General features: G+C 57.3%; 298 protein-coding genes and 3 pseudogenes (1 of these 301 only partly in view). 158 read left to right on the forward strand and 143 right to left on the reverse strand.

Annotated features, from left to right (window positions below):
- The 9 genes from ACR0B5_RS04940 to glnT all read left to right on the forward strand — a co-directional run.
- On the forward strand, positions 1 to 1,082 hold the 3' portion of the coding sequence (locus tag ACR0B5_RS04940) for a hydroxymethylglutaryl-CoA synthase (protein WP_480538837.1). Its footprint begins 85 nt before the window's first position; the window shows 1,082 of its 1,167 coding nt (coding positions 86-1,167); the start codon falls outside the window, past its left edge; its stop codon occupies positions 1,080 to 1,082.
- Entirely contained in the window at positions 1,066 to 2,196 is a 1,131-nt protein-coding gene (locus ACR0B5_RS04945) for a mevalonate kinase family protein (protein ID WP_480538838.1), read from the forward strand. Before ACR0B5_RS04940 ends, ACR0B5_RS04945 begins: the two co-directional genes overlap by 17 nt.
- Entirely contained in the window at positions 2,193 to 3,095 is a 903-nt protein-coding gene (locus ACR0B5_RS04950) for a mevalonate kinase family protein (RefSeq protein WP_480538840.1), read from the forward strand. The genes ACR0B5_RS04945 and ACR0B5_RS04950 overlap by 4 nt, the downstream gene beginning before the upstream one ends.
- On the forward strand, positions 3,088 to 4,092 hold the full coding sequence (gene mvaD, locus ACR0B5_RS04955; protein ID WP_480538842.1) for a diphosphomevalonate decarboxylase: 1,005 nt from the start codon (positions 3,088 to 3,090) through the stop codon (positions 4,090 to 4,092). Before ACR0B5_RS04950 ends, mvaD begins: the two co-directional genes overlap by 8 nt.
- Positions 4,093 to 4,349: 257 nt before the next feature.
- On the forward strand, positions 4,350 to 4,976 hold the full coding sequence (locus ACR0B5_RS04960; protein WP_480538844.1) for a helix-turn-helix domain-containing protein: 627 nt from the start codon (positions 4,350 to 4,352) through the stop codon (positions 4,974 to 4,976).
- 206 nt (positions 4,977 to 5,182) lie between these two features.
- Positions 5,183 to 6,106 (forward strand): class II glutamine amidotransferase, encoded by a 924-nt coding sequence (locus ACR0B5_RS04965; protein WP_480538846.1) that lies wholly within the window; start codon positions 5,183 to 5,185, stop codon positions 6,104 to 6,106.
- 1 nt (position 6,107) lies between these two features.
- Entirely contained in the window at positions 6,108 to 6,791 is a 684-nt protein-coding gene (locus tag ACR0B5_RS04970) for a protein GlxC (protein ID WP_480538848.1), read from the forward strand.
- A gap of 20 nt (positions 6,792 to 6,811) precedes the next feature.
- On the forward strand, positions 6,812 to 8,140 hold the full coding sequence (locus tag ACR0B5_RS04975; RefSeq protein WP_480539301.1) for an FMN-binding glutamate synthase family protein: 1,329 nt from the start codon (positions 6,812 to 6,814) through the stop codon (positions 8,138 to 8,140).
- Between the two features lie 81 nt (positions 8,141 to 8,221).
- Positions 8,222 to 9,550, forward strand: a complete 1,329-nt coding sequence (glnT, locus tag ACR0B5_RS04980) for a type III glutamate--ammonia ligase (protein WP_480538850.1) — start codon at positions 8,222 to 8,224, stop codon at positions 9,548 to 9,550.
- 138 nt (positions 9,551 to 9,688) lie between these two features.
- Here the strand turns inward: glnT and ACR0B5_RS04985 are convergent, their stop codons facing one another.
- The 14 genes from ACR0B5_RS04985 to ACR0B5_RS05050 all read right to left on the reverse strand — a co-directional run bounded on the left by ACR0B5_RS04985 (position 9,689) and on the right by ACR0B5_RS05050 (position 27,743).
- Positions 9,689 to 12,328: a molybdopterin-dependent oxidoreductase gene (locus ACR0B5_RS04985; protein ID WP_480538852.1), complete on the reverse strand. Its 2,640-nt coding sequence runs from the start codon at positions 12,326 to 12,328 to the stop codon at positions 9,689 to 9,691.
- Positions 12,328 to 12,660, reverse strand: coding sequence for a nitrite reductase small subunit NirD (gene nirD / locus ACR0B5_RS04990; RefSeq protein ID WP_480538854.1), 333 nt, complete (start codon positions 12,658 to 12,660; stop codon positions 12,328 to 12,330). Before nirD ends, ACR0B5_RS04985 begins: the two co-directional genes overlap by 1 nt.
- Positions 12,657 to 15,092, reverse strand: coding sequence for a nitrite reductase large subunit NirB (gene nirB, locus ACR0B5_RS04995; protein ID WP_480538856.1), 2,436 nt, complete (start codon positions 15,090 to 15,092; stop codon positions 12,657 to 12,659). Before nirB ends, nirD begins: the two co-directional genes overlap by 4 nt.
- Positions 15,093 to 15,096: 4 nt before the next feature.
- On the reverse strand, positions 15,097 to 16,776 hold the full coding sequence (locus tag ACR0B5_RS05000; protein WP_480538858.1) for an ABC transporter ATP-binding protein: 1,680 nt from the start codon (positions 16,774 to 16,776) through the stop codon (positions 15,097 to 15,099).
- Positions 16,777 to 16,781: 5 nt separating this feature from the next.
- Positions 16,782 to 17,864, reverse strand: a complete 1,083-nt coding sequence (locus ACR0B5_RS05005; protein WP_170378572.1) for an ABC transporter permease — start codon at positions 17,862 to 17,864, stop codon at positions 16,782 to 16,784.
- 72 nt (positions 17,865 to 17,936) lie between these two features.
- A complete protein-coding gene (locus ACR0B5_RS05010) occupies positions 17,937 to 19,301 on the reverse strand; it encodes a CmpA/NrtA family ABC transporter substrate-binding protein (RefSeq protein WP_170666695.1) in 1,365 nt (454 codons plus the stop codon).
- Between the two features lie 270 nt (positions 19,302 to 19,571).
- Positions 19,572 to 20,741, reverse strand: coding sequence for an ABC transporter substrate-binding protein (locus ACR0B5_RS05015; RefSeq protein ID WP_480538861.1), 1,170 nt, complete (start codon positions 20,739 to 20,741; stop codon positions 19,572 to 19,574).
- Positions 20,738 to 21,322, reverse strand: a complete 585-nt coding sequence (locus ACR0B5_RS05020; protein WP_170467312.1) for an ANTAR domain-containing response regulator — start codon at positions 21,320 to 21,322, stop codon at positions 20,738 to 20,740. Before ACR0B5_RS05020 ends, ACR0B5_RS05015 begins: the two co-directional genes overlap by 4 nt.
- A 148-nt stretch (positions 21,323 to 21,470) precedes the next feature.
- Entirely contained in the window at positions 21,471 to 22,403 is a 933-nt protein-coding gene (locus ACR0B5_RS05025) for a hypothetical protein (protein WP_480538863.1), read from the reverse strand.
- Positions 22,404 to 22,409: 6 nt separating this feature from the next.
- Positions 22,410 to 23,723: a TRAP transporter large permease gene (locus ACR0B5_RS05030; protein WP_170461618.1), complete on the reverse strand. Its 1,314-nt coding sequence runs from the start codon at positions 23,721 to 23,723 to the stop codon at positions 22,410 to 22,412.
- 4 nt (positions 23,724 to 23,727) lie between these two features.
- Positions 23,728 to 24,252: a TRAP transporter small permease gene (locus ACR0B5_RS05035; protein WP_419738744.1), complete on the reverse strand. Its 525-nt coding sequence runs from the start codon at positions 24,250 to 24,252 to the stop codon at positions 23,728 to 23,730.
- A 79-nt stretch (positions 24,253 to 24,331) separates the two neighbouring features.
- Positions 24,332 to 25,312, reverse strand: a complete 981-nt coding sequence (locus ACR0B5_RS05040) for a TRAP transporter substrate-binding protein (RefSeq protein ID WP_170378565.1) — start codon at positions 25,310 to 25,312, stop codon at positions 24,332 to 24,334.
- Positions 25,313 to 25,362: 50 nt separating this feature from the next.
- Positions 25,363 to 26,613, reverse strand: coding sequence for an NAD(P)/FAD-dependent oxidoreductase (locus ACR0B5_RS05045; RefSeq protein WP_480538866.1), 1,251 nt, complete (start codon positions 26,611 to 26,613; stop codon positions 25,363 to 25,365).
- On the reverse strand, positions 26,610 to 27,743 hold the full coding sequence (locus ACR0B5_RS05050) for an enolase C-terminal domain-like protein (RefSeq protein ID WP_480538868.1): 1,134 nt from the start codon (positions 27,741 to 27,743) through the stop codon (positions 26,610 to 26,612). Before ACR0B5_RS05050 ends, ACR0B5_RS05045 begins: the two co-directional genes overlap by 4 nt.
- A 91-nt stretch (positions 27,744 to 27,834) precedes the next feature.
- Here ACR0B5_RS05050 and ACR0B5_RS05055 point away from each other — a divergent pair, with 91 nt between their 5' ends.
- The 10 genes from ACR0B5_RS05055 to ACR0B5_RS05100 all read left to right on the forward strand — a co-directional run bounded on the left by ACR0B5_RS05055 (position 27,835) and on the right by ACR0B5_RS05100 (position 37,280).
- On the forward strand, positions 27,835 to 28,761 hold the full coding sequence (locus ACR0B5_RS05055; RefSeq protein ID WP_480538870.1) for a LysR family transcriptional regulator: 927 nt from the start codon (positions 27,835 to 27,837) through the stop codon (positions 28,759 to 28,761).
- Between the two features lie 73 nt (positions 28,762 to 28,834).
- Positions 28,835 to 29,545, forward strand: coding sequence for an aspartate/glutamate racemase family protein (locus ACR0B5_RS05060; RefSeq protein WP_480538872.1), 711 nt, complete (start codon positions 28,835 to 28,837; stop codon positions 29,543 to 29,545).
- A 172-nt stretch (positions 29,546 to 29,717) separates the two neighbouring features.
- Complete coding sequence (locus ACR0B5_RS05065) at positions 29,718 to 31,457, forward strand: ABC transporter substrate-binding protein (RefSeq protein ID WP_170378557.1); 1,740 nt, start codon at positions 29,718 to 29,720, stop codon at positions 31,455 to 31,457.
- An 86-nt stretch (positions 31,458 to 31,543) separates the two neighbouring features.
- Positions 31,544 to 32,593 (forward strand): ABC transporter ATP-binding protein, encoded by a 1,050-nt coding sequence (locus ACR0B5_RS05070; protein WP_480538874.1) that lies wholly within the window; start codon positions 31,544 to 31,546, stop codon positions 32,591 to 32,593.
- Between the two features lies 1 nt (position 32,594).
- The gene (locus ACR0B5_RS05075) at positions 32,595 to 33,668 is read left to right on the forward strand and encodes an ABC transporter ATP-binding protein (RefSeq protein WP_480538876.1); all 1,074 of its coding nucleotides are present in this window, start codon (positions 32,595 to 32,597) and stop codon (positions 33,666 to 33,668) included.
- Positions 33,668 to 34,531 (forward strand): carbohydrate ABC transporter permease, encoded by an 864-nt coding sequence (locus tag ACR0B5_RS05080; protein WP_085807799.1) that lies wholly within the window; start codon positions 33,668 to 33,670, stop codon positions 34,529 to 34,531. Before ACR0B5_RS05075 ends, ACR0B5_RS05080 begins: the two co-directional genes overlap by 1 nt.
- Positions 34,528 to 35,325 (forward strand): carbohydrate ABC transporter permease, encoded by a 798-nt coding sequence (locus ACR0B5_RS05085; RefSeq protein WP_170378551.1) that lies wholly within the window; start codon positions 34,528 to 34,530, stop codon positions 35,323 to 35,325. Before ACR0B5_RS05080 ends, ACR0B5_RS05085 begins: the two co-directional genes overlap by 4 nt.
- An 8-nt stretch (positions 35,326 to 35,333) precedes the next feature.
- Positions 35,334 to 35,735 carry a DUF2160 domain-containing protein gene (locus tag ACR0B5_RS05090; RefSeq protein WP_480538877.1) on the forward strand — a complete coding sequence of 134 codons (402 nt, stop codon included), beginning with the start codon at positions 35,334 to 35,336 and terminating at the stop codon, positions 35,733 to 35,735.
- Between the two features lie 65 nt (positions 35,736 to 35,800).
- The gene (locus ACR0B5_RS05095; RefSeq protein ID WP_170378547.1) at positions 35,801 to 36,196 is read left to right on the forward strand and encodes a BlaI/MecI/CopY family transcriptional regulator; all 396 of its coding nucleotides are present in this window, start codon (positions 35,801 to 35,803) and stop codon (positions 36,194 to 36,196) included.
- Entirely contained in the window at positions 36,183 to 37,280 is a 1,098-nt protein-coding gene (locus ACR0B5_RS05100; protein ID WP_480538878.1) for a M56 family metallopeptidase, read from the forward strand. The genes ACR0B5_RS05095 and ACR0B5_RS05100 overlap by 14 nt, the downstream gene beginning before the upstream one ends.
- A 15-nt stretch (positions 37,281 to 37,295) precedes the next feature.
- Here the strand turns inward: ACR0B5_RS05100 and urtE are convergent, their stop codons facing one another.
- The 5 genes from urtE to urtA all read right to left on the reverse strand — a co-directional run bounded on the left by urtE (position 37,296) and on the right by urtA (position 43,259).
- Positions 37,296 to 37,991: an urea ABC transporter ATP-binding subunit UrtE gene (gene urtE, locus ACR0B5_RS05105; protein WP_170467337.1), complete on the reverse strand. Its 696-nt coding sequence runs from the start codon at positions 37,989 to 37,991 to the stop codon at positions 37,296 to 37,298.
- A 3-nt stretch (positions 37,992 to 37,994) separates the two neighbouring features.
- On the reverse strand, positions 37,995 to 38,735 hold the full coding sequence (urtD, locus tag ACR0B5_RS05110) for an urea ABC transporter ATP-binding protein UrtD (RefSeq protein ID WP_170479001.1): 741 nt from the start codon (positions 38,733 to 38,735) through the stop codon (positions 37,995 to 37,997).
- Complete coding sequence (gene urtC, locus ACR0B5_RS05115) at positions 38,732 to 39,961, reverse strand: urea ABC transporter permease subunit UrtC (protein ID WP_480538881.1); 1,230 nt, start codon at positions 39,959 to 39,961, stop codon at positions 38,732 to 38,734. The genes urtD and urtC overlap by 4 nt, the downstream gene beginning before the upstream one ends.
- A gap of 3 nt (positions 39,962 to 39,964) precedes the next feature.
- On the reverse strand, positions 39,965 to 41,917 hold the full coding sequence (gene urtB, locus ACR0B5_RS05120; protein ID WP_480538883.1) for an urea ABC transporter permease subunit UrtB: 1,953 nt from the start codon (positions 41,915 to 41,917) through the stop codon (positions 39,965 to 39,967).
- Between the two features lie 61 nt (positions 41,918 to 41,978).
- The gene (urtA, locus tag ACR0B5_RS05125) at positions 41,979 to 43,259 is read right to left on the reverse strand and encodes an urea ABC transporter substrate-binding protein (protein WP_480538885.1); all 1,281 of its coding nucleotides are present in this window, start codon (positions 43,257 to 43,259) and stop codon (positions 41,979 to 41,981) included.
- A gap of 443 nt (positions 43,260 to 43,702) precedes the next feature.
- Between urtA and ACR0B5_RS05130 the strand changes: the two genes are divergently transcribed.
- The 8 genes from ACR0B5_RS05130 to ureG are packed head-to-tail and all read left to right on the forward strand — an operon-like array spanning position 43,703 to position 48,745.
- Entirely contained in the window at positions 43,703 to 44,476 is a 774-nt protein-coding gene (locus ACR0B5_RS05130) for an urease accessory protein UreD (protein WP_480538887.1), read from the forward strand.
- Between the two features lies 1 nt (position 44,477).
- Positions 44,478 to 44,780 (forward strand): urease subunit gamma, encoded by a 303-nt coding sequence (locus ACR0B5_RS05135; RefSeq protein WP_480538888.1) that lies wholly within the window; start codon positions 44,478 to 44,480, stop codon positions 44,778 to 44,780.
- 15 nt (positions 44,781 to 44,795) lie between these two features.
- Positions 44,796 to 44,957 (forward strand): hypothetical protein, encoded by a 162-nt coding sequence (locus ACR0B5_RS05140; protein WP_475219644.1) that lies wholly within the window; start codon positions 44,796 to 44,798, stop codon positions 44,955 to 44,957.
- The gene (locus ACR0B5_RS05145) at positions 44,954 to 45,259 is read left to right on the forward strand and encodes an urease subunit beta (RefSeq protein WP_170643278.1); all 306 of its coding nucleotides are present in this window, start codon (positions 44,954 to 44,956) and stop codon (positions 45,257 to 45,259) included. Before ACR0B5_RS05140 ends, ACR0B5_RS05145 begins: the two co-directional genes overlap by 4 nt.
- Positions 45,259 to 47,019: an urease subunit alpha gene (gene ureC, locus ACR0B5_RS05150; RefSeq protein WP_480538891.1), complete on the forward strand. Its 1,761-nt coding sequence runs from the start codon at positions 45,259 to 45,261 to the stop codon at positions 47,017 to 47,019. The genes ACR0B5_RS05145 and ureC overlap by 1 nt, the downstream gene beginning before the upstream one ends.
- Before the next feature lie 19 nt (positions 47,020 to 47,038).
- Positions 47,039 to 47,491, forward strand: coding sequence for an urease accessory protein UreE (gene ureE, locus ACR0B5_RS05155; protein ID WP_170549323.1), 453 nt, complete (start codon positions 47,039 to 47,041; stop codon positions 47,489 to 47,491).
- Entirely contained in the window at positions 47,463 to 48,128 is a 666-nt protein-coding gene (locus ACR0B5_RS05160; RefSeq protein ID WP_480538893.1) for an urease accessory protein UreF, read from the forward strand. Before ureE ends, ACR0B5_RS05160 begins: the two co-directional genes overlap by 29 nt.
- Positions 48,125 to 48,745: an urease accessory protein UreG gene (gene ureG / locus ACR0B5_RS05165; protein WP_480538895.1), complete on the forward strand. Its 621-nt coding sequence runs from the start codon at positions 48,125 to 48,127 to the stop codon at positions 48,743 to 48,745. The genes ACR0B5_RS05160 and ureG overlap by 4 nt, the downstream gene beginning before the upstream one ends.
- Positions 48,746 to 48,828: 83 nt before the next feature.
- Here the strand turns inward: ureG and ACR0B5_RS05170 are convergent, their stop codons facing one another.
- Positions 48,829 to 49,863 carry an NADP-dependent oxidoreductase gene (locus tag ACR0B5_RS05170; RefSeq protein WP_480538897.1) on the reverse strand — a complete coding sequence of 345 codons (1,035 nt, stop codon included), beginning with the start codon at positions 49,861 to 49,863 and terminating at the stop codon, positions 48,829 to 48,831.
- A gap of 473 nt (positions 49,864 to 50,336) precedes the next feature.
- Between ACR0B5_RS05170 and ACR0B5_RS05175 the strand changes: the two genes are divergently transcribed.
- Entirely contained in the window at positions 50,337 to 51,386 is a 1,050-nt protein-coding gene (locus ACR0B5_RS05175) for a TauD/TfdA family dioxygenase (protein WP_480539303.1), read from the forward strand.
- A gap of 45 nt (positions 51,387 to 51,431) precedes the next feature.
- Here ACR0B5_RS05175 and ACR0B5_RS05180 read toward each other — a convergent pair whose 3' ends face one another.
- Positions 51,432 to 52,349 (reverse strand): GlxA family transcriptional regulator, encoded by a 918-nt coding sequence (locus ACR0B5_RS05180; RefSeq protein ID WP_480538899.1) that lies wholly within the window; start codon positions 52,347 to 52,349, stop codon positions 51,432 to 51,434.
- Between the two features lie 99 nt (positions 52,350 to 52,448).
- Between ACR0B5_RS05180 and ACR0B5_RS05185 the strand changes: the two genes are divergently transcribed.
- The 7 genes from ACR0B5_RS05185 (at position 52,449) to ACR0B5_RS05215 (ending at position 61,106) form a co-directional block, all read left to right on the forward strand.
- Positions 52,449 to 53,609, forward strand: a complete 1,161-nt coding sequence (locus ACR0B5_RS05185; RefSeq protein ID WP_480538901.1) for an acyl-CoA dehydrogenase family protein — start codon at positions 52,449 to 52,451, stop codon at positions 53,607 to 53,609.
- A gap of 2 nt (positions 53,610 to 53,611) precedes the next feature.
- Complete coding sequence (locus ACR0B5_RS05190) at positions 53,612 to 55,627, forward strand: acetate--CoA ligase family protein (RefSeq protein ID WP_480538903.1); 2,016 nt, start codon at positions 53,612 to 53,614, stop codon at positions 55,625 to 55,627.
- A gap of 3 nt (positions 55,628 to 55,630) precedes the next feature.
- Complete coding sequence (locus tag ACR0B5_RS05195; protein ID WP_480538905.1) at positions 55,631 to 56,410, forward strand: carnitinyl-CoA dehydratase; 780 nt, start codon at positions 55,631 to 55,633, stop codon at positions 56,408 to 56,410.
- A gap of 340 nt (positions 56,411 to 56,750) precedes the next feature.
- On the forward strand, positions 56,751 to 57,677 hold the full coding sequence (choX, locus tag ACR0B5_RS05200) for a choline ABC transporter substrate-binding protein (RefSeq protein WP_170478964.1): 927 nt from the start codon (positions 56,751 to 56,753) through the stop codon (positions 57,675 to 57,677).
- A gap of 86 nt (positions 57,678 to 57,763) precedes the next feature.
- Complete coding sequence (choW, locus tag ACR0B5_RS05205) at positions 57,764 to 58,594, forward strand: choline ABC transporter permease subunit (RefSeq protein WP_170378502.1); 831 nt, start codon at positions 57,764 to 57,766, stop codon at positions 58,592 to 58,594.
- A 3-nt stretch (positions 58,595 to 58,597) separates the two neighbouring features.
- Positions 58,598 to 59,623, forward strand: a complete 1,026-nt coding sequence (gene choV / locus ACR0B5_RS05210; protein ID WP_480538908.1) for a choline ABC transporter ATP-binding protein — start codon at positions 58,598 to 58,600, stop codon at positions 59,621 to 59,623.
- 127 nt (positions 59,624 to 59,750) lie between these two features.
- Complete coding sequence (locus tag ACR0B5_RS05215) at positions 59,751 to 61,106, forward strand: MmgE/PrpD family protein (RefSeq protein WP_480538910.1); 1,356 nt, start codon at positions 59,751 to 59,753, stop codon at positions 61,104 to 61,106.
- A gap of 4 nt (positions 61,107 to 61,110) precedes the next feature.
- Here the strand turns inward: ACR0B5_RS05215 and ACR0B5_RS05220 are convergent, their stop codons facing one another.
- From ACR0B5_RS05220 to ACR0B5_RS05260, 9 genes are all read right to left on the reverse strand, one after another.
- On the reverse strand, positions 61,111 to 61,848 hold the full coding sequence (locus tag ACR0B5_RS05220; protein WP_480538912.1) for a maleate cis-trans isomerase family protein: 738 nt from the start codon (positions 61,846 to 61,848) through the stop codon (positions 61,111 to 61,113).
- Positions 61,845 to 62,912: a pyridoxal phosphate-dependent aminotransferase gene (locus ACR0B5_RS05225; protein WP_480538914.1), complete on the reverse strand. Its 1,068-nt coding sequence runs from the start codon at positions 62,910 to 62,912 to the stop codon at positions 61,845 to 61,847. The genes ACR0B5_RS05220 and ACR0B5_RS05225 overlap by 4 nt, the downstream gene beginning before the upstream one ends.
- Positions 62,909 to 64,549, reverse strand: a complete 1,641-nt coding sequence (locus ACR0B5_RS05230) for a hydantoinase B/oxoprolinase family protein (RefSeq protein WP_480538916.1) — start codon at positions 64,547 to 64,549, stop codon at positions 62,909 to 62,911. Before ACR0B5_RS05230 ends, ACR0B5_RS05225 begins: the two co-directional genes overlap by 4 nt.
- Entirely contained in the window at positions 64,546 to 66,642 is a 2,097-nt protein-coding gene (locus ACR0B5_RS05235; protein ID WP_480538918.1) for a hydantoinase/oxoprolinase family protein, read from the reverse strand. Before ACR0B5_RS05235 ends, ACR0B5_RS05230 begins: the two co-directional genes overlap by 4 nt.
- 221 nt (positions 66,643 to 66,863) lie before the next feature.
- The gene (locus ACR0B5_RS05240; RefSeq protein ID WP_170675865.1) at positions 66,864 to 67,268 is read right to left on the reverse strand and encodes a hypothetical protein; all 405 of its coding nucleotides are present in this window, start codon (positions 67,266 to 67,268) and stop codon (positions 66,864 to 66,866) included.
- Between the two features lie 11 nt (positions 67,269 to 67,279).
- Entirely contained in the window at positions 67,280 to 67,981 is a 702-nt protein-coding gene (locus ACR0B5_RS05245) for a hypothetical protein (protein WP_170639735.1), read from the reverse strand.
- A complete protein-coding gene (locus tag ACR0B5_RS05250; protein WP_480538920.1) occupies positions 67,951 to 69,504 on the reverse strand; it encodes a caspase family protein in 1,554 nt (517 codons plus the stop codon). Before ACR0B5_RS05250 ends, ACR0B5_RS05245 begins: the two co-directional genes overlap by 31 nt.
- A 49-nt stretch (positions 69,505 to 69,553) precedes the next feature.
- Entirely contained in the window at positions 69,554 to 70,066 is a 513-nt protein-coding gene (locus ACR0B5_RS05255) for an RES family NAD+ phosphorylase (protein WP_480538922.1), read from the reverse strand.
- The gene (locus ACR0B5_RS05260; protein ID WP_170378480.1) at positions 70,066 to 70,416 is read right to left on the reverse strand and encodes an MbcA/ParS/Xre antitoxin family protein; all 351 of its coding nucleotides are present in this window, start codon (positions 70,414 to 70,416) and stop codon (positions 70,066 to 70,068) included. The genes ACR0B5_RS05255 and ACR0B5_RS05260 overlap by 1 nt, the downstream gene beginning before the upstream one ends.
- Before the next feature lie 231 nt (positions 70,417 to 70,647).
- Here ACR0B5_RS05260 and ACR0B5_RS05265 point away from each other — a divergent pair, with 231 nt between their 5' ends.
- The 5 genes from ACR0B5_RS05265 to ACR0B5_RS05285 are packed head-to-tail and all read left to right on the forward strand — an operon-like array spanning position 70,648 to position 73,593.
- Positions 70,648 to 71,082 carry a hypothetical protein gene (locus ACR0B5_RS05265; protein ID WP_170467392.1) on the forward strand — a complete coding sequence of 145 codons (435 nt, stop codon included), beginning with the start codon at positions 70,648 to 70,650 and terminating at the stop codon, positions 71,080 to 71,082.
- A complete protein-coding gene (locus tag ACR0B5_RS05270; protein ID WP_480538924.1) occupies positions 71,079 to 71,744 on the forward strand; it encodes a MotA/TolQ/ExbB proton channel family protein in 666 nt (221 codons plus the stop codon). Before ACR0B5_RS05265 ends, ACR0B5_RS05270 begins: the two co-directional genes overlap by 4 nt.
- Before the next feature lie 31 nt (positions 71,745 to 71,775).
- A complete protein-coding gene (locus ACR0B5_RS05275) occupies positions 71,776 to 72,102 on the forward strand; it encodes an ExbD/TolR family protein (protein WP_425084492.1) in 327 nt (108 codons plus the stop codon).
- A 4-nt stretch (positions 72,103 to 72,106) separates the two neighbouring features.
- Positions 72,107 to 72,484 carry an ExbD/TolR family protein gene (locus ACR0B5_RS05280; RefSeq protein ID WP_480538926.1) on the forward strand — a complete coding sequence of 126 codons (378 nt, stop codon included), beginning with the start codon at positions 72,107 to 72,109 and terminating at the stop codon, positions 72,482 to 72,484.
- A complete protein-coding gene (locus tag ACR0B5_RS05285) occupies positions 72,481 to 73,593 on the forward strand; it encodes an energy transducer TonB (RefSeq protein WP_480538928.1) in 1,113 nt (370 codons plus the stop codon). Before ACR0B5_RS05280 ends, ACR0B5_RS05285 begins: the two co-directional genes overlap by 4 nt.
- 2 nt (positions 73,594 to 73,595) lie before the next feature.
- Here ACR0B5_RS05285 and ACR0B5_RS05290 read toward each other — a convergent pair whose 3' ends face one another.
- Positions 73,596 to 75,779 carry a Tex family protein gene (locus ACR0B5_RS05290; RefSeq protein WP_480538930.1) on the reverse strand — a complete coding sequence of 728 codons (2,184 nt, stop codon included), beginning with the start codon at positions 75,777 to 75,779 and terminating at the stop codon, positions 73,596 to 73,598.
- Positions 75,780 to 75,934: 155 nt separating this feature from the next.
- On the reverse strand, positions 75,935 to 77,107 hold the full coding sequence (locus ACR0B5_RS05295) for a zinc ABC transporter substrate-binding protein (RefSeq protein ID WP_480538932.1): 1,173 nt from the start codon (positions 77,105 to 77,107) through the stop codon (positions 75,935 to 75,937).
- A gap of 57 nt (positions 77,108 to 77,164) precedes the next feature.
- Between ACR0B5_RS05295 and ACR0B5_RS05300 the strand changes: the two genes are divergently transcribed.
- Genes ACR0B5_RS05300 through ACR0B5_RS05310 form a run of 3 tightly spaced genes read left to right on the forward strand, consistent with a single transcriptional unit; the run spans position 77,165 to position 79,214 of the window.
- Positions 77,165 to 77,677 carry a transcriptional repressor gene (locus ACR0B5_RS05300; protein WP_480538934.1) on the forward strand — a complete coding sequence of 171 codons (513 nt, stop codon included), beginning with the start codon at positions 77,165 to 77,167 and terminating at the stop codon, positions 77,675 to 77,677.
- Between the two features lie 2 nt (positions 77,678 to 77,679).
- Positions 77,680 to 78,420 carry a metal ABC transporter ATP-binding protein gene (locus tag ACR0B5_RS05305; protein ID WP_170526947.1) on the forward strand — a complete coding sequence of 247 codons (741 nt, stop codon included), beginning with the start codon at positions 77,680 to 77,682 and terminating at the stop codon, positions 78,418 to 78,420.
- Complete coding sequence (locus tag ACR0B5_RS05310; RefSeq protein ID WP_480538936.1) at positions 78,420 to 79,214, forward strand: iron chelate uptake ABC transporter family permease subunit; 795 nt, start codon at positions 78,420 to 78,422, stop codon at positions 79,212 to 79,214. Before ACR0B5_RS05305 ends, ACR0B5_RS05310 begins: the two co-directional genes overlap by 1 nt.
- 6 nt (positions 79,215 to 79,220) lie before the next feature.
- Here ACR0B5_RS05310 and ACR0B5_RS05315 read toward each other — a convergent pair whose 3' ends face one another.
- The 3 genes from ACR0B5_RS05315 to ACR0B5_RS05325 are packed head-to-tail and all read right to left on the reverse strand — an operon-like array spanning position 79,221 to position 84,345.
- Positions 79,221 to 80,549: an HlyD family type I secretion periplasmic adaptor subunit gene (locus tag ACR0B5_RS05315; protein WP_480538938.1), complete on the reverse strand. Its 1,329-nt coding sequence runs from the start codon at positions 80,547 to 80,549 to the stop codon at positions 79,221 to 79,223.
- Between the two features lie 2 nt (positions 80,550 to 80,551).
- Positions 80,552 to 82,633: an ABC transporter transmembrane domain-containing protein gene (locus ACR0B5_RS05320; protein WP_480538940.1), complete on the reverse strand. Its 2,082-nt coding sequence runs from the start codon at positions 82,631 to 82,633 to the stop codon at positions 80,552 to 80,554.
- A 5-nt stretch (positions 82,634 to 82,638) separates the two neighbouring features.
- Positions 82,639 to 84,345 (reverse strand): ABC transporter transmembrane domain-containing protein, encoded by a 1,707-nt coding sequence (locus ACR0B5_RS05325; RefSeq protein ID WP_480538942.1) that lies wholly within the window; start codon positions 84,343 to 84,345, stop codon positions 82,639 to 82,641.
- Between the two features lie 180 nt (positions 84,346 to 84,525).
- Here ACR0B5_RS05325 and ACR0B5_RS05330 point away from each other — a divergent pair, with 180 nt between their 5' ends.
- Entirely contained in the window at positions 84,526 to 88,077 is a 3,552-nt protein-coding gene (locus tag ACR0B5_RS05330) for a PA14 domain-containing protein (protein WP_480538944.1), read from the forward strand.
- A 12-nt stretch (positions 88,078 to 88,089) separates the two neighbouring features.
- Here the strand turns inward: ACR0B5_RS05330 and ACR0B5_RS05335 are convergent, their stop codons facing one another.
- Genes ACR0B5_RS05335 through ACR0B5_RS05355 form a run of 5 tightly spaced genes read right to left on the reverse strand, consistent with a single transcriptional unit; the run spans position 88,090 to position 91,325 of the window.
- Positions 88,090 to 89,442 carry a DUF4384 domain-containing protein gene (locus ACR0B5_RS05335; protein ID WP_480538946.1) on the reverse strand — a complete coding sequence of 451 codons (1,353 nt, stop codon included), beginning with the start codon at positions 89,440 to 89,442 and terminating at the stop codon, positions 88,090 to 88,092.
- The gene (locus tag ACR0B5_RS05340) at positions 89,439 to 89,849 is read right to left on the reverse strand and encodes an ExbD/TolR family protein (protein ID WP_480538948.1); all 411 of its coding nucleotides are present in this window, start codon (positions 89,847 to 89,849) and stop codon (positions 89,439 to 89,441) included. The genes ACR0B5_RS05335 and ACR0B5_RS05340 overlap by 4 nt, the downstream gene beginning before the upstream one ends.
- Positions 89,846 to 90,274: an ExbD/TolR family protein gene (locus ACR0B5_RS05345; RefSeq protein WP_480538950.1), complete on the reverse strand. Its 429-nt coding sequence runs from the start codon at positions 90,272 to 90,274 to the stop codon at positions 89,846 to 89,848. Before ACR0B5_RS05345 ends, ACR0B5_RS05340 begins: the two co-directional genes overlap by 4 nt.
- A gap of 10 nt (positions 90,275 to 90,284) precedes the next feature.
- Positions 90,285 to 90,905: a MotA/TolQ/ExbB proton channel family protein gene (locus tag ACR0B5_RS05350; RefSeq protein WP_480538952.1), complete on the reverse strand. Its 621-nt coding sequence runs from the start codon at positions 90,903 to 90,905 to the stop codon at positions 90,285 to 90,287.
- A gap of 3 nt (positions 90,906 to 90,908) precedes the next feature.
- Entirely contained in the window at positions 90,909 to 91,325 is a 417-nt protein-coding gene (locus ACR0B5_RS05355; protein WP_480538954.1) for a hypothetical protein, read from the reverse strand.
- Positions 91,326 to 91,692: 367 nt separating this feature from the next.
- Between ACR0B5_RS05355 and tssA the strand changes: the two genes are divergently transcribed.
- The 23 genes and pseudogenes from tssA to ACR0B5_RS05470 all read left to right on the forward strand — a co-directional run bounded on the left by tssA (position 91,693) and on the right by ACR0B5_RS05470 (position 122,954).
- A complete protein-coding gene (gene tssA, locus ACR0B5_RS05360; protein WP_480538956.1) occupies positions 91,693 to 92,739 on the forward strand; it encodes a type VI secretion system protein TssA in 1,047 nt (348 codons plus the stop codon).
- A gap of 67 nt (positions 92,740 to 92,806) precedes the next feature.
- A complete protein-coding gene (gene tssB, locus ACR0B5_RS05365) occupies positions 92,807 to 93,322 on the forward strand; it encodes a type VI secretion system contractile sheath small subunit (RefSeq protein ID WP_170378441.1) in 516 nt (171 codons plus the stop codon).
- Between the two features lie 3 nt (positions 93,323 to 93,325).
- Positions 93,326 to 94,822, forward strand: coding sequence for a type VI secretion system contractile sheath large subunit (tssC, locus tag ACR0B5_RS05370; RefSeq protein ID WP_480538958.1), 1,497 nt, complete (start codon positions 93,326 to 93,328; stop codon positions 94,820 to 94,822).
- A 96-nt stretch (positions 94,823 to 94,918) separates the two neighbouring features.
- Entirely contained in the window at positions 94,919 to 95,413 is a 495-nt protein-coding gene (locus ACR0B5_RS05375) for an Hcp family type VI secretion system effector (protein ID WP_170378430.1), read from the forward strand.
- An 81-nt stretch (positions 95,414 to 95,494) separates the two neighbouring features.
- Positions 95,495 to 96,316, forward strand: a complete 822-nt coding sequence (locus tag ACR0B5_RS05380) for a type VI secretion system accessory protein TagJ (RefSeq protein ID WP_480538960.1) — start codon at positions 95,495 to 95,497, stop codon at positions 96,314 to 96,316.
- On the forward strand, positions 96,309 to 96,803 hold the full coding sequence (gene tssE / locus ACR0B5_RS05385; RefSeq protein WP_480538962.1) for a type VI secretion system baseplate subunit TssE: 495 nt from the start codon (positions 96,309 to 96,311) through the stop codon (positions 96,801 to 96,803). Before ACR0B5_RS05380 ends, tssE begins: the two co-directional genes overlap by 8 nt.
- A 5-nt stretch (positions 96,804 to 96,808) precedes the next feature.
- On the forward strand, positions 96,809 to 98,686 hold the full coding sequence (gene tssF, locus ACR0B5_RS05390) for a type VI secretion system baseplate subunit TssF (RefSeq protein ID WP_480538964.1): 1,878 nt from the start codon (positions 96,809 to 96,811) through the stop codon (positions 98,684 to 98,686).
- A complete protein-coding gene (tssG, locus tag ACR0B5_RS05395; RefSeq protein WP_480538966.1) occupies positions 98,650 to 99,720 on the forward strand; it encodes a type VI secretion system baseplate subunit TssG in 1,071 nt (356 codons plus the stop codon). The genes tssF and tssG overlap by 37 nt, the downstream gene beginning before the upstream one ends.
- A 2-nt stretch (positions 99,721 to 99,722) precedes the next feature.
- Positions 99,723 to 102,440, forward strand: coding sequence for a type VI secretion system ATPase TssH (gene tssH / locus ACR0B5_RS05400; RefSeq protein WP_480538968.1), 2,718 nt, complete (start codon positions 99,723 to 99,725; stop codon positions 102,438 to 102,440).
- A 41-nt stretch (positions 102,441 to 102,481) separates the two neighbouring features.
- Positions 102,482 to 104,038 carry a hypothetical protein gene (locus ACR0B5_RS05405; RefSeq protein ID WP_170378418.1) on the forward strand — a complete coding sequence of 519 codons (1,557 nt, stop codon included), beginning with the start codon at positions 102,482 to 102,484 and terminating at the stop codon, positions 104,036 to 104,038.
- 84 nt (positions 104,039 to 104,122) lie between these two features.
- A complete protein-coding gene (locus tag ACR0B5_RS05410) occupies positions 104,123 to 105,340 on the forward strand; it encodes a hypothetical protein (protein ID WP_480538970.1) in 1,218 nt (405 codons plus the stop codon).
- A 57-nt stretch (positions 105,341 to 105,397) separates the two neighbouring features.
- Positions 105,398 to 106,255, forward strand: coding sequence for an ion transporter (locus ACR0B5_RS05415; RefSeq protein WP_480539305.1), 858 nt, complete (start codon positions 105,398 to 105,400; stop codon positions 106,253 to 106,255).
- Positions 106,248 to 106,748 (forward strand): annotated as a pseudogene (tssB, locus tag ACR0B5_RS05420) (type VI secretion system contractile sheath small subunit); the annotation flags it as partial. The gene ACR0B5_RS05415 and the pseudogene tssB (ACR0B5_RS05420), both read left to right, overlap by 8 nt.
- 30 nt (positions 106,749 to 106,778) lie before the next feature.
- On the forward strand, positions 106,779 to 110,558 hold the full coding sequence (locus tag ACR0B5_RS05425) for a type VI secretion system contractile sheath domain-containing protein (protein WP_480539307.1): 3,780 nt from the start codon (positions 106,779 to 106,781) through the stop codon (positions 110,556 to 110,558).
- Between the two features lie 34 nt (positions 110,559 to 110,592).
- Positions 110,593 to 112,695: a type VI secretion system Vgr family protein gene (locus tag ACR0B5_RS05430; protein WP_480538972.1), complete on the forward strand. Its 2,103-nt coding sequence runs from the start codon at positions 110,593 to 110,595 to the stop codon at positions 112,693 to 112,695.
- 12 nt (positions 112,696 to 112,707) lie between these two features.
- Positions 112,708 to 113,319, forward strand: coding sequence for a DUF6931 family protein (locus tag ACR0B5_RS05435; protein WP_480538974.1), 612 nt, complete (start codon positions 112,708 to 112,710; stop codon positions 113,317 to 113,319).
- A gap of 2 nt (positions 113,320 to 113,321) precedes the next feature.
- On the forward strand, positions 113,322 to 113,627 hold the full coding sequence (locus ACR0B5_RS05440; protein ID WP_170467447.1) for a PAAR domain-containing protein: 306 nt from the start codon (positions 113,322 to 113,324) through the stop codon (positions 113,625 to 113,627).
- Between the two features lie 10 nt (positions 113,628 to 113,637).
- Complete coding sequence (tagH, locus tag ACR0B5_RS05445) at positions 113,638 to 115,065, forward strand: type VI secretion system-associated FHA domain protein TagH (protein ID WP_480538976.1); 1,428 nt, start codon at positions 113,638 to 113,640, stop codon at positions 115,063 to 115,065.
- A gap of 39 nt (positions 115,066 to 115,104) precedes the next feature.
- Positions 115,105 to 116,445 (forward strand): type VI secretion system baseplate subunit TssK, encoded by a 1,341-nt coding sequence (gene tssK / locus ACR0B5_RS05450; RefSeq protein ID WP_170378397.1) that lies wholly within the window; start codon positions 115,105 to 115,107, stop codon positions 116,443 to 116,445.
- A gap of 98 nt (positions 116,446 to 116,543) precedes the next feature.
- Entirely contained in the window at positions 116,544 to 117,980 is a 1,437-nt protein-coding gene (gene icmH / locus ACR0B5_RS05455) for a type IVB secretion system protein IcmH/DotU (protein ID WP_480538978.1), read from the forward strand.
- Positions 117,980 to 121,549, forward strand: a complete 3,570-nt coding sequence (gene tssM / locus ACR0B5_RS05460; protein ID WP_480538980.1) for a type VI secretion system membrane subunit TssM — start codon at positions 117,980 to 117,982, stop codon at positions 121,547 to 121,549. The genes icmH and tssM overlap by 1 nt, the downstream gene beginning before the upstream one ends.
- On the forward strand, positions 121,549 to 122,235 hold the full coding sequence (gene tagF / locus ACR0B5_RS05465; RefSeq protein ID WP_170643327.1) for a type VI secretion system-associated protein TagF: 687 nt from the start codon (positions 121,549 to 121,551) through the stop codon (positions 122,233 to 122,235). Before tssM ends, tagF begins: the two co-directional genes overlap by 1 nt.
- Entirely contained in the window at positions 122,232 to 122,954 is a 723-nt protein-coding gene (locus ACR0B5_RS05470) for a protein phosphatase 2C domain-containing protein (RefSeq protein WP_170378381.1), read from the forward strand. Before tagF ends, ACR0B5_RS05470 begins: the two co-directional genes overlap by 4 nt.
- Positions 122,955 to 122,987: 33 nt before the next feature.
- Here ACR0B5_RS05470 and ACR0B5_RS05475 read toward each other — a convergent pair whose 3' ends face one another.
- On the reverse strand, positions 122,988 to 125,180 hold the full coding sequence (locus tag ACR0B5_RS05475; RefSeq protein ID WP_480538982.1) for a serine/threonine protein kinase: 2,193 nt from the start codon (positions 125,178 to 125,180) through the stop codon (positions 122,988 to 122,990).
- Positions 125,181 to 125,213: 33 nt separating this feature from the next.
- A complete protein-coding gene (locus ACR0B5_RS05480) occupies positions 125,214 to 125,786 on the reverse strand; it encodes an OmpA family protein (RefSeq protein WP_170549474.1) in 573 nt (190 codons plus the stop codon).
- Between the two features lie 168 nt (positions 125,787 to 125,954).
- Between ACR0B5_RS05480 and ACR0B5_RS05485 the strand changes: the two genes are divergently transcribed.
- The 4 genes from ACR0B5_RS05485 to ACR0B5_RS05500 all read left to right on the forward strand — a co-directional run bounded on the left by ACR0B5_RS05485 (position 125,955) and on the right by ACR0B5_RS05500 (position 134,242).
- Positions 125,955 to 126,794: a M15 family metallopeptidase gene (locus ACR0B5_RS05485; RefSeq protein WP_480538984.1), complete on the forward strand. Its 840-nt coding sequence runs from the start codon at positions 125,955 to 125,957 to the stop codon at positions 126,792 to 126,794.
- Between the two features lie 193 nt (positions 126,795 to 126,987).
- A complete protein-coding gene (locus ACR0B5_RS05490) occupies positions 126,988 to 128,703 on the forward strand; it encodes a ShlB/FhaC/HecB family hemolysin secretion/activation protein (RefSeq protein ID WP_480538986.1) in 1,716 nt (571 codons plus the stop codon).
- Positions 128,648 to 132,289 (forward strand): two-partner secretion domain-containing protein, encoded by a 3,642-nt coding sequence (locus ACR0B5_RS05495; RefSeq protein WP_480538988.1) that lies wholly within the window; start codon positions 128,648 to 128,650, stop codon positions 132,287 to 132,289. Before ACR0B5_RS05490 ends, ACR0B5_RS05495 begins: the two co-directional genes overlap by 56 nt.
- 21 nt (positions 132,290 to 132,310) lie before the next feature.
- Positions 132,311 to 134,242 carry a caspase family protein gene (locus ACR0B5_RS05500; protein WP_480538990.1) on the forward strand — a complete coding sequence of 644 codons (1,932 nt, stop codon included), beginning with the start codon at positions 132,311 to 132,313 and terminating at the stop codon, positions 134,240 to 134,242.
- A 2-nt stretch (positions 134,243 to 134,244) separates the two neighbouring features.
- Here ACR0B5_RS05500 and ACR0B5_RS05505 read toward each other — a convergent pair whose 3' ends face one another.
- On the reverse strand, positions 134,245 to 135,300 hold the full coding sequence (locus tag ACR0B5_RS05505) for an OmpA family protein (RefSeq protein WP_170666634.1): 1,056 nt from the start codon (positions 135,298 to 135,300) through the stop codon (positions 134,245 to 134,247).
- Between the two features lie 121 nt (positions 135,301 to 135,421).
- On the opposite strand from ACR0B5_RS05505, the gene ACR0B5_RS05510 reads away from it, so the two are divergent.
- Entirely contained in the window at positions 135,422 to 136,927 is a 1,506-nt protein-coding gene (locus ACR0B5_RS05510) for a caspase family protein (RefSeq protein WP_480538992.1), read from the forward strand.
- A gap of 139 nt (positions 136,928 to 137,066) precedes the next feature.
- On the forward strand, positions 137,067 to 138,146 hold the full coding sequence (locus ACR0B5_RS05515; protein ID WP_480538994.1) for a helix-turn-helix domain-containing protein: 1,080 nt from the start codon (positions 137,067 to 137,069) through the stop codon (positions 138,144 to 138,146).
- Here the strand turns inward: ACR0B5_RS05515 and ACR0B5_RS05520 are convergent.
- Positions 138,119 to 139,009 (reverse strand): LysR family transcriptional regulator, encoded by an 891-nt coding sequence (locus ACR0B5_RS05520; protein ID WP_480538996.1) that lies wholly within the window; start codon positions 139,007 to 139,009, stop codon positions 138,119 to 138,121. The two genes, ACR0B5_RS05515 and ACR0B5_RS05520, sit on opposite strands and share 28 nt — an antisense overlap.
- Before the next feature lie 103 nt (positions 139,010 to 139,112).
- On the opposite strand from ACR0B5_RS05520, the gene ACR0B5_RS05525 reads away from it, so the two are divergent.
- Positions 139,113 to 139,973, forward strand: a complete 861-nt coding sequence (locus tag ACR0B5_RS05525; protein ID WP_480538998.1) for a phytanoyl-CoA dioxygenase family protein — start codon at positions 139,113 to 139,115, stop codon at positions 139,971 to 139,973.
- A 9-nt stretch (positions 139,974 to 139,982) separates the two neighbouring features.
- On the opposite strand, the gene ACR0B5_RS05530 is transcribed toward ACR0B5_RS05525, so the two are convergent.
- A complete protein-coding gene (locus tag ACR0B5_RS05530) occupies positions 139,983 to 141,287 on the reverse strand; it encodes a UDP-glucose dehydrogenase family protein (RefSeq protein ID WP_480539000.1) in 1,305 nt (434 codons plus the stop codon).
- Positions 141,288 to 141,443: 156 nt separating this feature from the next.
- Between ACR0B5_RS05530 and gmd the strand changes: the two genes are divergently transcribed.
- A complete protein-coding gene (gene gmd / locus ACR0B5_RS05535) occupies positions 141,444 to 142,568 on the forward strand; it encodes a GDP-mannose 4,6-dehydratase (RefSeq protein ID WP_480539002.1) in 1,125 nt (374 codons plus the stop codon).
- 10 nt (positions 142,569 to 142,578) lie between these two features.
- Positions 142,579 to 143,556, forward strand: a complete 978-nt coding sequence (fcl, locus tag ACR0B5_RS05540) for a GDP-L-fucose synthase (protein WP_480539004.1) — start codon at positions 142,579 to 142,581, stop codon at positions 143,554 to 143,556.
- A gap of 32 nt (positions 143,557 to 143,588) precedes the next feature.
- Here fcl and ACR0B5_RS05545 read toward each other — a convergent pair whose 3' ends face one another.
- The 4 genes from ACR0B5_RS05545 to ACR0B5_RS05560 form a co-directional block, all read right to left on the reverse strand.
- Positions 143,589 to 144,659 carry a DUF2793 domain-containing protein gene (locus ACR0B5_RS05545; RefSeq protein ID WP_480539006.1) on the reverse strand — a complete coding sequence of 357 codons (1,071 nt, stop codon included), beginning with the start codon at positions 144,657 to 144,659 and terminating at the stop codon, positions 143,589 to 143,591.
- Between the two features lie 150 nt (positions 144,660 to 144,809).
- Complete coding sequence (locus ACR0B5_RS05550; RefSeq protein WP_480539008.1) at positions 144,810 to 146,240, reverse strand: mannose-1-phosphate guanylyltransferase/mannose-6-phosphate isomerase; 1,431 nt, start codon at positions 146,238 to 146,240, stop codon at positions 144,810 to 144,812.
- Between the two features lie 40 nt (positions 146,241 to 146,280).
- Positions 146,281 to 147,174 (reverse strand): UTP--glucose-1-phosphate uridylyltransferase GalU, encoded by an 894-nt coding sequence (gene galU, locus ACR0B5_RS05555; protein ID WP_170643338.1) that lies wholly within the window; start codon positions 147,172 to 147,174, stop codon positions 146,281 to 146,283.
- 404 nt (positions 147,175 to 147,578) lie between these two features.
- Positions 147,579 to 148,814: a lytic murein transglycosylase gene (locus tag ACR0B5_RS05560; protein WP_480539010.1), complete on the reverse strand. Its 1,236-nt coding sequence runs from the start codon at positions 148,812 to 148,814 to the stop codon at positions 147,579 to 147,581.
- A 152-nt stretch (positions 148,815 to 148,966) separates the two neighbouring features.
- Between ACR0B5_RS05560 and ACR0B5_RS05565 the strand changes: the two genes are divergently transcribed.
- Genes ACR0B5_RS05565 through ACR0B5_RS05580 form a run of 4 tightly spaced genes read left to right on the forward strand, consistent with a single transcriptional unit; the run spans position 148,967 to position 152,961 of the window.
- On the forward strand, positions 148,967 to 149,929 hold the full coding sequence (locus ACR0B5_RS05565) for a cytochrome ubiquinol oxidase subunit II family protein (RefSeq protein WP_480539012.1): 963 nt from the start codon (positions 148,967 to 148,969) through the stop codon (positions 149,927 to 149,929).
- A complete protein-coding gene (locus ACR0B5_RS05570) occupies positions 149,926 to 152,013 on the forward strand; it encodes a cbb3-type cytochrome c oxidase subunit I (RefSeq protein ID WP_480539014.1) in 2,088 nt (695 codons plus the stop codon). Before ACR0B5_RS05565 ends, ACR0B5_RS05570 begins: the two co-directional genes overlap by 4 nt.
- Entirely contained in the window at positions 152,010 to 152,642 is a 633-nt protein-coding gene (locus ACR0B5_RS05575) for a cytochrome c oxidase subunit 3 (protein WP_480539016.1), read from the forward strand. The genes ACR0B5_RS05570 and ACR0B5_RS05575 overlap by 4 nt, the downstream gene beginning before the upstream one ends.
- Positions 152,635 to 152,961 (forward strand): cytochrome o ubiquinol oxidase subunit IV, encoded by a 327-nt coding sequence (locus ACR0B5_RS05580; RefSeq protein ID WP_480539018.1) that lies wholly within the window; start codon positions 152,635 to 152,637, stop codon positions 152,959 to 152,961. Before ACR0B5_RS05575 ends, ACR0B5_RS05580 begins: the two co-directional genes overlap by 8 nt.
- Positions 152,962 to 152,969: 8 nt before the next feature.
- On the opposite strand, the gene ACR0B5_RS05585 is transcribed toward ACR0B5_RS05580, so the two are convergent.
- Positions 152,970 to 153,332 (reverse strand): fluoride efflux transporter FluC, encoded by a 363-nt coding sequence (locus ACR0B5_RS05585; RefSeq protein WP_480539020.1) that lies wholly within the window; start codon positions 153,330 to 153,332, stop codon positions 152,970 to 152,972.
- Complete coding sequence (locus ACR0B5_RS05590) at positions 153,329 to 153,697, reverse strand: fluoride efflux transporter FluC (RefSeq protein ID WP_480539022.1); 369 nt, start codon at positions 153,695 to 153,697, stop codon at positions 153,329 to 153,331. The genes ACR0B5_RS05585 and ACR0B5_RS05590 overlap by 4 nt, the downstream gene beginning before the upstream one ends.
- 265 nt (positions 153,698 to 153,962) lie before the next feature.
- On the opposite strand from ACR0B5_RS05590, the gene ACR0B5_RS05595 reads away from it, so the two are divergent.
- Positions 153,963 to 155,543, forward strand: a complete 1,581-nt coding sequence (locus ACR0B5_RS05595) for an FMN-binding glutamate synthase family protein (protein ID WP_480539024.1) — start codon at positions 153,963 to 153,965, stop codon at positions 155,541 to 155,543.
- A 3-nt stretch (positions 155,544 to 155,546) separates the two neighbouring features.
- On the opposite strand, the gene ACR0B5_RS05600 is transcribed toward ACR0B5_RS05595, so the two are convergent.
- From ACR0B5_RS05600 to ACR0B5_RS05615, 4 genes are read right to left on the reverse strand one after another with little or no spacing between them, the layout of a single operon-like run.
- Positions 155,547 to 156,203, reverse strand: a complete 657-nt coding sequence (locus ACR0B5_RS05600) for an ABC-type transport auxiliary lipoprotein family protein (RefSeq protein ID WP_170378328.1) — start codon at positions 156,201 to 156,203, stop codon at positions 155,547 to 155,549.
- Positions 156,200 to 157,516, reverse strand: a complete 1,317-nt coding sequence (locus tag ACR0B5_RS05605; protein ID WP_480539026.1) for an MlaD family protein — start codon at positions 157,514 to 157,516, stop codon at positions 156,200 to 156,202. The genes ACR0B5_RS05600 and ACR0B5_RS05605 overlap by 4 nt, the downstream gene beginning before the upstream one ends.
- Positions 157,517 to 157,529: 13 nt before the next feature.
- Positions 157,530 to 158,324, reverse strand: coding sequence for an ABC transporter ATP-binding protein (locus ACR0B5_RS05610; protein WP_480539028.1), 795 nt, complete (start codon positions 158,322 to 158,324; stop codon positions 157,530 to 157,532).
- Positions 158,325 to 158,337: 13 nt separating this feature from the next.
- Positions 158,338 to 159,462 (reverse strand): ABC transporter permease, encoded by a 1,125-nt coding sequence (locus ACR0B5_RS05615; protein WP_170666620.1) that lies wholly within the window; start codon positions 159,460 to 159,462, stop codon positions 158,338 to 158,340.
- 252 nt (positions 159,463 to 159,714) lie between these two features.
- Between ACR0B5_RS05615 and ACR0B5_RS05620 the strand changes: the two genes are divergently transcribed.
- The 3 genes from ACR0B5_RS05620 (at position 159,715) to ACR0B5_RS05630 (ending at position 164,229) form a co-directional block, all read left to right on the forward strand.
- A complete protein-coding gene (locus ACR0B5_RS05620; protein ID WP_480539309.1) occupies positions 159,715 to 161,580 on the forward strand; it encodes a PAS-domain containing protein in 1,866 nt (621 codons plus the stop codon).
- Positions 161,580 to 162,281, forward strand: coding sequence for a response regulator transcription factor (locus ACR0B5_RS05625; RefSeq protein ID WP_170659095.1), 702 nt, complete (start codon positions 161,580 to 161,582; stop codon positions 162,279 to 162,281). Before ACR0B5_RS05620 ends, ACR0B5_RS05625 begins: the two co-directional genes overlap by 1 nt.
- Positions 162,282 to 162,414: 133 nt before the next feature.
- Positions 162,415 to 164,229 carry an ABC transporter ATP-binding protein gene (locus tag ACR0B5_RS05630; protein WP_480539031.1) on the forward strand — a complete coding sequence of 605 codons (1,815 nt, stop codon included), beginning with the start codon at positions 162,415 to 162,417 and terminating at the stop codon, positions 164,227 to 164,229.
- A gap of 60 nt (positions 164,230 to 164,289) precedes the next feature.
- Here ACR0B5_RS05630 and ACR0B5_RS05635 read toward each other — a convergent pair whose 3' ends face one another.
- The 4 genes from ACR0B5_RS05635 to ACR0B5_RS05650 form a co-directional block, all read right to left on the reverse strand.
- Positions 164,290 to 165,600 carry an HlyD family type I secretion periplasmic adaptor subunit gene (locus ACR0B5_RS05635; RefSeq protein ID WP_480539033.1) on the reverse strand — a complete coding sequence of 437 codons (1,311 nt, stop codon included), beginning with the start codon at positions 165,598 to 165,600 and terminating at the stop codon, positions 164,290 to 164,292.
- Positions 165,584 to 167,731 (reverse strand): type I secretion system permease/ATPase, encoded by a 2,148-nt coding sequence (locus tag ACR0B5_RS05640; RefSeq protein ID WP_480539035.1) that lies wholly within the window; start codon positions 167,729 to 167,731, stop codon positions 165,584 to 165,586. The genes ACR0B5_RS05635 and ACR0B5_RS05640 overlap by 17 nt, the downstream gene beginning before the upstream one ends.
- Positions 167,732 to 167,832: 101 nt before the next feature.
- The gene (locus ACR0B5_RS05645) at positions 167,833 to 168,672 is read right to left on the reverse strand and encodes a SapC family protein (RefSeq protein WP_480539037.1); all 840 of its coding nucleotides are present in this window, start codon (positions 168,670 to 168,672) and stop codon (positions 167,833 to 167,835) included.
- A gap of 38 nt (positions 168,673 to 168,710) precedes the next feature.
- Positions 168,711 to 172,520: a beta strand repeat-containing protein gene (locus tag ACR0B5_RS05650; protein WP_480539039.1), complete on the reverse strand. Its 3,810-nt coding sequence runs from the start codon at positions 172,518 to 172,520 to the stop codon at positions 168,711 to 168,713.
- Positions 172,521 to 172,748: 228 nt separating this feature from the next.
- On the opposite strand from ACR0B5_RS05650, the gene ACR0B5_RS05655 reads away from it, so the two are divergent.
- The 6 genes from ACR0B5_RS05655 to ACR0B5_RS05680 all read left to right on the forward strand — a co-directional run bounded on the left by ACR0B5_RS05655 (position 172,749) and on the right by ACR0B5_RS05680 (position 178,612).
- On the forward strand, positions 172,749 to 174,797 hold the full coding sequence (locus ACR0B5_RS05655; RefSeq protein ID WP_480539041.1) for a dockerin type I domain-containing protein: 2,049 nt from the start codon (positions 172,749 to 172,751) through the stop codon (positions 174,795 to 174,797).
- A 240-nt stretch (positions 174,798 to 175,037) separates the two neighbouring features.
- On the forward strand, positions 175,038 to 175,628 hold the full coding sequence (locus tag ACR0B5_RS05660) for a TetR/AcrR family transcriptional regulator (RefSeq protein WP_480539043.1): 591 nt from the start codon (positions 175,038 to 175,040) through the stop codon (positions 175,626 to 175,628).
- Positions 175,625 to 175,888: a hypothetical protein gene (locus ACR0B5_RS05665; protein ID WP_170549563.1), complete on the forward strand. Its 264-nt coding sequence runs from the start codon at positions 175,625 to 175,627 to the stop codon at positions 175,886 to 175,888. The genes ACR0B5_RS05660 and ACR0B5_RS05665 overlap by 4 nt, the downstream gene beginning before the upstream one ends.
- Before the next feature lie 9 nt (positions 175,889 to 175,897).
- Positions 175,898 to 177,049: an aromatic ring-hydroxylating oxygenase subunit alpha gene (locus ACR0B5_RS05670; protein ID WP_480539045.1), complete on the forward strand. Its 1,152-nt coding sequence runs from the start codon at positions 175,898 to 175,900 to the stop codon at positions 177,047 to 177,049.
- A gap of 18 nt (positions 177,050 to 177,067) precedes the next feature.
- Positions 177,068 to 177,541 (forward strand): hypothetical protein, encoded by a 474-nt coding sequence (locus ACR0B5_RS05675; protein ID WP_480539047.1) that lies wholly within the window; start codon positions 177,068 to 177,070, stop codon positions 177,539 to 177,541.
- Between the two features lie 12 nt (positions 177,542 to 177,553).
- Positions 177,554 to 178,612: a 2Fe-2S iron-sulfur cluster-binding protein gene (locus tag ACR0B5_RS05680; RefSeq protein ID WP_480539049.1), complete on the forward strand. Its 1,059-nt coding sequence runs from the start codon at positions 177,554 to 177,556 to the stop codon at positions 178,610 to 178,612.
- Between the two features lie 398 nt (positions 178,613 to 179,010).
- Here the strand turns inward: ACR0B5_RS05680 and guaD are convergent, their stop codons facing one another.
- The 5 genes from guaD to xdhA form a co-directional block, all read right to left on the reverse strand.
- The gene (gene guaD / locus ACR0B5_RS05685) at positions 179,011 to 180,339 is read right to left on the reverse strand and encodes a guanine deaminase (protein WP_480539051.1); all 1,329 of its coding nucleotides are present in this window, start codon (positions 180,337 to 180,339) and stop codon (positions 179,011 to 179,013) included.
- A 63-nt stretch (positions 180,340 to 180,402) separates the two neighbouring features.
- Entirely contained in the window at positions 180,403 to 182,004 is a 1,602-nt protein-coding gene (locus tag ACR0B5_RS05690; RefSeq protein WP_480539053.1) for a xanthine/uracil/vitamin C permease, read from the reverse strand.
- A gap of 43 nt (positions 182,005 to 182,047) precedes the next feature.
- Positions 182,048 to 182,926, reverse strand: a complete 879-nt coding sequence (gene xdhC, locus ACR0B5_RS05695) for a xanthine dehydrogenase accessory protein XdhC (RefSeq protein ID WP_480539055.1) — start codon at positions 182,924 to 182,926, stop codon at positions 182,048 to 182,050.
- 3 nt (positions 182,927 to 182,929) lie between these two features.
- Positions 182,930 to 185,248 carry a xanthine dehydrogenase molybdopterin binding subunit gene (gene xdhB / locus ACR0B5_RS05700; RefSeq protein ID WP_480539057.1) on the reverse strand — a complete coding sequence of 773 codons (2,319 nt, stop codon included), beginning with the start codon at positions 185,246 to 185,248 and terminating at the stop codon, positions 182,930 to 182,932.
- 15 nt (positions 185,249 to 185,263) lie between these two features.
- Complete coding sequence (xdhA, locus tag ACR0B5_RS05705; RefSeq protein WP_480539059.1) at positions 185,264 to 186,727, reverse strand: xanthine dehydrogenase small subunit; 1,464 nt, start codon at positions 186,725 to 186,727, stop codon at positions 185,264 to 185,266.
- A 154-nt stretch (positions 186,728 to 186,881) separates the two neighbouring features.
- On the opposite strand from xdhA, the gene ACR0B5_RS05710 reads away from it, so the two are divergent.
- Positions 186,882 to 187,784 carry a LysR family transcriptional regulator gene (locus tag ACR0B5_RS05710; RefSeq protein WP_480539061.1) on the forward strand — a complete coding sequence of 301 codons (903 nt, stop codon included), beginning with the start codon at positions 186,882 to 186,884 and terminating at the stop codon, positions 187,782 to 187,784.
- Positions 187,785 to 187,825: 41 nt separating this feature from the next.
- On the opposite strand, the gene ACR0B5_RS05715 is transcribed toward ACR0B5_RS05710, so the two are convergent.
- Positions 187,826 to 189,058 carry a urate hydroxylase PuuD gene (locus ACR0B5_RS05715; RefSeq protein ID WP_480539063.1) on the reverse strand — a complete coding sequence of 411 codons (1,233 nt, stop codon included), beginning with the start codon at positions 189,056 to 189,058 and terminating at the stop codon, positions 187,826 to 187,828.
- A gap of 101 nt (positions 189,059 to 189,159) precedes the next feature.
- Here ACR0B5_RS05715 and ACR0B5_RS05720 point away from each other — a divergent pair, with 101 nt between their 5' ends.
- Positions 189,160 to 190,074 carry a LysR family transcriptional regulator gene (locus ACR0B5_RS05720; RefSeq protein ID WP_170767507.1) on the forward strand — a complete coding sequence of 305 codons (915 nt, stop codon included), beginning with the start codon at positions 189,160 to 189,162 and terminating at the stop codon, positions 190,072 to 190,074.
- Between the two features lie 12 nt (positions 190,075 to 190,086).
- Here ACR0B5_RS05720 and uraH read toward each other — a convergent pair whose 3' ends face one another.
- Positions 190,087 to 190,440, reverse strand: coding sequence for a hydroxyisourate hydrolase (uraH, locus tag ACR0B5_RS05725; RefSeq protein ID WP_480539065.1), 354 nt, complete (start codon positions 190,438 to 190,440; stop codon positions 190,087 to 190,089).
- A 146-nt stretch (positions 190,441 to 190,586) separates the two neighbouring features.
- Between uraH and puuE the strand changes: the two genes are divergently transcribed.
- Complete coding sequence (gene puuE, locus ACR0B5_RS05730; RefSeq protein ID WP_480539067.1) at positions 190,587 to 191,999, forward strand: allantoinase PuuE; 1,413 nt, start codon at positions 190,587 to 190,589, stop codon at positions 191,997 to 191,999.
- Positions 191,996 to 192,481, forward strand: coding sequence for an ureidoglycolate lyase (locus ACR0B5_RS05735; protein ID WP_480539069.1), 486 nt, complete (start codon positions 191,996 to 191,998; stop codon positions 192,479 to 192,481). Before puuE ends, ACR0B5_RS05735 begins: the two co-directional genes overlap by 4 nt.
- Positions 192,482 to 192,673: 192 nt before the next feature.
- Here the strand turns inward: ACR0B5_RS05735 and bhcD are convergent, their stop codons facing one another.
- The 4 genes from bhcD to bhcA form a co-directional block, all read right to left on the reverse strand.
- On the reverse strand, positions 192,674 to 193,639 hold the full coding sequence (gene bhcD, locus ACR0B5_RS05740) for an iminosuccinate reductase BhcD (RefSeq protein ID WP_480539071.1): 966 nt from the start codon (positions 193,637 to 193,639) through the stop codon (positions 192,674 to 192,676).
- A 109-nt stretch (positions 193,640 to 193,748) separates the two neighbouring features.
- Positions 193,749 to 194,912 carry a 3-hydroxy-D-aspartate aldolase BhcC gene (bhcC, locus tag ACR0B5_RS05745; protein ID WP_480539073.1) on the reverse strand — a complete coding sequence of 388 codons (1,164 nt, stop codon included), beginning with the start codon at positions 194,910 to 194,912 and terminating at the stop codon, positions 193,749 to 193,751.
- A gap of 42 nt (positions 194,913 to 194,954) precedes the next feature.
- Positions 194,955 to 195,923, reverse strand: a complete 969-nt coding sequence (gene bhcB, locus ACR0B5_RS05750) for a beta-hydroxyaspartate dehydratase BhcB (protein ID WP_170747388.1) — start codon at positions 195,921 to 195,923, stop codon at positions 194,955 to 194,957.
- A complete protein-coding gene (gene bhcA / locus ACR0B5_RS05755; protein WP_170549605.1) occupies positions 195,923 to 197,113 on the reverse strand; it encodes an L-aspartate--glyoxylate aminotransferase BhcA in 1,191 nt (396 codons plus the stop codon). Before bhcA ends, bhcB begins: the two co-directional genes overlap by 1 nt.
- Before the next feature lie 168 nt (positions 197,114 to 197,281).
- Between bhcA and bhcR the strand changes: the two genes are divergently transcribed.
- A complete protein-coding gene (gene bhcR, locus ACR0B5_RS05760) occupies positions 197,282 to 198,118 on the forward strand; it encodes an HTH-type transcriptional regulator BhcR (protein ID WP_480539075.1) in 837 nt (278 codons plus the stop codon).
- 7 nt (positions 198,119 to 198,125) lie between these two features.
- Here bhcR and ACR0B5_RS05765 read toward each other — a convergent pair whose 3' ends face one another.
- From ACR0B5_RS05765 to ACR0B5_RS05790, 6 genes are all read right to left on the reverse strand, one after another.
- The gene (locus ACR0B5_RS05765; RefSeq protein ID WP_480539077.1) at positions 198,126 to 198,968 is read right to left on the reverse strand and encodes a bifunctional allantoicase/(S)-ureidoglycine aminohydrolase; all 843 of its coding nucleotides are present in this window, start codon (positions 198,966 to 198,968) and stop codon (positions 198,126 to 198,128) included.
- A gap of 2,260 nt (positions 198,969 to 201,228) precedes the next feature.
- Positions 201,229 to 202,206 carry a zinc-dependent alcohol dehydrogenase family protein gene (locus ACR0B5_RS05770; protein WP_480539079.1) on the reverse strand — a complete coding sequence of 326 codons (978 nt, stop codon included), beginning with the start codon at positions 202,204 to 202,206 and terminating at the stop codon, positions 201,229 to 201,231.
- A gap of 89 nt (positions 202,207 to 202,295) precedes the next feature.
- A complete protein-coding gene (locus ACR0B5_RS05775; RefSeq protein ID WP_170667773.1) occupies positions 202,296 to 203,141 on the reverse strand; it encodes an enoyl-CoA hydratase/isomerase family protein in 846 nt (281 codons plus the stop codon).
- Positions 203,142 to 203,233: 92 nt separating this feature from the next.
- Entirely contained in the window at positions 203,234 to 204,022 is a 789-nt protein-coding gene (locus tag ACR0B5_RS05780; protein ID WP_480539081.1) for an SDR family NAD(P)-dependent oxidoreductase, read from the reverse strand.
- A 12-nt stretch (positions 204,023 to 204,034) separates the two neighbouring features.
- A complete protein-coding gene (locus ACR0B5_RS05785) occupies positions 204,035 to 205,000 on the reverse strand; it encodes a TIGR03571 family LLM class oxidoreductase (RefSeq protein WP_480539083.1) in 966 nt (321 codons plus the stop codon).
- A 13-nt stretch (positions 205,001 to 205,013) separates the two neighbouring features.
- Positions 205,014 to 205,790 (reverse strand): CmcJ/NvfI family oxidoreductase, encoded by a 777-nt coding sequence (locus tag ACR0B5_RS05790; RefSeq protein ID WP_480539085.1) that lies wholly within the window; start codon positions 205,788 to 205,790, stop codon positions 205,014 to 205,016.
- 107 nt (positions 205,791 to 205,897) lie between these two features.
- On the opposite strand from ACR0B5_RS05790, the gene ACR0B5_RS05795 reads away from it, so the two are divergent.
- The 6 genes from ACR0B5_RS05795 (at position 205,898) to ACR0B5_RS05820 (ending at position 209,078) form a co-directional block, all read left to right on the forward strand.
- Entirely contained in the window at positions 205,898 to 206,809 is a 912-nt protein-coding gene (locus ACR0B5_RS05795; RefSeq protein ID WP_480539087.1) for a LysR family transcriptional regulator, read from the forward strand.
- Between the two features lie 444 nt (positions 206,810 to 207,253).
- On the forward strand, positions 207,254 to 207,535 hold the full coding sequence (tnpB, locus tag ACR0B5_RS05800; protein WP_480539089.1) for an IS66 family insertion sequence element accessory protein TnpB: 282 nt from the start codon (positions 207,254 to 207,256) through the stop codon (positions 207,533 to 207,535).
- Between the two features lie 21 nt (positions 207,536 to 207,556).
- A complete protein-coding gene (locus tag ACR0B5_RS05805; RefSeq protein ID WP_480539091.1) occupies positions 207,557 to 207,940 on the forward strand; it encodes a hypothetical protein in 384 nt (127 codons plus the stop codon).
- Between the two features lie 12 nt (positions 207,941 to 207,952).
- Positions 207,953 to 208,234 (forward strand): transposase, encoded by a 282-nt coding sequence (locus tag ACR0B5_RS05810; protein WP_480539093.1) that lies wholly within the window; start codon positions 207,953 to 207,955, stop codon positions 208,232 to 208,234.
- 98 nt (positions 208,235 to 208,332) lie between these two features.
- Positions 208,333 to 208,998, forward strand: a complete 666-nt coding sequence (locus ACR0B5_RS05815) for an IS66 family transposase (RefSeq protein WP_480539095.1) — start codon at positions 208,333 to 208,335, stop codon at positions 208,996 to 208,998.
- A 14-nt stretch (positions 208,999 to 209,012) separates the two neighbouring features.
- A complete protein-coding gene (locus ACR0B5_RS05820) occupies positions 209,013 to 209,078 on the forward strand; it encodes a hypothetical protein (protein WP_480539311.1) in 66 nt (21 codons plus the stop codon).
- 109 nt (positions 209,079 to 209,187) lie between these two features.
- Here the strand turns inward: ACR0B5_RS05820 and ACR0B5_RS05825 are convergent, their stop codons facing one another.
- From ACR0B5_RS05825 to ACR0B5_RS05855, 7 genes are all read right to left on the reverse strand, one after another.
- Complete coding sequence (locus ACR0B5_RS05825) at positions 209,188 to 210,987, reverse strand: NAD(P)-binding domain-containing protein (RefSeq protein ID WP_480539097.1); 1,800 nt, start codon at positions 210,985 to 210,987, stop codon at positions 209,188 to 209,190.
- Between the two features lie 148 nt (positions 210,988 to 211,135).
- On the reverse strand, positions 211,136 to 212,875 hold the full coding sequence (locus tag ACR0B5_RS05830; RefSeq protein WP_480539099.1) for a sigma-54-dependent Fis family transcriptional regulator: 1,740 nt from the start codon (positions 212,873 to 212,875) through the stop codon (positions 211,136 to 211,138).
- Between the two features lie 1,895 nt (positions 212,876 to 214,770).
- Positions 214,771 to 216,276, reverse strand: a complete 1,506-nt coding sequence (locus ACR0B5_RS05835) for a S8 family serine peptidase (RefSeq protein ID WP_480539101.1) — start codon at positions 216,274 to 216,276, stop codon at positions 214,771 to 214,773.
- 74 nt (positions 216,277 to 216,350) lie between these two features.
- Complete coding sequence (locus ACR0B5_RS05840; RefSeq protein ID WP_480539103.1) at positions 216,351 to 216,674, reverse strand: hypothetical protein; 324 nt, start codon at positions 216,672 to 216,674, stop codon at positions 216,351 to 216,353.
- 16 nt (positions 216,675 to 216,690) lie between these two features.
- Positions 216,691 to 217,434 carry a copper chaperone gene (locus tag ACR0B5_RS05845; RefSeq protein ID WP_480539105.1) on the reverse strand — a complete coding sequence of 248 codons (744 nt, stop codon included), beginning with the start codon at positions 217,432 to 217,434 and terminating at the stop codon, positions 216,691 to 216,693.
- Positions 217,431 to 219,038 (reverse strand): tyrosinase family protein, encoded by a 1,608-nt coding sequence (locus ACR0B5_RS05850; protein WP_480539107.1) that lies wholly within the window; start codon positions 219,036 to 219,038, stop codon positions 217,431 to 217,433. The genes ACR0B5_RS05845 and ACR0B5_RS05850 overlap by 4 nt, the downstream gene beginning before the upstream one ends.
- A 3-nt stretch (positions 219,039 to 219,041) precedes the next feature.
- Entirely contained in the window at positions 219,042 to 219,473 is a 432-nt protein-coding gene (locus ACR0B5_RS05855; RefSeq protein ID WP_480539109.1) for a hypothetical protein, read from the reverse strand.
- 1,126 nt (positions 219,474 to 220,599) lie between these two features.
- On the opposite strand from ACR0B5_RS05855, the gene ACR0B5_RS05860 reads away from it, so the two are divergent.
- The 3 genes from ACR0B5_RS05860 to ACR0B5_RS05870 all read left to right on the forward strand — a co-directional run bounded on the left by ACR0B5_RS05860 (position 220,600) and on the right by ACR0B5_RS05870 (position 223,210).
- Complete coding sequence (locus ACR0B5_RS05860; RefSeq protein ID WP_480539111.1) at positions 220,600 to 220,893, forward strand: hypothetical protein; 294 nt, start codon at positions 220,600 to 220,602, stop codon at positions 220,891 to 220,893.
- 997 nt (positions 220,894 to 221,890) lie between these two features.
- The gene (locus tag ACR0B5_RS05865; RefSeq protein WP_480539113.1) at positions 221,891 to 222,175 is read left to right on the forward strand and encodes a hypothetical protein; all 285 of its coding nucleotides are present in this window, start codon (positions 221,891 to 221,893) and stop codon (positions 222,173 to 222,175) included.
- Positions 222,176 to 222,964: 789 nt separating this feature from the next.
- Positions 222,965 to 223,210: a glycine zipper 2TM domain-containing protein gene (locus ACR0B5_RS05870; protein WP_480539115.1), complete on the forward strand. Its 246-nt coding sequence runs from the start codon at positions 222,965 to 222,967 to the stop codon at positions 223,208 to 223,210.
- 162 nt (positions 223,211 to 223,372) lie between these two features.
- On the opposite strand, the gene ACR0B5_RS05875 is transcribed toward ACR0B5_RS05870, so the two are convergent.
- Entirely contained in the window at positions 223,373 to 224,440 is a 1,068-nt protein-coding gene (locus ACR0B5_RS05875; RefSeq protein WP_480539117.1) for a LacI family DNA-binding transcriptional regulator, read from the reverse strand.
- Between the two features lie 127 nt (positions 224,441 to 224,567).
- On the opposite strand from ACR0B5_RS05875, the gene ACR0B5_RS05880 reads away from it, so the two are divergent.
- The 12 genes from ACR0B5_RS05880 (at position 224,568) to ACR0B5_RS05935 (ending at position 238,089) form a co-directional block, all read left to right on the forward strand.
- Positions 224,568 to 226,073, forward strand: coding sequence for a sugar ABC transporter ATP-binding protein (locus ACR0B5_RS05880; protein ID WP_480539119.1), 1,506 nt, complete (start codon positions 224,568 to 224,570; stop codon positions 226,071 to 226,073).
- An 11-nt stretch (positions 226,074 to 226,084) separates the two neighbouring features.
- On the forward strand, positions 226,085 to 227,104 hold the full coding sequence (locus tag ACR0B5_RS05885) for an ABC transporter permease (protein WP_480539121.1): 1,020 nt from the start codon (positions 226,085 to 226,087) through the stop codon (positions 227,102 to 227,104).
- Between the two features lie 20 nt (positions 227,105 to 227,124).
- Positions 227,125 to 228,171: a substrate-binding domain-containing protein gene (locus tag ACR0B5_RS05890; RefSeq protein ID WP_480539123.1), complete on the forward strand. Its 1,047-nt coding sequence runs from the start codon at positions 227,125 to 227,127 to the stop codon at positions 228,169 to 228,171.
- 119 nt (positions 228,172 to 228,290) lie between these two features.
- Positions 228,291 to 229,052, forward strand: a complete 762-nt coding sequence (locus ACR0B5_RS05895) for an ATP-binding cassette domain-containing protein (protein WP_480539125.1) — start codon at positions 228,291 to 228,293, stop codon at positions 229,050 to 229,052.
- Positions 229,053 to 229,063: 11 nt separating this feature from the next.
- Entirely contained in the window at positions 229,064 to 230,191 is a 1,128-nt protein-coding gene (locus tag ACR0B5_RS05900) for an ABC transporter permease (RefSeq protein WP_170556670.1), read from the forward strand.
- 84 nt (positions 230,192 to 230,275) lie between these two features.
- Positions 230,276 to 231,427, forward strand: a complete 1,152-nt coding sequence (locus tag ACR0B5_RS05905) for a substrate-binding domain-containing protein (protein WP_170644353.1) — start codon at positions 230,276 to 230,278, stop codon at positions 231,425 to 231,427.
- Between the two features lie 74 nt (positions 231,428 to 231,501).
- The gene (locus ACR0B5_RS05910; RefSeq protein ID WP_480539127.1) at positions 231,502 to 232,464 is read left to right on the forward strand and encodes a YncE family protein; all 963 of its coding nucleotides are present in this window, start codon (positions 231,502 to 231,504) and stop codon (positions 232,462 to 232,464) included.
- Entirely contained in the window at positions 232,461 to 233,465 is a 1,005-nt protein-coding gene (locus tag ACR0B5_RS05915) for a 4-hydroxythreonine-4-phosphate dehydrogenase PdxA (RefSeq protein WP_480539129.1), read from the forward strand. Before ACR0B5_RS05910 ends, ACR0B5_RS05915 begins: the two co-directional genes overlap by 4 nt.
- A 10-nt stretch (positions 233,466 to 233,475) precedes the next feature.
- Positions 233,476 to 234,651, forward strand: coding sequence for an L-rhamnonate dehydratase (locus ACR0B5_RS05920; RefSeq protein WP_480539131.1), 1,176 nt, complete (start codon positions 233,476 to 233,478; stop codon positions 234,649 to 234,651).
- Positions 234,652 to 235,563, forward strand: coding sequence for a dihydrodipicolinate synthase family protein (locus ACR0B5_RS05925; RefSeq protein ID WP_480539313.1), 912 nt, complete (start codon positions 234,652 to 234,654; stop codon positions 235,561 to 235,563). It abuts the gene before it with no gap.
- A gap of 1 nt (position 235,564) precedes the next feature.
- Positions 235,565 to 237,067 (forward strand): aldehyde dehydrogenase (NADP(+)), encoded by a 1,503-nt coding sequence (locus ACR0B5_RS05930; protein ID WP_480539133.1) that lies wholly within the window; start codon positions 235,565 to 235,567, stop codon positions 237,065 to 237,067.
- Between the two features lie 92 nt (positions 237,068 to 237,159).
- Positions 237,160 to 238,089 (forward strand): SMP-30/gluconolactonase/LRE family protein, encoded by a 930-nt coding sequence (locus ACR0B5_RS05935; RefSeq protein ID WP_480539315.1) that lies wholly within the window; start codon positions 237,160 to 237,162, stop codon positions 238,087 to 238,089.
- Positions 238,090 to 239,898: 1,809 nt separating this feature from the next.
- On the opposite strand, the gene ACR0B5_RS05940 is transcribed toward ACR0B5_RS05935, so the two are convergent.
- Positions 239,899 to 240,234: a transposase domain-containing protein gene (locus tag ACR0B5_RS05940; RefSeq protein WP_480539135.1), complete on the reverse strand. Its 336-nt coding sequence runs from the start codon at positions 240,232 to 240,234 to the stop codon at positions 239,899 to 239,901.
- Positions 240,235 to 240,377: 143 nt separating this feature from the next.
- Entirely contained in the window at positions 240,378 to 240,944 is a 567-nt protein-coding gene (locus ACR0B5_RS05945; protein WP_480539137.1) for an IS66 family transposase, read from the reverse strand.
- Positions 240,945 to 241,829: 885 nt separating this feature from the next.
- Between ACR0B5_RS05945 and ACR0B5_RS05950 the strand changes: the two genes are divergently transcribed.
- Positions 241,830 to 242,330: a hypothetical protein gene (locus ACR0B5_RS05950; protein WP_170380096.1), complete on the forward strand. Its 501-nt coding sequence runs from the start codon at positions 241,830 to 241,832 to the stop codon at positions 242,328 to 242,330.
- A gap of 11 nt (positions 242,331 to 242,341) precedes the next feature.
- Here ACR0B5_RS05950 and ACR0B5_RS05955 read toward each other — a convergent pair whose 3' ends face one another.
- From ACR0B5_RS05955 to ACR0B5_RS05980, 6 genes are all read right to left on the reverse strand, one after another.
- Entirely contained in the window at positions 242,342 to 245,086 is a 2,745-nt protein-coding gene (locus ACR0B5_RS05955) for an AsmA family protein (RefSeq protein ID WP_480539139.1), read from the reverse strand.
- Between the two features lie 108 nt (positions 245,087 to 245,194).
- A complete protein-coding gene (locus ACR0B5_RS05960) occupies positions 245,195 to 245,773 on the reverse strand; it encodes a DUF3299 domain-containing protein (RefSeq protein WP_480539141.1) in 579 nt (192 codons plus the stop codon).
- A 433-nt stretch (positions 245,774 to 246,206) separates the two neighbouring features.
- Positions 246,207 to 246,587: a hypothetical protein gene (locus tag ACR0B5_RS05965; RefSeq protein ID WP_170463054.1), complete on the reverse strand. Its 381-nt coding sequence runs from the start codon at positions 246,585 to 246,587 to the stop codon at positions 246,207 to 246,209.
- A gap of 24 nt (positions 246,588 to 246,611) precedes the next feature.
- Positions 246,612 to 247,010 (reverse strand): hypothetical protein, encoded by a 399-nt coding sequence (locus ACR0B5_RS05970; protein WP_480539143.1) that lies wholly within the window; start codon positions 247,008 to 247,010, stop codon positions 246,612 to 246,614.
- A gap of 63 nt (positions 247,011 to 247,073) precedes the next feature.
- Positions 247,074 to 248,465 (reverse strand): metal-dependent hydrolase family protein, encoded by a 1,392-nt coding sequence (locus ACR0B5_RS05975; RefSeq protein ID WP_480539145.1) that lies wholly within the window; start codon positions 248,463 to 248,465, stop codon positions 247,074 to 247,076.
- 69 nt (positions 248,466 to 248,534) lie between these two features.
- The gene (locus ACR0B5_RS05980) at positions 248,535 to 249,896 is read right to left on the reverse strand and encodes a metal-dependent hydrolase family protein (protein ID WP_480539147.1); all 1,362 of its coding nucleotides are present in this window, start codon (positions 249,894 to 249,896) and stop codon (positions 248,535 to 248,537) included.
- 182 nt (positions 249,897 to 250,078) lie between these two features.
- Here ACR0B5_RS05980 and ACR0B5_RS05985 point away from each other — a divergent pair, with 182 nt between their 5' ends.
- The 4 genes from ACR0B5_RS05985 to ACR0B5_RS06000 all read left to right on the forward strand — a co-directional run bounded on the left by ACR0B5_RS05985 (position 250,079) and on the right by ACR0B5_RS06000 (position 253,533).
- Positions 250,079 to 251,104, forward strand: a complete 1,026-nt coding sequence (locus tag ACR0B5_RS05985) for a helix-turn-helix domain-containing protein (RefSeq protein ID WP_480539149.1) — start codon at positions 250,079 to 250,081, stop codon at positions 251,102 to 251,104.
- 211 nt (positions 251,105 to 251,315) lie between these two features.
- Positions 251,316 to 251,642 (forward strand): hypothetical protein, encoded by a 327-nt coding sequence (locus ACR0B5_RS05990; RefSeq protein ID WP_480539151.1) that lies wholly within the window; start codon positions 251,316 to 251,318, stop codon positions 251,640 to 251,642.
- Between the two features lie 82 nt (positions 251,643 to 251,724).
- Complete coding sequence (locus ACR0B5_RS05995) at positions 251,725 to 252,012, forward strand: hypothetical protein (protein WP_480539153.1); 288 nt, start codon at positions 251,725 to 251,727, stop codon at positions 252,010 to 252,012.
- Between the two features lie 75 nt (positions 252,013 to 252,087).
- Entirely contained in the window at positions 252,088 to 253,533 is a 1,446-nt protein-coding gene (locus ACR0B5_RS06000) for an amidohydrolase (protein WP_480539317.1), read from the forward strand.
- Positions 253,534 to 253,882: 349 nt separating this feature from the next.
- Here ACR0B5_RS06000 and ACR0B5_RS06005 read toward each other — a convergent pair whose 3' ends face one another.
- Both ACR0B5_RS06005 and ACR0B5_RS06010 read right to left on the reverse strand, forming a co-directional pair.
- Positions 253,883 to 254,134, reverse strand: coding sequence for a hypothetical protein (locus ACR0B5_RS06005; RefSeq protein ID WP_480539154.1), 252 nt, complete (start codon positions 254,132 to 254,134; stop codon positions 253,883 to 253,885).
- Positions 254,135 to 254,488: 354 nt separating this feature from the next.
- The gene (locus ACR0B5_RS06010) at positions 254,489 to 255,268 is read right to left on the reverse strand and encodes an AraC family transcriptional regulator (RefSeq protein WP_480539156.1); all 780 of its coding nucleotides are present in this window, start codon (positions 255,266 to 255,268) and stop codon (positions 254,489 to 254,491) included.
- 119 nt (positions 255,269 to 255,387) lie between these two features.
- On the opposite strand from ACR0B5_RS06010, the gene ACR0B5_RS06015 reads away from it, so the two are divergent.
- The 4 genes from ACR0B5_RS06015 (at position 255,388) to ACR0B5_RS06030 (ending at position 258,300) form a co-directional block, all read left to right on the forward strand.
- Positions 255,388 to 256,638 carry an MFS transporter gene (locus tag ACR0B5_RS06015; RefSeq protein WP_480539158.1) on the forward strand — a complete coding sequence of 417 codons (1,251 nt, stop codon included), beginning with the start codon at positions 255,388 to 255,390 and terminating at the stop codon, positions 256,636 to 256,638.
- Positions 256,639 to 256,713: 75 nt separating this feature from the next.
- A complete protein-coding gene (locus ACR0B5_RS06020; protein WP_480539160.1) occupies positions 256,714 to 257,130 on the forward strand; it encodes a VOC family protein in 417 nt (138 codons plus the stop codon).
- Between the two features lie 335 nt (positions 257,131 to 257,465).
- Entirely contained in the window at positions 257,466 to 257,927 is a 462-nt protein-coding gene (locus ACR0B5_RS06025; RefSeq protein WP_480539162.1) for a DUF2087 domain-containing protein, read from the forward strand.
- Positions 257,920 to 258,300, forward strand: coding sequence for a GFA family protein (locus tag ACR0B5_RS06030; protein ID WP_480539164.1), 381 nt, complete (start codon positions 257,920 to 257,922; stop codon positions 258,298 to 258,300). The genes ACR0B5_RS06025 and ACR0B5_RS06030 overlap by 8 nt, the downstream gene beginning before the upstream one ends.
- 80 nt (positions 258,301 to 258,380) lie before the next feature.
- Here ACR0B5_RS06030 and ACR0B5_RS06035 read toward each other — a convergent pair whose 3' ends face one another.
- Together ACR0B5_RS06035 and ACR0B5_RS06040 are read right to left on the reverse strand one after the other, a co-directional pair.
- Entirely contained in the window at positions 258,381 to 259,709 is a 1,329-nt protein-coding gene (locus ACR0B5_RS06035; protein WP_480539166.1) for an MATE family efflux transporter, read from the reverse strand.
- A gap of 256 nt (positions 259,710 to 259,965) precedes the next feature.
- Complete coding sequence (locus tag ACR0B5_RS06040) at positions 259,966 to 260,730, reverse strand: MmyB family transcriptional regulator (protein WP_480539168.1); 765 nt, start codon at positions 260,728 to 260,730, stop codon at positions 259,966 to 259,968.
- A gap of 105 nt (positions 260,731 to 260,835) precedes the next feature.
- Here ACR0B5_RS06040 and ACR0B5_RS06045 point away from each other — a divergent pair, with 105 nt between their 5' ends.
- Positions 260,836 to 261,264, forward strand: coding sequence for a hypothetical protein (locus ACR0B5_RS06045; protein WP_480539170.1), 429 nt, complete (start codon positions 260,836 to 260,838; stop codon positions 261,262 to 261,264).
- Positions 261,265 to 261,313: 49 nt separating this feature from the next.
- Here the strand turns inward: ACR0B5_RS06045 and ACR0B5_RS06050 are convergent, their stop codons facing one another.
- Genes ACR0B5_RS06050 through ACR0B5_RS06065 form a run of 4 tightly spaced genes read right to left on the reverse strand, consistent with a single transcriptional unit; the run spans position 261,314 to position 265,063 of the window.
- Positions 261,314 to 262,087, reverse strand: a complete 774-nt coding sequence (locus ACR0B5_RS06050) for a heme ABC transporter ATP-binding protein (protein ID WP_480539172.1) — start codon at positions 262,085 to 262,087, stop codon at positions 261,314 to 261,316.
- A gap of 2 nt (positions 262,088 to 262,089) precedes the next feature.
- On the reverse strand, positions 262,090 to 263,163 hold the full coding sequence (locus ACR0B5_RS06055; protein WP_480539174.1) for a FecCD family ABC transporter permease: 1,074 nt from the start codon (positions 263,161 to 263,163) through the stop codon (positions 262,090 to 262,092).
- A complete protein-coding gene (locus ACR0B5_RS06060) occupies positions 263,160 to 264,011 on the reverse strand; it encodes a heme/hemin ABC transporter substrate-binding protein (RefSeq protein WP_480539176.1) in 852 nt (283 codons plus the stop codon). Before ACR0B5_RS06060 ends, ACR0B5_RS06055 begins: the two co-directional genes overlap by 4 nt.
- A complete protein-coding gene (locus ACR0B5_RS06065) occupies positions 264,011 to 265,063 on the reverse strand; it encodes a hemin-degrading factor (RefSeq protein ID WP_480539178.1) in 1,053 nt (350 codons plus the stop codon). Before ACR0B5_RS06065 ends, ACR0B5_RS06060 begins: the two co-directional genes overlap by 1 nt.
- Positions 265,064 to 265,354: 291 nt before the next feature.
- Between ACR0B5_RS06065 and ACR0B5_RS06070 the strand changes: the two genes are divergently transcribed.
- The 6 genes from ACR0B5_RS06070 to ACR0B5_RS06095 are packed head-to-tail and all read left to right on the forward strand — an operon-like array spanning position 265,355 to position 270,044.
- Positions 265,355 to 267,340, forward strand: a complete 1,986-nt coding sequence (locus ACR0B5_RS06070) for a TonB-dependent receptor domain-containing protein (RefSeq protein WP_480539180.1) — start codon at positions 265,355 to 265,357, stop codon at positions 267,338 to 267,340.
- A gap of 22 nt (positions 267,341 to 267,362) precedes the next feature.
- Entirely contained in the window at positions 267,363 to 267,800 is a 438-nt protein-coding gene (locus ACR0B5_RS06075) for a hypothetical protein (RefSeq protein ID WP_480539182.1), read from the forward strand.
- Positions 267,801 to 267,804: 4 nt separating this feature from the next.
- A complete protein-coding gene (locus ACR0B5_RS06080) occupies positions 267,805 to 268,470 on the forward strand; it encodes a MotA/TolQ/ExbB proton channel family protein (RefSeq protein ID WP_480539184.1) in 666 nt (221 codons plus the stop codon).
- Complete coding sequence (locus tag ACR0B5_RS06085; protein ID WP_480539186.1) at positions 268,460 to 268,831, forward strand: biopolymer transporter ExbD; 372 nt, start codon at positions 268,460 to 268,462, stop codon at positions 268,829 to 268,831. The genes ACR0B5_RS06080 and ACR0B5_RS06085 overlap by 11 nt, the downstream gene beginning before the upstream one ends.
- On the forward strand, positions 268,828 to 269,223 hold the full coding sequence (locus tag ACR0B5_RS06090; protein ID WP_480539188.1) for an ExbD/TolR family protein: 396 nt from the start codon (positions 268,828 to 268,830) through the stop codon (positions 269,221 to 269,223). Before ACR0B5_RS06085 ends, ACR0B5_RS06090 begins: the two co-directional genes overlap by 4 nt.
- 38 nt (positions 269,224 to 269,261) lie before the next feature.
- A complete protein-coding gene (locus tag ACR0B5_RS06095) occupies positions 269,262 to 270,044 on the forward strand; it encodes an energy transducer TonB (protein WP_480539190.1) in 783 nt (260 codons plus the stop codon).
- 529 nt (positions 270,045 to 270,573) lie between these two features.
- On the opposite strand, the gene ACR0B5_RS06100 is transcribed toward ACR0B5_RS06095, so the two are convergent.
- From ACR0B5_RS06100 to ACR0B5_RS06110, 3 genes are all read right to left on the reverse strand, one after another.
- Entirely contained in the window at positions 270,574 to 272,058 is a 1,485-nt protein-coding gene (locus ACR0B5_RS06100; protein ID WP_480539192.1) for a BCCT family transporter, read from the reverse strand.
- A gap of 302 nt (positions 272,059 to 272,360) precedes the next feature.
- Positions 272,361 to 273,728, reverse strand: a complete 1,368-nt coding sequence (locus tag ACR0B5_RS06105) for a sensor histidine kinase (RefSeq protein WP_480539194.1) — start codon at positions 273,726 to 273,728, stop codon at positions 272,361 to 272,363.
- Positions 273,725 to 274,393, reverse strand: a complete 669-nt coding sequence (locus tag ACR0B5_RS06110) for a response regulator transcription factor (protein WP_480539196.1) — start codon at positions 274,391 to 274,393, stop codon at positions 273,725 to 273,727. The genes ACR0B5_RS06105 and ACR0B5_RS06110 overlap by 4 nt, the downstream gene beginning before the upstream one ends.
- 139 nt (positions 274,394 to 274,532) lie before the next feature.
- Here ACR0B5_RS06110 and ACR0B5_RS06115 point away from each other — a divergent pair, with 139 nt between their 5' ends.
- The 5 genes from ACR0B5_RS06115 to ACR0B5_RS06135 all read left to right on the forward strand — a co-directional run bounded on the left by ACR0B5_RS06115 (position 274,533) and on the right by ACR0B5_RS06135 (position 280,172).
- Positions 274,533 to 275,621 carry a tricarboxylate transporter gene (locus ACR0B5_RS06115; RefSeq protein WP_480539198.1) on the forward strand — a complete coding sequence of 363 codons (1,089 nt, stop codon included), beginning with the start codon at positions 274,533 to 274,535 and terminating at the stop codon, positions 275,619 to 275,621.
- 79 nt (positions 275,622 to 275,700) lie between these two features.
- Positions 275,701 to 277,731: a tripartite tricarboxylate transporter permease gene (locus ACR0B5_RS06120; protein ID WP_480539200.1), complete on the forward strand. Its 2,031-nt coding sequence runs from the start codon at positions 275,701 to 275,703 to the stop codon at positions 277,729 to 277,731.
- Positions 277,732 to 277,818: 87 nt separating this feature from the next.
- Positions 277,819 to 278,907, forward strand: coding sequence for a 4-oxalomesaconate tautomerase (locus ACR0B5_RS06125; protein ID WP_480539202.1), 1,089 nt, complete (start codon positions 277,819 to 277,821; stop codon positions 278,905 to 278,907).
- 51 nt (positions 278,908 to 278,958) lie between these two features.
- Positions 278,959 to 279,195 carry a hypothetical protein gene (locus ACR0B5_RS06130; RefSeq protein ID WP_480539204.1) on the forward strand — a complete coding sequence of 79 codons (237 nt, stop codon included), beginning with the start codon at positions 278,959 to 278,961 and terminating at the stop codon, positions 279,193 to 279,195.
- On the forward strand, positions 279,192 to 280,172 hold the full coding sequence (locus tag ACR0B5_RS06135; protein ID WP_480539206.1) for a D-2-hydroxyacid dehydrogenase family protein: 981 nt from the start codon (positions 279,192 to 279,194) through the stop codon (positions 280,170 to 280,172). Before ACR0B5_RS06130 ends, ACR0B5_RS06135 begins: the two co-directional genes overlap by 4 nt.
- Here the strand turns inward: ACR0B5_RS06135 and ACR0B5_RS06140 are convergent.
- Complete coding sequence (locus ACR0B5_RS06140) at positions 280,141 to 281,205, reverse strand: AbrB family transcriptional regulator (protein ID WP_480539208.1); 1,065 nt, start codon at positions 281,203 to 281,205, stop codon at positions 280,141 to 280,143. The two genes, ACR0B5_RS06135 and ACR0B5_RS06140, sit on opposite strands and share 32 nt — an antisense overlap.
- A 78-nt stretch (positions 281,206 to 281,283) precedes the next feature.
- Here ACR0B5_RS06140 and ACR0B5_RS06145 point away from each other — a divergent pair, with 78 nt between their 5' ends.
- The 5 genes and pseudogenes from ACR0B5_RS06145 to ACR0B5_RS06165 all read left to right on the forward strand — a co-directional run.
- Positions 281,284 to 281,964, forward strand: a complete 681-nt coding sequence (locus tag ACR0B5_RS06145) for a GntR family transcriptional regulator (protein WP_480525014.1) — start codon at positions 281,284 to 281,286, stop codon at positions 281,962 to 281,964.
- An 11-nt stretch (positions 281,965 to 281,975) separates the two neighbouring features.
- The gene (gene tcuA / locus ACR0B5_RS06150) at positions 281,976 to 283,370 is read left to right on the forward strand and encodes an FAD-dependent tricarballylate dehydrogenase TcuA (RefSeq protein ID WP_480539210.1); all 1,395 of its coding nucleotides are present in this window, start codon (positions 281,976 to 281,978) and stop codon (positions 283,368 to 283,370) included.
- On the forward strand, positions 283,360 to 284,439 hold the full coding sequence (gene tcuB / locus ACR0B5_RS06155) for a tricarballylate utilization 4Fe-4S protein TcuB (RefSeq protein WP_480539212.1): 1,080 nt from the start codon (positions 283,360 to 283,362) through the stop codon (positions 284,437 to 284,439). The genes tcuA and tcuB overlap by 11 nt, the downstream gene beginning before the upstream one ends.
- A 674-nt stretch (positions 284,440 to 285,113) precedes the next feature.
- Positions 285,114 to 285,611, forward strand: coding sequence for a hypothetical protein (locus ACR0B5_RS06160; RefSeq protein ID WP_480539214.1), 498 nt, complete (start codon positions 285,114 to 285,116; stop codon positions 285,609 to 285,611).
- Positions 285,612 to 287,031: 1,420 nt separating this feature from the next.
- A pseudogene (locus ACR0B5_RS06165) lies at positions 287,032 to 287,304 on the forward strand (IS6 family transposase); the annotation flags it as partial.
- 62 nt (positions 287,305 to 287,366) lie between these two features.
- Here the strand turns inward: ACR0B5_RS06165 and ACR0B5_RS06170 are convergent.
- From ACR0B5_RS06170 to ACR0B5_RS06185, 4 genes are read right to left on the reverse strand one after another with little or no spacing between them, the layout of a single operon-like run.
- Positions 287,367 to 288,137, reverse strand: a complete 771-nt coding sequence (locus tag ACR0B5_RS06170; protein WP_480539216.1) for an SDR family NAD(P)-dependent oxidoreductase — start codon at positions 288,135 to 288,137, stop codon at positions 287,367 to 287,369.
- Positions 288,134 to 289,072 (reverse strand): SDR family oxidoreductase, encoded by a 939-nt coding sequence (locus ACR0B5_RS06175; protein ID WP_480539218.1) that lies wholly within the window; start codon positions 289,070 to 289,072, stop codon positions 288,134 to 288,136. Before ACR0B5_RS06175 ends, ACR0B5_RS06170 begins: the two co-directional genes overlap by 4 nt.
- The gene (locus ACR0B5_RS06180) at positions 289,069 to 289,971 is read right to left on the reverse strand and encodes a bile acid:sodium symporter family protein (protein WP_480539220.1); all 903 of its coding nucleotides are present in this window, start codon (positions 289,969 to 289,971) and stop codon (positions 289,069 to 289,071) included. Before ACR0B5_RS06180 ends, ACR0B5_RS06175 begins: the two co-directional genes overlap by 4 nt.
- Positions 289,968 to 291,323 (reverse strand): flavin-containing monooxygenase, encoded by a 1,356-nt coding sequence (locus ACR0B5_RS06185; RefSeq protein ID WP_480539222.1) that lies wholly within the window; start codon positions 291,321 to 291,323, stop codon positions 289,968 to 289,970. Before ACR0B5_RS06185 ends, ACR0B5_RS06180 begins: the two co-directional genes overlap by 4 nt.
- 68 nt (positions 291,324 to 291,391) lie before the next feature.
- On the opposite strand from ACR0B5_RS06185, the gene ACR0B5_RS06190 reads away from it, so the two are divergent.
- The gene (locus tag ACR0B5_RS06190; RefSeq protein ID WP_480539224.1) at positions 291,392 to 292,060 is read left to right on the forward strand and encodes a TetR/AcrR family transcriptional regulator; all 669 of its coding nucleotides are present in this window, start codon (positions 291,392 to 291,394) and stop codon (positions 292,058 to 292,060) included.
- 314 nt (positions 292,061 to 292,374) lie between these two features.
- On the opposite strand, the gene ACR0B5_RS06195 is transcribed toward ACR0B5_RS06190, so the two are convergent.
- The 10 genes from ACR0B5_RS06195 to ACR0B5_RS06240 form a co-directional block, all read right to left on the reverse strand.
- Positions 292,375 to 293,334, reverse strand: a complete 960-nt coding sequence (locus ACR0B5_RS06195) for a glutaminase (protein ID WP_480539226.1) — start codon at positions 293,332 to 293,334, stop codon at positions 292,375 to 292,377.
- Complete coding sequence (locus tag ACR0B5_RS06200; protein ID WP_480539228.1) at positions 293,312 to 294,751, reverse strand: alanine/glycine:cation symporter family protein; 1,440 nt, start codon at positions 294,749 to 294,751, stop codon at positions 293,312 to 293,314. Before ACR0B5_RS06200 ends, ACR0B5_RS06195 begins: the two co-directional genes overlap by 23 nt.
- A gap of 971 nt (positions 294,752 to 295,722) precedes the next feature.
- Positions 295,723 to 297,477: a SulP family inorganic anion transporter gene (locus ACR0B5_RS06205; protein ID WP_480539230.1), complete on the reverse strand. Its 1,755-nt coding sequence runs from the start codon at positions 297,475 to 297,477 to the stop codon at positions 295,723 to 295,725.
- Between the two features lie 23 nt (positions 297,478 to 297,500).
- Positions 297,501 to 299,180, reverse strand: a complete 1,680-nt coding sequence (locus tag ACR0B5_RS06210; RefSeq protein ID WP_480539232.1) for a bifunctional protein tyrosine phosphatase family protein/NAD(P)/FAD-dependent oxidoreductase — start codon at positions 299,178 to 299,180, stop codon at positions 297,501 to 297,503.
- Positions 299,181 to 299,201: 21 nt separating this feature from the next.
- A complete protein-coding gene (locus tag ACR0B5_RS06215; RefSeq protein WP_480539234.1) occupies positions 299,202 to 300,086 on the reverse strand; it encodes an MBL fold metallo-hydrolase in 885 nt (294 codons plus the stop codon).
- Between the two features lie 24 nt (positions 300,087 to 300,110).
- Positions 300,111 to 300,548, reverse strand: coding sequence for a DUF6691 family protein (locus tag ACR0B5_RS06220; RefSeq protein ID WP_480539236.1), 438 nt, complete (start codon positions 300,546 to 300,548; stop codon positions 300,111 to 300,113).
- Positions 300,549 to 300,551: 3 nt separating this feature from the next.
- Positions 300,552 to 300,986 carry a YeeE/YedE family protein gene (locus ACR0B5_RS06225; protein ID WP_480539237.1) on the reverse strand — a complete coding sequence of 145 codons (435 nt, stop codon included), beginning with the start codon at positions 300,984 to 300,986 and terminating at the stop codon, positions 300,552 to 300,554.
- A complete protein-coding gene (locus ACR0B5_RS06230) occupies positions 300,986 to 301,195 on the reverse strand; it encodes a YgaP family membrane protein (protein WP_480539239.1) in 210 nt (69 codons plus the stop codon). The genes ACR0B5_RS06225 and ACR0B5_RS06230 overlap by 1 nt, the downstream gene beginning before the upstream one ends.
- A gap of 102 nt (positions 301,196 to 301,297) precedes the next feature.
- The gene (locus ACR0B5_RS06235; RefSeq protein ID WP_480539241.1) at positions 301,298 to 301,972 is read right to left on the reverse strand and encodes a Crp/Fnr family transcriptional regulator; all 675 of its coding nucleotides are present in this window, start codon (positions 301,970 to 301,972) and stop codon (positions 301,298 to 301,300) included.
- Between the two features lie 193 nt (positions 301,973 to 302,165).
- Positions 302,166 to 302,825: a GntR family transcriptional regulator gene (locus tag ACR0B5_RS06240; RefSeq protein ID WP_170378222.1), complete on the reverse strand. Its 660-nt coding sequence runs from the start codon at positions 302,823 to 302,825 to the stop codon at positions 302,166 to 302,168.
- Between the two features lie 134 nt (positions 302,826 to 302,959).
- On the opposite strand from ACR0B5_RS06240, the gene dctP reads away from it, so the two are divergent.
- The 5 genes from dctP (at position 302,960) to ACR0B5_RS06265 (ending at position 308,677) form a co-directional block, all read left to right on the forward strand.
- Positions 302,960 to 303,946, forward strand: a complete 987-nt coding sequence (gene dctP, locus ACR0B5_RS06245; RefSeq protein WP_480539243.1) for a TRAP transporter substrate-binding protein DctP — start codon at positions 302,960 to 302,962, stop codon at positions 303,944 to 303,946.
- Positions 303,947 to 304,039: 93 nt separating this feature from the next.
- Positions 304,040 to 304,582: a TRAP transporter small permease gene (locus tag ACR0B5_RS06250; protein WP_170378218.1), complete on the forward strand. Its 543-nt coding sequence runs from the start codon at positions 304,040 to 304,042 to the stop codon at positions 304,580 to 304,582.
- A gap of 5 nt (positions 304,583 to 304,587) precedes the next feature.
- Positions 304,588 to 305,904, forward strand: a complete 1,317-nt coding sequence (locus ACR0B5_RS06255) for a TRAP transporter large permease (RefSeq protein WP_170689158.1) — start codon at positions 304,588 to 304,590, stop codon at positions 305,902 to 305,904.
- The gene (locus ACR0B5_RS06260; protein ID WP_480539245.1) at positions 305,901 to 307,157 is read left to right on the forward strand and encodes a malonyl-CoA decarboxylase; all 1,257 of its coding nucleotides are present in this window, start codon (positions 305,901 to 305,903) and stop codon (positions 307,155 to 307,157) included. The genes ACR0B5_RS06255 and ACR0B5_RS06260 overlap by 4 nt, the downstream gene beginning before the upstream one ends.
- A 5-nt stretch (positions 307,158 to 307,162) precedes the next feature.
- Positions 307,163 to 308,677 (forward strand): malonate--CoA ligase, encoded by a 1,515-nt coding sequence (locus tag ACR0B5_RS06265; protein WP_480539247.1) that lies wholly within the window; start codon positions 307,163 to 307,165, stop codon positions 308,675 to 308,677.
- Positions 308,678 to 309,093: 416 nt separating this feature from the next.
- On the opposite strand, the gene ACR0B5_RS06270 is transcribed toward ACR0B5_RS06265, so the two are convergent.
- From ACR0B5_RS06270 to ACR0B5_RS06295, 6 genes are read right to left on the reverse strand one after another with little or no spacing between them, the layout of a single operon-like run.
- Positions 309,094 to 310,383 (reverse strand): L-fuconate dehydratase, encoded by a 1,290-nt coding sequence (locus tag ACR0B5_RS06270; protein ID WP_480539249.1) that lies wholly within the window; start codon positions 310,381 to 310,383, stop codon positions 309,094 to 309,096.
- Positions 310,380 to 311,225, reverse strand: coding sequence for a fumarylacetoacetate hydrolase family protein (locus ACR0B5_RS06275; RefSeq protein ID WP_480539251.1), 846 nt, complete (start codon positions 311,223 to 311,225; stop codon positions 310,380 to 310,382). The genes ACR0B5_RS06270 and ACR0B5_RS06275 overlap by 4 nt, the downstream gene beginning before the upstream one ends.
- 15 nt (positions 311,226 to 311,240) lie before the next feature.
- Positions 311,241 to 311,990 (reverse strand): SDR family oxidoreductase, encoded by a 750-nt coding sequence (locus ACR0B5_RS06280; protein WP_480539253.1) that lies wholly within the window; start codon positions 311,988 to 311,990, stop codon positions 311,241 to 311,243.
- Between the two features lie 7 nt (positions 311,991 to 311,997).
- Complete coding sequence (locus ACR0B5_RS06285; protein ID WP_480539255.1) at positions 311,998 to 312,330, reverse strand: L-rhamnose mutarotase; 333 nt, start codon at positions 312,328 to 312,330, stop codon at positions 311,998 to 312,000.
- Positions 312,327 to 313,436: a mandelate racemase/muconate lactonizing enzyme family protein gene (locus ACR0B5_RS06290; protein ID WP_480539257.1), complete on the reverse strand. Its 1,110-nt coding sequence runs from the start codon at positions 313,434 to 313,436 to the stop codon at positions 312,327 to 312,329. The genes ACR0B5_RS06285 and ACR0B5_RS06290 overlap by 4 nt, the downstream gene beginning before the upstream one ends.
- A gap of 6 nt (positions 313,437 to 313,442) precedes the next feature.
- Positions 313,443 to 314,129 (reverse strand): ATP-binding cassette domain-containing protein, encoded by a 687-nt coding sequence (locus tag ACR0B5_RS06295; RefSeq protein ID WP_480539259.1) that lies wholly within the window; start codon positions 314,127 to 314,129, stop codon positions 313,443 to 313,445.
- Between the two features lie 276 nt (positions 314,130 to 314,405).
- Here ACR0B5_RS06295 and ACR0B5_RS06300 point away from each other — a divergent pair, with 276 nt between their 5' ends.
- On the forward strand, positions 314,406 to 315,188 hold the full coding sequence (locus ACR0B5_RS06300; protein ID WP_480539261.1) for an IclR family transcriptional regulator: 783 nt from the start codon (positions 314,406 to 314,408) through the stop codon (positions 315,186 to 315,188).
- 109 nt (positions 315,189 to 315,297) lie between these two features.
- On the opposite strand, the gene ACR0B5_RS06305 is transcribed toward ACR0B5_RS06300, so the two are convergent.
- The 3 genes from ACR0B5_RS06305 to ACR0B5_RS06315 are packed head-to-tail and all read right to left on the reverse strand — an operon-like array spanning position 315,298 to position 318,082.
- Complete coding sequence (locus ACR0B5_RS06305; protein ID WP_480539263.1) at positions 315,298 to 316,176, reverse strand: DMT family transporter; 879 nt, start codon at positions 316,174 to 316,176, stop codon at positions 315,298 to 315,300.
- The gene (locus ACR0B5_RS06310; protein ID WP_480539265.1) at positions 316,173 to 316,892 is read right to left on the reverse strand and encodes a TfuA-like protein; all 720 of its coding nucleotides are present in this window, start codon (positions 316,890 to 316,892) and stop codon (positions 316,173 to 316,175) included. Before ACR0B5_RS06310 ends, ACR0B5_RS06305 begins: the two co-directional genes overlap by 4 nt.
- Complete coding sequence (locus ACR0B5_RS06315) at positions 316,889 to 318,082, reverse strand: YcaO-like family protein (RefSeq protein ID WP_170689168.1); 1,194 nt, start codon at positions 318,080 to 318,082, stop codon at positions 316,889 to 316,891. Before ACR0B5_RS06315 ends, ACR0B5_RS06310 begins: the two co-directional genes overlap by 4 nt.
- Positions 318,083 to 318,125: 43 nt before the next feature.
- Between ACR0B5_RS06315 and ACR0B5_RS06320 the strand changes: the two genes are divergently transcribed.
- Positions 318,126 to 318,647, forward strand: coding sequence for a hypothetical protein (locus tag ACR0B5_RS06320; protein WP_480539267.1), 522 nt, complete (start codon positions 318,126 to 318,128; stop codon positions 318,645 to 318,647).
- Between the two features lie 452 nt (positions 318,648 to 319,099).
- Here the strand turns inward: ACR0B5_RS06320 and ACR0B5_RS06325 are convergent, their stop codons facing one another.
- The 12 genes from ACR0B5_RS06325 to ACR0B5_RS06380 all read right to left on the reverse strand — a co-directional run bounded on the left by ACR0B5_RS06325 (position 319,100) and on the right by ACR0B5_RS06380 (position 329,444).
- On the reverse strand, positions 319,100 to 319,819 hold the full coding sequence (locus ACR0B5_RS06325) for a lysophospholipid acyltransferase family protein (protein ID WP_480539269.1): 720 nt from the start codon (positions 319,817 to 319,819) through the stop codon (positions 319,100 to 319,102).
- Between the two features lie 206 nt (positions 319,820 to 320,025).
- A complete protein-coding gene (locus ACR0B5_RS06330) occupies positions 320,026 to 320,433 on the reverse strand; it encodes a universal stress protein (RefSeq protein ID WP_480539271.1) in 408 nt (135 codons plus the stop codon).
- 71 nt (positions 320,434 to 320,504) lie between these two features.
- Positions 320,505 to 321,515: an Ldh family oxidoreductase gene (locus ACR0B5_RS06335; protein WP_480539273.1), complete on the reverse strand. Its 1,011-nt coding sequence runs from the start codon at positions 321,513 to 321,515 to the stop codon at positions 320,505 to 320,507.
- A 49-nt stretch (positions 321,516 to 321,564) separates the two neighbouring features.
- Positions 321,565 to 322,746 (reverse strand): UxaA family hydrolase, encoded by a 1,182-nt coding sequence (locus tag ACR0B5_RS06340; RefSeq protein ID WP_170467617.1) that lies wholly within the window; start codon positions 322,744 to 322,746, stop codon positions 321,565 to 321,567.
- Between the two features lie 12 nt (positions 322,747 to 322,758).
- Positions 322,759 to 323,049 (reverse strand): UxaA family hydrolase, encoded by a 291-nt coding sequence (locus tag ACR0B5_RS06345; RefSeq protein WP_170378184.1) that lies wholly within the window; start codon positions 323,047 to 323,049, stop codon positions 322,759 to 322,761.
- Positions 323,050 to 323,060: 11 nt separating this feature from the next.
- The gene (locus tag ACR0B5_RS06350) at positions 323,061 to 324,041 is read right to left on the reverse strand and encodes a zinc-dependent alcohol dehydrogenase (RefSeq protein ID WP_480539275.1); all 981 of its coding nucleotides are present in this window, start codon (positions 324,039 to 324,041) and stop codon (positions 323,061 to 323,063) included.
- Positions 324,038 to 324,760 carry an SDR family NAD(P)-dependent oxidoreductase gene (locus ACR0B5_RS06355; RefSeq protein WP_480539277.1) on the reverse strand — a complete coding sequence of 241 codons (723 nt, stop codon included), beginning with the start codon at positions 324,758 to 324,760 and terminating at the stop codon, positions 324,038 to 324,040. The genes ACR0B5_RS06350 and ACR0B5_RS06355 overlap by 4 nt, the downstream gene beginning before the upstream one ends.
- A gap of 41 nt (positions 324,761 to 324,801) precedes the next feature.
- The gene (hisD, locus tag ACR0B5_RS06360; protein ID WP_170549840.1) at positions 324,802 to 326,109 is read right to left on the reverse strand and encodes a histidinol dehydrogenase; all 1,308 of its coding nucleotides are present in this window, start codon (positions 326,107 to 326,109) and stop codon (positions 324,802 to 324,804) included.
- Between the two features lie 10 nt (positions 326,110 to 326,119).
- Positions 326,120 to 327,448 (reverse strand): TRAP transporter large permease, encoded by a 1,329-nt coding sequence (locus ACR0B5_RS06365; RefSeq protein ID WP_170378176.1) that lies wholly within the window; start codon positions 327,446 to 327,448, stop codon positions 326,120 to 326,122.
- Between the two features lie 11 nt (positions 327,449 to 327,459).
- On the reverse strand, positions 327,460 to 327,975 hold the full coding sequence (locus tag ACR0B5_RS06370; RefSeq protein ID WP_170378174.1) for a TRAP transporter small permease: 516 nt from the start codon (positions 327,973 to 327,975) through the stop codon (positions 327,460 to 327,462).
- Between the two features lie 114 nt (positions 327,976 to 328,089).
- Positions 328,090 to 329,235: a TRAP transporter substrate-binding protein gene (locus ACR0B5_RS06375; protein ID WP_480539279.1), complete on the reverse strand. Its 1,146-nt coding sequence runs from the start codon at positions 329,233 to 329,235 to the stop codon at positions 328,090 to 328,092.
- A 26-nt stretch (positions 329,236 to 329,261) separates the two neighbouring features.
- Positions 329,262 to 329,444, reverse strand: a complete 183-nt coding sequence (locus tag ACR0B5_RS06380; RefSeq protein WP_170467628.1) for a hypothetical protein — start codon at positions 329,442 to 329,444, stop codon at positions 329,262 to 329,264.
- Positions 329,445 to 329,596: 152 nt separating this feature from the next.
- Here ACR0B5_RS06380 and ACR0B5_RS06385 point away from each other — a divergent pair, with 152 nt between their 5' ends.
- Positions 329,597 to 330,643 (forward strand): LacI family DNA-binding transcriptional regulator, encoded by a 1,047-nt coding sequence (locus ACR0B5_RS06385; RefSeq protein WP_480539281.1) that lies wholly within the window; start codon positions 329,597 to 329,599, stop codon positions 330,641 to 330,643.
- A gap of 92 nt (positions 330,644 to 330,735) precedes the next feature.
- On the opposite strand, the gene ACR0B5_RS06390 is transcribed toward ACR0B5_RS06385, so the two are convergent.
- Genes ACR0B5_RS06390 through ACR0B5_RS06405 form a run of 4 tightly spaced genes read right to left on the reverse strand, consistent with a single transcriptional unit; the run spans position 330,736 to position 335,847 of the window.
- Positions 330,736 to 331,680 (reverse strand): substrate-binding domain-containing protein, encoded by a 945-nt coding sequence (locus ACR0B5_RS06390; protein ID WP_480539283.1) that lies wholly within the window; start codon positions 331,678 to 331,680, stop codon positions 330,736 to 330,738.
- Positions 331,681 to 331,721: 41 nt separating this feature from the next.
- Positions 331,722 to 332,729 carry an ABC transporter permease gene (locus ACR0B5_RS06395; protein WP_480539285.1) on the reverse strand — a complete coding sequence of 336 codons (1,008 nt, stop codon included), beginning with the start codon at positions 332,727 to 332,729 and terminating at the stop codon, positions 331,722 to 331,724.
- The gene (locus ACR0B5_RS06400) at positions 332,726 to 334,252 is read right to left on the reverse strand and encodes a sugar ABC transporter ATP-binding protein (RefSeq protein ID WP_480539287.1); all 1,527 of its coding nucleotides are present in this window, start codon (positions 334,250 to 334,252) and stop codon (positions 332,726 to 332,728) included. The genes ACR0B5_RS06395 and ACR0B5_RS06400 overlap by 4 nt, the downstream gene beginning before the upstream one ends.
- 41 nt (positions 334,253 to 334,293) lie before the next feature.
- Positions 334,294 to 335,847, reverse strand: a complete 1,554-nt coding sequence (locus tag ACR0B5_RS06405; RefSeq protein WP_480539289.1) for a UxaA family hydrolase — start codon at positions 335,845 to 335,847, stop codon at positions 334,294 to 334,296.
- Between the two features lie 83 nt (positions 335,848 to 335,930).
- On the opposite strand from ACR0B5_RS06405, the gene ACR0B5_RS06410 reads away from it, so the two are divergent.
- The 7 genes and pseudogenes from ACR0B5_RS06410 (at position 335,931) to ACR0B5_RS06440 (ending at position 342,537) form a co-directional block, all read left to right on the forward strand.
- Positions 335,931 to 336,668 (forward strand): GntR family transcriptional regulator, encoded by a 738-nt coding sequence (locus ACR0B5_RS06410; protein WP_480539291.1) that lies wholly within the window; start codon positions 335,931 to 335,933, stop codon positions 336,666 to 336,668.
- Positions 336,665 to 337,717, forward strand: coding sequence for an aldo/keto reductase (locus tag ACR0B5_RS06415; RefSeq protein WP_480539293.1), 1,053 nt, complete (start codon positions 336,665 to 336,667; stop codon positions 337,715 to 337,717). Before ACR0B5_RS06410 ends, ACR0B5_RS06415 begins: the two co-directional genes overlap by 4 nt.
- Positions 337,707 to 338,135 carry an RbsD/FucU domain-containing protein gene (locus ACR0B5_RS06420; RefSeq protein ID WP_170720341.1) on the forward strand — a complete coding sequence of 143 codons (429 nt, stop codon included), beginning with the start codon at positions 337,707 to 337,709 and terminating at the stop codon, positions 338,133 to 338,135. The genes ACR0B5_RS06415 and ACR0B5_RS06420 overlap by 11 nt, the downstream gene beginning before the upstream one ends.
- Entirely contained in the window at positions 338,132 to 338,962 is an 831-nt protein-coding gene (locus ACR0B5_RS06425; RefSeq protein ID WP_480539295.1) for an amidohydrolase family protein, read from the forward strand. The genes ACR0B5_RS06420 and ACR0B5_RS06425 overlap by 4 nt, the downstream gene beginning before the upstream one ends.
- Position 338,963: 1 nt before the next feature.
- Positions 338,964 to 340,076: a fumarylacetoacetate hydrolase family protein gene (locus ACR0B5_RS06430; protein WP_480539297.1), complete on the forward strand. Its 1,113-nt coding sequence runs from the start codon at positions 338,964 to 338,966 to the stop codon at positions 340,074 to 340,076.
- Between the two features lie 13 nt (positions 340,077 to 340,089).
- A complete protein-coding gene (locus tag ACR0B5_RS06435; RefSeq protein ID WP_480539299.1) occupies positions 340,090 to 341,592 on the forward strand; it encodes an aldehyde dehydrogenase (NADP(+)) in 1,503 nt (500 codons plus the stop codon).
- Between the two features lie 102 nt (positions 341,593 to 341,694).
- Positions 341,695 to 342,537, forward strand: a pseudogene (locus tag ACR0B5_RS06440) (fumarylacetoacetate hydrolase family protein).
- Positions 342,538 to 342,690: the final 153 nt, after the last annotated feature.

Genomic DNA, 342,690 nt, shown 5'->3' on the forward strand with positions numbered 1-342,690 from the left:
GCATCGACCCGGCCAAGTTCTCACGTGGGATCGGGCAGGAAAAGATTGCCATGCCCGGGCATGACGAAGACGTTGTGACCTTGGCCGCCGAAGCCGCGAAGCCGATCATTGATCAACACGGAGCAGACGGGATCGACACCATCTTGTTTGCAACGGAAACAGGGATCGACCAATCGAAATCGGCTGGTATCTATGTGCAGAGGCTTCTGGGGCTGCCTTCGAACCTGCGTAATGTGGAGCTGAAGCAGGCCTGTTATTCTGCCACCGCCGCCCTGCAAATGGCCTGCGCCCATGTGGCACGCAAACCGGATCGTAAAGCGCTTGTGATCGCCTCTGATATCGCGCGCTATGATCTGGACAGCTCGGGTGAGGCGACGCAGGGGGCCTCGGCCGTTGCGATGCTGGTCACGGCTGATCCGACACTGTTAGAGATCGGGACTGTCTCGGGCCTGTTTACCGAAGACATCATGGATTTCTGGCGCCCCAACCACCGGCGCACACCCTTGGTTGACGGTAAATACTCGGCGCTGCGCTATCTCGGGGCGCTGGTGGAGTCCTGGCGTGACTATCAGGCAAACGGCGGCTTGCCCTATGATGGGTTCGCGCAGTTCTGCTATCACCTGCCATTCTCGCGTATGGGCGAGAAGGCGCATCTGCGTCTGGCGAAAGAGGCAAAAGCCAAGGCCGATATGCAGGCCGCTCTGCCGGGGATGATCTACAATCGTCAGGTCGGGAACAGCTATACCGCATCGATGTACCTCGCGATCCTGTCAACGTTGGAGAACAGCGATAGCGATCTGGCGGGCAAGTCCTTGGGACTGTTTTCCTACGGGTCCGGCGCGACCGGTGAGTTCTTTGATGCCAAGGTGGTCGAAGGCTACCGCGATCATTTGTTTGCATCCCGCCACCGGGAAATCCTCGAGGACCGGACCGCCGTCTCGTATGATGAATATGTTGCCCTCTGGCACGCGAAGAATGGCGAGGACGGGACAGATACGCCCATGCCCGATGAGGCAAAAGGGCGCTACAGATTGGCAAGCATTGACGACAACAAGCGCATCTACGTTGACCGGACCGCATGATAAAGTCTGGGCCCACGCGCCCGGCAAGCTGATCCTGTCCGGAGAGCATTCGGTTCTGTATGGTATGCCTGCACTGGCAATGGCCGTGGCCCGCTATACCGAAGTGTCGTTTCAGCCTCTGGGTTTGGGTGAAGGCTTAAAGACCGCGTTCGAGAACCTGTCTTCGGGCGAATACTACCCTCTGAAATTGTTGTCTCAGTTCAAGTCGTCACTGGATCAGCGCTTTGATCAATTCACACGCGGCGAGTTGGATGTCCACAAGATTCTCACGCGTCCCGATGATCTGGCCGTCTATACGCTTGCCTCACTGTTGCATGACAGCCTCGCAACGCCCGGGTCAACGATTCCCGGCATTGGTGCGATGAACAGCAAACTGGCCCCCGGACAGCTGGCCAGTCGGTCAGAGCTGCCGATCGGCGCGGGAATGGGGTCGTCCGCGGCCATCGTCGCGGCCACAACGGTGTTGTTTGAAAACCTGTTGGAGCGGCCCAAAACGCTGGAAGAGAGGTATGAGCGGGTCCGGTTTTGCGAGCGTCTCAAGCATGGGAGTGCGGGGCCGATTGATGCCGCCGCAGTTGTCCGAGGCGGCCTTGTGCGTGCAGGCGAAACGGGTATCGCGGCACCGGAGTTACCGCCGGATCATGGTTTGCTGACGGGTAAGGGGTGGTATTGGGTCCTGCACGGCCGGCCCGAAAGCACCACAGGCGAATGCGTCAGTGCGGTCACGGCCGAACACGCGCAGAACGACGCCCTTTGGCAACGTTTCGGCGACTGTACGACCGCGTTTTTGACCGCGATCGCCTCGGGGCATGACCCGGACGATGCGATTTCCGAAAACCAGCGATTGCTGGAAATGATCGGTGTCGTGCCGGACCTGTGCCATAAGTTTATCAGAGAGATCGAAGGCATTGGCGGCGCGGCCAAAATCTGCGGTGCGGGGTCTGTACGCGGTGATTTTGGTGGGGTGGTTCTGGTACACATGGAGGACCACGACAAAATGGCCGATTTCATGTCGGGCTATCCTCAGATGCAATGGTCTGCGTTGCGTCTGGCCTCAACAGGTGCAGCGATGGGCAAGGCCCCTGAAAACAGCACAGACAGGGCCAATTCATGATACGGGCCAGTGCACCGGGATCGGTCATGATTACCGGAGAACATGCAGTCGTTTATGGCTCCAGAGCCATCGTGGCCGCGATTGAACAAAGACTAACGGTGACGCTGCGACCACGTACCGATCAACTGGTGCGTCTATCCTCCGAGATTGCCGAAACCCAAACGGTAGATTTGGATCAGGTGCAAGCAGTGGGGCCGTACAAGTTTGTCCTCGCCGCAATCGCCATGTACAGGGATGCGATTGACGTCGGGATGGATATCTCGATCTCGTCGGTGATTGACCCGACGCTTGGGCTTGGGTCATCTGCCGCCGTGACCATTGCAGCTCTGGGGGCCGTTCTGACCGTCACGGGTCAGCCGTTGAACGGTATTCACTCCAAGGCCTATCAGATCATTCAGGATATTCAGGGCCGCGGCAGTGGCGCCGATTTAGCAGCCAGCTTGCAGGGTGGTATGCTGGCTTACCGCGCTCCACCAAATCCAGAGATGGTGGCACTGCCTCACCCTCCTACGATCTGCCTGCGATACTGCGGCTACAAGACCCCCACTGCGGTTGTCTTGCAAAAGGTTTCGGAACGGATGATCGGAAGAGAAGTCGAGTTCAAATCACTTTATACGGATATGGGCGACTTGGCCGATCATGCCATCAGTGCCGCGAAGGACCGCGATTGGGTGGCCTTCGCGAACGCCCTGACAAGCTATCAGACCCGCATGGAGGATTTGGGCGTGAGCGACGAAACCTTGAACCGGATCATCACGTCGGCCCGACAGGCCGAAGGTGTCATGGCGGCCAAGATATCGGGCTCTGGCTTGGGCGATTGCGTTTTGGCCCTGGGAACGCCGCCAAATGGGTTCACTCCGGTGACACTGGCCAGCGAAGGACTGATCATACATGACTGACGCCGTTCAGACCCTCATTGAGCAAACCATGCGAGACGCGTGCGAGGTGCGAAGCTTCAGCGCCTATGCCCCAAGCAATATCGCGTTGTCGAAATACTGGGGCAAACGGGACAGAGCGCTGAATCTGCCGCTCAACAGTTCCTTGTCGATCTCTTTGGCGGAATGGGGGTCTCATACAATTGTCGAGCCCTCCCAGAGCGGGTCGGATCAGGTCTTGCTGGACGGTCAGCCTTTGCCGTCGACCTCGGGCTTTGCGCGCAAGGCGCTTGCGTTCGCGGATTTGTTTCGCGGCGGCCGAGAGCTGCCACTGATGATCTCGACCAGAAACACTATCTCGACGGCGGCCGGTTTGGCATCTTCCGCCTCGGGCTTTGCCGCGCTGACCCGCGCGCTATGCGGCAGTTTCGGGCTGGACCTGCAAGCACAGGATATGAGCCTGATCGCCCGATTGGGCAGCGGCAGCGCAGCACGCTCGCTCTGGCACGGCTTTGTACGCTGGGAAAAGGGCGTGCGCGATGACGGTGGAGACAGCCACGGCTTGCCGCTGGACCTTGTATGGTCGGAATTTCGCATCGCCATTGTCGAGGTGGACACAGGCCCGAAACTGCACTCTTCCCGCGATGGAATGAACCACACGGTTGATACCAGCCCTCTGTTTTCCAGCTGGCCCGAGATAGCTGAGCGGGACTGCAAGACCATCGAGCAAGCGATCAACGAGAGAGACTTTGAAACCCTAGGCCAAACGGCCGAAGCAAATGCGTTGGCCATGCACGCAACCATGCAAGCCGCGCGCCCGGCGCTGACCTACCTGACAGATCAAAGCTGGGTGATCCTGCATCGTTTGTGGCAGGCCCGTACAGATGGTCTTGCAGCCTATGCGACCATGGATGCGGGGGCGAATATCAAGCTGGTTTTCCTGAAAGAAGCCGAGGCAGATGTCTTGCAAGCGTTTCCTGGCGCCCGCGTGATATCTCCGTTCGAATGGTCAAACGCATAGAAGCCACGATACAAGATTGAGCGGTCGCCGCTGCCGAACGTGTCACGCTTTGGAAGGTGACCGCGCGCGATCCAATGCACGCTCACCAGGCGTTGGAGGTTGGCAATGCCCTCAAGTCTTCCTGCCCTTTGGCGGGCAATAGACTTTCGCCAAAGGCTTCGCTATCCAACTTGCAGGCTCAGCGCCTTGCCGAACAGGCTCAAACACTTGTAGCAAGGACAGTGGATATGACGGCCAACCCAAACGACAGAGCCTCTATGATGAAACTTACGCAGGATCCTCATTCGATCCGGTCCGGTGACCGGGAAAAGGTTCTGGAAGTGGCCATCGGTCGCGAGGTTCGGGCCTTTCGCAAGCAACAGAACACAACGGTCGCTGAGCTTGCGCAGGTGACCGGCCTGTCGATCGGGATGTTGTCCAAGATCGAAAACGGCAACACGTCGCCTTCGCTGACCACGCTGCAACTGCTGGCCGACGCGTTCTCGGTTCCGCTGACCAGCTTTTTTCGCCGTTTTGAAGAGCGTCGCGACGCTGTCCACACCAAGGCCGGTGAAGGCGTCGAGCTAGAGCGCGAAGGCACGCGGGCGCATCACCAATACAACCTTCTTGGCCATCTCGGCGCCAATGGCTCTGGCGTGATTGTTGAGCCTTATCTGATCACTCTGACCGCGGAATCGGATGTTTTCCCAACCTTCCAGCATGGCGGGATTGAAACGATCTATATGCTGGAAGGTGAGGTGGACTATCGCCATGGTGATCAGGTTTATCCGTTGAAACCCGGTGATACTCTGTTCTTCGACGCGGATGCGCCACATGGACCTGAAAGATTGGTCAGCCTGCCAGCGCGGTACCTGTCGGTGATCAGTTACCCTCAGACAAGCTGATCCGCCTTTTATCAGAGTGCTGATGATCAATCGGCTAGGCCTACAGCTTTATTGGCCGGGCTCTCTTGCCGTGGCTTGTAAGTGAGCGCTTAGAAATTGGGCAAAAATTGCCTGTTAGGAAAAAACATTTCCTCTAGTTATTGAGGGTCCGGAGTTTTGTTGCTAGCGTACACGCGTAACGAAACACGCAAGGAGAGCTGTCTGCCATGTGCGGAATTGTCGGACTATTCCTTAAGGATCAGTCACTGTCGCCCAAGCTGGGTGAGATGCTGACGGATATGCTGATCACCATGACCGATCGTGGCCCTGACAGCGCTGGTATCGCGATTTATGGCGATCCATCTCAGGGCACTACAAAAGTCACCGTTCAGTCTGCAAACCCCGAACAGGATTTTGCCAGTCTGGCGGATGAGCTGGGTCAACGGCTGAACACGTCCGTGACCCAGACGATCAACGACACCCATGCAGTGCTGGATATCCCGGGCGATCAGTTCGAGGCCGCGCGTGCTGCGCTGGCCGAAATCCGCCCCTCGGTCCGGATCATGAGCCGCGGAGAAAGCCTTGAGATCTACAAGGAGGTCGGTCTGCCCAAAGATGTTGCCGCTCGTTTTGAGTTGAGCGGCATGACCGGAACGCATGGGATCGGCCACACGCGAATGGCCACTGAATCAGCGGTGACCACGATGGGTGCGCACCCGTTCAACACCGGGGATGATCAGTGTCTGGTGCACAACGGATCGCTGTCCAATCATAACTCATTGCGGCGCAAGCTGCGCCGTGAGGGCGTGCATATCCAGACCGAGAACGACACCGAGGTGGGCGCCGCTTACCTAACGTGGAAAATGATGAATGGCGCGTCTCTGGGCGAGGCGCTGGAAAGCAGTCTTGAGGATCTGGATGGGTTCTTTACCTTTGTCGTTGGCACCAAGGACGGGTTCGGCGTGGTCCGCGACCCGATAGCCTGCAAACCGGCCGTCATGGCGGAAACCGATCAATATGTGGCTTTCGGCAGTGAATACCGCGCCCTGGTGAACCTGCCCGGCATCGAAGAAGCCCGCGTGTGGGAGCCGGAGCCGGCGACGGTCTACTTCTGGTCCCACACAAACACTCCTAACAAAAAGGCCGCCTGACATGCAGACCTACGATCTTGAGGCCGACGGCCTGCGCGGGCTGAACGCGTCCTTGCAGGAGCAAAGCAAAGAGACCAACCAGACCAGCTGGCAGGTGGTGAACCCCAAGGGTAGCCACGCCATCGCGGTCGGGCTGGATGCACCGATCGAGGTGACGGTGAAAGGCTCGACCGGCTATTACTGCGCGGGCATGAACCAGCAGGCGACCGTGCGGGTCGAGGGCTCGGTCGGGCCGGGCGTGGCCGAGAATATGATGTCGGGTCAGGTCATAGTCGATGGCGATGCCAGCCAGTACGCTGGGGCCACAGGCCATGGTGGATTGCTGGTGATCAAGGGTAATGCCAGCTCGCGCTGTGGGATTTCGATGAAGGGGATCGACATCGTGGTGCATGGCAATATTGGCCATATGTCGGCCTTCATGGCGCAGGCGGGCAATCTGGTGGTTTGCGGCGATGCGGGCGACGCGCTGGGGGATTCCCTCTACGAGGCGCGGCTGTTCGTGCGCGGCTCAGTCAAGAGCCTTGGCGCGGACTGTGTCGAGAAAGAGATGCGCCCCGAACATCTCGAGATCCTGAAGGATCTGCTGGACCGTGCAGGCAGCGACGCCAAACCGGAAGAGTTCAAACGCTATGGCTCGGCACGTCAGCTGTATAACTTCGACGTCGATAACTCGGCCGCTTACTAAGGATGAAGGGTATGAAAGATATGGACGATCAGACCCCGCGCACCGTTCCGATCCAGTCGGCGACCTTTTCCAACCCGATCAACGCCGAGATACGCCGCGCGGCGGCCACCGGCATCTATGACATCCGGGGGGGTGGGGCCAAACGCAAGGTACCGCATTTCGATGACCTGCTGTTTCTGGGGGCCTCCGTCTCACGCTATCCGCTGGAGGGCTACCGCGAACGCTGTGATACCTCGGTGACGCTGGGCACGCGTTTTGCCAAGAACCCTATCCAGCTGGATATCCCGATCACCATCGCAGGGATGAGCTTTGGTGCGCTCTCCGGCCCCGCGAAAGAGGCCTTGGGCCGCGGCGCATCAGCGGCGGGTACTTCGACCACGACTGGCGATGGCGGCATGACGCCTGAAGAACGCGGTCATTCCAGCAAACTGGTCTATCAGTATCTGCCCTCGCGCTATGGCATGAACCCCAACGACCTGCGCAAGGCTGACGCGATCGAGATCGTGGTGGGGCAGGGGGCCAAACCCGGCGGAGGCGGCATGCTTCTGGGTCAGAAGATCAGCGACCGCGTGGCCGATATGCGGACCTTGCCCAAAGGGATCGACCAGCGCTCGGCCTGTCGCCACCCGGATTGGACCGGGCCGGATGATCTTGAGATCAAAATCCTCGAACTGCGTGAGATCACCAACTGGCAGGTGCCGATCTATGTCAAGGTCGGCGCAACACGGCCCTATTATGACACCGCACTGGCGGTGAAAGCCGGGGCGGATGTTGTCGTCATGGACGGCATGCAGGGCGGTACGGCGGCCACGCAGGATGTGTTCATCGAACATGTGGGTATTCCAACGCTGGCCTGTATCCGACCCGCAGTGCAGGCGCTGCAGGATTTGGGGGTGCATCGCGAGGTGCAGCTTGTGATCTCGGGCGGTATCCGCACCGGGGCAGACGTGGCCAAGGCGATGGCGCTTGGCGCGGATGCGGTGGCGATAGGCACGGCGGCTCTAATTGCCCTTGGCGACAACGACCCGAAATGGGAAGCCGAGTATCAGAAGCTGGGCACCACAACCGGGGCCTATGACGACTGGCATGAAGGGAAGGACCCCGCGGGCATCACCACTCAGGACCCCGAGCTTGCCGCGCGTCTTGACCCGGTTGATGCCGGGCGACGGCTGCGCAACTACCTGAAGGTCATGACGCTTGAGGCGCAGACCATCGCGCGGGCCTGCGGTCACAATCACTTGCACAATCTGGAACCCGAGGACTTGTGTGCCCTGACTATGGAGGCGGCTGCGATGGCAAAAGTGCCCCTTGCAGGCACCGACTGGTATCCGGGCAAGGCCGGGTTCTGATCTGACATTCGAAAGGCGCGGTCCCACGGGGCTGCGTCTTTCTTCTATTGGGATTGATAAACAGGGAAAGGAAGGCCGACCATGACGACAGATCTGGCAGCTTTCGCCAAAGAAAAAGGCGTCAAATATTTCATGATTTCGTTCACCGACCTGTTCGGTGGACAGCGGGCCAAACTGGTTCCCGCACAAGCCATTGCCGACATGCAGAAAGAGGGCGCCGGTTTTGCCGGGTTCGCCACTTGGCTGGATATGACCCCCGCGCATCCCGACATGCTGGCGGTGCCGGACCCGTCCTCGGTGATTCAACTGCCATGGAAGCCCGAAGTCGCTTGGGTTGCCGGTAATTGCGTGATGGAGGGGCAGGATGTGGCCCAAGCCCCACGCAACGTGCTACGCCGTCTGATCGACGAGGCCGCCGAGATGGGCCTGAATGTAAAAACCGGCATCGAAGCCGAGTTCTTCCTGCTGACCCCCGATGGCGAACAGATCAGCGACCCGTTCGATACTGCCGAAAAGCCCTGTTATGATCAGCAGGCCGTGATGCGCCGCTATGACGTGGTGCGCGAGATCTGCGACTACATGTTGGACCTTGGCTGGGGCCCGTATCAGAACGACCACGAGGACGCCAATGGCCAGTTCGAGATGAATTGGGAATTCGATGATGTTCTGAGAACCGCCGACAAGCATTCCTTCTTCAAGTTCATGACCAAATCCGTGGCCGAGAAGCATGGGCTGCGCGCCACTTTTATGCCCAAGCCGGTCGAAGGGCTGACGGGCAATGGCTGCCACGCCCATATCTCGGTTTGGGACGCGCCGGGCGCGGATGCGAAGACCAACGTGTTTGCGGGCGACGGCGACGGCCCTACCGGAGAGGTTGGGCTAGGCGAGCAGGGCAAATACTTTCTCGGCGGCATCATGAAACACGCCAGCGCGTTGGCGGCGATCACCAACCCGACGGTGAACAGCTACAAGCGCATCAACGCCCCGCGCACCATGTCAGGCGCCACATGGGCGCCCAACACAGTGACATGGACCGGCAACAACCGCACTCATATGGTGCGCGTCCCCGGCCCGGGGCGGTTCGAACTGCGCCTGCCCGATGGGGCGGCGAATCCGTATCTGCTGCAGGCGGTGATCATCGCCGCCGGTCTGTCGGGCATCCGCAGCAAGGCTGATCCGGGACCGCGCTACGACATCGACATGTACGCCGAAGGCCACACTGTCACTGACGCGCCCAAACTGCCGCTGAACATGCTGGATGGGTTGCGCGAATACGACAAGGATGCCGAGTTGAAAGAGATGATGGGGCAGGAGTTCTCTGGCGCTTTCCTGAAGATGAAGCATCAGGAGTGGAACTCGTTCGTGTCCCACTTCTCGAACTGGGAAAAACAGCATACTCTTGATATCTGAGAGCAAAAAAGAGGCCGCAGCAAAAGCAGCGGCCTCGGTCTTTTTGGCCACGCCTTTAGCGCGCAGGACCACGCGCCAAAACTGCTTATTTGTGTGGAGAAATTGGCGACCTTGCAGGACCCAGAACAGGTCCTGCGCCTAGGGTTCAACGCCCTGCAAGATCGGGACCGAATGCTTTTCGAGCAATCCTGACAGTTCCGGGCGGCATGAGCCGCAGTTTGTACCCGCCTGCAAGAGCCTGCCGATTTCATCGACATCACGTATGTTCTGGGTGCCGATGGCCCGGATGATCGTATTGAGTCCGACCCCGAAACAGGAGCAGACGATCGGCCCGCCATCCTCGACACCATTTGCAGACCGCCCGGACAGGAGATGATGAGGCGCAGCATCGGGTAGGGTTGCAAGATATTCCCGCATCAGGGTCACAGGTTCCCGAGAGACATAGAGAACGGCAAGAACGCGCGGACCGTCTGACAGGGCGATCCTGAAAGACCCTCGCTTGGGGTCTTCGACAGATGTGGACAGGGCGTCAGGTAGTTGGAACCAGTCTCGGGCCGATTTCTCCCAGTCCGAGGGCATTTCATAGCCCGCCAGCTCTGTTCTGTAGCCGCTTTCGGTTTTCGCCGTTGCCCGATACTCTGCCGACGGTGACGGAGGTGTCGCGGAGACTGCAAAACCGTACCAACCCGCCTTCATGGGGTGCAGGGACACTGCGGCGGCTTTGCTTTCGGGTTGGCCTGATACCGGGTCAGTAACGCCGGGTATCAATGCATCGACACGGGCCGAGGGGGCTGTTTCACCCGTCCAATGGATCGGCGCGAACACCTGCCCGGGTGCGACGGTTTCGGTTGCCTTTAGCCGGAAGATACATGCGCCCACCGCGCTTTTGACTTCGACCAAGCTGTCGGGGTCTAGCCCGAGACGAGCCGCATCTTCGGGGTGAACCTCGATGAAAGGCTCAGACAGGTGCGACGACAGGCGCGGTGACAGGCCAGATCGGGTCATGGTGTGCCATTGGTCCCGTGTACGCCCGGTGTTCAGAAGGAACGGGTAGCGGTCCGAGGCCTTCGCCTCGGGCGGTCTGTGGCTGACCGGGATCAGGCGGGCTTTGCCGTCAGGGTGGAAGAACTGCCCGTCGCCAAAGAACCTCCCTCCGGTGCCGTCAGGCGTCACCGGCCAGCGGGTTGGCTGAAGTTCAGCATAGTCCTCGTCCGACAGGTCCGAATATCCGGAAATATCGAAATCGCGCCCAAAGGGTTTGGCAACGGATGACAGGGCAGCGTATTCGCGGAAAATCTGCGCAGGCGAGGTATAATCGAACGCCTCTTGCCATCCCATACGGCGGCCCACCTCGGCGAGGATATCCCAATCGGCCCGCGCATTGCCCGGAGGGGTCAGGACGGCGCGCTGACGGCTGATCGTGCGGTCCGAGTTGGTGACGGTGCCGCTTTTCTCGGCCCATCCAGCTGCGGGCAACACCACATCTGCGACGCGGGCTGTGTCTGTGTGTTCGGTCAGATCGCTGACAACCGTGAAGGAACAGGCTTTGATGGCAGCCTGCACCCGGTTGGCCTCGGGCATGGTGACGGCGGGGTTGGTATGGATCACCCAGAGGGCCTTGATCTGCCCCTTTTCGATCTCTCGAAACAGGTCGACGGCTTTCAGCCCCGGTTTCGTGGGCATGGTTGGGGCAGCCCAGAACTGCTGAGCGGCCGCGCGGTGGTTTTCGTTTTCAATATCCAGATGACAGGCGAGCATATTGGCGAGCCCACCGACCTCTCTCCCGCCCATGGCGTTCGGCTGCCCGGTGACGGAAAACGGCCCCATGCCGGGTCGACCGATCCGGCCCGCGGCCAGATGACAATTCAGGATCGCGTTGACCTTGTCCGTCCCTCTGGAGGACTGATTGACACCCTGGCTGAAGATAGTGACCACGCGCTCGGTTCCGATCCACATGTTACAGAAGGTGTCGAGGTCTTTCTTGTCCAGACCAGTCGCCGCCGGGTTGTCCTTTTGCGCGGCAGCCAATGCGTCGGTGAACCCTGTCGTATGGCTCAGAAAACCCGCGTCGACCTGTCCGGTTTCGTGAATGCGGCCAAGCAGATGGTTGAACACGGCCACGTCGCTGCCTGGTGCCAGAGGCAGGTGCAGGTCGGCCTGATCGCAACTTGCCGTTCTGCGCGGGTCGATCACTACGATCCGGGTCCCGCGTGCCTGACGTGCCGCCATGAGCCGTTGATAGAGAACCGGATGGCACCACGCGAGGTTTGAGCCGACCAAAACGACCAGATCGGCCTGATCCAGATCATCATAGGTTCCGGGCACGGTATCTGTTCCAAAAGCGCGTTTGTGCCCGGCCACGGTGGATGCCATGCAGAGCCGCGAATTGGTGTCGATATTCGCCGATCCGATGAACCCCTTCATCAGCTTGTTGGCGACATAGTAGTCCTCGGTCAGCAATTGCCCCGAGACGTAGAAGGCAACACTGTCCGGCCCGTGCGCCTTGATCGCAGCCGAGAACCGATCCGCGACGAGTTGAAGGGCGTCATCCCAGCCGACATCCTGACCAAACGCGCGCGGTTTTCGCAGCCGGTGGTCGAGGCCGACGGTCTCACCCAAAGCCAAGCCCTTGGAACAGAGCCGACCATAATTGGCCGGGTGGTCCGGGTCGCCGCGTACAGCCAGCCCTCCAGCCCCGTCGGGGCGCAGCAGGACGCCACAGCCGACCCCGCAATAAGCGCAGGTCGAGCGGACCTCGGGCAGGCCAGTGCCGTCCATCAGGCGGCGCTCCGGTGAGAGACTGTGCTGGCATCCAACAAGATACGCCCGCCTTCAAGACGCACCGGATAAGTATCGATCTGACCCTCGTCAGCGCCCTGCGCCTGACCCGTGTTCAGGTCGAAGACCCAGTTGTGCAGAGGGCAGGTGACCGATTGCCCATGCACGATGCCTTCGGACAGCGGCCCGCCTTTGTGGGGGCAGCTGTTGGTGGCGGCGAAGACCTCGGCTTCGGCGGTGCGGAAGACCGCGATACAGCCGATATGCGTTTTCACCAAACGCGCGCCACGCAGGGGGATGTCGTCGATATGTCCGATGTCGATCCAGCTCATTCAGCGGCCTCCAGTGTGAAATCTGCGATCGGCGCATAGGTCTGCGCCTTGTCCTTGACGTGTTCCGCCCACGGGTCTTTGCGGTAGATGCTTTGCGACAGTTCAAACCGGGCGACCAAAGCAACGCGGTTTTCAAGGTCCTCCACGACCTGAGCTTTGACCCAATCCATGCCCACTTTGCCCAGCCATTTATACAAACGGTCCAGATACTTGCCGCCTTCGCGATAGGCCTGAGTGACGGCCATCACGACCTCAATCGCCTCGTCTTCGGTGGGAACCTGACAGAGCAGTTCGGTCGCTTTGACGTCCATACCTGCGGCCCCGCCGATGCTGATCTGGTACCCTGAGTCCACGCAAACAACGCCGATATCCTTGCACGTCGCCTCGGCGCAGTTGCGCGGGCACCCCGACACCGCCAGTTTCAGCTTGTGCGGGGTCCACGACCCCCACAGGATTTTCTCAAGCTTGATGCCGAGACCCGTGCTGTCTTGTGTGCCGAACCGGCAATGGTCGGTGCCAACGCAGGTTTTGACCGTCCGCAACCCTTTGGAATAGGCATGCCCCGAGACCAGACCGGCCTTGTTCAGATCCGACCAGATGGCTGGTAGGTCCTCTCCTTTCACGCCGAGAAGGTCGATACGCTGACCGCCTGTAACCTTCACCGTCGGTACATCGTATTTGTCGGCTGCATCGGCGATGGCGCGCAATTCATCGGGGGTGGTGATGCCTCCCCACATACGCGGGACAACGCTGAAAGTGCCGTCTTTCTGGATGTTTGCGTGCTTGCGTTCGTTGACGAAGCGGCTTTGTGGGTCGTCTTGGTATTCCAGCGGCCAGTCGGCCAGCAGGTAATAATTGATGGCCGGACGGCAGACGTGGCAGCCATTGGGTGTTGTCCAGCCTAGCTCCTGCCAGACTGCGGCTTGGCTTTTCAACTCCTGCCCTTTGATCAGTCGGCGCACATCCTCGTGGGTCAGGTCGGTGCAGCCGCAGATCGCTTGCGCCGTTGGCATTTGGAACTCATCACCCAGAGTGACCTGCAAAACTTGCTCAACCAGCCCCGTGCATGTCCCGCACGAGGCGCTGGCCTTGGTGCTTGCACGCACGGCACCCAGATCGCTGGCGCCTGCGTTGATCGCCTCGACAATGTCACCTTTGCATACGCCGTTGCAGCCGCAAATCTCCGCCTCAGGCGGCAATGCTGCAACGGCTGAAAGAGGGTCCGCAGTGTCGCCCCCCTGATAGGCCGGGCCAAAAATCAGCGTCTCGCGCATGTCTTCGATGCTGGTGCCGTCCTTGATCAATCCGAAGAACCAGTTGCCATCGGCAGTGTCGCCATACATGACCGCGCCGACCAGGCGGTCCTCTTCGATGACCAGCCGCTTGTAGACCCCGCGCGAGGGGTCGCGGAACACGATATCCTCACGCCCTGAAGCGTCCGCGAAATCACCCGCGCTAAAAAGATCGCAACCGGTGACTTTCAACTTGGTCGAGAGGGTTTTCTGAACAAACTCAGCCTCTTCGCCCAACAGAGCCTGCGCGGCCACTTTCGCCTGATCGTAAAGCGGCGCGACAAGGCCAAAGACCGCCCCGTCATGTTCGACGCATTCGCCCACGGCGTAGACATCCGGGTCCGAGGTCAGCATCTGGTCGTCCACATGGATACCGCGCCCTGTGGCCAGACCAGCCTCTTGCGCCAGAGCCGTATTGGGGCGGATCCCCACGGCCATTACCAGCAGGTCACAAGGCAATTCGGTCCCGTCGTCCAGAAGCAGCGCGCGGACTTTGCCATCTTGCCCGAGGATTGCCTTGGAGTTCGCCTGCAGACAAATCTTGATGTCTTTGTCTTCCAGCGATTTCTTCAGCAGATAGCCTGCGGCTTCGTCCAGTTGCCGCTCCATCAGGTGGCCCATGATGTGCACGACGGTCACGTCGACCCCATGTGCGGCCATACCCGCAGCGGCTTCAAGCCCCAGCAGGCCGCCGCCGATGACGACAACCTTATTGCCCGAACCCATGCCCATCATCCGCTGGGTATCTTCCAGATCGCGATAGGCGATCACACCTTCCAGATCATGACCGGGCAGAGGGATGATGAATGGATTTGACCCCGTCGCAACAATCAGCTTGTCGTAGGGCACATGTCCGTTGACGCCCTCGACCACCTTTATCTCACGGTCGATCTTGGCAACCTGCTCGCCAAAGCGGCAGGAGATGCCGCGTTGGGCATACCAAGCGTCGTCATGGGTGACGATCTCTTCATAGGTTTTCTCGCCCGAAAGGACCGGGCTGAGCATGATGCGGTTGTAGTTCCCGCGCGGCTCGGCGTTGAACAGGGTGATGTCGAACGCATCCGGCGCGGCGTCGGTCAGGTGCTCCAGCACCCGGCCCGAGGCCATCCCTGCGCCAATGACAACAAGTCTTTGCTTCATAGTTTCACTCCGCTGCAATCGCCTTGGGGGCGGGTGTTTTAGGCTTGGCGCCGTGTTCGTATTCTTCGAGGAAATCGAGGACCTCCTGCCGGTAGACGTAGTAATCCGGGTGCTCGAGCAGCGCTTTGCGCGTTCGCGGACGCGGCAGGTCGACCTTGGTGATCTTGCCGATTGTGGCCTGCGGGCCGTTGGTCATCATCACGACACGGTCGGCCAACAGGATTGCCTCGTCCACGTCGTGGGTGACGCAGATCGCGGTCACTTTGGTGCGGGACCAGACCTCCATCAGGACCTCCTGCAATTCCCAGCGTGTGAGGCTGTCGAGCATCCCAAACGGTTCATCCAGCAACAGCAGCTTGGGAGACAGGGCAAAGGCGCGGGCGATGCCGACGCGTTGCTTCATACCGTTCGAGAGATCCGAGGCAGATTTGTCCATCGCGTCAGCCAGTCCGACGCGTTCCAGATAGTACTCTACCACGTCCTGCCGTTCGGCCATGCTGGCCTTGGGGTAGACCTTGTCGACGCCAATCGCGACATTCTCTTTGGCGCTGAGCCAGGGGAACAGGTTGGGCGATTGGAACACCACTGCGCGTTCTGGGTCAGCCCCTTCGACGTGACGGCCATCCAACTTGATCGCGCCTTTCGAGATGTCGTTCAGCCCCGCAGCCATAGTCAAAACCGTGGACTTGCCGCAGCCGGAATGGCCGATCAGAGAGATGAACTCACCCTTGTCGATCTTCAGGTCGAAATCCTCGACCACGGTCAGGGGGCCTTTTGGCGTCGGATATACTTTGTGCAGCTGCGAGAAGTCGAGGAAACGGTTCTCGATCATCCCCTTTTGCGCCTCGGCCACTGCTGTTGGAACGCCGTGGATTGGGGTGACATCCGGCAGGATACGAGAGCCTTCGACCTTGGCTTCGATCCCCACATCCATCAGGTACTTGGTGACGTCGGCGCGGAGGCGTTTGAAGGTCTCATCGTTGTTCATCGCACCCCGATCGCGTGGGCGGGGGATCGACACGCGGAATTCCTGCCCCAAAGTCCCATCAGGGTTCAGAGCAATGATCCGGTCGGCCAGAATGATAGCCTCATCCACATCATTGGTTATGAGGACACAGGTCTTTTTGTCGGCTTCCCAGATATGTTCGATCTCATCGGCCAGATTGGCGCGGGTGAGAGCGTCGAGCGCCGATAAAGGCTCATCCAGCAGCAGAACTTCGGGGTTCATCGACAAGGCACGCGCCACGTTGACCCGCTGGCGCATCCCGCCGGACAACTCAGCCGGGCGTCGCGATGCGGCGTGGCTGAGGCCTACCATCTTCACATAATGCGCGACCTTCTCGGCTTTCTCGGCCTTGCTGAGGCCGGGAAAGACCGTTTCCACCGCCAGCCCCACATTGCCGCTGACCGTCAGCCAGGGCATCAGAGAGTAGTTCTGGAAAATCACGCCACGCTCAGGACCCGGCCCCTTGATCGGGGTACCTTTGAACGTAACCTCACCCTTGGTTGGCGTATCCAGACCGGCCATCAGGTTGATCAGGGTCGTCTTGCCGGTGCCCGAGAAGCCGAGGATCACCAGAAACTCACCCTCTTGCACGTCCAGATCGATGCCTTTCAGCACATCGGTGCGTGCGGTGCCTTCACCGAAGGATTTCGAGGCGTTCTTGAAGCTCAGAATGCTCATCTCGATCACCGGTTATTTGTGAAAGTAAACAAGGATTGCAGCGCATACATCACCCGGTCCAGCAGGAAACCGATGATGCCGATGGTGAAGACCGCAACCATGATCTTGGCGAGCGAGCTGGACGAGCCGTTCTGGAACTCATCCCAGACGAACTTGCCCAAACCGGGGTTCTGCGCCAGCATCTCAGCCGCGATCAAGACCATCCAGCCAACACCAAGCGAGAGGCGCAGACCGGTGAAGATCAGAGGCAGGGCAGAGGGCAACACTAGTTTTGTGATCTTGGTATAAGTGTTCATTTTCAAGACTTTAGAGACGTTCACTAAGTCCTTGTCGATGGAGGCGACACCCAGCGATGTATTGATCAGCGTGGGCCACAGCGAACACAAGGTGACGGTGATGGCCGAGATCAGGAAGGATTTTGCGAACCAGCCGTCATTGGTGACATAAACGGCCGAGACGATCATGGTGACGATAGGCAGCCAAGCCAGCGGAGACACCGGTTTGAAGATCTGGATCAGCGGGTTCAGCGCGGCATTGGCTGTCGGGGACAGACCAGCGGCAATGCCAAGCGGCACGGCGACCACTGTGGCGATCAGAAAGCCGAAAAACACCGTTTTGATCGAGGTCCAGATTTGCTGGTAGTACGAAGGTGCCCCGGTAAAGGCGACTTCCTTCACCTTCTCGGGCTGACCGGCATCAATGAACTTCTGGTTGCGCTTTTCGACCATTGCTTCGAATTTGGCGCGCTTGGCGGCCTTGGCCTGTGCGTCTTCGTTCAGGCTGACCATCTCACTCCAGACCTGCGCAGGTCCGGGCACCGCACCAAGCGAGGTCTGCACCTTGGGGGCCAGCGTGGCCCAGAGCAGCAGAAAGGCACAGATCGACAAAAGAGGAACGATCAGCAACCGCCAAATCTCGGTCATCTGGGCGCGTGGGTTGTCTCCGGCGGCAGCCTTCAGGACGGGCGTGGCCCAACTGAGGCCCAACACTTGGAACCACTTGTCGGCTGCGTTGATGCGGGTGAAAAGGCGGGCGCGACGTTCCTCGCGGGCGGCGTCTGCGTTGAATTCGGGGTCGACCGTTGTCATCTGATGTGTCCTTGCAATGGCGGGGCACTTTGGGGCCGCGCCCGACGAGGGCCGGGCGCGGCGTTTGGGGTACTAGCCTTGTACGTCGGAGCCGACGATCTTCTGCTCGCCCTTCAGACCGATGGAGAGGCTTTCGAGATAGGCGTTGGGGGTGCGGCCGTCATAGGCGATACCGTCGATGATATCCTCGGCCGGAGTCGGTGCTTTGTAACCGTCGCTGTCCCACGGGAAATCAGCCTCGTTCGCCAGCCCTTCGTCAACCAGCAAGCGCGCGGCCTCAAGGTAGATCTCGGGCTTGTAGACCGACTTGGCGACTTCGTCATACCAGCTGTCGGGCTTGGCCTCGGCGATCTGACCCCAGCGGCGCATCTGCGTCAGGTACCAAACCGCGTCTGAGTAGAACGGGTAGGTCGCATTGTAGCGGAAGAACACGTTGAAATCGGGAACATCGCGCTTGTCGCCTTTTTCATATTCGAACGTGCCGGTCATCGAGTTGGCGATGACGTCATAGTCCGCGCCAACATATTCCGGACGGCTCAGGATCTCGACCGCCTCGGGGCGGTTGGCGTTGTCGTTCTCATCCAGCCACTGCGCCGCGCGGATCAGCGCTTTGGTCACCGCCAGAGTGGTGTTTGGATACTCTTCGGCAAATTCGGCTGTGATGCCGAAGACCTTTTCAGGGTTGTTCTTCCAAAGCTCATAGTCGGTGATGACCGGAACACCGATGCCCTTGAACACGGCCTGCTGGTTCCAAGGCTCGCCCACGCAATAGCCGTAGATCGTACCGGCCTCCAACGTGGCGGGCATTTGCGGCGGAGGGGTCACGGACAGGAAGACATCCGCACCGATTTGACCAGTCACGTTTTCGGGGCTGTAATACCCCGGATGCAGACCACCAGCGGCTAGCCAGTAGCGCAGCTCATAGTTGTGGGTCGAAACTGGGAAGACCATGCCCATGTTGAACGGCTTGCCTTCGGACTTGTATTTCTCAACGACCGGTGCCAAGGCCTCAGCACTGATCGGGTGCTGCGGGCGACCGTCATCCATCTTTGGGATATTGGGCTTCATTTCTTCCCAAATCTCGTTCGAGACGGTGATGCCATTGCCGTTCAGGTCCATCGAGAAAGGCGTGATGATATGGGCTTCGGTCCCGTATCCGATGGTCGCCGCCAAAGGCTGGCCTGCCAGCATATGCGCGCCGTCAAGTTGCCCGCCGATCACGCCGTCCAGCAGCACTTTCCAGTTGGCTTGCGCTTCCAGCGTCACGAACAGACCCTCTTCCAGGAAGTAGCCCTGTTCATAGGCGACGGCCAACGGGGCCATATCCGTCAGCTTGATAAAGCCAAAGGTTAGCTCGTCTTTTTCCAGTTCCAATTCTGCCAATGCCGGAGAGACAAGCGCGGTAGACGCAACAAGGCCCAGAAGTAGCTTTTTCATCTCGATCCCTTTCGGTTCAGCCCAATCGCTTTGGGCAAACAAAAAAGCCGCCGACACACACCGCCGGGAGGATTGGCGGGTGGTCGAGCGGCTCTGCTCTTAGTGGATGCCCATTTCGGCGGGCGAATTCTTACGGTGGGCGTCGTTGCCTGCCGTTGACCCGATTAAGCCTTGTCGGGTTTGGGTCGTCATCCTTTTTTGGCATTTCAGAGGTACTTTTTCTGCAATGCAGCACTGTCGAATGCTGCGCTGCAAAAAAATTAGGCAATCTTAACCGGTCGGCTCGAAAATGCGCCGGTCGAAAAAGACATTAGGGGGTAGAATCAGGCTGCCATGAGTTGAGGCCACAGCAGTCGAGGTAGGCAGCGCGCCCTCCAGCTTTTCCGAGGCGCCTGGTGATTCCACGCCCAGCCCTTGCAGTTCACGACGATAAAGATCGCTGCGAAAGACCTTGGCGGCCTGACGCTCAGCGGTTGTGACATCCAGCCCGTTTCGCAGAGCCAATTGATGCGCAATCCATTTCGCCTGGCTGCGCCATGGGAAGGTGGCGGCCCCATCAAAGAACTCGACGAACCCCTCAAGATGGCGCTGTTCGCCGCGGGCAGAGATCGTAAACTCTCCCATCAGGGCGCGGTCGATCAGTTCGGGCGAGACGTTGAGATAGGATTTGCGGGACAGCATCTCGGACGCGGTTGTGCGGCTGTCTTCACTTGATAGCCAACGCCCGGCGCGCCAGACGGCCCGCATCAGACTGCCGAGCAGATGCGGCTCGGTCTCGGCCCAGTCGTTGCGCACGGCCAGCACCTTTTCCGGCGCGCAGGTCCAGATCGCCTGGCCCGGTAGAAGTAGGGTACCGACATTGTCGTCGACCGCGAAGGATCCCCAGGGCTCACCCACGCAGAAGGCGTCGATTTCTCCTCCTGCGAGCGCCTGCGCCATCAATGGCGGTGGTACAGTGCGGATTTCCACCTTTTTCGAGGCCAGCGGTGTTCCCGCCACCCAGTAGCGAAGCAGTTCGACATGCATCGAGAAAGGGAATGGGACGCCAAAGACAAGAACGTCTCCGGCGGCTTTGGCCAATGCCGCGCCGGCTTTAGCGGCATCGGCAAAGTCAAAGCCATATCCCTGATGTGCCAACCGTCCGGCCAATTGCGTGCCAATTCCAATCACGGTGCCATTCATCGACAGCACCGACACGGCCGATAGCGGCGTTGCGATGCCGCCGAGTCCCAAGGCCATGGCAACCGGCACCGGAGACAGCAGGTGCGCCGCGTCCACATGCCCAAAGGCCAGCATGTCGCGCAGGGACGACCAGGATGGGGCAGGGCGCAGATCCAGCGAGATACCCTCGGCATGATCAAACCCCATCTCGCGCGCGACGATCAATGGGGCGGCATCGACCAGCGGCATGTAAGCCACGGGCAGCGTGACGGTTCTCATGACAGCAACCCCGAGGCCGTAACCAACGCTTCGGCGACCTCGGCCACCCTGCGGTTCTGGTTCATCGCGGTTTTGCGCAACAGGGCATAGGCCTCATCCTCGGGCACGCCTTTGGCCTTCATCAACAATCCTTTGGCGCGGTCGATCACCTTGCGTTCTTCCAGAGCGCGGCGGGTCTCGGCCAGTTCGGTCCGCATCTGGCGCAGCACCTGAAACCGGGCGATGGCCGTGTCGATCACCGGCTTGATCCGCTCGGCCTGCAGGCCGTCGACCACATAGGCTGAAACACCCGCTTCAACCGCAGCTTTTGCCAACCCACCGGCTGCTCCAGACACAAACATGGCGACGGGACGCTCCAGTGGGCCGGACGCGACCGTCAATTCCTCGAGCATGTCGCGCGACGGGTTGTCGATATCAATCAGGACGATATCGGGGCTGTGGGTGGCAATCTTGCGCGCCAATCCCGAGGCATTGCCGATCACGAACACATCGACATCGCCAGACTCCTTCAGCGCATCCACGATGGCAAAGGCCCGGTCTTGGTTCTGTTCTACGACAACAACTGTCAGGTTCTGGCTCATACGGAGTCAGTTGGGCGCGCCGTATGGGGTTGGCAACAGATCGATTGCTGCACTTGCGAAGGGACCACACGTGTAGATCAATTTTTGGGCGAACAACGTCTGAGTGCGTATTCTTCAGGCAATCACAGGGCGCAGCTATTGGGATTGCCTAGGGGTCAAACGCGTTCGTTCGATACAGTCGCCGCATCAGGGTCGGCGTCAGGTACATCGGAATCTGATAGGCCCCGATAAAGACCATGATTGGCGCGATGACCTCAGGCGGCAAAGCGACAAAGAACAGGGCAATATTGCGATTGCCTGCGATCAAAGAAATAGCCGTCGCTTGTGCTGCGACGCTTCGCCTGCGCAATAGACCGAAGATCACGACCTGAGCGCCGAAATTGATCACGCAGGCAAAAGCGACCCAAAACAGCGCGATGCCGGGGGCCTCTAAGGCAGTCGCGCTGAGTGATGGCATCAGGCCGATGACAAAGACCGCCAGGGTGATCGCGCCCAGCCCTTCTAGACTACTGAGCGTGGACGCAGATGGGTTTCTTAGGACAGTCATGCGCAGGACGATCGCTGCTGTCGCCGCAACGGCGATGGTCAGGAACAAGCGGGCCGAGGCACCGGTGACAGCGCGAATATCCTCTAGCTCAGGCATGAGCCAGAAGACGGGTAGTGCCGTCAGGGGCAAAAGCGCGGTTCCCACCACCACAAGGCGCACCGCGTGTTCTGCCGGGTGTCCCATCATCAGGCACATGTTCGGGCTGCCGGAAATCGAAGGCGCTGCGGCGACGATGAGCAGCGACAGGAAGATCGGCGAACTCATCCAGCCCGCAGTGTATCCGATGGCCAATAGGGTCAGCGGCACGGCAAGTTGCAGTGCCGCAATCGTGCGGATCACGCTACGCAGATCGGATAGCGAGCCAATGAGTGTTTTTGGCTCCATCCTCAGGACGGTCACGAACAGAAGCACCATGACGAGCGGCGGCAGCAGCGGGCGCATCGGCTCGGCGAGGCTAGGCAAGAGCAGACCGGCAACCAGCCCGGCGACCAGTACAATGGGGCCGTTGCGAGCCGCCAGATGTAGCGGGTTCAAGTGGCGCTACCCGCCGGGGCTCTGGCGCAGGTTCTCGGGCAGCCAAGTGGCCAGCTCAGGGAACCAGATCAGAACAAATACCATCAGCACCATGATCAGGAACATCGGAATGGCGGCGCGGGCGATATAGCTCATCTCGTGGTTGGTCATGCCCTGCATCACGAACAGGTTAAACCCGATGGGCGGCGTGATCTGCGCCATCTCGACCACGACGACGATGAAGATGCCGAACCAGATCAAGTCAATGCCCGCATCGCGGATCATCGGCTCGACCACGGCCATGGTCAGTACGACCGACGAGATGCCGTCCAGAAAACACCCCAGAATGATGTAGAAGACCAGCAGCACCATCAGCAGCTCGAACCGTGTTAGTTCCCACCCGGCGATCAGGTCGGCGAGGCCGCGGGGCAGGCCAGTGAAGCCCATCGACAGCGACAGGAAGGCCGCGCCTGCAAGGATCAGGGCAATCATCGCGCTGGTCCGCGTTGCGCCCATAAGACTTTCGGTGAAGGTCTTCCAGTTGAGCGAGCCTTGACCGGCGGCCAGCAACAGCCCTCCGATCACGCCAAAGGCGGCGGCCTCGGTCGCGGTGGCATAGCCCAGATACATTGAGCCGATCACCACCGTGATCAACAGGATCACCGGCAACAGGAAGCGAGAGTTGTGGATTTTCTCGCGGAAGCTCAGCTTGGCTTCGACGTTGGGCTGCCAGTCCTTGCCTAGTTTCGAATAGATCGCGACATAACCCATGAACATCGCGGCCAGAACGAGGCCGGGCAAGATGCCGGCAAAGAACAGTTTGGTGATGGATTCATTGATGGTAACGCCATAGACGATCAGCGTCAGCGAGGGCGGGATCATCAGGCCCAAGGTTGCCGCTCCGGTCAGGGTGCCGATGATCATACGTTCGGGGTAATTGCGCTTGCGCAGTTCCGGGATCGACATCTTGCCTACGGTGGTCAGTGTGGCAGCGGATGAGCCAGATACCGCAGCGAAGACCGTGCAGCCGACGATATTGGTATGCACTAACCCGCCGGGCAGAGGGGCCATCCATGGCGAAAGCCCTTTGAACATATCCTCGGATAATCGCGTTCGGTACAGGATTTCCCCCATCCAGATGAACATCGGCAGCGCGGTCAGGGTCCAGGACGAGGACGCGGACCAGATCGTGGTGATCATGACGTCGCCGACGGGGCGGGTTGTGAACAACTCCATCCCGACCCAGGCGACGCCCATCAGGGCAAGGCCGACCCAAACGCCAGTGCCCAGCAGGGTGAAGAGGACGAAGATGAAGAGGATGATGATCGAAAGGTTTTCCATACGCTCATTCCCCCTGACTTTGGTCGGCCAGATCGGGGGTGATGCGGTGATCCCCCTTAAACAGCACGTGGAGCAGATGGTCGGTTAGGGCGATGGCAAGGATCACGGCGCCAATCAACATGGCGGATTGAGGAATCCACAGGGCGGTTCTGTCCTGTCCCTGACTGACATCGTTGAACTTCCAACTCCAATAAACAAAGCGGTAGGCGTACCAGCAGAAATACCACATAACCGCTGTGCCGATGGCGAAACACCAGATTTCCAGAACACGCCTGAACCCGTCTGGAACAGCATTCAACAGAATGGACACACGGATATGACTGCCTCGGTTCAGCGCATTGGCAAAGGCCAGAAAGGACGCGGCGGCCATGGCGTAACCGGCATAGTCGGGCGCGCCGGGAAAGACCTCTCCGGTCCAGCGGGCCAGCATCTGCACCACGATCAGCAGCAAAATGGCGATCAGGCTCAGCGCGGCCAGAACGCCTGCGGCCTGATAAATGAAATCCAGAACGGACCGAAGCCCACGCATAACCGCCATACTGTCCCCGCTTGGTTTGTCTTTTTTGAGATGGTGCGGGCGGCAGAAGGACCTGCCGCCCGATTTGGCGTTATTGCTGCGCGGCGTTGAACGCATCGACGATGGCTTTGCCCTCGTCGCCTGCAGCCTCAAGCCATTCGTTGGTCATGGTGACGCCGATTTCTTTCAGCTCACCCACCATCTGGTCAGAGGCCGGGCCAACCGTCATGCCACCATCGCGCAGACCCTGCAGTGTGAAGCCGGTATATTCCTTGGCGCGCCAGTTGCCGGCATATTCGGCCAGTTCCGCACAGGCTTTGATGACGTTCTTGTTGGCGTCAGACACACCCGACCAGACGTCCGAGTTGACCATCACGTAGTTGCGCGGCAGCCAGGCGTCGACTTCGTAGAAGTAGTTCAGGCTTTCCCAGACCTTGCGGTCATAGCCAGTCGACCCGGAGGACACCATCGAGTCCGCCACGCCCGTTGCAAAGGCCTGGCTGATCTCTGCGGCTTCAATCGTCACCGGCAGCATGCCCGTCAGTTCAGCCAGACGTGAGGTGGCGTTGTTGTACGAGCGGAACTTGATGCCCTTCATATCGGCGACCGAGTTCACCTCATTCTTGAAGTACAGCCCCTGCGGCGGCCAAGGCACGGCGTAAAGCAGCGTCAGGTTTTGCTCGGCCAGCAGGCTCTCGATCGAAGGCTTGGCCGCTTCCCACAGCTTGGCGCTGTCATCGAAGGACGTGGCAAGGAAGGGGATCGAGTCGAAGCCGAACAGTGCGTTTTCGTTCTGGTGTCCGGACAACAGGCGCTCGCCAATCGGGGCCTGCCCGGTCTGGATCGCGCGTTTGATATCGGCGCCTTTGAACAGAGAGCCCGAGGGGTGGGTCACGATCTCGATCTCGCCGCCGGTTCCGGTTGTTACACATTTGGCGAATTCAGCACCCGTGGCCGAATGGAAATTCGAGGCCGAATAGGCCATCGGCATGTCCCATTTCTCGGCCATGGCGGGGGCGGCCGCGGCGGCGGTCAATGCGGTTGCCGCAAGAAGGCTGGTGAGTTTCTTCATGATAGTCTCCCTATTGTTATGCGTTGGACTGGCTTCTTGAGCCGAATTGTTCATGTTGCAAACCGTGCTGGCGCATAGACGCTGGTATCTGTGTTTGGCGTGCGCCCTGCGATCATTTGGGCCAGCAAACGGCCGGTTTTAGGGCCGCCGGTCAGGCCAATATGGTGGTGGCCGAAGCCCATATAGGCTCCGGAAATACCTGGAACCTCACCGATGATCGGGATCGAGTCCGCAGGGGCCGGTCGGTGCCCCATCCATTCAATTTCCTCCTTCCATGTCACGCCGGGCAAGGCTGCGCGGGCGTTCTTGCGCAGCAATTCAAAAGGCGCGCGTGAGGGCGGAGCGTCCAGCCCGCCAAATTCGACAATACCCGCCAACCGTATGCGCCCATCCATCGGTGTGGCAACAAATTTACCAGAGGCCACCATGACCGGACTGCGGGGCATGGCCGATGGTTCGACCAGTTCCAGATGGTAGCCGCGCTCGCTTTCGAGCGGGACCGAGATGCCCAGCCGTTTGGCCAGAGGCCCGGACCAGACGCCCGCGCTGATGATGGCCGTGTCGCAGGCGATGGTCTCGCCGCCCGCGCGCACGCCGGTGACTTTGCCCGCGTCTCGGGTGATATCCTCGACCTCGGCGCGCAGAATGCGCCCGCCATTGGCTTCGACATGGGCGGCAAGGTCTTTCACATAGCGGCCCGGATCGGTGATATGGCCGTGATCCGCCAACCGGGTCGCAAATGAGATGTCGCGACTGAAGACCGGGTCATAGTCCTGCAACGCCTGCCCTTCGAGCTCATCCCAATGAAAACCATGTTTGCGCCGGATGCCCCACCCAAAGGCGTCCCCCTCGAAATGAGCCCGGTCGCGGTAAAGGAAAAGATAGTCCGACGGGACCAGCCATTTCTCCGCCCCTGTCCCTTCGGCCAGGGCCTTGTGGTCGTTCAAACTGTCGCCAATGATCGGAGTCAGGGCGGCGGCGATCCGGTCTACCTCCTGGGCTTTTGCGTGGCTCAGGTAACGGGTCAGCCAAGGCACAAGCTTGGGGAGGTAACCCCATTTCATGAACAGCGGCTCGGATGGGCTGAACAGCATGCGGGGGGCTTTGCGCAGCAGGCCCGGCACTGTCACCGGAACGATCGAGCAGGAGGCAAGCACCCCGCCATTGCCATGAGACGTCCCCTCGGCAGGTCCTGCCTTGTCAATCAGGACTACATCATGTCCATCCCGCTGCAGCCAGACCGCGGCCGAAACGCCGACAATCCCAGCACCGATGATGGCAATGGTTTTCTTGTCGCTCATGCTGCCCCCGATTTCGCAATCGCATAGTGGTTGAGCTTGGTCACGTCCGGCCTTCCGCCCAGTCCGGGGGCGTCTGGTACGATGACTTGACCGTCCCGCACCTCGAAAGGGGTTTCGAGGATATCTTCGGTCAGGAAATAGCTGGCTTGATAGAACTCACAGCCCAAAGTGATCTCGGGCGTTGCGGCGATCATGTGGGTACCGGCCAGATGGGCCAAGCCTGCTTCGAACATGTCGCCGCCATAGGCGCTCAGCCCATGGGTGGCGGCGATGCGGGCGACCGTTTGACCCCGAGTCAGGCCGCCGGATTTCATGATTTTAACCGAAACGCCGTCGCAAATCCCCTCGCGCGCGGCGCGTTCCATATCCTTGGGGCCAAAGACGCTTTCATCGGCCAACAGAGGGACGTCGATCATCTGCTTCAACTGCGCCATCATGCCAAAGTGATGCGCCCGTACCGGTTGTTCGATGAAGTCGGGTTGAAACTGGGCCACGTCGCGCACCTGAGCCGGGGCGTCCTCGATGCTCAGCCCCTGATTATAGTCCACGCGGACGGCCATTTCGGGATGGTTCTGGGCCAGATATTCAAGTCGCATGATGTCGAACGCATGATCCTTGAACCCTGTCTTGAGTTTCACGATACGAACGCCGTCGTCGCGCAACCGCGCCAACAGGTCGATATCCTGCGCGAAGTCAGGATTGGCGATGGAGCAGCTCAGCGGGATCGCATCACGGCACTTGCCGCCCAGAAAGGCCCAAACCGGAAGTGAGGAGATGCGGCCAGTCAGGTCCAGCAGCGCGGCCTCCAACGCGGCTTTGGCTTCGGTACAATGGGCGACGGCATGGGCGGCCTGGGCCATGATCGCCGCCCGGTCGGACAGACGCGCGCCCAGAGCCAGTGGGCGCAGATAGCGGTCCAGCGCCGCAAACGTGGCCTCGGGCGTGCCGGTAAACACCGACCAGGGTGAGGCCTCACCAAACCCTTGCGTGCCGTCTTCGGAGGTCAGTCTGAGGATGACGACCTCGCACGCGCCCTCGACCGAGCCGATGCCGTGATCCCGACGCGATGTCACCGGCAGCGCAAGATGCCATAGATCATAGCCCGTAATTTTCTGTTGTAGATCAGACATCCCACCTCCGGTCAGGACGCAGCCTGCCTTGACCAGAATATCATTTCAAATACTATATCTTGGTTATGCTATCAGAAAAAATGATGATCTAATGTCCCTCAGATTTCGTCAGTTACAGGCTTTTCATGCGATCATGGAGACCGGGACAGTCACTGGCGCCGCGTCAGTGCTTGGCATTTCGCAGCCGGGCATCAGCAATCTTCTGTCTCAGCTAGAGCGCGAGGCGCGTTTGCCCTTGTTCGAACGCACCAAGGGACGCTTGCTGCCCACGCCCGAGGCGGAGCTTCTCTATCGTGAGGTCGATACCGTGGTGCGCGGGTTGGATCACGTGGCGCAGGCCGTAACGGATTTGCAGAACAAACACCCCGGTCAGTTGCAAGTCGCCGCCCCGCATATGCTGTCATTCGGCTTCATGCCCCGCGAGATTGCGCGATTCTCGCAATCCCGTCCCAATCTGTCGGTCAGCTTTCAATCGCAATATTCGTCGAAAATTCAGGAATGGGTGACGTCGGGCCTGTTCGAGATCGGCATCGTCGAGATGCCCATTCTGCACGACACCCTGAACGCCAAGGTTTTCCGGTTTGAGACACTGGCGACGTTTCCCGAAAACAGCCCTCTGGCCGCGCACGAGGTCCTGACGCCGGAACTGCTTGAAAAGGAGCCGTTCATCGTGATGGGGCCGGAGCATCAAACACACCGTCGGACCCGCGAGGTGTTCCAGACGGCCGGGTGCGATTGGCGGACCAAGATCCACACGCATTTGTCGGAAAACCTGCTCAGCTTCGTCAAGGAGGGCATGGGTGTAGCCCTAATCGACCCGTTTACCGTGTCGTTCGATGGCGAGGACGGCTATCAAACCCGGCCGTTTCAGCCGCCCGTGATGCTGGATCTTGCGGTCATCACCGCCAAAGGCCGCCCGCTCTCCGCCATCGGGCAGGCGTTTCTGGCGCAGTTGATGACCTCGATTGAGACCTTCGCCGAGGGCGCTGTACCAGACGAAAGGCAGGCGATCGGATAACGCTGTTGGCAAGTCGCATGAGGATGTGAAACTGTCGGGCGGAATCGACGCTCAGAACGCAGGAGGAGAGCAGATGATCGCACAGGGAGGGAAATCCATCTACGGGGCGTCGGTGGGTATCTTGATGCTTGACGCGCGGTTTCCGCGCATTCCGGGCGACATGGGCAACGCAACGACCTGGCCGTTTCCGGTGCTCTATCGGATCGTGCGCGATGCCTCGCCTGACCTTGTTGTGCGGCGCGGCGCCGAGGGCATGTTGAGCGCATTTGTCGATGCGGCCCGTGACCTTGTTCGCGATGGCGCGGACGGCATCACTACGAATTGTGGTTTTCTGTCCTTTTTCCAGCAAGAATTGTCCGAGGCCGTTCCGGTTCCGGTCGTAACCTCGTCGTTGATGCAGGTTGAGATGGTCAATCGCACCCTCCCAGCTGGAAAGCGTGCTGGGGTCCTGACCATCTCGGCATCGACCCTGACCGAGGACCATTTGCGGAAAGCGCAGGTGCCCGAAGGAACGCCGATCGGAACGACGGAAGGGGGGCAGGAATTCACGCGCGCGATTCTGGGGGATGAGGAGGCTCTGGATGTCGAAAAGGCGCGCGATGACAATGTCGAGGCAGCTCTACGGCTGCAAAAAAACCATCCTGAGCTGGGCGCGATTGTTCTGGAATGCACTAATATGTGCCCCTATGCAGCCGATATTCAAAGTGCGACGGGGTTGCCTGTTTTCTCGATTGTCAGCTTTGTGACGTGGTTCCAATCCGGTCTTTTGCCGCCAAGTTTCTGAAAACGCGTTGCGGTACTCAGTTGAGAAAATTAAATAATAACAAGGCATAAGGCAGAAATTTTCTGCCCTCGCGTCAATTACTAAAAATTTAGTTTGACAGATGCGCGGTAAATCGCTGATGTTGGTTGCCATCCGGTTCGCGCCGGAATCCATAGTTTTTGGGAGGAAACAGATGCGGAGACATCTACTTTCCGCAGTGGCGGCGGCTGCCGTCATTGCGGGGCACGGTCCTGTTTGGGCCGACGAAGCCGCAGCACAACGTTGGATCGACGACGAATTCCAGCCATCGACTCTGTCGAAAGACGAACAGATGGGCGAGATGAAGTGGTTCATCGAAGCTGCACAGCCATATGCCGGCATGGAAATCAACGTTCTGTCAGAAGGCATTCCAACGCACTCGTATGAATCCGAGGTGCTGACCAAGGCGTTCGAAGAGATCACCGGGATCAAGGTCAACCACCAGATCCTCGGCGAGGGCGAAGTGGTACAGGCCGTTCAGACCCAACTGCAGACGGGCCGGAACCTCTATGACGGTTACGTCAATGATAGTGACCTGATCGGCACGCACTCGCGCCTGCAGCTGGCCTATCCGCTGACCGACATGATGGCAGGCGACTGGGCGGCGACAACTTCGCCGACGCTGGATCTGGATGACTTCATGGGCATTCAGTTCACCACCGGTCCTGACGGCAAGCTGTATCAGCTGCCCGACCAGCAGTTTGCGAACCTCTACTGGTTCCGCAAGGACTGGTTCGATGACGAAGCCAACAAGGCCGCATTCAAGGAAAAGTACGGCTATGACCTTGGCGTTCCGGTCAATTGGTCCGCTTACGAAGACATTGCCGAATTCTTCACCAACGACGTGAAAGAGATCGACGGTGTGACAATCTACGGTCACATGGACTACGGCAAACGCGCGCCTGACCTTGGTTGGCGTATGACCGACGCGTGGCTGTCGATGGCCGGTGCCGGTGACGTAGGTGAGCCGAACGGTATCCCCGTTGACGAATGGGGCATCCGCATGGAAGCGGGCACCTGTAACCCTGTCGGGGCCTCCGTCTCGCGCGGTGGTGCGGCCAACGGCCCGGCTGCGGTTTACGCGATCCGCAAGTGGGATGAGTGGCTGCGGGCATACGCTCCTCCGGGTGCGGCGTCTTATGACTTCTACCAGTCGCTGCCAGCGCTTAGCCAAGGCAACGTGGCCCAGCAGATCTTCTGGTACACCGCCTTTACCGCCGACATGGTGAAGCCGAAGTCCGAAGGCAACAACACCGTGGACGACGAAGGCACGCCGCTGTGGCGGATGGCGCCCAGCCCGCATGGCCCCTATTGGGAAGAAGGCCAGAAGGTCGGCTACCAAGACGTGGGTTCCTGGACGTTCCTTAAATCGACCCCCGAGGATCGTGCTCAGGCGGCCTGGCTCTATGCTCAGTTCGTGACGTCGAAGACTGTTGACGTGAAGAAGTCCCATGTTGGTTTGACCTTCATCCGCGACAGTTCGGTCAACCACGAGTCGTTCACTGAACGCGCACCCAAGCTGGGTGGTCTGGTCGAGTTCTACCGCTCGCCTGACCGTGTGGCATGGTCGCCGACCGGCATCAACGTGCCGGATTATCCGAAGCTGGCCCAAATCTGGTGGCAGCAGATCGGTGACGTGAACTCGGGCGCCTTCACCCCGCAAGAGGCGATGGATCGCCTAGCCGAGGAAATGGACATCACTATGGCCCGTATGCAGGCCGCGGATGAAAGCGCCGGCGTCTACGGCGGCTGTGGTCCACGTCTGAACGAGCCGCAGGATCCTGCCTTCTGGCTGGAGAAAGAGGGCTCGCCCAAGGCCAAGCTTGAGAACGAAAAGCCGCAAGGCCAGACCGTCAACTATGACGAACTGGTTCAGCGCTGGCAGTCTCAGTAAGCGATTGAAACCGGGGGTGCCGATTGCGGCATCCCCATCCCAAGACCAAGACAGCGCATCGCGCTGCGGGATCGGAATTCACGGACATGATCGAACTTAAAGACGCGACCAAACGGGTCGGGAACGTCATCCATATCAAACCCACATCCCTGACACTGCAGACCGGCCATTTCAATGTGCTGCTGGGCGCGACGGGATCGGGCAAGACCTCTCTGATCAAGATGATGGCCGGGTTGGACCCAATTGCCTCGGGCAAGGTCTTCATGGATGGGCAGGATGTGACAAAGCTGAACACGCAGAAGCGGCAGATCAGCCTGGTCCACCAGTTCTTTGTGAACTACCCGCATATGACCGTTTTCGACAATATCGCCTCGCCCCTGCGCGTGGCTGGCATGGCGAAATCCGAAATCGAAGGCCGTGTGGAAGAGGCTGCCGATCTGCTTCAACTGAGCCCGATGCTGCATCGCCGCCCGCACGAACTGTCTGGTGGCCAGCAACAACGCACCGCCTTAGCCCGTGCGATTGCGAAAGAAAGCCGCGCCGTCTTCTTGGATGAGCCGCTGGCCAACCTCGACTACAAGCTGCGCGAAGAACTGCGTGAGCAGTTGCCGGATTTGTTCGCCGGGCGCGGCGCGGTGGTGGTTTATGCCACCTCAGAACCCGAAGAGGCGCTGTTGCTAGGTGGCCATACCGCGCTGATGGAAGACGGGTATGTGACGCAGTTCGGCCCAACGGCTGATATCTACCGAAATCCCGAAAATCTGGCTGCAGCACGCGTATTCTCGGACCCGCCGATCAACGTCGCCCGCATCACGGTTTCCGGCGCACAAGCGCAGCTTGCCGGAGGAGGTGGCTGGGCGGTACAGAACATGGCCGATGGCGAATACATGGTGGCTGTGCGCCCTCATCGCGTCACACCGATCCGGACATCTGAGGCTGACGTTGAACTGACAGGCCGCGTGATCGTGACCGAACTGTCGGGATCGGACTCCAGCGCGCATTTCCGGCATGGCGCGGACGACTGGGTGTCTTTGGCGGCAGGGGTTCACCCCTATCAGGTCGGTGAGGATCACAGTTTCTACATGAACCCGGCGCATTGCCGGTATTTCGGCCAAGACGGCCAAAGGGTGGCCTGACATGGCACAGATCAAGCTTTCCAATCTGCGACACAGCTACATGCCCACGCCGAAAGGCCCCGAGGACTATGCGCTGAAAGAAGTCGATGTCACGTGGCGCGACGGCGGAGCTTATGCGCTGCTGGGGCCGTCTGGCTGCGGCAAGTCCACTCTGCTGAATATCATCTCGGGACTGCTGACACCGTCTGAGGGTCAGATTCTGTTTGACGGTCAAGATGTTACGGCCCTGCCACCCGATCAGCGCAACATTGCGCAGGTGTTCCAGTTTCCGGTGATCTACGACACGATGACCGTGGGCGAAAACCTGGCCTTTCCCCTGAAAAACCGAGGCGTCGACCCCGCCAAAATCAAGCGGCGCGTCGATGAGATCGCCGAGATGCTGGACGTCACGGACATGCTGAACACCCGCGCCAGCGGCCTCAGCCCGGACAACAAGCAGAAGATCTCGATGGGGCGCGGGCTGGTGCGCGATGATGTGAACGCAGTGATGTTTGACGAACCGCTCACTGTGATTGACCCGCATCTGAAATGGAAGCTGCGCTCGAAGCTGAAAGAGCTGCACCAGAAAGTGCAGGCAACAATGATCTACGTGACCCACGACCAGACCGAGGCGCTGACCTTCGCGGATGAGGTGGTCGTGATGCAAGACGGCGAGGTCGTTCAGATCGGTACCCCTGTTGAGCTGTTCGAGCGCCCGCAGCACACCTTCGTTGGCCACTTCATCGGCTCCCCCGGCATGAATGTTCTGCCCTGCGAGGCCAAAGGCGACCGGGCCGTATTCGAGGGACATGAAGTGGTGCTAGAAGGCCCTACTCATGGCGACGGAGGACGCACCGATCTGGGTATCCGCCCGGAATATGTGGGCTTCGGCGATACCGGCATTCCGGCGCATGTCACCAAAGTGTCCGATATCGGCCGCCACTATGTGGTCAGTGCGATGGTCGGCAACACGGCCCTCAAGGCCGTGACCGAACACTCTGTGCCTGAACCGGGCTCACAGGTCTTCCTTCAATTCAAACCAGAACAATCCCGCGTTTACCGCGACGGCTGGATCGCAACCGAGGAGCGCAGCTGATGAGAACAGAAAACCAAAAAGCCTGGTTCTTTGTCCTGCCGGTGTTGGCACTGGTCGCGTTCAACGCGCTGGTGCCGATGATGACGGTGGTCAACTACTCGGTGCAGGAAACCTTCGGCAACAACCAGTTCTTCTGGGAGGGGCTTGGCTGGTTCGAGCAAATCCTGCGCTCAGATCGCTTCCAGGCCGCGCTGGGACGGCAGTTCCTGTTTACCTTCCTGATCCTTCTTATCGAAGTGCCTTTGGGCATCATCGTCGCCCTGTCGATGCCGCGCAAAGGGTTCTGGGTGCCGGTTTGTCTGGTCCTGATGGCCCTGCCGATGCTGATTCCGTGGAACGTGGTTGGTTCGATGTGGAACATCTTCACGCTGCCCAAGATCGGCCTGCTGGGCTACTTCCTGAATGATGTTCTGGGCATCAACTATGATATGACGCAACAGCCCCTTTCGGCTTGGATCACCGTCGTTGTCATGGATGTCTGGCACTGGACATCGCTGGTTGTGCTGCTGTGCTATGCGGGCCTCGTGTCGATCCCGGACGCGTACTATCAGGCCGCGAAGATCGACGGTGCCAGCCCTTGGTCGGTGTTCCGCTATATCCAACTGCCCAAGATGAAAACCGTTCTGACCATCGCCGTTCTGCTGCGCTTCATGGACAGTTTCAACATCTATACCGAGCCCTTCGTTCTGACCGGGGGTGGCCCGGGCAACTCAACAACCTTGCTATCGATCGACCTTGTGAAGATCGCGCTGGGACAGTTCGACCTTGGCCCTGCAGCTGCGATGAGCCTGATCTACTTCGCCATCACGTTGCTGGTCAGCTGGGTCTTCTACACTCTGATGACAAAGGATGACGCGCAATGAAGAAGCGGTCTCTTATCCCGATCCTCTATATCGCGTTTCTGATGCTGCCGATCTATTGGCTGGTGGCGATGTCCTTCAAGACCACGAACGAGATCCTGTCGGGCTTTTCTCTGTTCCCTCAGACCTTCACGCTGGAGAACTACACCACCATCCTCACCGATCCGACGTGGTACTGGGGTTACATAAACTCGATCATCTATGTGACGATCAACACGGTGCTGTCGGTCTGTGTGGCCTTGCCGGCGGCCTATGCGTTCTCGCGTTACCGCTTTCTGGGCGATAAGCAGCTGTTCTTCTGGTTGCTGACCAACCGGATGGCTCCGGCGGCGGTGTTCGCGCTGCCGTTCTTCCAGCTCTATTCCTCGATCGGGCTGTTTGACACCCATTTGGCCGTGGCTTTGGCGCATACGCTGTTCAATGTGCCTTTGGCGGTGTGGATTCTGGAAGGTTTCATGCGGGGTATCCCGAAAGAGCTGGACGAGACAGCCTATGTCGACGGCTATTCCTTCCCGCGTTTCTTCGTGACGATCTTCCTGCCCAACATCAAAGCGGGCGTCGGCGTCGCAGCCTTCTTCTGCTTCATGTTCTCGTGGGTCGAGATGCTGTTGGCCAAGACGCTTACGGCGGTTGAGGCCAAACCCATCGCCGCCGTGATGACCCGCACTGCATCCAGCGCAGGTTATGAGCTGGGCCTTCTGGCCGCTGCCGGAACCCTGACCATCATCCCCGGCGCCATCGTCATCTGGTTTGTCCGCAACTACATCGCGCGTGGTTTCGCGATGGGACGTGTATGAGGTTCGATATGCGCAAACTTCTTTTCATCCTTCCCTTCCTGCCCTCTGCGGTATTTGCCCAGCAGGCGGGTTGGGGCAGCGTCGGCCAGCAAGAGGAAAAAGGCTTTTCATGGACCGATCCGCTTTGGCCTGATTTCTGGATGGCTTGGACGCCAGCCACGCTGGCTTTGTTCGTCGGCATCTTCTCGGCCATTGCGCTGATCGGCGTGCTGGAAGGGTTCAAATTCCGCGATGGCATTGAACGCAAGGGCGTGCTGGGTCTGACCACAACGCTGGGCGACCGCCTGTTCATCACGCTGCTTGGCTCGGCCTATATCTTTCTGGCCTGGCTCGGTTTCGTTGGCCAACCGGTCTGGACACCGCTGTTTCTGTCCATCGGCTGGGGTTTCTTCGTTTTCTGGAAAGTTTAGGCTTTGACAAAACACGAAAGGATGCTTGTCTGACAGGCACACCAATCATGACGACACCAAGAGCGATGCGAAAGAAAAAGACGACAAATCTGCTGACCGAGGTTGAACTGGAGTTCATGAACGAGCTCTGGGCCCTAGGGGAAGGCTCGGTGCGTGATGTATTGGACCGCCTGCCACCGGAACGGAATCTGGCCTATACTTCAGGTGCAACGATCCTGCGTATTCTCGACGAAAAAGGTTTTGTCGAAAGCCGCAAGGACGGAAAAACCCTGATCTACAGCCCGCTTCTGGACAAGGATCGGTATCAGGCCCGCTCGCTTCAGAACCTCTCGCGGACGTTGTTTGACAACACACCAGCCTCGCTGGTGGCGCGCTTGGTCGATGATGCGGGTCTGAGCGAGGCGGATCTTGAGGATATTCGGGCATTGGTAGAAAGGAGACTGCAAAATGACAGCGGTTAAGCCGGTTCTCGATGCCTATCTCGAACTGAATTTTGTTCTGATCCTATCGGTCGTGTTGTGGTTCGCAGCTCGATTTGTCCTGTCTCGAACCTCGATGCGACTGTCCTTTTCCGATCAGTTTCGCCTGCTCAGAGCGCTGGTGCTTTGCCTTATGCTAAGCCCGCTGCTGGCTTTTGGGGCGGCGCATCTGTTCGAGTTCATCTGGCCAGGTCAGCCGATGGCCATCGGCGACGTAGCCGTTGCGGCTTATCTGAGGGGTGAGATCGCGCTACCTGCAACCCAGTTTGAAACACTGCTGAACACGCGCCAGCGCTGGGTCGAGGCGGCTTTGGATGGTAGCTCCGTCTGGGCGATTGCCGCTCTTGCGGCTTTGGCATTGGTCTCGTCCACGCTGGTCATCCGCGTGATCTGGGCTGCGTTGCAAATTCGTCAGACGGTGCTGGACAGTTTCCTGTGGAAACGCTCGGCCAAGGTGGATGTCCGTCTGTCGGATCACATCAAAGTTCCTTTTGCCGTGCGGGGCCTGCGCCGTCGTCACGTGATCTTGCCCAGCAACCTGCTGAACGACCGTCACGAATTGCGGTTCGCGATTGCGCATGAGTTCCAGCATGTCCGCAGCGGCGACGTCGAATGGGAGCTGGTGCTGGAGTTTCTGCGCCCGCTGTTTTTCTGGAATCCGGCCTATCACATCCTGCGCTATCAGTTTGAGCGGCTGCGCGAACTTGGTTGCGATCAGGCCATTGTTGCCAGACGCAGACTGGATACGGTGGACTATGCCAAATGCCTGCTGGACTATTGCGCCCACACCGTCTCGCGCGAGCGTCCGCAGGTTCTGAATGTTGCGCTGGTCAATGGGAATAAAGCGAAACGGGTGCTGCGACAGCGTGTGATCGCTTTGGCAGACGGACCCAAAGGGGGTCATCCGCTGCATGCGATGGTTCTGTCTTTCAGCCTGATCTTTGCGATTGTCCTGGCTTGGGGCTCCGCCAGTTTGCGCGAGACCGACGGGTGGAGCCAAGACCGGCTTATGCTTTCGACAGTGGTCAACCTTGAGCGGCTGGAACGTCGCAACAGCGGCAACTGACAAGTGACGTCTCGGTCAGACCGAGACGCCTTGAAGGACTTGATCCCGTGACACATCCTGCTTGCGGCCTTCCAGCAGGATTTCCCCCCGACGCAGCACCACAAACCGGTCGGCGAGGTCGTAGGCAAAGTCGAAATATTGCTCGACCAGTAGGATTGCCATCTGACCCTGATCGCGTAGGTGGCGGATCACTTCGCCGATCTGCTGGATGATGTTGGGCTGAATCCCCTCGGTGGGTTCGTCCAGCAGCAAGAGCCGGGGTTTTGTGATCAGCGCCCGGGCGATCGCCAGCTGTTGTTGCTGGCCACCGGACAAATCTCCACCGCGCCGATGCTGCATCTGGGCCAGAACCGGGAAAAGATCGAAGATCTCATCCGGCACGAAGTGTTCAGCCGCAGGAAGGCAGGCGAACCCGGTTTCGAGATTCTCGCGCACTGTTAGAAGCGGAAAAATCTCGCGCCCTTGCGGGACATAGGCGACACCTTTCCAGGCCATCTGATGCGCAGGCAGCGGGCCAAGGGCTTCGCCGTCCAGTGTCAGCGACCCGCCAGAGCGGGGATGGGTGCCCGAGATCGCCTTGATCAGGCTGGTCTTGCCGACACCATTGGTGCCCATCACACAGGTCACCTCACCCCTCTCGGCTTCCATTGAGATACCGTTGAGGATTTGTGAATGGCCGTAGTGCAGGGTCAGATCGTTCAGTTTCAGCATCGCTCAACGCCCCAGATAGACGTCGATGACGTCCTGATTTGATGTCACATGGTCCAGAGAACCCTCGGCCAGAACCGAGCCTTCGTGCAGGACGGTGACCTTGCAGTTCAGGCGGCGGACGAATTCCATATCATGTTCGACGACCACAACGGCGCGGGTCTTGGCGGCTTGAACCAGCAGATCAGTTGTGTGTTCGCGCTCCTGCGGGGTCATCCCAGCAGCAGGCTCGTCAACCAGCAGAAGGCGCGGTTCCTGCGCCAGCAGCATCCCGATCTCAAGCCATTGTTTCTGCCCGTGGCTCAGCTCACCGGATTTGCGGTCAAGCTCGTCCTTCAGGCCGATCTCATCGGCTAGCTCTTTGACTTTTTCCAGATCGTCCGCTGAGGGCCGATAGAATAAGACACCCAGCCACCCGCGCTTGTTCTTCAGGGCCATCAGGAGGTTTTCTCTAACGCTTTGGTCCTCGAACACGGTAGGTTTCTGGAATTTCCGACCAACCCCGGCCTGCGCGATTTTCGCCTCGCTCATCCGCAGCAATGAGACGGATTTCTCCCCCCAGATCACGCGGCCTTCGTCTGGCCGCGTCTTGCCTGTGACGATGTCCATGAAGGTCGTCTTTCCAGCCCCGTTCGGGCCAATCACGGCGCGCAGTTCGGCCTCGCCGATCTGGAAGGAGAGATTGTTGATGGCGCGGAACCCGTCGAAGGTAACCGAAACGCCGCTAACCTCTAGCAGAGTGCTCATTCCGTTGCCTCCTTTTCGCGCAGGGCGCTGTCGTCGGGGCCAAGCGGCGCACCGTGGCGCTGCGGCGCACGGCGGTTGGTCCAGAGGTCGAACAGGCCACCGATACCCTTTGGTGCGAACAGAGTTACCAGTACGAAGGAGACGCCCAGCAGCACCTGCCACCAGTCGACCCATTTGATCGTGTAGAACCCCAGCGGGATATCCGGCGCCTGTCCGCCGGTAAACCATGTGCTGAGCAGGCTGACGAAAGCCGCCCCGATCACCGCACCATACAGGCGACCACGCCCACCAATGGCGACCCAGACGGCCAGATAGATCGAAGCGATGGGGGCCATTTCCTCGGGGTTGATGATCCCGGCCTGCGGGTAGTAGAGCGCCCCCGCGATGGCTGCGATACAGGCAGTCAGGGTGAAGACAGCCAGTTTGTAAACCTCGACAGAATAGCCAAGGAACCGCACACGTGCCTCGTTGTCGCGGATGCCACGGATGACCGAGCCGAACTTGCCCGAAACAACCCAAGCCGCGAGTATATAGCCCAAGCCAAGTGCCAGCGCCGAGGCCCAAAGGAACCAGATCGACACCACGTCCTGCGAGGCGGTCACACCCGGCAGGTTTTGCAGGCCCGACAGGCCATTGTTGCCGCGCAATCCGCTGTCGTTCTGGAACAGGTAGAGGGCCAACGCGAGCGTCATGGCTTGGGTCAGGATCGACAGGTACACGCCTGTCACCCGGCTGCGGAAGGCCAGCCAGCCGAAGATCAGCGCCAGAAGTCCGGGCACCAAAACGACCAGTATCAGTTGCAGGGTCAGGCTATGGGAAAAGGCCCAGATCAGCGGAAAATCCGATGATCCGACCACGCCAAAAATCTGTGTACCGATAGCGTCCACGACCTCAGCCGGGGTCGGTGGGATTTCGGCTTGCGACAGAGACTCGACCACGATCAGGCGCGTGCGTTCGTACATCAGCCACATGCCGATCATGTAGCCTCCTAGCCCGAAGAAGGCGAAATGGCCCAGCGAGAGGATGCCGGTAAAGCCCCAGACCAGATCCATCGCCACGGCAATCAGGCACAGGCACAGGGTCTTGCCCAACGTCTTGACGAAACTGGTTGAGATCACGCCGATCCCGAACCCTTCGGACAGGACGGTCACGCCCAATGTGAACAGGGACAGGATGGCCAGAAAGACAAGTACGGAGGGGTTCTTGGCGACAAAGCTGCGTTCCATGGCTCAATCCCCCGCCGCGCGGCCTTTGAGGGCGATGATGCCCCGTGGCCGGAACTGGATGAAAATGATGATGAAGATGATCATGTAGGTCTGCGCCGCGAGGGTGTTCGACGGGTTCATCCACTCGATGCCCTTTTGCAGGAAGCCAATCATGCCTGCGCCCGCCAGCGCGCCCCAGATGTTGCCGACCCCGCCGACAACCACGGTCATGAAGCTTTGCACGATATAGTCGCTGCCCAGATCAGACGTGACCTTGGCGAACAGACCAATCGCAACTCCTGCGATCCCTGCGATGCCGGAGCCAAGACCGAAAGTCAGCATGTTCACCCGCCCCGGATTGATCCCCATCGACCCCGCCATGCGTGGGTTCTGAGTCACCGCGCGCATTTCTAGCCCCAGCCGGGTGCGCTTCATGATGTAAAGGAAAAGTCCCAGAAAGATCAGCGCCAGAACGAAGATCGCGATACGGATATAGCTGATCGAGACCACATCGTTCAGCACCCACGCCCCGTCCAGCCAGCCGGGCGCGGTCAGCGGTCGGGCCTGCGTACCAAAGATGTTCTTGGCCAGCTGTTGGAGGGCAATCGAGATGCCGAACGTCGCCAGTAGCGTCTCTAACGGGCGGGCGTAGAGCCAGCGGATTACCAGCCGCTCCATCGCGACGCCCATGGCGAAGGTGACGGCAAAAGCCATCGGAATGGCGACGATGATCGACAGCGTATGGTCGGGGATGAATTGCTGAACCACATAGCCGGTGTATGCGCCCATCATGATGAACTCACCGTGGGCCATGTTGATCACACCCATCACGCCAAAGGTGATAGCCAGACCGATGGCAGCGAGGAAATAGATCGACGCCAATGAGATTGCGTCCAGTGTCAGGTCGAGGGTCTGGTTCAATCCGACCTTCAGCTCGATCTGTTCCAGCGCCTTTTCGGCTGCGGTTGTGATTTCGGGTGAGGGTTCGGCATAGGTCTCAAAGAAGACATGCGTTTCCAACGCAGAATCGATGTCGGCCTCGGTGATCAAAGCAGGCACGAGGCCGGCTTCGGCTAAAACAGCGTAAGCCTGAGCACGCGTGGTGTCAGAGTTCAGCTGCGCGACAGGAATGCCCCCCACGCGGCCTCCGTCGATATTGGCGGCCAGTGCGGCGCGTATGTCGTCGGGCGATGTACGCGGTGCGGCAAGTTCTTTGGCAACCAACAGATCATATGCCTCATCCCGCGACAGGGCTTCTGATCCGGGATCTAGAATGGCGGCGATATTCGCATCAGAGGGCAGATCTGTGCCCGTATGTCGATTCGTCACGACCAAAGGGTTCAGAGCCGCGCGGACGTCCACACCCAGATCGTCGGACATGTCTTCAATCGCAGCCACACGTGCTGCGGTATCTTCGTCGTAGCCGATGGTCAGCAACCGCTCGAGACGTTGCTTCTGCGCTTTCAGATCGGCATCGGGCTCGTCCTCAATTGAGGCGCGCAGCGGCTCCAGCAGAGCGCCTTCGGGATCGCGTTGGATAGACGTCAAGGCGGCCAGACGTTTCGCACGATCCGGGTCGGTCAGTTGGAACTGAACCAAAGCCGTCCCGATCATCGCGCGAATGCCGCTATTGGGTTTCAACTGTTTCAGATCGGATTTTTGATACGTGCCAACGACTTCTCCGGTGTCGAAATCGGTCAGCTCATACGAGCGGCCCTCGGCCTTTTTACCCGAAAAGAACAGGCCGTCCGACTTGCGCATCCACACGTCTTTGGCGGCCCATGTCTCAAGCATCACCTGCGCTTGCGGTAGACCGCTGCTGGCAATCGCATCAATCGCCGGTTTGATCGTCTTGCGCGAGCTTTTGGCGATGATTTCCTGATGCTCTTGCAGGATCGGTTGCAAACCGCTCTCTTGCGCATTGGCCGGTAGGCAGGCGCACAGGATTGCGAGACCCGCAAGGAATAGTCGTAACATGAGGTGAAACCCGAGGTGTCTTTAGGGCAAGGCGGGCGATGATACCCGCCTTGCTAGAAGGTTAGTAATTCGACAGGGTCTGAACGCAGGTTTTGGTCTCGGTGTTGTACATACCGCAACCCAGCTCTTTCCAATCCGAGATCAGAACCGCCGATTCTGGCAGGAAGTCGGTCCATGCATCACCTGGAACGACGTCTGTTTCGCTGATGATATCGAACTGGCCATCTTCCTGAATCTCACCGATCAGAACCGGCTTGGCCAGGTGGTGGTTCGGCAGCATCACGGCAGTGCCACCGGTCAGGTTCGGGAATTCCTGCCCGTACATCGCGGCGCGCACGGCGTCGACCTCGGTCGAGCCCGCCTCGGTCGCGGCGTTTACCCACATGTTGAAGCCAATGTAATGCGCCTCCATCGGGTCGTTGGTCACGCGTTCTTCACCCATGGTGGCTTTCCACGTCTCAACGAATTCGGCGTTCACATCGGTATCTGCCGACTGGAAGTAGTTCCACGCGGCCAGGTGACCGACCAGGTTGGTGGTATCCAGACCCGAGAGTTCTTCCTCACCGACCGAGAAGGCTACGACCGGAATGTCATCCGCCGAAACGCCCGCAGCCGCCAGCTCTTTGTAGAATCCTATGTTTGCGTCGCCATTGATGGTCGAGATCACGCCGACTTTCTTACCATCTGCACCCAGCGCGACTACGTCCGCCACGATCTTGGACCAGTCAGAATGACCAAAGGGCGTGTAGTTGACGAAGATATCCTCGTCCGCGATGCCTTTACCCTTCAGATAGCTTTCCAGAATATTGTTGGTGGTCCTGGGGTAGACATAGTCCGTGCCGAGCAGAGCGAATTTCTCGACCCCCAGTTCCTCCAGAAAATAGTCGGTTGCAGGGATTGCCTGCTGGTTCGGCGCGGCACCGGTGTAGAAGACGTTCTTGGAGGATTCTTCGCCTTCATACTGAACTGGGTAGAACAGCAGGCCGTTCAGCTCTTCGATCACGGGAAGAACCGATTTACGGCTGACCGAGGTCCAGTTGCCAAAGATCACGTCCACCTCATGCACGGTCAGCAGCTCGCGCGCTTTTTCGGCAAATAGCGGCCAGTCCGAGGCCGGGTCGACAACAACCGCCTCAAGCTGCTTGCCCAGCAGGCCACCCTTGGCGTTTTGCTGATCGATCAGCATCAGCATCGTGTCTTTCAGCGTCGTTTCGGAGATTGCCATCGTGCCGGACAGCGAATGCAGCACGCCAACCTTGATCGTGTCTTCAGCCGACAGTGCGGCGGTGGCCATGGCGGCAAATACCAGTGATCCGGCGAGCGTGGATTTGAGCGATTTCATGTAATCCTCCTGGGCGGGGCCGGGAGAGAGGGCTTGCACAAAGGCGCACTCTTCTTCTACCTGATCCCCGCAACTGTTGTTGCGTTATCGTGTGGCGGTTGTGTTCGAGGTCCAATTCGCGCAGCCGTCACACACCCTTCGAGATGTTTCCCCCGACGAGCACCCATACGGTTTCTGCATCGCGGCAATCTTGGCAACCTGTCGGTCAGGTAAATGCAAAAATCAGCCGCATCTGATTAATTTTTAATCCATTGCCCGACTGTGTGCCAAAAATTTGGTCACCTGCATCGGTTTTGTGTTCGATTACGACACCCGAGAATGGTTTTCCGCCATCCGAGACCCGAAACACAGGGCATGAACTGACGCCTCGGGGGTGACCAATTACGCGACTTGCCCATATAACGCCCATCACGGACAAAACCCCTCCCCGTGCCAAGGGGGCCGTGTCGATTAGCACCAAACCGTTGGGCATGCGGTCGGTTCTGGACGTATTCCGCCAATCTGGTTCTTTTAAGTGCTTGTTCCCGCGCGCAGAATCGCACGCGTTGGATGCGGTTCTGTTGAACACTGCTGGTGGCGTCACCGGTGGGGATGCGTTTCGGTTCTCCGGAACAGCTGGTGAAGGTACTACGCTGACGATGACGACGCAGGCCTGTGAGCGCGCTTACAAGGCGCAGCCCGGCCCCTATGGACAGGTCGTCAATCACATGACCGTCGCATCCGGTGCTCGCATGAACTGGATGCCGCAAGAGACAATCCTGTTCAACGGCAGTGCTCTGGATCGTCGGCTATTGGTCGAAATGGAGCCGGACGCGACGCTGCTTATGGTGGAACCCTTGGTCTTCGGGCGCGCGGCGATGGGCGAAACTCTGACCGATATCCGTCTGCGGGACCGGATCGAAATTCGGCGCGGCGGAGTCCCTCTGTTCTTGGATACAATGCGATTTGAAGGCGACATGCACGCCCATCTCGCGAAACTTCATATCGCAGACGGGGCGGGTGCAATGGCGCTCGTCGTCTTTGCCTGCAGTTCGGCCGAAGGGCAGTTGGACACGGTGCGCCAGATGCTGCCCGACACGGCGGGTGCCACGCTGATCCAAAACGATCTGCTGGTGATCCGGATGCTGGCCGAAAACAGCTTTGCCCTGCGCCGTGCGCTGATGCCGGTTCTGCGGCAACTCAACAACAACACTCTTCCCCGATGCTGGATGATCTGAGATGAACCTGACCCCTCGTGAAAAAGACAAACTGATGGTCGCCATGGCCGCCGAAGTTGCCCGCAAGCGCCTTGCCCGAGGGGTCAGGCTGAACCACCCCGAGGCTATCGCTCTGATCAGCGACGCTGTGGTCGAAGGTGCGCGCGACGGTCGCTCGGTGGCTGACATGATGCAGGCCGGGGCCGAAGTGATCACCCGAGACCAATGCATGGAGGGCGTGCCCGAGATGATCCATGAGGTTCAAGTCGAAGCCACCTTTCCCGACGGCACCAAGCTTGTGACTGTCCACAACCCCATTCGCTAACAAAGGAACCAAGATATGACCCGTATGCTCTTCCCCGCCCTGATCGTTGCAGGCCCTGCCGCCGCCCACACCGATACGCATATCCATGCGCACGGCATGGACTACGCGACCCTTGGCGTTGGCCTGGCGGTTGTCGCACTGGCCGCAATCGCGCTGATGATAGAGTTGAACAAATGATACCCGGAGAGCTGTTCCCGGCCGAGGGTGAGATCACCCTGAATGCAAGTGCAAAGGCAATCACTCTGATGGTCGCCAATACCGGCGACCGCCCGGTTCAGGTCGGCTCGCACTATCATTTCGCCGAAACCAACCCGGCGCTCGACTTCGACCGAGCAGCGGCACACGGGCTGCGCCTGGACATCGCGCCGGGCACCGCCGTTCGGTTCGAGCCTGGTCAGGCGCGCGAGGTCTCGCTGATCCCAATCGGCGGCGCGCGTAAGGTCTATGGGTTCAATCAAAAGGTCATGGGGTCGCTCTGATGCCAGCAACAATCAAACGTTCTGACTATGCCGCCATGTTCGGCCCCACCACCGGCGACAAGCTGCGGCTGGCCGATACCGATCTGGTGATCGAGGTCGAACGCGACCTGACCGCTGAACGTGCGGGCGCTGCCGCTACTGGTGGGACGGGCGAAAATGCGCTGCTCTACGGCGAAGAGGTCAAGTTCGGCGGCGGCAAGGTGATCCGCGATGGGATGGGGCAGTCTCAGGCCACTCGGGCCGAGGGGGCCGTGGATACGGTTATCACCAATGCGCTGATCGTGGATCACTCGGGTATCTACAAGGCGGATGTGGGTCTGAAAGACGGGCGTATCGCCAAGATCGGCAAGGCCGGGAATCCCGATACTCAGCCCGGCGTCGATATCATCATCGGTCCCGGCACCGAGGCTATCGCGGGCGAGGGGCGCATCCTGACTGCAGGGGGCTTCGACAGCCATATCCACTTTATCTGCCCTCAGCAGATCGAAGATGCGCTGCATTCCGGCCTGACCACTATGTTGGGAGGGGGGACGGGCCCTGCGCATGGCACTCTGGCCACCACCTGCACACCCGGGCCTTGGCACATCGGGCGGATGTTGCAGGCCGCCGATGCGTTTCCGATGAACCTGGCCTTTGCGGGTAAAGGCAATGCCTCTCTGCCTGCGGCGCTGGAGGAGCAGGTCAACGCAGGTGCCTGCGCTCTGAAACTGCATGAGGATTGGGGCACGACCCCCGCCGCCATCGATTGCTGCCTCTCGGTGGCCGACGCGATGGATGTGCAAGTCATGATCCATACCGACACGCTGAACGAATCCGGTTTTGTCGAGAACACCGTGGGCGCCATGAAAGGCCGCACGATCCACGCTTTCCACACCGAAGGCGCAGGCGGCGGCCACGCCCCCGATATCATCAAGATCTGCGGCGAAAACCACGTTTTGCCGTCTTCAACCAACCCCACACGGCCTTTCACCGTGAACACGGTGGAAGAGCATTTGGATATGCTGATGGTGTGCCACCACCTCGACAAATCCATCCCCGAGGACGTGGCCTTTGCCGAAAGCCGCATCCGGCGCGAGACGATCGCGGCCGAGGATATCCTCCACGACATGGGCGCGTTCAGCATCATTGCCTCGGACAGTCAGGCTATGGGCCGGGTCGGAGAAGTTCTGATCCGTACATGGCAGACCGCCGACAAGATGAAGAAGCAACGCGGCCGTCTGTCCGAGGAAACAGGTGACAATGACAACTTGCGGGTCCGTCGTTACATCGCGAAATACACCATCAACCCGGCGATTGCGCACGGCCTGAGCCATCAGATTGGCAGTATCGAGGAAGGCAAACGCGCCGATCTGGTCCTGTGGAACCCGGCCTTTTTCGGGGTGAAGCCCGAAATGGTCTTGTTGGGTGGCACTATCGCCTGTGCACAGATGGGCGACCCGAATGCCTCGATCCCTACGCCGCAGCCGGTCTATAGCCGCCCCATGTTCGGAGCTTACGGCCGGTCGGTTGAAAACTCGGCGATCACATTTGTCTCGGAGGCTGCGCAAGCGGGCGGGATTGGTGATACACTGGGTCTGGCGAAACAAACCGTCGCCGTGCGCAACACGCGCGATATCGGCAAGCAGGATTTGCTGTTGAATGACGCAACGCCCCAGATCGAGGTTGACCCGGAAACCTATGAGGTCCGAGCCGATGGGGAGCTGCTCACCTGTCAACCTGCCGAAGTGCTGCCGATGGCGCAGCGCTATTTCATGTTCTGATTTGAAAAAGGAGGCCACGATGACCACTGCGATCAAAACCGCCCGAATCTATCACGATCACCACCACGATCCGGCGCATGCTCAGGTCTCGCTGGACTATGACGGGCGTTTTCTGCGCCGTAAAATGCTGGCCACAGATGATGGTGAGTCCTTTTTGGTCGATCTGGCGCACACGAAATCCCTCGACCATGGTGGGGTTCTGGTGCTGGAGGATGGGCGCGAGATTGAAATCATCGCCGCACCGGAAGAGTTGCTGGAAATCAGCGGGGATAATCTGCTGCACCTTGCGTGGCATATTGGTAATCGCCACACACCTTGTCAGATCGAAACCGACCGGCTCCTGATACAACGCGATCATGTCATTCGAGACATGCTGCTGAAACTGGGGGCCGAAATCCAAGAGGTCGTTGAACCTTTCACCCCCGAAGGCGGCGCTTATGGTCATGGCAGGACACATGGCCACGCCCACTAATTCCGATATCCTGACCTTGGTGCAATGGTTGTCACCGGCCTATCCGGTTGGCGGCTTCGCCTATTCTCATGGGTTGGAGGCCGCTATTGAACTTGGTTCGGTTGCCTGCCCTCAGGATACGGGCGCCTGGGTGTCGGACGTATTAGAGCATGGCTCTGGCTGGAACGACGCGCTTTTTCTGGGGGCGGCCTACGCGGCCGAAACCCCGGTCGACTTGACCGACATCGACGCCACAGCCCGCGCGTTCAGCGCCTCATCCGAGCGGTTGATGGAAACCAGTTTGCTCGGACAGGCGTTTGGAACCGTGACCGGGGATGTCTGGGGCTTGGAGTTGCAGCACCTGACCTATCCGGTGGCGGTAGGGCGTGCGGCACGATTGCAGAATTTGCCGTTGCCATTGGTTACTGAGATGTTCCTGCAGGCGTTCCTGAGCAATCTGGTCGCCTGCGCAACGCGCCTTGTTCCCTTGGGGCAAACCGATGCGCAGCGGCTGATACGGGACCTGACACCCCTCTGTGCAACGATTGCCGCAAAGGCGCAGGACGCGGGTCTGGAGGACCTCAGTTCGACGAGCTTCCTCCCGGATATCGCGGCAATGAAGCATGAAACACAGTATTCAAGGATTTTCCGAACATGAGCAGTACGAACGGCCCCCTTCGTGTCGGCATCGGAGGCCCCGTCGGCGCGGGCAAAACCACCCTGACCGCCGCGCTGTCTGAAGCGTTGCGCGATGTCTGTTCGGTAGGCGTGATCACCAACGACATCTACACCCAAGAGGACGCAGAGGCGCTGATGCGGATGCAGATCCTGCCTCAGGACAGGATCATCGGCGTTGAAACCGGCGGTTGCCCTCATACCGCAATCCGTGAGGACGCCTCGATCAACCTTGCGGCCGTGGCCGAGATGCAATCGCGCCACCCGGAGATTGAGGTCGTGCTGATCGAAAGCGGCGGCGATAACCTGTCGGCGACGTTCAGCCCTGAACTGGCGGATGTGACGCTCTACGTGATTGATGTGGCTGCGGGCGAAGAAATCCCGCGCAAGGGTGGGCCTGCGATCACGAAATCGGATCTGCTGATCATCAACAAAACCGATCTCGCCCCGCATGTGGGCGCGTCACTTGAGGTGATGCAGAAAGACGCCACGCGCATGCGCAAAGGCCGACCATTCTTGTTTGCCTCGTTGCGTCAACGGCAGGGCGTGCCCGAAATCGTCAGCGCACTTGCTGCGATTGGTGGGCTTGAAACCGCCTGAAGGAAAGCAGTCGCCGCAGATCGGAGCGGCGACTGTCACTTCATACTTGGAGTGTTATGTTGTCTAGAGGCCGACCGGGGCGATCAGGCCCCGACATTCACCACCATCTTGCCGAAATTCTCACCGCGTAGCAGCTGGTTCAGCGCCTCGGGTGCGGCCTCCAGCCCCTCGACCATGTGCTCGCGATATTTGACCGATCCGTCCTGAATCCAGCCGGTCATATCCCGGACGAACTCCTTGTAGAGCGAGGCCGGGAAGCTGTCGAAGATGATGAACCCCTGTGCCTTCACTTTCATCCGCAGCAGTGTGCCCATGATCGCAGGCCCCATATCCGGGCCATCCGGCAAGCCAGGCAGGTTGTACCACGAGACCACGCCGCAGATCGGGATGCGCGCAAAAGCGTTCAGCAAAGGCAGGACACCGTAAAGCACCTTGCCGCCAACATTTTCGAAGTAGACGTCAATCCCATCCGGGCAGGCGGCCCGCAATTGATCAGCGAAATCGGCAGCTTTGTGGTCGATACAGGCGTCGAAGCCCAGATTTTCCACCACATGCGCGCATTTCTCGGCCCCGCCCGCAACGCCAACGACCCGGCACCCTTTGATCTTGGCGATCTGCCCGACGGTTGCTCCGACCGGGCCGGAAGCGGCAGCAACGACCACAGTTTCTCCGGGCTTGGGTTCGCCGATCTGTAGCAACCCGGCATAAGCGGTGTAGCCGGGCATACCCAGAATACCCAACGCCCAGGACGGGTTTTGGGGCGCTTTCCCCATGTTTATGACCTCGGTCCCGTCCGAGATCGCATAGTCCTGCCAACCACTGCCCGAAAGCACGTAGTCGCCCGCCTCGAAACCGTCGAGGTTCGAGGTCAAAACCTCTCCCACAACTTGTCCGGTCATGACCCCGCCAATCGCCACAGGCTCGGCATAGGATTTTGCGTCATTCATCCGCCCGCGCATATACGGGTCCAGTGACAAGTAGCAGGTGCGGACCAGCATCTCTCCTGCACCCGCAGTAGGGATATCCCTTGTCTCCAGCCGCAGAGTATTGTCATCGGGTTCACCCTTTGGGCGTTCGTTCAAAACGATGCGGCGGTTTGTGTCTGCAGTCTGGGGCATGATCTTGTCTCTCTGCTGAGTCTGGTTTGTCGCGCCGGCACGTCACAAGCGTCGGGGCCTCGAATTTTGTCACACCGTTCTGTATTTCGGGCGGCGCGTCAATCTTTTCACACCTTTGTGCCGCAGGGTTTGCTCAGCAAAACAGCAGGGTTGAAGATTGCCGTTGATTCTACATTTTCCGGCGCGTTTTCCGTTTGACTGCGCCGCAAAACAATTTAAGCCTTCGCAAAGAGATAGCCCCCCAAAGCAGACCTTCGCATGCCATCCAGCTTAGAAATACCAGCGACGTTGGGCCGCCGACCCGGGCATCCCTACAGGAAGGCCTATGATTGGTGGCCGCCCCCATCCCCGCGCTGAGATTGAACCCGAATTTCAACTCAACGCGAAAGACTAAAATGACAACTCAAACTCTCTCGAAACCGGTTCAGGTTGAACTGGCCGAAACACATGTGCGTATCACCTGGCCCGACCATATGACCGGGGATTTCCCATTCATCTGGCTACGCGAAAACGACCCTGCTGGGTTCCACCCACAGACGCAGGAGCGCCTGACCGACCTCACCGCCATTGCGCTGGATATCAAGGCCGTGCAGGCCTTCCAGTCCGACAACAGCCTGCATGTTGTTTGGGCCAAAGATCAGGCGCCCACCGTTTTTGATCTGGACTGGCTGCGCGATCGCCGCCCTGGGCAACCTGCTTTCGATTCGGCCGATACCGGTTTTGTCACATGGCGGGCCGAACTCTCGCCCGCCGGTATTCCCCGCGCGAACGCCGATGGGTTGCTGACACAGGACAGCGCTTTGAAGGACTGGTTGATCGCAGCGCGTCAATACGGGCTGAGCATCGTGGACCATCTAGCCGACAGCACTGAGGCTGGCATGGATGTCGCGCGCCGGATCGGCTTTCTGCGCGAGACAAATTTTGGACTAACCTTCGAAGTCAAATCCAAACCCAACCCGAACAATCTTGCCTATACGCCGGTTGCGTTGCCGCTGCACACTGACCTTACCAATCAGGAACTGCCTCCGGGGTTCCAGTTCCTGCACTGTCTCGCAAACGAGGCTGAGGGCGGTGAGTCGCTGTTCTGCGATGGCTATGCGGTGGCAGAGGATCTGAAACTGGAAGACCCCGATGCCTTTGACGCCCTGTGCGACATCTCGATCCCGTTCCGGTTCCATGATAGAGAAACGGACATCCACTCGCGTAAACGGGTCATCACCTGCGATGAAAACGGCGACGTGATCGAGATCTGCTTCAACGCGCATCTGGCGGATTTCCTTGATATCGAGCCCGCTCTGATGCCGCGCTACTACCGCGCCTATCAGAAGTTCATGGCGATGACGCGCGATCCCAAATACCTGCTTCAGCTCAAGCTGAAGGGGGGCGAAATGGTGGTCTTTGACAACCGCCGCGTACTGCATGGGCGGTCGGCCTTCGATCCCAATACAGGCCGCCGCCACCTGCATGGGTGCTACGTGGACCGTGGTGAATTCGAAAGCCGCCTGCGCGTTCTGTCGCGCTAAACGCCTGACATTAAAGCAGCGCCGTCTTGGGGCGGCGCTGTCCCTCTACACTCTGTTGCGGAAGGCCGAGGGGGTCTGCCCGAACTCGGCCTTGAAGGCGCGGGTCATAGCACTGGCATTTTCATACCCAGACCGACCGGCGATTTCGGCGATGGATTGCTCGGTTTCTTCGGTCAGCCTGCGCGCAAGGTTCAGACGCAACCGACGATAGAGCGCTTGCGGCGTGGTTTTCAGGTCCGCCTGAACGCGCATTTCCAGCCGTTTCTGAGTGCAGCCCGCTTTGCGCGCGACCTGCGTGATCGACAGCGGTGTTTCAAGGTTTGCTTGCATGATGGCCAGGGCGCGATTCACCAGAGTGTCTTCGGTTTGCATCGGTAAGGCATAGTGGTCGCTCCGGCCACGGCTCATAAACAGATGGGCGACCTCCATCGACAACAGCGGGCCGTGATCCGTGCGGATAAGCGCCAGTGCAAGATCAAACGCCGCCATCGCCCCGGAACAGGTCAGACGAGCGCCATCAATGACATAACGCTCTTGTACGACGTCCACGGCTGGAAAGGCTTCTTCAAATCGGGAAAGCTCATCCCAGTGAATGGTCGCGCGCTGCCCATCCAACAACCCGGCCTGCGCCATCAACCAGCTGCCGGTATCCAGCCCGGCCACCTGTTCGTGCCTTTTTGCAGCCGCCAACAGGGCGCGTAGGGTACGGGGCGTGCCCAATTGCAAGAACCCGTAGGAGGGCATCACGACCAGAACATCCCCTTTGTGGTCGGTCAAGGCGACATCCGGCGTCACCGCAAGCCCGCTGGAGCTGTGGACGGGTTCTCCGTCAACGGAACAGAACCGCCACTCATACAAAGACTGCCGGGACAGAGTGTTTGCCGCCCGCAGAGGCTCGACCATGTTGGCGAGGCAGTGGTTCGAGAATCCATCGAACAGCAGAATGTTAAATCTGTGACTCAAAATTTTACCAACTTTGCATGATAGATGGCGAAAACTGCATGCCGTGACCATGAGGAATCTCGTTTCCTGCGTCAATCACCTATCCAAGGATATCGCGCCATGCAGTTTGGTCTGACCGAAGAACAGGACATGATCGTCTCGACAGTCCGCAGCTTTGTCGAAAACGAAATCTACCCACATGAGGCCGAGGTCGAACGCACCGGTCAGGTGCCGCATGAGCTGGGCGAAGAGATCAAACAGAAATGCATCAATCTGGGTTTTTATGCCTGCAACTTCCCCGAAGAGGTTGGCGGCGCAGGCCTTTCGCATCTCGACTTTACGCTGGTCGAGCGCGAGCTGGGTCGTGGCTCGATGGCTTTGACCCATTTCTTCGGTCGTCCGCAGAACATTCTGATGGCCTGCAATGATGAACAGCGCGAACGCTATTTGCTGCCAGCTGTGCGTGGCGAAAGGATGGATGCGCTGGCGATGACCGAACCGGATGCGGGCTCGGACGTGCGTGGGATGAAGTGTCAGGCTGTAAAGGATGGTGGCGATTGGGTCATCAACGGTTCCAAACACTTCATCTCGGGCGCAGAACACGCGGATTTCTTCATCGTCTTCATTGCGACCGGTGTGGATGAAACACCAAAAGGGCCAAAAAAACGGATCACAACCTTCTTGGTGGATCGCGGAACGCCCGGGTTTCAGGTGCGCGAGGGGTATAACTCGGTCAGCCACAAGGGCTACAAGAACTACATCCTCTACTTCGACAATTGCCGCCTGCCGGACGCTCAGGTTCTGGGCGAGGTCGATGGTGGTTTCGCGGTCATGAACGAGTGGCTCTATGCGACCCGTTTGACGGTTGCGGCATTCTCGGTGGGTCGGGCGCGGCGCTGTTTCGACTATGCGCTGAACTATGCTGCCGAGCGCAAGCAGTTCGGCCAGCCCATCGGCAAATTCCAGGGCATTGGGTTCCAGATCGCCGATATGATCACCGAGATTGATGCCGCGGATTGGCTGACTCTGTCTGCTGCCTGGCGCCTGGACGAAAACCTGCCTTCGAACCGCGAAATCGCCTCGGCTAAGCTTTATGCCTCGGAAATGCTGGCGCGGGTCACCGACGCGACGCTGCAAATCTATGGTGGCATGGGTCTGATGGACGACTTCCCGATCGAACGCTTTTGGCGTGACGCGCGGGTTGAGCGGATATGGGATGGCACCAGCGAAATCCAGCGTCACATCATCAGCCGTGATCTTCTGCGTCCACTGGGCGCCTGACGATGACCAAAGACCTCACCCGGCTTTTGCGCCCGAACTCCATCGCTGTGATCGGTGGTGGAGCTTGGTGTCAGCAGGTCATTCTACAGTCTGAACGTACGGGTTATGCGGGTCAGATCTGGCCTGTTCATCCTAAAGCAACCGAGATCGCTGGCCATGGGGCCTATGCCAGACTCGAAGACCTGCCAGCATCGCCGGATGCCGTTTTCATCGGCATCAACCGCCATGCCACGATTGAGGCGGTGCGCACCCTTTCTGCCACCGGCGCGGGTGGAGCGGTGTGTTTTGCGTCAGGTTTTTCCGAGGCCGCGGCTGAGGATGACACAGGCGGCGATCTGCAGGCACAATTGGTGGCAGCAGCGGGCGACATGCCCATTCTGGGACCCAATTGCTATGGTTTCATAAACGCGCTAGACGGGGCTTTGTTGTGGCCCGACCAACACGGGGCCAAGCCGGTCGACTCTGGCGTTGCGATCCTGACGCAAAGTTCGAATATCTCGATCAACCTGACCATGCAGAAACGCGCGCTGCCCATCGCCTATATGGTGACCTGCGGGAACATGGCGCAAACCAGTCAGGCGCAGATTGCCTCGGCCTTGCTGGACGATCCGCGTGTGACTGCAGTTGGCCTACATATTGAAGGCTTCAAAGACATCCGCGAATGGGAGGCTCTGGCGCAGAAGGCCCACTCCAAAGGTATCCCTCTGGTGGCGCTCAAGGTCGGCGCGTCCGAGCAGGCTCAGGCCGCAACCGTGTCGCATACCGCCTCTCTGGCCGGAAGCGACACGGGTGCGCAGGCCATTTTGGAGCGTCTCGGCATTCCACGCCTATCGGCCTTGCCCGATTTTCTGGAGACGCTGAAACTGCTGCATTGCTATGGCCCGCTTCCGGGTAACAACATAGCCTCGATCAGCTGTTCCGGCGGTGAGGCGAGCCTGATCGCTGACATGGCCGTTGGAACCGGGTTGTCCTTTCCCCGCCTAAGCGACGGTCAGAAAGCCCACCTGCGAGAGGCACTCGGACCGATGGTGGCGCTGAATAACCCACTGGACTACCACACTTATATCTGGCGGGATGAAGCGGCGATGGCACAGGCTTGGGCTGGGATAACGGGCGACGACATCGATCTGACTTTCTCGATCCTCGACTATCCGACCACGGATGCGAGCGACTGGGTCTATGCCTCGCGTGCGGCAATGAAAGTGCGTGCGGAGACCGGCGCGCGATTTGCTGTTGCCGCGACTTTGCCCGAGTTGCTGCCCGAAGATGTAGCGCAAGAGCTTATGAACGGCGGCGTGGTGCCCTTCATGGGGCTGCGCGAAGCTCTTGCCGCAACCGAAGCGGCGGGCCAGATCACAGCTCCTTCAGACACACCGGTCACACTGCCCGGAACGGCCGAGGCCAATCGGACTCTCACCGAAGGCGAGTCCAAACGCGTTCTGGCCGAGCACGGATTGCGCATCCCGCAAAACCGCACAGTCGCAGGTGCCGACCAGGCGCGCGCTGCCGCTCAGGACATGGACGCGCCCTTTGCGGTCAAGGGCGTGGGGCTGGCTCATAAGTCAGAACACGCGGCCGTGCGATTGGGTGTTCTTGCCGAAGACGTGGCCGACGTCGCCGCGGACATCGGCACCCCTGAAATTCTGATCGAAGAGATGATCACCGGAACAGTAGCTGAGCTACTTGTGGGTGTGGTGCGCGACCCAGCGCATGGATTTGTCCTGACTCTGGGTGCAGGCGGTGTGCTGACCGAAGTGCTACGCGATTCCGCCTCCCTGCTGGTGCCCAGTTCCGCTGACGACATCCGCAGCGCTTTGGGCAAATTGAAGATTGCACCGCTTCTGGCAGGCTATCGCGGTCAACCGGCGGCTGATATGGATGCCATCGTGGCCGCTGTTGAGGTCGTTCAGGCCTATGTCATGGAAAACGCCGATACGCTTGGCGAGGTCGAAATTAACCCGCTCCTCTGCACGCCCGACAAGGCGGTGGCCGTGGATGCCCTCATCAGAAAGGCCTGAGATATGGACCCGATCAAAACCCGCCGTGATGGCGCGATTCTTGAGGTCACATTGGACCGGCCCAAAGCCAATGCCATTGATCTGGCGACCAGCCGCATCATGGGTGACGTCTTTGCCGAGTTCCGCGACGACCCGGACCTGCGCGTCGCGATCCTGACAGGTGCGGGAGAGAAGTTCTTTTGCCCCGGATGGGACCTGAAAGCCGCAGCCGATGGCGATGCGGTCGATGGGGACTATGGTGTTGGCGGTTTTGGCGGTCTGCAGGAATTGCGCGACATGAACAAACCCGTCATTGCAGCCGTGAACGGCATTGCCTGCGGCGGAGGTCTGGAGCTTGCGCTATCCGCCGACATGATCCTCGCCGCAGACCATGCGAGTTTTGCCCTGCCGGAAATTCGCTCGGGCACCGTGGCTGATGCGGCCAGTGTCAAACTGCCCAAGCGCATCCCGTACCACATCGCGATGGAGTTGCTGCTCACGGGTCGCTGGTTCGACGCGGAAGAGGCCGACCGTTGGGGCTTGGTGAATGAGATCGTAGCCGCGGATCAGCTGATGGATCGCGCGTGGGAGCTGGCCCGCCTGTTGGCCTCGGGCCCGCCGCTGGTTTATGCCGCGATCAAAGAGGTCGTTCGCGATGCCGAAGACAGCAAGTTCCAGGACACCATGAACCGTATTACCAAGCGGCAACTGCGAACTATCGATACGCTCTATGCCAGTGAGGACCAGATGGAAGGCGCGCGCGCATTTGCAGAAAAGCGCGATCCTGTCTGGAAGGGCAAGTAAGCAAATCTGGGGTCTGAACCCCCTCGGCGGCTCCGTCTTTCGATGGGGCCGAAACACCTGATCAGCTGCGCCTAACGCTTTTTGCGAGGCCGGCTAACGGATTGCATTCGCGTGTCATATTGCAATAGGACATGCCTGTCCCTCGGGACATCAGCACCTCAAACATGTGCCGCAATCCGCACACAGCCAAACCGAAAACCCATGCCACGCAATCCTTGAATTGTTTAGCCAGCAACAGAAACGGTTGCCTGAATCCAGCCGCATGTGAACAATAAGTCTTGACTATGTGTCATTTATTTTTCCTAACTAACCAGTCAATCAAAAAAACAGGGAGGCTCCAGTGAAAGCCCTAACCACCATTTCAACCCTTGCCATTCTGGCATCTGCCGGGGCGGCATTGGCCAATTGCGACGAGGTCGTATTCTCGGATGTCGGCTGGACCGATATCACGGCGACCACTGCCGCGACGACAACAATTCTTGACGCTTTGGGGTATGATACCGAGATCAAGATCCTTTCCGTTCCAGTGACTTACACCTCGATGGCCGAAGGCGATATCGACGTGTTCCTGGGCAACTGGATGCCGACGATGGAAGGCGATATCGCGCCCTATCGCGAGGCGGGAACAGTTGAAACCGTGCGCGCGAACCTAGAAGGCGCCAAGTACACGCTGGCCGTCAACGCGGCTGCCGCCGAGTTGGGCATCAAGGATTTCGGCGATATTTCAGCGCACTCCGATGCTCTGGACGGCAAAATCTTCGGAATCGAGCCGGGCAATGACGGCAACCGCCTGATTCAGTCCATGATCGACGGCGATTCGTTTGGCCTCTCTGGTTTCGAAGTCGCAGAAAGCTCTGAACAAGGCATGCTGGCGCAGGTCGATCGCGCCTCGCGCAAGGGCGATCCGATTGTGTTCCTGGGCTGGGAACCGCACCCGATGAACGCCAATTTCGAGATGTCCTACCTGACCGGTGGTGATGAGTTCTTTGGCCCCAACTTCGGCGGCGCGACCGTGTTCACCAACACCCGCAAAGGCTATGCCGAGGAATGCCCGAATGTTGGCGCGCTGTTGAACAACCTGGAATTCTCTCTGGCGATGGAAAACGAGATCATGGCCGCGATTCTGGATGGTGGCGAAGACCCGGCAGATGCAGCCAGCGCATGGCTGAAAGCCAACCCGGATGCCTATACCCCATGGCTGGACGGTGTCACGACCCGTGACGGTGGTGACGCCGTCGCCGCAGTAAGCGCAGCACTGGGTCAATAACCTTAAACGCCCTTCGCCGCGTGTCTGTGGCGGAGGGCTTTTTTGTGGCCTGATCTCAGGCCCGGAATACTCTGAAAGGCAGACAGATGGATTGGCTGACCGACAACAAGATACCCGTCGGCAAGACGGCCCGAGCGGTTTTTGAATGGCTCCAAGAAATAGGGGAGCCATTTTTCGATTGGTTGTCCTGGGTTCTTGAGGCGCTGATTGATGGCATATTGTGGGTGCTGCAAACCCCGCATCCTTTGATCGTTGTGGGCGTCTTCGTAGGCATCACGTGGCTGTTGCAGCGGAATTGGAAAGTTTGCCTGTTCGTGGCGCTGGGGTTCCTGTTCATTCTCAATCAGGGATATTGGGAAGAAACGACGGAAAGCCTGACTCTGGTTCTATCCTCCTGTCTGGTCTGTATGGCGATTGGCGTGCCTATTGGCATCGCGGCGGCGCATAGGCCCAAGCTTTACGTGGCGATGCGGCCGGTGCTGGACCTGATGCAAACCCTGCCGACCTTCGTCTACCTGATCCCTGCGATCGTATTCTTTGGTATCGGCATGGTGCCGGGCCTGATCGCAACCGTGATTTTCGTGTTGCCCGCTCCGATCCGCCTGACCCATCTGGGTGTTTCCTCGACCCCGACCCCTCTGCTTGAGGCGGCTGAGGCCTTTGGCGCGACCAAATCCCAGACCCTGTGGAAGGTCGAACTGCCTTACGCACTGCCGCAGATCATGACAGGGCTGAACCAGACCATCATGCTTTCGCTGTCGATGGTTGTGATTGCCGCTCTGGTCGGTGCTGACGGCTTGGGTGTTCCAGTCGTACGGGCGCTCAATCAGGTGAACACGGCCCTTGGTTTCGAGTCTGGCTTTGTCATCGTTGTTGTTGCGATCATCCTCGATCGCGTCCTCAGAGTGGAGCATTGATCCATGACCGCAGTTGAATTTGACAATGTTTCAATCGCGTTCGGCACCGACCCCAAAAGCGCGTTGCCCTTCATGGACGAAGGCAAAGACCGCGCAACGGTGAAAGAAGCCTGCGGTCAGGTGCTGGGAGTCCACAATTGCTCGCTCACCGTGCATGAGGGCGAAACGCTGGTGCTGATGGGGCTGTCCGGTTCGGGCAAATCCACGTTGCTGCGGGCGGTGAACGGGTTGAACCCGGTGATCCGCGGCGCGGTTCGGGTCTCGGACGGGTCTGAGATGGTGGATGTCACCAACGCTGACGCCCGTACCCTGCGCCGGATGCGGCAGAACCATATTGCGATGGTGTTCCAGCAATTCGGACTGCTGCCGTGGCGCACGGTTCGTGAAAACGTCTGGCTAGGGCTGGAGCTGTCGGGCATGTCCCGCACTGAGAGGCTGCAGCGCACCGATGAGCAACTTGCTCTGGTCGGTCTCTCCGATTGGGCGGATCGCAAGGTCGGAGAGCTGTCGGGCGGTATGCAACAACGCGTCGGGCTGGCCCGCGCCTTTTCCACTCAAGCACCGATCCTGCTGATGGATGAGCCGTTCTCGGCCCTCGATCCGCTGATCCGGACCAAGCTGCAGGATGAACTGCTGCGCCTGCAGGAAAAGCTGAAACGCACGATCATCTTCGTGTCCCATGACCTGGATGAGGCCTTCAAGATCGGCAATCGCATCGCCATCATGGAGGGCGGTCGCATCGTGCAATGCGGCACCCCGTCCGAGATCTACTCGAAACCCGAGGACGAGTACGTGGCCGACTTTGTCGCGCATATGAACCCACTGGGCGTTTTGCGCGCGCGGGACGTGATGGAGCCTGCAACCGGCACACCGGACCGCTCGATTGATGCGGATACGGATATTCGCGACGTCATTCAGGGCTTCGACCAGAACAACGCACCGGTTGGCGTAATCGAGAACGGGGCGATCATCGGTCAGGTCACAAAAGACCGTGTGTTGAACAAGCTGGTTGATCCGATGGGGCAGTAACCTTCGGACCTTAAACATGGGGCGGTCCGGTACTAGTACGCCGGACCGTTCGCTCTCAATTGTTTTCGTGCCATCCCATTCGAAACCTCCTAACCTGCCTCGAGAGGTGTTGAGTTAGGAGCAGGCCGTGACAGATACCTTCCAGAGAGTTGCCGATTTCACCCTAGGTCTAACACCCGAGGATATCCCCGATGCGACGCTCAACGCCGCCGCGTTGATGCTACTCGACACGTTGGGCATTACGATTGCATCGGGTCCTATGGCGGCGGGGTCAATCGCCCGAGAAACCGCTTTTGCGCTCTATGGGGCAGGTGATCCGGCGCTCAGCGCGCGGATGTTGTTTGATGGCCGCCGGGTCAGTGCTGCCGGGTCTGCCTATGCCGCTGCGACGCAGACTGACAATCTGGACGGGCATGACGGTTACAACCCGACCAAAGGGCATATCGGTGTAGTGGTCGTGCCGGCGCTTTGCGCGCTGGCTGATACGGTTCCGGATTTCTCGGGCCCCGAAGCTCTGACCGCTGTCACCATCGGATATGAGGTCGCCGGGCGCGCCGGGATTTCTCTGCATAAAACGGTCAGTGACTATCACACATCGGGGGCATGGAACGCCTTGGGCGTCGTCGCCGTTGCGGCTCGAATGCGTAGGTTGAGTGCGGATCATTTGCGGCAGGCCATGGGCATTGCCGAATATCACGGCCCCCGCAGCCAGATGATGCGCGAGATCGCGAACCCCACAATGTTGCATGATGGCTCGGGTTGGGGGGCTTTGGTCGGTGTGTCTTCGGCCGTTTTGGCCGAGAAAGGCTTTACCGGCGCGCCCGCAATCACAATTGAAGCCGAAAAGGTCTCGAGCCACTGGCAGGACCTTGGCCAGTTCTGGCAGATGCAGCATCAATATGTGAAACCCTACCCGATCTGCCGTTGGGCGCACGCCGCGATCGACGCTGTCCGGCAGCTCATGCGTGAACATGATCTGAGCCATGAAGACATCGCCTCGGTGCAGGTCAATACCTTCCGCGAGAGCGCCTGCTTGTTTCAGGGCATGCCCAACGACACCTCAAAGGCGCAGTATTCGCTGCCATTCGCGGTGGCGGTGATGATGGCCTATGGGCGGATCGGGGTCGAGCATATCTCGGGCGCGGGTCTGTCTGATCCTTTGGTGGCCTCTTTGTTGGAACGTATTTCCGTTGCCGAAGACGCGCGCCATTCGGCTCGGTTCCCCGAGTGCCGCATCGCTGATGTCACGATCCGCTTGCACGACGGGCGGGTGCTGGAGACGGGCGACGTCCACGCGCGCGGCGGCCCCGAGGCTCCTATGGATCAGGCCGAAGTGGTCGCGAAATATATGGAGTTTGCAACACCCTCGCTTGGCGAGAAAAGAGCCTCAGCCATACGCGACGCCGTTCTGGGGCTGAGAGATCCGGTATCGACTTTCTCGGATCTTGGCGCGTTGATTTATGACGCTCCACCCGGTTCCTAGTCCCTCAAATACAGTTGAACAATCGCCCCGGGAGCCCCTTATGCTGTGGTAGCCCGAGCTCGCGCAGCAAGCAGAACATCATCGCCTGATTGGATGTGATAACGGGTTTGCCCAGCGCGGCTTCAACCCGCTCGATGGCCTCAACGGACCGCATATCGGTGCAACTTAATACGATCGCCTCGGCCTGCGGGTCGTCGGCCTGGCAGGCGAGGTCGAAGACTTCGTCCGGGGTCAATTCTCCCTGACCGTAGTTGCCCAGTTCCCGGCCCACATCGGCGCATTTGACCGTTTCGACCCCATTTTGGGCCATGAACGCGATGGCCTGCGTATTGATCTCGCCCAGATAGGGCGACGAAAAGCCGACTTTGCGCGCTCCCAACGCCTGAATGCCTGCGATCAGAGCACTGGCCGCTGTGACTGATTTGGCATTGGCACCGGATTTGATCTGTTCGACCAACTCGGCGTCGAAAGATGGGCCGTGGGTCAGCGTGGCCGAGGTGCAGCCGTAAAGAACGATGTCGGGCCGCACGCCGGAGATCATCCGCAAATCATGGCTGATATCCGACGCGCCCAAACCGGCCATCTGATCTGAGCCGGGGATTTCGTCCACGTCATACCCGCCCATGCGCTGGAAATGCAGTGTGGTGTTGGGCGGGCGCATCAACGCCAGATCCGGCTCCAGATTTGTGTTGGTGAAAGGCACCAGAACGCCGATCTTGGCTGCAGTTCGGGTCTCGGTCATGACAGCATTCCTTCCAACACGTCGCGGGCGCGTTTCATGACGCCCTGTGCGCAAATCGTGGCGCGCAAGCAATCGCCAAGGCCATAGCCACCCACCCCGCGCATCAAGAGGTTCTCGGCGCGCAAGGCAGCATCGACCCGCTGCGCTTGGTCGACTGACGCAAAGCGCAGCAAGGCGAAATTTGTTTGGCTTTGCGGGACGGTCAACCCCATAGCACGACAATCTTCGATGAACGCATCACGGATTTCGGCAGTTTTTGCCACAACCTTTCGCATATGCGCCTGATCTCGCATCGCCGCAGCGGCGGCTGTCTGCGAGGGGATCGAGACATTGTTTGGGTTCAAAAGCTTGCGCAGTTCTGCTCCAATCTCGGGCGGAGCATAGGCCCAGCCGACCCGAGCGCCTGCCAGCCCATAGGCTTTGGAAAAGGTCCGGGTTGTGACCGTATCGCCGCGCTGAACCATAGCGAATATCTCTGCCGGATTCTGTTCGGCATCCGAGAACTCGGCGTAGGCTTGATCGACGACCAGCAGAACGTTCTTAGGAAGGTTGGTCCGCAGGCGCACGATCTCAGCGTTCGGGATGACCGTTCCGGTCGGGTTGCCCGGATTGCAGAGGAAGACGATGCGGGTTTCTGGAGTGACTGCGCTCAGAATGTCATCCACCGAAACAGTCAAGTCGACCTCACGCGCCTTGACATAGTCCGCCTGCACCTGCGCAGTCGCCGAGGCGACAAAGGCGTAGCCGTAGTCTGTACCCAGCACGCGGTCCCCTTGCCCGGCATAGGCGCGGATCAGGCAACCGATCAGCTCCATCGATCCCGCGCCGCAAAGGATGTTGCTCGGGTCCAGCCCATGCACTTCGGCTATCGTTGCGCGGAGGTCCGGCCATTCCGGATCAGGATAGAGTGACATGTCGGCCATCGCGGCCTGTCCGGCGGCAATGGCGGCAGGGCTGGCGGGAAAAGCGCTTTCGTTCTGGGCCAGTGAAATCGTTTGAGGACCGCCAAGATCGGCTAGCGCATAGGCGGCCATGGCGCCAACATGAGGGACGGGCCGGATCATGAGCCATCTCCGTATGCTTTGGCTCCTTCGGCGCTGAGCAGACCGCGCTTGAGATCCAGTGCCAGCGCCTCTGGGTGCCTGTCTGTCGGATCGCCGAAGCCTCCTCCTCCGGGGGTTTCAAAGATAAGGTAATCGCCGTCTTCAACCCGCAGCTCGCCCTTTCCGGGGATGTCAGTGTCGCTGTCGCGGAACCGAATACGCCCGGGTGCTCCGGGTTGACCGCCCATCCGTCCAAGCGCAGGGAATTTCAGACGCTCGACCGAGAGGAAGACGATGAAGGGCGCGCCGTTGGCCGAGGTCATCTCGATCCGTTGCCCCAACCCGCCGCGGTACTTGCCCGCCCCGCCCGAGTCGGGCCGCAACTCGCGCCGCCAGATCGTGACGGGGGCGACGCTTTCGGTGATCTCCACCTGGCTGCCGAACACGCCCGAAGGGTAGGCCGTTGCCGACAACCCGTCCGCATGAGGCCGCGCGCCCGTGCCGCCGTTATGCACGGGCTCAACCGCGAATTCGCGTCCTCCGTCACGGGCCACCTCAGGAGCGTGGCGCATGGGCAGGTCGAACATGCAGGATGCGCCCTCGGCCGGGACCTGATCAGGCAGGGCTTGATGCAGGCAGCCCAGAACCAAATCAGGGGTCACCTGACCCAAGGTGTGCCGCATCGCCACTGGCGCCGGCCGCTGCGCATTCAGGATGCAGCCCTTGGGACCATCGACGGTGAACGGCTCCAGTGATCCTGCATTGTTGGGAATGTCCGACCCGACAATGCAGCGCAGGGCAAAAACGGTATAGGCGGTGGCATAGTTCAGGGGCACGTTGATGCCCTTGCGCGAGCATCCGGATGTGCCGGTGAAATCCACATGCATCCCATCGGCGCTGACGGTCAGGGTGGCGTGCAGTTCCAGTTCATTCTCATAGCCATCCATCTTCAGGACGTTCTTATAGACGCCAGCAGGCACCTCGGCGATGGCGGCCAGAGTGCCCCGGCGCGAGGTGTCGATGATGTAGGCCCCCAGTGCGTCCAGATCGTCGATGCCGAATTCCTCCATCATCGACACCAGCCGGTTCACCCCCGCCTCGCAGCAGGCGATCAGGGCGTAGATGTCGCCCTCATTGGCCACGGGTTCACGGCTATTGGCGCGGATGATGTCCAGCAGCAGGGCGTTCGGCGTGCCTTCCTCGACCAGTTTGCAGGGCGGTATCAGCAGGCCCTCGTCGTATATGTCCGACCCTTCGGGCCCCATGCCCAGCCCACCCAGGTCAACCAGATGCGAGGTGCAGGAAGTGAAGCCGACGACCTTGCCATCCTTGAACGCGGGCATCATCAAAAGGAAGTCGTTCAAGTGACCCGAGGCGAGCCAGGGATCGTTCGTCATATAGATGTCGCCAGGTTTCATCGTCTGAACCGGGAAGGCGGTGCGCAAGTGCTGAACGGCTTCGGCCATAGTGTTGATATGGCCCGGCGTGCCAGTAACGGCTTGTGCCAGCATCCGGCCGTTCACGTCGAAAATCCCGGCAGAAATGTCGCCGCATTCGCGTACAATCGGGCTGAAAGCTGCGCGGATCAGGGTTTGGCCCTGTTCTTCGACAACAGCCAGCAGCCGGTTCCACATCACTTGTAGTCGGGCGGGGGTCATTGCGTGCCTCCTTTTTGGTCGCGGATCAGGACGAGGTTTCCGATGGCGTCCACATGGGCCGAGAAATCGGCTGAGACGAGTGTCGTCGTCTGTGGTTCATGGATCAGCGCAGGGCCGCAGACGCGGTCGCCGGGGTTGAGATTGGCGCGAGCCACAAAACCAGCCTGTTTCCTCTGCCCGTCTACGTCACAAATGATGGGTCGGGTTTCTGAAGGCGTCATCGTGGTCACCGCCGGGCTGGCAAGCAGTTCGGGAACGACAGCGTCCGGAGTCGCGACTTGCACGGCCCAGTTCAGTATCTCGATCTGCATGCCCGGAACGGGGCGCGAGAATTGCTTGCGGTACTCGGTTTCAAACGCTTCGGTCAGCGGGGCGAGGTCTTCGGGGGTAAGTGTGCGGTCGGGCAGCGAAATCTCAATCTCATGCCCCTGACCACTGTAGCGCATGAAGGCTGAGCGTCGGATTTCGGTCGGTGCATCTCCGGCACCTTGGGTAACAACGGCGCTGGCCTCGGCGATCATATCGTCAAAAAGGCCGTTGATCGCCGTGAAATCCAATTTACCCAGTAGAGAATAGTACGAGCGCACGATCTCAAACGACACGGGCGCGAACAGAAAGCCTACGGCTGAGCCAACACCGGGATTTGGAGGCACCACGATGCGGTTAACGCCCGCAGATCGGGCCACGCGACTGGCATGAAGCGGGCCGTTGCCGCCAAAAGCGATCATGGCGCGTGGTCCGAGGTCTTTGCCCGATTCCACCGCATGCATCCGCCCAGCGCTCGCCATGCTTTCATCCACGATGCGACTAACCCCGTCAGCGGCCCCTGTCGCGTCGGTTTCAAGCGCCGTGCCGATTACGCTTTGCAACGCGCCGTTTGACGCCTCAGGGTCAATCTTGATGAACCCTTCGGCAAATGTGTCGGGCACGATGTAGCCCAGAGTGATGTCACTGTCGGTCACAGTCGGCTCGGTTCCGCCGCGCCCAAAAGCCACCGGGCCGGGCTCCGAGCCTGCCGATTTTGGCCCCACCGTCAGACGGCCCAGCCGGTCCACCCCGGCGATGGAACCTCCGCCGGCGCCGATTTCGATCATCTCGATCACGGGGATACGTACCGGCATACCAGAGCCTTTGATGAAGCGCGCGGCCCGCGCGATCTCGAACTGGCGCGAGGTTTGGGGTCGGGCATGGTCGATGAGGCAGAGCTTGGCGGTCGTGCCACCCATGTCAAACGACAAAACCTGATCCAACCCGGCCCGAGCAGCGATACGCGCGGCTAGAATAGCCCCTCCGGCAGGGCCACTTTCGACCAGCCGGATCGGGAAACGCATGGCCGTCTGGACGGTGCACATGCCTCCACCTGCGGTCATCATCAGGATCGGGCAGGTGACCCCTTCGGCTTCGAATTTTTCGACGAAGCGGGTCAGATATGTCTCCATCAGGGGTTGGATATAAGCGTTGGCAACCGTTGTGCAGAGCCGGTCAAACTCGCGCGCCTCGGGGCTGACATCGGATGAGATCGACACGGTCAGATCGGGGCGTCGTTCGGTAAGAGCATCGCGCAACCGACGTTCATGCGTGGGGTTCGCGTAGGAATGCATGAGGCAGATCGCAACCGCATCCGCCCCGCTGGCGTCGATTTCAGCCAGAAGCGCGTCAATAGCGTCTTCTTCCAGTTCGATCAGAACCTCACCGGTCGCTGACATTCGCTCGCGAACGGTCAGAGAGCGTTCACGCGGGACAAGTAGGTCGGGCTTTTCCAGATTGATATCGTATTGCGCATAGCGCCGTTCGTAGGCGATTTCGAGGATGTCCCGGAACCCTTGGGTCGCGACGGTTGCTATAGTGGCCCCGCGCCGCTCGATCAGAGCGTTGGTGGCCAGTGTGGTGCCGTGGATGAAGCCGGTCACTTCGGCCAGTGACCGTCCCGCGCTTTCCATGACGCGCAGCGCCCCTTCCATCGCGCCTTTGGCCGGATTTTGGTGCGTGGTCAGGGTTTTGGTCGAGGCCAATATCGTCTCATTGCCTGAAACAAGGACAGTATCGGTAAACGTGCCGCCAATATCTATGGCGAGGCGCAGAGCAGTTGTCATGGAGGGGTCCGTTGTCGTCTGTAACAGTTTGGGCATGGCGCCCGTTCGGCCTGCTACCGACGCGGTGCCACCAAGTTGCAGCCGGTGGCCCGGCGATCCATACGAGTTGGGATGCACTGACAAGTCATGAGGAATTGTCGGGCGGTTTTTACGTCACTGCTAGCGCATTTGCGACATCGCGGCATTCCAACGACGTAAAAACCTGAACTTCGCTGCAGGGCTTATCCCGACAGCCGCGCCAAATCCGCACTTAGCGCGCGGGCCTCGGAAATACTGCGCTGTAGGGCCTGCAATTGCGCCTCGGCAGTGGTGCCTTGGGGCTTTGCGTTCAGCACCCTGTCGATTCTGGCGGCTGTGGCGGGGTCTCCGCCGCCAATTGCATCGCGCTGTTGCAGGATTTTCAATTTTAGCTGCGCCAGTTCAGTCTCAGAGGATCGGATCTGCGCGGCCAATGCGTCGTTGCGGGCCTGAGCTGTCGCCACATCGCCCTCGGCGGCCTCGATCCGGTCATCATAGGCCCCGGTCGCAATGCCGGATACTCCGGCGAAGAACCCTCCGTCCGCCGGGTCTGTCGTGGTTTGGCAGGCGGCCAAAAGAAAGCAAGGCAGAGCAATGCGTGTGATCATGTTCTGCCCTGTCACAGCGACGACGCCAAATCGCTGGCGATCCCGCGCATCTGCGAAATCTGGTTGGACAGAGCCTGCAGATCACCGTCAATGGGCGAGGTGGTTTGGCGGCGCTTGATCGTCAGGCTTCGCGCCTCAGCAAATTCCGCCTGCCGTTTGGTTGCCCCGTCAATGGCCAGTTCCATCTGTTTCAGATTGCCATTGGCCTCGGTCAGCTCTCGTTGCAACTCGGCCTGATCCACCGTTCCCGCTGCGGCGCGGGCGTTCAGTGCGTCCAACTCAGCCTTTTGAGCCACCAGAACTTCGTTCATCACGTTCAGCGTGGTCTGCATTTCGGCAGCATTCCGGTCCAGATCAGATTTGATCTGACGCAGCCGTCTTTCGCGCCCGGCATAGCTGCGCTGCACATAGGCCACATAGGTGCCTGCCAGAGCGCCAGCACCCAGTCCGAGGGCGACGCCTGTGCCTACGTCGTCAGAACCGCCCAGCCCAAAGCCGATCGCGCCCCCCGCTACACCACCAGCAATCGCCCCTTGCAGGATCGTCTTTTGCAGGGCTGCCGCTTGTTTTGCCAGATCGGCCTCGGCCTGGCTTGACCCAGCGCCTACGGATCTCAGCGTTTCCGGCTCGCTGCCGCCACCGCAAGCGGACAGGGCCAACGATGCCCCTAACACGGCGGCGATCAGCCGGGTGGAATTAGATCTGCCAGCCATTGATAACTCCCTTTTTTACTATCTTCAGCCTGCGCCACATGGCGCAAAAACAATGCGGCATCCTCGCTCAGGCGCGCGTGGGCTTGCCCGAGGTTACGCGAAGTTGCCGAAGCATCAAAGAAATCTGCGCCTGGCTCGGATGGAAAAAACACCACGGCGCGGGTCAAAAGTTCATCGTAATAACTGCGGCTTTGATCCAGCCGCCTTAGAATGACACCGCGTGAGCGATAGATGTCGTAGATATCATTGCGGGCCTGTTGCAGTACTGGCAGCGCGGCAGGGTCCGAGCGGGCGATCTCTTCGATCTGACCCAAGGCATTTTCAGCAACGGCCAGAGTGCGTTCGACACTGCGCAGTGCAACAATATCGGTGCGCAGGCTCTGCAATGTCGTGGCGGCCAGAAAGACCGAGACTTCGGCGGCGTCTTCAAACAGACGCTCTGGCGTTGCGGTTTCCTGCAGCGGCAAGCGACGGCGATACTGATCGAGGGCCGGTTCCAGGTTCCGGCTTGGCCCATCTGGCATCAGCCCAAGGGTGGAAAGGGCCGCGGCCAGCTTATCGGGTTCCGCAGCAGCCAGCGTTGCACTGATCGGCGCGGCTGGGGCGGTTGCGGTGTTCCTCAGCAGCTCAATCCGGTCACGCGCGAAAGCGGCGAACAGGCCATCGGGATAGGTCTGCAGATAGTCCTTGAAGTCGGCTTGATCGCTGCTTGCCGAAATGCTCCGCCAATGGGCCATATCGGCCTCAAAAGCGTCAGAGGGGCTGGCCGAGGGCAAACCCGGCGCGAAACTATGCTCATCTAGAACGGATTCTTCTACCCATGGGATCTGGCGGCCTTCAGTGTCCAGAACCACTTGCTGACGCACCCGACCCAGCATCAGCCGCACATCCAGATCTGGCGTTGCAATATGATCCAGCAGGCTCGAGGTGAAGACACTGTTGTCGCCCAGCCCATCATACGCCACGTTGCCGGGGTCAGTGGCATAGGCGATCAGTAAACCTGCACCGCCCCGGATGCGTACCAGACCCTGTTCGACGATCCCTTTGTCCGAGAACGGGTTATTGCGACAAGCGTCGAGCAGCAGGATGCCCACATCCGGCCCCGCCTTGGCAAGCACATCGCGCACGCGGTCGATGGTGATCGAACTTCGGCTGAGGGCGTCCAGGTCACTGCCCGAGAATTCGGTGCCGATCAGGTGGTTCTGACCGCCGATTTGAACCCCGTGGCCGGCATAGAAGAAGACAGCCATTTCAGCGCCCTGCGCCGCCTGCCCAAAGGCGTGTACAGCACGATCCATCGAAGCTGCGTTCTGATCGGTGGCCTCGGTTACGGCAAAGCCAAGCTCGCGCAGCGCTGCGCCCAGGGCCTCAACATCGTTGACCGGATTGCGCAGTGCCATATCCGGGGCGCGGTAGTCGGAATTGCCGATCAGCAAGGCCACACGATCCGCAGCCCGGGCCGAGCCTGTCGCCAGAACCAGACAGGACACTATGCAAACCAGCAAAAATCGGACCCGAGTCATACCGTCACCTTAGCGCATGGATTTTCGACTGCACAGGCAGATTGGAACTCTATAGCCTGCCCAGTCGATCCTCGTCGTCCACAACGGTCAGCCACATATCCGGCCCGCTCCACCGCCAGAGGACGAGGTTGAGGTTCGCCGGTGTCGTCCCCGGCGCGAAGCTGCGCACCAGCAAACCGAGAAAACCGTCCTTGATCAATTGCGAAGCCAAATCTTGCGTCGGGACAGCGCGACGATCCAGCATGGCTGACCGCCAACCGGGATCGGCCAGTGCGGGCGCGGTCATTCCGTATTGGGCCAAGGCGGCCTCGTCTCGGGTGTCGAAGATCGGGCCTAAATCAGCGTGGTAAGACACCAGTATCGTCGGCTGCAAATCCCCGACCTGATTGGCCTCACGCAGGGCCGTGGCCGGGTCCAGCGCCGTATAGAGTGCTGGTGTTCCCTTCATGTTGAACCGACCGCCATACTTCTCAGCCCCGCGACCCGAGAGGGGCTCGCGCGCGTAGACCGGGTTCAATGCGCGAAATAGCGGCCCGCGATACCGGCATTCTTCAAGCGGCATCAGGCATAGACACCGGCATCGACGGCATCAATGTACTCCAACACCTGCTGCGCCTTGCCCTCCTGCACCAGCTGCATCGCGGTGCGCCCGTCAAAGCCGGGCAAAGGTTCCGAGCGATACCAGGCATAGGCGATCAGATCCGAGCCAAAGCGCGGTTGCACCTTGTTGAGAACTTCGACCAGTTCGCGCAGGCGGCGTTGGGTCTTGTCGGATTGAATGCGCGTGCGGCGTTGCAGGGCATCCTTGCCCAACCCCACTGTCAAGGCGACCTCTTCGGCGGATGTACGCAGAGCCGCCGCGATTTTCCGAGGCTCAAACAGCCCGCCTTCGGCGAATTGAGCAATCTGCATACCACCCTCCAATCCTGTTACTTTGACAGTATATAGCGTCATTATTGCTGATTTTCAAGGATGTATGCCGTGTCACTGCCTCTCAAGCCTCACCAAACCCCTTGGCAGACGACATGATCCTCACCAACTTGGGACCACCCGTTGATTGACGACAGGCTGAGCGGCCCTTTTACCTGTTCGCAGCCTCGGGTATGAGGTCTCAAATGGCAAGAAAACAGCAGGAGCCCATCCATGTCGTTTCATCGCACCGCTTTTGCGGCATTGTTCGCGGCCGTGTTGCCAGCCGTCAGTTGGGCGCAATCAGAAAGCGCACCGTCTGAGGCGCTGTCCGTCGAGTTGAACACAGCGCAGAATGTGGGCAATGCCTGCCGTCTGACGTTTTTGGTGCAGAACGGAACCGGGGTCTCAATCGACAAAGCCGTGTTCGAGACCGTGATCTTCGACACCGAAGGCGGCGTTGTCAGCCTGTCCCTGTTCGATTTCCGAGATCTTCCGGCGGATCGCCCGCGCGTGCGGCAGTTTGATTTGCCGGGAAGGGATTGTGCGCAAGTGGGCCGCGCCTTGATCAACGGTGCAAACACCTGCGTGGTCGACGGTGCGGATAGCACTATCTGTCGCGATACGCTCAGCCTCAGCAGCCGGGTCAAAGTGGAGCTTTTGGGATGAACTTCTTGGGCACTTTGCGTGAAATTCTGGCGCTTGGCGGGCCGGTTGTTGGTATCTTGATCGTGATGTCGGTTCTGACGCTTTCGGTCACGCTGTATAAACTGTGGCAGTTCGCGGCTTGTGGTGTTGGTCGCCACAAGGTCCTGTCCGAGGCTCTGGCTGCCTGGGATGCAGGAGACCGCGCTGCGGCGCGCACGCGATTGAACGACAGCAGCAGCTATCTGGCGCCGATCGTCGGTGCTGCGATGGATGGGGTCGACGTCCCCGGCGTGGATGACCGTCTCGATGCCGAGGCCGGTCTTGCCCTTGCCGGGTTGGAGCGTGGCTTCCGTCTGTTAGATACGGTGGCGCAGCTTGCCCCGCTGCTTGGATTGTTTGGAACGGTGCTTGGCATGATCAACGCGTTCCAGAGCCTGCAAACCGCCGGTTCCTCGGTGGACCCATCGCTGTTGGCCGGTGGGATCTGGGTGGCCCTTGTGACAACAGCTGTGGGTCTGGCGGTGGCGATGCCAACCTCGATGGTTCTGTCTTGGTTGGAAAGCCGCACTTCGCGTGAGCGGGTGTTTGCGGACAAAGCGCTGCGGACCATTCTGGTGCCCGGTCACGCGCTGCAGGCAACGGCCGGGGCACAGACCCCGCGCGCCACCCCTGAACATGCGTAACACGGCGCCCTTTGTCAGACGCCCCTTGTCGATGACGCCGTTGATCGACGTCATCTTTCTGTTGCTGCTGTTTTTCATGCTTTCATCCACATTCTCGCGATTTGCTGAGATCGAGTTGACTCAAGCCGAGGCTGGTAGCGGCGCGGGCACGGCACCGGCGGACAGAGTGTTCCTGCAGCTTGGTCCGGATCGGTTGGTTCTGAACGGGGCCTCGATCACGTTGGATGATCTGCTGACGCAAGTTGAAACCGGGCAGGTTCTGATCAGCCTCGACGCCGATACCTCGGCGCAACGTCTTGTCGATGTATTGGTCCCTCTGCGAGGCCGGGACGGGTTGACCGTAACGGTGTTGGAGTAGGCCGATGATCCGCCAGACACCGCAACGCCGCAGACGCGACTCCACGATCCCGCTGATCAATGTGGTGTTCCTGATGCTGGTCTTCTTCCTGATCGCTGGCACCGTGGCCCCTCCTTTGGATCCCGATCTTGAGCTGGTCGACACCGCAGAGTTGAAGGGGCGTGAGCCGCCGGATGCGCTGGTCCTGCATGCAGACGGATCGCTCAGCTTTCGCGGACAGGCTACGGACGCCGAAACCTACATGGCGGATCATGAGGGCGAAGAAGTCCGCATCGTGCCGGACCGCGCGGCCTCAGGCCCGCGTCTGATCGAGGTGACGGGCGCGTTGCGGCGTGCAGGGGCGAAATCGGTCTTTCTGGTCACCCAGCAGGCGATCGAATGATCCGAACCTCGGCCATCATCGCCGCCGTGGCCGTTCTTGTTTCGCTGCTGCTGCACGTTCTGGGGCTGAGCATGACCACAGCTAGCTTGACCCATTCGCCAAGCGTTGTAGGCGATGAGGAAGATGCGGTGACTCTCGGAACGGCCTTTGAAGATCTGGCTGAGCAGTTACCCGAGCCGATCGAGCCAGAAGAAGCGGAGGTGCCCGAACCTCCGGTCGAAACCTCGCCCGAGCCTGAAGAAGCGGAGATTCCGACAAGCGAAGCTCTGGTTGCTTCGCCCGATCCGCAAGAGCAGACCTTCGCGCCCGATACCGGCCCCTCCAATGGCGGTCAGGCCGAGGTGCCAGAGCCTGAGGTAACCGAATCCGTTGACCAGTCGGAGACGCAAACGGCAGCAAGTGATGAGGTCGACACAACGCCTCTGGCCGAGCCATCTGATGTCGTCGAAATACCGCAAGCCAGTGCCGCAGAGCCGGTCGAGCCGGTCGAAACGCCGGAGGCTGAGCAACTGGCCGCCTTGCCGCCCGTCGAGGTCGCGCCTGTGCCGCTGGAACAAGAGGCTGTTGAGCCGGAAATCGCGGTAGAGCCTGTGCCAGAGGAAGCCGAACCCGTGGAAGACAGCGAAGGAACCGAACAGGCGGTGGCAACTTCGCTTCGACCGCGCTTGCCCAATCGGACGCCCTCGGACGAGGTTCAACCTGCGCTGCCCGGTACGCGCAATTTCGACAACCTGAAATTCCCCGAACAAACCATTGAATCCCCACTGGCGGCCTATCAGCGCGAAGGGATTGACGCGTTCACCCGCAATGACCGGGGCAACCAGTCCGGCGGGCGAGGGCCGGGCAATTCCACCACGACCAACTATGCCGGACAAGTTCTGGTTCATCTGAACCGCGCGCCTCAGGTCTACGCGCCGGTTCGCGGCTATGCGCAGGTGTTCTTTCAGATCGATCCGGATGGCTCATTGGCCTGGGTCGAGGTCATCACCAGTTCGGGCTCGGACCAGGTGGATCGGGCCGCGAAGGAGCAGGTCAGGGGAGCTGCACCGTTCCCGCCTCCGCCCGGTGGGGTCAGCCGCAAACTGTCTTTCTACTACCAGAACGGCTGAGCCTAGCGCGGTCCGCGCTGTTGCTGCGCCCCGCCATCCTTGCGCATGGTCAGGCCAATCCGTTTGCGGGGGACGTCAACCTCGACAACGCGTACCTTCACGACCTGGCCGGTTTTCACCACCTCATGCGGGTCCTTGACGAACCGATCTGCCAATTGGCTGACATGGACCAGCCCGTCCTGATGAACGCCGATATCCACGAAGGCCCCGAAGGCGGCCACATTGGTCACAGTCCCCTCTAGCAGCATGCCGGGTTTGAGGTCGGTGATCTCTTCGATGCCGTCCCGGAACGAGGCGGTGACGAAGCTGGGGCGCGGATCACGACCCGGTTTTTCAAGCTCGGCAAAGATATCGCGCACGGTGGGCAGGCCGAAGGTTTCATTGGCGAATTGTTCAGCCCGTAAGCCCTTTAGCGCTCCGTCATGTCCCATGATCTGCCGGATGTCCCGACCGCAGGCCGCCACAACACGGCGGGCGACGTCATAGGCTTCGGGGTGAACTGATGAGGCATCCAGCGGCTCCTCTCCTTCCCGGATGCGCAGAAATCCGGCGCATTGCTCAAAGGCGCGCGGCCCGAGGCGGTCGACCTTCAGCAAATCCTTGCGGGACTGAAACGCGCCGTTGTGATCGCGGTGCTGCACGATGGCCTCGGCCAAACCGGGGCCAAGGCCCGACACATGCGACAGCAGCGGGGCCGAGGCGGTGTTCAGGTCGACGCCGACCGCGTTTACCACATCCTCGATGACGGAGGCCAGCGACTGGGACAGGCGATGCTGGTCGACGTCGTGCTGGTATTGCCCGACGCCGATGGATTTCGGTTCGATCTTCACCAGCTCGGCCAACGGGTCTTGCAAACGGCGCGCGATCGAGACCGCGCCGCGCAGGGATACGTCCAGATCCGGGAACTCTCTCGCGGCCAGTTCCGACGCGGAATAGACCGAGGCCCCGGCCTCGGAAACGACGGTTTTGGTGGGGGCTTTGACCGATTTGGGCAGCAGACTGAGCGTGTCGGCGACCATTCGTTCGGTTTCACGGCTGGCAGTGCCGTTGCCGATGGCGATCAGCTCGATTTGATGGGCCGAGATCAGGTTGAGGATCGCCGCCTGCGCCCCGCGCAGATCGTTTTTTGGTTGAAACGGATAGAGCGTATCCGTTGCTACAACCTTGCCGGTTGCATCCACCACGGCGGCCTTGACGCCGGTTCGAATGCCCGGATCCAGCCCCAGCGTGGGACGTGCGCCCGCTGGGGCTGCAAACAGAACATCCTTAAGGTTCCGCGAAAACACCTGAATCGCTTCATCCTGCGCCCGACCGCGCAGGTCGGCCATCAGTTCGACCATCATCGACAGGGACAGCTTGACCCGCCAGGTCCAGCCCGCAACCTTGCGTAGCCATTTGTCTCCGGGACCATCGCCACGGGTCTGCAGATGCGAGGCAACAATCGCTTCGGCTCGCGCAGAACCGGCCTCGGGTTCAGGGGCGATATCCAGCGTGACGATCCCCTCTTTCGAGGCCCGCAACATGGCCAGCGCACGGTGTGAGGGGGCAGTCGCCCAAAGCTCAGCATGGTCAAAATAGTCGCTGAACTTCGCGCCTTCCTTTTCTTTGCCCTCAACGAGTTTTGACGACAAAAGCGCCTCTCGCTGCATGAAATTGCGCAGCTCTCCCAGCAGAAGGGCGTTTTCCGTCAGCCGCTCGGTCACGATGTCACGGGCGCCGTTCAGTGCGTCCTTGGTCGATTCGACAGACTCGGACAGATAACCCTGAGCAAGGGCCTCGGGGTCGGCATTGCGGTCGGCCAGAATAGCGTCAGCCAAGGGTTCCAGCCCGTTTTCGCGGGCGATCATCGCCTTGGTGCGTCGCTTGGGTTTGTAGGGCAGGTAGATATCTTCCAGCTGTGCCTTGGTCTCGGCCCCGGCGATGGATTTTGCCAGATCGTCCGACAATTTGCCCTGATCCTTGATCGACGTCAGGATTGTCTGCCGCCGAGCCTCCAGCTCTCGCAGATAAGTCAACCGGTCCGAGAGGGTTCGAAGCTGCGTATCGTCCAGCCCGCCTGTCGCCTCTTTGCGATAGCGGGCGACAAAGGGCACGGTCGCGCCTTCGTCCAGCAACCGAACGGCGGCCGAGACCTGATCCGCGCGCGCGTTGATTTCGGTGGCGATAGTGCGGGCGATACGGTTCAAGGGGGCCTCCTGATACTGGGTCGGAAGGACTTCTTAGACAGCGTTTTGGCAGAGGGGAAGAGGGTCAGCGCATTGGGGCAAGATTTCCTGAAACGGTCTGCCCCTTTGCCTGCGAGCGATGCCCGGCCACTGATCCGGCCGGGCGTTGGCGTGCCTTAGAGGCACTCAGCCAATGTGTTCGCCATGTTGCGCAGAAGTTGGGGATAGAGCGCCGCGCCGGGCTCAAGTTCGGCTCCAAGAGGGTCGATCACGCCGGTATTGGCCTCGGACCCTTCCATCACGGTTGCGATCAGGCCGGGGTTGAACTGCGGTTCGGACAGAACGCAATCAATCCCTTCTTCTTTGATGCGACCCTGAATCTCCGCAATGCGCGCAGGGCTAGGATCGGACGCATCGCTGATCGAGATTGCACCGGATGCCGGGAAGTCGAAGTCATTTTCAAAATACTGATAGGCGTCGTGGAACACGATGAAGCTACCACCTTTAACCGGAGACAGCGTTTCTGCGATCTCGGCTGACAGCGCCTCCATCTCAGCGCGCGCGGCGGCTGCGTTTTCAAAGTACTTACCAGCGTTTTCCGGGTCAGCAGCCGAGAGTTGAGCGGCAATCACGTTCAGCCATGTTCCGGCGTTTGCAGGCGACAACCAGGCATGCGGATCGTGTTCGCCATGCGCGTGACCTTCGTGGTCGTCATGATCATCATGGTCTGCGTGCTCTTCATGGCCATGGTCGTCATGCGCGTGTTCATCTTCCTTGTCATGGTCGTGATCATCGTGACCATGTTCATCTTTGTGATCGTCGTGATCATCATGGGCGTGTTCGTCTTTGTGGTCGTCGTGATCGTCATGCGCGTGTTCATCTTTGTGATCGTCATGATCATCATGCGCATGTTCGTCTTTGTGATCATCGCCATGATCTTCATGACCGTGATCTTCATGATCCTCGTCATCGCCGTGATCATGCGCTTCGAACAGCGCGTCCTCGCGGAAGTCCAGCAGAGTGGTTCCGTCCGCCTCCAGCAGCGTTGTTACAGCCGCGCCGCCAGCGAGCGTTTCCACGGCGTTTTCCATCCACGGTGTCAGATCTTCGCCGATCCAGAAGACCAGATCCGCCTCTTGCAGAGCTGCCGCCTCGGACGGGCGCAGATTGTATTCATGGGGTGAGGCACCCGGCTGAACGATCAGGCTGGGTTCGCCCACGCCGTCCATCACGCGGGCCACAAGCGAATGCACCGGGGCAATGTCAACGGCTACATTCGGGACGTCGGCCATGGCGGTGCCGCCCAGCAATGTAGCGGTGATCGAAATGGAAAGGAGGTTTCTGGACATTGGACCCTCTGTGTGATTTTATAACATTTAATCGCGGCATATATGATATAAGATAACATGACAAGTCAGAGGCAACAGAACTCGACCAGCGAAGCTGCGCCGGTGGGGTTCCATGATCATGACCACGTGTCCTGCGTGGAAACCGGCCTTGCCATGGCCGAGGCTAAATGCAGCGCCGAGGGGCTGCGCCTGACGCCTGTGCGCCACAAGGTGCTGGAAATGCTGTTGCAGGAACACAGGGCACTAGGCGCCTATGCCATCCTTGATCGCCTTCGGGACGAGGGGTTTGGCTCGCAGCCGCCCGTGGCCTATCGCGCCTTGGATTTTCTGGTAGAGAACGGGTTTGTCCACAAGATCGAACGCTTGAATGCTTTTGTGGCCTGCGCCCATCCGGGAGCAACGCATTCACCTGTGTTCATGATTTGCCGCGGTTGCGACGCGGTGGCCGAAGCTTCCTCGGCCGTTGATAGCGGGGCCCTTGGCGATGTCGCCCGCGCCGTGGGTTTTGAAATCGAACGTACTGTAGTAGAAGCCGAAGGTCTCTGCTCTGACTGCACCGAAAAGGCCTAGCAATGTCCCTTGTCACCGTTGAAGACCTGAGCGTGAGCTACGGGGCCAATACCGTGTTGCGCCATGTCCATATGATCATCGAACCCGGTGAGATCGTGACAATTGTCGGGCCAAACGGGTCCGGCAAAACCAGTTTGTTGCGTGCAATTATCGGGGCCATCAAACCTGCAAAGGGTCGCATTACACGCAAACAGGGCCTGCGGATCGGATACGTGCCGCAGAAGCTGCATATCGATCCGACGCTGCCCATTTCAGTCGAGCGCTTCATGCGCCTGACCAATCACGTCAGCCGCGCCCGCTGCGCCGAGGCGCTTGAGGAAGCAGGCGTTCCCGATCTGTTGAAGCAGCAGATGACACAATTGTCCGGCGGGCAGTTTCAGCGCGTGTTGCTGGCGCGTGCCTTGATCAACCACCCGGATATCCTTTTGCTGGACGAAGCGACGCAGGGTTTGGATCAACCCGGTTCAGCGGCCTTTTACCGGCAGATTGAAACCGTGCGCCGCGAGACCGGCTGCGCCATTTTGATGATTAGCCACGAGTTGCATGTGGTCATGAGTGCCTCGGACAGGGTGATCTGCCTAAACGGTCATGTCTGCTGCGAAGGCTCGCCCGCTGTTGTGGCCTCAGCCCCTGAATATCGCGCCTTGTTTGGGACAGGGACCGGAGGAGCGCTGGCGCTGTACCGACATGACCACGATCATCATCACGACCACGATCATAGCTCTCAGGACGCTGCAGAATAATGCTGGATGATTTTATGACCCGCGCGACACTTGCCGGGATTGGTGTGGCTTTTGCGGCGGCTCCGCTTGGATGTTTCGTGGTCTGGCGCCGAATGGCATATTTTGGCGACGCGACCGCGCATGCGGCCATTCTGGGCGTTGCGCTGTCACTAACCTTCCAGATGTCTATCTTCGCGGGCGCATTGGCCGTAGCTCTGCTGATGGCGTTGACGGTTACCTTACTTTCTGGTCGAGGATACGCGATGGACACGCTTTTGGGCGTTCTCGCCCATTCTGCGCTGGCTTTTGGCCTCGTCGCAGTGTCGTTTCTTTCAGGCGTCCGCATTGACCTGATGGCCTATCTTTTCGGCGATATTCTGGCGGTTTCGCGCACGGATCTTGCTGTGATTTGGGGCGGGGCGGCACTGGTTGTTGCCCTGATCGGCTGGCGTTGGTCGCAGCTATTGACCGCGACCCTGAACGAAGAGCTGGCCTATGCCAGCGGCTATGATCCAAAGCGCGAGCAATTGATCCTGACCTTGTCTCTGGCGGTAACCGTTGCGGTGGCAATCAAGGTCGTGGGCGTTCTTCTGATCGCAGCTTTGCTGATCATTCCTGCCGCTGCTGCGCGTAGCTTCGCCCGATCGCCCGAATCCATGGCCTTAATCGCAGCCGCCATCGGAGCGGTTTCCGCCGTAGCCGGTTTGCGAGCTGCTTACGTGTTCGACACACCTGCAGGGCCGTCAATTGTGTGCGTCGCTGCAATCCTGTTTGCCTGTTTCAGCCTGATGGGATGGAAAGGTCACAAGCGATAGAACGCCCTACCTTTCATTGAAGGCCCGCTCCAAAGTCAGTTGGACCGGTTTCAACAGATAGCTGAGAAGTGTCTGCTCACCCGTTGTCATCTCGGCCACAACGGTCATACCCGCCTGCAGCGGACGGTTGAACGCGCCGTTGCCGATAGTTGAGTCCGCCAGAACGAAGGAGGCCCGGAAATAGGTCTCGCCAGTTTGTTCGTCGGTCATGGGCAGGGGATGCACCGACTGCAACCGTGCCTCGACCTTACCAAAGCGGCGGGCATCGAACGTATCGACGCTGATCGCCACCGGGTGTTCCGGGGCCACGTGCCCCACCTCGGAATTGGGAATGCGGGCCTCGACCATGAGGTTCTGCCGGGTCGGAAGCAGTTCAAAGAGCGTTTCGCCGGGGGCAATCACCTCACCGGGATTGGGTGAGGCCACCGACTGGATCACGCCACGCACCGGAGCGATCAGGCGCAGGTCGGCGAGTCTGGCCTCTACGAGTTTCTGCGAGGTCTGCAACTGGTGATGTTCGTGTTCCAGCGCGTTTATGCGGGTAAGCACGTCCTCTCTCAGCGTCAGCGCCTCTTCTGCGACGGCCGCCTTTGCAAGGGTCAAAGTGTTTCGTGCCTCGGCGGCGCGGACACGGGCGTCCTCGGCAGCGGCGCGCATGGCGTCGACTTCGTCTTCTTCTTCCAGAAAATCACTGAGAGATTTCAGTCCCTGTGTCTGCAGCTTCGCGTAGCGATCCAGAACCTGCTCTTTCTTTGTGACCCTTTGGCGCGCGAACTCTGCGGCGTCTTCAAGAATTTGCAATGTCTTGGTTTGCTGCTCAATCGAAACGCGCTGAACCTTCTGGCTTTCGAGAAATAACTCAATACGGGCAGCAGCCGTCGTCAGACCTGCATTTCTCAGCGTTTGTATCTGGGTGGACCTGTGCGGCGTATCGCCTTCAAGCATGGCAAGCACGGCTCGTGCGTTTCCTAAATCCCGCGTGACTGAGGAGGCTTGCGCGGCCAAGACCTCCATCTCTTGTGTCAGTTCTGGGTGGTGCAACTCGACTAGAACATCGCCAATTTCAACAGTTTGACCGTCCAGAACATGGACTGACCGGACAATCCCGCCTTCCATGGTTTCGATCTGAACATAGTGGCCCATAGGGACGATGGTGCCCGGCGCGCGTGTGATCTGTGGGACCTCGGTCCGCCACGACAAAACGATCAGACTGGCAAGAAAACCGGTGATAGCAAGCGCGAGAAACGCTGCGAACCGAGGCGCGCGGGCGCGATTTTGCCGAGCGTTGCGGTCCAGAGGTCCTTCTCGGTTTGCGGACTGTGTTCGGAAAACCATCGTCAAGCTCCAAGCGTTTTCAGGGCGGCCAACATCTTCTTGCGCCCGACTTCTCCGGTATCGTTCACAGCAACCTGGCCCGCGTTGAGATAGATGAAGCGATCGGCAATGTTAAGAAACGAACGATCTGCGGTCGCGATGATTACAGTGTGGCCCCCGGCCTTATCCTTGACCCAGGTTTTGAACGCCTGCCGGCGGGTGTCGTTCAATCCGTTTGTCGGTTCCGAGAACAGGTAGACCGAGGCTGGTCGCGCCATGCTGCGTGCAAGGGTAAGAGATTTCAAAATCTCATCTGGCATTTGTGAAAGGGCTTCGTCGGAAAGACGCGTCCGCACACCGTCTGGCAGAATGCTGTGCCCTTGTCGTAAGCCCATCCGATCTAGCGAGGCTTGAATTTCCATGTCGGAAAGGGACGGCGCGGCCATCTGGAAATTCTGAGCAACTGTGCCATAAAACAGTGATCTTTCGTAAGTCGCGTAGGTGACCGATTTGCGCAGCTCGTCCCGCGCGATCTGGCGGATGTCGATCCCATCATGTTCGATAGTCCCCCCAATCGGGGATGCCAGACCATCGATCAGATCCAGAACAGCCGTTCGCGCGGCGGTGTCGCTGCTGAGAAGGACTACGACTTCGCCCGGATTAAATGCCAGGCTGACTTGCGACAGGATCGGAGGGCGAAGTGGATCCGGGCGATGTGTTACCGAGGAAAACGAGATGGACCCGTTCAGTGCTTTTTGGTGGGACCAGCCTAGGCCAAGCTCCATCTCTTGTGGCAGGGACAGCACCCGGTCGGCCTGCTCGCGGCTGGCTTGGAAAGACACAAGCTGCGGAAATCCAGAATACAGCGCCTGAAGTGGTCCAAAGATCTTTGACACCAACGCAATTGAGGCGATCAGAGCACCAAAGCTGAGCGCTCCGGTCATGGCAGCATGTGCGCATAGAATAATTGCCCCGGTTGTGGCCAAGGCCGCCAGCGTTTGCCCCAACGACTGCGCAAGTGCTTGGAATTGCCGAGTACGCTTTGTGCTTTCCTCACTCGTTTCGATAAAGGGTATGCAACGCTGGAGCCAGCGTGTTTGCATGCCGAGGCTTGCGAAGGCGCTTTGATGGATGATCGCGTCTTGTACTGCCAATTGGCTGAGCGCCGCGTCTTGTGCGGCTTTCTTGTCGAGTTGTTTCTGGCGTGGGGTCGTGATCAATCCCAAAATGGCCAAAGCCACTGCCAGCCCAAGCGTCCAAAGCCCCACGCCAGGCGCAAGATAGAGCAGAACGACGAGGAAGAGTAAGGCAAAAGGCAGGTCCAGAAGCGTGGTGATCATCTGACCTGTAAACATCTCTCGTAGCGCCTCGAACTGGCGGAACCGGGACAGGTGCTGGTTCACGTCCGAGCTTTGCATTTGGCCTAACGGCAGGGACATCAGTTTTCGGAACAAGGCTGTCATCAGCTTTTGTTCGCCGCGCCAGCCAATATATGTCAGCGCACGCGTGCGCATGTGGCGAAAACCCATGTCTGTTGCCGCGATGACGGCGACCCCAACGGCCAGTGACAGAAGCATATCAACCGATCCCGAGGGGATGATCCGGTCGTATACGGCCATGATGAGCAGCGGGGCGAAAAGGCCCAGGATGTTGCTGAGCATGGAGACAAACAAAAGACCCGGCAGGATCGGGCGGAGGTCGCGAAAGGCCTGTGATACGGTGATCTGCGCTTTCGCCTTGTGGTCAAAGGCAAAACGGTCGATCCGAAACAGGGTGCACCTGTGGCGGGGAAGCTTTTGAAATCGTGGATTTTCCGCCTTTGCGTCGTCAACCAGCACATGCCTGCCTTTGCTGCCGCGCGCAAGGAAGGCCGACCCATGATCGGGAAGCACCAAGGCCGGGCAGTCCGAGGCCGCGATCTCGTGCATCCGGCACCTGACCTGCGCGAAAGGTATTCCGAGATTGTCCAGGGTTTGTGCAATGTCCGTCGGTTGCAAGCGTTGGGAAAAGTGTGGAAACGCTTCGATCAGGCTTTCTCGGTCATGTTTCCAACCACTCGCCTGCAGGAGCGACTGGAAAAGCTGAGTGGTTTTTTCAATCGTCATAGTGGTCACGCGGCACCTCTCTTAATGCGGCACGTTTCACCAGTGTCCCGATGGGCGTCCACTTGCCATTGAAGCAGATCGGAGGTCTTGGGATTGACCAGCTGGGTGGATTGATCTGTCAGCTGCCGCAGCCGAGGGTCGGGGCTTGCGACCACCAAAGAGGGGCGTGGCGAAAGCGTTTTCAGACAGGTGGCCAAGGCCTGACGCTCCGGCGCATCAAGAACAGACGAGGGTTCATTCATCAGTAATATCCGAGGGCGCAACGCTAGGACTCGGGTCAGCGCGATCAGTTGTCGGTTGACCGGATCGCTCTCAAAACTCGACCCCTTGCCCAGCTGGGTATTGTAACCTTCCGGCAGCCGGTGAACACGCTGCTCCAAACCAAGCGTGGCAGCGATCTGTTTGGCATGTTCAGCCTTTTCGGCGCCACCAAACGCGGTCAGATTGTCCAGCAAGGTTGCTGAAAGGATCGCAGGGTCGCGCTCCAGCGCCACTATCCCGCCCGGACCAACAAGGGCGGGTCGTTCAGTTGTTGCAACCTCATCTATCAGGCAAGAGCCAGCGTTGGGCTTTTGATTGCCCAGAATGGTCGCAAAGAGGGCGTCGACCATCCAGCTTTCTTCCACTTCTATTAGTATTCCAGTGCCAGCTGGCACGTGAAAACACACGGGGCGACTAGCGGCCTCTTTGTTTTGCGGGTGTGACAGGCATAGTCCTTCGACCCGCAGATCACCTTTGAGCTTTTTGTGCCCGATCCAGCCTGGCTGTTGCTGAGAGATACTGTCCATTTCGCGCAATTTCCGCCGGGATAAAGCGACGCTTTCTGACTGAACCCATATCGCGATGATCTTGGTCAAAGGCTGAATGATACGACCATTCAAAAGCATACAGGCCGCCAATTCGGCAATTCCGATCATGTTCTGAATGACGAGATAAGCCCCCAGTAAGCCCATTGCGGCAACCATGATCTGCCCGAAAACAGCGCCAAAACTCTGCGCAAAACCCGAAAACAGGATCAGTTTGCGGCTGATCTCTACGGTCTGGTCCTCCAACAACTCAAACCTTCGGGCCATCTGAGGCTCCATCCGGTTGGCTTTGACCGTGGACAGGTTGGACAGAAGGACCGAGAGGAACGCATAGCGACGCGAGTCCAGAGCCTTTCGACGCTCAAACAGGGACCATTGCAGGTGTTTCATTACTCCCGCAAACAGTAAGACGATACAGAACGCGGCAACCGGGACCAGAGCCAACCACCCTCCGATCAAGCCGATCATGAGGGCGAACAGGATCGTAAATGGCAGATCAATGACGAGCGTCTGGCTCTGACCTGATTGGTGTTCTCGCAGTTGGCTGATCGCCATGTAGCGATCGAAATAGGTGCTGGCGGTGTCCTGAGCGAAGCGGATCGGATTTGCGTTCAATACCTGTTCCAGAAATTGGCGTTGGCGGGCGACGGCACTCTCTTCGGCCCCGGTTGTCAACAGAACAGAACGCGCCCAACGCAATGCAAACTCAAGCCCTACACAGACCACCAGTGCCCAGGTCAGGAGGCGCAACGTCTCGGTCGATTGAAAGGGGATGATACGGTCGAAGATCAGCAGAATGGTGATAGGCGCCAAAAGGGACAAGATGTTCAGGGAAAGCGACGCCGCCAGAAGCGGAATACCCATCCGCAGCCTTGTGCTGCGCTTGACCGACCTGTTCGCTTTCATGTGTTAACGCCCGTTTATTTGCCCCCTAGGTCTGGGGTCGCGGCGTTTAAGAACGTGTAAACATCAGGTCACAGGATGCGCTGAGTTTAGAAAAAATTGCATGTATTTCAGTAACTTTTGAGAAATCTCCACGTGCTACTGGTTTTTGGGAATCGTCAGTAGGTAAATCGGGGTTTTGCGATGAAAAAGCCGGACATTAATCTGAATTTTCAAGCGAATTCCGCGAAGTCTGAGCAAAGCGAAAAGCAGGATATTGCAGAAAATCTTTCACGGGCACCTGCAAGTTCGGCTGAGGACCCGACCAGGAGTACTCTGCATACCGGCGAACAGGCGCAAGGGGTGCTGGATGAAGCTCAGACCAGTGGCGGAGCACCTTCGGCGGGTGTCAATTTCGCTGAGAAAACGGTGGTTGAAGAAGGTGTTGAAACAGGCAAAGCAAGCGTACCGCAAAGCGTTGTCGCACGGGCTGGGTCGCCCTTAAATACGAGCCCATCTGGCGAAAGTGGGCAATCGGATCACCAAGAGAGGGTCTCCTCTGCTGAAACAACTGTCGGACCGCTTCCTACTGCCGATGTATCGGCGGAGTTGCCTGAAATTGCGCCTGCGGTCGAGCCGAACGCGCCCACCCCTCCGACAATTCCTGCGGCTTTGTCCCCTCAGCCACTGGAGGAACAAAACCAAGCCCCCAAGGATGTCATGCTCGATGGCTCAAGCCTATCAGAGAACGATGAAGGCGCGCTGGTCGGGACCATTACGGTGTTCGATCCGGATTCGGATGGGCCGCATCAGTTTGAGGTGTCTGATCCTCGATTCGAAATCCTCGACGGTCAGTTGCGATTGAAACCCGGCGTTGCGCTCGACCATGAAGACGCAAGCAGCGTAGAGGTGGATGTCACCGCTACGGATGAGGGCGGGTTGAGCTTGACTGAGCGTTTCACAATCGACGTTGCAGATGTGAACGAAGGCCCGGAAACTGTGTCTTTGGACAACACAACCCTAGCCGAAAACGCGATGGGGGCGACGGTCGGAAACATTTCTGTCGTGGACCCTGATCTGAATGACACCCACCGTTTTGAGATCTCGGATGAACGCTTTGAAATCTCCGACGGGCAATTGCGCTTGCGACCGGGTACCTCGTTGAACCACGAGGGTGAAAATCACATTGAAATCAGTATCAAAGCGACCGACGCCGGGGGTTTGAGCGTCACCGAAACCTTCTCGATATCGGTTCAGGATATCAACGAAGCGCCGATTGATCTGACTGTTCAAAACGGAACAGAAAACCTGATCCGGAACGGCAGCTTTGAGGAATTCGAGCTTGCACAGGGCCGGTGGAGGGGGTTTGACGATGATCAATCCGGTGCCTGGACCGATGCCAACGGGATCGAGATTTGGGACCGCCTGGGAGGGCTGCAGGCCTCGGACGGTGATCAGGTAATGGAGATGGACCATGGCTGGGGCATGGATAGCATCTCTCAGGTTGTGCAGACGCAAGAGGGGCAGCTCTATGATCTGGGCCTCGACCTGCGCGAGCGCCTTGCGAATGGCACCGATACGGTTGAGGTGTATTGGAACGACACTCTGGTTGCAGAACTTGATCCCAAATCGTCGGATTGGGAGACGTTCCAACTACAGGTTGTCGGTACAGGGCAAGACAAGCTGGACCTGCGTGAGGCCGAAGACCAGAATGACTCTTATGGCGCATTGGTCGACAATATCACTCTGACCGAAGCGCAGTTGACCGTGGCTGAACATGTCGCGGGTGCCGTGATTGGTCAGGTCCGGTTCGACGATCCTGATCACGGTGACACTCACCGGGTCGAAGTCTCAGACGATAGGTTTGAAGTGATCGAGGGGCAGTTGCGTCTAAAACCAAATGTTGCGCTTGATCGCAGTGAGGCTGAGGCCTTGACCATTGACGTGACTGTCATCGACGAAGGCGGGTTAAGCACGACCGAGACACTTTCGATCTCTATTGCAGACAGGCCCGATATGTCGATTGGCACCGGGTTTCACGCCAAACATTTCGATGCCGACCACAGCGTGACGCGACTTGAGGATGTGAATTGGGACGCCCCTGCAACGCATCAGGAGGTCACGACGGAGGTTAACTACGAAATCAGCCGCGGGTCCTTTTGGGAAGGCGGGTCGCGAAACACGTTCGGCGTTGAGGTCACCGGAACGGTACAGGTTTCCGAGGGTGGGACGTTCGCTTTCCATCTCGGAGCAGACGAAGGCGTTATGCTGATTGTTGATGGAGTGCCGGTCATCCATGAGGACGATTCACATGGAAATCAAACACGTTCTGGCCAGATTGACCTCGAACCTGGAGCGCATGCTATCGAAGTTCGGTATTTTGAAGGTTCGGGCCAAGCAGGCCTGAAGCTGGAATGGGATGGCCCCGGCCTTGACGGTCGACAGCTTGTTTCGGCCCCGGATGTTGCACAGGCGCAGGTTGTAGCGGGGACTCCGCTGGCCTTCGATATCGACACAGCAGCTTTGGGAATTGGCCAAGATACCCTGTTTTCCTTGGATGGATTGCCGCCCGGAACGCAGGTCGAAGTGCACGGTCAGACCTATGTTGCCGAGCCTGACGGGACCGTGGAACTGGGCGGCTGGCAGGGGGACTTGCTGATCATACAGCCTCCATTCGATTTCTCGGGCCCTATTGATGTGGCGGTACGTTCCTCTACACCAACCGAATTCGGTGGTAGCCAAGACGCTGTCCAGACAGTGTCGTTCGAGGTTCATCCGGCGCAGGTTTTTGCCCCGACTGCGCAAGTGAGTGGTGGATTTCAGGCCAGCTTTTTCGATTTGGAACATAGGCTTTCGAAATTGGACGACATTGATTGGAACGCCGACCCGACACATCAGGAAATCGTGTCTGAAATTCACTACAAAAACAGCGCTGACTCGTTCTGGGAAGGGGGGTCAAAAGACACCTTCGGTGCCCGCTTGGAGGGGCGTATTTCGGTCGAAGAAGGCGGCACATACACCTTCTTTGCCGGTGGGGATGATGGAGTCGTATTGTTGGTCAATGGTGTCGAGGTGATCGAGAATGATGGGCTGCACGCCTACAAGACCCGAGCCGGTCAGATCGAACTCGACCCCGGCACCCACGAAATTGAGGTCAGGTATTTCGAGAACTACGGGCATGCAGGGCTAAAACTGGAATGGGAAGGCCCTGATACCAAGGGTCGCGCCTTGGTGCAGGCGGACCCGGAACTGGCGATTGAAGAAAACGGGACGTTGGCGGTTGGAATTGACCTGATGGGTGCCAGCGATCAGGCGGATGTGGCAATTGCGGGGTTGCCAGCCAACAGCCTAATCGTCGGTGCTGAGGCGGCGGTGATGTCGGATGGAGGGCCGGTTGATGTGAGCGGCTGGGATATCGGCTATCTTGAAATCTCGCCGCCCCCGGGGTTTGAGGGCGCAATTGATGGCCAGATCGTGATCTCGGATACCGGCTTTAACGGCGCGCCGGTGACATCGACAACCGCGTTTTCGATGGATGTTGGTGATGTTGATGCGCTTACGAAACTCGATGCGCCGGATGAATTCGCGTTCTTCGCGAGTGCCTCGCACAACGGGGATGTAGTATCTTGGGATGCAGATTCTTCGGAAGCCGCGCATGACGAAGCTGACGATGTTCTAAATGAAGACGTGATCTCGCCATCACACTCCGAGATCACGAGCATTGAGACGGAGGCCTATGAAAGAGTCGATTGGTAGTCCGTGGCTGGCCTATTCGGACGTGGTTATGAAAAAATAGACCCACTCGCCCTTGAATTCCGGGTCGTTGGCGCGGGCGCCGGCGACTCGATCTTTGAGGAACTCAAGGTAAGGTCCTGCCGGTTCGATCAAGGGTCTTTCCTCATCAAAGAGGGGGGTCGACGCCGCGAAGGCTACCGCGATTTCTTGTCCGTACGGAGGGCCGATGGTGATAAAAAGGCCGGGGTCGCCTTGTTTCTCAGCGCCAATTTTGAATGCAGATTTGGCGGGTGTTCTTGCAAGCGGGACCGATGCGTTTGGGCTTAGGTGTATGACCTGACCGTCGGCGTCGAAATAGTCGACATAGATATAGGCGTCGTAGTCGGCTCCGGTCAGATCAAGGACCAGTTGCTGACCCGAGGCGTAGCGAAACTCGCGCGTGTGAATATCTTCGCCCACCAGCAGGGGGTTGGTGATCTGGTCGGTCGATTGTGGCAAGCCCACATCGACGATCCCGCTGAGCGCGCCGCATTGGGGTCGGGGAAGGATCAGCAGATTGTCGGTGACCTGAATATTGGCCCCCATCTGCGTCTGAAGCGCCGACAGGACAGGCCCGCGAAGGCCGTTTTCTGGGATATGACCGATCAACTCGAGAGTATTTGTTTCTGGACGGAACTGCACCTGAAGACGTGAGCACGGTACCTGGGTCAGCAGGCCATCTATGCCATCACGCAGGTCTTCAGCTGCCCGGCCCGCATCTTCGGGGCGCGTGAAACTTTGAAAGGCGGCGAGGCTTACGGGATCAATCGGGGAATCGCCGGTTGCCGAAAACACATCGGCCGCCTTGGCCTTTGGGACGTCCGGTTGGGTTTGGGTCAAAGCGACGGGCCGCGCCTGCACGGCCTGAGCGGCATCGAAGGAAGGTTGTGTCAACGCCACTGTATACGTCGGCGCGCGGTTGGATGACAGCGTGGTCGTCGGCAACTCGGCCGAGGTCAGGGTCACAGGAACCGCCTGTTCGGCAACGACAGGTTGCGGCTTTTCCGGAACGGCCGCCAGAGCCTGCGTTTGGCTGGCCACCTGGTCACTGGCCGCGAGGCTTAGAGCATTTGCGGTAATCTCTGGGGCCGAGGATTGTGGAATAGCGCCCTGCGCCAATCGTGCGCCGCTTGTTTCTTCGGTTGAGGTCGCCTTTGTATCCGGCTGCGCCTGCGCCGCGGTGCTTTGTTTCACCTGATGCGCCGAAAGCTGCATCCGTGTTTCCGGTACGGGCTGCTCGATCACGGGTTCAGGCTCTGTGGACCAAAGCAGAACGACCGCAGCCACAGCGTGAACGGCAACCGAACAGAACAGCGCGACGCCCCATATCAGCGGAGTGCGCGTCATCGGACCGGACCCGGAGGTGTAACGACCAGCACCACATCCCGTGCGCCCATCGACTCGAACGTGGCGATCAAGGGCAAGACCTCGCGCAGGGCGGCATCCTGATGGGCGTTGATGCGGAGCAGCAGGTCCGGCTGTTCTGACAGCGCCTCCTCAACCGATTGCGCGATCTGATCCGCCGAAAGCTCTGTTCCGTCCAGGGCCAATTGGCCATCGGCGCTGACTGACAGGGTCAATCCTCCCGCTGGCATATCCGCTCCGGATTGCGACACCGGCGGGGTCACGTCGAATGGCGCGGTGGCATCCATGCGTCCGATGAGCATGAAGAAGACCAGTAGGAAAAAGACGACATCTATCAGGGCGATGATGGTTTCGGGGTGGTGGCGTGGGGCAGGGCGGGTGATCCTCATGGGCGCGCCTCCAGCCGGACGACGCGCATGTTGGTCACGCCTGCGCGGGTGACGACGTCCATGACAGTAACCAGCGCCTGCATGCGGGCGCCGCCGGTGGGTAGGACGATCACCGGAGTTGCAGGGGCCTGGGCAATTCTGTCGGACAACAGTGCCTCAAGCGCCTCAGAGGTCAGTGATTGCCCGCGGAAATAGGGCGCTCCGTCGCTTCCGATACGGATCACCACGGCGCTGGCGGGTTCACCCGAGGTGCCGGAGGATGCTGGGCGGTCCGATTGAGACAAGGCCGGGATCATGTCGAGGTTCAGGTAGGTCGAGGTCACCATGAAGAACACCAGCAGGATCAACATCACGTCGATCATCGGCACCAGCGAGATCAGGGGCCGTGTCGGTCTGCATCTGTTCAAGCTCAGCTCGGCGGACATGTGTGATCCCTTACTGCGTGCCGCGTTCCTCGATCACCATCAGCTGCCCGACCGCGTTTTCGATCGCCTGAGCGCCCGCTTCTGCGCGACCCGATAGCAGCGATGCGCCAACAGCGGCGGGGATGGCGACCAACAGACCGGCGGCGGTGGTCAGCAGGGCCTGCCAGATCCCGCCCGCAAGGACCGAGGCATTGGCCGCGCCCTGCGCCAGCTCCAGCTCCTGAAACGACTGGATCATACCGGTCACGGTCCCCAACAGGCCAAGCAGGGGCGAGATCATCGCGATCAGCTCCAGCACGCGAATCCATGTGTTCATGGCAGCGAATTCCTGATTGCCGCGACGTGTCAGTTCGGCCATCAAGGCGGGCCCCTTGAACCCATCGTTCAGCGCCTGCATAGCATAGGCGCAGACGCGATCTGCCGGAGATTTCCCTGCAGCGACGGCCGCCTGCGCCGCCTGCCTGTCGCCCTTGGACCACTGCACTAGTGCTGTGTCCCTCGCGTCTCCGCCGGATCGAACCGGGGCCAGTTGCATCGCCTTGATGACGATCAAAGTGACTGAAAGCAGCGACAATGCGCCAAGGATTGCGATGATTGGGCCTCCTGCGCCCAGTGTCTCAAGCCCGAACATGATCTACTGCGCCAGATTGGCTGAGGTCTTGCTGCCCAGCGTCAGCAGCGGGAAGCAATCCAGAGGTTCGGCGTTCTGAGGCTTGCAGGCCGGCAGGTCGTGCAGCAGCACCTCTGAGATATTGGCGCATTCGATCTCGGGGATTTCGAACAGTTTCAGAACGGTGCGTTGAACGGGCAGGGGGGCCGCGTCGATGGACAGCAGCCGGTCGATCACACCATTGCCGTCGAGGATGGCCAGCGACATCTCGAATTCTTCGAAACTGTTGTCGGTCTGATTGCGAAACAGGAAGAACGCGCGGCATCCTCCGCCGTCGGCGGGTTCGAATTTGTTCAGCTCGATTCCAAGGCGGCCCTCATCGGCCTGCGCGGTTGCGGCCATCAGTGTCAATGCAACTGCGCCGAAAAGCGGTTTTCTCATCTTCCTACCTCTGCTGCCGGTCGTTGAACCCACACCCGATGTCGTATGTCGTGGGTCTTAGCCCTGAACATTGCAGAAACAGGGCGCGTGCGGGAAGATATTTCTGCAATGGGTCACGTTTGCGGTGGAGTAATGACCTTGCCCCAACGTAAACAAACGGTACGACCGCTCGGGAATATGTGTATATTGATCTCGACCTGGTCCGCGCATTGCGACCGATTAACCACACAAGCCGCAGAGGAAACGGGAAGTGTTTGCGAGTTTCGCCATCATGTGAACTAATTCATACACAAGATTGCAGGCGCTGCTGTAAGCGATTCAACAAGAACAACAAGCTGCGATCGAACAGGACGGTATTGGGAATAAAATGGACCTTTCATCTTATCTGGAGCCCAGAGACGACGAACCCCCCAGCGGTGAAAATCTGGAATACGATCCGGCCTTTACGGACCTTGAGATCGCGGCCCAGCCGGGCGAAGAGCGTCAGATGGGCGATGAGGTCGTTGCGGCCGAAGAACAGGACTGGCGCGATGTCGAGGAAAAGGCCCTCGCCGTCATGGAAAAAAGCCATGACATTCGCGCCGCGATCTATCTGGCCGAGGCTGTTTTGCACACAAAGGGCCTTCCCGCCTTTGCCTCAGCCGTGGGCTATGTGAAATCTCTGCTGGAAGACAATTGGGACACATGCCACCCCGAGCTGGATGAAGACGACGGCGATGCCACTATGCGCATAAATGCGGTGCGCGGTCTGGCCTCGTCTGATCGGATGGTACGCGCCTTGCGTCGGACCGCTTTGACAGACAGCCGCATGTTCGGTCGGATGACCCTGCGCCATCTGGATGTCGCCGAAGGTCGCATCAATATGCCCGCAGATCTGGACGACGCGCCGGATGCAACCGGGGTTGCGGCCGCGTTCAAGGATACCGATGACGAGGTGTTGGAGGCCAATGCCGATGCAGCGTCCGCGGCTCTGGATGATGTTGAGGCAATCGACGCTGTATTCGGCGACAAAACGCCCGGAGAAGGCCCGGATCTGACGCCTCTGTCCGATGCGCTGAAAAGCATCAAGCAGGCGTTGGCCAGCTATGCCGATGTGGGCGAGGCCGAAGAAGACGATTCCGGCGACGATGACAGCCCAAGCAGCCCATCGGGTGCACCGGCCGCGCCGATGGCGTCGGGCGGTGGCGGCGGTGGGGCGATCAACACGCCCGAAGATGTCACGCGGATGCTGGAGCGCATCATGGATTATTATGCCCGGTGCGAGCCCTCCAGCCCGCTGCCAATTTTGCTTGAGCGTGCCAAGCGCCTTGTGAATGCCGATTTTCTGACAATTATCGAAGATATGGCAAAAGAAGGTCTGGATGAGGTGCGCCAGATCGGCGGCATTAAAGAAGAAGACGATGACGATTATTGATCCGTTTGGGCGCAAGCCGAACACCGGATTGAAAAGAAACACTGATGGATGAATCGAGGAGCATCAGATGGCTGACAGTTCACAAAAATTTATAGCTCGGAACAGGGCTCCGAGGGTTCAGATCGAATATGATGTTGAACTCTATGGTGCCGAAAAAAAGGTCCAGCTGCCCTTTGTCATGGGCGTCATGAGCGACCTTGCCGGGAAATCCGAGGTCGAGCAGCCCGCCGTAGCCGACCGCAAGTTCCTGGAAATTGACGTCGACAATTTCGACGACCGGATGAAGTCGATGGCGCCGCGCGCGGCCTTTACCGTGCCGAACACCCTGACGGGTGAGGGCAATCTGGCCGTCGATATCACGTTCGAGAGCATGGATGATTTCAGCCCCGCCGCGATTGCCGCGAAGGTTGAACCTCTCAAGGAGCTGCTGGATGCGCGCACCCAGCTGTCCAACCTGATGACATATATGGATGGTAAAACCGGGGCCGAGGATCTGATTTCGAAAATCATGCAGGATCCGTCGCTGCTGAAGACACTTGCAGCCCAGCCCAAACCCGGCGCTGACGCCGCCGAGGAGGAGTAAAAGATGGCCGAAGAAGAAGCCAAGGTAGAAGCCGCCGAAGGCGCAACAGCATTTGGATCCTCGGAATTTGAGGCGCTGTTGACCAAAGAATTCCGCCCCAAGTCGGATCAGGCGAAAACCGCTGTTGAAAGCGCGGTCAAGACGCTGGCCGAACAGGCGCTGGCCAACACTGGCCTGATCTCGGACGACGCGCTGCGCTCGATCGAAGGGATCATAGCCGAGATCGACAAGAAGCTGACCGAGCAGGTCAACCTGATCCTGCATCATGAAGACTTCCAGCAGATGGAAGGCGCGTGGCGCGGTCTGCATTATCTGGTGAACAACACCGAAACCGACGAGATGTTGAAAATCCGCGTGATGAACATCTCGAAGAAAGACATGCACAAGACCCTGCGCAAGTTCAAAGGAACCGCGTGGGATCAGTCGCCGATCTTCAAGAAGCTCTATGAAGAAGAGTTCGGCCAGTTTGGTGGTGAGCCCTACGGCTCGCTGGTGGCGGATTATCACTTCGACCACAGTCCGCAGGATATTGAGCTGCTGGGCGAGATGTCCAAGATCGCCGCTGCGGCGCATGCGCCTTTGATCACCGGGGCCAAGCCCAGCCTGTTCCAGATGGACAGCTGGTCGGAACTGGCCAACCCGCGTGATCTGACCAAGATCTTCCAGACGCCGGAATATGCCGCATGGCGCAGCCTTCGCGAAAGCGAAGATTCCAAATATGTCGGCCTGGCGATGCCGCGCTTCCTGGGTCGTCTGCCTTATGGATCGAAAACCGAACCGGTCGAGGAATTCGCGTTCGAAGAAGACACCACCGGTGCCAACAGCGATAGCTACAGCTGGGTCAACGCGGCCTATGGTATGGCCGTGAACATCAACCGCTCCTTCAAGGAATACGGCTGGTGCTCGCGCATTCGTGGCGTGGAAAGCGGTGGTACCGTCGAAGGCCTGCCCGCGCATACATTCCCGACTGACGATGGCGGCGTGGACATGAAATGCCCGACCGAGATCGCGATCTCGGACCGTCGCGAGGCGGAACTGGCCAAAAACGGCATGATGCCTCTGATCCACCGCAAGAACAGCGATTCGGCGACCTTCATCGGCGCGCAATCGCTGCACAAGCCGGCGGAATATGATGATGCGGATGCAACCGCGAACGCCAATCTGGCGGCGCGCTTGCCCTATCTATTCGCGACCTGCCGATTCGCGCATTACCTGAAATGCATGGTGCGTGACAAAGTTGGCTCGTTCAAAAGCCGTCAGGATATGGAATCCTGGTTGCAGGGCTGGATCAACCAATACGTGGACTTCAACGCCGATATCTCGGCCGAAGCGGAAAAAGCACGTAAGCCTTTGGCCTCGGCCGAGGTGGTTGTGGAAGATGTCGAAGGCAATCCGGGCTACTACACGTCCAAATTCTTCCTGCGCCCGCACTATCAGCTGGAAGGCCTGTCGGTCTCTCTGCGTCTCGTATCGAAACTTCCGTCCGAAAAAGCTGGATAAAGGTCAAAAAAATTGGCGGCATGTGATGTGTTTCACTGCCGCCGCTACGACCCTCCGGTAAACCGGGTTTAGAAACTAGAAAAGAGGAAGGCTAAAATGGAAAACGTATTTGTACAGATGGACTTCCCGGGCGAAGCACGGGAAAAACAGCACAAAGATTGGATCGCGGTTAAGTCGATTTCGTGGGAGGTTGAGCGGACGCTGGACATGTCCGACATGGGCACCACACAGCGCGGTTATGCCAACGCGAATTTCGGCAAAGTGACTCTGAACACCGAGCTCAGCAAAGCGTCTGCCAAGATCATGACCTATGTTGCATCGGGCAAGTCGAACTCGGAAATGCTGATCCACATGTGCCGTTCTGGCGACGACGAAAAGAAAGGCATGGAGCCTTATCTGATCATCAAATTGCGTGACGCAATCGTGGACAGCTACTCGGTCGATGGTGGCGAAGACTCGATCCCGTCGGAAACCTGGACCGTCGCGTATCGCGGCATCTCGGTTAAGTACAAGATTGCCGATTTCAAAACCGGCAAGCTCAGCGATTGCAACGAGTTCCTGTGGAACCTGGAAACCGGCGACGTCAGCTAAGGTTTCAAACAACTACGGGTCCCGGTGGCATTTGCCGCCGGGGCTTTTGCACTTTTTCCATCCTGACTGCGCGAGGGTTACATGACGCCGGAAGAGCATCTTAAATCAGGCGATCTGGCGGCCACATTGGCCTCTCTGCAAGATAAAGTCCGTGCCAATCCCGCAGACGCCAAGCTGCGGATTTTTCTGTTTCAGCTGCTCTGTGTGATGGGTGACTGGAAACGCGCGATCACCCAGTTGAAACTGAGCGCGGAGATGGATGAAGCGGCCACGATGATGGCCAAAACCTACCGCGAGGCCATAATTTGCGAGGTTTATCGCGAAAAGGTTTTCGCGGGTGAAAAGACCCCGATGATTTTTGGTGAGCCGGAAGAGTGGCTGGCCCATCTGATCGAGGCACAGAAATTGACAGCTGGCGGGCATTTCGACCAGGCCGCCGAGCTGCGCGCAAAAGCATTTGACGCTGCGCCCGCGACATCCGGTACGGTGAATGGCGAAGCGTTCGAATGGATCGCGGATGCCGATATGCGGCTGGGGCCGGTCCTCGAAGTGATTGTGAACGGCCGCTATTTCTGGCTGCCCTTTTCTCAGATCGTGCGGATCGACATCGAACCGCCCAGCGACCTGCGTGACGCGGTCTGGACAGCCTGCACGCTGACGGTTGCCAGCGGAGGGGAACTCGCCGCCCTGATACCAACACGCTATGCCGGGTCGACCGAGCAGGGCGATGATGCCGCCCGTCTGGCGCGGGCGACCACTTGGGTCGATGCCGGTGGCGAAACTTTTGTCGGGCTGGGCCAGCGTTTGCTGACAACAGACAAGTCCGACATCGCGTTGCTGGACATTCGCGAACTGGTTCTGGACGTGGCGGCCGGGGCCGGGGAAACGGCGGGAGATGGCTGAGAAGACCCTTGCCGAACGCCTGCAACCCTCGCTTCTGGATCGGTTGACGGATGACGCGCCGGATCAGTTGAAAGAGGGGCGGGATTCCCGCGTGATTGACGTCGGGCGCCTGCGCGAGATCATTCAGCGCGATCTGTCCATGTTGCTCAACACCACCGATCAATCCGATTTGATTGACGAGGATGTCTATCCTTATGCCTCCAAATCAGTCCTGAACTACGGCATCCGCCAGACTTCGGGCTCGTTCTCTACCCTGCGTCAAGCCCAGCGCATTCAAACGTCCATTGCCGATTCTATCGAGGTGTTTGAACCTCGGATCGTGAAAGGGTCGATCGCGGTCGAATTGCGCTCGGAAAAGCAATCGGGCGAGATGCATGTGGATTATGACATCCGCGCCGTGATGTGGGCGCAGCCCATGCCTCTGGAATTGTATCTGCGCAGCCGGGTCGACGTGACCACCGGCGAAGTCTCGATCGAGCGGAGCTAGGCGCGATGGATACACGGCTTCTGAAACACTACGAAACCGAACTGGCCTTCCTGCGTGAAATGGGGGCCGAGTTTGCCAATGCCTACCCCAAGATCGCCTCGCGCCTCGGGATGGAAGGGATCGAGGTTGTCGACCCCTATGTGGAACGTCTGCTGGAAGGCAGCGCATTTCTGGCGGCTCGGGTTCAGCTGGAACTGGATATGCAGTTCCCGACTTTCACCTCGAACCTGCTTGAGATTGTCTATCCGCATTACCTGGCCCCGACACCGTCGATGATGGTGGCGCAGATGGAGCCCGACATCGGCAATGCCGCGCTGAAAGAGGGCTACCCGATCCCGCGCGGTACTACGCTGCGCGCGCGCTTGGCCGAGGGCGAGCAGACCGCGTGTGAGTTCACCACGTCCTCGAACCTCACCCTTTGGCCGATTGAAATCACCGAAGCCGAGTACATCGACGGTCGCGGAGAGTTGGTGGCTGCCGGGGTCGCGCGCGACACCGACGCGCGCGCTGGTATTCGCTTGCGATTGAACCGCACCGACGGCGAGCCGATGGCCGAGCTGGGAATGGACAGCCTTGTGATGCATCTGGATACCCAGAGCGGCAAGGCTTGGGCCCTGCATGAACTGCTGGCCACCCAATGTGTTGGGCTGACGGGCCGCTCGACGGACCGCCGCGCGGACTGGACCACCCGGCTGACGACTGCGGATGTCGTGCCCAAAGGGTTTGACGCGGATGAGGCCCTGTTGCCAACCCCGCGCCAGTCCTTCGACGGTTATCGCCTACTGCAGGAGTATTTTGCGATGCCGGAAAGGTTCCTCTTTGTGGAACTGACAGGCTTGCGGCCCGCGCTTGAGAAATCGGCGGGCACGGATGTGGATATCTACATCCTGTTGCAGGACGGGATGCGCGATGTTGCCCCCGCTGTGACCCCTGCGGCCTTTGCGTTGAACGCGGTGCCTGCGGTGAACCTGTTCCACCGCCGCTGCGACCGGGTGCACATCACCCAGATGGACACGCAGCATCATGTGGTGCCCAACCGTACTGCGGGTCTCGACTATGAGATTTTTGGGATTGAACGTGTCACCGGCATTCAATCGGATGAAGAGGGGGACATTCCTTTCCGCCCCTTCTATAGCGACACTGACCTGACGGCTGCGGGCGACAATCACTCGGCTTATTACACGATCAAACGCCGGATGCGGCAGCGCAATGAAAAGGAACGGCTACGGGGCGTGCGGACCTCGTATCTGGGGTCCGAGGTCTACCTGACATTGGTCGACCGGGCACAAGCGCCCTATCCCGGATCGTTGGAACAATTGGCGGTTGAGGCGCTGTGCTCCAACCGTGATTTGCCCCTCTTGCTGGCCGCGGGCGGCGACGACGTCTTTCACCTGCCCGATGGTGGTCCGGTAAAGACAATCCGGACGCCGGTGACACCGACGCGCCCGCACGCGACCTTGGCTCAGGGTGATGCTGCGTGGAAACTGATCAGCCATCTCAGCCTCAATTATCTGTCCATCGCAGGCGACGGGAAAGAAGGCGGGGCGGGCGCTTTGCGCGAACTGCTCGGTATTTATGCTCCACTCGGCAACCGCGTGACCGAGAAACAGCTTGAGGGCGTCGTCTCGGTCTCCAGCCGACCCATCGTGCGCCGAATGAGCGACGAAGTCCTCAGCACGGCGGTGCGCGGGTTAGAGATCACGCTGGGCTTTGACGAAAGCTTCTACGAAGGCACCAGCGTCTATGTGCTGGGCGCGGTGCTCGAGCAGTTCTTCCGCAAATACACCACGATCAACAGCTTCACGGAAACCGTGTTGAAAACCGAACGACGAGGAGAGATTGCCAGATGGCGACCAGCGGCCGGACTGGGCAGGATCATCTGAGCCTGCTGGCCGCGCTGGCGGCTGATCCTGAAAGGCATCATGTCTTTCAGGCCTTGCGGGTGATCGAAGCGCATTACGCAGATGCGCCGCGTCTTGGTGAATCGCGCCGCCCGCGCGAGGATCGCGTGCGTTTGGGGCAGGACGTCTCACTGGCTTTTCCGCCCAACACGCTGACGCGGTTTGAACCAGCGACAGACGGCGCGCCGGGCAAGCTCAACAACCTGTTCTTTGGCTTTTTTGGTCCGCAAGGCCCTCTGCCCCTGCACCTGACCGAGTTCGCCCGTGACCGTCAGCGCAACCACCGCGACCCGACTTTCGTGGCCTTTGCCGATATGCTGACTCACCGGATGATGAGTCTGCTCTATCGTGCCTGGGCCGCAGCGGAACCGGCGCCCAGTTTCGACCGAGGCGATGATCCGTTTGAACAGCGCGTGGCGGCTTTGGCCGGGTTCAAGGGCGAAGACTACAGCGACCGTGACGCGATGCCGGATATGCTGCGCCGTTTCTTTGCGGGGCATCTTGGGTCAGGGACGAAAACGGTCGAAGGCCTGATCGCGATCCTGTCGGATTATTTCGGGGTCGAGGCGCATGTGCAGCAGTTCGTCGGCTCTTGGTTGGAGCTGGAGCCGGACGACACTTGGCAGCTCGGCTCTCCAGCGCGATTGGGGCAATCCACCAGCATCGGCAACCGCGTCTGGTCGCGCGCGGCCAAGTTCCGTATTCGCATCGGGCCACTGTCGCTGGAAGATTACAAACGCCTGCTCCCCGGCGGCGTGTCTCAGGAACGGATGGAGGCGATTATCCGCACCTATGCCGGTGACACCTTGGATTGGGAGGTCAATCTGGTGCTGGCCGGTGATGAGGTGCCGCGCGCCTCGCTAGGTGGAACGACGCAGCTGGGTCATACCAGCTGGATTCGAACCCGCGATGATCCTGAACAGAACCGCTCGGATGCGGAAGATCTGATCCTGTATCCCGGATATGTATCACAAGAATTCGAGGCCGAAGAACTGGCCCATAACGAGAGGTATTGAAGATGACGGAAATCAGCCGCGTGTCGCTGTTCGGTAAGCTGAACAAGCTGGGTTATCAGGCCATTGAAGGGGCCACCGTGTTCTGCAAGATGCGGGGCAATCCGTATGTCGAAATCCAGCATTGGCTGCATCAGATCCTGAACGGTCAGGACAGCGACATTCACCGAATCATCCAGCACTACGACCTGGATCCGGGCAAGATCGCATCGGAGCTGACGCGCAGCCTGGATATGCTGCCGCGTGGGGCGTCCTCTATCTCGGATCTATCCGATCATCTGATGGACGCGATGGAGCGCGGTTGGGTTTGGGGTTCGTTGCTGTATTCCGACAGCAAGGTGCGGACGGGCTATCTGATCCTCGGGATGCTCAAAACGCCTGCACTGCGCAACATCTTGGCCAGCATGTCGCCGGAACTGGCAAAGATTGGCGCGGATGATCTGGCCGACAGTTTTGCTGAGGCCACCGATGGCTCACCTGAGGACTCGCTCGGCGCGCAGGATGGCTCGAACGTGGGTGGTGGCGCCGAGCCGGGTGAGGCCAGCGGCGCGATGGCCCCCGGCGCGATGGGCAAGGGTGAGGCGTTGGAGCAGTTTTGCACCGACCTGACCGAACAGGCCCGCAATGGTGAGATTGACCCAATCGTGGGTCGTGACGAAGAAATCCGCCAGATCGTCGACGTATTGATGCGCCGTCGTCAGAACAACCCGATCCTGACGGGTGAGGCGGGTGTGGGCAAAACTGCCGTGGTCGAAGGGTTTGCTCTGCGGATTGCTCGTGGTGACGTGCCGCCTGCGTTGAAAGATGTGCGCCTGTTGGTTCTGGATGTGGGCCTGCTGCAAGCGGGCGCGTCGATGAAGGGTGAGTTTGAAAACCGCCTGCGTCAGGTGATTGATGAGGTTCAGGCCAGCCCGACTCCGATTGTGATGTTTGTCGATGAGACTCATACGTTGGTCGGGGCCGGGGGCGCTGCCGGGACCGGCGACGCGGCCAACCTGCTGAAACCGGCGCTGGCGCGCGGTACGTTGCGCACAATCGGCGCGACCACATGGGCCGAGTATAAGAAATATATCGAGAAAGACCCGGCTCTGACCCGTCGTTTCCAAGTCGTGCATGTTGAAGAACCCGATATCCCAAAAGCGGTTCTGATGATGCGCGGCATCGCCTCGATGCTGGAAAAACACCACCGCGTGCAGGTGCTGGACGAAGGGATCGAGGCGGCAGTGACGCTGTCCGCGCGCTATATCCCAGCGCGGCAACTGCCGGACAAATCGGTCAGCCTGCTGGATACGGCCTGCGCGCGGGTCGCGGTGTCTCAGCACGCGGTTCCGGCTGAGGTGGATGACAGCCAGCGCCGGATTGAGGCTCTGACCACCGAATTGGAGATCATCGAACGCGATGAGACTGCAGGCTATGACGTCGCCGACCGGCGCGAGGCCGTGAATACCGCGAAAGAGGCGGAAGAGGCGCGGTTGGCCGAACTCAACGGGCGTTGGGAGGCTGAAAAGAAAGTGGTCGAAGAAATCCTCGACCTGCGCGCCAAGCTCCGCGCTGGCGGGCAAGAGGTCGAAGGCACCGGCACTGCCGAAGGCGAAGCCGCGACCGAAGAGGCTCCGGACGCACAGCCCATCGACCGTGAGGCACTATTGGCCGAACTAAAAGCCAAGAACGCCGAGTTGGAAGAAGTGCAGGGCGATAGCCCATTGATCCTCCCCATCGTCGATCATCAGGCGGTGGCGAGCGTTGTTGGCGACTGGACCGGTATCCCCGTGGGCCGCATGGTCAAGGATGAGATCGAGACCATTCTGAACCTCGAAAACCGTCTGGCCCAACGTGTGATTGGCCAGGACCACGCGATGAAGATGATCGCCAAGCGGGTTCAGACCAGCCGCGCGGGACTCGACAATCCGAACAAGCCTATCGGGGTGTTCATGCTCGCAGGCACCAGCGGTGTCGGTAAAACCGAAACCGCTCTGGCCTTGGCCGAGGTGCTGTATGGCGGCGAACAGAATGTTATCACCATCAATATGTCCGAATACCAGGAGGCCCACACTGTCAGCAGCCTGAAAGGCGCCCCTCCGGGCTATGTCGGCTATGGTGAAGGTGGCGTGCTGACCGAAGCGGTACGGCGCAAGCCATACTCGGTCGTGCTGCTGGATGAGGTCGAAAAGGCCCATCCTGACGTGCATGAGATCTTTTTCCAGGTTTTCGACAAAGGCGTCATGGAGGATGGCGAGGGCCGCGTGATCGACTTCAAGAACACGCTGATCCTGCTGACATCGAATGTCGGCACCGAGATGATCATGGACATGTGCGCCGATCCGGATCTGATGCCCGATCCGGAAGGTATGGCCAAGGCGCTGCGCGATCCGCTGCTCAAGGTGTTCCCGCCAGCGCTGTTGGGACGTCTGGTGACGATTCCATATTATCCGCTCAGCCCCGAGATGTTGGGCGAGATCACAAAGCTACAACTTGGCCGAATCAAAAAGCGCGTCGAATCTGCTCATGGTGTACCATTCGAATACACCGACGCCGTGGTGGACGAGATCGTCAATCGTTGTCAGGAGCTGGACAGCGGTGGTCGTATGATCGACGCGATCGTGACCAATACAATGCTGCCGGATATCTCGGCAGAATTCCTAAAAAGAATGATGGAGGGCGAAGAAGTTTCCAAAGTCGTGATCGACGTCACAGACGGGGACTTCACTTACGGGTTTGATTGAGCGCAACGCATGATGCGTCTGACCGAGAAAGGGGACACTTTATGAAGGCGACTATGACACCGGAACTGGATCAGAAATGGTGGTCCAAGAACAAACCGAAGCTGATGAAGAAAACCGGCCTGGGCGATGCTTTGAAAGCATACCAGGTCGCCGAAGATCAGATGGATTGGGACAAGACTTTGAAAGCCTTGTCCAACGTCAAGCGCAAGGTGGCCGAGGCTGTAAAGCTTGCAGGCAGCAAGCACTCGGATACTGTGACGGTCCTGAAGAAGTACCCCAAGATCATCGACAAGAAAGAAAAGGAACTCGAGGAAAAGAAAAAGGATGCAGCGGCTCGGGCCAAGTCGGCCTCGACTGATGCGCCCAAGCAGAAACTGGGTAAGTCGGTTGTCATCTGGAAAAAGGATCTGGGCACCGAGATTACCAAGAAATACAAGCCCGACTGGCTGAAAGAGCTGAAGGGCTATGCGTTCCAGTTGAAGCTGAACGATGATCTTTTGGATGTCCTGGAAGATGAAGGCGACTACGTCACGCCTCAGCAGATGGTGGATGACGCCAATGCGGTGACTGACAAACTGGTTGCCTTAATCGCCAAAGAGCTGATGGCGACGGATGCGGCGATCAAGAAGGCCAGCGACGCAAAGAAACGCGCGGCGTTGATCAAGGGGTTCGACGACAAGCTGGCGACCATCATGAACGGCGCCAAAAAGCACTATGAGTCGATCCCGGCCAAGCGCTGGCAGGCCTTTGTGAAGCGCAAGCAGCAGTACAAGGACTATAAGGTCAAAACCGGCTTTGACATCACTCTTGGCGTGTTGGGTGTCGTCGGCGGGGCCGCGGGTGTGGCCGGTGCGGCCGCAACAGGCGGCGCGTCGCTGGCGTTGGGGATCGTCTCGCTGGTGCGGGGTGTTGCTCAACTGGCTGATAAGATCAAGGACGCTGCGCAAGAGGCCGAGAAGGTCGAAAAGAACCTCAAAAGCGATCTGGACACGCTCCTCAAGCGGTATCGCACCGCGGAAGGCGAGGCCAAAAAGCAGGTTCAGGGCGGTGCCGAGGTTGGTGCCTCAGTCCTAAAGGGTATTTTGGGCACCGATACGCCGTTCCTGGCCACTCTGCCGAAATGCGACAAGAACTATGGTCTGTGGCAAAACAAAGTCGCCGGGCTTGAAGTTGGCGGGCGCAAACTGTCTCAGGCGATCATGAAAGGTCTGCAGGAATGCGACAAGCTTGAGAAAGCAATGAAGCAGGCAGACGCGAAGAAGGCCGGTAAGTATCTGGACAAGCTCAAGAAAGCCCGTGCCTCGTTGCAGAAGGGTCTGGACGGGTGTTCGGATATGATGAAGCGGGTCTCGGACGCGGACAAGAACGCGCCGAACCTCAAGAAGATGCTGGATGCGCTGAATTCGAGCAATCCGAAATACGCACAGATCTTCGACAAGGTATTCCCGGTTGTCGTCAACCTGACGCTGGCGGGTGCAAATGCCGGGGTTGGTTTCAAGGAAGCGTCGAGCACGCTTGATACGGTCAACACGGCGCTTGGGCTGTTCAACGACATTGCCTCGGAAGGCAAGGATCAGCTGGAAGAAGCGATCGGCTAAGCGGCGGGGCGGCGCCCGTGGCCCAAAGCCACTTGGCGCCGACCTCATCCGGCAGGAACGAAAACGGAATATAGGCGCGAAAAAATGGCAAAGCAGACAGTTACACCTCACAAGTTTTACGTGGTCGATCTCATCCGGTCGAAGCCCAAGCTTCAGTATATCGAGATCCCCAGCTACCGCGTTGACGTCAAATTCGAAGTCACGGCCAAGGGTCCGGTGCCGTCGACTACGCTGAAACGTCTTGAAGCGGCCGGCATGAAGGAGCTGGAGCGCTATGAGACGGTGATCAGTCAGGAGGCGGTCAAGCTCGACAAGAAAGTCGCCGAGCTGATGAAGACGCCGGGTCAGAAATCTCAGGCCGAAGCCGAGAAGATGATCCAGGCCACCAACCAGATGATCAAGAACGCCCTGCGGTCGGCCGAAGGGGCCGCTCAGGTGGCGATCGAAAAGCAGATCAAGGTTGAGGCGAATAAGGACAAGTTGCTGAAAGAGGCGCGGGTCAAGACCACGCTGAAGGTGACCGCGGGTGTGATTAAGATCGGCACGGCTGTCACGCGGCTTGTGGCGACCTCGGGCGCGGATGTCATGGCCTACAAGACAATTGTCAAACAGGTCTACGATCTGGGCAAAGAGGTTCAGCAGCAGTTGAAGGGTGAAGAAAAACTGCGCAAGGATCTGGAAGGCGCCATCCAGAAATATATCACGCTGCGCGGCACTTCGATCATGCAGGCGGCTGAGCGGCAGGGGATTACCGATACGTCCGGAATCTCGGTCAAGAAACCTATGGAAGCAATCAAGAAGCTGACCGCCAAGGCGCTCGCCATGGGAGATGAGGTCACCAAGGGCCGCGATGCCAAGAAGATCGCCAAGGAAATCGCGGATTTCGCGATCAAGGGCTATCAGGTCTATCAAAAGGACTCGAACAAGAAGCGCGCGCTCTATCGTGAGCATACGACGAAGACGCGCCATAAGGTCGATGATCTGGGCAAGGCCGCTGACAAGCTGATGAAGGCTGCGAAGTCGCAGAAAACCTTGAAAGAGGGCGTCAAGCTGGGGGCCGAATGCATGGCCGTCAAGCGAGAAGCCAGCGCTATGGCCGCCAAGCTCGAGGAACGTCAGAAGTTCCTGGCCGAGATGGAGGCTCTGATGGAAGGCAACGGTCTGAAAGTGGATGACACCACGATTATGGACAAGCTGAAGAAGCTGGACAAGATGACGGTTCTGAAAGAGACCAAGACCATGTTTACCTCGGTCAAAGGGGTCTACAAACTGGTGGACGGAATCAGCGACGTCGTTGGTTAAACACGTAAATCTTCGGGTGTGGGTTGCCGCGCCCGACACCCAAAGCAACAGGAGGTGTTGGTGGAACCCGGTATCGAGAAGAGCGAAACGCTCCGCGACACCGTGCGCGAGTTTGTCGAGCGTAAGGCTGTGACCAACACTATTCTTGGCGTGATCATTTTCAACGCGATCACGCTGGGGCTATCAACTTCTCCTTCGGTTCAGTCGAGTATCGGCCCGACCCTGGTTGTGATCGACAAGATCGTGCTGGGCATTTTCGTGGCCGAGCTTTTGCTGAAATTCTATGCCTACCGGTTGAGCTTCTTCAACAACGCCTGGAACATCTTTGACCTTGTTGTTGTTACGCTGGGTTTGCTGCCCAATCGCGACGGGCTGTCCGCGCTGCGTGGGTTGCGCGTCATCCGGGCGATGCGTTTGCTATCGGTCATCCCTCAGATGCGGGCGGTGGTCCAGGCTTTGCTCGACGCGCTGCCAGGTATGGGCGCGGTGATCATCATGATCTCAATCGTGTTCTACGTTTTCGCGGTCATGGCGACGCTGATGTACGGCCCGGATTTCCCGGAATGGTTCGGGTCCTTGGGTAAATCGCTCTATTCCCTGTTCCAGATCATGACGCTGGAAAGCTGGTCGATGGGCATCGTCCGCCCAGTGATGGAGGTCCATCCCACCGCCTGGATCTTCTTCGTGCCCTTCATCGTCATCACCGCGTTTTCGGTTCTGAACCTGTTCATCGGTCTGCTGGTCAACACCATGCAATCCGCCGTGGAGGACGAGTCGGTTGAAGAGTTCTCGCACCTGCGTGATTTGGTGCGCAGTGAGACCGACATCGTGGACGATCACGTCAAGGAACTGCTGGTCGAGGTTCGCGCCCTGCGGCGTGAAGTGGCCGAGTTGAAAGGTCAGGCCGATGGCTGACAGCTCTCAGAAATTCATCGCCCGCAATCGGGCGCCGCGCGTTCAGATTGAATATGATGTGGAGCTTTACGGGGCCGAGAAAAAGGTTCAACTGCCCTTCGTCATGGGCGTGATGAGCGATCTCTCCGGCAAGTCAACGGTCGAAACGCCCGCAGTCTCGGATCGTAAATTCCTTGAGATTGATGTCGACAATTTCGACGACCGCATGAAGGCCATGGCCCCGCGTGTCGAATTTGCCGTGCCCAATACACTGACAGGTGAGGGCAATCTGGCCGTCGATCTGACTTTCGAGAAAATGGCCGATTTCACCCCGGCCCAGATCGCGTCAAAAATCGAGCCTCTGCGTAAATTGCTTGAGGCCCGCACGCAATTGTCGACCTTGATGGCCTATATGGATGGGAAGACCGGGGCCGAGACACTGATCGAAAAAGTGCTGGCCGACCCGGCCCTTCTGGGCGCGCTTGCGGGCAGTACGCTCCCCGAGCAGGACAATGAGGCCACGCTGGACGCCTTGCGGGATATGATGCCCGAGGATGCCCCTGCCGATAATTCGGTGGAGGATGCGCTTGCGTCTTTGCCCGAGCTTGAAACAGCCGAGGAGCAGGATCAATCGGCCGACATCTTGTCCGATCTGGCGGCTGACGCTCCCGATGACGCGCCTGAAGATACGTCGGTCGCGGATGCCTTGTCCTCTCTGCCCAGCTCGGTTGAACCCGAGGCGCCTGTAGATGACAGCGCGGATGTTTTGTCCAATTTGGCGGCCTCCGCACCCGAGGAAACGGCTCAGGATACCTCTCTCTCGGACGCTTTGTCTTCGCTGCCTGAAACCGAGGTTACTGAGGCAGCCGACACGCCAGGCGATATCTTGGCGGAATTGGCCGACGCTGCGCCGGGGGATGAAGTTGAAGACACCGCCGCAGATGACATCCTGTCCAGCCTGCCAGATATCGAGCTTACGGCGGAAGAGGACGCGGCCGATGATATCTTGTCCGATCTGGCCAGTTCTGAGCCTGATGATGAGCCCGAGGATACGTCGGTCGCGGATGCTCTGTCTTCTGTTCCAGAGGTTGAGCTGCCCGACGTCTCGGAAGACTCGGCGGAGGTTCTTGCCCATCTGGCCGATGCTGCGCCTGAGGCGACCGAAGTTGAGGATGTGACCTCGGATATTTTGTCTGACCTCAGCGATCTGGAAACGGAAGAGGTCGAAGACAGCTCTGTGTCAGATGCCCTCGCGTCTCTGCCGGAAACTGATGTCGCGGATGAGGTTGATGGGTCCGATGACATCCTGTCGGACCTTGCAGATGCAGCCCTGGACATTGAGGTCGAAGAGGACACGCTCGGCGATGTCCTCGCCTCAGTACCCGAGGTTGAAGCCGCATCTGAGATGGATCAGAGCGACGATATCCTCTCTGAACTGGCTGATCTGGAACTCGAGGAGACGGAAGAGGACGGCGCACTGGATGCGGCGCTTTCATCGCTTCCGGATGCAGATGAAGAGGCCGAAGAAGATCATTCGGACATTTTGCCAGACCTCACCGACACTGCTCCTGAGGAGTTGGCCGAGGACGTGGATCTGGATGGTTTGCTGGATGATCTGGCGGAGAAGGCTCCCGATGAAGCTGATGAGCCTGCTGCGGACGACATAATTGCCTCAGTGCCCGAACTGGACAGCACGGATGAGGCAGATCCGTTGGAGGACATTCTTGGTGATCTGGCCAGCGAGGGTCAACCTGATCCAGAGGCAGATGCGACCGACTTAGATGATTTGCTTTCCGATCTGTCGGATTCCGTTGACGAGGCAAAGCCGGAGGAGGATGTTCTGGATGATCTTTTGAATGACCTTGGGTCGGATGAGAAACCATCTGCATCAGGTGATGAAGCGAGCGATGATCTGGACGATCTTTTGGGCGATCTCGAAGAGACCTCAGAAGATGGTTCGGACGATCTGGACGCGCTTCTCGATGATTTGGAATCCGAGCCGGACAGCGACGCCGCTTCAAACGATTTGGATGCCTTGCTGGGTGATCTTGAAGGCGACGATGAGACGGAAGATGCGGATACAGATGATCTGGATTCGCTGCTGGCGGACCTTGGCGATGATGTTGAGGATGAGGATGCCAGCTCGGACGATCTTGACGCCTTGCTGGGTGATCTTGAAGGCGGTGATGAGACCGATGACGTGGACACAGATGATCTGGATTCGCTGCTGGCAGACCTTGGCGGCGATGTTGAGGATGAGGATGCTGGCGGGGATGATCTGGACGCCTTGCTGAACGACCTGGGGTCGGACGAGGAGAGTGCGTCTGACGAGGGGTCAGCTGATGATCTGGACGCTCTGCTGGCGGATCTTGGCGACGATGAAACTGGTTCAGACGACCTTGATGACCTGTTGAACGATTTGGGCGCGGTTGAGGATAGCGAGGCATCCTCTGACGAAACAACAGATGATTTGGATGCCTTGTTGGGCGATCTGGACCTGGATGACGAGGGCGGATCAGATGATCTGGACGCTCTGCTGGGTGACCTCGATGCCGATTACGCGTCAGGCGACACGGCCGATCTGAACGACGAGCCGCAATTGGCCTTTGGCCGCATGAGTGCGGACCGACCTGACCCGGAACGGCTGAAACGCACCCGGTTCCGGATCGCGCTCTTTGGCGATTTCTCGGGCCGCGCGGCGCGTGGGCAAATCGAAACCGGCGACGCCCTAGCCGCCCGCAAGCCAATCATTCTGGACCCCGATACGGTCGAAGAGGTGATCGAGGGGTTCGCAACCGATCTCGTGCTGCCGATTGGCAAGGACGGTGCCGGGATCGAAGTGAAACTGAAAGAGCTGGACGATCTGCATCCCGACGAGCTTTATGAAAAGGTTGAACTGTTCGATGGCCTCTCGGGTCTCAAAAGTCAGTTGAGCGCGGGCGGGACTGCAGATCACGCCGCCAAACAGCTGATCGGTTGGGGGGAAGAGTTCGGGCAGGCGGTTGTGCCACCGCGCAAATCCTCGGGCGGCAACACGGTTCGTGCTGATCTGAAGCTCAGCGATTTTCAGAAGCTGATCGGCGACACGTCTGGTGAACTGGCGCAGGCCTCACCCGTTGATGACCTGCTGAAACGCGTGGTCGGTCCCCATATCCGCAAACTGCCCAGCCCCGATGTGCAGGCGATGCAAAAGGCTGTGGATGAGGCGCTGAGCGCAGCCATGCGCTTGGTTCTGCATCACCCAGAGTTCCAATCCGTCGAAGCACAGTGGCGCAGTCTCGATCTGATTGCGCGCAGCGTCGAGGATGATGATACGCTAGACGTGGTTTTGTATGACGTCTCGGCTGAAGAGATCGCGGCAGATTTGGCCGCCGAGGAAGATCTGGCGAAAACCGGTCTGGTTCGGTTGCTGACCGAAGAGCCGCTGGACGAAGAAAACGGGCGCGGCGGATATTCGGTGCTGATCGGGCTCTATACCTTTGAGGAAACACCACCACATGCGGAACTGCTGGGCCGTATTGGCCGCGTCGCAGCCCATGTGGATGCGCCGTTCATCAGTGCAATCACCCCCGCCTATCTGGATGTGAAGCCCGAGGATCGCCACCCGCTGGTAGTTGAAGCCTGGGATACCCTGCGCGCGATGCCCGAAGCCGGGCATGTCGGCCTGGCCTCTCCCCGGTTCTTGCTGCGACGGCCTTACGGCGCCAAGTCTGAGCCGATCTATGAGTTCGATTTTGAGGAATTCACTGAGTCTGAAGGCCTGCGCGGTATGCTTTGGGCCAATCCGGCGGTTCTGGTGACGATCTTGTTGGCGCGGTCCTTCAAACAAAATGGCAAAGCGATGAATTTGGGCTCAGTCATGAGCTTGGGTGGCATACCTTACCATTTCGTTAATGACCGCTATGGCGATCAGGTGGCGCTGCCCTGTACGGAACGCAATATCACGTTGGCCAAGCACGAACACTCGGTCCAGCGCGGCTATATGCCGGTACTGTCTGTCAAAGGCCGCGATGAAATCCGGTTGGGCTCGTTCAACTCGGTTGCCGGGCAAGAGATTCTGGGCCCGTGGTCCGGTATGCCCGCGCCTGCGCCATCACCGGATGTACCAGCTGCGCCCGAGGCCGATGAGGATGACGATCTGGACTTGGATCTGGATCTCGATACAGGCGACGACGATGATTTCGACCTAGATCTGGACCTTGGAGATGATGACAGCGGCGATCTTGACGATCTGCTGGCGTCATTCGGCGACGATGATGACGGTGACGATAGTGATGATGACGATATGGACCCCGAACTTGCTGCACTGCTGAACGATTTGTGACGGCGCGGTGAACGAGAATTGGAAGGAACGGTAAATGGCTGAGAGTCTGCAAAGTAAAGAGTGGCCGCTTCGGATAACGGGGTCGTATAGCTATGGTGAGGATGATCTTGTCATCAGGCGGGCTGTCGTCTCGGAAGAACTGGGAAAACTGACCGAAATTCAGGTCGAGTTCCTGTCGGAAAAGACGACGATTGCGTTGGACAAGCTACTGGGCAAGGTGATGACCATCCATCTGGCTGCTGACGGGGCCGAGCGTAAATTCACTGGCACGATCGTGAGGGTGGAGCGGCTGGCGCTGCGCGATGGCTATGTGCAGTTTCTGGCCGAATTGCGCCCTTGGTTCTGGCTGCTGACGCAGACCACCGACAGTCGCATCTTTCAGGAAATGACCGCCGTGCAGATCATCGAAAAGATTTTCGGTGAATACGGGCTTACGGATTTCAGAAAAAGCCTGCGCGCCACTTACCAGCAGCGCGAATATTGCGTGCAATATCGCGAAACGGATTTCGACTTTATCTCGCGCCTGATGCAGGAAGAGGGCATCTACTACTATTTCGACTACACAAATGCCAAAGACAAGAATGAGACGCTGGTCATGTGTGACGGACCAAACGCGCATACGCCGATCGCCGGTGACGCAAAGGTCGAATTCCGGGGCGGGGATGATTACAGCCAACGTCTTGGTGACTCGGTCACCGAATGGGCCGCGTCCGAGACGATCCGGCCCGGAGTTGTCTCGCTAGGCGATTTTGATTTCGAAAAGCCCAAGGCATCGCTGGATGCGCGGGCCAAAACGCCGACCGGGGCAAAGCACGGGTTCAAGGACAAACTAGAGCTTTACGATATCCCTGGTCACTACAAGGAAACCGGGCCGGGCAATACGCTGGCCAAGGTGCGGATGACAGCCGAGGATGCTCTGTTCGACCGGCGGCGCGGGCGGGCTTCGGTCCGGGCTCTGGAAACCGGGCGCAAGTTCACGCTGAAGGATCATCCCGACAAGGCGGAGAACGCGGAATACCTGATCACCAAGGCGCGGTATTTTCTTCAGACCACCGAAGGTTATGGATTTGCCAAGAACGACAAGGATCTGGACACCGGTGCGCTGGAGTTTCCCGAGGACAGCAATGAGATGTTCATGGTTGAGTTTGAGGCCCAGCCCGGCAAAACCGAGTTCAAATCGCTGCGCACGATTCCGTGGCCCGAGATCTCGGGTCTGCATACGGCCATCGTAACCGGCAAGGCTGGTGAGGAAATCTGGACTGACAAATACGGTCGCATCAAGGTTCAGTTCCATTGGGACCGCGAAGGCAAGAAGGACGAAAAGACTACCTGCTGGGTGCGGGTTGTCACCCCTTGGTCGGGTAAGAACTGGGGTATGGTCAGCGTCCCTCGGATTGGGCAGGAAGTTGTCATCCAGTTTGAAGAGGGTGATCCGGATCGACCGATCTGCACGGGCATGCTCTACAATGCCGACACCATGCCACCCTATGCCTTGCCTGCAAACCAGACGCAAACTGGGATCAAGACGCGGTCCTCGAAACAGGGCAGCGCCGAGACGTTCAACGAGCTGATGTTCGAGGACAAGAAAGACGCCGAACTCGTGCGCTTTCAGGCGCAGAAGGATCACGAGAAGCTGGTCAAGAATATGTCCACGATTACCATTGGCTATGACAAGCTGGACAAGGGTGGCAATGGCGGTGACGGCTGCCTCAGCCAAGTGGTCAAGAAGAACGTGGATGAGACGATCAAGGAAGGTGACCATACCTTCACCATCGAGAAGGGTAACCAGACGGTCAGCATCAAGACTGACCAGACCGAGACTATCGAGGGCAAGTCCACCCGCACCGTCACCGGCAATCACGCCGAAACGATCAAGGAAGGCGACAAATCCACGACGGTAAAGATGGGTGACATTCAGGTCGATGCCAAAATGGGCAAGATCACAATGACCGCAATGAAGTCGATCGAATTGAAGGTTGGTGGCTCATCGATCAAACTGGACCCGACAAGCATTACGATCAAGAGCACAATGATCAAAGTCCAGGCCAATGCCAAGCTGGATGCAAAAAGCCCGATGACGACGGTCAACGGTGACGCCATGCTGACCCTCAAGGGCGGCCTGACAATGATCAACTAAGGGGGCAACGCGATGACAGACCGTTTTTCCGGAATGACCAAAACGCCCCAGATGCCCGCTGCGCGCATGCTGGCCGATGCCAATGCCCGCCTGAGCGTCAAGCTAGAGGCCCCGGCCAGTGCGCCTTTGGATGTGGTGTTGACTGAATTGGAAGAGAAAGGCGCAGTGATCGACATCCTGCGCCTTCTGGGGGTGGCCTTGCCTGCCCGAGAGCGCGTGTGGTGGTCTTGTCTGGCCGCGCGCGACTATATCGGCGAGGCCCCGGACAACAGCACGCCCGCACTGGCGGCGTCTGAGGAGTGGGTGTTTCGCCCTACGCCGGAAAACCGCGAAAAGGCGGGCGCGACGATTGATCTCGCCGAACCAGATGATGAGACGGTAAATTGCGCCATGGGCGTGTTATACTCGGACGGAACCTTGGGTTCGGGTGATCTGGCGAACGTTCCGGCCCCTCTCGGCGCGGCCGAAGTTGTGGCCTTTGCGATGAATGTTGTTGCAATGGACAAACATGAAGAGGATTTTGACACCTACGTGCAGTTGCTGATTGACCGTGGGGTCGATATTGCTCGGGGTGGAAATGGTAAGCTGGACCGCGAGAACGCCAGCGCTGAGACAGAGGAGTAAGCATGGGATTCCCGCAAGCACGAATCTTGGACTTGCATGCGTGTACGCTGCCTGCTCCTCCGCCAGCTCCGCCACCGCCAGCTCCGGTGCCGATGCCGATCATGCCGCCCTGCTGTACGACGGTTCTGGTGGGTAAACTGCCCGCAGCGCGTCTTTCAGATATGGCGACACCGGCGTTTCCGCACCCGATCATCAAGGGTTCGGCCACCGTTCTGATCGGCAAGCTGCCTGCCGCCCGTGTGACGGATACCTGCGCCTGTGGTGGTCCGATCATCAAGGGCGAGTTTACCGTACTGGTCGGAGGATGAAGACAAACGAATGACGGTCACTTTGAAATTCCAATCCACCGGCGTGGTGCCGGGCGACGGGCGCCCGGTCTCGATGCAGGGGGGCTCTTTGACCGTGGGGCGTGGGCCAGCCAATGACTTGGTCCTGCCTGACCCTGAAAAGACACTAAGCAAAAGCCACTTCGTGATTGAAGATCACAATGGAAACGTGGTGATTGTTGATCTGTCGACGAACGGAACTTTTCTGAACTACTCGAAAATCCCACTAGGTCGGACACCGACGCCGCTCAACAATGGCGACGTGCTGGTTGCGGGTGGGTACGAGATGGTTGTCGAAATTGGGGCGGACCTGCCCAGTTTCGAAGAATCGATCCCCCAGCCTGCGCAACAGGCGGGGGTGTCTCCGGGTATGTCCCAGAACGCACCGGATCCGATGGCATTGCTGGACGATGCCGCTCCGGGCGGGGATTTTCTGGATGACCTTTTAGGCGGTGACGCTAAAGGGCCCGGCCAGATTTCCACGCCCGACCCGATGGATGAACTGCTGCCACCCTTGGAGGATGACGATCCGTTCTTTGCCAAACCGAAGGACGTGCATGCGGATATGGGCGCAAGCGATGCGATGCATAACCCGTCGGCCAGCGATGCGTTTACCGCACCCTCCGCAGGCGGAGCGAACCTGATCCCCGATGACTGGGACGATGATCTGCTGTCGCCCTCGGGCGGCTCAAGCTCGGATCCGTTTGCCGCGCCTGAACCGGCGCGTCCGGAACCCACTGCGCCGCCTCCGATCAAGCCAAAGCCAGGCGGGCAGGCCGAGGTGGCTCCGACCCACGAACCGGTTGAGGCAGAGAAACCCGTTCCGACCGGCGGTGGTGATCAATCCGCTGCCCGTGCCTTGCTGGAGGCGTTGGAGGTCGACGATCTGCGCATCGACGACGCTGATCTGCCTGCCACAATGGGCCGTATGGGCCGTGTGTTGCGGGTGATGATCACGGGTTTGCGGGAAATCCTGATGACCCGCACCTCGATCAAGTCAGAGTTCCGTATCGAACAGACCATGATCAATGCTGGCGGCAACAACCCTTTGAAGTTTTCGATCAGCCCCGAACAGGCGATTGAGGCGTTGGTCAAACCGCGTGTCAAAGGCTACCTAGCCTCGGAAGAGGCGACCGAACAGGCGTTGAACGACATCAAGGCCCATGAGGTTGCGATGGTCACCGGTATGGAGGCCGCGCTCAAAGGCGTTCTGGCTCGGCTGGACCCGGAGGTGCTGGCAGGAAAAATTGAGGGTTCCGGCAAACTTGGGTCACTTTTTAAAGGTAAAAAGGCCCAGTACTGGGAAGTCTACGAGAAGATGTATGCTGATATCTCGGATCAGGCAGAGAACGACTTTCACGATCTCTTCAGCCGGGAATTCGCGCGCGCATATAAAGAACAGCTGGAAAAGCTGAAGTAACGCCCCATCGCGGGCGGCAAGAACAAGGGAGGGCAGCCATTGTCCTGGGACAGCAAGGTGCTTTGGACCGAAGGGTTGTTTCTGCAGCCCCATCACTTCCAGCAGGCGGATCGGTATACCGAGGCGCTGGTGGCTGGTCTCGCACGCCGGGTCACGCCTTATGCGTGGGGTGTCAGTGCCTTAGAGATTGATGATGAAGTGCTCAAGGTCGGTCAGTTTGCCTTGAAATCCTGCTCGGGGCTGACGCCTGACGGGCAGGTGTTTCGCGTGCCGCAGGCCGAAGATCACCCTCCTGCGCTGGAAGTGCCCGAGACGATTAAGGATTGCGTTGTCTACCTGACGGTTCCGCAGAGGCGGCAGGGCGCATCCGAGGTGGATCTGAGCGGGGCCGAACAATCGGTCAGCCGTCTGCGTCCGGCCGAGCAGGAAATCACGGATGTGATGAGCCAGCAGAAAAAGCCCGTTACTTTGGGCGTGGGCAAACTCCGATTGCAGTTCGCGTTGGAAGTGGATGATTTGGCGGATAAATTGGCGATCCCGATTGCCAAGATCATCGAAGTGCGTCCGGACAAAGAGATCATTCTGGATCGCGGCTTCATCCCATCTGTGCTGGACGTGCGCGCCGCTGCTGCGCTGGCCGGTTTCATGAATGAGCTTGAGGGGATGCTGTCGCACCGCATGCAGGCCTTGGCGGGGCGTCTTTCGGATGGAGGGCCAGCCAAAGGGGCTGCCGAGATTTCGGACTTCCTGCTGCTGATGACGATCAACCGAAACCTGCCCTTGGTGCGCCATTTCGCCAATATCGAGAACGTGCATCCCGAACATGTCTACCGTGTCTGCGCCGCGCTCGCCGGTGAGCTGGCGACCTTCATGAGCACTGAGAAAGAGGCCGTGCAATTCCCGGCCTACCAGCATGACGACCTGACCGCTTCCTTCGCGCCAGTCATTCGGACCCTGCGACAGTATCTGAGTTCCGTGTTGGAGCAGACAGCGGTCTCAATCCCGCTGGAGGCGCGGAAATATGGCATCAGCGTGGGCGTGATTGCCGACCGCAAGCTGATCGGCAATGCCGGTTTCGTTCTGGCCGTGAATGCGGATATCCCGGCAGAGGACGTGCGCCGTCATTTCGCTGGACAGGCCAAAACCGGCCCGGTTGAGGAAATCCGTCAGTTGGTAAACTCGGCGCTCCCCGGTATAACGCTGCGCCCGTTGCCGGTCGCTCCGCGGCAGATTCCATATCACTCCGGTGTCGTCTATTTCGAACTGGATGCCGCCAGCCCATACTGGGGCAAGATGACCACCTCGGGTGGGATCGCGGTTCATGTATCGGGGCAATATCCGGGACTTGAGATGGAGCTGTGGGCGATCCGCAACCAATAAGAGTGAACGTGATCACTGGCGGCGCCAAAACAATTTGATAGGGCTTGATATGTGGGTCACACTCGTGACGCGGAAGCCTTAGGGGAACAGGTCAAAGAATGTCCGACAAAGATCCATTTGCCGAACCGGACGACACCGATAAGACGGTCATTCGCCCCAATCCCGGTGGGCGACGACAGGCGGGTGGAATGCCGCAACAGCCGGCTCCGCAGCAACCGGCCGGATATCCCGATCCGATGCAGGTGCCACAGCCCGAGCCCATGGCACAATCGGCGCCGGGCGGTGCAGGATACGGGGTGCCTCAACCCCAGACGCCCCAATCCCGGCCTGCGTCCGGTGGGGAAGAGGTCGCGACTACCGGTATGAACCGGCTGAACGCCTGCGCTGCATCGCTGTTTTCGTTGATCAGCCGCATTCGCAATCGCGCGCAGCATATGGATCCGGACAAGCTGCGCCAAAGCGTTGTGGCCGAGGTGCGCGCGTTTGAAAATGCCGCTTTGCAAGCAGGCATTGCGGCGCAGACCGTCAAGATCGCACGCTATGCTTTGTGCGCGACTTTGGACGACGTTGTTTTGAATACACCGTGGGGTGGCCAATCCAGTTGGGCGACCCAGTCGCTGGTGGGCACCTTCCACCGAGAGACCGTCGGTGGTGATCGCTTCTATGACCTGCTGGCGCGTCTTGAACAGGACCCGGCCAACAATATTGAGCTGCTGGAATTCGCCTACATGTGCCTTTCGCTTGGGTTCGAGGGGCGTTTGCGCGTCGAACAGGGCGGCGCGGACAAGCATATGCAGATCCGTCAGGGTCTGGCGCGGATCATTCGCGCACAGCGTGGTGACGTGGAACGGGACCTCGCCCCGCATTGGGAAGGGGTCGACAAACCCTACCGCGCCCTCAGCCTTTGGAAGCCAGTCTGGATCGCTGTTGGCGTGACCGCGTTGCTTTTGCTGATCGAATTTGGCGGATTGTCTTATCTGTTGTCCAACAAGACAGAAAACCTTGTGGGTCAGATGTCGGTGATTGATGCTGGCCGGGTGACGGAGCTGCAGCGCCGCGCGCCTCCTCCTCCTCCGCCACCGCCGCAAGCCCAGCCGCAGGTCGAAAAGGTCGTGGCTTTCCTGCAGCCCGAGATCGACGAAGGGCTGGTTGAGGTCTTTGAGAAAGGCAACACGCTGATTATCCGGATCAAGGGATCGGGCATGTTCGGGTCGGGTTCGGATCACCTGCAGGACAAATTCAAAGAACCAGTGCGCCGCGTGGCTGTGGCGCTAGACGGAGAACCCGGAGGGGTCATCGTGACCGGGCACTCAGACAATGTGCCGATCCGCTCTTCGCGCTTTCCGTCCAACCTCGCGCTGTCTCTGGCTCGGGCAAAATCGGTGATGAACCAGATGGCGGGTGAGATTTCCGATCCAGACCGCCTAAGCGCCGAAGGCCGCGCCGATAGCGAACCGATTGCCGACAACTCGACCCGCGAAGGGCGGGCCACGAACCGCCGGATCGAAGTCCTGCTGGTTCAGGAGGAGAACTGATGATCCGCCGCGTTTTAAGATATGTTTTCATGTCGATCTACACCGTGCTGTTCTTCACGGCGACGGTTCTGGCCGGGTGTCTGTACTATTTCGGCCCGTGGATCGGCTCGGATGAGTGGCGGCCGCTGGACGGGGTCGGGACGCGCCTGATCTGGTGCGGGGTGATCTTTCTGGTCTTTTTCCTGATCGGTCTGACCATTTTCCTGTTGCGCCGACGTCGCGAAAAGAAGCTGACGGAGGAGATAACTGAATCCGTCGCCGATGGTGGCGACATGATCGACAGCGAGATTTCCGAGCTTCGCGGCAAACTGAAAACCGCGATGGCGGCATTGCGCAAGTCCAAGAACGGGCGGCGCCATCTGAATGAGCTGCCCTGGTACGTCATGATCGGCCCTCCGGGGGCGGGCAAAACGACAGCGATTGTGAACTCGGGCCTGAACTTCCCGCTGGCGGATGAGCTGGGCAAAACCGCGATTGGCGGTGTCGGCGGTACGCGGAACTGCGACTGGTGGTTCACCGAGAACGCCGTTTTGATCGACACGGCCGGGCGTTACACGACGCAGGAAAGCGACGCCGAGGTCGACAATGCGGCCTGGATCGGGTTCCTCAGCCTACTCAAGAAATACCGCAAGCGGCAGCCGATCAATGGCGCGATGATTGCGATTTCGCTCTCTGACTTATCCCTGCAAGACGAGGTCACGCAAAAGGAACACGCCAAGGCCGTCCGTCGCAGACTCGAAGAATTGCGTGAAAAACTGGGCGTGCGGTTCCCGGTTTATATCCTGTTCACCAAGGCCGACCTGATCGCAGGTTTTGCCGAATTCCACGACAATCTGGGCAAGGAAGATCGCGAACAGGTTTGGGGCTTCACTCTGCCATTGGACAAGTCGCGCAGCGAGCAATCTCCGGTCGCGGCTTTTGATGAGGAATTCGCCCTGCTTCTGGGTCGCCTGAACTCGCAGTCCCTGGAGCGGATGCAGACCGAGACGGACCCGCAGCGCCGGGCTCTGATTGCCGGGTTCCCGATGCAGGTCGCCTCGGTTCGTAAAGTTGCGCATGAGTTTCTGACAGAAGTTTTTCAGGACAGCCGCTATCAGCACCGCCACATGTTGCGCGGGGTCTATTTCACGTCTGGCACGCAAGAAGGCACGCCGATTGACCGTCTGATGCTGGGCATGGCGCGGACATTTGGGATTGGCCGTCAGGCCATTGGCTCGGGGCAGGGGTCGGGTCGCTCCTATTTTCTGACGCGCCTGTTCGATCAGGTGATCTTCCGCGAGGCTGGTCTGGTCAGCGCCGATGACAAGGTGGAAAAGCGCTACAAGATCACCAAATGGGCCTCGATCGCCGCGACTGTCATTGCCGCCGTCACGGTCGGAGCCTTGCTGGTGCGCAGCTTTATGGGCAATACCGACCTGATCGCCGAGGCGCAGGAGGGTGTATCCGCCTATCAGGCCGCCGCTGCGACTTTGCCGCCCAGCCCCGTTGGTGACACCGATCTGGTTCCGGTCGTTCAAGCGCTAAACACGCTGCGCGACCTCCCGGCCAACCCGACCCTATCGGATCCTGAGCCCGAAACACGTCTGACCTATGGCCTTTATCAGGGTGACGTGATCGGCACACAGGCGGCGCAAACCTATCGTGCTGCATTGAATCAACGCCTGTTACCGCGTCTTCTTCTGCGTCTGGAAGAGCAGATGAGCGCCAATATCAACAACCCCGATGTGCTCTATGAGGCGCTGAAGGTCTATCTGATGCTGGGTCTGCAGGGGCCGATGAACCAGGATTTGGTCAAGGAATGGATGAACATTGATTGGAGCGTGTCCTTCCCCGGCCCATCGCGTGAGGAATTCCGAGCGGATCTGAACGATCACCTCGACGCCATGCTGAGCCAGCCGATGCAAGAGATCGCCCTGAATGGTCCAATGGTCGATCAGATTCAGGGTATCCTGTCGGAACTCCCACTGGCGCAGCGTGTCTATAACGGCATCGTTTCCAGCCCCGCGGCCACAGCGCTGCCGGAGTGGCGGATCACCGAAGTGGGTGGCCCCGCTGTTAGTCGCGTTCTGGTGCGGTCCTCTGGGAAACCTTTGAACGACGGGATCGAGGGCATTTTTACCTACAATGGCTTCAATAACGTTTTCCTTGGAGAGGCGATCGGTGTCGCCAAACGCGTTCAAAAGGAAAGCTGGGTCCTGGGCCCACGTGGTGAGGCTGAACAGACCGAGCAGGCTCTTGCTGCCCTCAGCCGTGATGTTCTGGACCTCTATTACAACGACTACATCGCGCGCTATGATGCGATGCTGGGCGATATCGACATCGTGCCGATGGAAAGCCTCAGCCACGCGGTTGAGGTCACGAATGTGCTGTCAGGCCCGACTTCACCTATCGTGAATGTCCTGAATTCGATCTCGGATGAGACGAAATTGACCGAAAACCGGTCAATTCTCTCGGGCAACGATGCGATCAGCGAAGGCGTTTCCGGCGCTGCGGCGATTGAGTTGCAGTCGGCTACCTCAGCCCAAACGCAGATCTTGTTGGAAGCCTTGGCCAAAACCAGTGGTGTCAATGCCGGCGAACCCGTGCAAGCGCCGGGGCAGTATGTCGAGGATCGCTTCGATTGGTTGCATCAGCTGGTTGAACGGCAAGAGGGGCAACCTTCGCAGCTGGACATGCTGATGGGGTCGCTTACGAGCGTGTATCAGGAGCTGAACAAAATGTCGTTCAGCGGAGTCTCGGGTGGCGAAACCGGGCAGGCTCTGCAGCAGTTCCAGCAAGAGGCCGCCCGTATTCCCGGTCCGATGGAACGCTGGGCCCTGCAGATCATCGATGGCTCGTCCGGGATCACCTCGGATAGCACCCGCTCGTCCATCAACGCACGGTGGCAATCGACGGTTCTGCCATTCTGCGAGCAGGTTGTCGGGGATCGCTATCCGTTCAACCGCCGCTCGGGTGCGGATGTTGCGATGGGTGACTTTGGCAAGTTGTTCGGTCCGCAAGGTCTGATCGACTCGTTCTTCAACGAAAACCTCGCCAAACATGTGGATATGCGCACGCGGCCATGGTCGTGGAAATCCGGGGTTAATGCGACCGATCTGGGCATCAGCCAGGCGGTTCTGACACAGTTCCAGAACGCCGCCGAGATCAAAGAGGCGTTCTTTGCCGCAGGTCCGCAACCGCAAATCCAGTTCCAGATCATGCCCGAGGCGCTGGACCCAAAGGCCAAAGGCGTCAAGCTTGAGATTGATGGTCAAGTGCTGGAGTTCAAACACCGCGGTGGGCTGCCCTCACCCCTCGCTGTGACATGGCCGGGCTCGGTTGGGCTGGCGCGCGTCAGCTTTGAGCCGGAAAAGCGCAATATTGAAAGCGTTCTGTCCAAGGACGGCCCCTGGGCTTGGTTCCGCCTGCTGGACGCGGCCGAGGTAAGGCGCACCAATGTGTCTGACCGCAAGAAGGTGATCTTCAATGTCGGTGGGCGCATCGCAATCTTTCAGTTGCAGTCAGGTTCGGTCATCAACCCCTTCGCTTTGCCCGCGCTGCAGAAATTCAGCTGCCCCAAGTCGTTCTGATGCAGACTGGCGGGTTTGGTGCATTCGGCAAGATGCCCTCGGTCGGAGACTTCTTCCGACTTGGGGTGTCGCAGGCGTTTGTACAGCCGTGGGATGAGTGGATTCAGCGCAGCATGTTGGCTGCGTCAGAAGCTTTGGGTGAGGCATGGGATTCCCACTACATGTCTGCTCCGATCTGGCGGTTTTGCCTTTCGCCGGGGCTGGCTGGCCCGCAGAAAATGCTGGGGGTTTTGATGCCTTCGGTGGATCGGGTCGGACGGCGGTTTCCTTTGACCCTGGTCGCGGGGGTCTCGAACGAAGGGTCCGCCGCGTTGGCGCATTTCCGGGCGGCTGAGGTCTACCGACAGCTTGAAGATCTGGCGCTTGCCGCGCTCGAAGACGACATGACCCGCGACAAGCTGGCCGAAGGTCTGGCCGCTTTGCCAGCCCCAACGCAGCAACCGACGGCGCCTGTGCGCGCACATGGGAACACGATGGTGCTGACCCGCGGGGAAGTCTCCGACAGCTTGTTGCCTGATCTGGCGGCGGGCTTGATGTCGCAAAGATATCGCACCCCAAGCGTTTGGAGCACTGAAATCGGCGGCGTCCCCCGAATGATGATCTGCGAAGGTTTACCGGATGGGGCAAACATGCAAGGCTTGTTCAACCTACACGCCGCATTGTGGACCGAGGCACGACCAATATGAATTCAAGTCACCGCGTTCGGTACAGCGCACGCAGCCATGTGGGCCTCAGGCGTAAGGTCAACGAAGACGCGGTGCTGGCGCTGCCTGAGGAAAGCCTCTGGCTGGTGGCTGATGGGATGGGCGGGCATGATGCGGGAGACTATGCCAGCCGATTGGTCGCGGATATGGTTGCCGCAATCCCGCCCGGTTTGGCCCCAGCAGATCGGTTGACCGCATTGCGGGACGCAATCCAGCGCGCCCATGCCGTGATCCGACAAGAGGCAGATGCCCGAGGTGGCGGCACGATTGGTACGACGGTTGCGTGCATGATGCTGGCCAATGGGCACTTTGTCGGGCTTTGGGCCGGGGACAGCCGTATTTACCTGCTGCGTGAGGGCAAAATCCAGATGCTCAGCACCGATCACTCGGTCGTGGCAGATCTGGTACTGGCAGGACAGATGAGCTGGGACGAGGCCGAGCAGCACCCTCAGTCCAACGCGATCACACGGGCCGTGGGTGTTGGGGATGTTCTCGAACTGGACAAGGTTCGTGGTGAGGTTCAGCCCGGCGACCGCTTTCTGATCTGCTCGGACGGTCTTAGCAAATACGCGACGTTCCCGATGTTGGAGAAAGCACTGTCGGATATGCCGATCGAAACCGTCTCGGATCAGTTGATACAGGTCGCACTGGATGGAGGCGGGGCCGACAACATCACCGTTGTGGTTGTCGACATCCTCTAAAATCACATTTGGACGCAGGAACGCCGCCGGAGCCTATTGCTCCAGCGTTGTCAGAATGCGGCTGTCCAGAGACAGGATCTGCGTTTCAACATTGCGGTCCTGCTCGCGCAGAGCCTCGGCATAACCTGCCGCGGATTCCGCCGTTGGGCGTATGGTGCTAAACAGCTGGTTGTCAGTGTGCAGAACGATCACCTTGCTTTTCCCCAGCGCGGTGTCATCGACCTGAAAGGCGATGCCGCCATTGTCTTGGCTTTCATCAATCGAATAGGCCACACGGACGGAAATCGGCCCGGACTCTCCGTCGCGCAGAGAGGCGATATCGTTGTCTTGGCGGGTGACGTTGGGCAGCAAGTGGAACACATTGCCTGACACATCCAAGACCGAGACGGACAGGTACCCGTCCTGAACATCATCGGGCAGGTCGACATCAATGACCGGGTTTTGCCCGACAATGAAGTCGCCGGTCGGATTGGGGGCGTTGCCTTGTTCTCCGTTGAAGAACGCGATGGAGATATCGCTGGTAGGTGCCGAGGGCAGGAAGTTCTCGATCAAACACAAGGTCGGGTTCAGCAGCGTGACCTGTTCAAGATCGATAGGGCGTGAACCAGCGAGGGCTGTCAGCGCGGTGTCCAACCCAACCAAACTGTCCCGTGAGGCCAGCGTTCCGCCAACCTTGATCGGTGTTTCGGGGCCGTAGCCCGTGCTGGGTGCGTCGATCAGTTTCAACGCGCCGCAATCGGCCAGGCCGGACAGGATGGGTCGGACCTCATCTGCGGACAGGAACAGTGACTCCAACTCGATATCTGCGGTGCCTTGTAACCCGGCGGGCAGACCGGCGGAGTAGAGCTGCTCTAGCTCGGCATGCAGGGCCTGATCGGTGGTCTGTCCAGTCAGCCGAGCCTCATTGCCTTCGACCACGAAACGCCACTCGTCCAGATCCATGGCGGCGTCGATGACGCCAGTCACCGCTGTTCCCCAGGTGTCGGAAATGTCGCCCGAGGCCAATGTGAGATCAACATTGCCCCCTTCGGATGTGATCTCGCCCGTCATTGCATCCCGCACGGTCTCCGATGGTACAAAACCTACGGCACGTGGCGCCTGACCGGGTCGTTTATCAGCCACCAGAGTATAGGGTGAGACGGTCGGGTATTGCGGTGCAAGGAAGCTGTCAAACACTCCGCCGAAATAGCCACCGGCACCTATGCCAACGACCGCAAGCGCGCCGACTGCAGCCACCACGCCTCCGCGCGAGTATTTGGCAGGCTCAGCCTTGGCAGGAGTTGCTTTGGGTTTCGGGTCCGGCTGCGTAACCGTAGCGACAGATGGCATAGTAGCAGGGGCCGCGCGCGGGGCGATTACGGTCGCATCATCCAAATCGTCTTGAGGTGCGGCCGATCCGTTCCGGGCCGCAGCCAGTGCGCGTAGAACATCTCCGGCGCTCTGGTACCGATCATCCGGGTTCGGAGCCGTCATCTTGTCCAGGATCGACTTCAGCGGCTCCGGTACGTCCTGAGTGTTCAGCGGTTCCTTCTTGTTTTCGACCACTTCCAACAGGTTGCGCCCGGCATCAGCTTTCTGCCCCCGGAAATTGGCTAGCAGCAAGGCGCCCAGAGAATAGATATCGGTGCGCTGGTCAGTTTTGCCGGAAAGCTGCTCGGGCGCGGCATAGGCGTATTTGCCGGCAAACTCTCCGCCAACAATAGTTTCGGCCCCGGGGTTTGTGTCCTTGGCGATGCCGAAATCAATGATCACAGCCTGCGCTGGATCGCCATCGCGCAGAATGATATTGTCGGGGCTCAGATCGCGGTGAACGATGTTGCGGGCATGGGCGGCCTCAAGCCCCTCGCAGACTCGTTTGCACACGGTCAGTACATCGCCCGCCGACATAGGTCCGGTTTTGAGTTTCTGGTCGAGGCCCGGCCCGTCGACATAGTCCATCACCAGATAGACATGCCCATCGGCGGTTCGGTTGTTTTCAGAATAGCGGACAACCGCGTCGTGGCGGATGTCGCGGATTTCTTCTTCGCGGGTCAGCAGGACCAGATAGTCATCATTGCTGGAAAACTCCGCTTTCAGAACCTTCAAAGCGGCAAGCCGCCCCGAAATCTCGGAGCGGGCTCGATAGACGTCAGAAGTACCGCCCCGCCCAAGTATCGCTTCGATCCGATAAGTATTGTTCACCAGATCGCCCGGCTGAAACAGGTCGCCTGCGCGGGAGTCCGTCATGCTGTCCTCGGTTTAGTTAGAGTGGTGGTGTATTTAGCCGAGGGCCTGGAATTCAACGCGACGGTTTTCGTCGGCGCGCGGATTGTCCTTGTTCAGAGGTTCGGCTTCGCCCACGCCCAGTACCTCAAGCCGCTGTTCCGAGATGCCGCAATCGCCGACGAGGAAGCGCTTGACCTCTTTGGCGCGCAGCAGCGACAGGTTCTGGTTGTATTCGGCGGAGCCTGCACTGTCGGTATGGCCGATGATCTGGAAGACGTTCACATCCACGTTCTTCATCGCCTGACACAGCGACGAAAGCTTGGGCTTTTCATCCTCACGCAGCGCGGCCGACGCGAAATCGAAACGGATCTGGATGTTGACCTGATCCTCGCTTGCGACCGGCTGGTATTCGGTCGGAGCGGCGGCAACGGTGGTTTCAGCTTCGGCCTCAGCCGTTTCGCCGGAATTCGACGGCACGATGACAAGGCCGCGCGTCTTCTGCTTGTTGAACGCGTCGGTGATTTCGTCTGCCGTCAACTCGCCTGACTGCGCCAGAGCAAACTGAGCGGTACACAGGACGGCAAATGCCGAGGCCCCGATAAACTTCCATGATGCAAATGCGGACATAACCCTAACCTTTCCGTGTTTGAGGGGAAGACTAGCCCCCCACCCGACGACCGACAATGAAGAATGTCACACAAGCGCTGGACATTTTTAGGTCAATAGCGTGACATCATGCGCCCAGCCTTTTAAGTTCATCTTATAAGGTGGCAGAATACAGGAAACATCAGGCAAATGCGCATCGTTCCGGCGATCATTCTGGGAGTGGCCATCATACTGGCTCCGATCATCTGGTACGTCTTTCCTTTGGTCGTTCCACTTGACGAGAATTTCGAAGGTCCCGCCATCGACTCGGGGGCCCGGATCGAGATTGAGATGCTCAGCCAGCAGCTCGACGATATGCGCGAACAGGTTGAACGCCTTTCGCTTGAGGTGTCGCGCACCCAGAATGGTGCCGGGGTCGTCCCGCAAGACAATTCGGCGGCGGATGACTATGGGTTTGACCGCTCGTCACCCAATGAGATCATTGACGCGTATGCGCAGGTCGTCCTGATCGCCAATCGCAACAAGGTGAATCGGGAGCTGGACTTGGCCGGGTCGTCCTTTTTGCGCGAAACATTCGGCCTGCCGCGCGAGGATCTGACGGATGAATGCCAGTCGATGACCAACCCGAGGCTTGAGGAGCTTCTGGTGTTGGAAGAGGTCGGGCCGGTTCGGGTGCGGATGCTAAAACCTGCGGTTGATTCACTGCGGGCTGTATTCGAGAATATTCAACGCACCGACCCCGACCTTTATGCGCGTATCAATACGGCCGGTTCTTTGTGCGTGCGCCGGATTCGCGGGGCGACGTCTTCGGCCTCGGCCCATGCCTACGGTCTTGCGGTTGACCTCAATATCGACGGTGTTCTGGATACGCTGGGCGACGGAAAAACCCAATTGGGCCTGACCATTCTGGCCGATTTCTTCCGCGAGGAAGGCTGGGTCTGGGGTGCTGCCTGGGGCCGTGAGGACTCGATGCATTTCGAGGTCAGCCGCAACAAGATCGAAGAATGGCTTGAGGCCGGGCTGCTCTGACCGCGCTTCTCATGCGGTTTGTGAAGTCTGTCACAGACGCGATTGGGAATTAAGGTAAATAAAGCGTTATCTATTCCAAAGGGGGCTGCGGAATGATCAGAACGACCTTGCCATGGTCCCTTGGATGGGATTTCCTTGATACGTTTCTGGCTCATTGGTTCGGGCCGGTATGGGTGAGGGGTGTTTGTCTGACATGACGCGGATCTGTCGTTTTCTGATTTTGGCTTCCTGCGTCGTGATCGCGTCGACTGTGTTTTCCATGGCGGCGCTGGCGCAAAGCGCGTCGAACCTTGCTCCATCCACCTTTCAACCTCAGAACCAACGCAGCACCGGCCCAGTAACCGTGGCGCGCGATCCGGGCGCGCCGGTGCCCGAAGGCGCAGACAGGCTGTTTGTGACCGTTGGTCAGGTGCAGATCGAAGATGGTCTGCCCCAGATGGAGGCGGCCAATGCGGCTTTCATTGAGCGCCTGACCGGCAAACGCGTAGCTGTGTCCGAGATTTTTGCGGCGACCAACCGATTGGAAAGCGCCTATACCAACGCGGGTTTTGTCCTCAGCCGAGTGGTCCTGCCGCAGCAGACCCTGCGCGATGGGGGCACATTGCGCATCGTCGTGATCGACGGGTTCATCGAACGCATTGATGCCGAGAAAGTGCCTCAGCAGGCGCGTGAGCGGGTGGTGATGATCACCAAACCTTTGATCGGCAAACGGGGCATCAAACTGCAACAGATCGAGCGCGCGCTTTTGCTGGCCGGGGATACGTTTGGCGTGCGGCTGGCCTCGACCCTGTCGGCGGGGGATGCGCGGGGCGGTACCGTTTTGACGTTGGATGGAGAGTTCAAAGAGATCACCGGCTCTTACGGCTTTGACAATACTCTGTCGGACGAGCTTGGCCCGGGCAACCTGAACCTCGGGCTTGAGGTCAACGGCGCGCTGGAGATGGGAGAGACCTTCTATTTCCGCGTCGGCGGTTCACCCAAACGGTTCTTCTCGAGCGATGCGCAGTACCGGATTGCGGCGGCGGGGGCGGTCTTTCCGATCGGATACGACGGGATGACGTTCAACGCCGAATACACGCTGAGTGAGGCGCAACCGGACGCGGAGCTGGTGCCAAATACCAGTAAATTCGAACGCTTTTCCCTGCGTCTCTACTATCCTTGGGTGCGCACACGGCGTCACAATCTGTCGTCGCAACTGATCCTGGACCGGATCAGCGACTCGCAGGATTTGATTGCCAGCTCAGGGTCGCTACCGGTTTACGACGACGATCTCAGTGTCTTGCGGGCAACACTGGATGCAAGCTGGACCTATGACAATGGCGCGTTTCTGTCTGCCGGGGCTGTTCTGTCGCGCGGGCTGGATGCATTCGGTGCCAGTACCTCGGTCGGGGCGGGGGATACCCCTTTGTCACGGCAAGGTGCCAGCGCGCAATTCACCAAGCTTGTGCTGTCGGCGCAGTATCAGCGCCCGTTGAACGCCAATTGGTCCGTGAACGTGAATGGCCGAATTCAATCCAGCTTTGGCGATCCGCTGGTCACGTCGGAACAGTTCAGTGTTGCCAGTTCCAGTGAGTTGTCGACCTTCGACGCAGGCGATCTGCGCGGAGATGACGGCTGGGTCGCACGGGCCGAGCTTGGCCGGTCACAGCAGACGCAAGTGGCCGGCTTTCCGATCCTTTTCAAGCCCTATGTTTTTGGGGCCTACGGCGTGTTAGGTTTGGAACAACCCACTGTTCTGGAACAAGGCACGACCCGGGCATATGCCTACGGTCTGGGCTTTGATGTGTTTACGATTGAGGACTCGACCTATCGGTCCGGGTCAGTACGAGTGGAATATGGGAGGGGGGAACGTGATGACCTCGGGGAAGATGGAAACCGGTTCAGCATCACTGCCAGCCGCCGCTTCTGATGGTAGCGCAGCCATGACAGTCTCACGCCGCATACTTCTGTCGGCGTCGGCCGTGCTATGGGGCACGACCGCGCTGGCGCAATCCCTGCCGACCGGAGGGACGGTGGCTGCGGGTAATGTCGCGATCAGCCAACCCAGCGGCAATCAGTTGAACATCACACAGGGGTCGAATGCGGCCATTGTGAATTGGAACGGGTTTTCGATTGGCTCCGGCTCGACCGTGAATATCAATCAGCCGGGCGCGCAAAGCGTGATCCTGAACCGGGTTACCGGGAATACAACCAGTCAGATCCACGGTCAGCTGAACGCCAACGGGCAGGTGCATCTGGTCAACCCGAACGGCATTTTCATCGGCCCGAATGGCCATGTGAACACCGGCGGGTTTGTGGCCTCGACCTTGAACATCTCGGACGATGACTTTCTGAACGGCCGCTATCACTACAACGGCAACGGGGCCTCGGCAGGGGTCGAGAACGCGGGCACGATTCAGGTTGTTCCCGGCGGTTATGCAGCCTTGATCGGCGGCAAGGTGTCAAACTCGGGTGTGATCCGGGTGCCGATGGGCAAAGTGGGGCTCGGAGCGGGTGAGCAAGTGACGCTCGACGTGTCCGGCGACGGTTTTCTGCAGGTCGCCGTGCCTTCAAACAGTGATGACGCCGCGATGGAGGCTTTGGTCACCAATTCGGGCCGCATCGAGGCGGATGGCGGTGTCGTTCACCTCAAGGCCGCGAGCGCCCGTGATGCGGCGCGCCGGGTCGTGAATATGTCTGGCGTGATCGAGGCACGCTCGGTCGGTGGCGTGTCCGGAGCAGTTGTTTTGGGCGGCAGCGGCGGTGCCGTGCACCTGACGGGCCGCATTGATACCTCGGCGCGGGTGACATTGGTCGAGGCCTCTCCGCGTCCGGTGGCCCGCGATCAGAACGGTGGGTCGATCACGATTACCGGTGAGGCCATCGAACTGGCTGGTGCGGCCCTGAGCGCTGACGGTGCGGGAACAGGACAGGGCGGAGAGATCCGCGTTGGTGGTGACCTGCAAGGCGGCGGTGATCTGCAGCGGGCCAGCACCACGCTTGTTGACGATGCGACCGTGATCAGCGCAGATGGCGGAGATCAGGGCGATGGCGGTCTGATCATCGTCTGGTCGGATGACTATACATCGTTCTCGGGCTTCAACTCTGCGCGCGGAGGTGATCTTGCCGGGGATGGCGGTTTTGTCGAAGTGTCGGGCAAGCTGGCCCTGAATTACGATGGCCTGACCGATACGCGGGCACCGTTTGGTGCATATGGCACGCTGTTGCTGGACCCCACGAACATCACCGTTTCTGATACGGCAACGGGCCCTGGTTCTGTAACGCCGGGTACAATTGAAACAAACCTTGGCTTCGGCAACGTCACTCTGACGACCGCAGGAAGCGGCACTCTGCAGCCGGATGGAGACCCTATCGACCTTGGTGGCGATGACTCACAGGTTGGCACGATAACCGTCGACGATCCGATCACGTGGGGCAACGGCTCTCGGTTGACGCTGCTTGCCAATGATTCGATCACAATCAACGCTGCGATCACCGCGACAAGCGGCGAGTTGGAACTGAACGCCGCCACAACGATTGGTACCGGCGCAGGTGGTACAATCAACGTCGATACCTTTACGCTTACGAATGGCGCCTGGTCACAGGTAAGTTCCACGCTCCCGAGTTTTTCGGCGGGAACGCTTGATATTGCGTCCGGCGCAACATTCACCCGTGCGCTCGGTGGCACTGGCGCCGCCGGGTCTCCATACCTCCTGACGGATGTGTTTGGCCTTCAAGGCATTTCGGACGGCAACAACTATGCCCTGGCCAATTCTATCAGTGCCGCGCCACTCAGTTCGTTCGATCCAATCGACTATGCGGGTGGAACACTTGAAGGCAACGGCTTTTCGATAAACGGCCTCACCATTTCGACCAGTTCTTTCGGCGGGCTGTTCAACAATCTTGACGGCAACGTTCAAAACCTGCGCATCAACGGGGCCAGCGTTTCTTCTGGAGGCGGTGGTATCTTGGCGGGAACAAATGGCGGCACGATTTCCGGCGTTTCGGTATCCGGTAGCTTTAGCAGTAGTGACGAACAGGCCGGTGGTCTTGTTGGTTTCAACGATGGCACAATCATAGACAGTTTCTCGACAGCCAGTGTGACCGTGGCCACGACCGAGGCCAACTTGGTTGTCGCGGGCGGTTTAGTCGGCGAAAACAACGGAACCATCACTCGGTCTCACGCCACAGGAACCGTCAGTGGTTCTACGGCGGGTGATTTTTCCGTTGGTGGTCTGGTGGGTGACAACAACGGCCTGGTTCAGGATTCCTATGCAACCGGAAGTGTTTCAGGCACCAACCAGAGTTCGGCGCCCGGAGACTCGGCGACGCTCGGAGGCCTCGTAGGCTTCAACAATGGCGGCACAGTTGCCCGAAGCTATTCAACGGGCGGTGCCAGTTTTTCAGGCCCCAATACACCCACACTAGGTGGGTTAGTCGGTTCAAACTCTGGATCGGTCTCAGGTTCCTTCTGGAATACCGATACTTCTGGTCTGGCCACCAGCGCCGGAGGCACAGCACTCACGACAGCACAACTTCAGGATACGGTTGGGTTCTTTAACCTTGCGTCGGCTCAAGGGTGGGACTTTACCAACACGTGGGCACCGGGAACGAGCGATCCGGACGGCGGGTCAAACCCGTTGCACTATACGACCTCACCGGTCCTGTTCGTGGTGCCTGACACGCTTCTCATCCCCGAAGGAGAGGCTGAAACGACGGCAGGAACGGGTACAATTTCTGGTGGCCCGTCTGTCTTTCGGTTCGGGCCGTCGGGTGACTCGCTGGATACGTCGCCGATCTTTGAGACTTTGACGTTTGCCAGCACCGAAAACGGGACCACGACTTATACCGTGGATACAAGTTCCCTCCTGAGTATCTCGGAGGTGTTCTATACCGTTTCTGCGCTGCCTGGCACGGCAATCATCGGGAACACGGTCATTCCGACCCCGCCGACCCCAACCATTGAGATCACCCCGACCGTGGATACGACCATCACCGGCGGCGGAGGTGGCGGCGGTGGTACTACGACCACAACGACAACCGAAGCAGAAGCGGCGCTTGGTACGGTCGAGAATGCGTCGCAGGATTTTGACGAGGTCATCTCTTCCTGTGCGGAACAGGGCAACAATGTCAGCGCCTATCTGGCCTGTATTGCCGATGCGATGGACGAATACGCCTCGGATCTCGATGCGATCGTGCAGGGTTTGCCGCCGGGTCTGGAATCCGTTGGTGATATCATCCGTGGCGCAAGTGCCGGTATTCGCGCGGCGGGCGAGGATGCGAACCGTCGTCTGGCACTTGCCACCACTGCCGAGGAGCGGGAGACGATCCGCCGCGAGGCCGTGCAGGAAGCGCGCCGTCAGATCCGTCAGGCGCAGCGCGAAATCCGCAAGGCGATCACATTGATACGAGCAACCGACCCCGAGCTTGTCAGCATCCAGAACCAGCAGGTAGATACAATCGTGGCGGCTGTTGGTCAGGCCGAGATTGGCCTGTCGCGCGCCATCGGCCTGTAACCCCAGGGAGGCTCTGCGCCAATGTTTCTGATCCGTTTTTGTGCGGCCATGCTTTTGACCCTGTTCAGCGCCCTCGCTGCGCTGGCTGACAAACGCGTGGCGCTGATCATCGGGAACTCGGATTACCAGACCGTCGGGTCGCTCGACAATCCGATCAACGACGCCTCAGATCTGGCCATCGCGCTTGAGGGGCTTGGGTTCGACGTGTTTCTCGGCACCGATCTGACTCGGGATGAGATGCTGTCTTTAGCCGAATCCTATGGCGCGACGGCTGCGGATTCTGATGTCTCGCTGCTGTTTTATGCAGGGCACGGGTTTCAGGTGGACGGGCGCAACTATCTGGTCCCGGTCGACGCTAATCTGACCGGTGCCGCGGATATTCCGGAGCAGACAGTTGCGATGGAGGAGTTCGTCTCTCGGATGGAACGGTCCGACGGTATTCGTCTGGTGTTTCTGGACGCCTGCCGTGACAACCCTTTCGAAGACAGTGTGTTGAGCGTTGACGAAGGGCTAGCCCGCGTCGGCAGCGCCGCCGATTTTCTGTTCGCCTACGCCACGCAACCTGACAACGTGGCCTTCGACGGCACCGGGCGGAACAGTTTTTTCACCGAAGCGCTGCTGAGCCATATTTACACGCCTGGTCAGGATATCTCGGACCTGCTGATCTCGGTCCGCAAGGATGTTCTGGCTGCGACCGGGGGGCGGCAGATCCCGTGGGACAACTCCTCGCTGACGCGGCAATTCCGGTTTGACAACAGCCCGGTGACAGCATCCGAAGAGACATTGTTGTGGCAGGTGGCGGCCAATGCGCAGGACGCCTCTCTGATGCAGCTCTATATCGACCGCTACCCACAGGGCGCGCATGCCACTGAGGTTTTTGCGTTTCTGGATGAGGCCGGGCAGGGCGGCACCCAGACCCGCGCGCTGAGCGTCGAAGACCAGGACGAACAGGCCGAGCGTCTTTGGAAACTGGCTCAACGCAGCCGGATGCGGCCTCTGCTGGAGTTCTACCTTGAGCAATACCCCGATGGCGGCCATGCCGCGCAGGCGCAGCGGCTGATCGCCTCGATCCCGCGGCCTGAGGACAGCACGCCGGGCGGCATTTGTGAGCGGCTCGCGACCCATCCCCGCGACCGGACGGCCAGCATCACGGGCGTTCCTTTCAGCCGGTTGCAGGAAAATGCGCTGACGGCCATTCAGGCGTGCAGCGCGGCGGCGGCCCAGTCGCCGGAGCTGTCGCACTATGTGGCGCTACTGGCGCGCGCGACGATTGCTGCGGGGGATGTGGAGCGTGCCGTGACCCTCTACAAACAGGCTGCTGCCGAAGGGGATTTACGGGCGATGGTGTCTTTGGCGCAACTGCATGAAAGCGGCACCGGCGTCCCTCAGGACATGGGCACAGCGCTGGACTTGTATGAGCGCGCGGCGGCAGGTGGCAGCGCCGATGCCATGATCAACCTCGCCGTCACCCTGTTTGAAGGCCAGATCGTTCCTAAAGACGACGCGCGCGCCGTCGCGCTTTTGCAGCAAGCCGCCGAGGGTGGGTCGGCCAAGGCGACCTTCAATCTTGGGGTGCTGGCGCAAGATGGTGCTGCCGGCGAACCCGAGCAGGCATTGGGCTACTTCCAGAAAGCTGCGCGTGATGGTGAATATCAGGGCTATCTGGCAGCAGCGATCCTTCTGGACGAAGGGCGCGGCGTGCCTCGTGATCCGTTGGAGGCTGCGCGGATGCTTCTGCGCGGAGCCGCTGAGGATAACGGAGCGATCCTGGATCAGCTATCCCTCGCCTCAGACCAATGGTCGCGCGACACCCTGATGGAGGTTCAACGGCTGCTGCAAAAGGCGGGCTATTACAACAGCGCGATCGACGGCGTGCCGGGGCCGAATTTCATATCGGCCCTGCGGCAATGGCGTAGTGGTGGGTTCGATCCGATTATTCTGGCTGAGAACTGAGCCTAGTTTACGGGCACAAACTCAATCCTCCGATTGCGGCGTTTGCCGTCTGCGGTGTCATTCGACACAACCGGGCGGCTTTCGCCATAACCAACCGTCAGCAGACGTTCCGGCGCGATCCCCTGATCGACCAGATAGGTGTTGACCGCCTGTGCACGACGTTCGCTGAGAACGCGGTTAGCCTCATCAGAACCATCGCTGTCCGTATGACCGCCGATCTCGATCTTCAGGTCCGGGCAACGGTCGACAATGTCATGAAGATTGCTCAGCAGCGGGATCGAGTCATTGGTCAGCCGCGCACTGCCCGAGTTGAAGTAGATATTGCCTGTGCGCGACAGGATCTCCATCCGCCCTTCACAGGCCTCGCGATCCAGGTCACCCTTGGTCTCCAGCGCAGCAGCCCCCGGTGTTGCCGAGGCGACCTCGAGCTGAGGCGGCGTGCCGGGTTGGGCACGGTCGAAAACGAAGCCAAAGCTGACAAAGCCGAAGGGCAGGATATCAACTCCGGCGGCTTCTTCGAGCTTGCCGCGTCCTTCCTCAAGGTTAAAGTCGGGCAGGGCAATCGCAATCGGTGTCGTATTGGCCACAGCCACCCGGTCATTGTCGACCAGAGTGATAGCCACCTGCGCCACGCTGTCTTTTTTCACCCCATGCAGGGATAGGCTATAGGGCAGGTCGATGATCTTGTGCCGGGTCTGGTGCAGATCGACCAGCTGCTCGGGCGGCAATTGGGCGGTGATCACAGCCTCAGGGAAGTTGAAGGTCTCAAAAAACAGGAAACGCATACGCACGTTGCGCAGGTCAATCTTGGTATCTACGCTGTCCATCTGAACCCGGATATCGGCGCCACCTTCAGGGCTGATAACGCCCGTCAGAGTTGCAAAACCGCTGTTTTCCGCGATCGCGTTCTTTTTGACCGACAGAAACTGCAGTTCCGAGGCCTCGGCGTCCAATTTCCATCCATGTTCGAACGGATCGGCGCTTTGACCCCACGCCGTGTTTGCAAATACCAGTGCCGTCATCGCAAAAGCATTTCGCACCAAGTTTAAACGCGGCATGTGTGAACCTCTTCCTAGTCTTGATACTATAATTGGGATATTTCAGGCCACGGCCATAAGAAAGCCAAAAAACAATATCAGTGTACTTCCGGGCTGAGTGGTGCCCAAGGGGTCACGGACCATGAGACCAGAAAAAGGCAAAGAACCAAAGGTGCAACGCGTACTTAGAACCCTGTTTGCGATGATCGCTATGCTCTGGACCGGTTCGGCTTGGGCCGAGCCGCGAATCGCGCTGGTGGTTGGAAATTCCGACTATGGTTCGGTCTCGGCCCTAGACAATCCAATCAACGATGCGCGGCTGATGGCGGAAAAGCTCACTGCGCTCGGGTTCGAGGTGCGTCACCTGTCCGACAGCACCCAGATCGAAATGAAGCGCGCCATTGCCCAGTTCGGACGCGATCTGCGCAAGGGCGGCGAAACCGCCGTGGGCCTGTTTTACTACGCGGGTCACGGGGTTCAGTCTTTCGGTTCGAACTACTTGCTGCCCGTGGACGTGTCGCTGTCTGATCCGGCCGATCTGGATCTGATGGCGGTTGAGGCACGTTCGGTCCTGCATCAGATGGCCTCGGCCAACAACAAGACGAATATCGTCATTCTGGACGCTTGCCGGAACAACCCGTTCGAGGATCTGGCAGATATGGATGACAACGGTCTGGCCGAGATGAAAGCCCCGACCGGCACTTTTCTCGCCTATGCCACCGATCCCGGCGGCGTTGCGCTGGATGGCGAAACCGGCAACAGCCCATTCACGCTGAGCCTTGCGCAGCATATCGACACGCCCGGCATGGCGATCGAGCAATTGTTCAAGAAGGTGCGCGTTGATGTTCTCAGCGAAACGCGTGGGTTGCAAACGCCTTGGGATACCTCGTCCCTGACGCAGGATTTCGCCTTTGCGCGCGCGAACGAAACCCTGATCGCGAAACCGGAACAAACCGAAGAAGAACAGTGGCAGGAGGCTGTGAACAGCCGCGACCCGGTGAAGATCATGCTGTTTCAGCGGGCCTATCCAGACAGTGTTCATGCATCGCAGGCCAATGATCTGCTGCAGACGATTTTGGCCGAGTCCTTTGGAACTCTGCCCACGCCAACGCCATCGCAAGAGGCCCCGGAAGCGACCGAGACGGACCGTCTGATGTATGAACTGGCGCAGGTCGACGATTCGATCCATTCTTATGAGGTTTACCTGCACAGCTTTCCCAGTGGCGCATTCGCCGATCAGGCGGTCGAGCGTCTGGCGGCCCTGCAGTTGGAAAGCGAGACCGTGACTCGCAAAGCCGAAGCCAATGTCGAGACACCCGAGGCGCAGAATTCGGGCAGCATCGACGCCGGCGCAGCGGTCACCATGAAATCCATCCTGACTTTTGGCAACACCCATGTCCGGGGCAAGTCGATCGAGGAACTGGTCGCGGGTTCACCTCAGTTCCCGCCGATTGATGGGTTGCCGGATGAATTGTGGAAAAATCAGAACTGTTCGAGTTGCCACCAGTGGACGCATGAGGCCCTGTGCGATCAGGCGCAGACCTATGTCAAACGCCCAGCGGCAGGCAATGTGGCCAAGCAGCACCCCTTTGGCGGTGGTTTGAAGGTCAACCTGCGCCGGTGGGCGATGGGCGGTTGTCAAGGATAGGTCTGCTCTGAAGTTTGGACAGGCGGCCAGACTTGATTGTGCGGCCCTTTGGGCGGAATTTCCGATGCAAGTTGGGAAAGCTAGCGATCCAAATGGAAAACCACTTGTGAGTGGTCGAAAATAGCCGAAGAATGCGGGTATGAAGCCCAAACCTGTCACATCCGACCCCGATGATGAGGCCGAAGATCTCGGGCCGCCTAGCATCTATGATGGCGACCCGGAGGATGAGGATGATCTATGGTTTCTCCCGCCTGAGGAAGACGCGCCACAGGATGATTTCCTGACACCTGGCCCTCGGGCAGATCAACGGCAGCTTTTCGATCCCAGAGAGTGGCAGGCCGCGCAATCCGGGTTGTCATCCGAACTTGCGGATCTGGCGGTGACCTTCGGCGCATTGGATGAGCGGCTGCGGGCAGGACCGGACGGGTGGACCCATCGTCTGGCCTTGATGGATGTTTCGGATCTGGGCTGGTGGACGGGTGACCGGATCAGTGTCGAACGCTTGGCGCTTTGGACAAGTCTGCGGATCGGCGCGACCGGTGATGATGTGCAGTCCCTCTATCGGGCAGGGTGGGCGGTGCGCCGCCTGTCATCAGGTGCGGCACCTTCCCATGACGGGTGGGAGGCCGGGTTGACCGCCTTTCTGGACCGGATAGCGCAAGGGATCGAAGAGGTGCCGGAGGCGATTGCAGACTTGTCGGACGTGATGCGCAGCGTCGAGTCGCTGCACCCCGTCACGCAAGCCGCGATTGCCTTTCATGCATGGCGCGCAGTCTCTCAAGGCCCCGGTCAGGATACGGAAGCGGCGGTCATCGCTGCGAGGCATGCGGCCTCGATGGGGCGGGGCGGGACGCTCTTCATGCCGCTAGCCCTGTCCGGTCCAGGCGCGCTGCGTGGTGTCGGATCGCCCGAGGAAAAACTGTCCGCCTGGATTCGCGGGGCCGGACAGGCGGCCCTCGCTGCCTTGTTGCATCTGGACCGGATCAACGCGTGGGAGGCGCGGGCGAAGGAGGCAACAGCCGACCTCAGCGGTCGAACACCGCCGTTGCTGATTGAAGCGCTACGCGCTTGGCCCATGGTATCCGCCCCACTTGCCGAAGAACTGACCCAGGCCTCGCGGGCTGCAGTACAGCGCAACATCGACCACTTTACCCGCCGGGGTTTGGTCCGCGAAGTCACCGGTCAGGGGCGTTACCGCGTTTGGACGGCAGCGCTGTAGTCCAGCAGCCAGTCGCGAAACAGTCGGGCCGGCCGGCGCAAATCTTTACGAGAGGGATAAATCAGGTGATAGGCTTCTTGCCCGCTGACCTGCAGGTCGGGCAGGCAAGGCACCAGTCCTGAGCCCTCCATGATACGATCAGATGCGGGCGCGCGGGCCAACGCGATCCCAAGCCCGCTGGCGGATAGCTCGGCCGCCATGATCGAGTTGTCGGCAAAGAAGAACCGGGCCTGCCCCGTCGGCAGACGCAGCGCTTCGAACCAGTAGAGCCAGCTGGCACGGTGGGTCGATACTTCGATCAGGGTGAATTGCAGTAGGTCCTGCGGAGTTTGGATCTGGGTGGCAATCTCGGGCGGGGCGACGGGAAACAGAGCCTCACGCAACAGTTCATCTCCTTCGGTGCCAAACAGCGCAGGGTTGCCAAACACGATCTGTAGATCGGTGAACTGATTGGTGAAATCCGAATTCGCATTTCCGGTGGTCAGCGAAAGATTGATCTGAGGTTGCGCGGCCTGAAACGCGGGCAGGCCTTTGGCCAAGACACCATGGGCAAACAACAAAACCGACTGAACGTATAGCCTCTGTTCCCGCGTCTCACCGAACAACCCGGTGGTGGCCGTTTCCAACATCAGAAAGGATTGCTGGACCGACGGCAGATAGGCACGTCCCGCCTCCGTCAGCGTGACGGCATGCGCATGGCGGTGAAACAGCGGTGTGCCTAGCCGGAACTCAAGCGCCTTGACCTGTTGGCTGACGGCGGCTGGCGACATGTTCAGCTGCGATGCTGCGCGGGAAAAGCTCTCCGTGCGCGCGGCTGCTTCGAACACGCGTAACCAGTTGAGGGATGGGATGCGGGGCAACATGTAGCGCAGGCTAAGCTAGACTTATCCTGACGGGCAAGAGGTTTGGTTTTGACCTGTGTCCACTCGCGGATACCCTTTGCGCATAGAGCGAATAGGTGACCCCATGGCGACGACGTTAACACAGCAACAATCCGACCGGTATTGGGAGGATGGCTATCTCTTTCCCCTCTCCGTCTTTTCCGAAGCCGAGGCCGCCGGTTTCCGGGCGGAACTGGAACAGATTGAGAGTGACTGGCTGGAGGCTGATCTGCCCTTGCCTTTGAACACCTACAAGCGGGTCAATGCGCATCTGGTCATGCCGCTGGCGGCGCGCATAGCGCAGGATGCCCGCGTTCTGGATGTGGTCGAGGGCGTTCTGGGCCCTGATATCATGATCTGGTCGGCCGAGTTTTTCATCAAAGAGGCCAACACCGTGCAAACGGTAGGTATGCATCAGGACTTGACCTATTGGGGCATGGGGGAAACGCCAGATCAGGTCACGGCCTGGATCGCTCTGTCCCCCGCAACAGAGCGCAGCGGGTGCATGGATTTCGTGCGCGCCAGCCACAAGAACCCGATCTTGCCGCATACCGATACATATTCGGAAACGAACCTGTTGTCACGCGGGCAAGAGGTGGCCGTCGAAGTTGCCGAGACGGACAAGACCCATATAGAACTCGCGCCAGGTCAGATGTCGCTGCATCACGGGCTGACGATCCACGGTTCGGGGCCGAACCAGTCCGAGGACCGGCGGATCGGGTTGGCTATCCGCTATCTCAGTCCCGGAGCAGAACAGCTGGTGGCGGACCGGGACTATGCGCTGCTGGCAAGGGGCTCAGACAAACACAGCAATTTCGTGCCAGTTCAAGCACCTACAGAATTGTTCTCATCCGATGCATTAGCAACGTATGAGCAAGTGCGGCGGGATCAGAGCAAAGCACTGGCCGAAGGGGCAGACGCGTCGGTTCCGCTTTATGCGGGGTGAGACGGGCGGTTAACGCCCGACCCCCACATAGGTTTCAAAACCTGCCTTTTCAACACTGTCCTGAGAGTAGACGTTGCGCAGATCCACCATGCGCGGCGTCTTCATTGCACCGCCAAGTTCGCTTAGGTTCAAGGCACGGAACTCGTTCCATTCGGTCAGAAGAACAACGACGTCGGCATCTTTGGCCGCCGCATATGGGTCGTCACACCAATCCACGCCGGGCAGCAGCGCCTCGCCCTCAGCACGGCCTTGCGGGTCAACCACGCGCACTTTGGCTCCTCCGCCGATCAGGGCCGGAATGATGGTCAGGGACGGGGCATCGCGCATATCGTCGGTGTTGGGTTTGAAAGTCACCCCCAGCACGGTCACGGTCTTGCGGTTGAAACTGTCGTCACAAGCGTCGCGGATCTTGTCGATCATTCGCTTTTTCACACCGTCATTAACGCGGATCACGGTCTCGGTGATCTGCATTGGATGCGCGTGTTCCTGCCCGATCCGGGCCAGCGCTGCTGTGTCCTTCGGAAAGCACGAACCGCCATAGCCGGGGCCGGCATGCAGGAATTTGTTTCCGATCCGACCATCCAACCCGATCCCGCGCGAAACCTCCTTGACGTCGGCGCCCACTTTCTCACAGAGGCCGGCGATCTCGTTGATGAAGGTGATCTTGGTCGCGAGGAATGCGTTGGCAGCGTATTTGATCATCTCTGCGCTTTCCAGATCGGTGGTCAGGATCGGGAAGTCCCGCAGATAAAGCGGGCGGTAGATCTCGGCCATGACCTCGGCAGCACGGTCGTTTTCCACACCCACAACAACCCGGTCAGGTCGCATGAAATCGTCGATCGCGGCCCCTTCGCGCAGGAATTCCGGGTTCGAGGCCACATCGAACTGCGCATTCGTATTTGCGGCAGTGACGACCTGCTGCACCTTGCGGTTGGTGCCTACGGGCACGGTGGATTTTGTCACGATCACCGCATAGTCGGTCAGCGCATTGGCGATCTCTTCGGCCGCAGCCATCACATAGGTCAGGTCGGCGTGGCCGTCCCCGCGTCGCGTCGGCGTGCCGACAGCGATGAAAACCGCATCCGCTCCGTCTACGGCGTCTTGCAGGTTGGTCGTAAAACTAAGCCGCCCGGCGGCCACATTCTTGGCCATCAGATTGTCCAGCCCCGGCTCATAAATCGGGACCTCACCGGCTTGCAGCATCTGAATTTTCTGCTCGGACTTGTCGACGCAGATCACATCATGGCCGAAATCCGAAAAACACACACCTGATACCAAACCCACATAGCCGGTGCCAATCATCGCTATACGCAAACTCGAATTCCTCTTTGTCTCGGCCGAAACGCGCCTGCACAATCAAAGAAATCGTGGTCAGGTGCAATGCCAGATTGTCGCCTTGGGTTGCATTCCATACGCTCTTGCTGTTTTTGAGACGTCAAACAGACGCATTTGTGGAAACGAGGCACAGTTATGACCAAAACGGCATTGATCACCGGCATTACCGGTCAAGATGGATCGTATCTGGCCGAGTTCCTTCTGGAAAAAGGCTATGAAGTGCATGGGATCAAGCGGCGTGCCTCCTCGTTCAACACGCAGCGGATCGACCATATCTATCAGGATCCGCACGAGCCGAACCCCAAGCTGCATCTGCACTATGGTGATCTGAGCGACACCTCCAACCTGACGCGGATCATCCAGCAGGTTCAGCCTGATGAGGTCTACAACCTCGGGGCTCAATCGCATGTGGCGGTCAGCTTCGAATCCCCCGAATATACGGCGGATGTGGATGCGATTGGGACGCTGCGCCTGCTCGAGGCGATCCGGTTTCTGGGACTGGAGGAGAAGTGCCGCTTCTATCAGGCCTCCACGTCCGAGCTCTATGGGCTGGTGCAGGAAACACCTCAACGCGAGACCACGCCGTTCCACCCGCGCTCGCCCTATGCTGTGGCCAAGCTTTATTCCTACTGGATTACGGTGAATTATCGTGAGGCCTACGGGATGTATGCCTGCAACGGCATCCTGTTCAACCACGAAAGCCCGCGTCGGGGTGAGACATTTGTGACCCGTAAGATCACGCGCGGTCTGGCGAATATCGCTCAGGGCCTCGAAGATTGCCTGCATATGGGCAATATCGACAGCCTGCGGGATTGGGGCCATGCCAAGGATTATGTCCGCATGCAGTGGCTGATGCTGCAGCAGGACGCGCCCGAGGATTTCGTGATCGCCACCGGGGTGCAGTATTCCGTGCGTCAGTTCATCGAATGGTCCGCCGCCGAGCTGGGCGTGACGCTGGAATTCACCGGCGAAGGCGTTGATGAGATTGCAACCGTCAAGGCGGTCGAAGGCGACAACGCTCCGGCGCTGAAGCCCGGAGATGTGGTGATGCGGATCAACTCCCGTTACTTCCGCCCGGCTGAGGTGGAGACCCTGTTGGGAGATCCGTCCAAAGCCAAGCAGAAACTGGGCTGGGTGCCCGAGTTGACGGTACAGGATATGTGCCAAGAGATGGTGCGCGAGGACCTCAAAACAGCGCAGCGCCATGCGTTGCTGAAGCAACACGGCTATGAGATGCCCGTGAGCTTGGAAAACGGCTGAGGACCCTAGCATGCGCAAAATCTACGTAGCAGGGCACCGCGGCATGGTTGGGGGTGCCATCCTGCGCAAATTGCAGGACCGGCAGGCCGCATGCGAGGCCCTGAGCCTCATCACCCGCACGCATTCCGAACTGGATTTGACCGATCAAGCTGCGGTACGCGCCTTCATGCAGGCCGAGAAGCCCGATGTGGTCGTCCTGGCTGCGGCCAAGGTGGGGGGTATTCATGCCAACAATACCTACCCAGCTGATTTTATTTACAAAAACCTGATGATTGAGTGCAACGTGATCCATCAGGCGTTTGAGGCTGGTGTCAAACACCTACTACAACTTGGAAGCTCGTGCATCTACCCGCGTGCGGCGCAACAGCCGATGCGTGAAGACGCTCTATTGACGGGTATTCTTGAACCCACCAACGAACCCTATGCGGTGGCCAAGATCGCTGGGATCAAGCTGTGCGAAAGCTATAACCGGCAGCACGGGGTGGACTATCGCTCGGTCATGCCGACCAACCTCTATGGGCCGGGGGACAATTTCCATCCCGAAAACAGCCATGTGCTGCCCGCCCTGATCCGCCGTTTCCACGAAGCGCAGAGGGACGGCGTGGATGAGGTTGTGATCTGGGGCACAGGCAAACCCCGTCGTGAATTCCTGCACGTGGATGACATGGCCGAGGCGTCCCTGTTCGTGCTGGACCTGCCGCGAGACGTTTATGAGGCGAACACGCAGCCGATGCTTAGCCATATCAACGTCGGGTGCGGGTCTGACATCTCGATTGCAGAGCTTGCGGCGCTGGTGGCGCAGGTCACGGGGTTCAAGGGGCGGATCACGCAGGATATCTCAAAACCCGATGGGACCCTGCGCAAGTTGATGGATGTGTCACGTCTGGCGGATATGGGATGGACGGCTTCGATCGAGCTTGAGGACGGTATTCGCGAAACCTACGCTTGGTTTCTTGAACAGTCTGAGGGCGATCTTCGCGCGAAATAGAGGCCCGAACCCCGAGGTCCGGGCCATTTAACTCAGAACCAACGTCCAATCGCGATAAGAGACGGCACGTGGACTGTTGCATCTGATGTGGTGGAAAGAACTTTGCAAACGACTTGGCTGGTCGAAGGTTCGTCTACCCCGACGAACCGGCCCACGCTACCACCGCTGCCGCTGACAGACGGGGTTGCCGCAAATGCGACCGGGAAGGTCCACGTCTCCGTGTTGCTAGCAAACAGCGCGCCATCACCAGTGGTACAACCTGTGGCGGTCAGGGTTGCGGTACAAATCTGAGTGCCATCAGCGAAACGGACATAGTCGCCCGTTTCAGTGCTGCCGCGTTCGATCACTGCACCCGTCGGCGCACCTGCGTTTTCCGACACCGACCCCAGCAGATTGCCAGGCCCGTACCCATAGTCGGCCCGCATCAAGCGCCCAGCCGTGGTATCCGTCGGGCTGTTTTGAACGGCGGCGCCGCTGGCGATACCCGTGGCGGGATCAAGGCGCAGGGCGTCTGTCCAACTGCCGCCGTCCGGTGACACCTTGATCGAAAACCCTGTGCTGCCGGAAAGGCCCATCTCGGCGTGACCCGTCCAGTTGGATTGAAACAGCAGCGACGCGGTTTCGCCAGAGGCGGACTTGTTGATCTTCAGCTGATGGCCTCCGCCCTCATGGCTGAGCAAAGTTGCAGGGCCACGAACGGATAGGCGGTTGGTGCTGTCATAGCCGGTGGCAACGCCTATACCGGGCAAGTTCGTGGTCTCGACCGGAGGGGTGATCCACGCGCTACCGTCCCACAGTTTCACCTGTCCATCCGCCTGATCCCAAGCGCGCCAGCCCGTCTGTGGGGCTAGGAAGTGCCAGGCGGCATCAATCCAGGCGGCCAATTCCCCTGCGTGACCGTCCCAATCTCCGGTCGGGTTCGCGCTCAGCCCATGAACCTCACCCTGTTCCGGGGCGACGGGTGGATTTGTGCTGCTGGTCGACACAACGCTCAGCTGCACCACGAGGTCCAACTGGCGCAGGGCCTCGTTGTGAGTGACATGTTTCTGCGCTTGAGACGGCTGCAAAAACGGCAGGTTCAATCGGGGTGAGGTCTGAGACACGGGCGTCCTCCTTAGGCTGTCGGTCCGACATTTAGTTGCGCGCTACCCTGCCGCAGGGCGCATGAAATCTATCTGACCGCAGCGAACGCCCGGAGGTTTTTCCGTTTACCTTTTTGTCTGAATCTCGTGCAAGAACCTGAATTAAACAGTTTAACTGCGTGAATAGATATCCTCGTAGCGGATGATGTCATCCTCACCCAGATACGTGCCTGTCTGGACCTCGATCAGAACCATGGGCACTTTGCCGGGGTTTTCCATCCGATGGACCGCACCCAGAGGAATGTAGACAGACTGGTTTTCAGAAACCAGACGCTCTTCCTCGTCGATTGTGACCTTGGCGGTGCCTTCCACCACGATCCAGTGTTCGGACCGATGGTGATGCGATTGTAGGCTGAGCGCCGCGCCGGGATGGACGTGGATGCGCTTGACCTGAAACCGGTCGCCGATCACCAGGCTTTCGAACCAGCCCCAAGGGCGGTGGTCCACTGGCAGGGATTCGGCCTGCTTCGCGCCTTTGGTCTTCAGCGCGGTCACGGCCTTTTTGACGTCCTGCGCCTTGTCCATGCTGGCGACCAGAACTGCGTCGGGCATGGCGACGGCGATCACGTCTTGCAGACCCAGCGCAACAACTTCCTGCGCCGAAGATTCCGAGCGGACCAGCACGTTTTGACAGTCAATCGCCGTAACCTCACCGGAAGTCGCGACGCCATCTGCGTCCGGATGGGTCAACTCTTGCACCGCGGACCAACTGCCAACATCCGACCACCCGGCCGCATAGGGCACAACACTCAGGTTGTTGGCTTTTTCCATCACGGCATAGTCGATCGAGATATCTTCGACATCAGACCACGCCTTGGCATCCAGTCTGAGGAAGCCAAGGTCACTCTTGGCGTTTTCGACAGCGTTTTTGACAGGGCTCATCAGGGCAGGCGCGTGTTGTTCGAACGCCGCGATGATGTCCCGAACAGCGAACAGGAAGATGCCCGAGTTCCACAGATAGCTGCCATCGGCCAGCATGGATTGGGCTGTCTCTAGATCGGGCTTTTCAACAAACCGATCTAGCGGGACCGCGCGGGTTTCGGGCGTTTGGCTCAGTTTCAGATAGCCATAGCCGGTTTCTGGCCGATCTGGGGTGATGCCGAAGGTCAGCAGATCACCACGCTCGGCAATCGCGCGCAAACCCTCAGAGACCGCATCGTGAAATGCGCTGGAATCGGGAACGACGTGGTCAGATGGGGCCACCAGCATCACCGCATCCGGGTCGATTTCATTCAGGAACAAGGCTGCGGCCAAAACGGCGGGCGCGGTGTTGCGTCCTTCGGGTTCGATCAGAACCGGGCCGGGGTCTATACCGATCTCGGTCAATTGCTCCGGCACGACGAACCGAAATGCCTCGTTCGTGAGGACCACAGGTTTGGCGTAAGGCGCAGCTTCAGGCCCACGCATTCTGAGGGCGCAATCCTGCAACAGGCTGTTTTCGCCCAGCAAAGGCACGAACTGCTTGGGATAGCTTTTCCGCGAGAGCGGCCACAAACGGGTTCCAGACCCCCCGCATAGAATTACTGGGTATACGGTTGTCATGATCGCGCAGCGTCTTTCATTTCTGTGTCGTATCGCCCGTTTACTGGGCAGCTTTCTCAGCCGAGACAAGGTCGTGCAGATACGCGCTCAGGTCATCGCGCAGATCATCGCGGGCCAAGGCAAATGCGACGGTTGCTTGCAGGAACCCAGCTTTAGATCCGCAATCAAAGCGTTGACCGTCAAATTTGTAACCAAAGACAGGAACACCGTTGCGGATATCTTCGGCGATGGCGTCGGTCAGCTGGATCTCTCCACCGCTACCCTTCTTTTTTTGGTTCAAATTGTACAGAACTGACGGCCCAAGCACATAGCGTCCGATGACTGCGAGGTTCGAGGGCGCATCCTCGGGCTTGGGCTTTTCAACCATGCCGCGCGTGCGCACGACCGTGCCCACATTGTCACCCACATCCAACACCCCGTAAGAGCTGGTTTGTTCTGGCGGAACCTCCATCGCGGCAACCATATTGCCGCCGGTTTCTTCATAAGCTTCGATCATCTGCTGCAAACAGGGCTTGTCGGCGGCGATGACGTCATCGGGCAGCATGACGGCGAAAGGCTCATCCCCGATCAGGCGGCGCGCGCACCAGACCGCGTGGCCAAGCCCAAGCGCCTTGTGCTGGCGGATATAGGCGATGGCGCCGCTTTCCATGTTTGTCGCATTGAGCGTATCCAGCAGCTTGTCCTTGCCTTTGGCTTTCAGCTCTTGTTCCAGAACGAGGTTATGGTCGAAATAATCCTCAAGCGCGGATTTTCCGCGGGACGTGACAAATATGAACTCGGTGATCCCAGCAGCGCGGGCTTCGTCGATGGCGTACTGGACCAGAGGGCGGTCAACCAGCGTCATGATCTCTTTAGGGACGGATTTCGTCGCGGGCAAAAAGCGTGTTCCAAGTCCTGCTACGGGGAAAATCGCCTTGGTGACCTTGCGTGTCATAGTGCCTCTCAATCTAGTTGCCCCTCTTGGTCGAAACCTATCGGGTTATTCCTCTTAGGCTTTGGAGCCATATCATTCAATATTACCCGAAGGGCCTGAGCTTAAATCGGTCAGATCGTGCCATGGCGGGAACAGCAAGTCAAAAGACAGTTATGTTGCCAGTTTCTGGTTGCTTGGGCTGGCATCTCAAGCCGCGAGGTCGCTTCGTTGAAGCGCTCCAGTATCGCGATCTGGGCGATGTATCCATAACAGGTTGATTCTAAACAGCCGCGCCAAGCCAGTGCGACATGTCCGGTCAATAGAAAGGCCGTGCATCAAGCCAATTTGGGCAAGCCTGTCAATTGACCTTTAATAGGCAACGATAGCGAGGAAAAACAAACATTGTTGAATTGGACTGGGGCTGGTTACTGCCCAAGTTCAGAGACAAGCGCACGGTCAGGGAAACACGTCTCGGCCCGACCTTGCGTTTTCTGCCAGCGCCCGATTGAGCGTCGCGTTTTGAAACCTGGCAGGCCGTCTGCGCCGCCGACATCATGGCCAAGGTGTTCCAACCCTCTTTGCATCGCTGCAATTTCTGATCGGTATAGTGTGTCAACCCGACCCCAGCGCGCCGTGAAGTCTCCGACACCGAATGCAATCCGATCCCCGACATGACCCACGAACAGGGCGTATAGATCGCTCTTGTTGTATTCTTTCAGGACATAGAAATTCTCGGTCACCAAAAACGCCGGTCCGGTTCGACCTGCGGGCATCATTAGGAACCCTTGGGCAGGCAGTTCATGCGCTGGAAATGGACGGCCCGAAGCGCGCGTGATCCCCATCGAGGTCCATTCCTCGATCTTGCGACCCTGATCAGGACCCTCCAATGCACAGCTGACTGTATCAGGCACAAAAACCTCAAATCCCCAATCACGGCCCGAAATCCAGCCATGCTTCGACAAGTAGTTGGCGATCGAGGCGATCGTGTCCTCTTCGGATTGCCAGATATCTGCGCTGGAATCGCCATCTCCGTCCACGGCGTAGGTCAGAAAACTCGAGGGCATGAACTGCGGCTGCCCCAGCGCTCCGGCCCAGCTGCTTTTCATCTCACGACCGTTCAAATGCCCTGCTTCTGCGATTTGCAAGGCGGCCAGCAACTCGGCTGTGAAATATTGCGAGCGGGAGCTCATGAATCCCTTTGTCGCGAGGACCTGAAACGCGTTGTGAGGGATCGCCACTTGACCATAGCCGCTTTCACGTCCCCAGATGCCGAGGATGATGCGGGCTGGAACGCCGGTTTCGGCCTCGACACGGGCAAGCACCGCGGCGTGCCGTTTGGCCATTTTGCGCCCCTGAGCAGTCGCGCCCTGCAAAGAGCCTGCTTTGAAATAGCGCGCCGGTGCTCCGAATTCGGCTTGGGATTGTGGCTTTGATGACTGCGGCGGGCTGCCCGGCGGCACCAGATCGGGAAGGTCCCATTTCAATGTCACGCCGGACAGAGCCTGTGTCATGGTCTGGCGCGAAACGCCTTTGGCACGGGCTTGCGGCCACACCGTTTCCTGCAACCAGTTTTGAAACTGGCGCTCAACCTTGGCGCGATCTTGCGCGTTGGCCGCCAGGGGCTGGACGGCAAGGCAAAAAATCAAAATGAGAATACGCATCTTAGCCAAGCTGTGTCCCGACGATGCCTGCAAGTCAACCGAAACCAGAGCACCATTGGCGCCAGCTTGAAGGCTGCGATCAAAAGCCTTGAGAAATCTATTGCCTTTGTCGATAGTTGCACTGAAACGGATGCGAAAGAGGACAGTCGCCTATGACCAAGGTCAGAACGGCCCTCATATCGGCGGCGATGCTGATGGCCCTTGTGGTGGTGGTGTCATCGGCCCGGACCGCAGGCGCCGGTGACAGCTTCATGGACCCTCAGGGGCCGATCGCGGCGGTGCAGAAGGCACATCTTTTGCGGGCAACTTGGTTGATTTTGATCGCTGTTGTGCCTGTTCTTGTTCTGGTTCCGCTTATTGCGCTGCGATATCGTCGTCGGAAGGGCGGTACAGCTGCCTATAGGCCAGATTGGGACTTCTCGCCCCGGCTCGAGATGGTGATGTGGGGCGTTCCTGTGGTGATCGTCACGATTTTGTCGATCTACTTATGGAAAGCAACCCATCGCCTGGACCCTTACGCGGCACCCTTTGGGGATGAACCTGCCGTTCAGGTTCAGGTCGTTGGTCTCGATTGGAAGTGGTTGTTTATCTATCCCGATCTGGGGATCGCGACCGTGGGTGAGATGGGAATTCCCGTCAAACAGCAAATCGCTCTGACTCTGACGACGGACACGGTAATGCAGTCTTTTATGATCCCTGCCTTGGCCGGGCAGATTTACGCGATGCCGGGCATGACCACTCAGCTGCATTTAGTCGCAGATCAACCCGAACAGATGCAGGGCGAGAATACGCAATACAATGGGCGCGGTTTCGCGAAACAGAAGTTCGAAACGCTTGCCTTATCGGCGGAGAATTTTGACGCTTGGGTCGAAGGCGTGCGCCAGAACGGCATCGTGTTGGATGCGGCGACTTATAGGACCGTCGCCATGCGCTCGGACCGGGATGAGGTGCAACAGGCCCTCGGAACCTCAGATATGCCTGAAAACGCCTTGTATTTCCGCTTGGACGACGGCGATTTGTTTCAGTCGATTTTGCATCGCTATCACTCTGGCCAAGCCCTGCCGCGCGATCAGCAGCCGGGAACAGCCTCATACGGGCAGGGGGTCGGCCAATGACTTCAGAGACCGGTTTCTTCGGCCGCCTCAGTTGGGACGCGTTTCCAATCGCGGGGCTGATCCAGAACCCCAACGCAAATGAGATCGTCGCCAATTCCGCCGCCGCCGTGGTCATAGTCGGAGCCGCCGCCGTTTGCTTTCTGTTGTCGTGGTTTCGGCTGTGGGGGCCGCTGTGGCGCGACTGGCTGACCAGCGCCGACCACAAGAAAATCGGCATCATGTATATCGTCTTTGCCATCGTGATGCTGGCCCGAGGGGTGCTGGAAGGCGTTGTCATGCGTGCCCAACAGGCTGCTGGGCCGGGCGACGGTTTCCTTGAGGCCGAGCATTTCGCCGAACTCTTCAGCACCCACGGCACGATCATGATTTTCTTTGTCGCTGTGCCCTTTGTCTTTGGCATCGCGAACTACGTCATCCCACTGATGATCGGCGCGCGGGACGTCGCCTTTCCGATGATGAACCAGATCAGCCTGGGGCTGACGGTCTCGGCGGGCATGATGCTGATGGTTTCTCTCGTGGTCGGAGAGTTCTCGACCGGGGGGTGGACCGCTTATCCGCCCTATACCGGGGCCGCGTTTAATCCGGGTGTGGGGCCGGACTATTGGATCTGGGCTATAGTTGTCTCGGGAATCGGAACGACTCTGACCGGGATCAATTTTGCCGTTACGATTTACAAGCTGCGGGCTCCAGGAATGACCTTCATGCGGCTGCCGATGTATTGTTGGACGATCATCTGTAGCTCGATTCTCATCGTCTTTGCGATGCCGCCGCTCGGGGTCGCGGCCTTGTTGCTGGCCGCTGATCGCTATCTGGATTTTCATTTCTTCACCAACGACCTCGGCGGCAATATGATGAACTACGCCAACCTGTTCTGGCTGTTCGGCCACCCCGAGGTCTACCTGCTGGTCCTGCCCGCCTATGGCATCTATTCCGAGGTCTTCGCGACCTTCTCGGCCAAGCGCATTTATGGTTATACCTCGCTGGTGATTGCCACCATGTCGATTGCGGTCCTGTCTTTCACCGTCTGGCTGCACCACTTCTTTACCATGGGCCAAAGCGCGCTGATCAACGCTGTTTTCGGTATCGCGACCATGCTGATTGCTATTCCAACCGGAGTGAAAGTTTATGACTGGATGGCAACTCTCTGGCGGGGCCGTATCCGGTTTTCGGTCCCAATGCTCTATGGGCTGGCTTTCCTGATGCTGTTTGTCATTGGCGGCCTTAGCGGAGTGATCCTGGCCAATCCAACCATTGACTATCAGGTCCACAACACCCTGTTTCTGGTGGCGCATTTCCACAATGTTCTGCTGCCCGGGGTACTGTTTGGCTTGCTCGCGGCCTATAACTACTGGTTCCCCAAGGCGTTTGGGTTTCGTCTAAATGAAGGGTGGGGCAGGGTGACGGTTGCGCTCTGGACTGTTGGGTTCATGCTGACCTTCCTACCGCTCTATTTTGTCGGCCTGATGGGCATGCCGCGCCGGTCGTTCAGTTGGGAAGACCCGAGCTTTCACCCCTATATGATCGTCGCGGTCGTCGGTGCTTTGGTCATCACAGCAGCGCTGCTGTCGGTTCTGGTCCAGCTTTGGGTCAGCATCCGCGACCGCGAAAAAACCCGCGTTCCTGTGGGCGACCCATGGGATGGCCGCTCGTTGGAGTGGTCGATCCCTTCACCGCCACCGCCCTACAACTTTGCCATCATCCCACAGGTAACCGCGCGGGATGACTTCGCAACCGCCAAAGAACGCGGCGCGGCCTATCCCACCCCTGACGCCTATGAGGATATCGATATGCCGCGCAATACCGGGATCGGGTTCATCCTCTGCGTGACCAGCGGTATCTGGATGTTTGCGCTGGTCTGGTGGATCTGGTGGCTGGCAGCGCTGATGACGGTTGCGATGATCCTTGCTTTCATCACCTGGACCTTCGACACCAGCACCGAAATCACCATCCCCGCCGAGGAGGTCCGTAAGGAGCACGAAGCCTGGCTCGCACTGGTTCACAGCGAAACCGCCGTGGATCGGGACCACGAGACGGCGACGGAAAACCGAGGTCTTGCCCGACCCGACATGGAGGTGGTGACATGAAACGCGCCCCAACTCATAGCTATCCCGGCATCAACCTCGGTGAACGCCACGCCAGTGCCCACAAAGCGTCCGAAATCGTCACCTTCGGTTTCTGGGTCTTCCTGATGAGCGATCTGGTCTATTTCGGCCTGATGTTCGCGATCTACATCACGATGATCGACGCGCAGGCGGGTGGTCCCGGCCCGCACGAGCTGTTCGACCTCAAAAGTATCTTCGCGCAAACCATGATCCTGTTGACCAGCAGCTTGACAGTCGGGTTGGCCATGCTGGCTCTGAAATACAACCTGCCAAGGTCAAAGATCATTCTGTGGTTCGGAGTAACGCTGTTCTTGGGCATCAGCTTCCTTGTTCTTGAGATCCGAGACTTCATGGCAATGGTCGAGAAGGGCGGTATCCCGCAGCGCAGCGGCTTTTTATCGGCCTTCTACGGGCTTGTACCGTTGCACGGGCTGCACGTGGCGGCAGGCTGTGTTTGGTTGATTGTTTTAGGTATTCAACTGCGCGTCATGGGAATGACCGATCTGGTCATCTCACGCGTCGTGCGGCTTGCATTGTTCTGGCACTTTCTCGACCTGATCTGGATCGGCATTATCACAATCGTCTATTTCGGAGGTCTGACCTATGGATAAACGCTCCGAAATGCACCGGCGCGAGCGTCGTCGCTATGTCATCGGCTACGGAGGCTCACTGCTTTTGACGCTTGCGATGTTTGGCGTTGCGCAAGTGTTTGGTATTGAAACGACTGGAGTGTATTTGACCATCGGTCTGTTGGGTCTGGCGCAGCTGATCTTTCAACTGGTCTATTTCCTGCACATTGACCGGCGGCGGAGCAGCCGCGAGGATCTGGATCTGATCCTATTCTCGACCCTTGTTCTGTTGATCATCATTCTCGGGACGGTCTGGATCTTGGGCAACCTTGCGCTCCGAATGCATATGCACGCAATGTAGCATACAACTCAGCGTGCTATGACGAGACCCAACCACAACGCGCCCCAGCACATCACAAGGCTAACGACGATGTTGCCTGCGGCCAGAGCCAGTGTTTGCCTGCGTCGCAGCTCTAGCGATTGATAGGCGAAGCTGGAAAAAGTGGTAAACCCGCCGCAAAAGCCGAATACCAGCCGCTTTTCCTCCTCGCCCAGTTCGACGGGGCCACCCAGATAGCCCAGCCACAGCCCAAGCAACAGGCTGCCAAGCACATTCACGATCAAGGTTGAGAGGGGGAGGTCGTGCGTGATCCGCAGCGCCACCCAATGTCGAAGCACAGCACCCAAACCACCGCCTAAGCCAAACAGAGCATGCAGGTACAGATCCGTCATGCGGACCCTCGACCTGCATGAAAACGCCGCCCGAGGGCTTCACCGGCGATTGCGGCACCCACGCCAACGGCAATTTCCAACCCGGCCGCAGTCGCTGCCACCCCAAGCGTGTTTGCGGCCAACCGTTCAAGCTCGGCAACGAATGAAGAGAACGTGGACAGGCCACCACAAAACCCGACAGCTCCGAGGTGCAAAACATGCGCGTGAACCCGATGGCGAATGGAATAAAGCCAGCCAAGGACGAAACAGGCGAAAACGTTGATCCCGAACGTTGCAGTCAGGACCGAAGCGTCCGGGATTTCTACTGAAAAAAACTCCCGCACTATAGAGCCTAGTGCGCCGCCGACAAAAACGGCAAGAAACATCAGGGCGCGACCTTGTTTGCCTGATTGAGAGTTGTGCGTGTTCACTCTGCCTGCCCTTAATGCCAGCCTGTCAGGCGTCGCGCCCTAAAACATCAGATCGATCAAACTCGTAACGCGATTTCACAAACGCGTCTCCTTTGATTGCAAACTGTCTGAGGGCTTGCAATCAAAAGCCAAGCTGTTTCACTTTGATTTAGCACTTTCGGTTTTGATCTGAATGGATTTTACGCCGCACTCCGAAACAACCCACCCAAGGAGATCAGGAATGGTTGTACGCAGGCTTTACTACTTTCTCAGCTTCGTCTGTTTGCCTCTGGTTCTGCTTTTGGGCTTTGTCTGGCACCCGGTGCATTGGCTCCTGATCATTCTGATCCCCTACGCGGTGATCGGAATGTACGACATTCTGACCACCAAACATAACGTGCTTAACAACTACCCCGTGCTGGGCCATTTCCGGTATATGTTGGAGTTCGTCAGTCCCGAAATCCGTCAGTATTTCGTGGAAACAAACGAAAGCGGTCGTCCCTACAACCGGATCGTGCGCAGCCTGATCTATTCCCGAGCCAAGGGTCAGGTCGATACGCAGGCCTTTGGCACGCAATACGACATCACGACCGTGGGCTATCACCGTGCCAATCATTCGCTGGCCCCCAAGCACGTGGATGAAAGCGAAGAACGTATCATGCTGGGCGGGCCGCAATGTGAAAAACCCTACAGCGCGTCGCGCCTGAATGTCTCGGCTATGAGTTTCGGGGCGCTTAGCGCCAACGCCATTCGGGCTTTGAATGGTGGGGCAAAAGATGGCGGTTTCGCCCATAACACGGGTGAGGGCGGATTGTCTCCGCATCATTTGGCCGAAGGCGGTGACATTATCTGGCAGATTGGCACCGGCTATTTCGGTTGTCGGACCCCCGACGGCGGGTTCGACAAAGACAAGTTCGCAGAAAAGGCCACTAAGGACGTGGTCAAAGCGATCGAAATCAAGCTGTCTCAGGGGGCTAAACCCTCGCATGGCGGGGTACTGCCCGCGGCCAAGGTCGACAAAGAGATTGCTGAGATCCGAGGCGTGCCAGAGCATCAGGACGTCATTTCTCCGCCGGTTCATTCGGCTTTTGACGGCCCGACCGCGCTGCTCGAATTCGTCCAGCATCTGCGCGAGATGTCAGGCGGAAAACCGGTTGGCTTCAAACTGTGCATCGGTAACCCGTCCGAATTCATGGCAATCTGCAAGGCAATGTTGGAGACCGGGATCCTGCCCGATTTCATCACCATTGACGGCTCCGAAGGGGGCACAGGGGCCGCTCCGGTCGAGTTCACGAACCGCCTTGGCATGCCGCTGAATGAGGCTTTGATCTTCGTGAATAACTGCCTGAAGGGCGTGGGTCTGCGCGACAAAATCCGCATCATCTGTTCGGGCAAAGTGGCCACAGGTTACGACCTGGTCGAAAAATTCGCTTTGGGTGCCGACATGTGCAACGCCGCGCGTGCCATGATGTTTGCGGTCGGCTGTATTCAGGCGCTGCATTGCAACACCAACCGCTGCCCATCCGGTGTGGCGACCCAGGACCCGATCCGGGGGCGGGCGGTAAACGTGCCGCAAAAACGTCAGCGGGTTCATCGCTACCACGATGCCACCTTGGAGAGCTTTCGCGAATTGCTCGGCGCGATGGGAAAATCAACGGTAGCCGAGCTTCATCCACGTGACATCCTACGCCGGACCGCCGACGAGCGGGAGCATTCCTACGCGCAAATGCACACGATCCTGGAAGAGGGCGCGCTGCTGTCAGACGCTATACCCGCTGAATTTGCCGACGATTGGAACCGCGCGTCAGCCCAGCATTTCTAGGGTCTATTGCAACGACGGTCGGGGGTTGTTGGCGGCGTGCGAGTGGATTTTACGCACGCTCCACTCCACGGCATCGCGCATGGTCTTGCCGAGCGCGATGTCGAAAGCCTCTACCAGATCAGGGGTTTGATCGCTGGCCGAGACGACATATTCGCGGAATGAGCTTGAGGCGATGATTTTGTCTTCGAACTCGTCGATGATCTTGATGTTCATCCGCACCTCGACCCTTACAGACGTGGAATCCTCAGTTTCCGATACGACAAGACCCTGAAATTCACGCAAGTCCGGTTGAATAACATAGTCCGCGCGCAGTCCGACCGTAGATCGACCCACCGCAGCAACCTTGCCTGAGTTCTCAAAGCTCTCGACCATCAGCGCCTGCACGATCAGCGGCGCGCGATCGACCCAGCGCGCTTGCGGCAGGTATTGCACTTGAAGCGCAGTGGGCTGAATGGCGATCTGGTCGGTGTTGACAGCGGCCGTCGCCGTCGGCTCTTGCACAACGATCTGCTTTTGGACCCGGGGCAGCGAAGAAGAAAACGTGCTTTTGGGCGTAAGCAGATAAAGGTTGTTTGGTTTTGAGGCCTGTCGCAGCGTACCAAGACCGGCGCAGGCCCCCAGCAACGTCAAAGACAGGGTCAGAAACAGGGTCCTAATCATTGACGGAACTCCGATGCTTGGGTGCCCAGCAGGAACCGTGCCGGGTCGCGTTCTATTCTGTCAGCCAAGCGGTCGAGGGAAATGACCAGCCGCTGCGCCTCTTCGACAAAACGGACGAATTGAGGCAGGCCAACGCGTAGGAAGTTCGACACTTGCCGGCTGTTGTCTTGTACGATCTTGTCGACCGTTCCCAGCAGCTCCTTCGCTGAGTTCGAGGCGCTGAGGACATCGTCCGAGATCTCGTCGATTTTATTGGTGATGTTTGAGACGGTCTCGGTCACCTGATTGGCTGCTTTGCGGATGTCTTCAGCCACAGGAGCCACGTCTTCGTCTATCACCCGGTTTGCTGTGTCAAAGGCACGCTCGGCCGAGGCCAATACGCCCTTGGTCGAGTCCATCGCGGTGGTGATTGACGCCAGCGTGGTGTTGGCATTCGCCACAGTTTCGGTGATCACTCCTAGCGAGACACTGGCCTCATTCGACAACCGCGTCAGGTTCTCGGCCAGTTCCGAGCCGCGCTGAATAAAGGGCTTGATGTCTTCGGCCATGACGCTATTTGCCGTTGTCAGGGTTGTTTTGGCTTCATCCAACGCGCCTGTCGCCGAGTCCGCTGCTGTTTTGACCGATTGCAGCGTCTCGTTTCCGGTCTGAAGCGTGGTTTCAGCCGCAGCGATCAGCGGGTCGAGACGTTTGGTGAACTCACCGATATCCTTGGCCGCATCGCCGATATTGCCGGAAACGGTTTCAAAATCCGACATGGTCTTGTCCAAACGCCCGGTGGCGGAGGCTAGGTTTTCGAGAATATCCGAGACGGCCTTGCGGTTCTTTTCATCGACGACCGAGTTCAGCTCCTGCAATAAAGTGATCGCTTCATCGAGCACCTTCGGCGCGCCTTCGAACAGAGATTGAATCGTACTGCGTTTGCTTTTAATCAAGCTGTTTTGCGGCAGGCGGGCGGCGGTGGTAGATCCTCCGGTCAGTTCGACATAGCCAACGCCGGTTACACCAAGCGATTGCAATTGGGCGATCGTGTCTTCTGTGACGGGGATATCCGCATCGACCTCAATCCTCACCCGCACTTTCGAGGGGTCGTCATCATCCAGATTTAATGAGATCACCTGACCGACAGGAAGGCCGTTAAAACTCACCCCGCCAGCGGCCGACAGGCCAGAAACGTTGTCGAACAACACGTCGTAGTAGGCGTATTGGCGGGTCACCTCGAACTTGGCGAGCCATAGGAAAAAGCCAAAAGCCCCTAATAGTGCTGCAAGGGTAAATGCGCCGATTAGAATATAGTTCGCTCGGGTTTCCATCGCCTTACCTGCCTTACCCCTTCTGCTGCGCCGCGCGGGCGCGGGGGCCTGTGAAGTATTCCTGAACCCAAGGATGGTCGACCTTGGTCATCTCTTCTATCGGACCTTCAACCAGTACGCGTTTTTCTGCAAGTACCGCGATGCGGTCGCAGATCGCATACAGACTGTCCAAATCATGGGTGACCATGAAAACCGTCAGGCCCAATGCCTGCTGCAACTCTCGGATCAACTCATCATAGGCGGCGGCACCGATTGGGTCCAAACCAGCGGTGGGCTCATCTAGAAACACGATCTCGGGGTCCATGGCCAAGGCGCGAGCCAGCGCGGCCCGTTTGCGCATCCCGCCCGAAAGTTCGGATGGAAACTTGCCGCAACTCAGCTGTGGCAGACCCACTAGGCTGATCTTCAATGCGCCCAGAGATTCCATCAGTTTTTCGCTCAGGCCAGTATGTTCGCGCAGCGGTGCCATGACGTTTTGCAAAACGGTGAGCGAGGAAAACAGCGCACCGTCCTGAAACGCCACGCCCCAGTGGCGTTCTATACGGCGGCGATCTTCCTCGGGTCCATTCAGGACATCTACGCCTAGTACCTCAATGCTGCCTGCCGCTGGCGTGTTCAGCCCCACAATCGTGCGCAATAGTACCGATTTACCGGTACCCGAGCCGCCAACGATGCCCAAGACCTCACCCCGCCAGACATCGAGATCCAGATTGTCATGGACAACCTGCGGCCCGAACTGATTGCGAAGCCCGCGCACGCGGATCACCGCCTCGCGTTGCGCGTCTGCCTGAGTGGTCTGATGTTGCACCGTGCCGTCCACGTCAGATCCCAATCTCAGAGAAGAAGATCGAAAACAGGGCGTCGATGGCGATCACCATGAAAATTGACTGCACGACCGAGGCTGTGGTGCGCTGACCCACGCTCTGGGCCGAGCCTTTAACCTGCATGGCCTGCCAGCAGGCGATCACGCCGATGACCAGCGCGAAGAAGGGCGCTTTGATCAACCCAACCGCCAATTGCCAGACATCGGTGCTTTCGTTCAAACGGGTGACGAACATACCGGGGCTGATGCCGAGGTCGATCCAGCTCATCAGTCCGCCGCCGAAAAGCCCCGCCAGATCGGCGACAAAACCGAGGATCGGGAGCATGATCAACAGGGCCAGGACACGCGGAACAACCAGCACCTCTATCGGATCGAGACCCAGCGTGCGCATGGCGTCTATTTCCTCCTGCACCTTCATCGACCCGATTGAGGCGGTAAAGGCCGACCCCGACCGACCGGCAACGATGATAGCAGTCAGAAGGATCCCAAGCTCACGCAGAACAGAGATCGAGATCAGCTCGACCACGAAAATCTCGGCCCCGAACTGTTTCAGCTGTGTCGCCCCCTGAAAGGCCAAAACAACGCCGATCAAAAATCCCATCAACGCCACGATGGGCAGGGCCTTGAACCCGGTTTCCTCCATATGCGTAAACAGGGCAGCCCGACGCAGACGCCAGGGCATGACAAGCGTGCGCCCAAGCCGATGCAGTGTCAGACCCAGGAACCCAAGGATCGAGAGCGTGTCCTTCCAAGCGCCAACTGTTTTCTGACCCACGCTGGCAACCCAATCCACGGCATTGCGGGGCGGGGCCAGTTTTCCGGGATGGTCTGGGATGTTCTTCGATACGGTTTCGATAAGCGCGGCATGGGCCGGTTGAACACCCCGGAAATCCAGCTGAGCGCCAGCTGTCGTGAACCGCTTGGCAAGATCCGCAACCAGCCACGCGCCGCTTGTATCCAATGCTTCCACGTCCGATAGATCCAGCGTAACATGCCCGCCCTCTGGCTGAATGCTAGCAAAAGGCCCCTCGACCGGAGCAAGTAATTGCGTCAGCATTTCGCCTGCAATACGGATCCGGGTGCCATCGCTTTCGCGTTCGGCAGAAATGGTTGGGCTGCTCATATCTGTATGTGATGCAAAAAAGCCTGAATCTGCAATGGTTGTATGGCTTTGTTGTTGGAATTACAAATCTGGGATTGCGCGGCTGCGACACTTGCAGCTTGCACGCCACGGTTGTTTGGCGCGGACCTGCTTGCCAATTGTGGGACAAAGTAACCGGCTGGGCGTTCGCCTCTACACCAAGTCTACATCAGATGCTACGGATAGGCCGCAGGGAGGGCGATCTTGACCGTTAGTGAAAAGCGCATCAAAGCGATGACGACCGCCGGGCTGAATTTAATCGGTCAGGCACTGTCGATCTACGATAACAAACTGCGTCTTGTTCTCAGCAATCGGCGCTTTCAAGAGATGTTCGGCCTTCCCGACGACCTTGTGCAACCGGGCGCGTTGTTTCGGGACACGATTCACTTCCTGGTAACACGCGGAGAATACGGGGCCGAGGGCGATGTAGACGAAATGGTACAGCAGCGCGTCGAGCAAGCTATGGCGTTTGAGCCGCACTACATGGAGCGTGTCCGCCCAAACGGGCAGGTTGTCGCTGTTGAGGGATCGCCTCTGCCGCAGGGCGGTTGGGTGGCGGTTTACACCGATATCACAAGCACGAAACGCGCCGAAAATCTGCTGCGCGCCCGATCCGAAGAGCTTTCGGACCAGCTGCTCAGCCACACTGAGGAGCTTTCGGCCACCAACCGCAAGCTTGCGGCCACCATTGCAGCGCTGGAAGAGGCCAAGCGCGAACTGACCGAGATCGAAGCCCGCACGCGAATGACGACCGAGATGATGCCCGCCCATATCGCGCATCTCGATGTCGATGGGCGCTACGATTACTCAAATCGGCGGCTCAGCTCGGTGCTGCCGGGTCGCCCGTCGGACATTCTGGGGCTGCATATTTCCGACGCCCTTGGCTGGCACGCCTTTTCACGGGTCGAGCCGCATCTGTCAAAAGCCTATAGCGGTGAAACATCGGTTTTCGAGTTCACGGAAGAACAGGATGCCCGCCGCATTCGCGTGTCCTTTACCCCTGATGGGGAAGGTGGCGTTTACATCATGTCCGTGGACATCACCGAGGAAACCCAAACCCGCGTCGCGTTGCAACAAACCCGTCGCCGCGAGATGGCCGCGCAGATGACCAGCGGTCTGGCGCATGATTTCTCGAACTTGCTGACCATCATTCTGGGGATGCAGGGGCGGCTGGATAAGATGAATTTGCCCGATGAAGCGCATGCATTGATTGCGGCGACCCGTCAAACCGCACAGCGCGGCGGGCAGCTTTTGAACCGGATCGCGGATATGACGGGGAACCGGACGCCGCAGCCCAAAGCGACGGATATGCTTCAATTGCTTGAGGATTTGCGCATTCTCGCCTCGCCTTCTCTGCCGCGCGGGATGGGGTTGTCGGTGGTCAACACTCTGCCGGATCAGGCCCTGATGCTGGACCCGGGGATGGTGCAGGATGCCTTGCTGAATTTGGTCCTGAATGCGCGCGATGCTTGCGGCAACAACGGTCAGATCACCATCAGCGCCCATGCGATTGGTGCGATTTGGGTTGAGATTACGGTCTCTGATACCGGGCCGGGGTTCTCGCCCGAGGCGCTGGACAAAGCCCTCAACCCGTTTTTCACCACTAAAGGCAGCGACGGGTCTGGCCTTGGTTTGCCAATGGTCTATGACACGGTGAAACTGGCCGGAGGGGACCTGAGCCTGAAGAACACGCCCTCGGGTGCGTCGGTTGTATTGCGGCTTCCCTACCGCCCTGCGCCCCCTATGCGCGGCGGATTGGTTCTGCTTGTCGAAGACAATCAGGACTTGCGCCTCCAGTTCCGCGACATGCTGATCGACTTTGGGTTTTCGGTCATCGAGGCAACCTCGGTTGACGAAGCATTGACGCTAGTGAGCGAATTGGATGACATTGTTCTGGTCCTGTCCGATATCCGGTTGGAAGGGGAGGCAACCGGGCTGGACCTGATGGAACGTCTCAAACCCAGGCTGCCATGTATCTTGATGACGTCGCTGCCATCGACTGATCCTGTGCTGAAACGCGCGATCGGTCGGGTGCCCGTTTTGCACAAACCGTTCACTCCCAAACAACTTTCGGCTTTGATCCGAACCGAGGCTGCGTGATGACCCAACCGTTGGTGACCATTCTCGACGATGAACCCGAGATCCGCCATATTCTGACGGAGACCTTGCAAGACGCAGGTTTTCGAACCCAGAGCTTCTCACGGGCCCGAGAATTCGAGGCCGCGTTGAACCGTGTGACGCCCGATGTCTGCCTGGTTGATCTGTCACTGCCAGATACGGATGGTCTGGCGCTGGTGCATCGGCTGGCACTGGAACAGGGCGCCGCCGTCATCATCATTTCAGGACGCGCGCAGGTGCAAGACCGGGTCACCGGGCTAGAGCTTGGCGCTGACGACTATATCACCAAACCCTTCGACCCTGCAGAGGTCGTAGCGCGCGTGCGGGCGCGTTTGCGGGCGCCCAAGGGGCAGGTGGCGCATTCGGAGACGGCCAGTTTCAACGGTTGGGTCGCGCACTTTGACCGCTATGTTCTTGAGGATCAAAACGGCGCAGAAACCGCGTTCAGCCATGCAGAAGGTGAAGTGCTGCGGCTGTTTCTCGAAAGCCCTAAACGCCTGATTAGCCGCGCCCAGATGCAGGAAACGCTGGGCGGCGCGGCTGGTGAGAGCTTTGATCGTGCGATGGATGTGCGTATTTCCCGTCTCAGAACCAAGCTGGGTGAAGACCCCAAAAACCCTCGATTGATCAAAACGATTTATGGCGCAGGCTATATTTTCCTGGGCGATGTGGTCTGGCACTGAAGGTCCCGGTACACGCATTTGACCCTGCTTCAAGTATATCTGCACGGGTGGGCTGGAATCTTGGGCTTGTCCTGATTAATTAAAGCGACCTCGACGACCGAGGGGCAGAGGTACAAGGCACCTCTGTTTAACCGTGCGGTTGCCCGATAAGGGCGGCGACACCGACGATCTGGAGTGTGAAATGATCGGCAAGGCCTGGGCAAAATGGCGATCGGGCTATATCGGTCGGCTTGTCGTGGAAAGCCTGCGCAAGCAAGGCTGGATGTACGGGGTCGCGATGTTTGCGATGGTGATCGTTGCCGCGACGACTGCCGGTACGGCTTGGATGATGGAAAACATCGTCGATGCCATGACCACCCCAGAAATGAGGTCGCAAGCACATTGGATCGCGCTTGTTGTGGTCGGGCTGTTCGGCGCTAAGGCGTTCGCTTCCTATATTCAGTCGATTTTTCTGGCGCGCGCGGGGAACCGAATTATCGCGGTCCAGCAGGAGCGCTTATACAATCGCCTACTGCAGCGCGGTATCGGGTATTTTGCCGAGATTGAATCATCCAACCTGTTGATGAGGGTCACCGCAGGGGCGGGGGCGGCCCGGAACTTGGTCAACATCATCGTGACCAGTTTCGTGCGCGACGCGCTAACGCTTGTGGGTCTGATTATTGTCATGATCTATCAGCAACCGCTGCTGTCGGTGCTGTTTTTCGTCGTTGGTCCGGTTGCTTTGATCAGCGTGCGCTATCTGTTGAAGAACGTACGTCGAATAATGCAGGCCGAGTTGAAATACCTCTCCGAGATCATTCAGGTCCTGCAGGAAACATCGAACGGGATCAAAGTTATCAAGGTGTTCAGTCTTGAAAACCGCATGACCGAACGGATGAACACGGCAATCAAACGCGTCGAGAAACGTTCGAACGACATTGCCTCTTTGCAGGCCATCGCCAGTCCGTTGATGGAGTTTTTGGCGGGTCTGGCAATTGCCGGCATCCTGGTTGTTAGCACATTGGGGATCGGTGGGTCTGAGCCTCCGACGGCGGGTCAGTTGATGTCATTTATCACGGCCCTTCTGATGGCCTATGAACCTGCAAAGCGCTTGTCGAAAATGCGGGTTTCGATCGAGACCTGTATGGTGCCTATAGGTATGATGTTCGAGCTTCTGGATGAGCAGGACTCGATGCAAGAGCATGCCGAACCAAAAGAGATGATCTCGGGTCCTGGCGAAATCCGCTTGCGGGATGTGACTTTTGGGTATCAAGGGGCATTGCCCGTAATCAAAGATATGGATGTGACTTTTGAGGCCGGAAAAACCACGGCTCTGGTGGGTCAATCCGGCGGCGGGAAGTCCACTATTTTTGGCCTGATCATGCGGTTTTATGATCCAAACCACGGCTATGTTGAGATTGACGGCCAGGATCTGACCGAGGTCAGCTTTGCTTCGCTGCGCCGGAAAATATCTTATGTCGGGCAGGACACATTCCTGTTTTCAACCACCGTCATGGACAATTTGCGATACGTTGCGCCAGACGCGACAGATGAGGAAATTGTAGCGGCCGCACGCGCCGCGCATGCCCATGACTTCATTACTCAACTGCCTGAGGGCTATGACACTCAGGTTGGCGAAAATGGCGCGTTCCTGTCCGGAGGTCAGAAACAGCGCATCGCAATTGCCCGGGCAATTTTGCGCAAAGCGGAAATCCTTCTGCTGGACGAAGCCACAAGTGCGCTCGACGCAGAATCCGAAACTTTGGTCAAAGAGGCATTGGACAAACTGACGGAAGGGGTCACGACAATCGTAATCGCCCACCGGCTATCGACGGTTCTGGAAGCGGACAACATCATGGTCGTTCAGGATGGTCAAATCGTTGAGCAGGGGACCTTGAATGTGTTGTTGGAAGAAAATGGTGCATTCAAACGTCTGTTTGATCAGCAATTTAAAAAGCCTACTTCCTAGTCGGTCTGCGTCTTCCCGCGACTTCAATGTGTTTAAAGTGATGCAATGATCAAGCCTGGGCTATTCCCGCAGCGCTTGATCCTTAATCTTCACGACCGGTTGGATCAAATAGTCCAGAACGGTTTTACGCCCAGCCAGAATATCGACCTCGGCAACCATGCCGGGAATGATTTCAACAGCAAGCCCCGAGGCGTCGAGCATCGTACCATTCGTCCGGATCTCAATGACAAAGACCTCTTCATCATTGCGTTCAGACCGGGTGATAGTGTCTGCACCAATACGCACAATTTCCCCGTCCAGCCCGCCGTAGCGGGCGAAATCATAGGCGGTGATTTTGACTTTGACGGGCTGTCCTGCATGAAGAAATGCGATATCTTGCGGGCGAACATAGGCTTCGACCAGTAAACTGTCATCCAGTGGAACGATCTCGACCAACTCCTCTCCGGTGCGGGCAAGACCACCAATCGTGGTACGGTGGATGCGGTTTACGATGCCGCGCGCGGGGGATTGAACCTTGGCTCGTGACGCCAGATCCTGCAGAGCTGGCAGCATCGGTTGCAGGGCGGACAGCTCAGCCGTTGCGAGTGCGAGGTCGGTCAGGGCATTGCTTCGAAATCTGGTGCGTGCGGCTCGGATTCGGTCATCAATTTCTTCTAGACCGGTTTTTAGTCGTCTGGTCGCAGCTACGGCTCTGACCTGGCGACCCTTCCATTCTGCCTCATTGCGCCTAAGCGCCAAAAGTGTGGTCGCGGGTTCCATTTTGCTGGCGACCAGAGGCGCCATCATCGCCCTTTCCTCGGCCAGAACATTAAGTGTCTCTTCGGCGGTGACCTGATCTACCAATCCTTCTTCGTATTCCCTATGGCGTTGTTGTTGCTGTCGCAGCAAGATATCAATTTCAGCCTGCAGTTCGGCTTGCCGACCCTGATACAAAGCTCTTTCAGATTGAACGACATCCGGGGCGCCTGTGACGAGTGCAGCGTCAAATTGAAGGTCACGCCCCTCGATCTCGGACTGTAGCCGCTGGATCCGAGCCATCAGGCCAAAAGCACGTTGTTGTTCCTGACTTAACTGACTGTCGATTTGGGTCGTGTCGAATTCCATCAACAAGGTGCCGGCTTGGACCACTTGGCCTTCCCGCACGTGCAATGCCTTCAAAACACCTGGCTCTGTTGCTTCGATGATCTGGATGTCTCCAGATGGCACGATCCGGCCATCTACGCGGGTTACGTCGTCCAACTCGGTCAGATAGGCCCAAAGCCCGGCTGTGAGGAGGCATGCGAGAATTGCCACAAGCAGAAGAGAGTTTCGCAAAGGCGACGCTCCGCGCGTCGCGCGTGCCAACGAGGCAAGATCATGATGCTGCGACATTCAGGTGCCTCCTGTTTTGGCGTGCATGTTGGGACAGAAGGCTCTTTGGCCCGTCTTTCGCAATTTGACCGTCGTCAATGACGATAACGCGGTCCACCAGTTCCAAGAGGCTAGGACGGTGCGTGACGATAAGCATCGTCGTGTCCGGGGTGGCTTGCTTAAGGCGCGAAAGAACGCGCGCTTCGGTTTGCACATCCATGGCGCTTGTGGGCTCGTCCAGCAGTAAAACCGATGGTTTGCCAATCAACGCTCGCGCCAAAGCAATCGCTTGTCTTTGTCCACCAGAAAGCCCTTCGCCCCTCTCCGCAAGCTGTTGATCATAACCTGCTGGATGGCGCGCAACAAAATCCTCAACTCCGGCGATCTGCCCGGCCTCAATCACGTCTTCGTCGCTCGGTCTGATGGTGCCACTGGCGATGTTTTCGCGGATTGAGCCGGAAAACAGCCAAACATCCTGTAAAACAGAGCCGACACCTCGCCTTAAATCACCAGGGTCAATTTGCCGAATGTCCGATCCGTCCAGCATGACCGACCCGACCCGAGGCGTATAGAGGCCCAGCAACAGTCGCGCTATCGTACTTTTACCCGAGCCAATTTGGCCAAGGATTGCGACTTTCTCACCCGGGTTGATAGTGAAGGAAACACCTTTCAACGTATCTTCGGATTGATCCGGGTATGTGAAATGAACGTTGCTAAACGAGAGTGCACCCTTGAAGCGTGAACGACCGATCCAGGTTCTGCCTTCTGGTCTCTCGCTATCTGCTCGCATAATCTGGTTGAGGTTTCGAAAAGCGCTGCGCGCCTGATTGTACCGCGTCAAAGTTTGCGCCAATTGCCCCAGAGGGGCCAAGGCACGGCCGGTCAACATGACAGCGGCGATCAAGGCACCCATGCTGGCTTTTCCTTCCATGACCAGGAACACACCATAGAAAACGATCAGAACTTGCGCCGCCTGTTGCGTGAGGCCGGTCAGGTTCAGGGCGAATTGTGTAATCGCGCGACTGCGAACGCCGTGACTCGATTGTCGTTCTATCGCGCTTTCCCAACGAGAACGCATTTGGCGATCAGCAGAGGTGGTTTTTATGGTCTCGAGGCCGGAGACGGTCTCAACAAGAACCGATTGTTTGGATTGACCATCCTTGAATTGGCGTTCGGCCAACCGCGATAGGATAGGTTGGGCGAGCAATCCGGAAATCAGCACGATGGGTACCGCCATCGCAGGAACGATGGCCAGTGGACCGCCCACCAAGTAGATCACGAAGACAAACAGAGCGATGAACGGTAGATCGACGATCGCAACCAATGTTGCGGACGTGAAAAACTCGCGCAGAGTTTCAAACTCGCGAACTGTATTTGCCATCGCGCCTGTCGATCCGGTGCGAGATTTCATTTTAATATCGAGTAACTTGTCAAAAATGCGCCGTCCCATCAGTCGATCAGCCTTTTGACCGGCCTGATCAATGAAACCAGCTCTTAGAATCTTGAGTAGGAAATCGAAGCCAAGGGCGAGGCCCACGCCTATGGTCAGTGCAATCAAAGACTCCGTTGCTTCATTCGGAAGAACACGGTCATAGACGACCATGATGAAGATAGAAGTTGAAAGCCCTAGAAGATTGGCGAGCGCCGCTGCGAGAATGACCTGGAAGTAAGACCATCGACTAGCGGCCAAAGCAGACCAGAACCAATGTCCAGACCTTTGAGCCTCGCCGTTCTTCGAGATATCCTGATGGTCTCGGCGACATAGGATTGCATAGCCGGTATACGCTTTTTCCAACTGTTTCTCGGGAATTGTCCCGATTCCTGACCCGATGCAAGGGTCATACACCAATAGCATGCTGTCGTCGCTGCGCCCATGATAGACAACGGATCGTCCCCCCTCCAGCAACAGTATGGCTGGTGACAAGTCGTCATCCAATTTGCTCAGCAAGCGCTTACCATAACCTGCCTGAAGACCGCTTTGGCGGGCAAGCGCCAGTGCATCACTTATCGAGAGGCCATTTTCCAAATTTGACTGCGCGGTAAAGAGAGACGCTTTTGTTATTGGACGTTCAAGTGTCTCACCCACATGCAGCATACACTTTTCTAGTTCTGTTAAACGAGATGTGTCCGGTTGGGATTCGTGCCGCGTCATGTCTCAGTTCCTCTTCAGCAAGTTAGGGCAGCGAAGGAATGGAGTGCGTCCGGTGATTGGACCTGTTTTCGGTTTTGGTTGCGTCGCATTGCGACCAGGCGTTATGGGGCACAAGCGTGTACCTCCGAATTCTGGCCCCAAGAAGTTTCGCTCGTGTGCGCATCGGCCAATGCAGATAAGAAACCTTCCGTATTCGCCTTCCGCTCAACATCCTCTGAACCCGGCTTATGTGTCATTCGTGATTGTGCTTGGGTCAACCAAGCTACGTGAGACAGTGAGACTTGATGCGCGTGGACTAGTTGCAGAGCGCCACAAGCCGTTAGTGTGGCCAGCTGCTTATTCGTCAAAATTTTCAAGCGATCAGGCGAGATACCCCAACAGCCCCTTGGCAAAATGCAGCCCTCGTATTGGGTGAGTGGGTCCAACAAGTTCATTTCCAAAAGCACATCACAAATGACCTTTGTGGTTTGTGCTGACGACATTCGACCTTGGAAGAACGTCATTACGGCTTCAAGATTGGAAGAAAGCGCTCCGGTTTCAAAAAAAAAGGCCTCATCTTTGGGGTCATCACTGATCAAGCCAAGGGTCTCGTCGACCAGCAATTGGAATTGAGCGTCCTTGGCTTGTCCATCTCTTGGTATTGGTTCGGCATCGAAAGGCGGGCACCTCATCGCAGAGGGCAAGTAGGCCGCCAACCACACGCCCGTTTCAGACACAAACGGGTTTACGCGTGCTTCTGTTAGGGAAAACAATGCGACTGGCTCTACCCCGCCCTCCGTTTTGCGGAACACTAGCGGGAAAGCAGCTGCGACGGGGAAAGCTTCAGCCTCAACAATTGAACACTTAGTGACGTATCTTGTATGGTCGAATGAGGTGAAGCGTTTCCAGAACCTATTCCCATATCTTTGAAATGTGAGCGGTTTGAGGTGGTTTTTTAACATGACCGTCTTCCAAACTCTCGACCAATCTTCGAAAAGGATCAGGCGGTGGCACCTGTGGGATCGGTGTGCAGAATATTGTCTGCGCTCAGGCTGTTCAGATCATTCAGACCATCGAACACTGCGAGCGTATCGACAGTGACGTCGTTTGATGCCGAATAGCTGGCCTTTACAAGCTTGGCGTCGGTTCCATCGGTCGTCAGGGCATATATCTCGTCTCCGGACTGCGCGCCGACCAAGCTCTCCAATGCCAACTCTATGGTGTTGGCCATGAGATCGCCGAGGATGGTCGTCAAACCGATGAAGCCTGTATCCGTGCCGAGATTGTCGCCGTGGCTGAGGAATTCCACACCCGTTCCGGTGCCTCGCAACGTGGCAACGTCGAGGCCCTGGAACATAAGTGCATCTGCGACTTCCGTTGCAGTCCCGATGTTGAACCCCGTGATGATATCCGTGCCATTGGCCGCTGGGTCTGCTTCGAACACAACGATGTCTCGGCCAGCCTCCGTCAGGTCAATCGTGTCGTCGCCATCACCACCCCTCATGTACGTGTCCACATTGCTTGCGCTTATGGCGTCGTCAGTGGTCGACCCTGATTGGTAGACAGAGTCGCCTCCGTTTGGCGTGACGATCTTCAGCTCAAAGGGTTTATTGATGTCTTGAATATCGACGGAAAACTGCACCAGAGGCGCCGAAATGTCGGAGAAACTTAGCGTTGCGCCTGCGAAATTGACGAAACTGGGGTTGGCTGCGTTTACGGCAAGAGGCAATTGCCCGTTGAATATGATGGAGCCGCTGTCAAAGGAGACTTGAGCGGAGTCGAACTCTAATCGCATGTCTACAAATAACCCGCTCGACAGATCTCGATCGGCTTCCGAATAGACCGCTAACTGGACGGTTGAGCCACTTCGGCCGACTTCCGAGATGACATAGGCTGCGGGGGAATGAGCCGTTGCTTCAGCGCTCACCGGAACGGGATCAGGCCCTCCTGATACTGTTGCTTCGGCAGAGAAGTTCAGATCCGTCCCGGCCGTCGTGACGGCAAAAGCAGAGGCTGCGATAGGCGCCGACCATGTCCCATTTGCGGCGACGGTTGCGGTGCCAACCGATGTACTGCCCAACAAGATATCCACTGTCTGCCCAGCAGCCAGACCGACCGAAGAGCCGCTGACTGCAATCCCGGAACTTTGCGCATCGGCAAGAGAGATCGCCCCATTTGTTCCAATTGAGTCGAGGCTCAGGGTGGGCCGGAACTCGGTTGAGAAGGAACCTGTTGCCGCGTTGGAGGTATTGCCTGCTGCGTCTTCAACCGATGCCGAGATCTGGAAGCTAGTGCTGTCTGCCAAGGCCGCGAGATCGCTGGTTGGAATATCCGCACTCCAACTTCCGTTCATTGCAGTGGCTGTATAGGTCTCGCCGTCCAAGGTGATGGTTACAGTGTCTCCGTTATCGGCCGTTGTTGTGCCTGAAACCGTCAGGTCCTGCCCGCGCTCTACAACATCCAGAACTGATCCCATGGACAGTGGATCGAGGGTAATGCTGGGTGCCGCAAAATCAGTTGTGAAGCCCATTGTGGTCTGGGACGTGTTCCCAGCTGCATCAGCCACGGTCGCGGTGATTGTATAGCTTTCCTGGTCCTGGAGCCCCACCAGGTCAGACGCACTTGTAACCAACGTCCAATTGCCACCGTTGACGGTTGTCGTCTCGCTGATGTCAACCGTGCCGTCGGCGCGTGCGATCGTGATAGATACGACAGCCCCAACGCCTGCATCGCTTGTGCCCGAAATGGTCAGATCCGTTGCCCGCTCGGCGGCGTTCATGATCGAGCCGTCCGAAACGCTCGTGATCGCGATGGTTGGATCAGTGAAATCTGTATCGAAGCTGCCTGTCGCCGGAACAGCCGGGTTTTCGGCGATGTCCGAGACATCTGCTGTTACAGCAATTGTTGCTCCGTCTGCCAAGAGTGATAGATCAGCGGCTGGTACGGTAACGGTCCACGAACCGCCCGAAGCCTCGGCAGTATAGGTGAGCCCATTCACGCCAACGGTCACGGTTTGATCGTCTTCAGCTGTGGTGGAACCCGAAATGGTCAGGTTGGTTCCGCGCTCTACCGCATTCATGACAGCCCCGTCCGAGAAGCTGTCGATGGTCACCGTCGGAGCGCTGACATCCTTGGCCAATTGCGCGGTTGCTTGAGGCGCTGCCAGCCCGTCCGCGTCAGACACATCGGCTGCTATCGTAAAATCGCCGCCATCGGACAGAGACGCTAGTTCGGCTGTCGGGACGGTTATGCTCCAGGTGCCACCCGAAACGAGGTCCGTATAGGTCTGGCCGTTCAGCACGACGGAAACCTGCTGGTTGTCGCCAACATTTCCGGTTGTGCCTGAAATGGTAAGGTCTGAACCGGCCTCGGCAGCGTTCAGGATATCACCTACGGACAAAGGTGAAATGGCAATGGATGGACCCGAGAGGTCGACGGGCACCGTGGCCGTCAAGGTGGTCGCCGGGTTGCCAGCCGCATCCGCGAGCGAAACACTGATCTCTGCCGGGGTGCCCGTCGTCAACCCGCCAAGATCCGCGTTGGGAATAGTGACAGACCAACTGCCGCCCAGCGTCGTGCCGGTAAAGGACTGCCCATCCAATACAAGCGTTACAGTTTGGTTGTCCTCAGCCGAGGTCGCCCCGGTCACGGTCAGATCGCCGGTTACATCAATAAGGTCAATGGACCCTCCGCCGACCGGATCGAGCGTGAGGGTTGGAGCCGTGAAGTCTGTATCAAAACTGTTGCTGGCTCGAACGGCCGGATTGCCAGCGCGGTCCGAGACATCGGCTGTGACGCTGATGGTTGCTCCATCCGCCAGCGCCGCCAGATCGGCGACAGGTACAGTTGCTGACCATTGGCCGTTGGACACCGTACCGGTGTAAGTCTGACCATTCAAAGTGACGCTCACCGACTGCCCGTTTTCCGCGTCTGTCGTGCCACTTACGACAAGATCAGTTCCCTGCTCGGCGGCGTTCATGACGGCGCCATCCGAGAAACTGTCAATGCCGAGTGTTGGTGGGATGGTGTCTACGACCACGGTTGCCGTCGATACGGAGATCTCGTCCCCCAAGGTATCAAGCATACGGACAGTCACCGTGGACTGGCCTTGGGCCAGGGCGTTCGCCTCGGGCGCTGTGAGGGTGACGGTCCAGTTCCCCTCGGAATCCGGTGTCACGGTCTTGGTCACGGAGCCGATCGTAACCTCGACCGAGGTCGCATTGTCCGGCGCAGTTGCGTTGGTCAGAGTGTTGTTGAGGGAGGTGGCCTGCAACTCTGCCAGATTGAGCGTCGGGAAGTTTGGCGTAGGGGCTGGATCGTCCCCGCCGCCTCCGCCGCCGCCACCTGCCGCCGCAGCACCGGCGAGACCAATACCCGCCGCCGCAGCACCAATGCCGCCCAGACCACCTGCTGCTGAGGCGGCTCCGGCCTCGGCGACAGCGCTGAATTCGACGATCTGCGAAACCATCGCCTCAGCGATCATGATCGAGCCGCTTTCAAGGACCTGAACATGTTCGGCCGCAACAACCATCGTGCGCCCATCGAGCATTTTCAGAAGGACATCCCCATTGTCCATCAGCTTGGCGGATTTCACACCCGGGATGGTATCCGCGAATTGGAACGCATAGAGTTCCTCAACCGTCGCCTGCGCAAAAGCCGGAAGGGCCAGCAAGGCCGACACCAATCCGCCCGCAATGCCGCGCCCAGACAGTTTGCGCAGGTTGCGCTCGATCCATGAACGCTTGTGGCGATCGCGGTCTGCTCTAGAAAGATCGGCTGGCGTTTCAGTATGGCGCTCAGGTGTCTTCATCGTCTTGCCCCTCAGATTTGGTGTCCGCGATCCTGGGAAGGCTGTCCTCGACATGACGCTTTGTTCATCTGTCTTGCCTTCCGGTTACCGCCGCGGGCGAACCTGAAAAAATTGAGTTAAACTGAAGCCGAACTCCTCGTTTTCACCACATTCCCGCTTTTGTTTCGGTCTGGGCATCAGATCATCCTCAGGTCACTGCCAGGGGTGGCATTGGGGGTGATCAAGGTGATGCTTCAATTCGAAACTGTGGTTGCAACGGGAAGCCCGGCGCTCGATTCAGGTATCGGCGATACGGCTTTAAAAACGTTTAACGGGGATACGTATCTCTACTCCGTCACCGGTCCGTTCGGTGGCGTTGCCGCTTGGCGCCTCACGGAAGGGGCTGGGCCGCAGCTTGTAGATACGGTCTATCATAGCGGTCCGATCCTGTATCAGGTGGGGCGGACGGGTGTGCCAATCACCTTGGGCGCTGAAGACCAACTGGCCCTTGATATCAACAATGCAACGGGTTTGGTGGGGTATACTCTGAACGCGGACGGCACCTTTGGCGATCTGCAGGAAACCGGGACGCTCGTCGGTGGCGGAGACATCTCGGCGATGACGCAACTGGCCGTCGGAGGGCAAAGCTATCTGACCCTTGCGCATGAAGATACCGATCAGATCGGCAGCTATGAGATCAACCCAGACGGCACGCTTTCGGTCGTGTCGCTGCTCTCTGGCCAAGCCGATTCGATGCATGCTGCGACGGTCGGGTCTGAGCAATTCGTGATCACCGCGAACGCTGCAAATAGTGAAATCGCCGTGTTTGATGTTTCCGCAAGCGATGGCAGCCTCAGCGCTCTGGACAACAGTGCCGCTGTTTCAACGATGGGAATCTCTACGCCCACGGCGATTGAGGTGGTCGAGGCCTATGGGCAATCCTGGGTCATCGTGGCGGGGTCGGGCAGCAATTCCCTCAGCGTGATGGGATTGCGCAGCGATGGTCGGTTGATCCCCAAGGATCATGTTCTTGATACGTTGAACACCCGATTTGAATCCGTGCAGGACCTGTCGGTGATCGAGGTGAATGGCCGTGCGTTCGTCGTTGCGGGTGGGTCCGACGATGGGGTCAGCCTGTTCACACTGACCCCGAATGGAAAGCTGGTCTATCTGGATAGCTTTGCCGACACGCTGGATAGTGGGTTGGGTAACGTCCAGACCCTAAACCTCGCCCATATCGGTGATGAGCTTCAGGTGCTTGCAACCTCACAGCAGGATCCCGGACTGACGCAGCTGAGCGTTTCTTTGGCAAACCTTGGCGTCGTTCTGGATGGTAGCGGGCCGGTTATGGGTACGATGCAAGACGACATGCTCAGCGCGGGGGTTCTGGATGCCCAATTGTCCGGCGGGGCCGGAGATGACATCCTCATCGCTGGGAGTGGTGAGACGACGCTGACAGGCGGGGCAGGGGCCGACATCTTCGTCATGCAATATGGCAGCGATCCCACGACGATCACGGATTTCGAAGCCGGCACCGACCGCTTGGACATGTTCGACTATCTTCTTCTGCGCACCCCCGATCAACTGACATTTACCGCCACATCCCAAGGCGCTGACATCCAGTATCTGAATGAGGTCGTCCACGTGATTTCCTCAACGGGCACGCCGTTGACAAAAGAAGAGGTCTTTGGCTCCGGGTTTGGCGGGCCGGATCACATTCCTGTGGATTTCGGTACGTTCGGCGGGCTAGAGCCCGCAAGCTCGGACGGCATTCAGGGGCGCGTGAGCGTCGATTCCGAGACCGCCAATCCAGGCCTTGCAGATGCCGAGATCAAGTTCACACCGACCGGAGGCGGCACCGTCACCGCAACTACAGATGAGACCGGACGCTTCGATTTGAACGTTCCGAACGGGACGTTGGCCGGAGAGCTGGAGGTCGTCAAAACCTATTCAACAGCGAGCGGACGGGTCAACGCTCTGGATGCGTTGCAGGTTCTGCGCATCTCGGTTGGTTTGGATCCGACATGGGGCCCCGCGGCCCCGGAAAACCTGATTGCCGCCGATATCACCCAGGATGGAGCCGTCAACGCACTGGACGCGCTCTCCATTTTGCAGGCGGCGGTCGGACAAACCTCACCATATCCCGCGAAATGGGTTTTTCTGGACGCGGATGCCGACCTCTCGGGGATAACGCGAGATGAGGTGAATTATGACACGCAGATGGATGTCACTGTCCAAGACGGGTCGTTTGCGTTGGATATGACCTCTATTCTTTTGGGAAACATCGAGTCGTTGTGACGGTGTTCTGCGGCCATTGTGCCCGGGTTGAACTTGCTTTCCTGAAACGGTTTGCGGTCTTGTTGAAAAAGTTGAGGGGCGGGCTGTCGCGCTAGCGATCGCAGAGGATGATGGCCGGTCATTCGCTCTAGACCATCGAAATACAGTTTCTTTCCATGCGCTGGTCTCAAAGTAAATTGTCATGGTTGACAAATAATCTTCGATCATTATTTGTCATCAGTGACAATTTATGAGGCCACAATGCCAAGACCATCTCTGAAAGACCAACGATCTCAGGAAATCCTAGATGCGTACCTCACATGTGTGGCGCGGTTCGGCCTTGACGGCGCGACCCAGGAAAGGATTGCAGAGGAAGCTGGCGTCAAGCGCCCCCTGCTGCGCCACTATCTTGGCAACAAGGACGAAATGATTGCTGCACTTGCCGAGTACACCCTTGAAGGCTTTGCGATTTCACTGGACGGCCTGCGATACGCCCTGCCAGACAGAGCAACGCCAAACGATCTTGTGGACGCTCTTTTTGCCGAAAACAGCGGAACTGATCCGCGGTTGATGCTGGCGTATCAGGCGCTGGTGACTGTTGTTCCAGATCGCCCCGAATTTCGGCAGGATCTTTTGGACAGCCTAAGTGCCTTCTTTGACGTGGTTGAGGATGTCCTGAGGCGAGCCGCCCCAGACGCGCCGGATGCAAGCATTCGCGCCGTGACTCAGGGTATTTCCGCAATCTTTGTCAGCATGGATGCCCTGTCGCCACTCGAGCCGCCCAAAGTCTGGCGCGCGGAATTGAAACTGGCGGCTTCTTTGCTGGCCTCAACACTAGAGGCCGAGCGATGAACCACTCCAGAACCGCGAACTATATTGCTCTGCCTATCCTGTTGGCAGCTGCTGTCCTGGGTTACTACTGGGTCTGGGGGCTGCTCTTCCTGTGGTGGACTATTCCGACCATCCTGAATGGTCAGGCCTTTCTAGTGTTCGAGATCAACCGAGACGACGATCCAGTTCTATTCTGGGCCATTGCCTGCCTCTGGGCCTTGTCAGGACTGATGATGCTCGCCGCCAGCTTTTTTCCGCAATACGCCCATCTGATGACCTGAGGGAACAAGATGACCAAAATGTATCATCATCTGCCTGTCGAAGCATATACCTCGCAGGATTGGTTCGACCGAGAACAACAACAAATCTTCTCACGCACCTGGCGTTTTGCGGGACTGGTTGAGGATATCGAAGGCCCTGGGCACTATCTGTCGGTGCAGGCAGGTCTGAATAACCTGTTTGTCGTCATGGGGCGCGATCACCGGTTGCGGGCCTTTCACAATATTTGCCGCCATCGCGGTACACAACTGATCCGCGCGGTCGGCAAGACGCAAAAGGCGCTGACGTGTCCTTACCACGATTGGACCTATGATCTGGAAGGAAGTCTAATCTCCGTCCCCGATGAGGCGTCGGAATTTCCCAGTGGTATTGATAAATCCTGTCTTGGCCTCAAACCGGCAAGTGTGGACGTCTGGCGTGGTATGTTGTTCGTTCATCCTGATCCGAATGCGCCCACGCTTGCGGAATGGTTCGGCGAGGTCGATCCATTTCTTGGTCCGCACAAGCCCGAGGAACTGGTAGAGTACGCTGAAGGCCGGAACACCTATGAGATCAAGGCAAATTGGAAGATCGTTGTCGAGAATTACATCGACGTCTATCACCTGAGCCACCTGCATTCCAACACCTTGCACATGTATGACCATGCCAAGGCAGAATACGGGTGGAAGGGGCCGCACTATCACTTTTGGGAGCCCCCTTCAGCGGAGTACGCCAAGGACCACGAGGCGAACTTGCCGATGCCGCGCGTGATCCCAAAACCCCATGTCGGCGCCTGGGTTCCGATGCTGTTTCCGGGCATTGGTATCGGGGCCAGTGAGGAAAGCTGGAATCTGTTTGTCATCACGCCACTGGCGCCGGACCTGACGCGTATCGAAAACCGCACGAAGCTGGCCAATGAGTCTGATTGGGCGTTTCAGAAACAGCAGTGGAAAAGCTGGGGCTTTTGGAAGAACTTTGGCGGTGCGAAGTACCACGGGGACGACGTCGCTGGCGAAGACGATCCGATGGCATCCGGAGATTTCACGACCGAGGATATCTATGCCTGCGAACAACAACAGAAGTCTCTGAAAAGCCCTTATCTGGAAATCGGCCCGGCCGCGATTGGTGAAAGCCCGATTACCCAGCACCAGAAAGCCGTGTTGGAGTTCATGAAGGATGATTGAACAATGCGGAGATCGCTCATGACGCCCGTTCAAGCCACCCTGACAGGCGTGGTCATCGCGTCGGCTTTGGTGCTGACAGCGCAAGCAGAAACGCCTGAGGAGATCTCTGCCCGTGTCATTGCGGCTCAAGACGAAGATAGCCTTCTGGCTACGTGGGACAGTTGGCATCCCGAAGCCACACACCGGATCGTCCTCAAATACGGTACCGAGCAGGAAGATGATGTCTTCACTTACCGTGTGGGGGACGTTACCGCCGCTACCGATGCTGAACTCTCCAAGGATCTGGCAGAATACAAGGAAACTGAGCGATCCACGCCCAGAATGACCACCCGCACCGAAGATGAGGTCCACCACGTAACCGCAGTTACGGATGTTGAATATGATTGGCAGGGATATGCTGGAAAAATGCGTCAAACAGATGAGTTTGCCTTTGAACCTTACCTTGGCGGGATGGTGATCCGGTCATTGACCACAACCTATGACTACCGGTGATTGGGTGTTCTAATGCAACGCAACTTCTATACATTGACCGTATCTGACATCCGCACAGAGAACGGCGGTGCAGCCACAAGTGTCACTTTAGATGTCCCTGCCAGACTGGCTGATCTGTTTAAATGGACGGCAGGACAACATCTTACGGTCAGATTTCTGATCGAAGGACAGGAGCATAGGCGCAGCTACACTATCTCAAACCCTCCTGGATCCGCACTGCGCATCACTGTGAAACGTGTGAAAGACGGGATCGTGTCGAACCATATCGGTGATGCTCTGTCGGTAGGGGATATCATCGAAGTCATGCCCCCTTTTGGACAGTTCACCTTAACGCCCGGACCCCTTAAACGCCGCACGCACTATTTCTTTGGCGCGGGAAGTGGCATCACGCCTTTATACGCGATGATCAATGCGGTTTTGACGGACGAGCCGCATTCCGTTTCGCATTTGGTCTTTGGCAATACCAACGCGAACAGCATTGTTTTTCGGGACGAGTTGGAGCAAATTCAAGCGCGATACCCGAAACGCTTTTCTGTGCGACATGTTCTGTCTCACCCCTCCTTGTTAAGTTGGTTCAGCCCTTGGCGCACGGGTCGGTTGGATGCAAACGCCGTTCACGCCGCTATTGCCGAGACTCCACCTGTAGCGCAAGACGTGCAGTACTGGATCTGCGGTCCGGGCAGCATGAACACTGACCTGCGAGCGGCGCTCAAGAATTTAGACGTGCCGGACGACCGCATTCACACGGAAAGCTTTGGTGGCGATGTCAAACCCGATCTCAGCGCATCAGGGGTCGCGGCGACAGCCCGCATAAATCTGCATGGTGCATGGCATGACGTACCGGTGGCTGCGGGTCAAACCATACTGGAAGCTGCCCAATTGAAAGGTTTAAATCCACCATACAGTTGCCAGTCCGGTGTTTGTGGAGCCTGCGTTGCCCGCCTTACCGAAGGGGCCGTCCATATGCGGAACCGCGTTGCACTCGAAGACGAAGATATCTCAAAGGGACTCGTTCTGTGCTGTCAAAGCGTAGCGACGCAAGAGAGCATCACGTTGAAGTTTGAGGAGTAGACTCGGGATCGCGACAATCGCAGGCAAAAACGAAGCAAAAAGATTAAAGCCCTGCACCGCAGGGTAAGCGATTGTTAGTGTTTGCCGCGGGAACATCAAAGCTCCTTACTGACCCGTATCCTGACCTAACTAACTGGTATTTGTGGTCAATTCGCATAAGATAATGCCGTCACCTGCCTTTCTAATCGATGTGTGGAATGACGGGTAACAGATCGGTTTGTCATGGGAACTAAAGGATTTACTGGGCACCTTGGGCATCCCGAGCTAGTTATCTAATGCGGTGAGGAACTTGGTCGCGTGTTGCTGCTGGGTCTAGCCCGGATCGAGCAAGTCAACTGATCCGGGCTTTCAATCAAAGACCGTCGCGGGCTGGAAATGGGCCCGCGTTACAGTTGCCGCTAGGCAGGGACTTTGGCTCGTTCAGGTTGCGGCCCTGCAACCTTACTGGGTGTTCCCGACACATAGACTTCCTCGATCGCGCGGTCGTCTCCCATCATCTGCAGAACGAAAAGCTCTTGCGCTAGGCTCTCCACGCGGTCCATGCGAAGAGCCATGGCCGGGGTGCTGCGTGCGTTTAGAACAACGACATCCGCTTCGGTTCCCGGGGCGAGCGTACCGATTTTGTCTTCGAGGCCCAGAACGCAGGCATTGCCGCGGGTTGCCCAATGGAACGCTTGCAAAGGATGCAGGGCTGTCCCTTGCAGTTGCAGGATCTTGTAGCCTTCGTTCAGGGTTTGCAGCATCGAATAGCTTGTGCCTGCGCCAACATCCGTTGCGATCCCATTGGCGATCCCGCGCGCGCTCAGCCCGGCATGATCAAACAGGCCGCTGCCCAGAAACAGATTCGAGGTTGGGCAGAACACGGGATGCGCGCCGGTTTCAGCAAGCGCGTCGATCTCACGCGGTTCAAGATGGATGGAGTGTCCGAGCAGAGTTCTCCGTCCCAGCAAACCGTAGGACTCATAGACATCCAGATAGTCCCGGGCTTGCGGGTAGAGTTGTCTGGTGAAGGCGATCTCGTCCTTGTTTTCCGACAGGTGTGTCTGGATGTGGCAGTCGGGATGCTCTTGCGCCAGCATCTGGGCCATGGCCATTTGGTCCGGGGTCGAGGTGATCGCGAACCGGGGCGTGATGACATAGCCGTTGCGTCCCTTGCCATGCCAGTCGGCGATCAGAGCTTTGGTGTCGTCATATCCGGATTGCGGCGTATCCTGCAGCGTCTCGGGCGCGTTGCGGTCCATCAGGACCTTTCCGCCAAGCATACGCATGTTGCGTCTGGTTGCCTCGGTAAAGAACGCGTCAGCCGAGGTTTTGTGGACCGAGCAATAGGCAACCGCCGTCGTGGTGCCATGCGCGATCAACTGGTCATAGAACGCCCGCGCCATGGTCGCGCTGTGTCCGTCCGAGGCAAAGCGGGTTTCTTCTGGGAACGTGTAGGTGTTGAGCCAGTCCAAGAGCTGTGCGCCCCACGAGGCGATGACCTGCACTTGAGGGAAGTGGATATGGGTGTCGATAAACCCCGCCATCATCAGATGAGGGCGATGGTCCGTCACAGGCACGTCTTCGGCCTTTGCGCTGATCGTCGAGAACGGGCCGGTGTCCTGAATGATCCCGTCCCGGATCAGCAGCGCGCCGTCCTCAAGATAGGTATAGGCGCCGGTATCTTCGCCGTTCTGGGGCTCACGATGAAAGGTCAGCAGACGACCGCGCAGCAATCTCTGTGTCATGGAATGTCTCGTATGTCGTGGGAAAACGGGTAGGGGGCAGCCCTGAGGCTGCCCCATCATGGATCAGGCCTGTTGTGCAGGTGTATCGTCGTCGATCAGATCGGGCTCATCTGGAACGATCACGCGATGCTCAAGATCCTCTTTAGGGGCGAGCATCGGGTAGAGATACAGGAACCCGCCGACGATCAGATAGCCGATTGTAATCCCGTCGAACTGCGGCATCTGCAGCGTGTAAGAGTGGATGATCCCCACCGCCGACATCAGCCCGCCGGCGACGGCAAACGCCCCTGCCATACGGAACCGGCCGTCAATCACGTCGGCCACAATGGCGCCCCAAATCAGACCTGTGATGATCGCACCCTGGCTTAGCGCCAGATGTCCTTCGTAATGGGCCCCCTCCATCAACAGCGCCGCGGTCAGGCCTTCGTCACCCAGCGCAGGCAAGCCTTCGACACCGCTACTGCGCAGCGCGTTCATCAGTGACCCCCATTTGACCATCAGGAAGGCCGAGATATGGGGCAGGATCGCGAAAGATACCGCAGCCATGTGCATTGGCTTCACTGCCCAGGCCGTGTTGGTGATCAGGCTAACCGAGACAAAGACCAGAACGGGTGCCGCAGCCGCGATCGGGATAAGACCCGCGAGGAAGGACAGGAAGCCCAGGAAAGCGGCAGCCGCGATCACAACGGCCACACCCACGATGTAGCCCGCATGTGCATCAAGCCGCTTGTAGGCCGGATGACCGATGTAAACGGTCGTCGGGAAAGGAGAGCCAAACAGTGCGCCCAGCATCGTGCCCGCGCCATCCGTTACCTGGCACAGCCCGACGGGGTAGTGATCGCCCGCGGCCTCGGCGGATTCCACGTTGTTCATGGTTTCGATGAAGTTGTAGATCTGCACCGGGATGAGCACCAGAAACAGCCCTGGGTTGGCGAACAGGTACTGAACACCGGCGATGAGGTCGCCGAAATAGGGGATTGGAGGGTAGAAGCCGATGCCGCTTGTGTCGATTTTCGATTCACCAAGGATGATGGCAATCACCGTGCCCGCCGCAATCGCGACCAGACCGGCAGGCACGTTGCCCGGCAGGCGGAACCGCCCGATCAGACCCCAAAGGATGAACAGCAACGAGGTAAACCCGATGATCGGGTTCTCAAACACCTCGGCCAGCGGGACGGAGCCGATAAAGACCAGCGCAATGCCGCACAGCGTGCCGAGCATCCCGGCGCGCGGTGTAATACGCTTCAGGTAAGGACCTACAAACGCCCCAAGGGCTGCAACGATCCCTCCCATGAAGCCCGCGCCGATACCGACCTGCCAGGCCAGCATCGGGTCATTGGTGGCCCAGTAAATGGGTCCGATCACGCCGAAAAGATATACAAACATGACCGGCGTCGAGATGCCGTAGGGCAGGGCGGTGACATCTTCGCCTTTTTTGGTGGCTGCCCATTTGGCCAGAAGCGTGTAGACCCCGACACCGGCAAGAATTGCAATGGCGGCACCGGGCACGATGCGGCCAAAGACGATCTCGGCTGGCATCTGGAACACGAACTGACAGACCCCGGACAGGATCAGCAGGTTCACTAGGTTATCCGTAAAAAGCGCCCAGAAAGCGCTAAAGTCGCTGCGGGTAAACAGCTTGTATTCGTAGGTCCTCCCGTCCATGACGGTCTCCTCCTCTGATAGGACCGGAATTGCCTGGTGGATTTCAGGCGGATCTCCCTCTCCGGTCGTGATGTTGGCCCGCAAGGGGCGCCTTGGTTGCCCCGGTTGGGGCGGTCGCGGCAGTTTCAGAGGTCAGTTCAGCCATCACCTCGGCCACCACGAAGGCGGCGATGACGCTGGGCCGCTTGTCGCGGCTACCGCTTGCCCCGATGGGGCATCTCAAATGTTCGATGGATTGTCCGTCACACTGTTTGTGTGCCCAATTCCTCAGCTTGATCCGCTTAGTTGCGGATCCGATCATCCCGACATAGGCCGCATCCTGACGTTCAAGCGCGGCGGTGGTCAGCAAGAAATCCAGCCCGTGATCATGGGTCAGGACGATAAAGGCGCTGCCTTCGGGCGCACTGAGGATTTCGGCTTCGGGGATTGCACTCAGTCGGGTTTCGACATCCGCAGTGCAGAGGTCGATTTCCTCGGCCCGTGTGTCGACAAGGATGCAGCGCACAGGCAAATGCTGAAAAAGATCCGCAAGTGCGCGTCCCACATGACCCGCCCCCATCACGTAGACATGTGGCAAGGCATCGTCGCGCCGCGCCGCCCTGTCAGTTGCAGCCCACTTGTCCGAGGACCGCATGCGAGTCAGTTGCATTTCAACCCGTCCCCCGCAGCATTGGCCGATTTCGGGCCCGAGCGGCACATCCATATCCTGGTGAAGCGACCCGTCTCGCAGCATGTCCCGCGCAGCGTTGATGGCCATGAACTCCAATTGCCCACCGCCGATGGTTCCCCACAGCGCGTTAGGCGCCACGAACATCTCTGTCCCTTCGTTGCGGGGCGAAGACCCGCGCACACGCGTCAACGCGATGCGGATCACGCTGCTTTGTTCGGAGAGAAACGTCTTCAGGGACTGCGCGGCAGGCATCGTTTAGGCACCGTTTTGCAGGCGGGCAACGGCCATCAGGACACGCTCGGGCGTGGCCGGGGCGTCTAGGCGTGGACATTCCCGGTAATCGGCGACGGATGCCACAGCCATCGACAGGGCCTCGAACACCGAAATTCCAAGCATGAAGGGTGGCTCACCCACAGCTTTGGAGCGTTTGATCGTCAACTCTCGGTTTTCCGACCAATCGGCGAGTTTCACGTTGAAGATACGCGGGCGGTCCGAGGCCAACGGGATCTTGTACGTCGACGGAGCATGGGTGCTCAGGCGACCGGCATCATCCCACCAAAGCTCTTCGGTGGTCAGCCAGCCCATACCCTGAACAAAAGCACCTTCAACCTGACCCTTATCGAGAACGGGATTCAATGAGCGCCCGACATCGTGCAGCACATCCGTGCGATCGACCCGGTATTCTCCGGTCAGGGTATCTATGGTCACTTCCGAACAGGATGCCCCATAGGCGTAGTAGTAGAACGGGCGGCCTTGGCCCTTATCACGATCCCAGTGGATTTTTGGTGTTTTGTAAAACCCGGCGGCCGACAGCTGCACACGCGCCAGATAGGCCTGTTTGATGAAGGCGTCGAAGGGCAGAACATCTTCGCCGATGTGAACATGATTGGCGTGAAAGATCACCTGCTCGGGGCTTACTTCCCATGTTTCCGAGGCGAATTTCACCAGCCGTTCCTTGATCTGCTCGACCGCATTCAACGCGGCCATTCCGTTCAGATCGGTGCCGCTAGAGGCTGCGGTGGCGGATGTGTTCGGGACCTTCTCGGTCGTTGTCTTGGTGATCTTGATCCGACTGAAATCAACCTGAAAGGCCTCGGCCACCACCTGCGCGACCTTGGTGTTGAGGCCTTGCCCCATTTCGGTGCCGCCGTGGTTCAGATGGATCGAGCCGTCTTTGTAGACATGCACCAGCGCGCCGGCCTGATTGTACCACGTTGCTGTGAACGAGATGCCGAATTTCACCGGCGTCAGAGCGATGCCCTTTTTCAGGATCGGAGAAGTTTTGTTGAAGGCGATGATGTCCTGACGCCGCTGGCGGTAGTCTGAGGTCTCCTCCAGCTCTCCGACCAGCCGGTCCAGAACGCTATCTTCGACGACCTGATGATAAGGCGTCACGTTCCGGTCTTCGGTGCCATAGAAATTGGCCTTACGCACATCCAGAGGGTCCTGTCCCGTGGCATAGGCGATTTCTTCGATCATCCTTTCCGCCGCGATCACCCCCTGCGGCCCACCAAATCCGCGGAAAGCGGTGTTTGAGACCGTGTTGGTTTTCATCGGATGGCTGTTGAGGCGCACATTCGGGTAGAAATAGGCATTATCTGCATGAAACAGAGCACGGTCGGTCACGGGGCCCGACAGATCTGCCGAGAATCCGCAGCGCGCGGCAAAGCTGCTTTCTACAGCCTGAATGCGTCCCGCATCGTCAAAGGCCACGTCATAGTCGATCACAAAGTCATGGCGTTTGCCGGTCGCCGTCATATCCTGATCCCGGTCGGGCCTGATCTTGACGGCGCGGTTCCACTTTTTCGCGGCCATTGCGGCCACAACGCAGAACAGGTTCATTTGGCTTTCCTTGCCGCCAAAGCCACCACCCATGCGGCGGACATTGACCACAACGGCGTTGGACGGCACGCCAAGCACATGGGCCACCATATGCTGCGCCTCAGACGGATGCTGGGTCGAGCAATGCACAACCACATCATCATCCTCGCCCGGAATGGCAAAGGCGATGTGACCCTCAAGGTACATGTGATCCTGACCGCCCACGCGCATCCGGCCCTTAATCCGGTTGGGGGCCGCCGCCTGAGCCGGGGCAACATCCCCTCGCTCTAGCTTGAGGGGGGCGGTGACATGCGGGTAGCCGGCGTTTTGGGCCTCAATGGGGTCCAGCGCATGGGGCAGGGTTTCGTATTCGATCTCTGCCAGCTCGGCGGCGCGGCGTGCGATGTCGCGGGTCTCGGCAATGACGGCAAACAGAGGCTGGCCGTGAAACTGAATGGTCTCGGTTGGGAAAACCGGCTCGTCGTTCAGATGCGTCGGGCTTATGTCATTGATCCCGGGCACGTCATCTGCCGTCAAAACCCCAACAACGCCGGGTGTTGCCAGAACCTTGGCAAAGTCGATGCCAAGCAGTTTGGCGTGGGTCACTTCGGACACGCCAAGATAGGCGTGCAGCGCGCCTTGGGGCAGGGCGATATCGTCGGTGTAGTCAGCCCCTCCGGTTACATGTTTGATGGCGCTGTCGTGGTTGACGTCGGTGTGGGCGGCCCCAGTGATGGAAACGGTGTCTTTCATTGTGTCGTCTCCTTGTTACGCACAAGCCAGTTGAACGGGGGTGTCTGTCTGGGCGTCATGTTCGAGGAAGAACCGACGCAGCAGGTTCTGGGCCGTCAGCATCCGATAGTCGGACGAGGCTCGCCAATCGGTCAGGGGTGAGAAATCCTGAACCAGCGCCTTTGCTGCCGCCTCGAAACTTTCCCGCGACCAGGGCTGACCGTTCAGAGCGGCCTCGGCAGCAGACGCGCGCTTTGGCGTCGCGGCCATGCCACCCATGGCGATACGGGCGTCGCAGATGATGCCATCTTCAACCGACATATGAATGCCTGCCGCGACCGAGGAAATATCCTCATCCCGGCGCTTCGAGATCTTGTAGGCGGCGTTCAGATCCTTTGGCTGGGGCAGGGGAACGCGGATGCTTTCGACAAATTCGTCCGGTTGGCGATCCTGTTTGCCGTAGTCGATGAAGAACGCGTCCAGTGGCATTGTCCGGACATCCGACCCACGGCGCAGCGTGATGTCGGCTCCAAGCGCGATCAGCACAGGCGGCGTGTCCCCGATGGGAGAGCCGTTGGCGATGTTGCCACCCACTGTGCCCATGTTTCGCACCTGCCACCCGGCAATACGATCCCAGTAGGAGGTTAGGTGCGGTAGATGCTCGGACAGCAGGTCTTGGCAATCGGTGTAGCTTGCGCCGGCACCGATCAGCATGTGCTGGCCCTGTGTTTCGACCGTTTTCAGGTCTTCGATATGTCCGGTAAATATCGCCGGTCCGATTTTGCGCAGGAATTTCGTGACCCAAAGGCCCACATCCGTTGCGCCCGCGACGATAGTGGCCTCTTGGTAAGTTTGCAGGCACTCGGCCAGATCATCCACGCTGCAGGGAAGGATGCTCAGATTGTCCTTCGGACCCGAGACGACGCGCCGCCCGTCTTTCAACGCTGCCAGACGCGCGGTCATGGCCTCACGTTCGGTGTTCAAGTAGTCCGAGGCTGGGGTGCCATAGCGACTGACTGCAACGGCCGCCCGAATGATCGGCTCATACCCGGTGCAACGGCACAAATTGCCCTGCAAAGCGGTTTCGACCTGCGCCTCTGTTGGCTCGGGCGTTTGCATCCACAGCGCATAGAGCGCCATCACGAAGCCCGGCGTGCAGAACCCGCACTGACTGCCGTGATGGTCCACCATGGCTTGCTGTACCGGATGCAGGCGACCTTCGTGGCCGGACAGATGCTCAACCGTCACGACATGGCAGCCGTCTAAAGAGGCGAGGAACCGAATGCACGCGTTCACCGGAGCATAGGCAAGTCCTGTCCGCCCAAGCCGCCCGACAAGTACGGTACATGCGCCGCAATCGCCTTCGGCGCAGCCTTCCTTGGTGCCGGTCAGTCGTCGTTCGAGACGTAGAAAATCCAGAAGAGTCTGGTCGGCTGATACGTCTGGAACGGATACATCCTTGCCATTCAGGACAAATCGGATGTCAGTGCGCGGCGTCATGTTAGTCTCCCTCTACACCTGCCTTCGGGTAGGTCGCCGCAGGACCATAGAGTCGGAGATTGAGTCTTAAAATCGTCGGAAATGACAAATACTTTCAACAAAACGTTGAAAAAGAAATCCCACCATCGCAGTCTTCCCCCAGAGGGAGGAATGAATGTCATACATCGAAAGCTTGCGGGTCTTCGTTAGGGTGATGGAGCTGGGCAGCATCACGTCCGGCGGCCGTGACCTGCGGCTGACACCCGCGGTGGCCAGCAAACGTCTGAAAGAGCTGGAGAACCATCTGGGCGTGCGCCTGTTCAACAGAACGACCCGCTCGATGACGGCAACGGAGGTCGGCGAGGTTTTCTATGATGAGGCCAAAGCCGTTTTACTGGCGTTGGACCACGCCGAGGCGCGCGTCGCCAGTTTTTCGGACGCCCCTCGAGGCGCAATCCGCATCACAGCGCCGCTGGGGGTCGGGCGCAGAATCGTTGCGCCTCTGGTCCCGGATTTCTCGGATCGCTACCCAGAGACCGAGATTCGCATGCGCCTGTCCGACCGCAAAGTGGACATGATGGCCGATGGTTTGGATATCGCGTTCTTTATCGGAGAGCCGGGCGATTCCACCATGAAGCTGCGGAAATTCGCGGATTGTGATCGGCTGCTATGTGCCTCGCCTGAATATCTTTCGAATTTCGGCGTGCCAAAAACGCCGGATGACCTACTACAGTCTCAGCACAATTGCCTGCTGCTGCGCTATCCCAGATCGCCCGAGTATTTCTGGACCCTGAACACCGACATGGGGCCGCGCAAACTTGAGGTTCGGGGCAAATACGATGCGGATGACGGCGATGTCCTGACGGATTGGGCTTTGGCAGGCAAAGGGATCGTAAACAAACCGCGCTTTGATGTGAAAGAGTATCTCGTGTCAGGCCAGCTGGTCGAGGTTCTGCCCTCGACACCGCCCTTGCCGACCATCTTCGGCTGCCTCTATCCGCACAAGAAACTTCAGGATCCTAAAATACGCCTGTTCGTCGAACACATCGCGAAACACAGCAAAAGGTTCTTTGGATAAACCAGCAGGAGGGTCCTGTTTTGCCTGCTACAAGTCGGGGCTTACTGGCCCCGGCCCTCACGCACCCATGCGATGATGGTCTGACGGGCTTCGTCATCCATTTGAACCGCGGCAGGCGGCGGCATCGCGTGGCTGATCCCGGCCTGCAGATAGATTTGATCAGCCTGACGGGCGACATCGCCGGGCGTTTCAAGATACACTTTCTTGGGCGCCCATTTCATTGTGCCGTAGACCGGCTCGCGTGCGTGACACATGGAGCAATTGCCCAGAACCGTGTCATAAGCGGCCTCGAACCCCTCGGCCGAGGCGAATTTCTGTTCATAGGGTGTCAGCTCGCGCGCTTCGGCCTCTTCCCATGTCTCACCAGATCGGACCGAGGAGAGCCATGCAATCGCGATCATCAGAAGGACCGTGACTGCCCAGGTCCAATGAGGGCCTGTTCCAGTCGCATGCATCGTGTTGAAATAGTGGCGAATGGTGACCCCGGTCAGGAAGATCAGGCTTGCAATGATCCATGAATACTCGGTGCCGAACGCCAGCGGGTAGTGGTTCGACAGCATCAGGAACACGACCGGCAAGGTCAGATAGTTGTTATGCGTCGAACGCACTTTGGCAATCTTGCCGTACTTGGCGTCCGGGGTTCGACCGGCCTTGAGGTCTGCGACCACGATGCGCTGGTTCGGCATGATCTGAAAGAACACATTGGCCGTCATTATCGTTGCGGTAAACGCCCCAAGATGCAGTAGAGCGGCCCGACCGGTGAATATCTGGTTGTAGCCCCAGGACATGATCACCAGGATCACGAACAATAACAGCATCAGAATGGTGGGATGGTCGCTCAGCTTGGATTTGCACATCTGGTCATAGAGCAACCAACCAATGGTCAATGACCCGCCCGAGATCAGAATCCCCTGCCACAGCGCCAGATCGACCTTGGTCGGGTCCAGCAGGAATAGCTCTCCTCCGACCCAGTAAATGATCATTAGAAGCGCGGCGCCGGACAGCCATGTGGTGTAGCTTTGCCATTTGTGCCAGGTCAGATGCTCGGGCATCCGGGCGGGCGCCACCAGGTATTTTACGGTGTGGTAAAACCCGCCGCCATGGACCTCCCATTCTTCGCCATAGGCCCCATCTGGCAGCGCAGGGTTTGGCTTAAGCATCAGGTCCAATGCGATAAAGTAGAAAGATGCCCCAATCCACGCCATCGCAGTGATCACATGCAGCCAGCGGACGGAAAAGGCGATCCACTCCCACATTACGGCCAGATCATACATGGGTTTGCTCCTAAGATTCTTTGCTTCCGCTCACTCTATGCGAGACTGCTTTATTCTGGTATTGCTAGCAAAGACCAAGCAGTATCAAAAAATGCAAAAAAATGTCCTATCTAGATAACATCAGAACCTTTGTCCGAGTCTACGAGTTGGGCAGCATGTCCGCCGCAGGCCGCGATCTGAGGGTTTCTCCGGCTGTCACCTCGGCGCGAATATCGCAACTGGAAGAGCATCTGGGTGTGCGGCTGTTTCAACGCACGACGCGCAGCCTGACGCCGACCGAACAGGGACAATCCTTCTATCGGGGGGCCGCCGAAATCCTTGAGGCCGTTGAAAATGCCGAAGCTCAGATCGTCAACATTACCGAGAATCTGAAAGGTTCTCTCTATGTTGCTGCGCCATTGGGCGTCGGTCGTAGGCTGATAGCGCCACAGGTTCCAAAGTTTTTGGCCGAGTATCCCGAGGTCAATGTCAGGCTGAGGCTGACAGATCGAAAAGTCGACCTTACAACAGAAGGTCTGGATCTTGCGTTTTTCCTAGGGCAGCCCGAGGACAGCAATTTGCGCATTCGCAAAATCGCCGATGTTGAAAGGGTTCTGTGCGCCTCTCCGAAATACATCAAGAAACGTGGGATGCCGGCAAGCGGAGACGATTTGATCGCCGACAATCACGAATGCCTCAACCTGCGCTTTCCAGGCGCGACCGAGTTTCAATGGCTTCTCAGGACTCAAACGGGGCCAAAGCGATTCCGCGTCTCTGGTCGTTATGAATCGGACGATGGTGATGTGTTGACGGATTGGGCCCTTGCGGGTCACGGGATCGCGCTGAAGCCGATCTTTGAGATCGCACAGCACCTAAAGGCTGGAAATCTGGTTCCGGTGGCCACAGAAACGCCGCCGGAACCTATTCAGATGGCGTGTCTGTTCACCCACCGCCGTATGCAAGACCCCAAAACGCGGCTTTTCATGGAGTTTATCATAGAGCGCATCGGATCCTCGATCGCCGCCGCGAACACCTAGAGCGGCAGGGCTTCAGCTGCCACGGTAGGTCGAGTATCCAAAAGGGGAAAGAAGCAGAGGCACATGATAGTGAGACTGTTCGGACATCCCGAACCGGATCGGTATCACGTCCAGAAAACGGGGATCTTCTGGCGGGGTGCCTGAGGCATCAAGGTACGCGCCGGCAAAGAAAATCAGTTCGTATTCGCCTGCTGAAAACTCAGATTGCGGGAGAATCTGTTCGTCGGTTCTGCCGTCGTCATTTGTCACCAGTGCTTTCAGCAAGGTGCGGTCTGTGCCATTGATACGGTACAACTCGATTTTCAGCCCCTCGGCGGGGCATCCCCGTGCAGTATCCAGAACATGTGTGGTAAGGTAACCGGTCATTTGTGCCACTCCTAAAGTTGCTTATTCATTAGTCTGTTTTCTCCTCCGAGGGCAAAGCCAGACTATCCGAAGCTGCTTTTCGTATTTTTTGAAAAATTTCTTTGATTATCCGGAGTATTGAGGAACTCAAGAAGAAGGAAACAGATGTGAAGCCTTATCCACGAGATATGACCGGCTATGGCAATCAAATGCCCAAAGCCAACTGGCCCAATAGGGCCCGGATCGCGATTCAGATCGTATTGAACTATGAAGAAGGTGGCGAAAACAACATCTTGCACGGTGACGCGGCCTCTGAGGCGTTTTTGTCCGAGATCACCGGTGCAGCCCCATGGCCGGGGCAGCGGCACTGGAACATGGAATCGATTTACGAATACGGCAGCCGTGCCGGGTTCTGGCGTGTTCACCACCTTTTGCAGGACCTGCCTGTGACAGTTTATGGCGTGGCGACCGCTTTGGCGCGTGCCCCGGCACAGGTTGCGGCGATGAAGCATGCAGGCTGGGAGATCGCGAGCCACGGACTGAAATGGATCGAACACAAGGATATGGACCCGCAAGATGAGCGCGCCCAGATTCGCGAGGCGATCCAGCTGCACACCGAAGTCACCGGCCAGCCTCCGCGCGGTTGGTATACTGGTCGGTGCTCGATGAATACGATCGATCTTGCCGCTGAAGAGGGTGACTTTGCCTATATCGCGGACAGCTATGCCGATGATCTGCCCTATTGGATCAAGGCAGGGGGCAAGGATCACTTGATTGTGCCCTATACGATGGATTGCAATGACATGCGGTTTGCGATTCAGGCCGGGTATACAAATGGAGAGCAATTCGAAAGCTATCTGAAAGACAGTTTCGACATGCTCTATGCCGAAGGCACGGCGGGTATGCCGAAAATGCTCTCGATCGGGTTGCACTGCCGCTTGATCGGCCGTCCGGGTCGCGCCATGGCGCTCAAACGCGCGCTGGAGTATTTCAGACAACATGATGGTGTCTGGTTCGCGACACGCGAACAGATTGCCGATCACTGGGCAAAGGAACACCCGCCAATGCAAAGCCTCACCCCGTCCGAAATGGACCAGCCTACCTTTGTGTCCGAGTTTGGCGGCGTGTTCGAACACAGCCCATGGATTGCCGAAGGCGCGTTTGACCTTGAACTCGGACCGACCCATGACAACGCCGCTGGTGTCCACAACGCGCTTGCGCGTGTATTCCGTACCGCTACGACCGAGCAACGCCTTGGCGTCCTGACGGCCCACCCGGATCTGGCGGGCAAGCTTGCTGCGGCCGGGCGGCTGACCAAGGAAAGCACGGCGGAACAGGCTGGGGCTGGTCTGGATATGCTGACAGATGAAGAACGCGAAACCTTTACCGCGTTGAATGAGGCCTATACCTCCAAATTCGGCTTTCCCTTCATCATCGCCGTCAAGGACAACACGAAGGCCAGCATCCTGGAGGCCTTTCACCGCCGCATTGACAGTGATCGGGATACCGAGTTCGACGAAGCCTGCAGACAGGTCGAACGGATCGCCGAGCTGCGCTTGATCGAGAAGTTCTCGGAATGACCATCGAACTGAAGCTGCAGCCCCTGACCCCCCATGCCTTTGCGCCGTTTGGAGATGTGATCCAAGCGGCGGGTGAGGTGGATAAGTACATCAATCAGGGCAAATGCGCCCGCTATCACGACCGAGCGGAGTTGGATTTCCGAGACGGCCGCGCCGGGATCAGCGTGTTCCAGTCCGAGGCTTTCAGCCTGCCGATCACGCTGGATATGGTGGAACGTCACCCTGACGGCAGTCAGGCGTTTCTGCCATTGTCGGATAAGCCGTTCGTTGTGGTTGTGGCCCCCGATGAAGACGGAAAACCCGGCCACCCGATTGCGTTCATAACTGCGCCGGGGCAGGGGGTGAACTACCACCGCAACACTTGGCACGGGGTACTGACCCCGCTCCATGATCCGGGCCTTTTTGCGGTCGTGGATAGAATTGGAACTGGACCCAACCTACAGGAGCATTGGTTCGAGTTCCCGTACCTTATCGTCAAATAAACCGCGTTAAGATGCGCAGGGTATCGCAACTTGCCTGCGCATGAGGCTGGAAATCCGGCGAAAATTCAACGTCTAGCAACATCTTCCGGGTGGAATGACATTGGCCGGGGCGCTTACCCCGGCCGTCAGCCAGCGTGTCCGTTGCGCGAACGACTTGTCACTCGGAACCAGGTATCAGCGTTTGCTTTGGCGTCAGAAACCGACCTCGATAGCGATCCCTTTTTCTACGGCAAGGTCGACCACCGCTGCGGCCACCGCAAGATCCTGCAGGCCAACGCCCGTGCCGTCGAACAATGTGATCTGATCATCTGCCGAGCGGCCCTCATGCGTTCCATTGATCACCGCGCCAAGCTGCGCGACGTCGCTTTGGCTGATCAGTCCCTCGGCGACGGCGTGCTGTGCCTCGCCGATGGTGACGGATTGCGCGACCTCGTCCGTGAAGACACGCGCCCCGGCCAGCAGGGCGGATTCGACCTCTTGCTTGCCTTTGGTGTCTGTTCCCATACAGGCCACATGCGTGCCGGGGCTGACATGGTGCGCCATCAGCGAAGGCGCAAAGGCCGAAGTGATCGAGATGATCACATCCGCCTCGGTCATTCCGTCAAGTTCGACCGCCTCAAATGGGACACCTGCCTCAACAGCGACTTTCTCGATGTTGGGCAGCATTTCCGGGTGGTAGTTCCAGCCGACGACCTTTTCAAAGCTACGCTGTTCCAGCGCGGCGCGTAGTTGAAAGGCGGCCTGATGGCCCGCCCCGATCATGCCAATCACGTTGGCATCTGCGCGGGCCAGATGTTTGATCGACACGGACGAAGCCGCCGCTGTGCGCAGCGCCGTCAGCAGGTTGCCGCCCACCATCGCTGAGGGTTTGCCGGTGTCGGGATCGAACAGGAAAACCGTGGATTGGTGGTTGATCAACCCGCGTTTCTCAAGATTGTTTGGCCAGTAGCCACCGGCCTTCAGGCCCAAAGTCAGGCCGGCGCGGTCAAAACCACCCTTGAAGCCATACAGAGCGTCTTCGTGGCCGATAGCCTCACGCACGACAGGGAAGTTATAGGCATCGCCCGCGGCCATTGCCGCAAAGACGCTCTCAACGGCATCAAAGGCCGCTTGGCGGGTCATCAATCCGGCGATCTCGCGCTCGGGTACGATCAACATGTCAGTCTCCACTTGGAATTCGTTCGCCCGCGCGATTCCCCGAAGGGAGAGGAGGCACACGGGCGAGGATCAGGCTGCTGTCGAGCCAGATTTCTTAGATTGTTTGGCCTTAGTAGGCGCGACCACGGGCAGATACGGGCCAGACGGCCTCAACCTTGCCGTTGCGCACGCCGACATACCAATCATGTACATTGGCCGTTGGGTCGCAGTGACCGGGCACCAGCTTGAGCTTGTCGTTGACCTTGAGAACACCATCCGTATCCATCACAACGCCATGCTCGTCCGAGCATTTAATGTACTCAACGTCGTCGCGCCCAAACACGACGGGTAAGCCGCTGTCTACCGATTGCGCTTTGAGGCCTGCATCGACGATCGCCTTGTCGGCTTTGGCGTGGCTCATGACGCTGGTCAGGATGAACAGAGCGTTCTCCCACTCACCCCGGTCGATACGGTTGCCGTCCTTGTCCAAAATGCGGCCGTAGTCGGCATCCATGAAGGCGTAGGACCCGCATTGAAGCTCATTATATACGCCCGAGTTGGATTCGAAATAGTAAGAGCCGGTACCGCCGCCGGAAACCAGCTCGCAATCGATTCCTGCGGCTTTCAGGCCGTCAACGGCGTCTTTGACCATCGCAATTGCGGTATCCAGCTTTTCCTTGCGCGCCTCGTAGCTGTCGAAATGCTGCATCGCGCCCTGATAGGCCTGAATGCCGGTGAATTTGAGGTTGTCGGCCGCCTCGACGGCTTTGGCAATTTCGATCACCTGAGGTGTTGTGGTCACCCCGCACCGTCCCGCGCCGCAGTCGATCTCGACGAAGACCTCAAGCTGAGTGCCGTGATCGACCGCTGCACCGGAAAGGTCTGCGACATTGTCAATATCGTCGACACATACGATGATGCGGCTGCCGAGTTTTGGCAGGCTGGCCAGGCGGTCGATCTTGGCGGGGTCGCGTACCTGGTTCGAGACCAACACGTCCTTGATCCCGCCACGCACGAAAACTTCAGCCTCTGAGACCTTCTGACAGCACACGCCCACGGCTCCGCCGAGGCGTTCCTGAAGTTTCGCGACATCGACGGATTTGTGCATTTTGCCGTGGACGCGGTGGCGCATACCGTGGGCCTTGGCATAGTCACCCATCTTCTTGATGTTGCGTTCAAGTGCATCGAGATCCAGCACGAGGCTGGGGGTCTGGATATCTGCTTCATCCATTCCGGGCTTGGCCGGAATGTCATAGCCTACTTCGAATGAGTCGAGATTGGTCATATCTTTCATGTCCGTATTCCTGTGTCGGGATTGATGTCTGTTGCGACTGGGTCAGGTGTTCAGCCAGGGCAGCTTGTCCAGATCGACATTGCCACCGGTGATGATCAGGCCGACCCGCTTGCCTTTAAACGCGTCGGGGTTCTTGAGGATTGTGGCCAGAGGCACGGCCGAGGACGGCTCCATCACGATCCGAAGGTGTTTCCACGTCAGCTTCATCGCGTCGATGATTTCTTGTTCCGAGGCCGTGTAGATCTCGGAAACGTGGTTCGAAACGAAGTGCCATGTCAGGTCTTTCAGGGGCACCAACAGGCCGTCAGCAATGGTTTTTGGCGCGTCATCGGCGATGATGTGGCCCGCCTTGAAACTGCGATAGGCGTCGTCGGCCTGTTCAGGCTCCGCCGCAATGATTGCGGTTTCGGGCGCAAGGGTGGACAAGGTCAGGCACGTGCCAGACACCATGCCGCCGCCGCCGATGGGGGCAACCACCGCGTCCAAACCATCGGTCTGTTCGATGAATTCGCGCGAGCAGGTCCCCTGTCCGGCGATCACTCGCGGGTCGTTGTAGGGGTGGACAAAATCCCCCCCCGTGGCCGCCTGAACTTGGGCGAAGGTCGCCTCGCGAGAGGTGGTTGAAGGCTCACACTCGGTGATTTTTCCTCCGTAGCGACGCACCGTGTCTTTCTTGGCCTGAGGCGCCGTGCGCGGCATCACCACGTTGCATGGAATACCGCGCCTCGATGCGGCGTAGGACAGGCACGACGCGTGGTTGCCCGAGGAATGGGTGGCAACCCCTTTTTGCGCCTGATCCTCGTCAAGGCCGAACACTGCGTTGGTGGCGCCGCGCACCTTGAAGGCACCCGGTTCCTGAAAGTTCTCGCATTTGAAGAACAGCTGGGCGCCCGTCAATTCGTTCAGGTAGTCCGAGGTCCGAACCGAGGTCCGGCGGATGTAAGGCTCAATCCGGGTATGCGCTTCGAGCATGTCCTCATAGGTCGGGATATACATGGAGAGGTCCTTCATCATGCAGCGTCCTTTTGAACGGCGGCTGGATGGCCACGATAGTATTCCTGGGCCGCCGCCACGCCCGAACCCAGTTGGATGTTGAGGCCCAGGTCGACCATGCACATTTCGGCCGTCGCGATCCCCGACAAGGCCATAACATCGGTCAGGCTGCCCAGATGTCCGATCCGGAAGACCTTGCCAGCGACTTCGCCAAGGCCGACGCCAAAGGCGACACCGTATTTCTCGGCGGCATGGGTGACGATATCGGTCGCGTTGAAACCATCCGGCGTGCGGATCGCGCTGACCGTGTCGGAATAGACCGCAGGGTTCGCGGCACAAAGGTCCAGCCCCCATGCGCCTACAGCGGCACGCACCCCTTCGGCAATGCGGGTATGGCGGGCAAAGACGTTCTCCAACCCTTCCTTCAGCAACATGTCGCAGGCCTGGTTTAGGCCATTCATCAAGCCGACGGCAGGCGTGTAGGGATAGGCGCTGTTTGCGTAGCCCTTGGCCATGTCATGGACGTCAAAGAAGGTGCGGGGCAGGGTGCCGGTTTTGGAGGCTTCCATCGCCTTTTGGCTAAAGCCGACGATCGCGAGACCAGCAGGCAGCATGAACCCTTTTTGCGATCCGGTGACGGCCACATCGACGCCCCATTCATCAAAGCGGAAATCCATCGACGCGATGGACGAAACACCATCAACGAACAGCAATGCAGGATGCCCTGCCGCGTTCAGCGCCTTGCGCACGGCAGCGATGTCCGACTTTACGCCAGTCGCCGTTTCGTTGTGTGTGGCAAGAACAGCTTTGATCTCGTGGTTCGTATCGGCGGTCAGGATCTCTTCGTAGCGGTCGGCAGGCAGGCCTTGGCCCCACGGGGTTTCGACGATCTCGACGTTCAACCCATGGCGTTGGCACATGTCGATCCAGCGATGGCTGAACATACCGTTGCGCGCGGCCAGAACCTTGTCTCCGGCAGATAGGGTGTTGGTCAAAGCTGTTTCCCAGCCGCCCGTCCCGGTCGAGGGGAAGATGAACACCTCGGCGCTGTCGCTTTTCAGAACTTTCCGAACACCTGCGCGGGCAGGGTGCAGAATTTGCCCAAACAGCGGTGACCGGTGGTCGATCGTGGGCATGTCACAAGCCTTGCGCAGGCTTTCAGGGATATTGGTCGGGCCTGGAATGAAAACGGGATTTTGAAAGCTCATGGATGGTCTCCTTCCGTCGTTGGGGACATCCTAAGGCCAAGCTTCTTGATTTTAAATTTTTTTGAAAACGATTTTCAAAAACTAATAATCGTGATTTAATTTATAGTTGTCAGCATCTTATGTTTTTCATATGATGAATTAAAATTTCGAAAAAATCCGAAGGTTCTTATGGTTTCTCAAAAAAATGGCGCTGGTTCCCCTCGAAAAGCCAGGGGAAGGCCGCGGGGATGGGATGACAAAACGGCTCAGAACACGATCAAATCCCTCGATCGAGCGATGGAGGTTTTCGAGTATCTGAGCGAGGCGCAAGGCAAGTCATTGACGATGCTGTCCGATGAAATGCAACAGTCCCCGGCCACGGTCTATCGCATCCTTGTCACGCTTGAGGGCAGGGGCCTGGTAGAGTTCGATCCCGTCGAGCAGATCTGGCATATCGGCCCCCGTGCCTTCGTAATAGGTTCGCGATTTCTTCGGCGTACCAGCCTTGTGGATCGGGCAAGACCGGTGATGCGCAAGCTGATGGAAGCTACGGGTGAGACCGCCAATTTGGGCATTCAGAAGGAAGGCTCGGTCCTTTTTCTAAGCCAGGTGGAAACGCATGCCAGTATCCGGGCATTCTTTCCGCCCGGGACACTATCGCCGATGCACGCGTCGGGGATCGGGAAGGTCCTGCTGGCGCATATGGATGAGGACCGACTGGACAGATTGCTGGCCTCCGTCCAGCTGCAGGCGTTCACGGACCGGTCGATCACGACTGTAGAAAGTCTGAAACAGGACCTGACTTCTATCCGCGCGCGAGGTTTTTCGATCGACAATGAAGAGAAAAATGAGGGCATGCGCTGTATCGCAGCGCCGGTGTTCGACGTGAACGGCGAAGCGGTTGCGGGGATTTCCGTTTCTGGACCAACCAGCCGGGTGCGCGAGAACGGGATCGAACAACTCAGCCGCCCCGTGATCGAGGCGGGCCGAGCATTGACTCAGTCCATCGGAGGAATCGTGAACTGAGAGGCCTTTATCGTCGGTTGGCGGCGGATCCAAGGCGCAGAGGCATGTGTCGGTTCACATCCTTATAGAGAAGGTACCGGAACTTGCCCGGACCACCGGCGTAGCAGGCCTGTGGGCAAAATGCGCGCAGCCACATGTAGTCTCCGGCCTCGACCTCGACCCAGTCATTGTTCAACCGGTATACCGCCTTACCCTCAAGCACATAGAGGCCGTGTTCCATTACGTGGGTTTCGAGAAAAGGGATGACTGCGCCGGGTTCAAACGTCACCACGGTCACATGCATGTCGTGGCGCAGGTCGCTCGGGTCGACAAATCGCGTCGTCGCCCATTTCCCATTGGTGCCGGGCATTGTGGTCGGTGCGATATCGTTTTCGTTCAGCACGAGGACATCCGGGGTCCCGAACCCTTCAACGGCCTCATAGGCTTTGCGAATCCAATGGAACTTTAAGGTGTTTTCAGAGTGATTGCGCAAGGTCCAGTCACATCCGGGCGGCAGATAGGCATAGCCGCCTGGGGTCAGCTCATGGCGCGTTCCTTCAGCGATCAGTGTCGCGGTGCCTTCGACTACGAACAGAACACCTTGGGCCTCAGTGTCGGTTTCGGGCCGGTCCGAACCTCCGCCCGGCCGCACCTCCATGATATATTGCGAGAAAGTCTCGGCAAATCCTGTCAGTGGGCGCGAGATCACCCATAGGCGCGTATCGTCCCAGAACGGCAGAAAGCTCGTCACGATATCTCGCATGGTGCCCTTGGGGATCACGGCATAAGCATCCGTAAACACCGCGCGGTCCGTCAGCAACTGGTCTTGTCCGGGGTGTCCGCCATGGGGTGCGTAGTATTGCTTGCTCATGTGTGCTCCTGAAGAAAAGCCGTGCCCGTTTACATATGCTCTGGTTCTGAGGATCGAACCAGCCGTAAGGAAGCGACAGCTCTCTCTGCGAAAATTTGACAATCATGGAAATTGTTTGGAGATTTTGAGGATCCACCTAGCGCCGGACGATTTCCCTATTTGATCCGCAAGAAGTAGTTTCGCAACGAGTTTGCGTTGCGATTCATGAGCCGTTCGGCGTGTGCATAGTCTCAAAAAGCCATTCTCTGACACAGTCTATTGATGTGCTGCGTATTATCAATGGACGGCCACCATAGCGATTTGCTAAATAAGTGCCTGTCATCAACCTTGAGGTGAATCCGAAAACGGCCAGGATTATTGCCAATAACCCAGTTCGCGCACGGCCGCGTTCCGCAACTTCCGGACACAGCCTGTCGACGCAGATCGTTACACCTTGCGGGAACAAATTGTCGATGAAGCAATTTCGGGCAATGGCCTGCTGGGCATCCGGCTGTCCGGCACTGGAAAGCCCGTGTATTGTAAGATGCCCGCTTCGTCTCGGTTTGTCAAAATCGGGGCACTAGCCGTGGTCATCTTTCGCTTGGTTGAGTTGATGGCGCATCGGACACTAGGGATTAAGAAGAGGGGACTCCTTGTTCGGTGGCCGTGAATGGGCGGCTGCCGATACCCAAACGGTAGGAAGCGTAGGACATGATCCGTATGGGAGATGCCGGCATCCTCATCATTTCGCCCGAGCAACTACGTAGTCCGTCCATCCGATCGGCTATGGTGCAACGCGAGGCTAGCTTGCCGGCGACTAACAAGGTGTAATGTGATGAGAAATCAGGGCCATGATTTCGGTCGCAACTACAGGTATCTGTAGCGGTACATCAAAGAGTTCTCGTCCGATCAACCTCCTGAGCCGGTCCAGTGCTTCATGGCCACCGTAGAACCTGAAGTTGTGGCGGATGTCATCGATCATTCCCAATTCCATATCGGTGTTTTGACAGTGATCAAATGGCCGCTTCCCTCTGAGGGCTAATCCGGCACCGTGATATCTTGGATGAAGCTCAGTGAGATCGAGCGAGTTGCTTAGTTTCCGAATTCACACGGCACGGGCAACGAAAAACCGATATCCAACTGATCGTGCATACCGACTACGAGCTTAAAATTTAGGCATTAATGTGGAACACCAGATAACGCTGGCGACCAGCTCGCATTTGGCTCGGCATGAAGTTGTAGCAGTCTTGAAAGTTCTGTGCTGGATCTATGCGCATTGGCGAAAGACTGGCAAAATCAGGGAAGCATACTGCGAAAAGCTGCTGAATATCGTAAGGCAACCAACACTGACCCCTGCGGATGAAGGGATACCCACGATCAACTTTGAGAAGTCAACGTTTTTTTCATAGGCGTAGGGCTTGTCGTCAAGAAGACACTAGAAAGAGAAAAGATCAGTAGGATTTCGGCTTTTGGTTTCCAATACCTGAAGTCTATCCGCCGTTTCGGCTAAGAGTTCCTGGACTGGCCCATGACCTCTTTGTTTGAGAAGGTACTAGACGACAGCCACGTTGAAAAAGATTAATAGCGATCAAAGAAAGCTTGAAACCGCTAAGTAAAATTGGGCCGTGATGACTTCTCGTTGATCGACGATTGATCACGAAATTGCCAAACACACCAGCGGTGCCTTTTTGGCATAGCGCGCAGGTTCGGTCCATTTCGCCCATCATCTTTTCGTAGACATCTAGGCTAGTGTCTTGACTCCGATGCATTTTCAGGGTGTTTCCGTAGGTGTGTCCCCGATCATCTTCAATTCCGAAACTGGCGGCGGTTAGCGACACCAACGAATGGAAACAGGGCACGCGCTGCCTCTCGTAAGGGGGCTTTACATTCTGACAATCCTCGAGGCTCTGGCGATCCTTCAAACTTGGTTGCATGCAAGCAGCCCTCATGCCGAGCTTTGCGTTCAATTAAAGTGTTGACTAATAGCAAGAAGTTCACGTCAGTATAGATGTCGGATCACTTTAATGGTGGTGCTGCGGTTCCAACAAAATCAGTTGCTTAGAGTTTTGAATTTTTAAGTCTCTAGATTGCGTGACTATCTGACCGTGCAACAAAAAGCAGTCCTTCATTTAACGCGCAGAGAGTGACTACGATGAACCCAAAACAACCTTTGATGTATTTTCACGAAGGTCAGCTTAGTATTGATTGGCTGCGACAATTGAAGCCCATTTAGAGTTGGCGCGCATGACTATTGCTGTGCACCAGTCTTGGCCTAGTCAGATTATTGTTCTACAACGACCTTTCCTACTGCATCTCTGGTCGTCAGGTGCGCATAAGCTGCACCGAGATCGGCCCACCCAAACTTTTGTTCGTCAACAATCGGTTTGAGCGCGCCGTCATCCGCCAGATCTGCCAGTATCCTCAGGATGTCGCCATGTGTTTGACGCCCGACATCGTGCATCATCGGGATCAGCATGAAAACGACGTGCAGAGACAGACCTCTGAAATGCGCAGGCGTCAAATCGATCTCGACCATCGCGACCGTTGAGGCAACTTGACCATTGAGTTTGGCGGCGGCGAATGAGTTTGTCATGTTCTGCCCGCCAACGCTATCAAACACTACATCGAAGCCCACACCGCTGGTGTGCTCAGCCACGTAGTCCTGGACCTTTTGCGTTGTGAAATCTACCGGCCGCGCGCCCAGCTCTTCGATCAGGGCCATCTGTTCCTCGCCACGACCAGTCGCGGACACTTTGGCGCCAAGATGGCGGGCGATTTGGATGGCAATATGGCCAACGCCACCTGCACCACCCTGCACCAGCACGGTCTGACCTTCGCCAACACCGGCACGGGTCAGCCCTTCATAGGCGGTGATGGCGACGAGAGGTAGCGCTGCAGCTGCCCGCATGCTCAACGTCTTAGGTTTGTGCGCGATCAGGCGCGCATCTGCGTTAATGTACTCTGCCAAAGCGCCGGGGAGATCCATCAATCCACCAGCGCAACCGTACACCTCATCGCCTATGGCAAAACCTGTCACATCGTCGCCAATCGCAACAACCGCACCAGCGAAATCCATGCCAAGTACGGCGGGCAATTGGGGGGACAGAGGCAGGTCCGCGCCCATGCTTCGGATCATTGTGTCGACGGTGTTGACGCTGGTCGCGTCTACTTTGACGACAACATGTCCGGGTGTCGCGACCGGATCGGGAATTTCAGCAAGCTCGAACAGCGCATCGGGTCCGTAAGAATTGAGAACCATTGCTTTCATTGGGATTTTCCATTTGTGAGATGCTGTCAGGCCCACGTCGGAACCACGCACGCCTGACGAGACTATTGTCTTGGGGGTGGTCAGTTGATGTCCTGCACCTGCATCACCAGATCGCCCCATTTGCGCTGGTTCTCGATGTCGTGTTCCAAACCTTGTTCATCCGCGATCGTGAAACGTTTGACCGCTGGAGTTTTGCTGGTCGCCTGATACAGCCAATAGGCTTCGGCCTTCAGCGCCTCATCAATGGGCTTGTCGATGGATTCATAGACCATCTGCTTGCAGGCATTGATCGACTCTGCAGGGAATTGTGCGATGCGTTCGGCCAGCGCGGTTACATACGGGCCGATTTCATCCGGCTCCAATGCCTTGTTGATGGTGCCCAGACGTTCGGCATCATCCGCGTCATAGTCTTGTGCGCTCAGGATGATCTCAAGCGCTTTGCCAAGGCCGGTTTGGCGGGCCATGCGCGAGGCGCCACCGCCGCAGGGCAGGATGCCCATTCCGACCTCCATCTGCATGAACTTGTACTTTCCCCGCGCGGCAAAACGCATATCCAACGCCAAGGCCAACTCGTGCCCGCCACCGCGCGCAAACCCTTCCAGCTTAGCAATAGTGGCCTGTGGTACCTTGCTGATCCGCTCGCAAACCGACTGCAGATCCAAAAGCTGAGCGTCCTCGCGGGACACGGCTTCGGTCGACATGTCCTTGAGTAACTCGGTATCGTAGTGGCAGACCCAGATTTCCGGATTGGCCGACTGAAAGATCACGACCTTGGTGTCGCGGTCCCGCTCTAGCCGCATTGCCAGACTGTTGAGGTCGGCCAGCATTTCCTGGCCCTGTACGTTCACAGAGCCGAAGTTGAAGGTGACCGTGGCGATGCCGTTCTCAACAGCTACGTCAAAGGTTTGAAAGTTCTCGTATTTCATCAGGCAGTCCTTTCTTGGGCCTCGACGCAGCACACGTGAGGGGTAGGGGAGTGTTAAAGGTTGAAGTGCTCGGCGTTTTCGCGCCGGGATGGTCAGCCCGTCTGGCCGATCAAGTCTTTGATGGTGTTCATGACGTCGGCAGCGTGGTTTTCGTCGAGCGCTGCGGCATGGGGATCAGCGAAAGCCCCACTGTCATTGTCGAAATAGGCTCCTGACGCATCCGCAAACCGCGCACCCAAGGCCGCGTCAATCAAGATATCAGCGCCGATGTTCATATCGTTGCCGGCGAGGCCAAAGCCTTCTTTCACCATTTTTGATGCCAAAAGAGATCCGGGATTTACGGCAACCATCACAGGTGCATTGGACAGGGATTTGGCCCATTCGCGGGTCCAGATGGTGATCGCCAACTTGCTTTGGGCATAGGCTTCCATGTCAGCCATTGGCACATTGCCCTGCATGGCATTGAGGTTCACCGGGGCCTGTGCCGCCGATGAAAGATTCACGACACGACCGTCGGCAGGAATGATCGGCAGCAGCAGTTTGGTCAGAAGATACGGTGCAAGCGTGTTCACTACAAAGCGAATGTCCTGACCATTTTCCAGCACGGATTTCGGGGCTTTCAGCACACCTGCGTTGTTGATCAATACATCCAGTTTATGATGCTTCGCCTGAACGTTTTCGGCCAGTCTTCGAACCGCGGAGAGATCGCTGAGATCAGCGGCATAGGTTTCGACGTCCCCGCCGACGGCGGCAGCGGCGCTCTCCAATTTGGATGCACTGCGTCCATGGAGGAGCACTTTGTGCCCATCGGCTGCCAGCTTCGTTGCTGTCAGCAGGCCAATGCCGTCGGTCGAACCTGTAATGAGAATAGTCTTGGTCATCAGTCTAATCCTTCAGGAAAAGTCAGGCAGCAGAGTATCCGCCAGATGTTCGAGGGTTGTATAGATCGGTGCTTGATTGAATCTTAGGTTCAGCGCGACGTGATTGACCCCGAGCGTTTCAATCTCGCGCAGATAACTGCGAAGGAAGTCGGTGCCAGATTGAAATCCAAGATGGATCGGGCGCGGAGATGCGGCAGCGTCGGCAACAACATCGACATAGAGCGATTGCATAACAGGCTTATCCGGTTGACCTGCCGCCTTCACGCGTCTTCGGTAATCCGCGATGACTTGACCCTGAGCCGCCGCATTGCGCGGATATGTCATCCAACCATCTCCGTTCTGCGCAACCCAATCAGGTGTTTGTTGGCTACCTCCAGTAATGAGCATCGGCAGGCGCGTCCCGTGCGGCTTAGGCAATAGATCAATCCCGCCATGCAGTTTGCCCTGTGCATTTTCATGCTTGGGGTAAGCCGATCCAACTGCGCGGATGTACTCAACACTATCGCGGAAACGTGCCCCGCGGTCGTCAAAGCTCTGGTTCATCGCCGGATATTCCTCGGGCCGGTCACCGGACGCGATACCCAACAACAACCGCCCGCTCGAGAGCACATCTGCTGTTGCTGCCGCCTTGGCGACATGAGCGGGGTGACGCAATGGCAGGATCACGCTCGACGTTCCAAGCGCAATCCGATCCGTCGCCGTTGCCAATGCCCCCAGATAGACAAATGGATCGAAAACTTGCCCGGGATCACCGAAGCTTGGAACATTGAACGGCACGTCGCGTAGCCAAAGTGCTGCGAACCCAAGCTCCTCGGCTTTCTGAGCCGCGTCCAAATGCCCTCGTAGCGTCGGTTCTGCCCCGACGGCATAGGCTTCGAGAGGCAATACAAGGCCGACGCTCAGTCGTCCGGGACGGAACACCTGGTTGTAGGCCAAATTGATTTGCTCAAACCCAGCCAGCTGCGTTTCATCCAACATGTCTGGCCCTCTTTTAATAGCGCACCAAAGTGCGGCTTTCGATGCTTTTGCGAATGGTAGTGATGTTTGGATCCTCGACCATATCGAGTGCGCTATGAGCAATCGAAGCCAGGCCTTGATTGTCATATATGTTGAAGACCGCGACCTCATCCGGTGTCATTTCGGATTGATAGATCCATTCATGTTTGGGGTTTCCCGCCAGCCCCATGATTTGCCCCACGCGGTCAGGATAGATCAGGTCCAGTAGAATCCAGTCAGACGGGTCGACAGACGACGGCCGTACAAAGCCCAGAGGTGCCGAATTGATCCGATGATCCACAGGGCGCCACACATTGACAAAAGCGTAGTGACTTTGCGCCCACTCTGCTGCGGTCTCGGCGCCCAGCAAGTCGACAAGCCGCTGTTCGGCTCCGTCCTTGCTGTAGTCGCTATGAACATTGCGCGCCGGTTTACGCGTTGCTTCAGGGTCATCCACTCGAAGTGTGTGATCAAAAACCACGACCTCTCTCGCATCCAGCTTGTCCATCAGCATAGCCTTGATTTCGGCATCGTAAATTGGTTTCCAGCTGTCGCCTGCAAAGTCTCGGACCTGCGTTTCAAGTGGCATGATTTCAACGGCATCACACGCAAAAGAAACCGACGAGGTCGTTGCGCGGTTGTCTGATAGCACAACGGATGTTGCGACCAGTTCAGGGGAAATCAGGTTGCCAGCGACCCCGCCAGCATCAAGCTCAAAAGCTTGCCGGTAGGATTTGTGAACATGGTAGTTGACCGTGGCCGTCCGTGTCATTTGCGCCTCCTGCCTAAGCTGTGCTGTCTCTGTGAAAGGGATTTAACCTTGACCAAATTGAAAATAAACCGCCTATTCCAGTATTGATAATTCGGAAAATAAATATAATGGGCTTAGACACAGACGCGCTTCGATTGTTTATTAGGGCAGCAGACATGCTGAACATCAGCGCGGCGGGGCGTGATCTGGGTATGGCCCCAGCAGTCTCCAGCGCAAGGCTTGCCAAGCTCGAACAGAACCTCGGTTTCGAGCTTTTGCACCGCACGACACGCAAAGTGTCGTTGTCGGTGGAAGGAGCGGATTTCCTGCCCTTCGCTCGTGAGATCATTGCGCAGGAAGAGGCGGCATTTGCTGCTTTGGGCAAGCAAATGACAACGATCAAGGGTACATTGCGTTTTGCTGCGCCAAGCAGTTTTGCACAGCTCTACATCGCGCCAATCCTGCCAAAGTTCCTTGAACAGCACCCAGATCTCACGCTCGATCTGCGGCTTTCGGATGTGCAGTTCGATCTGATCGAAGGAAGCTATGATCTGGCACTCAGGAACGCGCCACTTGTCGACACCAGCCTGAAGGGCCGCAAACTGGCTGATGACCAGCGTATTCTTTGTGCTGCACCACACTACCTCGACACGCACGGCGTTCCTGATACACCAGCCGATTTGACAAACCACCGTCTGATCGCTTTCCAAAACCTACAACCGCGGTCGCTGACAGGACCGGCGGGCGAAAACGCTGTTTTCGATCCTACCTCAGCCAAAGGCCAATTGATTATCGATGACGGTCAAAGCCAGGTCCGCGCCACACTAGCAGGAGCAGGTATTTCTTTGAATGCTCGATGGAGCGTGCATGACCAACTGAAGTCAGGCCGTTTGGTTCGGGTTCTTCCAAACTATGAGGCCAGTGAAGACAATGTCTTGTGGCTGATCTACCCCAAGTCCAACGTATTGTCCCCCAAAGTGCGGGTGTTCATGGACTTTCTGGTTACAGAGATAAGCGCAAAGCCTCCTTGGGAAACGTGAGCGCGATAGGAAAATGCGTTTTTAGTCACCGTGATACCAAGTTTGGAGATAGCGGCGAGCCAGCCTTTCATACTTGTTCCACTGAACGGCCATCACTCAACCAGAAATGGCTTAACATGACACCCGTGTGGCAATGTTTACTCTTGCTTGTGACTCGGTTAGGTCGTCCGGCTGTTGCGATCCCAGCCATATGTGGTTCCTTATGATGTTGAGGATCTCTTTGTTCCGATCGAGATTTTGCCTGACGCATCTCAGCAACCAATACAACCGCACACGAGCGCTACGATCCAGATCGAAGCAGGTGGCGCGATCATTCGGGTTCCGCTGAACATTGATGCAGCGTGTGTCGCCGAACTGGCGCGGGCACTCTCGGTACATTGCTTCCCGGGCAGTCAGTCAAAGTCCTGGTCGCGACGAAGCCGGTAGACTTCCGCAAAGTCCATAGTGCTTGGCTGTTGTTTTGCAAAATTAGCTTGGACTAGACCCAAATTCCGGCATCGCGGTCGTATTCCGGCCCAAGCGTGGTGTCAGATCAAAGTTCTCTATTGGGGTGTGTCAGGCTTCGTAGTGACTAATATGCGTCTCGAACACAGCAAGTTTACCTGGCCTGCGATCTGGGACTGTGTGAAGCTTCTGTCTCGCGCGCAGTTCGAGGTATTGTTTGTTGGTCTCGACTGGCGGCGAGTTTATACGTGTCGGGTACGCAGGCCTTCTGCGGCAGAGTGACTCGGGCCATAGAAACATACTATGCTGAAGCCGATGTCTTGTATCTTCCGGGCTACGGATTTACCTAAAAGAGACATTGATCTGAATGTGTTACCGCTAGATATCACTGCTGCGATAAAAGGGTTTGTCGAGATCACAGAACGACAAGAGGCTCTGATTCAAGAACTGGTAAAGGCGCTCAATGGCGAGGAACTCGAAAAGCTGTCTGAAAATGAATGCAAACTAGTCTTTAACGCTCTTGATACAGCCTTTTCTGAGGTTGAGATTGCACGCGACGCTGCCCCGATGATGCAACATGCGACTAAAGAGAAACGGCAACCTGTAAAGCGCAACATCGGCAATCTATCGGGTCATCTGCTCCGGATCGAGGAGGTCATCGAAACCGAGAGCCTTAACTGCCCCTGAGGTTGCAGTGAGATGCACAAAATCGGTCAGGACCGCAGCGAGCGGCTAGACATTATCTCTACGCAGCTTTGCGTGATCGTCACTATTGGTCCAAAATACGCCCGCCGCACTTGCACCGGTCGCGTAGTGCAGATGCCAGCTCCAGCCCACTTGATCGAAGGCGCGCTACCAACCGAGGCGCTCATCGCGCATGTTCTAGTTAGCAAATATAGCTATCACCTACCTTTCTACAGGCAGTCTCAATTCCTTGCTCGATCCGGCATTGACTTACACTGCTCCACCTTGGCGGATTGACTCGGTAAGGCATCCTTCGATTTCGCCGCGGCTATCGATTGTATGGCAGCGGATTTGAAAAGCTCCATCAAGCTCTACATGGATGAAACGACCGCGCATTGCTGGGCCTAAGAAAGGAAAAAACCAAAACCGGTTGTCTCTGGACGCTTGCCTACGATGACCGACGTTGGGGCTGTGATGATCCGCCCGGTTTTGTATTCCACTATGCCGGTTGCCGCATTGGGCGACACGCGGAAGTCTTGCTCACCGGCCTCAACAGTATCCTGCAAGTCGATGGCTACGTCGGATACAACCGGTTGACCCGATCCAGTCGCAAGGGAGGCGACCCCGCCATCGTCGCGCAGTGTTGGGCCCATGCACGACGCAAGTTGCCTGAAGTCTACGACCGCGATGGTTCCGAGATCGCAGCTGAAGGTCTGCCCCAGATCGCAGATCCCTATGCTGCTAGGGCTGGGATCAAAGGCATGAGCGCCTACAATCGGCTGGCTGCACGAACCACGCGCAGCGCCCTCTTTGATTGCCGTCTTCGCTGCATGGCTAACCGCAAAACGCGCTCGCATCTCCAAGAAATCCCACCTCGGCGAAAACTCGCCTATATCACCAACCATTGGTCGGGCTTGCAAGCCTTCCTGACCGATGGTCGGATCGAGATGGACAGCAACCCTGTCGAAAACATGATCCGACCCATCGCCCTGAACTGCAAAAACACGCTCTTCGCTGACCATGACGAAGGCGGAAAAGCACGAGCCCTATCGTCTCACTAGTCGAAACCGCTAAGATCAATGGGGTCGACCCGTTTGACCATCTCAATACAACCCTCGAACTTATTGCCCAAAGGTCATAGCGGCTTGAAGGAACTCCTCGCGTGGAACTTGAAACCTGCACGCGTGTGATTAAGTTGGGCTCAGACATCACTTACATTGAAAGTCCGCGTCTTGGCTCTAGCGCATACTCTAACTGAGGTGATGCACTTCTTGCAGGCCGTAGACCTTCGTCGGGATACCCTCCATTCGGGCTTTTATTTGCAACGACAGGAACTGTGAATAGTGCCTGGACTGGTGCAAGTTTCCACCATGCATCCAAAGGTTCGGAACCTGTGTTGGCTTCCACATATTGCGTTGCTCGCCTTCCCAAGGCCCCGGGTCCTTGGTTGTGTCAGAGCCCAGACCCCAGCATTTCCCAAGCCGATCTGCCATATCCTGACCCATCAGGTCCGCGACCCAGCCGTTCATCGAGTTATACCCGGTCGCATAGACCACCAGATCGGCATCCAGATGCGTGCCGTCATCAAGGATAACTCCGGTTTCATCAAGCGCGATGACCTGACCGCGTTTCAGCTTGATCTCGCCATCAATGATCAACTGGCTGGCCCCGATATCGATGTAGTAGCCCGATCCGCGACGCAGGTATTTCATGAACAGCCCGCTGTCGTCATCGCCCCAATCCAGCCAGAACCCGGCCTTTTCCAGGCCGTCATAGAACTCTTTGTCTTGCTCTTTCATCGCGGCATAGGCCGGAATCTGGAATTCATGAAGAATGCGATAGGGCAGAGAAGCAAAGATCAGATCGGCCTTTTCGGTCGTCATACCAGACCGCACCGCACGTTCAGAATAAAGATCGCCCAGTCCGATTTCCATGAGGGTGTCCGAGCGGACAATATGGGTTGAGGACCGCTGCACCATTGTCACATCGGCATCGTTTTCCCAAAGCGCCGCGCAGATGTCGTGGGCCGAGTTGTTGGACCCCACCACAACGACCTTTTTACCAGCCCATTTGTCGGGACCTTCATGTTCCGACGAATGCACCTGTTCGCCTTTGAAAACATCCATACCCGGAAAATCAGGCATGCGTTTCTTGCCGGACATCCCCGTCGCCATGATCAGTTGCTTGGGCCGCAATACAACCTCTTCGCCGTCCCGGTCCACCGTGATGGTCCATTCGCCCCTGTCTTCGTCAAACGTGGCGGATTTGGCCGTCGTGCGCGTCCAATAGTTCAGCTCCATCACCTTGGTGTACATCTCAAGCCAGTCACCGATCTTGTCCTTGGGCGAGAACACGGGCCAGTTTTCCGGGAACTTGATATAGGGCAGATGGTCATACCAGACCGGATCATGCAGGCAGAGGGATTTGTAGCGATTGCGCCAACTGTCGCCAGGCCGGTCGTTCCGTTCGACGATGATCGTCGGCACACCCAGCTGACGCAGCCGCGCGCCCATGGCGATCCCACCCTGACCACCGCCAATGATGACGCAGTAGGGCTGTGTTGCGTAGCCCAATTCAGCCTCTTCCTGCGCCCGTTCTTCTGCCCATGTGGTCCTGTGTTTGCCCGCACCATGCTTGGCCCCAAGTGGGCGGTTGAACCCTTTGGGCTCTTCATGACCTTTCAGCTCGACCATCGTGGTCAGAAAGGTCCATATCTTGCCATCCTTGAGGCGGATCAACCCGTAGCCGCGTGCCACTTCGGTTTCGAACTCGATCCAAGCCGTGGTTATTCCGCCGTCTTCTGTGGGCACTTCTCCTTCGGCTATTTTCCAACCACTCGGCTTGGTTGTGGCCAGCTGATGCGATAGCATATCTGCCACCTGCGCCTTGCCCTCGACCGTTTTAATATTCCAGGTAAAGCTTACCAGATCGCGCCAATAGCAATCGTCTTGGAACATATCGCAGGCGGCATCGATATCGCCTTGGGACAAAGCCGCGCCGAAGTCATCCAGAAACCCCTGCACCTGATCCGAGAGTGTTGTGTCGAGCATATCATCCTCCCTATCTCCACAGAGCAGAAGGCTGGCAAATCCGCGACCCTTCGGGCAAGCGGATTTGGCGCATAAACACTTGGTGCGGTCCAAAAACGCCATTGCTTGTTGCGCGCGCAACAAGGGCGCAACACGGGTACATATGCGTTTAAGCGGGCGGTCTAAGCCCGGCTTTTCGCATACGGCGCAGGATCGTCGATCGGTTCACACCAAGGCGCCTTGCCAGTTGGGACATGTTCCAATCGCAAGCACGCAGAAGTGCTTCCAGATCATCTGAGTCCTGCTTTTGCGTAGGGGCTAGTGCCGGGGCGGGCAAATCCGTTAAGTCGATGATGTTGTCCTGACACAGGGCGACCGAACTTTGCAGCAGGTGTTCCAGTTCACGAATATTGCCGAGCCACAATCGTGATTTCAGGTCGGCGCGGGCAGCGGTCGAGAGGCGAATATCATGTCTGGCAAACCGTCGGAGCAGACGATCAATCAGCCAATCCAGATCCGCACGGTGGCGCAAAGGCGGCAGAGACACTGTGGCCCCCGCAATCCGGTGCAGCAGATCTTCGCGCAGACTGCCCTGCAATCCGGCAGGGGGCTGCCGGCATGACGCGATGATCCTCAGATCAGCCCGCCGCTCAAGCACTGCCAAAAGAGAGGCCTGCGCAGGCTCGCTCAGGTCTTCAACGCCGCGCAGGAACAGTGTGCCGGGTTCGATAGCATGGCAGAAATTGAATGTTGGCGTGTCGCAGCAGATCACGGTGTGGAAATCCTGTGTCGCAGGATCAGCCATATGGATCGCGCGCGCCAGCTTGGTCTTGCCCGTCCCGCTTTCACCAGTCAGCAAAAGCGGCAGATTAGTCGGCGCAAGACGCGCAGCTTTGTTCAAAAGTTGCTGAAGGCTCGCATCCGGCCCTGCAAAGCTCCCAAGGGCACCAGGCAGAACCTTTTCCCGTTTGCGCAGAGCTGCCGTCATCTGCGGCGTCTGTGGCGCAACGGCATGACCATAGAGCGCGCGCCCATCCTTGAGGTGTAGAACGCGGTCTTCGGACGGTCTGCCGCGCATGAACTCGGGCATGTCATCAACGCTGATTTCAAGCCAGTCCTGCAATTGCGACCCAATCAGGTGGCCCGAACTGTCCGGGTCCAGCGCACGTCGGGCCCCCGAGGTCATACCGATGATCTTGCCGCCTCCGTCCACTGCAACCGCCGCTTCGGGATCGACCTCAAGAAACTCGGGGCTGGCTGAAAAGCGCAGGACCCAATCTCGCCGGGTCGATGCCATCAGGTTTGCCATTTCGACGCGACGGGCGGAGTTCGTCACCAATGTCATGGCCAGATTCTGCGACGCCTTTGGTGAGGGTCCACGCAACAATGACACATCCAGAACAGCCGCAAGAGCTCCTTTGGTGTCAAAAATAGGCGCTGCCGTGCAAGACAGCGGCGTATGCGTGATCGAAAAATGATCGCCCTGATGGATAGTCACTGGCTGACCTGTAACAATGCACGACCCCACTCCGTTCGTTCCTGCCAACTCTTCCGTCCACTTGAAACCCAGATGAAGACCCGCAGTTCTGAGCTCGTCCTCGAAGTTCCGGTCGCCAAAGAAATCGACGCAGACGCCATCTGCATCCGCAAGCAGCAGGACGTAGTTCTGCCCTGCCACCTGCGCAAACAGCGATTGCAGTCCCGAGCGCGCCGTTGCGATCAGACGTTCGGATTGTTCCAGATGTTCACGGAATTTGGTGTAAGTTAGGATGTGCGCAGGTTCCTGTCGTGAGGGATCCATACCATAGGTTTCAACACATCGCTGCCAGCTATCCGCGACAAGTCGGTCGCGCCCCGTATCGAACCCGCTTAAGACACGGTCAATCTCTTTTGAGTGCTGGCGATCCAACAGCGTCCCGTCCTACAAATCCATCCTAAAAATAGCATGAGGATGGCTTCGCGCCTATGTTCAAATTTCGCCCGGCAAACGATTGGCGCTTTACCTCGTCAAGCTGACCAGCGTTGAACGTGCAGAGTATGGCCCTTGGGCTCATCGCGGATATTCTCCGCTTCTTGAACGGCTTGCAGGTTTGAAAACCCAGAATTTTCGGTCCTGTATGGCGACCCGTCGGCAAAGCGGAAAGGCTGTGTGAAAACTCTGACTGTCCGGAACAATTTGCCAAGAGAGCCTATCATGTCGATATCCAACTCCACTTTAAGCGAGTTGAGGCCACCAATTTACCTGAAAGTCCCTCTCTCCCAACCCTCGGGTCTGCCAATCAGAAAAATTCTATACTCTTCTTCCTCTGAGAAAGCGAGGTTCTTGGCCAGGTGCATGTTTTAAATCGCCTCGAGTGTCTTTCCTGGATTGCGTTTCCCAAATATGCCGGATCCAGCTGGCGTTTCTACATTCGCCTCTATGCGGTCAATAGAGGCTTCGGACGTTTTTTTAACTGAGTCATACAATTGAGAGAGGTATGTTACTTTTTCCAGCCCTAGATTCTGGCCCCGACCTTGTTCACGTTCGACACGATCTTGGATTGACGATTCAAAAAATGTTTAGAATCAGACTACTTCGTGCGCATACCCACGCCACTGACTCAAAAGATCGTCTTTACCTGAGAACCATATTCCTAGAACAAAACGACACCAAAGCGTGCTTATGGCCGCAAACCGAGCGGCACTTTTTAGGCAGTTTCGCTCTATGGCCCCATACTCGGTTTAGTCTACGCGCCTCTATAGAGTCTATTTATCTGCCAGGAAAACGTTTGAGAGGCTCAACTTCGCCAACAAAAGTTTCGTTACCGCCTCCAAAACTTAATCAGAGGCTCAAGAAGATGGTCAATTGACGCAATAGAGCTGTCATCCTGAACAATACTCGTAGGTCGAACGAAACTACTACTGAAGGTCGACGAAAACCTTGTTTGCTTCCTAGTCTCTATTCTTGGATTGGCATGCTTAACCCCGTTTGCCACGCGTTTGAAAAGATCAAGTTTTTCGATCATATTTGGGTGCTTCGAGTATAGATCGAAGAACCTTTTTCTATGAAATTTCTGTCCGGTAACCTATTCGTACTAGTAGTACGTCATAACGATAGCACAAACGGCAGCGCCAACATCAAAGTTGGTTTTAGAAAACGGTCAGTATTTTGCAATTCCGGCTTCGTCAAAAAAAGATCTGGTAACCTAGCTTTGGATTCTGGCACGCCCGCTTCTTAAAGCTCCTCAGCAAGAATCGACAATATTCAGGACGCTTTATCTCTAGTCACGCTGCAAAGATCTCTAACTGCGTGTGACGTCCACCGGGGTGCCGTTCGAAGTAAAGGGCATGGCCTACGGTAACTACGGCGGCACCAAGGTTTCAACTATTGACGTTGCAGATATCCACTAAGCGATTGTGTTAAGGTTCCAACACAAAGCCGTCGTTGATTTCGACAGAGCTGCACTCGCGGCGAATGTCTGCTTGGTGGCCTGGGTAAGGGGCAACAAGTCCCAAGGGCTGCATTTGCAGCAAATGACTGATATGAAAGGTCGCACATCAAAAACGGTTGATTTAGATAGATATGAGCTATCGACGGCCATTAATAGGGAACGAATAGTGCGTGCCCGTTGCCTTGCCGCCTTTGGCCGGTCAGTGGATGCTGCGCAAGCAGTTGTCCTAGTTTTTAACCTGTGCACCGTTTCATCGTCGCGGCTGTCAGTTGATTGGAAGGTGGCGAAGAAGTGGCATGGCATGTCGAATAACACAGCTCGTTTTCCACTTCACCCAACCCTCTTTCAAAATGTAGAGGCTTTGCCCCCAGCCTCAGATCACACTCAAGGCAGCACCTACATCCAACAGCCCTGGGCCTGTCGCGCCATCGCGCCCGGGAGCGGCCTGTTTGCCGCCCATATTTGCGTTGCTTGCCGGGTTAGCGGTGCCTGCAACAATATCCCGGCTGCTTTGATCAAAGGCTTGCTTGAGATCGCTGGTCGTGAGACCGGGGTTCTTTTCCAACAATAAAGCAATCGCGCCAGCCAGTTGCGGCGCCGCGGCAGATGTCCCGCTGATCACTGCCCAGCCATCATTGATACCGGTGCCGTCGTTGTTCTGGCGGTCAATCTCACAGCCGGGTTGCAAAGGCAGCATAATGTATTTCGCCCCATTGTTCGCCAACCCCACCAGACCACAGACATCGGGTACCGCGCGCCCGGGATAGATGGCGGAGTCAAAAGCGCTGGCATAGTCGGAGGCTTGCATCGCACCATCCTGAGCCACAAAAACACCACCGGCCGATATCACCTCGGGCATCATGCCCGGAAAGGCGACATGCCCGTTGCCAGCTGAAAAGACGATGATCGTACCTGCTGCTGTGATCGCTTGAATTTCAGCCTCTAGCGCTTTGAGATTGTTGGGTAGCGACGTCAGGTGCGTGTTGCTTGTCCGAGCGCCGGTCAATGGGTTAACTGGACACATGTCGTACCCCAGACTGACCGAAATGATGTGCGGGTTATGCTGCATCGCGGTTTGCAGCCCTTCGAGGATGGTCGCACCATTTGCTGGGAAGTTCTCATTGTCGAGCTTGACGCCAGTGAACTCACATTGCGGGGCTAGCGCCAGGACGTTGGCAGATTCCGCTGTGCCATGCCCGTTGCCATCCAGATCGATATCTGTTGCACCCGGTGCCAGCACGGTTTGGGTATTGTACCCATGTTCAGTGAAATAGGCGTGGTCCATGGCAAAGCCGCTGTCGATCATCGCAACACGCACACCTTTGCCCGTCAGCCCCTGACGCTGCGCAGCGTCCGCATTCAACAGCATAGTCAGGTCACCCGGCACGCGCAGATGGTGATACCCAACCGTGGGCGGTAGGCCAGAGGTTGTGCCGGGAAAAATCGTGTTCATGTAGATATGTGGCCATTGGATGTAAGCGTCGTCGATCATCTCACTGAGCGTCGCGTCAGGGTTCCACGATGCGTCGTCTCCGGGGAAGTAGAAGGCGTTCGACTGGCATTTTTGCCCGTCAGAAAAGGGCAGTTCATGGCGCGAAAGCTTGGTACCAAAGATTGCCTCATATTGCTTGCGCGTGCATCTTGCAGTGATCGACATCTTCCCGGCTCCTGTGACCTCGAAGCCCATCTTTTTCAGTTGCTCGATGGTCTTTTTGACATGGGCTTCATCCGGGCGCATGTCGCTCAGTGCTGCTGGAGTCATCGCGCCGGAAAACCGTACAGGTCCGACGTTGCTGCCCGCGCCGGGAAGGGTAATGGCGACGCGGACCGTGTCGGACGCCTTGCGACGTGTGTGTCTTTGGGAACGTGATTTGTTCATGAAAATTTCTCCTTGCAATAAAGCAGGGAAAATACCCTGCGGTGGTCAGTTAAAAGGCGGGCAGTTCCGGAATGCTAGAGCCCGCCGGTCATGCGCCGTGCCGGTGGCGCGATCGAAAGCGCGTCAACATAAGGGGCGATGGCGTCAGGTGGGGTGACTTTGATGTCGGGGCCGATGCCGCCGCCAATCGCGTCAGCCGGTCGCGAATCTTGGTTCAGGTTAGTTAGATCCGTACCGAAAACCACATCAAACGCCGCCGCAGATGCGACATAGGATAGGGTTGTAAGGCCCCCTCCGGTCAGCGCGATGTCATGATCTGCGAAATAAGCGGTGATCGCTTCGCGCGCAGCCTCGGTTCGACCTTCCGAGGTCAAGGTCACGGCGAATTTTATATCCATAACCGTGATCCTTGTTTCATGCTACAACCCTTAGTCGGCGTATTTGATGCAGACCAGCGCGCACTGCGCGCAAAGGCAAACGGAACCCAAACGCCGGTTTTTGTGGAGCTTCGACCCGTTCGGCCCAAATCCACAACGCAGCGACTAACATCCACACCGGGCTTTGGCCGGAGACGACCATGGCGACGACCATCAAGGGCGCACAGCTTGCCACGCACCAAAGGCTGTAAGCTGTGCCAAAACTTACAGACCGGCCAATAGGTGTTTGACCATAGCGGGAGAGCGGTGGGCGGGCGTGGCAGGCGTTTAACGTCTTTTGCTTCCAGTGGGTCACCTGCCATGCCAAAGTCAGCGTCAACGCCAGCGCTCCTGCGACCATGGGTGACGGAGTGACCACTATGATCAGAATTGCAACAATGACAAGAGCGACACCTGACAGCATCCAAACGCCTAGATAGCCCAACAAAAATCCCGCTGTGGCACGTGTTTGATCGCGGCTAAGGCTTCGGGTGCGTATGTGGTTCAGGGCAGGCCCAGCCAAAGGCAACATCATTGCCACCACCATCAAAACCCAGCTAGCTGCCAAATGCTCAGGCGGTATCCAAGACAACGAATAGGACACTTCCGCACTGCTGGGCAGACCAGTGATTAATGCCCCAGTGCACATAACCGGTAGCAACCCAAGAGGCCCGCTGCTGGCCAGGATCACACCCCAAGCCAGGGTCGCAAGGCTCCAGTGGAAAGGTACGGTTGGTGTCATTGGCTTTGACGGTAGAGACTGATATTGCCAATCTCTACCCCGGCTCCGACTGGAACGTCGCCTGCGGGCACAAGATCAACGCTCAATTCATTCACGCCCAATGCGCCTTCCAGATGTAGTCGGTCGACAATGTCAGTGATCTCGAGTACGTGAGTGATCCCGTTGCCCGCGTGGAGATCTTCGGGATCGCTAGCCAGCGCGCTGCCAAACAGCGATACGGTGCCTGCAAGATTCTCAGGTGCATCCGTGGGATCCATTCCTTCGGCCAGACCGACATAGACCTTGAATACCACCGCATCCGATTTTGATCGTACATTTTCTAGGTTTAGAAACACTCGATCTGGAAGACTGGGTGTTTCCACTGAGCCTGTTAAAGTCGAGGTCAATCGCGTCATCGAAGGCGTATCCAGCATGACGCCGCTGCGCTGAGTCGTGGTGCCAGCAAACGTCACTTTGGCAGACCCTGAACCGATCATCTCGACTGTTTTTTCACTTGAGTTCGAGGTCATCGTCAAAGCTCCTGTCATTGCGACCGCTGTGGCGTCGAGCCCAAGACGCGCCACCCGGTCCGACAACGTGTCCGCAGGTATATCGGGGCCAGGTGTCAGATCATCGTACTCGTACTGTAAGTCCACAAGGCTAACCATCTCGCCCGGCGCAAAGGTCCATTGCGTCCCATCTGGCCGCGGCATCGCAAAGGCGCGGTCACCCTGTGCGGCGGGTCCATCGTTCCAGTTCGCTCCACTGGGATTGCGCCAATCGTTTGGGTTGATCTGAGGTTTGCCAGGTGGAAAGCTGTTCCAGCTTTCCCACAAGCGGTCGATGTTGCAATGGTGCAGCCAAAAGATCGGGTCCAAAGCCGCCGTGCGCGGATCGCTCATCAAGCCTGGGATAGGAATTTCGTGGTTTGGCGGCGGAAGTGGGAGGAAGTCTGTTGGGCTTTGCGCACCGATGCGTACGTGTACAGTGTTGTGGGGTTGCCATTCTGCCCCACCATTTTCGCCGCCCGACCAATTGAAAGACGTCGGTGGCCCTCCAAACCCAGTACTTCCGCCATTACCGGGGCCAGAAAATTCACGATCTGACATGGGGTTCAAGCTTATCTCGGTTGCAGGTTCATACATTGGGTCCAAGGCCATCGGCCCCCAACGTTGCGGCACAAACAAGGGATTGTCATCCGCGCCATCAGGCCATGCGGGAGAGCGAAAGGCCGGGGGGATCTGACCGCGCCCTACTTCCAGATAGTTCCAATAAGGTAGGGCCCAAGTGTCGTGGGGGCCGCCCAAAACCTGAATCTCGTTTCGTATCATCTGTTCGAGCGCCAACAGGTAGCCGCGATGCCAAGGAAGAAAGAACCAGCTTTGGTGCTGACACTGGTTGATATAGGTGTCGATGTCGGCCTGGGTTGGTTCTGCTTCACCTGCGCTAGTGATGCCCTGAATGTCCCACAACACCCGCAAATAGCCGTGAATGGCACCGTAGAATTTCCATGATGTGATATCGTCCAGTGGGCGGGCCTGCATTGCTTTGATCCCGCGTGCATACCACAGAACCGGGTCGGCCCAATCATCTGCTATTTCATAGACATTTTGGCGCGTGAACATGGTCTATCTCCCTAAAATAAATGTCAAAAATAGATCCCGCGTATGCGATGGCGGCGGAAATAGTCTCTGTGAAACCAGCTGTTGCTTGACCGCCGGAACGTGCTTCTGAGAGAATGACCAAACTGATGCTCGTGTCGACTTGATCCACGCCAACAGGCCAATCAGTAGTGATTTACTCGAGGTTTTCATAAACCAATGCTTCACTCCCGGTGTCGACACACCCCATCCGCGACGCATGGGCAAGGTGCCCGTCGTCACCATGCCATTGAGGCCCAATTCCCACACCTCACCGCCAAGAGTGCCGGTCAATTCGAGGTCACAAACGTTGAACTCAAGCGTACCGAGGCCAACAGCGAGATTGCCAAAAGGAACGGCAGGGTACGGATTGTTCAAAAGGCTGCGGAAACTCCACATCCCCGAAATATCATTGGTCATAGCGCTCTCGATCAAAATGGATTATGGAAGTACGCCAATCGGCGGGCCGCAAATGCGCGGCTCAAAATAAAACGCCAAGGATTATAGCGGATTTTTCTGTTTTAGCAACTTTAGGTTCTTCTGTTTCAAGAGTGAAGTGGGTGTGTTTTTGACCGTTTTTACCCACTGCTCACCAGAGTCTGTTCGCCGCTCGCAATTACGCAAATTCTTAGATCAAATGCATGGGCGATTAGTGAATACGAGAACAAATCTGAATATAGAGCCTGCTTATTGGGCTACGAAAAGTGTTGTGTGACACCAGTTCCTGACTAGGAATAGTGTGGGTGAAAATGCCATTTCAGCGAGCTCGCACCGCCGTAGGCGAGTTCTATGAAACTAAAGGAAGAACCAGAGACGACATGGCCCTCGCTCTTTGGGTGCTGGAAAAAGGGTCTGGACCGCGGCTTCAATCCTCTTCGGAGACGAAGCGTTTTGCAGTTGAGCCGGAAGGTTGGTTGCTGACACTAAATGCTTACTTTGAAACCAAGTTCCCAAACTGCAGCGAAGACCCGTTTCGTTCAAACAAATGAGTTGCTCGGCGAAAGCGCTGATTCGGTTTCGCGCAAGTCCTAGAAAATAGTTCACTGGGTTGGAGATCGCACTTTCCTGCTGACTGAATTTAGATTCTTCAAATTATCTTTGAGGTCTATGGCCGTGGTGCTAGCATGTGTTATGGACGTATAGACATCCAGTGACTTAGCATGAAGCGAGCATTTTTTGTCATGCTTGGCATGAGAGAGCAGATTCCCATTGAGACGTTGAGTTCTTTCGTGCAGCTGGCGTGAGCCGCTGATGCTACTTTGATCGACCCGGTTATGCCCGACCCAATACTGGCAAAACGCATGAACAAAACTCGCCTTGGTCAAAACGGACAGTAGGAACAGTTTAATTGAGCTTCGACGTATTACTACGGAAGCTGACCGCATAGGCAACGAGACAGTTTTTCGAATGTTTCAAGGTGCACTTTGCAGAAGGGTCGATTTGAGAACAGGTGTAGACCTGGATCCAAGATCTGTTACTTTGCAACCCTTGGACACGCGTTCCGCGTAAGGTTTTCCAAACTTGTATTGCGCTGTGGGCTACCACATTGTTTGATTTGGCCTTCATGCTATCGGGGCTCTTTGACTACGGCCTGAGATTCAAAGTTGTTTCCTCCATTGTCGGTGCTTTGGCGTCAATCTTTGTTTCAAAGGCGCTGATCAAACACTTTTTTGACGTGGTCCGCTATGCCAAAGCCATACCGTCCAACTTAGCTAAACGACACGACTTTAGGCAGTGCGATGTGGATTTTCTGGACGGGCTTATTCAGTCGAAAGAGCATGACCGAATTGCTATTGTGCCTCATTCATTGGGAACAATCGTTGTCTACGATCACCTTTAAATGCTGCACGCAAAGTTCAACCCTGTTTAGCGCAAGGAACTGTACGGACAACTTGAACGCGACCGTCTGGAGCAAATGTTACGCGAAGGGCTTAGAAACAAAACACTGGTTAGCGACGCCAATCAGGCGCGAAAAGCGAAAACTTTGGCAGAGGCAAAGAAGCAAGGAACTTCCTGGAACAAAACGGACCTTGTGAATCTTGGATCACTTCTGACCAATGCAGAGTTTTTGGTGGCTGAAAGCCACGAGGCTCTCCGGCTCCGCCAAACACGACGGGCCCCGCCGACCTGCCCACATACATTGGAATATGATGGAGTAATCAAGCTGCATTTTCTGAGTCACTCGAATGAAGACGGTCGCAGATCTATTGACCGGCGCACTCCACATTACGCCGCGCTGTTTGCGTTAACGTGGTAGACTAATCTTTTTTCCGACGAAAAACACATTCTGGCCCGGGATTTGAACTCGGGTCCAATTGGGTCTACTTTTGGGCTTGAAAAGGCTGGCGCGACTATCACAGGTATACTTGACTTCGCGGTTCTACCCAAGTTCGTGCCGGACGGACAGGTAGTCCCGGAGCGCAAGCGTTCGTTCGTTTCATACCACAATTACCGGGCGTTGAAAAAAGACAGCGAGACCGAAGCTGTCGACATGCCACATTATATGGGTAGGTTGCGGGAAGCACTGCAGATTTTACAAAAAGACGCCTAAATGCGGTCTATTGATCGATCATAGATTCTGGCGCTAAGGACTCTGTTTTCGAAACGTACCAACCAGGCAAGAGAGAAGGAGCGCAAGTCAGTCAAGTTGAGCCTGCCCAAGGGTTGAACACGGTGCCCGCCTTCGACCGAATGGTTGGATGAGAGTTTCGAAATTCGATCCGAGATTGCGGAAATGGTTCACAAGTGCTGCGCTTTTTGTGAAAGCCCCACTCAAATTGATACGGAATATAGTATTGGCCTCGTCGGGCGTCGCCGCTCTCTGGCGTCGGCCGAAGATGAGCGGGGGCAATACCACGCTGACCGCTTGGATATGGTCGGTCTGCGAGTTGGAAAACCTACTTTGGATTTGCAGCGACTGTCCGCCGTTGAAGCGTGCCCCGTTTTTTGTAGAAAATCGTATTGGAAATGCGTTCGACAACGTTGGCGCCCTGCGCGATGTTGAAGATGAAAAAGTGATGGACCCTTGCTATGACGACCCATGGGAGCATCTTAGCCTTGTTGCAACTGGTGACGTGGTGCCGGTTTCCGCACTGGGTCAGGCAGCGGCTTCTATACTGTAGTTGGATCGGCTGAGTAAAAGAGGAGACGGTAGAAAGCAATTGAGTCTTATAGACAACGCTTGAGAAAGCTGTCTCTGGCGCCAGATGGGCGAAAACGTGTTGTCGCGCGCTTTTTCGATCCGAAGATACTACCTGTCATGCTGGCGCTGCCAATAGTACCCTTACGAACCTGGCGAAAATACTTAGGATTGGTGTTTTTAGGATCGAATTATTTTTCAAAACGTTTGAACAAAGTGGAACCCGAATGTTTTAGTTCCATGTTGCGGTGCTTTCTTGAAGCAACAGATCAATCTTCCGCCGCAATCCTACCGAAGGGTGGGTTTGGTGGGCGATACTCCGAAGCATTCATGCCGCAGTGGGGCTAATCTCGCTCTCAGCGAGCGACTATGTCTTACTTGAATACGGCGCTGAAAATTCAGACGGCGGTTATCGGCTGAAATACGCACGATGGCCGCTTGGTTCGACGTTCGTAAGGTTTATTCAGCGTGGGCTTAGCAGTCGCAGCGGATATCTACTCTGAGGGCTGCGTTGTAGCATCCACCTGGTCAAGCAAATGGCAGCTATGGGCCGAAAGGAATTGAAAGGCTTTCGTGAGACTTCAACGTCGCGACTAAAATTTCAAAAACTAACTGAAGCTTATAGGCTATGAGAGCAGTAACTGAAGTCCTAAGTTGCGTTCATTAAAATCGGGTTAGCGCCTTGTTAATTCCGGGGACTAGGCATTGCAAGATAGCCACCCACAGACCACCTCACTCGGTAACTCATTTCGTAAATTGAGAGGCGATCAATATGAAGAAGGTAGTGCTGGCCAGCATATTTGGTAGTTCATTGCTTCTGGCGGCATGCGGAGCGCCAACAACACCAACTCAGGCTCAAGCGCAAAACGATGCTCGTTGTACGGCGGGTATACTGGGCGGTGCCGCACTTGGCGGAGTGGTCGGGAACCGGTTCGGTGGTGGAACGGGTAAGACCATTTCTACGGCGGCTGGAGCCGGCCTTGGGATGTATGCTGGTCAATCTGCCTGTCAACAATGACGTTCAATATGAGGTATCGTCCGCAAAATGAATGCTCTCCCGAAAAGCAAGTTCTCAACTTCGGCGAATATTTCTTGGAACAGCCAGCCTTGCTGCGTCCAATTCGAACACTCGATGCCTAGAGTGAGCTGAGGAACGGTTGGTGCAGGGTCCTTGCGCCACCTATGTGTCGCCTAGCAATTTACCCATCGAGCCCGGATTTCTAACCGTACTACCGGGAATAAGCCGAAATCCGACATCCGTCGTGGACTTGGCTGGTTCGCCGTTGATTTGGGCCAGTACCAATTCCGCAGCGATCTGGCCGATTTTTAGGTGGGGTACTGCAATCGAAGTCAGCCGATAAGGTTGAATCGCTGAAATTGGCAAGTCGCCCCATCCGGCAATCCCAATGTCGTTCGGGACGCTCAATCCGATTTTTTGAGCATAGTGAAGCCCGCCAATCGCCATATTGTCATTCTGGTAGAAAACAACTTCGATATCGCGGTGGGAGGCAAGCAGCTGCTCGGTGCCGTAAAATCCGGTATAGAAGCCAGGGGTGTCCTTCAACAGCAGTTGCTTTTCCAGCCGCCCGTTTGCATCCTCGATGGCCTTGGAAAAGCCGTTGAGGCGTGCGGTTGCGGCATTTGCCACGTCATGCGAAGTGCCGACATAACCGAATTTTTGATACTCCATTCCCGCCAGATAGCGACCCATGCTATAGCCGCTGTCAAAGTGGTTCAGCCCCACACACATGTCCAACGGGCTTGAATTGAAATCCCAGATTTCGACCAGCGGGATACCTGCACCACGCAGCATTTGGATGGCTTTTTGGCTGTGCGAGCGACCGGTAATTATCAGCCCGGCAGGTTGCCAGGACAGCACGGTCTCGATCCATTTTTCCTCATGGTCGATTTCGTGCTCGGTGAGGCCGAGTACAGTCTGATGCCCAAACGCACCGAGTTTTCGGTCGATGCCTTCCAGAACCTGCGCGAAGATTTCGTTGCCCAGTTCAGGGATGCTGACCCCGACGAACGTAGACTTTTTGTCACCCGCGAAAACGGTCGCCAAGCGATTCGGCAGGTAGCCCAACCTGTCCACTTCGGCCATGACCTTGGCGCGCGTTTTTTCCGAAAACCCACCTTCATCGCGCAGGACTCGGCTGGCTGTCATCTTCGACACGCCCGCAGCCTTTGCCACCTCAGCAAGGCTTACTTTATTGTTTTTGCTTGATTTTTCAGTTTCACTGCTCATTTACGTTACGGGTAACTCTTTTTTATTGACAATAGCCGGGTCTGCGCGAATGCTAGCGTAACGTTACGGGTAACTCAATACGATGTTGAGGAGCATCAGGGTCACCCAGGTCCAGGAGGAGACTGCCGTGCCCGGCACTGCACAAAACAATCTGTTCTTTGACGGGATAAAGAAGCATTTTGGAGGCACCTATGCGTTGCGCGACGTGTCTCTGAATGTCGAGCGCGGTGAGATTGTCGCGCTGCTGGGCGAAAACGGCGCGGGCAAATCGACCCTCATCAAAATCCTTGGCGGCATTCACAAAGCAGATGAAGGGCGGGTTCTGATCAACGGTGAGCCCTACGAACATCGCCCGGGTGGGTTTGGTGAGCGCCAGTCCGTTGCCTTTATCCACCAGGATCTTGGCATGATCGAATGGATGACCGTGGCCGAGAACATTGCGCTGGCTCTGGGCTATTCCCGAAAAAGCGGTTTGATTAATTGGAAATCCGTAGAGAGCTTTGCGCAAGATGCGCTGGACAAGGTGGGGTGCGAATTCGACCCGACCACACGGGTCCAGGATTTGTCGCGGACCGAGAAGTCTCTGGTCGCGATTGCCCGTGCTTTGGCCGTGGATTGTGACTATCTGGTGCTGGATGAACCAACCGCATCGCTACCAGCGGATGAGGTCGAGCGGCTGTTCGAAGCGTTGCGCCCCCTGAAGGAACAAGGCGTCGGCATGATCTACGTGTCGCATCGGCTGGATGAGATTTTCCAGATCGCCGACCGGGTTGCCGTGCTGCGAGACGGCGAGATGGTTGGCCTTCGCAGCATCGACCACACCACACCCGAAGAACTGGTTTACATGATCGTCGGTCGCAAGACTCGGCAGGTGATGAAACCAGACACACCTCCGGGTGCAACGCTGCTTGAGGTGTCTGGCCTGAACATAGAAGCAGCGCATAACGTCAGTTTCAAGTTGCAGACGAATGAAATCGTCGGGCTTGTCGGGCTGCGCGGGGCAGGTCATGAAAATGTCTCTCGTGCGCTGTTCGGGTCGGAAGGGTTTAGTGGCCAGATAACCCTGCATGGTGCAACGCCTGATCTGAGCTCTCCGCAGACCGCGATGGCGTCTGGGATCGGCTTGGTGGCGCGGGACAGAACCGAGGAATCGGTCGCCATGTCACTGACCATCCGCGAGAACACGTTCCTGAATCCGGCAGCAATCGGGCGGTCATTGCTATCGTTCATGGGTCACAGGGCCGAGACAGAGAGCGCCGCGCGGATCGGTGCCGATGTGGCCTTGTCTCCCAATGATCAGAGCATGACGATTGAGAGCCTGTCGGGCGGGAACCAACAAAAAGTTGTCATCGGGCGTTGGCTTGAAACCAAACGCAAGCTGTTGATCTGCGAAGACCCGACCGCGGGTGTCGATGTTGGGGCCAAAGCGGAAATCTACGCGCTCTTGAATCGCGCGATGGAAGACGGCGTTGGCATCATCGTCGTTTCAACCGACTTCGAAGAAGTCGCCGCCATCTGCCACCGCGCCATTGTCTTCAGCCAAGGTCAGATCGTGCGCGAATTGACCGGTACCGAACTGACCACTGAAAACCTGATACAGGCTGCCTCGGCCTCGAACGCCGTGGCAAGTTAAGGAAAACGACTATGCAATCGCTTGAATCCAATGCGCTGGAACCGACCAAGGCCGAGCTGAAAGATGCCTCGTTGAAAACCCGAATGCTCAGGTTCTTACCGGTTTATGGGCTGGTTCTGCTGACAGGTTTTCTGATCATCCTGTTTTCGATCCTTCTGCCGAACACCTTCCCGACGCTTTTGAATCTGCGGGCGATTATCTCGGACAAGGCGATCATCGCACTTCTGTCGCTGGGGGCGATGATCCCGATGGCGGCAGGTCGCATCGATCTAACCGTGGGATACGGCATCGTGCTATGGCATATCCTTGCGATCTCGCTACAGACAATGTTCGGCATTCCTTGGCCGATTGCGGTGGCCATCGTTCTGTCGCTGGGTCTGCTGACCGGATTCCTGAACGGATTGCTGGTAGAGGTTGCCAAGATCGACAGCTTCATTGCCACCCTGGGCACAGGCACAGTGCTCTATGCGCTGGCGCTGTGGCACACAGGCGGACGTCAGATGGTCGGCGCCTTGCCGGAGAGTTTCTATGCCATCAACGGCACCTTTGTATTCGGTCTGCCGATCACCGGGTTCTACGTGCTGGGGATCACGGTCGCGATGTGGCTGATCTTGGAATACACGCCCATCGGTCGGTACCTCTACGCGATTGGCGCCAATCAGCGGGCCGCTCAGCTGAACGGTATTCCGACGCGGAAATTCGTCATTGGTGCCTTCATGTCATCGGGGCTGATCACCGCCTTTGCCGGGGTGCTCTTGGCGTCGAAACTGCGGATCGGGCAAGCCTCGGTCGGTCTTGAATTCCTGTTACCTGCTTTGGTTGGGGCCTTTCTTGGGTCCACCACCATCAAGCCGGGACGCGTGAATGTTTGGGGAACAGTCGTGGGTGTCGCGATCCTGGCTGTTGGTATCTCGGGCATTCAGCAATTCGGTGGATCCTTCTGGGTCGAGCCGATGTTCAACGGTGTCACGCTGCTGATTGCAATCGGTATCGCCGGTTACGCTCAGCGTCGCAAAGGCGCCAAAAAGTAAACAGCATAAGGGAGGAGATTATGCTGAAACGGACTTTCATGGCGGTATCCGCTGCCGCGCTGCTGACAGGTTTGGGGTTTCCGGTAACGGCTGAGACCGCGTTCGACGGGCCAACCAGTGGACCGACAGCTGCTGAAGGCAAATCCATTGTCGTCGTCGCGGGCGATCTGAAAAATGGTGGCATTCTTGGGGTGACCAATGGTGTTGAGGAAGCAGTCGGAACAATTGGTTGGGACGTGCGGGTACTGGATGGAGCCGGGTCCATTCAAGGCCGGACCGGAGCAATCGGGCAGGCACTGGCCCTCCAACCGGACGGGATCATCATCAACGGTTTTGACGCGGTGGAACAACAGGCCGCTCTGGAAGGCGTGGTAAGCGCGGGCATTCCGATGGTGGCCTGGCATTCCGGTCCAAAGATCGGATGTGACGCACCCGGGGGCATCTTTGCCAATGTCTCGACCGACGCCATGACGGTGTCCGAAGTGGCTGCTGAATGGGCCATGGAAGATGGCGGCGACGGGGTGGGGGCGATCATCTTCACCGACTCGACCTATCAGATTGCCATCGACAAGGCGGACCGCATCAAGGAAACCATCGAAGCTGCGGGCGGTACGGTGCTGGAATATGTCGACACGCCAATCGCCGATACCTCGGCCCGGATGGGACCACTGACCACAAGCTTGTTGCAGAAATACGGCAACCAGTGGACCCACGCGCTTGCGATCAACGATCTGTATTTTGACTTCATGGGGCCTGCATTGGCGGCGGCGGGTATCTCGTCCGACGACGGGCCTCAGGCGGGGTCAGCGGGCGACGGTTCCGAGGCCGCATTTCAGCGGATCCGCAGCGGCAACTACCAGACAATTACCGTGGCCGAGCCACTCAACCTGCAAGGCTGGCAACTGGTGGACGAGTTGAACCGCGCCATTCAGGGCGAGGGGTGCTCGGGCTATGTCACGTCGCCCGCACTGGTGACCGAAGAAGGTCTGGCCAAACTGGGCGACAGCAACCAGTTCGACCCTGACAGCCCCTATCGCGAAGCCTACGCAAAGATCTGGGGCAAGTAACCGATCCGGTGGTCCTTACCTGAATTGGCAAGGGCCCCGCTCGAAAAGATGACACAGCGCAGAGCCAGCTCAGCGGTCTTTCGACCGCCATGGCGGAGCTTTGCGCAAAGGAGGAAACCATGAGCGAACAGCCATTGGTTCAAATGCTGGGAATAACCAAACGCTTCGGCGGGTTGACCGCGCTGCAGGATGTCGATCTGACGGCCTATGCGGGTGAAGTGCTCGCCATCGTCGGGGACAACGGGGCCGGTAAATCCACCCTGATCAAAATCCTGACCGGAGTATATCAACCCACCGAAGGCCACATCCTGATGGATGGAAAACCGTTGGAGATGGCCAGCCATTCTGACGCAATCGCAAACGGGATTGATGCGGTTTACCAGACCCTCGCGCTGGCCGACCATCTTTCCCCTGCTGCGAATATGTTTCTGGGCAACGAGTTGACCAAGAACGTTTTCGGCGTTCCGTTTCTGGACAACAAACGCATGAAATCTGAGGCCGCCCGGGTTCTGGAAGAACGTCTGGGTGTCCGGCTGCGGTCGATGGATGTGATGACGGAAAGCCTGTCAGGCGGGCAACGTCAGGCGGTCGCGATCTCGCGCGCGGTTTATCACGAAGACCTGCGCTTGCTGGTGATGGACGAACCCACTGCCGCACTTGGGCCACAGGAAACGGCACGGACGCTGAAGCTGATCAAGGCGCTGCGTGAACAGGGCCTAGCTGTGATCCTTATTTCGCACTCATTGGATGACGTATTCGAAGTAGCCGACCGCGTTCATGTGCAACGCCGGGGCCGCGCCGTTGGCGTTGTCAAAACTGCGGAAAGTTCCGTTCAAGACGTTCTGGGCCTGATTGTTGGCGCCCAGGATGCAGCTGCGTGAAGGAGAACGATATGTCCGCGGCGATGACAAACACTGAACAAAGAACCATCATGGACCGATTGGAGCCCTATCTGGCTTTTATCGGGCCGATGGTGATGATCCTGGCCATTCTCATCTTCATGGGGATTGCGGAACCGGCCCGGTATTTCCGCCTGACCAACCTCAATCTGATCCTGTTGGATGCTGCGCTCTACATGCCGATGGCGATGGCGATGACCTTTGTCATCACCCAGCGCGGGATTGACCTGTCGATTGGCTCGATTGCAGCCCTCTCTGCTATTCTCATGGCCTTTCTGGTCAAGCAGTATGGGTTCCCGGCCTGGGTGGCCGTACCGCTGGCGATTGTCCTTGGTGCGATCATGGGATTGATCAACGGTCTGGTTATTACCCGCTTCAAAGTGCCGGACCTGATCGGAACACTGGCAATGGACCTTGTTTATCGCGGCCTGGCGCTGGTGATTGCAAAAGGTTTGGTACTCGCGCGGTTCCCTGACCTGATCACCGAAATCGGACGGGGTCAGATTCCGGGTTTCATTCCGGTGCCTGTGGTGCTGGGCTTGATCACAATGGCGATTGGCTATGTCGTGCTGACACGCACTTATTTCGGGCGCTACACGATTGCTATTGGCTCGAACCCGGAAGCGAGTGAAATGACCGGCGTGGCAGTCGATCGGCACAAGATCTATGCCTATGTGCTGATGGGTGCCGCTGCCGCGATGGCCGGTGTCATGCTGACCGGAAAACTGAACGCCATTCAGGCGACCTCGGCCCCGTATTTCAACCTGCACGTCATTGCGGCGGTTGTCGTGGGCGGCACGTCCCTGTTCGGTGGGCGCGCTTCGATGCTGGGCTCTCTGGCCGGTGTGTTGCTGCTGTCGATGATGATCAACGCACTGGTGACTCTGCGGATAGAGTTCTTTTGGCAATCCGTCGCCTCGGGCGTGGTGATCGTCAGCTCGGTCGCGCTCTACACCTGGATGCAAAAGAAAGACCGTGACGGGGCGCAGGGCCTTCTGGCGGGTCTGCGCAGCAAAGAGGCGCAAAAACTGATCCGCTTCTCGGCCGCTCTGATCGGCGCATTAATCCTGTTGCTTGCCCTAGGGGCGGGACTGGCAACCGAGCCTACGCCAAGCGGCTAAGGCAAACAAAAGTGGTGCGCCCGGAGGTAGGAGTCCTGGCGCACCTGCAAGGCCCCACAATGTTCGCGAAAGGGAGGACTTACCGTGAAACAATTGAACAAAGCACTACTGACGACAAGCGCATTTTGCCTTTGTGCCACTGCAGCCTTTGCTGATGGGCACGGAAAGCTACCGCTTAAGGAACTGCCGGGTATCGAAGATCGGGACTACTGGGTCCCGGGCGAGGTTAACGCCGACGGCAAGTTGGAAGCCTTGCAGGCGATGACAGGGGCCGAAGCGGTCAAGTATGAAGGCACTCAGGATGCACCTTTGCAGATCGCACTGATCTATCCTTCTGCTGACACCTCCGACTTCTGGGCGCGCAACTATCTGGCGATGACCAAACGTCTGGACGAGTTGGGCATCGAGTATGAAACCACCGAATTCGCCAGCCGTCAGATCGAACACAGCCTGCAATCGACCTATGCCAATCAGGTGGTTCAAGATGCGGACCTGTATGACTTCGTGATCTTCGGCCCGTCGGAACTGGCCATTCAGGCTGACAATATCGACAAGATGGCCGGAAATGACGGGTTTGCAACCTTCGTCTGGGCCTTCCACACGCCGCCGAAAGAGCTGAAAAACCAGCCTGATGCGTGGTTCGACTTCAGCTCAGCCGCCGGTGCTCTGACCATGTGCGACTACATGCTGGAACGGCTGGGCAGTGACGTCACGATGGCGATGAACCGCGGAATTCCTGGCATTACCGACGACCAGCGGTCAGGTGATTTCAAGGCCTGCGTCGAAGAGAAAGGCAACTGGACCACCGTTTACGAACATTACGGTGAGTACCAGCGCGAAGGCGGCTTTGAGGGCACCAGCCTGATCCTGCAAGCCTATCCCGAAGCCACCATCATCCATAACGCCAACACCGCGATGGCCATGGGGTCGGTCGAAGCTCAGCTTGCGGTCGGCAAAGAGAAAGACGTGTTCTCGACCGGTTGGGGCGGCACCGGCCTTGAGCTGGACGCCATTCGCCGGGGCGAGCTGGACGCGACCCCGATGCGCATGGGTGACGATGTGGGCGCGGCGACAGCCGAAGCGATCAAGGCGCATATGGAAGGCCGGCAGGACGAACTGCCCTTTGTGTTCTTGGGCCGTATCACCGTCGCGCATGACCAGATGAGCGCTGAGGAGATTGATGCGCTGGAACAGGAAGCGTTCCGCTTCTCGGGCGTGGGCGCATTGGAGCGCTAAGAAACCCGCTTGTGGCTGGCCCTAGCGGGACCGGCCACAGGCAATTGAAATAACCAAAGACGGAGAGAGCCCGAATGGCGCAATCCATGATGTTGATTGAAAAATGCAGCCATTGCGTAAGCTGGTATGACATTGAAACCGGTGCCCGGCAGGGGCGGTTGGATCTGCCGCATTTCCCTCATGAATTCGTGGTCGATGACGAGTTTCACTATGCCTATGTCGGTCATTACGGCGTGCAGAATTCCGGTATTGCAGGCACCGATGGCCGGTCCGTGATCGTGATCGACATCCGCAAACAGGAAATCGTGCACAGCTACGATCTGGGTGAGCATGCCCGTCCGCACGGGATTGGGCTGGACGGGCAGGGGCGTCTTTACGTGCTGTCGGAATGGACAGGCCATCTGCTGGTCAAGGAAGACCCCCGTGCCTTCGATCAAGGCTGGGATCACATCACGCCCACTGGTGGCACCAAGTGTCATCTGTTTGCGCTGACCAGGGACGGACACACAGCGTATTCAATGAACCTGACTTCGGGCGATGTGACCGTGTTCAATCCCTATGATGCGTCGGTTTCGCCGATCCCAATCAAGACCGGAAAGAAACCTGAAGGGCGCTGTCTGCGGGAACAGGCACAGACGCTCTATACCTCGCAGCGAATCTCGAACACCGTCGCCGTGGTCAACACCAACACGCTTGAGATCGAGCGCACCTTTCCAACGCCAGATGACCCCTGCCGCATCTACTACGACGAGAAACGCAACCGGCTGGTGACGATGAACCATTTCGGGGGGTCGTTCTCGGTATTCGATGAAGCAACTGGCGAAATGTTACACGAACAAAAAACGCCCGCGAACCCGCTGGCGCTGTGCATCGATGATGAGGCTGCCTTTGCCTATATCGCTATCGATTGCGAACAGGTGCAGCGGTTCAACCTTGATACGTTCGAGGTGGTGCAGACCTTTGACACGGGCAAGGAACCGGACGTGATGGTCATCCTGCCTAACGGATTTTCGAAACACTGGGAGCACGCGGCATGACCAAGCCTCGTATCGCTATTGTGCCCGGCGACCCTTCGGGCATCGGCCCGGAACTGATCGCCAAACTGCTTCATCAGGAGGGCGTGCAGGAGGCCGCGAATATAGTGCTGGTGGGCGACAGCCACCTCTGGCAGCGCGGCGCGGAACAGGCTGAACTGGACGTGCCGCTGAACACAGTGACCGAGGTGGCAGATCAACCCGGGCTGACTCATCTTGAGCTCGACACCATCGCGCCCGAGGACGTGAAGATCGCCGAGGTCACCGTCGAGGGTGGCACCACATCTCTACGCTGTCTCGACAAAGCGATGGATCTGGCGATGGCGGGGCAGGTGGACGGCATCCTGTTCGGCCCGTTCAACAAGGCCGCAATGACCGCAGCCGGGCTGAATGCCGAGGACGAGCACCGCTACATGGCGCGCTACATGGGGCATACCGGCTATCACTCTGAACTCAACGTTCTGGATGAGCTGATGACGACCCGCGTGACCTCACATATCGGGTTGAAGGATGTGGCGGCCAATATCACTGAAGAGGGGATATTGAAGGCGGTCAATCTGGCCAATGACACCCTGCGCAAGGCCGGGGAAACCCGCCCCAATATCGCGGTGGCGGCGCTGAACCCGCATGCGGGGGACAATGGCAAGTTTGGCCGGGAAGAGATCGACATTTTGGAACCTGCCGTGCGGAAGGCGCAGCAAAAACAGTTGAATGTGACCGGCCCGTGGCCCTCGGACACAGTGTTCCTCAAGGCGCAGCGCGGCGAGGTCGATGCGGTTGTGACCATGTATCATGACCAGGGCCAGATCGCGATCAAGCTGATGGGGTTTGAACGCGGCGTGACCGTTGCGGGTGGCTTGCCCATTCCGGTCGCCACTCCGGCCCATGGCACTGCTTTTGATATCGCTGGACAGAACAAGGCCAATCCGGGCGCAACACGGCAGGCGTTTGATCTGCTGGTGCGCATGGCGAAAACGCATCGCGCTGAACGCAGTGCGGACTGAGGAGACCAAGATGACCAAAATCAAATCCGTGCGCACCCGCGTCTGGAACTGGACCGGGCCAACCGTGCCGCCGACTGGCAATTTCTGCACCAACGCCTCGGATGTGCTATACGAAAAGGGCGATGCGATGTCGTCCTTCCGGTTCCATCAATGGCTAACCTGTGAGGTTGAGACCGAAGACGGCACTATCGGCATTGGCAACGCTGCGTTGGCTCCTTCGGTGGTCAAGGCGGCCATTGACGAATGGTTTGCCCCGCTGGTGATCGGCGAAGACCCGTTCGACTATGCCTATCTGTGGGAAAAGATGTACCGCCGCAGCCATGCCTGGGGGCGCAAGGGGATCGGGATGACGGCGATCTCGGCCGTCGATCTGGGGATCTGGGATCTGATGGGCAAGCTGACGGGCAAACCGGTTTTCAAGCTGCTGGGCGGGCGCACGAAAGAAAAGATCCCCGTCTATTACTCAAAGCTCTATTCCGGCCCCATCGACGTGATGCAGGCCGAGGCTGCCGCGGCGCAAAAGAACGGCTATTCCGCTTATAAGATGCGCTTCGGTTGGGGCCCCAAAGATGGCATGGCCGGGATGCGCGAAAACCTCAAACGGGTCGAGGCCGTGCGCGAGGTCATCGGCTATGACGTTGACCTGATGCTGGAATGCTACATGGGCTGGAATCTCGACTACACAAAGCGGATGCTGCCGAAATTGGTTAAGTATGAACCCCGCTGGCTGGAGGAACCGGTGATCGCCGATGATGTCGAAGGCTACCGCGAGCTGAATGCGATGAACATCGTTCCGATCTCAGGCGGTGAGCATGAATTCTCGGTCATCGGCTGCAAGGACCTGATCGAGAAAAAGGCCGTTTCGGTTCTGCAATATGACACAAACCGGGTGGGCGGGATTACGGCAGCGCAGAAGATCAACGCAATTGCTGAGGCGTTCCAGGTGCCTGTAATCCCCCATGCGGGCCAGATGCACAATTACCACCTGACCATGGCCAACGCCAATTGCATGATCAGCGAGTACTTCCCCGTCTTTGATGTCGAGGTCGGAAATGAGCTTTTCTATTACATCTTCGAAGGTGACCCCGAGGCCGTTGATGGGTTCCTTGATCTGGATGACGATACGCCGGGTCTTGGGATCGAAATCACGGACAAACACCTCAAACACTTCCAGATTACGGAGTAAATCATGACCTACACCGGTATCTGGCCCGTTGCGCCAACACCGTTCAACGAGAACGGAACGCTTGATCTGGACGGGATGAAGCGCGTTCTTGATTGTCTGATCGATCAGGGCGCGGATGGGATCTGTGTTCTGGCGAATTTCTCGGAACAGTTCCTGATCTCGGACGCCGAGCGCGAGACTTTGACTCGGCTCAGCCTTGAGCACGTCTCAGGACGCGTTCCAATGATTGTCACGATCAGCCATTTTGCAACTCAGATCGCCGTGGAACGGGCGCAATTTGTCAAGGACTTGGGTGCGGACATCGTGATGATGATGCCGCCCTATCACGGGGCGCTTCTGAAGGGGAACGCGCAGCAGACCTTCGAGCAGTTTGCAGCCGTGGGCGAGGTCGGCATTCCGATCATGGTGCAGGATGCGCCTTTGTCGGGTGTCGACCTGCCGGTGCCTCTGCTGGTGCGCATGGCGCAAGAGATCGAGATGGTGAAACTGTTCAAGATCGAATGTCCTCGGGCGGCCAACAAGCTGCGGGCGCTGATTGCCGAAGGAGGCGACGCGATTGAGGCCCCTTTTGATGGCGAAGAGGGGATTACCTTGCTGGCCGATCTGGATGCGGGGGCCACAGGCTCGATGACCTCGGGTATGATCGTGGATCAGATCAAGCCGGTCATCACCCATCACCATGCAGGTCGCGTTGACGATGCTACCGCCGCCTATGGGCGCGTGGCGATGGTGATCAACCACGAAAACCGCCAATGCGGCTGGCAATCGTGCAAGGCGGCGATGGTCGAAGGCGGCGTGATCCGGTCCGAGTTCTGCCGTCACCCGATTGATCCGCTGCAACCGGCGATCCGAGACCGGTTGATCGACCTTTTGAAACCTTTGGACCCGATGGTCCTGAAGTGGGGAAAATAAGATGATCCTTGGACAAATCCTGATCGACGGCAAGTGGGTCGGCTCAGACAACCTGCGTGCTTCAGATGATCTGGAAGGGCAGAACTTCGCTCAGGCGTCAGCTGCTCAGGTCGACGAGGCCTGTCGCGCCGCCCGCCGTGACTTCCGTGCTTATGCGGGCAAGTCGCGGGCCGAACGGGCCACGTTCCTGCGCACGATTGCCGAGCAGATGGATGTTCTGGGACAGGAGATCACCCAGACAGGCATGGCTGAGACCGGCCTGCCCGAGGCGCGCCTGGTGGGCGAACGCGGACGTACCACCGGGCAATTGCGCATGTTCGCCGACCTAATCGAAGAGACTGGATATCTCGATATTCGCAAAGACGGCGCGCTTCCTGATCGGACGCCACTCCCCCGTCCTGATCTGCGCCTGACGCACAAAGCCTTAGGCCCGGTGGCCGTCTTTGGAGCGTCGAACTTCCCGCTCGCCTTTTCCACGGCGGGCGGGGACACCGCCTCGGCTTTGGCAGCTGGATGCCCGGTGATCGTCAAGGGCCACAGCGCCCATGCGGGTACAGCCGAATTGGTGGCTCAGGCCATCGCCAAGGCGATTGAACTCTGCGACATGCCCGTCGGCACGTTCCAGATCGTGCAGGGGTCAGGGCGCGAGGTCGGATCGGCCCTGGTGCAACATCCCGATATTCGGGCGGTTGGTTTCACCGGATCGCTGGCCGGGGGCAGGGCGCTTTATGATCTGTGTCACGCGCGCCCGCACCCGATCCCGTTTTACGGTGAACTTGGCTCGGTCAACCCGATGTTCTGTCTGCCCGCTGCTATGGACGCGCGTGCGGCGGATATCGGCGCGGGCTGGGCCGCGTCTCTGACCATGGGGGCCGGGCAGTTCTGCACCAACCCCGGCGTTGCCGTCATGCGAAAGGGGTCGAATGCGGATGCGTTGGAAACCGCCTGTGTTGACGCACTGAACCGAACCGCCGAGCAGAAGATGCTGACCGACGGCATCCACGTGGCTTATGAACAGGGCGTGCGTGCCTTCCGCGATCTGATGACCGAGGTCACATCCTGCGGTGTCGCGGCTGGAAAACGCGCAGCCCTGCCTGCGTTGTTCAAAGTCAACGCGGAACAGTGGATGGCAAACCCCAAACTGCAACACGAAGTATTCGGTGCGGCTGGCATCATCGTTCTGTGCAACGACACAGATCAGATGGTGGCTCTCGCCGAAGGACTGGAAGGCCAACTGACCCTGACGCTGCACATGGATGACGCAGATCATGACTTCGCCAACACTCTAATGCCCATTCTCGAAGAGAAAGCCGGACGTTTGTTGGCCAATGGCTTCCCTACTGGTGTCGAGGTGTGTTCGGCGATGATGCATGGCGGGCCATACCCGGCCAGCACCGATGTGCGCGCGACTTCTGTCGGTACTCTCGGCATTGCGCGATGGCTGCGCCCGGTCAGTTATCAGAACATGCCCGGTGCTTTGCTGCCGAATGAACTGAAGGGCTGAGGATACACGTCAGGCTATCTGTGGCCTGACTCCAAAACGCCACGAAAGCGCAGGTTCGGAGGCGGATAATGTACAAACAAAGGAGCGAACGGATGTATGGCGTTCTGGACGGCACCGGATTTGAGGTCATCGAAAAAGAGTTCGAAGCCTGTTTCATTGGCCACGCGCGGGTCGAACGGTTGTGGACCGGTGCGCGCTGGTCCGAAGGGCCGGCCTGGTTTGCCGCCGGGCGCTATCTGGTCTGGTCTGATATCCCCAACAACCGTCTGATGCGCTGGGATGACACCGATGGATCGGTCTCAGTGTTTCGGCAGCCCTCGAACAATGCCAACGGCAACACGGTGGATCGGGAGGGTCGGCTGGTGTCATGCGAACATCTGACCCGGCGTGTCACAAGGACTGAACATGACGGCTCTATCACGGTTCTAGCGGACGCTTGGAAGGGAAAGCGTTTAAACTCGCCGAATGATGTTGTCGTCAAATCGGACGGGTCGATCTGGTTCACCGATCCCTCCTACGGGATCATGATGGACTATGAAGGCGAACGCGCCGAAAGTGAGATCGGGGCGTGTCATGTGTTTCGTGTGGATCCGACATCAGGCGAGGTGGCAGCCGTTGCCACCGACTTCGTGAAACCCAACGGGTTGGCCTTTTCGCCGGACGAGAGCGCTCTCTACATCTCCGACACGGGCGTCACCCATGACCCAGATGGCCCGGCGCATATTCGCGGATTCGGCGTCGCGAGCGACGGAAGAACTCTGACGGGCGGCGAGGTGTTTGCCAATTGTTCGGCGGGGCTTTTCGATGGTTTCAGGCCAGACCGTGAAGGCCGCATCTGGAGTTCTGCTGCAGACGGTGTTCATTGCCTGAACCCACAAGGAGATTTGATCGGCAAGTTGCACATACCCGAGATGGTAGGGAATATATGTTTTGGCGGCGCCAAGTTGAACCGGCTGTTCGCGGCCGGAACAAGCAGCCTTTACGCGATCTATCTGGATGTAAACGGCGTTTCAACAGTTTAGCCTTGTTTCGAAAGGAGCACTTCAAACAATGTAAGCGTAGCAATTGACGCTTACGTAGCCGCTTCATGGTCGCACCCATCATGTTCATATTGGCGCGACGCGCCAAAACGGCAGCATTAAACTGAGTGCTTCTAGCCATCAATTACCATTTTCTAAAAGATCACAGGCGTTCCAAAGCACTATCTGAGGATTGATATCGTCTCGGACTGGATTCTCTCAATTTAGCTAGAGCACATATTTGGAGTTGTTTGACGACTGTTCCTAGCGCATTTTTAATTTGTCCTTATAAGCTATTGACGACGTTAAATAACCGGCCCCGAAACCACTACTATTCTTGAACAATTCCAGACAACAATGGTGGGAATCGTAGGTTTTGCTGGTGTCGTATGGACACTGTGGGCCAATTCAAGAAACGCGCGCGAAGAACAGCGACGGCAGCTTTCTACCCGGCGCAACGCACTGCGAAGGAACTCGCGGCAGAACTCAGGAACTACTTGCGTGCGTTGCGCGCCAACCTTGAAACTCAGCGTCCAAAAGATGAGTTTATCTCTGTTGGGCGTATAAACAGTTAGTTCTGCGAACAACTAGTTGCAGACTTGGGATTTCTCGAACTTGATGAAATCGACATCGTAGTCAATGCTCTGATTAGCTTGGATGGAATGGATCATTTTCTCGAAAACATATCGACGCAATCGTCCGACGCACGATTCTTGTTGTCCTCTGAATCCTGAGGCGATTGTCAAATGGTGGATTCCACGACGGCTGAAGCTTTGGACTAAGCTTTGCAAGCTCTCGAACCTCAGCTTTTAGATTTTTCGTTCATATTCCTGAGTTTTGTTTCACTGCGACATCATTCGATCAGAATTGGATTTGTGAGTAATGTTCTTTCGAGTATTCAACAATGCTCAGTGTTTTCGATGCGGTGCAAAAGGCGAGCTTACTGGCGAGCACAAAATCAAGGCTTCCGCCATTCGATCGGAGTTTGGGTCCGAGGAGATGTTTATTGGACGTTTTGGGGAACCGAAGGGAAAATCCAACATGTCCAAGGAACAAAATCAAAAAACCAAAATTTCGATGCTAAGGTATTTAGAACGTGCAATTGGAAAGAACCCAAGCTGCTGAGAGAGAATTTGACAACTTCCATCGCATAGCAAGGGGAATACTGGATACTGTTGGGAAACCTTCAGATGTGCATTACGTTGACCGCTATAAAGTCCGCTCTCGGCTTTACTTAAACACTTTTCGCTATTTTGCTATACTGTTATACCTATGTGTTGTCACATTGCTGAAGTGAAAGGCCTTGTCCCGTTTCGTTATAGGGAAGGCAAACCAAAATTGTGTGTGGTTGGCTGTAGACCGAGATGTAACCTACAACGAGCTTAGTCAAGATATTGATCAACACCGGTTGCAGCGCATGGTGGATTGGTTGTATTCGGCGAAAAGAGGACTGGAGAAGCCAAAGCGTTTCATTCAACGCTTACGCGCCCCTGCGGTATGTTTTCTATTCGCGACTTAACTGGATGCAACGTTTAGAATTGCGTTGGAAGCACTCAGAATCCCGTTAGTGTGTCAAAAACCAAACGGCAGTGACATAGCGGAATCCGTTGTCAGATGAAGATACGCGGCGGCTTGGATTGTGAGCATGATTAATCAGTCATGTATCTTAACAACAACCATGATCTGTTTTTGCCTCGCCTAGCGGCTCAGTTGAGCCAGCAACGATCAATCAGTTTCCTTCCAATGAGTGCGAGGCCCACCCGACTAAGCCAGATAGGCAAAAAGCAAATCTCTTGATGACTTTAGTCGATTTCAAAGCGTCCCTTTTTGGCAATGCCAACGCAGTAACTTTTCGTACTCCGACCTTGGACGACCTGCTGCCATCCAATCGAACAGCCAAGTAAGGTAGGCATATGGTTCGGCGCCATTCTGTTTACAGGTAACGATGAGACTGGCAATTGGAGCCCAATTGCGACCGCCGATTTCTGAACCTGCGAACAACGCGTTCTTCCGCAGCAATACAATCGGACGAATCGTGTTCTTGACCGCATTATTGTTGAATTCCCTACGCCTATCTTCGAGAAAAACGGTCAGCCCATCTCGGAGTTTCATTGCGTAGGTAATGGCCGCACCCAGCGTCGACTCCATCGAAATCTCACCAAGATAGTTTGCGAAGCAGCATAGACAGCCTGAAAACTATTAGTTCGGCCTCCTTTTAGCGCACTGCCAACCGGGCGGCTGCTCTCTTGCCCTTCAAAGACTTCTCAACGTCATAGACTTCATTGATAAGTTCAATAACGCTGTTTGCCTCTGTTGATTTTGTAGCTTTGAAAACCATCCAAGAATTTCCGGCCCACATGCGCCCAGCAAAATGCGAGGACCAGAGGGCCTCCATCACGCTCATCGCATAAAAGGCGATTGTAACCGGCGTAGCCATCCACCTGCAGTGTTTTGGAAAAGCCATTCAAGATCTCTTCAGCATGTTCACCGTGCCGAGATTGCTCAAAGTTGAAAACGGCACTTGGCGGCCCATTCCCCAGCCAGTGTCGAGCGTCGCGACACAAAGCCCGTACATAGCAGGTCTTGGTCTTACCATTTCCAGGCAGAAGTTGAAAAAATTCCGTCTCGATCATGTTCAGCTTAACGCTGCTTTTCAGATTCGTTGCAAGGGCCGCGTGAACTGGTGTGAGTGCGTCCCCAAGTTCGTCCATTGAACGCGCCTTGGTTGAACGGTGGAACTGGATACCAGAACGTTTGAATATCTGTTCCTGGCAGTAGTTTGGAATGAAATCGGCAAATTTGCTGACCACGAGGCCCGCAATCAACCGATCGTCAAAGCGAGTATAGTGCGAAGGCACGCGGTGGCACTTTTTCTTACACAAATTCATCGCAGACCCGGCATGCGTATTTTGGATAGCGCTTCGGAATACCCTAAACCTCAACAGCTTAATAAGACAGGCGTTCGATCACTTGTTCACCCATCAGTCGCGTTGCACAACCACATATGCACTCCGTACCCTGTTTCGGCTTGATTACGCGATCTTCTCAGTGAAGATGTGCCGGACTAGTGACGGGCTGTTTCCACTTCATACCCCGCGGTTTCGACACCCCTTGGGGTTCGGATACAATTGATGAACGCTCTTGGCCGGACTTCGCCGGATCATCGGTCGCTCTTCCATGAGCAGCTTCTACGTTGGACATATCCTTACGCTTTGGTGATTTTTCACTCGATTGATTGGCCGAATTGCATATTTGTCAGTTTGTTGAGCTGAGCTCGAAGGCGACGGTTGTCGGCTTTGATGACCCTAGTCTTCTCAGAAAGCGTCGAAATCTTCGCATCCTTCATGCACTGTCTTATTGGCATGGTCAGCCTCGCGCTTATGGTCAGCCTTCGATATTCGAGCCGCCACTTTGGCCACGAAAGAATCTGCATAACCCGCGAGTTCTGTGCAGGCAGATTGAATAAGGGCTTTGGACTACGGCGCAGGGGCTTATGCTGCTCCCGCTCCGAGGTCGGCAATGAGTCCACTTTGATCGATGCTGCACGACGCCCCAATTACAGAAATGCGCAAAAAGCAGAATTTACAAAGTTTGGATTGCAGCCATTAATTGTCGTTGGACAAGTTCTCCGGAAGCTGTTGGCGATAGTTCAACATTCCAGAAATCGAATGGTTGTATTTGATTGACCCCGCGCGATAACCTGATTGCATCGAAGGATTAGCGGAACATTTGTGGAGTATTAAATGAAAAGGTTGGCGCTGACAGCAATGGCATTGATCTCCACCGGCGCGGTGTTGGCCGCTGGTATGGAACGGTGGGGTGAATCCGGTGACTGGACAATCCTGATTGATCCCGAAAAGGGCAATGGCTGTCTCGCGTGGAAGCCCTTTGAAAACGAAATGACCGTTGAAATTGGCGCGGCGCCCAATCAGGCCGGTGGTTTTTTTGCCGCCTACAATCCGGCTTGGGTGCAGATCGAGGACGGTGCGACCGGCATCGTAAAGTTCGACTTTGGTGATGCAAAATTCGAAGGCGAAGCGGTTGGTGTCTACAAGAATGGAGTTCCCGGTGGCTACGCCTTTTTCGACAACCCGGCGTTTGTGACCGAGTTTGGAAAACGCCAAAGCGTTACGATTATTGGCGAAAGTGGGGCCGAGGTTGAACTCGACCTCAGCGGGTCCGCAAAAGCGATTGAGGCCGTTTTGACGTGTCAGGCCGAACAGCCGGAACCACTGAAGAACTAGGTCGCTTCCGACTATTGCAATTGATTGATGTCCGGCACACAGGGTTGCCTGTCGACAGGCATAGCATCAGCGCCCCCTGGAGCCTTGCTTCTAGACCCACCCACATCCAGCTTGAACTTTGGCGACGAAAGCTGACCCGTTACATCAAATGGCCAAGCACTCCGGGATAGGGGTTTGCCGACGCGACGAGGCTCGGCCCTTAATGCGATGCTATCGTTCAGCCAGTCCACTTGCCCCCTGGCCACCAGTTGAACCGATCCTGTTTCTATTACGATGGAGTTTGAACTGACGCGCCCGGCCTGGATATCAACCGGGGCGACCACGCAAGTGATGTCGGTATAGCCTTGTCGGAACTCTTCTGAAAAGAGCCAGGGGAAAATACCTAGCCCGGCCAACTCTAGTAGGCTGGTACTAATGTAACCTTGCGACATCGACAACGACGCATTGCCACGCATCGAATTGACGAAGGCCTTGCCCGAGGCGGTACTGCCAGAAACGTTGAACTCACCGCTCAAACGCCCATAAGCCTCAATACCAATGCCCAACTCATCAAGGATCTCACCGAATTCCCATCCCGAGGTCGATCCCGACAATGAAAGCCAATCAGGAGAGTCAATCACATCCATGACCGCCCGCAGGCTGAAGTTTCCGCCACCATAAGCCATCTGAAGAGGCCCGAAATCCACGGTTCCGTCTTTGGCAGACAATTGGCTTGAAACAGACGTTACGCCTTGCTGGCCTACAATCTCTTTGAATTCGATCTGTACCTCGACGTCAGCTTCTCGCAGCACGCGCCGCACATCCAGAAGATCGGCAGGTTTCCCTTTTTCCTTTGGCAATACCAAGGGCTGGACGTCTGTCTCCTTCGGTAAAACCAAAGGCTGAACTTCGGCTTCAGCTTCCTTTGTGGTCTCGCCTACCAAGCTTTTCAGTTGGTCCAGCACGGCAGTCAGGTTCTTCAGGTCGTTGAGATCAAGCTTTTCGCTGGTGATGTTGCCCCGAACAACAGTAGCGCCCTCGGGGAAATTTGCGTCCAATGCTGCAAGAAGATGCGAGGACCCGGCTTCGAACTGGATTGCGGCATCAAAGTCCTCGCCCTGTTTGGTTGTTTCAGCATCTATAGCCAGTGATCCGATTTCGACAGGTTGCAGATTCACTGCGGTCAGAAACTCGGCGCTGTCGTCGATGTCCAAATCCACGTCAAAATCGAGACCGGCAAGCCCTTTTAGCTCGTTGACAGATAGTGCGAGATCGAGCGCCCAGAGATCGGTGCCGTAGGTGGTCGCGTTAAACCTGTTGAGTGAAACCGGCCCGCCCGCGTTGGATATGTTGAAATCGGCTTTGATGCCGCCAAACTGGTCAATGTAGTCTTCATCGAGGTTGGGCAAAATCAACTTGGCGGGCCCGTTTAGCTCACCATCGAAAGTTACGTCCTGAAGCTGAAGCAGATCGAGAATTTCCCCTTCGGCTGTCAGGACAGGCTCTTCCATTGGCCCGGCTTGCAGCGCGATGCCCAGCATGGCGAGACGTCCGTCTGGCATGCGGCGAATACTTTCGATTGAGGCTGGGCCGATTACGTCCAGCCCCTGGTCAAATGCATTGGTTTGGAACAGCAACTTCTCGAATTCGAAGGAAGCCAGGGATCCGACCATATGCATTTCAAATCCAATGAATTTAAGTTCCTGGATACTTTTTGCTGCTGGCGGAGGCTGTCCTTCGGGATGAAGCCGCGCGTTGAAAAGCAGATCAACGCCCTGAGCGGTGTAGAGGTCCTCTATTGAACCTTCAGCTTCGAGTTTTTGCCCGTCCTCCAAGCTTACAGATGTTGTAAACGCCTCGATCTTCAGAGCGTCCTGAGACACGAGTTCTGCTTGCAGCTGACCATTGCCTTCTAAGACGCGTTCCAGCCCGATGACGTCTAGAAAATCACCGAACTCACCTGTGTCCATTTCCAAGACAGCCCGATAGCCACCCCCTTCGTCTGCCGAGAAGGGCTCGCCATCGTAGCTTACGGTCATTTCGCCAAAACTGGCGCGTGTCGTAAACGGTGCGGCGTGTGGGTAGTCGCCTTCGATTTCGAAAACCTGACCGTTGACGGAGCCGGAACCAGAGACCTTTGTTCTTTGTCCATTGTCTACTTGTTCGAGCGCGAGTGACTGAAGGTCAAACACAAATGAGAAACCCGAGACCTTGTCGTCGATGTTTAACCCGATTGACTTGAAACTGACGTTCTTGTCGCTCAAGAAGTTAAGGATTCCACCGCCTTCCGTACCGCTCTCATTGGTACTATCAGCGCTCGCTACGTCTTCTTGATCTTCCGTTGATACCGTTTCCTCAGATTCGGGCCTGCGTGTTGGCCTGTCTGTTCGCCAGCTTGTTGTGCCGTCTTCGGCGGTCAGAAGATTTGCTTGGAGGCCTTCCACGACGAGATTGTCAAAGTGCAGGCGCCTGTTGGCCAAAGCGGCAATATCAAGCTCCAGTTGCAGCAGGTTCAATTCAACAAGAGCTGCCTCCGGCATTGTCAGGCTCGGGATGACCACACCACCGACGTAAATGTAACTCGTGCGGCCAAGCGCGACGCTTACATCATCATTGACAAGAAGTGGCCGACCAATTTGTTCCGAAAGAACTCTTTCCACAAGGTCGCGCCGCATGTCCGAGAACATCGGAGCAGCAAACAACAACCAAACAAACGCGACTGCTGCGAAAGCGAGAAGTGCGACAAGCCCAATTATCCTAAAAAGCCAAACCCTCATGCGCTCCCCTATCGCCGCCTTCGCCGTTCAGTCTCTCACAAGCAGATATTCGGCCCACTAAACTGAATGCCCTTTCTGAACCTTATTCGGGTCAGTTGGGCCGTGTCACTATTCGTCTTTGATAGCCCCGCCAGTCGCTTTTATTCTTCCCATCAGTACACTTGCCCTATTGGTCGTAGCCTCTTCGGAAGTCTTGGTTGGTCCAAAAATCTGAACGTCATCGACCTCCAAAGTAAACGCAGCCTTCATGAGGACGGGACCATCAACAACCAGCATTTCTTTGTGCGTCGGGTCGATCCTGATTTGACCGGTTACAACGATGGGCTCGTAAACCGTCGAGGGCTTCCAGGAATCACTAAGGCGCAAACGCACCATCTGGTTCGGAGGCGGAGGCGGTACGTGGCTGCACATTCCACGTTCCGGCACGATATACGCCATTTGGGAGCCATCTTCGTCGCGGGGTGCCGGGATCACAAATCCGCCCAATGAAACGGTCACGCCATCGATGTCGACATTGGCGGCCGTGCCCGCCTTCTCACGTCTTTCCATTACAACCCAGCGTTGGGAAATCAGCCAGTTCGCATCAATGCCTTCCTCAGCAAGGGTTGCTTCGATCGCCTCGATATCCACTTGAATCTGGTCCAGCTGTTCTGGCGTGGCCCCACCTTTTTCTAGCAGTGCTTGCAACCTGACCAATTTCCGAAGCGTGTTAAGCTGTTTGTCAGTCAATTCAACGAAAGGATCTTCGTAGTTTTGAGCGGATTCATCGATCAGGTCTGACCACTCAACACGAGTGCCCTCCGAATGAACCGGCAAAGCCAGAAAGCACGCGACTATTACTGCACAGGAAAGACGCATTATCATATGCTCCAAAGTTTCATCAGAACAGCGCCCATTGCCACTGGCTCTGACGGTTCATCATTCAGTTGCACCGGATTCCTGCGCGAGCAGGACGCGTGCTCACGAAAGGGTAGCAAGCGCAAAAAGTACAAGAAGGGCTTTTTCCATCGCTAGGTCTGGTGTCCGGGTTGTGACCTTGGGCCGGGGTTCACAGAAAGATCGCCCCGGCCAGCGTCAGGGCAAACGAGGTAATTCTTGCCCTGAAACATCGTACTTTCGTCTAGTTGAGAAGATCACCGACGATGCCGACGGCATCAACAACGGTAGACAGGTCATTTGTAACTTCGAGGACTTCACCATCGACCTGAATGTAGCGGTTTCCGTTGCCCGGCTCCTTCAACTTCCATTTGGAAAGGTCCCCGATTTCCTCGAACTCCAGGTCAGATGGGAGCTTGGCACCGCGCGTGTAGCGCTTGATCTGGCCAGGTGGCACAGCCTTTGGGCCTTTGCCGGGTTTGTCTTCAATCTGAATGCTGACATCACGGTCCTTGCCCCCCTTGTTCGGCTTCTTACCCTTGTTGTCTTTGGCATAAGCATCGCTGCCTCCAAGGATGAAAAACACAACTGATAAGGCTGCGAGAATTCCGTACACGATCTTCATAGACTGTTCCTTTGCTTCCTAACTTCATTCGACCGGAGTTGAAAATTCCGGCACGCGCTTCAGGGCTTCAACCATGTCCGCGCTCGTCATCAGTTCGATGAACCTGTAGTCTTTTAGAACCCCTTGGCTCAGACGCGAAATATACATGGCCTGCACCATGCCTGGATCGTCCGGGAAACGGACGGTGATGTCGTTCTTGCCATCTGCCAGTCCCCAAAAATAGCTTATCATCTCACCGCCCATTGCGGCGAGTGCAGCGCCCATGTCCTTTTCCCGGTCGGTCGGGTTGTCGATCATGATTTTCCAGGCATCGGGGTTTGGTTCCCCGATCCCCAGATAGTATCGGCTTTGGTTTTCATCCGCTGCAGCTTCAGCAACGCCGATCCCAAATACGCATAGAGCTACTGCGATTACCTTGTTCATTGATCGCTCCCCTGTTCAGGATCGACGATGCAAGGCGCAGGTGTCAAATTCCCCATACACCGCTCATTCGAGTGTATTCTTGTAGAAGACGCCGTCTTTCATGATCACGCGAATGGTCTCGAACCCCCGATCCCGCGGTGCTGCATCAAACCACTTTGGATTTGCTCCAAGAACCGACAGATCCTCCAGCGGGTTTCCGTCTACGATCAGGATGTCTGCATAGGCCCCTTCTTCGATCACGCCCAGTTTGTTGGGATAAGGGTTCCGCGGCCCAGTCAGTTGTGCCAACTCGCCACCAGTCGAGGTCGCTGCAACCAGGAAAGCATGGTTACCCAGCAATTCAGCGAAGTAGTATTTTTCAAAGTCCCGGTGTGCACGGCCAAACCCAATGGTGGACAGCACGGTGTCGACGTTATGCACGATCTTGGGCTTGTACTTCTTGATGTACTCAACGACGTTTTCTGACCCGACCAGATATTCTTCCAGTTTCGGTTTCACCGTTGGCATTGAGAAATTGGGGTGATCAAGCAGCGCCGGATCCATTCCAGCTACATTCAAGGCCCAGAAGATACCCTCATCCGCAATGCGTTTGACGGTCTCTTCGCTCACCATCTGAGCGTGCTCCAGCGACTTGACGCCGGCGTCCAGAGCCATTGTTACTGTTTCGTCCGTATAGGCGTGAACTGTCACATATGTATCAAAGAAGGACGCAGCCTCGACCGCTGTTGAAATCTCATCAACGTTGTAAGCAACGGACCAGAGCGGATCGAGCTCGGATGACACACCGCCACCGGCCATAAGTTTCAGGAAACTCGCCCCGTGCGCGAAGTTAAGCCGCGATGCCTTCCGGATTTCCTCGGCACCATCAGCAATATAGGACAGGTTGAACGTATTGGCGACGTCGTCCGATCCCATGTTGAAGGTTCGCTGCTCGGGGTTTCGCCAGTCACCGTGCCCGGATGTCGGGCCGATGGCCGCACCTGACGCATAGATGCGCGGGCCGTCTACAATCCCTTTGTCTATCAGTTCACGCAGACCTGATCCCATTCCGCCGGTATCCCGCACCGTGGTGTAAACATCGTAGAGATAGTCGCGGGCATTTTCGGCTGCTGTGGCCCCGATCTGATCCCATTTGGCGGCCTGAAGACCCGAGAAGGATTGCACGAGCCCTGTAGCGTAGAGATGCACGTGACTGTCAATCAACCCTGGCATCAGCGTGCGACCACCCCCGTCAACAAGCGTTGCGTCGGGCGCATCAATACCGTCGGTCGAGACTGTCTTTAAGAGATTGCCTTCAACCAGAACATTCGCGTTTTCGATCCGCTCTTCACTAATTCCGTCAAAGATATGCACATTGGTGAACAAGGTTTGCGGGAGCGCGTCCTGCGCCAACGCGCCGCTTGCTGCCAAGGAAACAAATCCAGCGATTGCTGTCAGTGAGGCCAGTGTTTTCACGTGTCAGTACTCCCATTTGTCAAACTAAGGGGGCGCGGGATGTCGAGGTAAATTCACCCCGCGCGACACTCAATCGAGTGTATTCTTGTAGATCTCGCCATCTTTCATGATCAGGTCGATGTTGTTGGTGTAGTCGACCAGGATCTCGGCATCCTCGACCGGGTTTCCTTCAACAAGCAGCAGATCGGCGTATGCGCCTTGTTCGATCACTCCCAGCGGGCCTGTTGTGTAGGGGTTGAGTTTTCCTGACAGTGCCAGAAGTGCGGCCGATTTTGACGTGGCCTGTTGCAGGATTTCGTACGAAGTCCACGCCTCCAGCCGGTATTTGAACTCATCGTTTTGCTTGGTCAGCGCGACGGGATCGCCGATAATATCCGTCGAGAAAGCCACATTCTCGATCCCGAAATCTTTGATCAACTGCATCTGATTTCGCGCACCCGCTTGCACGCTGAGGAACTTTTCAGCGGCCCCTGGTCCAAGAGCGGAAATAACGGTTTGTTCGTCCAGTCCCAAAAGAGAATAGAACGGAACAATCCAGGCATCCGCGTCCTTGATCGCTTGCGCACCGATTTCTGTCATCAGTTGTCCATGTTCAATGCTAATCACACCTGCCTCAATCGACCGCACAATGGACTCGTCCGTATAGGCGTGAACCATCACGTAGGTTCCCCAATCGGCAGCGGCCCGAACAGACGCCTCCAGCTCTTCCGGAAGACCTTGAACGGTGTGTAGAGGATCAACTGAAGAGGACACCCCACCTCCCGCCATGACTTTGATTTGGACAGCGCCAAGACGCAGGGCTTCGCGCGTCGCACGCAGCGTTTCCGGCACGCCGTCTGCCAGAAACTCCCGGTGTTGGTTAAAGAAGGATGGTTGCGCCCCCATGAAATTGGGATGGGGCTCGGTGTAGACGCGATGCTCTCCATGCCCCGAGGTTTGCGAGATCACAGGCCCAGAGGCGTAGATACGCGGACCAATGGCCTTGCCCCGATCAATCGCTTTTTGAAGACCAATTGCGGGGCCGCCCGCATCCCGCACTGTTGTGAACCCTCGCAGAAGCATTTTTTCGGCTTCAATTGTTGAAACAGCACCCCAGTACATCCAGTCGAAGTTATCGCGCAGGTCAGCCACCGGTTCGGTGACCGTCATGTGCACATGTGCGTCGATCAAGCCCGGCATCAGCGTGCGACCACCACCGTCAATGATCTGGGCATTGGCGACGGCCAACGGTTCCGACGATACTTCTGCGATCAGGTTGTCCACGACCAGCACGTTTGCGTTCTCAATTCGCTGTTCATCGACACCGTTAAATACGTGCACATTGGTAAATAGGATCGGAAAGCTCTCTTCCTGCGCAAAACCTTGGCCCGCGATTGCCAGGCTTGCAGAAAAGGCTGTTGTGGCCACCAGGTGTTTGAATTTCGGTGTCATTGAGGCCCTCCAAATACGAATCACAGATGTATGTTTCTGAATATGATTTTAGAGTGATTGCGGGATTTTGCCTGACAGTATGGCGGGCTGCACCAAATTGATTTGGCATTCTGCATGCTTTTGGCACCTTTTTGTGTGTTTCCTGTCTTTCTGTCGTTACCTTCATGATATTTGAGGGCGACATGGACGTATTTGACCAAAACACAAAGAAGGCCTTGCCGCTGGTTCGGGCATCGGTTGCTGCACCCGTGGTAGCTGCTTTGCGTGGCGCCGGTGTTGAACCAGCCTTCGTTCTAGACCCTCTGGGCGTGAGCGAAGCTCAGGTGATGGATCGCCAGAATTTCCTGCCACATGAGACGATTTACAAAATCCATCAAGCCGCTGCTGACGCAACATCACCAGACTTCTGCGCGCAAGTTGGTCAATCAATTGACCTTGTTCGGTTTCTGCCTCTTGGTGACATGTTGGCCGAGGCGTTGACGCTGGGCGACTTCTTTACGCGCTACACTCAAGCCGTCTCGAAAGAATCCAACGCTGTCACACAATCGCTGCTTGTCGAAGGCGAGCACGCTTATTTCAGTGCCAAGCGGAATTTCAGCATTTCGGTTTCGCCCGGACAGACCGACGCATTTCTGGCGAGCATTTGGATATCACTACTGCACCGGGTTTTGGATTTCAGGTGGGACCCGAGCCAAATCATTTTACGGGTAAGCGAACCTGACGTGCTACCTAGGCACTTTCATGGAGTTCAAGCTATCAAGTGCGGCCCACAGGGTTTTTCGATCCGGTTTCCCTCACCCTGGCTGAGCCATCAGTTGCTCTCGGAAACATTGGAAAACCCGTCAGACCTGACAAGCCCTACCCTCGATCAGCATGCGCCTCAAGATTTCTTAGCCGGGCTTCAGGGCCTGATCCGAATTCATCTTGGCGAGCCGGGATTTGGCGTAGACGAACTGGCGCGCCTGTGTGGTTTCCACCGGGAGACTTTGAACAATCGGCTGGCCCCTTATGGGCTATCAGCATCTCAGGTCATATCTGGCGTCAAATTGGAAGAGGCAAAGGAGCTGTTGGGTCCGGTAGGGAAGTCCGTTGGTGAGACCGCACTGCGGCTTGGCTACGCAGACGCCACCGCGTTTTCGAGGGCATTCCGAAAATGGTGTGGGATGTCGCCTTCGGCTTATAGGAACGTGGTGAAAGGACGGGCCTAAAAAACTTGCGCCGGTTTGATCGCTTGTTGCTCGCGGTCTTTTCTTTTGGCATGGGATGAAAACACTAGCCGAAAATCGCCTAAGTTGCGCGCAATAAAGCGAAAATCTAATCGAATGCCTACAATACTATTTACTCATGTCACGTTCTGCGAAAAATTGGAATTTCAAGACCTTGATTTGAACGCTCGTTTCGGACTGCGACCAAGCAATAGTGCTCGATGCGGAGAATGGCAAATCTGAGACCCAAGCGGCTATTGGCACTTGTCACAAATTCCGCATTAACGTGGTCGTGAAAGATTGGCGCGTTCTCCAAGGTCGATTGGAATTTTCCTTTCTTGGTTCGAGCATCCCGGTGCTAGGCTCAGACCAGCTTCACCTTATTGAGAAATTAACAATTATTTCCACTCTGAATGTCACCCGCCGCACGGCAATGACCATCCTTGGCACTGCGCCGATGATCGCGATTGCTAAAGCCAGTTTCAGTCATGCGGCATCATCTTTGCAAGATTTTGGGAGCCAGCTCCAAACACTGCCGTAAATCATGGTCTACACAGCGCGGCGGGTCATCACTATGGAGGGCAATGACCCTGCTATCAACGCGGTAGCTGTCGTCGGAGACCGTGTTCTGGCTGCGGGTCCAAAAAAAAGAAATAGTCGACAGGATCGGATCGCAACCCTATCGATTGGACGATCGGTTCTCTGAAAAAGTCATTATTGAGGGTTTGATCGACCAGCACGTGCATCCATTCCTCGCTGGATTTACCCTGACGACCGAGATCATATCGATAGAAGATTGGAATATTCCGACTGGATCTTCAAAAGCTGCTAAGGGTGAGGCGGACTACCGGTCCCGTTTGCAGGCAGCCGAAGCGGCTATGGATGATCCTGACGCATTGTTGTTGACTTAGGGTTACCACCATTTCTTTCACGGGCTGATCAGACGATCGCAACTCGACGAGAAAAGCAGCACGCGTCCAATCATCATCGTCCACCGATCTGCGCATGAGTTAATCCTTAACAAACCGGCTTTGGAACTTCTGGGCATCACCCAAGAATTCGTCGTTAGCTTTAAGGGGCTCGCACTTGAGCAATCTAGCTTCGATGAAGGGTATTTCTTTGAGGCAGGAATGTTCGCCGTTCTTCCGGCGGTCGCACCGGTGCTTGCAACGCCAGAGCGATTGGACGCAGTTCTCAGGCTGGCGCGCGAGTATATGCATCGTACTGGCGTCACGGTTGCCGCGGAGCCAGGAGGCGTGCTGTCCCGACCTCTTCAAGAGGCGACCAACGCTGTCTTTTCGGGCCCCGACGCACCGCTTCGAACGTATTTCATAGCTGATGGTAATTCGCTTGCTGCCGCACACTTCCAGAAAGGCTCGATGATCGAGGAGACCGAAAAGCTGCTCGATTGGGGAGCGGGCAAGACGGCTTTCATGCCAAAGCAGGAAAAACTCTTCGCCGATGGTGCCGTTTACAGTTTGGCAATGCAGGTATCGAAGCCTTACTCAGGTGGCGATTTCCACGGCGAGTGGATCATGCAACCCGACGAGTTCAACCCGGGGTTTGATGCATATTGGGAAGCCGGCTATCAGATACATGTTCAACAGACCGGCGACCTTGCCGTAGATTTAATCTTGGACGCCGTTGAACGGAACATGCGTCGGATGCTACGCGCAGATCATCGAACCACGCTGGTCTATTTTGGGTATGCTCGTAAAGATCAGGCGGATCGGATTGCCGAACTAGGCTGCATTGTCAGTGGAAATCCTTACTACGTTAACGCGCTGTCAGATCGATACAGCGAGCTTGGACTGGGTCCAGAACGTGCAGATGACACTATACCCCTTGGCACAATCAAGGCCAAAGGTACTCTTATCTCTTTCCACTCTGACGTACCGATGGCCCCCGGAAAACCGCTGTTCCTCGTGTGGGCTGGTGTAAACCGAACAACCTTCTCTGGCCGGGTCGCGGGTCCTGAACACCGCTTGTCCGTCGAAGACGCTCTGCGGGCCGTGACCCTCGATGCAGCACAGTCCTTGCGATTGGAGGATGAGATTGGCTCTATCGCTCCTGGTAAGTTGGCAAACTTCACCATCCTTGAAGAAGACCCATTTGAAGTGGAGGCGGGCAAGATAAAAGACATCGGTATCTGGGGGACCGTACTTGAGGGTGACGTATTTCCCCTATTTGACGACTTCGATCTTGACCGCGCGTCATTGTCGCCGCCAAAGGAAACAATATCTCCCCCGACGAAACCGCTATACGCGCTTGCTGACGTATCGGTTATCGCACAAAAAGGCATGCTGACCGGATGCTCCTGTTGCGCTTCGCCTGTATCTCAGTCGTGCACACCTTCTGTTGCGAGACCAACGCATTGGGGTGGGCTGTCGTGTCCGAGTGGGCATCGAAAGCGTAGTTTTTTATCCAATTGAGCGCGGGCTTCAAACGTCGACACCGATCCCTATCCTACGTCTTATTGCTCGTAGGCTACTGCACTGAGATCCTATTTTCACTCTTGGTACGGAAGCCAGTAGATTAGACTTTTATGCATACGAATGCGAGAAACCGCTAAGTTCTGAACGGCAGGACGAGCAATCCAAATAAAGCCTGTGCATGAGTGTCAGGCATTGCATTTTTGTGGCTCATATGCACCCAACGATCATAACCATTCTACAAGCTTTGCGCTTGTCACATCGAGCCTCCTTGCTAGCGTGCCTACGCGTAGAAAGGCGGATTACCAACGAAAATACGACTAACATGGCAAGTCGATATTGCTGCCTTTCAGGAGTTGTCTTGCGGCACAGAACTCTTCCCTACTGAAATGTTGGGTAGTTTCCTATCCGACGGTGAAAGCTCTGATACTTGGCTGTCCTGCACAGCAAACGTTTCGCTTTCCGCTTCTGCTACGCAGTCCCAGATACACTTGCTGAAGGTGCATGGAGTATGCTCGCCATCGCAATTGTGCCAACCGATCAGGGAAACGGTTTTTGCGGCGCCATCGCTGAGCACCCGGAGGTCAAACTCAAGGAACATGTGCAGCGCACCTAGATAACTGAAACTTCAGGCACATACGAGTTCGCACAGACACGCGAGTTTTATCGCAAGAACGGCTATAGCGTAGGAGTTCGTATCAGGGATTTTTGGGCGGCAGGGTATGATAGAGTTTTCTTCTGGAGGCCGCTAATATAACCCTTGGGAGCCGGTGCTGACCTTTCATGTGGCAGGTCAGGTTCATTTTTTGCTCGATTTGACGCTGGCGGCATGGTCCCGCGTTGCCGTCATCCAACGAAAATCAGATTGCGCGGGCGAAGCGAATGGCAGGTTCGACGGGTCGCAACGCAGTATCACTTTTGGTGGATTGATCTCCCATTTGGGACGATTGCTTAGTCAATTTGGAACAACAGTTCGGTTTTTCAAAACTTCTCTCGGACTTATGCCAAGCGTTTGTCGGAACATGTAGCTGAACGCGCTCGTTGACCCGTATCCCATGTCAAACGCCACCGAAGTTACACTTGCACCTGATGCAAGCAGTGAGACAGCATGAAGGACCCTTACCTGCCGTAACCATTTTGACGGTGGCATGCCCGTTTCTGCAATGAAAAGTCGTTCAATGGTCTTTCGACTTGCAGGCACATCTGACAACCAAGCCATTACCGAGCGAACGCTGCCTGGGTCATCAAGGGCAGATTGCGCAATTCCCTGCAGTCGCGCGTCTTTCGGCAAAGCCAGAGTGAGCGGTACGTCCTTTGCAGCGAGCAACTCGTGTCTGAGAAGGGTGTGCAGCGCTGCGTTGTGATCGGTCGTACGCGTATTTGTGGCCTCTGGCATCGCTGCAACGAACAGCGCATCAAGAAGCGGCGTCATAGCGACGACCCGGCAGGCGGGACCAAGCCGCACCGCCTCATCACAATTGACATCCACGTAGTGCATGACGTTGTTCGAACCGTAGCGCATCCAGTGCTGTTGGTCGGGGGGGATCCAAATCGCCATGGCCGGGCTTAGGAGCAGAACTCGGTCAGGTGTGCCCACATACATCGAGCCCGAAGCTGCGGAGATGAGTTGGCCAAAATCGTGACTATGCCAGTCGTAGCTTTCGCCTGACACTGGCTTGATTGTCTCCCCGAGATATCTGGGGCGATCAGCTTGTTTTGTTAAGCTTTCAGACAATGACGATTCCTCGATGGTAGTAGCCTTGATTTCGACAGACAGACATATCACCGCTAGCTAGGTATTACCAATCCGTTGGGCATTGGGTCCGATGTGTCGCTCTGAAAGAAAAAGCTACCATGGCAAACCGAACCCTGATGGCCTGGTTCGCCGTGGGCCACTTCGCGAACGACTGGCCAATCGCAGCTCTGTGGCTGATCGTGCCCGCTGCTGGCCTTTCAATGCACCTTTCGCCTGCCGAGGTCGGCTTGCTTTTCACGCTGTTCACCATTGGCGGTGCTTTGGCCTATGTGCCTGCAGGTCTGGTGGCGGACCATGTCTCCAACAGAGGTTGCCTTCTCGTCAGCACCTTCTTTTGGGTCGCTATCGGCTACGCGATTGCATCACTGGCTCCGGGGTTTTGGAGCCTAGCTGTGCTTTTGGCGATTGCTGGGATGGGAAATGCGGCCTGGCATCCGATTGCAACGGGTGTGTTGACGAGCGCCAACAGGAACACTTGCGCCCGTGCCTTGGGTATACATGCGGTTGGCGGTTCGCTCGCCGAAGTCTTGGCTCCACTGTCTGTCGGTTTGGTTCTATCGACGGTTGATTGGCGTGGTGCTCTGGTCGTTTCGGTGCTGCCGACTGTTTTCGTCGGTCTGTGCTTCCTAAGAGTAGCTCAAGCAGTCCCAGCCGTCAAAAATCCGCGTGTGAACCGACAAGACATTTCGGAGCTGATGCAGGCATGGCGGAGCCGAAGCGGGTTGCGCCTCGTCGCGACAGTTTCACTCTACAACATGGTACTGATCGGATTGTTGAGCATGATACCGTTCTATCTGGCGACAGCTCACGGTTTTGCACCAGGAACCATCGGGATCGCCTTCGCGGCTATCGTCTTAAGTGGTTCACTGGCTCAGCCGTGGGTTGGATCAATTTCCGACAGGATTGGCCGCTTGCCGGTACTTGCAACCGGAAATGGGTTTGCGGCCTTTGCAATTGGCACACTGATGTTCGATCCTCCGTTCTGGATCATGATCGCCATGATGACGCTTGGGGTTGCGTCGTTGGACGCAGTTCGGCCGGTGATCCTTGCGGCGGCTGTTGATCATTCGGATCGAAGTGAAGCCACCACGCTGGGTTGTGCATTCGCGATATTGGATGGCGTAGGCGCGTTTGGAGCGGTGCTAGCTGGAGTAGCGGCAGGTTTTTCATGGGGTGTCATGTTTGGCCTCGGCGCCTCCCTCGCAGTTACTGTAACTTTACTAAGCGTTGGGGGCCTGCGTAGGTCAAAGCGATACAGCAATCCCACTTTGGTGACCCCGACAAGAGGAAAACGCTTGACGATCGAAGAAGCCAAAGCTGAGCATGCGAGGCGATACTGGTTTCTCTAGGCAAAAGTTGGGGATTGCAAAGGGTATTTAGACGGATTTCAGTTAGAAAAAACAACCTTTTAAGGAACCTAGACAATGATCGCATACATTACTGTTGGTGCCGACGACTTAGGGCTTGCGGAACGCTTCTATTCCGCGTTCCTGCCGGATCTTGGTTATCAACTGGAGTACTATCACGGTGATCTGAGCTATGCGTTACCTGCGAAACCAGGACAAACACCAAACCTACCTGAGTTCTATGTCAAATCCCCCTTCGATGGGTCTCAGGCCTCGGCTGGAAACGGGACAATGATTGCCTTTGAGGCACGCAGTCAACAACAGGTTCGCGACCTTCATTCAGCCGCTGTTGAGGCCGGTGGGTCCGACGAGGGCGCGCCGGGCTTCCGAGAGTATTACGGACCAAGCTTCTTCGTCGGATACCTGCGCGACCCTCAGGGCAACAAGATCGCATTGTTCTCAAGCGATCCGAGCGAACCGGGGCGGGATGGATGACAGCAAAGGTAATGACGCAATGGCCATCAGAATGCAGCCTTGGCCAAAGTCGCAAAGATTGTTATCCCTCGTTCACGGTCGGCAGACACCGAGGCGTCGCTGCTCCTTTTGGAGAGCTAAACCTGCCAAAAAGAACAAACGGCATCGCACCATTCACTCAGATGAGAGCGCCGTTTCGTCAAGCCAGCGACCGACGATCCAGCACTGGCGCTCGAATTGGATGACCCATGCCTAGATTCCCTTTGCCGTTGTACACGGATGACCTGACTGGCTTTGTACGCTCCCTGTCCCAACAGTTGGGCGACGCAAGCCCATCGCACCTAGTGCTCATGAACATGGCTGCGCGTGCCGCGGGCTTTCAAAACCTACAACATATGCGATCGGTTCATGCGGCTGGGCAAAGACTGATCCGCTCAACTGACGTGCAGCCTTTTGATGCCCGAGCTGTAGAGCGTGCCGTGCATCAATTCGATGCCGTTGGTCGCCTCATTCGGTGGCCGTCCAAACGCAAAGTGCAGACGCTTGCTCTCTGGGCGCTTTGGGCGAGACTGCCTGCGGCAAAGCCTATGCAAGAACGTGAGGTAAATGAACGCCTTACCCTGGACCACCTCTTCGAAGATCCCGCAACACTTCGCCGAACAATGGTTTCTTGCGGTCTTCTCACCCGCCGCAACAATGGAACAGACTACCGGCGCATCGAACAGGAACCGCCAGCGGAGGCAAAAGCTCTGATCAAAGCTCTTAGCCTGCGACGTCGAACAAACTCGCAAAAAGCGAAGGAGGTGGGCCATGCATAAGGTTTCATGTCTCTGCGGCGCTGTGCGGATCGAATTGGACGGTCACCTACCGCGGCCCACTGCTTGCCACTGCCAGCAATACCGTAAGCATTCTGGTCACTACGAAGCCTCCATCGGCATTCCCCGGACGGCGCTTCGGGTAGAGGGAGAAGACGCGGTGCGATGGCACCATTCATCCGAGAAGGTCCGGCTGGGTTTCTGCGGCACGTGTGGTTCAACATTGTTCTGGGATCCGATCCACCATGACTGGACGGCTGTTGCCATGGGCACATTCGACGGACCAACGAACACCTCGCTCACATTGCATATCTTCGTGTCAGAGAAAGGCGACTACTACGAAATCGATGATGGACTGCCACAGAACGAACGTTAGCTCGGGCTATCGTTTCTTTTAGAGGACAGGAGCGGAAACTGCTCGCGGTTAAGTTTCTCTTATCGACCGGTTCCCACAATTCAGGACCTTGTCAGCGCCCAGAACCGCAAGGGCAGGGCGACGGCTGCTACCACCAAGCCAAGAGTGTAGCCGATCCAGACGCCGACCGCTCCGAGATCGAAAAGGAACCCAAGTGCATAACTGGCCGGCAAGGCAAGCGGCCAATAGGCCGTCAGTGTAATGATCGTCGGCAGGTTCATGTCCGACATTCCCCTTAGCGCACCCAACGCAGTTCCCTGAACGCCATCCGCAACCTGCAGCAGTGCCACGATGAAAAACAGCGTGACCGCGAGGTCAATGACGGCCGGGTCGTCCGACATGCTTTCCGCCATCAACCGGCCCGCAGTAATGAAGACGATGGCGGCAACCGCCTGCCAGAGTGTGACCATCAAAAAGGACGCCTTCAGGATCGGTCTGAGCCTTTCCTGACTACCTGCGCCGACTGCAAGACCCACACGGATCGAGGCTGCACCCGCCATGCCCAGCGGGATCATATAGGCCAGCCCCGCAAGCGCGTTGACGATTTGGTGGGCGGCCAGCGCCTCGGCCCCCAACCAGCCCATCATCAGGCCCACTACGGCGTAGGCTCCGCCTTCACCCGCATATCCAAGACAGAGCGGCAGGGCGTCCTTGGCCTGTGACCAGACATCCGCCCATGCAACGGTCACCCGCTGACGAAAGGCGGCCAGCCCAGGCGCGCGTATCAACACATAGATCCCGGCAACCAACGACGTACATTGCGAGAGTATGCTGGCCAGACCAGCGCCCAAAATTCCAAGATCAAGGATGTGAATGAAGGCATAGTTTGCCGGTACGTTGAACAGGACGCCCAGATAGGATAGCGCAACAGCCGTCCAAGGCCGTCCAACGGCGTCGAACAGAGCTTTCAGGCCGAAAAACAGAGTGAAAGGCACGATCCAGATCGCCATTGACATCCAGTACGGCAACAAGATCGCCAGAACCTCCTTCGGTTGACCCAAAGGCCCCAGCAACGGATAGAGTGCCATCATCACCAATGCCGCGCCGCCGCCGCCCAGAAGACACAGCAAAAGCCCGCTGCGCAGCGCCAGCGCAACCCGCGCAGCATCACGTGCACCCTCGGCTTGGCTGATCTGTACGGAAATAGCGGTGATCAAGCCCCAAAGAGCGGAAATCAGGATGATCAGAACGGCCGTGGTCACACCAGCCGCCGCCAGCGGGACCGTCCCGAGCGGAGAAATCATCGCCGTATCTACGACGCCGATCAATAGCGCTGCGGCCAGCCCGACCATCAGCGGAACGGCCAACCGGATCAGCGGTGTAAATTCGGCGCGGGTGGGCGCCTGCGAAATCAGGATTTGGTCTGTCATGGGTCACCTGCCGGACAACGTCCGGCGAAAAAGTCGCGGTATAGAGCTTGAGGCTCAGAATGAGAGGGGGCTGCTCAGCCCTGCGACGGGAACACCATGAAATTGGTCCTTTTAGGGACTAGGTTACAGGTAAGGTTCTAGGGGAAGAATTGTTTGACGTCCAGATCGCTTTTGCAGGGCGGTTTGTCGAATCTTGCCGGCTTTGGGAATGAGTGGGGATCATCGGGATGCGGTATGGCTCTGGTCAAACCATCATTTAACTGGCAGCCAATTGGGCAAGGTCACGCAGAAATTTAGCACTTTGGTCGTCGGCCGGAAAAAACAGCTCAATCTTCAAATCGTCCAGCGTGACGTCCGCGACTGTGCTGAATTGCGCAATGGTTCCAAACATGGAAAGCCTCTGACCACCAAAGCGGTATATCGTAGAAATTGTCGGCCCGATCGCCGCATCACTGCGGGCGTGCCCTTGTTGTGACAGAGCGCGCGCCGCGGTGTCCAGTGCGGGTATGCCGCCTGCGTTGGCGCTTTCTGCGCGCAGCCGCAACATCGTGTGATGCGCGACCTCGGGCCAGTTTTCGACAAGCTCAGGCATCACCGGACTGGTCAGCAGGTCCAGCAGGCTTTGCCCCTCACCGATTCCCAGCGGCTTGAAAAGCCTTTGTGCTCCGCTGTTGAGCATCACAACATTCCAGAGTCGGTCCAGAACCATTCCTGGGTAAGGGGCATGCTGCCGAAGTGTCCATTCGACCGCATCGCGGATTGGCGACATCGCCGCGTGATCAATCGGCGTTGCCGCAAAACGTGGCGCGAAGCCTTCGGCGCGCATCATCTGATTTCGGGTTTCGACCGGAAGGTTCATGACCTCGGACAGGTGAAGGATCATGTCTAGGCTGGGCCGGGACCGCCCTGTTTCAAGAAAGGAGATATGGCGCGCGCTGACCTCAGCTTCGACCGCAAGGTCCAACTGGCTCATGCGTCTACGCTTTCGCCACTCTTTCAGCATGCCGGGATAGGGTGTCATGACCTGAGTTTAGCAAGGGTCCGAACAGAATTCACTTACCTCTGAGGTAATTGATTTGGACCCGCCGCAAGTCTCATGAAGAGCAAATACTGAAAGGAGAAAGTCATGACCCAACAACAGTCGGCAATGCGTATTTCAGGCGGAGTTCTTGTTGCAACCGGGGTGCTCTTTGCTCTGGCCGCACTGCCGTTTCTGCACCCCGTCGCGCATATCTTTCTGCAAGTCGCGTATTGGCCAATTCACGCCGTTCCCTCGGAACTGACGGTTCCAGTGCCTTTACTGCTGGTTATCACCGGTGGCCTGACGGTCGGTCTAGGAGGAATGCAATGGGCGCTGGGCACATACGTTGCCCCGGTATCGGCGGTGGCTGCGACCAAGACTGCTCAGATTGCGGCATGGTCCTGGTTTTGCGTCGACAGTTCAGGCTCGATTTTGGTAGGGGCGCCCCTCAACGCCGTACTAAACCTGTCCTTTCTGGTACTGATCCTGTTGTCTTGCCGTGCCGGCTCGGCAAGCAAACACGCGACATCCTGACGTGAAGTGGAATTCACTGGGTTGGAAAAGTACGGAAGGACCATCCTATTCAGATCATCGCCTGCGGTAGAACAAATGGCATCCCGCGCGAAGGTATTGTGCTGATCGGTAAGTCGATACCGTAAACCTGCTGCATCGCCTCATTGTTGAGAACGTCGCACACTGTACCTGACGACCAGACCTTCCCTTCGCTCAGAATGTATACACTGTCGGCGAACAAAGCTGTCAGGTTCAGATCGTGCAAAACCACGACAACACCTCCGCCTTGGGCTGCGAAGTCCTGCGCGATGCGCAAAACGATGAACTGATGTGCGATGTCCAGGCTTGCAACGGGTTCATCCAGCAACAGCCAGCGCGGCTGATCCAGATCTTTGGTGTCCGAGACTTGCGTTAGAACTCGCGCCATCTGAACGCGTTGCTGCTCACCGCCAGATAGGTTCTGGTAGGACCGCGTTTCGAAGCCGCCGAGGTCAACTTGCATCAAAGCGCGAGACGGTAGTGTATCGTCGTCGGCAGCCAAGCCATTTGCTAGCCCGAGCCTGACGACCTCGTGCACAGAGAAGGGGAAAGCCACGGTTGTTGACTGCGGAAGAACGCCTCGTATAGCAGCCAATTCCCAGGGCTTTAATGTCGTGATCTCTTGGCCGTTTAATGTGATCCTGCCGGCGCTTTGGATTTCTCCCGACAGTGCTTTCAGCAAAGTCGATTTACCGGATCCATTCGGGCCGATGATGGCCGTGACTTGCCCGGGCTCTGCTTTAAGATCCACGCCTTTCAGGATCTCTTTGCTTCCGATGCGGACGCTTATGTTTTCAGCTTTCATACTTACATTCCCATTGAGCCATGGCGTCGAAGCAGGATCCAGAAAAACACCGGCGCGCCAAGGATTGCGGTCACGATCCCAATTGGTAGCTCAGCTGGAGCAACGATCACGCGGCTGATCATGTCTGCGCACAAAAGCAGCGTGGCCCCCAGCAGCGCTGAATTCATCAACAAGCGATGGTGGTCTGGTCCAGTACTGAGGCGCAGCAGATGGGGCACCACGATTCCGATAAAGCCTATGCCCCCCGACACGGCAACGGCGGCACCAGTTGCCCCAGCAACCGCCAGGATCGCGACGTTTTTGCTTCGCTGGACTGGAATACCCATGTGATGGGCAATGGCCTCACCCATCGCCAAACCGTTCAAAGCACGGGCAAGAAACTGTGTGCATACAATTGCGGTCAGAATAATCGGGGCAGCCGTTGCAACCTTTACCCACGTTGCGCCAGCAAGCGAACCCATACCCCAGAAGGTGAGGTCTCTGAGTTGCTGATCGTCAGCCATGTAGATCATCGCTCCGGATACAGCTCCGGCCAAAGCCGCCAGTGCAATGCCTGCAAGCAGCATTGTGGCGACCGATGTTTGCCCTTGACGCGTTGACACGCGATAAAGGATCAGAACCGAGGCCCATCCCCCCAGAAAGGCCGCAAAGGCAACCAGCCCGTCGCCTACCCAGGCGAGGACCGTGCGAGGCAGGAGGCCACCAAAGACGATGGCTGATATCGCGCCCAACCCGGCGCCCGCGCTGACACCGACGATCCCAGGATCGGCCAGCGGATTGCGGAACAGCCCTTGCATCACCGCGCCCGAGACTGCCAGCGCCGCACCAACAAGTATTCCCATAGCCAGACGGGGCAATCTAATGTCCCATAGAATGATCCGGTTCAGGTCCGACAACTCACGCCCCTGAAGTAAGTCCAAGACCGCAATCGACAGCGAGGCTTCGGACGCTCCAACCGAGACGCTGATCACACTTGTTACGGTCAGGACGACAACTAGAAACAGCGTCACGCGCCTGGCCCTGATCCTTCGCGCGTCAGCGCGCATCGGAGCGCCGTGGTCTAACGCCAGCGTCATGATCCGCTCGCGTTTTGCAGCGCCGACGATAGGTCCAAAATTGCATCCGCTGTACGCGGGCCAAAGCCCAGAAGATACGCACCCGGCATACGGATCAGGGCTTTGTTCTGCCCTGCCGGGGTCAGTTGGATCGCGGGCATTGCAAAAAGGTCTTCGTCCGAAGTTCCGTGATTGCCGCGCCGCTCCATCATCAGGATCACGTCGGGCGCGGTGACTGCCAACGCTTCTGACGTCATGGTCTTGAATCCATAAACGCCTGCCGCAGCATTTTCACCGCCCGCCATTCTGATAATGCTGTCGGCCTGTGTGTCGGCCCCGCCGACGGTGATTTCTCCATCCTGCGCCGAGAGGATGAACAACACATTCAAGGGGTCCGCATCCGCGGCGGCCGAGGCACTCTCTTGCGCCTGATCCAGTTGTTGAGCTGCGCTTGCGGCCAACTTTTCAGCCTCAGTCTCAACGCCCAAAGCAGCGCCCACTGCGCGGATTTTTTCCACTATCCCATCTCGGGTAAACTCTTCGTCGATTGTGACAAATTCCACACCGGCTTCTTGAAGCACCGAAATGGCATCTGGCGGGCCGGAGCCTTCCAATGCCAGGATTAGGTCGGGTGCGACGGACAGCACGCCTTCGGGCGAAAGAGCGCGCCGGTAGCCCACATCCGGCAAATCCATCGCATCGGCCGGGTAAGTTGAGGTCCGATCACGGCCCACCAGCCGGTCTTGTTGCCCGAGAGCATAGATGATCTCGGTGATTGAACTGCCGATCGCGATCACGCGTTGTTCTTCTGCTTGCAGAGTTGTGGCAGAGAGAAAAGCAGCCGTGCAGAGAGATAAAAGCTGTCGCATTACACCACCTCTTCTTCGGCTTTGTCGGATAACCCGGCGACCAGCGCATCCCAGGCGGGGCGGTGGTCAGTATCGCCGGCGCGTCGACCGAATATCTGGAAAATCAATCCGCCTTCAGCGTCAAACGCTTCAACTGAAACAGCGGGTCCTCGTTGGGTGGGTTTGGTGACGGCCCAGACCTCGGCAATATGATCGGTGCGCAGATGCAGGTTGAAATCTGGGTCCAACACGTTGAACCAAGGCCCCATCTGTTTCAGGGTTTTGACTGGGCCACCATGGATTTCAATGCAGCCGCGATTGCCGACAAAGACCATGACCTCAAGCCTTTGGTCGCGCACCTGTTCGAACATTTGCGGAGTTGTGTCTGGGTCAAGCGCCCGAACCAGAGGCGCACCGGCAATACGATACGCCCCCAACCGGTTCATCTTGAGCTTCGAAGTCAAGCGCAGGAACTGATGCGTGTCCGTCATCTTGGCCCACTCATTGCGAAGGATTTCAACCTTATCCGGATTGGCCTTAGGTGCCTCGGCTGGCTTGCGCTGCTCGACAGTCATCGTCTGCGATTGATCGTCCGCGGCCAGCGTCTGGACCAGATGTGCCCAGTGATCCAGATCTGAGCCGTCCCGCAGAAAAATCTTGTGAACCGCATCTCCGGCTGCATCAAATACTTGAATCGAGCGGCGTGTTCCGGAATCCGTTTCACGCTCGACCGCGAAGGCGTGAACCCAATGACTTGGGAACATGCGCAGGTCAATCTCTTGTGTCAGGACCATCGCGGCATGAGCGCCAGGGTGGTAGCTGTCGTATCGCCCGACTTTCTCAATCACGCAGGACGGGTTGCGTGTCAGCGCCATGACCTCTCCCAACCCGCTCAACTGACCAAAAAGCGCGTCTATGTCTGATTTCAGCCTTGTTGCGCCTTGCCCAGCGAAAGCCACCACCAGCTGCCCTTCGGACAAACCAAGTGATTCCGCCAGATCGCGATCACGTTTGCCAGCCTTCTCTGCATAGGCAGCACGAATATCCTGAGGGGCCGTAAGCACCTGTTCCATAGTGGATTTCCCATCTTCGAGTGGTTCTGTGAGGCGCTGGCCCGGCCCATGATCCCGTCATTGGCCCGCTGGCAGTGACTGCAAACTCAGTCACGGAAATATGTTGACTCTTTTAGTAAGCTTTATTAGCGAGCACAAGTCATCGCTGAAAGGCGATTCCAAAAAACACCAAAAAAGACTGACCTTAGCCAGCGAACTGCAAGCATCTCCGGTCCTCAACCACTCGAAGGGACAGAAATGCGTGCTTCAATTCGAAAGGCGGGCCTGCTTGGCACCGCCTCTTGCCTCAGTATGATCGCAGCGGCCGTTTGGGCGCAGGAACAGGATGATGGGTTCCTGGGCACACTTGAGCTGGGCGAAAGCAAACGTGAAATCCAGACCGACACCGCAGTACCTATTACCAATATCGATCAGGAAGAGATCAATGACCGTCAGGCCAACACGGTTGCAGAGCTGATCGACACCGTGCCTGGTGTGACTCTGGTGAATGGCTCGACACCGCAGGGGTCTGGCATCAACATTCGGGGCTTCGGCGCCAACAGCACCTTCGGTACCGACCAGAAGGTTCTCATTCTGATCGACGGGGCAACAACCGGTTCGGAAGAGCTGTATCGGATCGGCAACCAACTCTTCACCGATCCGCAGCTTTACAAAAGCGTGTCGGTGATCCGGGGCACTGTCGGGTCGTTTGAATTCGGCTCGGGCGTCGTGGGAGGCGTGGTTCAATTGGAAACCAAAGACGCCTCGGATTTCACCGGCGGTGAGCCCGGCTTCCGGTTCCGTCAGACGTTGGAAGGCTATTCGAACGGAAGCGGCTTTGCCTCATCGTCGATTCTGGCGTGGCAGCCGAACGAGCAGACCGAGTTTCTGTTCAACTACACCTATCGCGATCAAGACGATCAGGAAGACGGGAATGGCGGCTCGATCGGCAACAGCGCCTTTACCCTGCCTTCCCTGTTGGCGAAGGGCAAATACAGCTTCGGCGACAATCTGGAGCATTCTATCACCGCATCATGGAACCAATCGACCTCGGAAGAACGGGACGTTCCATATGACTCATTCGGTACATCTGCAGACGCTTTTGGAAATGTGGATCGTGATATCGAAACCCGGATTGGCATCCTGCGATATCAATACCGGCCAGCAGACAACGATCTGATCGATTTGGATGTGAACCTCAGCTATTCCGAGCAGTCCATCGACAGCAGCTATGTTCCTGGCTCTTCCAGCTTAGAGGGAACTCCGTTTTTCCCAAGCATTCGGGCTCTTGCGGACGCGTCACATAACTATGAAACCACCAAACTGACGATCAAGAATACCTCGTATTTCCAAACTGGAATCGCTTCGCATGATCTTCGAGCCGGGATCGAGTTCATCAATCGAGAGCGTCTGGATGCTCCGTCAGCCCCGGGTGGGACCGATCGTCGGATTGCCTTGTTCGCAGTCGATGACATTCAGATCGGCGATCAACTGACCATCACACCGGCGCTGCGTTACGAAACGCAGGACATCAAGGGGGATGGCGATACAGCACCTTTCGATGAGAGCTACAATAACAATGCTCTGATGGGGGGACTGTCGGCGCGGTACGAATTCGCAAACGGTTTCGGCATCTTCGGCGGCGGTGCATACACTGAAAGCCTGCCCATCATCGACGACCTTGGTACCCCGGTATTCATGACCCAGCCCGAGAAATCGCGCACCTGGGAAGCAGGGTTTTCGTTCAATCGCGGAGATATCTTTGCCGAGGGCGACATCATACGCGCCAAGGTGAATTTCTACGACACTAACTTGCGGGATGTCACATCGTACAATCAGTCGAATCCGATTACCGGAGCATCTGTTCTTTTGGACAAGGTCGAAACGCACGGTGTGGAAATTGAAGCATCATACGCGAACGTTGGCGGATTCTATGTCGACTTTAACGCAAATGTCGTAAGCGGCACGGAAACCAATGAAAACGGGCAGGAGTCCCGCTGGCGCAACGAACCATCGGATTCGGGGCGGATCACATTCGGCAAACGGTTTGGCGAAACGCTTGATGTCAGCTGGGAGCTTTTCGGAGCCAGGTCTGGCTTTGATTCCTCAGGCGACCCGGTTGCCGGATATGGCGTCAACACATTGCGCGCGTCCTACTTCCCGCAAGAAGGCGCGCTTGCAGGGTTCGAAGTTAGGGCAGGTATCGAGAATATCTTTGACAAAAACTACCTGCCGAACCTGTCGACGCGCAATGCGCCGGGCCGGAACTTCAAGCTGACCGTGGCCAAAACTTTCTGATCAAGAAAAGAAAGGACCAGTTATGCGAATAGCGTCGAAAAGAAATGCTCGGTTGGTCCTGCTGGCCTTGCTCCCAATTCTGGGGGCGGGGCCTGCGTCAGCCGGAGAAACCGGTGGCGTTTCGATAGAGCTGAGTTCTGCGGAAGAACGAGACCAAAGCTGCCTGCTCAGCTTTTTGGTCGAGAATAAACATGACACCGATATCGAAGGCGCCGTCTACGAAATGGTCTTATTCGGCGAGGAAGGTGGCGTTGCTCTGCTCACGCTTCTGGATTTCGAGGATATGCCCGCAGGGCGTCCTAGGGTCCGCCAATTTCAGTTCGATGGAATGGCCTGCAACCAAATCACTCTTATCCTGATCAACGACGCTCAGGAATGTGCGCATCAAGGAGGCATGCAGAATGCCTGCATGTCGAACCTGACACTCAAAAGCCGCCTTGAAACGGAAATAATTGGATAGGCCAATGGATACGATCATTCAGAAATTGACAGACGTCCTCGCGCTTGGCGGGCCGGTTGTTGCGATCCTGATCGCAACCTCGGTCGCAACCCTGTCGCTCGTCATTTACAAGCTGTGGCAATATGCGGCCGCCGGCGTCGGTCGCCATATCGAGCTTTCTTTGGCGATTGAAGCCTGGGACCGGCAGGACCGGGCGGCTGCGGTGGCGCATCTGGACAAGAGCCAAAGCTATCTGGCCCCAGTGATCGCCATGTCGTTCAGTGGTGATAGCAGCACGCTGTCCGAGCGTGCCGATGCCGAGGCCGAAGCGCGCTTTGCCGGGCTTGAACGGGGCCTCAACGTGCTGGACATGGTGTCTCAATTGGCACCGCTATTGGGGTTGTTCGGCACCGTTCTTGGCATGATCGAAGCCTTCCAGACCCTGCAAGGCGCAGGCAATTCGGTAGACCCTGCACTGCTTGCAGGTGGCATTTGGATTGCCCTGCTGACAACGGCTGCAGGGTTGGCCGTCGCAATGCCAACCTCGCTTGTGCTGACTTGGTTCGAGGCACGCATGACGCGTGAGCGCATCTTTACTAACCGTGCCCTACGCACCGTTTTCGCACCTGGTCACGCCGCAGGATGCAAAGCGACCGGGATGCCAAAGGCAGCCCTTGCCCATGGCACTTGAGACCCGAACCAAGCGGCGCAAGCGCCTGTCGATGACCTCGTTGATCGACGTCATCTTTTTGCTGCTGCTGTTTTTCATGCTTACTTCAACATTTTCGAAATTCGGCGAGATTGAGTTTTCAACATCTTCGGCAGGCGGTTCAGACCAAGACATCCCGATCCGCTTTGTGAAGCTTGAACAGGATCGTCTTCTGGTCGACGGGACCGTAACAACCCTGGATAGCGTTACAGAGCTTTTCGACGGGACCTCCGAACAAATGGCATTGATCAGTCTCGGTCAGAACGCAACTTCGCAACAACTGATTGACCTGCTGACGGCTTTGAAAGGCGTGGCTCACCTACGGACGCAGGTGATCGGATGATGCAACTGAAACCAAAGGCGAGGCGAACCCGAGAACCCACAATTGCTCTGATCAACGTCGTCTTCCTGATGCTGGTTTTCTTCATGATTGCGGGTACGCTTGCCCCACCGCTTGGCAACTCAGTGCAACTGGTCGAAACGCAGAACCTTGAAGGGCGCGAGCCGCCAGATGCGCTCGTCATCCGTGCCGATGGTGTGCTCGAGTATCGCGGGGCCGAGCTGACAGATGTTGAAGCTTATGTTGAACGCGCTTCAATTGACCTGCCGCTGGAAGTAGTACGCTTGGTTCCCGACCGCGCGCTTCCAGCGGTGCGGCTGAAAGCGGTTAGTGATGCGCTTCGTGCCCTAGGCGCAAACAAGGTCTTTGTGATCACACAAAGAGCGCTGCAATGATCCCCAGTTCTCGCGCAATAGCCGCATCTGCGATCGTGTTGGCTGCTGCGACCCACGGTCTTGCTTTGCATGACTTTGGCCCACAAACGGTGACGCAAATCGAAGGTGGTGGCTCGGTCGATACAGCAGCACTCGGGACGTCCTTTAAGGATTTCACTGCTGGAACGATTGCATCTGCGCCGGCCTCGACCCGGAAAACGACTGTAGAGCCTGATCAACCAATTAAACAAGCAAACCCCGAGGGGCAGACAGCGAAGGCTGCAATACCTATCGCAAAACAGGTCGCGCCTTCGGCGAAAGGAGCATTGAAGCTAAAGGTTCCTCAAAAGGCAAGCCAGCCCGAATTGACCCAAGCCGAACAGCCTGAGGCTGAGCCCAAACGCAAAACTGCAAAGCCTCCCGTGCAAAACGCAGAACTTGAGGAGAAGAAAGTCGCCCAGCTCGCTGCAAAAGCAGGCAATGGTGAACGCGCTAGAAAAAAGGGCAGTACAACGGGCGAAAACAACAAGGGAGAAGCCGCCGCAGAAAAGACAGCCCGTACAACCTCGGCCCAGGGCAATGCCGATGCAAGCAACTACGCGGGCAAGGTCAAACGCAAGATTCTTCGTGTGCGACGCAAAAGCGTGAACATCCGCGGCGTGGTTCTAGTGACGTTTCGCATCGCTGACAGCGGAGCTTTGGTATCGGCCAACATTGCCCGCAGTTCAGGTTCAAAGCGTTTGGACCGGATCGCCTTGTCACAGGTGCGCGCGGCTGCACCTTTTCCAATTCCGCCTGCCGGGGCCCGTCGCCAGTACACTATTAAAATTTTTAGCAAGTAGAGGCGAATGCACGCGGCCGGAACGTTTCTGAGTACCATTAGATCAGCACCAGATTGCGACAACGCGAGTGCGAACGGTTAACTCGTAAAGGCCCACAGCTCCCGCTAGCCAAACAGCGCAACTGCCGTTTTGATGCTTCCGATGGGGGAGTTTTGCCAGCACAGTTTCGCGTCATCTTTTTACTAAATCCTTTTACAATTCCAGCAAGAGAACGAAAACACCCGCAACGTGCTAGAGGTTGCTTGGTGGAAGAGTACGATGAATCCGAGTCCGATCGACTGATGCGTTCGCTAGTCTAATGGCAGCTTTGTCCGCACTGCCGCCACCGAGCTAGCTAGGGGCGAATCACCAATCGACACAGTGCGCTAGATGTTAGCTAGGAGGCCCACACTCAGTTCTTTGGAGCATCGGCTCCAGCCGAGTGTCGCTTCAAACACAAATTTCTAAATGCGATGAAGCGCGAGCCAGATCAAAAAACCAATGTACAAAAAAACAGATACGTTCAAAACCGTATCGACGATAGAACCTGTCATTCGGAGACCTCTTTTGAAAGCGACTTGAGGAGACAGACCACAAGAATTGGCACGATGAATACAAACGCAATGGCCGAGAGTGCGATAATAGATCTGACAAGTGAAACATCGTTTACGAGGATCATGGCTAGGCCCAAAGCGCCGAGAACTATCCCCCAGATGGTTCGAACGCTCGGCGAGGGGTTTTCGTCTCCGCCTGTTCCAATCATTGCAAGTGTGAAGCCTGCGCTCACGACGCTCGTTACAACAAAGAGGAAAGCGGCAGTTATCGTCGCTATCTGCGTGATAGACTTCAATGGAAACTGTTGCAGGAGAGCGAATGTCGTCGCATCAAGGCTCTTTTCGTTGACCTCAAGAAGATGACCACTTCCATCCAAAACATCAAAAAAACCTACACCGCCGAGCACTCCAAACCAGAAAACCGAAAAAAGAGTGGGCGCAATTATGACCCCGGCCAGAAACTCGCGTATTGTGCGCCCCCGCGAAATGCGTGCAATGAAAATGCCTACAAATGGAGACCAAGCAAGCCACCAGATCATGTAGTTAAGCGTCCAGTCTTGAAACCAGGTGGAAATGCTCTGATCAAAAAATTCTGTTGTTGAAAAACCGGCAGGTATAACGTTGTAAACATAACGTCCAAAACCCGAGACGATCGAATTCATCACAAAAGACGTGGGACCGGCGACAAGCAAAAAAACCAAAAGACTGATCGCAATCGCCATGGCCAAATTGGACAGTTTCGACATTCCTTCTCCCAGATCACGTCTCAGAGGAATAAGGAAAGCAACGCACATGGCGGCAAAAATAATTGCTGTCAGATACGGAGAATTTGGTATTCCAAGAACTCCTGCCAGTCCTGTTTGAATTTGAAACACCCCCATGGCCAACGAACCCGCTAGGCCAACGGCTATGGCGACGACGGATAAGAAATCGAACAGCCAAGCCAATCCGCGAGTCCAAGTTTTCTCGCCGAACACGTCCAGTAGCGGAGCGCTGAGCAGCAACGAGCGCTCACGTCGAAATGCAAAATAGGCAACTATGAGTGCAACGACACCGTAGATGGCCCAGGCGTGGAACCCCCAGTTCAAATAGGTTACGAACATGGCGAGCCTTGCGGCTTCTGGATCAGAAGAAAAATCGCGTATTACCGAAAAGTGGGTGAGCGGCTCTGACACGCCAAAAAACAGCAGGCCCACACCCATACCCGCCGCGAAAAGCATTGCAATCCAAGCTGTAGTCGAAAACTCGGGCTCTGAACCTTCGGGTCCAATTCGGATAGAGCTGTACTTGGAAACTGCAAGATAAATTGCCAGTAACAAAAGTGCGCTGGCTTCGAGCATAATGAACCAGCCCCGGCTTTCGAACTGGATGGTGACAATTCTTGAGGAGACGGAACCCAAGCCATGCGGGTCGACAACACCCCATAGAGCAATACAGCTGCTGACGAAGAGAGCCGAAATCAAAAGCGCATTGACTTTCATATATTACCCAATCGAAGAAGAATGGCTTCGCTTAATCGTAGCAGCGATTATCCAGCTCTAATAGCTGGAAACGTTTCTTTCCGGATTGGAACAGATAGCCGTTTTATCCCGCTTCACAGTCGTTCGGTTCATATAGTCCAACCAATTCCACCCGATGACTGATTTGAGCTCAAAGGCGACATAGGCATAGATGTTGAGCGCCGCGTTCGTCGCTCAGGGCACAAAAACTGACTTTCGCTGGAATCGCAAATACGCGCTTTGATTTTGATGGGTTGCGGGTTCCGAGCAGAACTAGAAACAGCTTACAGGGCTATGGGGAGCTTAAGCGTAATGCTCGCACCTCTTTCGACTTGGTTGATTTCGACCATTCCTCCGTGGCGCTGCGCCACTGCCGAGACGATTGACAACCCCAATCCGCTGCCCTCGGAGTGCTCCAACTGAGAAAACCGATTGAATGCTGCTTCGCTTTGGTTTGGCGAAAGGCCAGCCCCGTCATCGGCCACCGTTAGCTCAATTTGTTTGCCCTCACGCTGCAGCACAACTGAGATTTGGCTCAACTTTGGGCCACCGTGTTTGATTGCGTTGTCCAACAGGTTCTTCAGAGCCTCAATCAGAAAGATACGGTCGCCGAAAACCGTGATTGCTGTCTCAGGCATCGTAACATCAAACTCGACACCCTTGGCGAGAATGTGAACGCCCATTTCCGCGCAGGCCTCTTCCACGACCGAGCGGAAGTCAATTTTATCCATTTGGTCTTGGTGCGTCGGCTGCCTGAGCCTCTCAAGTGACAAAAGCTGTTCAGCCACCGTTGCTGAGTTTTTTGCCGCCGCCACAAGCTCTGAGATGCGTTTTTCTCGGTCGTCGTCCGTTTTCGCGTCCTGCAGCGCTTCGGCCATCGACTGCACGGCCGCCGCCGGATTTCTCAGCTGATGTGCTGCTTCGGATATAAAAACTTGGTGGGCGTTGATACTATTTTCCACCTGTCCAAAAAGTCGGTTCAGGGTTCTGACAACTCCTTGAACTTCGATCGGGACAGGGCGCTTGATCTCACTGAGGTCATCTGGTGAACGCAGGTCAATTGCGTCCTGCAAATCCAGCAAAGGCCTCAAGCCTCGAGCGACGCCGAACCATACAACAATGGCGAGGGTGGCCAGCAGAATTCCCATAAGAATTCCTGCGCGGATTGACAGTTCGTTCGCGAAAGCGTTTCGATCGGCCATACGTTGCCAGACTGTAACTGTCGCATCTCCGACTAGGTTTTCTATGGTCACTCGTTCCGTCATCTTTAGAACACGCACTGGTTCTTGGCGGTAGAGCGCTTCGAAAAACCGTGGCTTGTACACCTCTTGATCAGACGGGTTCGAGGCTGCCGGCGGGTAGGCATAACCTGTCACATAGATGCCGCCGGGGCCCGTTACGTGGTAAAAAATCTCTCCGCCCGACGCGTCCCGGATCATGCTGCGTGTCGTTGGTGACAGCGCGTCACCCCCCGAAATCGCAACATCTCGCGATATTGCGAGGCCAGCAGATAACAGGCTGTCGTCGAACAATTCCTGAGCCGTATTCTGCGCAATCATAAAACGCCAAAGACCGAGCAGGGCGGCAATCAGCACCAAGGGGGTTAGGATAAGAATGAAAAGTCTTAACCTGAGCGAGCCGTGATTGATCACTTCTGCACCTCAAGCAGATATCCCAGACCACGAGCTGTCTTAATTCTAATACCGAGATCTTGAAGACGTTTTCTCAGCCGAGATACATGAGGTTCAACGGCCGAGGCCTCCACATCGGCACCAACGCCATAGACGTAATCTGTAAGTTGGCTTTTGGGAACAATTCTGCCCCTGCGCTCTAAAAGGCATTCAAGCACCGCGATTTCCCGCCGCGGAATATCCAGAACTTCGCCCTGCACACTAACCTGTCGGGCAGCGCGGTCAAATTCCAGACCTCCAATGCTCTCCTTTGCGCCGTAGTCGAGATCTTTGCGTCGAGAAAGCGCCCGGATGCGTGCTTCCAACTCGTCCATCTCGAACGGCTTAACCAGGTAATCATCGGCGCCCATATCCAACCCCGAAACCCGGTCGCTTGTTTCGGCACGTGCCGTCAGCAAGATCACTGGTACGCCGTCACCGCGATTGCGAAGGGATATCAGGATCTCCAACCCTGACTGTCCGGGCAAATTGATATCCAGAACAACCAAGTCGGCACCCTCTTGCGCAAGATACAAGTCAGCCTCGTCGCCATCCGTAAGCACTTCTGCCGCATGACCGCGGTCACGCAGACGATAAGCAATAGCGTTGGCGAGGGTCTCGTTGTCTTCGACGATGACGATCCGCATCGGGTCTCCTGCAAGTTTCGCGCAAGGTTGGCGCTCCATGATTGCCAGATGGGAGGGGGAATCAACCCCACAGTTCTATTTGCGATCACGGTGGCGCAGAGGGCGCTAGCGTGGTTGTTTGGTCAACAGGGAGGAACCAATGACCATTTCCAACTTCACCCGTCGCGCCGTCGTGGGGCTGATCGCCGCCGCCGGTATCGCCGCACCTGCCGCTGCCGAGGTCGATTTCTCGGGCAAGACAGTTGAATGGGTCATCCCGTTCTCGGAAACGGGCGGGTCTGCCAAATGGGCCAATTTCTTTGCGCCGCTTCTGTCCGAAGCACTGCCGGGTCAACCGACTGTTGTCGTGAAGTTCATGCCCGGCGCCGGATCGACCAAAGGCGCAAACTGGTTCCAAGAGCAGAGCCATGACGATGGTACGCTGCTGTTTGGCACCTCCGGTTCAACTCAATTCCCGTATCTGCTGAGCGATCCGCGCGTGCGATATGAATACAACGACTGGATTCCGGTGATGGCGTCGGGAACCGGTGGTGTTGCCTATCTGAACGCCGAGGATGGAGCAAAGTTTGATGGCTCTGCGAACGCGCTGAAAGATACCAACTTCATCTATGGTTCGCAGGGCGCGACACGTCTTGACCTTGTGCCGCTGCTGGCATGGCAAATGCTGGGTATGAACGTCGAGCCTGTCTTTGGCATCAAAGGCCGTGGCGATGGTCGTCTGATGTTCGAGCGCGGCGAAGCCAACGTCGATTATCAGACCTCATCCGGTTACCTGGGTGGTTCGGCCCCGCTGGTTGAATCCGGTCAGGCTGTGCCGATGATGACCTGGGGTGCTCTGGATGCAGATGGCAATATCGTCCGTGACCCGACCTTCCCGGACATCCCGACATTCAAGGAAGTATGCGAAGCCACCGATGGCTGTGAAACCAGCGGTGAGGCGTGGGATGCGTGGAAAGCGTTCTTTGTAGCCGGTTTCCCGGTGCAGAAGCTAGCCTTCCTGCCGGGCGATACACCTCAGGAAGTGGTCGACGCATACACCGCCGCATTCCAGGCAGTAACCGAGCGCGGCGACTTTGCCGAAATCTCCTCGAAGCGCGTGGGCAAGTATCCGGTGTTCGTCGGTGACGGCTCTAAGGCGGCGCTGCAAACCGCGACAAATGTCGACGACAACGCCAAAGCTTACGTTTTGAACTGGCTCAAAGAAGCCTATGGTGTCGAGCTGAACTAAGCCCAGACACCACCGCGCGTGCCCCAATGTCGGGCGCGCGCTTTTCCAAACACAAGACAGTTTATGAAAGGCGGCCGCTATGGAGGTTTTCGCCACAGCTCTTCCTGCGCTCAGTGATGCGTGGGGTCTGATCCTGCAACCTATTGTTCTGGGTTATCTTATTCTCGGTGTCGTCATGGGACTGGCCGTAGGTGTTTTCCCTGGGCTTGGCGGTATTGCTGGTCTGTCCTTGCTGCTGCCTTTCATGTTCGGCATGGACCCTATCCTCGGGTTGGCGTTGATGATCGGAATGGTTGCCGTTGTTCCGACCTCTGACACCTTTGCATCGGTTCTTATGGGCATCCCCGGCAGTTCCGCCTCACAGGCGACGGTGCTGGACGGCTTCCCGATGGCGAAAAAGGGTGAGGCCGCGCGTGCATTGTCAGCGGCCTTTGCGTCATCGCTGTTTGGCGGTTTAGTCGGCGCAACCTTTCTGACCATGTTCATCCTGATCGCGCGGCCAATCGTTCTGGCATTCGGCCTGCCCGAGATGCTGATGATCACTATACTTGGTCTTTCCATGGTCGCCATTCTTGCCGGACGTATCCCGCTAAAAGGCGTTGCCGCCGCTGGGCTGGGCCTGATGGTCGGCACGATTGGCGAGGCGGATGCAGGTGGCTCGCTCCGTATGGCCACTTATGACATTCCTTACCTGACCGACGGTCTGAAATTGGTCATCGTTGGCTTGGGTATCTTTGCGGTGCCGGAAATCGTCTCGCTGTTGCGTCAAGACCGATCCATTGCCAAGGGCGCTTCGCTGGGAGCTGGTTGGTTTGATGGCGTCAAAGACTGGGCTGCGAACATTTGGTTGTCGGTCCGCTGTTCGATCATTGGCGTGGTTGTCGGTGTCATTCCTGGTCTCGGAGGCTCGGTTGTTGACTGGATCGCTTATGGCCATTCGGTCCAATCGACCAAAGACAAAAGCAACTTTGGCAAGGGCGAAGTGCGTGGCGTCATCGGGCCCGAAAGCTCGAACAACGCCAAAGAGGGCGGGGGGTTGGTCCCAACGCTGCTATTCGGCATCCCCGGCTCGGGTTCGATGGCGATCTTTATCGGCGCAGTTGCGCTGTTGGGATCTGGCGATATCGAGGTTGGTCCGAGCATGCTCAAGGATAATCTCGATATCACCTATTCGATTGTCTGGTTGCTAGCTCTTGCCAACGTGGTGGGCACCATCCTGTGTATCGCGGCCTCTGGCGGGATTGCCAAACTAACGACGATCCGCTTCACCTATCTGGCGCCGTTTCTGTTCATGCTAATCAGCTTCGCGGCATTCCAGTCCGGTCAGAATTTCGAAGACCTTCTGGCCCTGTTTGTCATCGGCCTGATCGGCATCTTCCTGCGCCGTTTCGACTGGTCGCGCCCGGCCTTCCTGATTGGATTCGTGCTGTCCAACCCGGTTGAGAAGTTCACCAACCAGGCGTTCCAGATCGCCTCTTTCCGCTTCCGCAAAAGCTTTGGCGAAGGCATGGAGTACGTCTTCAGCCCGATCGTCATCGTCCTGATCGTGGTCACCGTGGTTTCGGTTATTCTTGGCATTCGTCAAGCCAAGATGATCATGGCCGAAGGTGAGGTCAAATCCGGTAGCAAGCGCGCGCCGCTGATCTTCCTGCTGGTGATCATGGCTTACCTGATCGTGGCGTTGATCAATGCCAACATGATCCCTGACTACAACATGACCGACAAGATCATCCCGCTGGTGATCGGCAGCGTGTCGCTGTTTTGCTGCGTCATCCTGTTGATCCAGATGATGCGGCGACCCGAAGGGGATGCAATCTTTGCTGACAAGGAACTTGCCGGCGAGGATGCAAGCGCTCCGCATGGGCTTTGGTCAACGCTCGCTTGGTTTGCAGGTCTAATCGCGGCCACGTGGTTTGTGGGGTTCATCTTGGCGTTGATCGGGTTCCTGATCGCATTCTTCCGCATTCGCGCCGGGTCCAGCTGGCAGATGACGCTGCTCCTGACGGCTTGTGGCATCGGTTTCATGTGCTTCATGGCTGGCGCTTTGAACCGGGATTTCCCGCCGGGTCTGCTGCAAGACATGGTGAACCTGCCATGGCCGCTCAAGTAGGCGCTCCATGTTTGTCCGGTCTGCCAATCTGGCGGCTGGGCAGCACAGAAATCAGAAATTTCAACGGTTTGTAAAGGAGGGTTCGCAATGACCCAGACAGCAATCCCATATGTTTTCATGCGCGGCGGCACTTCCCGAGGGCCTTATTTTCGACGCTCTGATCTGCCTGAAGATAGGGATAAGTTGGCTGATGTTCTGGTCGCTGCCCTCGGGGCTGGGCAAGCGCTCAATATCGACGGGATCGGTGGCGGTAACGCGGTGACGACCAAAGTGGCGATGCTGTCTGCCAGCGAGGACGGCTGGGCCGATATCGACTATTTCTTCGCGCAAGTTTCTGTTGAAGAAAAGCTGGTCGATTTCAAACCCACCTGCGGAAACATCCTCTCAGGAGTTGGTCCAGCTGCGATCGAAATGGGATTGTTTCAGCCCAACGGCGATGAGACCGAAATCCGCATTCGCGCCGTCAATACAGGCGCCCGCGTCGTTGCCAAAGTGCAGACCCCGGGCGGCGAGTTGGTCTATGAGGGTGACGCGGAAATCGCCGGAGTTCCCGGCCATTCTGCACCGGTGAAACTGAGTTTCATGGGCGTTGTGGGCTCAGCAACAGGTGCATTTCTGCCCACTGGAAATTTGCGCGATACAGTGCAGGGGATCGAGCTGACGTGCATGGATGTCGCTATGCCGATGGCGATAGCCCGGGCGGCCGATTTCGGACTGACAGGATATGAAAGCGCCGAAGAGCTGGATGCCAATCGTGCTTTCTTTGATCGGATGGAGGCCGTGCGGATCGAAGCCGGGGAACGGATGGGTATGGGGGTCGTATCGAAATCGGTGACTCCCAAATTCGGCCTGATGGCCCCCGCCAGAGAGGGTGGAACCCTTGCGGTTCGGTATTTCATGCCATGGAAAACCCACCCAACTATGGCCGTAACGGGAGCGCAATGCATTGCGTCTTGCGCTTTGACGCCCGGAACCGTCGCAGACGGGTTGCTTGATCGCCCGGATTCAAGCCCGGCTGACGTTGTGTTGGAGCACGCCTCAGGCCAGATCGAAGTTCTGGTGGACTTCTCAAACGACCAGGAGTTCAACGTCAATGCCGCCGGTCTGGTGAGAACAGCGCGTAAATTGGCGGATGGGCATGTTTATGTACCGGAATCTGTGTGGAACGACAGTTGAAAAGGCGGCTCTCCAAAAGTATACTATGGTATACATTATGAGGATGCCTCGATGGATGACTATTCTGAATGCCTCGATATCGCGCGTCAGGAACTCAGGCTGGCGCAGTCGGCTCTGCGGAGGGACATCGCGGACTACCCGACACCGATTGCTGGGTGCGATGAGCAATTCAACCATTTGCTGGATCAGCGCGAACGTGTTCGCAACGCATTAGAAGCGCTCGACACACGTCATTTTGTGCCGACACCAAGAAAACTAAGCACCGAGCAGGGTAGAGATAGTCGATGAAAGTTCACATTCTGGATGATTGGTTTGACACTCTGCAGGGCCTGCCCTGTTTTGAGAAGCTATCTCTCCATGACGTGAAGGTCTGGACAGACCATGTCGAAGATACCAGCGAATTGGCTGAACGCTTGCAGGAGGCTGAGGCGCTGGTGTTGTTTCGCGAGCGCACCAAGATCACCCGCGATTTGGTTGAAAAACTCCCAAACCTGAAATTGATCAGTCAGCGCAGCGTGTATCCGCATGTTGATGTGCAGGCATGCTCGGATAACGGTGTGCTGCTTTGTTCGAACATGCATGGCGGAACGCCCTCATATGCAGCAGCTGAACTGACATGGGCGCTGATCATGGCCGGGATGCGCGATTTGCCAGCGCAGATGGCCTCGGTCAAAGCTGGGCGTTGGCAGGCCGGGGTTGGCAAGACCCTGAGAGGGCGGCAACTGGGGCTCTATGGATATGGTCGCATCGCCCGCGCCGTTGCTGGTTACGCCGAGGCATTCGGGATGAATGTGGTCTGGTGGTCTTCGGACGAAGGCCGGGCAAGGGCGCAGGCAGACGGCGTGCAGGTCGCAGCAAGCCGCGAAGCGTTCTTTGCCAATAGTGATGTTGTGTCTGTCCATGTTCGCCTGAAGCCAAACACAAACGGCATCATCACAGCGTCGGATTTCTCGCAGATGCAACCCGGGGCGTTATTTGTGAACACCTCCCGGGCCGGGCTGATTACTACGGGTGCTTTGTTGGATGCGCTGAACGCGGGTCGCCCGGGCAAGGCCGCAATCGATGTCTTTGATGCCGAGCCCCTGACGGACCCGAATGACCCTTTGCTATCGCACCCAAACCTGATCGCGACACCGCATATCGGCTTTGTGACCGAGGACGAATTCGATCTGCAATTCGCAGATATTTTCGATCAGGTGAACGCCTATGCTGAAGGCGCTCCCATTCACATGATCAACCCCGAGGTTTGGACCAGCGCAGGATAAGATTGGCCACTATAGGCGCGCCGATGATCACCAGCACGATCCTTGTCAGATGGTGGGTGATTACAAAGCCCAGATCCACGCCCGAAACGATAGCTAGCACTGTCATCTCAGCCTGCCCGCCGGGGGCAAAGGCCAAGAAAGCCTCGACCGGTTGGCCGAAGCCCAACGTGGTGACAACAGCAGTGAAAGCGGCTGCAAGGATGGCAAGGACGATGACATAGGCGAAGCCTGCTGCAACCACCCGGCGGAGTTCGACCCAAGTGACGCCCACGAACTTCACGCCCATCCCGCAACCGATGAAGAACTGCGCTGCAAGGATGGCCTCGCGCGGTGGTCGGGTATGAATGAAATCCCCCAGTGATAGGGCTGCTGTCAGGATCATCGGGCCGAGGATGGATGCTCCGAACAGGCCGATCCGCTCACCGCCTTTCCAGCCTATAAGGGCGGCCAGGACCATCAGCACCAGTTCATTTATTGGCAGGTCACGCGCAGGCTCTCCGATTGGGTTGGTGAGTTGGGCATCGTAGAACACTGTCAGAAACAGCGGGGCTAGTGTCACTATGATCAGCACGCGCGTACCGTGGATCAGGGAAAGTGTACGCGGGTTGGCGCCTGCTTCGGCTCCAAAGATGATCATGTCCTGCAATCCGCCCGGCATGGCGGCGTAAAATGCGGTCGTGGTGTCAAACCCCCAGATCCTGCGAAAGAAGGGCACGCCCACCAGTGCGATCAGCAGGATGAAGAACGGGACCAGTGCAATAGACGCGGCCATTCTCGGCAGCTCGGCGAAAAGGGCAGGGGTAATCGAAGCCCCAACTGCAACGCCGAGTATGGTGCGCGCTGCAACCGAGACCTGACCAAAACCTTCCATAGGGGCATGCGCCAGGGCAGCGATCAGACACGCGCTCATCGGGCCGAAAAGAAAGGGCAGCGGCAGGTTCAACGACCAAAATACTCCGGTGCCCAGTAGTGCAAGGACCAGTGTTACGGCCCGCTTTGTCAGGAGAGAAGGTGTTTTGTTTTGGGTGGGCAAGGCGCGGCTTCCGACAATATTGACTCGCTATGTATCCAAATGTATACAACTGGACGCAAGAAGACAAGTGAGCGTTCGATGACCATTCAAGACGACCCCTTACAGCCTGGCCCACAAGGCAATTCAGCGTATCAACGCCTGCTGGACGAGATTCGGGATGGCACACTTTTGCCTGGCGAACGCCTGCGCGAGATTGAGTTGTCGGAACGACTAGGCGTCAGCCGTACTCCCGTACGCGAGGCTATCCGGCAGTTAGAGGCCGACGGGCTAGTCACTCATGTGCCCCGGCAGGGCGCAACCGTCCGCAGCCTTGATTACGCCGAAGTAATGGAACTCTATGAAATGCGCGCGGTTCTCGAGGGAACTGCCGCCCGTTTAGCCGCGCGTGCTGCATCGGATGTCGAGTTGGACGAGTTGAGCGTTTTGAATGATCGCTTGGCTGAGGCTGGTACCGGCTCGGAAGCGGCTCGGATCAACCGGATTTTCCACGCCACACTTTTGGACGCAGCAAAGAACCGGTTTCTTGCCAAGTCTATGTTGTCTTTGCAAAAAGCGCTGTTGATTCTTGGGCCGTCGCAATTGCTGGACGGTGATCGGGCCGAGACAGCAGTGGCAGAGCATAAGCGCGTCATGGCTGCCTTAAAGGCCCGCGATGGCGCAGCGGCTGAAACAGAAATGCGTGCGCATATTCAGGCCGCACAACGGATGCGTATTCGGGCGTTGCAAGAGCGCGACCGGACAACCGACAAAAATCAATAGGTAGACAGGATATGGCCACCCAAAAGGAAGCTTATGATATCGCTGTGATCGGCGGTGGGAACGCAGCTCTTTGCGCCGCGATGACCGCTGCCGAGGCAGGCGCCCGTGTTCTGATCCTCGAGACGGCGCCAAAACCCTATCGTGGTGGAAACTCCCGCCATACGCGCAATTTTCGTTGTATGCATGGCGCTCCTCTCGGCCCGCTGATCGAAGAATACAGTGAAGATGAGTATCTTGAAGATCTGCTAATGGTCACTGGTGGCAAAACCGACGAACATCTTGCTCGCCTCGCGATCCGAAACTCCGAGGAATGCCTGCCGTGGATGGAAGAACACGGGGTGCGGTTCCAACCCTCTCTGTCCGGGACATTGTCACTGGCGCGGACCAACGCCTTCTTCATGGGGGGCGGGAAGTCTCTGGTAAACGCATATTACCGAACTGCTACTGGTTTGGGTGTCGATGTTCTGTACGAAGCTGCTGTCACGCATCTGGAGCTGAATGGTGATCGGATCGAGTGGGTCGACTACACCTATGAGGGCCAGTCTCATCGCATCACGCCCAAGGCGGTCATCGTTGCCTCGGGTGGGTTTCAGGCCGACACGGATTGGCTGACCCGTGCATGGGGTGAACCTGCCAAGAATTTCTTGATCCGGGGCACACCCTATAACCGTGGCGTGGTTCTGTCTGATTTGCTGGATCAGGGTGTGGACAGCGTCGGCGATCCGACCCAGTGCCACGCCGTCGCCATTGACGGGCGCGCGCCGAAGTTCGACGGCGGTATCGTCACCCGCCTGGACTGCGTGCCGTTTTCAATTGTCGTGAACAAGAATGCCGAGCGGTTTTATGACGAAGGCGAAGACGTATGGCCCAAGCGCTATGCGATCTGGGGGCGTCTTGTTGCGGCCCAGCCGGATCAAGTTGGCTATGTGATCATCGATGCGAAGTCGCTGAACCTGTTTATGCCCTCGGTCTTTCCACCGCTAAAGGCGGACACCTTGGAAGAACTGGCCGGAATGATGGATCTGCCTGCCGACAAGTTGAAAGCGACCGTTGCTGAATTCAACGAAGCATGCGGTGATACCAGTGGGTTTCATCCGACTGAGTTGGACGGGGTCACGACCTCCGGTCTGACGCCGCCCAAGACGAACTGGGCGCGTCCGATCACGGAGCCTCCCTTTTATGGCTACTCGCTGCGCACCGGCGTGACCTTCACCTATCTGGGTCTGAAGGTCGACGACACAGCGCAGTGCTCGACGTCCAGCGGCAAGATCAAAAACCTTTGGGCCGCTGGCGAAACCATGGCCGGGTCGATCTTGGGGCAAGGTTACTTGGCCGGGTTCGGCATGACTATCGGAACCGTTTTTGGACGCATCGCAGGACGTGAGGCCGCCGCTTATGCAAACTGAACTAATTCAAGAAGCCCGCCGTCAGGCCGAGATTTGCAATGCCTGCCGGTATTGCGAGGGCTACTGCTCAGTCTTTCCATCCCTGCATGCAGAACGCGCGTTTTCCGATGGAGACATCACGCAACTCGCCAACCTCTGCCACAACTGCAGAGGCTGCTACTATGCCTGTCAGTACACAGCTCCGCACGAGTTTGACCTGAACCTGCCGAAAGCTCTGGCCGAAGTGCGGCGGGACAGCTGGGAAAGCTTCGCCTGGCCGCAACCTCTGGCGCGCCGGTTTCACACTCACGGAGGGGCTATTGCCTTGGCTCTGGTGATTGGATTTGCCCTGTTGTTCTGGGCCATTCGCGCCATTGGATCAAGCGGAGGAGAGGGGTTCTATGCCGTCCTGTCCCACAACGCGATGGTCGCAATCTTTGCGCCGGCATTCTTGTTGCCGCTCTTTAGCGTGGCTATCAGCCTAAGGCGCTATTGGGCGGAAGTCGGTGGCAAAACTCTCCAATTGTCTGATTTGAAGGCCGCCTTCCAGCGCGCCGGCAAGATGCAGGATTTGGCTGCCGGGCATGGTGAGGGATGTAACTTCGAGGACGAAGATCGGTTCAGCCAGGGGCGCCGTCACATTCACCACGCTATCATGTACGGCTTCCTGCTATGCTTTGCGTCGACATCGATAGCGACGGTTATGCACTACGGGTTCGGGTTGCATGCGCCCTACGGGTTCTGGTCTTTGCCTAAACTCTTCGGGGTTTCCGGAGGTATTCTGCTGACGGTGGGATGCGGAGCTATGGTTCTGCTCAAGCAAAAATCTGATCGAGAGCTTGGCGATCCGTCTGCTTGGGGTGGAGACATCGGTTTTATCCTGCTGCTCGGTTTTGTCGGCCTAAGCGGGCTGGTCCTTTATGCCCTTGGTTCAACGTCTCTGATGCCTGCGCTGCTTGCCATCCACCTTGGATCGGTTCTGACCTTCTTCCTAATAACGCCCTACACCAAGATGGCTCATGGCTTCTATCGGCTCGCGGCTTTGATCAGAGATGCGCAACGCAAGAGAGAATTATCAGTTGTCTGCTAGTAAATAACCAACGCTTTGGGAGAAAAAGAGGTGCAATTGAAGCGTATTTTGATGCAGGTTTAGGTTTCGTGCCAATATTGAGAGTGGCGGTCAAAGTCCAGAAAGGGTCGTTTGCTGAGATTGACGGCATCGGCACGAAAGGCAAATTTGTCCGATCGTCGGACCTCCGCCCGTCTTGGAGTCTCGCTAGCGCAGCGAATGTCTGCTCTGACATGTAGCGCCGCAGTATTGAGATAATAAGGTGAAGCTCCGGAAAGGCCCGAGTGCTGGTGCGGGGCTTACTACTGCTCAAACAAGCCCAACTAAGACACACTGCCCTGGTTTGCAGGTCGCGAAGAAGCTAATTGGTTTTTATTTGATGGTGCCTTCAATCGCTTGAACCGTAGAAACTGCAATAAAGCGCAATAGTCTTAAGGTGTTAAATTCAATGGTAAGCGAGTCTCAATAAAACAGTACCCTTACTACGTACTACGACAAAAAATATCGGATCACGGAAATGGTGGGACTGGGGTTGCAAGAAAATCTGCTACCTAGAGTTTTTTAAATTTTTCAGTGTCAAGTTTCCGAGATTTTCTAAACAAAAAAGTAAATAGCGGACCTTCATCTAAAGCGCAGAGAATGGCAGCAATGTGCCCACTCTGGACGTTTACGAATGGCTATGCGCACTGTGAAACATGTCACCGACGGAAGACCTAAAGCAAATTCTGGAAACTGTCTTGCCAACCGATCCCAGCTATCGTGGGATCTATAAGGCCGAAATAGACAGCTGCATTGGTGAAATCCAGCAATACGCCTCGGAGGGCTCCATCGAAGCCTTCCTGATGTCAGCGATGCACCTATTGGCGCTCCACCAAAATGGGCACACAAGGCTGATCCCGAATGGTGCGATTTCGGTGCTACCGCTGAGTTTCGTGAGCACGGGGCGTTTATTGCAATTCATGAGGACAGCACAAGGGGTAATTGTGCCGCAAGGAAAATTGATAGCGATGAACGGTGCAGCTTTGAGCCAGATTGAAGCCACAGCAGAGAATTTTCTGGCGGGAACCCGCCAAAGAAAAGGGGCATCGGTCCGATCCTTTTGCGTGGCCGAGCGCTTTGGCACGTTTGGGTTTTGCGTCAAACGGCTAAACGACCGAATATCGTGTGCAGGACGAATACGGGCGGATGGCTAATTTGAAGTTAGCAAATGAACATACGGTTCCTAGATCGATGCTCTACCCGAAAAACGAGCACAGCAAGGCAGATCCAGCTTGGGAGACCAAGGTTTTTTGGAAATACAGGACTGGCAAGAGCTTGGACTATCAATAGTGCAACCAAGCTTCTTTGATCTAAGAAAGTGCACGAACCAAAGCCACCTCAGCCGCCGTGGAACGTGCGCTCGCCAGCGTGACCAAAACACTTTTGATAAACGTTCGCGGAAACACTGGTGGCGACTTTGTTCTAGCGGTGCCCTTGATCGACGCTCCTCACGAAGCGCAAGCAGGCAGGTTGTTGTGATTGTCGATAAATTCACATTTTCCACAGCGATAGAGTTTGTAGCTATCCTTTAGCATCGATTGGGAAATCGGCTCAAACTCATCGGGGAAAAACGGACGTACGGTTGACGTTTTTCACCCGGGGTGGGTTGCTGGAATAAACGGCCAGTGGAGCGGTTGTACGATACTCTTCAGCTTTTCACGACTGGAAGAATGGAACGTCTGACGAAACCACACTCACCCGAGATCGCGAGACAATTCGTACCGGCAGGAGCATTGAGTTTGGAATTGGAATGGGTCGCAGGTTCTGCTGGTGTGGATGCAAACGTCGCATTCTATCAACACGTTCAAGAAAGCGTTAGCGATAAGACGAACTGCAGGTAAGTTCATAGAGCCGACATTTGCTAAATATTGTTGTCTGGAATGTTCGAAATGAGTCCAAATTGACGGATGGAGCGTGGGTAGAACAAAATTTAAGTATCGCCACAAAACCCTAAGAAAGCAAACAACGTGAGCTCAATATGGTTTTCATGATAACTGTGGGCTTTGCCAATCAACAGTTTTCATAAACCCTTAGGACGAGAGTCACTGGGGTACATTCGCTGACGTCAAATGCGGGATTAAGAAATGCACGAAAAATACTACTTTTGTATCGGTAGCGGCTTAGAAAACTGGTGCAGGTCAAGTTTTCGCGGCCGCTGATTTTGGAGTTGCCGCAAAAGTACTATCCGCGGCTATTCTTTGATCGCTGTGTTAGAAACCAGGCGCATATCGAGATGCGCGGATGGAGCACCAACGGCGCGTCCGCCGCGGGCTGGGTCGCGCACCTGGAATGGTGTGGCCACCATATGCCCGCCAGCAAACCAAAAGGCATTGCAGCGTGCTGGGTTAATCCCGTCTGCATAGCAATCCTAGGTCCACTCCCATACGCTACCATCTAGGTCAGCGAGTCCTTCGGGTGAAATCGAAAAACTGCCCTGTGGTTTGCGCGCAAGTGTTGCAGGCCCTTTGGTCAGGTAGTTGGACGCCCAGGTCAGCGCTGAATTGATAAAAATCGGGTCCGGCTCGTCGCGCACAACCGAATACGCCATTTGACGCCACTCGGCCGCTTTAGGTATACCGAGCCTCGCTCAGAGATCTCGGTGCGACGGACAAGCAGAAGACGGGCAGGTAGTTTAACAACCGGGGTATGAACACACGCCTTCCGTTCCAACGAAGAAAACGCGCGATGCAGCGTTTCAGGCGTATGCAAAGATTACAGAAATTCGCCGCCATCCACTCCTCCGTCTACAACCACTTTAACCAAAAACGCTCTCTCACCAGCCGAGGCACCTTCAAGCTGACACGCGCCGCTGCTCTCGTCGAGTGGCCCGAACTTGGCGCGGCATGAAGGATGGCTCTGCTGGCTTAGTTGAGACCAGTTCAAATTCGTCTTACAGCACCCTCTGAGAACTAACTCCTTCCAATTGTGCGCATCATTTGGCGGAAGAAGAGCGTAGGAGCTAGCCGGTTCATGGCGTTCGATAGAGTTGCAACTCGACCAACAGGCACAAATGCTTTTCGGTTCCGTGCCCCGCGGAGAATGATCTTAGCAGCGTCTTGTGGCGTCATGTAGTCAACACCGTCAGTTGCGGAGCCCGGACGGGCGAAACCCTTAGTATCTTTTTCGGTCTGCCCGATATTCGTTGCGACAAAGGAAGGTGCAGCAATAGTAACGGACACCCCGTGACGGGTTTCCTCGGCTCTCAGAGACTTAAAAAAACCTTCCATTGCGTGCTTGCTGGCGGCGTAGGCCGTTCTACGAAAAAGCGGTGCAAATCCCGCGACTGATGAGATCGCCAGATGCGTTCCCTTGGACTTTCTTAGTGGAAGTAAGAAGTGCCGAGCGCACTCAATTGCAGAAAAATAGTTGATCTCAAAAAGGTCGCGATGAGAGTTCATGTCACTGTCGGCAAACGCCGAGATTTGTGTGACCCCTGCGTTGTAAACAACCATGTCAATTGAAGGCCTTTCCTTCAAAATCTGAGCGCATACATCTGCGCATTGCTTGGGTTTTGTTAGGTCACAAGCGTAGAGACTTATATCTTCGTCATTCACCAAAGCGTCTAGGCGCGGGCCTGGCAGGTCAATGATAGCGGTATGCCAACCTTGTTCTCGCAATGCTTCAGATAAAGCTTGCCCCAGGCCGCCAGCACCACCAGTTATGACTGCAGTTTTTTTCACTTCGCGTGCTCCCACCAGAGCTCAAATGCTTCAGCGCTTGAGTATTTGGGTTGATAGCCGAACTTCACCTTAAGTGCCGTGTTGTCCAGCACCGGCCGAAACTGCAGAAATCGAACTTGTTCAGGACCATAGCGAGAAAGCCCTACGGGTCGGGCCACGGCCAGTGCCATCTTGACCAACTTTGGCGGCAACCAGCGCACAGTCTTGCCCATGGCCTTGGCGATTTGGGAAACAGTAAGCGCACCGTCGCCAGAGACGTTGAAAATTCCCGCAGGCCCGTTTGTCGATGCGCGCAGCAGTATTTCTGCCAGGTCCTTGTCCCATATGAAGACAAAGGGGCTTTCTGATCCTTTAAGCCCAATCAGGCAAGGCTTTTGGAACAAGGACGTAATCTGGTTCTCGATGTGGTTCCCGAGAACCGTCCCAACCCTCAATACGACTTGCTCTAAATCTGGGGCTGTTTCTCTCGCGTCTGCCAACATCTCTTCGACCAGTCTTTTGTGCCAAGAATAGGCGAATTCCTGATTGCCTCGAATTGCGTCTGTTTCTCGCAATAGCGCTGGATTGTCGGCGTGATAGCCATAGGCCGCGCCTGAGGACGTAACGACCAGTCGCTGTACCCCCGCGGAAATGGCGGCATCAAGAACTTTGCGGGTGCCCTCAACATCGACCTGGTACTCAAAGTCCCGGGTTGTGTCTGGCCCGGGGGTTACGATCGAAGCGAGATGCACGACCGTGTCGGGGCGTTCTGACATGATGACGTCTTGTGGGTCGCTACTGGTCACATCCATCTTGATGAACCGCGCGTTGGGCGGCAATTTTGCCGGTTCTCGGATATCCGTAGCTATGACGGTATAATTGTCCTTCTGCGCCAAGCGACTTAGCAGCGCTGTTCCGACTGAACCTGCAGCGCCAGAGATGAGAAGGCGTTTCATGCCGGAAGCTCCCGCCTTGCGAAGAAGCCCGCAAGAACCAAGCCAGAAATCGCGTGCCATATGCCCCACAAAGCGGCGGCAACAGCCATACCTCCCATTCCTCCAAAAAAGGCGAAGATCAGGATGAGCCCCAGCCCCGAATTCTGAATACCTGTTTCAATTGTAACTGAACGGCGATCCTGCTCGGACAACCCTGTGATCGTTGCCGTTGTGTACCCTCCAAGGAATGCCAGCGCATTGTGGACAACTACGAGACAAATGACGGCTCCGGCGACCTGAAGAAAATTCGCCCAATTGGCAGCCAGCGCGAGCACAATGAAGGCAATAAAGATGGCCATTGAGAGCCACTGCATTGGGCGGCGAATGCGATCAGCCAACAGTTTTAACCTCGCGTTTACTAGCATTCCTAGGACCAATGGTAGGATCAGCATGAACCCGACCGTTATTGCGACGGCGACTGGGTCGATTTCAGTGCGCTGCAGGATCTCGCGCGTCGGGCCATAAAGGTTACCCCAAAATGCAATGTTCGCCGGAGTGACGACGATGGCTCCGACCGTCGCGAAAGCGGTCATCGAAACTGATAGCGCCACATTCCCTTTCGCCCGGTGGGTCATGAAATTTGATATGTTCCCACCAGGGCACGCAGCAACGAGGATAAGGCCCATCGCTACAGATGGCATTGGCCGCAGTGCGACGATCATAAGAAAAGTAAGCGCAGGAAGTACTAGAAACTGCGACACAAGACCGACAATGAGGGGTTTGGGTGCACCTGCAATACGCCGAAAGTCGCCCGTACGCAAATCCAGCGCGATCGAGAACATGACGATCGCTAGGATGGCATTGAGAACTCTAAGATTTCCGGCATCAAAATTCAGAACGACCTGATCTATTCCGTTCATTTTTCAGCCGCCTTGAGTGCAGCGATTTGGCCCGTTACCTCTCTCCGGTAGGTCGCTTTGTCCACGTAGTAGGCCATGCGCGGAAGGTCGATGTAGTTCATACCTCCTGTTGCTCTCTCATACCCATCGGACTTGGTGGAGCGGATTGCCTGCGCCGCGGAGTTGCCTGACCGCAATCCGGAAATGTAGCGAGCGACCATTTCGGCCTGCTCATGACGTCCTTGCCAGCCCAGTCCCGATGCTTCGACCATGCCAAGAACAAACAGGTCATCTCGTTCTGGGTGCATGCAATTTAGGTAGAGGTGAGGCGCAGAACCCTTCCAATTCAGATGTTTCTTGTCGATGAACGGGTAGTGCAATTTATACCCGGTCGCGGCCAGTATCATGTCATATTCAGCCGAGGTCCCATCGCGGAAATGAACGGTTTTGCCGTCCAAACGCTCGATATCCGGACGAACCTTCAGGTCGCCATGCCCCGCGTGAAACAGAATGAGGGAGTTGACCACTGGATGCGACTCGTAAAGAGCGTAGTCCGGCTTCGGAAACCCGTATTTCTGCGGATCACCGACAAACCACTTAAGGATCGCTCCGTCCACCTTCCGCTTCAACCACATGGGCAGGCGGATCTTACCCCCCATTGTATCGGCAGGGACTCCGAAGACATATTTGGGAACAAAGTAGTACCCGCGGCGCATAGAGAGGTCGCAAGATACGCCATGGTGAATGGCATCGACCGCTATGTCGCAACCGGAGTTGCCCGCGCCAACAACCAGAACGCGCTTACCGGCAAATTGGGTGGGATAGCGGTACTCGGACGCATGGATGAGTTCACCTGTGAATTCACCTTGGAAATCCGGCATGTTCGGTTCCGACAGCGTACCGTTGGCAATCATTAACCCTGCGAAGTTTTGGATATGATGGGTGCCGGTCTTGTCTCGCCAGGTGATTTCCCATCCGCCGCTTTCCAATGGTTCGGTCTTCAGAACTTCGGCTCCGAAATGAAAGTGTTGATACAGGTCAAACGCGTTTGCGAAGTCTTGGAAATAGGCCTTCATTTCGCGATGTGACGGATATTCTGCCGTATCCTCTAGCATCGGAAAATCGGTGAATTCCGTCATGCGCTTGGAAGAAATGAGATGGGCGGTCTCGTACATCGTGGACCGAGGTGCATCGATGTTCCACAGACCACCCACATCATCGGCCAGTTCAAATCCTTGAAATGGCACTCCCTGCTCGACAAGCGTCTTTGCCATTGCAAGGCCCATTGGCCCCGCACCGATCAAAGCAAAACACTCTTCGGGGCGGGCCTTTGCCTCAACCAGCTGGCCCGCTCTCACCTGCGCCTGTTCCATTCGCGTCTCCTCCTGCGACAGTATTTATCTTGAACGAACGTTCTAAATAAGGCAAACTGGTTTTTGAGATGCCACAACATGCTGTAAAAGAAAGAAAAAGAGCTCCGTCGCAGCGATCCGTCGCAGCGAGAGAACGAATCTTCGATGCTGCAGAACAGGTCTTTGCCGAAAGGGGATTCGAAGGCGCTTCAATTCGAGACATTGCTGAACGGGCAGGGGTTCAGAAAGCCAACGTGAATTTTCACGGGGGTCCTAAAGAAGAGCTGTTCGAGCGCATAGTGGCGCGTCGAGCTTCGGAACTCTCTGAAGAGCGTCTCTCTAGAATTAATTTGTTGGACGCGCAGTCGGACTGGAGTGTCGGTGATTTGTTGTCAGCCTTCATGTTGCCGCTTGTTTCGCGAGCATTCAGCGGAGATCCTCAGTGGCTTGCCTATGCACGAATAGTGGCGATTATCTCAGCTGATACGCGGTGGAGAGAATTGGCTCAAACCCACTTTGATCCGGTGGCCATGAGGGTTGTAGAAAAGCTGTGCTCAAAACACCCTGAGGCTAGTCCAGAACGAGTTGCGGGTGCGTTGGTGTTTGCCGTGTCTTCAATGCTCGCCTTGTGTACGTCGCAGTGGCGAATTTTGGCCCTAAGCGGAAACATTGGCCAGTCGGATCGCGAGAGCATGACCTTGAACCTTTTGAGTTTCTGTGAGGCAGGCTTAATAGGCAGTTTGAAGAAAACGCAGTGATTGACAGCGGCGCTTCGGTCTTGTCAGAAGATCTGGCTAAGGCCTCATATCCATTGGGTAACAAGTCGCGCGAGTTGATTGCCGAGAAGATACCCTTGGAGCTGTCTTGTCATAAGAACTTGGTTTGAGGCGGGTAGGAGGCTTTCTAAGCTTCTATCCATGAAAAGATGATCGCCGCTCAAAGTGCTGTAAACCTATTCTCGGATCACTCGTGTGACAGCGCCGCCACCCATTCCGGTCTGAAGTCAGTTGTGTTCTATGCCGGTCATTGAAGCGCAACACAATTTATTTGAACCCGGTTCCCACAATCCGGGTTAAACACTTGGTCCGAAGATGGACCACCCTGTGGCGCGTACCAGTTCTTGAAATGCGATTGTTGCCAAATGGGAATTGCCTTTTTGATCGAGCCCGGGGCTCCAGGCGACAACAGATGCGATACCAGGTACAATGCACAGGATTCCGCCGCCAACACCGCTTTTCGCTGGAAGGCCAACTCGGAAGGCAAATTCGCCCGAAGCATCGTAGGATCCACACATCATCATGAGCGCAGTAACTCTTCTTGCTCTTTGCGCTGATAATACTGTAGCGCCGGTGGCCGGATTTTGACCCGCCGCCGCAAGAAAACGACCTGCTAGCGCCAACTGTTCGCAAGACATAGCGATGCTACACTGGCGAAAGTAGAGCGACAGAACATCCTCTACGGGAGACTTAAGGTTGCCTTCCGCCTGCATAAAATGGGCAAGCGCACGATTTCTGGAACCAGTTCGGATCTCTGATTCCGCAACCGACACATCAACCTCAATCGAGTTGTCCTCCGAAAGCTCTCGGCACAACGTCAAAAGGTCGTTGATTGCGTCGTCAGCAGAACGGTTTTCGAGCAGAACATCGGCCACTACGATCGCACCGGGGTTGATAAACGGGTTCCTTGGAATTCCGCGCTCGTGTTCAAGCTGAACGATCGAATTGAACGGATCGCCGGAAGGTTCTCGGCCAACTCTTTGCCACAAGGTGGCGCCAACCTGTTGCAGCGCCAAAGTAAGCGAAAACACTTTTGAGATGCTTTGGATTGAAAACAGCGTGCCCGCGTCCCCAGCAGACACGAGCCGACCGTTGATGGGTGCAATGGCAATACCGAATTGGTTCAGATCAACTGTTGCGAGTTCTGGAATATACTTTGCTACCTTCCCCCTTTCGGACATGCCGGCAATGCGATCTGCAATGTCGTCCAAGACTTCCTGAAGCCTTTCGCTTTCAGTGGTTTTGAGTGTCGGCATGGATCTCCTCCGTCCAGACAGTGTGATCTACGCCCTTGCTAAGCTCGGGAAATTTGCTTGCGACAAAGCGAGGTTCAAGGTTCTGTCGGCGTTGCGAGAAATAATCCACTGTTAGTTTGTAGACGGTGCCAGAGAGCAGCACTATCGCAACCAAATTGATGGTCGCCATTATTCCCATGGTCGCATCCGCGAAATTGAACACTGTGGCAACAGCTTGCACTGCGCCCCAGACAACCATTGAAAGGCAACCCAATCGCAAGATGTAAATCGGTAATTTGCCTTCCAATTTTAGGAACGTCATCGCGTTTTCGGCATATGAGTAGTTGCCAAGTATGGATGTGAAACCAAAGAAGACGATGGCAATCGCGATAAAGTGGCGGCCTATTTCGCCGAGATGGACCGCCGCGGCGTCTTGAGTCAGTCGCATTCCGGTAGGTCCATCAATTTCGATTGCGCCCGACAGAAGAATAAGCAGTGCAGTTGCCGTTGCGACCAAAATCGTATCCACAAAACACCCAAATGCCTGAACGAAACCTTGGCTGGCAGGATGGTGGGGATCAGGTGTTGCAACCGCTGCAATGTTTGGGGCCGAGCCCATGCCCGCTTCGTTTGAGAAAAGTCCCCGTTTGATGCCGTTAAGCGCAGCAGCCATGACGCCTCCTGTCACGCCTCCGGCAGCTTCCTGCAGGCCAAATGCACCCGCAACAATCGACCACAACATAGCGGGTACTTCGGAAATGTTCAGGACTACGACAATACAGGCAAGCAAGAGGTAGAGACCTGCCATGAGCGGTACAACGATCTCTGCAAACTTTGCGATGGTTCTTATTCCACCGAATATGACTACCGCTGCGGCTGCGGCCAGCGCTATGCCAACCACCAATTTGTTTAACCCGAACGCGCCCTCGAAAGCTTCAGCAATCGAATTGGATTGAACCGCGACAAAAACCAAACCAAAGCTGACAATCAGGCAGATAGAAAAAATGACCCCTGCCCAAGGCGCGTTCAGGGCGTTGGCCATGTAGAACGCGGGACCTCCTCTGAACCTTCCGTTGGAAGATGTGACTTTGTAGAGTTGGGCCAAAGTACTTTCGGAATAGGCGGTGGCCATTCCAACCAATGCCACGATCCACATCCAAAAGATTGCGCCCGGACCTCCCAAGGTCAGAGCTACCGCTACGCCAGCAAGGTTTCCAGTGCCGACGCGAGAAGCCAGACTTACTGTCAGCGCTTGAAAAGGAGTAATACCTCTTTTGTCCGTGCTCTTCGCAGACGTGAGGACGCGCAACATTTCCCCAAAATGGAGAAACTGAAGCGCACCAAGACGAATTGTAAAAAAGATACCGGTTCCAAGAAGACCGTAGATCAAAACGTAGTTCCAAAGAACCGTGTTTATGCCGTTAACCAATATTTCCAAAGCGCGCCCCTTGAGAATTCAAGCACTTCCAGGAAGGCAAAAAAGAGTCTGCCTATTTTTTCATCATGCACGAAGATGCGGCGGTTGTCAGGAATATGCTGCGAAGAATCTCTAAACGCTTGGCGCTCGCGTCATTGAAGTTGTGCCACAAACACATGATGACATATGAGCAGGACGGTGCGCATGGCATAGTCTGAGCCGTCTTGATTTGAATTGTACTTGTCGAAAACGTCCTCAGTGACAAAGACGACCCTCTTCACCTCGCCGCATGGGAGCGGACATCTGCGCAACCACAGTGAACTGTCGCTTTATCCCGCTGATCCCGTATTCGTCTGACCGCAGATCTTGCGCCCGCAGGGAATGACCAGTTTAACGGGCCGCAGCGCAGTGACGGAAAGATATTCTGCCGATCAACCAAGTCCTAGCAGGGCACACAGCGTCTGTTTCCAGGTTACGAAGAGGCTCATTGGCTTTCTGTTTGACGTAGGCTTAAAGCGCGTGAGCCGCCGAAAGATTTAAAAAAGGCAAAAATCTTCAGGTGTTGAATTCAATGAGAGGGGAGGTGCAATAATTAAATCCCATTATTTGTGGACACCGAAAAAAGTGCGATTTCCCCATATTTTTCGTGTAATTATGATTATGGTAAAAAACAATTTATTCCCCCAGGATACATACAAATCGCGGTTTCACTAGTCTTGGCTAGAAGATTGCATATTGGCCGGATGCTTACACTTGGGATATTCGTTACTATGACCCAAACGGGCGTTTTACAGATGCCAAAGGCAGGTTTCGTCGCAAAAGAACTGTTGGAGGAACTGACGAACGGTTGTCCATTTCAAAAAAGGATGTGGGAATACGCCTACTGTATGTTGAGCGGAGACACACCCGTCAGAGGATTCGTTACTGCCATTTATCAACCGCTATACAGGGTGTAAGCGCTGCGCTTCAATCGGAAGTTAAGCCTGACAAATCTAAAGCTTCGAGCGGTTTCGGACTGTCTCAACAACATTGTCATGCGCGCCGACCGTGATCCAAGCCTCATATTGCGACAGAAATACTCGACCGTTCAATTGATCAAGGAAATGAGATCGCTTCAGCCTGTCCATGACCGGTCCCTTGACCTCCGACAGATGCAGACCGACGCCCATTTCTGACAAGCGCTGGTTGATCGCTTCAAGACTTTCCAACGCGGAGTAGTCAACTTCGTTCACCGCTGAAAACATCAAGATCACATGACTGACACTGCTTCCGTCAGGCACACGGTGCTGGATCAGATCTTCCAGAAACCGCGCGTTGACGAAATACAGGCTTTCATCCACGCGTAACGTCACTATGGACGGGATGGTTTCAACCTCGTGACGTAGAATGTTGCGGAAATGCTGCGAGCCGGGCACAAGCCCGACCTCAGCCACATGCGGGCGCGAAGTCTTGTAAAGGTGCAGTAGGATCGAGGTTACCACGCCCGAGGCGACCCCCACCTCGACCCCCAGCCCCAACGTAAGGCCAATGGTGGTTGCGACCGCAACAAAATCTGCGCGAGAATAGACCCAAGTCTTTTTCAGAACTGAAAAATCCACAAGACTGAGCAAGGCAACGATGATCGTTGCAGCCAAAGTGGCCTTTGGCAGGAAGTAGACCAACGGCGTCAGTGCAAAGGCGGCAAGTGCAAGGCCAACAGCAGTGAATACACCGGCAGCCGGTGTTTCGGCTCCGGCATCAAAATTTACAACCGAACGCGCAAACCCACCCGTAACCGGATAGCCCCCTGTAAACGCTGCCCCCAGATTGGCCGCGCCCAAACCGATCAACTCCTGATCCGGATCAATCCGCTGGCGTTTCTTTGCGGCCAATGTCTGTGCGACCGAGACACTTTCGACAAATCCGATGATCGAAATCAGAGTCGCCGGAGCAATCAGCTCTTCTACAAGATTTAAGGAAAGGTCGGGCATTGTGAATGGAGGCAAGCCCTGTGGCACCGTCCCTACAATCTGGACCCCTTGAGCATTCAGGCCCAATAACCAGACGGTAACAGTTGTGGCGACCACGGCGGCGACAGGCCCGGCTTTCATCAGAATGTCGGCAAGAACCGGCCCTGCCCCCAAGAACCCAAGAAAATGTTTGAGGTGCTTGCGCACCCAGAACAAAAAGCCGGTGGCAAGGCTGCCGATTACCAGCGTCACCCAATTTGTCTCGGGTAAGTGCGCAAGGATTGATCCGATCATTTCAGGCAGTGTGTGCCCATGGGCATCGAACCCAAGGATGTGCTTGAGCTGACTGGTCGCAATCAAAACGCCGGAGGCTGCGATAAACCCGGCAATCACCGGGTGGCTGAGGAAATTGGCCATGAACCCCAACCGCATCACGCCCATAAGCACCAGAAACGCGCCGGAAAGAAAGGCCAAGGTCAGGGCTGCGACGGCATAACCTGCAGTGCCCTGCTCGGCCACCTGCCCGATCGCGGTGGCCGTCAAAAGCGACACCACCGCAACCGGCCCGACGGCCAGCGCGCGGCTTGTCCCGAAGATCGCATAAAGCACAATCGGAACAATCGACGCGTAGATGCCGGCCTCGGGCGGCAATCCTGCCAACAGAGCGTATGCAAGCGATTGCGGGATCAACATGATCGTCACGATCAAGGCTGCAATTAGGTCGTTTGAAAATGAGCCACGCGTATAGTTCCGGCCCCAATCCAGAATTGGGGCAAATTGGCGAAGATGGTTGATCATCTGAGGTCTTCCGATGCGCAGGACTATTCCGAGGCCACGTTCAGCTTTTCAGGCCGCGCCATCCATTCCTTGCCACGCAGCATTGCCTTCCAATAGATCGGCGGCAGCAGGCTTTCCTTTAGAAACCACGCCAAACGACTGGGTTTCGTGCCATCTATAAGAAAACGCGGAAAACTGGGCTCGAGCGCTCCACCATAGCCGAACTCTGCCAATACGATCTTGCCGCGTTCGACGGTCAGAGGACACGAACCGTAGCCATCATATTGCGCCGTCGCAGACCGACCCGCGATGTCAGCCACGACGTTATCCGCCACGGTGGGCGCCTGCTTGCGTGCTGCCGCCGCTGTTTTGGCATTCGGCGCATTCATCACATCGCCCAGGGACCAGATATTGTCAAAGCTCATGTGCCTTAGCGTGGCCTGATCGACATCGACCCACCCAGCAGCATCCGCAAGCGGCGACACACGCACGAAATCCGGAGCGGTCTGCGGTGGGCAGACATGAATCATGTCGAAGGAGACTTCGACCTTGCGCTGTTCATTGTCTGGTTGGGTCACCTCGAACACTGCAGTCTTTGCGGGCCCGTCGATTGCAACGAGATTGTGGAAGAAGTTCAACGAAGCGTCGTATTTTTCTACGTAGCGTTCCAGCGCTGGGACATAGTCTTTGACTCCGAATAGCACTCCACCGGCGTTCATGAACTGGATGTCTATTTCGTTCAACACGCCCCGCCGAGACCACGCGTCGCCGGATAGGTACATGGCCTTTTGCGGCGCACCGGCACATTTGATTGGCATCGGAGGCTGGGTAAAAACTGCCCTGCCCTTTTGCATCTCACGCACCAACTGCCACGTATATGGGGCAAGATCATAGCGATAGTTCGAGGTTACGCCGTTGCGGCCAAGAGTTTCCTCCAACCCCTCGACCTTGCCCCAATCCAACTTCAGACCCGGGCAGACGACAAGTCGGTCGTATTTCACCACTCGGCAGCCATCCAAAACGACGGCGTCGCTTTCCGGCTCAAACGCGGCGACGGCCGCCTTGATCCAATGCACGCCTTTGGGGATCAGACTGCCCATGGTCTTGGCCGTCGTCTGGGCATCAAAGATACCGCCGCCCACCATGGTCCAACCGGGCTGATAGTAATGCACATCTGCCGGATCAATGACTGCGATTTCCAGATCAGGTTGCCGAGATTTCAGGCTGGCTGCGACCGAGATCCCCCCTGCCCCCGCGCCTACAATAACAATCTGGAAATGGGCATCGCCCGTATCGGTTGGGGTCTTGCCGCCATTTGCGATCCGGCGGGCCACGCCATTCATGTCGTAACCAGCTGCCTTGGTAGCCGTCAGGATTTCAGCGATCGGCCGTTTCATAGCCTCGTGAAAAGACCAAAGCGTGGCAGAGCGTGTCCCGGTGCGACAATATGCAAAAACCGGGCGTTGCAGGTCCTCAAGCGCTGCGCCAAACGCCTCGACATCCAGATCTTTCACCATGCCTGATTGCACGGGAACATAGCGGGCCTCGATCCCCGCGGCCTTGGCTGCGGCGGCGATTTCCTTAAACGAGGGTTGATCCGCCCCTTCGCCATCCGGCCGGTTACAGATGATCGCGCGGAAACCCTGCGCAGCGATTGTCCCGACATCCTCGACCGAGATCTGAGGGCTGACGGTGAATTTGGGTGATAAAGTGCGAAACTCCATCTGTGCTCTCCTTCTGGCCTGTCAGAGGGCGTTTACAGGCACTTTGAGCATCGGGTTGCCGTCGGGATCCTTGGGCACCTCGCCTGCTCTCATGTTGACCTGCAGTGAAGGGATAATGAGGTTTGGCATCGCCAGCGTTGCATCACGTTCGGTGCGGAACTTGACGAATTCTTCTTTCGTCTTGCCGCCGCCAACATGGATATTGTTGGCCTTTTCCTCGGCCACGCTGGTTTCCCAGGCAATATCGCGCCCGTTCGGCCCATAGTCGTGGCACATGAACAGACGTGTCTCCTCCGGCAATGCCAGAACTTTCTGGATCGAGTCATATAGAACGCCCGCGTCGCCGCCCGGAAAATCGGCCCGGGCAGAGCCGCCATCCGGCATGAACAGCGTATCCCCAACAAAGGCCGCATCACCCATGACATGAACCATACAGGCTGGCGTATGTCCGGGCGTGTACATGGCGTAGGCCTGCACATTCCCAATCATATAGGTGTCGCCATCTTCGAACAGCGCATCGAATTGCGAGCCGTCTCGTTGAAACTCGGTTCCTTCGTTGAAGACCTTGCCGAACGTATCCTGCACCACGGTGATCTTGGAGCCGACCCCGATCTTGCCCCCCAGTTTTTCCTGAATATACGGTGCCGCGGACAGATGGTCGGCATGCACATGGGTTTCGATAATCCACTCCAGCTGCAGGCCCTTGTCGATCACAGTCCGGATCAGTTCATCCGCGTGGTCGAAAGTGATACGCCCGGCCGCGTAATCGATATCCATGACACTGTCGACGATCGCGCAGGCGCTCGAATCCGGGTCTTTCACGATGTAGCTGATCGTGTTCGTTGCAGCGTCAAAGAACGCAAATACGTCTGGCTTGATCGCCATGTTTACGGGGTAATTGGCCATGTCCTGTCTCCTCCGGGTCTTAACTCAGGTACGTGTTTGCAAATCAGGTGCCAGCGCTGCCTGCAGGCCCTTGGCGAGGGTGATACCCACAACCAAGGCGCCGACGAAGGCGAAGACCTCCCAGCGACCCGTGCCCAGTGCGGGCAATGCGCCACCCGGGCAGAATCCGGCGATGCCCCAACCGATACCAAACAAGGCGGACCCACCGACGAGCTTGGCGTCGATTTTTTGCGCCGATGGCAAATGAAACGCAGGTTCAAGCACGGGTGCGGCGCGGCCGAAGACCATCTTGTAGCCGACAAAGGCGGTTATAAGCGCGCCTCCCATGACTAAGATCAGGGACGGGTCCCAGGCACCAAACAGGTCAAAGAAATTCAGCACCTTGGCTGGGTTCGCCATGCCGGAAAGCGAGATTCCAACACCGAAGACCAGACCGATCAAATAGGTTGAGATGAGTTTCACGCTTTATCCTCCGAAAACGTGGCGTGTGACGAAAACGGTGGCAAAGGCGAGCAGCATGAACGTTGCTGTGGCTGTGATCGAGCGAACGCTTAGTCTCGCCATTCCACACACACCGTGGCCCGAGGTGCAGCCGCCGCCCAGGGTCACACCGACACCGACAACCACACCGCCCAGAACAAACGCGGCAGTGGAGACCGGCACCTGAACCTGAGGCATCTGCCCGGACATCAACCTCACCACCAAGGGGCCGGTTGCCATGCCTGCCAGCAACGAGGCGCGCCAGGCAAAATCACTGGACGATGCAGGCCGCAGCAGCCCGGCCAAAACACCGGTTGCCCCCATCACGCGCCCCATCAGCAACATCAGCAGCACCGAGGCCGCTCCAATCAGAACGCCGCCAGTCAGCGACGCCCAAGGGGTAAATGCCGTCTCGATCATCAGCAGTCCTGACAGGTCTTGAGGCCAACGAAGCGGTAAAGTGGGCAGTTGCCGACAAAGGCCGTGAGGGCGAACACACCCGCCACGATCAATGCCAGCCAGAACAGGAGTCCAGCCCCCAGAACGCTCGTGCCCAAAGCCATGTATAGAAGCATCGCAGCAATCAGAATGCGCAACGCGCGGTCAAGTTTGCCCATATTTGTGGTCATGTCACACTCCATCGGGAATCGATGAAATGACAATTGCACAGCGCAGCTCATAGCTTTGGTGACATGGTCACCAAACTGCCGAAGCAAATACAAAGTTTGTATTCAGACCTCGGGCGTCGCCGATCTTGCCAAGCGTTCCAGCCCCTCGCGGTCGGTCAGGCAGACTTCGCCACGCGACTGTTCCACCCAGCCACGGCGTTGGAATTCCGCCAAAGTACGCGAGATCACTTCGCGCGCCGTGCCCAGCTCTGTACCCAACACGACATGCGTTGCGTGTACGGTCGCGCCTTGCCCTGCCAGCTCTAGCAGCCGAGAAGCCAGCCGTACGTCCATACGCTTGAACACGATATCGTCGATCAAAGTAAAGAGATCGGTGATCCGGCGTGAGTAAGCTGAAAAGACGAACTCGCGAAACACAGGGGATTTCGCAACCAGATCGTCGAACGTTTGTCGCGGGATAGCTACCGCTGAAACGTCTGTCTCGGCAATGCCGTCGGCGGAATAGTCTTCAAAAGCCAGCATACACGCCGTGGTCAGCACACAGCTTTCACCGGCGTGAACACGGTAGAGGAACACCTCGCGCCCGGTCTCAGATTTCTGCTGAACCCGGACGGTTCCCTCCAAAAGAAGCATTAGATTGTCAGCCGTTTGGCCTGGCGCGAATATCTGGGTGCCAGCGGGAACGTTGACGATCTGGCTACCGCTGATCAGATCAGCACGTACAGTATCCGGTAGGCGGCTGAGACCTTTGAACTTATCAATCCATGAGTATTGCATAGCCGATAACCCTACCATTTTGACTGCCGCAGCAATTGTGCCAGAACCGTGTTGTTGTTCAATGCGATATTTTGAATGTGAGGAGAGCAACCGCGTTCTGACCGATGAAACGTGTCACATGGCATTGCCAAGCATTCGCCTACGCCGGAACTGAACTAGGTTGAGTGGTTGCAGGTGGTGAATCCCCGCCCGCTTATCGCTCAGCAGTGTTTTTAAGCGATGCCATCAGGTTGTGGAACTTCTCGCCTTGCACGGCGACATGGGAGCGGAGTGCATTGGCGGTATCGTCTGCCAAGCCGTCCTCAAGTGCGCGAACGATGTCCTGATGTTCGGACATCGACTGCGTCATACGGCCACGAAATCGAAGCTGTTGCCGCCGGAAAGGTTTAAGGCGCCGATGCAGCTTGGAGGCCTCCTGTTCCAGAAACGAATTCCCGGACTGCTTGTAGATAATGCGATGAAACCGTTCGTTTTCGAGGTAGTACGTGTCTGGATCACCAGCATCGACGGCCTGCTGACATCTCGTGTTGGCGTCCGTCAGATCTTTCAGGGCGTCCTCGGATATACGCATGGCGGCAAGTCGGCCGCAGACAGCTTCGAGCTCGGCCATGACCTCGAACATCTCCATCAGTTCGACCGGACCCGGCTGTCGCACAAAAGCACCACGGCGTGGAATGAGATCGACCAAGCCCGACAGCGCAAGTCGTTGAAATGCTTCTCTAAGTGGCGTTCTCGAGACTCCAAACTTTTCGGCCAATTTGACCTCATCCAGACGGTCGCCATCTGAGAATGTACCGTCAAAGATCAACTCTTCCAGTTCCTGGGCGATATTATCGGCAAGTCGTAGGTCCATAGGATTATGTATAGGACTCAATCTACGAAAAATTCAAGAGCAATGATCTTGTATACAAAAACGTTGACTAAAAAACAGAACCGGCTTAAGCATACCGTGACCCCGGTACGCCGGGTCGAACCAGGGAGGAAATAATGAAAACCATTTTTAAGACAGCCGTTGCTGTAGCAGCGCTTGTATCCGCCGGCTCGCTTGTATCCGCAAAAGAGCTGCGCCTGTCGCACCAGTGGTCCAACAAGGACATCCGTCACCAGGTCGCCCAGATCGTGGCCGATGAGGTTGCCGCCGCCGCTGTTGATCTGGAGATTAAGATTTTCGGCTCAAAATCGCTGTTCAAACCGCGCGAGCAGTACAAGCCGCTCAGCCGAGGTCAGCTGGACATGACAGTTCTGCCGCTCAGCTATGCCGGTGGTCAGCAGCCCGCCTATAACCTGACTTTAATGCCTGGTCTGGTGAAAAACCACGATCACGCAGCGCGTCTCTCCGACTCTCCTTTCATGGAAGCGTTGGAAGAGAAGATGGCCGAGGATGACGTGATGGTTCTGGTCCATGGCTATCTGGCCGGTGGCTTTGCCGGAAAGGACAAGTGCATCACCAAGCCCGAAGACATCGCCGGCTTGCAGACCCGTGCAGCAGGTAAATCCTTTGAGCAAATGCTGGCCGGGGCCGATGCTTCGATCGCCTCGATGGCGTCATCGGAGATCTACAACGCGATGCAGACCGGTGTTTTGCAGGCGGCCAACACTTCGTCATCGTCATTTGTTAGCTATCGCATCTACGAACAGGTCAGCTGCTATACGCCAGCGGGCGACGTTGCCCTGTGGTTCATGTACCAGCCATTGCTGATGAACAAATCCACCTTCGACGGGCTGAATGAAGATCAGCAAGCTGCATTGCTTGCCGCGTCTGAAAAGGCACAGACTTACTATCTGGAAGAAGCCAAGAAGCAGGACGCAAACTCGGCCAAAGTCTTCGCCGAAGCGGGCGTCGAGATCGCCGAAATGAGCGCCGAAGACTTCGAAGCATGGCGCGCTCTGGCGCAGGAAACATCCTATAAGGCGTTCGTGGAAGAAGTCCCGGACGGGCAGGAGCTGCTGGACAAGGCTCTGGCGGTCGAGTGACCCTTTCTCGCCTGGGCGGCCCTTCCGCCGCCCGGCACCGATCTCAGTTCTGATCTTCAGACTTAATTGCATCTCAATTATCAGGAGACGCAAATGGCTGGCCATAGCTCTGCCGTTGCTTCCCATACCGGGAACAATCCTTTCCTTCGCCTTGTCGCTGCGCTTTCAACACTGGCCGGATGGTGTTCCGCAGCCATGATCGTTGCTGCCGTCGCCATCACTTGCCAAATGATCGTCGTGCGTTTTGTCCTGAATGGCTCGACCATCTGGCAAACCGAAGCGGTCATCTATCTTGTCATCGCCGCCACCCTCGTCGGTCTACCTTATGTGCAACGCCTGCGCGGGCATGTGAATGTCGACCTGATCCCGATCTCGTTGGCCCCGCGCCCCCGCTATTTTATGGCGATCCTGACCTCGGCCCTGTCCATCGCCATCGTCTCGGTCATGCTGTTCTACGGCTACGAGTATTGGCACTTCGCATGGGAGCGTGGCTGGAAATCCGACACCGTATGGGGTGTGCGGCTGTGGATTCCTTACCTGTCTATCCCGGTCGGCTTTGGACTGCTGCTGCTTCAGCTAATCGCTGACCTCGTCGCCGTCCTGCTTGGCATCGATAAACCCTTTGGTCTGGAGTAAAGCCAATGGACCCCCTTCTGCTCGGCGCCATTGTCGCCATCGCCACCATCCTTGTTCTGTTTTCGGGCGTGTCGGTCGCCATCGGTTTGCTGATAGTTTCAGCCGGGTTTCTGATTGTCTTCGACGGCCCGCGTTCGCTGGAACTTATGCCCGAGATTCTGTTCGGAAAGCTGGATAACTTTGCCCTTCTGTCGATCCCGATGTTCATCATCATGGGGGCGTCCATCGCGTCGACGAGGGCCGGAGCCGACTTGTACGAAGCCTTGGAACGCTGGCTGACCCGTGTACCCGGAGGGTTGGTCGTATCCAACCTTGGCGCCTGCGCTTTGTTCGCGGCCATGTCCGGATCGTCACCCGCAACCTGTGCCGCAATTGGTAAGATGGGCATCCCTGAGATGCGCAAGCGCGGCTATCCCGACGGCGTTGCCGCAGGTTCCATCGCCGCAGGTGGTACGCTTGGCATCTTGATCCCGCCCTCGGTCACCATGATCGTCTACGGCATCGCCACCGAGACCTCGATTGGTCGCCTGTTTTTGGCCGGCGTGATCCCCGGCCTGATGCTGGTTGGTCTGTTCATGGCCTGGTCGCTTTATTCGACCTGGAAATCCGGTGACGCCACCCGTCTGGGGTCTGGAAGCTACACCTGGGGTGAACGCTTCGAGATCCTGCCGCGGGTTCTACCCTTCCTCGGCATCATTCTGGGTGTGCTGTACGCCATGTATGGCGGTATCGCCACGCCATCGGAAACGGCTGCCGTTGGCGCCCTGCTCTGCCTGCTGATCGCAATGGTCATATACAAGCTGTGGAACCCCAAGGACATCTGGGTCGTGCTGCGCGACAGCACCAAGGAAAGCGTGATGATCCTCTTCATCATCGCCGCTGCCGGTGTGTTCTCGTACATGCTCAGCTCGCTGTTCATCACACAGGCGATTGCTGAATGGATCGGTACACTGGATGTGAACCGTTGGGTTCTGATGGGTGCGGTCAACGTGTTCCTTCTGATCGCCGGGTTCTTCCTGCCCCCCGTCGCTGTGATCCTGATGGCGGCACCGATCCTGCTGCCGATCATCACCACCGCTGGCTTCGATCCGATCTGGTTTGCGGTTGTATTGACAATCAACATGGAGATTGGCCTGATCTCACCCCCCGTCGGCTTGAATCTCTATGTGATCAACGGCATCGCGCCCGACATCTCGCTGAAAACCATCCTGACCGGCTCCCTCCCCTTCGTGGCCTGCATGGTAATTGCGATTGTACTGCTCTGCCTGTTCCCCGGTCTTGCCACCTGGTTGCCAGACCTAGTGATGGGAGCGGCGGTATGACCTTGCTGGCGGATCTTCTGTCCACCGTGTTCGAGCGACGCTACCGCCGCTCGGGCGCAGCGGCCCTAGATGGCCGCCCGCTGACCGAGTTGGCCGATGCGCTAGTTGGGTCAGCGGGTGAGACCTCGGGGCTGGCGCTGGCTGAGGAAATCCTGACCCGGTTCGACACTCTGGGCGACGAGGAAAAGCTGGAGTTCTTCCGCTATATCGCCTCAGCCATGAATATTGACCCCGAGGCGGTGCGCTCGTCGCTGGATGAATACGAACGCGACCCCTCGAAAGCGACCTATCGCAGCTTCGCAGCTGCGGTGGAACCGGCCCGACAGGAATTGATCCGCCGATTGAACCGGGTGCCCGGTGCCACAGGCGCTCTGGTACAGATGCGCGCCGATCTGCTGCGGCTGGGCGGCAAGGAACCGGAACTGCAGGCGCTTGACCTGGACTTCCGGCACCTGTTCGCCAGCTGGTTCAACCGTGGCTTTCTGGTGCTGCGCCCGATCAACTGGGAAAGCCCGGCGCATATTCTGGAAAAGATCATCGCGTACGAGGCGGTCCACGCCATCGACAGCTGGGACGACCTGCGCCGTAGGCTGGAACCCACCGACCGGCGCTGCTTTGCGTTCTTCCACCCCTCTATGCCTGATGAGCCGCTGATCTTTGTCGAAGTGGCGCTGAACCAAGGCATCCCGGGCTCGGTGCAGGCACTGCTTGCCGAAGACCGCGATCCGCTACCGCAAGATCACGCGGATACGGCTGTGTTCTACTCGATCTCGAATTGTCAGGCTGGGTTGGCCAGCATCTCGTTCGGCAACTCGCTGATCAAGCAGGTGGCCTCGGATCTGGCGGCAGAATTGTCGGGGCTGAAGACCTTTGTCACTCTGTCGCCCATTCCTGGCCTGAGCCAGTGGCTGACGCAGGAAAAAATTGAATGGGACATCGAAAAGCCCGATCAGATTAAGGCGCTGGCGGCGCATTACCTGCTGAACGCCAAGGGCCGGGGCAATATGCCCTTCGACCCGGTGGCGCGGTTCCATCTTGGCAACGGTGCGCTGGTTCATGCGGTTCATGCGGATGCCGATACCTCGAACAAAGGCCGGGCACAGTCCGGCGGCACCATGGTCAACTATCTCTATGACCTCAGCCGCGTGGCGCAGAACCACGAACAATTTGCGAATACCCGCGAGGTGATCGCCTCGACCGAGGTCAAATCGCTTGCCGCGTCCGCCTCTCTCACATCGACACAGGAAAGGTAATCCCCATGGCCAATCCTCTCTATGACGGTTTGTTCGGCGCTCACGCCGGTAAAGACACGCCGTTTTTGCACCTGCTCGACGGCTCGGTGATTACCCATCAGGACTATTTAAGCACTGCAGCGCAGATCGCCCACCTGACAACGCAGCTGGGCTTGAAACCCGGCGACCGGGTTGCGGCGCAGATCGAGAAATCACCCGAAGCGCTGGCCCTCTATGCCGCTTGCGCGCAGGCCGGCCTGGTGTTTCTACCCTTGAACACCGCCTATACCGTCGATGAGCTGACCTACTTCATTGAAAACAGTGGGGCTTCACTGATCGTTTGTGATTCCAGAAGTGAAGAGAAGCTTGTCCCCATTGGCGCGCAACTGAGCGCGCGCGTAGAGACCCTGAACGCGGATGGCAGCGGCAGCCTGATGGAAAAGGCATCGGCTATGCCTATCAGTTTCGACACAGTCGATCGGGACGGCGAGGATTTGGCGGCATTCCTCTACACATCCGGCACCACGGGCCGGTCCAAAGGCGCGATGCTGACCCAGAACAACTTGTTGTCGAATGCTGAAACGCTCGTCGAAGAATGGCGTTTCACATCCGACGATGTGCTGCTGCACGCGCTGCCGATCTTTCACACTCACGGACTGTTTGTGGCAACCAATGTGTCACTGGCTGCGGGCAGCAGCATTATTTTTATGCCCAAGTTCGATATGGACGAGATTATCCGTCAGATGCCTCAGGCCACGACGATGATGGGCGTGCCCACTTTCTATACCCGCCTGTTGGATGACGATCGGTTCACAAAGGAACTGACCGAACACATGCGCCTGTTTGTTTCCGGTTCCGCGCCTTTGCTGGCGGAAACGCATGTGCAGTTCGAACAGCGTACCGGTCACCGCATACTCGAACGCTATGGCATGACCGAAACCAATATGAATACGTCAAACCCATATGAAGGGGAGCGTCGCGCAGGCACCGTTGGCGTGCCACTGCCCGGGGTTGAGCTGATAATCTGCGACTCTGACGGCAACGCCCTGCCCAATGGCGAGATCGGAGAGATCGAGGTGCGCGGACCAAACGTATTCAAAGGCTATTGGCAAATGCCGGAAAAAACCGCGGCCGAGCTACGGGAGAACGGCTTTTTCATCACCGGCGATCTGGGCCGGATCGATGAAGAGGGCTATGTCCAGATCGTAGGCCGAAACAAAGACCTGATCATCTCAGGTGGCTATAATATCTACCCCAAGGAGATTGAACTGGTGCTCGATGACCAACCCGGCGTGCTGGAAAGCGCCGTCGTTGGCGTACCCCACCCAGACTTCGGAGAAACGGTTCTTGGTGTGATTGTCGCGGAACCGGGAGAGACCCCCAACCTTGAACAGATGCAGGCTGCGGTATGCAACAGCCTCGCGCGGTTCAAGCACCCCCGCAAGTTGATCCTGATAGATGAGCTTCCCCGCAACACCATGGGAAAGGTTCAAAAGAACATCCTACGTGACCAGTACAAGGAAATGTTCGTGGCCGCATGAGAGGCTGCCGTTTTTCCGATCAAGCAATGCAACGTGGGGGCAACTGCGGCTTGCCCCAATTTCGCAAAAGTCGTGCGCGAAAAACACGTTAGATGTCACTTAGCCAAACCTGTCGAGGAGTCTCGGTCAGTTCGCAGATATACATATATTCATAACCGCATGACGAATCAGCTGGCCATCCGTCATGGTATGGTTCGAAAACTTGAGCCAATACTTGGATGATGTCATGTATAGCGCATGGCGGGTCAAAGTTTCTTGCAGTAAACCGGCGCTGCGACAGAGCTGCGGTTTCGCCGAGCGCAACAATACTGGCGGCCCCAAAGGCCGTTTTCCCAAAGTTGAACGTTTTGTATCTTCTTCAGGTCGGGTAAAGCGCAGCCCGATTAATGTTGCTATTAGAGGCAAGCCATAGGGTTTTATTCCGCTGCCATTGGAGGCAGGAACCGGAATTCTCTGATGCTGTCGGGCTTCATCTCGATCGAGAACCCGGGCTGCGTCGGCGCGAAATAGGCCCCGTTCTTCACCACGCAGGGGTCGACAAAGTGCTCATGCAGGTGATCGACATACTCGATCCGCTTGCTGTCCTTCTCGCCCGAGATCGCGATGTAGTCGATCATCGACATATGCTGGACATATTCGCACAGGCCCACGCCCCCGGCATGGGGCCAAACCGGCAGATCGTATTTCGCCGCCATCAGCATGACAGCGAGCACCTCGTTCAGCCCACCCATCCGGCAGCTGTCGATCTGAACGATGTCGATCGCGCCTTCCTTGATGAACTGCTTGAAAATGATCCGGTTCTGGCACATCTCGCCGGTCGCTACTTTGACCGGTGCGACGCCTTCTCGGATCGCCTTGTGGCCATATACATCGTCGGGGCTTGTGGGTTCTTCAATGAAGAAGGGGCGTGCAAAGGACAGGGCCTTGACCCAGTGGATCGCCTGATCGACCTCCCACACCTGATTGGCGTCGATCATGATGTTCATGTCTTCGCCCAGTACTTCACGTGCGATGGTCAGGCGGCGAATGTCGTCATCCAGATCGCGGCCAACTTTGAACTTGGTATGAGTAAAGCCCGCCTCCTTGGCCTCATGGCAAAGGCGGCGCAGCTTGTCGTCGGGATAGCCCAGCCAGCCCGCCGAGGTCGTGTAGCAGGGATAGCCCTCGTCCTTCAGTTTAGCGATACGCTCCGCTTTGCCCGGTTCAGCGGCGCGGAGCATCGCTAACGCCTCATCCGGAGTAATCGCATCGGTCAGGTAGCGGAAGTCGATCAAGCGCACGATTTCTTCGGGGCTCATCTCGCTGACCAATTGCCAGACGGGTTTGCCCGCCTCTTTGGCCCATAGATCCCAAGCCGCGTTCACGACCGCACCAGTCGCTAGGTGGATCGCCCCCTTGTCGGGACCAATCCAGCGCAGCTGGCTGTCACCGGTGATATGACGCCAGAACAGGCCCATATCTTCGATGATCCAGTCCAGTTCCAGCCCTTTTACCAACGCACCGAGGGCTTCGATCGCGGCTACACAGATCTCATTGCCGCGGCCAATGGTGAAGGTCAGTCCGTGACCCTCATGCGCGCCGTCAGTTTCCAGCACCACATAGGCGGCGGAGTAGTCGGGATCAGGGTTCATCGCATCTGAGCCATCCAGATTGTCCGAGGTCGGGAACCGCAAGTCCTCGGTGCGAATGCCGGTTATCTGGGTCATTTGCTCGCCTCAACGGTTTGGCGCTGAACGCCCAAACCTTCGATCCCCAACTCCATCCGGTCGCCGGGTTTCAGATAGGTCTGCGGGTCCTGCCCCATACCCACGCCCGGAGGCGTTCCGGTTGAGATCACATCGCCGGGTTGCAGTGACATGAATTGCGACAAGTGCGAGATCACGGTTGCTACGTCAAAATGCATCGTTTTTGTCGAGCCGTCCTGATAGCGATGCCCGTTCACCTCAAGATACATCGGCAGGTTCTGCGGGTCGGGTACTTCGTCGCGCGTCACCAACCAAGGGCCGATGGGGCCAAACGTGTCTGCTGATTTGCCCTTAACCCACTGGCCCGAGCGGTGCAGCTGAAAGTCGCGTTCGGACAGATCGTTGACCACGCAATAGCCCGCGACGTGGTCAAGCGCGTCCTCGACGGATACGTATTTGGTATGCTTGCCGATGACGACACCCAGCTCGACCTCCCAATCAGTCTTTACCGAGTTGCGGGGGATTTCCACGGTGTCATCAGGCCCCATGATCGCCGAGGTCGCCTTGAAGAAGATCACCGGTTCTTCGGGTAGGGCCATGCCGGATTCAGCAGCGTGGTCGGCATAGTTCAGGCCGATGCAAATGAACTTGCCCACATGCCCGACACAGGCTCCAATGCGCGGCGTGCCTTCGACCTCGGGCAGAGCATCCACATCTAACGCGCGCAAGGCGTCAAGCCCGGCATCCGACAACGCGTCGCTCGCTATATCGCCAATGACACCCGACAAATCGCGGATCACGCCGTTTTCATCCATAAGGCCGGGTTTTTCTTGTCCGACCGGACCGTAACGCAGCAGTTTCATCTCAAATCTCCCTGATCAAACGGTCCAGCCGCCATCGATGGCGAAGGTCTGTCCGGTGGTGAATGCGGTCTCATCGCTGCCCAGATAGACGGCCAAGGCGGCAACCTCGTCTGCGTGACCGATACGGCCCATGGGCTGGCGCGCGATGAAGTCTTTCATCGCCTGCTCGTAGTCGCCGGTCGCGCGCAGGCGGTCGTGCAGACTGGGGCTGTCGACTGTGCCAGGGCAGATCGCGTTGCAGCGGATGCCCTGCGTGATGAAGTCAGCGGCGATCGATTTCGTTAGGCCAATCACGGCCGCTTTGGACGCGCAGTACGAAAAGCGGTTCGGCACGCCTTTCATCGACGAGGCGACCGAGGACATGTTGATGATCGAGCCGCCGCCATTTTCCAACATGCCGGGCAGCACCAGCTTGGCCAGCCGGTACATCGCCTTGACGTTCAGATCAAAGCTGAAATCCCACTGGTCGTCGTCGCATTCAAGGATCGAACCGGCCCCAACGAAACCGGCGCAATTGAACAGCACATCCAGCGCTCCGGCGGTCGCGACGACCTCGGCCACAGCGTCTGCATTGGTGACGTCCAGCTTCAAGGCTGTCACGCCGTCGATTGCCGCCAGTTCCGCAAGTGTTGCATCGTTGATGTCGCAGGCAATCACCTGCGCGCCTTCGGCCACGTATTTTTCGACGCTGGCGCGGCCAATGCCCTGCCCTGCGGCGGTGATCAGCGCTTTCTTTCCGGCCAGACGGCCCTGTGCTTTGGTCATGTCGTCCTCAATCCGTGTGGAATACTTCAATCATGGGTGCCCATTTCTCGCCTTCGGCGCGGCTGGGCAGCGGGTTTTGGCAAGGATCGGTGAAACTCCACCATTCCTGCGTTCTGAGGTCTTGCGCCATGCGGGCCATGTCCCCTTCGAAATCGGTGCCGTGATATTCCCAATAGCCGAACAACAGGTTCTCGGGCTCACGTAGGAAAATCGTGTAGTTGTGGATATTGCTTTGGGCGATCTGCGCCAGCACATCCGGCCAGACAGCGGCGTGCATGCGCTTGTATTCGTCCAGTTTTTCGGGCTTCACCCCGATCACCATACCCATACGTTTCATCATGCGCCCTCGCTGATTGTGATCGCCGAGGACTGGGCTTCGATCGCCTGCCAGCCCCACGCGATGCCAAGCCCGGGCACGTCTGACGGAATGGCAAAGCCATCCTCGATGCGCATCGCGTCCGTGGTCACACTGTCAAGCTGCGGGATGTATTCCAGCCATTTCGCGTTCGGCACGGCACAGACCAGTGGCAGGTGCAGTTCCATCAGGAAATGCGGGCAGACCATGACGTTATACGCCTCGGCCAGATGCGCGACTTTCAGCCACGGGGTGATCCCCCCAATCCGCGCCACGTCGACCTGCACGATGCTGGCCGCGCCCGCTTGCAGGTAATCCTTGAACTGGCTCAGCGAATACATGCTTTCGCCGACGGCAATCGGGACGGAGGTCCGGCGGGACAGCTCGGCATGGCCTGCGACGTCATCCGCGGGCAGTGGCTCCTCGAACCAGCCGATACGATAGTCTTCCAAAACCTGAGCTCGGCGGATCGCTTCGGACAGGGTAAAGCCCTGATTGCCATCGGTTAGGATTTCATATCTCGGCCCAACCGCTTCACGCACCGCAGCCAAACGGGCGGCATCCTCGCTTAGGTGGTCTCGCCCGATCTTGATCTTCGAGCCGCGGAACCCCTGCCCCTGCATCGCGAGCGCGTCATCGACCAAGGCCTGTGTGTCCAGATGCAGCCAGCCGCCCTCGGTCGAGTAGAGCGGGATGCGATCCCGCGATCCGCCCGCCGCTTTCCACAGCGGCAGCCCTTGTTTGCGGCAGCGCAAATCCCACAGAGCGGTATCAATCGCGGCCAAAGCAAGCGAAGTAATCGCTCCCACCGCCGTCGCATGAGTCAGGAACAACAGATCGCGCCAGATGCCTTCGATCCGGTCCGCATCGCGGCCGATCAGAGCGGGTGCCAGCGTTTTTTCAAGCAGCGCCATAACCGACGGGCCGCCGGTGCCGATGGTATAGCAATAGCCCACACCCTGTGCCCCGTCGCTGTCGGTCAAGGTCACAATGGGCGTTTCCTGACTGACAAAGGACTGAATGGCATCAACCCGTTTCACCTTTGGGATCAGGTCGATCATGCGCAGTTCGATATGGGTGATGATGGCCATGGTTGCTTACCCTCTCAGCGCCTCGCCGGTGGCCGCGTCGAAGACGTGGCATTTGTCGAAAACCAGATGGAATGGCAGCGTCTCACCCTGCTCCACCTGGCGCGGATTGAACATCTTGGCCTGAACCTCGACCCCCGCCAGATCGGCAAACATAAAGGTTTCGGTGCCCAACGGTTCTTCCAGTGCAACCGGCAGCTCCGGATCGACCAACGCGCCCTTTTCCTCGACCGCATGGTCGATCTGCATGAGATTGTCGGCGCGGTAGCCGGATTGAACCACATGTCCCGCTCTTACAAGGTCGCGCGTCGAGGCCGGGACCGTGAGCGCATCCTTCAGAACGCTGCGGTCAGCCAGCGTCATCTCCTCGACCTGATCGTGGGTCACGTAGACGATGGTATTGGCGACACGCAGGCGCTGACAACCGGACAGTTCCGCCGGTTTGTCGTCCATCAATTCGTCCGGCCCAGCGATCGCTGCGACCTCGGTCACGACCTTGGTGATCTCAGCCTCGGGGCGCTTGGCGATCTGCAGCGTGAAGCTCAGATTCTCGCGCATGGTCATATGCGGGTACAGCGCACAGTTCTGGAACATCATCGAGTTGTTGCTTTCACGCGGAGGCAGGTCGTTGACCACGCGGCTGCCGATGGAAATCTCATCATCGGAGATATCTTCGAGCCCCGTGATCATACGCAAAGTCGTGGATTTTTCGCAGTTCCGGGGAACGATCTCCAGTTCGATTCAGCATGCGCTGCCCCTGCGCGAAAAACGGCGCAGCTTTCAGGCAAGCAACTTATTTTACAGAAGGATTTCATCACTTGCTTCTCCCTGAATTCTTTTTTAGCGGCTCTCAAGTTCCATAATTTTTGTATGTAAAACAGTTATTCACTAATAAATCAACATTGACATCTACTGCGCATTCAAGGCAATTTGCTCGCGCATTCGCCCACAAGCGCGAATTGGGAGGAATACGTGTCGGCAACTTCAGAGAAATATCGTGCCCCTGCCCTAGAGAAGGGTTTGGACATCATCGAGTTGCTATCGCTGCATGCCGACGGGCTGGCGCAAGGTGACATTGCACGCGCTCTGGACCGGTCCCAAAGCGAGATTTACCGGATGCTATCCACGCTGGTGCGGCGCGGTTATGTGATCCGGTCCTCTGACGATGATCTCTATTCGCTCAGCCTGAAAATGTTTGCGATTTCGCAAAGGTATCCTCCGGTCGAGCGGTTGCTTGAGATGGCGACACCCAAAATGCGCGCCGTAACGCGAAAGGCCTGGCAATCCTGCCATATGGGGATGGAAAGCAATGGAGACATAGTTGTTGTCGCCTCGATCGCCTCGCCCGGGAACTGGGGCTTGGCGTTGCGCGTCGGAACCGTGATTGGCCTTGGGAATACCGGCACCGGCCGCGTTCTTGCCGCATTTCGCAGTGACGCCGACCTTGACGACCTGCTGGACAATCACAGGCTTGCGCAAGGTGAGCCGGAATTGGACGTCGTTGAATTCAAGGAACATGTCGCCCGCATACGCGAGTGGGGTTATGAGCAAATGCCATCAGCCACAGCGGTTGGGGTGACGAACCTCTCCTACCCCGTATTAAACCACGAAGGGCAGGCAATCAGCGTTGTGAACTGTCCATTTTTGGAAAGGATCGACCAACTTGAAGTTCCAGTAATCGAAGACGTGCATCAACTCTACAAATCGCTGGCGCAAGAATTGACTGATTTCTATAAGGGCAAATCGCAAGCGTGACGCGCTGACCTGCTAGTCGCTTGCCACCAAGGGATAAGGTCAAGCAGGCAAATTCATGTCCTTCCTAGATCATCTACAAAGAGACTGCATCCAACACAAAATCGCATCTTTAGACAAGAGATGCGTCCTCTTTGGTTTTGTTGGCCAAAAGACCGCCAACTGTGATGAGACCAGCGCCAATCCAACCCCACAAATCGGGTAGGGTATTCCAAATCAAATACCCGAAGAAGACCGCCCAGAGCATTCCGGAATACTCAATCGAGGCCAGTTTGCTAATCGGTGAGAAGGAGCATGCTGACGTTCTGAAGTACACGCACAAAGCGCCACAAACACCCAACAAGCCAACGAGCCAGAGGTCGGAAAAACCCGGAACGTAGCTCCCATAGGGAACCAAAATAGCGGCCGCAGCAAAGACCATGAGATATTCATATCCGGCGATTGCTTCCGGTGTATCCCGTCGTGAAAGGGCACGCGCCGTGATTAAGCCGAGTGCGCTACACAACGCGGCCGCCAATGGAAAAAAGGCTGCTGCGTTAAGACCTAAACCCGGCGGGCGTATCAAAAGTAAGGCGCCCATAGCGCCGGAAACGAGTGCAAGTAGTTGTGGAAGCCCAGGATGTTCCCGAAACACAAGTGAAGACAAGACCATCGAAAAGATAGGCGCGACCATGAAAATCATGGTCACTTCGGCAAGCGGCAAATTTTGAAGGCCGGAAATGAAAAAGTACATTGTGCCTAGGGTCAGCAATCCCCTGGCCATCAATAGTGGCCATCTTGGTGAGGCCAATGATCTCCAGTTTCGAGGCGCAATGAACATAAGGAAAAACACAAGGCCAAAGGCGCTTTCAAACAAGATGATCTGAAGACCGGAATACGTCTCGGATAGTACCTTGGCGACCGCATCCATCGCAGACATAAAAAACACGCCAAGCGCAAAGTAAGCTGGACCATTGGCGTAGAGTTGCGATGGTTTGAGGCGAGCTATCATGATGTGAGCTGATCAAATATTGATGTTCGTTCCAGCCGAAAGCGCGCAGTGAACGGACCAGGTGTTTCGCGTAAAAATGTGTCCATAGAATGAAGCATTTCGATCGCATCAATTTTCTTCTGATTGACCGTGTTGCTCTCAAGCCATCGCTTAAGCCGAAGCAATTCATCGGCTTGCACACTGTGCTGTTCGCCGAGGTGCAGCATATGTTTGTACGAGCGGTTGGAGAAATACTCTTGATCCATTAGATTCAGGAGCTTATCGGCCGTTTCTTGGGAAATGACTTTGTTTTCCGAAGCAACCTCTAGCGTTGCTCTGATGTTTACAAGCGGCTCTGATAGAGACGGGTATTTCAGTTCGGCAGGTCCGTGATTCAAGGCAACCTCGTCGTCTCGCGTCAAAAGACCGTCGCGGTATTCTTCAAAAATGCGACCAACCCCTTTCATGCCAAAACTATGCAGCTCCGCTGCCCTCAACGCGCCCATGCTGGAGCTGCCGAATACATGCACACCCTGATCAAGCGCCCAGAGTATTTCCTTGTGCAACACAGACGGTGTGAACTGAAAATAGCCGTCAATTATTCCTATGGCGCGTGGCTTTCGCGACACCGCATTCAATACATCCCCCTGAGCCGCCGGCGGCAGATACTCAGCCGCTAAAATCTGTTTGGCTTCACTTTCGTGAATGGTGGGGCCGCAGAAAACAAAAACGGTCATTGCATCAACTCTGATGCGTTTTGCGCACGCGAGCCCGGCGTGTAGCGTGGGTCATCATGTGGCCCCTCCAACCCGGGGACGAGCACACGTACAACTGCGATGTGATCGGAGACATAGTCGGCTGTAATGTCGATGAAGCAGGCACCGTCTAGTCCAGCTGCAGTCAACCGCGATTTGAGCCAAACAAGATCGCCTTCGGGAGATTTGCTTTCATAGGATTGCCTGGAGTCAAAACTCAGGCACCCAGGTCGGGCAATCGTTTCTTGGAATTCCATCTCAGAGTAGTAGTCCGAGTGCAGATCATCACGCGCGCCCGTGATCAATGTCAGCCGTTCCTGCGCAGCTTCTGTCAGGGCGCGCGAGAGCGCGATCTGCCGACACGGGTGACACCCTGCGCCGACAGATGGGCGAGAGAGAAGTATCGGCACGTTTCCGTTTTCACATGCCCATACCAAGTAAGCCGGTACGCCGATTTCCGTCGTCACGTCCCAAATCGCCAAGCTTATGTCGGCGTCCTTGAATTTGCTTAAGGTCTGGCACAAACCGTGATCTTCGATCGTCCGTTGATCAATTCGACGTGCATCACGCTCTTGCCACGGCAAACGCGACCATAGCGCAACAGCATCCCGTTCGATCACCTCGCACAAGCCGTGCAACTTTGCTTCGGAAAGTGAGTTACCCGAGGCCAGACCGTTCGAACTCGACAGGAAAAACCCGCTCCCGGGTGGCAGAGGGCGTGTGTAGTTTGTATGAACCAATTCGTAGGGAACCCACACATTTCCGGAACCCGCCAACAGTTGCGTTTCAATCCAGAGGTTCGGCGCGAAAGGATCAAATTCCATCTCATTGCTCAGCGGCAACTGATCAACGGGCAAAACGTTGTGTGTGTATCTGATATCTTCAAGGCTCGCGAGTATGACCGGAGCCACAATGCGTTCTGCGTGGAAAATCTCGATGGACTCCATCACGGCAGAAGCGACCGCAGCGTCATATGTCACTCCCTTCCCTTGAGAAACCGCCATTGATCGCGAGTTGGGCCTGCACACGACGGTTGTCGGTAGCCCAACACGATCAAGCCCCGTGACATTCGCGATACGCGTGATGCCAAAAACCGGAAACAGGTCCCGCAAAAGCTCAACCGTCTGCTTGGGCGAGCGAATGCGATGTGTTCCATCAAAATACTGTTTCAAACCAAGTTCTCACGCGACTGGCAACAACCTATCAGTACGCGCAATGACGATTCATACTGCGCGACACGAATGTTGGCTCAAAGGCTTGAGCCAACATTCAAGTACGTTGTTTGGACTGGTTTTAAGCAGTTGGTTGAATCTTCGCCCCGAATTGGGCCGGATCAATCTTTGCACCCAGCTGAGACGGGTCAATTTTGGCTCCGTGTTGGCCGGGGTCAATCTTGGCGCCAATTTGGCCTGGATCGATCTTGGCCCCGATTTGGCCCGGATCAATCTTTGCGCCCAGCTGAGACGGGTCAATTTTGGCTCCATGCTGGCCGGGGTCAATCTTGGCACCGACCTGCGAAGGCTCGCCGTGGCCAACGTATTCGGCAGCGATCGCAGATTGGCGATGTGCAGAATTGGTTTCAGGCTGAGCAAAAACTCCGGATTGACCGATAGTGATCAGACGGCCATCAGGCGCACGAACAGTTCTTTTGTTTTCAAACATTTAATTTCTCCCTTTGTTGGAATCGTCGTTCTAATTTGTTTTGCACTTCAAGAACCAGAGCGCGCCATTCCCTAACATAGAATTTGCATGATCACCAAGGCGCATGACAGGCGCCATCCCAGATGGGTTGGAATGAGAACCTACGTTCAGGCCAATAGGAAAGGCATCGGTTTGACAAAATTTGGAAGCCTTTGGAGCTGCAAGCATGCTCAAACCTAAAGCAAAACCTGTTTTTTGGCGCTCCTTCTCTGCGTGCCAAATTTCCGCACTATCGGCCGAAAAGGGGTCGTCAAATATGGCCGGGCATGACCTAGGTATCTTGTAGTGGTCGTGCTCTGCGCAGTCGCTATACTTTCCGTTGGAAGCTCTGTTTGCGGCAAAAGCGCAGACCACGATTCTGAACAAATTGCATGTCGTCCAAGCCCATGAACCAAACGTTATATGAAGGGCGCAATAGGCAATAGTTGTAGGCACTTAACAGTCTCTCCTGTCTGAAACGCTCTCTTTTTGATTGGCCCCAAGGGAGATCAACGCCGACTGGTCAAAGAGACAGTGCGCCGTCTTAGAAACTCGAGCATTTCCCGTGGATTGCCGGCCCGTTTTTCAATCTCGTCTCTCTCAATAGGGTCACCGACGATCGGGCGCTGGGGTTTATCCAAGGCATGCCGCACCTCGTACAAAAGCAACCCTTGGCGCAGCGTGGCGGAGACATTGCTGGCGATTTGATATGCTCGACTGTTGCGTCCCGGAAAACGAATGGGGACAACTGTGGCCCCAGAGCGCTGGATAAGTTTGGCTGTAAAGGGATTCCATTCGCGTTCGATCGCAGGCCCCCACCAACTGTCCGACGAGGCAACAACCCCGGAAGGGAACAATGCGATTAACCCTCCGTTCGCAAGATGCTCCATAGCTTTTCGGCGCATTTCCAGGCTCTTTTCAAGAGCGTTGGGTTCATGATCAAAGGGGACCGGGATCATGAACTGGTCAATCTCAACGACACCCGTCAGCAGAGACCGCGTTAGAATTTTATAATCGGTTCGGACCTGACCGATCAGTTCCGCCAGGATCATGCCGTCGACAAGCCCGTGCGGGTGATTGGCGACAACCACCACGGGCCCTTTGCTCGGGATTTGACGAATTTCTTCATCGGGCGTTTGCAGCGCGATGCCCATCACCTTGAGGGCCTGCCCCCAGAAGGGTTGCCCAGCGGGCACGCCCATTGCCTCGAATTTGCGGATGCGACGCAACAAATGGAATTTGCTTGTAGCCAGCTCAATCGCTTTGATCGCCCATCGCTGAACCGGGTTGCTGAATGTGGATGCATAAGACAAGCGGCGCCGATCATAGGGCTGTTCGCTCAGGTTTGTTCCGTCACTCTGGCCAAGCAACAGCCGTGTCTCTTTGTCCGGGCGGCCAGTACCGGGCCTTTTGAGGGTCTTAGACCCCTTACCCCTCATCGAAGGATGAAGACCGAACACGGCGCACGGCGTGAAATACGCGACGCCGTCGAGCCCAGAAGATAGTCTCGAACGCCAGGTTTGTGAGATCCGACAATAACCAAATCAACATGGTTCTCGCGGGCAAACTCCGCGACCTTCAGGCCGGGCTTGCCAGTGATGACTTCGGTCGAGATGTCGTCCGCATCGCCTGCAAGGCGATCCAGTTCGTCCTTGATGCGCGCTGTCAGGTGGTTCTCGGGTTTCGACTCCACGAATTCGGCGACGAAACCGGGTATTTCTTCCAGCACTGTCAGCAAGGTCATCCGGCCGTCTTCGGCAAGCAGACGGCGCCCAGCGGCGATTTTGTTGGCGACAACGCCTTCGTGGTCCAGAGCGACCGGGATCAGAATGTGCTTGTACATAGTCGGTTCCTTTGTCGATTTAGGGGGCGTTTGTGGCGTCAGTGCTGAGGGACATGGTCATATTGGCGGCCTCAGACATTTGCGTGCGCGAGTTCGCGAGCCAGATCAAGATATTGACCGGGAACCGCTATGCCATGCGCCTGCGCGCGGCTGATCGACTCTGCCCTCCGATCCCCCGGAAGCCGTGCGCCTTCGAGGCCGTCGATGGCCGTCAGCACCATTTCGAGACGATCCGTGAAGGCGTCTAGATTGTTTGGGCTCATAGCAATCAGGAACTGCCCGGATCCCGGAGAAGGCCCCTCTGCGTCAAAAAACGAAGCCACGCCCAAGCTGGGGTTTGCATCGGTGAAAACCGACGCGAGAACCTCGACCATCAAGGCGAGGACGGTTCCCTTTGCCCCTCCGGCTGGGGCCATGGAACCAGCCAATGCGGCGGCTGGGTCGGTCGTGGGCTTGCCGTCTTTGTCAAAGGCCCAGTCCGGAGGGATGGGCTGGCCTGTCTTTTTAGCATGCATGACCTTGCCGCGCGCAACATTCGAAAGCGCCAGATCAATCACCAGTGGCGGCGCATCGCGCCGCGGAGCTGCAAAGGCGATGGGGTTGGTGCCAAAAACCGGGCTCGCGGCGCCCCAGGGTGCGATTGCCGGAGGGGCATTGGCAAACATCAAGCCGACAAGACCCTCAGCAGCGATCCTTTCGACCTGCACCGACAACGTCCCCGCATGATGTGAATTTTTGACCGACATCGTGGCCGTGCCGTATGAACGCACCACGCTTATGCCCTGTGAGATGGCATGATCCAGCGCCGGGTACGCAAAACCGAAATCGGCGTCAGTGGAAATCGCTGTTTGACTGGTCAGGCGAGAAGTAATTTTTGCGTCCCGGTTAATCTTTCCGCTGCGCACCTGCGCGACATAGTCCCCGAGGCGCGAAAACCCGTGACCCGCCTGGCCTTCGGCTTCTGCCGCCACCAGCGCATTTGCGACGGACTCAGAGTGTTCCTTGGAAACCCCCTGAGCCATCAATGCACCTGAAATGAGGGCCTTAGCCTCGGAAAGGCTGATGTTTTCCGCGTGTTCCATGGTGTTGTTTTTGTGGCGGGGCGGCACCTTTGGGCCGCCCCTGCCCGACTTAGGCGCTGCGATAGAGCTTGGTCATCGAGAATTCGCGATGGCCAAGCGCTTCGGCGGCTGTGTTGCGGCCATTGGCTGTGCGGCGGATCATGTCGATCAGTGCATCGCCCGCTTCGTCAATGGTCTGTTCCCGGCGCAGGATACCCGAAACGTCGACGTCCACGTGCTCTCCCATCGTCCGCACAGTCCGAGGGTTCGCAGTGATCTTGATAACCGGAACAATCGGATTGCCCACCACATTGCCTTGACCCGTGGGGAAGGTGTGGATGACAGCGCCACCGGCCGCCATCAGGGTCACACACTCCGCCGCGGCCGAGGAACTGTCCATGAAGTACAGCCCTGCGCCCGAGCTTGGCGCTTCGGCGGCATCGAGGATGTCGATATATTGCGAGGTCCGGCCGATCTTTTCGAGGTTGCCCAGGGCTTTTTCCTCAATCGTGGTCAGGCCGCCTTCGATGTTACCTTTGGTCGGTTGGGAGTCCGAAAGGTCATCAGTTTGATGCGCGAAGATCACGTCGTCCTGATAGGCTTTCCACATCTTGTACCAACGCTCACCCACTTCTTCGTTAATTGCGCGTTTCTGGCAGATGTGCTCAGCGCCCGTAATCTCCGAAGTCTCACCGAAAAAGCCGGTGATGCCCTCGGGCAGCAGCTTGTCGTACATATTGCCAACCGTCGGGCAGGACCCCAAGCCAGTGGTGGTGTCGGATTCACCGCATTTGGTCGAGATCCACAGCTCGTTCAGCGCGCATTCTTCGCGCTGGTATTCCGAGGTCAGATGCACGAATTCCTTCGCGGCCCAGCTGGCTTGGCGAATGGTTTCAAAATCCCCTTTCTGCTCGATCGAGAATTCGGCCACCGGTTTGCCGGTTTCGCGAATGCCGTCCGCAATCCGCTTGGTCCAACCGGGCTCAATGCCGATCACGACAACAGCGGCCACATTCGGGTTCGCCCCTGTTCCAATCATGGTCCGGAAGTGCAACTCCAGATCCGCGCCAAACTGCAGGCGGCCATAGGCATGCGGGATCGCAAGCGTGCCTTTGACGTTATTTGCAACGGCTTCGCACGCCGCGTTCGAGATATCGTCGACCGGCAGGATAACCACGTGGTTTCGAACGCCGACACGGCCATTCTCACGACGGTAAGCATGCACAGACATATTTTTGAAATCGAGTGCCATGAAGAGGACTCCTTACCAGCGCTTCGTTTTGCAGTTGTGGGTGTGGACGTGACCGCCCTTGGGAATGTCGGCGATGATCTTGCCGATGTCCTCGCCGTATTTGATCGCGGTATCTCCGTCCTTGAAGTCTTTCAGCGCGATCTTGTGGCCAATTGGCACATCAGCGCCCGATGTCAGGCGGAAGGTCGAATTGTCATGAGTTACGCAGACCAGCATATCGGTGCCGGCCGTCAGGCCCTCGACCACGACAACACCGACATTGTCGGCATGTTCGTGGACGAGCAAGTGGGGGATTTCAGCCATTTGTAGTCTCCTCAGGCGTCAGGTTTTAGAATGATTTTCGGGGCCGCGACTCGCCCTGCCAGAATGTCCTCGAAGGCATGCGCGCCATCTGACAACGGGCGGCTTTCCACCCAGTCCAGCGCTCCCAGCTTGCCCTCGAACATGGCGGCGGCGGTGTCGCGGAAATCTTGTGCGGTATAGGTGTAGGTGCCGATAAAGGTGATCTCTTGCAGGGTCATGCGACGCACATCCAGACCGCCTGTGTCTTCGCCCAGGCCGATATGCAGAACCACACCTCCGGGCTTGGCAGCGGCAGAAGCAGCTGCCCTTGTTGCCGCAAATCCAACAGCGTCGACAACGACAGGGAGTTCGCCCTGAACCTCCTTGGCGACCTGCATTCCGCAGGTGGCGGCGAGGTATTCTCGGCGGATGTCGTTTCTCTCGACGATAACAACTTCCGCAAAGTCCATCGCTTGCAGGGACAAAGCGGCGGCCACTCCAATTGCGCCGCCACCAATGACAAGCGCTTGGCGCGGTTCCGATGGATGCAGCGCCTCAACACCGAGTCGGGCCGCATGCCAACCAACGGCGATGGGTTCGGCCAGCGCTGCCTTGGCCAGTGAAACATCGTCAGGCACTGTGACTAGATTGGCTTCGGGGATCCGCACAAGCTCGGCAAAGGCGCCCTCGCGCGGGGGCATTGAGATGATCTGCCGCGTCGGACACAGGTTTTCACGTCCGGAAACACAGGCCGGACAGGCACGGCAATTGACCAGAGGGTTGATCGTCACACGCTCACCTGCGCGGGGTCCGTCCACGATGGTGCCAGCCGCTTCGTGCCCAAGGATAAGAGGGGCCGGGCGACGGTTGTCGTGCCCCAGATAGGCATGCATGTCCGAACCACAGATGCCCACGCTTTCCACCCGGATCAGCGCCTCGCCTAGCTGTGGGGTTGGGTCCCTGGTCTCTTCGTAAGACAGAGCCTTAACGTCTGTATAAACAAGAGCTTTCATTTGGCGGTGAACCCTCCATCCAGCATCAGGATTTGGCCGGTCACATAGCGAGAGGCTTCAGAACACAGAAAGAGCAGCGGCCCATCGAGATCTCCGAGCGCCCCGTTGCGGCCAATGCAAGTTTGAGCTGCGTTACGTTCGGCCCGCTCGGGGTCAGCAAAGACCGCCGCAGTCAGTTCGGTCTCAAAAAAGCCCGGACCAATTGCATTCACATTGATCCCCGCAGACGACCACGCTTCGGCCATGGCGCGGGTCATCTGGGCCACGCCGCCCTTTGACGCCCCGTAGGGCAGCCCGTTTGGAAAGGCCCGAAAGGATTGCAGCGACGCAAAATTGAGGATCCGTCCCCAGCCTTTTGCCTTCATGGCCGGGACGAAAGCCTGGCTCAGGAAGAACGGGGCGGACAAGTTGACTGCGAGGGTCGCGTTCCAAATGTCTAATGACAGGTCCTCGGCTGGCAGTCTGGGGTTGAGGCCCGCAGCATGAACAAGAATATCCGGCGCGCCGAACGGAGCAGCTATTTCGCGCACCAGCTCCGGCTGGTTTTCAAGATCGGCCACATCGCCAGCGAGGACGGCAACATTTCCGCCCATCTCATCGGCCCAGCTTGCCAAGGCGTCGGCGCGACGGGCGACGCCCACCACCTTTGCGCCAGAGTTTGCCAAGATCGTTGCCGCTTGTTGTCCGAGGCCAGAACTGGCCCCGGTCACAACGGCCACGCGGCCGTCAACGCTGAATAATCGAGAGGAAGACAAGTGTTCTAGCCTTGCGCCGTCAGGTTGAATTCTTCGTCTGGGAAGTACTTCTTGAGGCGGATGTCAGCGGTGCGTGCGTGGCCTTCCATGCCTTCGAGGCGTGCAATCCGTGCGGTCGCTTCAGCGACGGGCTTGGCACCTTCACGGGTCGCGCGCTGCCAGGTCACGATTTTCATGTACTTGTGTACACTCAAGCCACCTGTGTAGCTGGCCGCCCCAGAGGTCGGAAGAACATGGTTCGTACCTGCCGCCTTGTCGCCAAAGGCCACGGTGGTTTCCTCGCCCAAAAACAGCGAGCCGTAACAACTGAGACGATCCAACCACCACTCCAAATCCTCCGCCTGAACCGTCAGGTGTTCGGGTGCATAAGCATCGGAAGTTGCCGCCATTTCCTCACGATCCGCGCAAAGGATGACCTCTGCGTAATCGCGCCAGGCGGCGGTGGCATTGTCACGGTTCACTTCTGGCAGATCGGCAATCAGCTCTGGCACCAGCCGCATGACCTCTTCAGCCAGCGCGCGGTCATCGGTGACCAGCCAAACCGGTGAGTTATAGCCATGCTCGGCCTGACCCACGAGATCGGCTGCAACCACCATCGGATCGGCTGTTTTGTCGGCCAGTATCAGGCTGTCGGTCGGGCCGGCAATCATGTCGATACCGACACGGCCAAACAGCATCCGCTTGGCCTCAGCCACGAACTGGTTTCCCGGGCCCACGAGAATATTAGCCTTGGGCAAACCAAACAGACCAAAGGTCATCGCGGCAACGCCCTGCACACCGCCCATGGCCAGGATTTTGTCTGCACCACAGATATGCGCCGCATAGATGATGGCAGGCGCGATACCCACGTCGGGGCGTGGTGGAGAACACGCGACGATGTGCTTGCACCCAGCGACTTTCGCCGTTGTGACGGTCATGATCGCGCTTGCGATATGGCTATACCGCCCGCCGGGCACATAGCAGCCGGCGGCATCCACCGGGATTGCCTTTTGCCCGGCGATAAAACCCGGCACGACCTCGGTTTCAAAGTCTTTAACCGTGCCCAACTGGGCCTCAGCGAACTTCTTAACGTTGGCGTGGCTGAACTGTATGTCCTGCTTCAGCTTCTCGGGCACAAGGGCCGACGCAGCCTCGATGGCCTCAGGTGACAACAGGATTTCACCATCGTAATTGTCAAACTTCCGGGCGTAGGCCATGGCTGCCTCGTCCCCGCCAGCCTCAATTTCATCAAGAATGTCGCGGACGATTTTCTTGGTTTCCGAAGCATCGCTTTTCGAGGTCAGCGTCGCTTTTTTGAGATATTCTCTCGGCATTGATTGCTTCCTATTTGTAAATATCTGGCAGAAGAACGGTCGAGATCGTCGGCACGTAAGCGATGAAAAGGGTGACGATCAGCATGAACAAGACGAACGGAATGGCGCGATAAGCGATCTTCAGGATCGACTCGCCCGTTATTCCTGCGACCACGAAAAGGTTCAGTCCCAGGGGAGGCGTGATAAAGCCAACGCCCAAAGCTGTGATCATCATGATGCAGAACTGGATCTCGTTCATGCCGATGTCATCTGCCAGCGGCTTCAGGATCGGTGCGAGGATCACGATGTTCGGCGTGGTCTCCATCACGCAGCCCGCTGCGATCAGAATGCCGACCATCATCAGTATGAGGACAAGCGGTTCGTCACTGACCGAGGTGGCGGCTGCCACAAAGCCTTGCGGGACACCAATGATGGCCAGTGCTTCGGCCAAGGGAGCCGAAAAGGCGATGATCGGCAGAATGACCCCGTTCACCTTGGCTGAACTAACCAGCATCGCCGGAAAATCGCTCAGGCTCAGAGTGCGCAGGATGAACCCCATGACGATCGTTACCACTACGGCTGTCGCGCCTGCCTCGGTCGGCGTCAGACGACCCGAAAAGATGCCGTAGAAGATGATGCCGGGCACCAGAAAGGCATACCAACCAGACTTCAGGGCTTTGCCCAGCCGCGAGAAGTACTCGCCCATGCTGATGTTACCACCGCCTTCCCAGCCTTTGAGGCGGTTCATGATGATGTTGGTGGCAAGAATGGACAGAAGGATCGCAATGCCGGGGATCAGAGCGGCCAGGAACAGTGTCGAGGCAGAAATCCCCAAAACAAGGCCGATGATGATATAGGCGATCGATGGAGGGATCAGGATACCGGTACAGGCACCCGCCGCAACAAGAGCACAGGCATATGGCCGGGGGTAGCCCGATTCGACCAGTCGGTCGATCGTCATGCGGCCAACAGCTGCTGCCCCTGCGGCGTCCGAGCCCGAAATCGCGGCGAACATACCGCAGACAAGCACCGTGGCCGATCCAAAGCCGCCCTTGGCGAACTGAGTTAAAGCCTCGGCCACATCAAGAAATTTTCGACTGAGCCCGGTTCTGACGAGGACGTCACCCGTTAAGATAAACAGCGGCACAGCCGTCAGCGCGAAAAAGTCGATGCCAGAGAACAGCTTTTCCCCGACGAGGCTCAAAGGCAGAGCCCCTGACCAGACAAGCATCAGGATCGCGGCCGAACCGATGGCGGCCCAGACGGGAACAGCAAGTGCGACAAGGACGACGAACAGGATGACCGGGCCATAAAAATCCCAGCCGAGGACAACGGATTGATCGAGTTGGTTCCAAAGCATGTCCAGCCCCCTCAGTCGAACAGTTTGTCACCTTCGTAAACGGGGCGACCCGCACGAAGGTCCGCGATGTCGCGGAGGATGGATTGGAAGAGGCGCAGCAGAACCAGTGCGAAACCGATTGGAACGGCCATCAGGAACCAGACACGGCTGATGCGCAGACCGTCTGTTACAGATCCAAATTTTGCGGAAACGTGGACTGTTTCATACGAGTAGTAGAGCGCCACGACCGACACGGCGACCATTACAAAATCCCCAAAGAGATAGAGCAGCGCCTTAATCCGCGGGCTGACATAGTGCATGATCACGTCAATGCGGATATGTCCGCGTTCACGAACCGCAGCTGCAGCGCCGATCCATGCGAGGTAGATGAACGAGTACCGGACGATTTCCTCGCCCCAGATCGAGGAATAGGACAACAGCTCGCGCCGAAGCACTTCGATGAACATCGTCGCCACCAGCATCGTGTAGAACACGAGCAGCAGCCAGCGCTCGGCATTCCGGTTCAGTTCTTGCAGTATTCGTTGCATGCAATCCTCCCGTTCACCGACACCTCAAGGGCAGCCGGCAGCCGGATTTCCAAGTTGTCGTCAGATTTTGGGGCGGCCAGAAACTATGCCGCCCCTGAAACGCGACGAGGCGTATCAAGCATCGTGGACGTAGTAGCGTCCTTTCGTGCCAGCCGCTTCTTCCAGCTTGGCAAAGTTGTCCATGGAACCGGCGAGCTCGACCTTGAACTCGTCCCAATCGGACAGTTGGTATCCACCAGCGGCTTTCCATTCCGCAAGCTGATCCTCGCTGAGGCTGTGGAACTCGACACCTGCTTTGCGCAGTTCCGCCATTGCGTAGGTGCGTGCAGACGGAACCTTGGCCAGGTTCTGATGCGAGGTCAGTTCGCCCGCGAACTCGATGCCTTCCTGCACATCTGCCGGTAGCGAGTTGAACCATTCCAGATTCATCGAGTAAATCTGGCTGTCCGGCACCGCCTGTGTAAAGGTGACATGGCTCAGGATGTCCTTGAAACCAAACACAAAGAGCGCGCCAACAGACGGGTCAAGAGCATCCGCCACGCCCTGCTTGATCGCCGAAGGCGTTTCGCCCCAGGCCACCGGCGTCGGGTTCGCGCCGACCATGCGATAGTACTGCTGCAGCATCTTCGAGCCGGGCACGCGGAACTTGACCCCTGCCATGTCGCCGGGCGTGATCACGGCGTTTCCGCCCTTGCGCACAGCCACAACGCGCGGGTCGATATTGATGTAGAAAAGCGCCTTGAAACCTGCGGCTTCGATCTTGGGGTGTACTTCGGCTTTCCACGCATCCGAGGTCACTAGGTTGGTGAAGCGCTGGTTGGAGCCACAGAAATAGGGCATGTTGATCAGGTCAGCCGCGCTCGCATAGGGCGCGAAATTCGACAGGGAATGCTGCGCGCATTGGATGGTGCCAGCCTGTACCGCTTGCACCAGGGCGCCACCGGCCCCCAACTGACCACCCGGTGCCAGCTTGACATAGACCTTGCCATTGGTGGCGTTCTGGATGTTTTCCTTCAGGTCCAACTGCATGATCGGATAGCTGCGCGATGCACCCAAGACATACGCCGTCGCGAGGGTCATCGTGAATTCCGCTGCATCCTCGCGTTCACGCTCTTCCTTGGCGGTCTGTGCCGCGGCCTCGGTGGACCACAAGGTCCCCGCAGCGCCCGCTATCAACGCTGCAGTAAAGCTGCCGCTTCCTGCCAGCTTTAAGAAGTTCCGGCGTGAAGCCGAAGCCAATTCCTGCTTTTCACGATCCATGTTTTCCTCCCTATGGGTCATGTCATTTATTGTTTTTTTGATTGTGCGGCCGCCTCTTTCCTTAGCGTGACGACAACGAATGCGAGAGATGCCGCGAACAGCAACACCATCTCTCCTACGTCGCCCAGGAACTGGCCGTAGCCAAATGCGCCCGCGACGACGTTGATCAGGAACGCCAGAAAAAGCGCAATGGCCGCGAATATGAACATTGCCAAACCCCCTCCTCTCCGATTCGAAGCCACTGTAAGCGCTTACATTTTGCATTGCAAGCGCTTACACTGTATCTAGACGGGCACGCCAGTTGACCCCACATTCCGAAGGGCGCAAATGGAGCGCCAAAGCCACGAGTGTATTTAGGTAGATGACGAAGGCACCATTTCCAGACGAGCCAAGCCGGGCGTCACCGACACTGGAAGACGTTGCGCAACGTGCAGGCGTTTCGACCGCCACTGTTTCGAGGTGCCTCAACAATCCTACAATGGTGTCCGAGAAAACCCGCGAAAGGGTCCTCAGCGCAGTCAAAACTCTTGGCTACACACCGAATTTCGGGGCTCAGGCCCTTGCCGCCAAACGCACCAGAACCTTTGGCGCGATTATCCCGACGATGGAAAACGCCATCTTCGCACGTGGCCTCCAAGCCTTTCAGGAAGAGCTTCAGAGGCATGGAATAACCCTGCTCGTCGCGAGCTCTTCATACAACCCGGAGCTTGAAGAAGAGCAGATCCGCAGCCTCGTGGCACGCGGTGCGGATGCGCTGTTATTGATTGGCTTCGACCGGACCCCACAGGTTTACGATTTCCTTAAGAAACAACAGATCCCGTGTGTAGTCGCCTGGGTCTATGATCCTGACCAAACGCACCTGTCCATCGGGTTCGACAACCGAAGCGCGATGCAGGCGCTGACCGAGCAGGTACTCGACCTGGGACATCGCACCATTGCCTTTGTCACTGCGGAGAGGGACGGCAACGACAGGGCTCGGCTGCGCTGTGAGGGCGTAGAACAAGCGATGCTGTCTCGGAACCTAGATGTCGGCAACCTGCACGTCATCGAAACGCCCTACTCGATCGACAACGGAGCCCGCGCCCTTGAGGCAGCGATGGAATTGGACCCGAGACCCACTGCAATCCTATGCGGCAACGATGTGCTTGCCGCCGGAGCGCTCAGGCAGGCCCGGAAAATGGGTCTTCAAGTGCCTCGGGATGTCTCCATCACCGGGTTTGATGACATCGAAATAGCAGAGATCGTAACGCCGGCCCTAACAACGGTTCATGTTCCGCATCGCAATATGGGTAAAGGGGCCGCTCGTATGCTGGTCGCTTTGCGCAAAGGTGAGGATGCGGGGTCAAGTGTACAGCTCGAAGCCACGACAAAGATACGCGAGTCACTCGGGCCTGCACCCCAGGCCTAGGACACATGGCCACTAGTTGACCCGAGCTACCTCTAAAGCATCCGGCCCACCCAGTAAGGGAAGGCCGGACAGGTCATCGTGAGTGGATGGTCTTAGTCGTACAGAACGGCCGAGATTTTCGGGTCGTCGATATTCGAGGCATCGTAGTAGTAGAAGCCCGTGTCGATCAGGCTCGGCACTTCTTCACCGTTCAGGGCCGAGACGGCGGCTTTGACGGTTTCATAGCCGATACCAACCGGGTTCTGCGTGATCGCGCCAGCCATCAGGCCGCTTTTGATCGCGTCCTTCTGTGCCTTGCCGCTGTCATAACCGATGATGACCAGACCTTCGGTGCCCAGTTCCTGAACGCCATTCACAACACCGATGGCCGAGCCTTCGTTGGTGCCGAAGATACCATTCAGATCCGGGTTTGCAGTCAGGATTGCCTTGGTCACCTCGGTCGATTTCAGGTGATCGCCCTGACCGTATTGAACGGTAACGACTTCGATATCCGGGTATTTCTCGGCGATACGGTTTACAAACCCGTCGCGGCGGTCGATCCCTGTACGGCTGGTCTGGTCATGCGCCACAACAGCGACTTTGCCCTTGCCGCCGATCTTCTCGGCCATCTTGTCCGCAGCCAGACCGGCCGCTGCAAGGTTGTCTGTAGTTGCGGTCGAAAGCGGGATGTCGCTGTCGACGCCGCTGTCGAAGGCGATAATTGGGATGCCTTTGTCATTGGCCTGTTTCAGCAGCGGGATCGCCGCCTGGCTGTCCAGCGCGGCGAAACCGATGGCTTTGGGATTGTTGGCCAGGGCAGCCGCCAGCATGTCGATCTGACGGTCCACCATGGTTTCGTTGTCAGGGCCTTCGAAGGTGATGGTGACGTCAAACTCATCCGCCGCCTGCTCTGCGCCGGACTTCACCGCCTGCCAGAACTGGTGCTGGAAGCCCTTGGATACCAGCGGGATATAGATTTCTTCGGCAGCCGCCATCGAGGCGGGACCTGCCAGGGTGGCCGCACTCAGCGCCCCCAGAATGAAACGACGTGAAAACATGTTTTCTCCTCCACAGTTGGTCGTTTTCTATTTTGTTATTCTCAGCCGGATTTCTTGCGCCGTGCCATGTCGGCATAGACGGCCAGAATGATGATTGCGCCGGTGACAACGGTCTGCCACTCCTGCGCGACGGACAGGACACGCAGCCCGTTGGTCAGCACCGCCATGATCAAGGCGCCGATCAAGGTGCCAAGGATCGTGCCGCGACCGCCCGACAGCGATGTGCCACCGATGACAACCGCCGCGATGGCCTCCAGCTCATACCCGAGACCCAAAGCAGGCTGTGCCGAGTTCAGACGCGAGGCGATCAGGATGCCGCCGATACCGCAGATAGCCCCGGCCAGTGCATAGATGCGGATCTTCCACATATCGGTGTTGACACCGGACAGGCGCACGGCCTCTTCGTTTGACCCAAGCGCAAAGGTATAGCGGCCCAGAACTGTGCGGCTCAGAATATAAGAGGCAGCGATCGCGACGATGAATAGGATCAGCACGCCATTGGGGATGGGCAGCGCGGGGAAGACCTCTCCGATCAGCGATCCGCGCGAGATTTGGTCAAAGCCCGGCGTGTCGTTGAAGTAGATCGGTCGCGTCCCCGAGATCACCAGCGAGAGACCTTTGAGGATCAGCATCATGCCAAGCGTGGCGATGAAGGGGGGGATTTTCATCTTGGCGACGAATGTTCCCGAACACAGGCCACAGAACGCACCCGCCGCGATTGCGGCCGCAACACCCAATAGCAACGGCATGCCCAGATAGGTCAGCACAACCCCCGCGATCACCGCGCAGAAGGTCATCAGCGTGCCCACCGATAGGTCGATCCCACCGGTGATGATCACCAAAGTCGCAGCAACCGCCAGTACACCGTTGACCGAGGTCGCCTGCAAAATTGCAATCATGTTTGAGGTTTGCATGAAGTTCGGCGACGCGATCGAAAAGCCGATCAGCAGCGCGATCAAGCTCGCGAAGGCCAGCATTTTCTGGTAGGCGCCGCTTTCCGACAAACCCCCGAGGAGTTTTTTCTTGTCGATATCCGTAGCTGTGGTCATTGCATTGTCCCCGTTACCTGCATCGCCGCCGCCCGTTGCGTGGCCAGATGCATGATGTCTTCCTGAGTGGTGTCTTTTCCGCCGGGCAGAATGCCGGTCAGCCGGCCCTCGCACATCACGGCGATGCGGTGGCTGAGGCGCATGATCTCGGGCAATTCGGACGAGATCACGATGATCGTCTTGCCCTGCTCTGCCAGCTCCTCGAGCAGTTTGTAGATTTCGGATTTTGCGCCGACGTCGATGCCTCGCGTGGGTTCATCGAAGATCAGGATATCGCAATCACGCAGCAGCCATTTGGCGATGACCACCTTTTGTTGATTGCCCCCCGAGAGCAGCCGAACCTCTTGTACATCCGATGGCGTCCGGATGCCCAGCTGTGCGATATAGCCTTTAGCGGTGGTGCTGATTTCACTGTCGTTCAGAACGCCGCCGGTGCTTGTGAAAAGATCCATTGAAGCCAGAGCGATATTGTCCCGCACATTCATCCCCGTCGCGAGGCCGAAATGTTTGCGATCCTCAGATAGATACCCGATCCCGGCCTTCACCGCGTCAGTCGGCGACTTGATCGAGACCACGTGACCATGCACTCGGATTTCACCGGCATCTCTTGGATCAGCGCCAAAGATTGCCCGCGCGACCTCGGTCCGGCCAGCACCCATCAGACCGGCAAAACCGAGTATCTCGCCTTTCTGAACCGAAAAGCTGACATCTTGGATTTCTTTGCTGCGGCTTAGGCCCGTGACTTGCAGTGAGACCTCGGCGTCGCCCAGTTCAGGTACGTCCAGAGGTTCCTCATTCACCTCGCGCCCCACCATCATCGCGATGATCTGGCTGATTGGCGTTTCTGCGGCACCCACAGTGCCGACATATTCCCCGTCGCGCATGACCGTGACCCGGTCCGAGATCTGCTTCAGCTCGTCCATTTTGTGGCTGATATAGACGACGCCCACACCTTCAGACTTGAGGCGGCGGATGATCACGAACAGCTCGGCAATCTCGGCGTCATTCAGGGCGGCGGTCGGCTCATCCATGATCAGAACTTTCGACCGGAAGGACAAAGCCTTGGCGATCTCGACCATCTGCTGTTTTGCAATGGTGAGGCTACCGACCAGCGCCTTGGGATCGAGGTTCAGGTTCATCGAGGCGAAAATCTCGGCCGTTTGCGCATTCAGCGTGGCTTCGTCCAGACGGCCAAAGCTTTTGCGTGGCTCACGCCCGATGAAGATATTCTGCGCGACGGTCAGGTCATTCATCAGGCTCAGTTCCTGATGGATGATGCCAATTCCCAGATCCTGCGCCTCGCGCGGGGTGGTTGGGCTAACGGATTTCCCCTCGATCACCAGATCGCCGCCGTCGCGCTGATAGATACCCGAGAGGATCTTCATCAGCGTGCTTTTCCCGGCACCGTTCTCGCCCATCAACGCGTGAACTTCACCCGGAAACAGATCGAACTGCACGGATTTCAGCGCATGCACACCGGGGAAGTGCTTATCAATCCCCGTCATGTCGACCAGTTTCGTCATTTCTCCTCCCATTCTGCCCCTCTCCCCAAGGGCGGTGCGGCTTACATCACCGCGCCGATTTGCCAGGGAACGAACTCGACGCCCCCAAAGCCAAGTTCCTCACTTTTGGTTTTCTCGCCCGAGGCGACACGGATCAGTATCTCGAACAGCTCTTCGCCTTTGGTTTCGATGCTGACGCCATCGGTGACGATGTCGCCGCAGTTCAGATCCATGTCGTCTGCCATCCGGGCATACATTTCCGAGTTGGTCGCCAGTTTGATGCAGGGTGTCGGCTGATAGCCGGACACCGAGCCACGTCCGGTGGTGAACACAATCAGGTTCGCGCCTGATGCCACCTGCCCCGTGACCGAGCATGGATCAAATCCGGGGCTGTCCATGAAGACAAACCCGTGTTTGTCCACCTTCTCACCGAACTTGTAGACGTCGCGCAGAGGTGCCGTGCCGCCCTTGGCAACAGCACCCAGCGATTTCTCCAGAATGGTCGTCAGCCCACCGCGCTTGTTGCCGGGGCTTGGGTTGTTGTCCATCTCACCGCCATTGCGCTCGGTATAGTCTTCCCACCAGTGGATACGCTCTATGAGCTTTTCGCCCACTTCGATGGTCTCGGCCCGGCGGGTCAACAAATGCTCCGCCCCGTAGATTTCAGACGTCTCGGACAGGATTGTCGTTCCGCCATGGCGCACCAGCAGATCTGAGGCATACCCAAGGGCTGGATTGGCCGTGATCCCGGAATACCCGTCGGATCCACCGCATTGCATTCCAACCGTGATCGCACTGATGGGTGCGGGCGCGCGCTCGGCTTGATTGGCCAATTCGGCGATCCCCCGCAGCTCATCCAGCCCGCGTTCGATGGTGCGGCGCGTGCCGCCCTCGTTCTGGATGGTCATATAGCGCAATACGCCATCGGTGCGGATCGGGCGTCCTCCGACAAGATCTGCGACTTGCATGACCTCGCAGCCCAAACCAATCAGCAGGATACCTCCGAAATTCGGGTGCTGCGCGTAACCGGCCAATGTGCGGAACAAGGTCGCATAGCCTTCATCCTTGCCTGACATACCGCAGCCTGTGCCATGCACGATCGGCACGACGCCATCCACATTGGGAAAGCTGTCCAGTAGCCCGGACTTCTCGGCCGCTTCGGCGATGAACTTGGCTACCGAGCCCGAGCAATTCACGCTGGTCAGGATGCCGATATAGTTCCGCGTCCCTATCCGGCCATCGGCACGATGATACCCGTCAAACGTCCGATCAGCGGCGAGCGCCGGCAGCGGAGTATTGGCGCTGGCATGCGCATAGTCCTGTTGATGCGCGCCCATCCCCAGATTGTGGACATGGATGTGATCCCCCGGTTCGATGTCGCTTTTGGCCTGACCGATGATCTGGCCGTAACGGATCACGTTTTCGCCAGCCCGAATCGGCATCGTCGCAATCTTGTGCCCGCGGGCCACTTGCGAGGTCAGAGGTGTCGGCACATGTGACGGCTGCTCGCCCGACTGCAAGTCACGCAGGGCAATAACAATATTGTCATCAGGGTTAAGCTGAACGACATCCCGCGCCGCCTTTTCCAGAACATTTATGCCGTCGTGTGCTTGCATCACTTCCCCGCTTGCTTGGTCCATGTTGCTAAGTGGTAGATCTTCTCTTGTCAACTAACATGTTAGAATGTTAAACCCTGACCATGAACAAGCTCCAAGATATTGACGCCTCTCTCCTGCCCGAGATTACGACCACCGAAGGATCGCTGGCTCAGCGGGTTCACCACGCTTTAAAAACGGCGATTCTAGCGCTGGACTTTCCGCCAGGCGCGAACCTACGGAAGGCCCCGGTTTGCGAGCGTTTAGGCGTGTCACGCGCGCCTGTTGCGGACGCCATCGCCCGCCTGGCATCTGAAGGTCTGGTGGATGTAGTCCCGCAATCCGGGACGCGTGTGTCCTATTTCTCGATGGATGAGATCCGCGAAGGTGCCTTTCTGCGCGAAGCACTCGAACTAGCAACCGTCGCCAAAGTGACGCGGGACCTGACCGAAGATCAGCGCAAACGCCTCAGCCGCAATATGCGCCTGCAAGAGCTTTTGATCGAAGATGATGATATTCCCGGCTTCTATCAGGCCGACGAAGAGTTTCACGGTATGCTGATGGACTTCACCGGCTTCCGTCACCTCGCCAACGTGGCGCAGAATGTTTCTCTGCAGGTGAGCCGGGCGCGGATGCTGCTGCTGCCGACCCCGGGCCGGATTGCGGAAACACTGGCGGAACACAAAGCCATTTTTGACTCGATTTGCAGCCGCAACGAACAGACCGCTCAGGACGCCATGCGCGCCCACTTGGGACAGTTGATGCCGCGCATCGAGGAACTCAGGCAGCAAAAGCGCCACCTTTTCAATCTCACCCAACAGTCGCACAGCGAGGCAGGATGACCGTTTCACAGACAGAATTGCTCAATAACCGCACCGCGCGGCCCGTTCCGCTGACCCGGATGGGATTTGGCGGTGCCCCGCTGGGAAACCTGTACCGCAAAGTGTCGGATGAGGACGCGCAGGCCGCGCTTCAGGCCGCCTATGATGCGGGTATCCGTTTCTTTGACACCGCACCGCAATACGGGCTTGGACGGTCCGAGCGCCGCTTTGGCGAGGCGATTGCCCGCTTTGGACGCGAGAACATCCAGCTGTCCACCAAGATCGGGCGTCTTCTGCTGGATTGCGAACCCCATGAGGTCACGCCCGAGGCCTTTGTAGACGTTCCGCAAAAACGGATCGTGTTCGACTATACCTATGACGGGGTGATGCGGTCCTACGAGGCCAGCCGTGAGCGCATCGGGGTCGCAAATGCCGACATCCTTCTGGTGCATGACGTCTGCGTCTTCAGCCAGGGCAGTCAAGAAATGTCCGACGCCAAGGTGCGTGAGCTGTTCAACGGAGGCGGCTACAAAGCCTTGGCTGAGCTGCGCGACGCAGGAGAGATCGCCGCCATCGGCGCAGGCGTGAACGAATGGCAGGTGTGTGAAAAGCTTCTGGGCCTGGGTGATTTCGACGGCTTCCTGCTGGCTGGTCGCTATACGTTGCTTGAGCAAGAAGCATTGGACAGCTTCCTGCCCCTTTGTGAAAAGCGCGACGTGGGGATCATTTTGGGTGGGCCCTACAACTCCGGCATCCTCGCGACCGGAGCCGTGCCGGGTGCAAAGTATAACTATGCCGATGCGCCCGAGGACATACTGGCGCGCGTCCGCAAGATCGAGGCCGTTTGCGCCGCGCATGACACCCCTCTGATCGCGGCGGCCCTGCAATTTGTTCTGGGTCATCCGTGCGTCAAAACAGTCGTTCCGGGTGCCGTCAGCGCAGCCGAGGTGCAATCCAACGTGGCCCTGCTAGAGCGGGAAGTACCCCCGGGCCTCTGGTCTGATCTGCGGTCCGAGGGGCTGATCCGTCCGGATGCACCGCTTCCGAGTGAGGCCGCCGATGCTGCGTAACATCGACCCCATTCTGTCGCCCGACCTGCTGCATGCGCTTAGGACCATGGGGCACGGCGATGAAATCGTGATCGCTGACGCGAACTTTCCCGGCACAAGCACCGGCCCGGATTGCATCCGCGCGGATGGCTCGACCGCCAGTGAGGTGCTCCGGGCTGTGCTGTCCGTGATGCCTCTGGATACATTCGTGACCGACCCGGCCCTGACCATGCAGGTGGTCGGTGATCCGGACGCAATTCCCGAAGCCGTCGCCGATTTTCAGAACATCATCGACGCGACAGCGGACAACCCGGCCAAGGTACAGGGGCTTGAGCGGTTTGCCTTCTATGAGCGTGCGGCGAACGCGTTTGCCATCGTTCAAACGGGTGAGCGTAGGCTCTATGGCAATATCATCCTGAAAAAGGGCGTCATCGCATGAGGATTGACGCGCATCAGCACTTCTGGGCCGTGGCGCGGGGGGACTATGGCTGGTTGACGCCTGACTTGGACGTGATCTACCGCGATTTTACCCCCGATGATCTGGCCCCGATGCTGAAAGACGCCGGCATTGAAGGCACCGTGCTGGTGCAGGCTGCTCCGACGGTGGCCGAGACGGAATATTTGCTGTCCCTGGCCGACGAGACCTCATTTATCAAAGGTGTTGTAGGTTGGGTCGATTTCGAAGCCTCGGATGCGGCGACCCAGATCGCGGCGTTGAATGCGCACCCGGCGCTCATTGGGCTTCGTCCGATGATCCAGGATATTGCCGACCCGCTCTGGATGTTGGGCGACGCTCTGACCCCCGCTTTTACCGAACTTATTGCGCGGGGTCTGACGTTCGACGCATTGACCTTGCCGCACCATCTGGGACCGCTCAGAAATCTACTGGCGCGTCATCCGGACATGAAGGTTGTCATTGATCACGGCTCCAAGCCACTGATCCGGGACGCAATACTCGAGGGTTGGGCCGCGGATATGGCAGCGCTAGCCAGTGAGACCAACGCATGGTGCAAACTGTCCGGCCTTGTCACCGAAGCCGCATCCGATTGGACAGTCGATGATCTGCGACCCTACGTGGACCACCTTCTGAACAGTTTCGGCCCGTCGCGCCTGATCTGGGGCAGCGACTGGCCGGTTTGCACCTTGGCCAGCAGCTACGAGCGCTGGCTGGAAACTACGGACGTTTTGCTGAGCCAACTCAGCAGCTCCGAACGCGATGCCGTGATGGGTGGCAACGCCGCGCGGGCCTATAACCTCAGGGATTGATATGACTCTACCAAACCTGGACTCCAACGGGCTGTGGCTCGGACGTATTGAGCGCGCCGGGATTGGCCCCTGCGTTGTGATCCTGCGCGATGGTCGCGTGGTCGATATCACATCGAAAACTGCGCCAACCGTCCGGGATATTCTCGAGCGGGACGATGCAGCGGACTACGTCCGTGCGGCGCAAGGCGAAGACCTTGGCCCGTTTGACGCGGATCATCAGTGGCTCGCTCCGTGTGACTTGCAAGCGGTCAAAGCTTGCGGCGTCACATTTGCCGGCTCCATGGTCGAGCGCGTGATCGAGGAACAGGCCGCAGGTGATCCGGCCAAGGCCGAGGCGATACGGTCGCGCATCGGCGCGCGGATTGGCGACAGCCTGTCCAATATCACGCCCGGCTCGGATGAGGCCGCAAAGGTCAAAGAGGCGCTGATCGAAGAAGGTCTCTGGAGCCAGTACCTCGAGGTCGGAATCGGACCGGATGCCGAGGTATTCTCCAAAGCGCAGGTTTTGTCTTCGGTCGGCTCGGATGCGGATATCGGGTTGCACCCGATTTCTACCTGGAACAACCCCGAACCTGAGGTGGTTCTGGCCGTAACCTCTCGCGGCGAAATCAAGGGCGCGACCTTGGGCAACGATGTGAACCTGCGCGATGTCGAGGGGCGCTCGGCCCTGTTGCTCAGCAAGGCCAAGGACAACAACGCGTCATGCGCGATCGGGCCGATGATCCGGCTGTTCGATGATGGCTTCACCCTCGACGACGTGCGCAAGGCCGAGTTGACACTGACTGTCACCGGACCCGATGGGTTTGTTCTGAATGGCGCGTCTTCCATGTCCCAGATCAGCCGCGATCCGGCGGATCTTGTGAAACAGACCATTGGACGCCATCACCAATACCCGGACGGGCTGATGTTGTTTCTGGGCACGCTCTTTGCCCCAACCCAGGACCGTGACACGCCCGGAGGCGGCTTTACACATAAACTGGGCGATCTCGTCACCATCGCCAACAGCCAGCTTGGGGCGCTGACAAACACGGTGCGCCTGTCCACGGAATGCCCTGAATGGACCTTCGGGGCCTCTCATCTGATGCGAAACCTCGCCCAACGCGGCCTGCTTTAAGAAAGAACTAACCATGTTGACTGGAAAACACCTGATCGCTGGCGAATGGGTCGGCGCAGACGCCACTTTTGCATCGGAACCTGCCCATGGCCCCAGCCATGACTTTGCCGTGGGCACGCCTACGCTGGTTGACCGTGCCGTAGGCGCCGCCGAGGAGGCTTTTGCCTCGTTCGGATGGTCGACCCGGGCCGAGCGGGCGGCCTTGCTGCGCAAGATTACCGACGAGATTGACGCACGTGGCGATGCGATCACTGAAATCGGAACGCAAGAAACCGGCCTGCCCGAGGCCCGTTTGCAAGGCGAACGTGGCCGCACCGTCGGTCAGCTGCGCCTGTTCGCCGATCACATAGAGGCGGGAGAATATCTGGACATGCGCCACGACCCGGCCATGCCCGACCGCGAACCCCTGCCTCGCCCGGACCTGCGCATAATCCAGCGCCCGCTGGGGCCTGTAGCTGTGTTCGGCGCGTCCAACTTCCCGCTGGCCTTCTCGGTCGCAGGGGGCGATACGGCGGCCGCGTTGGCCGCAGGCTGCCCCGTCGTGGTCAAGGGCCATTCGGCGCATCCAGGCACGGGTGAAATCGTCGCGCAGGCTATCGACGCTGCCATCAAGGCGAAAGGCGTTCATCCCGGTGTGTTCTCTTTGGTACAAGGCGGCAAGCGGGACGTGGGAACGCGTCTGGTGCAGCATCCTCTGATCCGGGCGGTTGGATTTACTGGCGGCCTTGCTGGTGGTCGCGCCCTGTTCGATCTGTGCGCGCAACGCGATGAACCAATTCCGTTCTTCGGTGAGCTTGGCTCGGTCAATCCAATGTTCATCCTGCCGCAAGCCGCCGCCGCGCGCGGGACTGAAATCGGGGCCGGCTGGTCGGGCTCATTGACCATGGGAGCAGGGCAGTTCTGCACCAATCCCGGTATCGCGGTTATCATTGACGGCCCCGAGGCAGATGCGTTCCAGTCCGCCGCCGAAGCTGGCTTGTCCGCTATAGCCGAGCAAACCATGCTGACCGATGGTATCGCCGACGCCTACCGTCAGGGCGTTTCGCGTGTTGCAGCGGGCACCGGGGTCACCCAGATCATAGGCAACAGCTGCGCGACGCGTGATGCGGCCCCCTACCTGTTCACGGTGTCTGGCGATGACTGGCTGGCCGATCACAAACTGCAAGAGGAGGTCTTTGGTCCCCTCGGCATCGTGGTCCGCGTCCGCGACACGGCGCAGATGCAGCAGATTGCACGCGCCATCGAAGGCCAGCTGACCTGCACGTTGCATCTGGACCTGGGCGACAAGCCCGACGCAGAGGCGTTGCTGCCACTGCTGGAGCGGAAAGCCGGGCGCTTGCTGGCCAACAGCTTCCCCACAGGGGTCGAGGTTTGCGACAGCATGGTTCATGGCGGCCCCTACCCGGCATCGACGAATTTCGGCGCGACATCGGTTGGCACTCTGTCGATCCGTCGTTTCCTGCGGCCGGTCTGCTATCAGGACATTCCAAATGATCTGCTTCCTGAGGATGTTTAACGCTTCAGGATGCGCTTTGCGGGCAATGTCATCAGAAATACCATCGAACAGCCGTTTGCCATTGGCGCCGGCTGAACGAGCCAAGCAACGAAGGAACTCGATATGAAACTGCTTCGCTATGGCCCGAAGGGTGCTGAGAAACCTGGGCTGCTGGATGCCGAGGGTACGATCCGCGATCTCTCGGGGGAGGTTAACGACATTTCGGGCGAGGCGCTGGGAGATGAAACGCTTACACGGTTGCGTGCGTTGGATCCCTCTACCCTTCAAAAAGTCGAAGGCACCCCCCGAATTGGCGCCTGCATCGGTCGGGTGGGAAAGTTCATCTGCATCGGTCTGAATTACGCCGATCACGCCGCCGAAAGCGGTATGGAACTGCCGCAAGAGCCGGTGATTTTCTTCAAAGCCACCTCAGCGATCAATGGCCCGGACGATACCGTCGAAATTCCGCACGGCTCGGTCAAAACCGATTGGGAGGTCGAACTGGGCGTCGTCATCGGGAAAGAGGCCAAGTAAATCTCGGAAGAAGAAGCGCTGGATCATGTTGCAGGCTATTGCGTCGTCAACGACCTGTCCGAGCGTGATTTTCAACTTCACCGCTCTGGCCAGTGGGTCAAGGGCAAATCGGCTGACACGTTCGGCCCCATCGGCCCATGACTGGTCACACGGGATGAGATCTCTGACCCGCAGAACCTGCCGATGTATCTTGAGGTGAACGGGCATCGCTATCAGGACGGCTCGACCAGAACGATGCATTTCGGTGTCGCGACGGTAATCTCGCACCTGTCGCAATTCATGTCACTACAACCCGGTGATGTGATCTCGACCGGGACACCTCCGGGCGTGGGTTTGGGGCAGAACCCTCAAACCTATCTGAAGCCAGACGACCAAATGGAGCTAGGGATCGAAGGGTTGGGTGTGCAACGACAGAGTGTCGTCGCCGGGTAACCGATAGCGTCCTTTCTATCGGACGCCATTGTATCAACAAAAAAAGCGCCGCCCTGTGTTTTGGCGGCGCTTTGATTGTTTGTGTTTTGGTGCGTTTATTCTGCGGCCTGTGGTGCCTCGGCGTGTTTGTCACGCTGGCTGTCGCGGAACAGT

It is taken from the genome of Ruegeria sp. AG1 (assembly GCF_056541705.1).

Excerpts from the sequence above, each read along its gene's own strand:
- ACR0B5_RS05065 (WP_170378557.1), top strand. The coding sequence starts at position 29,718 with ATGCGGAGACATCTACTTTCCGCAGTGGCGGCGGCTGCCGTCATTGCG.
- ACR0B5_RS05955 (WP_480539139.1), bottom strand. The coding sequence starts at position 245,086 with ATGAGGGTTTGGCTTTTTAGGATAATTGGGCTTGTCGCACTTCTCGCT.
- ACR0B5_RS05170 (WP_480538897.1), bottom strand. The coding sequence starts at position 49,863 with ATGCCCCAGACTGCAGACACAAACCGCCGCATCGTTTTGAACGAACGC.
- tssC (WP_480538958.1), top strand. The coding sequence starts at position 93,326 with ATGGCCGAAGAAGAAGCCAAGGTAGAAGCCGCCGAAGGCGCAACAGCA.
- ACR0B5_RS05240 (WP_170675865.1), bottom strand. The coding sequence starts at position 67,268 with ATGATCACACGCATTGCTCTGCCTTGCTTTCTTTTGGCCGCCTGCCAA.
- urtE (WP_170467337.1), bottom strand. The coding sequence starts at position 37,991 with ATGCTGAAACTGAACGATCTGACCCTGCACTACGGCCATTCACAAATC.
- ACR0B5_RS05550 (WP_480539008.1), bottom strand. The coding sequence starts at position 146,240 with ATGACAACCGTATACCCAGTAATTCTATGCGGGGGGTCTGGAACCCGT.
- ACR0B5_RS06255 (WP_170689158.1), top strand. The coding sequence starts at position 304,588 with ATGGACCCCCTTCTGCTCGGCGCCATTGTCGCCATCGCCACCATCCTT.
- ACR0B5_RS05560 (WP_480539010.1), bottom strand. The coding sequence starts at position 148,814 with ATGCGTATTCTCATTTTGATTTTTTGCCTTGCCGTCCAGCCCCTGGCG.
- ACR0B5_RS05235 (WP_480538918.1), bottom strand. The coding sequence starts at position 66,642 with ATGACAACTGCTCTGCGCCTCGCCATAGATATTGGCGGCACGTTTACC.
- ACR0B5_RS05810 (WP_480539093.1), top strand. The coding sequence starts at position 207,953 with ATGCACAAAATCGGTCAGGACCGCAGCGAGCGGCTAGACATTATCTCT.
- ACR0B5_RS05095 (WP_170378547.1), top strand. The coding sequence starts at position 35,801 with ATGCGAAAGAAAAAGACGACAAATCTGCTGACCGAGGTTGAACTGGAG.
- ACR0B5_RS05300 (WP_480538934.1), top strand. The coding sequence starts at position 77,165 with ATGACAAGTCAGAGGCAACAGAACTCGACCAGCGAAGCTGCGCCGGTG.
- ACR0B5_RS05485 (WP_480538984.1), top strand. The coding sequence starts at position 125,955 with ATGCGCATCGTTCCGGCGATCATTCTGGGAGTGGCCATCATACTGGCT.
- ACR0B5_RS05805 (WP_480539091.1), top strand. The coding sequence starts at position 207,557 with ATGCTGAAGCCGATGTCTTGTATCTTCCGGGCTACGGATTTACCTAAA.
- tcuA (WP_480539210.1), top strand. The coding sequence starts at position 281,976 with ATGGCCACCCAAAAGGAAGCTTATGATATCGCTGTGATCGGCGGTGGG.
- fcl (WP_480539004.1), top strand. The coding sequence starts at position 142,579 with ATGCGCAAAATCTACGTAGCAGGGCACCGCGGCATGGTTGGGGGTGCC.
- ACR0B5_RS05935 (WP_480539315.1), top strand. The coding sequence starts at position 237,160 with ATGTATGGCGTTCTGGACGGCACCGGATTTGAGGTCATCGAAAAAGAG.
- ACR0B5_RS05790 (WP_480539085.1), bottom strand. The coding sequence starts at position 205,790 with ATGACACGGACGGCCACGGTCAACTACCATGTTCACAAATCCTACCGG.
- ACR0B5_RS05775 (WP_170667773.1), bottom strand. The coding sequence starts at position 203,141 with ATGAAATACGAGAACTTTCAAACCTTTGACGTAGCTGTTGAGAACGGC.
- ACR0B5_RS06160 (WP_480539214.1), top strand. The coding sequence starts at position 285,114 with ATGTCACCGACGGAAGACCTAAAGCAAATTCTGGAAACTGTCTTGCCA.
- ACR0B5_RS06380 (WP_170467628.1), bottom strand. The coding sequence starts at position 329,444 with ATGTTCATATTCGCGGCCATTGCGCTTTTTCTGGCGTTCCTGATCAAC.
- ACR0B5_RS06185 (WP_480539222.1), bottom strand. The coding sequence starts at position 291,323 with ATGGAACAGGCGCAGGTGAGAGCGGGCCAGCTGGTTGAGGCAAAGGCC.
- ACR0B5_RS05985 (WP_480539149.1), top strand. The coding sequence starts at position 250,079 with ATGGACGTATTTGACCAAAACACAAAGAAGGCCTTGCCGCTGGTTCGG.
- ACR0B5_RS05470 (WP_170378381.1), top strand. The coding sequence starts at position 122,232 with ATGAATTCAAGTCACCGCGTTCGGTACAGCGCACGCAGCCATGTGGGC.
- ACR0B5_RS05315 (WP_480538938.1), bottom strand. The coding sequence starts at position 80,549 with ATGGTTTTCCGAACACAGTCCGCAAACCGAGAAGGACCTCTGGACCGC.
- xdhC (WP_480539055.1), bottom strand. The coding sequence starts at position 182,926 with ATGCCTGCCGCGCAGTCCCTGAAGACGTTTCTCTCCGAACAAAGCAGC.
- ACR0B5_RS06270 (WP_480539249.1), bottom strand. The coding sequence starts at position 310,383 with ATGACCCAGATAACCGGCATTCGCACCGAGGACTTGCGGTTCCCGACC.
- ACR0B5_RS06375 (WP_480539279.1), bottom strand. The coding sequence starts at position 329,235 with ATGGATCGTGAAAAGCAGGAATTGGCTTCGGCTTCACGCCGGAACTTC.
- ACR0B5_RS05690 (WP_480539053.1), bottom strand. The coding sequence starts at position 182,004 with ATGGACGGGAGGACCTACGAATACAAGCTGTTTACCCGCAGCGACTTT.
- ACR0B5_RS06110 (WP_480539196.1), bottom strand. The coding sequence starts at position 274,393 with ATGCGGATCGTCATCGTCGAAGACAACGAGACCCTCGCCAACGCTATT.
- bhcA (WP_170549605.1), bottom strand. The coding sequence starts at position 197,113 with ATGAGCTTTCAAAATCCCGTTTTCATTCCAGGCCCGACCAATATCCCT.
- ACR0B5_RS05950 (WP_170380096.1), top strand. The coding sequence starts at position 241,830 with ATGAAAAGGTTGGCGCTGACAGCAATGGCATTGATCTCCACCGGCGCG.
- ACR0B5_RS05575 (WP_480539016.1), top strand. The coding sequence starts at position 152,010 with ATGAAACGCGCCCCAACTCATAGCTATCCCGGCATCAACCTCGGTGAA.
- ACR0B5_RS06050 (WP_480539172.1), bottom strand. The coding sequence starts at position 262,087 with ATGAAAGCTGAAAACATAAGCGTCCGCATCGGAAGCAAAGAGATCCTG.
- ACR0B5_RS05920 (WP_480539131.1), top strand. The coding sequence starts at position 233,476 with ATGACCAAAATCAAATCCGTGCGCACCCGCGTCTGGAACTGGACCGGG.
- ACR0B5_RS05720 (WP_170767507.1), top strand. The coding sequence starts at position 189,160 with ATGTCCTATCTAGATAACATCAGAACCTTTGTCCGAGTCTACGAGTTG.
- ACR0B5_RS05510 (WP_480538992.1), top strand. The coding sequence starts at position 135,422 with ATGAGACCAGAAAAAGGCAAAGAACCAAAGGTGCAACGCGTACTTAGA.
- urtC (WP_480538881.1), bottom strand. The coding sequence starts at position 39,961 with ATGGAACGCAGCTTTGTCGCCAAGAACCCCTCCGTACTTGTCTTTCTG.
- ACR0B5_RS05645 (WP_480539037.1), bottom strand. The coding sequence starts at position 168,672 with ATGTTAAAAAACCACCTCAAACCGCTCACATTTCAAAGATATGGGAAT.
- ACR0B5_RS05050 (WP_480538868.1), bottom strand. The coding sequence starts at position 27,743 with ATGTCTGATCTACAACAGAAAATTACGGGCTATGATCTATGGCATCTT.
- ACR0B5_RS06005 (WP_480539154.1), bottom strand. The coding sequence starts at position 254,134 with ATGTTCCTTGAGTTTGACCTCCGGGTGCTCAGCGATGGCGCCGCAAAA.
- bhcC (WP_480539073.1), bottom strand. The coding sequence starts at position 194,912 with ATGAAAGATATGACCAATCTCGACTCATTCGAAGTAGGCTATGACATT.
- ACR0B5_RS06060 (WP_480539176.1), bottom strand. The coding sequence starts at position 264,011 with ATGCGACAGCTTTTATCTCTCTGCACGGCTGCTTTTCTCTCTGCCACA.
- ACR0B5_RS05890 (WP_480539123.1), top strand. The coding sequence starts at position 227,125 with ATGCTGAAACGGACTTTCATGGCGGTATCCGCTGCCGCGCTGCTGACA.
- ACR0B5_RS05285 (WP_480538928.1), top strand. The coding sequence starts at position 72,481 with ATGATCCGAACCTCGGCCATCATCGCCGCCGTGGCCGTTCTTGTTTCG.
- ACR0B5_RS05680 (WP_480539049.1), top strand. The coding sequence starts at position 177,554 with ATGCAACGCAACTTCTATACATTGACCGTATCTGACATCCGCACAGAG.
- choW (WP_170378502.1), top strand. The coding sequence starts at position 57,764 with ATGGATTGGCTGACCGACAACAAGATACCCGTCGGCAAGACGGCCCGA.
- ureG (WP_480538895.1), top strand. The coding sequence starts at position 48,125 with ATGAGCAGTACGAACGGCCCCCTTCGTGTCGGCATCGGAGGCCCCGTC.
- ACR0B5_RS05295 (WP_480538932.1), bottom strand. The coding sequence starts at position 77,107 with ATGTCCAGAAACCTCCTTTCCATTTCGATCACCGCTACATTGCTGGGC.
- ACR0B5_RS06305 (WP_480539263.1), bottom strand. The coding sequence starts at position 316,176 with ATGATAGCTCGCCTCAAACCATCGCAACTCTACGCCAATGGTCCAGCT.
- ACR0B5_RS05220 (WP_480538912.1), bottom strand. The coding sequence starts at position 61,848 with ATGACCGAGACCCGAACTGCAGCCAAGATCGGCGTTCTGGTGCCTTTC.
- ACR0B5_RS05895 (WP_480539125.1), top strand. The coding sequence starts at position 228,291 with ATGAGCGAACAGCCATTGGTTCAAATGCTGGGAATAACCAAACGCTTC.
- ACR0B5_RS05915 (WP_480539129.1), top strand. The coding sequence starts at position 232,461 with ATGACCAAGCCTCGTATCGCTATTGTGCCCGGCGACCCTTCGGGCATC.
- ACR0B5_RS06420 (WP_170720341.1), top strand. The coding sequence starts at position 337,707 with ATGCTGCGTAACATCGACCCCATTCTGTCGCCCGACCTGCTGCATGCG.
- ACR0B5_RS05045 (WP_480538866.1), bottom strand. The coding sequence starts at position 26,613 with ATGAGCGACAAGAAAACCATTGCCATCATCGGTGCTGGGATTGTCGGC.
- ACR0B5_RS06205 (WP_480539230.1), bottom strand. The coding sequence starts at position 297,477 with ATGATCAACCATCTTCGCCAATTTGCCCCAATTCTGGATTGGGGCCGG.
- ACR0B5_RS06320 (WP_480539267.1), top strand. The coding sequence starts at position 318,126 with ATGACGATTCATACTGCGCGACACGAATGTTGGCTCAAAGGCTTGAGC.
- ACR0B5_RS05865 (WP_480539113.1), top strand. The coding sequence starts at position 221,891 with ATGAGCGGGGGCAATACCACGCTGACCGCTTGGATATGGTCGGTCTGC.
- ACR0B5_RS05405 (WP_170378418.1), top strand. The coding sequence starts at position 102,482 with ATGAAGGCGACTATGACACCGGAACTGGATCAGAAATGGTGGTCCAAG.
- tagH (WP_480538976.1), top strand. The coding sequence starts at position 113,638 with ATGACGGTCACTTTGAAATTCCAATCCACCGGCGTGGTGCCGGGCGAC.
- ACR0B5_RS05640 (WP_480539035.1), bottom strand. The coding sequence starts at position 167,731 with ATGACGCGGCACGAATCCCAACCGGACACATCTCGTTTAACAGAACTA.
- ACR0B5_RS06115 (WP_480539198.1), top strand. The coding sequence starts at position 274,533 with ATGACCATTTCCAACTTCACCCGTCGCGCCGTCGTGGGGCTGATCGCC.
- ACR0B5_RS05040 (WP_170378565.1), bottom strand. The coding sequence starts at position 25,312 with ATGAAGAAACTCACCAGCCTTCTTGCGGCAACCGCATTGACCGCCGCC.
- ACR0B5_RS06425 (WP_480539295.1), top strand. The coding sequence starts at position 338,132 with ATGAGGATTGACGCGCATCAGCACTTCTGGGCCGTGGCGCGGGGGGAC.
- gmd (WP_480539002.1), top strand. The coding sequence starts at position 141,444 with ATGACCAAAACGGCATTGATCACCGGCATTACCGGTCAAGATGGATCG.
- ACR0B5_RS06015 (WP_480539158.1), top strand. The coding sequence starts at position 255,388 with ATGGCAAACCGAACCCTGATGGCCTGGTTCGCCGTGGGCCACTTCGCG.
- ACR0B5_RS04960 (WP_480538844.1), top strand. The coding sequence starts at position 4,350 with ATGATGAAACTTACGCAGGATCCTCATTCGATCCGGTCCGGTGACCGG.
- ACR0B5_RS05280 (WP_480538926.1), top strand. The coding sequence starts at position 72,107 with ATGATCCGCCAGACACCGCAACGCCGCAGACGCGACTCCACGATCCCG.
- ACR0B5_RS06025 (WP_480539162.1), top strand. The coding sequence starts at position 257,466 with ATGGCTGCGCGTGCCGCGGGCTTTCAAAACCTACAACATATGCGATCG.
- ACR0B5_RS05160 (WP_480538893.1), top strand. The coding sequence starts at position 47,463 with ATGGCAGGACACATGGCCACGCCCACTAATTCCGATATCCTGACCTTG.
- ureC (WP_480538891.1), top strand. The coding sequence starts at position 45,259 with ATGCCAGCAACAATCAAACGTTCTGACTATGCCGCCATGTTCGGCCCC.
- ACR0B5_RS06070 (WP_480539180.1), top strand. The coding sequence starts at position 265,355 with ATGATCGCAGCGGCCGTTTGGGCGCAGGAACAGGATGATGGGTTCCTG.
- ACR0B5_RS05480 (WP_170549474.1), bottom strand. The coding sequence starts at position 125,786 with ATGTCCGCATTTGCATCATGGAAGTTTATCGGGGCCTCGGCATTTGCC.
- choV (WP_480538908.1), top strand. The coding sequence starts at position 58,598 with ATGACCGCAGTTGAATTTGACAATGTTTCAATCGCGTTCGGCACCGAC.
- ACR0B5_RS06260 (WP_480539245.1), top strand. The coding sequence starts at position 305,901 with ATGACCTTGCTGGCGGATCTTCTGTCCACCGTGTTCGAGCGACGCTAC.
- nirB (WP_480538856.1), bottom strand. The coding sequence starts at position 15,092 with ATGAAGCAAAGACTTGTTGTCATTGGCGCAGGGATGGCCTCGGGCCGG.
- ACR0B5_RS05615 (WP_170666620.1), bottom strand. The coding sequence starts at position 159,462 with ATGAGCAGCCCAACCATTTCTGCCGAACGCGAAAGCGATGGCACCCGG.
- ACR0B5_RS06085 (WP_480539186.1), top strand. The coding sequence starts at position 268,460 with ATGGCACTTGAGACCCGAACCAAGCGGCGCAAGCGCCTGTCGATGACC.
- ACR0B5_RS06130 (WP_480539204.1), top strand. The coding sequence starts at position 278,959 with ATGGATGACTATTCTGAATGCCTCGATATCGCGCGTCAGGAACTCAGG.
- ACR0B5_RS06235 (WP_480539241.1), bottom strand. The coding sequence starts at position 301,972 with ATGCAATACTCATGGATTGATAAGTTCAAAGGTCTCAGCCGCCTACCG.
- ACR0B5_RS05845 (WP_480539105.1), bottom strand. The coding sequence starts at position 217,434 with ATGACACCAACCGTACCTTTCCACTGGAGCCTTGCGACCCTGGCTTGG.
- ACR0B5_RS05255 (WP_480538922.1), bottom strand. The coding sequence starts at position 70,066 with ATGCCGCTTGAAGAATGCCGGTATCGCGGGCCGCTATTTCGCGCATTG.
- ACR0B5_RS05085 (WP_170378551.1), top strand. The coding sequence starts at position 34,528 with ATGAAGAAGCGGTCTCTTATCCCGATCCTCTATATCGCGTTTCTGATG.
- ACR0B5_RS06385 (WP_480539281.1), top strand. The coding sequence starts at position 329,597 with ATGACGAAGGCACCATTTCCAGACGAGCCAAGCCGGGCGTCACCGACA.
- ACR0B5_RS05380 (WP_480538960.1), top strand. The coding sequence starts at position 95,495 with ATGACGCCGGAAGAGCATCTTAAATCAGGCGATCTGGCGGCCACATTG.
- ACR0B5_RS05475 (WP_480538982.1), bottom strand. The coding sequence starts at position 125,180 with ATGACGGACTCCCGCGCAGGCGACCTGTTTCAGCCGGGCGATCTGGTG.
- ACR0B5_RS06180 (WP_480539220.1), bottom strand. The coding sequence starts at position 289,971 with ATGAACGGAATAGATCAGGTCGTTCTGAATTTTGATGCCGGAAATCTT.
- ACR0B5_RS05010 (WP_170666695.1), bottom strand. The coding sequence starts at position 19,301 with ATGAAAAAGCTACTTCTGGGCCTTGTTGCGTCTACCGCGCTTGTCTCT.
- ACR0B5_RS06285 (WP_480539255.1), bottom strand. The coding sequence starts at position 312,330 with ATGATGAAACGTATGGGTATGGTGATCGGGGTGAAGCCCGAAAAACTG.
- ACR0B5_RS05410 (WP_480538970.1), top strand. The coding sequence starts at position 104,123 with ATGGCAAAGCAGACAGTTACACCTCACAAGTTTTACGTGGTCGATCTC.
- ACR0B5_RS06075 (WP_480539182.1), top strand. The coding sequence starts at position 267,363 with ATGCGAATAGCGTCGAAAAGAAATGCTCGGTTGGTCCTGCTGGCCTTG.
- ACR0B5_RS05980 (WP_480539147.1), bottom strand. The coding sequence starts at position 249,896 with ATGACACCGAAATTCAAACACCTGGTGGCCACAACAGCCTTTTCTGCA.
- ACR0B5_RS06240 (WP_170378222.1), bottom strand. The coding sequence starts at position 302,825 with ATGGACCTACGACTTGCCGATAATATCGCCCAGGAACTGGAAGAGTTG.
- ACR0B5_RS05655 (WP_480539041.1), top strand. The coding sequence starts at position 172,749 with ATGCTTCAATTCGAAACTGTGGTTGCAACGGGAAGCCCGGCGCTCGAT.
- tssH (WP_480538968.1), top strand. The coding sequence starts at position 99,723 with ATGACGGAAATCAGCCGCGTGTCGCTGTTCGGTAAGCTGAACAAGCTG.
- ACR0B5_RS06065 (WP_480539178.1), bottom strand. The coding sequence starts at position 265,063 with ATGGAACAGGTGCTTACGGCCCCTCAGGATATTCGTGCTGCCTATGCA.
- ACR0B5_RS06395 (WP_480539285.1), bottom strand. The coding sequence starts at position 332,729 with ATGACCACAGCTACGGATATCGACAAGAAAAAACTCCTCGGGGGTTTG.
- ACR0B5_RS05785 (WP_480539083.1), bottom strand. The coding sequence starts at position 205,000 with ATGTTGGATGAAACGCAGCTGGCTGGGTTTGAGCAAATCAATTTGGCC.
- ACR0B5_RS06120 (WP_480539200.1), top strand. The coding sequence starts at position 275,701 with ATGGAGGTTTTCGCCACAGCTCTTCCTGCGCTCAGTGATGCGTGGGGT.
- ACR0B5_RS06225 (WP_480539237.1), bottom strand. The coding sequence starts at position 300,986 with ATGATCGAGACGGCATTTACCCCTTGGGCGTCGCTGACTGGCGGCGTT.
- ACR0B5_RS05425 (WP_480539307.1), top strand. The coding sequence starts at position 106,779 with ATGCCCGAGGATGCCCCTGCCGATAATTCGGTGGAGGATGCGCTTGCG.
- ACR0B5_RS05015 (WP_480538861.1), bottom strand. The coding sequence starts at position 20,741 with ATGAGAACCGTCACGCTGCCCGTGGCTTACATGCCGCTGGTCGATGCC.
- mvaD (WP_480538842.1), top strand. The coding sequence starts at position 3,088 with ATGACTGACGCCGTTCAGACCCTCATTGAGCAAACCATGCGAGACGCG.
- ACR0B5_RS06310 (WP_480539265.1), bottom strand. The coding sequence starts at position 316,892 with ATGACCGTTTTTGTTTTCTGCGGCCCCACCATTCACGAAAGTGAAGCC.
- ACR0B5_RS05250 (WP_480538920.1), bottom strand. The coding sequence starts at position 69,504 with ATGACTCGGGTCCGATTTTTGCTGGTTTGCATAGTGTCCTGTCTGGTT.
- ACR0B5_RS06390 (WP_480539283.1), bottom strand. The coding sequence starts at position 331,680 with ATGTTTTCACGTCGTTTCATTCTGGGGGCGCTGAGTGCGGCCACCCTG.
- ACR0B5_RS06125 (WP_480539202.1), top strand. The coding sequence starts at position 277,819 with ATGACCCAGACAGCAATCCCATATGTTTTCATGCGCGGCGGCACTTCC.
- ACR0B5_RS06250 (WP_170378218.1), top strand. The coding sequence starts at position 304,040 with ATGGCTGGCCATAGCTCTGCCGTTGCTTCCCATACCGGGAACAATCCT.
- xdhB (WP_480539057.1), bottom strand. The coding sequence starts at position 185,248 with ATGAAAGACACCGTTTCCATCACTGGGGCCGCCCACACCGACGTCAAC.
- ACR0B5_RS05020 (WP_170467312.1), bottom strand. The coding sequence starts at position 21,322 with ATGAGCCAGAACCTGACAGTTGTTGTCGTAGAACAGAACCAAGACCGG.
- dctP (WP_480539243.1), top strand. The coding sequence starts at position 302,960 with ATGAAAACCATTTTTAAGACAGCCGTTGCTGTAGCAGCGCTTGTATCC.
- ACR0B5_RS06215 (WP_480539234.1), bottom strand. The coding sequence starts at position 300,086 with ATGGCCAATTACCCCGTAAACATGGCGATCAAGCCAGACGTATTTGCG.
- ACR0B5_RS05320 (WP_480538940.1), bottom strand. The coding sequence starts at position 82,633 with ATGACGATTGAAAAAACCACTCAGCTTTTCCAGTCGCTCCTGCAGGCG.
- ACR0B5_RS05500 (WP_480538990.1), top strand. The coding sequence starts at position 132,311 with ATGTTTCTGATCCGTTTTTGTGCGGCCATGCTTTTGACCCTGTTCAGC.
- guaD (WP_480539051.1), bottom strand. The coding sequence starts at position 180,339 with ATGACACAGAGATTGCTGCGCGGTCGTCTGCTGACCTTTCATCGTGAG.
- ACR0B5_RS05870 (WP_480539115.1), top strand. The coding sequence starts at position 222,965 with ATGAAGAAGGTAGTGCTGGCCAGCATATTTGGTAGTTCATTGCTTCTG.
- ACR0B5_RS05675 (WP_480539047.1), top strand. The coding sequence starts at position 177,068 with ATGACGCCCGTTCAAGCCACCCTGACAGGCGTGGTCATCGCGTCGGCT.
- ACR0B5_RS05435 (WP_480538974.1), top strand. The coding sequence starts at position 112,708 with ATGACAGACCGTTTTTCCGGAATGACCAAAACGCCCCAGATGCCCGCT.
- ACR0B5_RS05670 (WP_480539045.1), top strand. The coding sequence starts at position 175,898 with ATGACCAAAATGTATCATCATCTGCCTGTCGAAGCATATACCTCGCAG.
- ACR0B5_RS05430 (WP_480538972.1), top strand. The coding sequence starts at position 110,593 with ATGGCTGAGAGTCTGCAAAGTAAAGAGTGGCCGCTTCGGATAACGGGG.
- ACR0B5_RS05515 (WP_480538994.1), top strand. The coding sequence starts at position 137,067 with ATGAAGCCCAAACCTGTCACATCCGACCCCGATGATGAGGCCGAAGAT.
- ACR0B5_RS06035 (WP_480539166.1), bottom strand. The coding sequence starts at position 259,709 with ATGACAGACCAAATCCTGATTTCGCAGGCGCCCACCCGCGCCGAATTT.
- ACR0B5_RS05855 (WP_480539109.1), bottom strand. The coding sequence starts at position 219,473 with ATGACCAATGATATTTCGGGGATGTGGAGTTTCCGCAGCCTTTTGAAC.
- ACR0B5_RS05875 (WP_480539117.1), bottom strand. The coding sequence starts at position 224,440 with ATGAGCAGTGAAACTGAAAAATCAAGCAAAAACAATAAAGTAAGCCTT.
- ACR0B5_RS05375 (WP_170378430.1), top strand. The coding sequence starts at position 94,919 with ATGGAAAACGTATTTGTACAGATGGACTTCCCGGGCGAAGCACGGGAA.
- ACR0B5_RS06230 (WP_480539239.1), bottom strand. The coding sequence starts at position 301,195 with ATGACCACAAATATGGGCAAACTTGACCGCGCGTTGCGCATTCTGATT.
- ACR0B5_RS05345 (WP_480538950.1), bottom strand. The coding sequence starts at position 90,274 with ATGTCCGCCGAGCTGAGCTTGAACAGATGCAGACCGACACGGCCCCTG.
- ACR0B5_RS05495 (WP_480538988.1), top strand. The coding sequence starts at position 128,648 with ATGACCTCGGGGAAGATGGAAACCGGTTCAGCATCACTGCCAGCCGCC.
- ACR0B5_RS05585 (WP_480539020.1), bottom strand. The coding sequence starts at position 153,332 with ATGACGGATCTGTACCTGCATGCTCTGTTTGGCTTAGGCGGTGGTTTG.
- tagF (WP_170643327.1), top strand. The coding sequence starts at position 121,549 with ATGCAGACTGGCGGGTTTGGTGCATTCGGCAAGATGCCCTCGGTCGGA.
- ureE (WP_170549323.1), top strand. The coding sequence starts at position 47,039 with ATGACCACTGCGATCAAAACCGCCCGAATCTATCACGATCACCACCAC.
- ACR0B5_RS05825 (WP_480539097.1), bottom strand. The coding sequence starts at position 210,987 with ATGCTCGACACAACACTCTCGGATCAGGTGCAGGGGTTTCTGGATGAC.
- ACR0B5_RS05525 (WP_480538998.1), top strand. The coding sequence starts at position 139,113 with ATGGCGACGACGTTAACACAGCAACAATCCGACCGGTATTGGGAGGAT.
- ACR0B5_RS05245 (WP_170639735.1), bottom strand. The coding sequence starts at position 67,981 with ATGGCTGGCAGATCTAATTCCACCCGGCTGATCGCCGCCGTGTTAGGG.
- ACR0B5_RS05350 (WP_480538952.1), bottom strand. The coding sequence starts at position 90,905 with ATGTTCGGGCTTGAGACACTGGGCGCAGGAGGCCCAATCATCGCAATC.
- bhcR (WP_480539075.1), top strand. The coding sequence starts at position 197,282 with ATGGTTTCTCAAAAAAATGGCGCTGGTTCCCCTCGAAAAGCCAGGGGA.
- ACR0B5_RS06020 (WP_480539160.1), top strand. The coding sequence starts at position 256,714 with ATGATCGCATACATTACTGTTGGTGCCGACGACTTAGGGCTTGCGGAA.
- ACR0B5_RS05520 (WP_480538996.1), bottom strand. The coding sequence starts at position 139,009 with ATGTTGCCCCGCATCCCATCCCTCAACTGGTTACGCGTGTTCGAAGCA.
- ACR0B5_RS04950 (WP_480538840.1), top strand. The coding sequence starts at position 2,193 with ATGATACGGGCCAGTGCACCGGGATCGGTCATGATTACCGGAGAACAT.
- ACR0B5_RS05885 (WP_480539121.1), top strand. The coding sequence starts at position 226,085 with ATGCAATCGCTTGAATCCAATGCGCTGGAACCGACCAAGGCCGAGCTG.
- tssG (WP_480538966.1), top strand. The coding sequence starts at position 98,650 with ATGGCGACCAGCGGCCGGACTGGGCAGGATCATCTGAGCCTGCTGGCC.
- ACR0B5_RS05580 (WP_480539018.1), top strand. The coding sequence starts at position 152,635 with ATGGATAAACGCTCCGAAATGCACCGGCGCGAGCGTCGTCGCTATGTC.
- ACR0B5_RS05710 (WP_480539061.1), top strand. The coding sequence starts at position 186,882 with ATGTCATACATCGAAAGCTTGCGGGTCTTCGTTAGGGTGATGGAGCTG.
- ACR0B5_RS05965 (WP_170463054.1), bottom strand. The coding sequence starts at position 246,587 with ATGAAGATCGTGTACGGAATTCTCGCAGCCTTATCAGTTGTGTTTTTC.
- ACR0B5_RS05055 (WP_480538870.1), top strand. The coding sequence starts at position 27,835 with ATGTCCCTCAGATTTCGTCAGTTACAGGCTTTTCATGCGATCATGGAG.
- ACR0B5_RS05335 (WP_480538946.1), bottom strand. The coding sequence starts at position 89,442 with ATGACGCGCACTCCGCTGATATGGGGCGTCGCGCTGTTCTGTTCGGTT.
- ACR0B5_RS06055 (WP_480539174.1), bottom strand. The coding sequence starts at position 263,163 with ATGACGCTGGCGTTAGACCACGGCGCTCCGATGCGCGCTGACGCGCGA.
- tcuB (WP_480539212.1), top strand. The coding sequence starts at position 283,360 with ATGCAAACTGAACTAATTCAAGAAGCCCGCCGTCAGGCCGAGATTTGC.
- galU (WP_170643338.1), bottom strand. The coding sequence starts at position 147,174 with ATGACACGCAAGGTCACCAAGGCGATTTTCCCCGTAGCAGGACTTGGA.
- ACR0B5_RS05100 (WP_480538878.1), top strand. The coding sequence starts at position 36,183 with ATGACAGCGGTTAAGCCGGTTCTCGATGCCTATCTCGAACTGAATTTT.
- ACR0B5_RS06345 (WP_170378184.1), bottom strand. The coding sequence starts at position 323,049 with ATGGCTGAAATCCCCCACTTGCTCGTCCACGAACATGCCGACAATGTC.
- ACR0B5_RS05030 (WP_170461618.1), bottom strand. The coding sequence starts at position 23,723 with ATGGAAAACCTTTCGATCATCATCCTCTTCATCTTCGTCCTCTTCACC.
- ACR0B5_RS05355 (WP_480538954.1), bottom strand. The coding sequence starts at position 91,325 with ATGAGAAAACCGCTTTTCGGCGCAGTTGCATTGACACTGATGGCCGCA.
- ACR0B5_RS06275 (WP_480539251.1), bottom strand. The coding sequence starts at position 311,225 with ATGAAACTGCTGCGTTACGGTCCGGTCGGACAAGAAAAACCCGGCCTT.
- ACR0B5_RS06330 (WP_480539271.1), bottom strand. The coding sequence starts at position 320,433 with ATGTACAAGCACATTCTGATCCCGGTCGCTCTGGACCACGAAGGCGTT.
- ACR0B5_RS05770 (WP_480539079.1), bottom strand. The coding sequence starts at position 202,206 with ATGGTTCTCAATTCTTACGGACCCGATGCGCTGTTCGAGCTTGCTGAA.
- ACR0B5_RS05270 (WP_480538924.1), top strand. The coding sequence starts at position 71,079 with ATGAACTTCTTGGGCACTTTGCGTGAAATTCTGGCGCTTGGCGGGCCG.
- ACR0B5_RS05650 (WP_480539039.1), bottom strand. The coding sequence starts at position 172,520 with ATGAAGACACCTGAGCGCCATACTGAAACGCCAGCCGATCTTTCTAGA.
- ACR0B5_RS06405 (WP_480539289.1), bottom strand. The coding sequence starts at position 335,847 with ATGCAAGCACACGACGGCATAAATGTTCTGGAAAAGGCGGCGCGGGAT.
- ACR0B5_RS06145 (WP_480525014.1), top strand. The coding sequence starts at position 281,284 with ATGACCATTCAAGACGACCCCTTACAGCCTGGCCCACAAGGCAATTCA.
- ACR0B5_RS05195 (WP_480538905.1), top strand. The coding sequence starts at position 55,631 with ATGGACCCGATCAAAACCCGCCGTGATGGCGCGATTCTTGAGGTCACA.
- urtB (WP_480538883.1), bottom strand. The coding sequence starts at position 41,917 with ATGTTACGACTATTCCTTGCGGGTCTCGCAATCCTGTGCGCCTGCCTA.
- ACR0B5_RS06430 (WP_480539297.1), top strand. The coding sequence starts at position 338,964 with ATGACTCTACCAAACCTGGACTCCAACGGGCTGTGGCTCGGACGTATT.
- ACR0B5_RS05265 (WP_170467392.1), top strand. The coding sequence starts at position 70,648 with ATGTCGTTTCATCGCACCGCTTTTGCGGCATTGTTCGCGGCCGTGTTG.
- nirD (WP_480538854.1), bottom strand. The coding sequence starts at position 12,660 with ATGAGCTGGATCGACATCGGACATATCGACGACATCCCCCTGCGTGGC.
- ACR0B5_RS06435 (WP_480539299.1), top strand. The coding sequence starts at position 340,090 with ATGTTGACTGGAAAACACCTGATCGCTGGCGAATGGGTCGGCGCAGAC.
- ACR0B5_RS05080 (WP_085807799.1), top strand. The coding sequence starts at position 33,668 with ATGAGAACAGAAAACCAAAAAGCCTGGTTCTTTGTCCTGCCGGTGTTG.
- ACR0B5_RS05225 (WP_480538914.1), bottom strand. The coding sequence starts at position 62,912 with ATGATCCGGCCCGTCCCTCATGTTGGCGCCATGGCCGCCTATGCGCTA.
- ACR0B5_RS05325 (WP_480538942.1), bottom strand. The coding sequence starts at position 84,345 with ATGAAAGCGAACAGGTCGGTCAAGCGCAGCACAAGGCTGCGGATGGGT.
- ACR0B5_RS05310 (WP_480538936.1), top strand. The coding sequence starts at position 78,420 with ATGCTGGATGATTTTATGACCCGCGCGACACTTGCCGGGATTGGTGTG.
- xdhA (WP_480539059.1), bottom strand. The coding sequence starts at position 186,727 with ATGACGCCGCGCACTGACATCCGATTTGTCCTGAATGGCAAGGATGTA.
- ACR0B5_RS06100 (WP_480539192.1), bottom strand. The coding sequence starts at position 272,058 with ATGAAAGTCAATGCGCTTTTGATTTCGGCTCTCTTCGTCAGCAGCTGT.
- ACR0B5_RS05780 (WP_480539081.1), bottom strand. The coding sequence starts at position 204,022 with ATGACCAAGACTATTCTCATTACAGGTTCGACCGACGGCATTGGCCTG.
- ACR0B5_RS06340 (WP_170467617.1), bottom strand. The coding sequence starts at position 322,746 with ATGGCACTCGATTTCAAAAATATGTCTGTGCATGCTTACCGTCGTGAG.
- ACR0B5_RS06280 (WP_480539253.1), bottom strand. The coding sequence starts at position 311,990 with ATGACCAAAGCACAGGGCCGTCTGGCCGGAAAGAAAGCGCTGATCACC.
- ACR0B5_RS05330 (WP_480538944.1), top strand. The coding sequence starts at position 84,526 with ATGAAAAAGCCGGACATTAATCTGAATTTTCAAGCGAATTCCGCGAAG.
- ACR0B5_RS05605 (WP_480539026.1), bottom strand. The coding sequence starts at position 157,516 with ATGGAAACCCGAGCGAACTATATTCTAATCGGCGCATTTACCCTTGCA.
- ACR0B5_RS06210 (WP_480539232.1), bottom strand. The coding sequence starts at position 299,180 with ATGGAGTTTCGCACTTTATCACCCAAATTCACCGTCAGCCCTCAGATC.
- ACR0B5_RS05175 (WP_480539303.1), top strand. The coding sequence starts at position 50,337 with ATGACCGGGGATTTCCCATTCATCTGGCTACGCGAAAACGACCCTGCT.
- ACR0B5_RS05835 (WP_480539101.1), bottom strand. The coding sequence starts at position 216,276 with ATGAACAAATCACGTTCCCAAAGACACACACGTCGCAAGGCGTCCGAC.
- ACR0B5_RS05060 (WP_480538872.1), top strand. The coding sequence starts at position 28,835 with ATGATCGCACAGGGAGGGAAATCCATCTACGGGGCGTCGGTGGGTATC.
- ACR0B5_RS06370 (WP_170378174.1), bottom strand. The coding sequence starts at position 327,975 with ATGCAACGAATACTGCAAGAACTGAACCGGAATGCCGAGCGCTGGCTG.
- glnT (WP_480538850.1), top strand. The coding sequence starts at position 8,222 with ATGACGACAGATCTGGCAGCTTTCGCCAAAGAAAAAGGCGTCAAATAT.
- ACR0B5_RS05735 (WP_480539069.1), top strand. The coding sequence starts at position 191,996 with ATGACCATCGAACTGAAGCTGCAGCCCCTGACCCCCCATGCCTTTGCG.
- ACR0B5_RS05090 (WP_480538877.1), top strand. The coding sequence starts at position 35,334 with ATGCGCAAACTTCTTTTCATCCTTCCCTTCCTGCCCTCTGCGGTATTT.
- ACR0B5_RS05230 (WP_480538916.1), bottom strand. The coding sequence starts at position 64,549 with ATGACCCCCGCCCGACTACAAGTGATGTGGAACCGGCTGCTGGCTGTT.
- ACR0B5_RS05000 (WP_480538858.1), bottom strand. The coding sequence starts at position 16,776 with ATGAGCATTCTGAGCTTCAAGAACGCCTCGAAATCCTTCGGTGAAGGC.
- ACR0B5_RS04985 (WP_480538852.1), bottom strand. The coding sequence starts at position 12,328 with ATGGACGGCACTGGCCTGCCCGAGGTCCGCTCGACCTGCGCTTATTGC.
- ACR0B5_RS06030 (WP_480539164.1), top strand. The coding sequence starts at position 257,920 with ATGCATAAGGTTTCATGTCTCTGCGGCGCTGTGCGGATCGAATTGGAC.
- ACR0B5_RS06195 (WP_480539226.1), bottom strand. The coding sequence starts at position 293,334 with ATGCCGACACTCAAAACCACTGAAAGCGAAAGGCTTCAGGAAGTCTTG.
- ACR0B5_RS06135 (WP_480539206.1), top strand. The coding sequence starts at position 279,192 with ATGAAAGTTCACATTCTGGATGATTGGTTTGACACTCTGCAGGGCCTG.
- ACR0B5_RS05795 (WP_480539087.1), top strand. The coding sequence starts at position 205,898 with ATGGGCTTAGACACAGACGCGCTTCGATTGTTTATTAGGGCAGCAGAC.
- tssF (WP_480538964.1), top strand. The coding sequence starts at position 96,809 with ATGGATACACGGCTTCTGAAACACTACGAAACCGAACTGGCCTTCCTG.
- ACR0B5_RS05715 (WP_480539063.1), bottom strand. The coding sequence starts at position 189,058 with ATGTATGATCTGGCCGTAATGTGGGAGTGGATCGCCTTTTCCGTCCGC.
- ACR0B5_RS06365 (WP_170378176.1), bottom strand. The coding sequence starts at position 327,448 with ATGCTTTGGAACCAACTCGATCAATCCGTTGTCCTCGGCTGGGATTTT.
- ACR0B5_RS05145 (WP_170643278.1), top strand. The coding sequence starts at position 44,954 with ATGATACCCGGAGAGCTGTTCCCGGCCGAGGGTGAGATCACCCTGAAT.
- ACR0B5_RS05565 (WP_480539012.1), top strand. The coding sequence starts at position 148,967 with ATGACCAAGGTCAGAACGGCCCTCATATCGGCGGCGATGCTGATGGCC.
- ACR0B5_RS06045 (WP_480539170.1), top strand. The coding sequence starts at position 260,836 with ATGACCCAACAACAGTCGGCAATGCGTATTTCAGGCGGAGTTCTTGTT.
- ACR0B5_RS06350 (WP_480539275.1), bottom strand. The coding sequence starts at position 324,041 with ATGAAAGCTCTTGTTTATACAGACGTTAAGGCTCTGTCTTACGAAGAG.
- ACR0B5_RS05930 (WP_480539133.1), top strand. The coding sequence starts at position 235,565 with ATGATCCTTGGACAAATCCTGATCGACGGCAAGTGGGTCGGCTCAGAC.
- ACR0B5_RS05490 (WP_480538986.1), top strand. The coding sequence starts at position 126,988 with ATGACGCGGATCTGTCGTTTTCTGATTTTGGCTTCCTGCGTCGTGATC.
- tssB (WP_170378441.1), top strand. The coding sequence starts at position 92,807 with ATGGCTGACAGTTCACAAAAATTTATAGCTCGGAACAGGGCTCCGAGG.
- ACR0B5_RS05635 (WP_480539033.1), bottom strand. The coding sequence starts at position 165,600 with ATGTCGCAGCATCATGATCTTGCCTCGTTGGCACGCGCGACGCGCGGA.
- ACR0B5_RS05075 (WP_480538876.1), top strand. The coding sequence starts at position 32,595 with ATGGCACAGATCAAGCTTTCCAATCTGCGACACAGCTACATGCCCACG.
- tssE (WP_480538962.1), top strand. The coding sequence starts at position 96,309 with ATGGCTGAGAAGACCCTTGCCGAACGCCTGCAACCCTCGCTTCTGGAT.
- ACR0B5_RS04965 (WP_480538846.1), top strand. The coding sequence starts at position 5,183 with ATGTGCGGAATTGTCGGACTATTCCTTAAGGATCAGTCACTGTCGCCC.
- ACR0B5_RS05765 (WP_480539077.1), bottom strand. The coding sequence starts at position 198,968 with ATGAGCAAGCAATACTACGCACCCCATGGCGGACACCCCGGACAAGAC.
- ACR0B5_RS05625 (WP_170659095.1), top strand. The coding sequence starts at position 161,580 with ATGACCCAACCGTTGGTGACCATTCTCGACGATGAACCCGAGATCCGC.
- ACR0B5_RS04970 (WP_480538848.1), top strand. The coding sequence starts at position 6,108 with ATGCAGACCTACGATCTTGAGGCCGACGGCCTGCGCGGGCTGAACGCG.
- ACR0B5_RS05190 (WP_480538903.1), top strand. The coding sequence starts at position 53,612 with ATGACCAAAGACCTCACCCGGCTTTTGCGCCCGAACTCCATCGCTGTG.
- ACR0B5_RS05035 (WP_419738744.1), bottom strand. The coding sequence starts at position 24,252 with ATGCGTGGGCTTCGGTCCGTTCTGGATTTCATTTATCAGGCCGCAGGC.
- ACR0B5_RS06410 (WP_480539291.1), top strand. The coding sequence starts at position 335,931 with ATGAACAAGCTCCAAGATATTGACGCCTCTCTCCTGCCCGAGATTACG.
- ACR0B5_RS06265 (WP_480539247.1), top strand. The coding sequence starts at position 307,163 with ATGGCCAATCCTCTCTATGACGGTTTGTTCGGCGCTCACGCCGGTAAA.
- ACR0B5_RS06040 (WP_480539168.1), bottom strand. The coding sequence starts at position 260,730 with ATGACACCCTATCCCGGCATGCTGAAAGAGTGGCGAAAGCGTAGACGC.
- hisD (WP_170549840.1), bottom strand. The coding sequence starts at position 326,109 with ATGCCGAGAGAATATCTCAAAAAAGCGACGCTGACCTCGAAAAGCGAT.
- ACR0B5_RS05970 (WP_480539143.1), bottom strand. The coding sequence starts at position 247,010 with ATGAACAAGGTAATCGCAGTAGCTCTATGCGTATTTGGGATCGGCGTT.
- ACR0B5_RS05305 (WP_170526947.1), top strand. The coding sequence starts at position 77,680 with ATGTCCCTTGTCACCGTTGAAGACCTGAGCGTGAGCTACGGGGCCAAT.
- urtD (WP_170479001.1), bottom strand. The coding sequence starts at position 38,735 with ATGAGCACTCTGCTAGAGGTTAGCGGCGTTTCGGTTACCTTCGACGGG.
- ACR0B5_RS05440 (WP_170467447.1), top strand. The coding sequence starts at position 113,322 with ATGGGATTCCCGCAAGCACGAATCTTGGACTTGCATGCGTGTACGCTG.
- icmH (WP_480538978.1), top strand. The coding sequence starts at position 116,544 with ATGTCCGACAAAGATCCATTTGCCGAACCGGACGACACCGATAAGACG.
- ACR0B5_RS06190 (WP_480539224.1), top strand. The coding sequence starts at position 291,392 with ATGCCACAACATGCTGTAAAAGAAAGAAAAAGAGCTCCGTCGCAGCGA.
- ACR0B5_RS05340 (WP_480538948.1), bottom strand. The coding sequence starts at position 89,849 with ATGAGGATCACCCGCCCTGCCCCACGCCACCACCCCGAAACCATCATC.
- ACR0B5_RS05910 (WP_480539127.1), top strand. The coding sequence starts at position 231,502 with ATGGCGCAATCCATGATGTTGATTGAAAAATGCAGCCATTGCGTAAGC.
- ACR0B5_RS05135 (WP_480538888.1), top strand. The coding sequence starts at position 44,478 with ATGAACCTGACCCCTCGTGAAAAAGACAAACTGATGGTCGCCATGGCC.
- tssM (WP_480538980.1), top strand. The coding sequence starts at position 117,980 with ATGATCCGCCGCGTTTTAAGATATGTTTTCATGTCGATCTACACCGTG.
- ACR0B5_RS05840 (WP_480539103.1), bottom strand. The coding sequence starts at position 216,674 with ATGGATATAAAATTCGCCGTGACCTTGACCTCGGAAGGTCGAACCGAG.
- ACR0B5_RS06400 (WP_480539287.1), bottom strand. The coding sequence starts at position 334,252 with ATGACGAAACTGGTCGACATGACGGGGATTGATAAGCACTTCCCCGGT.
- ACR0B5_RS06090 (WP_480539188.1), top strand. The coding sequence starts at position 268,828 with ATGATGCAACTGAAACCAAAGGCGAGGCGAACCCGAGAACCCACAATT.
- ACR0B5_RS05185 (WP_480538901.1), top strand. The coding sequence starts at position 52,449 with ATGCAGTTTGGTCTGACCGAAGAACAGGACATGATCGTCTCGACAGTC.
- ACR0B5_RS05275 (WP_425084492.1), top strand. The coding sequence starts at position 71,776 with ATGACGCCGTTGATCGACGTCATCTTTCTGTTGCTGCTGTTTTTCATG.
- ACR0B5_RS05600 (WP_170378328.1), bottom strand. The coding sequence starts at position 156,203 with ATGATTAGGACCCTGTTTCTGACCCTGTCTTTGACGTTGCTGGGGGCC.
- ACR0B5_RS05070 (WP_480538874.1), top strand. The coding sequence starts at position 31,544 with ATGATCGAACTTAAAGACGCGACCAAACGGGTCGGGAACGTCATCCAT.
- ACR0B5_RS05850 (WP_480539107.1), bottom strand. The coding sequence starts at position 219,038 with ATGTTCACGCGCCAAAATGTCTATGAAATAGCAGATGATTGGGCCGAC.
- ACR0B5_RS06290 (WP_480539257.1), bottom strand. The coding sequence starts at position 313,436 with ATGGCCATCATCACCCATATCGAACTGCGCATGATCGACCTGATCCCA.
- ACR0B5_RS05140 (WP_475219644.1), top strand. The coding sequence starts at position 44,796 with ATGACCCGTATGCTCTTCCCCGCCCTGATCGTTGCAGGCCCTGCCGCC.
- ACR0B5_RS06415 (WP_480539293.1), top strand. The coding sequence starts at position 336,665 with ATGACCGTTTCACAGACAGAATTGCTCAATAACCGCACCGCGCGGCCC.
- ACR0B5_RS06080 (WP_480539184.1), top strand. The coding sequence starts at position 267,805 with ATGGATACGATCATTCAGAAATTGACAGACGTCCTCGCGCTTGGCGGG.
- ACR0B5_RS05665 (WP_170549563.1), top strand. The coding sequence starts at position 175,625 with ATGAACCACTCCAGAACCGCGAACTATATTGCTCTGCCTATCCTGTTG.
- ACR0B5_RS05260 (WP_170378480.1), bottom strand. The coding sequence starts at position 70,416 with ATGCAGATTGCTCAATTCGCCGAAGGCGGGCTGTTTGAGCCTCGGAAA.
- uraH (WP_480539065.1), bottom strand. The coding sequence starts at position 190,440 with ATGACCGGTTACCTTACCACACATGTTCTGGATACTGCACGGGGATGC.
- ACR0B5_RS05595 (WP_480539024.1), top strand. The coding sequence starts at position 153,963 with ATGGTTGTACGCAGGCTTTACTACTTTCTCAGCTTCGTCTGTTTGCCT.
- ACR0B5_RS05660 (WP_480539043.1), top strand. The coding sequence starts at position 175,038 with ATGCCAAGACCATCTCTGAAAGACCAACGATCTCAGGAAATCCTAGAT.
- bhcB (WP_170747388.1), bottom strand. The coding sequence starts at position 195,923 with ATGAAGGACCTCTCCATGTATATCCCGACCTATGAGGACATGCTCGAA.
- ACR0B5_RS05570 (WP_480539014.1), top strand. The coding sequence starts at position 149,926 with ATGACTTCAGAGACCGGTTTCTTCGGCCGCCTCAGTTGGGACGCGTTT.
- bhcD (WP_480539071.1), bottom strand. The coding sequence starts at position 193,639 with ATGTTGATCGTACCCGAGCGCGAGATCGCCGGATTGATGACCCGCCAA.
- ACR0B5_RS04975 (WP_480539301.1), top strand. The coding sequence starts at position 6,812 with ATGGACGATCAGACCCCGCGCACCGTTCCGATCCAGTCGGCGACCTTT.
- ACR0B5_RS05505 (WP_170666634.1), bottom strand. The coding sequence starts at position 135,300 with ATGCCGCGTTTAAACTTGGTGCGAAATGCTTTTGCGATGACGGCACTG.
- ACR0B5_RS05940 (WP_480539135.1), bottom strand. The coding sequence starts at position 240,234 with ATGGAGTCGACGCTGGGTGCGGCCATTACCTACGCAATGAAACTCCGA.
- urtA (WP_480538885.1), bottom strand. The coding sequence starts at position 43,259 with ATGAAATCGCTCAAATCCACGCTCGCCGGATCACTGGTATTTGCCGCC.
- ACR0B5_RS06335 (WP_480539273.1), bottom strand. The coding sequence starts at position 321,515 with ATGGAACACGCGGAAAACATCAGCCTTTCCGAGGCTAAGGCCCTCATT.
- ACR0B5_RS06175 (WP_480539218.1), bottom strand. The coding sequence starts at position 289,072 with ATGAAACGCCTTCTCATCTCTGGCGCTGCAGGTTCAGTCGGAACAGCG.
- ACR0B5_RS05005 (WP_170378572.1), bottom strand. The coding sequence starts at position 17,864 with ATGACAACGGTCGACCCCGAATTCAACGCAGACGCCGCCCGCGAGGAA.
- ACR0B5_RS05590 (WP_480539022.1), bottom strand. The coding sequence starts at position 153,697 with ATGTTTCTTGCCGTTTTTGTCGGCGGCGCACTAGGCTCTATAGTGCGG.
- tssA (WP_480538956.1), top strand. The coding sequence starts at position 91,693 with ATGGACCTTTCATCTTATCTGGAGCCCAGAGACGACGAACCCCCCAGC.
- ACR0B5_RS05620 (WP_480539309.1), top strand. The coding sequence starts at position 159,715 with ATGACGACCGCCGGGCTGAATTTAATCGGTCAGGCACTGTCGATCTAC.
- ACR0B5_RS05900 (WP_170556670.1), top strand. The coding sequence starts at position 229,064 with ATGTCCGCGGCGATGACAAACACTGAACAAAGAACCATCATGGACCGA.